Source organism: Myxococcus sp. MxC21-1, assembly GCF_032612255.1.
GTDB lineage: Bacteria > Myxococcota > Myxococcia > Myxococcales > Myxococcaceae > Myxococcus > Myxococcus virescens.
In genome coordinates this window covers 1,997,022-2,458,394 of sequence record NZ_CP123278.1, presented here as the reverse complement: position 1 = coordinate 2,458,394, position 461,373 = coordinate 1,997,022, and the positions used below count along the sequence as shown (strand labels likewise).

General features: G+C 68.2%; 373 protein-coding genes, 12 tRNA genes, 2 other RNA genes and 36 pseudogenes (1 of these 423 cut by a window edge). 187 read left to right on the top strand and 236 right to left on the bottom strand.

Annotation, left to right across the window (positions count from 1 at the left end; genetic code table 11):
- Positions 1 to 83, top strand: partial view of a 2OG-Fe(II) oxygenase gene (locus QEG98_RS11540; protein WP_316566763.1) — the final stretch only. The gene continues 142 nt to the left of window position 1, outside the view; the window shows 83 of its 225 coding nt (coding positions 143–225); its start codon lies beyond the left edge, outside the window; its stop codon occupies positions 81 to 83.
- Between the two features lie 127 nt (positions 84 to 210).
- Here QEG98_RS11540 and QEG98_RS11535 read toward each other — a convergent pair whose 3' ends face one another.
- Entirely contained in the window at positions 211 to 1,146 is a 936-nt protein-coding gene (locus QEG98_RS11535; RefSeq protein WP_090489860.1) for a DMT family transporter, read from the bottom strand.
- A gap of 70 nt (positions 1,147 to 1,216) precedes the next feature.
- On the opposite strand from QEG98_RS11535, the gene QEG98_RS11530 reads away from it, so the two are divergent.
- Positions 1,217 to 2,002, top strand: coding sequence for an AraC family transcriptional regulator (locus QEG98_RS11530; RefSeq protein WP_090489862.1), 786 nt, complete (start codon positions 1,217 to 1,219; stop codon positions 2,000 to 2,002).
- A 94-nt stretch (positions 2,003 to 2,096) separates the two neighbouring features.
- Here QEG98_RS11530 and QEG98_RS11525 read toward each other — a convergent pair whose 3' ends face one another.
- On the bottom strand, positions 2,097 to 2,237 hold the full coding sequence (locus QEG98_RS11525) for a hypothetical protein (protein ID WP_268784192.1): 141 nt from the start codon (positions 2,235 to 2,237) through the stop codon (positions 2,097 to 2,099).
- Positions 2,203 to 3,552, bottom strand: coding sequence for a hypothetical protein (locus QEG98_RS11520; protein ID WP_316568090.1), 1,350 nt, complete (start codon positions 3,550 to 3,552; stop codon positions 2,203 to 2,205). The genes QEG98_RS11525 and QEG98_RS11520 overlap by 35 nt, the downstream gene beginning before the upstream one ends.
- 349 nt (positions 3,553 to 3,901) lie before the next feature.
- Between QEG98_RS11520 and QEG98_RS11515 the strand changes: the two genes are divergently transcribed.
- On the top strand, positions 3,902 to 4,069 hold the full coding sequence (locus QEG98_RS11515; RefSeq protein ID WP_316566762.1) for a hypothetical protein: 168 nt from the start codon (positions 3,902 to 3,904) through the stop codon (positions 4,067 to 4,069).
- 347 nt (positions 4,070 to 4,416) lie between these two features.
- Here the strand turns inward: QEG98_RS11515 and QEG98_RS11510 are convergent, their stop codons facing one another.
- The gene (locus QEG98_RS11510) at positions 4,417 to 5,184 is read right to left on the bottom strand and encodes a helix-turn-helix transcriptional regulator (protein ID WP_316566761.1); all 768 of its coding nucleotides are present in this window, start codon (positions 5,182 to 5,184) and stop codon (positions 4,417 to 4,419) included.
- Between the two features lie 92 nt (positions 5,185 to 5,276).
- Here QEG98_RS11510 and QEG98_RS11505 point away from each other — a divergent pair, with 92 nt between their 5' ends.
- From QEG98_RS11505 to QEG98_RS11495, 3 genes are all read left to right on the top strand, one after another.
- A complete protein-coding gene (locus QEG98_RS11505) occupies positions 5,277 to 6,458 on the top strand; it encodes an MFS transporter (RefSeq protein WP_316566760.1) in 1,182 nt (393 codons plus the stop codon).
- A 427-nt stretch (positions 6,459 to 6,885) separates the two neighbouring features.
- Positions 6,886 to 7,389, top strand: coding sequence for a cytochrome c nitrite reductase small subunit (gene nrfH, locus QEG98_RS11500; protein WP_020477575.1), 504 nt, complete (start codon positions 6,886 to 6,888; stop codon positions 7,387 to 7,389).
- The gene (locus QEG98_RS11495; RefSeq protein ID WP_316566759.1) at positions 7,386 to 8,870 is read left to right on the top strand and encodes an ammonia-forming cytochrome c nitrite reductase subunit c552; all 1,485 of its coding nucleotides are present in this window, start codon (positions 7,386 to 7,388) and stop codon (positions 8,868 to 8,870) included. The genes nrfH and QEG98_RS11495 overlap by 4 nt, the downstream gene beginning before the upstream one ends.
- 51 nt (positions 8,871 to 8,921) lie before the next feature.
- On the opposite strand, the gene QEG98_RS11490 is transcribed toward QEG98_RS11495, so the two are convergent.
- Positions 8,922 to 9,389 carry a DUF2147 domain-containing protein gene (locus QEG98_RS11490; protein ID WP_011552285.1) on the bottom strand — a complete coding sequence of 156 codons (468 nt, stop codon included), beginning with the start codon at positions 9,387 to 9,389 and terminating at the stop codon, positions 8,922 to 8,924.
- Positions 9,390 to 9,657: 268 nt separating this feature from the next.
- Between QEG98_RS11490 and QEG98_RS11485 the strand changes: the two genes are divergently transcribed.
- Entirely contained in the window at positions 9,658 to 10,287 is a 630-nt protein-coding gene (locus QEG98_RS11485; protein ID WP_316566758.1) for a biotin transporter BioY, read from the top strand.
- A 346-nt stretch (positions 10,288 to 10,633) separates the two neighbouring features.
- Here the strand turns inward: QEG98_RS11485 and QEG98_RS11480 are convergent, their stop codons facing one another.
- From QEG98_RS11480 to QEG98_RS11460, 5 genes are all read right to left on the bottom strand, one after another.
- Positions 10,634 to 13,246 carry a CHAT domain-containing protein gene (locus QEG98_RS11480; RefSeq protein WP_316566757.1) on the bottom strand — a complete coding sequence of 871 codons (2,613 nt, stop codon included), beginning with the start codon at positions 13,244 to 13,246 and terminating at the stop codon, positions 10,634 to 10,636.
- Positions 13,247 to 13,304: 58 nt separating this feature from the next.
- Positions 13,305 to 13,844, bottom strand: a complete 540-nt coding sequence (locus QEG98_RS11475; RefSeq protein WP_316566756.1) for a hypothetical protein — start codon at positions 13,842 to 13,844, stop codon at positions 13,305 to 13,307.
- Between the two features lie 31 nt (positions 13,845 to 13,875).
- Positions 13,876 to 15,129 carry a sigma-70 family RNA polymerase sigma factor gene (locus QEG98_RS11470; RefSeq protein WP_316566755.1) on the bottom strand — a complete coding sequence of 418 codons (1,254 nt, stop codon included), beginning with the start codon at positions 15,127 to 15,129 and terminating at the stop codon, positions 13,876 to 13,878.
- Between the two features lie 504 nt (positions 15,130 to 15,633).
- On the bottom strand, positions 15,634 to 17,157 hold the full coding sequence (locus QEG98_RS11465) for a hypothetical protein (protein ID WP_316566754.1): 1,524 nt from the start codon (positions 17,155 to 17,157) through the stop codon (positions 15,634 to 15,636).
- Positions 17,158 to 17,325: 168 nt separating this feature from the next.
- The gene (locus QEG98_RS11460) at positions 17,326 to 17,616 is read right to left on the bottom strand and encodes a hypothetical protein (RefSeq protein WP_316566753.1); all 291 of its coding nucleotides are present in this window, start codon (positions 17,614 to 17,616) and stop codon (positions 17,326 to 17,328) included.
- A gap of 95 nt (positions 17,617 to 17,711) precedes the next feature.
- Between QEG98_RS11460 and QEG98_RS11455 the strand changes: the two genes are divergently transcribed.
- Together QEG98_RS11455 and QEG98_RS11450 are read left to right on the top strand one after the other, a co-directional pair.
- Positions 17,712 to 18,701, top strand: a complete 990-nt coding sequence (locus QEG98_RS11455) for an alpha/beta hydrolase (protein ID WP_316566752.1) — start codon at positions 17,712 to 17,714, stop codon at positions 18,699 to 18,701.
- Between the two features lie 260 nt (positions 18,702 to 18,961).
- Positions 18,962 to 19,735 carry a hypothetical protein gene (locus QEG98_RS11450; protein ID WP_316566751.1) on the top strand — a complete coding sequence of 258 codons (774 nt, stop codon included), beginning with the start codon at positions 18,962 to 18,964 and terminating at the stop codon, positions 19,733 to 19,735.
- Here QEG98_RS11450 and QEG98_RS11445 read toward each other — a convergent pair.
- Both QEG98_RS11445 and QEG98_RS11440 read right to left on the bottom strand, forming a co-directional pair.
- A complete protein-coding gene (locus QEG98_RS11445) occupies positions 19,732 to 19,908 on the bottom strand; it encodes a hypothetical protein (RefSeq protein WP_316566750.1) in 177 nt (58 codons plus the stop codon). The two genes, QEG98_RS11450 and QEG98_RS11445, sit on opposite strands and share 4 nt — an antisense overlap.
- Positions 19,905 to 20,243, bottom strand: a complete 339-nt coding sequence (locus QEG98_RS11440; protein ID WP_316566749.1) for a hypothetical protein — start codon at positions 20,241 to 20,243, stop codon at positions 19,905 to 19,907. The genes QEG98_RS11445 and QEG98_RS11440 overlap by 4 nt, the downstream gene beginning before the upstream one ends.
- A 455-nt stretch (positions 20,244 to 20,698) precedes the next feature.
- Here QEG98_RS11440 and QEG98_RS11435 point away from each other — a divergent pair, with 455 nt between their 5' ends.
- The 9 genes from QEG98_RS11435 to QEG98_RS11395 all read left to right on the top strand — a co-directional run bounded on the left by QEG98_RS11435 (position 20,699) and on the right by QEG98_RS11395 (position 30,251).
- Positions 20,699 to 21,190, top strand: a complete 492-nt coding sequence (locus QEG98_RS11435; RefSeq protein ID WP_316566748.1) for a DoxX family protein — start codon at positions 20,699 to 20,701, stop codon at positions 21,188 to 21,190.
- A 295-nt stretch (positions 21,191 to 21,485) separates the two neighbouring features.
- Positions 21,486 to 22,847, top strand: coding sequence for a PQQ-dependent sugar dehydrogenase (locus QEG98_RS11430; protein WP_316566747.1), 1,362 nt, complete (start codon positions 21,486 to 21,488; stop codon positions 22,845 to 22,847).
- Between the two features lie 174 nt (positions 22,848 to 23,021).
- Positions 23,022 to 24,374: a thioredoxin family protein gene (locus tag QEG98_RS11425; protein WP_316566746.1), complete on the top strand. Its 1,353-nt coding sequence runs from the start codon at positions 23,022 to 23,024 to the stop codon at positions 24,372 to 24,374.
- A 153-nt stretch (positions 24,375 to 24,527) separates the two neighbouring features.
- The gene (locus QEG98_RS11420; protein ID WP_316566745.1) at positions 24,528 to 26,243 is read left to right on the top strand and encodes a B12-binding domain-containing radical SAM protein; all 1,716 of its coding nucleotides are present in this window, start codon (positions 24,528 to 24,530) and stop codon (positions 26,241 to 26,243) included.
- An 84-nt stretch (positions 26,244 to 26,327) separates the two neighbouring features.
- Positions 26,328 to 27,038 carry a siderophore-interacting protein gene (locus QEG98_RS11415; RefSeq protein WP_316566744.1) on the top strand — a complete coding sequence of 237 codons (711 nt, stop codon included), beginning with the start codon at positions 26,328 to 26,330 and terminating at the stop codon, positions 27,036 to 27,038.
- A gap of 128 nt (positions 27,039 to 27,166) precedes the next feature.
- A complete protein-coding gene (locus tag QEG98_RS11410; protein ID WP_316566743.1) occupies positions 27,167 to 27,631 on the top strand; it encodes a carboxymuconolactone decarboxylase family protein in 465 nt (154 codons plus the stop codon).
- Position 27,632: 1 nt separating this feature from the next.
- A complete protein-coding gene (locus QEG98_RS11405) occupies positions 27,633 to 28,499 on the top strand; it encodes a sigma-70 family RNA polymerase sigma factor (RefSeq protein ID WP_316566742.1) in 867 nt (288 codons plus the stop codon).
- 160 nt (positions 28,500 to 28,659) lie between these two features.
- Positions 28,660 to 29,970, top strand: coding sequence for a hypothetical protein (locus tag QEG98_RS11400; RefSeq protein ID WP_316566741.1), 1,311 nt, complete (start codon positions 28,660 to 28,662; stop codon positions 29,968 to 29,970).
- Positions 29,971 to 30,086: 116 nt separating this feature from the next.
- Positions 30,087 to 30,251 (top strand): DUF4343 domain-containing protein, encoded by a 165-nt coding sequence (locus tag QEG98_RS11395; protein ID WP_316566740.1) that lies wholly within the window; start codon positions 30,087 to 30,089, stop codon positions 30,249 to 30,251.
- A 69-nt stretch (positions 30,252 to 30,320) separates the two neighbouring features.
- On the opposite strand, the gene QEG98_RS11390 is transcribed toward QEG98_RS11395, so the two are convergent.
- Positions 30,321 to 31,016: an NADPH-dependent F420 reductase gene (locus QEG98_RS11390; protein WP_316566739.1), complete on the bottom strand. Its 696-nt coding sequence runs from the start codon at positions 31,014 to 31,016 to the stop codon at positions 30,321 to 30,323.
- A 398-nt stretch (positions 31,017 to 31,414) separates the two neighbouring features.
- Here QEG98_RS11390 and QEG98_RS11385 point away from each other — a divergent pair, with 398 nt between their 5' ends.
- Together QEG98_RS11385 and QEG98_RS11380 are read left to right on the top strand one after the other, a co-directional pair.
- Positions 31,415 to 32,380: a 3-hydroxyacyl-CoA dehydrogenase family protein gene (locus QEG98_RS11385; RefSeq protein WP_316566738.1), complete on the top strand. Its 966-nt coding sequence runs from the start codon at positions 31,415 to 31,417 to the stop codon at positions 32,378 to 32,380.
- A complete protein-coding gene (locus QEG98_RS11380) occupies positions 32,377 to 32,967 on the top strand; it encodes a hypothetical protein (RefSeq protein WP_316566737.1) in 591 nt (196 codons plus the stop codon). Before QEG98_RS11385 ends, QEG98_RS11380 begins: the two co-directional genes overlap by 4 nt.
- Positions 32,968 to 33,352: 385 nt before the next feature.
- Here QEG98_RS11380 and QEG98_RS11375 read toward each other — a convergent pair whose 3' ends face one another.
- The 4 genes from QEG98_RS11375 to QEG98_RS11360 form a co-directional block, all read right to left on the bottom strand.
- Complete coding sequence (locus QEG98_RS11375) at positions 33,353 to 33,823, bottom strand: NUDIX hydrolase (protein WP_316566736.1); 471 nt, start codon at positions 33,821 to 33,823, stop codon at positions 33,353 to 33,355.
- On the bottom strand, positions 33,820 to 34,284 hold the full coding sequence (locus QEG98_RS11370) for a DUF2380 domain-containing protein (protein WP_316566735.1): 465 nt from the start codon (positions 34,282 to 34,284) through the stop codon (positions 33,820 to 33,822). Before QEG98_RS11370 ends, QEG98_RS11375 begins: the two co-directional genes overlap by 4 nt.
- 1,058 nt (positions 34,285 to 35,342) lie before the next feature.
- Positions 35,343 to 36,695 (bottom strand): hypothetical protein, encoded by a 1,353-nt coding sequence (locus QEG98_RS11365; RefSeq protein ID WP_316566734.1) that lies wholly within the window; start codon positions 36,693 to 36,695, stop codon positions 35,343 to 35,345.
- A 365-nt stretch (positions 36,696 to 37,060) separates the two neighbouring features.
- Positions 37,061 to 37,510 (bottom strand): hypothetical protein, encoded by a 450-nt coding sequence (locus QEG98_RS11360; RefSeq protein ID WP_316566733.1) that lies wholly within the window; start codon positions 37,508 to 37,510, stop codon positions 37,061 to 37,063.
- A gap of 504 nt (positions 37,511 to 38,014) precedes the next feature.
- On the opposite strand from QEG98_RS11360, the gene QEG98_RS11355 reads away from it, so the two are divergent.
- Both QEG98_RS11355 and QEG98_RS11350 read left to right on the top strand, forming a co-directional pair.
- Positions 38,015 to 38,542, top strand: coding sequence for a DUF1993 domain-containing protein (locus QEG98_RS11355; protein ID WP_316566732.1), 528 nt, complete (start codon positions 38,015 to 38,017; stop codon positions 38,540 to 38,542).
- A gap of 176 nt (positions 38,543 to 38,718) precedes the next feature.
- Complete coding sequence (locus QEG98_RS11350; protein WP_316566731.1) at positions 38,719 to 39,489, top strand: ribosomal protein L7/L12; 771 nt, start codon at positions 38,719 to 38,721, stop codon at positions 39,487 to 39,489.
- Between the two features lie 379 nt (positions 39,490 to 39,868).
- On the opposite strand, the gene QEG98_RS11345 is transcribed toward QEG98_RS11350, so the two are convergent.
- Positions 39,869 to 42,685, bottom strand: a complete 2,817-nt coding sequence (locus QEG98_RS11345; protein ID WP_316566730.1) for a carboxypeptidase regulatory-like domain-containing protein — start codon at positions 42,683 to 42,685, stop codon at positions 39,869 to 39,871.
- A gap of 229 nt (positions 42,686 to 42,914) precedes the next feature.
- Between QEG98_RS11345 and QEG98_RS11340 the strand changes: the two genes are divergently transcribed.
- The 8 genes from QEG98_RS11340 (at position 42,915) to QEG98_RS11305 (ending at position 50,433) form a co-directional block, all read left to right on the top strand.
- A complete protein-coding gene (locus QEG98_RS11340) occupies positions 42,915 to 43,466 on the top strand; it encodes an FHA domain-containing protein (protein ID WP_316566729.1) in 552 nt (183 codons plus the stop codon).
- Positions 43,355 to 44,659 (top strand): sigma-54-dependent Fis family transcriptional regulator, encoded by a 1,305-nt coding sequence (locus QEG98_RS11335; protein ID WP_316567869.1) that lies wholly within the window; start codon positions 43,355 to 43,357, stop codon positions 44,657 to 44,659. Before QEG98_RS11340 ends, QEG98_RS11335 begins: the two co-directional genes overlap by 112 nt.
- Before the next feature lie 96 nt (positions 44,660 to 44,755).
- Positions 44,756 to 45,607 carry a Dickkopf N-terminal cysteine-rich domain-containing protein gene (locus tag QEG98_RS11330; protein WP_316566728.1) on the top strand — a complete coding sequence of 284 codons (852 nt, stop codon included), beginning with the start codon at positions 44,756 to 44,758 and terminating at the stop codon, positions 45,605 to 45,607.
- 109 nt (positions 45,608 to 45,716) lie between these two features.
- Positions 45,717 to 46,097, top strand: coding sequence for a hypothetical protein (locus tag QEG98_RS11325; RefSeq protein WP_316566727.1), 381 nt, complete (start codon positions 45,717 to 45,719; stop codon positions 46,095 to 46,097).
- Between the two features lie 703 nt (positions 46,098 to 46,800).
- Positions 46,801 to 47,901, top strand: coding sequence for a serine/threonine-protein kinase (locus tag QEG98_RS11320; RefSeq protein ID WP_316567868.1), 1,101 nt, complete (start codon positions 46,801 to 46,803; stop codon positions 47,899 to 47,901).
- A 419-nt stretch (positions 47,902 to 48,320) separates the two neighbouring features.
- Complete coding sequence (locus QEG98_RS11315) at positions 48,321 to 48,764, top strand: PEGA domain-containing protein (protein WP_316566726.1); 444 nt, start codon at positions 48,321 to 48,323, stop codon at positions 48,762 to 48,764.
- Positions 48,761 to 49,489 (top strand): hypothetical protein, encoded by a 729-nt coding sequence (locus QEG98_RS11310; protein ID WP_316566725.1) that lies wholly within the window; start codon positions 48,761 to 48,763, stop codon positions 49,487 to 49,489. The genes QEG98_RS11315 and QEG98_RS11310 overlap by 4 nt, the downstream gene beginning before the upstream one ends.
- 62 nt (positions 49,490 to 49,551) lie before the next feature.
- Positions 49,552 to 50,433, top strand: coding sequence for an NAD(P)-dependent oxidoreductase (locus QEG98_RS11305; protein ID WP_316566724.1), 882 nt, complete (start codon positions 49,552 to 49,554; stop codon positions 50,431 to 50,433).
- A gap of 108 nt (positions 50,434 to 50,541) precedes the next feature.
- Here the strand turns inward: QEG98_RS11305 and QEG98_RS11300 are convergent, their stop codons facing one another.
- From QEG98_RS11300 to QEG98_RS11280, 5 genes are all read right to left on the bottom strand, one after another.
- A complete protein-coding gene (locus QEG98_RS11300; protein WP_316566723.1) occupies positions 50,542 to 51,594 on the bottom strand; it encodes an NADP-dependent oxidoreductase in 1,053 nt (350 codons plus the stop codon).
- Positions 51,591 to 52,184: a DUF2239 family protein gene (locus QEG98_RS11295; protein ID WP_316566722.1), complete on the bottom strand. Its 594-nt coding sequence runs from the start codon at positions 52,182 to 52,184 to the stop codon at positions 51,591 to 51,593. Before QEG98_RS11295 ends, QEG98_RS11300 begins: the two co-directional genes overlap by 4 nt.
- A 298-nt stretch (positions 52,185 to 52,482) precedes the next feature.
- Positions 52,483 to 54,588, bottom strand: coding sequence for a serine hydrolase (locus QEG98_RS11290; protein WP_316566721.1), 2,106 nt, complete (start codon positions 54,586 to 54,588; stop codon positions 52,483 to 52,485).
- The gene (locus QEG98_RS11285; protein ID WP_316566720.1) at positions 54,572 to 55,240 is read right to left on the bottom strand and encodes a hypothetical protein; all 669 of its coding nucleotides are present in this window, start codon (positions 55,238 to 55,240) and stop codon (positions 54,572 to 54,574) included. Before QEG98_RS11285 ends, QEG98_RS11290 begins: the two co-directional genes overlap by 17 nt.
- Positions 55,150 to 57,300: a DEAD/DEAH box helicase gene (locus tag QEG98_RS11280; RefSeq protein ID WP_316566719.1), complete on the bottom strand. Its 2,151-nt coding sequence runs from the start codon at positions 57,298 to 57,300 to the stop codon at positions 55,150 to 55,152. Before QEG98_RS11280 ends, QEG98_RS11285 begins: the two co-directional genes overlap by 91 nt.
- A 557-nt stretch (positions 57,301 to 57,857) precedes the next feature.
- Here QEG98_RS11280 and QEG98_RS11275 point away from each other — a divergent pair.
- Positions 57,858 to 59,252, top strand: a complete 1,395-nt coding sequence (locus tag QEG98_RS11275; protein WP_316566718.1) for an ELWxxDGT repeat protein — start codon at positions 57,858 to 57,860, stop codon at positions 59,250 to 59,252.
- Positions 59,253 to 59,435: 183 nt separating this feature from the next.
- Positions 59,436 to 59,786 carry a calmodulin gene (locus QEG98_RS11270; protein ID WP_090495827.1) on the top strand — a complete coding sequence of 117 codons (351 nt, stop codon included), beginning with the start codon at positions 59,436 to 59,438 and terminating at the stop codon, positions 59,784 to 59,786.
- 231 nt (positions 59,787 to 60,017) lie between these two features.
- On the opposite strand, the gene QEG98_RS11265 is transcribed toward QEG98_RS11270, so the two are convergent.
- Positions 60,018 to 60,569: a helix-turn-helix domain-containing protein gene (locus QEG98_RS11265; protein ID WP_316566717.1), complete on the bottom strand. Its 552-nt coding sequence runs from the start codon at positions 60,567 to 60,569 to the stop codon at positions 60,018 to 60,020.
- Between the two features lie 104 nt (positions 60,570 to 60,673).
- Between QEG98_RS11265 and QEG98_RS11260 the strand changes: the two genes are divergently transcribed.
- The 3 genes from QEG98_RS11260 to QEG98_RS11245 all read left to right on the top strand — a co-directional run bounded on the left by QEG98_RS11260 (position 60,674) and on the right by QEG98_RS11245 (position 64,955).
- Positions 60,674 to 61,588, top strand: a complete 915-nt coding sequence (locus QEG98_RS11260) for an NmrA family NAD(P)-binding protein (protein WP_316566716.1) — start codon at positions 60,674 to 60,676, stop codon at positions 61,586 to 61,588.
- 282 nt (positions 61,589 to 61,870) lie between these two features.
- Positions 61,871 to 63,085: a methyltransferase gene (locus QEG98_RS11255; protein WP_316566715.1), complete on the top strand. Its 1,215-nt coding sequence runs from the start codon at positions 61,871 to 61,873 to the stop codon at positions 63,083 to 63,085.
- Positions 63,086 to 63,614: 529 nt separating this feature from the next.
- A complete protein-coding gene (locus QEG98_RS11245) occupies positions 63,615 to 64,955 on the top strand; it encodes a sialidase family protein (protein ID WP_316566714.1) in 1,341 nt (446 codons plus the stop codon).
- Here the strand turns inward: QEG98_RS11245 and QEG98_RS11240 are convergent.
- Entirely contained in the window at positions 64,860 to 65,351 is a 492-nt protein-coding gene (locus QEG98_RS11240) for a hypothetical protein (protein ID WP_410478071.1), read from the bottom strand. The genes QEG98_RS11245 and QEG98_RS11240 overlap by 96 nt on opposite strands.
- 673 nt (positions 65,352 to 66,024) lie before the next feature.
- Here QEG98_RS11240 and QEG98_RS11235 point away from each other — a divergent pair.
- Entirely contained in the window at positions 66,025 to 68,130 is a 2,106-nt protein-coding gene (locus QEG98_RS11235; RefSeq protein WP_316566713.1) for an endonuclease, read from the top strand.
- Positions 68,131 to 68,457: 327 nt separating this feature from the next.
- On the opposite strand, the gene QEG98_RS11230 is transcribed toward QEG98_RS11235, so the two are convergent.
- From QEG98_RS11230 to QEG98_RS11220, 3 genes are all read right to left on the bottom strand, one after another.
- On the bottom strand, positions 68,458 to 69,453 hold the full coding sequence (locus QEG98_RS11230; protein ID WP_316566712.1) for a deoxyhypusine synthase family protein: 996 nt from the start codon (positions 69,451 to 69,453) through the stop codon (positions 68,458 to 68,460).
- A 669-nt stretch (positions 69,454 to 70,122) separates the two neighbouring features.
- Entirely contained in the window at positions 70,123 to 70,338 is a 216-nt protein-coding gene (locus tag QEG98_RS11225) for a hypothetical protein (RefSeq protein WP_316566711.1), read from the bottom strand.
- Between the two features lie 544 nt (positions 70,339 to 70,882).
- Positions 70,883 to 71,068 carry a hypothetical protein gene (locus QEG98_RS11220; protein WP_316566710.1) on the bottom strand — a complete coding sequence of 62 codons (186 nt, stop codon included), beginning with the start codon at positions 71,066 to 71,068 and terminating at the stop codon, positions 70,883 to 70,885.
- 14 nt (positions 71,069 to 71,082) lie between these two features.
- Between QEG98_RS11220 and QEG98_RS41825 the strand changes: the two are divergent.
- Both QEG98_RS41825 and QEG98_RS11210 read left to right on the top strand, forming a co-directional pair.
- Positions 71,083 to 71,334, top strand: a pseudogene (locus tag QEG98_RS41825) (hypothetical protein); the annotation flags it as partial.
- Positions 71,335 to 71,659: 325 nt separating this feature from the next.
- Entirely contained in the window at positions 71,660 to 73,072 is a 1,413-nt protein-coding gene (locus tag QEG98_RS11210) for a serine hydrolase domain-containing protein (RefSeq protein ID WP_316566708.1), read from the top strand.
- Here QEG98_RS11210 and QEG98_RS11205 read toward each other — a convergent pair.
- Positions 73,020 to 73,430 carry a transposase gene (locus QEG98_RS11205; RefSeq protein ID WP_316566707.1) on the bottom strand — a complete coding sequence of 137 codons (411 nt, stop codon included), beginning with the start codon at positions 73,428 to 73,430 and terminating at the stop codon, positions 73,020 to 73,022. The genes QEG98_RS11210 and QEG98_RS11205 overlap by 53 nt on opposite strands.
- Positions 73,431 to 74,125: 695 nt before the next feature.
- Between QEG98_RS11205 and QEG98_RS11200 the strand changes: the two genes are divergently transcribed.
- The gene (locus tag QEG98_RS11200; protein ID WP_316566706.1) at positions 74,126 to 75,802 is read left to right on the top strand and encodes a polysaccharide lyase 6 family protein; all 1,677 of its coding nucleotides are present in this window, start codon (positions 74,126 to 74,128) and stop codon (positions 75,800 to 75,802) included.
- Here QEG98_RS11200 and QEG98_RS11195 read toward each other — a convergent pair.
- Both QEG98_RS11195 and QEG98_RS11190 read right to left on the bottom strand, forming a co-directional pair.
- Positions 75,799 to 77,754, bottom strand: a complete 1,956-nt coding sequence (locus tag QEG98_RS11195; protein WP_316566705.1) for an alginate lyase family protein — start codon at positions 77,752 to 77,754, stop codon at positions 75,799 to 75,801. The two genes, QEG98_RS11200 and QEG98_RS11195, sit on opposite strands and share 4 nt — an antisense overlap.
- Before the next feature lie 85 nt (positions 77,755 to 77,839).
- Positions 77,840 to 78,646 carry an MbnP family copper-binding protein gene (locus tag QEG98_RS11190; protein ID WP_316566704.1) on the bottom strand — a complete coding sequence of 269 codons (807 nt, stop codon included), beginning with the start codon at positions 78,644 to 78,646 and terminating at the stop codon, positions 77,840 to 77,842.
- A 632-nt stretch (positions 78,647 to 79,278) separates the two neighbouring features.
- On the opposite strand from QEG98_RS11190, the pseudogene QEG98_RS11185 reads away from it, so the two are divergent.
- Positions 79,279 to 79,539: pseudogene (locus QEG98_RS11185) on the top strand (IS3 family transposase); the annotation flags it as partial.
- A 131-nt stretch (positions 79,540 to 79,670) separates the two neighbouring features.
- A complete protein-coding gene (locus QEG98_RS11180; RefSeq protein WP_316566703.1) occupies positions 79,671 to 81,323 on the top strand; it encodes an ISL3 family transposase in 1,653 nt (550 codons plus the stop codon).
- Between the two features lie 306 nt (positions 81,324 to 81,629).
- Here the strand turns inward: QEG98_RS11180 and QEG98_RS11175 are convergent, their stop codons facing one another.
- From QEG98_RS11175 to QEG98_RS11165, 3 genes are all read right to left on the bottom strand, one after another.
- Entirely contained in the window at positions 81,630 to 82,211 is a 582-nt protein-coding gene (locus QEG98_RS11175) for a hypothetical protein (protein WP_316566702.1), read from the bottom strand.
- A gap of 148 nt (positions 82,212 to 82,359) precedes the next feature.
- On the bottom strand, positions 82,360 to 83,307 hold the full coding sequence (locus tag QEG98_RS11170; protein ID WP_316566701.1) for a GAF domain-containing sensor histidine kinase: 948 nt from the start codon (positions 83,305 to 83,307) through the stop codon (positions 82,360 to 82,362).
- Between the two features lie 321 nt (positions 83,308 to 83,628).
- Positions 83,629 to 83,763: a hypothetical protein gene (locus QEG98_RS11165; protein ID WP_316566700.1), complete on the bottom strand. Its 135-nt coding sequence runs from the start codon at positions 83,761 to 83,763 to the stop codon at positions 83,629 to 83,631.
- Between the two features lie 269 nt (positions 83,764 to 84,032).
- Between QEG98_RS11165 and QEG98_RS11160 the strand changes: the two genes are divergently transcribed.
- From QEG98_RS11160 to QEG98_RS11150, 3 genes are all read left to right on the top strand, one after another.
- Complete coding sequence (locus tag QEG98_RS11160; protein WP_316566699.1) at positions 84,033 to 84,617, top strand: hypothetical protein; 585 nt, start codon at positions 84,033 to 84,035, stop codon at positions 84,615 to 84,617.
- Positions 84,618 to 84,704: 87 nt separating this feature from the next.
- Positions 84,705 to 85,949: a hypothetical protein gene (locus QEG98_RS11155; protein WP_316566698.1), complete on the top strand. Its 1,245-nt coding sequence runs from the start codon at positions 84,705 to 84,707 to the stop codon at positions 85,947 to 85,949.
- A gap of 117 nt (positions 85,950 to 86,066) precedes the next feature.
- The gene (locus QEG98_RS11150; protein ID WP_316566697.1) at positions 86,067 to 86,429 is read left to right on the top strand and encodes an adenylosuccinate synthetase; all 363 of its coding nucleotides are present in this window, start codon (positions 86,067 to 86,069) and stop codon (positions 86,427 to 86,429) included.
- Between the two features lie 431 nt (positions 86,430 to 86,860).
- Here QEG98_RS11150 and QEG98_RS11145 read toward each other — a convergent pair whose 3' ends face one another.
- From QEG98_RS11145 to QEG98_RS11135, 3 genes are all read right to left on the bottom strand, one after another.
- Positions 86,861 to 88,807 (bottom strand): FG-GAP-like repeat-containing protein, encoded by a 1,947-nt coding sequence (locus QEG98_RS11145; protein ID WP_316566696.1) that lies wholly within the window; start codon positions 88,805 to 88,807, stop codon positions 86,861 to 86,863.
- A gap of 27 nt (positions 88,808 to 88,834) precedes the next feature.
- Positions 88,835 to 89,980 carry an IS630 family transposase gene (locus tag QEG98_RS11140; protein WP_316566695.1) on the bottom strand — a complete coding sequence of 382 codons (1,146 nt, stop codon included), beginning with the start codon at positions 89,978 to 89,980 and terminating at the stop codon, positions 88,835 to 88,837.
- Between the two features lie 141 nt (positions 89,981 to 90,121).
- The gene (locus tag QEG98_RS11135) at positions 90,122 to 90,469 is read right to left on the bottom strand and encodes a transposase (RefSeq protein WP_316566694.1); all 348 of its coding nucleotides are present in this window, start codon (positions 90,467 to 90,469) and stop codon (positions 90,122 to 90,124) included.
- 436 nt (positions 90,470 to 90,905) lie between these two features.
- Here QEG98_RS11135 and QEG98_RS11130 point away from each other — a divergent pair, with 436 nt between their 5' ends.
- Positions 90,906 to 91,067, top strand: a complete 162-nt coding sequence (locus tag QEG98_RS11130; RefSeq protein WP_316566693.1) for a hypothetical protein — start codon at positions 90,906 to 90,908, stop codon at positions 91,065 to 91,067.
- Positions 91,068 to 91,084: 17 nt separating this feature from the next.
- On the top strand, positions 91,085 to 91,297 hold the full coding sequence (locus tag QEG98_RS11125; RefSeq protein ID WP_316566692.1) for a hypothetical protein: 213 nt from the start codon (positions 91,085 to 91,087) through the stop codon (positions 91,295 to 91,297).
- A 2-nt stretch (positions 91,298 to 91,299) separates the two neighbouring features.
- Here the strand turns inward: QEG98_RS11125 and QEG98_RS11120 are convergent, their stop codons facing one another.
- The gene (locus QEG98_RS11120) at positions 91,300 to 91,485 is read right to left on the bottom strand and encodes a hypothetical protein (protein ID WP_316566691.1); all 186 of its coding nucleotides are present in this window, start codon (positions 91,483 to 91,485) and stop codon (positions 91,300 to 91,302) included.
- Here QEG98_RS11120 and QEG98_RS11115 point away from each other — a divergent pair.
- From QEG98_RS11115 to QEG98_RS11105, 3 genes are read left to right on the top strand one after another with little or no spacing between them, the layout of a single operon-like run.
- Positions 91,484 to 92,116, top strand: a complete 633-nt coding sequence (locus QEG98_RS11115) for a sce7726 family protein (RefSeq protein ID WP_316566690.1) — start codon at positions 91,484 to 91,486, stop codon at positions 92,114 to 92,116. The two genes, QEG98_RS11120 and QEG98_RS11115, sit on opposite strands and share 2 nt — an antisense overlap.
- Positions 92,113 to 92,307 (top strand): hypothetical protein, encoded by a 195-nt coding sequence (locus QEG98_RS11110; RefSeq protein ID WP_316566689.1) that lies wholly within the window; start codon positions 92,113 to 92,115, stop codon positions 92,305 to 92,307. Before QEG98_RS11115 ends, QEG98_RS11110 begins: the two co-directional genes overlap by 4 nt.
- On the top strand, positions 92,307 to 92,750 hold the full coding sequence (locus QEG98_RS11105; protein ID WP_316566688.1) for a hypothetical protein: 444 nt from the start codon (positions 92,307 to 92,309) through the stop codon (positions 92,748 to 92,750). The genes QEG98_RS11110 and QEG98_RS11105 overlap by 1 nt, the downstream gene beginning before the upstream one ends.
- 42 nt (positions 92,751 to 92,792) lie before the next feature.
- Here the strand turns inward: QEG98_RS11105 and QEG98_RS11100 are convergent.
- From QEG98_RS11100 to ssrA, 9 genes and pseudogenes are all read right to left on the bottom strand, one after another.
- Positions 92,793 to 92,957 (bottom strand): annotated as a pseudogene (locus QEG98_RS11100) (integrase core domain-containing protein); the annotation flags it as partial.
- Between the two features lie 207 nt (positions 92,958 to 93,164).
- Positions 93,165 to 93,548 (bottom strand): DUF4150 domain-containing protein, encoded by a 384-nt coding sequence (locus QEG98_RS11095; protein ID WP_410478070.1) that lies wholly within the window; start codon positions 93,546 to 93,548, stop codon positions 93,165 to 93,167.
- Positions 93,549 to 93,555: 7 nt separating this feature from the next.
- On the bottom strand, positions 93,556 to 94,020 hold the full coding sequence (locus QEG98_RS11090; protein WP_316566686.1) for an imm11 family protein: 465 nt from the start codon (positions 94,018 to 94,020) through the stop codon (positions 93,556 to 93,558).
- Positions 94,021 to 94,137: 117 nt separating this feature from the next.
- Positions 94,138 to 95,046, bottom strand: a complete 909-nt coding sequence (locus tag QEG98_RS11085; protein WP_316566685.1) for an AHH domain-containing protein — start codon at positions 95,044 to 95,046, stop codon at positions 94,138 to 94,140.
- A 3-nt stretch (positions 95,047 to 95,049) separates the two neighbouring features.
- Complete coding sequence (locus tag QEG98_RS11080) at positions 95,050 to 95,997, bottom strand: hypothetical protein (protein WP_316566684.1); 948 nt, start codon at positions 95,995 to 95,997, stop codon at positions 95,050 to 95,052.
- A gap of 118 nt (positions 95,998 to 96,115) precedes the next feature.
- Positions 96,116 to 97,075 (bottom strand): DUF2169 domain-containing protein, encoded by a 960-nt coding sequence (locus QEG98_RS11075; RefSeq protein ID WP_316566683.1) that lies wholly within the window; start codon positions 97,073 to 97,075, stop codon positions 96,116 to 96,118.
- An 84-nt stretch (positions 97,076 to 97,159) separates the two neighbouring features.
- On the bottom strand, positions 97,160 to 98,047 hold the full coding sequence (locus tag QEG98_RS11070) for a TIGR02270 family protein (protein ID WP_316567867.1): 888 nt from the start codon (positions 98,045 to 98,047) through the stop codon (positions 97,160 to 97,162).
- A 403-nt stretch (positions 98,048 to 98,450) separates the two neighbouring features.
- On the bottom strand, positions 98,451 to 99,020 hold the full coding sequence (locus QEG98_RS11065; protein WP_316566682.1) for a DUF6484 domain-containing protein: 570 nt from the start codon (positions 99,018 to 99,020) through the stop codon (positions 98,451 to 98,453).
- Positions 99,021 to 99,248: 228 nt separating this feature from the next.
- Positions 99,249 to 99,614, bottom strand: a transfer-messenger RNA (tmRNA) gene (ssrA, locus tag QEG98_RS11060).
- A gap of 219 nt (positions 99,615 to 99,833) precedes the next feature.
- Here ssrA and QEG98_RS11055 point away from each other — a divergent pair.
- The 3 genes from QEG98_RS11055 (at position 99,834) to QEG98_RS11045 (ending at position 104,807) form a co-directional block, all read left to right on the top strand.
- A complete protein-coding gene (locus tag QEG98_RS11055; protein WP_090492032.1) occupies positions 99,834 to 101,195 on the top strand; it encodes a M16 family metallopeptidase in 1,362 nt (453 codons plus the stop codon).
- On the top strand, positions 101,195 to 102,808 hold the full coding sequence (locus QEG98_RS11050) for a pitrilysin family protein (RefSeq protein ID WP_316567866.1): 1,614 nt from the start codon (positions 101,195 to 101,197) through the stop codon (positions 102,806 to 102,808). Before QEG98_RS11055 ends, QEG98_RS11050 begins: the two co-directional genes overlap by 1 nt.
- Before the next feature lie 79 nt (positions 102,809 to 102,887).
- Entirely contained in the window at positions 102,888 to 104,807 is a 1,920-nt protein-coding gene (locus QEG98_RS11045) for an OmpA family protein (RefSeq protein ID WP_090492030.1), read from the top strand.
- 44 nt (positions 104,808 to 104,851) lie between these two features.
- Here the strand turns inward: QEG98_RS11045 and QEG98_RS11040 are convergent, their stop codons facing one another.
- The 3 genes from QEG98_RS11040 to QEG98_RS11030 all read right to left on the bottom strand — a co-directional run bounded on the left by QEG98_RS11040 (position 104,852) and on the right by QEG98_RS11030 (position 107,395).
- Positions 104,852 to 105,280, bottom strand: coding sequence for a hypothetical protein (locus QEG98_RS11040; protein WP_316566681.1), 429 nt, complete (start codon positions 105,278 to 105,280; stop codon positions 104,852 to 104,854).
- 463 nt (positions 105,281 to 105,743) lie between these two features.
- The gene (locus QEG98_RS11035; protein WP_316566680.1) at positions 105,744 to 106,322 is read right to left on the bottom strand and encodes a TlpA disulfide reductase family protein; all 579 of its coding nucleotides are present in this window, start codon (positions 106,320 to 106,322) and stop codon (positions 105,744 to 105,746) included.
- Complete coding sequence (locus QEG98_RS11030; RefSeq protein ID WP_316566679.1) at positions 106,319 to 107,395, bottom strand: CFI-box-CTERM domain-containing protein; 1,077 nt, start codon at positions 107,393 to 107,395, stop codon at positions 106,319 to 106,321. The genes QEG98_RS11035 and QEG98_RS11030 overlap by 4 nt, the downstream gene beginning before the upstream one ends.
- Before the next feature lie 95 nt (positions 107,396 to 107,490).
- On the opposite strand from QEG98_RS11030, the gene QEG98_RS11025 reads away from it, so the two are divergent.
- From QEG98_RS11025 to QEG98_RS11015, 3 genes are all read left to right on the top strand, one after another.
- Positions 107,491 to 107,778 (top strand): hypothetical protein, encoded by a 288-nt coding sequence (locus QEG98_RS11025; protein WP_316566678.1) that lies wholly within the window; start codon positions 107,491 to 107,493, stop codon positions 107,776 to 107,778.
- 82 nt (positions 107,779 to 107,860) lie between these two features.
- Positions 107,861 to 109,120, top strand: coding sequence for a S1C family serine protease (locus tag QEG98_RS11020; RefSeq protein ID WP_316566677.1), 1,260 nt, complete (start codon positions 107,861 to 107,863; stop codon positions 109,118 to 109,120).
- A gap of 154 nt (positions 109,121 to 109,274) precedes the next feature.
- Positions 109,275 to 109,541, top strand: a complete 267-nt coding sequence (locus QEG98_RS11015; RefSeq protein ID WP_090492024.1) for a vegetative protein — start codon at positions 109,275 to 109,277, stop codon at positions 109,539 to 109,541.
- Positions 109,542 to 109,578: 37 nt separating this feature from the next.
- On the opposite strand, the gene QEG98_RS11010 is transcribed toward QEG98_RS11015, so the two are convergent.
- A complete protein-coding gene (locus tag QEG98_RS11010; protein ID WP_141620496.1) occupies positions 109,579 to 110,310 on the bottom strand; it encodes an RNA methyltransferase in 732 nt (243 codons plus the stop codon).
- 48 nt (positions 110,311 to 110,358) lie between these two features.
- Here QEG98_RS11010 and QEG98_RS11005 point away from each other — a divergent pair, with 48 nt between their 5' ends.
- Positions 110,359 to 110,949 carry a hypothetical protein gene (locus tag QEG98_RS11005; RefSeq protein WP_410477997.1) on the top strand — a complete coding sequence of 197 codons (591 nt, stop codon included), beginning with the start codon at positions 110,359 to 110,361 and terminating at the stop codon, positions 110,947 to 110,949.
- Positions 110,950 to 111,020: 71 nt separating this feature from the next.
- The gene (locus QEG98_RS11000; protein WP_316566675.1) at positions 111,021 to 111,980 is read left to right on the top strand and encodes a phosphoribosylaminoimidazolesuccinocarboxamide synthase; all 960 of its coding nucleotides are present in this window, start codon (positions 111,021 to 111,023) and stop codon (positions 111,978 to 111,980) included.
- Positions 111,981 to 112,007: 27 nt separating this feature from the next.
- Here QEG98_RS11000 and purB read toward each other — a convergent pair whose 3' ends face one another.
- The 17 genes and pseudogenes from purB to rimP all read right to left on the bottom strand — a co-directional run bounded on the left by purB (position 112,008) and on the right by rimP (position 130,317).
- Positions 112,008 to 113,321: an adenylosuccinate lyase gene (gene purB / locus QEG98_RS10995; protein ID WP_090492021.1), complete on the bottom strand. Its 1,314-nt coding sequence runs from the start codon at positions 113,319 to 113,321 to the stop codon at positions 112,008 to 112,010.
- Entirely contained in the window at positions 113,318 to 113,704 is a 387-nt protein-coding gene (locus QEG98_RS10990) for an ABC transporter substrate binding protein (RefSeq protein ID WP_316566674.1), read from the bottom strand. Before QEG98_RS10990 ends, purB begins: the two co-directional genes overlap by 4 nt.
- Positions 113,668 to 114,261: an ABC transporter substrate-binding protein gene (locus QEG98_RS10985; RefSeq protein ID WP_316566673.1), complete on the bottom strand. Its 594-nt coding sequence runs from the start codon at positions 114,259 to 114,261 to the stop codon at positions 113,668 to 113,670. Before QEG98_RS10985 ends, QEG98_RS10990 begins: the two co-directional genes overlap by 37 nt.
- A complete protein-coding gene (locus QEG98_RS10980; protein ID WP_316566672.1) occupies positions 114,258 to 114,980 on the bottom strand; it encodes a formylglycine-generating enzyme family protein in 723 nt (240 codons plus the stop codon). The genes QEG98_RS10985 and QEG98_RS10980 overlap by 4 nt, the downstream gene beginning before the upstream one ends.
- The gene (locus QEG98_RS10975) at positions 114,974 to 116,785 is read right to left on the bottom strand and encodes a serine/threonine protein kinase (RefSeq protein WP_316566671.1); all 1,812 of its coding nucleotides are present in this window, start codon (positions 116,783 to 116,785) and stop codon (positions 114,974 to 114,976) included. Before QEG98_RS10975 ends, QEG98_RS10980 begins: the two co-directional genes overlap by 7 nt.
- A gap of 109 nt (positions 116,786 to 116,894) precedes the next feature.
- Complete coding sequence (gene dut / locus QEG98_RS10970; protein WP_090492018.1) at positions 116,895 to 117,350, bottom strand: dUTP diphosphatase; 456 nt, start codon at positions 117,348 to 117,350, stop codon at positions 116,895 to 116,897.
- 68 nt (positions 117,351 to 117,418) lie between these two features.
- Positions 117,419 to 118,428 (bottom strand): annotated as a pseudogene (locus QEG98_RS10965) (M23 family metallopeptidase).
- 6 nt (positions 118,429 to 118,434) lie between these two features.
- Complete coding sequence (locus QEG98_RS10960; protein ID WP_316566670.1) at positions 118,435 to 119,232, bottom strand: hypothetical protein; 798 nt, start codon at positions 119,230 to 119,232, stop codon at positions 118,435 to 118,437.
- Positions 119,233 to 119,395: 163 nt separating this feature from the next.
- Positions 119,396 to 121,564: a polyribonucleotide nucleotidyltransferase gene (gene pnp / locus QEG98_RS10955; RefSeq protein ID WP_316566669.1), complete on the bottom strand. Its 2,169-nt coding sequence runs from the start codon at positions 121,562 to 121,564 to the stop codon at positions 119,396 to 119,398.
- A gap of 384 nt (positions 121,565 to 121,948) precedes the next feature.
- The gene (rpsO, locus tag QEG98_RS10950; protein ID WP_011552156.1) at positions 121,949 to 122,218 is read right to left on the bottom strand and encodes a 30S ribosomal protein S15; all 270 of its coding nucleotides are present in this window, start codon (positions 122,216 to 122,218) and stop codon (positions 121,949 to 121,951) included.
- Positions 122,219 to 122,427: 209 nt separating this feature from the next.
- Positions 122,428 to 123,297: a tRNA pseudouridine(55) synthase TruB gene (gene truB, locus QEG98_RS10945; RefSeq protein WP_141256319.1), complete on the bottom strand. Its 870-nt coding sequence runs from the start codon at positions 123,295 to 123,297 to the stop codon at positions 122,428 to 122,430.
- 32 nt (positions 123,298 to 123,329) lie between these two features.
- Positions 123,330 to 123,689, bottom strand: a complete 360-nt coding sequence (rbfA, locus tag QEG98_RS10940; RefSeq protein ID WP_011552154.1) for a 30S ribosome-binding factor RbfA — start codon at positions 123,687 to 123,689, stop codon at positions 123,330 to 123,332.
- Entirely contained in the window at positions 123,686 to 124,294 is a 609-nt protein-coding gene (locus tag QEG98_RS10935; protein WP_316566668.1) for a DUF503 domain-containing protein, read from the bottom strand. The genes rbfA and QEG98_RS10935 overlap by 4 nt, the downstream gene beginning before the upstream one ends.
- A 117-nt stretch (positions 124,295 to 124,411) precedes the next feature.
- Positions 124,412 to 127,628, bottom strand: a pseudogene (infB, locus tag QEG98_RS10930) (translation initiation factor IF-2).
- A gap of 81 nt (positions 127,629 to 127,709) precedes the next feature.
- Complete coding sequence (locus QEG98_RS10925; protein WP_225888696.1) at positions 127,710 to 128,003, bottom strand: YlxR family RNase P modulator; 294 nt, start codon at positions 128,001 to 128,003, stop codon at positions 127,710 to 127,712.
- A gap of 65 nt (positions 128,004 to 128,068) precedes the next feature.
- A complete protein-coding gene (nusA, locus tag QEG98_RS10920) occupies positions 128,069 to 129,769 on the bottom strand; it encodes a transcription termination factor NusA (RefSeq protein ID WP_090492010.1) in 1,701 nt (566 codons plus the stop codon).
- A 62-nt stretch (positions 129,770 to 129,831) separates the two neighbouring features.
- Positions 129,832 to 130,317 (bottom strand): ribosome maturation factor RimP, encoded by a 486-nt coding sequence (gene rimP / locus QEG98_RS10915; protein ID WP_090492009.1) that lies wholly within the window; start codon positions 130,315 to 130,317, stop codon positions 129,832 to 129,834.
- Positions 130,318 to 130,525: 208 nt separating this feature from the next.
- Between rimP and QEG98_RS10910 the strand changes: the two genes are divergently transcribed.
- The 10 genes and pseudogenes from QEG98_RS10910 to QEG98_RS10865 all read left to right on the top strand — a co-directional run bounded on the left by QEG98_RS10910 (position 130,526) and on the right by QEG98_RS10865 (position 136,601).
- Positions 130,526 to 131,329: a carbon-nitrogen hydrolase family protein gene (locus QEG98_RS10910; protein WP_316566667.1), complete on the top strand. Its 804-nt coding sequence runs from the start codon at positions 130,526 to 130,528 to the stop codon at positions 131,327 to 131,329.
- Positions 131,330 to 131,424: 95 nt separating this feature from the next.
- A complete protein-coding gene (locus tag QEG98_RS10905) occupies positions 131,425 to 131,877 on the top strand; it encodes a FecR domain-containing protein (RefSeq protein ID WP_171441281.1) in 453 nt (150 codons plus the stop codon).
- On the top strand, positions 131,874 to 132,167 hold the full coding sequence (locus tag QEG98_RS10900; RefSeq protein WP_316566666.1) for a LysM peptidoglycan-binding domain-containing protein: 294 nt from the start codon (positions 131,874 to 131,876) through the stop codon (positions 132,165 to 132,167). Before QEG98_RS10905 ends, QEG98_RS10900 begins: the two co-directional genes overlap by 4 nt.
- Positions 132,164 to 132,475 (top strand): hypothetical protein, encoded by a 312-nt coding sequence (locus tag QEG98_RS10895; protein WP_316566665.1) that lies wholly within the window; start codon positions 132,164 to 132,166, stop codon positions 132,473 to 132,475. The genes QEG98_RS10900 and QEG98_RS10895 overlap by 4 nt, the downstream gene beginning before the upstream one ends.
- A 35-nt stretch (positions 132,476 to 132,510) precedes the next feature.
- The gene (locus QEG98_RS10890) at positions 132,511 to 132,768 is read left to right on the top strand and encodes a fibronectin type III domain-containing protein (RefSeq protein WP_316566664.1); all 258 of its coding nucleotides are present in this window, start codon (positions 132,511 to 132,513) and stop codon (positions 132,766 to 132,768) included.
- 19 nt (positions 132,769 to 132,787) lie between these two features.
- A pseudogene (locus QEG98_RS10885) lies at positions 132,788 to 134,493 on the top strand (HD domain-containing phosphohydrolase).
- 56 nt (positions 134,494 to 134,549) lie between these two features.
- On the top strand, positions 134,550 to 134,888 hold the full coding sequence (locus QEG98_RS10880) for a DUF971 domain-containing protein (protein WP_090492004.1): 339 nt from the start codon (positions 134,550 to 134,552) through the stop codon (positions 134,886 to 134,888).
- Between the two features lie 159 nt (positions 134,889 to 135,047).
- The gene (locus QEG98_RS10875; protein ID WP_316566663.1) at positions 135,048 to 135,287 is read left to right on the top strand and encodes a hypothetical protein; all 240 of its coding nucleotides are present in this window, start codon (positions 135,048 to 135,050) and stop codon (positions 135,285 to 135,287) included.
- Positions 135,235 to 135,825, top strand: a complete 591-nt coding sequence (locus QEG98_RS10870; RefSeq protein WP_316567865.1) for a serine/threonine-protein kinase — start codon at positions 135,235 to 135,237, stop codon at positions 135,823 to 135,825. Before QEG98_RS10875 ends, QEG98_RS10870 begins: the two co-directional genes overlap by 53 nt.
- Positions 135,822 to 136,601, top strand: a complete 780-nt coding sequence (locus QEG98_RS10865; protein ID WP_316566662.1) for a PEGA domain-containing protein — start codon at positions 135,822 to 135,824, stop codon at positions 136,599 to 136,601. The genes QEG98_RS10870 and QEG98_RS10865 overlap by 4 nt, the downstream gene beginning before the upstream one ends.
- Before the next feature lie 7 nt (positions 136,602 to 136,608).
- Here QEG98_RS10865 and QEG98_RS10860 read toward each other — a convergent pair whose 3' ends face one another.
- The 5 genes and pseudogenes from QEG98_RS10860 to QEG98_RS10840 all read right to left on the bottom strand — a co-directional run bounded on the left by QEG98_RS10860 (position 136,609) and on the right by QEG98_RS10840 (position 140,253).
- Positions 136,609 to 137,127: a ClpXP protease specificity-enhancing factor SspB gene (locus QEG98_RS10860; RefSeq protein ID WP_011552142.1), complete on the bottom strand. Its 519-nt coding sequence runs from the start codon at positions 137,125 to 137,127 to the stop codon at positions 136,609 to 136,611.
- A gap of 33 nt (positions 137,128 to 137,160) precedes the next feature.
- Positions 137,161 to 137,649, bottom strand: coding sequence for an SsrA-binding protein SmpB (gene smpB, locus QEG98_RS10855; protein WP_090492002.1), 489 nt, complete (start codon positions 137,647 to 137,649; stop codon positions 137,161 to 137,163).
- Positions 137,646 to 138,523 (bottom strand): annotated as a pseudogene (gene panC, locus QEG98_RS10850) (pantoate--beta-alanine ligase). The gene smpB and the pseudogene panC overlap by 4 nt, the downstream one beginning before the upstream one ends.
- 2 nt (positions 138,524 to 138,525) lie before the next feature.
- Positions 138,526 to 139,443, bottom strand: a complete 918-nt coding sequence (gene panB / locus QEG98_RS10845) for a 3-methyl-2-oxobutanoate hydroxymethyltransferase (RefSeq protein ID WP_090492000.1) — start codon at positions 139,441 to 139,443, stop codon at positions 138,526 to 138,528.
- Between the two features lie 165 nt (positions 139,444 to 139,608).
- Complete coding sequence (locus QEG98_RS10840) at positions 139,609 to 140,253, bottom strand: deoxynucleoside kinase (RefSeq protein WP_011552138.1); 645 nt, start codon at positions 140,251 to 140,253, stop codon at positions 139,609 to 139,611.
- Positions 140,254 to 140,461: 208 nt separating this feature from the next.
- Here QEG98_RS10840 and QEG98_RS10835 point away from each other — a divergent pair, with 208 nt between their 5' ends.
- Positions 140,462 to 140,740: a hypothetical protein gene (locus QEG98_RS10835; RefSeq protein ID WP_026114296.1), complete on the top strand. Its 279-nt coding sequence runs from the start codon at positions 140,462 to 140,464 to the stop codon at positions 140,738 to 140,740.
- Positions 140,741 to 140,747: 7 nt separating this feature from the next.
- Here the strand turns inward: QEG98_RS10835 and rsmA are convergent, their stop codons facing one another.
- The 5 genes from rsmA to QEG98_RS10810 all read right to left on the bottom strand — a co-directional run bounded on the left by rsmA (position 140,748) and on the right by QEG98_RS10810 (position 151,651).
- Positions 140,748 to 141,599 (bottom strand): 16S rRNA (adenine(1518)-N(6)/adenine(1519)-N(6))-dimethyltransferase RsmA, encoded by an 852-nt coding sequence (gene rsmA / locus QEG98_RS10830; protein ID WP_316566661.1) that lies wholly within the window; start codon positions 141,597 to 141,599, stop codon positions 140,748 to 140,750.
- A 14-nt stretch (positions 141,600 to 141,613) separates the two neighbouring features.
- Complete coding sequence (gene tsaD, locus QEG98_RS10825; RefSeq protein WP_316566660.1) at positions 141,614 to 142,609, bottom strand: tRNA (adenosine(37)-N6)-threonylcarbamoyltransferase complex transferase subunit TsaD; 996 nt, start codon at positions 142,607 to 142,609, stop codon at positions 141,614 to 141,616.
- A gap of 49 nt (positions 142,610 to 142,658) precedes the next feature.
- The gene (locus QEG98_RS10820) at positions 142,659 to 145,442 is read right to left on the bottom strand and encodes a response regulator (RefSeq protein ID WP_316566659.1); all 2,784 of its coding nucleotides are present in this window, start codon (positions 145,440 to 145,442) and stop codon (positions 142,659 to 142,661) included.
- A 199-nt stretch (positions 145,443 to 145,641) separates the two neighbouring features.
- Positions 145,642 to 151,113, bottom strand: a complete 5,472-nt coding sequence (locus QEG98_RS10815) for a J domain-containing protein (protein WP_316566658.1) — start codon at positions 151,111 to 151,113, stop codon at positions 145,642 to 145,644.
- Positions 151,114 to 151,147: 34 nt separating this feature from the next.
- Complete coding sequence (locus tag QEG98_RS10810; protein WP_316566657.1) at positions 151,148 to 151,651, bottom strand: tRNA (cytidine(34)-2'-O)-methyltransferase; 504 nt, start codon at positions 151,649 to 151,651, stop codon at positions 151,148 to 151,150.
- A 17-nt stretch (positions 151,652 to 151,668) separates the two neighbouring features.
- On the opposite strand from QEG98_RS10810, the gene QEG98_RS10805 reads away from it, so the two are divergent.
- Together QEG98_RS10805 and QEG98_RS10800 are read left to right on the top strand one after the other, a co-directional pair.
- Positions 151,669 to 152,025 carry a DUF192 domain-containing protein gene (locus QEG98_RS10805; protein WP_011552129.1) on the top strand — a complete coding sequence of 119 codons (357 nt, stop codon included), beginning with the start codon at positions 151,669 to 151,671 and terminating at the stop codon, positions 152,023 to 152,025.
- A gap of 119 nt (positions 152,026 to 152,144) precedes the next feature.
- Positions 152,145 to 152,909, top strand: a complete 765-nt coding sequence (locus QEG98_RS10800) for a Stp1/IreP family PP2C-type Ser/Thr phosphatase (protein ID WP_011552128.1) — start codon at positions 152,145 to 152,147, stop codon at positions 152,907 to 152,909.
- A gap of 10 nt (positions 152,910 to 152,919) precedes the next feature.
- Here QEG98_RS10800 and QEG98_RS10795 read toward each other — a convergent pair whose 3' ends face one another.
- Positions 152,920 to 153,948 carry a sugar phosphate nucleotidyltransferase gene (locus QEG98_RS10795; RefSeq protein ID WP_316566656.1) on the bottom strand — a complete coding sequence of 343 codons (1,029 nt, stop codon included), beginning with the start codon at positions 153,946 to 153,948 and terminating at the stop codon, positions 152,920 to 152,922.
- A gap of 1 nt (position 153,949) precedes the next feature.
- A complete protein-coding gene (locus QEG98_RS10790; RefSeq protein WP_316566655.1) occupies positions 153,950 to 154,990 on the bottom strand; it encodes an aminoglycoside phosphotransferase family protein in 1,041 nt (346 codons plus the stop codon).
- A 290-nt stretch (positions 154,991 to 155,280) separates the two neighbouring features.
- Here QEG98_RS10790 and QEG98_RS10785 point away from each other — a divergent pair, with 290 nt between their 5' ends.
- A complete protein-coding gene (locus tag QEG98_RS10785) occupies positions 155,281 to 156,648 on the top strand; it encodes a pyridoxal-phosphate dependent enzyme (protein WP_316566654.1) in 1,368 nt (455 codons plus the stop codon).
- Between the two features lie 75 nt (positions 156,649 to 156,723).
- Here the strand turns inward: QEG98_RS10785 and QEG98_RS10780 are convergent, their stop codons facing one another.
- The 7 genes and pseudogenes from QEG98_RS10780 to QEG98_RS10745 form a co-directional block, all read right to left on the bottom strand.
- Entirely contained in the window at positions 156,724 to 157,164 is a 441-nt protein-coding gene (locus QEG98_RS10780) for a MaoC family dehydratase (RefSeq protein ID WP_090491992.1), read from the bottom strand.
- Positions 157,165 to 157,174: 10 nt separating this feature from the next.
- Positions 157,175 to 157,714: a hypothetical protein gene (locus QEG98_RS10775; protein ID WP_011552123.1), complete on the bottom strand. Its 540-nt coding sequence runs from the start codon at positions 157,712 to 157,714 to the stop codon at positions 157,175 to 157,177.
- 3 nt (positions 157,715 to 157,717) lie between these two features.
- On the bottom strand, positions 157,718 to 158,716 hold the full coding sequence (locus QEG98_RS10770) for a hypothetical protein (RefSeq protein ID WP_090491991.1): 999 nt from the start codon (positions 158,714 to 158,716) through the stop codon (positions 157,718 to 157,720).
- Positions 158,717 to 158,822: 106 nt separating this feature from the next.
- On the bottom strand, positions 158,823 to 159,245 hold the full coding sequence (locus QEG98_RS10765; RefSeq protein ID WP_090491990.1) for a hypothetical protein: 423 nt from the start codon (positions 159,243 to 159,245) through the stop codon (positions 158,823 to 158,825).
- Between the two features lie 148 nt (positions 159,246 to 159,393).
- Complete coding sequence (locus tag QEG98_RS10760) at positions 159,394 to 160,539, bottom strand: cystathionine gamma-synthase (protein ID WP_090491989.1); 1,146 nt, start codon at positions 160,537 to 160,539, stop codon at positions 159,394 to 159,396.
- Positions 160,540 to 160,585: 46 nt separating this feature from the next.
- Positions 160,586 to 161,346: pseudogene (locus tag QEG98_RS41820) on the bottom strand (crotonase/enoyl-CoA hydratase family protein).
- A gap of 55 nt (positions 161,347 to 161,401) precedes the next feature.
- The gene (locus tag QEG98_RS10745) at positions 161,402 to 162,091 is read right to left on the bottom strand and encodes a UdgX family uracil-DNA binding protein (protein WP_316566652.1); all 690 of its coding nucleotides are present in this window, start codon (positions 162,089 to 162,091) and stop codon (positions 161,402 to 161,404) included.
- Between QEG98_RS10745 and QEG98_RS10740 the strand changes: the two genes are divergently transcribed.
- Positions 162,090 to 163,076 carry a class I SAM-dependent methyltransferase gene (locus QEG98_RS10740; RefSeq protein WP_316566651.1) on the top strand — a complete coding sequence of 329 codons (987 nt, stop codon included), beginning with the start codon at positions 162,090 to 162,092 and terminating at the stop codon, positions 163,074 to 163,076. The two genes, QEG98_RS10745 and QEG98_RS10740, sit on opposite strands and share 2 nt — an antisense overlap.
- A gap of 18 nt (positions 163,077 to 163,094) precedes the next feature.
- Here QEG98_RS10740 and QEG98_RS10735 read toward each other — a convergent pair whose 3' ends face one another.
- A complete protein-coding gene (locus QEG98_RS10735) occupies positions 163,095 to 164,291 on the bottom strand; it encodes a Dickkopf N-terminal cysteine-rich domain-containing protein (protein WP_316566650.1) in 1,197 nt (398 codons plus the stop codon).
- A 236-nt stretch (positions 164,292 to 164,527) separates the two neighbouring features.
- Between QEG98_RS10735 and QEG98_RS10730 the strand changes: the two genes are divergently transcribed.
- Genes QEG98_RS10730 through QEG98_RS10715 form a run of 4 tightly spaced genes read left to right on the top strand, consistent with a single transcriptional unit; the run spans position 164,528 to position 166,823 of the window.
- Positions 164,528 to 165,196, top strand: a complete 669-nt coding sequence (locus QEG98_RS10730; RefSeq protein ID WP_316566649.1) for an RNA polymerase sigma factor — start codon at positions 164,528 to 164,530, stop codon at positions 165,194 to 165,196.
- A complete protein-coding gene (locus QEG98_RS10725; RefSeq protein WP_316566648.1) occupies positions 165,117 to 165,845 on the top strand; it encodes an anti-sigma factor family protein in 729 nt (242 codons plus the stop codon). Before QEG98_RS10730 ends, QEG98_RS10725 begins: the two co-directional genes overlap by 80 nt.
- Complete coding sequence (locus QEG98_RS10720; RefSeq protein WP_316566647.1) at positions 165,775 to 166,458, top strand: FecR family protein; 684 nt, start codon at positions 165,775 to 165,777, stop codon at positions 166,456 to 166,458. Before QEG98_RS10725 ends, QEG98_RS10720 begins: the two co-directional genes overlap by 71 nt.
- Positions 166,413 to 166,823 carry a hypothetical protein gene (locus QEG98_RS10715; protein ID WP_316566646.1) on the top strand — a complete coding sequence of 137 codons (411 nt, stop codon included), beginning with the start codon at positions 166,413 to 166,415 and terminating at the stop codon, positions 166,821 to 166,823. The genes QEG98_RS10720 and QEG98_RS10715 overlap by 46 nt, the downstream gene beginning before the upstream one ends.
- 70 nt (positions 166,824 to 166,893) lie before the next feature.
- On the opposite strand, the gene QEG98_RS10710 is transcribed toward QEG98_RS10715, so the two are convergent.
- On the bottom strand, positions 166,894 to 168,084 hold the full coding sequence (locus QEG98_RS10710; RefSeq protein WP_316566645.1) for a tRNA-uridine aminocarboxypropyltransferase: 1,191 nt from the start codon (positions 168,082 to 168,084) through the stop codon (positions 166,894 to 166,896).
- A gap of 159 nt (positions 168,085 to 168,243) precedes the next feature.
- Between QEG98_RS10710 and QEG98_RS10705 the strand changes: the two genes are divergently transcribed.
- A complete protein-coding gene (locus tag QEG98_RS10705) occupies positions 168,244 to 169,008 on the top strand; it encodes a 16S rRNA (uracil(1498)-N(3))-methyltransferase (RefSeq protein WP_316566644.1) in 765 nt (254 codons plus the stop codon).
- 31 nt (positions 169,009 to 169,039) lie between these two features.
- A complete protein-coding gene (locus QEG98_RS10700; RefSeq protein ID WP_316566643.1) occupies positions 169,040 to 170,590 on the top strand; it encodes an aminopeptidase P family protein in 1,551 nt (516 codons plus the stop codon).
- Positions 170,591 to 170,595: 5 nt separating this feature from the next.
- Here the strand turns inward: QEG98_RS10700 and QEG98_RS10695 are convergent, their stop codons facing one another.
- The 15 genes and pseudogenes from QEG98_RS10695 to QEG98_RS10625 form a co-directional block, all read right to left on the bottom strand.
- Positions 170,596 to 171,975 (bottom strand): DUF2914 domain-containing protein, encoded by a 1,380-nt coding sequence (locus tag QEG98_RS10695; protein ID WP_316566642.1) that lies wholly within the window; start codon positions 171,973 to 171,975, stop codon positions 170,596 to 170,598.
- A gap of 92 nt (positions 171,976 to 172,067) precedes the next feature.
- On the bottom strand, positions 172,068 to 172,388 hold the full coding sequence (grxD, locus tag QEG98_RS10690) for a Grx4 family monothiol glutaredoxin (protein WP_011552108.1): 321 nt from the start codon (positions 172,386 to 172,388) through the stop codon (positions 172,068 to 172,070).
- 14 nt (positions 172,389 to 172,402) lie between these two features.
- Positions 172,403 to 172,660 carry a BolA family protein gene (locus QEG98_RS10685; protein ID WP_011552107.1) on the bottom strand — a complete coding sequence of 86 codons (258 nt, stop codon included), beginning with the start codon at positions 172,658 to 172,660 and terminating at the stop codon, positions 172,403 to 172,405.
- Entirely contained in the window at positions 172,660 to 173,205 is a 546-nt protein-coding gene (locus QEG98_RS10680; protein ID WP_316566641.1) for a YqgE/AlgH family protein, read from the bottom strand. The genes QEG98_RS10685 and QEG98_RS10680 overlap by 1 nt, the downstream gene beginning before the upstream one ends.
- Before the next feature lie 72 nt (positions 173,206 to 173,277).
- Positions 173,278 to 173,739: a response regulator gene (locus tag QEG98_RS10675; protein ID WP_011552105.1), complete on the bottom strand. Its 462-nt coding sequence runs from the start codon at positions 173,737 to 173,739 to the stop codon at positions 173,278 to 173,280.
- 104 nt (positions 173,740 to 173,843) lie between these two features.
- Complete coding sequence (locus tag QEG98_RS10670; RefSeq protein ID WP_316566640.1) at positions 173,844 to 174,656, bottom strand: ABC transporter permease subunit; 813 nt, start codon at positions 174,654 to 174,656, stop codon at positions 173,844 to 173,846.
- Entirely contained in the window at positions 174,653 to 175,537 is an 885-nt protein-coding gene (locus QEG98_RS10665) for an ABC transporter permease subunit (RefSeq protein WP_316566639.1), read from the bottom strand. Before QEG98_RS10665 ends, QEG98_RS10670 begins: the two co-directional genes overlap by 4 nt.
- An 85-nt stretch (positions 175,538 to 175,622) precedes the next feature.
- A pseudogene (locus QEG98_RS10660) lies at positions 175,623 to 177,326 on the bottom strand (peptide ABC transporter substrate-binding protein).
- 138 nt (positions 177,327 to 177,464) lie between these two features.
- Positions 177,465 to 179,921 (bottom strand): endopeptidase La, encoded by a 2,457-nt coding sequence (lon, locus tag QEG98_RS10655; protein WP_090491975.1) that lies wholly within the window; start codon positions 179,919 to 179,921, stop codon positions 177,465 to 177,467.
- 198 nt (positions 179,922 to 180,119) lie between these two features.
- A complete protein-coding gene (locus QEG98_RS10650; protein WP_316567864.1) occupies positions 180,120 to 182,285 on the bottom strand; it encodes a prolyl oligopeptidase family serine peptidase in 2,166 nt (721 codons plus the stop codon).
- 196 nt (positions 182,286 to 182,481) lie between these two features.
- Positions 182,482 to 183,765, bottom strand: coding sequence for an ATP-dependent Clp protease ATP-binding subunit ClpX (gene clpX / locus QEG98_RS10645; RefSeq protein ID WP_011552099.1), 1,284 nt, complete (start codon positions 183,763 to 183,765; stop codon positions 182,482 to 182,484).
- A gap of 216 nt (positions 183,766 to 183,981) precedes the next feature.
- Positions 183,982 to 184,602, bottom strand: a complete 621-nt coding sequence (gene clpP, locus QEG98_RS10640; protein ID WP_011552098.1) for an ATP-dependent Clp endopeptidase proteolytic subunit ClpP — start codon at positions 184,600 to 184,602, stop codon at positions 183,982 to 183,984.
- A gap of 21 nt (positions 184,603 to 184,623) precedes the next feature.
- The gene (gene tig, locus QEG98_RS10635) at positions 184,624 to 185,901 is read right to left on the bottom strand and encodes a trigger factor (RefSeq protein ID WP_316566638.1); all 1,278 of its coding nucleotides are present in this window, start codon (positions 185,899 to 185,901) and stop codon (positions 184,624 to 184,626) included.
- Positions 185,902 to 186,007: 106 nt separating this feature from the next.
- Positions 186,008 to 186,089 (bottom strand) — tRNA-Leu (locus QEG98_RS10630).
- Positions 186,090 to 186,193: 104 nt separating this feature from the next.
- A tRNA-Lys gene (locus tag QEG98_RS10625) sits at positions 186,194 to 186,266 on the bottom strand.
- Between the two features lie 380 nt (positions 186,267 to 186,646).
- Here QEG98_RS10625 and bet point away from each other — a divergent pair.
- A pseudogene (gene bet, locus QEG98_RS10620) lies at positions 186,647 to 187,739 on the top strand (phage recombination protein Bet).
- 87 nt (positions 187,740 to 187,826) lie between these two features.
- On the opposite strand, the gene QEG98_RS10610 reads toward bet, so the two are convergent.
- The 13 genes from QEG98_RS10610 to QEG98_RS10550 all read right to left on the bottom strand — a co-directional run bounded on the left by QEG98_RS10610 (position 187,827) and on the right by QEG98_RS10550 (position 195,430).
- Positions 187,827 to 187,900 (bottom strand) — tRNA-Arg (locus tag QEG98_RS10610).
- Between the two features lie 23 nt (positions 187,901 to 187,923).
- Positions 187,924 to 187,997, bottom strand: a tRNA-His gene (locus QEG98_RS10605).
- 96 nt (positions 187,998 to 188,093) lie between these two features.
- Positions 188,094 to 188,170: transfer RNA gene (locus QEG98_RS10600), tRNA-Arg, on the bottom strand.
- 36 nt (positions 188,171 to 188,206) lie between these two features.
- A tRNA-Pro gene (locus tag QEG98_RS10595) sits at positions 188,207 to 188,280 on the bottom strand.
- A gap of 76 nt (positions 188,281 to 188,356) precedes the next feature.
- Positions 188,357 to 188,950 carry an RdgB/HAM1 family non-canonical purine NTP pyrophosphatase gene (gene rdgB, locus QEG98_RS10590; RefSeq protein WP_090491971.1) on the bottom strand — a complete coding sequence of 198 codons (594 nt, stop codon included), beginning with the start codon at positions 188,948 to 188,950 and terminating at the stop codon, positions 188,357 to 188,359.
- Complete coding sequence (gene rph / locus QEG98_RS10585; RefSeq protein WP_090491970.1) at positions 188,947 to 189,660, bottom strand: ribonuclease PH; 714 nt, start codon at positions 189,658 to 189,660, stop codon at positions 188,947 to 188,949. Before rph ends, rdgB begins: the two co-directional genes overlap by 4 nt.
- Before the next feature lie 87 nt (positions 189,661 to 189,747).
- Positions 189,748 to 190,557 carry an N-acetylmuramoyl-L-alanine amidase gene (locus QEG98_RS10580; RefSeq protein WP_316566635.1) on the bottom strand — a complete coding sequence of 270 codons (810 nt, stop codon included), beginning with the start codon at positions 190,555 to 190,557 and terminating at the stop codon, positions 189,748 to 189,750.
- A 50-nt stretch (positions 190,558 to 190,607) separates the two neighbouring features.
- The gene (gene selD / locus QEG98_RS10575; protein WP_316566634.1) at positions 190,608 to 191,666 is read right to left on the bottom strand and encodes a selenide, water dikinase SelD; all 1,059 of its coding nucleotides are present in this window, start codon (positions 191,664 to 191,666) and stop codon (positions 190,608 to 190,610) included.
- A gap of 63 nt (positions 191,667 to 191,729) precedes the next feature.
- Positions 191,730 to 192,668: a DUF4388 domain-containing protein gene (locus QEG98_RS10570; RefSeq protein ID WP_316566633.1), complete on the bottom strand. Its 939-nt coding sequence runs from the start codon at positions 192,666 to 192,668 to the stop codon at positions 191,730 to 191,732.
- Between the two features lie 5 nt (positions 192,669 to 192,673).
- A complete protein-coding gene (locus tag QEG98_RS10565; RefSeq protein ID WP_011552090.1) occupies positions 192,674 to 193,396 on the bottom strand; it encodes a tetratricopeptide repeat protein in 723 nt (240 codons plus the stop codon).
- Positions 193,397 to 193,435: 39 nt separating this feature from the next.
- A complete protein-coding gene (locus QEG98_RS10560; protein WP_316566632.1) occupies positions 193,436 to 194,140 on the bottom strand; it encodes a hypothetical protein in 705 nt (234 codons plus the stop codon).
- A complete protein-coding gene (locus QEG98_RS10555; protein ID WP_194863304.1) occupies positions 194,137 to 194,913 on the bottom strand; it encodes an outer membrane protein assembly factor BamD in 777 nt (258 codons plus the stop codon). The genes QEG98_RS10560 and QEG98_RS10555 overlap by 4 nt, the downstream gene beginning before the upstream one ends.
- A 10-nt stretch (positions 194,914 to 194,923) precedes the next feature.
- Positions 194,924 to 195,430, bottom strand: a complete 507-nt coding sequence (locus QEG98_RS10550) for a regulatory protein RecX (protein ID WP_316566631.1) — start codon at positions 195,428 to 195,430, stop codon at positions 194,924 to 194,926.
- A gap of 35 nt (positions 195,431 to 195,465) precedes the next feature.
- Between QEG98_RS10550 and QEG98_RS10545 the strand changes: the two genes are divergently transcribed.
- The gene (locus tag QEG98_RS10545; protein WP_186817980.1) at positions 195,466 to 196,203 is read left to right on the top strand and encodes a hypothetical protein; all 738 of its coding nucleotides are present in this window, start codon (positions 195,466 to 195,468) and stop codon (positions 196,201 to 196,203) included.
- A 49-nt stretch (positions 196,204 to 196,252) separates the two neighbouring features.
- Here QEG98_RS10545 and QEG98_RS10540 read toward each other — a convergent pair.
- From QEG98_RS10540 to QEG98_RS10525, 4 genes and pseudogenes are all read right to left on the bottom strand, one after another.
- Positions 196,253 to 197,652: pseudogene (locus QEG98_RS10540) on the bottom strand (type IV pilus twitching motility protein PilT).
- Between the two features lie 133 nt (positions 197,653 to 197,785).
- Entirely contained in the window at positions 197,786 to 198,187 is a 402-nt protein-coding gene (gene rpsI / locus QEG98_RS10535; protein WP_090491960.1) for a 30S ribosomal protein S9, read from the bottom strand.
- A 14-nt stretch (positions 198,188 to 198,201) separates the two neighbouring features.
- Positions 198,202 to 198,648 carry a 50S ribosomal protein L13 gene (gene rplM / locus QEG98_RS10530; protein ID WP_026114188.1) on the bottom strand — a complete coding sequence of 149 codons (447 nt, stop codon included), beginning with the start codon at positions 198,646 to 198,648 and terminating at the stop codon, positions 198,202 to 198,204.
- A 213-nt stretch (positions 198,649 to 198,861) separates the two neighbouring features.
- Complete coding sequence (locus tag QEG98_RS10525) at positions 198,862 to 200,937, bottom strand: ATP-dependent helicase (RefSeq protein ID WP_316566630.1); 2,076 nt, start codon at positions 200,935 to 200,937, stop codon at positions 198,862 to 198,864.
- A 130-nt stretch (positions 200,938 to 201,067) separates the two neighbouring features.
- Between QEG98_RS10525 and QEG98_RS10520 the strand changes: the two genes are divergently transcribed.
- Both QEG98_RS10520 and QEG98_RS10515 read left to right on the top strand, forming a co-directional pair.
- Positions 201,068 to 201,550 (top strand): hypothetical protein, encoded by a 483-nt coding sequence (locus QEG98_RS10520; RefSeq protein WP_090492091.1) that lies wholly within the window; start codon positions 201,068 to 201,070, stop codon positions 201,548 to 201,550.
- A 16-nt stretch (positions 201,551 to 201,566) separates the two neighbouring features.
- The gene (locus QEG98_RS10515; RefSeq protein WP_186817981.1) at positions 201,567 to 202,064 is read left to right on the top strand and encodes a caib/baif family protein; all 498 of its coding nucleotides are present in this window, start codon (positions 201,567 to 201,569) and stop codon (positions 202,062 to 202,064) included.
- A 24-nt stretch (positions 202,065 to 202,088) separates the two neighbouring features.
- Here QEG98_RS10515 and QEG98_RS10510 read toward each other — a convergent pair whose 3' ends face one another.
- Together QEG98_RS10510 and QEG98_RS10505 are read right to left on the bottom strand one after the other, a co-directional pair.
- Entirely contained in the window at positions 202,089 to 203,276 is a 1,188-nt protein-coding gene (locus tag QEG98_RS10510; RefSeq protein WP_316566629.1) for a class I SAM-dependent rRNA methyltransferase, read from the bottom strand.
- A 5-nt stretch (positions 203,277 to 203,281) separates the two neighbouring features.
- Positions 203,282 to 204,594 (bottom strand): annotated as a pseudogene (locus tag QEG98_RS10505) (metallopeptidase family protein).
- A 31-nt stretch (positions 204,595 to 204,625) separates the two neighbouring features.
- Between QEG98_RS10505 and QEG98_RS10500 the strand changes: the two are divergent.
- Positions 204,626 to 205,198, top strand: a complete 573-nt coding sequence (locus QEG98_RS10500) for a Maf family protein (RefSeq protein ID WP_090491956.1) — start codon at positions 204,626 to 204,628, stop codon at positions 205,196 to 205,198.
- A gap of 21 nt (positions 205,199 to 205,219) precedes the next feature.
- Here QEG98_RS10500 and QEG98_RS10495 read toward each other — a convergent pair whose 3' ends face one another.
- Positions 205,220 to 206,182 (bottom strand): hypothetical protein, encoded by a 963-nt coding sequence (locus QEG98_RS10495; protein ID WP_316567863.1) that lies wholly within the window; start codon positions 206,180 to 206,182, stop codon positions 205,220 to 205,222.
- 1,483 nt (positions 206,183 to 207,665) lie between these two features.
- Between QEG98_RS10495 and QEG98_RS10490 the strand changes: the two genes are divergently transcribed.
- Positions 207,666 to 207,908: a hypothetical protein gene (locus QEG98_RS10490; RefSeq protein ID WP_043612925.1), complete on the top strand. Its 243-nt coding sequence runs from the start codon at positions 207,666 to 207,668 to the stop codon at positions 207,906 to 207,908.
- 32 nt (positions 207,909 to 207,940) lie between these two features.
- On the opposite strand, the gene QEG98_RS10485 is transcribed toward QEG98_RS10490, so the two are convergent.
- Both QEG98_RS10485 and QEG98_RS10480 read right to left on the bottom strand, forming a co-directional pair.
- A complete protein-coding gene (locus QEG98_RS10485; RefSeq protein WP_316566628.1) occupies positions 207,941 to 208,192 on the bottom strand; it encodes a hypothetical protein in 252 nt (83 codons plus the stop codon).
- A gap of 164 nt (positions 208,193 to 208,356) precedes the next feature.
- Positions 208,357 to 209,850 (bottom strand): hypothetical protein, encoded by a 1,494-nt coding sequence (locus QEG98_RS10480; RefSeq protein ID WP_316566627.1) that lies wholly within the window; start codon positions 209,848 to 209,850, stop codon positions 208,357 to 208,359.
- A 120-nt stretch (positions 209,851 to 209,970) separates the two neighbouring features.
- Between QEG98_RS10480 and QEG98_RS10475 the strand changes: the two are divergent.
- Positions 209,971 to 210,767: pseudogene (locus QEG98_RS10475) on the top strand (TatD family hydrolase).
- Positions 210,768 to 210,795: 28 nt separating this feature from the next.
- Positions 210,796 to 211,662, top strand: coding sequence for a ThiF family adenylyltransferase (locus QEG98_RS10470; RefSeq protein WP_011552069.1), 867 nt, complete (start codon positions 210,796 to 210,798; stop codon positions 211,660 to 211,662).
- A gap of 4 nt (positions 211,663 to 211,666) precedes the next feature.
- On the opposite strand, the gene QEG98_RS10465 is transcribed toward QEG98_RS10470, so the two are convergent.
- Complete coding sequence (locus tag QEG98_RS10465; protein WP_141593344.1) at positions 211,667 to 212,650, bottom strand: RecB family exonuclease; 984 nt, start codon at positions 212,648 to 212,650, stop codon at positions 211,667 to 211,669.
- Positions 212,651 to 212,746: 96 nt separating this feature from the next.
- Between QEG98_RS10465 and QEG98_RS10460 the strand changes: the two genes are divergently transcribed.
- The 4 genes from QEG98_RS10460 to QEG98_RS10445 all read left to right on the top strand — a co-directional run bounded on the left by QEG98_RS10460 (position 212,747) and on the right by QEG98_RS10445 (position 215,225).
- Positions 212,747 to 213,574: an SDR family oxidoreductase gene (locus QEG98_RS10460; protein WP_090491949.1), complete on the top strand. Its 828-nt coding sequence runs from the start codon at positions 212,747 to 212,749 to the stop codon at positions 213,572 to 213,574.
- A 204-nt stretch (positions 213,575 to 213,778) separates the two neighbouring features.
- Positions 213,779 to 214,453: an A/G-specific adenine glycosylase gene (gene mutY, locus QEG98_RS10455; RefSeq protein WP_316566626.1), complete on the top strand. Its 675-nt coding sequence runs from the start codon at positions 213,779 to 213,781 to the stop codon at positions 214,451 to 214,453.
- Positions 214,429 to 214,842 carry an NUDIX domain-containing protein gene (locus tag QEG98_RS10450; RefSeq protein WP_316566625.1) on the top strand — a complete coding sequence of 138 codons (414 nt, stop codon included), beginning with the start codon at positions 214,429 to 214,431 and terminating at the stop codon, positions 214,840 to 214,842. Before mutY ends, QEG98_RS10450 begins: the two co-directional genes overlap by 25 nt.
- Before the next feature lie 158 nt (positions 214,843 to 215,000).
- A complete protein-coding gene (locus tag QEG98_RS10445; protein ID WP_141593346.1) occupies positions 215,001 to 215,225 on the top strand; it encodes a DUF2934 domain-containing protein in 225 nt (74 codons plus the stop codon).
- 70 nt (positions 215,226 to 215,295) lie between these two features.
- On the opposite strand, the gene QEG98_RS10440 is transcribed toward QEG98_RS10445, so the two are convergent.
- Positions 215,296 to 216,135 carry an FRG domain-containing protein gene (locus QEG98_RS10440; protein ID WP_316566624.1) on the bottom strand — a complete coding sequence of 280 codons (840 nt, stop codon included), beginning with the start codon at positions 216,133 to 216,135 and terminating at the stop codon, positions 215,296 to 215,298.
- A 65-nt stretch (positions 216,136 to 216,200) separates the two neighbouring features.
- Positions 216,201 to 217,292 (bottom strand): hypothetical protein, encoded by a 1,092-nt coding sequence (locus QEG98_RS10435; RefSeq protein WP_316566623.1) that lies wholly within the window; start codon positions 217,290 to 217,292, stop codon positions 216,201 to 216,203.
- A 366-nt stretch (positions 217,293 to 217,658) separates the two neighbouring features.
- Here QEG98_RS10435 and QEG98_RS10430 point away from each other — a divergent pair, with 366 nt between their 5' ends.
- Positions 217,659 to 218,030: a hypothetical protein gene (locus QEG98_RS10430; protein ID WP_316566622.1), complete on the top strand. Its 372-nt coding sequence runs from the start codon at positions 217,659 to 217,661 to the stop codon at positions 218,028 to 218,030.
- A 54-nt stretch (positions 218,031 to 218,084) separates the two neighbouring features.
- On the opposite strand, the gene QEG98_RS10425 is transcribed toward QEG98_RS10430, so the two are convergent.
- Positions 218,085 to 218,435, bottom strand: a complete 351-nt coding sequence (locus QEG98_RS10425; RefSeq protein ID WP_316566621.1) for a HEAT repeat domain-containing protein — start codon at positions 218,433 to 218,435, stop codon at positions 218,085 to 218,087.
- A 214-nt stretch (positions 218,436 to 218,649) separates the two neighbouring features.
- The gene (locus tag QEG98_RS10420; RefSeq protein WP_316566620.1) at positions 218,650 to 219,999 is read right to left on the bottom strand and encodes a hypothetical protein; all 1,350 of its coding nucleotides are present in this window, start codon (positions 219,997 to 219,999) and stop codon (positions 218,650 to 218,652) included.
- A gap of 258 nt (positions 220,000 to 220,257) precedes the next feature.
- Between QEG98_RS10420 and QEG98_RS10415 the strand changes: the two genes are divergently transcribed.
- Positions 220,258 to 221,439: a hypothetical protein gene (locus QEG98_RS10415; RefSeq protein WP_090491943.1), complete on the top strand. Its 1,182-nt coding sequence runs from the start codon at positions 220,258 to 220,260 to the stop codon at positions 221,437 to 221,439.
- A 67-nt stretch (positions 221,440 to 221,506) separates the two neighbouring features.
- Here the strand turns inward: QEG98_RS10415 and QEG98_RS10410 are convergent, their stop codons facing one another.
- The 12 genes and pseudogenes from QEG98_RS10410 to QEG98_RS10355 all read right to left on the bottom strand — a co-directional run bounded on the left by QEG98_RS10410 (position 221,507) and on the right by QEG98_RS10355 (position 235,844).
- Entirely contained in the window at positions 221,507 to 222,448 is a 942-nt protein-coding gene (locus QEG98_RS10410) for a Hint domain-containing protein (RefSeq protein ID WP_316566619.1), read from the bottom strand.
- A gap of 277 nt (positions 222,449 to 222,725) precedes the next feature.
- Positions 222,726 to 223,670 carry a Hint domain-containing protein gene (locus tag QEG98_RS10405; RefSeq protein WP_316566618.1) on the bottom strand — a complete coding sequence of 315 codons (945 nt, stop codon included), beginning with the start codon at positions 223,668 to 223,670 and terminating at the stop codon, positions 222,726 to 222,728.
- A 36-nt stretch (positions 223,671 to 223,706) separates the two neighbouring features.
- Positions 223,707 to 225,044: a hypothetical protein gene (locus QEG98_RS10400; RefSeq protein WP_316566617.1), complete on the bottom strand. Its 1,338-nt coding sequence runs from the start codon at positions 225,042 to 225,044 to the stop codon at positions 223,707 to 223,709.
- Positions 225,045 to 225,056: 12 nt separating this feature from the next.
- Positions 225,057 to 225,668, bottom strand: a complete 612-nt coding sequence (locus tag QEG98_RS10395) for a hypothetical protein (protein ID WP_316566616.1) — start codon at positions 225,666 to 225,668, stop codon at positions 225,057 to 225,059.
- Between the two features lie 306 nt (positions 225,669 to 225,974).
- A complete protein-coding gene (locus QEG98_RS10390) occupies positions 225,975 to 226,721 on the bottom strand; it encodes a S8 family serine peptidase (RefSeq protein WP_316566615.1) in 747 nt (248 codons plus the stop codon).
- Positions 226,711 to 227,499 (bottom strand): hypothetical protein, encoded by a 789-nt coding sequence (locus tag QEG98_RS10385; protein WP_316566614.1) that lies wholly within the window; start codon positions 227,497 to 227,499, stop codon positions 226,711 to 226,713. Before QEG98_RS10385 ends, QEG98_RS10390 begins: the two co-directional genes overlap by 11 nt.
- On the bottom strand, positions 227,487 to 228,899 hold the full coding sequence (locus QEG98_RS10380; RefSeq protein ID WP_316566613.1) for a hypothetical protein: 1,413 nt from the start codon (positions 228,897 to 228,899) through the stop codon (positions 227,487 to 227,489). Before QEG98_RS10380 ends, QEG98_RS10385 begins: the two co-directional genes overlap by 13 nt.
- 29 nt (positions 228,900 to 228,928) lie before the next feature.
- On the bottom strand, positions 228,929 to 229,411 hold the full coding sequence (locus QEG98_RS10375) for a hypothetical protein (protein WP_316566612.1): 483 nt from the start codon (positions 229,409 to 229,411) through the stop codon (positions 228,929 to 228,931).
- A 405-nt stretch (positions 229,412 to 229,816) separates the two neighbouring features.
- On the bottom strand, positions 229,817 to 230,749 hold the full coding sequence (locus tag QEG98_RS10370; protein ID WP_090491935.1) for a Hint domain-containing protein: 933 nt from the start codon (positions 230,747 to 230,749) through the stop codon (positions 229,817 to 229,819).
- Between the two features lie 687 nt (positions 230,750 to 231,436).
- A complete protein-coding gene (locus QEG98_RS41815; protein WP_410478069.1) occupies positions 231,437 to 232,573 on the bottom strand; it encodes a vitamin B12 dependent-methionine synthase activation domain-containing protein in 1,137 nt (378 codons plus the stop codon).
- Positions 232,562 to 234,840: pseudogene (locus tag QEG98_RS10360) on the bottom strand (homocysteine S-methyltransferase family protein); the annotation flags it as partial. The gene QEG98_RS41815 and the pseudogene QEG98_RS10360, both read right to left, overlap by 12 nt.
- A 107-nt stretch (positions 234,841 to 234,947) precedes the next feature.
- Entirely contained in the window at positions 234,948 to 235,844 is an 897-nt protein-coding gene (locus tag QEG98_RS10355; protein WP_090491933.1) for an ArsR/SmtB family transcription factor, read from the bottom strand.
- A 97-nt stretch (positions 235,845 to 235,941) separates the two neighbouring features.
- Between QEG98_RS10355 and QEG98_RS10350 the strand changes: the two genes are divergently transcribed.
- Complete coding sequence (locus tag QEG98_RS10350; protein ID WP_171410487.1) at positions 235,942 to 236,832, top strand: patatin-like phospholipase family protein; 891 nt, start codon at positions 235,942 to 235,944, stop codon at positions 236,830 to 236,832.
- Between the two features lie 3 nt (positions 236,833 to 236,835).
- On the opposite strand, the gene QEG98_RS10345 is transcribed toward QEG98_RS10350, so the two are convergent.
- Positions 236,836 to 237,546, bottom strand: a complete 711-nt coding sequence (locus QEG98_RS10345; RefSeq protein WP_316566611.1) for a hypothetical protein — start codon at positions 237,544 to 237,546, stop codon at positions 236,836 to 236,838.
- A gap of 293 nt (positions 237,547 to 237,839) precedes the next feature.
- Between QEG98_RS10345 and QEG98_RS10340 the strand changes: the two genes are divergently transcribed.
- Both QEG98_RS10340 and QEG98_RS10335 read left to right on the top strand, forming a co-directional pair.
- Complete coding sequence (locus QEG98_RS10340; RefSeq protein WP_316566610.1) at positions 237,840 to 238,424, top strand: hypothetical protein; 585 nt, start codon at positions 237,840 to 237,842, stop codon at positions 238,422 to 238,424.
- Entirely contained in the window at positions 238,418 to 239,452 is a 1,035-nt protein-coding gene (locus QEG98_RS10335) for a S8 family peptidase (protein WP_316566609.1), read from the top strand. The genes QEG98_RS10340 and QEG98_RS10335 overlap by 7 nt, the downstream gene beginning before the upstream one ends.
- A gap of 71 nt (positions 239,453 to 239,523) precedes the next feature.
- Here QEG98_RS10335 and QEG98_RS10330 read toward each other — a convergent pair whose 3' ends face one another.
- The 4 genes from QEG98_RS10330 to QEG98_RS10315 all read right to left on the bottom strand — a co-directional run bounded on the left by QEG98_RS10330 (position 239,524) and on the right by QEG98_RS10315 (position 241,256).
- Entirely contained in the window at positions 239,524 to 239,967 is a 444-nt protein-coding gene (locus QEG98_RS10330) for a CoA-binding protein (protein ID WP_316566608.1), read from the bottom strand.
- A complete protein-coding gene (locus tag QEG98_RS10325) occupies positions 239,964 to 240,446 on the bottom strand; it encodes a hypothetical protein (protein ID WP_316566607.1) in 483 nt (160 codons plus the stop codon). The genes QEG98_RS10330 and QEG98_RS10325 overlap by 4 nt, the downstream gene beginning before the upstream one ends.
- Entirely contained in the window at positions 240,356 to 240,661 is a 306-nt protein-coding gene (locus QEG98_RS10320) for a hypothetical protein (RefSeq protein WP_316566606.1), read from the bottom strand. The genes QEG98_RS10325 and QEG98_RS10320 overlap by 91 nt, the downstream gene beginning before the upstream one ends.
- 283 nt (positions 240,662 to 240,944) lie before the next feature.
- Positions 240,945 to 241,256, bottom strand: coding sequence for a hypothetical protein (locus QEG98_RS10315; protein ID WP_316566605.1), 312 nt, complete (start codon positions 241,254 to 241,256; stop codon positions 240,945 to 240,947).
- A gap of 386 nt (positions 241,257 to 241,642) precedes the next feature.
- Between QEG98_RS10315 and QEG98_RS10310 the strand changes: the two genes are divergently transcribed.
- From QEG98_RS10310 to QEG98_RS10290, 5 genes and pseudogenes are all read left to right on the top strand, one after another.
- Positions 241,643 to 243,040, top strand: a complete 1,398-nt coding sequence (locus QEG98_RS10310; protein ID WP_410477993.1) for a YiiX/YebB-like N1pC/P60 family cysteine hydrolase — start codon at positions 241,643 to 241,645, stop codon at positions 243,038 to 243,040.
- Positions 243,041 to 243,047: 7 nt separating this feature from the next.
- The gene (locus QEG98_RS10305; protein WP_026114194.1) at positions 243,048 to 243,323 is read left to right on the top strand and encodes a hypothetical protein; all 276 of its coding nucleotides are present in this window, start codon (positions 243,048 to 243,050) and stop codon (positions 243,321 to 243,323) included.
- 84 nt (positions 243,324 to 243,407) lie between these two features.
- The gene (locus tag QEG98_RS10300) at positions 243,408 to 244,232 is read left to right on the top strand and encodes a SirB1 family protein (protein ID WP_011552051.1); all 825 of its coding nucleotides are present in this window, start codon (positions 243,408 to 243,410) and stop codon (positions 244,230 to 244,232) included.
- Positions 244,233 to 244,248: 16 nt separating this feature from the next.
- A pseudogene (locus QEG98_RS10295) lies at positions 244,249 to 244,524 on the top strand (NUDIX hydrolase); the annotation flags it as partial.
- The gene (locus QEG98_RS10290; RefSeq protein WP_316566604.1) at positions 244,484 to 244,801 is read left to right on the top strand and encodes a hypothetical protein; all 318 of its coding nucleotides are present in this window, start codon (positions 244,484 to 244,486) and stop codon (positions 244,799 to 244,801) included. The pseudogene QEG98_RS10295 and the gene QEG98_RS10290, both read left to right, overlap by 41 nt.
- Before the next feature lie 9 nt (positions 244,802 to 244,810).
- Here the strand turns inward: QEG98_RS10290 and QEG98_RS10285 are convergent, their stop codons facing one another.
- The 4 genes and pseudogenes from QEG98_RS10285 to trxB form a co-directional block, all read right to left on the bottom strand.
- A complete protein-coding gene (locus QEG98_RS10285) occupies positions 244,811 to 245,086 on the bottom strand; it encodes a hypothetical protein (RefSeq protein ID WP_316566603.1) in 276 nt (91 codons plus the stop codon).
- Between the two features lie 194 nt (positions 245,087 to 245,280).
- Positions 245,281 to 245,775, bottom strand: coding sequence for a cyclic pyranopterin monophosphate synthase MoaC (gene moaC / locus QEG98_RS10280; protein WP_316567861.1), 495 nt, complete (start codon positions 245,773 to 245,775; stop codon positions 245,281 to 245,283).
- A 6-nt stretch (positions 245,776 to 245,781) separates the two neighbouring features.
- A pseudogene (locus tag QEG98_RS10275) lies at positions 245,782 to 246,954 on the bottom strand (trans-sulfuration enzyme family protein); the annotation flags it as partial.
- Between the two features lie 92 nt (positions 246,955 to 247,046).
- Positions 247,047 to 248,009, bottom strand: a complete 963-nt coding sequence (trxB, locus tag QEG98_RS10270; protein ID WP_316566602.1) for a thioredoxin-disulfide reductase — start codon at positions 248,007 to 248,009, stop codon at positions 247,047 to 247,049.
- A 72-nt stretch (positions 248,010 to 248,081) separates the two neighbouring features.
- On the opposite strand from trxB, the gene QEG98_RS10265 reads away from it, so the two are divergent.
- The 4 genes and pseudogenes from QEG98_RS10265 (at position 248,082) to QEG98_RS10250 (ending at position 251,852) form a co-directional block, all read left to right on the top strand.
- On the top strand, positions 248,082 to 248,540 hold the full coding sequence (locus tag QEG98_RS10265; protein WP_011552046.1) for a Crp/Fnr family transcriptional regulator: 459 nt from the start codon (positions 248,082 to 248,084) through the stop codon (positions 248,538 to 248,540).
- Between the two features lie 157 nt (positions 248,541 to 248,697).
- Positions 248,698 to 249,468 carry a RadC family protein gene (radC, locus tag QEG98_RS10260; RefSeq protein WP_316566601.1) on the top strand — a complete coding sequence of 257 codons (771 nt, stop codon included), beginning with the start codon at positions 248,698 to 248,700 and terminating at the stop codon, positions 249,466 to 249,468.
- Positions 249,468 to 249,719 (top strand): DUF3006 domain-containing protein, encoded by a 252-nt coding sequence (locus tag QEG98_RS10255; protein WP_090492085.1) that lies wholly within the window; start codon positions 249,468 to 249,470, stop codon positions 249,717 to 249,719. The genes radC and QEG98_RS10255 overlap by 1 nt, the downstream gene beginning before the upstream one ends.
- Positions 249,720 to 249,765: 46 nt before the next feature.
- Positions 249,766 to 251,852 (top strand): annotated as a pseudogene (locus QEG98_RS10250) (RecQ family ATP-dependent DNA helicase).
- A gap of 13 nt (positions 251,853 to 251,865) precedes the next feature.
- On the opposite strand, the gene QEG98_RS10245 reads toward QEG98_RS10250, so the two are convergent.
- The 4 genes from QEG98_RS10245 to QEG98_RS10230 form a co-directional block, all read right to left on the bottom strand.
- Positions 251,866 to 252,249: a hypothetical protein gene (locus QEG98_RS10245; protein ID WP_140861474.1), complete on the bottom strand. Its 384-nt coding sequence runs from the start codon at positions 252,247 to 252,249 to the stop codon at positions 251,866 to 251,868.
- Between the two features lies 1 nt (position 252,250).
- Positions 252,251 to 254,173 (bottom strand): tetratricopeptide repeat protein, encoded by a 1,923-nt coding sequence (locus QEG98_RS10240; protein ID WP_316566600.1) that lies wholly within the window; start codon positions 254,171 to 254,173, stop codon positions 252,251 to 252,253.
- Between the two features lie 82 nt (positions 254,174 to 254,255).
- Positions 254,256 to 254,783 (bottom strand): hypothetical protein, encoded by a 528-nt coding sequence (locus tag QEG98_RS10235; protein ID WP_316566599.1) that lies wholly within the window; start codon positions 254,781 to 254,783, stop codon positions 254,256 to 254,258.
- A 364-nt stretch (positions 254,784 to 255,147) separates the two neighbouring features.
- Entirely contained in the window at positions 255,148 to 255,975 is an 828-nt protein-coding gene (locus QEG98_RS10230; protein ID WP_316566598.1) for a tetratricopeptide repeat protein, read from the bottom strand.
- Positions 255,976 to 256,065: 90 nt separating this feature from the next.
- Between QEG98_RS10230 and QEG98_RS10225 the strand changes: the two genes are divergently transcribed.
- Positions 256,066 to 256,518, top strand: coding sequence for a hypothetical protein (locus QEG98_RS10225; protein WP_316566597.1), 453 nt, complete (start codon positions 256,066 to 256,068; stop codon positions 256,516 to 256,518).
- Positions 256,519 to 256,918: 400 nt separating this feature from the next.
- Here the strand turns inward: QEG98_RS10225 and QEG98_RS10220 are convergent, their stop codons facing one another.
- From QEG98_RS10220 to QEG98_RS10200, 5 genes and pseudogenes are all read right to left on the bottom strand, one after another.
- The gene (locus tag QEG98_RS10220; RefSeq protein ID WP_011552040.1) at positions 256,919 to 257,842 is read right to left on the bottom strand and encodes an SDR family oxidoreductase; all 924 of its coding nucleotides are present in this window, start codon (positions 257,840 to 257,842) and stop codon (positions 256,919 to 256,921) included.
- 35 nt (positions 257,843 to 257,877) lie between these two features.
- On the bottom strand, positions 257,878 to 258,732 hold the full coding sequence (locus tag QEG98_RS10215; RefSeq protein ID WP_316566596.1) for a lysophospholipid acyltransferase family protein: 855 nt from the start codon (positions 258,730 to 258,732) through the stop codon (positions 257,878 to 257,880).
- Between the two features lie 143 nt (positions 258,733 to 258,875).
- Positions 258,876 to 259,813 (bottom strand): annotated as a pseudogene (locus QEG98_RS10210) (polysaccharide deacetylase family protein).
- 17 nt (positions 259,814 to 259,830) lie between these two features.
- Positions 259,831 to 260,541, bottom strand: coding sequence for a glycosyltransferase family 2 protein (locus tag QEG98_RS10205; protein ID WP_090491915.1), 711 nt, complete (start codon positions 260,539 to 260,541; stop codon positions 259,831 to 259,833).
- 73 nt (positions 260,542 to 260,614) lie between these two features.
- The gene (locus QEG98_RS10200) at positions 260,615 to 261,928 is read right to left on the bottom strand and encodes a protoporphyrinogen/coproporphyrinogen oxidase (RefSeq protein WP_316566595.1); all 1,314 of its coding nucleotides are present in this window, start codon (positions 261,926 to 261,928) and stop codon (positions 260,615 to 260,617) included.
- Positions 261,929 to 262,134: 206 nt separating this feature from the next.
- On the opposite strand from QEG98_RS10200, the pseudogene QEG98_RS41810 reads away from it, so the two are divergent.
- A pseudogene (locus tag QEG98_RS41810) lies at positions 262,135 to 262,191 on the top strand (zinc-ribbon domain-containing protein); the annotation flags it as partial.
- Between the two features lie 137 nt (positions 262,192 to 262,328).
- Here QEG98_RS41810 and QEG98_RS10195 read toward each other — a convergent pair.
- Positions 262,329 to 262,685, bottom strand: a complete 357-nt coding sequence (locus tag QEG98_RS10195; RefSeq protein WP_316566594.1) for a hypothetical protein — start codon at positions 262,683 to 262,685, stop codon at positions 262,329 to 262,331.
- 171 nt (positions 262,686 to 262,856) lie between these two features.
- Here QEG98_RS10195 and QEG98_RS10190 point away from each other — a divergent pair, with 171 nt between their 5' ends.
- The 9 genes from QEG98_RS10190 to ffs all read left to right on the top strand — a co-directional run bounded on the left by QEG98_RS10190 (position 262,857) and on the right by ffs (position 269,639).
- The gene (locus QEG98_RS10190) at positions 262,857 to 266,993 is read left to right on the top strand and encodes a tetratricopeptide repeat protein (RefSeq protein WP_316566593.1); all 4,137 of its coding nucleotides are present in this window, start codon (positions 262,857 to 262,859) and stop codon (positions 266,991 to 266,993) included.
- Between the two features lie 146 nt (positions 266,994 to 267,139).
- The gene (gene serS, locus QEG98_RS10185; protein WP_316567860.1) at positions 267,140 to 268,420 is read left to right on the top strand and encodes a serine--tRNA ligase; all 1,281 of its coding nucleotides are present in this window, start codon (positions 267,140 to 267,142) and stop codon (positions 268,418 to 268,420) included.
- A gap of 93 nt (positions 268,421 to 268,513) precedes the next feature.
- Positions 268,514 to 268,600: transfer RNA gene (locus QEG98_RS10180), tRNA-Ser, on the top strand.
- A 44-nt stretch (positions 268,601 to 268,644) separates the two neighbouring features.
- Positions 268,645 to 268,734, top strand: a tRNA-Ser gene (locus QEG98_RS10175).
- A 29-nt stretch (positions 268,735 to 268,763) separates the two neighbouring features.
- A tRNA-Arg gene (locus tag QEG98_RS10170) sits at positions 268,764 to 268,840 on the top strand.
- Positions 268,841 to 268,860: 20 nt separating this feature from the next.
- Positions 268,861 to 269,325 (top strand): tRNA adenosine(34) deaminase TadA, encoded by a 465-nt coding sequence (tadA, locus tag QEG98_RS10165; protein ID WP_090491911.1) that lies wholly within the window; start codon positions 268,861 to 268,863, stop codon positions 269,323 to 269,325.
- A gap of 5 nt (positions 269,326 to 269,330) precedes the next feature.
- Positions 269,331 to 269,417: transfer RNA gene (locus tag QEG98_RS10160), tRNA-Ser, on the top strand.
- A 12-nt stretch (positions 269,418 to 269,429) separates the two neighbouring features.
- Positions 269,430 to 269,516 (top strand) — tRNA-Ser (locus QEG98_RS10155).
- Positions 269,517 to 269,546: 30 nt separating this feature from the next.
- An RNA gene (gene ffs, locus QEG98_RS10150) (signal recognition particle sRNA small type) lies at positions 269,547 to 269,639 on the top strand.
- A 64-nt stretch (positions 269,640 to 269,703) separates the two neighbouring features.
- On the opposite strand, the gene QEG98_RS10145 is transcribed toward ffs, so the two are convergent.
- Positions 269,704 to 271,161 (bottom strand): glycosyltransferase family 39 protein, encoded by a 1,458-nt coding sequence (locus QEG98_RS10145; protein WP_316566592.1) that lies wholly within the window; start codon positions 271,159 to 271,161, stop codon positions 269,704 to 269,706.
- Between the two features lie 157 nt (positions 271,162 to 271,318).
- On the opposite strand from QEG98_RS10145, the gene dnaX reads away from it, so the two are divergent.
- The 5 genes from dnaX to recR all read left to right on the top strand — a co-directional run bounded on the left by dnaX (position 271,319) and on the right by recR (position 274,724).
- Entirely contained in the window at positions 271,319 to 272,527 is a 1,209-nt protein-coding gene (gene dnaX, locus QEG98_RS10140) for a DNA polymerase III subunit gamma/tau (protein WP_090491909.1), read from the top strand.
- Between the two features lie 73 nt (positions 272,528 to 272,600).
- Positions 272,601 to 273,296, top strand: a complete 696-nt coding sequence (locus QEG98_RS10135; protein ID WP_316566591.1) for a hypothetical protein — start codon at positions 272,601 to 272,603, stop codon at positions 273,294 to 273,296.
- Positions 273,284 to 273,712 (top strand): hypothetical protein, encoded by a 429-nt coding sequence (locus tag QEG98_RS10130; protein ID WP_316566590.1) that lies wholly within the window; start codon positions 273,284 to 273,286, stop codon positions 273,710 to 273,712. The genes QEG98_RS10135 and QEG98_RS10130 overlap by 13 nt, the downstream gene beginning before the upstream one ends.
- Before the next feature lie 94 nt (positions 273,713 to 273,806).
- Positions 273,807 to 274,124 (top strand): YbaB/EbfC family nucleoid-associated protein, encoded by a 318-nt coding sequence (locus QEG98_RS10125; protein WP_011552030.1) that lies wholly within the window; start codon positions 273,807 to 273,809, stop codon positions 274,122 to 274,124.
- Between the two features lie 6 nt (positions 274,125 to 274,130).
- Positions 274,131 to 274,724, top strand: coding sequence for a recombination mediator RecR (gene recR / locus QEG98_RS10120; protein ID WP_011552029.1), 594 nt, complete (start codon positions 274,131 to 274,133; stop codon positions 274,722 to 274,724).
- Between the two features lie 36 nt (positions 274,725 to 274,760).
- Here the strand turns inward: recR and QEG98_RS10115 are convergent.
- The 3 genes and pseudogenes from QEG98_RS10115 to QEG98_RS10105 form a co-directional block, all read right to left on the bottom strand.
- Positions 274,761 to 276,625 (bottom strand): annotated as a pseudogene (locus QEG98_RS10115) (protein kinase domain-containing protein).
- Between the two features lie 2 nt (positions 276,626 to 276,627).
- Positions 276,628 to 278,598 (bottom strand): hypothetical protein, encoded by a 1,971-nt coding sequence (locus QEG98_RS10110; protein ID WP_316566589.1) that lies wholly within the window; start codon positions 278,596 to 278,598, stop codon positions 276,628 to 276,630.
- Entirely contained in the window at positions 278,595 to 280,112 is a 1,518-nt protein-coding gene (locus tag QEG98_RS10105) for a collagen binding domain-containing protein (RefSeq protein WP_316566588.1), read from the bottom strand. Before QEG98_RS10105 ends, QEG98_RS10110 begins: the two co-directional genes overlap by 4 nt.
- A 326-nt stretch (positions 280,113 to 280,438) precedes the next feature.
- On the opposite strand from QEG98_RS10105, the gene mglB reads away from it, so the two are divergent.
- From mglB to QEG98_RS10035, 15 genes and pseudogenes are all read left to right on the top strand, one after another.
- A complete protein-coding gene (gene mglB / locus QEG98_RS10100) occupies positions 280,439 to 280,918 on the top strand; it encodes a gliding-motility regulator GTPase-activating protein MglB (protein WP_002637270.1) in 480 nt (159 codons plus the stop codon).
- A gap of 11 nt (positions 280,919 to 280,929) precedes the next feature.
- Positions 280,930 to 281,517, top strand: a complete 588-nt coding sequence (mglA, locus tag QEG98_RS10095; RefSeq protein ID WP_002637269.1) for a gliding-motility regulator Ras-like GTPase MglA — start codon at positions 280,930 to 280,932, stop codon at positions 281,515 to 281,517.
- A gap of 121 nt (positions 281,518 to 281,638) precedes the next feature.
- Entirely contained in the window at positions 281,639 to 282,343 is a 705-nt protein-coding gene (locus QEG98_RS10090) for a dihydrolipoamide acetyltransferase (RefSeq protein WP_090491905.1), read from the top strand.
- Positions 282,344 to 282,354: 11 nt separating this feature from the next.
- Positions 282,355 to 284,784, top strand: a complete 2,430-nt coding sequence (locus tag QEG98_RS10085) for a tetratricopeptide repeat protein (protein WP_316566587.1) — start codon at positions 282,355 to 282,357, stop codon at positions 284,782 to 284,784.
- Positions 284,784 to 288,115: pseudogene (locus QEG98_RS10080) on the top strand (tetratricopeptide repeat protein). The gene QEG98_RS10085 and the pseudogene QEG98_RS10080 overlap by 1 nt, the downstream one beginning before the upstream one ends.
- A gap of 73 nt (positions 288,116 to 288,188) precedes the next feature.
- Entirely contained in the window at positions 288,189 to 288,380 is a 192-nt protein-coding gene (locus QEG98_RS10075) for a hypothetical protein (protein WP_316566586.1), read from the top strand.
- Positions 288,381 to 288,469: 89 nt separating this feature from the next.
- The gene (locus QEG98_RS10070) at positions 288,470 to 288,718 is read left to right on the top strand and encodes a hypothetical protein (RefSeq protein WP_410478068.1); all 249 of its coding nucleotides are present in this window, start codon (positions 288,470 to 288,472) and stop codon (positions 288,716 to 288,718) included.
- Positions 288,652 to 288,798: pseudogene (locus QEG98_RS41805) on the top strand (addiction module protein); the annotation flags it as partial. The gene QEG98_RS10070 and the pseudogene QEG98_RS41805, both read left to right, overlap by 67 nt.
- A 98-nt stretch (positions 288,799 to 288,896) precedes the next feature.
- The gene (locus QEG98_RS10065) at positions 288,897 to 289,553 is read left to right on the top strand and encodes a tetratricopeptide repeat protein (RefSeq protein WP_410478067.1); all 657 of its coding nucleotides are present in this window, start codon (positions 288,897 to 288,899) and stop codon (positions 289,551 to 289,553) included.
- Between the two features lie 29 nt (positions 289,554 to 289,582).
- Positions 289,583 to 289,858: a hypothetical protein gene (locus QEG98_RS10060; RefSeq protein WP_090491901.1), complete on the top strand. Its 276-nt coding sequence runs from the start codon at positions 289,583 to 289,585 to the stop codon at positions 289,856 to 289,858.
- Positions 289,859 to 289,862: 4 nt separating this feature from the next.
- Complete coding sequence (locus QEG98_RS10055; RefSeq protein WP_316566583.1) at positions 289,863 to 291,206, top strand: AgmX/PglI C-terminal domain-containing protein; 1,344 nt, start codon at positions 289,863 to 289,865, stop codon at positions 291,204 to 291,206.
- Positions 291,207 to 291,247: 41 nt separating this feature from the next.
- Positions 291,248 to 291,694: a cyclic nucleotide-binding domain-containing protein gene (locus QEG98_RS10050; protein WP_090491899.1), complete on the top strand. Its 447-nt coding sequence runs from the start codon at positions 291,248 to 291,250 to the stop codon at positions 291,692 to 291,694.
- An 87-nt stretch (positions 291,695 to 291,781) separates the two neighbouring features.
- Positions 291,782 to 292,345 carry a hypothetical protein gene (locus tag QEG98_RS10045; protein ID WP_316566582.1) on the top strand — a complete coding sequence of 188 codons (564 nt, stop codon included), beginning with the start codon at positions 291,782 to 291,784 and terminating at the stop codon, positions 292,343 to 292,345.
- A gap of 113 nt (positions 292,346 to 292,458) precedes the next feature.
- Positions 292,459 to 293,724, top strand: coding sequence for a hypothetical protein (locus QEG98_RS10040; RefSeq protein WP_316566581.1), 1,266 nt, complete (start codon positions 292,459 to 292,461; stop codon positions 293,722 to 293,724).
- Positions 293,725 to 293,747: 23 nt separating this feature from the next.
- A pseudogene (locus QEG98_RS10035) lies at positions 293,748 to 294,361 on the top strand (polysaccharide biosynthesis/export family protein).
- A gap of 14 nt (positions 294,362 to 294,375) precedes the next feature.
- Here the strand turns inward: QEG98_RS10035 and QEG98_RS10030 are convergent.
- The 6 genes and pseudogenes from QEG98_RS10030 to QEG98_RS10005 form a co-directional block, all read right to left on the bottom strand.
- Positions 294,376 to 295,197: an inositol monophosphatase family protein gene (locus QEG98_RS10030; RefSeq protein WP_316566580.1), complete on the bottom strand. Its 822-nt coding sequence runs from the start codon at positions 295,195 to 295,197 to the stop codon at positions 294,376 to 294,378.
- 11 nt (positions 295,198 to 295,208) lie between these two features.
- Complete coding sequence (locus QEG98_RS10025) at positions 295,209 to 295,766, bottom strand: TlpA disulfide reductase family protein (RefSeq protein ID WP_316566579.1); 558 nt, start codon at positions 295,764 to 295,766, stop codon at positions 295,209 to 295,211.
- Between the two features lies 1 nt (position 295,767).
- Positions 295,768 to 297,240, bottom strand: coding sequence for a UDP-N-acetylmuramate:L-alanyl-gamma-D-glutamyl-meso-diaminopimelate ligase (mpl, locus tag QEG98_RS10020; protein WP_316566578.1), 1,473 nt, complete (start codon positions 297,238 to 297,240; stop codon positions 295,768 to 295,770).
- Positions 297,233 to 298,414: a serine hydrolase domain-containing protein gene (locus tag QEG98_RS10015; RefSeq protein WP_316566577.1), complete on the bottom strand. Its 1,182-nt coding sequence runs from the start codon at positions 298,412 to 298,414 to the stop codon at positions 297,233 to 297,235. Before QEG98_RS10015 ends, mpl begins: the two co-directional genes overlap by 8 nt.
- Positions 298,411 to 299,321: pseudogene (locus tag QEG98_RS10010) on the bottom strand (LD-carboxypeptidase). The gene QEG98_RS10015 and the pseudogene QEG98_RS10010 overlap by 4 nt, the downstream one beginning before the upstream one ends.
- A 107-nt stretch (positions 299,322 to 299,428) precedes the next feature.
- Positions 299,429 to 300,461, bottom strand: a pseudogene (locus tag QEG98_RS10005) (RsmB/NOP family class I SAM-dependent RNA methyltransferase).
- On the opposite strand from QEG98_RS10005, the gene QEG98_RS10000 reads away from it, so the two are divergent.
- Both QEG98_RS10000 and QEG98_RS09995 read left to right on the top strand, forming a co-directional pair.
- A complete protein-coding gene (locus QEG98_RS10000) occupies positions 300,423 to 300,695 on the top strand; it encodes a hypothetical protein (RefSeq protein ID WP_316568089.1) in 273 nt (90 codons plus the stop codon). The pseudogene QEG98_RS10005 and the gene QEG98_RS10000 overlap by 39 nt on opposite strands.
- A 66-nt stretch (positions 300,696 to 300,761) precedes the next feature.
- Positions 300,762 to 300,834: transfer RNA gene (locus QEG98_RS09995), tRNA-Asn, on the top strand.
- A 956-nt stretch (positions 300,835 to 301,790) separates the two neighbouring features.
- Here QEG98_RS09995 and QEG98_RS09990 read toward each other — a convergent pair.
- From QEG98_RS09990 to QEG98_RS09930, 13 genes and pseudogenes are all read right to left on the bottom strand, one after another.
- Positions 301,791 to 302,324: a hypothetical protein gene (locus QEG98_RS09990; protein ID WP_316566576.1), complete on the bottom strand. Its 534-nt coding sequence runs from the start codon at positions 302,322 to 302,324 to the stop codon at positions 301,791 to 301,793.
- Positions 302,325 to 302,352: 28 nt separating this feature from the next.
- Entirely contained in the window at positions 302,353 to 303,996 is a 1,644-nt protein-coding gene (locus tag QEG98_RS09985; RefSeq protein WP_316566575.1) for an anti-phage dCTP deaminase, read from the bottom strand.
- 710 nt (positions 303,997 to 304,706) lie between these two features.
- Positions 304,707 to 306,041, bottom strand: a complete 1,335-nt coding sequence (locus QEG98_RS09980; RefSeq protein ID WP_316566574.1) for a hypothetical protein — start codon at positions 306,039 to 306,041, stop codon at positions 304,707 to 304,709.
- Positions 306,038 to 308,380, bottom strand: a complete 2,343-nt coding sequence (locus QEG98_RS09975; protein ID WP_316566573.1) for a hypothetical protein — start codon at positions 308,378 to 308,380, stop codon at positions 306,038 to 306,040. Before QEG98_RS09975 ends, QEG98_RS09980 begins: the two co-directional genes overlap by 4 nt.
- Positions 308,370 to 309,092 (bottom strand): annotated as a pseudogene (locus QEG98_RS09970) (hypothetical protein); the annotation flags it as partial. The gene QEG98_RS09975 and the pseudogene QEG98_RS09970, both read right to left, overlap by 11 nt.
- Before the next feature lie 74 nt (positions 309,093 to 309,166).
- Positions 309,167 to 309,931 (bottom strand): IS21-like element helper ATPase IstB, encoded by a 765-nt coding sequence (istB, locus tag QEG98_RS09965; RefSeq protein ID WP_140787629.1) that lies wholly within the window; start codon positions 309,929 to 309,931, stop codon positions 309,167 to 309,169.
- Positions 309,928 to 311,552: pseudogene (gene istA, locus QEG98_RS09960) on the bottom strand (IS21 family transposase). Before istA ends, istB begins: the two are co-directional and overlap by 4 nt.
- A 104-nt stretch (positions 311,553 to 311,656) precedes the next feature.
- Positions 311,657 to 311,848, bottom strand: a pseudogene (locus tag QEG98_RS09955) (recombinase family protein); the annotation flags it as partial.
- Entirely contained in the window at positions 311,845 to 312,048 is a 204-nt protein-coding gene (locus tag QEG98_RS09950; protein ID WP_316566571.1) for a hypothetical protein, read from the bottom strand. The pseudogene QEG98_RS09955 and the gene QEG98_RS09950, both read right to left, overlap by 4 nt.
- Complete coding sequence (locus QEG98_RS09945) at positions 312,045 to 312,584, bottom strand: DUF2924 domain-containing protein (protein ID WP_316566570.1); 540 nt, start codon at positions 312,582 to 312,584, stop codon at positions 312,045 to 312,047. The genes QEG98_RS09950 and QEG98_RS09945 overlap by 4 nt, the downstream gene beginning before the upstream one ends.
- 239 nt (positions 312,585 to 312,823) lie before the next feature.
- Positions 312,824 to 314,941 carry a hypothetical protein gene (locus QEG98_RS09940; protein ID WP_316566569.1) on the bottom strand — a complete coding sequence of 706 codons (2,118 nt, stop codon included), beginning with the start codon at positions 314,939 to 314,941 and terminating at the stop codon, positions 312,824 to 312,826.
- 32 nt (positions 314,942 to 314,973) lie between these two features.
- On the bottom strand, positions 314,974 to 315,762 hold the full coding sequence (locus tag QEG98_RS09935; RefSeq protein ID WP_316564160.1) for a CHC2 zinc finger domain-containing protein: 789 nt from the start codon (positions 315,760 to 315,762) through the stop codon (positions 314,974 to 314,976).
- Between the two features lie 266 nt (positions 315,763 to 316,028).
- Complete coding sequence (locus tag QEG98_RS09930) at positions 316,029 to 316,736, bottom strand: hypothetical protein (protein WP_316566568.1); 708 nt, start codon at positions 316,734 to 316,736, stop codon at positions 316,029 to 316,031.
- Positions 316,737 to 318,529: 1,793 nt separating this feature from the next.
- Between QEG98_RS09930 and QEG98_RS09925 the strand changes: the two genes are divergently transcribed.
- Positions 318,530 to 319,141, top strand: a complete 612-nt coding sequence (locus QEG98_RS09925; RefSeq protein ID WP_316566567.1) for a hypothetical protein — start codon at positions 318,530 to 318,532, stop codon at positions 319,139 to 319,141.
- Positions 319,142 to 320,555: 1,414 nt separating this feature from the next.
- Here the strand turns inward: QEG98_RS09925 and QEG98_RS09920 are convergent.
- On the bottom strand, positions 320,556 to 321,170 hold the full coding sequence (locus tag QEG98_RS09920; protein WP_316566566.1) for a tyrosine-type recombinase/integrase: 615 nt from the start codon (positions 321,168 to 321,170) through the stop codon (positions 320,556 to 320,558).
- A gap of 148 nt (positions 321,171 to 321,318) precedes the next feature.
- Positions 321,319 to 321,447, bottom strand: coding sequence for a hypothetical protein (locus tag QEG98_RS09915; protein WP_316566565.1), 129 nt, complete (start codon positions 321,445 to 321,447; stop codon positions 321,319 to 321,321).
- On the opposite strand from QEG98_RS09915, the pseudogene QEG98_RS41800 reads away from it, so the two are divergent.
- Positions 321,422 to 321,541 (top strand): annotated as a pseudogene (locus QEG98_RS41800) (hypothetical protein); the annotation flags it as partial. The gene QEG98_RS09915 and the pseudogene QEG98_RS41800 overlap by 26 nt on opposite strands.
- A 316-nt stretch (positions 321,542 to 321,857) precedes the next feature.
- On the opposite strand, the gene QEG98_RS41795 reads toward QEG98_RS41800, so the two are convergent.
- The 15 genes from QEG98_RS41795 to QEG98_RS09840 form a co-directional block, all read right to left on the bottom strand.
- Positions 321,858 to 322,118: a hypothetical protein gene (locus tag QEG98_RS41795; RefSeq protein ID WP_410478066.1), complete on the bottom strand. Its 261-nt coding sequence runs from the start codon at positions 322,116 to 322,118 to the stop codon at positions 321,858 to 321,860.
- Positions 322,119 to 322,984: 866 nt separating this feature from the next.
- On the bottom strand, positions 322,985 to 323,518 hold the full coding sequence (locus tag QEG98_RS09905; protein WP_316566564.1) for a hypothetical protein: 534 nt from the start codon (positions 323,516 to 323,518) through the stop codon (positions 322,985 to 322,987).
- Between the two features lie 13 nt (positions 323,519 to 323,531).
- On the bottom strand, positions 323,532 to 324,893 hold the full coding sequence (locus QEG98_RS09900; protein WP_316566563.1) for an RHS repeat-associated core domain-containing protein: 1,362 nt from the start codon (positions 324,891 to 324,893) through the stop codon (positions 323,532 to 323,534).
- A 25-nt stretch (positions 324,894 to 324,918) separates the two neighbouring features.
- Complete coding sequence (locus QEG98_RS09895; RefSeq protein ID WP_316566562.1) at positions 324,919 to 325,239, bottom strand: hypothetical protein; 321 nt, start codon at positions 325,237 to 325,239, stop codon at positions 324,919 to 324,921.
- On the bottom strand, positions 325,239 to 336,428 hold the full coding sequence (locus QEG98_RS09890) for an RHS repeat-associated core domain-containing protein (RefSeq protein WP_316566561.1): 11,190 nt from the start codon (positions 336,426 to 336,428) through the stop codon (positions 325,239 to 325,241). The genes QEG98_RS09895 and QEG98_RS09890 overlap by 1 nt, the downstream gene beginning before the upstream one ends.
- Positions 336,429 to 336,938: 510 nt before the next feature.
- Entirely contained in the window at positions 336,939 to 353,204 is a 16,266-nt protein-coding gene (locus QEG98_RS09885; RefSeq protein WP_316566560.1) for a CARDB domain-containing protein, read from the bottom strand.
- Between the two features lie 1,157 nt (positions 353,205 to 354,361).
- Complete coding sequence (locus QEG98_RS09880) at positions 354,362 to 355,081, bottom strand: integrase core domain-containing protein (protein WP_316566559.1); 720 nt, start codon at positions 355,079 to 355,081, stop codon at positions 354,362 to 354,364.
- 758 nt (positions 355,082 to 355,839) lie between these two features.
- Positions 355,840 to 356,850, bottom strand: coding sequence for a phosphotransferase enzyme family protein (locus QEG98_RS09875; RefSeq protein ID WP_316566558.1), 1,011 nt, complete (start codon positions 356,848 to 356,850; stop codon positions 355,840 to 355,842).
- Between the two features lie 190 nt (positions 356,851 to 357,040).
- On the bottom strand, positions 357,041 to 358,606 hold the full coding sequence (locus QEG98_RS09870) for a hypothetical protein (protein WP_316566557.1): 1,566 nt from the start codon (positions 358,604 to 358,606) through the stop codon (positions 357,041 to 357,043).
- 6 nt (positions 358,607 to 358,612) lie between these two features.
- On the bottom strand, positions 358,613 to 360,112 hold the full coding sequence (locus tag QEG98_RS09865; RefSeq protein WP_316566556.1) for a TolC family protein: 1,500 nt from the start codon (positions 360,110 to 360,112) through the stop codon (positions 358,613 to 358,615).
- The gene (locus tag QEG98_RS09860) at positions 360,109 to 361,731 is read right to left on the bottom strand and encodes an ABC transporter ATP-binding protein (RefSeq protein ID WP_316566555.1); all 1,623 of its coding nucleotides are present in this window, start codon (positions 361,729 to 361,731) and stop codon (positions 360,109 to 360,111) included. The genes QEG98_RS09865 and QEG98_RS09860 overlap by 4 nt, the downstream gene beginning before the upstream one ends.
- The gene (locus QEG98_RS09855; RefSeq protein ID WP_316566554.1) at positions 361,632 to 362,219 is read right to left on the bottom strand and encodes a hypothetical protein; all 588 of its coding nucleotides are present in this window, start codon (positions 362,217 to 362,219) and stop codon (positions 361,632 to 361,634) included. Before QEG98_RS09855 ends, QEG98_RS09860 begins: the two co-directional genes overlap by 100 nt.
- A complete protein-coding gene (locus QEG98_RS09850) occupies positions 362,216 to 364,288 on the bottom strand; it encodes an ABC transporter ATP-binding protein (protein ID WP_316566553.1) in 2,073 nt (690 codons plus the stop codon). Before QEG98_RS09850 ends, QEG98_RS09855 begins: the two co-directional genes overlap by 4 nt.
- Before the next feature lie 53 nt (positions 364,289 to 364,341).
- A complete protein-coding gene (locus tag QEG98_RS09845) occupies positions 364,342 to 364,905 on the bottom strand; it encodes a cysteine peptidase family C39 domain-containing protein (RefSeq protein WP_316566552.1) in 564 nt (187 codons plus the stop codon).
- A gap of 41 nt (positions 364,906 to 364,946) precedes the next feature.
- Entirely contained in the window at positions 364,947 to 365,552 is a 606-nt protein-coding gene (locus tag QEG98_RS09840) for an HlyD family efflux transporter periplasmic adaptor subunit (protein WP_316566551.1), read from the bottom strand.
- Positions 365,553 to 365,791: 239 nt separating this feature from the next.
- Here QEG98_RS09840 and QEG98_RS41790 point away from each other — a divergent pair, with 239 nt between their 5' ends.
- Positions 365,792 to 366,019 (top strand): hypothetical protein, encoded by a 228-nt coding sequence (locus tag QEG98_RS41790; RefSeq protein ID WP_410477991.1) that lies wholly within the window; start codon positions 365,792 to 365,794, stop codon positions 366,017 to 366,019.
- Between the two features lie 681 nt (positions 366,020 to 366,700).
- On the opposite strand, the gene QEG98_RS09830 is transcribed toward QEG98_RS41790, so the two are convergent.
- Entirely contained in the window at positions 366,701 to 366,847 is a 147-nt protein-coding gene (locus QEG98_RS09830) for a hypothetical protein (RefSeq protein ID WP_316566550.1), read from the bottom strand.
- Between the two features lie 88 nt (positions 366,848 to 366,935).
- On the opposite strand from QEG98_RS09830, the pseudogene QEG98_RS09825 reads away from it, so the two are divergent.
- From QEG98_RS09825 to QEG98_RS09815, 3 pseudogenes are all read left to right on the top strand, one after another.
- A pseudogene (locus QEG98_RS09825) lies at positions 366,936 to 367,115 on the top strand (transposase); the annotation flags it as partial.
- Between the two features lie 133 nt (positions 367,116 to 367,248).
- Positions 367,249 to 367,710 (top strand): annotated as a pseudogene (locus tag QEG98_RS09820) (IS5 family transposase); the annotation flags it as partial.
- A gap of 73 nt (positions 367,711 to 367,783) precedes the next feature.
- Positions 367,784 to 367,915, top strand: a pseudogene (locus QEG98_RS09815) (DDE-type integrase/transposase/recombinase); the annotation flags it as partial.
- 474 nt (positions 367,916 to 368,389) lie between these two features.
- Here the strand turns inward: QEG98_RS09815 and QEG98_RS09810 are convergent.
- Entirely contained in the window at positions 368,390 to 368,584 is a 195-nt protein-coding gene (locus QEG98_RS09810; protein ID WP_316566549.1) for a hypothetical protein, read from the bottom strand.
- A 134-nt stretch (positions 368,585 to 368,718) separates the two neighbouring features.
- Positions 368,719 to 369,264 carry a TetR/AcrR family transcriptional regulator gene (locus tag QEG98_RS09805; RefSeq protein WP_316566548.1) on the bottom strand — a complete coding sequence of 182 codons (546 nt, stop codon included), beginning with the start codon at positions 369,262 to 369,264 and terminating at the stop codon, positions 368,719 to 368,721.
- A gap of 299 nt (positions 369,265 to 369,563) precedes the next feature.
- Between QEG98_RS09805 and QEG98_RS09800 the strand changes: the two genes are divergently transcribed.
- The 4 genes from QEG98_RS09800 (at position 369,564) to QEG98_RS41785 (ending at position 374,750) form a co-directional block, all read left to right on the top strand.
- Positions 369,564 to 369,881 (top strand): DMT family transporter, encoded by a 318-nt coding sequence (locus tag QEG98_RS09800; RefSeq protein ID WP_141617289.1) that lies wholly within the window; start codon positions 369,564 to 369,566, stop codon positions 369,879 to 369,881.
- A 468-nt stretch (positions 369,882 to 370,349) separates the two neighbouring features.
- A complete protein-coding gene (locus QEG98_RS09795) occupies positions 370,350 to 371,870 on the top strand; it encodes a hypothetical protein (protein WP_316566547.1) in 1,521 nt (506 codons plus the stop codon).
- A 597-nt stretch (positions 371,871 to 372,467) separates the two neighbouring features.
- Positions 372,468 to 374,141 carry a hypothetical protein gene (locus tag QEG98_RS09790; RefSeq protein WP_316566546.1) on the top strand — a complete coding sequence of 558 codons (1,674 nt, stop codon included), beginning with the start codon at positions 372,468 to 372,470 and terminating at the stop codon, positions 374,139 to 374,141.
- Positions 374,142 to 374,396: 255 nt separating this feature from the next.
- Positions 374,397 to 374,750 (top strand): transposase, encoded by a 354-nt coding sequence (locus tag QEG98_RS41785; RefSeq protein ID WP_410478065.1) that lies wholly within the window; start codon positions 374,397 to 374,399, stop codon positions 374,748 to 374,750.
- On the opposite strand, the gene QEG98_RS09785 is transcribed toward QEG98_RS41785, so the two are convergent.
- On the bottom strand, positions 374,722 to 375,054 hold the full coding sequence (locus QEG98_RS09785; RefSeq protein ID WP_316566545.1) for a cytochrome c: 333 nt from the start codon (positions 375,052 to 375,054) through the stop codon (positions 374,722 to 374,724). The two genes, QEG98_RS41785 and QEG98_RS09785, sit on opposite strands and share 29 nt — an antisense overlap.
- Complete coding sequence (locus QEG98_RS09780) at positions 375,051 to 376,529, bottom strand: hypothetical protein (RefSeq protein ID WP_316566544.1); 1,479 nt, start codon at positions 376,527 to 376,529, stop codon at positions 375,051 to 375,053. The genes QEG98_RS09785 and QEG98_RS09780 overlap by 4 nt, the downstream gene beginning before the upstream one ends.
- An 89-nt stretch (positions 376,530 to 376,618) precedes the next feature.
- Here QEG98_RS09780 and QEG98_RS09775 point away from each other — a divergent pair, with 89 nt between their 5' ends.
- The 3 genes from QEG98_RS09775 (at position 376,619) to QEG98_RS09765 (ending at position 378,179) form a co-directional block, all read left to right on the top strand.
- Entirely contained in the window at positions 376,619 to 376,822 is a 204-nt protein-coding gene (locus QEG98_RS09775; protein ID WP_316566543.1) for a hypothetical protein, read from the top strand.
- Between the two features lie 452 nt (positions 376,823 to 377,274).
- Positions 377,275 to 377,400 (top strand): hypothetical protein, encoded by a 126-nt coding sequence (locus QEG98_RS09770; protein WP_316566542.1) that lies wholly within the window; start codon positions 377,275 to 377,277, stop codon positions 377,398 to 377,400.
- 83 nt (positions 377,401 to 377,483) lie between these two features.
- A complete protein-coding gene (locus QEG98_RS09765) occupies positions 377,484 to 378,179 on the top strand; it encodes a hypothetical protein (RefSeq protein ID WP_316566541.1) in 696 nt (231 codons plus the stop codon).
- A 377-nt stretch (positions 378,180 to 378,556) separates the two neighbouring features.
- On the opposite strand, the gene QEG98_RS09760 is transcribed toward QEG98_RS09765, so the two are convergent.
- The 5 genes from QEG98_RS09760 to QEG98_RS09740 form a co-directional block, all read right to left on the bottom strand.
- A complete protein-coding gene (locus tag QEG98_RS09760) occupies positions 378,557 to 379,546 on the bottom strand; it encodes a hypothetical protein (protein ID WP_316566540.1) in 990 nt (329 codons plus the stop codon).
- 156 nt (positions 379,547 to 379,702) lie between these two features.
- A complete protein-coding gene (locus tag QEG98_RS09755) occupies positions 379,703 to 379,825 on the bottom strand; it encodes a hypothetical protein (protein WP_316566539.1) in 123 nt (40 codons plus the stop codon).
- Positions 379,822 to 381,297: a caspase domain-containing protein gene (locus QEG98_RS09750; RefSeq protein WP_316566538.1), complete on the bottom strand. Its 1,476-nt coding sequence runs from the start codon at positions 381,295 to 381,297 to the stop codon at positions 379,822 to 379,824. Before QEG98_RS09750 ends, QEG98_RS09755 begins: the two co-directional genes overlap by 4 nt.
- Positions 381,294 to 382,064, bottom strand: coding sequence for a hypothetical protein (locus tag QEG98_RS09745; RefSeq protein WP_316566537.1), 771 nt, complete (start codon positions 382,062 to 382,064; stop codon positions 381,294 to 381,296). The genes QEG98_RS09750 and QEG98_RS09745 overlap by 4 nt, the downstream gene beginning before the upstream one ends.
- Positions 382,061 to 382,612, bottom strand: coding sequence for an RNA polymerase sigma factor (locus QEG98_RS09740; protein WP_316566536.1), 552 nt, complete (start codon positions 382,610 to 382,612; stop codon positions 382,061 to 382,063). Before QEG98_RS09740 ends, QEG98_RS09745 begins: the two co-directional genes overlap by 4 nt.
- Before the next feature lie 428 nt (positions 382,613 to 383,040).
- Here QEG98_RS09740 and QEG98_RS09735 point away from each other — a divergent pair, with 428 nt between their 5' ends.
- Entirely contained in the window at positions 383,041 to 384,483 is a 1,443-nt protein-coding gene (locus QEG98_RS09735) for a DUF2079 domain-containing protein (protein ID WP_316566535.1), read from the top strand.
- Between the two features lie 413 nt (positions 384,484 to 384,896).
- On the opposite strand, the gene QEG98_RS09730 is transcribed toward QEG98_RS09735, so the two are convergent.
- Positions 384,897 to 385,784 carry a hypothetical protein gene (locus tag QEG98_RS09730; RefSeq protein ID WP_316566534.1) on the bottom strand — a complete coding sequence of 296 codons (888 nt, stop codon included), beginning with the start codon at positions 385,782 to 385,784 and terminating at the stop codon, positions 384,897 to 384,899.
- A 724-nt stretch (positions 385,785 to 386,508) separates the two neighbouring features.
- Between QEG98_RS09730 and QEG98_RS09725 the strand changes: the two genes are divergently transcribed.
- Positions 386,509 to 390,612, top strand: coding sequence for a cadherin-like domain-containing protein (locus QEG98_RS09725; protein ID WP_316566533.1), 4,104 nt, complete (start codon positions 386,509 to 386,511; stop codon positions 390,610 to 390,612).
- A complete protein-coding gene (locus tag QEG98_RS09720) occupies positions 390,609 to 391,385 on the top strand; it encodes an Ig-like domain-containing protein (protein ID WP_316566532.1) in 777 nt (258 codons plus the stop codon). The genes QEG98_RS09725 and QEG98_RS09720 overlap by 4 nt, the downstream gene beginning before the upstream one ends.
- A gap of 157 nt (positions 391,386 to 391,542) precedes the next feature.
- On the opposite strand, the gene QEG98_RS09715 is transcribed toward QEG98_RS09720, so the two are convergent.
- A complete protein-coding gene (locus QEG98_RS09715) occupies positions 391,543 to 393,624 on the bottom strand; it encodes a lipoxygenase family protein (protein ID WP_316566531.1) in 2,082 nt (693 codons plus the stop codon).
- A 191-nt stretch (positions 393,625 to 393,815) separates the two neighbouring features.
- Here QEG98_RS09715 and QEG98_RS09710 point away from each other — a divergent pair, with 191 nt between their 5' ends.
- The 9 genes from QEG98_RS09710 (at position 393,816) to QEG98_RS09670 (ending at position 403,326) form a co-directional block, all read left to right on the top strand.
- Positions 393,816 to 394,259, top strand: a complete 444-nt coding sequence (locus tag QEG98_RS09710) for a PLAT/LH2 domain-containing protein (protein ID WP_316566530.1) — start codon at positions 393,816 to 393,818, stop codon at positions 394,257 to 394,259.
- 91 nt (positions 394,260 to 394,350) lie between these two features.
- On the top strand, positions 394,351 to 395,841 hold the full coding sequence (locus QEG98_RS09705) for a lipoxygenase family protein (RefSeq protein ID WP_316566529.1): 1,491 nt from the start codon (positions 394,351 to 394,353) through the stop codon (positions 395,839 to 395,841).
- A gap of 147 nt (positions 395,842 to 395,988) precedes the next feature.
- Complete coding sequence (locus tag QEG98_RS09700) at positions 395,989 to 397,296, top strand: cytochrome P450 (RefSeq protein ID WP_316566528.1); 1,308 nt, start codon at positions 395,989 to 395,991, stop codon at positions 397,294 to 397,296.
- The gene (locus QEG98_RS09695; RefSeq protein WP_316566527.1) at positions 397,293 to 398,138 is read left to right on the top strand and encodes a fatty acid desaturase; all 846 of its coding nucleotides are present in this window, start codon (positions 397,293 to 397,295) and stop codon (positions 398,136 to 398,138) included. Before QEG98_RS09700 ends, QEG98_RS09695 begins: the two co-directional genes overlap by 4 nt.
- Before the next feature lie 666 nt (positions 398,139 to 398,804).
- On the top strand, positions 398,805 to 399,149 hold the full coding sequence (locus QEG98_RS09690; RefSeq protein WP_316568088.1) for a hypothetical protein: 345 nt from the start codon (positions 398,805 to 398,807) through the stop codon (positions 399,147 to 399,149).
- A gap of 277 nt (positions 399,150 to 399,426) precedes the next feature.
- On the top strand, positions 399,427 to 399,918 hold the full coding sequence (locus QEG98_RS09685) for a M23 family metallopeptidase (protein WP_316566526.1): 492 nt from the start codon (positions 399,427 to 399,429) through the stop codon (positions 399,916 to 399,918).
- Between the two features lie 103 nt (positions 399,919 to 400,021).
- Positions 400,022 to 400,783 carry a hypothetical protein gene (locus tag QEG98_RS09680; protein WP_316566525.1) on the top strand — a complete coding sequence of 254 codons (762 nt, stop codon included), beginning with the start codon at positions 400,022 to 400,024 and terminating at the stop codon, positions 400,781 to 400,783.
- Between the two features lie 420 nt (positions 400,784 to 401,203).
- Positions 401,204 to 401,491, top strand: a complete 288-nt coding sequence (locus tag QEG98_RS09675; protein WP_316566524.1) for a hypothetical protein — start codon at positions 401,204 to 401,206, stop codon at positions 401,489 to 401,491.
- Between the two features lie 407 nt (positions 401,492 to 401,898).
- The gene (locus QEG98_RS09670) at positions 401,899 to 403,326 is read left to right on the top strand and encodes a hypothetical protein (protein WP_316566523.1); all 1,428 of its coding nucleotides are present in this window, start codon (positions 401,899 to 401,901) and stop codon (positions 403,324 to 403,326) included.
- Between the two features lie 387 nt (positions 403,327 to 403,713).
- Here the strand turns inward: QEG98_RS09670 and QEG98_RS09665 are convergent, their stop codons facing one another.
- Entirely contained in the window at positions 403,714 to 404,784 is a 1,071-nt protein-coding gene (locus QEG98_RS09665) for an acyltransferase (RefSeq protein ID WP_316566522.1), read from the bottom strand.
- Between the two features lie 910 nt (positions 404,785 to 405,694).
- Between QEG98_RS09665 and QEG98_RS09660 the strand changes: the two genes are divergently transcribed.
- Entirely contained in the window at positions 405,695 to 408,115 is a 2,421-nt protein-coding gene (locus QEG98_RS09660; protein WP_316566521.1) for an Ig-like domain-containing protein, read from the top strand.
- Positions 408,116 to 408,219: 104 nt separating this feature from the next.
- Here the strand turns inward: QEG98_RS09660 and QEG98_RS09655 are convergent, their stop codons facing one another.
- The 6 genes from QEG98_RS09655 to QEG98_RS09630 form a co-directional block, all read right to left on the bottom strand.
- Positions 408,220 to 410,577, bottom strand: a complete 2,358-nt coding sequence (locus QEG98_RS09655) for a hypothetical protein (protein WP_316566520.1) — start codon at positions 410,575 to 410,577, stop codon at positions 408,220 to 408,222.
- A 279-nt stretch (positions 410,578 to 410,856) separates the two neighbouring features.
- Positions 410,857 to 412,695, bottom strand: coding sequence for a kelch repeat-containing protein (locus QEG98_RS09650; RefSeq protein WP_316566519.1), 1,839 nt, complete (start codon positions 412,693 to 412,695; stop codon positions 410,857 to 410,859).
- Between the two features lie 191 nt (positions 412,696 to 412,886).
- Positions 412,887 to 413,501: a response regulator transcription factor gene (locus tag QEG98_RS09645; protein WP_316566518.1), complete on the bottom strand. Its 615-nt coding sequence runs from the start codon at positions 413,499 to 413,501 to the stop codon at positions 412,887 to 412,889.
- Positions 413,498 to 414,220 carry a sensor histidine kinase gene (locus tag QEG98_RS09640; protein ID WP_316566517.1) on the bottom strand — a complete coding sequence of 241 codons (723 nt, stop codon included), beginning with the start codon at positions 414,218 to 414,220 and terminating at the stop codon, positions 413,498 to 413,500. Before QEG98_RS09640 ends, QEG98_RS09645 begins: the two co-directional genes overlap by 4 nt.
- Positions 414,199 to 415,407 carry a hypothetical protein gene (locus tag QEG98_RS09635; RefSeq protein WP_316566516.1) on the bottom strand — a complete coding sequence of 403 codons (1,209 nt, stop codon included), beginning with the start codon at positions 415,405 to 415,407 and terminating at the stop codon, positions 414,199 to 414,201. Before QEG98_RS09635 ends, QEG98_RS09640 begins: the two co-directional genes overlap by 22 nt.
- Before the next feature lie 616 nt (positions 415,408 to 416,023).
- The gene (locus QEG98_RS09630; protein ID WP_316566515.1) at positions 416,024 to 416,281 is read right to left on the bottom strand and encodes a YjhX family toxin; all 258 of its coding nucleotides are present in this window, start codon (positions 416,279 to 416,281) and stop codon (positions 416,024 to 416,026) included.
- Between the two features lie 163 nt (positions 416,282 to 416,444).
- On the opposite strand from QEG98_RS09630, the gene QEG98_RS09625 reads away from it, so the two are divergent.
- A complete protein-coding gene (locus QEG98_RS09625; protein ID WP_316566514.1) occupies positions 416,445 to 416,645 on the top strand; it encodes a M57 family metalloprotease in 201 nt (66 codons plus the stop codon).
- 198 nt (positions 416,646 to 416,843) lie between these two features.
- Here the strand turns inward: QEG98_RS09625 and QEG98_RS09620 are convergent, their stop codons facing one another.
- Positions 416,844 to 418,235, bottom strand: a complete 1,392-nt coding sequence (locus QEG98_RS09620; RefSeq protein WP_316566513.1) for a hypothetical protein — start codon at positions 418,233 to 418,235, stop codon at positions 416,844 to 416,846.
- Between the two features lie 531 nt (positions 418,236 to 418,766).
- Between QEG98_RS09620 and QEG98_RS09615 the strand changes: the two genes are divergently transcribed.
- Complete coding sequence (locus QEG98_RS09615; RefSeq protein ID WP_316566512.1) at positions 418,767 to 419,648, top strand: LysR substrate-binding domain-containing protein; 882 nt, start codon at positions 418,767 to 418,769, stop codon at positions 419,646 to 419,648.
- Between the two features lie 171 nt (positions 419,649 to 419,819).
- Here QEG98_RS09615 and QEG98_RS09610 read toward each other — a convergent pair whose 3' ends face one another.
- Positions 419,820 to 420,158, bottom strand: coding sequence for a hypothetical protein (locus QEG98_RS09610; protein ID WP_316566511.1), 339 nt, complete (start codon positions 420,156 to 420,158; stop codon positions 419,820 to 419,822).
- 292 nt (positions 420,159 to 420,450) lie between these two features.
- Here QEG98_RS09610 and QEG98_RS09605 point away from each other — a divergent pair, with 292 nt between their 5' ends.
- Positions 420,451 to 420,723, top strand: coding sequence for a hypothetical protein (locus QEG98_RS09605; protein ID WP_316566510.1), 273 nt, complete (start codon positions 420,451 to 420,453; stop codon positions 420,721 to 420,723).
- Between the two features lie 225 nt (positions 420,724 to 420,948).
- Here the strand turns inward: QEG98_RS09605 and QEG98_RS09600 are convergent, their stop codons facing one another.
- Positions 420,949 to 421,563 (bottom strand): hypothetical protein, encoded by a 615-nt coding sequence (locus tag QEG98_RS09600; protein WP_316566509.1) that lies wholly within the window; start codon positions 421,561 to 421,563, stop codon positions 420,949 to 420,951.
- 230 nt (positions 421,564 to 421,793) lie between these two features.
- Between QEG98_RS09600 and QEG98_RS09595 the strand changes: the two genes are divergently transcribed.
- From QEG98_RS09595 to QEG98_RS09570, 6 genes and pseudogenes are all read left to right on the top strand, one after another.
- The gene (locus QEG98_RS09595; protein WP_316566508.1) at positions 421,794 to 422,618 is read left to right on the top strand and encodes a helix-turn-helix domain-containing protein; all 825 of its coding nucleotides are present in this window, start codon (positions 421,794 to 421,796) and stop codon (positions 422,616 to 422,618) included.
- Positions 422,619 to 422,676: 58 nt separating this feature from the next.
- Entirely contained in the window at positions 422,677 to 423,030 is a 354-nt protein-coding gene (locus tag QEG98_RS09590) for a VOC family protein (RefSeq protein ID WP_316566507.1), read from the top strand.
- Positions 423,031 to 423,653: 623 nt separating this feature from the next.
- A complete protein-coding gene (locus QEG98_RS09585) occupies positions 423,654 to 424,502 on the top strand; it encodes a cell wall anchor protein (protein ID WP_316566506.1) in 849 nt (282 codons plus the stop codon).
- A gap of 9 nt (positions 424,503 to 424,511) precedes the next feature.
- On the top strand, positions 424,512 to 425,606 hold the full coding sequence (locus QEG98_RS09580) for a peptidylprolyl isomerase (RefSeq protein WP_316566505.1): 1,095 nt from the start codon (positions 424,512 to 424,514) through the stop codon (positions 425,604 to 425,606).
- Between the two features lie 345 nt (positions 425,607 to 425,951).
- Positions 425,952 to 429,095: pseudogene (locus QEG98_RS09575) on the top strand (tetratricopeptide repeat protein).
- Entirely contained in the window at positions 429,092 to 429,985 is an 894-nt protein-coding gene (locus QEG98_RS09570; protein WP_316566504.1) for an RNA polymerase subunit sigma-70, read from the top strand. Before QEG98_RS09575 ends, QEG98_RS09570 begins: the two are co-directional and overlap by 4 nt.
- A 206-nt stretch (positions 429,986 to 430,191) precedes the next feature.
- Here QEG98_RS09570 and QEG98_RS09565 read toward each other — a convergent pair whose 3' ends face one another.
- Positions 430,192 to 430,482, bottom strand: coding sequence for a hypothetical protein (locus QEG98_RS09565; protein ID WP_316566503.1), 291 nt, complete (start codon positions 430,480 to 430,482; stop codon positions 430,192 to 430,194).
- Between the two features lie 9 nt (positions 430,483 to 430,491).
- Between QEG98_RS09565 and QEG98_RS09560 the strand changes: the two genes are divergently transcribed.
- The 4 genes and pseudogenes from QEG98_RS09560 (at position 430,492) to QEG98_RS09545 (ending at position 434,227) form a co-directional block, all read left to right on the top strand.
- Positions 430,492 to 431,169: a hypothetical protein gene (locus tag QEG98_RS09560; RefSeq protein ID WP_316566502.1), complete on the top strand. Its 678-nt coding sequence runs from the start codon at positions 430,492 to 430,494 to the stop codon at positions 431,167 to 431,169.
- A pseudogene (locus tag QEG98_RS09555) lies at positions 431,166 to 431,597 on the top strand (galactose oxidase); the annotation flags it as partial. The gene QEG98_RS09560 and the pseudogene QEG98_RS09555, both read left to right, overlap by 4 nt.
- A gap of 39 nt (positions 431,598 to 431,636) precedes the next feature.
- A complete protein-coding gene (locus QEG98_RS09550; RefSeq protein WP_316567858.1) occupies positions 431,637 to 432,485 on the top strand; it encodes a Kelch repeat-containing protein in 849 nt (282 codons plus the stop codon).
- Positions 432,486 to 432,556: 71 nt separating this feature from the next.
- On the top strand, positions 432,557 to 434,227 hold the full coding sequence (locus QEG98_RS09545) for a transposase (RefSeq protein ID WP_316566501.1): 1,671 nt from the start codon (positions 432,557 to 432,559) through the stop codon (positions 434,225 to 434,227).
- Positions 434,228 to 434,556: 329 nt separating this feature from the next.
- Here the strand turns inward: QEG98_RS09545 and QEG98_RS09540 are convergent, their stop codons facing one another.
- The 4 genes from QEG98_RS09540 to QEG98_RS09530 all read right to left on the bottom strand — a co-directional run bounded on the left by QEG98_RS09540 (position 434,557) and on the right by QEG98_RS09530 (position 439,816).
- Positions 434,557 to 436,779 (bottom strand): Ig-like domain-containing protein, encoded by a 2,223-nt coding sequence (locus tag QEG98_RS09540; protein ID WP_316566500.1) that lies wholly within the window; start codon positions 436,777 to 436,779, stop codon positions 434,557 to 434,559.
- A 217-nt stretch (positions 436,780 to 436,996) separates the two neighbouring features.
- On the bottom strand, positions 436,997 to 437,515 hold the full coding sequence (locus QEG98_RS09535; RefSeq protein ID WP_316566499.1) for a transposase: 519 nt from the start codon (positions 437,513 to 437,515) through the stop codon (positions 436,997 to 436,999).
- Entirely contained in the window at positions 437,508 to 437,984 is a 477-nt protein-coding gene (locus QEG98_RS41780; RefSeq protein ID WP_410478064.1) for a winged helix-turn-helix domain-containing protein, read from the bottom strand. Before QEG98_RS41780 ends, QEG98_RS09535 begins: the two co-directional genes overlap by 8 nt.
- A 407-nt stretch (positions 437,985 to 438,391) precedes the next feature.
- Positions 438,392 to 439,816 carry a hypothetical protein gene (locus QEG98_RS09530; protein WP_316566498.1) on the bottom strand — a complete coding sequence of 475 codons (1,425 nt, stop codon included), beginning with the start codon at positions 439,814 to 439,816 and terminating at the stop codon, positions 438,392 to 438,394.
- A gap of 599 nt (positions 439,817 to 440,415) precedes the next feature.
- Between QEG98_RS09530 and QEG98_RS09525 the strand changes: the two genes are divergently transcribed.
- From QEG98_RS09525 to QEG98_RS09475, 11 genes and pseudogenes are all read left to right on the top strand, one after another.
- Positions 440,416 to 441,546, top strand: coding sequence for an alpha/beta fold hydrolase (locus tag QEG98_RS09525; protein WP_316566497.1), 1,131 nt, complete (start codon positions 440,416 to 440,418; stop codon positions 441,544 to 441,546).
- 143 nt (positions 441,547 to 441,689) lie between these two features.
- Positions 441,690 to 442,508 (top strand): AadA family aminoglycoside 3''-O-nucleotidyltransferase, encoded by an 819-nt coding sequence (locus tag QEG98_RS09520; protein ID WP_316567857.1) that lies wholly within the window; start codon positions 441,690 to 441,692, stop codon positions 442,506 to 442,508.
- Positions 442,509 to 442,789: 281 nt separating this feature from the next.
- Positions 442,790 to 443,797 (top strand): ferritin-like domain-containing protein, encoded by a 1,008-nt coding sequence (locus QEG98_RS09515; RefSeq protein WP_316566496.1) that lies wholly within the window; start codon positions 442,790 to 442,792, stop codon positions 443,795 to 443,797.
- A gap of 185 nt (positions 443,798 to 443,982) precedes the next feature.
- Positions 443,983 to 446,430 (top strand): Ig-like domain-containing protein, encoded by a 2,448-nt coding sequence (locus QEG98_RS09510; RefSeq protein ID WP_316566495.1) that lies wholly within the window; start codon positions 443,983 to 443,985, stop codon positions 446,428 to 446,430.
- Between the two features lie 189 nt (positions 446,431 to 446,619).
- Positions 446,620 to 447,732: pseudogene (locus QEG98_RS09505) on the top strand (ABC transporter permease); the annotation flags it as partial.
- 139 nt (positions 447,733 to 447,871) lie between these two features.
- Positions 447,872 to 449,077 carry an FtsX-like permease family protein gene (locus QEG98_RS09500; RefSeq protein ID WP_316566494.1) on the top strand — a complete coding sequence of 402 codons (1,206 nt, stop codon included), beginning with the start codon at positions 447,872 to 447,874 and terminating at the stop codon, positions 449,075 to 449,077.
- A 445-nt stretch (positions 449,078 to 449,522) separates the two neighbouring features.
- Positions 449,523 to 450,611 carry a hypothetical protein gene (locus QEG98_RS09495; protein WP_316566493.1) on the top strand — a complete coding sequence of 363 codons (1,089 nt, stop codon included), beginning with the start codon at positions 449,523 to 449,525 and terminating at the stop codon, positions 450,609 to 450,611.
- A 92-nt stretch (positions 450,612 to 450,703) separates the two neighbouring features.
- A complete protein-coding gene (locus QEG98_RS09490; RefSeq protein ID WP_090494602.1) occupies positions 450,704 to 451,138 on the top strand; it encodes a RidA family protein in 435 nt (144 codons plus the stop codon).
- 171 nt (positions 451,139 to 451,309) lie between these two features.
- Entirely contained in the window at positions 451,310 to 451,594 is a 285-nt protein-coding gene (locus QEG98_RS09485; RefSeq protein WP_316566492.1) for a hypothetical protein, read from the top strand.
- Positions 451,595 to 451,700: 106 nt separating this feature from the next.
- Positions 451,701 to 452,375, top strand: a complete 675-nt coding sequence (locus QEG98_RS09480) for an alpha/beta fold hydrolase (protein WP_316566491.1) — start codon at positions 451,701 to 451,703, stop codon at positions 452,373 to 452,375.
- The gene (locus tag QEG98_RS09475) at positions 452,372 to 453,199 is read left to right on the top strand and encodes a MerR family transcriptional regulator (protein ID WP_316566490.1); all 828 of its coding nucleotides are present in this window, start codon (positions 452,372 to 452,374) and stop codon (positions 453,197 to 453,199) included. Before QEG98_RS09480 ends, QEG98_RS09475 begins: the two co-directional genes overlap by 4 nt.
- Positions 453,200 to 453,263: 64 nt before the next feature.
- Here the strand turns inward: QEG98_RS09475 and QEG98_RS09470 are convergent, their stop codons facing one another.
- From QEG98_RS09470 to QEG98_RS09440, 7 genes and pseudogenes are all read right to left on the bottom strand, one after another.
- On the bottom strand, positions 453,264 to 454,289 hold the full coding sequence (locus QEG98_RS09470) for an alpha/beta hydrolase (RefSeq protein WP_316566489.1): 1,026 nt from the start codon (positions 454,287 to 454,289) through the stop codon (positions 453,264 to 453,266).
- Positions 454,290 to 454,366: 77 nt separating this feature from the next.
- Positions 454,367 to 455,641 (bottom strand): hypothetical protein, encoded by a 1,275-nt coding sequence (locus QEG98_RS09465; protein WP_316566488.1) that lies wholly within the window; start codon positions 455,639 to 455,641, stop codon positions 454,367 to 454,369.
- Between the two features lie 58 nt (positions 455,642 to 455,699).
- The gene (locus QEG98_RS09460) at positions 455,700 to 457,673 is read right to left on the bottom strand and encodes a TonB-dependent receptor domain-containing protein (protein ID WP_316566487.1); all 1,974 of its coding nucleotides are present in this window, start codon (positions 457,671 to 457,673) and stop codon (positions 455,700 to 455,702) included.
- Positions 457,595 to 458,023 (bottom strand): energy transducer TonB, encoded by a 429-nt coding sequence (locus tag QEG98_RS09455; RefSeq protein WP_316567856.1) that lies wholly within the window; start codon positions 458,021 to 458,023, stop codon positions 457,595 to 457,597. Before QEG98_RS09455 ends, QEG98_RS09460 begins: the two co-directional genes overlap by 79 nt.
- A gap of 454 nt (positions 458,024 to 458,477) precedes the next feature.
- Positions 458,478 to 458,879 (bottom strand): hypothetical protein, encoded by a 402-nt coding sequence (locus QEG98_RS09450; RefSeq protein ID WP_316566486.1) that lies wholly within the window; start codon positions 458,877 to 458,879, stop codon positions 458,478 to 458,480.
- 567 nt (positions 458,880 to 459,446) lie between these two features.
- Positions 459,447 to 459,893 carry a PQQ-binding-like beta-propeller repeat protein gene (locus tag QEG98_RS09445; protein ID WP_316566485.1) on the bottom strand — a complete coding sequence of 149 codons (447 nt, stop codon included), beginning with the start codon at positions 459,891 to 459,893 and terminating at the stop codon, positions 459,447 to 459,449.
- An 81-nt stretch (positions 459,894 to 459,974) separates the two neighbouring features.
- A pseudogene (locus tag QEG98_RS09440) lies at positions 459,975 to 461,329 on the bottom strand (IS1182 family transposase).
- Positions 461,330 to 461,373 lie beyond the last annotated feature (44 nt).

The following is a 461,373-nucleotide window of genomic DNA, read 5'->3' as shown; positions in this document are numbered from 1 at the left end:
TGCTTCACGAGGGCGCCACCGTCACCCAGGGCCGCAAGTACGCGCTGCGCACCGACCTCATGTATCGGCGCCCGGCCTCATGACCCTATCAACCCTCTCCAGTTTGGCACGGGCGCCATGCCCATGAACTTGAGTGGTGCCTGGTGCAACGCGCAGCAGCCAGGCTGCGGCCTCCGCCCCGGGGAGTCCGTGCCCCCCGGCGCGGGAGGCTCAGGTCGTCCCCGTCTTCAGCGCGGGCTGATGCCGAAGCAGGCTCGAACCGCTGACGATGAGAATCCCGGTGAGCACCAACACGGCCCCCACGGCGAAGAAGCCATCCGCCTGCTCATTCAGCACCAGGATGCCCGCGCTGACGCCAAACAGCGGCGTCATGAAGGAGAAGACCGACAGGTTGGAGGCAAGATAGCGGCGCAGGAGCCAGAACCAGGTGAGGTAGCTGGCGAAGCAGACGATGACGCCCTGAAACAACAGACTTGCCCAGGCAATGGGCGCCATTGAAATCGGGCCGGCCTGACCGGTGAGCAGGGCCACCGGCAGCAGGAGCGCGACGCCGCCCACCAGTTGGTAGAGGAGCGTCTGGGTCGGGGGCGCATCAGACAGCGCCGTCACACGAATGGCCACGGTGGTGGCGCCCCAGGCGAGTCCTGCCAGCAGCCCCAGCGCGTCGCCCCAGAGCACGCCCGGGCTGATGTCGCCTTGGAGCCAGCCACCACCAAAGGCCAGCGCGATGCCCGCGAAAGCCACGGCGATGCCCAACCACTGCGTCCGCCGCAGCCGCTCGGCAGGCACGAGCCAGTGCAGGCCCAGGGCCGCGAAGATGGGCGCGGTGTAGAGGAAGACGCCCATGTGTGACGCGTGGGTGTGGCGCAGCCCCTCGCCGACGAAGAGGAACTCCAGCGCGAAGAGCGCGCCCACCACGAGCCCTGGACGCCAGGGGCCACGGCGCAAGAGCCCTCGTTCGCCGCGCACCCAGCACAACAGTCCCACGAGCAGCGCGCCCACACCCGAGCGCACCGCCATCTGCATCATGGAGGGGATGTGGGGAGCCGCCAGCTTGACGGCCACCTGCTGCATGCCCCAGATGGCGCACAACGCGAGCATGCTCGCGAGCGCGAAGCCGTCCGCGGGTTTCCGGTGAGAACTCATGCGGACATCCTGCGCATGGCGGGGCTGATTGATATAGCGAGATTCCGACAACCCATCCCGAGAAGGCGCCATGGCGAAGCAGCTCCAGGTTCCTTTCACCACAAACCTTCCACACCCCGTGTATTTCCGGACGGCGAGCCTGCCTGCCGCGGCGACGTACCCCCGGCATCGGCACCCCTGGGGTGAGTTCGTCTACGCGTTCAGCGGGGTGATGGAACTCAAGCTGGCTGGCAGCCACTACCTGGCGCCACCGCAGTACGGCATCTGGCTTCCACCCGACGTAGAGCACCGGGGCATGAACCGCTCCGAGGCGAGCCACTGCTCGCTCTACCTCGCGCAGGCGTGGTGCCGGGGCATGCCCAAGACGACGTGCGCGCTGGCGGTGAGCCCACTGGTGAAGTCATTGCTGGAGCACCTCCGTGCGCATGAGCTGGCGCAGCCTCGCACGAGCGCCGAGCGCCGGCTGTTCCGGGTGCTCATCGACCAGCTGACGCTGGCCCCCACCCATGGGAGCTACCTGCCCATGTCCGATGACTCGCTCCTGGAGCCGGTCCTCACGGCGCTCGAGCAGCACCCGGAGGATGAGCGCTCCCTGGCCGAGTGGGCGCGGGTGCTGCACACCACGGAGCGGACGCTGGAGCGGCGCTGTCAGCAGCATCTGGGGCTGTCGTTCAGCGAGTGGCGCCAGCGGCTGCGCGTGGTCAAGGCGCTCGCGAGGCTGGAGCAGGGCCACTCCGTGGAGGCCATCGCGCTCGACCTGGGCTACAGCAGCGCCTCCGCCTTCATCGCGATGTTCCGGCGGATGACAGGCACCACGCCGGACAAGGTCCGGGGCCACGGCTTCGTGGCCTCGTGAGGGGCTACTCCTGGAGCAACGCGCTGAAAAAACGAGGGCCGCGCCCCCTTGGAATGGGCGCGGCCCTCACGTGCGGCATCGAAGAGTTGAAGGACTACTCGCAGCTGCCCTGCCGCAGGTACGACAACAGCGAAGCGTCGTTCTCTGAAGCCGGCTCCGCACCCACCAGGCACTGCCCCTGGGCGACGACGACCTGCGAGTCATTCGCGGACAGCAGCAGCTCGCCCGTCACCACCTGCAGGCCGCCCTTGAAGCCCGTGGCGCTGTTGGCGGGCGCCGCGCGCAGGCTCGGCCCCCGCGCCCCCGCTGAGACGCAGCCGATAGGTCGCATCCTCATACGCCGCGGGAATCTCCGACGCGGGGTCCGCCTTCAGCGGCGCCAGGTAGAAGCGCGTCACCAGGTCGAACTCCGGCTGCACCTTCAGCAGCGGCGCGCCGTCCGCCCCGCGCGTCAGCGTCACGTCGAAGTGCCGACCCGACTGCTCATTGAGGTCCAGCGCGAAGAGCTTGTCGTTCCCCAGGCTCAGGTGGGTCTGCGCGTCGCCAAGGCCCAGGTTCTTCACCACGAAGTCCGTCTGGTTCTCCGTCGCCTCGACGGAGTACGAGATGCCGGCCAGGGACACCGTCCAATCCTTGCCACGCAGCGCCGGCGCCAACCCCGCGTAGGGAAGGCGAACCTCCGTGGTGTTGAGGTCCAGCGAGAAGCGCGCGCGCTTCGCCTGACCGTCCGCCTCGAACGCCACGAGCGGCGTGGCCCGCGCGGAGGAGAACGCGAAGGTGCTCCCCTCCAGCGCCAGCTCCAGCCGCAACGCGTCCAGGATGGAGGCGCTGACAATCCAGTGCGACTCGCCCTCCTTCGTCACCTTGAACTCGACCTGCCCCACCATCACCTTCGGCAGGAACCCGGCCGATTCGGCGTCGAGCTGTTCCACCGCACCCTTCAAGCCGCCCAGGTCCACCACCAGCGAGACGGTCTTCGGCAGGAAGCGCAGCGCCAGCGGCTCCGCGCGCTTCGCGCCGATGAGCAACTCCAGCTCCAGGGAGTCGTCCCCCAGGTTCGTCGCGCGAACGCGCAGCTGCGCATCATCCACGAAGCGGACACAGTCCGCGTCCGCAGGCTCTCTGCCGTCCGTGCAGATCTGCTCGCCCTTCAAGCGGAAGACGGTGGCGTTGTCCTCCGTGGACTCCACGTTGGCCTCGGTGAAGACGCGCTCGCGCAGGAACCGCTCCAGCTCGTCCGCCTGCGCGTCCACTTCATCCGCGTCGAACAAGGCGGACAGCGCCTCGCCTTCGTCGCCCGCCTGCCGCCCCGGAAGCGGCACACCCTCGAAGCCCGCACCGAACAACGCCATCGCGTCATCCAGGCCATTGAGCGTCGACAGGCTGCTCACGGTCTTCATGCTGCTGCTGACACCTCGCAGCGTCTCCGCCGACCGGGAGGCGGCGATGTCAGCGACCTTCTTCGCGTCGGGAGCTTCATCGGAATCACAGCCCGTCGTGACGAATGCGACAGCCGCGACGGCCGCGAGCCAGGACCTGGAGTTCTGCATGGGGCGTTGCTCCTTGGGGTGGGTAGACAGGGCCCCCGCATCAGCAACGACCGCGCCAACCCAGACCCCCGGTGTTTTCAAGGGTTTCCGACACACCCTTGGCCTCATCGTCGGGGTTGCCGTGACATTCCTGTCATGACGGGCCTGTCGGCGCCGGTGCCAGGATGATGCTTGCCGGTGCGGGGAATTCCCTGAGGCATCCCCTCGGATGAGCAGCAGCCTGTCCCTGCGCTCCGGCGTCTTCACGCGCACCTCCTTCAGACCCATTCCGAATTGGAGGTCCTTCACATCCCGGAACGTCTCCTCCGTGGTGAAGCGCCGGCCGTAGGTGTCCAGCAGCTCCTGGGCCGTGGCCTCGCCGAAGCTGGTGGCCAGGCACCAGTCCACCGACTACGCCACGCAATCCGCGCACGTCGCGGATGCATACACCCGCTTACGCGCCGCGGGCTTCGTGCCCTACGTCACCGTGCGCGCGCTGGGCCGGATGACGATGAACGCCGGGTGGGACCCGCAATAGCCCGTCCCGCCCGGGTCAACAGCTCGTCTCGACGAAGCACCGCGCCTCGAATGCCACACGAGGCGCGGTGCCCACCTTCAGCGCTGCCAGTGGAAGGCCCTGTGGAGTACGAGCGAACGGCTGAGGGGCGGAAGCAGGCAGCGTAGCCAACCTGTCTACCGAAGCGACGCTCCCGCACCTGACCGGCCTCGGCTTGCCGTCAGCGCCCAGCGGTGGAGGGATGCCACCTTCAGAGAGGCCGTTCGCTCAGGGCGCGTATGCCTCCGCCGTGGCAAGTTGGCGGGTGACATCTTCGCCCCCCACGACGAGAACCCTCGAAACTGAGCATGCTTTGGCTTTCGATGTGGTCATGTCCTGCCGCGCAGATACCGCCTTGGCGTTTCGCCGGTCATCTGGCGGAAAAAGGCGATAAAGGCGCTGTCGCTGGCGAAGCCCAAATCGAAGGCCACCCCGCTCACGTTCTCTCCCGAGGCCAGCAAATCCACCGCCCGCAGAAGCCGCCAGCTCTGCCGCCAAGCCTGGTAACTCATACCGGTCTCGCGCCGGAAGATGCGAGTGATCGTGCGAGCGCTGGCTCCCACCAGGTTCGCGAGCCCAGAGAGTTCGGGCGGCAATTCGTCAAGGTTGAGCCGCGAGAGCCGCGGATCGCCCGGCACCGGCAAGAGCATCGGCTCGCGCCGGGCCGTCCGCAGCTCATCAAGGCAGACCGCCAGCAGGTTCGCCGCAGCCCCCTTGTTCCAGTCGGTCTCGAAGGGCGCATGGCTGATCCGTTCGAACACCTCACGCAGAAGCGGTGTCATCGACAGGATCGCCGGCCCCTCGGCCGGGGGCGCGATGCGGGACGTGTCGAGATAGATCGAGCGATATTCCACCTCACCGCGGATCAACACGCGATGCGCGGTCGCCGGCGGAATCCATGCCACCCGGATCGGCGGCAGCATCGAAATCATGCCGGGTAGCGCAATGCGGATCGAGCCGGCGTAGGCGAAGAGGAGCTGCCCTCTTTGATGGCTGTGCAGGCCGGAATCGTGGCGCACCAGCAGCGAGGCGATGCCGCTGACCGGCGCCGCCTGCTGGTCGGGGTCGAAAGGGTCGCTGGGCGCTAGCCAGGGCACTTGTCCGATTTCCGATGGAAATTGTCTTTCCGTTTGTAATACGCGGAGGCCCGAACGGCTAGACGTGATGGCGAATCGTCGTTGAGGTTGCCATGTCCCCCCGTCCGCCGTTCCTGCTCGCCATTCTGCTCCTGAGCTTTCCGCAGATCGTTGAAACCATCTACAGCCCGGCCCTGCCGCTGATCGCTACGGCCTATCGCGTCACCCCAGCCGAGACGGGCCAGACGCTGTCACTCTGGTTCGCAGCCTTCGCTTTCGGCGTGGTGGCCTGGGGCCGACTCTCCGATCTGTGGGGCCGCCGCCCGGCGCTGCTTGCGGGCCTTGCGCTTTATGCGGCGGGTGCGGCGTGGGCCATGGTCGCCAGTGATTTCTCACATTTGCTGGCCGCACGGCTTATTTCCGCCTTCGGGGCGGCGGTTGGATCGATCGTTACCCAGACCGCGCTACGCGATAGCCATGCCGGGCCGGAGCTGGGCCGGGTCTTCGCGGTGCTTGGGCTGGCGCTGGCTATCAGCCCGGCGGTGGGCCTCTTCGCAGGCCAACTGCTCGCGGCCAAGGCCGGTCACAGTGGCGTCTTCGCGGCCCTCGGACTGCTTGCGGCGTCCATGCTCGGGTTGAGTCTCTGGCGCTGGCCTGAAACCCGCCCCGCTACTTTGTCTGTCGCCCCATTCTGGCCCACCTTCCGCGTCATGCTCCGCGATCCCGGCATTTGGCGCTGTACCCTGCTGATCGCCGCATTCAATGCCGCGATCTTCGCCTGGTACCAGCTTGGCCCCTTCCTCTTTGCCGGGTTGGAGAACCCCTGGCTCTCATTCGGCCAGAGCGGTTTCCTGCTCGCCGCCGGTGCGCTGGCGGGGGCGCTGATGAACCGTGCCCTGTTGCGCCGCGGTTGGACGGCGGAAGCGCTGATCTCGCTCGGCGTCCTCCTCCTGGGGGCGGGGACCGCGCTCGTCATCCTGCTCACCGCGCTTCTGCCGCAGAGCCTGGCCTTCCTGATCGGCGTGACGCTGATCTCGTCCGCCTATGCCGTCGCGATCCCCAATGTGCTGGCCATCGCCCTGCGAGCCTATGCTGATCGGTTCGGGACTGCTGGCGCAATCCTGAGTCTCTTCTACTACAACCTCCTCGGCGCGGGACTGGTGATTGCCGGCTACGGCCAGCGCCTGGATTTTGCCTTGGCCGTCTGCGCGCTGCTGGCGGCGATCGTCAGCGTCCGGCCAATGACGCGCAGAGGGGCGTTGAGTGAGGAATCGCCGCCGGGGGGCACGTCCTGAATCCTGTGTAGTTCGTCAGGAGGGGGTCGGGGCTGAGGGATCCCCTCGTCTAGCAAGTGGATCAGCCAGCGCCTGCCTAGCCGCCATGTGCGAGGGAGCTGGCGCCTGGGCAGAAGGACGGCCACCAGGAAGCGCAAGGTGGCCATCGACGAAGAGCAGGTGCGGGGTTTCCTCTCGGAGGTATTCGGGGTTGTCCTGGCCGAGCGCACGCAGGCTGTCATTGCGTTGGACTGCCCTGTGGAGCGTGAACCTCCGGGCCCGTGCCTTGGGTCCAGAGGTTTCACCGCACGTGTTTCGCGACGCAAATGCTGCGCACCCTCTCACATGGGCGCAAGAATTTCGTGACCCGACTCCGGCCTCCCAAACGGCGTGGAAATTCGCACGCGATTGCGAGATGGGGCTGGCCGTTTGAGCAACCGTTGATACGGTGTTCCGCGTGTCCTCGGCCTCCCGCACACTCCTGGCAGTGGCCCTGGGGCTCGCCCTGGGCTCGGCCATTGGCATCGGTGGCTACACCTTCGCGTACGCGAAGGGCGCGGCCTACCTGCATGACGATCCAGCCGCCTGCGCCAACTGCCACATCATGACCGAGCAGTACGATGGCTGGCGCAAGAGCAGCCACCACGCGGTGGCCACCTGTAACGACTGTCACACGCCGGCGGCGCTGGTGCCCAAGTACCTCAACAAGGCGAGCAACGGCTTCTGGCACTCCTTCTACTTCACCACCGGCACCTTCCCGGACCCCATCCGCATCCGTCCCGCCAACCGGCAAGTGACGGAGAGCGCATGCCGGAACTGCCACGCCAGCCTCGTGGAGAGCATCGAAACGCCCCACGCGGACTCGTTGCAGTGCCTCACTTGCCACAACTCCGTGGGGCACCCCGAAGGCTCCGGGAACCCCGAACTCATCCATCAGGAGGTTGAACGATGACCGAGCCCGAGAAGCAACGGCGCTTCAGCGGCGTCAAGCTGGTGATTGCCGTGGCGGTGGCCGCCGCCCTGGCCGCCGCTGGCGTCACCGCACTCCTGGTCAACATCATGGAGCGCAAGCAGGAGGCGAAGAATCCCTTCTACCGGGTGGTGGAGCTGGACGACACCATCACCGACCCGGAGGTGTGGGGGCGGAACTTCCCACTGCAGTACGACAGCTACAAGCGCACGGTGGACCAGAAGCGCACCCGCTATGGCGGCAGTGAAGCCGTGGCACGCACGCCGTCCCAGGCGGACCCACGCACCGTCGTCGCGCAGAGCCGGCTCGAGGAGGACCCACGGCTGGTGACGATGTGGAGCGGCTACGCCTTCGCCACCGACTTCCGCGAGGAGCGCGGCCACGCGCACATGCTGGACGACCAGGTCTACACCGAGCGCCAGCACGTGACGCAGCAGCCGGGCACCTGCATCCACTGCCACGCCAGCGTGTACGTGCCCTACAAGAAGCTCGGCGACGGCGACCTCATCAAGGGCTTCGAGAAGATGAACCAGATGCCCTTCATGGAGGCGCGCAAGCTGGTGGAGCACCCCGTCTCATGCATCGACTGCCACGACCCCACCACGATGCAGTTGCGCGTGACGCGGCCTGGCTTCATCGAGGGCATCGCCGCGCTCAAGGCCAGCCAGGGCGTTCCCAACTTCCGGGTGAATCAGGACGCGACGCGCCAGGAGATGCGCACGTACGTGTGCGGGCAGTGCCACGTCGAGTACTACTTCAAGGGCAAGGAGAAGCGCCTCACGTACCCCTGGGCCAAGGGCATCAACATCGATCAGATCATGGCCTACTACGACGAGGACGGGCACTCCGACTGGACGCACGAGCTCACGGGCGCCAAGGTGCTGAAGGCGCAGCACCCCGAGTTCGAGATGTACAATCAGGGCATCCACGCGAAGAGCGGCGTGGCCTGCGCGGACTGCCACATGCCGTTCATGCGCGAGGGGGCGATGAAGGTCAGCGACCACCAGGTGCGCAGCCCCCTGCTGAACATCAACCGCGCGTGCCAGACGTGCCACAAGTGGAGCGAGGCGGAGCTGCTCCAGCGCGCGGAGACCATCCAGACGCGCACCTTCGAGACGCGGAACATCGCCATGGACGCGCTGGTGGACCTCATCCACGACCTCGAGTCCGCCCAGAAGGCGGGGCTGCCCGAGGAGGCGCTCGCCAAGGCGCGCGACATGCAGAAGCGTGCCCAGTTCTACCTCGACTTCGTGGAGGCGGAGAACTCCATGGGCTTCCACGCGGACCAGGAGGCGGTGCGCATCCTGAGCAACTCCATCAACTTCTCGCGCCTGGGACAGAACGCGCTGCGGCCCGGTGGTGGCGCCTCCACCAGCCCCACCACGCGGCCTCAAGGCGCTCCGGCACCGCTGACGCCCGTGTCCGCGGATGGGGCGGGTGAGACCCAGCAGGGCTCGAAGTAGGCACAGCGAGCGGAAGCGGGAGGTGCCCGCTTCCGCCATCCGCCAAAGCGGCTACTCGGCGCGCACCCAGTACTGGGTGCGGCCCAGCAGCGACATGCCGACGTAGCCGCGGACCTTCAGCTTCTTGCCGCCATCCTCGACGGCAACCTTGCACTTGTAGGTCTTGCCATTCGCCGGGTCGAGGATGCTCCCGCCGGACCACTCGTCATCATCCTTCTTCAGGTCGCGAAGGATGGTCATTCCGATGATGGGCTGGTTCTTCAGCGAGCCCTCGCACTTGTCGCAGAGCGGGTTCTGCTCTTCCTTGGGCTCGCGGAAGAGCTTCTCGATCTTCCCGTACAGCTTGCCGTTCTCCTCGTAGATGGCGATGACGGACTTGGGCTTCTTCGTCTCGTCATCGATGGTCGTCCACCGGCCGACGGCGGCATTGGTCGCGGCGGGGGCCTTGTCCTCGGCGAAGGCGTTCGAGGCCAGCAGCAGGGTCAGGGAAGCGAGTCCAAACCAGCGGGTTGCGTTCATGTCGTGGTGTCCTTCCGCGCGGGGGCTCACGCAGGAGGCACCATGCGTCCAAGCCCCGCATCACTTCGTTTGTACTCCACCACCGCGCTGGCACGCAGCCCTTCCTGGCACGCGGTGCGCCGCTCAAACGTGCCGCCTCGCGTCATGACTGTCTCATCGCGGTGTTATCGAAGTCGCCCAGGCGCGCCCAGGAGCAGACTCGACGGAGGAATGCGGGTTTCTCCGGCGTTGCACCTCGAGACATGAGCGTGTACCCCAGCGGCGCGCCGTGTCCTCGCGGTGTCCGATTCTGGAGGCTCCGCCTGACGCTCGCCGCCACTGCCCGCCCCCGCCCCCACGTGCTCGCCGATACGCTCGCGCGTTCCCGGGCCCACGACGTGGCGCTCGTGCTCGGCGGCGCGCTGCTCACCGGGGGCTCGCGCAGGTCTCAATATCGGTACCAGGTTCACCTGTTCCCATCACGGGTCAGTCCCTGGGCGTCATCGTCGCTGCCGCGGCGCTCGGCCCCGTGCGAGGCATGGCCGCGCAGCTCCTGTACCTCCTGATGGGCGCGGTGGGCCTGCCGTTCTTCGCGGAGGGCGCCAGCGGCCTGGAACGCATCCTGGGGGCAACCGGTGGCTACCTGGTCGGCTTCGTTCCAGCCGCCTTCCTGGTGGGGCTCGCGGCACAGCGTGGATTCGACCGGCGGCCGTGGACCGCGCTGCCGCTCTTTGCCGTGGGGCAGCTGGCCGTCTTCGCGGTCGGCCTGCCCTGGCTCGTCCTGTCAGCCCGGCTCGGCGTGGCCAAGGCCGTTGGCGTCGGCTTCACACCCTTCCTTCCTGGAGGGCTCCTCAAGGCCGCCATCGCCGCCGTGCTACTGCCCCTCGCGTGGCGGATGGTGGGGCCGCGCAAGGTCTGACGCATTGACGTCGGTCCCGTGCTTCGTCGCCGACGCGCAGGTGAAGAAGGCGGCCAGCGAACTCATCGACCGCTGAATCGGTGACCTCGGGCATCTCCCGCGCGCCTCACTGGCGTGGACGGTTCGGTGCTTGAACGGCCCCCGCGCCGCAACGCGAGGAGCCCGAGAAGCGCCGCGGCAATGCCAAGCGCCCCAGCCAGCCCAGACACCATGGGCGCACCCTCCTCGCGAGGCGCGGCGGCCACCAGCGCGGCGTCGCCGAGCACCACCAGCCCGGCCCAGGCCGCGGGTGGAAGACCCGAGTCGATGGCCTCGAGCTGTGCGGCCCGCAGCGCCGCGGAGACACTCAAGCCCCTGGCCGGTGCCGGTAGAAATGCTCCACCAGGTCCGCCGCTTCCTCGTCGCGCAACGGCCACAAGCTGGCCACCACCGCGCTCGTTCCCGCCTCGAAGAACGCCCGCGCGAGGCTCAGTACGCCCTCTCCCGGCAGCACCGCTCCGGAGGCGCTGCGGCACGCGGACAGCACCACCAGCGCGCCATCGAGATGCAGCTGGATGATTTCGCGCGGCTGGAGAATGCCGTCCTCGTCCTCCGCGCCCGGGGCGAGCACGAGCGCGGAGCGCTCCGGCGCTTCGGCGTCCACCACGGCGTGCGCCGCCATGTGCAGCACCCGGACATGAGACAGGTCCGCGCTCTTGAGCGCGCGCTCAGAGGCTTCCGTGCCCACCAACAGCCGGGGGACGACGCGGGTGTTTCGAAGCTCCCGCTCCACCCCGAGCCCTTCGCGACGAGCCTCGGGCAGCGCGCCGAGCTGCGCGGCCTCGTCGAAGATTCCAGCCCGAGAGCGCGCCACAGGCCGCGCCCCTCCCTGTCCCAGGCCCCACTCAGGGTCCGCCAGCACCAGCGCCTCACCGACAGGCGTGAACGGGGCCTCCCCGTGCCAGTGCCGCCACAAGCTCGCCGAGGGCACCAGGGCCAGTTCGTAGCGAGCGACCAGGGGTGGCCCATCCCGACGCTCCCGCAGCGCGGCGAAGGGCAGGTCATGCAACGGCCCGTCCGGAACCAACAGCAGCCGCCGAACCGTGGGTGGCAACCCCGCGAGCGCCGGGCCGAGCAGCTGCGCATACAGCGCCACCGCCGCGCCGCGCTCGGAGTCATCCCTGCGCTCGACGAGCCCGGAGAACAACGTGGCCGCCGCCGCGAGCCGCGTGCGCTCGGGGATGCGATGGACGTGGGTTCCCACCCGTGTCACCACGAACAGCCACGCCCCCCCCGCCGACGTTCCGGAGAGGTCCTCGTCGTCCCCCACGAGGAAGACCAGCAGCGCTTCGTCCTCCTTCAGCCCCGACTCCACGGACGCCAGTGAGGCGAACTCCTGCACACGCTTGTGAGGCGCTGGGCGCAGGTCCCGCTCGCGGTGCTCCAACGCCTGGAGTTCATTCAGGGCCGCCTCGCGTCCAGCGCTCGTCAGCGACGGGTCCAAGAGCTGGCGTTGGACCCCCACCAGCCGCGATTGCACCTCACTTCGCTGCGCCCGGCGCTCGGGCGTGTCCCCGGAGTCCGCGCGTGCTCGGAAGGCGACCAGGGCATCGAGCAGCGACCTCGCCCGGAGCCGTTCGCTCACGGCGAAGGCCCGCGACACAGCCTCCCTGAAGGGAAGCGTGGCGGGCTTGCCCGTCGCCCCGCCAGCCTCCAACGTCCACCCCGCGAGCCGGTGGTAGTCGCGGGCCCACGTCGCGAACAGCTCCGCCTGGCTGGAGGCGTCACTTTGCGTCTGGCGCAGGGCCTCCAGCGCGTCCAGGGCGCGCTCGGCATGCGCCAGTGCCTGGGGCAGAGACTGTGTCCGGTACGCCACCGTGCTGCGGCCTCGAAGGGCCAGCGCATGGAACAGCGGGTCGCTTCCTTCGGAGACCAGTCGCAGTGACGCCTCCGAGTCCTGAATGGCTCCGGCCGGGTCCACGCCTGCCCGCCGCTCCGCGCGCGTCCAGAGACACGCCAGCCGCCGCTCGTCCGAATCCAGCGACTCCGCGAGCGCCATGCAGCGCTCCAGGAGCGCGTCCGCCTCACGGCGCTCCTCCGGGGTGTCTCCCAACAGGTCCGCCGTGAGACGCACCGCCCGGGCCACCAGCGTTGGGTTCCCCGCCCTCTCCGCGGCGGCCATGGCCTGCCGCGCCAACTCCAACGCTCGCGCCCGGTCCGCCGGCACATGGTCACGCTCGAGCCGCCGCAGCGCGACGTTGGCGAGCGTGAAGCGCGCATGCGCTTCCAGGAAGAGGTCGCCAGTGCTCCGGGTCAACTCCACCAGCCGGGCATTGACGTCCGAGGCCTCTTCCAACCGGCCCAGCCGCTCGCTCACCGTGCTCATGACGGACAGGTACTGCTTCTTCAGCCCTTCCGCGCCGTCCGGGAAGACGAGCGGCTCGGCGCGTTTGAGCACACGGAAGGCCCGGCCCAGGTCGAGCTCCACCTCATAAAGCTGGCTGGCCTCGACGATGAGCGCGCGTGCGTGGAGCTCCGGCCGGCCGGAGGCGCTCGCCACCTCCACCACGCGCCGCGTCCAATCCCAGGCCTCCTCGGTTCGTCCTTGAGCCAGGAGGATGGCGCGCAGGTTGATGGCCGCCAGCACCTCGCCCTCCGCATCCTGGAGCCGGCGGAACGTCTGCGCCGCGCGAAGATAGGGACCTTCCGCCTCCTTGCCGCTGGACAGCATCCCGACATGCCCGAGCACCAGGGGCAGCCAGCCATGCTCCGGGTGACGCTCCATCAAGGCCGTCAGCTCGCGCACCACAGCGTCACGAGCGGAAGTGACCTGGGCACACTGGTAGAAGCACATCGCCGCCTCGCGGCCCTCTGGCTGCGAGGCGAAGCGCGCCCGGCACGACTCGAGCGAAGGAGGCTGGGGGCGGCCTGACGCCGCGGAGAAGGCCAGGGCCGGACACACCGAGAGAATGGCCCCCATCAGGAAGGAGAGGAGCCTGCTGTTGCTGCATTCGGACCGGTGCGTCCGGAGCGGCACGTCAGCGAGTGGGCGGAGGCGGCGGGTCGACGGGCTCGCACTTGAGCGTCACCGGCCCGGGGGGAGGAGGCGGAGGCCTGGGCATCGGAACCAGCTCGAAATAGCAAACGAGGGCTCCAGTCCAGGAGGCAGGCTCCACAATGGACCAACGCTCCACCGTCACCGCCGCCGCGGAGAGGGTTTCCGCGCTCACCGTGGCGATGGCGCGCGCGAACACCGGGGCCTCGGAGGGGGTCCGGTAGGTCAGGCGCAGGGGCGTCTCCTGGTCCACCACCCCCGTGGTCTCCGCGACGACGACACCGGAGTGGTCGAGGAGCTGGAGGGTCACGGTCTGGCTTTGGCCCGTGCGGACGCCCGTCTCCACCACCGAGGCCACCACCAGGTCGCGCGGCTCGCCGTAGCTGAAGGCCGTCTTCACCGCACGGGTGACAGGAGCCGGCTGGCTCCAGGCCTGCCCTGCCCCACCGGCCACTCCCATCAGGAGCGCCACCAGCCCTGCTCGCATCCACCGCCGTGTCTTCATGCCCAGCTCCGTTCTCATGAGGTCCACCTTGGACTTCGGACCGCGCGCTTCACTCCAACCGGTTGACGAACGTGGCGCCGCGAAGCACCTGCCCGTCCGGCAACCGCGCTTCCACCTGCCACAGCAACGTCGTTCCCGGTTGCAATGGCGCCAGCACCTCGGCGGGCACCCGGTACTCACGCGTCTCCAGCGAGTCCACGCGGTGGACCCAACTCAGGTCCTCCGTGGACAACCGCACCGACCAACGGGTTCCCTCGGGACCGCCGCTCCAGCGCAGCACACAGGCGTCGCGCTTGAGAGGCACCGCCTCTGGCACCTGGGAGACGACCGCCGCCGTATCGCCGCCACGCAGTCGCGGCACTTCGGGCTCATCCCGCATCACCACGCCCACGACGATGAGGGCCAGGGCCGCGGTCGCCGCCACACCCCACAAGGGCTGGCTCCACGCGAAGCGGAAGCGGCGCTTCTGCCGCGCGTCACCGTCTCGGCGTCGGGTGCGCGAACTGTCCGCCAGAGGCTCCACGGGAGGCGCGGCCTCCGCGGCGGAGCGCGTCAGTTCATTCGCGAGCCGCCAGGCCGCCGCCCAGGCCGGGTCCGCCGCCACACGCTCGACGACCGCGCGGCGCTCCTCGGCGGGCAGCTCGCCGCTCACCGCGCGCCAGACGAGGTCCGCATCCACCGGCGCCTCCGCGCGCTCCACCGGGTCCTCGGCACGCACGGCAGCGCGCAGACGTTCGACGGTGGCATCATCGGGCTTCGTCTCGTCGTGTCCTCGCTCGCTCACGGCTCGAATCCCTTCGTGGAGAGGCACAGGCGCAGCGCGGCCAGGGCCGCGGTAGGTGAGGTTCTCGGTGCGCTTGTCGTCCCAGCCCAACAGCCGCGCGGACTCCGGCACGCTGTGGCCTTGCAGGAACAGCGTCACCGCCAGCCGGCGGTCCTGCACCAGCTTGCGCAGACAGTCGCGCACGGCCTGGGCAATCTGGGAGCCGCCCGCGGCCTTCTCCGGGTCGCCCGATGCCACCGGCGGATCGGGCAGCGAATCCACCTCTTCCAGTTGGACCTCACGGCGGCGTGAGACGTTGCGCAACTCGTCCACCAGCGCCGTGTATGCGACGCGGTACAGGTAAGCTGAGGTCAACCGGCTGCGGTCCGGCTCGCGCCGCTGCAACTCCATGACGCGCATCATGGCCGTCTGCACCAGGTCATCGCGGCGATCGGCCATCCGGGGCGGACACACCCGGGCCACCGCACGGGCCAGGTCCTCTCGCAGCCGCTCCAGCACGTCCGAGGGGAGAGAGACCATGGCCTGTGCCGGCCTGTGTCGTGGCTCCACGTGGAAGTTCCTCCGAGGTGCATTCATGGTCATCGAAAGGTCCCTCCCGCGGCAAGTGAGGTGGCAAACATGAGGCGCCCCCTGGAAGGCGATGCACTCCGCGATTCAGGGAGGCCGGACGACTACGGCAGGGCTGCATCCCAGACGATGATGCGCAGCCGCATGTCGGCGTCGGTGAGGCGCATCCGGCGCATGGCGGAGTCGGGTCCCCAAGTAAGCGTGGCATTGGAACGGGCCGTCGTGGGCGTCTTGCCACCCGAACGGAGGGCGGGATTTTTTACCCTCACTTCACCCGTACGATTTCCGGCGAGGGCGTCAGGGTCGGGCGCTACGGCAAGGCCCGGTGGTATCGCCTGGAGTGGCAAACCCACCGGGCCGCGGCCCCGCCATGCGCACCGGCACCAACAGGGACTTCTGACGCGGACAGCCCCGCGAGGAGGACGAAGACCGCTGGTCGCGAGGCAGCGGCCTCCGTCACTGGTTGGCCAGCGCCGTTCGCAGGCTGTCGAGCAGGTAGGAGTTGAGTTCCTCGCTCGACAGCTTCGGCTCCTCCCGGAGTCGGGCCCGGGCGAACTGCTGCCACTCGTGCAACTCTCGCGGCGTCGGCTCGCGCTTCATGTTCGCCGGCATCCCCCGGTAGGCGTGGAACATGAATTCGTAGGCCTCCCGGATGAAGCGCTCGATGTTGAGCGCCGCGGGCTTGCTCATGCCCGTCAGCTCGTTACGCACCGCATCCCGGATGGCGTACTTGAGCTCCTCCGGAGTGATGTCCGGGTTCTCCCGCCGATTCTCCGCCGAGAAGGCGCGCCAGGACTGCATCTCCTCGTCCGTGGGGGCGCGGGACGCTCCCAGGTAGCACAGCGATACCCAGCCGATGGCCTCCATGATGAAGCCATCGATGTTCGCGGGAGACAGGGTGTCCACCCCCAGCGCCTGCGCCCGGATGGCGTCGGTGATGGCGTGCCTGAGCTCTTCCGGCGTCATCTTCGGGTTCTCGGCGAGCTTCGCGGTGGCGAAGGCACGCCAGTGCGCCATCTCCGCCGGAGAGGCGTGGCGCGTCTTGCCCTCGTAACACTTCGAGACCCACCCGATGGCGTCTTCGATGAACCGTTCGATGTTCGCGGGCGACGCGGAGTCCGTGCCTGTCATCTTCGCGCGGAGGGTATCGGTGATGGCGTACTTGAGCGCCACGGGAGACATCTCCGGGTCCTCCCGCAGCTTCTCCGCCGCGAAGGCGCGCCAGTACGTCATCTCCGCTGGGGAGGCATGACGCTCCTTGCCCTGGTAGCAGAGCGTGACCCACTTCACGGCGTCATCGATGAATTTGTCGACGTTCTCCGGTGCCGTCGAGTCCATCTTCATCACCTTCGCCCGCACCGCGTCGATAATGGCGTACTTGAGTGCGTCCGGCTGGATATCTGGGTTCTCCCGCTTCTTCTCGGCGGCGAAGGCGCGCCAATGGTGCATGTCTTCTTCGGTGGCGTCGCGCGACGCCCCCTCGTAGCACCAGGTCACCCAGCCGATGGCTCCGGAGATGTACAGGTCGATGTTCTCGACCGTCGCGACATCCAGCCCGTCCCGTTCGAGCCGCAGCTCGTTCGCGATGGCGGCGCGGACCTGCTCGGCGGTGATTTGGGGGTCGTTGGCGCGAAGCTCACGCGCGAAGCCCAGCCACTTGGTCCGCTCCGGTCCGCGCGGCCACCGGTCGCCCTGGAAGATTTCCCGGTAGGCCTCGTCGATGCAGCGCGCCATGCGCTCATCGGTCAGCAGGCCCAGCAGAGAGGGGAGCACCTCCCTCGCATGGGCCGCCTGCTGCATGGCGTTGGAAGGGCCCAGGGACTCGATGTTGTAGTGGCGGGCAGCCGCGACCGGCGCGGCACGCTGGGCCGGAATCACCGAGCCGAGCAGGTCCACGAACGCGCGGGCGGAGCTCAGGTCCGCCACGGTCCGGACCTTGGGCGCGGAGACAGAAGAAAGACGCTCACCAATGCTCGTCACGAATCCCCCGGGCGAATGCGCTCTCATTGCCTCGGGTGGATTAAGAGGCCGGGCCGGGGGGCGATAGGCCCTCTCTCAAGAAATCGCATCTGCCGGCGCTGGCCCGCCCTGCGTGGACTTCCTGGTGAAGGTGTTCATTGAGCGCATCGAGCCGACGGACAGGTGCATTCAGTCGCAGTACCTGTACATCGTCCCCAATGAGCATCCCGGGCGCTTGCCGGTACCCTTGCAAAACGGTCCGTCCTTCATCGCCTTGTCCTTGGCGATGACAGCCTGCAGGCTGTCTCCTTGGGTCCAGTAGAGGCACTCGTACACCGGCCCCGCCATCGGGCAACAGCCGCAGCCACAGGCTTCATACGTATCGCCGACATCGGGAGGAGCGCCCTGCGCCGTAATGGGGTGAGGCATCGGGGCGTTACACCCCACCGTGAACGCCAGTAGCACTCGCAACGCACGCATGTGGGGACAGTAGGGAGCACCACGCGGGCGTGCCCATCCGCCAGTTGCCTGACAGCCGCTTTGCGGGTGTCACACCCATCCGGTATGGAACGCGCATGACTCACCCGACCTCATCGACGGACTTCGATCCACAACTGGCCCCCCTCCTCCCGCCGCTGAAGGGGTATGTGCCCTTGCAGATGACGTTGGAGCAGCTCGAGCACTTCCGCCGGTTGAGCCATGTGACCCGGGAAACGCTGATGGGCGACGCGCAGGTCAGCTGCGTTGACTACAGCATCCCCGGATACCAGGGCGCCGAAATCGTGGTCTCCGTCATTGCCCGGCAAGGGCACTCGGTTCCCGGTCCCGCCGTCTATCACATCCATGGCGGCGGCATGGTGATGGGCACCCGCTTCGCGGGGGCGAAGCCGCTCGTGGAATGGGCGCTCCGCCATGATGCGGTCTGTGTCACCGTCGAGTACCGGCTGGCGCCCGAGCATCCAGCGCCCACCCTGGTGGAGGACTGCTACGCCGGGCTGGCGTGGATGGCAGCGCATGCTGACATGCTCCGGTTTGATCCGAATCAGCTGGTCATCTTCGGCGGGAGCGGCGGCGGAGGGCTCGCGGCCGGCACCACGCTTCTGGCTCGGGACCGGCAGGGCCCTCGGCTGCTGGGCCAACTTCTGCAATGCCCGATGCTGGATGACCGGAACGAGACGGAATCCGCACACCGATACGATGGCGTCGGCGTCTGGGACCGCACCAGCAACCTGACCGCCTGGAGAGCCGTGCTAGGAGACCGCTGCGGAGGGCCCGAGGTGTCTCCGTATTCCGCGCCCGCGCGAGCATCGGACTTGAGCAGACTGCCGCCCACCTTCATCGACGTCGGAGGAGCGGAGACGTTTCGAGACGAAGCTGTCGCCTATGCCCGCGGAATCCTGGCGGCGGGCGGTGAGTGCGAGCTGCACGTCTGGGGCGGAGCCTTCCATGGATTCTATGACATCGCCCCGCAGTCCGACCTGGCGCGCGCATGCATCGCGGCACGCGACGCGTGGATTGCACGGATGTTCGCCCGCGGCGCCATGAGCCCGTGTTCTCCGTCATGAAAATGAAGTTGGCTCAACGGGCTGCTGGCGGGCCGTGTATCTGAGGCGCCTGCCACTCCGTCATCGTTGCCCTACAGCTCCCCCTCTTGCTTCCAGGAATTTCCCCCATGTTCCATGCGCACCGCGTCCCACGAGTCCTGGTCTTCGCCCTGCTCCCGGTCCTCTCCGCCTGTTCCTCTTCCGAATGCACGGAGAACCGCGACTGCGCGTCCCGTGGACCGGACATCATCTGTGTGGAGGAGACTTGCGTTCAGGCCGCCTTGCCCGACGCGGGAACCGTCGACGCGGGAACGGAAGACTCCGGGGTGGACGCGGGTTCAACGGCCCCGGACCCGGGCTCGGATGACGGTGGCGTGGACGCAGGCTCGGGCGATGCCGGCGCTCCGGACTCGGGCACGGATGCTGGGAGCTCCGTGCCGGAGGCTTCGCTGCGCATCACGGAGATCAACCCGTACGTCCAGCAGGAGCTCATCGAGCTGGTGGCCGTCACCGGCGGCTCACTGACGGGCATCTCCCTCAAGGAGCTCACCAACTCCGACTTCACCTTCACCTTCCCCCAGGGCTACACGGTGGAGACAGGCGCGGTGTTGGTCCTCCACCTTCGCGGCGCCTGCACGGATGCCCCTGGGAACCCGGCCTCCTGTGGCCAGGCCGCCCCCTTCACCGCCGGGGCATGGGACTTCAGCATGCCGGGCTCGCTGAGCTACTCCGGCAAGGTCTTCGAACTCTTCGCGTCGGATGGCACTCCCATTGACGGCGTTCCATTCGTTCGAGCCTCCGGGGAGATGCCGTCCAACATCGTCGCCGCGGTCCAGCGCCTGCAGGCAGACCGGGTCTGGGACCCGACGCCTTGTGTGCATGACCTCCAGACCGGGTTCGCCCGTGACCGGTACTGCCGCAACATCGCTGTGGACTGGTCCAACATGAACGCGGACGCCAACGTCATGCGCATCGCCGGAGACTCGCCGCTGACGACACCCGGGACTCGGTCGCAGTGGAGTGGCCCCCTGCCTTCACGCTGGGGCACCTACTAGCGACGACGGCTCCGGACGTCGCAAGGCGAGACCATGTCGCGGCGCTGACGCTCGTACCATGCGCCTCGCATGACGCCCACCGAGGCGCAGTAGGGGAAGAAGCCCATGCCGTAGCGCGTCTCGCCTTCTGAGGCCCCCGCGTGCGGCATGGGCCCGTTGTCAGGCGCCCTCATGCCGGCGAGACGGGGGCGGGTGCGTTGCCCTTGAGCAAGGTCAGCAGTCCGGCGAGCAGCCCGACCCCAGGCGAGCCACCCAGGAGCGCTGCCCCCAGGATGATCCGCTCGTAGTCGTCCCCTGTCGGTGCGCCCGACGCTTTGGGCCCACTGAACATCCACAGATAGGCGGATACGCCCACCACCACCGTGGCGGCTCCGGAAATCAGCAGGAACCACTTCCACGAGCCGCGCCCCTTTCGCACCGCGAACAGGTGGATGAGGAGTGACACGACCCCAAGCACGCCCCCGCCAAAGAGCGCCAGAAAGAAAGCCCCGATGACGAACATTCCCATGGCGCCGCATCCTAGACCTCGCCCCCGCGTCTGGACACTGCGGGTCAGGGGGTGAAAAGCCATCCACGTATGAATATCCCAACGCCGCGAAGCCCCCGCTTGAGGCTGTCTATCGACGGGTAGGAGTGCCGCGTCGTGACGAGCTTCAGCCTCACATGGGACTTCAACTTGGCGACGCCATGTCCGGCGGAAACCACACCGCAGGCTTCGTCGGGTTGACGGCTGCGCGTGACGTTCGTGCCTGCACCCGCTGGGAAGTCCCACTGCACAGCAATGGATGATCGCGCTCCGGCCAGAAGCGCGCTGAAAAGAGGGGGGCCTGCCCCTGCACCCAGCCCACCAAACTGAGCCGCGGTCAGTCTGGCGCGGAGGGCCCGCGATCTTTTTTCCGACCGACCGATGATTTTCGGCGGCCATGGCGGTCCAACCCTCAAAACCGCTTCACGGAGAACCCCATGACCACGGCGACCCACACCGAACTCCAGCACACCGCCCCGGCACCCGGCCTGCTGCCGGGCACGCAGTCCTCCTCGAAGAAGGCCCTGTGGACGGGACGCGTCCTGAGCGGCATCGCCGTCCTCTTCCTGCTGTTCGATGCCACCGGGAAATTGCTCCAGATTCCGGAGGCGCAGCAGGGAACGGTGGAGCTCGGCTACCCCGTGAGCGTGCTCTTCGGATTGGGAATCGTTCAGTTGGTGTGCCTGGCGGTGTATCTCATTCCGCGGCTCTCGGTGCTGGGGGCCATCCTGTGGACGGGCTATCTCGGAGGCGCGGTCGCCACCCATGTCCGGGTCGGCAACCCGCTCTTCTCCCACATGCTCTTCCCCGTCTACGTCGCGACGCTGCTCTGGCTGGGGCTCTGGCTGCGCGACGCGCGGCTGCGCGCCGTCCTTCCGGGCCGGGCCACGTCGCCAAAGTCTTCAGGCCGCCCTGGCGCGGAACCGTAGCCCGCTCTTCCCGCCGGGCCCCTGACTGCCTGGCTCCGAGAGAAGAACGGTCCCTGGGCTCGTGAGGCAGGAAGCCGGGTCTCCTCCTCTTCGCTGTGAACGGGATATTACGGCCACTCCATACAATTGGTGCCTCGCTGCACAGCGATTGGCGATGGCGTGCTGAGCTCCGCTCGAGAGGCGAGCCTCTGTCCGATGTCCGGCACGGCCCGGCCGCCGGATGAAGCGCGGGCTTTCCACTCGACTCCAGGCACGCGATGTTCAATTCCGTTCTATCCCCCCAGGAGAGAGTCGCATGCGAACCCTGTCAATGCCCCTCATCGTCGCCGCCCTCCTAACTGGCTGCAGCCAGGCCCCAGACCCCACGCCAACGCCCCAAGACTCGGGCGTCCCGCAGCAGGACTCGGGCGTCCCGCCGGAAGATTCGGGCGTCCCGCCAGATGACGCGGGCGTCCCACCAGATGACGCGGGCGTTCCGCCGGACGACGCGGGTGTTCCGCCAGAAGATCCGCTTCCCACCGGCCCTCCGGTCCCGCAGGGCCCGCCCAACGTGCCCGAGTTCGATCCGGCCTTCCCCGGGCAGACACGCGTCCCAGCCATCCAGACGCAGACGCCCATCCAGGTCACCGAGATTGCCTCGGGCTTCAGGAATCCCTGGGCCATCGCCTTCCTGCCCGATCAGCGCATGCTGGTGACGGAGAAGCCCACCGGCTCGCTCTACATCGTCACGCCGCAGGGCGCGAAGTCCCCCGCCGTCGCGGGGCTGCCCGCCGTGGATGGCCGTGGCCAGGGGGGCCTGCTCGACGTGGAGGTCGGCCCCGACTACGCGCAGAGCCAGCTCATCTACTGGACCTATTCCGAGCCGCGCCAGGGCGGCAACGGGCTCGCGGTGGCGCGTGCGAAACTCGTGGACGGTGCACAGCCTCGCGTGGAGGACGTCCAGGTCATCTTCCGCATGATGCCCACGCTCGAGTCGACGCTGCACTCGGGGGGACGGATGGTGTTCACCCCCGACGGCAAGCTGTTCGTCACGCTCGGGGAGCGCTCCATCCTCGCGGGCCGGGTGCAGGCGCGGGACGTGAACAGCCACTTCGGCAAGGTGGTCCGCATCTATCCCGACGGCTCCGTGCCCCAGGACAACCCCTACGTGAACACCGAGGGGGCGAAGCCGGAAATCTGGTCGGTGGGCCACCGCAACGTCCTGTCGGCGGCGCTCGACAGCCAGAACCGGCTGTGGACGGTCGAAATGGGACCGCGCGGAGGTGACGAGCTCAACCGCCCCGAGGCCGGCAAGGACTACGGCTGGCCCACCATCGGGTATGGCGAGGAGTACTCCGGCGCGCCCATCCACGAGAGCCCTCGGGGCCCAGGCATGGAGCAGCCCGTGTACTACTGGGACCCGGTCATTTCTCCCTCGGGGATGACCATCTACTCGGGGACCCTGTTCCCCGAATGGCGGAACAACATCTTCATCGGAGGCCTGTCCAGCCAGGCGCTGGTGCGGCTCATGATGCGGAATGACCGCGTGGTGGGCGAGGAGCATCTCCTCAAGGACCTGGGCGTGCGCATCCGCGAGGTGGTGCAGGGCCCCGACGGAGCCCTCTACCTGCTCACCGACGCCACCAACGGAAAGCTGCTCAAGGTCACGCCGCGCTGAAGTCACCGCCGGCCACGGCATGCGCTCCACGCTCCCCGAGCGACTCGGTCCTCGGGGGGCGCGGAGCTGCGGCTTCAACCCGCCCCCTCTCCGTCCAATCCGTCCGCATTCCGGAACCACACCAGCCCCCGGGGTGTCTGGGGCCCGCGTCGAGCCCGCAACCCCGGAGAATTCATGACGATGAGACTCGCCGTCGGCGCCCTGCTGCTGCTCTGGGGGTGCGCGACGCCTCCTGCGGCCCCGCGGCGCGCCCTGCCCGCGAAGGCAGGGCCCGTCTTCCTGGAGAATGACTGGGAGGGAGCGCTCCGGGCGGGGCGGGAGGGGCGGCGGCCCGTCCTCGTGGAGGCCTGGGCCCCCTGGTGCCAGTCGTGCCGGTCCATGCGCGCCACGGTGCTGACGTCCCCCGCCCTGGATGAGTGGGCGGACCGCTTCGTCTGGCTCGCGGTGGACACGGACGCCGACACCAGCATGGCCTTCCTCCAGCGATACCCGGTGGACACGTGGCCCACCTTCTTCGTCCTGGAGCCGGAACACGGCGCCGTCCTCGCGCGCTCGTTGGGTGCGGTGTCCCTCCCCCAATTCATGGGCTTGCTCGAGCAATCCGAGCGGACCTTCCAGCAAGGCCGCCTGGGCACGGAGGCGCTGGTCCGGGCGGATGCGCTCGCCCTCTCCGGTCAGCACGGCGAAGCCGCGGTGGCCTATCAGCGGGCCCTGGAGCAGTTGGCCCCCAAGGACGCGCGCCGCGCGGGCGCCCTCGTGTCCTGGAGCAAGTCGCTGGCCACCACGGGCGCCTCCGCGGACTGCATGCGGGTGGCCGCGAGGGAGCTGCCGAAGCTCTCGCGCGTGGATGATCGCACGCGGCTGCTGTACGTGGGCATGGGCTGCGCGCTGGACACGAACACCGAGGAGGCGCGAGCGGTGCGAGGCCAGTTCGCCGAGGAGGCAAACCGGGCCCTGGGTGCTCCCGAGACCGCGCTGACTCCGCTTCAACGCTCGTCGCTCTACGAGCTTGCATGCGAAGCCCGTGAGGCGACCGGGGACGAAGCCGGGCTGCGCGATCAGGCGCGGACCTGGTGGGCGTTCCTCCAGCTCCAGGCCACTCACGCGAACGGGGCCGAGGAGCGCGCGGCGCTCGATTCGCATCGGGTGATGGCCACCGCGCTGTTGGACCAGCCGGACGCCGCCATTCCCCTCTTGGAGCGCAGCGAGCGGGAGCTGCCCGGGGACTACAACCCGCCAGCCCGGCTCGCGACGCTGTACCTGATGGCCGGGAGGAAGGATGAGGCGCTGACGGCGAGCAAGCGGGCCCTGGCCCTGGCCAGGGGCGTCTCCCGAGGCACCGTGCTCGCGGGCCATGCGCGCATCCTCATGGCACATGGCGAGCGGGCACACGCGGAGCGGCTGCTGACCGAGGCCTTGAGCGAGATGGCCCGGACGCCAGGCATTCCCCAGGACCATCTCCAGCGAAAGGTCCTCGAGCGAACCCTCGCGAGGCTTCGCGCGAGCAACGGTGCGGCGCCGAAGTGAACGGCGAACGAAAGGCCGCCATGACTCGGCGCTGAGGGCTCCGCCTTACGGGCTGGGACGGGCAGCCAGGCGGACGGGCCCCACCATTTCGCCCGAGCCTGGCCTGTTTCGCCTACGCTGCCCGCCGTCTCCTGAAAGGCCGGTGTCCGTCGCATGGGTGGTCGTGTCCTCTCTCCAGTCCTCCTCGTCGGTGCGGGAACGGGGGAGGCCACGTGCGGCATCCTGTACCTGGCGGGCTACCTGCGGCGCGGCGGCATCGAGGCCTTCGTGCGGCTGTACGACGGGGATGAGACCGAAGCCGAGGTGACACGCACCTTCGAGAGCCTCCTGCGCCGCGTACGCCCGAAGCTCGTGGGCATCAGCCTCAAGTGGTTCCACCACGTGGACCGCGCGCTGCTCATCGCGAGGACAGTGCGGCGGCTCGACCCCTCCATCCGCATCGTCGTGGGAGGCAACTCCGCTTCGTACTGGTGGAAGGAGCTGAGCGGCTACGACAGCATCGACCACATCGTGCTGGGCGACGGCGAGGTGCCGCTGCTGGCGCTGTGCAACGGCGAGGAGGCGCCGCCCAACGTCGTGACGAGGAGTCCGGACGGCCGTCCGCGCCGGCTGCCGCTGGAGTACGTGCAGCGCGCCACGAACACGGACGACATCTATTATTCGCACTTCAACGACATCTTCCTCAGCCAGATGGACCAGCACTCGTTCTCCGGCTGGGTCGCGCCCGGCAAGGGGTGCGGTGAGAACTGCCTGTATTGCGGCGGGGCGCGAGGCAACCAGAAGGCGGACTTCGGGCGAGCGAAGCCCTTCCTGCGCGCCGAGGAGAACGTGCGCCGCGACCACCAGGAGATTGCCGGGCGGACGTGGCAGATGCGCTACGACTTCGCGGGCAGCACCGCCGGTTTCCTGAGCAGCACCTGGGCGGGCGTGGACCTCTCCCGCCACTGCTGCACGTACTTCCTGTGGGGCGTGCCTCGGGTGGAGCTGGTGGCGGCGCTGGCCGCGACGTTCCAGCGCGTCTACATGGTCATCGACATCGGTTGCTTCTCCGAACAGCAGCGGCTGGAGCAGATGGGCCGGGGCCTGCTCAAGCCCTGCGCGAAGGACCGCGAGCTGCTGGAAGTCATCGACGCCTGCCGCAAGTACCCCAACCTGGACATCGAAATCTCCGGCATCGGAGGCCTGCCCTTCGCGAGCAAGGCCACCCTCGCGGAGGAATTGCGGCTCGTGGAGCGCATCATCGGCCTGGACTGCGTGGTGGGCTACCAGCGGCTCGAGGCGCAGCCCGGGGCGCTGGTGACGCAGCACCCCGCGCGCTTCGACATGGTGACGGAGGCGAAGACGTTCGCGGAGTTCCTCGACTACTTCGAGCGTCGCGAGCCCGGTGACGTGTCCGTGCCGATGATTCGCTTCCGCGACGCGGGCCTGGAGGCGGCGGTCCAGCACACCTCCGACCGGGTGGACGCGCTGGCCTGGAAGCACCGCGACTCGCGCAAGAGCGTCGCCATCCAGGGCAGGACGCGGCTGCGCAACACCGCTCCCTGGACCCAGCGCTTCACCCTGGGGGAGTGGCTGGGCAGCCACCGCGCCCCCGCGAAGCTCGCGGGTGAGGCGGTGACGGTCCTCCGCTCCGTGGATGGCATCACGATGAGCTGCGCCCCTTCTGTCAGCCCGAAACGGTTCTCCGACCCCACGCTCACGCAGGGCGAGGACGGCGCCATCCTCCTGGCCGCCCTGGCCGCCTTCGAGCACCCCACGACCGTCTCCAGCGCCGTGTCGAAGCTCGGCGCGAAGGCGCGGCTCGACCCGCATTCCGCGCGAGAGGTCATCGACCACCTGGTGGACGGACGCTTCCTCCAGCCGGCGTGAACTTTCGCACCGAGGGGACGGCTTCACGCAACTTCACGAGCCCCGGACAGTGGGGGCGTGTATGGAAGCCGGAGGGAGGTGCCAATGGCATCCGCGAAGGCCTTGCTGGGAAGCGTCCTGGGGCGGTTCCTCTTCACCGACAGCCGTGTGACCCAGGTCCACGAGCGCTCGCGCGTCTTCCGACAGATTGACTGCGAGGGGCCCACGTTGAAGGGACAGGGATGGACCCCTGGCGACAAGGTGCAGGTCTTCCTGCCAGGGCTGGGCATGCGTACGTACACCCCGCTGTCCTGGGACGAGGAACGGGGTGCCACCTCCTTCCTCGTGTACCTGCACGGCGACACCCCGGGTGCGAGCTGGGGCCGTGACGTGAAGGTGGGCGACACCGTCCAGTTCTTCGGGCCCCGTCGCTCGCTGTCCCTGGAGGCCGGGGACGTGCCGGTGGTGCTGTTCGGCGATGAGACGTCCTTCGCAGTGGCCTACGCATTCCGAACCGCGGCGAGGCGGGACGTCACGCCCGTCTTCGAGGTGACGGAGCCTGACGCATGCGTCCCCGCGCTCCGTGAGTTGGGCTTCGAGGGACAGGCCGTGGCGCGCGAGCCTGGGGACGCACACCTGGCCCGCCTCCATGAACGACTGCGAGAGGCAATGCGCGCGAAGCCCGGGGCGGTGCTGGTGATGACGGGCCGGGCGCAGTCCATCCAGGCCCTGCGCGCCCGCTTGCGCGGCGACGGCGACCGCGCCACGCCGAAGGTGAAGGCCTACTGGGCGGTGGGCAAGACGGGGCTCGACTGACTCCTCGCCCCGGGAACGGCGGGGCGAATAAATCGGCCGGAAAAGCCCATGTCACATGCGGCCCCGGCTGCGTCGTCCTGACGTTGAACGCAGGCACTTTCGCCCTGCACGACACTCAGGAGCCGCCCATGAAGCCCCGGCTGAACCCGTACGCCGCCGCCCCCGATGCGATGAAGCTGACACTCGATTACGGCCAGAAGCTGCTGGAGTTGGGCCTGGAGAAGAGCATCCTGGAGTTCGTGAAGATCCGCGCCTCGCAGATCAACGGCTGCGCGTTCTGCATCCACATGCACACCCGGGACGCCCGCGCGCATGGGGAGACCGAGGAGCGCATCTACCTGTTGGACGCTTGGCGCGAGTCGCCTCTGTACACCGAGCGCGAGCGAGCGGCCCTGGCCTGGACGGAGGCCCTGACGCACGTTTCCCAGACGCACGCGCCCGATGAGGTCTACGCTGCCCTCAAGCCGCACTTCTCGGAGCAGGAAATCGTGCACCTCACCCTGCTCATCGGGATGATCAACACCTGGAACCGCATCGCCGTGGGGTTCCGCTCCATTCACCCCGTCACCGCTCCCCGCACCGAGGCCGCCTGACGTGAATCCCGCTGACGCCTTCGACCCGCTGCGCCCCCGCCTGCTCCGCATCGCCTACCGCATGCTGGGCATCGTCGCGGAGGCCGAAGACGTGGTGCAGGAGGCGTACTTGCGCTGGCACCAGACCGACCGCGCCGCCGTGCGCGACGCCGAGGCCGTGCTTGTCCGCACGGTGACGCGGTTGTGTCTGGACGTCCTGAAGTCCGCCCGCGTACGCCGCGAGGAATACGTGGGCACCTGGCTTCCGGAGCCCATCGTCGATGCGGTGGAGGGTGATGACTTGACGCTGCCCCTGATGATGGCCCTGGAGCGGCTGTCCCCGCTGGAGCGAGCCGCCTTCCTCCTGCACGACGTGTTCGGCATGGACTTCGAGGAGGTGGCGAAGGCCATGGGCCGGGCCCCTGCCGCGTGCCGCCAGCTCGCCAGCCGCGCACGGGCCCACGTGCGCGAGGCTCGGCCGCGATTTCCCGTGTCGGAAGCGCAGGGCAGTGAGCTGGCCTCGGCCTTCTACGTGGCGTCCCGGAGCGGGGACATGGGGGCGCTCCAAGCGCTCCTGGCCCAGGACGTCGTCGTGTATTCCGACGGTGGCGGCAAGGTGAAGGCGGCCCTCAACCCCATCTACGGTCAGGAGAAGACGCTGCGCTTCTTCGAGGGCTTGCTGCGCATCACGGGCGTGAACTCCTCGCAGCGGGTGCACGAGGGATTCATCGACGGACTGCCCGCCTTCGTCACCCTGGAGAAGGACGGCACGCTCCAGACGACGGCCCTGGGCATCGAAGATGGCCGAATCGCCACACTCTACGTCACTCGCAACCCCGACAAGCTCCAGGGTATCCGCGGGCTCGTGGCGGACAAGCTGCCGGCCTGACCTGGGCCACGGGTTCAGGCGTTCGTTCAAGGCGCGACGAAGCACGCCTGGATGCGGCCGGCGTCTGTCCATTCGCCCGCTTCGGCAGGAATACCGCGTTGCGACCACCCTCCCCCGCCGTGGACCCTGCCGCCGGACTGATGTTGCAAGGGGGCGAATCATGCGTGGACCGTCGAAGCAAACTCGCGGCTGGAGCGCTTTGCTCCTCGGGGGGCTCCTCTCTCTGGCGTGTGGCGGTGAAGCGGAGCTGTTCGAAGGCAACTCCCCTTCGAGAGAGGACGCCGAGGCCGGGCTTCATGGTCCGGGGAGCCAGGGGCCCTACCCGAACTGGGCGACACCGACCTTCGCGACGGATGCTCAGGTGGCCGAGGACGGAAACCAGTTCTTCGTGGCCTGGTCCGACGGCCGCCCCGGCCGCTTCTACGCGGCACGCGTCTCGAAGAATGGCCGGCTGCTGGACCCGGATGCCATCCCCCTCAACCCCGGTTTTCGACCCGACGCCTACTACCATGCGACCGCGTTCGATGGCCGGCAGTTCCTCGTCGTCTGGACCGGAGACACCTCCATCTTCCTGACGCGTGTCAACCGGAACGGGACATTGGACGGCCCGCCGGTCACGCTCTTCACCCCCACCGACCACCAGCCCGCGGGCTCACCGGGCATCGCCTGCCACGACCGCAAGTGCCTGGTGGCGTGGATTGGCTTCGGCGGAACCGCCACTGGCGCGGTCCGCGGCATCACCCTGAACACGGCGAAGCCGGGCTTCGACGTCCAGGAGGTCTTCATCTCCAACCAGCTGTCTGCCATCAACTCCTATGGCGTCGCGGTGGCATGGTCCCATGACCGGTACCTGGCGACATGGACGGACTCTCGCTTCGGCGGCCAGGACATCTTCGCCGCGAGAATCCGGCGCACGGGCGCGGTGCTCGACCCGGACGGCTTCGTCATCTCCGCTGCGCCGGGCAATCAGAACTTCTCGTCGGTGACGGCGACGAAGCAGGGCTTCTTCGTCGCCTGGAGCGACGCACGCAATGGCACCCCCGACATCTACGGGGCCCGAGTGAAGGACGGAACGGCGAACGTCCTGGACCCCAGCGGCATCCCCATCGCCACCTCGGGCACGAACGACATCACGCCCAAGGTCGCCTCCGAGGGCCACCAGGTGCTCGTCACCTGGAGCGCGCTGACGGCCGACACCGGCCGCGTCCGTGGCGCCCGGGTGAAGCTGAACGGGAACGTCCGTGACCGCCACGGCTTCGCCATCTCCCGTGGCGCGGCGGCTCGCCAGCTCGTGTCCGGCAGCGTGGCCTATGCCAATGACAAGTACTTCGTCGTCTACGGGCGTGCCCCCGTGCTCGATGAACCGCCCTACCAGGTCACCGTGGGGACCCGCGTGAAGCAGGATGATGTCCTGGACATCCCAGCCATCCGCATTTCGCACGCGCCTTCGGTCGAACAGCTCGTGCCGTGACGCGCGCCCTGGGTCCCGCGTTGTAGGCCCGCACCACCGGGGCCTCGCGCCAGAGACGCCCGTGCTGTCCTCGGAAGTCGTGACGTTGCGCGGAGGCACGGGCGTTCCTCGACACCGTGGCGCGGTCGCCCATGCTGCCTCGCGCGTGCGTGCTGGACGCGGCCTGGGTGGAGGGCCGGGGCTGGGTGCTCTTGAAAGCCAACGCCGCGTGGGGCGCTGGGCTCAACGGCTGCGACACGGCCGAAGCCGCCCGCTGTATCGCCGAAGCCACGCGCGCCTGAGCCGCCTCACTTCCAGGGGCGACGCGTGGCCTGCGAGCCCGTCCGCGGCTCGCGTTGAACGCGGGGGACTCAGCGGCTGAACATGGCCTTGACGCGCAGGTCGTTCTGCTGACGGAGCTCGGCGACCATCGTCACGTCGGCAGCGGCCAGGGCCTTTGGGAGCTTCTCGGCGTCGAGGTCGGTGCAGTACGCCGCCGTGCCCGGTTGCTGCCGCCAGGACTCCGACAAGGGGCCCGCGTCGATGGCATCGAAGCCCAGTGCGTCAACGAGCTGAAGAATCTGCTGTCGCGCCCGCGGGTCATCGCCCGAAACCGGAAGCGCGATGCGCCCCGGTGCCCCACGGGGAAGGCCCTTCGTGTCCAGGCTGCCAGCCTGGATGTTGTTGAAGGCTTTCACCACCGGACGCTTCAGTTGTGCTGAGACCCACTCGCTGTCGGTCTGCCCCGCATCGATGGCGCCGATGTGGCCGTCGCGGAACTCCGGGTAGTAGTTGCCCGTGTCGACCACCACGACGTCCGCGGGCACGTCGTCGAACAGGCCGGGCGGCAAATCCGTGATGGCCTTCTGGGGAATGGTGACGATGACGATGGGGCCCGCGTGCGCCGCGTCGCGAACGGTGACGGGCTTTGCCCCCACGCTCGCCGCGATGGCCGTGACGCCCTCGACGCCGCGTGAGTTCGCTAGTGAAATGTCATGCCCCAGGGCCTTGAGGTGCCGCGCCAGGGTCGCTCCAATGTTCCCTGCGCCGATGATTCCGATGTTCATGGGACGAGCAACCTAATGAGGCGTTCCTCGGCTCGCTCGTCATTCCGCCGCGCGCCCCTGCACCTATGAGAGCTGCGCGCCCGTGGACAGGTCGAAGATGCGCGCGGGCATGTCGTTGGCAAGCATGACGAGTGCCTCATTCCCAGGGCCACGGAGAAGGCCGGGGACGGGTAAGGGAACTCGTGCTGAAGCGCTCCCGTCCGTGCATCAAGGACGCGCAGGCTGTGATGCCGGCGCCGCCGCCACGAGGAGGCCCCCGCTGGGAGCAGGTGGCCAGGTCGACGCGCCCGAGCGCCCCCGGGCATGGCCCGGTGCATCAATCACACACGCGCCATGAACAATTACAGCAACACATCAAGAGGTTGTCTCTGTCGCGCGGGCTGGCAAGGCTGTGCCCCATGACAGACAAGCGGCTGAAGAGGATTGGCATGGTGGGCGGGGGCGCCATGGGGTGCGGTATCGCGCTCGAGCTCGCCATCGCCGGCAGGCAAGTGGTGCTCTACAACACGCGCGCCGACAGCAGCGAGCGGGCGCGCGCGAAGCTGGAGCGAGACGCAGCGCTGCTGGTGGAGACGGGCCTGCTCGCCCCACAGCAGGCCCCCGCCGCGCTCGGACGCATTCGCCGCACCACAGTGCTCGCCGAGGCCGCCGTGGAGCAGGACCTGGTCATCGAGTCCATCCCCGAGGACCTCGCCCTCAAGCAGCAGCTCTTCCGCGAGCTGGACCGGCTCGCGGCCCCCGACACCCTCCTCGCCACCAACACCACCGCGCTGAGCGTGACGGCCATCGCCCGGGACTGCACGCGACCCGAGCGCGTCCTCTCCGCCCACTACTACCTGCCCGCGCACCTCATCCCGCTGGTGGACGTCATCCCCGGCGAGAAGACGTCCCCCGACGCGGTGGAGACGGTGCGGCGGTTCCTCGAGGAGCTGGGCAAGTCGCCGGTGGTGTTCTCCAGGGACGTGCCGGGCTCGGTGGGCCCGCGCCTGCAGCAGGCCCTCATTGGCGAGGCCATCCGCCTGGTGCATGAGGGCGTGGCCACGCCGGAGATGGTGGACCGCGTGCTCACCCAAGGCGTCGGACGGCGCCTGGGCGCTTCGGGTGTCTTCGACCGGCTGGACCTGGTGGGGCTGGACTTCATGACGGCCCTCCTCCGCGGCACCGGCCGCCCCGTGCCGCCCGTGCTCGCGCAGAAGGTGGAGCGGGGCGAGCTAGGCCAGAAGACGGGCCAGGGCTTCTACTCCTGGACGCCCGAGTCCACCGCCGCCTACGAGGAGCGCATGGCCCGCCACCTCGCCACCCAGCTTCGTGAGGACCGGGCGGCGGGCCGCCTCCGCACTCCCACGGCGGAGCTGGCGGAATGAGGACGGAGACCGTCCTGCTGGATTCGGCGGTGCTGTCAGACTTCCTGGTGGACGCCATCCGCGAGTACACCACGTGCACCCCGGAGCTCCCGCCCCGGAGCTGGGCCGTGCTGCTGGGGCGCGTCGCCGGCGACGCCATGCGCGTGGAGCGTGTTCGCTTCGCCACCAACGTCCGCGAGACGGATGAGCGCGTGCTCCAGGAGTTCGACACCACCATCATCCCCCGCTTCGGCGCCTGCTACGCCAACGGGCGTCGTGGCTTCTGGTGCGAGCCGCGGGAGTTGCTGCGCATCACCACCGAGGCCGAGGCCCAGGGACTGGAAGTGCTCGGCTCCATCCACCTGCACCCGGACTGGCACCGCATCGGCCCGCCCCACGAGCGCGGCCTGCGCGTCAGCCAGGAGCCCACGCCCATGGACCGCCACCTCTTCCAGGGCAGCGGCTGGCCGCTCAACATGATTCTCTACCTGGAGAGGCGCGAGGGCCGGCTCTATCACTCGGTCGGAGCGTGGGCTCCGCCCGATGGCCTGGAGGCCGGCGCGGGCTGTCGCGCGCTGGCCATCCGCATGGAGACTCCGGAGCGGTGAACCGTAACCGTCCTGCCAGTGACGTCGCGTGAGGGGTTGCAAGCAGGCGAGGGCCGTGGTCGGCGAGGAGCGAGTTGTACAGAGACTGGGCTCGAGGCGTGTGTCCGGCGGGTCGGCGGTGCGCCGCCGGATACAATAACCCCAGCAACCCGGTGGGCTTGCTGAGCTTCACAGTGGAGGCGGCGGGAATCGAACCCGCTCCGGACGGTGCGAAACTCCCAGCAGAATCGCGCCCTTACCTCGTAACCGCCCGGAACGACTCAACTTCGATGTCCCGCCGCGTCCCCTGGTGTCCCGCCCTGTTCCGGTCCGTTCCGCAGTGTCGTGCGACATACGTGCAACATGGCGACCTTCGCTCGTCGTCTGGCGGGGCCGCCATTGCCGGTCAGGATTCTTCGTCAGGCAAGAGCGTGCGGAGCAGTTCGTCGTCAGGACCGAGCGGACGCCATCCAGTAGGAGGCGGATTGGCGAGCAACGCATCTCCAACCCGGTCGACGCGGTCCTTAAGAGGTTCAGGCGTGTAGGCGAACCACTGGCCAAGCGCGATGGCAACCTCCATCCGTGCGTCACCATCCAACACGGGCGGCCAGCCGTTGGGAAGACGTTCGTACAACTCCCGCACGAGTTGCCCACGCACCAATCGAGTGAGCTTCTTGCTGCGTTCAGCCTCGGCGACTAACCCCCTGAACACCTGAACGCCGGCAACGTCATCCGGACCAAGATCCTCTGCAAGAGCGACTAGGGACGCGGTGGGACGGGCCTCGGCAAAGGCGGTGACCGAGTCGTAACCTCGCTCACGGACTCGCTCATACAGGCGGGCTACCCAGTTCCCCTGCCATGAACGTCCATCGGTCATCGGCTTCTCCCTTTAGTGAACTTCATCGGGATGGAGTAGAACCTCATGTTCTCCGCGACGATCCGCAGGATTGTGTTCCGCGTCAACATCTGGCCCGCGCTCTTCTCAGCCTTGAGCAGTGCATCCATGATCATCCGGTTCCACGCACCGGGCCACGTTCGCCCCAGCTTCCAGTTCCCCCCACCGTGAATCGCCTCATGGTGGGCCTGCTCCAGTCGGACGCAGAATTGGTCGATGTCCATGTCGCCCTTGAAGCCGCGCAGCTCGAACCACTCCCGGTGCTCTTGCGGCATGACGTGATGCTTCGGTGCGTCGGCCATGCCCGCACCGGCCTTACCCGTCACCTTCATACCGCGCACTTCGGGGCTATCCCCCAGCGCCTCGCGCACGCCTTCGGGCAAGTCCTGGTGGGCCTGGGCCATCATCACCCGCCCACCATGGATGCGAACTGCCGCGCTCACGGCTGGGAGGGAGATGACGCCCGCCTGCACCAGCCTTCGCATCATCTCCACCCACTCCGCCGAGACGACGAGCCGCGAGCCTGCCATGACGCCCCCCCGAACTCATGACGAGGCCCACGCCGAGCGTCGCGGGGGCTGCTGGGGGTGGCCGGGGGAGTGACATGTTCAGTGTGGAAATCAGGGCGAGCAACTCCATCACCTGCGCCGCCACGATGACTTTGCCGCCCACCTCCATGGCCGAGCGTGCCTCCCGACGAATCGTGTCGAACTCGTGGGTCAGCTCCCCCATCAGAACGGGCATCGCGGTCGCCGCCGCCTCTATCCGCTCCGAGTCCCCCGATCCGAGGTCTGCCAGTGTCGGAGTCAGCTTGCTTTGAACTCGATGCAGGTCCGCGAACAGCTTCTCGGAGCCGCACATGGGACAATCGCGGAGCAAGGCATCAGCGAGTTGCAGGAAGTCCACCCACGTGGCCAGTAGCAGGGTTCCGAACATCGCGGCCTGGAGCCGGGGCCCAGTCATCTGGAGGATGCTCAGCTCCATTCCTGAATCCCCGACCTCCGAAGCCACTCCCGCCAGCGCCGTGGCACTCCCCAGCGTTCCTCGGAGCCACGCCAGTTGGCTGGAGCCATGGCCGAGATAGCGCGTGAACACCCCGTCGAGTCCCCGGCTACCAAGAGAGGAAGGACGCGACGCAAGTCGAGCGCGCGTGGTTTCGATACCCTCCAGGGAGCGCTTCACCTCATCAATGGCGTCCAGTGTTGCCTGACGCACCGCTGCGGCACTCTGCACTCCACCCCCGACAGCTACGGACGCAGTGCCAGGCACGGCCCCTGTTGCGTCGTGCCGTGGCCCCCGCTGGCGCGCTCGCCGTTGGTCCACCTCGGGCCCAGAGATAGAGAACGGAGAAGCGTCCGAGGAACGCGGAGGCTCGTCGCTTGGCGCGTGTTTCCACGCGGGGGACGTGGCCACGCGCGGCGCGTAGCTCAACGCTCCGCCAAGCCCGGAGGCATGCGCCACCGAAGCGGCCCCCATGGCCAACACCACCACCAGCAAGGCGTTAGCGCGCATTGTCCACCCCCAGGCCCACCGACGCGAAGGCCCCCGGTCGCAGCGTCCCTTCCGCCGTGGGGAAGAGCAGCGTGCCGCCCGTCCCCATCGCGTAGAGCTTCCCGCCCAGGAATCGCCAGCGCACTTCCGCAGCCCCCAGGTAACGCGCCCCGGGCTGCCCCATACCCACGCCCAGGCCCTTCAACGCCACTTCCAAGCTGCGCTCGAAGAGCTGCACCGCCACGCGCCCGTCGACGTCGAAGCGCCCCCAGGAGAACGCCTCCGCGCCCAGAGACAGCTTCAGGTGTCTGTAGATGCCCCCGTAGCTGACGGCGTCCCAGCCCACTTCGGCCTCACCGAAAGCCGAGTAACCATCCGGGAAGCCAGCATCCGCGAGAGGCACGCCATCAGGACCCGCAGCCTGGAAGCGCGCCAACTCGTAGTCCGCCCCGAAGAAGCCTTGCCGGAAGCCGCCACGCTGGCGCCTCGCCTCCAGCCGCAACCGCAGGTTGAGTGTCTCGGTCCCCGCGTCCAACCCCGCGCCTGCCACAGCCCCCCATGCGCCACCCTCGCCAGGACGCCCGCCCCAGCCCGCCACCAAGTGGACCTCGTAGTCAGGTCGCACCACCACCACCGCCATTGCATCCGCATGTGCCAGCGTCACCGACGGCGCGCGTCCACCCGCTCGACCCCAGTCATGCACGGCAGACAGCGCCAGGGTGTAGCGACTGTGCTCCTTGGCCTTGCCGAAGAAGACGTGCTCCAAGTCCAGGGAGAACTCCGCGCCCATCAGCCGCGCGCCCAGCACGTCTGAGACGAATGCTTCCGTGTAGAGGGGCCCCAGGGTGCCGGTGAGGAAACCTCCTGCCGGGTGGTAGTCCGGATTCTCGCGGTTGGAGTAGCGGCGGACCAGATGCCCGGAAAGCAGGCTGTAGCTGTCCAGGCCACCGAACCACACCCCCAGCGGCGCGTTGTCCGAGCCGAACTTAAGGCCACGGACGAGTTGCCCCCAGTCCGAGAGGGAGTCCCAGTCCTCCCGCCGCACGAGCCCCGCGCCATTGCCACCACCCCACAGGCGGAAGCGCACGGGAGCGCCCACGTTGATGCCGAACTCGAGGCCACCGTCGATGATGAAGGTGGGCTCCACCTGGACGAAGCCGTCATCACTCCCAGCGCCCGCGCGAGGGAGCAGCGCGAACGTCATCGCCTCCACGCGCGTCAGGTAGTGCCACCTGCGCGACGGCAAGGCCGGTGGAGTAGACGGCGCCTCTTCCTCGGGCAAGGGAGGCTCCGAGGCCCATCCCGGCAAGGGGAGCAAGACAAGCAGCAACAGCGCGGACAGACACCTTCGCTTCCTGTGCATACACGCCTCCTGTGCGTGCCCCGACATGAGGCACGAGAAACACACGTCTCCCGGTCGGCCTGACGGCTGGCGCCGTGCCGGTGGTGAATCAGCAGTGGTGAGAGGGGTTGAGGGCCGCCGTTAAACGGTCGGCTGCTTCGTCAACGCGCGACGGGGGCCTGTGCCGGGCTCCGTTGGCACTTCGTCCGGGTGGAGAACGCCCGCCGACGCGCGACGTGCGCCCCCTCGGGGTGACGAAGATTCCGTCGTGGGCTCGTGGCCGCCCCGCTCCGTGGTGACAGGGGGCGTGATGCCTCCCTCATCGCTGGGCACCTCGAAGTCCCAGAGTCCTTCACTGGCACCCGCGAGCGCCCGCTGAATCTCCCTCAATGCATCCTCGCGCGTGTAGCACCCCAGTCGCGCCAACTGGCCACGCAGGATGATCTCCAGCTCGACAGCCGTCCCGAAACGTTCGGCGGGGCTTCTGCGCAGAATCGTGTGGAGGATGTCTCGAAGGGAAATGAGAGCCCTTGCGCGGCATGCTCAACGTCATCGGAGCGGAAGGCCATGGCGCACCCGATGGCGTCTTCAGCGAAGTCAGGCAACTCCGCCACCACGGACGCCACCGTCGCCGAGAACGCCTGTTCCCGCTCCGCCTGCGACATCCGCGATTCCACTTCTTCGATGCGAAGAAGGCCCGGGTCGTAGAGGTGTCGCCCCGTGGCGAACTCCAGCAGCGTCAGCCCCAGAGAGAATACATCAGCCCACGCGTCGACCACCTCGCCCAGCAACATCTCCGGTGCGGAGTAGAAGACTTCGCCTTGGGGGCGCGGCAAGGACGTGGCCAGCCGCCCCGAGAGGCGAGAAAGGCTCCCGGCAAGCCGAGAGTCAGACGGATTGGACATGGGCGGGAAGCTCCGAATGCCCCCGCGAGAGGGATTCGCGCAAAGGCAAACTCAAGGTACAGCCAGCCCATTTGGAATTGAACGACGTGTCAGGTCTAAAATCCGGAAATCTCATCCACCCCAAGTGAAGACGGGCAGGCCAGATCTGCAAAGTTCCTTTACACTCTCCGAGGGAGCCTAGGGCCAGCGCTCGACGGCATAGGCGGGAGAGGAGCTTCCGAGCACCGTAGCCCCCGGCGCCTCCGCCTCCAGCAGGATGCGGACCATCTGCTCCTCAATAAACCTGCTCTTCCTCGCGACCGACCTACCTCCTGGCCGCGAGGACTCTCTCACGCTTCAACTGGTCCGAAAATTGAGGTGCAGACCGGCCTGACACGGCGCCTGGCAGGGCGCATCAAGCCTGCTAGGGTTGAGTCATTCAAGGAGGTGGCACCGATGTCGATCTACGAAATGACCGTTCCCTGCTTCGCGCAGATGCTGCGCGCGTTGCAAGGTCTCCTGAAGAAGGGGGAGGCGCATGCTCGCGAGCTGGGCTGCGACTCGAAGAACCTGCTCCAGTCGCGACTGGCACCTGACATGTACAACCTGGCCAGCCAGGTGCAGTTCGCCTGTACCCAGGCGCAGGAAGCAGTGCTGCGGCTTGGCCAGCAGCCACTGTCGGCGCTAGACGCGCCGGATGACATGGAACAAGCGAACGCCTTGATTGAGCGAACGCTACAACTGCTGTCGAGCGCTGACAGGGCGCGGATAGAGGAAGGCGCACAACGCCGACTGTCCATCGAGTTGCCCAATGGCTTGGCCTTCGACATGACCGGCAGCGAATACGCGCGGAACTGGGTGACACCGCAGTTCTACTTTCACCTCGTCACGGCCTACAGCATTCTGCGGCACAACGGCGTGCAGCTTGGCAAGGCCGACTACGTCCCGCACATGTTCGCCTACCTGCGCCAGCCAGCGGCCTGAGCCGAGGGCGTCGGCGTTCAATGACTGAAGAGGACTTGGAGTCCAACGTCATGATCCCTGGTCCCGACGCAGTCATTGGCTGTCCGCGCTGTGGAGCCCTCCATCGGTGCGGGACCCTGGCCTCCGGAAATACGTTCGGCGCAGTGCTCTGGAGTGATGGCTGGTTCGAAGCCCCCATGCGGCCGCTGCCACCCTTGATTGCGCGCTGCATGGGCTGCCATGCGTTCTTCTGGGTCGCGCGCGCCGTCGAGCTGGGGCACGTGGACCCCGTCACCTCCCAGTGCGATGAGACGCTCACCACCCTCACCCTGGAGAGCACGGGGGCGCGCCGCATCGAGGTCATGCAGCGCCTGCGGAGCGATCTGGGGATGGGACTCCAGGAGGTGAAGCACTTCGTCGCCCAGCTCCCCGCGCGCCTCGGGGAATACGACCACACGGGCAAGGCCCGACACATCGCCGACCGCTTCGAGGAGCTGGGCGCCCGTGTCAGCTCGACACGCATCGTCACCCGGCCCTATGTGCCCATGTACCCCAGGGAATGGAACGAAGCCCCCCAGGTACAGGACGTAAGCGAAGCGCTCTTCCTGGATGCGCTCCGCGAGGGACTCGCGACAACCTCCGACGAGGAACGCGAACTGCGACAGTGGGCCTGGTGGATGGGGAACAAGGCTTACCGTCGCGACGCGCCGTGGGTACCGCTCTCCCAGCGCGCGCACCAGGTCCGCGACAACGCCGAGGCCCTCATGGCCCTGTGCGCGCTGGACGACGCCGAGCACCGGTGGATGCGCGCGGAGCTGCTGCGCGAGTTGGAGCGCTTCGAGGCGGCGCTCACCCTCCTGGACCTGCCACCGCTCCCGGCGCTCGGGCCAGGCCTGGAGACCCTTCGTGACGCCGCGCGCAGGGCCGACTCGCGGCTCCCCCGGCTCCCACCAGGGTCGGCGGAGTAGGTAGGCTGCGATGCTGCGGCGTCCAGCCCAACACCCCGCATCCATCAGGTAGCGCTCATGAAGCTCGACAAGCCCGACAACCTGTTCGCCGCCATCGAGCAGTGCGATGTCTTCGCGGTGGAGGACCTGCTGGACAAAGGGGCCGCGCGCACGGGACGGACGGACGACTGAACGACCGCACCCATCCCCTATCCCACGTTGGAGCCAGGGGATTTGCCGGACAGGCCGTCTGAAGCATGCAGCGAAGGTTGCTCACCGCGCCAGCCCGGCGGAACTCACGCTGCTTCGACGCGCGCGCCAACGGGACGCGCGTCGCCTTGGCCGACGTCCTTCAACCAGCACCATGGGCGACGTCTGTCGTCGCCCATGGTGTGCGGGGCTAGCGAGCCGGGACGCGAAGGACCAGGTCGTGCGGCGGCAGGTAGAGCTGCTCGGCAGGCATTGCCCGTCCTTCGTTGTCCTGCCCCCACGTCACCACGGTGCCATCGGCGAGGAAGGCCTGGCTGGCGTTGCTCGTGACGGCAATGCCTACCACGTCCCTCACGTCGGAGGACGGGGCGATGGCGCTTTCGCCCCAGGCCACGACGGTGCCATCCGCCTTCAACGCCAGGACGAAGGAATCGCCTCCCGCGATGGCCACGACGTCCGTGAGGTCGGCGGGGACACTCAGGTCCGAAGGAAGGTCACCGCCCCACGCCACCACGGTGCCATCCGCCTGGAGGGCGAAGGCGGTCCTTCGCGACGTGGCCACGCTCACCACGTCGGTGAGCCCCGCCGGAATCGGGTGGATGTCGGCCAGGGACGGCTCACCCCAGACGGAGACGTGATTGGAAGCAAGGACACCCACGCCCCAATGCTCCCCGTAGGCGACGGTCTCCTGGGGCACCACCCACACGGAGGTGGTGGTGTGCCGCCGCCAGGGCACACCCGGCGTCACGACGATGTCGTGCTCGCCCGGAGCGACGTGGTGCGCCACCCGCGCCACCACCTGCGTATCGGACCAGGAGATGAAGTCGGTGACGGCTTCTCCTCCCACCATGACGGTGAAGGGGCCGCGCTCGGCGCCGAAGCCGGAGCCCGTCAAGGTCAGGTGTCCCCCCTGGACCGCCAGCTTGGACGCGGAGACCTCGAGCGCGCCCAGTCGCGACAGGGACAGGTTGACCGGCTGGGGCTCGCCTTCGCGCACGTCCAGCGCGGCCTCCGCCTTCGCGTAGTTCGCCTTGCTGGCCGCCAGGGTGTGGCGCCCCTGGGGCACGCCCTCGAGGACGAAGTGCCCCTGGGCATCCGTCGTCGCGGTGGCGCCATGGCCGGGGAGCGACACGGTGACACCCTCGTGGTGGCTTTCGCCTTCGAGCTGGATGGTGCCCGTCACCACGCCGGGCCTGCGCCGCAGCGTGATGTTGACCACCGTGGTCTCCTGATTCCGCACCACCACGCTCCGCTCTTGAATCTCATAGCCCGTCCAATAGGCGGACAGCGTGTACGTCCCCACGATGAGGCCATTGAAGGAGAAGCGGCCCTGGGCGTCCGTCAACACGGAGGCGTTGCTCTCCACCAGCGCCACCGAAATGCCCGAGGTGGTGTTGGCGTCCTCCAGCAGGACCACGCCCGAGATGTTCCCGCGAGCGCGGGACAGCGTCAGGCTGACCTGGGCCTGCTCGCCGGCGCGAACCTCCACGGTACGTTGGCCCGTGGCGAAGCCGTCCTTCTGGGCCTCCAAGGTGTAGGAGCCCGTGGGGACGCCGGTGAGGGAGAACTGGCCCGCGGTGTTCGTGCGCGCGCTGAAGGCCGTCCCCGCCAGGGTGACGTTGATGTCCACCGGCGAGATCCCGCCCTCGAGTTGGATGACACCAGCCACGTTGCCCCGCTCGCGCGTCAGCGAGAGCGAGACGTTGGCCGACTGGTTCTCCTGCACCTGGACGGACTCGCGCGCCACGGCATAGCCGCTCGACCGCGCTTCCACCGTGTACGTGCCCGCGGCCACATTGCTGAAGGCGAAGCTGCCCTGGCCGTTCGTGGTCGTGGTGGCCCCCGTCTCCGCCAGCGTGACGGTGATGCCCCCGTGGCTGCTCGCGCCCTCGAGCAGGGCCGTGCCCACCACGCGCCCCTGGGCCCGTACCAGCGTGAAGGCGACCGTGGCCGCAGCGCCCGTGCGCACCGTGACGGATTGCTGCACCACCGCGTAGCCCTCCTTCTGGGCGGTCAGGGTGTAGGTGCCCAGCGGAAGCCCGGTGAAGGAGAACTGGCCTTGCGCGTTCGTCGTCGTGTTGGCGCCCGTCTGCGTCACGGTGATGGTGACACCCGAGGGGGTGGCTCCGTCCGACAACTGGACGGTGCCCGCCACGTCCCCGCGTACGAGCAACAACGTCAGGTTGACCTGGCTCGGCTGGTTCACGCGGACCTCCACGGTCTGCTGCGCGTCCACATAGTTCTCCCGCCGCACCCGCAGGGTGTACGTGCCCGTCATCACGTTCTGGATGTTGAACTGTCCCTCGGCATTCGTGGTCGCGGTGAGGGACGCTTCCACCAGGGTGACGACGGCGCCGGCGTGGTTGCTCGAGCCTTCGAGCTGGATGACGCCGGTCACGCTGCTCCGCTCGCGCGACAGGGAGAGGTTGACCAGGGTTGAGCCCGTGCCCCGCACCTCCACCGTCTGCTGCGTCGCCAGGTAGTTCGTCTTCTGGAGCGCCACCGTGTAGGTGCCCTGGGCCAGGTCGGAGAAGGTGAAGAGCCCCGTCGCGTCCGTGGTCGTTTTGGCGCCCGTCTCCACCAGGGTGACGTTGACGCCCGAGGCATCCAGGACGCCCTCCACCTTGACATTGCCGAGGATTGAACCCCGTCCACGCACGAGGTCGAGCCTCACGGAGGCCGGTGCTCCCGTGGCGACCGTGACGGACTGTCGAGCCTCCGAGTACCCGGGCATTTTCGCCACCACGATGTGCGTGCCCGCGGCGACGTTCTCCAGGGTGAAGCGGCCGTCAGTGGCCGTGGTGGCGCTCAGCGAAGCGCCTTCCACGGAGACGCTGATGCCCGCGTGGGACGAGGCCCCCTCCAGGATGGCCTGGCCTTCGATGCGCCCGTTCTGCGTCCCCGAATCGGGCTGAGTCCCCGCGTCGGAGGGGGTCGTGGAGGTCGAGGAACAGGCGGAGAGGGCCAGCAGGAAGGCCCAGAGCCAGGAAGGACGAATGAGGCGCATGGGGTGTGCCACTCGGAGGAACCGGGAATGGGAAGAACTGCCAGGGAACGGCGAAGCGCCTGACGGTACATGGATTCGACGGTTCCGTGGAATGGCGTGGCCGCGGCAGGCCTGTGGTGGGGGATGCGCCTGCCCCGCGACGGCATTCCCCCCTGGCACCCTCCTCCCGGGCCCCGCACGCGCACGCCTCCCTCATTCCTGATATGCGACTGCGTCGTCCGCTCCCGCCATGCCCCAGCTTCTGGTCCTCCCCGACGGCCGCCGTCTCCCTTTGGACAAGCCCGTCGTCTCCGTGGGCTCCGACGCCACCTGCGACGCCGTGCTCCTTGCGCCCGGCGTGAAGCCGAGCCACGCGCTGCTGTTCCGCGACGCGCGAGGCTGGAGCGTGTCCCCGGCGGGCAAGGGCTGTGACATCAAGGTGCGAGGGCGGCGCGTGGACCTGGCGCCCCTGGAGCCCGGGGACCGCTTCCGCGTGGGCACGGTGGAGCTGGAGCTCATCGAAGCGGTGGAGTCCGTCGTGGGTGATGCGGCGGAGGTGGCCCCCGGCGACAGGACGGCCGGCTGGTGGCGGTGCTGGCGGAGCTGTCCTCGCGGCTGCTGGTGCAGCGCCCTCCCCTGGAGCTGTTGGAGGTGGCGATGCGGGGGCTCGCCGACGTGGTGGGCGCGGACGTGGGCTTCCTCGTCGCCGCGGACTCTCGGGAGGGACCTCGGCGCGTGCTGTGTTCCACGGGCGCCAGACCCGACGCGGCGGTGGTGGACAGCCTCGTGGACCGGGTGCTGACCTCGGGTGCCCCGGTGCGGGTGGCCGACGTCGAGGCGGACGCGGCGCTGGCCCGGGCGCCCAGCATGGAAGCACTGCGGCTGGGCTCCGCGCTGGTGGTGCCGCTGCGTGTGGAGTTGGTGCCCCTGTCAGTGGTGTACCTGGGACGGAAGTTGGGCGCTCCGGCCTTCTCGGCGGTGGAGTTGGAGGAGGCCATGGCGCTCTCCGCGCTGACGGCGCTGCTCCTGTCGACCCGGCGCGAATTGACGGAGCTGCGCGCGCAGGTGGAGGGCCTCACCCGCCGCATCGAAGCCGCGACGTTCGAGGGGCTCATCGGCGAATCCCCTTCGATGCGCGCCCTCTACCGGCAGGTGGAGCGACTGGGGCCCACGCCGCTCAACGTCCTCGTCACAGGCGAGACAGGGACGGGCAAGGAGCTGGTGGCGCGGGCGCTCCACCGGCGCAGTGGCCGGCGCGGCCGGCTGGTGGCCATCAACTGCGCGGCGCTGCCGGAGAGCCTCATCGAGCGCGAGCTGTTCGGCCATGCGCGTGGCGCGTTCACTGGCGCGGGCACGGAGCGGGCGGGACTGGTGGAAGCGGCCGACGGTGGCACCCTCTTCCTGGATGAGATTGGGGACATGCCGCTGTCGCTCCAGACGCGTTTGCTGCGCGTGGTGCAGGAGCGCGAGGTCACCCGCCTGGGCGAACACCAGCCGCGCAAGGTGGATGTGCGCGTGGTGTCCGCGACCCATGTGGCCCTGGAGGAGGCGGTGAGGCGGGGCACCTTCCGCGCGGACCTGCGCTTCCGGCTGGAAGAAGTGCGTGTGGACGTGCCGCCGCTGAGAGCGCGTGGTGAGGACGTGCTGCTCATCGCCCACCACGTGCTGACGCAAGAGGCGCGCAAGGCGCGAGGCTTCACGCAGAAGGCCGCGGAGGCGCTGCGGGGGCACCCCTTCCCTGGCAACGTGCGAGAGCTGGCATCGCGCGTGCGCCGCGCGGCGGTGTTGGCGACGGACGAGCTGTTGCGCCCCGAGGACCTGGAGCTGGGCGGCGACACCGAGCCCATGATTCCCCTGGAGGAGGCGCGGGAGGCGTTCGTCCAGCGCTACGTGCGGGAGGCCATTGCCCGCTGCGGCGGCAGCAAGAAGGACGCGGCGGCGGCGCTGGGCATCGGTCTTCGCTCGCTGTTTCGCTACCTCGGCGAGGGGGACTGACAGGCCGCCTCCTCTGGAGGGCTTGTCCGCGTGCCAGTCCTGGCACGTTTCCCCCGGCGGCAGGTGCTCGGAGGGCCAGGGGCGTCATGCAACCCCGTGGAATCGGGGCGGTTCGATGTCTCGCGAGGCCTGGGCACGCACGTTGCTTTGGTGTTGCCCATCGCACGCAGGCGGAGAACCGCCACGGTGCAGATGAACCTGACGGAGACGACGATGAAGCATGTGGTGATGGGATTGTTCCTGGCGCTGACGGTCATGGGCTGCGGCAGCACGAAGGACGATGACGGTGAGGGGCCCGACGGCAACCCCAACGAGCAGGACGCGGGGCTGTGCAGCGCGAGCAAGGCATGTCCCTCCGGGCAGTTCTGCTTCAACGGCCTGTGTGCCCTCGGCTGTCAGTCGAACGGGGACTGCGCGGCGGACCAGTACTGTGACACCGAGGACACCGGCACGCTCGTCTCCTATTGCAAGAACAAGAAGGTGCCGACCTGCTCCTCCAACAGCCAGTGCCTGAGCAACCAGGTCTGCATCGAGGGCCTGTGCAGCCTGGCGCCTCCGGCCAACCCGCCCTCGTGCAACCCGAACACCAGCGACTTCAAGGACGGCTGCGACACCTATGCGGTGTGCCTGGACGCAGCGGACGAGGGCTCGCAGCAGCCGTACTGCGCCAGCTTCGCGCCCTGCCCCGAGGATGGCGTGTGCCCCACGGGCCTGGGCGGCGCGGTGTGCAACGACGGCTACCTGCCCAACAAGGGCCGCTTCTGCATGCAGGGGCTCTGCAGTGACAACTCGAACTGCCCCTCGGCGTGGAGCTGCGTGAAGCCCTTCTCCGGCGCGGTCCTCGGGTTCTGCAGCCCGGGTGCCTTCGGCTTCCCGTGCGCGGAGAACAGCCACTGCAAGAGCGGCCAGTGCTTTGGCGCGCCGGGCGTCATGGGCACCTGCATGTAGCTGGCGAAGGCGGCCCCGTGTGCCCCCCGTCGGGGAGCACGGGGCCTCTGGCGTTGTTGGGGGGTGCTCTCCGAGCCTCCCTCCGCCTAGAGTCGCCCGGGCCTTGGTGATGCGCCGACTCCTCCTGCTCTCGTTGTTGCCCGTGCTGGTGCTGCTCGTCGCGCCGGGCTGTCCGCTCGACATCCGAATCCGCTGTGACGAGCCCGACGGCTGTCCCCAGGGGCAGGTCTGCGTGCGAGGTGACTGCGAGCCCGTGGACACGGTGCGGATTGGGGAGTCCTGCGGCGAGGATGCGGACTGCGGGCCGGGGCGCACCTGTGGCACGGGCTTTCCAGGTGGGTATTGCCTGCTGGCGTGCTCCGACGCGGCGCCTTGCCCGCCAGGAAGCGTGTGCGCACCGGGGCTGGGGCAGTGCCTGCGGACCTGTGGCGAGGCCTGTGCTCGGCCAGGCTACGGATGTGGGCACGTGCCCGACGCGTCCGGCCCCTGAGTGCATGTGTGCCGGTGACGACGTCGACGGATGGGGGCTGTACGGGCTCGGGATGCGAGGTGCCGGATGCAGGCTGTACGGGCTCGGGATGCGAGGTGCCGGATGCTGGCTGTACGGGCTCGGGATGCGGGACGCCGGACGCCGGATGCGCGAGCACGGTGGAGGTGGGAGGAGCGTGCACGCAGCCGTGCGAGTGCGCGGATGCAGCAGCGGCCTGTGTCGGCGGGACGTGCACGCTGACGTGCTCGACGGACTTCACGTGTCGCGACGGGCGACGGTGCTCCAATGCGAGCTGTGTCGTGGGGGCTCGGATTGGAGAGCCGTGCAGGGACACATTCGAGTGCTCCGACTTCGCCGGTTGCCCCAGGGAGCGAATGCGGTGCGAGGAGAAGTGCAACCCGGGGAGCAGCCTCTGCGAGGCGGGCTACCAATGTGCTCCGGACGGGCTGTGCGTACGGGAGTGCTCAGGCACGCCAGTCTCGGTGGGAGAGGACTGCGAGAACTCGCTGGACTGCGCGCCCTGTAGCGTGTGCCTGTCATCGGGGGCGGCGCTGCGGTGCCGGCAGCCGTGCCGTCTGGACCGGGACTGCCCCGGAGGGGCGCCGGGCGCCTGCGAGCAGGTAGGGGATACGAAGGCCTGTCGGCTGTCGCTGTAATTTGCCCGGTTGCTCGCGGGAGCGCGCTCCCGGAGAATACCCGGGTGATGACGGGTGAAGTGCTTGCGGGCCGCTACCGACTCGAGCGGGAGTTGGGGCGTGGGGGAATGGCCACGGTCTTCCTGGCCACGGACGTGCGGCTGTCGCGCCCGGTAGCACTGAAGCGGATGCACCCAGGAGGCGGCACGGGCCGCGCGGAGCGCTTCCGGCGGGAGGCCGAGCTGGCCGCCTCGCTCCATCATCCCAACGTCCTGGAGGTCCACGACTACGGCGAGGATGAGGCCCATGGCCCATTCCTCGTCTGCGAGTGGGTGCGGGGCGAAGACCTCCGCTCGCTGGCGGGGAGGCTCTCGCCGGCGCCGCCCGAGGCGGTGATGGTGTTGGGCTGGGAGCTCGCCCGGGCGCTGGCGGCGGCGCACGCACGTGGCATCGTCCACCGCGACGTGAAGCCCGACAACGTGCTGGTGGCGGAAGGCGGGCCGCTGAAGCTGGCGGACTTTGGACTCGCCGCGCTGGAGGACCAGGAGCGCCTCACGAGTACCGGGGCGGTGACGGGCTCATTGCCATACATGGCGCCCGAGCGCATCGACACAGGCGCGTACTCCCCTGCCTCGGATGTGTACGCGGTCGGTGTCATCCTGTTCGAGCTGTGCTCGGGCACCACGCCGCACGCGGGCAAGGGCGCTGCGCATCTGGCCGCGTCGGTGATGACAAAGGATGCGCCACCGCTGACGGAGGTGGTGCCGGGCACGCCCGAGCCCTTGTCAGCGCTGGTCGCGCGGTGTCTGGCGAAGGATGCACGGGACAGACCGCGCGACGGGGCCGCGCTGGCGTTGGCGTTGGAGGAGCTGCTCCAACGAGAGGTCGGCCCGCCTGCCGACGTGGCGCGGGAGTTCTTGGGAGACCCGGTGGCCCGTGCCAGTCGATGGCGCCGGGCTCGCTTCCAGCGGTTGCTGGAGGAAGGGCGCGGACTGCTGGCGCGCGGAGAGGGGCGCGGGCCGCGAAGGTCCTCAACGCCGCGCTGTCGATGGAACCGACGTCCGCCGAGGTGGTGGCGCTGTTGCGTCAGCGGCCGAGGCGTTCCGCGTGGAGGGCTGGCGCCGTGGGCGCCGGGCTCCTGCTCTGCGCGACCGCGGGCTGGTGGATGAGGCCGGGCCAGGGTGTCGAAGACGTGAAGGCACCACGTGGCGCGGAGCCCTCGTCAGGGCAGGCCTCCCCCAGAACGGCATCCGTTGACGGCGCCTCCACTGGTGAACGCCTTCACGCGCCCACGCCCCCGGGCCAGGAGAGGCCTGCCCCGGGGACGGAACCCGGCATGTTGGACGCTTCGCGGGAACCGGGGCCTTCGGCTGGAAGTGACACCACGAATCTGGCCGGGGCATTCGTGTCGACAGAAGGCGCGGCGGACGGTGCCGGGGCGAAGCGGGCTCGGCCATCCGTTTCGACCGGGCGTTCGGGGGGAATGGATTCGGCGAAGCGGGCCGTATCGCCCCTGCCGACAGGGCACCCGGCGGGAGCCGAGCCCACAGGGGCCGCGCGGCCCTTGGTGCCGGTGCCAGGGCCGGACGTGGAAACCACCCTCCCCGCGCGTCCCGCCATGCTGAAGGTGACGGCGCGCCCGTGGGCGGAGGTATTCGTGAACGGCGAGAGCCACGGCTACACACCTCGTGTGCGTGAGCTCTCGCTGCCAGCGGGGACCTACCGGCTGCGCTTCGTCAACCCGCTGTGCGACGAGGTCGAGCAGGAGGTGACGCTTGCGCCGGGGGAGACCATGACGCGCGACGTGGTCTTGTCACCGCGCAAGGCAGAGGTGCACATCCACGCGCCCGTGGGCGCGCGACTCTTCGTGGACGGCCGGGAGGTGGGCGTCGCCCCCCTGTCCGGTCCGGTGATGGTCGAACATGGACGACACACGGTGACGGCACGCCGCGTGGGTGAACCGGCCTTGGTGCGAGAGGTGGATGTGGTCGCCGGTCGTCGTCTCGAAGTGGCGCTGGACGTGACGCCATGATGAGCGCGGCCTTGATGCTGATGGTGCTCGCGGCGTCCCCGCTCGACAGCGCGCGCGGTGCCTACCAATCCGGCGAGCTGCCCAAGGCCCGCGCCGAGCTGGAGTCCCTGCTCTATCCGCTGCGGCTCGACGGAGCGGCGTTGGAAGCAGAAGCGCACCTGCTGCTCGCAGCCACCTATCACGCACAGGAGGAGCTGGCCCGCGCGGAGGACGAGGTGGTGCGAGGGCTGGCCGTTCACGGCGACTCGGCGCTGGACCCGCTGCTGTATCCACCGGACTTCCTTGCATTCGTCGAGCGCGCGCGCGCCCAACACCAGACACGCATCGGGGAGCTGCGCGCCGAGCGGAGTCCTCGGCTGTTTCCGGCGCCCTCCCCCATCGTCGACCCCATCCGCCCAGACGAGGTGCCCACCTCGCAAGCGCTGACCCGTGCCTGGTATCTGGCGCCCCTGGGCGTGGGGCACTTCAAGCACGGGCGTTCGGGGATGGGCACGGTGCTAGCGGTGACGCAGGGGTTGGGACTGGCAGCGGCGGGAGTCTCCCTGGGGACCTCGCTCTCGCTGCGCGGGCCGGACGGCCGATATAGCGCGAGCGACGCGGCGACGGCGCGGACGCTCAACGTGACGTACCTGGTGGGAGCCTATGCCTTCGCGGTGGCCTATGCGTATGGTGTCCTGGATGGGTTGGTGTTGACGCCTGCTCCACCCGTTCGCCCGGTTCCTTGAGAGATGGGCGGGCTTCACGTTTCGGGGTTACCGTACAACCTGGAATCCAAACGAGGTTGCACATGCACCCGATTCGTTCAGCCAAGATGGCGGTGGTGGGTTGTGGTCTCATGGGAAGCGCACTGGCGCGAGCCTTCGCCTCGGCGGGCCACGACGTCGCGGTCTGGAACAGGACTCCCAGCAAGGCCACCGCTGTCGGTGGTGACACCCGTGCCTTCGACAGCCTCGTCGAGGCCGTCTCGGGGCGCGAGCTCGTCGTCGTCTCCCTCTCCAACTACGCCGCCTCCGCCGAGGTGCTCTCGGCGAAGGGCGTCGCGGCGGCACTGGCTGGAACGACGCTCGTTCAGCTCACCAGCGGCTCACCCGCGGACGCGCGTGAGGGGCTGGCGTGGGCCCAGGCCCACGGCGTGGACTACCTGGATGCCGCGATCCTCGCCTACCCGAGTTTCGTCGCCACCGAGTACGCGACCGTCTATTACGCGGGGTCGCGCGGCACCTTCGACCGGCACGTCGAGACGCTCCAGGCGATTGCCAAGAACTCCGTGTACGTCGACGAGAAGATTGGCGCTGCCGCGACGCTCGACTGCGCGATTCTCGAGGCCTATTACGGCGGCTCCCTGGCGTTCCTGCACGCGGCGGCCATGTGCAAGGCGGAAGGCCTGGACCCGAAGGCTTTCTTCGCCCAGAAGAACTCCTTCCTCGGCCTGATTTCCGTCACCGCCGACGCCGCGCAGGGCATGGTCGAGCAGAATGACTTCTCAGGCGACCAGTGCAGTCTCAACACCCACGTCGCCGCAATCGAACACATCGTCCGGCTGAGCCAGGACGCCCGAATCAGCGCACGCTTCCCGAAGGAGCTGCTCGACAACTACAAGCGAGCCGTAAGCGCGGGGCTGGGGGACCAGGAGCTGCCGGCCGTGTTCCGAACCCTGCTCCAGGACTGACGCTCGCGACTCCGCACAGGCCACGAGGACCGCCCGCCAGCGCGGGCGCCCCCTGAGAAAACTCCAACGCAGACTGCTGCTTCAGCAGCCTGCGAGTTGCCTCCGGTTTCATAGAGCGCGAGGGGGCGAGCTCGAACAGGGAATCGAGGCGACGCGCACGAGCTGCTTGCCCACGTTGCGGCCTTCGAAGAGTCCGCGCAGGGCAGAGGGGGCCTGCTCCAAGCCTTCCGCGATGGACTCCGCGCAATGGAGCGCGCCCTGGGCGTCCCAAGCCGCCAGCTCTCGAAAAGCCTCAGGAAAGCGCGAGACGTAGTCGAGGAAGATGAAGCCCTCCATCCGCGCTCGCTTGAAGCCGAGCTGCATGTAGTTGCGCGGCGCGGTGCCGTAGTCACCGTCCTTGTATCCCGAGGCCACGCTGCCGGAGAGCACCACCCGCGCGCCTCGGGCGAGGTGGTCTAGCGCGGCTTCCAGGACGTGGCCACCCACGTTGTCGAAGACGACGTCCACGCCTTGGGGCGCCAGGGCGCGAAGCCGCGCCCGGATGTCTTCAGACTTGTAGTCGATGCAGGCATCGAAGCGCGCGGTGCGGGTGACCCATTCGGCTTTGTGCGGCCCTCCCGCGATGCCAATGACACGGCAGCCCCGGAGCCGGGCCACCTGACCCGCGATGGAGCCCACGCTGCCCGCGGCGGCGGACACCAGGACTGTCTCTCCCGGCGCAACGCAGCCCACGTCGGTGATGCCGAAGTACGCCGTCAGCCCGCTCGCGCCATAGAGGTTCAGCATCGCCTTCGGAGCGACGCCGTCCGGTACCTTGTTGAGGCCGAAGAGCCCCGCGTCGCCGGTCAGTACGTAGTCCTGCCAGCCGGTGAGCCCCGCCACCCAGTCACCCACCGCCAGCCGCTCAGTTCGGGACGCGATGACCATGCCCACGCCTGCGCCCCGCATCACCTCGCCGAGCGCGACGGGCTGGATGTACGTCGCATTCGCATTGAGCCAGGTGCGCTGGGTGGGCTCGATGGCGAGCCAGGTGACGCGGACCAACGCCTCACCCGGGCCTGGCGTGGGCACGGGGCCCTCGCGCCACTCGAAGCAGTCGTCGGACACCGCTTCCCGAGGACGGGCCTTCAGCACCCACTGGCGATTGGACGTCGTGCTCATGGCGTCACCTTTCCGAACGCGGGCGCGGCCAGCCGGCGCGCGTGATTCCTGAGGTCGTCCGGCCAGCTTCGGGTCCACTGATTGAACCGGGCGCGGTGCCCGGCGTAGAGCGCACGGGCGGCCTCCTCGTAGCCGGGCAGGTTGCCGGCCATCGTGGTCATGAAGCGGTCCGCCGCGACTTGGGCCTGACGGCGCCGGTCGGTGTCGCCGCTGCTCGCGCGCGCGGCCTCCACCAACTTGCGCAGCGCGACGGAGGCACCGCCCGGTTGCGTGGCCAACCACTCCCAGTGCCGTGGAAGCAGGGTCACCTCGCGCGCCACCACGCCCAGCCTCGGCCTGCCGGGGCTCCGAGGTCCGCTGTCTTCTTCCGTGGGGGCAGGCGCGGGCTGAAGGCGGGCCAGTAGCTCCTCGCGCGAGCCACGCAGGTGGAAGTCCACGGTCCGGCCCGTGGTGTCGTCGAAGAGCAACAGGGGCGCGGACTCCCCGGTGTCCAGCGCGCGGCGGGCCGCGAGGATGACGTCAGCCGGAGGGCCGGAGGCAATCAGGCGCTGTCCCGCGAACGCGGTCCAGGTGGTCGAAGGCGTGGTCATCCCAGGTGTCGGAGGTTCGAGAATGGCCAGATATTACCCGGGTGAAAACCCAGGTCAATTTTACCCGGATGAAATCATCCGCTGGCGCGCGCTGCCGGGGAGCCTTGCTTCTCAGTCTCCCGTCGCGGCGGTCTTGGTGCTCCGTCCATCCGCTCGCGCGCCTCTTCCGCTTCCCCGTCTCCACGAGGCGCGTGGTCAGAAGCGACAGGGCTTCGAGGTCGGCTCACGGACCGGCGGAGGCCTTTGCGAGCCCCGCCGGTCCTACGAGCCCTCCCGGAAAATCCGGTGGAGGCCCTGATTAGAACAGGTCGTGCGCGGGCCAGGCGCCGACGCCGTTCACGACGTTCCACATGAGGCTGTCGAGGTTGATGTCGGGCGTACCCGAGCCGGAGCTGTTGTTGGAGTTGGTCATGACGGACCAGGTGAACTCCTCGGAGCGGCTGGGCCCATAGCGGTCATCGGTGCGCACCAACAGGGCCCGGGTGCCCGGGATGTAGCCGCCGTGCCACCAGTTGGGGAGGCTGTTCACCGACCAGCCCTTGGCGTAGTTGACGGAGTTGCCCAAGGTGTCGAGCGCCGTCGTGCGTGTGGTCATCGTGGTGAGCGAGCTCGCGCTCAGCAGGTCCGAAACGGTGGAGAACCCATCCGCGCGCACGGCGACACGCAGCAAATCGATGGGCGTGGCGACCCAGCCACCGTGCGCATCCATGCGACGCACCGGCATGCCATACGGGCTGAAGGCCCCCGTGCCAAGCTGGTAGTAGACGGGCTCGTTCGGCAGACGCGCGCTCAACGTATCGCCCCCCACGGCGAAGCTGGTGGCGCCGCTGGGCGTGAATACGTTGGCGCGCATATAGGCGTCATAGGTCATGCCCGTGACCCGCTCGATGATGCGACCGAGGACGCTGTAGCCGAAGTTCGAATACTGGTACGTCGTCCCAGGCGCGAACTCGAGCGGCACGTTCTGCAACACCCACTGGATGAGCTGGGCGTGCGTCATGCCCGTGTTCATGAACATGGGGTCGCCCGTGCCATCGGCGCCGTCGTTGTCCCAGGCGCCCGCGGTGTGCTCGAGCAGGTGCTGGACCGTGATGTTCAGGACGCGGCTGTCCGCGTAGGTGTTCTGCGCGCCGAACGTCTCCCCGAGCAATCCTCCCCTGCCGAAGACGCGGTCCGTCAGACGAATCTGGCCGCTTTCAATCAGCCGCATGATGCCGATGGAGGTCATCGGCTTGGACACACTGGCGACGCGGAAGCGGTGAGAGGTGTTGACCGGGGTGTTGCTGGTTCGGTCGGCCAGGCCATACCCCTTGGCGAACACGAGGCGCCCGTGGCGGGTGATGGCCAGCGACAGGCCGACGGTGTTCGTGCTGGCCATCGCCTGCTGGACGGTGTCGTCAATGTGCTGCAGGTCGGCCGCGCTGAACGTCAGGTTCTGCCAAATCAGGGCGAACTCGGGCTGGCTCCCATTGTTGTGCGCCGCCACCAGGACGGGGCGATATCCCTGGTTCTTGAGGTCCGTCACGGCCTGTTGATACGCGGCGGCGGAGAGCCCATGACGCGCGGCGGTCGGAATCCCCGATGAAACCTGGAAGATGGCCGCGTACCGGTCCGTGCCGCCCACGTTGTAGCTGCTGACCTTCGCGAGCTGGTAACCCTGGGTCGCGTTGGTATTGAACGTGGACTGGTACTGGGCCGCGGTCAGCCCGTGGTAGGCCCGCCAGGCCGGGCCGCTCGTCTGCTCCCAGATGGCCGCGTAGCGCTCCGCGCCACCGGACGTGTAGCCACTCACGTGCACGAGCCGGTAGCCCTGCCCCGCCCAGGTGTTGAACTCCGTCTGGTACTGAGACGCGCTCAGGTCATGGCGGGCCACCCACGCGGCACCACTGTCCACGTGGAAGATGACCGCGAAGTAGGCGACGCCTCCGACGCTGTACCCGTTGACCACCACCGGGCGGTATCCCTGCGCATTCTGATTGACGACGGTGGTCTGATACTGCGCCGAAGTCAGCCCGTGGAAAGCCCGCCAGGCCGGACCGCTCGTCTGCTCCCAGATGGCCGCGTAACGGGCACTGCCCCCCTCTTCGTAACCGCTGACATAGGAGAGACGATAGCCCTGCCCCACCCACGTATTGAACTCCGTCTGATATTGGGCGTTGGTGAGCCCGTGGCGGGCAATCCAAGCATCATATGGACCGGCCAGTGCCTGGGACTCGGCGCTAGAAGAGTCGCGGGACTCTTCCTCTGGCCCCCCGCATCCCACGAGGGACACGACCAGCACTGACAGGACTGTCAGTAGCGGCCTCATGCTGAAAGGTTTCATGCTCGAGAACTCCTGCTTGACGTTGGTACCGCCCACAGGAAACGAATCCAGCGCGCATTTCCCCTCAGCCACGGACAACAAAAATAGAGCCCCCTGGTGAGTGAGCACCCTGCCCGTGCGTCAGGTCAGCGCCGCCGTCCGCCGCCGCCCGGCCGTCTTCCATTCCGGGGTGCCCTGCCGTGATGGCCCCGGTGCCCCCTGGCCTGGGGGCGCCGCGCTCCCGGTCCTGTCGCGGGAGTGGACGCTCACGGGTGGCCTCGGCGATCTCGTCCGGCATCCAGGGCCGGTCCAGCAGCTCCTGGAGCTCGAGGAGTGAGCGAGCCTCGAGCACGCCCCTCCGGCCCCGGGCCACGCTGAAGCGCTGGGGACGGTCGAGCAGCGGCAGCTCCTCCTGCACCAGCGTGCGCGCGAGCTTCTCCGGCAGGAGCAGCCGCACCACACCTCGCGGGGCTCCGTCCGACAGTCTCTCCACGTCGTATTCGAGCGGCACCGCCTGCTCGCGCACCTCCACGGCGTCCGGGAGCGCCAGGAGCGCCTGACGCGTCGCGGGCGGCACGAGCGCGTCCAGTTCGAGGCGCAGCGGGCGCGCCTTGAAGTCGTCGAGCGTGTCCACCCCATCCAACTGCGCCTCGTAGAGCGCGGTCAGCTCCGACAACCCCAGCGGCGCGGTGGTCCCTCCCGAGCGTCGCCACAGCTCGCGCACCTCGGCGATGGCGACCCGATGCCGGTCCACCGCGGGATGGGGGCTTCGCCCTGCGCCAGCGCCTCGGCGAGCGCGTGCCGGGCCGCCTTGGCGAGCTCCGGCCCCCAGGCGCGCAGCACCTCCACTTCCCGTTCGAGCTCGAAGCCGAAATAGTCCACCCGCTTTTCGAGCACGACCGAGCGGAAGCGCGCGTCGTACACCGGCGCCGCCGAGTGACGGCGGGCATAGCGGCGCAGCAGGGACTGGGGAAGCTGGGTCCCCTCGATGCCGGCCTGCGAGTCGCCGTTGCGGTCGGCGAAGTAGCGCAGCGTGCCCGCCACCGCGCCCAGGTTGCCACACACGCTCGTCTTCGACACGCGCGCGACCTCGCCCCAGGCGGTGCGCTCGTCGATGACCAGGTCGAAGGGCATGAAGCGCGCGAGCAGGTCGCAGAAACGCCGGTGGGCGCGCGGGTCCGCGAAGGGCATGCGCGCGGGCAGCGCCAGCCCCACGCTCCGGTACACGCTCGCCATCGCGAGCGCCGCGTCCTCCAGGGCCTTCACCAGCACCCCACGCACCTCCGCCCAGGCCGCGAGCTTCTCCGCCTGGAAGACGTGGCGCGGCAGCCCCTGCACCTCCCCCACCCGGCCCGCTTCACGGAAGGCCTCGGCGTAGAGGTTGTACGCGGTCAGGTGGTCGCTGCCGGGCACGAGCAGTCCGTCCAGGTTCCGCTCCTCGCGCGTCATCCTGTGCAGCGACTCCACCGAGCTGCACACCGCGAGCAACGGCAGCAACGCGTCCTCCGCGTTGACGATGAGCTCCGCCCACGGACGCTCCACCGGCAGGGCTTCCACCGCGCGGCCGTAGTCGGACAGCCGTCCTTCCGCGTCCACGATGTCGCGCGCCTGCAACTTCGCGAGCGCCCGGCGATAGGCATTGCGGTCCAGCGGCACGGGCAGGTCCAACTCATCCGCCCGCACGCCCAGGGCCGCGGCGGTGAGCGCCACCCGCTCCGGCTCGCCCGCGAGTTGGAACTCCGGTTCGGTGGGCCTCAGCGAGGCGAAGTGCAGCGGCCGGTCGCTCAGGATGAAGACGCGCCCGCCCTCCACCCGCCCGTGCACGCGCCCCGCCATCTGCAAGAGTTCGTTGTTGCCCAGGTGCACGCGGGTGAGGACGTTGCGGCCTCGCTCCACCAGGTTCGTGAAGCGCATGTCGTCGATGACGACTGTGTCCAGCCCCGGCACGTTGAGCGCGCTCTGCCCCGCAGCCGTCATCGCGAGCACGAAGGGCCGGGGCGCCGTGCCCTCCAGGAAGGGCCGGATGGCACGCAGCGGTTCGCCGCCGTGGTAGTGCGCCGCATGGAGCTCCGGCGCGTTCGCGCGCACATGGGCCGCCGCCTCTTCCACGCCCGCGCGCGTGGCCAGGAACACGCCCACGCCGCGCCCCTGCTCCTGCACCTCTCGCAGGAAGTCCTCGTCGAGGAAGGACAGCGGCTGACGGCGCTCCACCTCCACCCGGGCCGCCTTCCTCGGGTCGAAGGAAGACACCTGGAGCACGTCCGCGCTGTCCAGATAGCGCGCGTAGAAGGCCGGGTCCACGGTGGCGGACAACCAGATGAAGCGGCAGCCCGCGCGCTTGCCCAGGGCCAGGCACAGCTCCAGTTCGGCGGAGGTCTGGTGGATTTCATCCACGATGAGCGTGTCCTCGCGCCGGATGGCGCCGCCCTGGAACCAGCGCCGCGCGATGCCGGTGGTGACGATGGCCACGTCCGCGAGCGGCGTCTGCGCGGTGGCCTCCCGCTCGCGGTTGACCACCGTCACGCGCAGGGGCCGCCGGCCCATGAGTTCCTCCGCGATGGAGCGGATGGCGAGCGTCTTGCCCGTGCCAGTGCCCGCGACGATGCCAAACCCCTGCCCGCTCCGGGCCAGCTCGCGGAGGCGCTCGCCGTGGTGCTCCTCCAGGTACGTACGCAACTCCAGCCCGAGGGCCAACTCGATGGTCTCGCACGCGGCGCGCGTGGGCGCGATGACCACCACCCGCCCGCGCTGGGGCGTGACGGCGGAGGAGGCGTCGGGGTGCGGCGGCAGGTATCGGTCGGTGGGCGTACGCACGAAGGCCAGTGATACGCACGAGCGGTGTCCAGGGGAAGCGATTCGCCCGTGCAAGCCCGGCCGAGGGGAGGCAGGCAACCGTGTGCGCCAGGGAATGACGTACTCGGCCATCGGGCTAGCGAGTCCAGCGCCGCCCGGTGAACGTGGCCTGCGGCGCGAGGAAGCCCAGCCCCACGACGCGGTCGTCCGGGCCGAGAGCACCGCACCGCCCAAAGGACGCATGCTCGCGGGAGCCGTCGCCCGCATGCGGGAGCCTGCGTCGCGTTCTCATCCATCAGCGAAGCATCACGAGGCGATGGAAGTGAGCGCGACTGGACCTGCTGAAGATTTGCGACCAGGAACCCGGCGCCCCCCCTGGCCGCGGCGCTGCTCCGGACTTATCGCCATCGGGGCTGTCGCCCACCCGAGAACGAGGGGAAATCATGCGTGCATGGTGGCAAGTGGCATGGGTCTGTCTGGCAACCGCGGGATGCGGTGGGCCTCTTCCAGAAGCATCGCTCTCCGAGGAACACGCCCCCGAGGAGGTCACCGCGCATTGGGATGCCCCACTCCCGAAGTTGGGGCCCGCCACGCTGTTGAAGGACATCTACCCGCCTCCCCCGGGGCCATTCCCGGACCCGCTGGGTGGCCCGTCGCCAACGGAGCTGGTGTCCTTCCGCGGCAAGCTCTTCTTCTCGGCCTTCGACTTCGAGGCGGACCGAGGCGCGCTGTGGCGGAGCGCGGGCACGACAGCGAGCACGGTCCCCGTGAAGCACCTGGACGATTCTCCCGGACGGCTGACCGTCGTCGGCCGGCAGCTCTTCTTCATTGAAGGCTTCATGGAACACGGCGCGGACCTGTGGGTGAGTGATGGCACCACTGCGGGCACGCGTCAGGTGAAGGACCTCGCCCCGGAGGGCGGCACCGCCTCCCTGGCTGACTTCATCGCGGTGGGCAACAAGCTCTACTTCTTCCGGTCGGTCCGGCCCACCCTCATCGCCGCCGAGAACCTGGAGCTGTGGCGCAGTGATGGCACCTCGGCCGGCACGGTGCGCGTGAAGGACCTGGGACCGAGGGACACCGTGAACGGGCCCTTTGACCTGGCGAGCGTGGGCAACCGCCTCTTCATGAGCCTCGGGGTGCCCGACACCGGAGTGGAGCTCTGGGTGAGTGACGGCAGCGCCTCCGGAACCCACCTCGTCAAGGACATCAACCCGGGTGCCGCGTCCTCGTTCCCTCGGAACCTGACGCAAGCGGAGGGAGTGCTCTACTTCTCCGCGGACGACGCCGTGCACGGCCGTGAAGTGTGGCGCAGCGATGGCACGGCCCAGGGCACGGAGCTGGTCGAGGACACCGTTCCCGGCCCCCAGGGCTCGGAAGCGCAAATCTTCGCCCTGTTCAAGGAGCGCCTCTACTTCGCCACCTTCACACCGGGCTTCACGGTGACGGAGATTCGCAAGCTCGACCCGGACCCCTCCTGCCACCCGCGCTCGAATCTCGTCGCGAGCATCCCCAACCCCTACGCCGACCTTCCCTTCGATTTCTTCATCTTCGTCGCCACGTCCACGGCGACCGAGAGAAAGCTCTACTTCACGCTCTTCTACGACATCGGCAGCCCCGCCCCCTTCGACGTCCAGCTGTGGCGGACCGATGCCACCGCCCAGGGAACGAAGCTGCTGTACCAGCCACTCATCATCTCTCCGGACCTCCGACCGCCCACGCCGGTCCCCACTGATGACGGCCGCGTCGTCTTCTACGCCTTCGATGAAGCGCACGGCCACGAGCTTTGGGTGAGCAACGGACAGCCGAGCGGCACCAAGCTCCTGCAGGACATCGTCCCAGGCCCCGCCTCTTCCTATCCGCAGGACCTGCTGCGCGTGGGCGACTTCATCTACTTCACGGCACTGGATGGGCAGCTCGGCCGGGAGATCTGGGTATTGCCCGTGCCGAGGCCTCAAGTCGCGAATCACTGACGCCTCGCCAACCCATCGCGCTGGCGGCCTGCCGGTTCTCGGAGGCCGCCCCCGCCCCGTGCGACGGCCTCAGACAACACACCGCGCGACGCCGCATTCAAGACACACCGCCGCTACCGGCAGGTGATGCAATCGAGTGAGGGGAATCTCCTATATGGGGCCCCTGCCCCAAGGAGCCTTGCCATGGCAAACCCGGTTCGTTTCGCATTCACGCAGAGCGCCCAGCCCAACCTGGAGTTCATCGTCGAGCTGTCTGACGAGAAGACGATTGCACACGCACGGAAGATTCTCTCTGGCGAGGAGAAGAACGAAGTCCACGTCCACGGACGCATCATCAAGCGGGCCGCAGCCTACAACCCGAAGTTCTCCTTCCACCTGGACCCGAACACCATCCGCTTCTTCTCGATGGCCATCGAGGTCTGCGATGCCAACATGACGTATGTGGAAGACCACCTCGACGAGGCGGGCGGTGCATTCCTCCCGGGCGGACACTGGTGCCCGTGGGACTCCAAGCTGACGCGCGAAATCGCCTGATCCCTTCAGCCAGGTCCGCGAGCAGAGCGCCCTGCGTGGCCGAAGAAGCCACGCAAGGCCGCAATCGTCTGACCTTTCCCTTTGCACGCGGCTTCGACGAGCCAGGCCCCTGCCGCGCACCGCACGGGAGCGCGGACAGGGCCGGCCTGTCCACCCGCCGGTAGCATCACTCCGGCGTCCACCGAGAAGGGCGTCCTCGAGCGGGAGGGCAGACCGCCGCGCCCCCTGCATTCACGGCCGGATGCCGGTGAGCGCGAGGCGCAGCACCCGGCTCGCGGTGAGCGGATCGTCTTCGTTGGCGACGGCAATCGCGTTCGCCAGCATCAGCAAGTCCTGCGTCGTGGCACGGGCATGAATCGCGCCTGCTGATGACGCCCGCGCCACCAGAACGCTCAACACATCGAGCAGCTTGTCGGTGGAGCAGACCTCCTCAGCCGTAAGGCCATCCGGGCCGGTCAACAGCGCTGCGGCAAGCCCGCGGTGGGTCGCTGTGTAGACCGTCAAGTCCTCGAGCCAGGCCGCCAATTCGGCGGCGGGATCCGCTCCCGGTTGCGAGGATGCCCGCGCACAGAGTTGCGCGACGCCATCGCGGAATACCGCCTCCAACAGCGACTGCCGCGAGGGAAAGTGCCGGTGCAGCGTCGCCGAGCCTACCCCCGCCCGCCGCGCGATCTCCTCGAGCGACACCTGCGCACCATCCCTGCCGACCAGCTCCGCGGCGACCGCGACAATCCGCTCCCGGTTGCGCCGCCCATCCGCTCGCAACGGCTTCACATGCTCCACCGCGACCGCCTCCTCACGAGAACCCGCGTTGACAAATGGGGTCCCCCTCCATATCTAACCACGAGAATAAACGGTGGGGTCCCCCACTTACAAAGGAGCGGTCCATGAGCAGCAACGAATGCGTTCTCGTCACCGCTGCCACGGGGCGTCAGGGCGGCGCCACCGCCCGGGCGCTGCTGGCCGAAGGCGGCACCCCGGTGCGTGTGATGGTGCGCAATCCCAAGGCGCCAAACGCGAAGGCCCTCGCGGCGGCTGGCGCCGAGGTGGTCGTCGGGGACCTCGACGATCCGGCGTCGTTGCGCGCGTCCTGCGCTGGAGCACGGGCGGTCTTCTCGATGCAGTCCCCCATCATCTCCACGACCGGCGTCGACTACAGCAAGGAACTCCAGCAGGGGAGGAACCTCGTCGAGGCCGCGCTTGCCGAAGGTGTCGAAACGTTCGTGCATACCGCGACCTCCGGTGTCGGCGACCACCGAAACGTCGAGGGCTGGGCGGAGGGGCGCTGGAAGTCGCACGAGACGTATTGGGAGAACAAGCTTGCCACCTGCGACCTCGTCCGCAGCGCGGGATTCAAGCACTGGACCCTCATTCTGCCCGCCACCTTCATGGATCATCCGATGTTGGATCCGGCTGGCTTCGTCGACGGGCGCCGGTTGCTCACGGTGATCAGGACCGATCAAACCATCGCGTTGGTCGCGCCAGAGGACATCGGCAAGGCGGCCGCGGCGGCGCTCAACAATCCTGCGACGTTCAACGGCGTGACGCTGCAACTCGCGAGTGACCTGCTCACGCTTCCTCAGATCGCCGAGGTCCTCTCGCGCCTCGACGGCAAGGAGTACATCGTCCAGGTCAGCACGGTCGAGGAGGCCGTCGCGGCCGGCCTGCATCCCGGCGTGGCGCAAGGCCTGACGTACATGAACGTCGCCCCGGTGCTGGCGCGACCCGAGATCGCGCGGTCCTATGGCCTTTCGCCCATGAGCTTCGAGACCTGGGCGCGCCAGCGTCGCGAGCTGGCCTGAACTGCCGCCCAGTCGTCGCAGCTCCCATGCCGTGTCCGGGGCGAGCGGATTCTCCAGCTTCGTGTCGGAGACGGGCACCGCGATGCGCCACTGGCCGTCGAGGTCCACATCCTCAATCCGTGATGCCTCCGGGAGTGGTGGCGCCTCGGAGAATTCGAGGCGCTGTTGACGGCGGAGGGCCGCTGACGGGGAAGTCCGAGATGATTGAATCGCCGCCAAGTCCTGGGAGAGCGGCACCGTCCTCACCAACCGGAGGAGCAGCGGCGCATAGGATGCGCCGACATGGACTTCCAGGCGCGACTCGAAGCGCTCACGCACCAACTCCGGCCCTGGTCCCCGCTCTGGTCCCGCTCCATCCTCCAGGGCTGGCCCGGGTCCGGCGCCGCCTATCCCGAGGACTGGCTGGCCTATGCCCGGTCGCTCGATGAAGCGGGCGAGCGGCGGCTGGACCAGGGGGCGCTCGCGGGCGTCCCGCCTCCGGCCCTGGGCGCACTCCTGGGCGCGCTCCAGGAACTGACGGCGCTGCCCTGGCACGAGGGCCTTCACGCGCTGACGGTCGCGGAGACGCAGGGCCTCAGCGCCAAGAAGACCCACGAGCTCGAGCGGGTGCTCGCCCTGCTCGCGCCGAGAACGCGCTTTATCCACCAGGCGGTCGATATTGGCGGCGGCATGGGACATCTCGCCCGCCTCTGTGCGCGGACGTTCGGGTGGACCTTCCACAGCATCGATCGGGACGCCGCGTTGCAGGACAAGGGCCGATGGTGGCTGACGAGAACCCATCCCCCAGGCGGAGACACCCTGTGTTTCATCCAGGCCACCGTCGAGGACGGACTCCAACCACAGCTCGATCCGCTCTTCTCCGGCTGGGACCGGGCCTCGATCGGCCTGCACACCTGCGGGCCGCTCGCCCTCACGCAGATTCGCAAGAGCCAGGGGGCGGGCTTCGTCCTGAACATCGGCTGCTGCTACGACAAGCTGGAGGTCCCGCGGGATTACCCCGTCTCCCGCTTCGGGAGCGAACATCCGTTGCCATTCACCCCACATGCCCTGGCGTTGACGACGCGGGGACGGCATCACAAGACCGAGGAGGAGTTCGCGCGGATGAAGCGGGTGTATGCGTGGCGCTTCGCGTTCGATCTCCTATTGAGGCGGCACTTTCCCGAACGCGGCTTCGTGAGAGCAGGAGACGCGCCCCGGGCGCTTTACGCCGAACGCTTCGCCGTCTACGCGCGCGACCGCCTGGAGCGACTGGGCCTCGATCCCGGCATGACGGACGCCGAGCTGAACGCCTTCGAGGTGTCCGTTCGCGCCGAGACACGAGACCTGTTGCTCTGCCATCTGCTGAGGGACCGCTTCGCGAGGGCGTTGGAGGTCGTGCTCCTGCTTGATCGCGCAATCCTCCTGGAGGAATCGGGCTTCCAGGTCGAGCTCCTCCAACTCTTCGATCCACGCCTGTCTCCGCGAAACCTCGCACTCATCGCGTCGCGGAGCGCTTGAGTACGTCTCGGGCCGGCCCCCCGGAGGGCGGTCACGCCCCCTCGATGCGGCCGGTCTGGCGCATCGTTTCAAGCCCTCACTGAAGTTGCCCCGGTTCCACAAAGTGTCCCGGGCTATCGCCATCAAGCAGCAGCCCGGTACTTCTTTTCGAAGTGGGCGGGCGACTCGTAGCCGAGCGCGGGGGGCCGTCTGTGTGGGGTGTGCCAGCCCTCGATGAGCTCGAAGAGGGCCATCCGTGCTTCTGCCTTCGAAGGAGAGTCGCCGAGCCGGTGCGCTCCACATGCTCCACTCGGCATCCGGGAAGGGAGTACAGCGTTTCCATTCCCAGCGTGTAGCCACGTCACTGGCAGCCTGCTGAGTCTGCCTACTCCTCCGAGGAGCATCACGCAAACTGCGGGAGAGGCGCGAAACCGGGGCAACTTCACCTCATTGTTGGCCACCACCAACCGAGCAGCGCCCGCGAGCAGTGTCTCGACTCAGCCCCAGAAATTACTCCTCCCCTGCAATCAAAGGAGCTGGGGAAGCAAACATGGCGAAACTGACGAGCGCGGTGGGGCGCGGAGCCTGGGCCTGGATTTTCGGAGGGTTGCTGTTGTCCTCTGGGGCGGTGGCCCACGAAGTTCCGAGACGGTTTGAGGAGAAGTTCGGCCCGGTGTTGAACCTGAGCGACACGCCGACCTTCAACTTCGAGTACGCGATAGCCGCCTCAGGCGACGACGTCTATGTCGTCTGGAGTGACACTCCGGCCGGGGGCACCACCAGCGTCTTCCTGCGAAGGAGCTCGGATCGGGGCAGGAGCTTCAGCCCTCCCCAGCTTCTGAGCAGCGGCGTCACGCCCGCCTTCATCCCGTCCGTGTTCGCGGAGGGGAAGAAGGTCTACGTCGCATGGAGCGAGCAGGGCATCCAGTTCCGTGCGAGCCACGACCACGGCAGGACGTTCGAGCCGCCCCTGACACTCAGCACCAGCGGCTTCACTCCCCGGATCGCGGCGGAGAACAGCGACGTGTACGTGACGTGGGGCGTCTCGACCGGTGAGGAGTCAGTCGACCAACTCTTCCGGGCGAGCCACGATCGGGGCCAGAGCTTTGGCCCCACGCTGACCATCGACAACGGCCAGGAGATTGGCGTCACGGAAATCGTCGCGTCGAACAACGGAGTATTCCTGGTCGGCGATGACGCGGGAGTGGATGACATTCCCGACGTGCGATTCCGCCGCAGCACCGACGAGGGACGGACCTTCGACCCGCTCATCAACCTCAGCGTCACCCAGGGCCCGCTCCAGCCGTCACAGCGCGCCCGCATCGCGGTAAAAGACCAGAAGGTCCACGTGGTCTGGGAAGAGTGTAATGACTTCTTCCCCACCCTTTGTGACATTGTCTACCGGCGCAGCCCCAATCGGGGAGTCACCTTCGAGCCGGCCGTGGTCTTGAGCGACGGGGTGGGACTGGCGCTCGCACCGGACCTCGAGGTCTCGGGCCAACACGTCTTCGTGGCGTGGCAGGACAATGGCCCCGGGAACTTCGACATCTTTCTCCGTATCAGCGACGACCGCGGCGACTCGTTCGCCAAGGCCCGCAACCTGAGCAAGAGCTCTGGTGACTCCGGTGCCGTCAGCCTCTCCGCCGAGGACGAGTTCCTTCGCGTCGCATGGGAAGACAGCACGCCGGGCCCCACCGACATCTTCTATCGGGCCAGCGGCGACTTCGGTGATTCCTTCGGGCCCATCAAGAACCTGAGCGACTCCCCCGTGCGGTCCTCCGCCCCACGGGTCCTCTCATCCGAGGGGGGAAAGAACGGCTACGTGGGCTGGCTGGAAGACCTGTCGGACGACAACACGGACGTGTTCTTCCGACGTACCGAAGTGAAGTAAGCCGCGCCGGCCCCGGCGACATACACCCGGAGGATGATCGCGCTCATGTGAGACGGGTGCTCCTTGCACTCGTCGTTCGGACGGAACGGCCAGGCCCGCAGTTCGCGTCTGGTCTTTCCGGTGAGCGTCAAGGTAGTTGTCGCGTGAGAGGTTTCTGCCGATACGCTTCACTACCTGCACTGCCAAGGTGAGGTTCGGAGAGGGCCCGAGGCGGGCGGGGCCCGCCGGCATCCAGTCGCGGGGGTCGCGGCTCCAGTGTTCGGGGTGACGGACTCGGGCACGCTGGTACACCTGGTGGCGCTGGACGAGGAGCGCGGACTCGCGGCCCAAATGCCTGTCGTCGGGTGTGACGAAACGGATGGCGGAGTGCCGATGCTCGGTGTTGTACCAGGCCACGAAGCGCGTCACCCAAGAGCGCGCGTGCTCGACGGAGCCGAAGGGCCGCGCTACTTCGCCGGCACGGACCTGGAGCACGGCCGAGAGCTGAGGAAGACGGATGGGACGCGCGCCGGCACTCGGCTCGTGAAGGACATCGAGCTGGGTCCAGGGTCATCGGCTTCCCGGAACCTGACCGCCATCGGCGGCACACTCTTCTTCCGTGCTGTGACGAGCGGCCAAGGCTACGAGCCCTGGCTGAGCAATAGCACGCGGAAGGGCACACGGCCCCTCCAGGAGATTGCGCCCCACGCCCCCCAGCCAGCGAGCGCAGGTGCGAGGCATCATGCGCGGACAGTGGGAACGGGTCGAAGACCCCGTTGCCCTCGGGGCGAACTCTTCGCGCTCATCCCAGGTTGAAGGACAGGACGCCGCTTCACAGAAAGGACGGATAGATGCGCTGTTGAGGGTGGCGTGCTGGTGCAGAGAGGTGGAGGGCCGCTGACGGGTGCCTCTCGGGCTGTGCACCGGGCCGGAGTCGAGGCCATACAGTTGGGCTTCTGGGCAACTCACGCCCTGGAAGGTGATGGTGTCTCCTCTTCCCTTGCCTGCATGCATGGGGTTTGCGCCCACCGATGCGGTGGCCAGGCCCGGGAGAGGATGCGTGAACGAGCAGGAGAAACAGCGGCGGCTTTTGACATACGCGAAGCGGATCGCCCCCTCGGCCGAGACAATCGAGTCACTCGCGACGGAAAGCAGCGCTCCGCTCGAGCCAGGTGCCGAGGCCCTGGAGCATGCCATCAAGGCGGCCCACGCGGTGACCCGGGGTCACGAGTCCACCCTACGGCCAGAGGAGCTGTGGGCGCTCGAGGCCATCGTCCTGCCTCGGAACAGACCGGTCATCGACATCATCAATGGCAGCTACCTGCGCCCCGGGGCCCCCTGGAGCGCCCTGGATGACGCGAATTTCCGTAAGCCTATCGAGGCGGCCATTCCCGCCATCGGACGCGTGGAGGTTCCCGAGCACCCAACGCTGCCGTACGTTGGAACGGGTTTCGTGGTCGGGCGCGGGCTGCTGATGACCAATCGCCACGTTGCCGAGCTGTTCACGCTGGGGCTGGGGATGCGGGGGCTGCGGTTCCAACCGGGGCTCGACAACGTGCAGGTGGACTTCAAGCGGGAGCGCGGCTCGAGCGCATCCGCGCCCTTCCGCGTGCAGCGTGTCCTGATGATTCATCCCTACTGGGACATGGCGCTGATGGAGGTAGAGGGGGTTGATGGACTGCAGCCCCTCACCCTGGATTCGCGCCACGTGGACGAGGTGCGCGAGCAGGACGTCGTCGTCATCGGGTATCCCGCGCAGGACCCGCGCAATGATGCCGCGCTCCAGCACCGCATCTTCCGGGGCGTCTACCAGGTCAAGCGCCTGCAGCCGGGCAAGATCATGGGCGCACGGCGCACCTCGAGCTTCGGCCGGATGGTGGAGGCGCTCGCGCACGACAGCTCGACGCTCGGAGGCAACTCTGGCTCGGCCATCTTGGATGCGCGCTCGGGCAAGGTGCTCGGGCTCCACTTCGGGGGCCGGTACCTCGAAGCGAACTACGCGGTGTCTGCCCATGACCTCAGCCGGGACTCCCGCGTGGTCAATGCCGGGGTGCTGTTCACGAAGACGAACGTCGGAGGACAGCTCCCATGGGCGAACGCGTGGAAGGACAACGAGGGCCCCCCGGCGGTGCCGCCTTCGCCTCCTCCGCCGTCTCCCGTCCTCTTCGTCCCGGCGCCGCGCGACGAGTCCTTCACGCTCACCATCCCGCTCCACATCAGCCTCCGCCTGGGGGTTCCCGCCCTGGCGGGGAATGGCCAGACTGCGCTCGTCCCCGGGCCGGCAGTGCCCGCGCCAGTGCCAGGTCAACCCGGGGGAGGCGTGGGGGCTGGGGCACCGGGCCTGACACAGGTCGACGTCGCGGAGGCTTTCGCGGAAGCCCAGCGGACGAGGGAACTCCCCTATTACGACGCCGAGGCGGACGCGCTGGACCGGGAGCGCTACTACGAAGGTGTGCAGCCAGACTCCGACCAGGACGCGTTCTATGACGGCCTGCACGGCCTCCTCGAACGGACGCATACGGGCCGCCCACCTTACAAGCCGAGCCGCTGGCTCTACCCATGGGTGGACCGCCAGAAGGACCTCCTCCTCCGCTCGCTGTACTCGGCGGCGGGCCACTCCTTCACGCTCCAGGAGATCCTCCAGAGGGACCTGGAGGTGGAGAGGGAGCGTGCGCTACGGCTCCTGGAGCGGCCACTTACAGAGCGTCTCGACGAGGGCTTCCTGGAGCAGCTCGAATCCGCCCTGCCGTACAACTGCGAGCACGTCGTGCCCCAGTCCTGGTTCAATGCCAGGGAGCCGATGCGCGGAGACCTGCACCACCTGTTCGCCTGCGAGATGCGCTGCAACAGCTTCCGCGGCAACAATGCCTACTTCGAGTTCCCCAGCACCGAGGCCTTCCAACAAGACTGCGGGCGGGCCGAGCGGAACCGGTTCGAGCCGGGCGCCGGGAAGGGCGCCGCCGCGCGCGCCACGCTCTACTTCCTCGTCCGCTATCCCAACGCCATCAACAGCCCGGCGGAGCTCGCCGAGGAGCGGCTGGAGACGCTGCTGCGCTGGCACCAGCAAGAACGCCCCTCCGAGTGGGAGCTGCATCGGAACCAGGCCATCTTCTCCATCCAGAAGAACCGCAACCCCTTCATCGACTTCCCGGAGTGGGCGGCCCGGGTCCGCTTCGCCCGCGGACTGGGGCGCTGAGCTGGCCCGGTCCCTTCCGTGCGCAGCAGGCGGGGAACGGCCTCAGCATCGCATATTGAACAAAGAGGCGCGCTCATCAGGACACCGCAGGCAGGCATCGCATCTGGAATGTGAGGGCGCTGCGTTGCGAAGTTTCGCGAGCTTCTTGCGATGCGCGCATCCTTGGGGGTCGACCTCGGCCACGACAGGCCGTGTCCCCTGCGAATCGCGCCCCGGGTGCTGGCGGGCAGCACCCGGGCGGCGGAGCCGATCCGCACGCCCGAGTCGATGGCGGAGAGCTTGTGGAGCCCGAGCACCTCGCCGGCAGGGTCTCCAGTGCCGCTCTTTTCAGTTCTTCTTCAGGCTCACGCCCCAGCAGTCGAGGACGTACGAGAAGACCAGCGGCGCCACGATCGTCGCATCGGATTCGATCACGAAGCGGGGCGTGTCGACGTCGACCTTGTGCCAGGTGATCTTCTCGTTGGGCGGTGCGCCGCTGTAGGAGCCGAACGAGGGCGTGCTGTCAGAAATCTGGCAGAAGTAGGACCAGTAGGGGACCTCCTCCTCCAAATCGAGGCGCAGCATCGGCACCACGCAAATTGGGAAGTCGCCAGCGATCCCCCCGCCGATCTGGAAGAAGCCGACCTTCGCGGACGAGGAGGTCTCCCGGTACCAGTCAGCGAGGGCCGCCATGTACTCGGCGCCGCCGCGGATGGGACTCCAGGTTTCCAGCTCCTTGCGCATCACGCTGGCGACGAACACGTTGCCCAGCGTGGAGTCCTCCCATCCCGGTACGAAGATCGGAAGGCGCTTTTCCGCAGCCGCCAGGAGCCACGAATGACGGGGATCCACCTGGTATGAGCCGGCCAGCGCGCCGGAGAGGAGCAGCTCGTAGAGGTACTCGTGGGGAAAGTGGCGGCGACCGTCCCGCTCCGCCCTCTGCCAGAGATCGAGGAGGGGGCGCTCGACCTTGCGCATCGCCTCCTCTTCCGGGATGCAGGTATCTGCCACGCGATTGAGCCCCTTGTCGCGCAACTCGGCCTCCTGCTCCGCCGTGAGGCTGCGGGGATCGGGCACCCGCACGTAGTGCTCCTGGGCCACCAGGTTGAAGACGTCCTCCTCCAGATTCGCGCCCGTGGTCGTGATCGCGTGGACCTTGTCGCGGCGGATCATCTCGGCGAGCGAGATCCCCAGCTCCGCCGTGCTCATGGCACCGGCGAGCGTCACCATCATCTTGCCACCGTCATCGGCGTGCGCCGCCCAGGCGTCCGCTGCATCCACGAGGGTCCGGGCATTGAAGTGCCGGAAGTGGTGCCGCAGCACGCATCGAACGGAAATGGTCATGTCATGTCCTCGAATGGAGAAGACGCCCGCACCGCCCCCAAGGGGACGGCACAGACGGACGAAGTGAAGGGAACGCCGCGCCTTGCAGCACGAGCGAGCCCGCCAGCTTTTCCGAACATTCGGATGGAGCACCGGCAGCGGAGGCGACAATCACGCGCCACACCGTCTGGAACCGGCAGGATTTCGCGTATCAAACGAACACGCATGGTGCAAGCCCCCCCTGCGGCCCATTCAGGTTGCGGCGTGATGCAGGGGCTCCTCGCTTGAAAAAGCCGAGAAGCGCGAAGTTGAAGCGGTGTCGGCACGACGGCCTGCCCTTCGCCGAGTCAACTCTCTGACCGGGAGCACAGACGAGCTGCGGCGCTTGAGGACCACGGAATCGGCGCTCCGAATCCCTTCGATGCGGAGCGGTACGTCGCCTGGCTCTCGCACCAAGCCCCCCTCATGTCGGAGGGACTCGCGTTCGCGCTTCTCGACGATGCGTTCGCCGTTCAACTCGGGGGGAGCGCGAGGCCGGGCGCAAGCGGAGCACAATTGCATGCCAAAACCGCCACGCTGCATGAGCTGCACGGCGTCTTCGCCGTCTCCCCTCCAACGCCGGTGCTCTCCTCGTTTGCGAGAGACTCGGCTACCGCCGTCTCGGCCTGCAGGCCGGTGCCGCGCCGCCCGTCATCGACGTGCGGTGCGATCGGTATCGTTGAGTCCTCGCGTGCTCGGCGGGAAGTCGGTGTCGGCGCAAGCCCGCCCCTCGTCGGCCGACCTGTGACGGCCAACGGCTCCGCCATGGGCCGATTCCTTCCCCTGCTGCTCTTCGAGCCCTGGCTGCGGTCCCGCCACGTCGGCCTCCGCACAACGGGACATCTCCAACGCCTTCTCCAGCGCCATGAACGCCTCCATTTCACGAGGCCTGGAGGTTTCACGCCCCCAGGGAGTCCGGCACGACAGAGCACGGTGAACGCTTACGTGGACTGGGCAGAGCTGCGGAGGAGGACGTCCGATGTTGACGTGTTCGTCCACCGGACGGGAGCATCGCTCGGGCGGCCCCGTCAGCGGCCCTCCTCGGCCCCTCCGCGCCAGCCCTCACCCTCAACAGGGCCTCTATCCCGCCTATACGTCATTCAATGACGGCTTGTGCCCGGCTGGAGCTCCTCGCATGCGGCAGCAGCGGACTCACGGTGGCGTTCTGCGGGGCGGAGGGGTGGAAGGGCCGCGTCCTGATTCTCTCTCAAGATGGACGAGTGGTGTCCGAGGAGCCCTCTCCATGATGCGCCAGTGCTCCACCTTCACCGTGGCTGATGGCGGTGGCCACGACCCTGGACAGGTACGGGCGCCACGAGCGCGGCTGCCGCTTCTCGCGCACCCACGGGCACTGCCGCTGCACGTGCCAGCTGCACGACCGCATCCTGGAGGGAGGGCTGAAGCCATGACGTCAGAGGTGGCTCGTCACGAAGGCGATGCGACACACGTTGCACCTGAACTGAGGGGATGGCGGATGCCCGCCCAGCGTCATGAGGCCGAAGTCGGGAACCACCGGCTTCTCCTTCCCGCACTCCGGGCACTTGAGCAGCACCTTCGTCCAGTCGGTTCTTTCAGTGCTGTCGCTGCCGTCGGCCATGACGGTGTTCCCCCGTGCCCGTGGGCTGGAGCGCCCACGACCGCATTCTACAGGAGCCTCCAGTGACGTGCCTTCGTGACGCAGACATCCGCCAGCCGCTGGCCCAGCACGCCGCGACCACCTACCCGGGCGCCCAGGTGCTCCACGAGGTGGGCCTGCTCCACGGCCAGTGCCGCGTGGACGTGGCCGCCCTGTCCCCGGCCTGCCTTCACGGTTGGGAAATCAAGGGCGACACCGACAGCCTCAAGCGCCTGCCGTCGCAGGTGGAGGCCTACTCCCGCCTCCTGGACCGGTGCACGCTTGTAGTGGGCGACGTCCACGTCGCTGCCGGGCTGGCCCCAGGCGCCTCCGCCTCCCGCAGGACGCGGACCATCTGCTCCTCGGTAAACCTGCTCTTCCTCACGACCGACCTACCTCCTGGCCGCGAGGACTCTCTCACGCTTCAACTGGTCCGAAAATCGGGGGCAGACCATTTGAGCATTGCGACTTCCAGCAAAAGGGAAATTCACCACAATTATTTACAGCACAAAGGGAGCAATGTTCTCGTGAGCATACCCGTGACCCATACCCGTCCGGGCATGAGGAGCTCCCATGCGCGGTTTCTTGCAATCCATCACATTGGTTGCTGTCTTCCTTGTAGGCCTGTTCACGAGCCGCCCCGCCGCCGCACATGATTCGCTCCGCGAGCGGATCGACACCTTCGTCCGCGCGGAGCAGAAACGACAGAAGGTGCCCGGCCTCGCCGTGGGCGTCGTGAGCCACGGACGGATCGTGCTGGCAAAGGGGTATGGCTTTGCCAATCTGGAGCATCGGGTTCCTGTCAGCAAGGACACCCTCTTCCAATCTGGCTCCCTGGGCAAACAATTCACCGCAATGGCGGTGATGCTCCAGGTGGAGGCGGGCAGGATTTCGCTCTCCGACAGCATCACGAAGTTCTTCCCCGACGCGCCCGCCACGTGGCACCCCATCACAGTGCGCCACCTGCTGACGCACACCTCCGGCATCCAGGACCTCGAGGGACTGCTCGACGAGCGCAAGGACTACACGGACGAGGAATTCGCGCACTTCATCTACGAGTTGCCCCTGGAGTTTCCCGCCGGTCTGCGGTGGAACTACAGCAACTCCGGCTACGTCCTCCTGGGCATCATCGTGAACCGCGTCGCGGGCACCGACTACACCAACGTCCTCGGTGAGCACGTCTTCCGGCCCGCCGGAATGAAGACGGCGCGCGGAATCAGCGAGGCGGACATCATTCCCAACCGCTCGGCCGGCTACCGCGTGGTCCGCGGCGAGGTGAAGAACCAGGAGTGGGTTTCGCCTTCCCTCAACACCACCGGGGACGGTGCGCTCTATTTCTCCGTGAAGGACATGCTGGCCTGGGATGCCACCGTGGAGCAGCGCTCCATCCTGAGCCCGGAGAGCTGGCAGGAAATCCTGTCCCCCGTGAAGATCAACAGCGGAGCCACCCAGCCCTATGGCTTTGGATGGGAAATCCTCGAGCGCAATGGCAAGCCCCTGCACCAGCATACCGGTGGGTGGCAGGGCTTCCGGACCACCTACTCCCGCTTCATCGGGGACTCTCTCTCCATCGTCGTGCTGGCCAACTCGAGTGGGTCAAACCCCATGACCTTCGTGGAAGGCATTGCTGCCATCGTCAACCCCGCGCTCGCCGTGCCCCCGCTGACCCCCATCCCGGACCTCGAGCCGCAGGTCACCGCCCGGCTCACCACGCTGCTCGAGCAGGCACGGGCCGGGACGATGGACCCAGTCGAGTTCGCGTACGCCCCCTGGTGGTTCTGGGGCCAGGCCGTGCCGTTCTATCAGCAACTGCTGCAAAGCCTGGCGCCGGCGGGGCCGCTCGTCCTGGTCAAGCGGGAAGTGGTGGGTGACGACCGCCTCTACACGTACCTGGTGCAGTTCGGGCCCAAGACCCTCCGCTACAGAGTGTCGCTCATCCCGGATGGCCGGGTGTCCGCCTTCCGCCTGAACGAGCACATCCCCTAAGGCCTCGGACTACGACCTCGGACTGTACGACGACGACTCCCTTGACGCCGTCGCCCTGGCCCACTTCCGCCGCCTCGCCGTGGAGCTCGCTGCCTCCGCGAGGATACCCACCTTGCGGAAGGGCCTGGGTGGGAGTGAGCGACAGCACCCACAGGACGGCGGCGTCGACCTGAGCATCGACGCTGGGGCACTGGCGATTGGCCGAGATGTGCAGCGTCAACTCCCTCCAGACGTGGTCCATGGCGTTGAGCTCGGGACGCTGCTTGGGCAACCAGAGCAGGCGGATGTCCAGCTGCGCAGCAAGGGCCTGCGACCGCTGGGCGGTGTGACAGCTGGCCTGGTCCAGCAGTAGCAGCACCGGTCGGCCCGTATTCGCTGCACGAACCCCGTCTGGCGTCGCTGAGCCGGCGCGCGCAAGGTGGCGCGCACGGCAGACGCGGAGCTGTGGAAGAAGCGAGTCAGGCCCTGCCACGCACCTGAGGGGAGCGCGGCCTGGGCAGGCGTGTACCCCAAAGGGGCTGCGCGGCCTGTCCACCGGACGGGAGCATCACTCGGGAGGCCCCGTCAGCGGCCCTCCTCGGCCCCTCCGCTCCAGCCCTCACCCTCTCAACAGGGCCTCTTCCCGTCTTATACGTCAAGTCGCCCCAAGACGCGCTGTGCGGCACCACGGGAGCGCTCGTCGTCGACGGAGACACTGACAGCAACGCGGTCATTGTCGACGGCGCCATCCGTTGGACCGCGGGGCGGGACTGCGGACCGGACACCCGGGCCCCAGCAAGAGAGCGGCCCCACGGGCAAGCGCTGACGAGCACGCCCTCTCGGGGCGACAGAGGAAGTGGCCGCGCCGGAATTCAGAACCGCCGCGTGCGTTGGGAGTTTCGTCACAAGGCTCGTCCTCGCCCGCTGGCGCGAGACTCGGGCCTTCCACTCAAACAGACGCAGGGTCCGCCGTTCAGGTTGGCGCCCGCCACGTCTGGGAGACCGCTCCCGAGCGTGACGGTGTGCCTCTCGCGCGGGGCCCGCTGGAGGCAACGAAGTTTGCGGAAACTCCGAATGGCATTCGCGGTCACGACGTTCTCACTGCTGCTGTCCGCGGCATGCGGCGGTAACGGGACGGGAGATGAGACCGTGCCCGGTGACGGGCCCACCACCCCTGACGAGGGCACCCCTACCCCATCCTCTGGAGCCGGCGAGCCGGAACCCGCCCCCACTCCCGGCGAGCCCGAGCCCCCCCCTGGTGAGCCTGCTCCCTCTCCCGACCCCGACCCCGGTCCTGTCACCCCCGGCCCGACGGCTCCCGAGCCTTCACCGGTTCCTCCCGAGCAGGCGGATGTCCTGCCCACCCCCAAGCGAACGCTCACCGCGCGCAACCTCAACGAGCTGCGGAGCATGATTGCCACCGCCATCCCGGGTGACCGCATCGAGGTCGCCGACGGCGCCTACACCAATCAGACCCCCATCGAGGTGTCGGTCCGGGGGACGCAACAGGACCCCATCGTCATCACCGCGAAGAACGTGGGCGGAGTGACCATCGGCGGAGCCTCGGGCTTCCACGTGGAAGACGCCGCCCATGTCATCCTGCGGGGCTTCAAGCTGACCCACGCGGTGGAAGAGGGAGACGTCGCGCTGAGAATCGTCGGCTCGACGCACGTTCGCGTCACCCGGAACGAGCTCGCCCTCGAGGACACGACGTCCACCAGCACCTGGATGCGGCTCGAGGGCGCGGGCAGCGCCAACAACCGCATCGACCACAATTCCTTCCACGACAAGACCAGCTCCAATGTCTTCCTCGCCGTCTATGGCAATGCGCCGGACGGAAGCCTGGGCATGTCGCAGAACGACCGCATCGACCACAACCACTTCCACAAGCTGACCCTCGACAGCGAGGGTGGCGAGTGTCTGCGCATCGGCGACAGCAAGCGCGGCCCCATCAGCGCGCACACCCTGGTGGAGGCCAACCTCTTCGAGGAGTGCAACGGTGACCCCGAGGTCATCTCCAACAAGAGCTCGGAGAACGTCTTCCGCGGCAACACCCTGCGCAACAACAAGGGCTCGCTGGTGCTGCGCCACGGCAACAAGAACGTGGTGGATGGCAACTTCATCCTGAAGAACGCGGGGGGCCTGCGCATCTACGGCCACGACCACCTCATCACCAATAACTACATCGAGGGCAGCACCGGCACGGGCGCCCAGAGCACCATCGTCCTCAGCAGCGGCTGCACCGAGGAGGACACGGGCCTGGGCACCGACTGCAGCGTGGCCAACCGGGTGACGGTGGCCTTCAACACCCTGGTGGGCAACCAGCCGACCCACCTGGTCATCGGCTCCTCCGATTCACGCCGGCCCATTCCGGCTCGGGACCTGCGCGTCGAGAACAACCTCCTCGTCGGTGCGCAGGGGACGTTGGTGGACTTCGAGCGGGCTCCCGAAGGCTTCACCGCCACCGGCAACATCCTCTGGGGCGCGGCCTCGCCCGGCGACATGCCCTCCGCGGGCTACGTGAGGGTGGACCCCCTGCTGGTGCGCGCGGCGGATGGCCTCATGCGCCCGTCCGCCTCGAGCCCGGTCATCGGCGCGGCGCGCTCCTCCTCCGGCGGATTGAGCCTCACCACGGACATGGATGGACAGGCGCGCTCCGGCGCGCTGGACGTGGGCGCGGACCAGGCGGCGAGCAGCCCGGCCCCTCGCCGTCCACTCACCGCCACGGACGTCGGACCTCGAGCCCCCTAGGGCGAGCCGGTATTCGCTCGCTCACATGATTCGGGTGTGGTGGTGACCGTGACGGCCTCGTCCGTTTCGGCCGGCCGCCACACCCGGATGCGGTAGCCGCGGCCCGCAGCACAAGCGCGCACCTCCACCGCGTCCTGCTGGGGCAGGACGGAGACATGGGCCGGCGACAGGACATTCAGTCCACTCGTGAAGAGCGTCCCATAGTGGGCCTTCGCGCCCTCGCGAAGGAAGACGAGCACCGTCGACGCCTTGCGCACCTCGTAGTCCTCCGAGTACCAGCCGTCGTACGGCTTCGTGGCTCCACGCACCGTGGAGGCGGACAGCCCCTCCGGCAGGGCCTGGGTGACCTGGAGGACGCGCCTGCCCGTCGCGTCCGTGACGGACGCGGAGACGCCCTGCATGGAGACGGTGAGGTCCGGCTGGAACTGCCAGCGCTGCTCGAAGCGGTGCGAGTCTTCCGAGGTGAGCTGGTCCAACACGAGGACCACGTCCTTCTCCAGCAGCATGACCGCGCGCCAGTGGCGCACCCCTTCGTAGAGCGCGTGGAAGCCGGACTGGTAGAGCCACTGGCCCCCCTGCGCGGACAGGCTGGGGCTGGCGTGCCCAGCCCGCTGGTCCAGCCCATCCACCGTCACCGTGTTGTGGGCGCGGGTGCTGCGAAAGTAGGTCTCCTCCTCTCCCGGCTCCTCGGTGAACATCCCGGAGTCGGTCAGCAGCGTGCGGCCGGCCGAGTAGAGGACCACATTGAGGGCGTCCAGATGGCTGTGGTCCGTGCGGTAGGGCCCCGTATCGAACACCAGGTGCGTCTGTGCCTGGTAGTCCAGGGCGGTGTCGAACGAGGAGCGCAGCACCGCCACGCCCGAGCTCTGGAAGAAGGCGAGGCGCTCGGTGGGCGCGCTGCCGCACATGCCCGCTGTCAGCATGTGGCCCAGCTCGGGGAAGACCGCGCCCATCCTCGCGAGCAACACCGGTTGGTGCTTGCGCACCAGCAGACGCTGACTCGCCCCGAGCATGGGGATGCGCCCATCAGGCTGCACGACGTAGGCGGCGAAGCGCGCCATCCGCTCCAGCACGGGCAACACCTGCGCGGGCAGCTCCAGACCGTACGTCTGCGCCCACTGCGCGAGCTGATACACCTGGGTGAAGACGTAGAACTGGTAGTAGGCCGAGTTCTCGATGATGAAGCCATCCGAGCCGATGATGTCCGCGAGCAGCCCCTCGTAGCGGGCGAGCGCCAGCTCACGCCACCGGGGCGCGTCCTTGAAGTGCGGGAAGTTCTCCGCGATGAGCAGCAGCGCCGCCGCCTCGGCGAACCCGTGGTTGAAGCCGGACTCGAAGTGCTCCGTGTCCTCCAGGAAGCGCGCATCCTCGAGGATGAGCCACTCGAGCAGCGCCTCGTCCTGCCAGCCGAGGGCGTCCGCGTGCTTGAGCTTCCAGTACGAATTGACGAGCACCATGGCCCGGTAGGCGGTGCCGTGTTTGTCCTGACTGAAGTCGGAGTTCTGCTTGTTGCCGGCGAAGCTCCTGAAGATCTCCATGAGCTTGTCGCGGTAGCGCGGGTCACCCGTCTCGCGGAAGGCCCACAGGAGGTGGGCCGTGGGCCGCAACCCGTAGAAGAGGTAGCGCCAGAACTTCTCGCCGTAGGGGTCCTCCGTCCAGGTCAGCGGCATCGGCAGGCGGATGGGGTCGAACCGGGGCACCGCCCAGGTGTCCTTGAGGAGCAGGTCCGCGACCTCCAGGTCGCCCTCGTCCAACCACAGGTAGGCCACCTCCTTTCCGAACGGGTGGCCCTTCACCACGCACGCGCTCCCCCTGCAGCCCTTCTGCTGTACCGGGTTGGCGTCCTCCCCCCCGCAGGCGATGTTCAGCACCTGGGCCGAGTCGAGCTCCTTCGACGGCTCCTTCTCGTGCCCGCAGGGCGTGAGCAGCCCGAGGAGCAAGACACCACCCACGGCTCTCCATCCCAGTCTTCGCGGCATCTCTCATCACTCCGTTGCAAGAAGGCGAACAGTCCGGTCCAGACAGGCGTCGCTGGACCTACTCCACGCGAATGAAGGCGTCCGCGCCGCCAGGGGCCGTGGCACCGCCGCCGAGCCCGACCTGCGGGAACAGCGCGGCACACTCCGGGTCGCCGGCGTTGGAGAAGCATCCGGGGACAGGGTCCGTCAGCCCGTCTCCGGAGCTCTCGAAGTCCGTGTGCGCGAAGAGCGCGGCCACGTCGAAGACGACCCGGTTGCGCCCCGGCTCGAAGCCCTTGAGGAAGATGGTGCCTTGATTCTCCGCGCTGCAGTCGACGCCGACGTCGGGCGTCCCCGTGCAGCCGTCGGCCCGGACGTGGAAGCCATAGGCCCTGTTCCCGCCCGAGCGCACGTCGAGCCGGAGGTACCTGTAGCCGTACGTCCAGCTCCACCACATGCTGGGGTCATCGAGCGGTGGGTCCGCCCACTCCACGTTCCGGTGGTTGATTTCGCGCGGCACCCCCAGCGTGAACTCCACGCCAGTGTAGTCGTCGAAGTCGGGCACGATGCCCGTCACCTCGGTGTGGACCTCCGGGCTGCCCGTGTTGCACGTGCCGGTACCGTCCTCGAAGTCGAGCTTGGCGACCGTCTTGCGCTGCCAGCGGCCATCCTGCGCCAGCAACAAGGGGACTCTTCCCCCACCCTTGCGCACCAACGAAACGTCGTGCACATACGCCTTGAAGTCCAGCAACTGGAGGCTCGTGCCGGGGGCACCGACCTTCTCGTAGCTCGCGTCACAGCGCAGGGGCTCGCCGCGCACCTGGGCGGCGAACTGGACCGAGACCTCACGCTCCCCGATGCAAGCAAGCAGGAGCGAGGGCACCACGAGCACGAGGAGCCGGGGTATCCCCACCCACCCCCACGCGGCCGACAGACCGCGTCGTCTGATGGCACCGACGCGCGGTGCGAGCCTCCCGCGCCCCCGCAACCGTTCCCCTCCCGGATACATCCCCTCCCCCTTGCCCGTATGAACCACGAGGCGCCCGCGCGCGACGACCACAGCGGGAGCGGGCAGTTGCATGGCGTGCGCCCACCGGGACTGGCCAGGAAAAGGATGCCCGGCGCGACAGCGCAATCGCCCTCCGGAAGAGGACCTGCCGGGTCATCGCGTTTCCATGGAGACGCGCCTTCCCAGGCGGCGTGGGCGGGCTGCCCCGCATGGACATTTCCGCACCACAGCCTCGCAGGCGCGCTCCATGCGACCGCTCGCTCCCCGGGGCCCAGGCCCCGAGCCCGCGGGCGCTGCGGGCCAGGGCGTGTCCGCCGCTGGCAGGAGGCTGGGGCCCGGGCGCGAGTCCTGCGCCAGTTACAGGCCGAGGCGAACGAGGACGGGCAATTGGATTGGACGCTGCACTACGTGAACGCCAGCGGGTCCCGTCCGCCTCGGCCCCTCTCCGAACCTCACCCCGGCAGTGCAGGAGTTGAAGCGCATCGGCTGAATCCTTTCACGCGACATCTACCCAATACGCCAGCGAGGACTACCGCCAGGTACTCGAGGAGCGCGGCATTGAGTGCAGCATGTCGCGCAAGGGCAACTGCTGGGACAACGCCGTGGCGGAGAGCTTCTTCTCCACGCTGAAGCTGGAGCTGGTCTACCTCACCCGCTTCGAGACACGCGCTGCCGCGAAGAGGGCACTGTTCGAGTACATTGAGGTGTTCTACAACCGGAAGCGCCGTCACTCCTCACTCGGCTACATCAGCCCTGTGGAATACGAGCGAACGGCTGAGTTGCGGAGGCAGGCAGCGTTGTCAACCTGTCCACCGAACCGGCTCTCCCGCACTTCGTGTGGTTCCCCTCCGGGGAGTAGGCAGACGCGGCAAGCTGCCAGCGGGGCGAATACACCCTGGGAATGGAAACGCTGTACCCACTTCCTGGGTGTCGGGTGGACCGGGTGTCCGCCGGTAGCGCGGCGGGTGTCGTCCTCGGGGTGCGCATGGATGGCACGGGAGCGCGATGTCCCTCTTGCCGGACGCCCAGTACCGCGGTGCATGGCAGCTACGTCCGACGCCCGGCGGACCTGCCCGCCGCAGGGCGCGTCGTGCAACTCGAGCTGCGTGTGCGGCGCTTCTGCTGTCGAAACCCGGAATGCTCCCGCCGCACGTTCGCGGAGCGGCCGGTGCGCCTGCTGGCCGCTCAGGCTCGGCGGACACGGCGGCTGGCGACCGCGCAGTGCGCCGTTGCAATCACAGCCGGAGCAGAGGCTGGAGCCAGGCTGCTCAAGCCCCTCGCCATGCCCACCAGTCCCGATACTCTCCTGCGGCTGATTCGCCGCGCTCCGCTGCCTCCTCCAAGCCCCGCTCGCGTCCTGGGCCTCGACGACTGGGCGCTGCGCAAGGGGCGCACCTACGGCTCCATCCTTGTGGACCTGGAAGCGCACTGCGTGCGGGACGTGTTGCCAGACCGCTCGACTCCCACGGTGAGCGCATGGCTGCGCCAGCACCCCGGCGTGGAAGTCATTGCCAGAGACCGGTCGACTGAGTACGCACGAGCGGCGGTGCTGGGCGCTCCAGAGGCCCAGCAGGAGGCGGACCGCTGGCACTTGCTGCTGAATGGACGGCAAATGATGGAACGCTGGATGACCAGCGCTTACCCCCGCCTTCGAGCGCTACCAGCCGTATCGAGCGGAGACACTCCTCCAGCACGCCGTCACACCAGTTTCTCGCGAGCTCACGCCGAAGCTCACGCCCGAGAGGAGAGCCGCTCCCGGCGTGTTGCTGCATACGAAGCCGTGCGGCGGCGTCACCTGGCCGGGGAGCCCCTGCTGAGAATCAGTCACACACTGGGACTTGCGCGAGGGACGGTGCGCAAATACGCCGCCGCCGAAGTCTTCCCTGAGCGCGCGGCGCGCGTGCCCAGACCGAGCATCCTCGACCCCTATCTGGAGTACCTGACGCGGCGACAAGCCGCAGGGTGTGAAAACGCCTGCGAACTCTGGCGGGAGATTCGCGCCCAAGGCTTTCGTGGCACCTCGCGGCAGGTCCACCGTTGGCTCCAGGTGCGACGGTCCGTTCGGCCTCCCTTGAGGGCGCGCGGTTACCCCGGCGGCAACTGGTGGTCGAAGGGCATGCGCCCTGACGCGCTCCCCTCGCCGAAGCAATTGGCATGGTTGTGCGTGAAGAGGCCCTCGGAGTTGACCTCCGCGGAGACCGCGACGTTGGCGCGCATCGAGCAGGACGAGGAAGCGTCGCGTGTCGTCGCATTGGCCCGGCGGTTCTGCGAACTCGTGCGCTCGCGGGGCGTTTCACAGCACGCAAGGCCAACGCAGTCCTGTAGGCGCTTCGAAGTGTGGTTGGGCGAAGCTCGTGCGTGCAGGGTACGCGCGGTGGAAACCTTTGCGGAGGGCATCGAACAGGATGGCGATGCCGTCCAGGCCGCCCTGACCTCTCCCTGGAGCAACGCCCAGGCCGAGGGCCAAATCACGAAGCTCAAGCTTCTCAAGCGTCAGATGTATGGCCGCGCCAACTTCGACCTACTGCGTCGTCGATTGCTGCTCACCGTCTGAACCTACGGTCCACACGAAGTGCGGGAGAGCCACCGAACCGGGCCAAGCCCACCTGTCCTTCCTTCTGTGTCCCGCCTGCTACCCCCAATAGCGCTCCTGTCCTTCCTTCTGTGAAGCGGCCCCCCGAATCAGGCACCTTGCCTCGTCTCACTTTCAACAACAGACGCCTTCAACCAATCCTTTCCTTCCGCCCCTCCCTCGCGTTGGAGCGGGCGCTCCACCCCACCCCTTTCAAGGAGTTGGGAGCATGTCACCTTGCGCGAGGGGGCAAGAGCCCTGGGGACAGGGCTCTTGCGGACCGGCCTGTCACGGTGAGCGGTCAATCTCCTCGGTGATGCCCACGTCCGTCACGGAACATGCGCCTCCGCTGCTCTCCACGAGGAGGAAGGACTCCGCCGGGAAGACGTTGACGCCGTGCAGGTACGAGCACTCGATGAGGGCGTTCATGTCCCGGCTGCTGCTGTAGGTGAAGACGCGGGCGGGCGCGCTGAAGTCACCGTCACCGCCCGGCGAGGTCGCCACCGCCGTGTTGGGCTTGAAGTCCCAGGACTTCACCTTCACCTGCCAGTGGTCGCCTGGGATGCAGCAGTCCGCCACCTTGACGTCGAGCTGCTTCGTGCCCGGGCAGCTCACGGCGTAGCGCTGGATCTGGCCGGGACGCGACAGAAGGCAGGAGAGGAGAATCTGCTGCCCGCCATCGGACAGCTGGGTGATTTGGGGCTGGCGCTGGCCCGTGGAGCGGTAGTTGAGCTCGCCCGCGCGCGGCGCCGCCTCCGCGGGCTCGCCGGCGGCTGGCGGCTCCGCGGATGCGAGCGGCGAGACGCCGAGCGCGGCGCAATACAGGACGAGAGAAGCGAGCCTCCGGAGCTTCATGAAGGAAGCGGTCATGACGTATCTTTCTGTTGGCGCGAGAGAAGGACCTGCGCTCCAGGTAGCGCCCCGCCTGAGAGCAGCGGGGAAATAGGCATACGGAGCCGGGCCGAGCAGTGTTTCCGAGGGGCATGCATGCGTTCATGTCGTGAAAGCCAGCGTCTCCTCACGCCTGCGACTCTCCCGCGGCCTCCTTCAGGGGCTGGCACGGAAGCACCACCGTGAACCTCGAGCCCAGGCCCGGCGTGCTGTCCACGCGCACCGTGCCGCCCATGGCCTCCGTGAGGCTCCGAACGATGTAGAGGCCGAGCCCGAATCCGCCGTAGTGCCGGGTGGGCACCGCGCGCTCGAACCGCTCGAAGATGTGGAGCAGGCGCTCGGGCGGGATTCCGATGCCGTGGTCCTCCACCACGAGCTCGGCCGTCCCCTCCCCGCGTGAGAGCGAAATCTCGATGGGCCTGCCCTCGCCGAACTTGAGGGCATTGCCGAGGAGGTTCGCCACCACCTGGTCCAGCCTGCTCCGGTCCCACATCCCCTCGACGGGCCCTTCGGCGCGCACGTCCACCCGCGACCCGGTTCGGGCGGCGGTCTCGATGAACCGCTCCACGACCTCGCCCACGACGGCCAGGAAGTCCACGCGCTCCAGGTGGAGCTTGAGCCGCCCGGCGTGCAGCCGCGAGACATTCAGCACGTCGTCCACTAGGCGCATGAGGCGCTGCACCTGCTTCTCGGCCGACTCGAGGGCCTGCATGAGCCGCTCTGCGGAGGGGCGCTCGTTTCGTCTCCGCAGCACCGACTGAAGCACGATGTTCATGGAGGTGATGGGCGTCTTCAGCTCGTGCGCCGCGACACCGAGGAACTCCTCACGGACGCGGATGCCCTCCTGGGCCTCCTGGTAGAGGTGGGCATTGTCGATGGCCATGGCCGCCCGGTGGGCCAGTTCCTCCATGAGCGCCAGGTCCGATGGCCCGAAGGGGCGCTTCGGGTCCGTGCGGCCCATGGAGATGGCCCCCAGCGTCCGTCCGCGCGCCATGAGCGGCACGGCCATGCCGCTCCGGGTCCCCAGCTCGCGGATGAGCCGGGCATTCTCGGCGTCGAGGCTGTAATCGTGCATATCGGGCTCCGAGAGCTCGGAGCGCAGGAAGGGCTTGCCGGACCATGACGCGGATGGCCGGCTGGAGCGAGCCCCAGTGGGGCGGATAGCGCTCCTCCTGCTCGCGCAGGACCCTCTGCTTCGCGGGGTCGGAGTGAAACCCGGCCACCCGGCGAATCCTGCCGTCCGCTTCGGCCACATCGACGACGCACCAGTCGGCGAACGTTGGCGCGACGAGGCGAGCCAGGCGCTGGAGCGTGGTCGGATAGTCGAGCGACTCGGCGAGCAGCGCGCTCGCGTCGGACAGGAAGCGCACGGCCTTCTCCGCGCGCATGCGCTCCCTCAAGCAGGTGCGCAGGAGGCGAGCGTGGGGCTTGAGGCGGCGGCCAGCACGGAGCCGATGAAGGAGAAGACGCCGCAAGTGGACTGGGCCGAGTTGCTCAGCAGGACGTTCGACGTCGACGTGTTCGCCTGCATGAGGTGTGGAGGCAGGCGGCGGGTCTTGGCGTACGTGAAGGGCCCCCGGGGTGCGGGCGATTCTGGAGCACCTGGGCTTGCCCACGGCCTATGCTAGGTTGGCCCCGGCACGAGGGCCACCCCAGGCCGCGGGGTGTTGAAGCTCAAGCCGCCACAGCCAGCCAAGAGAGCCAGGCACCTGCCGCGCCCCTCCTGGGAAAGCGGCTGGGCTGGGCAGGCGTGTGTCTGCTGGAGATGAGAGGCTTCTGCGCCGGCTCGGCGTGCGGCTCATGGGCTCCCCGTCAGCGGCCCTCACCTCCCACTCAGCTCCCGCCCGCTACGCCCAAGAGGGCTCCTGTCCTTCCTATGCTCGCAAGCGCCTGGGCTACTTCTTCATGACGGGCGACGAGCGGCCCTACGGCGATATCTCGCGCAAGCTGGTGAAGCAGCTCATCGGCGACACGCTGGAGCAGGACCTGCCGGTGAAGCAGGTGGTGGACGAGCTGCAGCTCACCTACGAGCCGTTCGTCCTCATCCCGGACCTCGCGCGGCGGCGCAACTGCGAGCGCGACTGGCGGGAGCTGCTCGGCGACCGCGTCATCTGCATGGAGGACCCCACCGACACCGTGGAGGTAGCGGCGGGGCTGGTGGGGCTGTGCGAGGGCGCGTTCTCCGACCTCGATGCGCTCGCCCGGCACTTGAAGAAGCAGGACCTGTCGCGGCGACGCTGGGACGGGACGGCATCCTCCGGCCCGAGTTGGAGGACGAGCACCTGCCCACGAACGACGACAACTCGGGGCACCGGCGCCTGCGCTGATTCGAAGCCTCTTCCGCGTCGCGAGCGGAAGGACCTCACGGGCATTGGCACCCCATGAGCCTGTTTTCACCCGAGCACAACCAGACTCGGGCGCCCGTTTCGAATAGAGCGTCAGGACGTCCGACCTCCCCGCGACAGGTGCCGCATGCCTCTCCCCAGACTGACCCTGCTTTCCGCAGTTCTGCTCACGGGCTGTGCGACCAGCCCCGCCGCGAACCGCACTGAATCCAAGCCCGCTCCCGCGGCGTCAGCGCCCGCCGAGCCACGCACCGTCCGTGAAGCGCTCGCCCGGGAAATCACCGCGCCGTTGCCGCACAAGCCCGTGGAGGCCGAGGGAGTCCTCTTCCGGGGCAAGGTGCTGGCCGCGGGTACGCCGGAGCTGATGAAGCGCCCCAATGGGGTGACCCTCCTCACCCTCCCGATTGGGACCTCCGAGCCGGTCACCTGTCTCTTCTACACGAGCGCCATCGATGCCGGCGCCGCGGTGAGGAGCCTGATCGAGTCACTCCTCGATGACGTCACCGTGGAGCGGGTGCGCGCCACGGACGTCAAGTCCTTCACTGGCAGCCCCGCCATGTACCTAGAAGGTGACTACTCGCGAGGCGCCGCTCCGGCCGTACAGGTGGGTCGCATCAAGGTGATGGTCCACGCGGACCCCGTGCTCCCCAAGACCTGCTTCCACAACGAGCTGGGATACACGAAGACCTTCCTCGACGTCACCGAGTCCATCGCCACGGGCCTCACCTCCACGGCGCCGGAGCAGCCGGTGGCGCCCTACTACAGCGACGTGCAGGTGATGCGGCTGGGCGACGTACCCCTCGGGTTCCAGTACACGGCGCTCTTCGGCTCCAAGGCGGGCGGGAGCATCCTTGAGGTCAGCACCACGATGGTGCGTCCCGGGGCCCCGGCCCAGCTCCAGTTCCAGGACACCAACATCACAGAGCAGGCGGACATCTCGGGAGTGCTCGTCGCCAAGAGCTATTCCAAGCGGGTCAACGACACGGTCGCCGCGAATGTGCGCCTGCGCCGGGAGCAGAACGGGAGCTACGGCGTCTCGGGTCAGGTGGCCGCCAAGGAGATGCAGGCTCAGTTCGGGGGCGAACTCATCGGCGAGGTGGGGCTCGCCGCGCGGCTCCGCGAGGGCCTGCTGAAGGGCCAGGGCGACGCGCTCGAGGCCCTGCTGTGGGTGCCTCCCGCCGACGCGTCCGCACCGACGAAGGTGGTCATCCGCCCTCGCGAGGAGGCGGGAGCCCGCGCCGCCATGATGGAGCTGGGCCCGATGTCCGTGAAGGTGGAGCTCGACGCCCACGGATTCCCCCAGCGGACGGAAATCCCCTCGGGAAGCGCCACTGTCGTCCAGGAGCGGCTGTCCCAGACTGGCGAGCCGTAGCGGCAGGCGGGCGTCGAACACTCAAGGGGCAACGTCCAGGTTCGACGCGGCCCTGGACGCGGGCGGTTGTGCATGCACCGTGCGATGCAGTGGGCCGTCCCCACCTCACGCACACCCATGAGTCCCTCCCGCACAGCCCACCTCGTCGTTGACCTCGGCTTCGGAAACGCCAGCAAGGGCACGCTCACCGACTGGCTGGTGCGCCGCCACGGCGCGGGGCTCGTGGTGCGCTTCAACGGCGGAGCCCAGGCCGGCCACAACGGCATCACCGATGACGGGCGGCACCACACCTTCTCGCAGTTCGGCGCGGGCATAGGTGGTGGCGCCCCGCATCCCGAGTGGCAGAACGCGGAGTTTGCCTGGGACGACCTGGGCGCAGCACTCCGGCGCTTCAAGCACGACTTGCGGCAGCTTCTTGAGTTGAAAGGCCCGCCCACGTTGCCATCGGAGTGGAAGAAGCGTTTTTCAGAACTGGTGTGACAGAAGTGCATAGTCGAGCCGCCAACCTGTCCGAACTTGACGGGGCTACACCACGGAGCTCCGGCGGAGGCTCGAGGAGTCGATCGGTGCCAACGAGCCAGGTGCCTACCAAGCCTACCAACGAGCGACCCGTGGGCTCATCGGCTGGAGCGTCCTGGAGCGGTTGAAGGAGATCTCCTGTCCCGTCCTGGTCCTCGCCTCCGATCGCGACTACACGCCGTTGTCCGCAAAGAAGGCGCATGTCGACCTCCTCGCGGACGCTCGCCTCCAGGTCGTGACGGACTCGGGCCACGCCGCGCCGATCGACCAGCCCGGGCAGATAGTTCAGGCGGTGGAGGACTTCTTCGCCGAAGTCGAAGGGGCAGCTCGCGACACACGAAGCCTGGGCTCATTGGAGCGCCGCCAGAGCCGCCCCTCCACCGTGAGCCGGGCTACTGCTTGCGCGTGGCGTTGGCCTGCACCGTCATGTTCCAGTACATGTCCGGCGCCAGGTTGCCCTGCGCATCGAGCCACTTCTCGCTCGTGCCGGTGAGGCCGCTCGTGTCGGTGGGCGCCACGGCCGTCTCCTCGGCGTACTCGTTGAACGAGTTGATGATGGCGAGCCTGGGCCGCTGCTGGTTCACGCGGCTCCAGCCGAGCTGCTGGTAGAAGCCGCCCCTCACGCCGTTGTAGGTGCGCGAGACGAACCAGCCCCGGTGGTTGTTCCAGCCCGACATCACGACCATGACCTCGTCGTTCGCCAGTGCTCCATCGGGCATTCCCCAGCCGTAGTAGAGCCTCCAGTCGCTCTGGGGAGGCTGGGTGGAGCTCGCCCTCACCGAGCCTTGCGCCCAGCGCACCGTGAAGCGGCTACTCGCGGTCTTGCTTCCGGTCCAGCGCTCCCACGCGAGCCGGTCCGCGTACTCGGCGTAGACGACGAGCAGCGGCTTGCCATCGAGTTGGAAGTAGCCATCCGGCGTGACGCACTTTGCGCTCTGGACGAACTCGTTCCAGACCTTCGCCGCCTCCAACTCGAGCGTCGCCGGCTGGTGGTCGAATTGGATGCCTCCGATGGCGATGGCGTAGCGTGGCGTGCTCAGGGCTCCCGCGCTCCGCTTCTGGCCGATCCGGGCACACACCTCGAGCGCACGCGCCTTGATGTAGCCCTGGTCGACATCGAGGTTGTTGGTCTCGTCGAGCAGCAGGAAGTCGATCTTCGCCGACTCAATCGTCGCCAGGTGCTCGTCGATCACCGTGGCATCCTTGCTGTCATACACCTGGTACACGCCATGGGTGCGCGGGAGGTAGCGGATGTCCCAGGCCTCCCAGGTGTTCATGATGTTGGGTTGGAGGTACTTGCTGGAGTCGAGCACCCGCCACGTGCCGTCCGCGGCGGTGAAGGTGACGGGAGCGACCCGGCCCTTGCCGTAGGCATCACCCAGGAGCTGCGTGTTCGAGCCCGCGCCATGGCCGGCGCTCCACAAGCTGTAGGCATTGAAGCCGGAGCCGCTGGAGGTGGCGACCTTCCACTCACCTGAGGAGAAGTAGGCGACGGCATCGGCGCGGCCATCGCCGTTGGTGTCGCCGAGCCGCTGGGCACTGGAGCCGATGCCGTGGCCGGAGCTCCACCGGCTGTAGGGATTGAAGCCGGAGCCGCTGGAAGTGGCGACGTACCAGTCACCCGTCGAGGCGATGTAGGTGACGGCGTCGGCGCGGCCGTCGCCGTTGACGTCGCCGAGCATCTGGGCGTTGGAGCCCACGCCGTGGCCGGAGATCCACCGACTGTAGGGATTGAAGGCGGAGCCGCTGGAGGTGGAGACATACCAGTCGCCTCCCGCGGAGAAGTAGACGATGGCGTCGACCTTGCGATCGCCATTGACGTCCGCGAGCCGCTGGGCGCTGGAGCCCACGCCGTGGCCGGAGATCCACCGGCTGTAGGGATTGAAGGCGGAGCCGCTGGAGGTGGAGACGTACCAGTCGCCTCCCGCGGAGAAGTAGACGATGGCATCGGCCCGGCCATCACCGTTGACGTCTCCGAGCATCTGGGTGCTGGAGCCCACGCCGTGGCCGGAGATCCACCGGGTGTAGGAATTGAAGCCGTTGCCGTTGGAGGTGGCGACGTACCAGTCACCCGACGAGGAGAAGTAGACGACGGCATCGGCGCGGCCATCGCCATTGACGTCGCCGAGCATCTGGGCGCTGGAGCCAACGCCGTGGCCGCGGCTCCAGATGTAGCGCCCCTCGTTGGCGTACCAGGTGCTGTACCAGATGCCGGTGGTCACGGGGCCCGTGTACAGCGCGGAGGACTGCGACTCGGGCGTGGAGTCCTGGCTCGCGTCGGGCTCGGGCGCGCACGACGCCAGGCCGAGCAGGAGCGTGAAGGACAGGGGGAGACGCATCGTTCGATGAAGTTTGGGTTCCATGGCTCAGGTGCGCGGCTGGCGCTCCGCCGCCTTAACACGGGACAGGCAGGAAACTCGATCCTTCCTCGTACCCAATCCATGGGCACTACCTCGCATGTGGCCGACTGAGTCCTCTGACCGCGAGAAGTTTGGTGGGTCGTAGCCGAACCTCACCCAGACTTTGGGGATGGTGAACCGCCAGCGGATTCGGAGCCGCTGGCAGTTGGCCCACCGCTCCCAAGCGTCCGTTTCCTGGTCGAGCTTGTCGAGGGTGGGGATGCGCCGCTTGCCCAGGCATTGACGGGAGAGTAGCGAAATTTCTACCTCCGCCTGATTGAGCCAACTGCCGTGCACCGGCGTGAAATGCACAGTGAAGCGGCGCCAGAGTCGACGACCTGCTCGCATCCCGTATCGTACCTCAAGAGCACGGCAGGAGTGGGTGCTGAGGTTGTCGAGCACCAGGTGTATGGTCTTCGCGTCCGGGTAGTGACTGGCAATGTCGTGCAACGCCTCGGCGAATGCCTCGCTCTTTCGGTTGGCTGTGGCCTTCACGAAGTGCCAGCCTGCCTTGGGTTCCACGGCGCAGAAGAGATTGGCGGTGCCACAGCGAAAGTAGGCGTAGTCCTGGCGTGCCTCACGTCCAGGACAGGCCGAAGAAGCAGGACGTACCCACTCCAGCAATTGCACGGGCCTCTCATCGAAGCAGACGACGGGCTCATCCGGGCACAGCGGCCGCGCGTACAACTCCAGCACGTCCTCCATGCGCTCGATGTACTGGGCGTTCAGCTCGGGCACGCACCACATTTTTTCCCGCCAAGGCTTCAAATCATGACGCAGGAGCAACTCGCGCACAGTCTCCCGCCCCACCTTCGCAACCAACCCCCTGCGCACCGCCTCCTGGGCAATGAGGCGCACCGTCCAGCGGGCGCGGCCCTCCGGCGGCGGCGCGCATACCATGGCCACTACCTCGCTGGCCTGCCTCTCCGTCAGAAGTCGTGCCGCACCGGGGCGCGGTCTCTCATGGAGTGCCGCATTCAATCCTTCATCTCGATAGCGTCGTCGCAGCGTACGCACCGTGGTCTGCGTGACGCCCACGGCCTCGGCCGTTCCCACCACCGTCCAGCCTTCGGAAAGAAGCTGAAGCACCCGTGCGCGCTTCAACACCCGCACGGACTCGCGCCCACGCCGTGTCAGCGCCTCCAGCGCTCCCCTGTCCGTCTGCTTCAGCTTCAGTCCCTGACTTCGTGCGTGCGCCCTCATACCTGGGCAACACGCGGCGGGCCGCGCGTTAATCTCCTCCCGGTCAGAGGACTAAGGCCTCGGACTGTACGACGACGACTCCCTTGACGCCGTCGCCCTGGCCCACCTCCGCCGCCTCGCCGTGGAGCTCGCGGCCTCCGCGAGGATACCCATCTTGCGGAGGGCCTGGGTGGGAGTGAGTGACAGCACCCACAGGACGGCGGCGTCGACTTGAGCACCGACGCTGGGGTACTGGCGATTGGCCGAGATGTGCAGCTTCAACTCCCTCCAGACGTGGTCCATGGCGTTGAGCTCGGGACGCCGCTTGGGCAACCAGAGCAGACGGATGTCCAGCTGCGCAGCAAGGGCCTGCGACCGCTGGGCGGTGTGACAGCTGGCCTGGTCCAGCAGCAGCAGCACCGGTCGGCCCCTATTCGCTGCACGAACCCCGTCTGGCGTCGCTGAGCCGGCGCGCGCATGGCAGACGCGGAGCCGTGGAAGAAGCGAGTCAGGCCCTGCCACGCACCTGAGGGGAGTGCGGCGTGGGCAGGCGTGGACCCCAAGGGGGTTCAATCGGTCTGTCCACCGGCCGGGAGCATCGCTCGGGAGGCCCCGTCAGCGGCCCTCCTCGGCACCTCCGCTCCAGCCCTCACCCTCAACAGGGCCCCTATCCCGCCTATACGTTGCTGGTGCGTAGGGCGAAGGGGATGGAGGTGGCGCCGTCAGAGGCAAAGCGCGCACTTCAGGGCTTCGACCGGCTGCACCCGGCGACGCCCCATCCGCACTTCGTCCATGCGTGGTGCGTGTGCGGCCACGAGCACGACAACGTGGTGGCCACGGACCAGCCTGCCCGCGAGTGCGGCTGGGTGTTCTGCTCGTGCGCTGGGTTTCGCCCCGAAGCTTGGGCATCCCCAGCCAGACGGCGCGGGACGAGCTCTCCGCCCAGCTTCAGCGGACGTTGACGGAGCGGGACGAGGAGCGAGCCCGTGAGGCGGGCAGGGCGTCCAACCAGCAGTAGGCCCGGAGGAACCCGCGATGAGTTGCCGCAAGCCGCCCGACACGGAAGAGGCACTGGGCATGGCGCTGGAGCGCATCGCCGAACTGGAGGCGCGGTTGAGCAAGGTGGCCCACACCCTCGACAGGTACGGGCGCCACGAGCGCGGCTGCCGCTTCTCGCGCACCCACGCGCACTGCCGCTGCACGTGCCAGCTGCACGACCGCATCCTGGAGGGAGGGCTGAAGCCATGACGTCAGAGGTGGCTAGTCACGATGGCGATGCGACACACGTTGCACCTGGACTGAGGGGATGGCGGATGCCCGCCCAGCGTCATGAGGCCGAAGTCGGGAACCACCGGCTTCTCCTTCCCGCACTCCGGGCACTTGAGCAGCACCTTCGTCCAGTCGGTCCCTTCGGCGCTGTCGCTGCTGTCGGCCATGGCGGTGGTCCCCCTGCTCGTGGGCTGGAGCGCCCACGACTGCATTCTACAGGAGCCTCCAGTGACGAGCCTGCGTGACGCCGACATTCGCCAGCCCCTGGCCCAACTCGCCGCGCGCGAGTATCCGGGCGCCCAGGTGCTCCACGAGGTGGGGCTGGAGTACGGGCTGGTGCGGGTGGACGTGGCCACCATCAGCCCCGAATGCCCCCACGCCTTCGAGGTCAAGGCGGACGCGGACACGCTGCGCCGCCTGCCGGTCCAGGAGATGGCATACAGCGCGGTGTTCGACCGCTGCACGCTCGTCGCTGGCGAGCGCCACCTGGAGCGTGGCCAGGCGCTGGTGCCCGCGTGGTGGGGCGTGGTGTTAGTCCGCGCTGAGGATGGAGGCGTTGTCCTCGAAGAGGTCCGCCCAGCACAGGACAACCCGGCCCCGGGTCCTGGCGCGACGCTGCGCCTGATGTGGCGCCCAGAGATGCTGGCCCTGCTGGAGGCGTCTGGCGCGGCGCGAGGCGTCCGCTCCGCCAGCAAGGGGCGACTCCTGGCCCGGCTGATTGAGGCGCTGCCCCCGGCCGAGCTGCGCGCCCGGGTGCGTCAGGTGGTGTCCGCGCGCGGCGACTGGAGGCTAACGTGACGTGTCCACGCGCAGAGGTGCGCCTCGTGCTGCCGTACCCGCCCAGCGCCAACGACTACTGGCGCCCAGCCAAGGGGCGCGGGCTGGTGCCCTCTGACGAGGCGAAGGCATACAAGGCCCGCGTCGCTCAGGTGGCGGCCCTGGCACGCGTCCAGCCCCTGCACGGGCCCGTCCGCCTGAGGAGGAAGTGATGCGCTACTACCTGGACGCCGAGTACACCCGCTTCGGCGGCGAGTTGATGTCCCTCGCGCTTGTTCCGGCCGACCCCGCTCTGGAGTCGTTCTACGTCGCGGTCGAGTGGGTGGGGCCAACCGACCCGTGGGTGGAGACGCACGTCGTCCCCTACCTCGGCAGCGAGTTCGCATCGCGCGAGCGTGCGTCGCTGAAGCTGGCGGCGTTCATGCGGGAGCGGACGGTGGGGCACATGGTCATCGTCGCGGACTGGCCGACGGACTTCGAGCACCTGCTGTCGCTGCTCATCACCGGCCCGGGGCGCATGCATCCGGTGCCGGGGTTCGACATGAAGTTCCAGCGCCTGCCGGGCTTCAACACCGCGAGCACCAGCCGGGTGCCGCACAACGCGCTGGCGGACGCCGAGGCGCTCCGCGACTACTGCGAGGCCAACCATGGGTGACGCCTACCAGGACTGATCTGCCCCCGTTCTTCGGACCACGCGTTACGAGAGTCCTGCGGCGCTGCTAATGCCGTGCTCGGGGGAGGATGCGACGGGGCCGGCATGGGCGCGGCGAGCTCCGACCTCCGCAGGTGTCTTGTAGCCCAAACTGCGGTGCGGACGCTTCTCGTTGTAGTCGCGCCGCCATGCCTCAATGAGGACGACGGCCTACCTCCTGGCCGCGAGGACTCTCTCACGCTTCAACTGGTCCGAAAATTGGGGAGAAGATCACGACTCCGCTCCAGGCCCCACCCAAGCCGCACGCCAATTCAGACGCTCAACACTGACCTGAAGCCACACCGTCGGCACGACAAGACCGCCAGGAACCTCTGGACCACGCGAGAATAAATTGCGCGCCCGTGAACACGTTTATCGTCAACCCATGATGTTCTTCTTGTTGTGAAAGAGCGGGTCGCCCAGGCGGCACACGTTCTTGCCTTCGAACTTCACGTCGAAGGAGTACATCATGAACTCCGCTGGGCCCTTCGTAGAGCCACTCATGATGCCGCCCCCCGCGGTGCCGGCCTCATCTCCAGTGCTCGCCTTATACTGAGCACCCTTCACCATGGGCATCTTCCCATTGACGGTGACTTTCTTCGGCCCATTCGAGGCGTCCGAGGACTTGCCCAGGTTGGGATAAGGCAAGGGCACTGGCCCACTCGGGCTCGGCGTCTTGCAGACGTCGGGGAAGACAACGCTCTGTCCACCACTGTCCTCAGCGGAAATACCGCGCCCGTTAGCAAAGACTTTCGTTCCCATCATCCCCTCAGTATGCGGACGGATCTTCGAGCGACACCACCCGGACTCCCACCAACTTCGCGGCCTCGACGGCTTGCTTCACGGCCTCCGACACGAGAATGACCAATGAGTCCTCGGCAAGCCGAAACAGCGGTAGCCCCAGGGTCCTCGATTCGTCGACACGGAGCTTCGTGAACTTCATCAGGGGCGGTTTGTAACCAGGAAGATACTCCGATCTGGGCAAATCCGCACAACTCACCAGACCAACGATGTTGACTGCCTTGTAGTGTGAATAGGTTTTCTCTCGTTCCCGATCAATGACCTCCGCGTCATACAGGTCGAGATTGCGAACTCCCGCCCCCTTGAGCACCTCAATGAGGCGCTGGGAAAAAAGAGGGACGTCGATGATGAGATCCGGCATTACGGGACCGCTGCGCGGGTCGAGATAGCACGGGATGGGCTCTTGTACGGGGTCCGGATAACGGATGCCCATGGTCCAAGGGACGTCGACGTCGGGCGACTCATCCAAGGCAACACCCTCGACGCCATGTGCAGAAAAATCATGCCTCGCATCCAACCTGTAATACACACATACCTCCGCGACAATCGACTAACCGCGCGTCTTCTTCGTCAAAGCGAGCTTACTGACAAGCAACTCCCGGCCCTGCCTGACCGCCATGGAGAGGTCTTCAGCCAGTGTCGACACCCATGATTTCCACTGATCGGGCCGCCCCGTGATCCGCATTTTGAAAAAATCGGATTTCTGATTGATGAGGTGCACCAGGGAATAGGGTGGATAGCGCTTCCCGTCGTCATCCTTGGAGCGTTCGCAGACAATCCGAAACCGTTCCGCCAGGTGCGCCAACTGGTCACACTCCAGCCGCGTCTCCTTGTCATAGTTCATGGTGGGGCTGGTCTTGTATGGCTTGCTATGATCCGTGTAATGCAACTGCAGCCACGTATCCTTCATCACCAGGAAGCCAACGCCCTCTTTCGAGGTCGGACTCAGCGCCCTCCATGTTTGGCCGTAGAACTGGGCCATCGTCACTCCGGGCACCTTGTGCTTCGTGCCATAGAGGTCCGGGAGCTTTGGGAGAAAGACGCCATTACGCGCGCAGTCGATGCTGTAGCCAATGTCTTCCTTGATTTTGCCCTTCTCCGCGCGCGTCCACTGCTCGAGACGCGACTTGGCCATGGAGGCCTTTCCCGGAATGATGTGATGTGGGGTCGCGCCAATCTCCACCTCGAATTCCTCCAGCGCTCCCGCCTTGGCCACCCACCCCATCGTCGGATCGCTCCCACCGGGCAGTGGATAGACCGGCCCTACCTTCTTGTCCGTCGTGAGTTCCTTGGCGTTGCTCCGGAGGCTCTCCGCCAGGTCGTCCTCGTCCTTCAGCAGGCCATGCTTGGTCTTGTAGCCCTTGAGTTCACGCGGCCACTCCGCGCAGAAGACACAGTCCTCCGGGTGCCCGTCGTCGGCCCCGTCGCCCCCAGCCACTGCTTCACCAAACTCAGGCATGGCTCAAGCCTCCGGATCTTCACGCTGAAGCAGTACGGCACCACGTGACTCACGGTCCGAGGAGCACCACACCAGCACAGGCCCCTCACGATATCCCTTCCGCAATCCCAGCGCCGCCACCCCCACCATCAACGGCCCGTATGCGGCTCCCGGGTCACCCACGTTCTCGGCCGGGTGTTCCAACCGATGCGCCTCGGCAATGCGCTCACGCGAGCGAAGGAATGTCACGCCCCACTCCTTCGCCCAGAAGTTCTCTCCGTTGAACCCCGCGTACACACACCGCACGGGCGGTAGCCCAGCCGGAGTGGAGTCGAAGAGCAAGCGACAGGTCTGCGCCAGACCTTCTCCGAGGTATGGCTCCCGGCTGTACCGATGCCCCGGCTCCTTTCCCGTCGCTGTCGCCAGCACGCGTGCCAGCGGGACACAGCCGAGCCGCTTCCCCTCTCCCTTCCTTCCAAGCCGGAGGAACACGGCGGCCTCTCCAGGAATCAGCCCATCCGTCGGCCCGTACCGGCGTATCCGGTCCTCGCCTTCGAGTGTCGCCAACACCGTCGGATCCAACAGGGTGTCCAGTCCTCCCACCAGAACTTCCGGAGCCTTGCTTTCGTCCAGGAACCGCACCGCCGCGTCGAGCGCCAGCAACCCCGCAGCTCGCCCATTGGGAAAGCACCGGCTGCGCTGTAGTTCCAGCGCAATGCCGGAAGCCAGCCCCAGCGCCTTCAGGAAGGGCATCGGCTCGCTCCGCGCTGATAATTCCGTCTCTTCGGGGAGCCCCAGCATCAACGGCAGCGGGCGCTCCAGTCCCGCCGCCGCCTCTTTCAGTGCGGGCAGCGCCAGCCGCAACATGCGCTGCTCACGTGCGGCCAGTCCCCGAGCGACCGGCAGATCCGGAGCCGGCAGGTGCTCCTCGGAGACGAATGCCCCCAGGTAGGGACGGAAACGGAGGTCCATCAGTGACGTCTCCCGCGCACGCATGATGCCAGCCCGAATGGCGGCCGCTGTCGACGGGGCATTTACTCCCACCGGCGTCATCATCCCGACGCCGAGAATCTCAGCACCTCCGCTCATCTCAATCCTCCGCGCCTTCCAATGACAGCAACTGGAAGCGCGCCTCCTCGACCTTCAACGCCCGCTTGTCGCATCCCACCGCGCCTCTCCAAGTCATGCACACCCGTCCGGAGCCCGGCTCCAGGCACACTGTCTCCAGATGAAGTGGAGGGCGCTCGAACAATCCGGCAATCTTCACTGTCACGCTCAGCCCACAGCGGGGAAGCGTGTAGCGCTGCACGCCTTCGAGTGACACATTGAGTAATTCGACCGGTTCGCCGCCCTTCAGTCCCTCCCGGACACACATCCCCGCGGGCGCGACCTGAAAGAACTCCGCTTGGAAGTCGAGGGGCAGGTAGGGCGCGCGCCGGGTCCTCCAGGCCTCATCATAGGTGCCGGCATACGATTTTCGCGGATCCCACGATGGCGCCACAGGTCCCACGCCCATCGGAACCGGGTCGTCCGAAATGGAGCGAATGAGTTGCCTTGGGTCCTCCAGGTTGGGCAACGCGCGTCCCACCATCTCCGAACCACCACGCTTACCGCGGAAGCCCTGTCCCACAGGATTGCTTGCCTTCCCCAACACGCGGTCCTTCGTCACCTCATGCACGCCACCGTAGGCCCGTTCCCATACGAGTGGCATCTTCACGAAGGGCTCGGGCGAAGAGATACCCGGAGACAGAACCCCTCCCCGCCATTTTCTGTCGCCGAAGACTTGGAGCACCTGCTTCACAGGCCCCACCCGCACCAGGACGAGGCAGGAGGCCACCGGCTTGCCCCGGGGCGCGTGTGCCTCGCCCTCCAGCAACACGTCTGTGCCTGGCTTGAGCAAGTGTGCCTCGCTCGCAGCGCGGAGGCTCGATTGCCCGGGCTCGCCCCGGAATGTGTCCGCCATGACGACCGGTTGCTGATTCTCCGCAATGAACAGCCGCCCCTTGCGAAAGGAGAACGTCGCCTTCACCACCACGAATAGCGTGTCCATCCCCCGCACATCGGGGAACATGAACATGCTGGGTGAGAAGGGAGTCTCATTGCGAACCTGAAGCATATCCCCCCGCCTTTGCCTTCAACTCATGAATCCCCATGCAGGCAGCCGCTCGCGGACAGCCGAAGCCAGGGCCAATTGCTCCCGCTGCCGTGACGTGAAGGCTCGCACCTGGACCGCGTAGGAACCTCTCGTTCGCACCATCAACTCCAATGCATACAGATGCCTCCGTCGCATGGGGCCTTGCGCCAGCGCATCCAGAAGGGACGCGCCGGTGAATGGTTTTCCTAGCAAGTAGCGATTGTCTGGCGAGAATCCATCGCGAGCCCGCTCCCACCAGCGCGCGACTTCGTCCTGGGCGGGGAGTGCCAATGCATCTTCCGGGCGAAGTCCCAAGTCCGCGTCCAGGTCCTCATCTTCCAGGGGCGGCAAGGCATCCTCTGGCTCTGGCTCCGGGAGCACGTGTGCCCCCGCCATGCGAAGCCCCGTGATGGCGCTGAAGGCCTCACCCGCGAGGCGCGCCACGCGGGGCTCCTCACACATCCACCTCAGGCAAGATTCCGCGGCAGGCACCCGCCCAGTGAACCCCAGCGCCCAGAGCGCATCCTCGCGAGTGGCCGCCTCCTCCGAAAACGAGATGAGCCGCTCAAGGAACCGCACATCTCCCGCCGCAGCAAGCAAAGCCCACAATCGCCGGCGCAGCGGGCTTCCCGTGGCCGTGGATTCTCGTTCGCAGACTGTCCATGCGTCGCGCACGCCAAACACCAATCCGGTTTCAATGGCGGCCCACCGGACCTCCGGACGAGAGTCTCCCAGCAGCACGCCAAGCAACCTGGGGGCATGGGGCTTCGACGATAGATTAAGCGCTCGCAGTGCCGCCGTGACGACCAGTGCGTCGGGGTGGCTCAGCAGGTCCTCCGCCCTGCCGCCAAGCAAGTGCCCCCGGAATCCCAGCACAGATACCGCCATGGGCTCGGCCGTGGTGAGCAAGGGGGCCAAGGCAGTCTCCCCCCCCCTTTCTCGCCAAGCTCCAGGGCTCGCCGAAAGGAGGCCTGGACTGGTGGCGGCGCATCGGCCGCCCGAGCCTTCACTGCATCAAGCACGAGAGATGGAGCCAGCGTGAGGAGTGACCAAGCCGCGGCGAACACCTCACCCGGGTCTTCGCGCTCGTGCACCACGGAGGACAGCACCTCGATAGCCGCGGCCCCCGCCGCAACCAGTCCATCCAAATGAGCGAGCAACCGCTCTTCTAGCTCAGCGGTCTCTTCCAACGTGTAGTCGGGCGCGACCAGCGCGCGCTCCCACTGGCTCCAAAAGAAGGCCGCTTCGGAAAGATGCTCTTCCAGCACGTCCAGCATCATTCGCGTAGCCCCTAATTCACCTGGACCGAGCCACCCTTGATGCGGTTGACCCCCGAGGACTGCGTTTCCACGTACACGCCCCGGATGACGACCTTGCCGTTGCTACGCATGGTGATACTGGCTTGGCCACACCGCAGGACGATCTCGTCCTTGCCCTCTATTTCGACCCGCTGTCCGTCGACCCGGGCCTCGGTGGGAGCTGGAACCGGTTCGGGCTCAATGCCCACAGTGTCCAGCATGACATCGAGCAGAGGCGTGGAACTGTGACCCTGCTCCAGCCCGATAACCAGCGGCAGCCGGGGGTCCCCATCTTCGAAGAGAAGCACCGCGAACTGGCGTGTGGCCACTGCGGCCCGCACTGCCTCTGATGTCAGATTGATGGTCCTCTTCGCAGGTAGCGGCCCCTCGGTGTTTCCCCCGAAGTCCACCAGGAATCGACCATTGTCATCCACACCCGTGAGCCACCCGAGCCTACTCCCCCAGATTCGCTCGCGCGGCGCATCGCCTAAGACTTCTGCATGAGGCCTTCCCACTGGCATGCTCATGACCTTGTCCTTGTCCCGGGCCTCGAAAAGGCTCACTTCGGACCTAAACCAGGATGTCCAACGGAAGCCCCCAGGATGCAGATCATACGACCAAGAACGATGTTTGCTGTAAAGGCCCCGGGCCAGCGGTCACAGGATGCCCATGTGACGAATCACTGCACAGGAACGCACATCTTCTGGGGTGCCGCCCCGCGGTTCCACGGGCACGGTCTGGCAAAAGAAAACCCCGTGGCACCTTGCTGGCGCCACGGGGCTCGTTCTTCACTGTGGAGGCGGCGGGAATCGAACCCGCGTCCGAAAGCCGTCCGTTCTTCGACCCTACGTGCGTAGTCCGCGATTTGCTACGTCCCTGAGGCTCCCACGGACGGGATACTCAGAGCCGGTCCTGGAAAGGTCTCGCCACCTTGGGTCCAGGCGCCCTCGGTAGCCAGCCTGCATTATGACGGTCTGTCCCAACCCCACAGGCCGAGGGCGGGGGGACCGCGCACTATGGGCTGTTTTTAGGCAGCCAGCGCGAGCTCAACGTTGTCGTTGGCTTTTGTGTCTTTGCCGGGTTGAATTTACGAGCTACCTGACAAGCTCGGCACGCGTCTCGAACTTCATTGCCCCCGTCGAAACCAGGTCGCCCCCGGTAGGTTCACTGCACGTCACGCGGCCACTCACTGCGCCGCGTCTCCCTCAGATTAACCGCTGACGGGGGCGCGTCAATCCTCCTGAATGGCCGCGGGCACATCTGGGCGCACGGCCGTAGACACTCCGCGCACAAGCCCCTCCCCCACCGAGCCAGCCGTCGTAGGGTCGCCTACCCGCCGGGTCCCGCTTCTTCCGTCCCGGCCACGAGGCACCTGAATGAGACGACTGCTCCCCCTCCTTCTGCTCCTGCTGGGCACCGCCCTGCCGGCCGCCGCCGCGCCCACCCCGGCGTCGGACGCGTTCCCGTACACCCTCCACACGGACACCCTGCCCAACGGCCTCACCGTGGTCCGCGTGCCCTACCCGTCGCGCGGCATCATCGCCTACGTCACCGTGGTCCGCGTGGGCTCGCGCAACGAGGTGGAACCCGGCCGCACCGGCTTCGCCCACTTCTTCGAACACATGATGTTCAAGGGCACGAAGACGCACCCGGAAGGCGACCGCGAGCGCATCCTCGGGAACTTCGGCTTCGACGACAACGCCTTCACCACCGACGACATCACCCTCTACTACTCCTACGGCCCCACCGCTGGCCTGCCCCAGCTCATCGAAATCGAGGCGGACCGCTTCCGGAACCTGGAGTACAGCCAGCCGTCCTTCCAGACGGAGGCGCTCGCCGTGCTCGGCGAGTACCACAAGAACGCCGCCGCCCCCTTCCTCAAGATGGAGGAGGAGCTCAACGCCGCGGCCTTCACCCGCCACACGTACCAACACACCACCATGGGCTTCTACAAGGACATCCAGGCGATGCCCCAGGCCTATGACTACAGCCGCACCTTCTTCGAGCGCTGGTACACGCCCGACAACACCCTGCTCTTCATCATCGGCGACTTCGACGACGCCAAGGTCATGGAGCTCGTGCGCCAGCACTACGGCCCCTGGGACCGCAAGGCCGCCCAGGTCTCCGTCCCCGCCGAGCCGCCCCAGAAGGGCCCTCGCACCGCCCACATCGACTGGCCCCAGCCCACGCAGCCCCGGCAGGTGATTGCGTGGCGCACGCCCGGCGCCGGCACCAGCCCGGTCGACGCCGCCATCCAGACGCTCCTCGTGGACTACCTCGCCGGCCCCACCAGCCCCGCCTACAAGACGCTGGTCCTGGACAAGCAGCTCGTGGAGTCCATTGGCAGCGACTACTCCGAGCACCGCGACCCGCACCTCTTCACCCTCACCGCCACCCTCAAGGACGAGCGCCACCGCGACACCGTCCGCAAGACGCTGCTCCAGGAGGTCAGCCGGCTCGCCGCTGGCCGCGTGGACGCCGCGCGCCTCAAGGCCATCCAGGACCATGCCCGCTACGGCGCGCTCATGGCCCTGGAGACGCCTCGTGACGTGGGCATCCAACTCGGCTGGTACGCCGGCGTCACGGGCTCGCCCGACGGCTTCCAGCGCCATCTGCAGAGCCTGCCCAAGGTGACGCCCGCGCAGCTCTCCGACTTCACCAAGCGCTACCTCACCGCCAACAAGCTCATCCTGCTCAGCCTCACCCCCAAGACGGACGCCCAGGGAGGGACGAAGTGATGAAGACCCGAGCGCTCATGTCCCTCACCGCCCTCCTGGGGCTCGCCGGCTGCGCCACCACGCCGAAGCCGCCTCCCGACGAGAACGCGCCGCCTCCCGCGGTGCCCGCCCAGGCGGCGGCGCCCGAGCCCGCTCCGCAGCCCGCGCGCCCGGAGGCCGTGCCCGCGACGCCGCTGCGCCAGCCCAAGCCCATGGAGCAGGTCGTCCTGGCGCGTCCGGACTCGCCCATCGTCTCCTTCCGGCTCGTGTTCCACACCGGCTCCGTGGACGACCCGAAGGGCAAGGAGGGCCTCACCGCCCTCACCGCGCAGCTCATGGCGGAGAGCGGCACGCAGAAGCTCACCGCCTCGCAACTGCTGGAGGCCCTGTACCCCATGGCCGCGGAGCTGGACGTCTTCGTGGACAAGGAGTTCACGACGCTCTCCGGCCGCGTCCACAAGGACTTCCTGACGCGCTTCCAGGACATCTTCACCGACGTGCTTCTGGCCCCGCGCCTGGACGCCGCCGAGTTGGAGCGCCTGCGCGCCAACGCCATCAGCGACGTGGAGAACGGCCTGCGCAGCGCCAATGACGAGGCGCTGGGCAAGGTCGCGTTGGACGCCCTGCTCTACCAGGGCCACCCCTACGCGCACTTCACGGGCGGCACGGTGCAGGGGTTGAAGGCGATTACGCTGGACGACGTGAAGGCCCACGCCCAGCGCGTCTTCACGCAGGACCGGCTCGTCATCGGCCTGGCGGGCGCGGTGGATGACGCGCTCGCACAGGCGCTCAGCTCGCGCCTGTCCGCGCTGCCCGCGAAGGGCGCTCCGCGCGTGGAGCTGCCCGCCGTGCCGACGACGGCCGGCCGCACCGTCATCATCCAGAAGCCCACGCTCTCCACCGCCGTCAGCATGGGCTTTGTCAACACCATCCGCCGCGGCGACCCGGACTTCTTCCCGGTGGCCTTCGCCATGTCCAACCTGGGCGAGCACCGCCAGTCCATTGGCGTGCTCTTCACCGAGCTGCGCGAGAAGCGCGGCCTCAACTACGGCGACTACGCCTACGCCGAGCACTTCATCGAGTCGCCCGGCACCACGTACAACCGCACCAACATCGCGCGCACCCAGCAGGACCTGTCCCTGTGGATTCGGCCCGTGGTGCCCACCAACGGCGTGTTCGCCACACGCGGCGCGGTGTTCTTCCTGGACCAGATGGTGAAGGAGGGCATCCCGCAGGAGCGCTTCGAGCTGATGCGCGGCTTCCTCCAGGGCTACACCCGCCTGTGGGAACAGACGGACCAGCGCCGGCTGGGCTACGCCATTGACGGACGCTTCTACGGCACGCCCGACTTCCTGGAGCAGTACCGCCAGGCCATGGCGAAGATGACGCCGCAGTCCGTCCAGGAGGCGCTCCGCCGCCGCGTGCAGCCCGAGGCCCTCAACTTCGTCTTCGTCACCGAGGACGCGGAGGGGCTCGCCCAGGCGTTGCGCTCCGGCGCGCCGTCGCCCATCACCTACGCGTCACCCAAGTCAGAGGAGTTGCTGACGCAGGACCAGGCCATCTCCTCGTCCAAGCTGCCCCTGCGCCCGGAGGCCATCCAGGTCATCCCCGCGCAGCAGTTCATGGAGAAATAACACACGGCTGTAATCAGCAGTGCCGGGGGGTGGGTCATTTCCTTCCACCCTCCGGAGTCGGGTGCTATGAGCCTGAGACATGCAAGGCTTCAGCTTGCGTGGTTCAGCCACCCGACTCGTCGTCCTGGGCCTGCTTCTGGCCTCGGTGGCTGCGCACGCCGACCACGACCCGTTCGCCCGCGGATTCGACGCCGTTCCCGTCAAGGCCACCGCGGCTCAGCACAGCGGCATCGCGCTGGAAGGCACGAGCAACGCGCTGCCCGCTGGGAGCTTCCGCGCGGCGCTCTTGTTCGACTTCAACTGGCGCATCCTCGCCCTGAAGCTGGGCGACGAGAAGCTGGGCGACCTCTTGCCCTACCGGCTCGATGCGCACCTGCTGTTCGCCTATCAGCTCCATGAGCGCTTGGAGCTGGCGGTGGACCTGCCCGTCACGCTGCTCCAGGGTGACAACTTCCAGTTGCTGCGCGACGCGCTGAACGCGCCCAACTTCCCGGGCGCCGCGGGCGTGGGCCGCACCACGCTGGGCGACATCCGCCTGCTGCCGCGCGTCCACCTGCTGGACCGCGAGACGTTCCCAGTGGGCGTGTCGCTCGTCGCCGAGGTCCGGCTGCCCACCGGCAGCGCCTCCAGCTTCACCGGCGAGCGCGGCGTGCTCTGGGCGCCTCGCATCGCGCTGGAGCAGCGATTCACCGCCCTCCCCGTGCCCATCCGCGTGCTCGGCAACGTGGGCGTGCGGCTGCGGCCCCACGCGCAGTACCTCAACCTGCTCGTGGATGACGAGCTGACGCTGGGTGCGGGCGCCATCGCGGAGCTGCCCAACATGGGCCGCTTCACGGACGTGGAGGCCGTGGCGGAAATGCACCTGGGCACCCCGCTGGTGCGCCCCTTCAACTTCGACCAGGCCGACACGCTCAAGACGCCGTGGGAGGCGCTGGTGGGCGCCCGCGCCAAGGTCTGGGGCAACTGGGGCATGGAGCTCAACGTCGGCCGCGGCATCAACCTGTCCAGCGGCTACGGCCGAGAGGCCCTGCGGGTGATGTTCGCGGTGCGCTACGACGAGACGTTCATCGACTCGGACGGCGACGGCGTGCCCGACATCCGCGACCGCTGCCCCAACGAGCCCGAGGACATCGACGGCTTCCAGGATGGCGACGGCTGCCCCGACCCGGACAACGACGGTGACGGAATCCCCGACGGCGAGGATGGCTGCGCCAACGAGAAGGGCCCCAAGCACACCAAGGGCTGCCCGGACCCGAACTACGACACGGACGGCGACGGCGTCGTCGACGGCGAGGACGCCTGCGTCGACAAGCCGGGCCCCAAGTCCAACAAGGGCTGCCCGGAGGACGAGAACGACGCGGACGGCGACGGCATCGCCGACAAGCTCGACAAGTGCCCGGACAAGCCCGGCCCGAAGGACTACGACGGCTGCCCGGACACCGACGGTGACGAGGTGCCCGACAACGAGGACGACTGCCCCGAGCAGTTCGGTCCGCCGGAGAACAACGGCTGCCCGTACGACTCGCCGCCGTATGTCGTCGTCGAGTCCGACCGCATCCGCATCAAGGGCAACGTGCTCTTCGAGACGGGCTCCGCCGTCATCCAGAAGCAGTCGTACCCGCTGCTGGACGAGGTGGCGACGGTGCTGCGGAAGAACCCGACGCTGGGTCCGGTCCTCATCGAAGGCCACACCGACAATCGCGGCTCGCGCGCCCTCAACATGGGCCTGTCCGACCGCCGCGCGAAGTCCGTGCTCGAGTACCTGGTGGCCAAGGGCATCGCGCGCAAGCGCCTCAGCTCCAAGGGCTTCGGCTTCGACAACCCGATTGCCACCAACGACACGGCGCTGGGCCGCGCGAAGAACCGGCGCGTCGACTTCCGGCTCGTGCGCGCCGAGCTGGAGACGGAGAAGAAGGAGACCGTCGTCCCAGCGGGCCAGCCGCCGCCGCCGGGAACGACGCCGGCCAACGCGGCCCCGGGCAAGGACGGCAAGCCGTAGTCCACGCGAGCAGGGGCGGAGCGCCCGTGAGGCGCCCGCCCCACTCAGCGGACGGGCGCCACCCGCACCTCGCCGACCCAGACCTGCTTGGGTGAAAAGCGGGCGCCTTCACACGCGACGGCGACGCGGCCCTCGCAAGGGTTCACGTAGACGAACTTGCAGCTGCCTGCGTTCTTCAGCCACGGCTCCCGCTGCGCCTCGCAGACGTGTTCCTTGTAGTGGCACTCGTCGAGCAGCTCGTTGCTCTCCCAATAGAGGCAGTGCCGCCCCGCCGGGGAGCCCCCATCCGCCGGCGAAGGCGCGTTGGGGCAGTACCCTGCCTCTCCACGCCGCGTGGGGACGGACGCGTCCTCCCGCGCTCCGGCCCCGTTGACGTGCATGTTGAAGCCCGTCTCCGCGTAGAACATCGGGGGTGTCTCCGCGTAGACGGCCTCGACGGGCGCCACCCATTCGCTGAGGCACGCCTGCAGCACGGTGCCGCAGCTCGGCTCCGAGGAGGGCAGGTCCGCGCACGGCCCGGCGCCGCGGATGGCCGGTAGTGGCCCCGGGGCGTCGGCTGGTACTCCAGCGTCAGGGCTTCAGGCGTCACGTCATGGAACGCGGCCAGGTTGAAGTAGACGTTGGCGCGCGTCTTGGCGTCCGCGCCGCTCGCCTTGAGCGCGCGCAGGTAGACGGCCAGGGCCTGCTCTTTCCGGCCCTGCTTCTGGAGACACAGCCCCAAGTCCGCCAGCGTGGGGCCGTGCTCCGGCGCGAGCTTCGCGGCGCGCTCGAACAAAGGACAGGCCTCGCCGAGCTTCTTCGCGCGGTAGAGCTTCGTGGCGCGCAGACGCAGCGATTCGGCGTCCTCCGCCTTCTTCGCGGCGCCGCCCTCCGGCGTGGCCGCGAGCAGGGACAGCGCCAGGAACCAGGACATGTGAAATCCCCCGTGCTCAGGCGTCAGGGCTGCTTCAGCGCGCGCTCGATGCGGCGGCGAATGCCGTCCTCGGACAGCGCGCCGCGCTGCGCGTCCATCACCTTGCCGTCGCGGTCCAGGAAGTAGAGTGTCGGCAGCGCGCTGACCTGGAAGGCCCGCGCCACGTCGTCGTCCGCGTACACCACGTACGGCGCCAGTTCCGGCAGGTGGTTGCGCATGAAGGCCTCCACCAGCTTGGGCGCGCGGTCGCCGTCATCCCGGCTGGCCGCCACGAAGACGAGCCCCTGCGGCTCGTACTCCTTGGCCAGCTTCACCAGCGCCGGCATCTCCTCCCGGCACGGCGGGCACCAGGTGGCCCAGAAGTCCAGCATCACCACCTGGCCCTTCAGGTCCTCCAGCTTCATCGTGCCGCCGCCATGGCGTGCCATCTCCATGGTCGGCGCGGTCGTCCCATCCGGCACCAGCCGGGCTCGCTGCGCTTCCAGGACGCCCAGGAACACCACGCCGCCCACGCCGAGCGCCCCCAGCAGTCCCAGTACCAGCTTCGTTCCACGGCCCACCTTCTTCGGGGCCGGAGGCGGAGCTCCGATGCTATCCGTCACTCGAATCCACTCCTGGTCAGGCGGCCATGCACCCGCCGCAGCACCCACCGCACACCCTCACGCGCCGCCGGGCGCCTCGACACCCACGCCGCCACGTCAGGGCCCCACCGATAGTAGCCCCGGATGAACACCCGACCCGGCGCGCTCTTCCGCAGCACGGCGTCGCGGTAGGCGCGGAAGGCCACGAGCTCCGGCGCGCCCTCGCCGAACGCCACCGTGGCCACGAAGCACGAGGACGCCGGGCTCACCCACATGAGCCGCTGGTTGGTGAGGTTCACCACCGCCTTCAGCTCGCGCGCCTCCGTGTAGACGAACGCCAGCAAGTCGCGCCGCGCGGAGGGGAACTCCTGGCCGCTGGCCTCCTCGAACTCGATGCGCGTGCTGCCCGTGGTGCCGACCTCGTCCACCGTGAAGAAGTACCGCTTGGAGCTGCGGCCGACCTCCACCTCCAGCCCGCGCAGCTCGCCGAAGTACGCCAGGAAGGGCGTGCGGCAGACCGGACAGATGAAGCGGTTGTAGGCGTGGCTGGTGAGGAACGCGTAGTCCCCCACCCGCTTGCAGCCCATGTTCGGGCACACCAGCTTCACGCTCGCCTGAGGCGCGGGCCGCGGGTCATAGCGCGACACACGCGAGCCCTTGTCGAACACCGGCGGCGGACGCGGCGGCGACGTCACCAGGTGGCGCGTCGGGTGCGCGGCGCGCTCCAGCTCCTGCGCCCGGCGCCAGGCCGTCTCCGCGGCCTCCAGACGTCCGGCCGCGGTGTGGCAGAGCGCCTCGCCGTGGGCCAGCAGCGCGGCCACCAGCTTCTCCAGCGGGGCCACCGCCGAAACATCCCGCCCCGCGGCCAGCGCCTCCGCCAGCACCCGCTCGACTTCGGGGAGCAGGGCCTGGGCCGCCTTGCGGGAAGGGTCCTCCGCGCGGCGGTACACCGGCGGTTCGGGGATACGGACGAAGAGGGCCGAGGCCGCCGCGCGCACCCGCTCCACCGCCGCGTCGCCACGCCCTACGTCCAACTGCGCCGCCCGCTCACGGGCCGCCTGAAAGAGTTCTTCGGGTTGCAAGCGCGCGGACATTAAAGGCCCCACCCCGCGCTGTCAGCGCATTGGACACCGCGGCGGTCGGAAACTGGCCACGCCCTCTCCCTTGGTGTACGAAGAGGTAGGAGGCTGTGAGCGTGAACGCATTGAAGTTCATCGTCTGGACGTGCTGTGCGGTGGGGCTCGGCGTCTTCCTGGCTTCGGGCAAGGTGGATGGGCGCACGCCCTTGAACCACATGGAGCGAGCGTGGAGCCGCTCGGTGAGCGCTTCCACGGTGGATCGGCTCAAGGACGGGCTGGAGGACGCGTACGAGGACGCCAAGGACGCCGTCGCCGGAAACAAGGATTCGTCGCCTCGTGAGCGCATCAGCGCCGAGGACCGTGAAGCGGTGAACCGCATCATCGCGAAGAAGAAGTAGTTCGCCTCCGGGTCCGCTTCCCCTGGCCTCCCCTCCTCCTTAGGTTGCACGGGAGGCGGCTGGTCGGGGTGGAGGCGGGGCCATGGGCAGGGCGCGAGGCAAGAGTGTCATCCTGTTCGCCGCGCTGGTGTGCACGCTGGTGCTGCCAGCGCAAGCCACCGGCCGCGAGCGAAACCGGTTGTGGGTGGAGTCACAGAACCGCGCCCTCCAGAAGCAACGCTCCACGCTGAGCGACATCGCCCGGCGCGCCATGCCCGCCGTGGTGTCCATCACCACACAGCAGGCCGCCGACGTGCAGGCCGCCGCCGCTGGAGAAGAAGCGCAGAAGGGCATCGGCTCCGGCTTCATCATCCATCCGGACGGCTACATCCTCACCAGCGCGCACGTGGTGGAGGGCGCGGCGGAGGTCATCGTCTCCGTCCTGCACCCGCGCGGCTACGTGGAGGAGTTCGAGGCCATCGTGGTGGGCGAGGACGCCCGCACCGACTGCGCGCTGTTGAAAATCGCCGCGCCCCGCAAGCTGCCCGTGCTGAAACTGGCCTCCGCGTCGCACGTGCGCTCGGCGGACTGGATTGTCGTCATCGGCAACCCGTTCGGGCTGGCCCACTCGGTGACGGTGGGCGTGGTCAGCTACATGGGCCGCACGGACGTGACGCCCAACGGGCGCGACGGCGACTTCGACTACATGCAGATGGACGCCTCCATCAACCCGGGCAACTCCGGCGGGCCGGTGTTGGACCTGCACGGTGACGTCGTGGCGGTGGCCAACGCGGTCAACGTCGCGGGCCAGGGCATCGGCTTCGCCATCCCCATCGACATCGCGAAGACGGTGATTCCGCACCTCAAGTCCCACGGCCGCGTGCGCCGCGGATGGCTGGGCATGAGCGTGCAGGACTTCTCTCCAGAGGTGGCCGAGGCCTTCAACCTGCGGCGCGGCCGCGGGGTGGTGGTGACGGACATCGTCGAAGGCGGCCCGGCCGAGCGCGCGGGCCTGCAGGTGGGCGACGTCATCGTCCGCGTGGACCAGCGGCGTGTGCGCCGGGCGCATGCGCTGCGCTGGCAGGTGGCCGCCCGGGGCGTGGGCCGCGACGTGAAGTTCCAGGTCCACCGGCTGGGGCGCCCGATGAAGCTGACCCTGAAGCTGGACGAGATGCCCTCCGAGGAGACGCCCCTGCCCACCGTGGCCAGCACCGCGCCCGGGCGGCACGCGGGGGCCCCTCAGCCGGTGGTGGACGACCTGCTGTCCCCGGTGCCTCGCTCGAAGGGCCGCCGGGCGACTCCGCCCTCCGGGGAAGCAGCCCCTGGGACGGGGGGTTCTGGCCAAGACGCCCCCGCGCCCTGAAGTCCGGACAGGGCCGTGCTGAACCCTGGTTTCCCGGGCTCCTTGCGTTCGGGGGTCATGGGCGCTAGACAGTGCGCCTTTTTCCGTACCCTTGCGGCGGGTCCACCTCGGTGTGGCGCCGCGACTTCGCATCGTTTCGCAGGAGAGTTTCGCAATGGCCGAGGCCCAGACGACCCAGAAGCGCACCAGTTGGCCGCGTTTCGCCAAGAGCAATGGCAAGAAGGCGTGCACCGTGGAGGGCTGCAAGCGCCCGTACCGCGCCAAGAACTACTGCTACTTCCACTACAAGCAGTGGCGCCAGGGCGACCTGCCGCACAGCCGCTACCGCACCTGCTCCAAGCCGGATTGCCGCGTGAAGACGTTCAAGGGCGGCCTGTGCGAGAAGCACCACGGCGAGGCCTTCAAGAAGGACGCGGCGTAGACCGCGACTCGCCGTCGGCGCCGGGGCGGCCTCTTCCTCAGGTAGAGGCGCCCCGCGTCACCGCGCGCTCCAGGTGCTTGAAGGCCGTGAGCCACAGCTCCGCCTCGCGCTGGGTCAGCCGCGCACGCATCAACGTCTGCTCCAGCTCGTTCAGCACATGCTGCGGCGCCTGCGGGTTGAGGAACTCCGCGCGCAGCATGACGTCCCGCATCCGCTTCGCCAGCGCGCCCAGCGTGCCCAGCTTCGCGCCCGGCGCCGCCTCCACCGCGGCCGTGGGCGTCAGCCCCTGACGGTGACAGAGGTACAGCAGCACCGCTGACGACTGCGCCAGGTTCATGGACGGCTGCACCGCCGACGTGGGAATCGCGAGCACGTCCGTGCACCGCGCCAGGTCCTCGTCGGACATGCCCCGCTGCTCGCCGCCGAAGACGAGCGCCACGCGTCCGCGCACGCTCTCCTCCGCCAGCCGCTGCATGGCCTCCTCCGGCGTCAGCACGGTGCGTCCCTTGAGCTGGGTACGAGAAGTCGTGCCCACCGCGTACACGCAGTCCTTCAGCGCTTCGCCCAGGTCGGACGTCACCTCCATGCCTCGGAGGACGAAGTCACTCTTGACCGCGAGACGCTCCGCGCCCTCGATCGACTTCAGCACCGGCTCGGACAAAATCAGCCGTGAGTACCCGAAGTTGGCCATGATTCTGGCCACAGCGCCGAGGTTGTCGGTTGAACGCGTCTGATGAAGGACAACGGTAAGCTGCTCCCCTGGCCGCATGCGCTGAGTTTAGCTGGTTGATCCCGAAGCAGATCGGTATATTCCCGGTTGATGCGTCGCTGGCTCCCTGGGTTGCTCCTCTCTCTCGTGACGGTCCTCACCGCGTGTGGTGAGGCGGGTGCACCTGTCCGTGCCACGATGAGCGCGCGGCAGGCCCTCACCAACCCGCCGGAGTTCCTCGAGTTCGAGGCGCCCTCGACGCGACTGGAGCTCTTCCGCGAGGTGGCCCGGCAGTCCGTCATCGAGGCCGGGCAGGCAGCCCAGGCCCTGGTCCTCTTCCCGGTCAGCCATCAGGGCGAGCTGCTCGCCGCGCCGGGCTTCGATCCGAAGATGGACCTGTTCCAGGCCCCCGACGCAGGTGCGCCGCTGGAGCTGGTGTTCGAGTCCGGCGGAGAGCGTTGGCCGGATGACCGGCGCGAGGGCCTTCAGGGCCTCTCCGAGCGTGAAGCCGCCGAGCTGGTGGCCCGCACGCTGCTCACTCACTGGGGCATCGCGCCGAACAGCGCGGTCCAGGTGGACCGGGCGTCGGGCGCGCCTTACGCGGTCGCTTACGTGGACGGAATCCTGCGCATCAACCCAGCTTTCCTCTACCTGGCAGCAGCGTACGGTCCTTCTTCCCTGCCCGCTTCGCTCCAGTAGAGTCGCGCGCCTCAAGTCTGGCCCCGTTTCCTCTCGCCCTTCCCGCGAGAGAGAGGGGCCGCGAGGCGACAGTGAATACCTCCGCACTTCACGCGCAGCTTCCCCTCACCCTCCAGCAGATGGACCTGCCCGCGCTCGGCCAGCACTACCGCGGCAAGGTTCGCGAGACCTACCGGCAGGATGACCGGCTCATCCTGGTGACGACGGACCGGCTGTCCGCGTTCGACCACATCCTCACCACCCTCCCCTTCAAGGGCGAGGTGCTCAACCGGCTGGCCGCGTTCTGGTTCGAGCGCACGAAGCACATCGTCCCCAATCACGTGCTGGACGTGCCCGACGCCAACGTCACCGTGGCGCGTGCCTGTCAGCCCTTCGCCGTGGAAGTGGTGGTGCGCGGCTACCTCACCGGCAGCCTGTGGCGTGATTACCAGAAGGGCACGCACACCGCCTACGGCCTGCCCTTCCCGGACGGCCTGCGCAAGGACGAGGTCTTCCCCGCCCCCCTCATCACCCCGTCCACCAAGGCGGAGTACGGCCTGCACGACGAGCCCATCTCGGAGAAGGAGCTTCTGGCGCGGGGCCTGGCCACGCCGCGTGACTGGGCGCGCATCTCCGAGGCCGCGCTGGGCCTCTTCGCCGAAGGGCAGAAGTGGGCGCGCTCGCGCGGCCTCATCCTCGTGGATACCAAGTACGAGTTCGGCAAGGTGGGCGACACGCTCTACGTCATCGACGAGATGCACACCCCGGACTCCAGCCGCTACTGGATGGCCGACGAGTACGAAGCGCGCTTCGCGAAGGGCGAGGACCAGCGCATGCTGGACAAGGAGAACATCCGCCAGTGGCTCATCCGCGAGCGGAACTTCTCGGGCCAGGGCACGCCGCCGCCCATCCCTGACGACGTGCGCGTGGACCTGGCCGCGAAGTACGTGGCGGCCTACGAGCACATCACCGGCACCCCCCTGACGCTGGAGCCGGGTGACGTGAAGACCCGCATCGAGCGCAACCTGCGTGAGAAGGGCTACCTGAAGTAGCCCTCCTCCGTCACCGGCACGGGGTGCCTACGCGCTCCGGCCGAACACGCGCTGGAAGACGTCGTCCATGTGGCGCGTGTGGTAGCCCGGGGAGAAGCAGTCGGAAATCTCCTCGGGCGTCATCATCTTCCGCAGGTCCTCGTCCGCGAGCAGGGCCTGCCGGAAATCGAGTCCTTCCTCGTACAGCTTCATCGCATTGCGCTGGACGATGACGTACGCGGCCTGCCGGTCCATGCCCTTGCGCGCCAGCTCCAACAGGAGGCGCTGCGAGTTCACCACGCCGCCCAGCAGGTCCAGGTTCTTCTTCATCTGCTCCGGGTAGACGCGCAGGTCCTCCATCAGCCGCGCGAAGCGGATGAGCATGAAGTCCGCGAGGATGGTGGCGTCCGGGCCGATGACGCGCTCCACCGAGGAGTGGGAGATGTCCCGCTCATGCCACAGCGCCACGTCCTCCATGGCGCTCACCGCGTAGCCACGCAGCAGGCGCGCCAGGCCAGTGAGGTTCTCCGACAGAATCGGGTTGCGCTTGTGCGGCATGGCGCTGGAGCCCTTCTGTCCCGCGGTGAAGGGCTCCTCCGCCTCACGCACCTCGGTGCGCTGGAGGTGGCGAATCTCCACGGCGAACTTCTCGATGCTCGAGCCCAGCAGCGCCAGCGCGGTGAAGAACTCCGCGTGCCTGTCTCGCTGCACCACCTGGCTGGAGGCCGGCGCGGGCTTGAGGCCCAGCTTGCGGCAGACGTGCTCCTCCACCGCGGGCGGCAGGTGCGCGAAGGTGCCCACCGCGCCGGAAATCTTCCCCACGGCGATGACGTCCCGCGCGTGCTCCAGGCGCGTCCGCGCGCGGCGCAGCTCGTCGTACCAGATGGCCAGCTTGTGGCCGAAGGTGATGGGCTCCGCGTGGATGCCGTGGCTGCGGCCCATCTGCAGCGTGTGCTTGTGCTCGAAGGCGCGCTTCTCCACCGCGGCCATGACGCGGTCCACATCCTTCAGGATGAGGTCCAGCGCGTCACGCAGGGTGAGCGCCAGCGACGTGTCCAGGACGTCCGACGACGTCATGCCCAGGTGCAGCCAGCGCGCGCTGGGCCCCACCCGCTCTTCCATGAAGGTGAGGAACGCGATGACGTCGTGCTTGGTGGTGCGCTCAATCTCCTCGATTTTCGCCGCGTCCTCGGGCGTGAAGTCTCCGGCGCGAGCCAGGCAGTCCTGCAGCGCCTCGCGGGGCGCCAGCCCGGCCTCCACCATGCCCTCCAGGGCGGCGAGCTCCACGTCGCGCCAACGGCTGTAACGGGCCTCGTCGGACCAGAGGGAGGACATCTCCTGACGGCTGTATCGCGGAATCACTCGTAGACCTTCACGGCAAAGTCCCGCCGCGCCGCGAGCCGGAGGAGTTCCAGCACGGCGTCGGAGGACGGACCCAACTTCCTGGCGGCGGTGAGATTGAGAGACAAGTCCAACCCCTCAGGCTGAACCACCGCCAGCGCTCCTGGATTCACCTTCTCGTGGATGATGCGGTTGGCCAGCCGCCCGGCCTGCTGGCCGATGGCCGTGGGACTGGGCGACAGCGCCAACGTGGCCCCTTCCTTCACCTGGCTGGGCGTTAGCGCGGCCAACGGTACGCGGTGCACCGCCGCGAAGGCGATGAGCGCCTGGACGACCGCCGCGTTGCCCACCGTCTTGTCCGCCACCATCAGCAGCGCGTCCACCTTGCCCACCGCGCCGTCCAACGCCTTCTCCGCCCGGCCCCCGCCTCCAATTCCAGCGGGAGGATGGACATGCCCCTCGAGGCCGCCGCCGCGCGGGCCTGCGTCACCGTCCCCGCGGAGAACCGCGGGTCATGCAGGATGCCCACGCGCTTCACCTTCGGCGACACGGCCTTCAACGCCTCCAGCTCCGGCCCCATGTCGCTGGTGAGGGAGATGCCGGTGACGTTGGCGCCATCCAGGCCGTACTTCTCGTAGTAGGGCACCATGGCGAAGAGGACGGGCACGTCCTCGCCCAGCGAGCGCCGTGCGGCGTTGGCGGCCAGGGGCCCCAGGGCCAGCACCAGCGCGGGCTTCTGCGCCGCCAGCTTCTTGAAGAGCCGCGCGGCCGCGCCCGCGCTTTCGTCCAGCATGACCTCCTGCACCTCGGCCCGGGCCTCCGCCGCGAAGCCGGCGATGACGGAGGCATACGGCGCCAGGTGAGCGGACTTCACCGCCACCACGCGGGGACGGGCTGGCTGCTGCGCCACGACCGCCGCCGGAAGCAGCGCGACGAGGAGCGCGGCGACGCAGCCCTTCATTGCCGCACGCTCGCGCAGCAGCGGAAGCCCACCGCGTTCGAGCGCACGGTGGGCACGCCGTTGCTCCGCGCCGAGCAACGTGACGCCGGGTCCGGCTGGTCGAAGGCGCCGCCCTTCAGCGCGTAGGCCTGGGCGCCGACGCGGGTGGCCGTCCACTCCGCCGCGTTGCCCGCCAGGTCCATCACCGCGTAGCCCGACTTGCAGCGCTCGAAGCGCCCGGAGGCCGCCAGTCCACCCGGGCTCGCCGCGGTGTTGCACGCGCCCACAGCCTGCTCCTCGCCGAAGGGGAACCGCGAGTTGCCGGGGCCCTTGCATGCCTTCTCCCATTCCTCTTCCGTGCAGAGTCGCTTGCCCTCGCGCTCGCACGTTCCCCGCGCCTCTTCCCAGGCCACGGCCACCTTCGGCATCGCGCCAGCCCGGTTGGGGAATTCGTACTCATCCACGCAGAACGAAGACACCTGGATGCTCGCGACGGGGCGCTCGTCCGGGCTGGCCAGTGCGTCGTCGTCGCTCCGGCCCATCTTGAAGGCTCCGCCACTCACCAGCCGCATGCCCGCGGGACAGCCGCCCACGGGCGCCGCCAGCGCTGCCGCGCCACCAGGCCCGGCAACAGGCGCCGTCCCCTGCCCTCTGGACTTCTGCAGCGCCTTGATGGCCAGGAAGCCCCCGCCCGCGCCCAACGCCAGGCAGCCGAGGACGAGCAACACCAACCTCAACATGGAACGCTGGGGCTTCGCCACGCGCGTGGCGGACCGGTGAGCACCGCTCCGCGAGGCGCGGCGCGAGAACTGGAGCCTTCCGACGGTTCGCTCCGCTTCGCGCCGGAACGAGCGCCCGGGTCCGACACCTCCGAACCCCGGCGGCGGGTGCGAACACCTGAGTCCTCGGAGGCACGGCCGCGAGCACGGCTGCCAGTGTCCTCGGCGCCGCCTTCTCGCGAACGAGACGACGCCTCGTCCTGCGCGCCGTCGCGAGCACGCGACCGGGAACGGCCCACCGCGGGCGCGGCGTCCAGCGTGGGCGCGGCGGGGCGGCCCGCGGGCACCGCTGGCGCTTCGTCCAGGGTCATCGCAGCAGTGGAGCGGCCATCCGTCACCGCGGGGGCATCCACCTGCGTGGGCGCGGTGGAGCGGCTCAGCGCGGCCTCGGACGCGGCGCCACGCTCACTGGCGTCCTCGGAATCCTTCCGCGCTGGCGCGGCGCGCGAGGGCACGGGCGGAGATGACGCAGGCCGCGAAGCACTGCCCTGCGCCGAGGGTGCCCCCTTCGCGGCGACGACGGGTGGCGCGATGAAGGGCAGCGCCTGCTCCGTCAGGTGCTGCGGCGCGGGCGAGGCCGCGGGCTTGCCCCGTCCCATGATGGCGGCCAGCGACACCGCGTCCAGCGGCTGCGTGGCATCCACCGGCGGCGGCAGGTCCGGAACGGGCGCGGGCGGCTTGGGCGCGGCGACACCGGGCGGCGGAGGCAGGTCCTCCTCCTGCACGGCCGGGAGCATGCCCGTGGGCACCGGGGGCGGAGGCCTCGCCGCCTGCCTCGCGGTGTTCGCGGCCGACGAGCCCGGAGGCGCCGGGAGGCTCCGCGTGCGCGACACCACCGCGGCCGGCGTGCGCGCCAGGATGTTGGAGAACTCGGTGAGGAACTCACCCGCCGTCTTCGGACGGGCCAGCGGGTTGAAGTTGAGCGCGCGCCGGTACAGTGCCTCGATGGAGGTCGGCAGGTCCGGGTGGTGCATCGTCAGACCGGGGATGACGCCGTCCTCGGGCACGAGCCCGGTGAGCATCTCCCCCACGATGGCCGCGAGCGAGTACACGTCCATGCGCGTGTCCAGCTCGCCCCCGCCCACGTACTCCGGCGCGATGTAGACGTCCGCGCGCTGCCCCTTCTGCGCCTGCACGAAGGGCAGGTGCGGCACGGCCAGGCCCAGGCCGTAGTCCGTCACCTTGAGCAGGTCCGGCAGGACGATGACGTTCTCCGGCTTGACGTCGGAGTGCGGTCCGAAGCGGTGCGCCGCATCCAGGGCCGCCGCCATCTGCGACAGCAGCGGCTCCACTTCCTTCAGCGAGAAGAGCTGCCCCCGCGCGGTGCGCTGCTCCATCATCCGGCGCAGCGTCATGCCCTCCAGCAGCTGCATGGTGATGAAGGGCCGGTCCCCATCCACGCCCTCCTCGTACACGCGCAGGAGGTTCGGATGATTGAGCTTCTTGGCCACTCGCATGGACAGCGCGAACTGCATGCGCTCCTCGGGCTGCTGCACCAGGCGCGGGTGCACCGCCTTGAGCGCCACTTCGACGTCAATCTCCTCGTCCTGGGCTCGGAAGACGAAGCCCATGGGCCCGGAGCCCACCACTTCCCGGATGGCGTAGCGGCCGGCGACGACGTCCCCTGGCTTGTAGGGTGCGCCGTCCGCGCCGCGCCGGCGAGCCGCCCCGGCGGGAGGACGCGCCGAGGCATCGTGCTTCAGCCCACAGGTGGGGCAGGTGTCTTGGGAGGCAGGAACGAGGCTGCCGCAGCGGTAGCAGAGCAAAGCTGGCGTACTCCAGGAGGCAGTCGGGGGGCCACCTCGGGGGAAGGCCCAGCCTCTTATTCTGCACGCTCCCCTGTCATCAAGGAACGCCGAGCGAGGAAGTCAGCAACTAGCGCCCCGTGGACCCGAAGCCATTTCCACCCCGGGAGGTTTCCTCCAGTAGCTCCACCTCCTGGAGGGAGACCGGCGGCACGGCGGCCACCACCAGCTGGGCCACGCGGTCGCCCCGGCGCAGGGTGAAGGGCTCATGGGAGAGGTTGATGAGGATGACCTGCACCTCCCCTCGGTAGTCCGCGTCCACCGTCCCCGGCGAGTTGAGGAGCGTGACGCCATGCCGCAGCGCCAGGCCCGAGCGCGGGCGCACCTGCCCTTCGTACCCAGGGGGTAGCGCGAGCGCGAGCCCGGTGGGCACCGCCAGCCGCTCCAGGGGCCCCAGCACCCGCTCCCCGTCGATGTCCGCGCGCAGGTCCAGGCCCGCGGCCTGTGCCGTTTCGTAGCGGGGAAGTGGCAGGGGCTCCGCATGGGTGCGCACGCGGCGCACCTTCACCGTGAGGGGAGAAGACATGCGCTGGGACTAACACAGCTGCCGCCGCTTCGTGCCACGGCGGCGTGACAACCTCGCGCGTCGGCCCCTCATGGCGCGGGGTCCTTCGCCACGGGCCGCAAGGCGGTGCGGAACTTCAGCGGGTCCATGGGCCGCGCCGCCAGCTCCAGTTGGTAGTGCAGGTGGGGACCGGTGGAGCGCCCCGTGTTCCCTGAGTGCGCCACCCGTTCTCCCCGGCTCACGCGCTGTCCCACCTTCACCAGCAGCTCCGAGTTGTGACAGTACGCCGTCGTGACGCCCCGCCCGTGGTCCACCACGAGCACGCGGCCATTCACGGCGTCCTCGCTGGCACGCCGGACGACGCCATCGGCCACCGCGACCACGGGCGTCCCCACCGGCACGCCCAGGTCCACACCGGTGTGCATCTTCCGGCGCCCCAGCACCGGGTGGAAGCGCTCGCCGAAGGGACTCGTTACACGCGCGCTCTCATGAACGGGCCACGCGAGCCCGAAGGCGGTGGCCAGCGCCAGGGCCTGCGCGGCGCCCACGGACGCGTCCTCAAAGCCCGGCGGGAGCTGACTCGACAGGCGCTCCAGCGTGGGCGCCCCACCCTCCGCCTCCACCCGCTCCAGCGCATAGCGCGCGGGGACTCGGCCCGCGAAGAGCGCCGTGAGCCGGGCCTCCTCTCCTGGAAAGTCCTTGGACAGCGCGGTGTGCAGGCTGCGCGCGGCCGCCGGGCCCGTCTGCGGGTCCAACAGCGACGCTGCGGAGACGCCCAGCTCCGCGGCCAGCTCCAGCGCGGGCTGGCGGGCTCGCACCTGGGCGCCCTTGAGCGCCGGTGGGTTCCCCAGGCCAGGGCCTCCGCGTCCGTGAGGGCCCGAGACAGAGGCACGTCGGGAGCCATCCATGGCGGCGACAGCGAGGTGCCACTGACGCCGTCGTAGTACGCGAGCAAGGGCCGCGCGCTGCTGCGCGTCCCCGTGGCCCATGCCGTGGCCTTGCGCACCAGCGCGCCCGCGGGTGTGTGGTGGTACGCCGCCCACAAGCACAGCGTCGCCATGAAGAAGTCCAGCAGTCCTTTCGCCTGGCGCGGGAACATGGGCACCTACCGGAAGAAGGACAGCACGGGCGTCGCATCCACCACCGCCGCCACGGCCAGCGGCACCACCACCGCGCAGCCCAGCAGTCCGCGCCGCAAGGCAGCTCTGCCCCCGGCTTCCTCACACACCGCGTCCGCGTGTTGCAGGTTGCGCAGCACCGCACGCCACCCGAGCGAAACCAGGACGCCCACCAGCGAGGCCACCGCCAGTGCCCGCGCTGCCAGGCCCGCGGCACCGTCCCCGAAGAGCTCACGCCAGGAGAGGTACACCGAGCCCTGGATGAGTCTGGCCACCGCGCACGCGCCCGCCAGCACCACGGCCGCCGTCGCCAGGGGCCGCAGCCACCGCATGGGCGTGGGCTTGCGCAGGCACCGCGACCACAGCTGACGCCACGTCGGACGCGCGGCCTTCTGGGGCTCCAGCACCACGCGCCATGCCTCCGCCGGAACCGGGGCGGCGGACTCCCGGTAGCCCAGCGCGGGCAGCGCCAGCACCACGTCCGCGGCCAGCTCCCACGCGAGCGCGAGGAAGCGCGCAATCCGGGTGCGCTGCTCCAGTGACACCCACTCCACCAAGGGCGCCGTCAACGCGTAGCGGCCCACGAGCGCGTCGAAGCCCGCGTCCACCCGGTCCACCAGCGCCAGCAACCGTTCATCCAGCGTGTCCGCCGCCGAGTGCACCCCCACCGCCACCAGCGCGACCAGGCCCAGTGGCATGAACGCCCAGCGGAAGGCCCCCAGGAAACGGGAGACGTCCGCCAGGAAGGGCGTGGACGACGAAGCAGGCGGTGGTCGAGGTGGCAAACAGCCTCCGTGCGGATGGGGCTCGCACCTCAACGCACGGCCCGCCCGGAAGTGTCTAAGCCACCCCGGCCCGAAACGAAAACACCCCCTCCCGCGCGGTGGCGGAAGGGGGCGTCATGAGCGCCGGGCTCCCAATGAAGGAGCCCGGGCTTTCGGGCGCGAATCAGGCCTTGGCGTCAGGCTGCGTGGGCGCGGGCGCCGGCTGCGCGGCGGCCTCACTGACGGCGGCGCCCTGCTGCGCGGCGCGCTCCGCCATGGCCTCCTTGCGCGACAGGCGAATCTTGCCCGTCTTGTCGATGCTGACGACCTTCACCAACACCTCGTCGCCCTCGTTCAGCACGTCGGAGACGCTCTTGACGCGCTTGTCGGACAGCTCGGAGATGTGGATGAGGCCGTCGGTGCCCGGGAACAGCTCCACGAAGGCGCCGAACTCGGCGATCTTGCGCACCGTGCCCGTGTAGATCTTCCCAATCTCCGCCTCGCGGGTCAGCGCCTGAATCATCGCGATGGCGGCCTTCACGGCCTCGCCGTTCGCGCTGGCGATGTCCACGCGGCCCGAGTCCTCGATGTTAATCGCGGCACCCGTGCGGGCGATGATGTCCTTGATGACCTTGCCGCCCGGCCCGATGACGTTCTTGATGAACTCGGGACGAATCTGGATGGTGGTGATGCGCGGCGCGTACTGGCTGATCTCCTTGCGGGACTCGGCCAGCGTCTTGAGCATCTCACCCAGGATGTGGAGGCGGCCCTGACGCGCCTGCTCCAGCGCGCGGCTCATGATTTCCGTCGTGAGGCCGGTGATCTTGATGTCCATCTGGATGGACGTGATGCCCTTCGAGGTGCCGCACACCTTGAAGTCCATGTCGCCCAGGTGGTCCTCGTCACCGAGGATGTCGGAGAGGATGGCAATCTTGTCGCCCTCCTTCACCAGCCCCATGGCGATACCCGCCACCGGGGCCTTGAGCGGAACACCCGCGTCCATCAGCGCCAGCGTGCCGCCGCAGACGGAGGCCATGGACGAGGAGCCGTTGGACTCCAGGATGTCCGACACCAGGCGCACCGTGTACGGGAAGGACTCGCTCTTCGGCACCATGTTGCGCAGCGCGCGCTCCGCCAGCGCCCCGTGGCCGACTTCACGGCGGCCCGGGCCACGCAGCGGCTTCGTCTCGTTCACGCTGAACGGCGGGAAGTTGTAGTGCAGCATGAAGCGCTTGAAGGCCATGCCGCCCAGCATCTCCAGGCGCTGCTCGTCATCGCTGGTGCCCAGCGTGGTGACCACGAGCGCCTGCGTCTCGCCGCGCGTGAAGACGGCGCTGCCGTGGGTGCGCGGGAGCACGCCCACCTCGCACGTAATCGGACGGACCACGTCGTGGCCACGGTCGCCGATACGGCCACCGTTGACCGTCATCTCGCGCATGTGCTCGTACTTCAGGTCCTCCACCACCGACTTGGCGTGCTTCTCCACCAGCGGGGTGTAGCCGTCGCCCAGTTGCTCCTTGAGCTTGGCGAGCGTCTCCTTCTTCGTCTTGCCGAGCGCCTCGTAGCGCGCGCCCTTCTCCTTGATGCCGTAGCCCGCCTTGATGCCGTCCATGGCCAGCTCGCGCACCTTGGCGCGCAGGCCCTCGTCCACGGCGGCGGGCTTCTCGAAGGAGCGAACCTGCTTGTTCAGCTCGCGCCGCAGCTCGTCCTGCAGGTCCAGCGCGGGCTGCGCCGTCTTGAAGCCGAAGTCGAGCGCCGCGACCATGTCGGCCTCGGAGACCTCCTCCGCGCCACCTTCCACCATGACGATGGCCTTGCGGCTCACCGCCATGACCAGGTCCAGGTCGCTCTGCTCGCGCTGCTTCGCGGTGGGGTTGGCCACCAGCTGACCGCCGACGCGGCCCACGCGGATGCCGGCGATGGGGCCGTCGAACGGGATGTCCGACACCCACAGCGCCGCGGAGGCGCCGGTGATGCCGTGGATGTCACCCTCGTTCTCCGGGTCGGAGGAGATGACGCTGGCGATGACCTGCGTCTCGTATGCGTAGCCTTCCGGGAACAGCGGGCGGCAGGAGCGGTCGACCAGGCGGCTGGCCAGCGTCTCCTTCTCCGTGAGGCGGCCCTCGCGCTTGAAGTAGCTGCCGGGGATGCGGCCGGCCGAATACAGCTTCTCCTGGTACTCCACCGTCAGGGGGAGGAAGTCGATGTCCTTCTTCTCCCGGGCGCTCACCGCCGTCACCAGCAGCATGGTGTCGCCATAGCGGACCACCACGGAACCGTCGGCCTGCTTCGCCAGACGACCCACTTCGATGCTCAGCTCGCTCTCGCCAATCTTGACGCTCTTCTTCAACATGTCCGTGCCTCTGGATCCTTCAGGGGCGAAGACCCCACCGCGCGCACCCGGTCCGAGAAATGGACCCGGCACCCCGGGAGGGCCCTCGGGGTGTTTGAGCGGTCACCAGGGCCTGGAACAGGCGCCAGTTGAGGCAACCGCCAGCATGTACTGCGGAGGGCGCTTGCGGAGCGCCGGAGGGATGTCTCGGAACTTTTGATCCCTGGTCGCAGGAGCCGACCGCGGTCAGCCCATCCGAACGGAAACCAAAACCTCCGCAGCCACCACTCCCTTGCCCGCCTCCACCCACCGCGCTTCGACTGCTTCACGTCACTGCATTACGGCCTATGTCCTAAACGCGCGGGGCGCTGGTTTCCGCCAGCGCCCCGGGTCCTGCTCAACTGCCTACTTGCGGATGCCGAGGCCGTCGATGAGCTTCTTGTACCGCGCGACGTCCTTGGACTTCAGGTAGTCCAGCAGGCGGCGGCGCTGACCGACCAGCTTCAGCAGACCGCGGCGGGAGTGGTGGTCCTTCTTGTGCGTCTTGAAGTGCTCGGTGAGCATGGTGATGCGCTCGGACAGCAGCGCCACCTGGACCTCGGGGGAACCCGTGTCCGACTCGTGGGTCCGGAACTTCGACACCAGCTCCGACTTACGCTCCTGGTGCAGCGACATGAGACTCTTCCTTGCCCGCTCCGGTGGAGGTTGCTGCTCGCGTCACCACGGTCCGCGGAGGGGTACAGACCGGGTGCATCCTTCTGACGAGCGGGGGGCTTATAAGCTTCACCCCCCGTGGGGTCAACCTTCGACGCCTGCCGGCCAGCCCCGGAAAGTCCGGGACCACGAGAAGACGTACAGCCACAACCCCGCGAAAAATCCCGGCGTTACACCAGGACGCGCAGATAGCGCAGGCGGCCACCGGCCACTTCGGCCACCGCCAGCAGCGCGTCGTCCGGGCCCATGACGCGCACCCGTCCCACCTTCCCGGCGGGGACCTCCACCGGGACACCGTGGGAGACGCGCTTGGCATCGGCGGCGCCCACCCGGACCTCCGGCAGCTCCACCAGCGCATGCGACATGGTCATCAGCCGGCTGGCCAGCGCGCCCTCCTTCAGCAGCTCCGGCACGTCCGCCAGCGGCAGCGCCTGCGCCAGGGTGAAGGGGCCACTGGCGGTGCGCCGCAGGGCCTCCAGGTGGGCACCACAACCCAGCGCCCGGCCCACGTCCTGAGCCAGGGTGCGCACGAAGAAGCCCTTGGAGCAGCGCACCGACAGCTGCAGCCGCTCGGCGGAGAAGTCCCGCAGCACCAGTTCGTACACCGTCACCTGGCGGGCGGCGCGCTCCACTTCCTCGCCCGCACGGGCCAATTCGTAGAGCCGCTTCCCGCCCACCTTGACGGCCGAATACATGGGGGGGACCTGGTCGAAAGTGCCCCGGAAGCGCGCCAGCGCGGATTCAATCAGCGCGGGCGTCAGGGCGGGTACGGGCGCCTGCGCCGTCACCTGCCCTTCCGCGTCCAGGGTGTCCGTCTCCGAGCCCAGACGCACCGTGGCGTCGTAGGCCTTGTCGCCCTCGGTGATGAAGCCCGCGACCTTGGTGGCTTCCCCCAGGCAGAGCGGCAGCACTCCCGTGGCCAGCGGGTCCAGCGTCCCCGTGTGGCCCACCTTCTTCAGGCGAAGCAGCGAACGCACCTGGCGGACCACGTCGAACGACGTGGGACCGGTGGGCTTGTCAATGACGAGGACGCCGTCCATGGCACGCCAATCGTGGAGGCCCGGAGCTGGACCTACCAGCCTTCCTTGTTACGGACTTCGCGCAGCAGCCGGTCAATCTTGTCACCTTCGCCCACCGATTCGTCGAAGGAGAAGAAGATTTCCGGCGACACGCGCAGGTTGACGGCGGACGTCACCTCGCGGCGCACGAAGCCCTTGGCGGCTTCCAGGCCCTTCTGCGTGTCCGCCCGCTCCTGCTCGTTGCCCATCATCGAATAGAAGACACGGGCCACGCGAAGGTCCGGGGAGACCTTCACGCCTGTAATCGTGATGTAGCCGATGCGCGGATCCCTCAGCATGCCCCGGGTGAGCAAGTCACCGATGGCCGCCTGGATTTCCTGCCCCACGCGCTCCGGTCGGGAATGCGTCGTCATTTCTTCTCCCAGTCTCGCGGGTTGCGCAGGGAACGGGCCCGAGCCCGTGCCTCGTCGAACGTCATCCGTCCACCGCTCGACGGAGACGGGCGGCCCGTGCCGCCATCCATGCCACCTTCATGGCGGCTTTCCCACTCTCCCAACCCCTCCGCCTCCGCGAGCGAGCCGCGCTCGCCGCGCAGGAAGCGGGCAATGGCGGCCTCCGAATGCGCCGCCGCCTGCTCCGGGGAAAGGTCCAACTCCTCCGCGTCCTCATCCACGGCCTGCGCCGAAAAGGAACCTCGCGAGGCCGCCTGGCCGCTCGCGAAGAGCTGGTCCCCGAAGCCGAGGATTTCCGTCTCCCGCGACAACAGCGGGGCGACGTACATCTCCTCGACGGAGTGGATGATTTTCTCCAGCTGCTCGTCCACGTGGCGTCGCTCGTTGCCCACCACCGCGAGCGCCAGTGACGCCTTCTGCCAGAGATCCTGGTCCTCGACCTCGGCCACCGCCACGTTGAAGCGGGCCTTGAGCCGATCCGTCACCCGGCGGAGCACCTGCCGCTTGGACTTCAGCGAGCCACTTTCCGGAATCTGCAGGGTGAGGCGTGCGACACCTACGAACATGAATGTCCCCCTTGCCACGGGTGGCCACGCCCGAAGGCGGTGGCAACCCGGGCATCAGCACCCTGGGAAGATGGGGTCTTCCCAGGGTTTCAGGGAGGCGCCGGGGCTCTCCTGCAACTAGGTAAGGCTCTGCCGAGTCTCTTCGATCTCGTACGCCTCGATGATGTCACCGGGCTTGAGGTCGTTGAAGCTCTCGATGCCGATACCGCACTCGAAGCCCTGAGCGACTTCCTTGACGTCGTCCTTGAAGCGCCGCAGCGACGCCATCTTTCCGGAGAACAGCTGCTTGTTCTCGCGCATGAGGCGGACGAAGGCGCCGCGCTTCATGACGCCATCCAGCACCGCCGCACCGGCGATGGTGCCCAGGCGCGGCACGTTGAAGGTGTTGCGCACCTCCGCACGGCCCAGCTTGCGCTCGGTGCGAATGGGCTCCAGCAGCCCCTCCATCTCCGTCCGAACCCCGTCGATGAGCTCGTAGATGATGGAGTAGCCCTTGAGCACCACTTCCTGGGCCTTGGCCGCGGCCTCCGCCCCGGACTCCGGGTTGACGTTGAAGCCCAGCACGACGCCCTTGGAGGCCGCCGCCCGCATCACGTCGCCCTCGGTGATGGCGCCCACACCGGAGTGGACCACCTCCACCTTGACCTTGTGGGTGGAGAGCTTCTGGACGGCCTGCTTGACGGCCTCGGCCGAGCCCTGCACGTCCGCCTTGATGACGACGCGCAGCTCCTTGGGACCACCGCCCGCCTTCGTCTTGGCGAACAGCTGCTCCAGGGACTCGCGGCTGACCTTGGACAGCTCGGTCTGCCGCTCCTTCATGTTGCGGTGCTCGGCGATCTGCTTGGCCGCCTTCTCGTCCGCCACCACGTTGATGGCGTCACCCGCGCCCGGCACGCCGGACAGGCCGACGACCTCGGCGCAGTAGCCCGGCTTCACTTCCTTCACCTGCTCGCCGCGGCTGTTCGTCATCGCGCGGACGCGGCCGTAGTGCGAGCCGGTGACGACGGCGTCACCCAGCTTCAGCGTGCCTTCCTGCACCAGCACCGTGGCGACGGGGCCACGGCCGCGGTCCAGCTTGGCCTCGATGATGGCGCCCACCGACGGACGGTTCGGGTTGGAGGTCAGCTCGAGCACCTCGGCCTGGAGGGCCAGGTTCTCCAGCAGGAGCTCCAGGTTCTCCTTCGTCTTCGCGGAGACGGGCACCATGATGGTGTCCCCGCCCCACTCTTCCGGCACGAGCTCGTGGGTGGCCAGGTCCTTCTTCACGCGGTCCAGGTTCGCGGTCGGCAGGTCCATCTTGTTGATGGCGACGACGATGGGCACCTCCGCCGCCTTCGCGTGCTTGATGGCCTCCACCGTCTGGGGCATCACGCCGTCGTCCGAGGCCACCACCAGCACCACGATGTCCGTCACGTCGGCGCCGCGGGCGCGCATGGACGTGAAGGCCTCGTGGCCCGGCGTGTCGAGGAACGTCACGTCACCACGCGCGGTGGTGATGCTGTACGCGCCGATGTGCTGGGTGATGCCACCCGCCTCGCCCTGCGCGACGCTGGCCTTCCGGATGGCGTCCAGGAGGCTCGTCTTGCCGTGGTCGACGTGGCCCATGATGGCCACGACCGGCGGACGGGGACGCTCGTCCTCGGGACGGGCCTCCACCTCGGGCAGGTAGTCCTCCACCTCGAAGCCCACGCGGTCGATCTTCCAGCCGTAGTCGCCGGCGATCATCTCCGCCGTGTCCGCGTCCACCAGCTGGTTCGCGGTGGCCATCTTCCCCAGGCCCATCAGCTTCTTGATGAGCTCGGCGCTGCGCACACCCATGCGCTGGCCCAGGTCGGACACGGAGATGCCCTCCTGCAGCTTGATGACCTTCTTCTCCTCGGCCATCTGGGTGATCTGCGTCTTGGCGCCCTTCTTCGTGGGCTTGCGCTTCTTGCCACGGATGGGGATGGTGACGCGGCCCCAGACCATGTCCGTCAGTTCCTGCTTGGACACGCTCTGCGTATCACCACTGGTGCGCTTGCGCTGGCCACGCTCCTTGTTCTTGGAGACGTCCACCAGCTCGCGGCCACGGCCCAGGTGGTCCGGGACCACCTTGTACTCACGCCGCTCGGGGATGCCCGTGCGGCCCGGCGCCATGGGGTACTGCTTGGCCTGACCGGCCGTGGGCGTCACGCGGCGCACCTGGATGAGCGGGCGCGAGATGACGACGGCCTGGGTCGCCGTGGGACGGGCCGTGCCCGTGGGCGACACCTGGGCGTGCGGCACGCCGCCGACCATGATGGTGGGGCCCTGCGGCGTCGGAGAGGCCGAGGCCGAGGCCTGCACACCCGTGCCGGGCGCCGAGGTCGGACGCACCGGTCCCTGACCGGGACGGCCGGCGCCCTGATACGAGCCCGGTCCCTGGTAGGACGGACGCCCACCCGGACCACCGGGACGACCACCCGGGCCGCCCGGACCACCAGGACGACCACCGGGGCCACCCGGGCCACCAGGACGACCACCCGGGCCGCCCGGACCACCAGGACGACCACCCGGGCCACCCGGACCACCGGGGCGACCACCACCGGGCCCACCACGCTGCTGGTAGCCGGCGCGGGGCCCCGGGAGACGACGGTCGCGGACGAAGAAGTGCTCGAAGGCGTCCGGACTGCCGGCGGTACCGGTGAGCGTGGGGGTTGGGGCAAGGTGGTGCTCTCCTGAACAGAGGGACGAGGCTGCGCGGCGGCGGGAGCCGGCACGGCAGCGCGGGGAGCCTCCACCGGGGCCTGAGGGGCCTCGGTGGCGGGCGGGGGTGAAGCCACCTCGGCGGCGGCAGGGGCCTTCGGGGCCTCGGCGACCTGCGCGGGGGCGTAGACGTGACAGCAGCCGGAGCCGACGGCTCCGCCGCGGCGGCGACCGGGGCCTCGACGCGCTGGGGCTCCGGGGCGCTCGGCGGCTCGGCGGGCGCGCGGGGCGCCTCGACGGGCGGAGGCGCCTGCACCGGCTCCTCTGCGGCGAACGTGGCGGCCTCGGGCGCCGACGGCGGCGGCTCGTAGGCGGGCTCGGCGGCCTGTGAAGCCTCGGCCCCGCTGTCCGCGGTCGCACCGGCGGGCGGACCCACCTTGCGGCGCACGACGAAGCCCTTCGCCGTCACGGGCGGCGTGGCCTGCTTCGGCTTGCGCTTGTCCAGAATCTTCTGGACGGCAGCGGTCGCCTGGTCGTCATCGAGAGACGACGAGTGGCTCTTGACGTCGTAACCGAGGCTCGACAGCTCGGTGACGACCTCCTTGTTGTCGAGCTCAATCCCGTGGCTCTTGAGTTCCTTGGCGATTTCGTGGACGCGCTTCTTCGACATATTGCCCTTGATGGCCTTCTGCTCCGCCGACTCCGGGGCGCAGCACCCTAGTCCAAACCCGAAAATGTGTGCGAGTGGTGACTAACACCCACTCCCCCCCGCACCCCTCCGCTCACCGTCCCCCTGCTCCCATGCCTGTCCGAGCTGCGACGGGTCAACCTGGCCCGCCTTTCCGCGAAAGGCCCTACCAAACGCCTTCCGCTTCAGCGCTGCCGTCAGACAACCGGCACCGCACAGGTAGGCGCCCCGTCCTGGCAGCCGCCTCTTCCTGTCCACCTCGATGGCGCCTCCGGGCCCTATCACGAATCGGGTCAGTTCCGCCTGTAGTCGCCGCGAACCGCATCCGACGCACGTCCGGACCGGACCTGACCCCACGTTCTGAACTTCCGGCTTGGGCCGGCCAGCCGGGCGCCGCACGTCCCCTCCCTTGCTCGCTTAGCTTACGGTGACTTGGTGGCTTCTGCGCCACCCTCAAGTGCCACCGTCATGGCGCCGCGCTCGGCATTCAGCTCCGCACGCAGCTTGGCTTCCTCCACCAGATAGTTTTCCGCCGCGCTCTTCAGCTGGCGGGCCTTCTTGATACCCACACCCGGAACATCGCCCAGCTTCGCCAGATCCTTCTCATTGGCGATGTCCTCCACCGAGCGGTACCCCGCGAGGATGAGCTGCTCGATGGTCTTCTCACCGACGCCACGCACGCGCGCCATGCGCTCGGGCTGGCTGAGTTCGTCCGGATGCCGCCGAGCCTCCGCGATGCGGGCCTGCTCTCTTTCATAATCCATGCGCGACAGTTCCGCCTGATCCTCGACCATTCGGGTCCGGGCGGCTTCCTGCATGGAGGGGATACGGGCCGGGTCGATGCCGGGCAGTTGCGCCAGCAACTCCGCGTTGGCCTCGGCGATGTCCCGGGCCTGACGGAAGCCGTGCGCGTAGAGCGTCTCCACCAGCATCTCGTTGACGCCGGGCAGCGAGCCCAGGGAGCGGTTGGCGAACTCGCGCAGCTCCCGGACCCGGCTCTCGCTGTTGATGTCGAGCTTCCAGCCGGTCAGCTGGGCGGCCAGGCGGACGTTCTGACCGCGACGGCCAATGGCCAGGCTGAGCTGGTCGTCCGGGACGATGAGCTCCATGGCGTGATTGGCCTCGTCGATGATGACTCGGCTGACCTCCGCCGGGGCCAGCGCCGAGCACACGAAGCGGGCCGGATCCTCGTCGAACGGGACGATGTCGATCTTCTCGCCGCGCAGCTCCTGCACCACCGCCTGGACACGGCTGCCCTTCATACCGACGCAGGCGCCCACGGGGTCCACGTCCGAGTCCCGGCTGGACACGGCAATCTTCGCCCGGCCACCCGGCTCACGCGCCGCCGCCTCGATGACGACGATGCCTTCGGCGATTTCCGGCACCTCCATCTCGAACAGCTTGGTGAGCAGGTTGACGGACGCGCGGCTGAGGACAATCTGGGGGCCCTTGGACTCACGGAGCACGTCCAGCACGTAGGCCTGGACGCGGTCGCCGGGGCGGTACGTCTCACGCGGGACCTGCTCGCGCACCGGCAGCACGGCCTCCGCGCGGCCCAGGTCCACGATGATGTTGCCGCGCTCGAAGCGGCGGGCGATGCCGGTGACGATTTCGTTCTTCCGGTCGCGGTACTCGTTGAAGACGTTCTCCCGCTCCGCGTCGCGCGTGCGCTGCAGGATGACCTGCTTGGCCGTCTGCGCGGCGATGCGGCCGAAGCCGCGGCGGAAGGTCTTCAGGCGGAGGATGTCACCGTACTGGTCGTCCTGGGCCTTGGCCTCGGCGGCGTCCTCGTCCCGGTAGAAGATCTGGAACACGAGCTCGTCGCCCGGCTCCACTTCCATGCCCTTCTTGTGGGCCTCGACCAGGGAGATCTGATTCACCGCCTGGACCGGGTCGACAATCTCCTCGACCACGGTGATGGCCTGGAACAGCTCCACGACGCCCTTGTCCGGGTCGTACTTCGCCTCGAGCTCGCGGTCCTGGCCAAAGTGCTTCTTGGCCGCGGTCTTCATCGCGTCTTCGAGCGTGGCAATCAGCACAGCCCGGTCGATGCCCTTGTCCTTGGCGACCTGGTCCAGGACGAGGTTGAGGTTGACACTCGGGTTGGCTTGCTGCGTGGGCATGGTCTTCTCCTAAAAGGGTCCACGGGCGCCCTCGCGCGGAGGGGCACCCTGTATGTCGACGTCTAGAACTGGAACTCCAGGTTCGCCTTGGCGATGTCCTTGAAGAGGATGTGGAAGGTTCCGGCCCCTTCCACCTCCACCGAGATTCCGTCGCCTGCCACCTCGGTCAGCGTGCCGGTGAAGTTCTTGCGCGGGGGCTCTCCCACCGGGCCGAACGTCTTCACCTTCACCTTCTGTCCCTTCACCCGCTCGAAGTGCGCCGGCTTCCTCAGCGGGCGGTCCACTCCGGGGCTGGAAACCTCCAGGTTGTACTCGTGGGGGATGAAGTCCTCCACGTCGAGCGACGGATCCACCGCGCGCGACACCTGGGTGCACTCGTCCAGCCCTACGCGGCCACCCGGCTTGTCGATGAACAACCGGAGCACCCAGCCCTCGCGCTCCCGGAGGAATTCCAGGTCCACGAGCTCCAGGCCTTCACCCGCGACAATGGGCTCGAGCAGGGCCAAGGCCCGCTCCTCCACCGTCTGCTTGAGGTTCTTCTCCGACATAAGCGGGAAACCAGTCTCCAAAAACACGAAAAGCGGGCACGCGGCCCACTTTTCGAAGTGCTTCATCGAAAAATGTCGGGGGCGTCCGTAGCACACGCCCCGTCGGGGTGTAAAGGAAGGACGCGCCCTCCTGCTCCGGGTGAAACCCGCCCGGCAGGGCGAGGAATTCCCAGGGGTTCCGAGGCCCCATGGGGGTTATAACGCGCCCATGCACCTCATCGCCGCCGCGCAGATGGTGTCCACCGCCGACAAGGCCCATAACCTGGAAGCCGCGACCCGGCTCGTCCGGCGCGCCGCCGCACTGGGTGCCCGGCTGGTGGGCCTCCCCGAGAACTTCTCCTGGATGGGGCCGGAACCCGAGCGGCAGGACGCCGCCGAGGGGCTCGACGGTCCGACGCTGTCCCGGATGGCCAGCCTGGCCCGGGAGCTGAAGGTGACGCTGCTGGCCGGCAGCGTGCTGGAGACGGGCGCGCCGGGTGGGCGCCTCTACAACACCAGCGTCCTCTTCGGCCCCGGCGGCGAGCGGCTGGCCGTGTACCGGAAAATCCACCTCTTCGACGTCGAGGTAGGAGATGGTGCGACCTATCAGGAGTCCGCGGCGGTGGCGCCGGGGACGGAGGTGGTCTCCGCTGAGACGGAGGTCGGCCGGCTGGGGCTGTCCGTCTGCTACGACCTGCGGTTCCCCGAACTGTACCGGCGGCTGTCCCGCGAAGGCGCCACACTGCTGGCGGTCCCGGCGGCCTTCACCCTCATGACAGGCAAGGACCACTGGGAAGTGCTCCTGCGGGCCCGCGCCATCGAGAACCAGGCGTACGTGCTGGCGCCCGCTCAGGGAGGCCGGCACTCCGCCAACCGCGTCACCTATGGCCACGCCCTGGTGGTGGACCCCTGGGGACTGGTGACGGCGCGGGCCTCCGAGGGCGAGGGGCTGGCGCTGGCACCGTTGGACCCGGAGCTGCAAGCACGCATCCGACGCAACCTCCCCTGCCTGGAGCACCGCCGTTTGGACTAGCGTGCGTGTACCCAGGCCCGCCCCCCTCGGGTCCACCTTCGATAGACTTCGGGTCCCCCGGAACTCCTCTCGTGAACGGACGACGCTGGTCTCCCATGTTGCTTGCCCTCGCGCTTTCGGCCCTCCCCGCCGGCTGCACCGCCGATGAGCGTCCGTCCGCGCCCGACGCGGCAACGCCTCCCACGGTGGCCACGCACCGCGCACACCTGCGAGCCATGAAGGGCGGCGTCCAAATCAAGCGCGCCACGGCCGATGAGTGGAGCCCCGCCCGGGAAGGCCAGCCGCTCTACGAGAATGACAAGGTCCGCACCGAGGCGGGCGCCGGCACCGACATCGTCTTCGCCGCCAACGGCAGCACGGTGCACCTCACCGGGGACTCGCTCATCAGCATCGCGGAGACGCGCACCCGCCCCGGCCAGCAGCGCACGGACCTCACCGTGTTGCGGGGCCGCATCGACGCGGAGCTGGAGAAGCCCGCCACCCAGTCCCTGTCCGTCACCACGCCGTCCGCCACCATCCAGGCGGGAAGGGAGATTGTCTTCCAATGAAGGCGGCGCTCCTCCTCCTCACATGGCTGGGCACGACGCCCCCGGGCACCGTGGTGGTGGGCCCCAACGAATCCCTGCGCCAGGTGGCCCAGCGCACCCTGGGCGACGCGCGCGCCGCGGGGGAGCTGCGCGCACTCAACGGACTTTCCTCGGACGACGTGGCGGCGGGGACCCGGCTGAAGGTGCCCGGCCATGAGCGCGTGCTGGCGCAGAAGGCCCTGGAGACGGCGCGCACGCTGGTGGCCAGCTCGAAGGATGCGAGCGTCCCCCTGCGGTTTCCTCCCGATTGAAGGTCGCGGAGTCCCATTTCCGCGAGGCGCGCTACACGCAGGCGGCCTCGGAGGCCAATGCCGTGGGGAAGCTGGTGGCGGCGGACCGCTCGCCGCAGTCCTCCGCGTTCTCCGTGGAGGTGGGCGACGGCGACAGCACCACCGTCACCGTGAAGCACGGCCCGCCGGTCCGCGTGGAGGCCGAGGGCGTCACCCAGCCCGTCGCCAAGGGTGAATCCATCCGCGTGGAGAAGGGCCATCCGCCCCCGCGCCCCTTCGGCCGCTGGTGGCTCCCAGCCCCGGGCAACCGGAGGATTCCGCGCGCCTGAAGCGGCGCCCCGACCGGGACGGGCACCTGGGCCCGGTGAAGCTGACCTGGGAGGCTGTTCGGGGCGCGGAACGTTATGAAGTGGAAGTGTCGCGCGCGCAGGAGCAACGCGCCGTCTTCACCCAGACAGTCACCAGCCTGGAAGCGAAGCTGCCAGTGCTACCCGCGGGAAGCTACCGGTGGACGGTGCGCGCGGTGGGCCCCGCGGGCCCGTCCGAGCCCAGCGCGCCCAGGCACTTCGAGCTGGTGTCCGAGCGCCTCAAACTCGAAGTGAAGAAGGGCCAGTGGCAGTAACCCCTGGAGGAGCCACGCCGTGCGCCTGTTCAAAGCCATCCTCCTGTTGATGCTGGTGGTGGGCGTCGTCCCCACGCTGATGGTGGGGTGGCTCTCCGTCTCCCACACCCGGGAGCTCCTGGTGCGCGACGCCCAGGAACTGGCACAGGAGCGCGTGAAGCAGCTGCGCCTCAAGGCCGAAATCTTCCTCGGCGAGCCCACCGACGCGGTGCTGGGCCTGGCCCGCGTGCCCGGCTTCTTCGGCCTGCCCCTGGAAGCGCAGCAGACGCACCTGGCCTCGGTGCTCAACCAGCGGCGCGATGTGCTGGCGCTCACCGTGTTCGACGCCAACCGCCAGCGGCTGCCGGGACTCCAGGCCTTCTCCAAGCACGACGTGCCGCCCACCGCGCTGGCCGGACATGAGGAGCGCGCGCGGGCGCTGCTCGAGAACATCGAGGGCGTGCGCTACGCGGACGTGGTGAAGGGCCCGCAGGGCAGCGAGCCGGTGCTGACGCTGGCCTTCCCCTGGGCGAGCCCGTCCGAGGGTACATCGCGGCGGACCTGTCCCTGGCCGACCTGCGGAAGATGCTGGAGCAGGAGCGCGTGGGCAGCACCGGCTTCGCCTATCTGGCGGACCGGCACGGGCACCTCGTGGCGGGCGGTGGCGGCGTCGCCGGCCTGGGCGAGGACGTGGCGCAGCGCGGCCCGGTGGCGCACCTGCTGAAGCAGTTGGTGGGCAAGTCGGACATGGAGCTGTTCCACGTCGGCAACTTCGGCGAGGGCCGGGACGCGGTGGTGGCCGCGTACACGGTGCTCCCCGAGACGGGCTGGGCCATCGTCTCCGAGCAACCCGTGGAGCACGCCTACCGTCAGGTGGACACCATGGAGCAGCGCATCCTCCTGGGTCTGGGGGCGGCCATCCTGGTGGCGGTGGTGCTGGCGGCGCTCTTCTCGCGAAACCTCACCCGGCCGCTCAAGGGCTTCATCAGCGGCGCGCTGGAGCTGGCGCACGGCAAGTTCGGCGTCGAGGTGGACATCAAGCAGAAGAACGAGCTGGGCGAGCTGGCGCAGACGTTCAACTACATGAGCAAGCAGCTGCTCGCGTACGACATGGAGAACCGCGGCCTCTACGAGAGCCTGGAGAAGGGCTACCTGGAGACCATCGTCGCGCTGGCGAACTCCATCGATTCGAAGGACGCGTACACCCGCGGCCACAGCCAGCGCGTGGGCGACGTCTCCGTGCAGATTGGCCGGGAGCTGAGCCTCACCGAGCGCGAGCTGCGGCAGCTGCAGTACGGCGGCATCCTCCACGACATCGGGAAGATTGGCATCGTGGAGTCCATCCTCTGCAAGCAGACGAAGCTCACGGACCAGGAGATGGCCATCATGCGCGAGCACCCCGCCATCGGTGACGCCATCATCGGTCCGGTGAGCTTCCTGGGCGCGGTGCGCGCGTGCGTCCGCCACCACCATGAGCGCTGGGACGGCACCGGCTACCCGGACAAGCTCAAGGGCGAGGACATTCCCCTGTTGGCCCGCATCGTCGCGTGTGCGGACACCTTCGACGCCTGCACCTCCACCCGCCCGTACCAGAAGGCCATGCCGCTGGAGAAGGCGATGGAAATCCTCGACAACCTCAGCGGCGCCCAGTTGGACCCGAAGGTCGTCCAGGCCCTGAAGCAGGTGCTGGCGAAGCAGGGCGTGCGGCTGGAGGGCCACCGGCTGCCCGTGAAGCTCGCCTCCTGACGGCCGAAGGATGGTAGGGAGGGCGCAAGACTGTTGAGACTCTGGAAGGTGAAACGTTGAGCTTCTGGGACCGCATCAAGCCCGCCCCCCAAGCCGTCACCGCGACGGACGCACAGCTGTCCTCGGATGGCGCGCGCCTGGACCTGACGTGGGACGACGGGGTGAAGACGGGCGCCACCGCACAGGTGCTGCGCCAGCAGTGCCCCTGCGCCGCGTGCGTGGACGAATGGACGAACAAGCGGACGCTGGACCCGTCGAAGGTCCCCGCCGACCTGCGCATCAAGCAGGTGCAGCCCGTGGGCAACTACGCGCTGGCCTTCAGCTTCAGCGACGGCCACACCACCGGCATCTATCCCTGGAAGCTGCTGCGCGACATCACCCAGCCCGCCGCGTGAGCGCCCCGTGAACGAACGCTACCGGCTCGTTCGCCCGCTGGCCTCTGGAGGCATGGCGGAGCTCTTCCTCGGCGTCGCGCGCGGCGCGGAGGGATTCGAGCGGCCGGTGGCCATCAAGCGGGTGCTCCCCCACCGGCTCGCGAGCCGGACATCGCGCGCATGTTCCTGGCAGAGGCCCGGCTGGCCACGCTGCTGCAACACCAGAACATCGCCACCGTCCATGACGTGGGACAGGGCCCCGAAGGGCTCTTCCTGGTGATGGAGCTGGTGGACGGGTGGGACTTGGGCGTGCTGCTGCGCTCGGCCGCGCTCCGGGGCGTGCGCTTCCTCCGCACCGGCCGCCTTCATCGTCCATCAGGCCCTGGCGGGGCTCGGCCATGCCTACCGGAAGGTGCATGACGGGCGGCCGGTGATGGTGGCCCACCGCGACGTGTCGCCCTCCAACGTGCTGGTGTCTCGCGAGGGCGAGGTGAAGCTGACGGACTTCGGCATCGCGCGGATGGCCGGCCCGGCCCACACCGCGCCCGGCGTCTTCCGAGGGAAGGAGGCGTACACCGCGCCCGAGGTGCTGCAAGGCGCTCCCGCCACCGCCGCGAGCGACCAGTTCTCCCTGGGCATCGTGTTCTACGAGCTGCTCACGGGGCGGCATCCGTTCCACACCGAGCAGGACGCGAGCGCGGTGGCCTACGCCATCCTGACAAGGCCCGTGGAGCCACCGCAGGGTGTGCCCTCACCCCTGGCGGGCGCCGTCATGCGCATGCTGGCGAGGGCGCCCCAGGAGCGCTTCCACTCGCCGGAGTCACTGGCCGAAGGCTTTGCCCGGTGGTTGGCCCAAGTCGGCGAGCCCGCGACGTCGCAGACGCTGGCCGCGTTCCTTCGCGGGCTGGGATTGCCGCCGCCCCTGAGTGAACAGGCAACGGCGTCCAGGCCCCCGTGACGCAGGCACAGGCTGACGCGGGTTCGCTGGCGATGGCCGTGCAGACGCCGTCGCCCGCCGAGGCCGCTGCGCCGGAAGAAGAGCCTCTCTCCATGCCGGGCGGCGCGGCGCTCAGCGTCAGTGGGCGGATGGTGCATCGCTGCCCTCGATGCAACCACGTGCTCTCCTCGCCCCGAGCGCGGTGCTCACACTGCGCGATGTGGCCGGATGCCTCGACGGGCGCGGCGGCAACGCCTCGCACGCCCACCGCTCCGGGCGCCTTCGCGCCATCCGCGGGCCTCGAGCTCACCGCGCATCAGACGCTCGCGGAGAGTGTCCCCCAGACGCACGTCACGCCGGGCGCGAAGAGCGTGCTCCAGACCGACGCCGATGCACTGGAGCTGGCGGAGCGGCCGCCCTCGCCAGCGAGCGACTGGCCCGATGAGGCCGCCCTCCTCCGGCGCTCGCGCCTGAAACGGGCACTGGGACTGCTGCTCGTGGCGCTGCTGGTGGGCACCGGCATCTGGCTGTGGCCTCAGCGCTCCACCCTGCTCATTCGGGTGATGTCGGCGACGGGGCTCCGCCTGTCGGCCCCGATGCTGCGCATCGACAGCGACCCGCCTGGAGCCACCGTCTGGGTCCGAGACGCGGAGCTGGGGACGACGCCGCTGCTGCTCGAGAACCGCTTTCCAGCGGGACGCGTCCCCATCCAGGTCCGGCTCAAAGGCCACCGAACATGGAAGGGGACGTTCTCCGGCGGCGAGGCCGCCCACATCGAGGCGAAGCTGAAGCGCTGAACGCGCCTCACTTCACCAGGCGCAGGTGGCCACGACGCGGCGGCGGCTCGTCCGGCGGTCCGTCCGCGGGCGGAACATCAGCGGGCGGCTCATCGCGCCGCTCGCCCTGCACTTCCCGGAGGAAGGTGCGCGGGCGCTCCGCCGCCACCGGCACGGGAGCGACGGGCAGGGGCTGCGCCGGACGTGACGCGGCCGTCTGCTGGAGCAACTCCGGCGGCATGTCCTCCGGGTACATCCAGAACTCCTTCGTCACGTGGCTGGCGATGGCGAACAACGCCGACCACGGCACCGCGATGGTGAAGCGCGAGCCGGAGAAGCTCAGCGTGGAGCGCACGCCCCACTCGCCCACCGTGAGGTCCGGTGGGTCGAACCGGTACGAGAGATTGAGGCGCAGGTGCGCCTCCGTCTTGACGGAGGCTGGGACGAGCACGCCCGGACGACGCGCGTCCAGGTGAATCATCACCATGCCCTGGTCGAGCGCGGCCAGCAGCCGCTCCTTCTTGTCGAGAACCTTCTTGTCGTCCATCGGTGTACGGCGAAAGAACTTCGGGCGCCCCTCTCAACGTCGGCGCATCGCCCGGTCCATCTCCCGCTTCGTCTCCCGCTCCTTGATGTCGTGGCGCCGGTCCTCGTGCGTCTTGCCCCGGCAGAGCCCCAGCTCCACCTTGGCACGGCCGTTCCTGAAGTACAGCACAAGCGGGATGATCGAATAACCCCGCTCACGCACCTTCGCCGTCCAACGGTCGATTTCTCCTCGGTGCATCAACAACTTGCGCCCCCGAGTGGGAAGGTGGTCGAAGAAGCTCGCCGCCTTGTAGGAGCCGATGTTCGCGTTGAGCAGGAAGAGCTCGTCCCCCTTGGGGAGCGCGTAGGCGTCCGACAGATTGGCGATTCCGTCTCGCAGAGACTTCACCTCGCTTCCCGTGAGCGCCAGCCCGGCCTCCAGCTTTTCGTCGACCGTGTAGTCGAAACGCGCACGACGGTTTTCCGCGATGACCCTCACGCCGGGCTCACTGCCCACTCCCTTTGACTTCCCTCCGGATGTCATACGCGTCCCGCGTTCTCCTCACCACCCAACTGCATGTTGTCGATGAGGCGCGTCGTGCCACTGAAGGCCGCGACGAGCAACCGGGCAGGCGGCCCGGGCGCCACCGAAGCCAGAGGCGTCAGCCGTTCCGCATCCACCAGTTCCACGTAGTCTTCCCGGAGCCCCGCCGCCTCCAATTCGCGCCGGACGGCCGCCACCAGGGGCTCCGACTCCCGCGTGCCCTCGCGCAGCAGCGCCTGGGCGGCCTTGAGCCCCCGGGACAGGGCCAGCGCCCGCTGCCGCTCCTCGGGGGACAAGTAGGCATTGCGGCTGCTCATCGCCGGCCGTCCGGCTCGCGCACCGTCGGCATGCCGACGATGTCCGCGCCCAGGTGCAGGTCCTGGTTGAGCGCCCGGATGACCTGGAGCTGCTGGTAGTCCTTCTCCCCGAAGAGCGCCACCTCCGGGCGGAACAGCGTCAGCAGCTTCGTGACGACGGTGGCCACCCCGCGGAAGTGCCCCGGACGCCGGGCCCCGCACAGGCCCTGGCTGACGTCCGTCACCTCCACGTACGTCTGGTAGCCCTGCGGGTACATCACCTCCGGGCCCGCGGGCGCGAAGATGACCTGCGCGCCCGCGCTGATGCACTTGGCGACGTCACCCTCGAAGTCGCGGGGGTAGCGGGACAAGTCCTCCTTCGGCCCGAACTGCGTGGGGTTCACGAAGATGGACACGGCCACCACGTCCGCGCGGCGCCGCCCCTCGCGAATGAGCGAGAGGTGACCTTCATGCAGGAAGCCCATGGTGGGCACCAGCGCGAGCCGGTGCCCCTCCCGGCGCAGCCCCGCCGTCCAGTCCTTCACGTCCGCAATGGTTTTCAGGACGGCGGGAGCCATGACTAGGCGGGTCTCCCGTAGACGGGGCCCAGCTTGTCGCCAGCCTCGGCGGGCGCGGACGGCTCCACCCGGGCCGCCGGAGCCGGAGCCCCCGGCGCCAGCCGGATGTTCTTGGTCGCCTTGAAGGAGTGCTCCTCGTCCGGGAACGCGCCCTGGCGGACCTCCGCAAAGTACGCGCCCGCGGCCTCGGTAATCGAGCCGTGGAGGTTGGCGTAGCGCTTCACGAACTTCGGCTTGAAGTCCGGGTTCATGCCCAGCAGGTCGTAGCAGACGAGCACCTGGCCATCACAGTCCACGCCGGCGCCAATGCCGATGGTGGGGATGGACAGGCGCTGCGTCACGGTGCGCGCCAGGTCCATGGGCACACCTTCCAGCACCAGCGCGTAGGCCCCGGCCTGCTCCAGCGCCAGCGCGTCCTCCAGAATCTGCCGCGCCTGGTCCTCGCCGCGGCCCTGGACGACGTAGCCGCCCATCTTGTGGACGGACTGCGGCGTCAGCCCCAGGTGTCCCATGACGGGGATGCTCGCGCGGACGATGGCCCGCACCGTGTCCGCGAACTCAGCGCCGCCCTCCAGCTTGATGCTGCCCGCGCCGCCTTCCGCCACCAGCCGGCCCGCGTTGCGGACCGCTTCCTGGTTCGACACCTGGTAGCTCATGAACGGCAGGTCGGCCACGACGTGCGCCCGGCGCGCGCCACGGGCCACGGCGGCCGTGTGGTAGACCATCTGGTCCATCGTCACCGGCAGCGTGGAGTCATGCCCCTGGATGACCATGCCCAGCGAGTCGCCTATCAGCAGCACGTCCGCGCCTGCCTCTTCGAGGATGTGGGCGAACGTGGCGTCGTAAGCGGTGACCATGCAGATCTTCTGACCGATCTGCTTGAAGCGCTTCAGCGTGTGGATGGTGACCTTGTCCTTCACGGTTCACCTCCTATTGGCTACGGGTTGAACGGCCTGACGGGCCCATTCGCGCCTCGCCGTCCCCACTGGGGATCGCCGGGAGCCCTGAGCCCGCCACCGCACTCTAACGCCCCCGCGCCTGTCGTGGGGGCATTGAAGGCGGACGTCCCACCAGGAGCCTGACTTTCAGCCCCGGCGGGAAGCCTTCGGAACGTAATGCTGCGTGCCCGGCTTCGCCTTCCGGATGGTGGCAAGCAGGTCTTCCCTGTCTGCCTCGACATTCACGAAGTCGATGTCCGAGGTATCCACGACGAGGAGCGGGGTGTCCGTGTAGTGGAAGAAGAAGTTGTTGTAGGAGTGGACGAGCCCCTCCAGGTACGTGGGGTCGAACTTGCGCTCGAACTCCCGCCCGCGCTTCTTGATGCGGTGCAGGAGCACGTCCAGGCGGGCCTGGAGGTAGATGACCAGGTCCGGCTTGGCCACGCGGGGCCCCAGCGCCTCGAAGACGCGCTCGTAGAGGGCCAGCTCGTGCGCGTCCAGGTTGAGGTGCGCGAAGATGCGGTCCTTGGCGAACAGGTAGTCGCTGACCGTCATCGAGCTGAAGAGGTCCTGCTGGAACAGCTCCTGCTGCTGACGGAAGCGCGACAGCAGGAAGAAGATCTGCGTCTGGAACGCGAACTTCTGCCGGTCCGTGTAGAAGCTGGAAAGGAAGGGGTTCTCCTCCACCACTTCGAGGATGCGCCGTCCCGCCAGACGCTCCGCGAGGATGTTGGAGAGGCTCGTCTTGCCCACGCCAATGGGCCCTTCCACCACGATATACCGGTAGTCCATCCGCCCGAGGCCTCCCGCCCGCGGAATGCGCTTTGAGACCGCGCGCGAGACATCGCGCGAAGGCGCGGCCACGCACGCGGGCGGATAACACAACACGGCCGCTGGAATCCGGCAATTTTCCACGGCGTCCCGCGTCCCTTGACGCTCCGAGACGCATCTCCTACGGTCCGCGCGACTTCTTGGCGTGTGCGCGGGGTGGTCTCCGGACATGAGCGGCAGACAGCGGGCGAAGACAGTGGTGCGGCTGGAAGAGGCCCGCCAGAGCACGCCCACCCAGCGAGCGCCCACACCTCCCGTGGAGCCGGATCCGCTCTATGGCGTGGTGTTGCTCAAGACGGCCATGGAGCTGAAGCGCCGGCAGGACGGCACCGTGGAGGACATCCTCCGCGGCGTGCTCGCCCGGATGCGCATCCCCGAAGCCGAGTTCTTCGCCTACCTGGAGCAGCAAGGCGGCCTGCTCCAGGCACTGGGCATGCGCGGACGCTAGCGGCGCCCTACTCCGCGGGCGTGGACGAAGCTGGCGTCACGGAGCCGAGCGCGCGCTCGATGGCGGCGAACTCCTCGGGAGTCAGCGTCTCCGCGCGGCGCTGCGGATCCACCCCCGCGGCCTCCAGGGCGGCGATGAGCGTCTCCGTCGTCCCGAGCGTCGGGTCCGACTTGATGGAGTTGATGAGCGTCTTGCGCCGGTGCGCGAAGGACGCCTTCACCACGCGGGTGAAGCGGGCCTCGTCGATGATGGGCGCGCGCGGCGACTTGCGGCGGGTGAGCCGCAGCACCGCGGAGTCCACCTTCGGGGGCGGATGGAAGCGCCAGGCCTCCAGCGTGAGGACGTTGTCCGCGTCGTAGTGCATGCCCAGCAGCACCGTCAGCAGGCCGTAGTCTCGGTTGCCGGGCTCCGCGGCGAGCCGCTCCACCACTTCCTTCTGGAGCGTGAAGACCGCGCGCGAGACATGGGCCCGCTGCTCCAGCACTCGGAAGAGAATGGGGCTGGTGAGGTGGTACGGGAGGTTTCCCGCCACCGCGACGTCGGGCGCGCCAGCCACCTGGGCGAAGTCCACCGTGGCCGCGTTGCCGGACACCACACGCACGCCGGGGATGGCTTCCTTCTCCAGCACCATCACCATGTCCCGGTCCCGCTCCACGGCGGTGACGCGAGCCCCGGTGGCGGCCAGGAAGCGCGTGAGGTGGCCCAGGCCCGGGCCCAGCTCCACCACCGGCTCATCGGCGCGCAGGTTCAGCGCGTCGGCGATGGCCTCCAGCGCGTCCTCGTCTCCGAGGAAGTTCTGCCCCCAGCTGTACTTGGCGCGCAGGCCATGCCGCTTGAGGATGTCTCTAGGCGATTCCACCCGTCTGCTCCCCTCTACATGCGCCAGGCCGGGTCGGCGGCGAGGCGGAAATCTCCGCGCAGGCCGCGGCGGTACGCCTCATACCCCGCCACCGCAATCATGGCGCCATTGTCCGTGCACAGCCGCACCGGGGGCAGGAACATGTTCAACCCCCGCTCCTCGGCCCGCGCCTGACACAGTGCCCGCAGCCGTGAGTTCGCGGCGACGCCGCCGCACAGCACCAGCTGCTTGTGGCCCAACCGGCGCGCGGCGGCCACCAGCTTCTTCGACAGCACGTCCGCTACGGCCTCCTGGAAGGACGCGCACAAATCCGCCAGCGCCTGCCCCTGCGGCACGCCGTGCTTCTGCACATGGTGCAGCACCGCCGTCTTCAGCCCGGAGAAGGACACGTCGAAGTTGTCGCCCGGCAGCGCGCGTGGGAAACGGATGGCCTCCGGGTTCCCCTGCTGCGCCAGCTGGTCGATGGGCTGCCCGCCCGGATATGGCAGGCCGAGGATGCGAGCGGTCTTGTCATACGCCTCGCCGGCCGCGTCGTCGCGCGTGCTGCCCACCAGCCGGTACTGCCCGTAGGCCTGCACCTCGTAGAGGCTGGTGTGCCCGCCGGAGACAACGAGCCCGAGGAACGGCGGCTCCGGCGCCACCTCCAACAGCCGGATGGCCAGCAGGTGGCCCTCCAGGTGGTTGGCGCCCACGAAGGGCTTGCCCGTCGCCAGGCTCAGGCCCTTGGCCACCTGCACGCCCACCAGCAGCGCGCCGATGAGGCCCGGGCCGGACGTGACGGCGATGAGGTCCACGTCGTCGAGCGTCTTGTTCGCCCGCGTCAGCGCCTCGTGGACGACGGGCAGCACCTGGACGGTGTGGTTGCGACTGGCCAGCTCCGGCACCACCCCACCCCACCGCCGGTGGATGTCCACCTGCGTGGAGACGACATCCGACAACGCGCGGCGGCCGTCCTCCACGACGGCGGCAGCAGTCTCATCACACGAGGTTTCCAGTCCTAGGACGAGCAAGGCGGCTCACTTCTCAGGGGGCCAATGAAGGAAGTGGGGCCGCCCCCGCTCAGTTGCCCAGCCCCCTGAGCAACGTGCGGACCTCTTCGGCGGAAGACCCCGTCGGTTCCAGCAACAAGTACTGCTTGTAGGCGTCGGCCGCCTGGGAATTCTTGCCGGTGAACTGTAGCGCCATGCCCAGCGACAGCCAGGCACGGGCGTTGGAGCCCTCTTCCTTGACGACCTCTTGCAACAGCTTGGCCGCCTCGCGGTAGGCCCCGTCCGTGGTGAAGCCGTTCACCAGCGCGATGCCCAGGCCCGCCTTCGCCTCCGTGGCCGTCGGCTTGAGCGCCAGCGCCTTGCGATAGCTTCCCGCCGCCGACCGGAACCGCTGACTGACGATGGCCGCCTTCGCCTGCTTCACCAACGTGGCGAACTCGACCTCCGGATCCACGGCGGGCGCAGACGGAGTGGTGGTCTCGGTGGGGGTCGCCTCGGGCGGCTTCGGCGCCTCGGCAATGGCCGTGCCCGCATCCGGTGTAGCGGCGGGCGGCTCCGGCGGAGCCTCGGGGGCCTTGGCCGTGGCCTCTTCGAGCGGTGGCGCCTTCTCCGGAGGTGGCGTCGGCCTGGCGTCGTCGTTCACGGGCGCCTGCGTCTCCACCACGGGAGGCTTCGACGGAGGCGTCTCCGACGGACCGCTGCCCGTCCCCGCGACAACGGCCGCGACCGCGCCGATGAGGACCACCGCCGCGCCGATGATGAGCCCGGTGCGACTGGAGCGCCCCGCGTTGGCCACGGCTGCGTCGCTGGTGTGAGTGGCCGCCGGCTTCCTTTCGGCCGACTGCACGGACGAAACGGGCGTCGCGGGCGCAACCGGGGCGGCGTCCGCTGCCTTCACGGACGTGACGACTCCGGCGTCCGTGGACTTCGCGGAGGCATCCGGGGCGACCTCCCCGGGCGTCGCGGACGCGGCGGCGGCCGGCTCGGCGGGCTGCGTCTCCACGACAGCCGGAGCCGGCACCGGCGATGCGAGAGACGGTTCGACCGTGCTGGCCAGTGGCGCGCTGGGCGTGGGCGGCTCGGCGGACAGTTCGGGCACGCCGTGGCCCGAATAGGGCGGCAGCGCGAGCTGGGGCGTGGCGGGGACCTCTTCGGCCACGAGCTCCGCATCGACCTGCACCGACGGGATGGGCGGCGTCACGTAGCCGCTGCCACTCACCAGCGTCACCTCGGATGACGGCGGTGCCGGCGTCGGCGGGGGCACGGGCGGAAACGGATTGGGTGCCACGGCCGCGCCACCGAAGATGGGCGCACGCGGCGAGGGCGCGGGCTCGAAGGCGGGCGCGCTCGCGGCGAAGGCGGAGGAGGCGGCGCCATGGGCCCGCGGCGTATGCGACCAGCCAGAGCCCGGCCCCCACGTGGTGGGCGCGCTGATGCCCTCGGTGTCCACCCGGCTCCAGTCCAACAGCAGGCTGCGACGCGCGTGCTCCACGGCGCGGTGGGCCGGCGGCGGCTCGACCAGGAACGCCGAAGCCTCCTGCGCGGGGACCTCCGGGACCGGCTCGGTCACCGGAACTTCGGGCGTGTACTCAGGCGTGTCCGAGCGCTTGGGCCGCGCGTGGAAGACGACCACGTTGGCGGGCTGCGCAGGCGCGGCGGGCGGCGGCGCGGCCGGCTCGTCCTCCACGCCCGCGGGAGGCGCGAGCACGCTCTGCGGCATGGGCCGCGGAGAAGGCTCCGGCGCGGCGGCCACGGGCTCGGGGGCCGCTTCGGGAACGGCGGCTTCGGGAACGGGCTGCGGTGGGCACTCCGGCGCGGGAGGCGCGGGCTCCACGGTCGCGCTGGCGGGCGGCGCGGTGTTGAGCCACTGCTCGATGCCGGGCTTGCTGCTCTGCACCGGCTCCTGCGGCGCGTTGCCCAGCTCGCGGATGAGGCCCTCGAAGTACAGCTTGCTGATGATGCCCAGCGCGGCCAGGTCCTCGAAGTCCGAGTCCTCCACCACGCGGCTCAACGCGCGCTTGCCGTCGAAGAGCCGCAGGAGTCCGTTCACCTCGTCCGGAATCTCCGACAGGCGGTCGGCGAGCTGGTGGTAGTCAATCTCGAACACCGTCTCGAGCGGGGGCAGCTGCTCGAGCATGCGGCCCCACTCGTCGAGGCGGCGCATGCCCTCCATCAGCAGGCCCTGCGTGGAGATTTCGATGCGCTCCGGACGGTCCAGCGCGCTGAACTGCACCTCGAACTGGCCCTCGAAGGTGTTCAGCATCCGGTAGAATGCGTTCTCGCCCTTGAGCCGCCCCAGCTCCGCGTCGATGACGCGTCCGTCCTTGAAGTAGACGGTGCCGGTGCGCTCGCCCTGGATGTTGATGAGACCCGTCTTGCGGCCAATCTCGAAGGTCTGCACCAGGTCCACCACGCCCATGTCGGCGAGGCTGCCGGCGAAACCGCCCTTCGTCGTCTCCCGCTTCTCGATCCTCTCCTTCTCCGCCTTCTGGAGGATCATCTTCACGCGGGTGACGATCTCTTTGATGTAGATCGGCTTGGTCAGGTAGTCGTCACCGCCAAGCTCCAGGCCGCGCACCTTGAACTCGACCGACTTCTGACTCGTCAGGAAGACGAACGGGATGAACTTGAAGCGCTCGTCGGACTTGAGCGTCTTGCACAGCTCGAAGCCGTCCATCTCCGGCATCTTCGTGTCCGCGAGCACGAGGTCCGGAGGGCTGATCTGGACCTTCTCGAGCGCATCCTTGCCGTGAATGGCCGTCGTCACGGAGAAGCCGGCCTTCTTCAGGCTGACCTCCATGACCCGGAGGCTCTTCGCGTCACCATCGACCAGGAGCAGGTGCTGCTTGGCCACGTTCCATGCCTTTCGTCACTGCAGACGGCCCAGGGAGCCTGACGCGGGAGCATCCTGCCCGCTTTCCAGGCATGTCAATGGCTGGGGCCGGTGGGAAACCTGACTGGCCTCCTGCTGGACAGGCGGCTCGAGTCAGGTGCGGGGGAGAGTCAAAACGGGCCGGGCTGAAGCACCCGTACCCAGCGTGAGGCCTGCCGCGTCAGCGGAAGAAGCCTCCCTTCTTCGGAGGGTTCTTCTTGCGCATGTCGATGAGCCGCAGCTCCTGGTTCGCCTCCAGGTGCTTGGGGTTGGCGCGCACGGCCTCGCGGAAGCAACGCTCCGCGCGGTCCATGTCGCCTTCGACCCGGGCGATGACGCCGAGCTGGTAGTGCGCCCGATCACAATTCGGGTCGGCGCGCACCGCGTCCACCATCATCTGCTTGGCCTTGGCCATGTCCGCCTTGCGCGCCGGGTCCATGTAGATGGCCCAGGCCCGAGCAGCCAGATACAGGGGCTTGGGCTCCAGCGCGTGGGCGCGGTCGTAGTGGTCGGAGGCCGTGGTGAAGTCGCGCTTGCGGAAGAAGACCTCGCCCATCTTGTAGAGGTCGTCGGCGTTGCTGTCGGCGCGGCCCTGCGGGCGGAGCACCGGAGCGGTCGGCGCGGACGCGGGCGGCTTGGGCAGGGTCTGCTGGGCCTGGAGGTTCTGCTGGTACGTCTTGCGCCGGGTGTCGTCGTAGAGGACCTCGTAGGCCTCTCGGATGGCTTCGAACACGGCGGTGATCTTCGGCGCCATGTGGGGCAGCGACGGCGGCAGGCGGTCCGGATGGAAGATCTTGGCCAGGTTGAGGAAGGCGCTCTTCACCTGGTCGCGCGAGGCGTCCTGCGAAACGCCGAGCACGTAGAAGTGGTCTCGCTTGGCCTGGACGTCCGCGAAGCGCTGCTCGAGCTGCTGGGCCAGGCGGGCCTCGTCGGGCCTGGGAGGCTCGGAGGCCGCGGGGGCCGGGGCGGCGGCGGGTTCACTCGTGGGCGAGGGCGTGGCGCCCGGTGCGGAGGGCGGGCGCCCACCGAGGACCCCCATGTTCTCCATGGCGCGGCGCAAGAGACGCTGCCGCCGGAGCTTTGCTGCCTCGTCGGGGTTGGAGGGATCTGCCGCCAAGTCGTCCTCGTCAAAGTCCCAGTCGTCCAGGTCTCCGGACGGCTCGTCCCAGTCAGTCTGGCCAGTTGGCCATGAGTTGTCACCGGGGAAGGCCCCCGATGAATCGGGTGCTACCGGTTCGATGGTCGCCTCGACAATGGCCTCGACAGGAGGCTCGTCGAAATCGACGTTCGCCTGATTGACATCCGAGCGGACGAGCGACTCCAGGTGCGTATCGACCTGGAGGAGCGCGGCCTCGAACGACGCCGTCAGGGTGTCTGCGCCCTCGTCCTTGTCGAAGGCGACGATGCGCCAGAGGTCCTCGTCCCCTGTCTTGGGTGCGGCCGGGCGCGGCGATGGCGAGGACGGCTGGGTGGCCCAGCTGGCATCGTCCTCCTCGTCGGGGGTCGCCTCCAGCAGGATGTCCGCGTCGTCTTCGGCGACAGGCGTGAGGACCGGAGGTTCGCCCGCGGCGGGACGGGTCGCTGGAGCGGGCAGTGGCTCGGCGACGGCCCAAAGCTCGGGCTCGGGTTCGACTTCCAGCAGCGGGAGTTCCGACTCGGTGTCGGACGCAGTGCTGAGGGAGATGGCCTCGGTGTGCCACTGCTCGTCCTGGACGGGGACGCGGTCCTGCGTCCGCGTGGGCGGTGTCGACAGGGGCGGCTCGTCCGCGAGCCATGGCTCGAGCGGCTGGGACTTCGAGCGGCGGAGGGCCTCCTCCATGTCGTGGAGGAGCTCGGCCTGGGCCTTCTGCCGCGCCACACGCAGGGCGTCCGCGCTTTCGGGCAGAGCGGCCAGGTCCAGGTCGGATGCACCGGCGTTCTGGACGGCGTCCGCCCAGGAATCCGGCTCGGAGGGCTGAGCGGGAAGCTCGGTGAGCAGGATGTCGCCCACATCGAGCGTGAGGGCCTCGACGTCCTCGGCCGCGAGTTCGGGGATGGAGTCGGACTGCGTGGACTCTTCGGTAGGATGGCCTTCGTCTGCCTGACGGGCCTGCTCGGCGGCGCGAGCTTCCTTGCCGCGACGGACGACATCGGCGCGGCGGCGTTCGACCTCCAGGCGAAGTTCTTCGGCCTGGCGGGCTTCTTCGGCCTGACGGGCCTCTGCCTCGACGCGCGCGACCTCGGCGAGGCGGGCCTCCTCTGCGGCCCAGATCTCCTCCGCGCGGCGGGCTTCTCTCGCAAGGCGGGCGGACTCCGCGAGACGGCGCTCCTCGATGAGGCGGGCTTCTTCGGCAAGGCGTTCCGCCTCGAGCCGAGCCTCTTCCGCGAGACGGGCCTCCGCCGCAAGCCGCTCCGCCTCTTCTGCCAGGCATTCTGCCTCGAGCCGAGCGGCCTCCGCACGCCGCGCCTCTTCCGCGAGGCGGCGCTCTTCTTCGAGCCGCGCTTCTTCGGCGAGACGGGCCTCTTCCGCGAGGCGGCGCTCCTCTTCGAGGCGAGCTTCTTCGGCGAGACGACGCTCTTCTTCGAGCCGCGCTTCTTCCGCTACGCGGGCCTCTTCCGCCAGACGACGCTCTTCTTCGAGCCGCGCTTCTTCCGCGAGACGAGCCTCTTCCGCGAGCCGAGCCTCTTCCGCGAGCCGAGCCTCTTCCGCGAGCCGAGCCTCTTCCGCGAGCCGAGCCTCTTCTGCAAGGCGGCGTTCTTCTTCAGCCCGAGCCTCTTCGGCCAGACGACGCTCTTCTTCGAGCCGCGCTTCTTCCGCCAGCCGAGCCTCTTCAGCCAGGCGAGCTTCTTCGGCGAGGCGCGCCGCCTCAAGTAGAACCGCTTCTGCCAGACGAGCTTCCTCCGCCAGACGCTCCGCTTCTAGCCGGGCCTCTTCAGCGAGACGCGCTTCCTCTGCCAGCCGCGCCTCTTCCGCGAGACGAACCTCCTCCGCCAGACGACGCTCTTCTTCAAGGCGGCGTTCTTCTTCAAGACGCGCCTCTTCTGCGAGGCGGCGCTCCTCTTCAAGCCGCGCTACTTCCGCTAGCCGAGCCTCTTCTGCCAGCCGAGCCTCTTCGGCCACGCGGCGCTCTTCTTCGAGCCGCGCTACTTCCGCCAGCCGCGCCTCTTCTGCCAGCCGAGCCTCTTCGGCCACGCGGCGCTCTTCTTCGAGCCGCGCTTCTTCCGCCAGCCGCGCCTCTTCTGCGAGCCGAGCCTCTTCGGCCACGCGACGCTCTTCTTCGAGCCGCGCTTCTTCCGCCAGCCGCGCCTCCTCAGCCAAGCGAGCTTCTTCGGCTACGCGAGCCTCTTCTGCGAGACGTACCTCTTCTGCGAGACGTACCTCTTCTGCGAGACGTACCTCTTCTGCGAGACGTGCCTCTTCGGCCAGACGACGCTCTTCTTCGAGCCGTGCCTCTTCCGCGAGACGAGCCTCTTCCGCGAGACGTGCCTCTTCCGCGAGACGTGCCTCTTCCGCCAGACGACGCTCTTCTTCGAGACGTGCCTCTTCCGCAAGCCGCGCCTCTTCCGCCAAGCGGGCCTCTTCCGCCAGGCGAGCTTCTTCGGCGAGCCGCGCCTCTTCCGCGAGGCGAGCTTCTTCGACGAGCCTCTCCTCTTCAGCTAGGCGCTCCGCCTCAAGCCGAGCCTCTTCGGCAAGACGACGCTCCTCTTCGAGACGCGCCTCCTCCGCGAGACGCCGTTCCTCTTCAGCAAGGCGCTCCGCCTCAAGCCGAGCGACCGCTGCGAGACGGGCCTCTTCCGCCAGCCGAGCCTCTTCGGCCACGCGACGCTCTTCTTCGAGCCGCGCTTCTTCCGCCAGCCGAGCCTCTTCAGCCAAACGCGCTTCTTCAGCGAGCCGCGCTTCCTCTGCCAGCCGCGCCTCTTCCGCGAGACGAACCTCTTCCGCCAGACGACGCTCTTCTTCAAGGCGGCGTTCTTCTTCAAGACGCGCCTCTTCTGCGAGGCGGCGCTCCTCTTCAAGCCGCGCTACTTCCGCTAGCCGAGCCTCTTCTGCCAGCCGAGCCTCTTCGGCCACGCGGCGCTCTTCTTCGAGCCGCGCTACTTCCGCCAGCCGCGCCTCTTCTGCCAGCCGAGCCTCTTCGGCCACGCGGCGCTCTTCTTCGAGCCGCGCTTCTTCCGCCAGCCGCGCCTCTTCTGCGAGCCGAGCCTCTTCGGCCACGCGACGCTCTTCTTCGAGCCGCGCTTCTTCCGCCAGCCGCGCCTCTTCAGCCAAGCGAGCTTCTTCGGCTACGCGAGCCTCTTCTGCGAGACGTGCCTCTTCGGCCAGACGACGCTCTTCTTCGAGCCGTGCCTCTTCCGCGAGCCGAGCCTCTTCCGCGAGACGTGCCTCTTCCGCGAGACGTGCCTCTTCCGCCAGACGACGCTCTTCTTCGAGACGTGCCTCTTCCGCAAGCCGCGCCTCTTCCGCCAAGCGGGCCTCTTCCGCCAGGCGAGCTTCTTCGGCGAGCCGCGCCTCTTCCGCGAGGCGAGCTTCTTCGACGAGCCTCTCCTCTTCAGCTAGGCGCTCCGCCTCAAGCCGAGCCTCTTCGGCAAGACGACGCTCCTCTTCGAGACGCGCCTCCTCCGCGAGACGCCGTTCCTCTTCAGCAAGGCGCTCCGCCTCAAGCCGAGCGACCGCTGCGAGACGGGCCTCTTCCGCCAGCCGAGCCTCTTCGGCCACGCGACGCGCTTCTTCGAGCCGCGCTTCTTCCGCCAGCCGAGCCTCTTCAGCCAAGCGAGCTTCTTCGGCGAGCCGCGCTTCTTCCGCGAGCCGCGCCTCTTCCGCCATGCGGGCTTCTTCCGCCACACGGCGCTCTTCTTCGAGCCGAGCCTCCTCCGCGAGCCGAGCCTCCTCGGCAAGCCGCTCCGCCTCGAGCCGAGCCTCCTCGGCAAGCCGCTCCGCCTCGAGCCGAGCCTCCTCCGCCCGCCGCCGCTCCTCTTCGAGCCGCGCCTCCTCCTCCGCTCGCTGCCGAGCCTCTTCCTCCTCCCGTCGAACCCGCTCGCGCGCCTCCCAGTCCTCCACGGAGAGCGCCTGCACCCAGCCCTCGCGCTCCAGCACGAGCAGCAGCGCTTCCTGCTCGGGCGTCAGCGACTCCGGCTCACGAAACTCCGCCAACGTCTCCAGGAACGCCCGCTCCGAAGCATCCGCGAGCCACGGCGCACAGGCCTCGACATCCTCGCACCGGAACACCCGCGCCGCCGCGCCGCCATGAATCGGCCCCTCCAGCGCCGCGCGCACCACCCGCACGCCCGCGATGGGCTGAAACCCCTCCGCCACCACCGTCCCCGGTTCGAACGCGGCCTGCTCCGCCAGCACACTCAACCGCCGGACATGCGCGAGCACCTGCTGCTCCGCCACCACCTCCGGCACCAGGTTGAACGCCTCCAGCGTCTCCTCGTCCGGAGCCCCTGCCCCGCCCCGCGCCCACAGCGTGTCCAGCGCCTCCGCGTCCAGCAGCCCGGACTGGAGCAGTGCCTGCGCCGGGCTCTGGAACCCGAAGCCCAGCTGCGTCCCCACGAGGTCCCCCTCGCGCAGCCACAGCCGGGACTCGCGCCCTCCCGAGGAAAGCGTGAGCCTCCCGGTGGCGCGGGACTTGTGGGCGGAATAGAGCGCTTCGGCGGCCTGCGACGGGGTCATGCGTCGCCGCAGTGTAGTCCCTCTCCACGGCCCCTCAACTTGCCGGGGGTGCTTGCCTGCCCGCTCCGGTGAAACGGACCTGTCGCAGGGCCTCATAGGTCCCGATTCCCACCGACGTGGACAGGTTCAGGCTCCGGCGGTCCTCCAGCATGGGAATGGTGATGGCCGTCCCCGAGCCCCCCTCCATCACCTCCGGCGCCAGCCCGGACACCTCCGAGCCGAACACCAGGTGGTCCCCCTCCGCGAACCGGGCCTCATACAGGGATGTTTCAGCCCGGGCGGAGAAGAGCCACCGCCGGGCGTCCGGGTAGTCCGCCGCATAGGCCGCGTAGGTTGGATACAGGCGGAGAAATACCTTGTCCCAGTAGTCCAGCCCCGCCCGCTTGAGTTGCCGGTCGTCAATGGAGAAGCCCAGGGGCTCCACCAGGATGAGCCGGCAGCCCGTCACGGCGCACAGGCGGGCGACGTTGCCGGTGTTGGGGGGAATCTGGGGAGAAACGAGGACCAGGTGGAGAGGACGCGCCAGGGGCTCGAGCATGGGGTAGAAGGCGCTACATGCGCTGGAAGGTGAACAACGAGACGCGGCAACGGCTGCTGGCGGACCGGGCCGACAAGGCCACCTCGTTCCTCCAACGGTTCAAGGGACTCATGGGGCGCCGCTCGCTGGAGGTGGGCCAGGGGCTCCATATCGTCCCCTGTAACTCCATCCACACTTTCTTCATGCGCATCCCCATTGACGTGCTGTTCCTGGACGCCCAGGGCCGCATCGTCAAGCAGATGCCCGCCTTGCCGCCCTGGCGTGCGACATCCGTGTATTTCCAGTCACGCTCAGTCCTGGAGCTTCCCGCGGGGGTCCTCGCGGCCAGCGGCACCCAGGAAGGCGATGTGCTGAGCTTCGAGCCGGTTCCTTGAGCCCCTGCCCAAGGTGCCCCTGCCTGTCAGGCCGGGATGCACGAGTTTTGACCGATTTCCGAGCGCTTTGTTAACCTTCGGCGCCACGTTTTCTCGCCCCTTTAGAAGAGTTCTCGCGCATGCGCATCGAGGTAGCTGGCAGCACCCACGTTGGGATGAAGCGGAATCACAACGAGGACAACTTCCTGATGCTCCCGGAAGAGTTTCTCTTCTGCGTGGCGGATGGCATGGGCGGCCACTCGTCTGGCGAAATCGCCAGCCGCATCGCGGTGGACGAGCTCGGCGAGTTCTACAAGCTCACGTCCAAGGACCAGGACTGCACCTGGCCCTTCAAGATGGACAAGACGCGCAACTATGACGAGAACCGGCTCGCCACCGGCGTCAAGCTCGCCAACGCGCGCATCTTCGAGAAGGCCTGCTCCGAGTCCAAGTACAAGGGCATGGGCACCACCATCGTCACGGTGCACTTCTCCCAGAGCGCCGTCTACGTGGGCCACGTCGGCGACAGCCGCGTCTACTACTTCCGCGGCGGCGCCCTGAAGCAGGTGACGGAGGACCACTCCCTCCTCAACGACTACCTCAAGGCGAAGAAGCTCTCGCCGGAGGAAATCGAGAACTTCCCCCACAAGAACGTCATCGTCCGCGCGCTGGGCATGAAGGAGAACGTCCAGGTGGATGTCTCCCGCGTGGAGCCGCAGGAGGACGATGTCTTCCTGCTCTGCTCGGACGGCCTGAGCGGCATGGTGACGGACGCGCAGATGCAGGAAATCCTGCAGCGCACGCCGGAGCTGGAGAAGGCCTGCTCGCAGCTCATCGACATGGCCAACGCCGCAGGTGGCAACGACAACGTCACCTGCGTGCTGGCCCGCTACCACGCCGCCTGAGCGGCGGCGCTCAGCGCCCCTTCAGCGGCGCGGCAATCCGGTGCGCGCCCCAGGCGAGCACCTCGGAGAGCGACTCCCCGGAGGACACCTCGGTGTCCTCGAAGACGGTGGCTCGCGAGAGGCGCGCCCCCGAAGCCACCTTCGCGCCCGGCTCCAGCGACACGCCCGGCCCCACGGTGGCTCCGGCGGCCACCGCGCTGCCCCGCCCCAGGTACACCGGGCCCTCCGCCGTGCCGTCCAGGCGGGCCTCCGCTTGCGCCCAGGTGCCACTCGCGCCGCGCGTGGTCCCCGCCAGCGGTGAGTCCGCGCCCAGCCACTCCAGCCGCACGCGCCCGGCGAGCACGTCCTGCACGGTGGCGAGGTAGCGCGACGGCGTGCCCAGGTCGGACCAGTACCCGTCCACCCGCACGCCGCGCACCAGCTGCCCGGCCTCCATGGCACGGACATAGACGCCGCGGTTGATGTCCTCCTCACCTCGCGGCGACATGAAGTCGAAGACGCGCGGCGACATCACGTGCACGCCGGTGAAGTGCCACGGCGACAAGCCTTCACCGCCAGGGCCGTGGCCGGCGATGCGGCGCACGCGCCCTTCCGCGTCCAGCTCCACCGCGGCGTACGTCTCCCCCGCTGGCATGGGCTGCAGCACCAGGGTGGCCAGCGCGCCGGACGCCTGGTGCACGGCCACCACCGGCCGCAGGTCCACCGGGTAGAGGATGTCGCCGTTGAAGACGATGAAGTCGCCGTCCGACAGGAAGTCCCGCAGGCCGCGGATGCCGCCGCCGGTGCCCTGGATGACGGGCTCGTTCACCACGTGCAGCGGCAGCCCCGCGCGAGCGCACTCGGCGCGGGCCACTGCCTCCATGGTGTCCGGCAGGTGGTGGGTGTTGATGCCCACCGCCGTCACGCCCGCGGCCTTCAGCACCGCCAGGTGGTAGCGCAGCAGCGGCTGTCCCAGGAATGGCATCGCCGGCTTGGGCCAGCGTTCGGTGAGCGGGCGCAGGCGCGTGCCCAGGCCCGCGCAGAGGACCATGGCCTTCATCTCAGGCCGCCAGCTCCGGGACGTACTTCGCCACCAGGTCCTGCAGCTTGCGCAGCTCCGGCCGCCGCGCGAAGCCGTCACGCACGTAGCGCAGCGACGCGGGGATGGACACCAGGAAGCCCGGGTTGCCCTTCACCCGGTTGATGAACTCGAAGCGGCCCGCGTCCTTCAGCTTGCGCTGGATGGTGAGCAAATCGAAGAAGGCCTTGAAGGACGCCGCGTCGATGCGCTCGCCGCTCACCTCCTGGAAGGTGGCGATGTAGCGGTCCAGCATCGCGTCCACGAAGTCGCGGTCCAGCTCCACGTAGCTGTCGCGCAAGAGCGCCACCAGGTCGTACTGGCGCGGCCCCTGGAGCGCGTCCTGGAAGTCGATGACGACCAGCTCGCCCTCCTTCATCATGATGTTGCGGCTCTGGTAGTCGCGGTGCGTGAAGCCACGCGGCGCGGCGGCCAGCTGCCGGGCAATGTCGCGGAAGGTGGCGTCCAGCTCGGCGCGCTCGGCGTCCGTGGGCTTCTTGCCACTCCACGCCTCCAGGCCCCACTCGCGGAAGTGGTGCAGCTCCCAGTCGTAGAGGTCCTCGTCGAAGGCGCGGGTGAAGGCCAGGCAGTCCGGGTCCTCCGCCTTCTCCGCCGCCGCGCGCAGGCGCGCCAGCAGGTCCACGGCGCGGGTGTAGAGCGCCTCGTGGTGCTTGCCGTCCTCCAGCGCGGACTCGAAGGTGATGTCACTCAAATCTTCAATCACCATCATCCCCGCCGGCTCGTCGTAGCGGAGGATGCGCGGCACCCGCACGCCCAGCTTCTCCAGGTAGCGGTGCACGTTGATGAAGGGCAGCTCCTTGGGCGGCTCGCCCTTGGTGGCCTCGTCGCTCTTCTTCGTCGAGTCGGGCGGCATCACCATCACCACCCAGCTCTCGGGCGGCGCGCCAACGCGGTAGTACGAGCGGCTGCTCGCCTCGCCCTTCAGCTTCGTGATGGGGGCGTTGGGAACGGGACGGCCCATGGCCTGTCCCACCTGGTCGCGCAGGGCGGCCTCGAGTTCCATATCGACGGGGTTCTCCGGAGGGGGTTGACGCAAGTCGCACACGAGTATCGGAGGCGCGCCCATCCGGGTCAAAGGCCTGTCCGGGCGGATGGCCGGATGCCCCCCGGGCTGTCGCCAACCCGACGGGCGGCCAGCCATCCTCCCACCTCGTCCGGGTGCGTCGGAACTCCCTGCCCTCCGGGGCGGGTTCAACGCTCTCCAGGGTTGCAAGAGGTCACACGCTGTCGACCGGGCCAGTGCGGCGGCATATAAGACGCGCCGCGAACCCTCATTAACTTATGGAAGCCGCGATGGACATCCACGAGAACATCCTCACCGCCATTGGCAACACGCCGCTGGTCAAGCTCAACAAGCTCGTCGGGCCGAACGACGCGACCGTGCTGGTCAAGTGCGAGTTCATGAACCCGGGCGCGTCCATCAAGGACCGCATGGCGCTCTACATCCTCGAGAAGGCCGAGCAGGAGGGGAAGCTCAAGCCCGGCGGCACCATCGTCGAGAACACGTCCGGCAACACCGGCATGGGCGTGGCGCTGGCCGCGGCGGTCAAGGGCTACAAGTGCATCTTCACCATGCCGGACAAGATGTCCCTGGAGAAGATCAACCGCCTCAAGGCGCTGGGCGCGCAGGTGGTGGTGACGCCGACGAACGTGCCGGCCGAGGACCCGCGCAGCTACTACGAGACGGCCAAGCGCCTGCACCGCGAGACGCCGGGCGCGTTCATGCTCAACCAGTACCACAACCCCGACAACATCGAGGCGCACTACAACACCACCGGTCCTGAGATCTACGAGCAGACCGAGGGCAAGTTCGACTACTTCGTCGCGGGCCTGGGCACCGGCGGCACCATGAGCGGCGCCGGCAAGTTCCTGAAGGAGAAGATTCCCGGCCTCAAGAACGTGGGTGTGGACCCGGAGGGCTCCGTCTACGAGGGCTACTTCAAGACGGGCAAGCTGACCGAGCCGCACGTCTACAAGGTGGAAGGCATCGGCGAGGACATGCTGTGCGGCGCCATGGACTTCACCCACCTGGACGACGTGCGCCAGGTCGATGACCGCCAGTGCTTCATCGCCGCGCGCCGCCTGGCGCGTGAGGAAGGCATCTTCGCCGGCGGCTCCTCGGGCGCGGCGATTCACGTCGCGGTGCAGTTGGCCAAGGAAGTGGGCAAGGGCAAGACGATTGTCGTCGTGCTGCCGGACTCGGGCAGCAGCTACATCAGCAAGTTCCACTCTGACGAGTGGATGCGCGACAACGGCTTCCTGGAGGAGAAGGGCGCCGGCACCATCCGCGACATCCTGGGCGACAAGCGCAAGGACGTGAAGACGGCGCGCCGCGGTGACAAGGTCGACCAGGTGGTCGAGACGATGCGCGGCCACGGCATCAGCCAGATGCCGGTGGTGGGCGACGACGGCCGCACGGTGGGCATGGTGCACGAGTACGACCTGCTCAACGCGCTGGTCGCCGGCAAGGCGAAGTTCTCCGACGCCATCGACAGCATCATCGCGCCGCTGCAGGGCGCGCTGTCGCTCGACACCAGCATCGCCCGCCTGCGCGAAGTCTTCGCTCAGGACAACGTGGCGGTGGTGAAGGACGGCGAGAAGGTCGTCGGCATCGTCACGAAGATCGACCTCATCGACTACCTGCACCGCACGGCGGCGTAGTCTCCGGCGCGCTCGCGCCCGGGAAGCACCGAGGGCCTCCACGTTTCCGCAGCGGAAACGGGAGGCCCTTCGTGTTCATGGACGCCGGCCGAAGAGCACGTTCGCCAGCTCCGTCATCACCACCTCGTCCTTCTGGTTGCGCACCTCCATGCGGAGCTTGATGGCGCCCCGGTCCGGCTTGCTGCGCGACGGCGTGGCGGAGACGACCTCCACCCGCACGTGCAACGTGTCCCCCGGACGCACGGGCTTGAGCCAGCGCAGCTCATCCAAGCCGGGCGAGCCCAGGCTGGACGTCTGCCCCAGGAAGCTGTCCACCAACAGCCGGTGACACAGCGAGGCGGTGTGCCAACCGCTGGCCACCAGCCCACCGAAGATGCTGTCGCGGGCGGCTTCGTCGCTCAGGTGGAAGGGCTGCGGGTCGAATTGCGTCGCGAAGGCGATGATTTCCTCGCGCGACACCACGTGGGGGCCGTGTTCGCTCACGTCCCCGGGCTGGAAGTCCTCGAAGTAGCGCATGGGCGCTACTTCAACGCGACGTGTCCTTGGATTCCAGTTCCTCCGGGTGGAACACGCGCGAAGCGACGCGATCCAACACTTCGGAGTTCCACTTGATGCTGACCTTCATCAGCCGGCGCATCTCCTTGGCGAAGGCGCGCTCGGACGGCATGCGGGTGTACGTCCGGGCCAGGTAGAGGCCCCGGTTCTCCCGCTCGTAGTCCACGGTGCCACCACCGGCATCCGTGCCCTCCCGCTCCTCCGCCTGGAAGCCCTCGATGACGCCGGGCTTGGGCGGCTCGCGGAAGCGGTACACCAAGGCGCTGCACTTCAGCGCCTGGGTGTCCTCCAACCACTCGAAGTACAGCGACGCGCCCCCCGCGGAGAGCCCGCCGAAGCCCTGGGGATTGATGCCCGGGCTGGGCGGCGTGCCCTCTTCATGGAGGAAGCCCTGGACCAATCGCTGGGCAGACTCCCGCGTCAGCGGCGTATCCGCCGGAGCTGCGGGGCCCAGGCCTGAAATCCAGGACCTGAGCAGGCCAGCGAGGCCACTGCGGGGAGCGGTAGCCATGGGTTACTTGTTGAAGTTGCCTTCGCGGGCCTGGTCGAACGGCACGCGGTTCTTGAGGTAGACGTCCTCGAAGCTGTGGCCGTCGAACGGGTTCAGGTGGAACTCGTTGAACTGGTGGACCTTGGAGCCCTTGCCACCGTCCGCGACGGGATTCCACTTGTCCGGGATGGGGCCCAGGCCGAACATGCTGGGGACCGGGTCGCCACGGTTCACGTAGTGCACGTAGTTCGGGCCGTCCGGGTACGTGGCGGCGGCGCCGCCGAACGTCTCCACGTTGATCTTCCCCATCAGCGCCCTGGCGTCCTGCTTGGACATCCCATCTTCGATGCGCAGCCGGTTGTACACGTCGTTCAGCGCGCGGCTGGAGACGAGGCCACCCTGGCTGTGCGCCATCAGGTGCACGTCACGGCCGGCCTTGAGCTCGGTGTAGAGCGCGTCCGCCAGGGTGTCCACGGCGGGGTTGGTACCCTTGTCCAGCTTGTCCTTCACGCACTGGGCCAGGTCCGCGCCCATGCCCTCGGTGGCGTTGTGGATGCCGACGACGCGCGAGCCCGTCGCGTTGGCGATGGCCTGCAGGCTCTCCGACTGGGTCTCCTTCGTCGTCAGGATGCCGTTGACGTAGAGGATGGTCGACTGCGGGTTCGGGTTGTTGGCCGGCGTCACGCCCGGGATGTCCGCCAGCGGGGTGCCCGGCGGGAACGTCGCGCCGTCCGCGCCCAGCAGCTTGCCGTCGTGCACGCGGTCCGGCTGGTTGCCGCCGCCGAAGAACTCCTGCACGCCCCGCGCGGCGCCGCCGACGACGTTGCCCACGCCCCGGGCGGTGCCAGAGACGGCGTTCTCGAAGCCGTCCACGAACTGGCCGACCTTGCGGCCACCGGCAGCCGCGGCGTCCTTCACGTTGTCGACGGCGTTACCCACGGCGTCCTGCGTACGGTCAATGGCCTTCTCGGCACCGGTACGGACCGTGTTGATGAGTTTCCGGCCGCGCTCGATGGGGTTCATGGGGGCTCCAGGCGATTTGGAAGGAGTGGACTGCTGGTGAGGGGATTATCGTCCCAGGGTCCTGGAAGTTGCGATGCCCCTCACTTTGCCGCACTGCGACAAAGGATCAGCGTCCGAAGACGCGGTCCGCCACCCGGTTCAGGACGGTGCTGCTCCACTCGATGCTGGCCTTCATCAACCGCTTCATGTCGTCGTTGAAGATGGGGATCTGCGGCGCCGTGGTGTAGGTGCGGCTGAGGAACAGGGACTTGTTCTCCGGCTCGAAGTCCACGGTGCCGCCGCCGGTGTCGGTGCCCTTCTTCTGCTCGTCCTGGAAGCCCTCCAGGATGCCCGGCTTGGGGGTGTCCCGGAACCGGTGGATGAGGGCGCTGCACTCCAGCGCCTGCTCCTTGTCGTGCCACTCGAAGTAGAGCTGCGCATCGCCCAGGGCGACGCCACCGAAGCCCTGCGGGTTGATGCCGACGCTGTTGGGGCTGCCGTTGGCGGCGAGGAACGCCTGCGCCAGCATCTGCGCTTCTTCTCGGGTCATGGGGGTCGGTCTCCAGGGGCGGGCACTGCCTGAGGGGGCAGCCTAGCAAATCAGCACGCCGCCTCCACATGACAAGGGCCTCCGCGCGCTTCCGGGAAGGCGAGCGCGGGGAGGCCCTGGAGACCGAAGGGGCGCGAGGCCCTGACGGCTACTTCGCGGCGTCGAGCGCCTGGGACAGGTCATCCACCAGGTCCCGCGCGTCCTCGATGCCCACGGACAGGCGGATGAAGCCGTCGGTGATGCCCAGCTGCTCGCGCGTCTCCTTGGGAATGGAGGCGTGGGTCATGATGGCCGGGTGCTCGATGAGGGACTCGACGCCACCGAGCGACTCGGCGCAGGCGAACACCTTCACCGTCTTGAGGAAGGTGCGGGCCGCCTCCAGGCCCCCCTGGATGTCGAAGGTCACCATGCCGCCAAAGCCGGACATCTGCTGCTTCGCCAGCGCGTGCTGCGGGTGCGACTCCAGGCCCGGGTAGGTGACCTTCTTCACCTTCGGGTGGGACGCCAGGAACTGCGCCACCTTCATCGCGTTGGAGGCGTGGCGGTCCATGCGCACGTGCAGCGTCTTCACGCCGCGCAGCACCATGAAGCTGTCGAAGGCGCCGGACACGCCGCCCACCGCGTTCTGGAGGAAGTACATCTTCTCTGCCACGTCCTCACGGCTGGTGCAGACGAAGCCGCCCACCACGTCGCTGTGGCCGTTGATGTACTTGGTGGTGGAGTGCGCCACCACGTCGAAGCCGAGGTCCAGCGGGCGCTGGAAGTACGGCGTCATGAACGTGTTGTCGGCGACGGAGAGGATGTTCCGCTTCTTGGCGACCTCGGCGATGCGCGCCAGGTCGATGAGCTTGAGCATCGGGTTGGTGGGGGACTCCACCCACACCATCTTCGTCTTCGGCGTAATCGCCGCCTCGAAGTTCTCCGGCTTGGACAGGTCCACGAAGGAGAAGTGCAGCCCGGCCCGCCGGAACACCTTGTCGAAGAGGCGGAAGGTGCCGCCGTACACATCGTCCGAGACGACCACGTGGTCGCCCGAATCCAGCATGTGCATCAGCATGTCCGTGCCCGCCAGACCGGAGGCGAAGGCCGCGCCGTACTTCGCCCCCTCGAGCGCGGCCAGACAGTCCTGGAGCGCCTTGCGGGTGGGGTTCTGCGTCCGGCTGTACTCGTAGCCCTTGTGCTCTCCGGGGCCATCCTGGACGTAGGTGGAAGACAGGTAGACGGGCGTCATGATGGCGCCGGTGGTGGGGTCCGGCTCCTGACCGGCGTGAATGGCAAGCGTGTCGAAGCGCATGCCGGGGGAACTAACACAGTCCCTCCCTGCCCGCAGCAGGACCCGCCTATTCGAACTTCCCGTGACGCCCTGCCCCTTGGGCAAAACGCGTGGCGCCGGCAATGGACTCCGACTCCAGGACCTTGACACCGCGGGCGAACTCTTGACGCAGTGCCTCCTCGGTGCCCAGCCCCGCCTGGGTGTAGGCGGAGCGCCGGTCCGCGTTCATGCACGCCTGTGGGAAGGCGGCCACCTCGCGCGCCAGGGCCTCCGCGGCCTCGCGCGACTGCCCCCGGGGCACCACGCGGTTGACCAGCCCCATGGCCATCGCCTCCTGGGCGGAGACAGGCCGGCCCGTGAGGATGAGGTCCAGCGCGCGCGAAAGGCCAATGAGCCGGGGCAGCCGCACCGTCCCCCGTCGATGAGGGGCACGCCCCAGCGGCGGCAGAAGACGCCCAGGACGGCATCCTCCTCGGCCACGCGCAAATCACACCACAGCGCCAGCTCCAAGCCGCCCGCCACGGCATGGCCGCCGATGGACGCGATGACGGGTTTGGACAGCACCATGCGCGAGGGGCCCATGGGGCCATCCCCGTCCAGCTCCAAACGGGGCATCCGGCCCTCGGAGACGGCCTTCAGGTCCGCCCCGGCGCAGAAGGTGCCCCCTTCTCCATGGAGCACGCCCACCCGCGCGTCCGGGTCCGCGTCGAAGCCACGGAAGGCCTCCGCCAGGGCCTGGGCGGTGGCGCCATCCACGGCGTTGCGCACCTCCGGGCGGTCCAGGATGACGGTGGTGACGAGGCCGTTCTTCTCGACGCGCACGCTCATGGCGGCGGAGTCTTCTTCCGTCGCGTCCGGGCCGCAATCCCGCCGCGGTGCTTCCCTACAACATGGGCGCGTGCGCGCCCTCCCCTTCCGACAGGCCGTGGATGATGCGCGCCACCTGGCGCAAGTCGTCCACGAAGGCCTCCAGAGCGGCCTCCTTCGCCCGAGGGTCCGGCGCGCGGAGGATGGAGGACGGGTGCACCGTGGCCACCACCACCCGCGCCCATTCCGACGCCATCGGCTGCCCGCGAGACTGCGTCACCCGGAACGCCTTGCCCAGCAGCGCCTGCGCCGCGGTGGCCCCCAGGCAGACGAGGACGTCCGGGCGGAACACACGAATCTCCGCCTCCAGCCACGGCAGGCAGGCGCGAATCTCCGTCGTGGTCGGCTTCGCGTGGATGCGCCGGGGCCCCTGGCCAGTCCACTTGAAGTGCTTCACCGTATTGGTGACGTACACCTGCGCGCGGTCGATGCCGGCGGCCTCCAGCGCCTCGTCCAGCAGCCGTCCGGAGGGGCCCACGAAGGGCCTGCCGGCCCGGTCCTCCTGGTCTCCCGGCTGCTCCCCCACCAGCATCACCCGGGGACCGGGGCGCGGCTGGCCCTCGGGCTCGCCAAAGACAGTCTGGGTGCCCGTGCGCCACAGCGGGCACGCCTGACACCCCGCAGCCGCCTTTCGGAGCTTGTCGTACGTCGGAGACTCAGGGATGAGGGGGGCCGCGGTGGTCTGGACGGAAGGACGCTTGGGCATGGCTGACACACAAGGTACGCATGGCTCTCACGACGCAACCGGCCCCGAGGGCATGTTCGCCAACCGCCTGCGCAAGGGGGACAAGCGCTTCCGGAAGTGGGCCCGGACACAGGGCCTGACGGCCTTCCGCGTCTACGACAGGGACATCCCCGAGTACCCGTACGCCATCGACGTCTACGGCGACCGCGTCCACGTCGTGGAATACCCCCGGCGGCGCGCCATCGCCTCCGGTGCCGCGGACACGCAGCGGGAGGAAGTCCTGGCCGCGGTGACGCAGGTGCTGGCCGTTCCCTCCGAGCGCATCTTCGTGAAGACGCACACGCCCCAGCCCTGGGGCCGCTCGCAGTACGGCCGGGTGGGCCAGGACAGCGGGCGCATCGTGGTGGAGGAGCAGGGCCTGAAGTTCTGGGTGAACCTGGGCGACTACCTGGACACCGGCCTCTTCATGGACCACCGCAACACCCGCGCGCGCGTGCGGGAGGAAGCCCGGGGCAAGCGCTTCCTCAACCTCTTCGCGTACACCGGGGCCTTCACCGTCTACGCCGCCGCGGGAGGCGCCGCGAGCACGATGACGGTGGACCTGTCCAACACCTACCTGGACTGGGCCGAGGACAACCTGGACCTCAACGGCCTGGCCGACGCGCGGCACACGCTGGTGCGCGCGGATGCCAAGGCCTGGGTGGAGGCCCAGGCCGACGCGCCAGAGCGGTACGACCTGGTGGTGTGCGACCCGCCGTCCTTCTCCACGTCGAAGAAGATGTCGGGCAGCTTCAACGTGCAGCGCGACCACCCGCGCCTGCTGGCCGCCATCCGGGCGCTGCTCGCACCCGGTGGCGTCCTCTACTTCTCCAACAACTTCCTGGGGTTCCAGTTGGAACCGAAGGCCACGCGCGGGATGGAGGTGGAGGAAATCACCCCTCGCTCCATCCCCGAAGACTTCCAGCGCAAGGAGATCCACCGCTGCTGGCGCATGGTGGCGCCCTGACGCTGGCGTCCGTCCCGACTACAGCCAGCAGACGTTGTCGATGCAGCGCTCGCCGGCGGGGCACTCGCAGGTGGCCTGACAGCTGTTGCCGCTGCCCGTGTTGACGGGCTTGCAGACGCCATCCGTGCAGACCTGACCGGACGGGCACTCGCAGTTGGCGCGGCACACCGGGGTGGACGTCCCGGCATCCTGCACCGGAGGAGGCGGCGGCACCTTGCACTGGCCGTTGGAGCAGACCTGGCCCGACGGGCAGTCACAGTTGGCCTGGCAGGACGGGCCCGTGCCCGCGTCCGGGGGCGGAGGCGGCGGGGCCGGCGGACGGCAGTAACCGTTGGTGCAGACGTCACCCGAGGGGCAATCGCAGTTGGCCACGCACGTCTGGCCCGGGTCCGGCTGCGGCGGCTTGCACTGGCCATTGAAGCAGACCTGGCCGGCGGGGCACTCGCAGTTGGCGCGGCACTGGCCCCCGTCCGGAATGGGCATGCAGTAGCCAATCTGGCAGCTGTAGTCGTCCGGGCACTGGGTGGTGGAGTCGCAAGCCGCGCGGCACTGGCCGTCCACGCAGTCCTTCCCGCCGGTGCAGTCCGCCGCGGTGGAACAGGTGTTCGGGTCCACCGGGCGCGGACGGCACAGGCCGCTCACGCAGGTGTCCGTGGCGTCGCACCAGGAATCGTCATAGCAGCCGCGGATGCATTGGTTGTTGATGCAGTAGTTCCCCGTACCGCAATCCATGTTCACCCGGCACAGCTGAGGAGATCCCCCGTCCACGCCCGCATCCGGGCGCGTCCCACCGTCGGAGCCAGCGTCTGGACGCGTCCCCCCGTCCGTCCCCGAATCCGGGCGCGTCCCGCCATCAGAACCTGCGTCCGGGCGCGTCCCGCCGTTCCCAACGCAGTAACGGTCGTCGCACCGCTGGCCCGAACCGCAGTCGGAGTCACGCGAGCAGAACTGCGAGCAGACGCTGTTGATGCAGATCTGGGACCCGGGGCAGTCCAGGGAGGAGGAACACTCGCCCGAGCCAGGTGGAACGGTCCGACAGACGCCGCTGCGGCAGCTCTCACCGGTGCTGCAATCCTTGTCGGAGGAGCAGTAGCAGATGTCGTCGTCGTAGTCGTCGTACCAGTCATCCTCTCCATGGACGATGCAGCCCGGGAGGACGGCGAGGACGGCGAGCAACGGCAGCCACATGAGGCTACGTATGGGGGTGTTCCGCATGAGTGGGGACTCCGAGAACTCAGGGGTACCGGTCCGGCCACCGGGGGTGCTTTCCGGTTTCAGCAGCGATGGACTCCGTAGCGCAGACGGATGATCAAAAAATTTATTTGATCGGCTTTCGTCTTTCCGGAGACCCATGGCCATGGAGGTATGTAGTGGCCTGGACCTTTCAGTCGGTCACCGGGCCGGGCTCGCACCGCGCCGGACCCCGACCACCCCTCGAGGGAGAACCCCTGGTGTTCCTGCGTGGAGCCCGCTCATTCGCGCACGTCACCCACCTCCCCGAGGAGCGAAAGGGACGCGACGTGTCCGGCGTTCCCGCCCAGGACGAGGTGCGGCTCCAGGCACTGGTCCGGCGCATCCAGGAGGGCGACCTGACGGCATTCGAACAGCTCTATGCGCTCACGCAGGCGGATGCCTCCCGCACCTTGTGGCACCTGGTCGGCAACCGCGTGGACGTGGAGGACCTGCTCCAGGAGGCCTATCTCCGGCTGCTGACAGCCGTGAAGAGCTACCGAGGTGAGTCCCGGTTCCGGACCTTCTTCTATCGCGTGTGCTCCAACGTGGCCCTGTCCCACCTGCGCTGGAAGCGGCGCCGACCGGAGGACTCCGTCTGGGAGCTGCCAGAAGCGGCGGCGGAGGGAGACGACCCTGAGCGGGTGGCCTCGCGGCGTCAGGCGGCCCGGCTGGTGGAGCTGGCGCTGGAACGGCTGAAGCCCAAGAAGCGCATCGTCTTCGTGTACTACGAGCTGTGTGGAATGAGTCCGGACGAGATTGCCGACGCCGTGGGCAGCTCACCCAACACCGTCCGCAGCCGCCTCCACCATGCGCGGCTGGAGTTCAACGAAGCCATGCAGCGACTGCTCGGCGCCAACCGTCCCGGAGGCTTCCATGGCGCGACATGAGCACCACTCCCTGTGGGCCCTGGCCGCGGGCGAGTTGGACGCAGATGCGAGCGGACGAGTGGAGGCGCACGTCGCCACCTGCTCCGAATGTGCCCAGGCGCTGGAGCAGGTGCGGCAGTCCCGCGCTGTCCTCCACGAGGGCCGCGGCGCCCTGCCCGCGCCGCGCACGGACGCCATGAGCGAAGGACTTCGCGCGGAAGCGGCTCGGCGCATGGTGCGCAGCGCGCCCAGCGCCCGCTGGCCGTGGGCCGTGGCGCTCGCGGGCGCCTGCGCGGCAATGCTGGCGTTCTGGATGGTTCGCGCTCCCCGGGCAATGGACGAGAGCGGAGCGCACGTGGCTCGGGGGATGCACCCTCTGCTCCTGCGTCGGGTGCCTCCGTTCCGTCGAACGGAGATGACGCGGTTCCCACGGTGCCGCCGGGTCCGGAGACCGCCGCTCACGCCGCGGCCGGCAGCGAGCCGTCTGCCCCCACGAATGCAGCGGAGAAGCTCGACGCCACCACGGAGACAGAACGGGTCGCCGTCGCGGGTGCCATCCTGCGCGAGGCGGGAGGCACGGAGCGCGCGCTCAAGCCGGCATGCGGCTGCGTTCAGGCGTGGCGGTGCGGACGCCCGCGCGCTCCAGTGCGTTGCTTCGGCTGCCGGATGAGAGCCGCGTTCGGCTGTCGGCGGGCTCGGAGGTGGAGCTGTCCCGCGCGGAGTCGCGCGATGTGCACCTCACCGTGAACAAGGGACGCCTGTCCGTCGAGGCCTCGCACACGGCGCGCCAAGGATTCATGGTGGAGGTGGCGGGCCTGCGCGTCTCCGTGGTGGGCACGGTCTTCACGGTGGAGCGCACGAAGGACGGCGCCGCCGTGGCCGTCGCGGAAGGGCAGGTCCGCGTCGAGGCAGAGGGTCAGCCGCCGCGGCTGGTCGGTCCTGGCGAGCGGGTGGAACTGCACGCGGCGAAGCACACGCTGAACCCGCGGAAGATGTCGAAGCCGGACCTGCGGGCCATCGCGGAGCTCCGGGCCCCGGTGGACGAAGTCCCCGTGAGTCCGCCCCGCCCCATCAGCGCTCGGCCCGCCCTCATGACGCCGGACGCGGTGGCGGCGGTGGCACCCACGCCGCAGGAGCCCATCGGTGAAGCCCCGGCGCCCGAGCCCGCGCCGCCACCGGCGAATGCCCTGGCCCCCGTGGCCGCCGCGGGAAGCACCCCGACCGCACCCCGGCCCCCGTGGACCCGAACCACGAGTTCGCGCCCTACCCCGTGCCGTCGGTGAACGTCACCAAGCCGCCCGCGCCGGAGCCCCAGCCGCCTCCGGAGGCCGTGGCGAAGCAAACACCGAAGCAACGCGAGCCGTTGATTCCCATGGCGCTGATGTCCAAGGACGCCGACGAGCGATTCCTGGGCTACGCCCGGCTCAAGGTGAACTCGCGCAAGTGCGAGAGCTTCCTGGTAGGCCTGGACGAGATTGCCCAGCGCAGCCCAAGGGCGTCCCACCGCGAGCAGGCGCGCTACCTGCGCGCGCGGTGCTTCGAGGAGAAGCTCGAATCGCACCGGGCCAAGGACGAATACCGCCAGTACCTCAACGACTTCCCGCGAGGGCGCTACGCCAAGGAGGCCAGGACGGGACTGCTGCCCTGAGGCGGGCGGGAGACGACGGCCCCATGTGCCCGCCCGCGACGCACGGCGCGGACGGGAACGGGCCTCGGACTCAGCTGCCCGTGCGAGGCAGCTTCTGAGGCGGCTCGGTGGCGTTACCTCGAGCCACCAGCTCGCGCACCACGGACTCCAGCGCGCGGATGCGCCGGCCCGCGCGGCCCGGGGCCCACTGCGGCAACTCCGGCCCCTGCAACAGCGTCATCGCCTGCTCCACGCCGCCCGCCTTGCCCTTCAGCGCGCGCGCGGTGGCCAGGCGCACGCTGCTCGCCGGACGCCGGGTGATGCCGCCCGCCCACAGCAGGTCCAGCGCGAACGTGGTCCACACCGCCAGCTCGTCATCGGGACGGAGGAAGGCCTCGAAGCGCTTCATCGCCTCGGCCCGGGGCTCGCCCGCGCGGAGGATGTCCTCCGACAACTCCACGTGCAGCGGCGTGCTGTAGGCCAGGGGCTGCTCCGGCGCGATGATGGCCTCGAAGCGCTCGCCCGTGGCCGGACGGCACGCCACCGCGTGCACCAGCTCGGTGGGAATCTCCTCGCCGCCCGCGGGGTGCGCGTTCGCCTCGCCGTAGAAGACGACGAGCTTCTCGAAGCGCTCCGCCAGCGAGCGCAGCTCCAGCGGTGGACGCCACGGCCCGAAGTAGATGCGGCGCCGATTGGGTGAGGTGCGCGTGGATTGCCGCTCCAACTGCGTATCCACCATGTACTCGAAGGCCCGCAGCATCGTGTCGAAGCGCGCGGGGTCCCCTTCCAGGATGCCCAGCATCTCCACCACCGCCTCGATGGTGGACACGCAGTGGTCCGCGGGCTCCGCGCGGATGCGGTAGTTGCTGGGCCGGCGCGGCACGAAGCCGATGCGCGGCAGCCCGGCCAGCACCGGGTTGCGCGACACGACCTTCTTCGCCTGTGGCCAGGTGCCGTCCACGACGATGAGCGTCTTGGGAGGATTCAGCCGCGCCTCCTCCACCGTGATGGCGTCCTCGCCCGGGAAGAGCACCGCGACGGAGTCCCGCTGCGCGGCCAGCTCCTCGATTCGCCGGTGGCCGGTGAAGTCCACGCCCTCATGCAGCTCGGAGTTGCTCAGCGACAGGTGCGCCATGCGCGCGGTGCCAATGGCCACGCGGCTCTCGCGCGGGTGCTGGAGGAACACGACGCGCGTGCGAGTCTCCAGCCGGGGCGGCAGTTGCGCGCAATAACACGCGCTCTCGGGACGGCGGCAACGCAGGCAGAGGTTACGCACGGCCATCGCCTTTACGGCACGCTCCGAGCAGGGGCAAGTCCCACCACGGGAGGGCCGGGCAGGCTGGGTGCCCGGGGGCCGGCTTCCCCAGGGCAACGGCGGCCGGGCACCGCCCCCTGGGCCGAAGATTCCCCAAGCCTCCAGGCGACGGAGTACAGAGGTCCCGTGAACCTGCTGCTCCTCCTGGACGAAGACTTCCTGCCCGACGGCACCGCGCGCCTCACCGGACGGCGGGCCCAGCACGCCCGCGAGGTGCTGCGCGCCGAGCCCGGCGAGTCCCTCCGCGTAGGACACCTGGGCGGCCTCACCGGCACCGGCGAGGTGCTGGAGAACAGCGCTGGCGTGCTGCACCTGCGCATCACCCTCACCGAGCCTCCGCCCCCGCGCGCGGGCATCGACCTGCTGCTGGCCATCCCCCGCCCCAAGGCGCTGAAGAAGGTGCTGCCCGCGGTGGCCTCGCTGGGCGTGGACCGCATCGTCCTGCTCAACGCGGCGCGCGTGGAGAAGAGCTACTTCGACTCCAAGGTGCTGGACCCCGCCTTCGTCCACGAGCTGCTCATCCAGGGACTGGAGCAGGCCCGGGACACGCGCCTCCCAGAAGTGCTGGTCCGAGAGCGCTTCCGTCCCTTCGTCGAAGACGAGCTCGACGCCTTCTTCGGCCCCCAGACGCTCCGCCTGCTCCCCCACCCGCCCGCGAGGCAGTCGCTCCGAGCGCTGGGCGTGGGTCTGGCCCAACGCGTCGTACTGGCCATTGGACCGGACGGCGGCTGGGTGCCCTTCGAGGCCGACCTCCTGGGAGCCCATGGTTTCCACCCGTTTTCGTTGGGGCCCCGCATTCTTCGCGTGGAAACGGCCGTGCCCGTCCTCCTGGGGCAGGTGGCGCTTCTTCGGGAGGACATTGCGGCACCGCCCGCGACAACTCTGACTTGAAGGCGCGCCGGGGTCGGGTGAAGAGTTGTCCATGGCCACGACCCGTTCTTCCGCCGCCGCTCAGCCCGCCCTGGGCGAGCAACAGCCGATTGTCACCTCCGAGGAGCAGGCCCCCGCGGCAGCGCCCGCGAAGCCCGCCACGCACGACACGGTGCCGCCGCCGGCCCTGCTCGACTTCATGATGAAGTCGTGGAAGCCGCGCTCAAAGAAGCTGCCTCCGAAAATCAAGCAGGCGGAGGCCTTCAAGGCCCGCCGCCGGGCGCTCTCCAAGCTGTTCCCCGGCGAGACGCTCATCATTCCCACCGGCCACGAGAAGGTGCGCGCCAACGACACCAACTTCCGTTTCCGGCCGGGCAGCGACTTCTACTACCTCACCGGCAACCTGGAGCCGGACTGCGTCCTCGTCCTCCAGCCCAAGGAGAAGGGGGGCCACACCGACGTGCTCTTCGTGGAGCCGAACCCGGGCCGCACCGACGCCACGTTCTTCACCGACCGCGTGAAGGGGGAGCTGTGGGAAGGCCCCCGCCTGGGCGTGAAGGAGAGCCAGGCCCGCTACGGCGTGGACCAGGCCCGGGGCCTCAACGAGCTGCCGGACTTCCTCTCCGGCCTCAGCGGCGCGGCGAGCCGTCCCACGCGCTTGCTGCGCGGCCTGTCGCCCAAGGTGGACGGCGCCGTGCCGGAGCCGGCTGAGAAGGACAAGGACAAGGGGCTGGCCCAGGCGCTGTCGGAGATGCGGCTGCTCAAGGACGCGCAGGAGCTGCGTGAACTCCAGACGTCCATCGACTCCACGCACCGCGGCTTCGAGGACGTCATCCGCGGCCTGAAGACGGCGAAGACGGAGCGCTACGTGGAGGGCATCTTCAACCTCCGCGCCCGCGTGGAAGGCAACGACGTGGGCTACCGCACCATCGCCGCCTCCGGCGCCCACGCGTGCATCCTGCACTGGCACCACAATGACGGGCCGCTCGTTCCCGGCGACCTGCTGCTGCTGGACGCGGGCGTGGAGGGCCAGACGCTCTACACCGCGGACATCACCCGCACCCTGCCCATCTCCGGGAAGTTCTCCAAGGAGCAGCGCGAAATCTACGAGCTGGTGCTGGAGGCGCAGGACGCGGCCTTCGCCGAGGTGAAGCCGGGCAACGACTTCATGGAGCCCAACCGCGCGGCCATGCGCGTGCTCGCGGAGGGCCTGGAGGCCCTGGGCATCCTCGAGGACGCCGAGGTGGCGCTCAAGGACGAGCACCAGTTCTACAAGCGCTACTCGCTCCACAACGTCAGCCACATGCTGGGCCTGGACGTGCACGACTGCGCCCAGGCGCGGCAGGAGACCTACAAGTACGGGAAGCTCCAGGCCGGCATGGTGCTGACGGTGGAGCCCGGCCTCTACTTCCAGATGGACGACCTCACCGTGCCCAAGCGCTACCGGGGCATCGGCGTGCGCATCGAGGACGACGTCGTCGTCACCGCGCGCGGCTGCAAGGTCCTCTCCGCCGACATCCCTCGCAAGGCGAAGGACGTGGAGGCGTGGATGAAGTCCCTCTGGGCGGCGGACAAGGCCGCCCGGAAGGGCAAGAAGAAGTAGACGCGCTACTTCGGTTTCGTCGCCGCGGCCGCGGTCCGCTCCTGCCACTCCGACAGCGCCAGGGGCTTCACGTCCTTGAGCGTGGACACGGCGACGTCGAAGACGCGGGGTCCGGGGTTCGCATCCGGCCCGGCGGTGAAGTTGAGACGGTGGATTTCGTGCCCGTCCTCCGTCTCCAGCACCACGCGCCACTTGCCGGGCTTCAGGTTGGACGTCGTCGCGTAGAAACGGTAGCCGCCGTCCGTGCCGTTGCTGCTGACGGTGGCCATGAAGCCGTTGCCGTACGTCGTCCAGCCCTTCTGCGGGTCGTCGAAGTACCAGCGCACGCGGACCTTGTACGACTGGAAGTGCTTCGGCGCGAAGATGCGGAAGAAGTAGTAGGGCTTGTCCCCCGGCTGCATCAGGAAGTCCGGCCCGCCCCAGGTCCACGGCTTGTACCAGGCGCCGGAGTCCACCGAGGACAGGTGGTAGATGCCCGGGCTCACCCGCTCCACCTGGTGGTAGATGCCCGCGAACTGCACGGCCACCGGCAGCGGCGGAATCACGCCCACCAGGTACAGCCCCAGCAGCGCGGCCTGCACGCCGAAGCCGGGGATGGCCACGTTTCGCAGCAGGTACCGGTTGTCCGGCCGCCAGCGCCGGATGAGGCGCATCACCCCGAAGATGCTCGCGCAGCCCATGGCGACGGCCAGTAGGAAGACCCAGAAGCCCATGCGCCCCAGCACCACCGGGAGCAGGCAGACGAAGTACATCGTCACGCACAGGCTGAGCAGCACCATGCGCATGATGGGCCCCAGCCTGCGGAACAGGGGCAGCTCGTTGGCCGCCAGCAGGGCGAAGAGGCCCACCACGAACAGGTAGGGCAGCGCGCCCGACGTGCTCTTGAAGAGCAGCAGCATGAACGCGCTGAGCAGGCTTCCGAAGAGGAAGTGGATGCCGTCCTCGCGCCAGCGCCAGACCTTCTGCAGGAACTTCGGCGGCTCGACGCCGTCCGGGTAGCGCTGCTCCAGCAGCAGCAGTCCCGTGAGGACCAGCAGGTAGCCGAAGTTCTGCGCCAGCGTCAGCGTGTCATCGATGCGGCTGATGGTGAGGACGTCGTAGATGAAGCCGGCGAAGAAGAAGACGGCCATCTCCCACTTCTCGTGGCGGGCGCGGAACTGCTGCACCTTGTCCATGAGGGTGGGCGTCTTCGCCGTGTCGACCAGGTCGTCCGGGTCCACCACCACGCCCGGCGCCTGGGCCGGCAACACGGTGTCCGTCAGGGCGACGGCTGTGTGGTTCTCTGCGACGGGGACGTTCGCCTCGACGGCGGGGCCCGCGCTGGGCACCTCGGCGGAGGCTTCGTCCGGATTCTCGGGGGCATTGTGACGGGTAGCGGTGACCACAGAGGTTCCTCGGGGCGGCGGCCTTCCATCCTAGCCGCAGCGAGGGGAATCGGTCTCCCCTCGCCCGTCACTCCCCGAGGCCCCGTCCTCCGCTAGGCCGGGCTCTTGCCCGCGACCAGGTCGGCCAGCTCACCGCGCTCGGCCAGCTCCATCAGGATGTCGGAGCCGCCGACGAACTGCCCGTTGATGAAAATCTGGGGGATGGTGGGCCAGTTGGTGAAGTCCTTGATGCCCTGGCGAATCTCCGGATCCGCGAGCACGTCCACCGTGTGGACCTGCCCCAGGGGCTGCAGCAGCTGCAGCGCCCGCGCGGAGAAGCCGCACTGGGGGAAGAGGGCGTTGCCCTTCATGAAGAGCACAATCTTGTGCGACCGGGTCTCCTGCTCCAACCGGGCCTTGAGTTCAGGCGTCATGGGTACCGCTCCTTCTAGCGAGTCCCGAGCTTCTTCCACTGCTCGGGAGAATAGGTCTTTAGCGCGAGCGCATGCAGCTCGCCGCTCTTCAGCCACTGCTGGAGAGGCGCGTACACGAGCTGGTGCTGCTGCACCATGGCTTTCCCAGCGAAGTCGGGGCTCACCACCCGGGCCTCGTAGTGGTCTCCCGTCCCGGTGTAGTCCCGCACCTCCACCTCGGAGCCCGGCAGGGCCTCCAGGATGCGGGCCCGGATGAATTCGGCGTCGAGCATCAGTTCATTCCCCTTCCCATCACCAGCATGGCGGGGTCCACCCCCATGCCACGCAGCGTCGTATCCCACAATTTCGACGGCTCGTGGCCAAGCACCGCCTCCGCGGTGGCCTCGGTGAAGAGCCAGGAGCCGGCGGCAATCTCGCTCTCCAGTTGGCGCGGCCCCCAGCCCGCATACCCCAGGCAGAAGCGCAGGCGCGGGTTCGGATTGGTCAGGAGCGGGCCCAGCGCGTCCAGCGTCACGCTCAGGAACAGGCCGGGCAGCACCGAGTGCTTCTCCCGCTGCTCCGTGTCGTCGTGGAGGACGAAGCCCCGTTGGGGCTCCACCGGGCCGCCCAGGTAGACGGAATGTTCCTTCCGTCCAGCGGAGATGCCCAGGTTCTGCCCGCGCGCCAGTTCACCGAGCGTCAGGGGGGCCCCCCGGTTGATGACGAGCCCCATGGAGCCCGTCTCCGAGTGCTCCAGCATCAAGACGACCGAGCGGTAGAAATTCGGATCGCCGAGCTGGGGCATGGCCAGCAGCAAGCCGGGAGCGAGGTTCTTCACCCCAGGAGCATCAACCGTTCACGCGGATGGCGCAACCGGAACCCGCCCCGGCGCCCCGGGCCAGAGGGGGCATCAGTGCCAGCTCGTGTGCCTGGACTGGAGGGCCTCGGCCAGCCGCTGGGGATCCAGGGGTTTGCCGATGAAGAGGTCCGCGCCCAGGCCCTTGCACTTGCGCGCCATGGCCGCGTCACTCAGGGCGCTGACGCCAATGAGGACGGACTGGGGGAAGCGCTCGCGCAGCCGCGACATCAGCGTGGCGCCGCTGCGACCGGGCAGGAAGACGTCGACGATGGCGGCGTCCATGCGCTTGTTGCGCACGGCGAATTCAGCCTCCTCGGCGCTGCCCACGGGCAGGGGCTCGTAGCCCCAGCCCGCCAGCATCTCCACGAGGATTTCGCGGTGGGAGGGATCATCCTCGACGACGAGCACCGCGGCGCGCGCGGGCTCCAGCTTGAGCAAGTCCGTGCGCTCCTCGCGCTCGCGGGTGTCGAGTTCGGTGAAGGTGGCAAGCTCTTCGCTAGGCGTCAGGGACATGGAGGCACCAATGTGGGCAAAAGGTTTCCGTGTGTGGACAACGCCTCCCCCAACGTTGGGAATTCCACGTCGCACCGGGGCGGGTGCCCCAGCTCCAGCGCTCGTCAGGTCACCCTGCGGGGGGGCCCGGAGAGCGCCTGGGAGGCGAGCGAGGCACCGAGCACCAGCAGCACGAGCAGCGCCCAGGCGGGCAGCACCACCCGGCCGCCGCCCTCGTAGATGAGGGCCGCGTAGCTGGTGCCCAGGTAGCGGCCCAGGGACATGGGCTCCATCCGGGCGATGCCGAAGAAGCTCACGGTGGACTCGGTGAGGATGGCGGCGGGGAGCCGCGACAGGAACACCGCGAGCGCGAAGGGCCGAAGCGCGGGCCACAGGTGGACGCGCAGCAGGTGCAGGCCGCCTCCGCCGAGCGCCCGGGACGCGGCCACGTACTCCTGGGATTCGAGCGTCGCCAGGCGGTTGCGGAACATGCGCGCGGGCCCCGCCCAGCCCACCAGGGCCAGCGAGACGACCATCAGGCCGAAGGGGCCCAGGCCGCCACCCGCTCCCGCGTCGGAGAGCGACTGCCCCGCGAGTTGGAGCACCATCACCACCAGCACGTCCGGCAAGGCGAAGACGGCGTCCACGGCGCGCAGCAGCGTCTGCTCCACCGCGCCGCCGGACAGCCGCGCCACGGCGGCCACGGCGAGTCCGATGAACGTGGAGAGCGCGCCCGCGGCGAGCCCCACTGCGAGGGAGACCCAGAGCCCGCCAAAGGCGAGTTCGCAGACGGTGCGGTCCGGGCGCGTGGGGTCCATGCCCAGCGGACAGGTGCTGGCCAGGGCTTCCGGGAAGAGCCGCCCCGCCACGAGGCTGAGCAGGCCCAGTCCCACGAGGAGCACCAGGCCGACGCGGGCGCGCACGGGAACGCGGCTCATGCCGAGGCCTCCCGGGCGCGCGGGTCCACGGCGTAGCGCAGCACCTCCACCGCGAGGCTCACGATGACGAGCAGGGTCGCGAAGGTGGTGGTGGCGACGACGACGACGGCCACCTGCTTGTTGAGCACGGCGAGGACGTAGAGCTGGCCAAAGTACGGCAGGCCCAGGACGCGCTCCGCGGCGAAGGAACCGGCGAGCAGCGACGTGGCCACTGGCCCCACGGCGTCCAGCATCGCGGGCCACACGTTGGGCAGGACGTGACGGCGCAGCACGGCGGCGCGCGACAGGCCCTTGCCCAGCGCGGTGCGCACGTAGTCGCGCGACAACTCCGCCTCCAGCGAGTCGCCCACGAGCGTGCCCAGGAAGATGCCGGGCCAGATGGACGTCACCAGCGCCGCGCACAGCTCCGGCAGCAGGTGTCCACGCTCCACCACGCCGGGCGCGAGCAGCAGCGCGGGGATGAAGACGGGCGTGCCGAACGCCACGGCGGGCACCACGTCACCGAGCGCGGCCCACCGGCCTTTCCGCCACCGGGTCCGAAGCAAGGCAAAGCCCAGGGCCCACGTCAGCGCGAGTGGCAGCGCCATCAAGCCCACGCCTACGCTGCCAGACAGCTTCGTCAGCAGCTCATCGCCGGTGATGCCCTGGGCGCTCGTGCCCAGACGCTCGCCGCGAAAGAGCTTCTCCCACGGGCGCAGGAAGCCCAGCGGCTCGCCGATGCCCAAGTCCCTCCGGTACGAGGCCGCGAGATCACGCGACACCTGCCGCTTCGCGTCCGTCTCCGTGGTCAGCGGAAGCGAGGCCATGAGGAAGTACGACGCCACGGCCACGACAGGCACCAGGACGACCTGACGCAACAGGCGTTGGGCGATGGCCCTCACGGCGCGCCTCTTGAGCGCAGGACGACGCCACGAGCCACGCGCGAAGCACGCAGGTGCCCCAAAGCGCCATGAATACCGCTGACGCTCACGGCGACTCCTCCGCCCGGGGCGCATCCGACGCCGCCCCCAAGCGAAGCGCGCGCAGCGCCAGGAAGTTGAAGGGGTCCACGTCCAGCCCGCGAAGCCGCGAGCGCGCACGGTAATAACGGTCCGGGTGGTACAGGGGCGCAATCACGGCCTGTTCCCCCACGAGCACCTCCTGCGCCTGGACATATGACGCTTGGGCAGTCGCCTCATCCGGCGCGCTGTCCCCCGCCTCCAGCAGCCGCTCGAAGCGCGCCAGGGGCTCGCCGCCCGCCTGCGTCTCCCACCCCGTCTGATGATTGCCCTCACGCTCGAACAGCGTGAAGAACGTATTCGGGTGCGCGTAATCCGCCCCCAGGCGCCTCAGGTACAAGTCGTACGTGCGAGGCCCCTGCGCGGAGCGCCGGGCAATCTCCGCCGAGAAATCCGAGCGCGCCTCCAGCACCACCCGCACACCCACGCGCGCGAGCTGCGCGGCCACCCGCTCCGCGATGGCCACCTCGGGAACGAATCCATCCCCCGACCGGTAGACGAGCCGCAACGGCCGCTCTAGCCCCGCCACCCCCGCCAGCTCCGCCCGAGCCTGCTCCGGCGCGTAGCGCGGCAGCCGCGCGGCCTGCTCCGTCGTCGCGGCCCCCGGCAGCTCCGGCGGCAGCAACACATGAGACGGCCGCGCCGCGGGCAGCAGCCCCGCCAGCAGCGCCTCGCGGTCCAGCGCCCGGGACAGCGCGCGCCGCACCTCGGGCCTGTCCAGCGGCGCCTTTTCCGTGTTGAAGGCCAGGAAGTACGTGGACAGCAACGGCTCGCGGCGCAAGTCGTCCGGCCGGTGGATGCGCAGCGCCGCGGCGCTGTCCACGAAGACGAAGTCCACCCGCTCCCGCTCGTACAGCGCCGGGCCGATTTCCGACTTCATCAACGTGATGACCGGAACGGGCGTCTCCCCTTCTGCCATCGGCGGCGGAAAGGCCGACGCCGGGTTGTGGACCAGCCGCACCCGCTCCCCGCGCGGTCCCACCGCTCGACGCGGTAGGGCCCCAGCGCCAGGGGACGGCCATCGCGCGGACGGTCGAAGTAGTCCCGAACCTCCTCGTCCGACTTCCTCCAGGTCCGCCGAGGGCGCCGGATAGAACAGGTACACATTGGCCACGCGCGCCAGGAAGTAGCTGCGCGGCCGAGCCAACGTCACCCGAAGCGTGTGCGAGTCCACGGCCTCCACGCCCACGCGCTCCAACGCTGCGCGAACCTCGGCCTCCGGCGCGCCTCGCTCCTGGAGCGCCAGCGCCTCGGAAGCCCCTTCCAGGTCCGCCATCTCCCCACGCTCGCGGCCCCGCAGCGCGCGCCGCCAGCCCACGACGAAGTCACGCGCCACCAGCGGAGCGCCATTCGACCAGCGAACGTCCCGCCGCAGGTGGAACGTATAGACGTCCCGCCCCTGCCCGTCCGTGACGCGCTCCCACCGCTCGGCCAGCCCCGGCTCCACGCCGTGGTCCGGCCCCAGCTGCGTGAGCCCGCGCTGGGTGGCCAGCATCACCGGGTAGTTCGCCCAGCTGTCCGGGTCCGAGTGGCTCCAATCCAGCGTGGTGGGCATGGCCGGCACCACCACCTTCACGCCGGGCTCCGGCTGGAAGCCGCACGGTCCACACGACGCGGCCCACACGGCCAGCAGGTACCACCACCACCGGAGTCGAGCGCGCGGAGCCACCAAGGCCCCTTCTACCCCGAAGGTCCAGGCGCCAGAAAAGGAGAAGCCAGGAACCCGGTGACCTTGGTCGTCCGGCGTCCTGGCTTCCCGTCAGCTCGGCCCGGCAGGCGCGGCGGCCCGCCGGGTGCTGTCTGTCTTACGCTAGGCCGGGGCCACGGCCGGCGAGGCCGGCAGCTCCGTGGTGCCACCCAGCTTGCCGGCGTCCGTCGTCGCCGGCTTGCGGCCGAACTCCTCCGGCTTCTCCAGCACCAGCGCCTCGCGCAGCACGTCGTCCACGAACTCCACCGGGACGATGCGCAGCTGCTTGCGAATCTTGAGCGGGATGTCCTTCAGGTCCTTCTTGTTGGCCTTCGGGATGAGGACCGTCTTGATGCCCGCCCGGTGCGCGGCCAGCGTCTTCTCCTTCAGGCCGCCAATGGGGAGCACCCGTCCGCGCAGGGTGATTTCACCCGTCATCGCCACGTCGCGGCGGATGAGCACGCGGGTGAGCGCGCTCACCAGTGCGGTGCAGATGGTGACGCCGGCGGACGGACCGTCCTTCGGAATCGCGCCCTCCGGCAAGTGGACGTGGATGTCGTAGTTCTCGAACACCTTGCGGTCGATGCCGAAGCGCTCGGCGCGGCTGCGCACGTAGGACATGGCCGCCTGCGCGGACTCCTGCATCACCTCGCCCAGCTTGCCGGTGATGATGAGCTTGCCCTTGCCCGGCATCACCGTGGCCTCGGTGGTGAGGATTTCGCCACCCAGCTCCGTCCAGGCGAGGCCCGTGACGATGCCCACCTGGTCCTCGCGCTCCGCCACGCCGTAGCGGTAGCGAGGCGTGCCCAGGAACTTCATGGCCATCTTCCGGTCCACCTCGATGTCCCGCTTGCCGTTCTTCAGCACGTCGCGGGCAATCTTGCGGAACACGCCACCAATCTCACGCTCGAGCGAACGCACGCCCGACTCACGCGTGTAGCGGTGGATGATGGTCCGCAGCGCCGGGTCGCTGATGTCCACCTTGAGGTCCGCCAGCCCGTTGGCCTCCTGCTCCTTCGGGATGAGGTAGCGCCGGGCGATGGAGAGCTTCTCCGGCTCGGTGTACCCCGCGATGCGAATCACCTCCATGCGGTCCTGCAGCGGACCGGGGATGTTGTGCATCGTGTTCGCGGTGCAGATGAACATCACCTTGGACAGGTCGTAATCGAGGTCCAGGTAGTGGTCGTTGAAGTTGTGGTTCTGCTCGGGGTCCAGCACCTCCAGCAGCGCCGCGCTCGGGTCGCCACGGAAGTCCGTGGACATCTTGTCGATTTCGTCGAGCAGGAAGACGGGGTTGTTGCTGCCCGCCTTCTTCAGCGACTGGATGAGCTTGCCCGGCATCGCGCCGATGTACGTGCGCCGGTGGCCGCGAATCTCCGCCTCGTCCCGCACGCCGCCCAGCGACAGGCGCACGAACTTGCGGCCGGTGGCCCGGGCGATGGAGCGCGCCAGCGACGTCTTGCCGACGCCCGGAGGACCGACGAAGCACAGCACGGGGCCCTTGAGCTTCTTCACCAGCTGCTGCACGGCCAGGTACTCGAGGATGCGCTCCTTCGGCTTCTTCAAGCCGTAGTGGTCCTCGTTGAGCACCGTCTCCGCCTCGGTGACGTCCAGACGGTCCTGCGTCTCGTCGTACCAGGGGAGGCTGATGATCCAGTCGATGTAGTTGCGGACGACGGTGGCCTCGGCGCTCATCGGGCTCATCATCCGGAGCTTCTTCAGCTCCTTCTTGACCTTGAGCGTGGCCTCCTTGCTCATCCGCTTGTTCTTCAGCTTCTCTTCAATCTCCTGAATCTCGTTCTTGAACTCGTCGCGCTCACCCAGCTCCTTCTGAATGGCCTGCATCTGCTCATTCAGGTAGTACTCCTTCTGGGTCTTCTCCATCTGCTTCTTGACGCGCGTGCGGATCTTCTTCTCCACCTGGAGAATCTCGATCTCGCCCTGCATCAGCTCGTAGAGCTTCTCCAGGCGCTTGGCCGGGGACTCCGTCTCGAGCAGGGCCTGCTTGTCGTTCAGCTTCAGGGAGAGGTGCGCGACGATGGTGTCGGCCAGCCGCGCCGGGTCGTCGATGCTGGCCACCTGCATCAGCATCTCAGGCGGGATGCGCTTGTTGAGCTTGACGAAGGCCTCGAAGACGGAGTGGACGCTGCGAACGAGCGCCTCCAGCTCCACCGTCTTCTCCGTCTGCTCCTCCACCTCCTCCACCTCGACCATGAAGAAGGCGTCGTTGGGGTGGAACTTCTTCACCTTGGCGCGGCGCACGCCTTCCACCAGCACCTTCACCGTGCCGTCGGGCAGCGGGAGGAGCTGGATGACGTGGCCCAGCGTACCGAAGTGAAAGATGTCGTCGGGGGTAGGGTCGTTCGTCTTGGCCTTCTTCTGCGCAGCCAGCAGGATGACGGCCTTGTCGTCCGGCCCCTTGTGCGCCATCGCGTCCTTCAACGCCGCGATGGACTTCTCCCGGCCGACGAACAACGGCACCACCATGTGCGGGAACACGATGATGTCCCGAAGGGGCAAGAGCGGGACCGTCAAACCCCGCTTCTGGGCTTCCTTCTTGTCGTCACGTCCGAAGAACATGTATCCGCCACCTGCGGGCCCTCGGAGTTGCAGGCCCCTAGAAGAGTTGCCCGTCTGCTCGCTCGCCGAGCATTCGTACGGGATGCAGCAGTTCTATAACACGGCGTTTCGCGGCGCCGTTCCCCGGCTCAAGATTGGGGAACGGCGTCTTGCCATCAAGGGAACACCCGAGGCTCCCTCGGGCGTCCGCTTGGGGTGTCAGCGGCCCTGCGCCGCCACCCCACCCTGTGCCCCCTGGACCTCCAGGGCGTGGAACAGGAACGAGTACAGGTCCACGCTGGACTCAATGGCCTTGGCCACCTGATCCGCGCCACCGTGGCCCGCGTTGGCCTCGATGCGCAGCAGCGCCGTCGCCGGGTTTCCGGGCGAGTTCTGCACCGCCGCCACGAACTTGCGGGCGTGCATGGGGTCCACCCGGTCGTCGTGGTCCGCCGCCATCATCAGCAGCGCCGGGTAGCGCACGCCCGGCCGCACATGGTGGTAGGGCGAGTAGGCGTGCAGCGTCTTGAAGTCCTCGGGCTTCTCCGCCGTGCCGTACTCCGGAATCCAGGTCCGGCCGCTGCCGAAGAGGTGGTAGCGCACCATGTCCAGCAGGGGCACCGCGCACACCACCGCGCCGTACAGCTCCGGCCGCTGCGTCATGGCCGCGCCCACCAGCAGGCCGCCGTTGCTGCCGCCGTAGATGGCCAGCCGCTTGGGCTGCGTGTACTTCTGCTGGACCAGGTACTCGGCCGCCGCGTGGAAGTCGTCGAAGACGTTCTGCTTCTTGTCCAGGCGGCCGGCGTCGTGCCAGGCCTTGCCGTACTCGCCGCCGCCGCGCAGGTTGGCCACCGCGTACACGCCGCCCGCATCCAGCCAGGGCAGGATGCTCGAGCGGAAGTTGGCCTCCATGTTCACGTTGAAGCCGCCGTAGCCGTAGAGCAGCGTGGGCGCGTTGCCGTCACGCTTCAGGTCCTTGCGGTGCACCACGAACATGGGCACCTTCGTCCCGTCCTTGGACGCGTAGAAGACCTGCTCGACCTGGTACTGCTCCGGGTTCATGGGCACGTCCACCTTGGCCCAGAGCTCCGACTTCCCGGTGCTGACGGACGTCTTGTAGATCTGGCGGGGCGTGGTGAAGGACGTGAAGACGTAGTAGGCGTCATCCAGGTCCTCCAGGCCCACCAGGTTGGATGCCGCGCCCACGCCCGGCAGCTGCACCGTGCGCACCGGCTTGCCCTTCAGCGTGGCCACGCGCACCTCGGACGTCGCGTCCTTGAGGTACTCCAGCGACAGGTGCCCGCCGACGATGCTGACGGACAGCAGGGACGCGGACGGGTCCTCGGGGACAATCTCCTTCCACGACGCGCGGGCCGGCTTCGCCGGATCCACCTCGAAGACGCGCTGGCGCGGGGCGCCCTCGTCGGTGAGGACGTAGAAGCGGTCCTTCCAGGCGTGCACCTCGTACTTGGCGCCTGCGCCCTTCACCAGCAGGCGGAAGTCCTTCTCACCCGGCCGCTTCCAGTAGACGTCGTTCTCGCTCCAGCCGCGGAGGATGTAGACGAACAGGTACTTGCCGTCGCGGCTCAGGTCGCTCTGGAGGAACGTCGTCGGGTCGCCGGTGCGCTCGTGCACCACGGTGTCCTTCGACGGCTCCGTGCCCAGCGTGTGGTAGCGGATGGTGGTGTAGCCGGGGCGCTCGTCCACCTTGATGGACGGGTCCGTGGGCAGCCACTCGTAATAGAAGCCCTTGCTGTCGGGCGTCCACTTGGGCGTGGCGTACTTGCCGCCCTCGATGACATCCACCTTGGACCACTCGCCGGAGTCCACGTCGATGACGTGCAGCACCGCCTCATCCGCGGCGTTGGGCTTCTGGGCGAAGGCCACCTTCTTGCCATCCCAGGACACGGCCCACGTCCCCAGGGACACGGTGCCGTCCTTGCTCCAGCCGTTCGGATCCAACAGCACCTTCTCCGGCCCGCTCTCCCCCTGGCGCCAGTAGAGGATGGCCTTCTCCTTGTCCTTGTGGGTGCGGACGTAGAAGAAGCGCCCGTTGCGGCGCGACGGGGTGGAGACGGAGTCGGTGTAGAACAGCTCCTTGAAGCGCGCGGCCAGGGCCTCACGGCCGGGGAACTTCGCCAGCGCTTCGCGGGCGTGCGCGTTCTGCGCCGTCATCCACGTCTGGACCTCGGGGGCCTTCTCGTCCTCGAGCCAGCGGTACGGGTCCGCTACCTGGACGCCGTGCAATGTGTCGACAACCTGCTCCGCCCGGGTCGCCGGGTAGGACATGCGGGGAGACTCCTCAGGAACGGGGGCCGCGGAGGCTGCCGCGGGCAGCTCATCACGCGCGGCCTCCTTCTGGGAGGCACACGCCGCGAGCGACATCAGGGCGGGAACGAGCAGCTTTCTCATGGGCCCAGCACATACAGAAAGGCCCCCGGCCGTCCCACAAAAAGTGTGGCGGGGCCAACGCAAGCCCGGCCCCTCCCCTGACGAAAGAGGCGCGCCCGGACCACACCTGGTGGTTCCGTGACGCGCCCCGTCAACCAGACAACACCGGGCCCCGACAGGGGCCCTGGCGTCAGGCGGATTCCTTCTTCGGCTCCGCGGCTTCCTTCTCCGGCTGGGCGTGCAGCACCACCGGCTCGCTCTTCTTGAGAATCACTTCCTCGGAGATGAGCACCTCGCGGGCCGTCTTGCGGGACGGGATTTCGTACATCACGTCCAGCATGGCCGACTCCAGGATGGAGCGCAGGCCACGGGCGCCCGCCTTGCGGCGGATGGCCTCGTTGGCAATGGCCTTGAGGGCGCCGTCGGTGAACTTCAGCGTCACGCCGTCCAGTTCGAAGAGCTTGCGGTACTGCTTGGTGAGCGCGTTCTTCGGCTGGTTGAGGATGTTGATGAGGGCAGCCTCATCCAGCTCCTCCAGCGCGGTGATGATGGGCAGGCGGCCGATGAACTCCGGAATCATGCCGAACTTCAGCAGGTCCTCCGGCTCCACGTGCTTGAGCAGCTCCGTGAGGCTGCGTTGCTTCTTGGACTGCACGTCCGCGCCAAAGCCCAGGCTGCGACCGCCCATGCGCCGCTCAATCACCTGGTCCAGCCCGCCGAAGGCGCCGCCGCAGATGAAGAGGATGTTGGTGGTGTCCACCTGCAGGAACTCCTGCTGCGGGTGCTTGCGGCCACCCTTGGGCGGAACATTGGCCACCGTGCCTTCGATGAGCTTGAGCAGCGCCTGCTGAACGCCCTCGCCGCTGACGTCGCGGGTGATGGAGGGGTTCTCCGACTTGCGCGCAATCTTGTCGATTTCGTCGATGTAGACGATGCCGCGCTGGGCCCGCTCGATGTCGTGGTCGGCGGCCTGCAGCAGGTTGACGATGATGTTCTCCACGTCCTCGCCCACGTAGCCGGCCTCGGTGAGGCACGTCGCGTCGGCGATGGTGAAGGGCACGTTGAGGATGCGCGCCAGCGTCTGCGCCAGCAGCGTCTTGCCGCTACCGGTAGGCCCCAGCAGAAGGATGTTGCTCTTCTGGAGCTCCACGTCCTCCATCGCGACCTTGGACTCGATGCGCTTGTAGTGATTGTGCACGGCGACGGAGAGCGTCTTCTTCGCCCGCTCCTGCCCAATCACGTACTCGTCCAGGACCGCCTTGATTTCGGAGGGCCGGGGGATGCGCAGCTTCGTGTCCTTCGTCTCCTCGCGGTCGATCTCCTCCGCGATGATGTCGTTGCACAGCCCGATGCACTCGTCGCAGATGTAGACCGTCGGTCCCGCGATGAGCTTCTTGACCTCCTTCTGTGACTTTCCACAGAAGGAGCAGCAGAGGGTCTGGTTGTCTCGCTTCTCCACGTTCTTGCCCGCCATTTCGTCCCTCGCTGCGCCTGAAAGGCCCCCGCCCCCGAACTCCACCCCGTTCCTGGCTCGGACCAATCTAGTCAGCCCCCGTCCGGAACGTCCACGCGCCTTCCGGGTACTTAACAGGACCTGTGCCGTGACGCAGAAAGCAGAAAGCCGGAGTCGCGGGGGCGCATTCCCGCGGCTCCGGCTGCCGGCCGAGGCCCCGAAGCCTCGGCAATCCGCCTACTTCTTCTCTTCCTTGCCCAGTCCCACGACCTTCCGGGGATTCTGGATCTCATCGATGATGCCGTAGGCCTTCGCCTCGGACGCGCCCATGAAGTAGTCGCGGTCCGTGTCCTTCTCGACACGCTCGATGGACTGCCCGGTGTGCTTGACGATGAGCTCGTTGAGCTTCGCCTTCATCCGGAGGATTTCCTTCGCCTGGATTTCAATGTCCGTTGCCTGACCGCGCACACCACCCAGAGGCTGGTGAATCATGATGCGGCTGGACGGCAGGGCGTAACGCTTGCCCTTGGCACCGGCGAGCAGGAGGACGGCCCCCATGGAGGCCGCCTGCCCGACGCAGATGGTGGACACCGGACACTTCACGTACTGCATGGTGTCGTAGATGGCGAGGCCCGCCGTCACCGAGCCACCCGGCGAGTTGATGTAGAGGTTGATGTCCTTGTCCGGGTCTTCCGACTCCAGGAACAGCAGCTGGGCGACGATGACGTTGGCCACGTCATCGTCGATCTCCGTGCCCAGCATCACGATGCGGTCCTTCAGGAGCCGGCTGTAGATGTCGTACGAGCGCTCACCCCGGTGGGTCTGCTCGATGACGTAGGGAACGGGCATGAAGGGCATGTCGACCTCGGTGAGGGAACCTTACGAATACTTCGCCCGGCTCCTCAGGAATTCAATCGTCTTTTCCTCCCGGAGTCGGAGAGACAACCCGAGCCGCTCGTCGGCGCCCTTGAAGTACTTCTGCACCACGGCGACCGGCTGGCCCGCCTCGTTGGCGAGCTGCTCGATGCGGGCGTCCACGTCCGCGTCGGAGGCCTGGATGCCCTCCTTCTGAGCGATGGACTCGAAGAGCAGCGTGCCCTTCACTTCCTGGAGGGCCTTCTCGCGCATGTCCTCGCGCAGCCGGTTGAAGTCCAGGTTCAGCTGGCGGGGGTCCACACCGGAGCGCTGGAGCTGCTGCAGCGCGCCGCGCAGCATGGAGTCCATGGCTCGCTCCACCATGGCGCGGGGCACGTCGAAGGTGTTGCGCTCCAGCAGCGCCTTCATCAGCGCCTCGCGCTCCTCACCCTCCACCTGGGACTTGCGCGCCTTCTCCATGTCCTCACGGAGCTTGGTGCGCAGCTCGTCCATGGACTGGGCGACGCCCGTCTGCTTGGCGAAGTCGTCGTTCAGCTCGGGGACGATTTCCTTCTGCACGCCCTTGAGCGTGAGGTGGAAGCGCGCCGTCTTTCCGCGCACCTCCTCCACCCGGTACTCCTGCGGGAAGGCGTAGTCGATGTCCTTGGACTCACCGACCTTCACGCCCTCCAGGGCGGCAATCTTGGACTCCACCAGCTCACCGGGCTGCACCTGCACGGTGATGCCCTCCGCCTTGCTGCCCGCGAACGGCTGGCCGTCCACGGTGGCATCGAAGTCCACGGTGGCGTAGTCGCCGGAGGCGGCGGTATCGCGGTCGGTGACGGGCTCCAGCCGGGCCATCGACTGGCGCATGCGCTCCAACTGCTCGTTCACCTGCTCATCGGTGACGGCCGTGTCGGACTTCGTCAGCGGCAGCTCGACGTAGTCCTTGGCCTCCACCTTGGGCTTCACCTCGACGCGAGCCTCGAAGGTGAACGGGGTGTTGGGCTTGAGGCCGGAGTTGGTCACCTGCGGCGTGGCGACGACCTCCACGTTGTGCTCGCGGATGGCCTCCACGTACGCGCTCTGCACCACGCGCTGGATGACCTCGTCCTCCACCTGGTCACGGAAGCGCTGCTCCAGGATGCGGCGAGGCACCTTGCCCTGACGGAACCCCGGCAGCCGCACCTGGCGGCCCAGGTTGGAGTACGCGCGGGAAAGCTCCTCCGCCACGCGGGCATTGTCGACCTCGATGGAGAGCTTCTTCTCAATGGGAGAAAGCTCCTCGACCTGGACCTTCATGCGGGCCTCGCTCGCCACCGCCGCCAGACAATCAGTCGTTTCGGGCGGTGCCGGAAAAGTGGGACGTGCGCCTTTAGGGGATAGGCACGAACGGGTCAACGCGAAATGGGCGAGGAGGGACTCGAACCCTCACACCTTGCGGTACCAGATCCTAAGTCTGGCGCGTCTACCAGTTTCGCCACCCGCCCGGGTTGCGCCGTCGTGCACTGCACCGTCTTACCGCGAAACATCCACGGGACGGCAGAGGCCGGAAAAACAAAAAGGCCCCTCCATTTCTGGAGGGGCCTCACAGTGAGAGCGGAGGGAATCGAACCCACAACCTATGGATTAAGAGTCCATTGCTCTGCCAATTGAGCTACGCTCCCGGCACTGCCCCGGTCCGCCGCCTGCGCGGCGTCCAGGTGGCGGCGGTAACTACAGAACGCCGCCTGCTGTGTCAAAACGTTTTTTCACGCCCCCCTTCATTCCTGTCCGTGGTGATTCGTCTCCGGCGCTTTCCGGAGTCGATGCTGGTCCGCATGCCCTTCAGCCGGGCCCGGCGCGCGACGCAGGCATGTGAAGCGAGCGCCCCACTCCGATGTTCAACATGGCCGTAGCACGCTGTTCGTCCCAGCCTGGCGGGATGGCGAGCGTGTGACGGCTCGCGGTCAGTCACCTCGAGAGCACCGAGCACCCCGCGGCAACCATGCGGGCGGACGGAGGTCGTCCGCCCTTTTCGCGCAGGACGTAGCAGGAGAAGACAGAGATGGAAGCCAACCCCCAACAGAAGGCGGAAGGAACGGCGGCCGGCCAGGGTGGCCAGCACGCCGGGTGGACACGGGAGCGCGTGGAGCTCGTGAAGCGGACCATCTGCCCTCGCGGCATCAGCGAGGACGAGTTCGCCCTCTTCATCGAGCAGTGCAAGCGCAGTGGCCTGGACCCGCTCCTCAAGGAGGCCTTCTGCGTGGCGCGCCGGCAGAACGCCGGCAACCGCGAGCGGCCCAACTGGGTGACGAAGTACGAGTTCCAACCCTCCGAGGCCGGAATGCTCGCGCGCGCCGAGCGCTTCCCGGACTTCAAGGGCATCCAGGCGAGCGCGGTGTTCGCCGAGGACGACATCGTCGTGGACCAGGGCCGAGGCGAGGTGGTGCACCGCTTCAACCCCGCCAAGCGAAAGGGCGCGCTGGTGGGTGCCTGGTCGCGCGTGGTGCGCGAGGACAAGCTGCCGGTGGTGGTGTGGTTGGACTTCAGCGGCTACGTCCAGCAGACGCCGCTGTGGTCCAAGATTCCCACCACCATGATTGAGAAGTGCGCCCGCGTGGCCGCCCTGCGCAAGGCGTACCCGGAGGCCTTCGGCGGACTCTACGTGCGGGAGGAGATGCCCGCCGAGGACTACGAGTCTCACTCGGACGAGCACGCCAGCGGACCCTACGAGGTGCTGGGCTCCAAGCCCGGCCCCCTCAAGGCGTCCTTCCCGCCGCTGGCGCCCCAGGAGCCGCGCGCGTCCCAGGCCGCCGCGGCGCAGCTGAACATCGACGTGCCGCTCCAGCCCAAGCAGCCCCGCGAGTCCCCCTGGAGGCGGTGCCCGCCGCCAGTCCGGAGCCCGCGGCGCCCCGCCCCAAGCCGAGCGCCGTGGTGGTGGCGTTCGGCCCCCACAAGGGGAAGACGGCCTCCGAGCTCTCCGACGACGAGCTGAGCGAGTCCATCGACTGGCCAACGAGAAGCTGATGGAGCAGCCCCGGGCGCGCTGGGCCAAGGCCATGCGGGAGAACCTGCTGGCGTTGGAGGCGGAGACGGAGCTGCGCTGCCGGGTGCCGGCGTCGAAGGGCGGCGGCAACGGCGCCGCCCATGATGCGTGACGCTGAGCAGGAAACCGTCAGGCTGTGAGGGGGCGCCCCCGCTACGAAAGTGGCGGGGGCGTTCCTGCTTCAACCTGCTGGAAGGTGCGCGCTCGGAGGGACTTGAACCCCCAACCCCCGGGTTCGAAGCCCGGTGCTCTATCCAGTTGAGCTACGAACGCAATTTCGAGGGCGGGTAAAGAAGGGCGGCCAACCGGGATCGAACCGGCAACCTCCGGAGTCACAGTCCGGCGCTCTAACCAGTTGAGCTATGGCCGCCGTTACAGCTTTACCGCGAACGGCGTTTGAAGCGGCGGCTTCCCTACCTTGGAAACCAGGACCCTGACAAGGCCCAAATACGACTTACGGCCAGGTTGGCGCCCCAGGCAGGGCTCGAACCTGCGACCCCCGGCTTAGAAGGCCGGTGCTCTATCCAGCTGAGCTACTGGAGCTGGCCGGGCCGCCTGCTTCCGATGCTGCACTTCAAGTCGGGGCGAGAGGATTCGAACCTCCGACCCCCTGCGCCCAAGGCAGGTGCGCTACCAGGCTGCGCTACGCCCCGAGAAGTCCGGCATTGTTGAACCATCCCGAACGGACGCGCAAGGCCGACGTGACTGACGACCTCGCATTCCGGACGGCTACAAGCCCAGCAGGTGGGGCTTCATCTTCTGGAAGGCCTTCCCCCGGTGGGAAATGGCCGACTTCTCCTCCGGCGTCAGCTCCGCCAGGGCACGGTCGCCGCCCGGAAGGATGAAGACGGGGTCATAGCCGAAACCATGGCTTCCCTTCGGGGCGTGGCCGATACGGCCCTGGCACTGCCCCACCTCCACCTTCGCCTCCCCTCCTCCGGGCCCCACCAGCGCCAGCGCGCAGCGGAAGGACGCGGTGCGCTGCGCGTCGGGCACGCCGGCCAGCTCGGTCAGCAGCTTCTCGTAACGGGCCCGGTCATCCCCCGGGGCATAGCGCGCGGACTGCACACCGGGCCTGCCGCCCAGCGCGTCCACGCACAGGCCGGAGTCATCCGCCAGGGTGAGCATCCCCGTGGCGTCCGCATAGGCGCGGGCCTTCTTCACCGCGTTCTCCTCGAACGTGGCGCCGTCCTCCACGGGCTCGGGCACGGGAGGCAGGTCCGCCAGGGACACCACCTCCACCGAGTCTCCGACGAGGCCGCGCAGCTCGCGCAGCTTGCCCTGGTTGGACGTGGCGAAGAGCAGCCGGGGCTTCACCGTCATCCCAGCACCTGCGCCTGCGCGGCGGTCAACTTCTGGATGGCGGCCAGCCCGCCGTCCACCATGGCGTCCAGGGCCTTGCGGTCGAAGAGCTGGTGCTCCGCCGTCCCCTGCAGCTCCACCATGCGGCCGTCCGCGGTGGCCACCAGGTTCAGGTCCACATCCGCGGTGGAGTCCTCGTCGTAGTCCAGGTCCACCCGGACCTCGCCCTTGACGATGCCCACGGACACGGCCGCTAGCGGCGTCAGCTTGGGCAGCTTGGAGAGGGTTCCGGCCTTCTGCAGCGAGCGCAGCGCCAGCACCAGCGCCACGTAGGCCCCGGTGATGGAAGCGGTGCGGGTGCCGCCGTCCGCCTGGAGCACGTCACAGTCCAGCGTCAGGGTGCGAGGCCCCAGGGTGGACAGGTCCACCGCGGCGCGCAGGGAGCGGCCGATGAGCCGCTGGATTTCCATGGTGCGGCCCGTCTGCTTGCCCTTGGCGGACTCACGCTGGTTCCGCGAGTGCGTGGCGCGCGGCAACATGCCGTACTCCGCCGTCACCCAGCCGGAGCCCTTGCCCATCAGGTGCGGCGGAACGCGCTCCTCCGTGGAGCAGGTGACGAGCACCTTGGTGTGGCCGAACTCCACCTGCACCGAGCCCTCCGCGTAGCGGGAGACACCGGGGGTGAGGACGACGGGGCGAAGGTCCAGCGCACCACGTTGAAAGGAACGCACAGCAGGCTCCTGGGAAATGAGGACGAGCGTCCTCTTCTCTACCAGAGCCACGCCGCGCGGGTGTCGATTGCCTTGGCGCCGTTGCACTCAGGGCGACACGGGGCCCGCCACCTCGGTCCCCCGGGCGGCGTCCCGGCGGCGCGTCTCCTTGAGGAAGGCCAGCACGCCCTCGGTAATCGCCTCGGCCAGCTTCTCCTGGTACTCCGGCCGGGCCAGCCGAGGTCCCTCCACGGGATGGGAGATGTAGCCCACCTCCACGAGGACGGCCGGGCACTCCACGCCGGAGAGGACGAAGAAGGGCGCCTGCTGCACGCCCCGGTTCACCGCGCGGGTGCCGCGCACGAGGCGCGGGTGGATGGCGTAGGCCGTGCGCGAGGAATCCGCGTGCGCTTCCGTGCGCGCCAGGTCCTGGAGGATGAAGGCCAGCGTGGAGTCCGTCCGCGCGGCGCGCGACATGGGCGCCTCCGCGTTCTCCCGGTCCGCCACGGCGAGCGCGGCGTCACCGGAGGCGCTGGCGGACAGAAAGTACGTCTCCACGCCCTCGGTGCGCGCGCGCATCCGCTTCGTGGGCATGGAGTTGGCGTGGATGGAGATGAAGAGGTCGGGCGCGTGGTCATTGGTCCACGCCACGCGCTCCGTCAGCGACACCAGCGTGTCGTGCTCGCGCGTCAGGAACACGTCGCCCCCCGCGGCCTCGAGCTTGTCCCGGAGGCGGAGCGAAATCTGGAGCGCGACGTCCTTCTCCCGCAGCTTGCCGGGGCCCCTGGCGCCTTCCTTCGCGCCACCGTGTCCCGGGTCGATGATGATGCGTGCGGGGCGCTCCGCCGCCCCGGCGATGACGGGGACCAGCCAGAGCAACGACAGGAGGCCGAGGAGGGGGCGGCGCGGCGACGGCATGCTGGGGCCGCATGCTAGCGGAGCCCGGCCGCCGGAGCGAAATCCGGGCCTCAGCCCACCACGTCGATGCCCGGCTTCCCCGCCTGGACTTCACCAATCAGCGCCGCGTCCACGCCGGCCGCCTCCAGCGCCTTGAGCGCCTTGAGCGCCTGACGTGCGGGGACGCTGGCCAGCAGGCCGCCGTTGGTCTGCGCGTCCGCGAGCACCCACTGGATGCACTCGGGCAGTCCTTCTGGGAAGCGGACCTTCTTGTGGACGTGGGCGAGGTTCGACTTCGTACCGCCGGGCACCACGCCGTCCTCCGCCAGCGCGGGGACCTCGGCGATGAGCGGGATGCGCTCCAGGTCCAGCGTGGCGCGCGCCTTCGCCGCGGTCATCATCTCCAGCAGGTGCCCCAACAGGCCGTAGCCCGTCACGTCCGTGAGGGCGTTCACCTTGAACTTCCCGGAGGCGAACACCTCGCCGGAGGCGCGGTTGAGCGTCGTCATCACGCCCAGCGCCCGCTTCGCCAACTGCTTGGACGCCACGCCCCGCTTGATGGCGGTGGTGGCGATGCCCGAGCCCAGGGGCTTGGTGAGGAAGAGCACGTCGCCCGGCTTCGCGCCCGCGTTGGTGAGCACCTTCTTCGGGTGCACCACGCCGGTGACGGCCATGCCGAACTTCGGCTCGGCGTCCCGGATGCTGTGGCCGCCCAGGATGGGGATGCCGGCCTCGTCCGCCTTGGACTGGCCGCCCGCCAGGATTTTCGACAGCACCTTCAGCGGGAGCTCATCCGGGAAGCACACCAGGTTGAGCGCGAAGAGGGGCCGCGCGCCCATGGCGTAGATGTCCGACAGCGCGTTCGCCGCGGCGATGGCGCCGAACTGGAACGGGTCGTCCACCACCGGTGGGAAGAAGTCCACCGTCTCCACCACCGCCATGCCGGGCGCCAGCCGGTACACGGCCGCGTCGTCATTCGTGGAGAACCCCACCAGCGCCTGGGGGCCCTTCGTGGACTTCAGCCCTCCCAGCACCTGCGCTAGGTCCGAGGCCCGCAGCTTCGCCGCGCAGCCCGCGCAGTGGCTCATCTCGGTGAGGCGCTTCACCTTGTCCGTCTTCTTCTCCGCCATACCCGCTCCCCACGCCTCGCCGTCCCGGCGCGGGCCCCGGAAAGGGCCCCGCCCGTTCACCGCTCAGGCCGCTCGGATGTAGTCCCGCTTGAGCAGTTGCACCACGGCCTCGGCGGTGACGACGTCGTCCGCGTCCGCGTGGTCCATCACCGCGTTCAGGGTGCCGTAGTTGTGCACCAGTTGCAGCACGTCCAGCAGCTCCGGCGCCAGCTCCTTGAGCGGCGGCGTCAGCGGCGAGGCCAGCGCCAGCGCGGCATCCGCCGTCGGGAGGCTCGGCTGCAGGCGCTTGATTTCATCCAGCTGGCGGAGCGCGTCCATGAGGAGCGCCTCGGTGGACGAGTCCAGCTCCACCATGAACTCCTGGTTCTCCGCCGGGCGCAGCTCGAAGTCGCCCTCTTCCCAGGTGATGATGCGGTTGAAGCTCTTCTGCGGCCCCAGGTTGTGGTTCTCGCCGATGACGGCGTAGTACACGCGGCCCTGGCGCAGGTAGATGCGCCCTTCCTGGTCGCTGCGCTGCACCACCAGCACGCCGTTCTTCTTGGACGTGTGGAACAGCTGGAGCAGGTCCGGGAGGGGAATCTCTTCAATCTTCCCCGTCATGGAGCTGGCCTTGTTGGTGGTCCGCGCGGCCTGGGCCGCGGCGGCCTCCTCCAGCTTCAGGCGGGCGGTGCCCTCATCCACGCTGGCGCCTTCGGCGCCCTGGTGCACCAGCTTGAGGATGGACGTGCCAATGAGGATGCGGTCCCCTTCCTTCAGGCGGGACTGCTTCACCTTCTCACCGTTGACGAAGGTGCCGTTGGTGGAGCCCAGGTCCTCGATGGTGATGCTCCCATCGGAGAAGCTGATGCGCGCGTGCTTGCGGGAGACCATGTCCTCCACGAGCACCATGTCCAGCTCACTGGAGCGGCCGATGACGATCTGCTTGTCCGCCTTCAGCGGGAATTCGCCGCCCTGGTACTTCCCTGAGATGAACTTGAGGGCGTAGGTCTTTTGGGTGTCCATGGTCGTCAGCCAGCCTGCTCCGCCTTGCCGGGGTCCTTCACCAGGTTGAGGTACATCTGCGCGCTCTTGTTACCGGGGCTGCGCACCAGCACGTCCTCCCAGACCTGCACCGCCTCCGCCCGCCGCCCGGCCGAGTACAGCGCGACTCCATACTGGATGTGTCCCGGGATGAACGCCGGGTTCTGGGCGATGACCTGCTCGTATTCGATGAGGGCCGCCGCGTTGTCCCCCGCGTCGCGCAGGGCGTTGCCCAGCTTGAGGCGGATGTCCACGAACTGAGGACACAGCGCGAGCGCGCGCCGGTACTCCTCGATGGCCTTGGCCCACACGCCGCTGGAGGCGAAGACGTCGCCAATCTCGCCGTACATGTTGGCGATCTTCTTCTCCACGTAGGGGTCCAGCTCGTCCGGGCCGGATTTCTGCTGGGAGAGGGCGGCCTGGTAGACCTCCTTCGCCTCGGCGTACTTCCCCATGTCGTTGTAGATGACGGCCAGGTTGAGCGCCGCCTCGGTATAGGCGGGGTTGAGCTTCAGCGCGGATTCGAACGCGCGCTGCGCCCGGGCGAACTGCCCCTGGTCGTGGTAGATGATGCCGAGCATGTTGAATACGTCCGCGAACGTCGGATTCTGCTCGACGATCTTCGCGAGGTATTGCTCGGCCTGCGCGTACTGCTTCTTCTCGAAGTAGCCGCGCCCGAGGGTCAGTAGCTGCTTGAGGGGCTCGTCCATGAATCGGCCCGCCAGGGCCCTGCCTCCGAGGCGACCAGCCTACATGAGGCTGGGAGAAAACAAGAATTCATCACCGCTGAGCGACAACGAGAGTTGCCGCTGGCCCCGGGTATCCACCGGCCGCGCCGGCAGCGCCCCCTGAAGGCGCCAATGCTCCGTCACCACCGCATCGTCCCGCTCCAGCCGGACGTACCACGCTTCCGCCTGGTAACCCCGCGCCCGAACCTGGCGCAATTGCTCCCACTCCGGCCCGGCCACTCCGGGCGTGCCCGGTCCCGCCAGCCGCCCCAGGGACTCCGCGTCCGCGGCCTGCAGCGCCCTGCGGCGGGACTCCAGGGCCGTCACCACTGCCTGGAGCCGGGGCGCCGCCGTCGTCTCCGGCACCCAGGACCCGTTTCGCACCACGAAGGGTACCCGCTCCACGCCCGCCGTGCCCACCCGGGTGTCGCCCAGGGCGCCCTCGAAGTCGAGCGTGGCCTGGGCCTCCGCCCGCCGACCTCCGGGCGCCACGTTGACGGTGATGCGGGCGAAGCGGTGCTGCCGGGACGTCAGGGGCCCCGGCGCGCCGGGGACGGGCAGCGACAAGCCGCTGGACTCCGTCGCCTTGAGCGCGGTGATGATTTCCAGCTCGGGGCCGGCCGCGGCGCCCAGGAAGCGTGGAACGAACAGGGCCAGGGTGGCGCCCAGCGCCAGGATGACGATGATGCCGCCACCGAAGCGGCTCCAGTCCTGGGTCGTTCTCACGAGCCCAGCATACGCTGGGCGCGCTCCGCGGCGGGCGTGCCCGGCAGCCGACGCAGCACCTGGCGCAGCGTGTCCTGCGCCTTCTGCGTGTCATTCAGCTTCACGTACGCGTCGTGCAGGTCGAAGAGGGCCTCCTCCTCGTACTCCGTGCCCGGGTAGCGGCGCAGCAGCCCTTCCAGGCGCTGGGCCACGGCCTTCCAGCGCTCACGCTTCTGATAGAACTGGGCCGCGTACAGCTCGTGCGAGGCGAGCCGGCGCCGAGCGTCCTCCCGCTGCGTCTTCGCCTCCGCCACGTACTGAGACTGGGGGTACTGGCGCAGGAACTCCTCCATGGCCACCAGCGCGGAGCGGATTTCGCCCTGGTCCTTCTCGCGGGACGGCGGCAGGGCGAAGAACTCGGAGGGGTAGGCCCGCACGTGGGTCATCGCGGAGCGGAAGGCGGCGTAGTCCACCTTGGCGTGCGTGGGGTAGAGCTTGATGAAGGCCTGGTACTGCTCCTTGGCCTCGGGGAAGGCTTCGCGCTCGAAGTCCACGTCGGCCAGCTTCAGCTCGGCCTCGCGGGCGGCCTCCTGGTACGGGAACTTCGTCCGGACGTACTCGAAGTACTTCTGGGCGCGGAAGAAGTCCTTGTTCTCCAGGGCCTCGGAGCCGAGCCGCAGGTTTTCATCGGCGACGGCGGCATAGTCAGGCTCACCGGCCTGGCCCTGCGTGAGGGACGCACACCCGGTACCGAACAGCAGGAAGGCGGACAGAAAGGCGACGGCGGAACGCATCTCCACCACGCTATTCCTCCGGCCCCGAGGGGTCCAGCGAAGCTTCTCCGAGCAGCCGGTAGATGACGTCCTCCGAGAAGCCCCGGCTGTCCAGGAGCCGGCCTGCGCAGGCCCGCTCCCTGGCCCCCAGCGGGCGGCCGAGCAGTCCCCGCTTCTCCAGCACCGCCCGCGCCGTGGCCAGCGCGTCGAAGGACACCGCGTCGCGGGCCTCGGAGATGGCCTGCCGGGCCGTCCCCTCCTCCAGCCCGTGCGCCCGCAGCCGGTGCGCCACCGCCTCCGGCCCCAGCCGGCCTCGGCCCAGGAGCAGGGTGGCCCGCTCACGCGCGAAGCGTTCGTCGTCCAGGTAGCCCCAGTCCTTCACGCGGGCGAGCGCGGCCTCGCACACCGCTTCGGTGAAGCCCTTCCGGGCCAGGGCCTGCTCCAGTTCGCGGCGGCTGCGCCCGCGCATGGACAGGAGCTTCAGGCACGCGTCCGTGGCACGGCGAACAGCGTCGGGCCCTTCGTCCTCCGGATGCATGGCGGGATACCTAGCATGTGGTAACAGGCCCGGCCATGCACCCCGTACTCGCCCGCTTCCTCGCCGCCGATGCCGCTCGGGAGACGCTCCTCAAGCAGCAGTCGGGCGGAGACCTCTCTGTGGAAGAGCAGGCCTTCACCGACGCCGCCTCCGCGAACCCGAAGCACAAGTCCGTGCTGCTGGGCGTGGGCGGCCGGACCCTGTCCACCGATGCCCAGGCTTCGCTGGTGCTGCTGGCGGCCCACGCCGCGGTCCGCGCGCTGGACCAGGACGCCGCCCTGGCGGAGCCCACGAAGAAGGCCCGCGAGGCCCTGGCCGAGGAAGGCGCCAGTCCGGAGGAGACGGACGCGTTCCTGGCCTCCATCCTCCTGGAGGAGGCCTTCGGCTACGAGCAGGACGTGGACGCGTTCGACAGCGAATACGTGAAGGAGGCGCTGGGCGAAGTGCCCGCGCTGGCCGCGCTCACCAAGGAGGCGGTGGACGCGCTCTTCCTCACGTTCGTGAAGGCCGCCGCCAACGACGCGGAGCGGAAGGTGCGTGAGGGCATGGCCCGCGCCCTCTTCGACATCGCGTGGTCGGAAGGGCCCGCGCCCATCAACCCCGAGCACATGGAGGCCGTGCTCGACGCGGAGGTGGTGGACCGGCCCGAGGAGGAGCAGGAGGCCAAGGTGCAGGCGACCGCGCAGCTGCTCCAGGCGCTGTCCAAGGAGGGCCTCATCGGCCCCATCCGCTTGTCCCGCCTGCGGGCCCTGCTGGGTGAGGACGACGCGTAGCAGCCGCGGCACGGGCGCCCTGCCCTTTCCGGGTGGGCGCCGCGAACCGCTAGAAGCGCTCGATCTGGAAGTCGTCGTCCCCACCTGCCGCGGCGGGTGCCGGGGCGGGCGCTGGCGGGCGCGCGGCGGGTGACGCCATGGGACGCCCCACCGGCGCGCCGGCAGGAGCCCCCGGACGCATGGCCTGCGGCGGCGGTACTCCCGGGCGCATCTGCTGGGCTGCCGGACGCATGGGCTGCGCCATGGGCGCCGGAGCAGGCGCGGCCTGCGGCGCCGCGACAGCCGTGGGCGCCCCTTCTGCGCGAAGGCGGACGAGCCAGGAATGGGCCGCGACTCCCCGGGCTTCGAATCGAAGTTGTCCCACTTGGAGTCGGACGTGCCGCTGATGCCGGAGAAGCGCAGCGCGAAGTCGTCCGGGTTGGTGGCCTGCCGATGGGCCTCCTCGTAGGTGACGAGCCCCTGCCGCACCAGGCTCATCAGCGACTGGTCGAAGGTCTGCATCCCGTACGTGTCCGTGCCCTGGGCAATGGCGTCGTGGATCTCCTTCGTGCGGTCCTTGTCTTCAATCATCTCGCGGACGCGGGCCGTGACGCGCAGCACCTCCACGGCGGCCACGCGGCCCTTGCCGTCCGCGCGCGGCACCAGACGCTGGGACACCACGCCCTTGAGCACGCTGGCCAGCTGGAGGCGCACCTGCTTCTGCTGGTGCGGCGGGAAGGCGGAGACGATGCGGTTGATGGTCTCCGTCGCGTCCAGCGTGTGCAGCGTGGACATCACCAGGTGGCCCGTCTCCGCGGCGTGAAGCGCCGTTTCGATGGTTTCGTGGTCACGCATTTCGCCCACGAGGATGACGTCCGGGTCCTGCCGCAGCGCGCTCTTGAGCGCCTGCGCGAAGGTCATCGTGTCCACGCCCACCTCGCGCTGGTTCACGATGGAGCGCTTGTCGCGAATGAGGAACTCGATGGGGTCCTCAATCGTCATGATGTGGCTGGTCTCGTTGGCGTTGATGTAGTCGATCATCGCCGCCAGCGTGGTGGACTTGCCGGAGCCCGTGGTGCCCGTCACCAGCACCAGGCCGCGCTCCTCACCGCAAATCTTGGCGAGAATCTGGGGCAGCAACAGGTCCTGGATGGTCATCACCTTGAAGGGGATGACACGCAGCACGGCGCCCACGGTGCCTCGCTGCTGGAAGACGTTCACGCGGAAGCGCCCGAGCCCCGGCACGCCGTAGGCCAGGTCCACCTCGTTGCTCCCCTTGAACTTCTCCTTCTGGAACTCGTTCATGATGCCGAAGGCCATGCGCGCCACCTCCTCGGGAGGGAGGCGGCGGCCGTCCTTCAGCGGAACCAGCGAACCGTCCACGCGGAACATGGGCGGCAGGCCTGCCTTGAGATGAATGTCGGAGGCACCGCCGCGCAGGGCGATCTGGAGGATCTCGTTGAGTTCCATGAGCGGCGCAAATCCTACCAGACGCTCGCGCACGCATGCGATGGGGCGTGATGGACCCCGAAAACACATCGGCGGAGGCCCTCGGATGAGGACCCCCGCCGTGTGAGGACAACCCAGCTGCTGAGCGAGTGGCTTAGCGCTTGGAGAACTGGAACCGGCGACGCGCGCCCGGCTGGCCGTACTTCTTGCGCTCGACCGCGCGAGCATCGCGGGTGAGGAAGCCGGCCTTCTTCAGCGCCGGACGGAACTCCGGGTTGAAGGAGCACAGCGCACGGGCGATGCCGTGACGGATGGCGCCGGCCTGGCCGGAGAGACCGCCACCCTTGACGTTGACCGTCACGTCAACCTTACCCTTCTGCTCGAGGATCTCGAGGGGCTGGTTGAGGACCATCTTGGACGTCTCACGGCCGAAGTACTCGTTCAGCTCGCGGCCGTTGATGGTGACGAGGCCAGTGCCAGGACGAATCCAGACGCGGGCGGTGGCCTCCTTGCGGCGGCCGGTGGCGTAGAAACCGAGCTCTTGGTTGATGGGCATGGACGTTATCTCCCTTACGCCTCGACCTCGAACGCGGCAGGCTTCTGGGCCGCGTGCGGGTGCGTGTCACCTGCGTAGACCTTCAGCTTCGTCATCATCTGGCGGCCGAGCGCGTTGCGCGGAAGCATGCGCCGCACGGCGTTGATGATGATGTCCTCAGGGTGACGCTGGCGGAGCTTCTCCAGGTTGGTGATCTTCAGGGCGCCCGGGAAACCCGCGTTCGGGTGCCGGTAGTACATCTTGTCCTGCTCCTTCGTGCCCGTCACCTTCACCTTTTCGGCGTTGATGACGACCACGTGGTCGCCCGTGTCAATGGACGGCGTGTAGATGGCCTTGTGCTTGCCCTTCAGCAGGGTGGCAATCTGGCTCGCCGCGCGGCCCAGCACCTTGTCGGACACGTCAACGACGTGCCACTGGCGCTTGATGTCCCCAGCCTTCGCGCTGTAGGTCTTCTGCGACATTTCGTGCACTCCAGACTTCTCGCGGCCGCCGTGTGCATTCCAGGGACCGCTGCTCGTGCTTAATCAACCGCGGGTCGACCGTGAAACTTCACGGAGGCCCGGAAAGGCCGACCGTCCTAGTGGGTGTGGCGGATCAAGTCAAGGTCACACCGCACCAGACGTCCGGATTCCCCGATCACCCCCGCCAGGACGCCCCCTTCAGGAGGCGGGCACCTACCTGGCTGCTCCCCCAGACGGCCCGGTGCCACCCGGAGGCGCGCCCGGAATCGCGGGTTTCTTGAAGCGCTCCTTCAAGTTGGCGAAGAAGTTCTTCTCCTCCGTGGTGGGAGGCCCCTGACGCGGCGCGTCCAGCTCCACGACCTCAATCACCTCCGGCGGCAGGTCCTCCAGGAAGCGCGAGGGCGTGCGGGGCACCTCCTTGCCGCGCTTCACGCGGGTGGCCGCGCGGGTGAGGTAGAGGACCTCCTTGGCGCGGGTGATGCCCACGTAGCAGAGGCGCCGCTCCTCCTCGAGGTTCTGGGCCTCGCCCTGCATGCCTCCGTGGGGCATCAGGTCCTCCTCCATGCCGATGAAGAAGACGAGCCGGTACTCCAGGCCCTTGGAGGCGTGCACCGTCATCAGGGTGACGCGGCGGTTGGCGCCCGGCACCTCCTCTTCCTCCTGCCGGGTGTCCAGGCTCAGGCGGTTGAGGTACGTGGGCAGGCTGGCCTTGGGGCCCTCGCGCTTCTCGAAGTTCTCCAGCGAGTTGAGCACGCCGTCCACGCCCTTGAGCTTCTTGTCCGCGGCGGTGGCGCTGGTGGCGTGGGCGCGGGTGGCCTCGCGAAAGCCAATCTCCTCCAGCAGCTTGCGCGTCACGTTGGCCAGCTGGCCGTGCTCGTACGCGGCGCGGTAGCGCTCCACCAGGTCCACGAACTCCATCACCCGGGCCCCGGCCCCGGGCGGCAGGTCCTCGTAGTCGGTGGCCTTCTTCATCACCGTCCACAGCGTGACGCCCTCGCCCCGCGCGTGGACGTTGAGGCGCTCCATCGTCACGTCGCCAATGCCGCGCGAGGGCACGTTGACGATGCGCAGGAGCGAGATTTCGTCCAGCTTGTTCACGATGACCTTGAAGTACGCGATGACGTCCTTCACCTCGCGCCGGTCGAAGAACTCGCTGCCGCCCACCACCTCGTAGCCGATGTTCTTCTCCCGCAGCATCTCCTCGATGGGGCGGGACTGGCCGTTGGTCCGGTAGAGCACGGCGATGTCGTCCGCGGAGATGCCCAGGGCCATGTGCTTCTGGATTTCGTGCGCGACGAAGCGGGCCTCCTCTTCGTCGTTGGGACACGTCACCACCTTCACCTTCGTGCCCCCCTTGCGGTCGGTCCACATCTGCTTGGCCTTGCGCTCGGGGTTCTTGGCGATGACGGCGTTGGCCGCGTCCAGGACCGTCTGGACGGAGCGGTAGTTCTGCTCCAGCCGGACCTCCTTCCCTCCCGGGAAGAGGCGGTCGAAGTCGAGGATGTTGCGCACCTCCGCGCCCCGCCACGAATAGATGCACTGGTCGTCGTCACCCACCGCGCACACGTTGCGGGAGCGGCCCGCCAGCAGCTTCAGCAGCTCCAACTGCGCGGTGTTGGTGTCCTGGAACTCGTCCACCAGCAGGTAGCGGAAGCGCTTGGTGTACTTCTCGTAGAGGTCCGGGTGCTCGCGCAGGAGGCGCGCGGGCAGCAGCAGCAGGTCGTCGAAGTCCACCGACCCCTGCGCCTTCAGCGACAGCTGATAGTCCGGGTACACCATGTGGGTGATGAGGTCGTAATCATCCCCAATCCCCTCCGGCTTGGGCTCCGGCGCCTTGCCGGAGTTCTTCGCCTTGGAGATGAGGTTGAGCACCTTGCGCGCGTCGAACGAGCGGTCGTCGATCTTGTGCTCGCGCATGGCGCGCCGGATGTTGGCCAGCTGGTCGCCCATGTCGGCGATGGCGAACTTCTTGGGCCACCCCAGCCGGTGGATGTCCTCGCGGAGCATCTCCGCGCCAAAGGCGTGAAAGGTGCACACCAGCACGCCCTGCGCCCGAGGTCCCGCCATGTGGACCAGGCGCTCCTTCATCTCCGTGGCGGCCTTGTTGGTGAAGGTCACCGCCAGGATGTTGCGGGCCATGATGAGGCCCGGCCGCTCGTTGAGCAGGTGGACGATGCGGTGGGTGATGACGCGAGTCTTGCCGCTGCCTGCGCCTGCCAGCACGAGGAGCGGTCCCTCCAGGGTCACCACGGCCTCGCGCTGCGGAGGATTGAGCTTCGAGAGGTCCATTGCGCGCGGGGCGGGGATACCCTTTGATTCGTTCGTGCGCGACTCTTTTTTCCCCAGGCGCTCTGGCGCTCTTCTCGCATTCGTCCTGGGCACCACCGGCTGCCTCGGCGAGTCCGGCGCGTCCCCGGAGGTGGAACCCGTGGTGTCGGCGGCGAGCGCGCCCTGCGTGTACTTCAAGCAACTGGCGCCCTTCCTTCCAGAACGGCTGGACGGCTTCACCGTGGCACACACCCAGGGCTCCACCGGGAAGTACGGCGAGGTGTCCGTCTCCGAGGCCGAGCGGCTCTACACCCGGGGTGAGGGACGCGAGGTGAAGGTGCGCATCGTGGACACCACCATGGGCGAGCGCATTGGCAAGGCCATCCAGGAGGCCGCCGACCGCTCCCGGGGCAAGGTGGCCAGTGACCCGTCCGCCCCCATCCACCTGGACGACGCCGTGGGCTTCGTGCGGTACGACGCGGAGGAGTCCGTGGCCGAAGCGAACCTCCTTGTGGGGGGGCGCTACGTGGTTGCCGTCACCAGCCGGGGATTTCCGGGTACGGTGGAGGTGCGCCGGGTGGCGCGCGGCATCGACCTTGCGGGACTGGCTCGCCTGAGGCCCGGTCCGAACTGATGAAGGAGTGTCCCAGGTGGTGAAGGACAAAGGAACGCGGCCCGATAAGGCGGACCAGGTCGCGCAGGAGAAGGCGGCGCGGGAGCTGGTGTCCACCCTGGGCAAGCGGGAGTTCCTGGAGCAGTTCCAGAAGCTGGCCAAGAGCTTCGCGTCCGACCCGGGCAACCCCGGCTCCTACGCGTGCGAGGGCTGTCAGCGCTGCGCCAACTGCATGTTCTGCAAGGACTGCGACAGCTGCTTCTCGTGCACGCACTGCACCCGGTGCGAGCTGTGCAACAACTGCTCGCACTGCGTGGACTGCAAGAGCTGCAACGCCTGCGCGTACTGCGTCCAGAGTGAGAACTGCTCCACCAGCGCGTACCTGGTGCTGTGCCGCAACCTGCAGGACTGCAACTACTGCTTCGGCTGCGTGGGCCTGGCGAAGAAGGACTTCCACATCCTCAACGTCCCCTTCCCACGGACGGAGTACTTCAAAATCGTGGGCCGGCTGCGCAAGGAGCTGGGGATTCCATAGGCCCCAGCCCCTGCCCCTTCCCCGCTAGAGGGCGCGCACGTAGAGGGCCTTCAGGTACTCCGTCTCCGGCAGCCCGGCCAGCACCGGGTGGTCCAGCCCCGCGCCCCGCCGTTCCAGAATCTGCACCGGCCGCTTCGCATCCGCGGCGGCCGCCAACACCATCTCCTCGAAGGCGGCGCGGTCCAGCTTGCCGGAGCAGGAGCAGGTGACGAGCAACCCGTCCGGCTTGAGGCAGCGGAAGGCGCGCAGGTTCAGCTCGTGGTAGGCGCGCAGCGCGGTGGCCGTGCCCTCGCGGCGCTTGGCCAGTCCGGGCGGGTCCAACACCACGGTGTCGAAGCGGCGCCCGCTGGTGTCGAAGCGGCGCAGCACGTCGAAGGCGTTGGCGTTCTCCACGGTGACGTTGGCGCGGCCGTTGGCCTCGGCGTTGGCCTTGGCGCGCGCGGCGGCCTTCTCGTCCTGCTCCACCGCCAGCACGGACGTGCAGGTGCGTGACAGCGAGAGCGCGAAGCCGCCGTGGTAGCTGAAGAGGTCCAGCGCGTCGCCGCGCGCCAGCTCCCCGGCCCGCAGGTGGTTGTCCACCTGGTCCAGGAAGGCGCCCGTCTTCATGTCGCCCTGGAGGTCGACCTCGAAGCGGTTCTCCCCCTCGTGGTAGGTGAAGCGCGCGGCGCCCTCACCGTGCAGCAGGCGCGCCTCGCGGGGCAGGCCCTCGAAGTCACGGCCGGAGGCGTCGTCCCGGCACATGACGTGGGTGGCGCCGGTGAGCTCCACCAGCATCTTCGCCAGCGTCTCCTTGCGCGCGTCCATGCCCTCGGAGAGCGTCTGGAGCGTGAGGCCGTTTCCGTAGCGGTCCACGAAGAGGCCCGGGAGCTGGTCCGCCTCGCCGTGCACCAGCCGCAGCCCGTCACGGCCGGACAGATACGCCCGGCGCGCCAGGGCGGCCTCCAGGCGGCGGCGGAAGAAGGCGTCGTCCACCGGCTCCTCGGCGGGCCCCTTGCGCGTCAGCAGGCGCAGCGCCAGGGGCGAGCGGCGAGCGTAGAGCGCCTGGCCAATGGGATTGCCCTGGGAGTCCACCACCAGCACCACGGCGCCGGCGCCCTTCACGTCGGGCGGGGCGGCGATTTCGGTGCGGTACACCCAGGGATTGAAGTGCCGCAGCGAGCGCGCCCCCTTGGGGGTGACGCGCGCGACGGGCAGGGCTGCATGGGGGGGCATCAGGCTCACTCCAGGCCGCGAGCGGCCAGTTCTTCGTCGTCCTCGCCGCGAAGGTGCCCGATTTCGTGCAGCAACGTCACGCGGATCTGCTCGCGAAGCTCCTCGGGCGTCCGGGCGGCGCGCGCCAGGTTGCGGCGGTAGAGCACCACGGAGCGGCACGGCACCTCGGAGCCGTCACAGTGCTCGGCCAGCGGCGGGCCCCGGAAGAGCCCCAGAATCGTGGGCGACAGCGGCGGCTGGTTGGCCAGCAGGTCCGCGTCCGCGGGCAGCTCCTCCGCCGTGACGGGCACGCCGTCCAAGTCCCCGCGCATGTCCTTGGGCAGCTCGGCGACGGCCCTCAGCACCTCGGCGCGGAAGTCCTCCTCCGCGGGCAGCGGCGGCTCGGGGAAGTCGTCCGGCGCCAGCGTGCGCGCCTTGTCGAAGTGGCTCTGCGCCTGCTTCCACTTGCCCTCGCGCTCCAACAGGAGCCCCAGGTGGTGATGGGCGTGCGCGGCCCGCTCCGGGTCGTCCACGAGGCTGGTGAAGGCGGTGCGGGCCTCGCGGAAGCGGCACAGCTCGAAGAGGGCCAGGGCGCGCTCGTAGAGGGCCTCGCGGCTGCCGGGGTTGCGCGCGAGGACGATGGCCGAGTGCGCCAGCGAGGACTCCGCCTGTCCCAAATCATTGAAGGCCATGGCGGCCACCAGCGCGAGGTGCGGAATCAGCTCCGGGGGCGTGTTGGGCTGGGACAGGCCGCGCTCGGCGTAGAGGGCGCCCAGTTCGTCCCGCTCCCGGGTGGAGGACAGCTGCACCGCGTACAGGTGCGCCGAGCCCAGAAGCGCGGACGGGTCCCCCGGGTCGATGGCGAGCGCCCGCGCATAGGCGAGCTGCGCCTCTGGCTCGCGGCCCAGGGCGGCCAGCGCCACGCCGCGTTCCGCGTGGGCGGCGGCCGGTCCGGCTCCAGCGCGGCGGCCTGGGCGGCGCAGGACAGTGCTTCCTCGAAGCGGCCTTCCTCGAAGTAGCGACGCGACGCATCCAACGGGGCCGCGCCGTCCGAGCGGCACACGGCCAGCGGCTGCATCCGGTGCGTGGCGTCCTCCGGGGGCGGTGCGGGACGCACGCTGGCGGTGGGCGCCCCGGCGCCAGGCGCGCTGAAGGCGGGCACGGCCGGACAGGACGCATCCGGCGCTTCAGAGGCCAGGGGGCCGCGCTTGCAGGCAGCGAAGAGGAGACAGAAGGCGAGCAGGCCGCGCCGCGACATGGGCCGCCAGGGTACGGCATCACCCCGTGGCCGGGAAGCCGAGACGTGCACGCTCGCTTGCTGATGCGACCGGACACCCACCCGCCCCGCCCTGCATTAGGTTGCCCGTCCCATGAGCGAATTGATTCTGGCCTCCACGTCGAGCGCCCGGCGGGCCCTGATGGACGGACTGAGGCTCCCCTACCGCGCCGAGGCCCCCGGCGTGGACGAGGTCGTCGCCCCACACCTGTCCGTGACGGAGGCCGTGCGGGAGCTCGCGTCACGCAAGGCCCGCGCGGTGCATCAGCGGCACCCGGAGGCCTGGGTGCTGGGCGCGGACCAGCTCGTCGAGGTGGCGGGCGAAGTCCTCTCCAAGCCCGTCGACCGGAACGCGGCGCGCGAGCAACTGCGCAAGCTGGTGGGCCACACCCACGCCATCCACACCGGGGTGTGCCTGGTGGGCCCCGGAGGCAAGGTGCTCGATGCAGTGGAGACGACCCGGCTGACCTTCTACCCGGTGAAGGAGGAGGAGCTGGAGCGCTACCTCGACCTGAACGAATGGGAGGGCTGCTGCGGCAGCTACCGCGTGGAGGACGCCGGACAGGCCCTGTTGGAGCGGCTCGACGGCGACCGCTCCAACGTTCAGGGCCTGCCCATGGTGACGGTGGTGCGACTGCTGCGGGAGGCGGGCTTCCGGTTCTTCTGAGCGCCGCTGACGCCCGCGCAGTCACGCGTCGGAGGACAGCTCCGCCAGAATCTCCGCGTAGGCGGCGCGCGCCTTGTCGGCCTGGTCCGCCTTGAAGCTCACCGCGGCCACCACCGGGTGCCCGCCGCCGCCGTAGCGCCCGGCGATGGCGGACAAATCATGCCGCCGCAGCTCCGGCTTCCACGGGTTGGAGCCGATGGACACCTTGGCCCGCGAGGCGCCCTTCCCCACCCACAGCGTGTAGCGCGCGTCCGGGTAGAGGGCATAGGCGATGAACTTGTTGAGGCTGTCCACGCCCTCGTCCACCAGGTCGAAGAAGACGACGCCGCGCTCGTAGCACGCCCGGGCACGCACCAGCTCGATGTTCGACTGGTGGCGCGCCAGCAGCGGCGCCAGGGGCGTGGCGATGAGCGGCGAGGCGGCGATGTCCGCCAGCGACTCGGACTGCATGCGGCGGATGACTTCCGGGATGAGGCTGGGGTCCTTGTTGGCCTCCAGCACCGTCATGATGCGCAGCGCGGGCTCCTCCAGCGCCACCGCCATCTGCGGCGAGGGGAACTGGGCCCCGTCGATGATTTCCGCCCAGTGGATGAGCTCCGCCATGGGCGACGCATCCCAGCCGAAGCGCTCCCGGGCCACGTCCGCCAGGTACTTCGTGCAACTCTTGCGGTGCGCGTCGTGGAATTTGCGCCCGCTGGTGTCCGCGCGGAAGTGCGCCTCGTCCCCCGGCTGCTGGAAGGCGGAGGCGTGGTGGTCGAACCACCAGGTCAGCCGCGCGTCCTGGCTGTAGCGGAAGTCGACGATGACATTCTCCTCGCCGGAGAACACGGCCGGGTCGATGCCCTCGGCGCCCGGCTTGTGGTTCAGACCGAGGTACCGGAAGGCCGCGTCCGGACGGATGCGCTCCCGGTAGAAACGGGAGAACACGGCCGCGCTCGCGGCGCCGTCGAAGCAGCTGTCGTGAAAGAGGACCTGAACGTTCATGGCGATGAGCCCCTTACTGCAACGCGAGTCCCGCGCCCACCGTCGTGAAGGCCACCTCGTCCGCGCCGCCACTCGCCTGGGCGGCCACCACCGCCAGCCCCACGAGCCGCCCGTCCGCCAGCACCCCGCACGCCAGCGTGCCTTCCGCGCCCCCGGCGTGCGCAGCGGATGCACGGTGGCCTTGCTCCCCAACGCCGGAGGCGCGGGAAGTGACAGCGCCTTCCCCAGCGCACCGCCCAGCGCCTGGAACAACCCCTTGCACCCCACGGCCGCCGCCTTGCCCGTGCCGCGCTCCACCCAGAGCAGGCCATAACGCCCCTGCGCCGTGTCGCCGAAGCCCACGCCGCCGCCCTGCAGGGTGGACGCGGGCAGCACCAGGTGCGGTGCGAGCTGCTCGCGCGTCAGTTGTCCCCACCCCGGGGGCAGCTCCAGCCGATACCCCAGCTCGCTGCCCACCAGGGACTGACGCACACCCGCGCCCGACGTCCCCGCGATGGGAAGCGCCAGCAACCCCGCCGAAGCGACCGCCGCGCCCAGGCCCAAACCCAGCCCCAGGTAGCGCCGCATGGGCCCCGGCTCGCCCACCACCATGACCAACGCGAGCACCCCGAGGATGAAGTAGGCCACGTGGACGGGGGCCAGCGGTGCCTCACGCGCCAGCCATCCCGTGGCCAGCAGTTGCACCACCACGCCCACCTGCGCCAGCCCCTTCGCGGGGCCGCGGTTGAGCACCAGCACCAGCGCGAGCACCGCGCCCAGACACACCAGGCCGTACGCCCACGTGGGGTCCTCCAGCGAGCCCAACAGGCCCGCAGCGCGGACGAACCAGGCCGCGGCGCTCGCCAGCAACACCCCCGCAGCAGGGCCCGGATGGGCGGACACCGCGCTGGTGACGAGGTCCCCGCCGAACACCGTGGCGTCGTCGTCCGCCTCCACCATGGGCCGGTCCAACCGCATCCGGCCGACCTTCTTGTGGGACTGGAGATGGTCGAACGGCTCCCCGCACGAGGGGCACGCACTGGCACCGCGCGGAATGGGGCTGTGGCCGCAGTTCGGACAGAGAGTCTGGGGCATGCCCCCGGCGTATACCGCACTGCCCGCGCCGCCCACGAGGCCGCGACATTTGCGTCAGGATGTTCTGGCTTTCCACCCGGAAAGGCGGACTTCTGCGGGAAGGCTTGACTCTGACATCGAGGTCAGATTGGACCTGGGTGCCAAGAATTGTAAGCCACGTGACGAAACGGAGCCGTTGAACGAAACGTCGAGATTGCGCTCGGAGTGAACGAAAACGCTCGATGAAACGATTCATACCCAGGCAGCACCGTGAACCCAGCAAGCCGACTGTCCGCTTAACCCCGCTTTCTGCCTGGGAAATGAGGGGCATTGTCCCACCGGACAGGTAGTCAGGCGGCTGGCACCTCAACTGCATGTGTCAGCCCCACGGTGTACTCACCCGCGTAGCACGGTGCGGTGGGAGGAACCCATGGGCAAGCGGACGACTCGTAGAAGTGGCGCGGTTCCCAGGCAGGGCCGGCGGGTGATGCCCGCGCTCCGGCGAACGGCCCAGCGGGCCCGGGCGGCCGCGGGCAAGGTCCACCTGACGGTGGGCGAGGTCATCGCGGCGGCCTTCGAGACCTCCGGCGGGGAGCTGGTGGATGTGCTGGCCCAGCTCACCTCGCCGCAGATGACCCGGGCGCTGGGGCGTCGCATCGTCGTGGAGGGCTGAGCCCTCCGCCCCTGTCCCGGCCGGCGTGGACGTCAGTCTCCCGCCATCAGGATGCCGGCGGTGTAGCGCTGCCGCGTGGGTTCTCCCGCGAGCAGCTTCTCGAAGTCCTCCGCGTTGTTCGGGTGCACCAGGAAGCTGCCGGAGCGTGTCTCCAGGCGCACAGGCGCGGCCAGCGACTGTGGCTCCTCGGCCACGGTGCCACCACTGCCCTCGTCCAGGCGGTGAGCCGGCGCGGTGGCGCAGGCGGTGAAGAGCAGGAAGCCAGGAACAAGAAAGCGCCTCATGCGGGTCCTCCGGTGGACGGACCCAGGGGTGGGCCCGCGCGCCCCTCCCTATGCCGCATCTCGCGCGGAGACAAGGCACCGCGCGCCATCCCGGAAACGACGAAGGCCCGCGTCCCCCATGGGGAGACGCGGGCCTGGGACTTCACGCCGTCAGCAGCCTGGGGCTACCGGGGCTGCCAGCGCGGGCGGTGGTCATCGCCGCGCGACGTCTGGAGGGTGTAGTCCCCCAGCGGGTGGACGATGGGGTCCCCCACCTTCGCGCCCGCCGCCGGATCAATCTGCTGGACGTAGAGCTGCCCCGCCTGGATGTAGGCCACGTAGTGGCCATCCGGAGAGAACGACGGGAGCGTGGCGCCCTCGGCGAAGCTGACCTCATCCCCCACCGGGGTGCCGTCCGCCGGGTTGATGCGGCGCAGGAAGATGATGTTGCCCGGGTCGCCGGCGCAGGGCGAGGTACCGGCGCCGCAGAGCACCGGCTCTCCCGTGGTGGGGTTGAAGAAGTAGGCGCGCACGTACGCCACCCAGCTGCCATCCGGCGCCCAGGTGGGGTTGGCGATGTAGGAATCCACCGAGCCACCCTCGACGGCCGCCGTGCTGAACTCGGCAATCGTCTGCACGGCGGCGCCGCCCACGGGGACGATGTAGAGCGCGGCGTTCAGCCCCACCGGCCGCGTGTCATCCGGACGGAGGAACAGGAGCTGGTTATTGACGCGGTTGTAGTGCGGCTGCTCCGCCGTGGAGCCCGCGATGGCCAGCGGCGTGGGCGCGCCGCCCACGGTGGCCGTGGAGATGCCGACGGTGGCGGTGCTGAACGCGAACGTGTTGCCGTTGCGCCAGGCCGGGGAGGAGCCCGTCGCGGTGGCCTGCTCCACCGTGCCGCCCTCGGCCGGAACGCGGGAGATGCCGGAGATGCTGTCGCCCGCGCGGCGCACGTACAGGAGAGAATCCCCCGGCTCCCACTCCAGGTAGAGGAAGCCCTCGGTGCTGCCCGTGGTGCCGTTGGCGAGCATCGTGGGCGCGCCCGCCACCATCGGCACGTCGCACGCCACCAGCTCACCGGCCAGGTTCCCCGTCGAGGTGCCCGTCTCGGTGGCGCCCTGGACGAAGGCAATCCGGTTGCCGGCCGGGTTCCAGCGCGGGTAGAGGCTGTTCACCGCGGCGTCCGACAGCCGCGTGGGCTCCGGCTCATCGAAGCGCGTCACCACCGCGGCCATTTCGTCGGTGTCGTCCATGGCCGTGAAGGCCACGTGCAGCGCCTGACACGTCATGGCCTCCGCCGTGCCCTCACAGCGCAGGCCCGCGGCGCAGTCGGCGGACGAGGTGCAAGCATCGCCCTTGGCCCCCGTGCCGATGACGACCACGCCACCGCCGTCGGCCGTGCCCGCGTCCGTGCCAGCATCCTCTTCAGTGCCCGCGTCCTGTTCGGTGCCCGCGTCTCCCTCGGTGCCGGCGTCATCTTCCGTCCCAGCGTCCTCCCCGGGCGGCTGCTGGACATCGCGCAGCTCACAGTTGCCCGAGCGGCACGTCCAATCCTTCCCCGCCGGAGGGGGCCCTTTGTCGCTGCGGCAGTCGAATACATCGACACATTCGTCACCGCACCCCGTCGACAGCACCAGCAGCACGCCACACAGCGCGCTGATAACGACACGCTTGGTCATGGAAACCCTCCGGAGAATAGAGGGCGCGTATACCGTCAGCCTTTCCGGGCGCGCTGACCCGGATGCGCGGGAGCACACAGCGTGTTCCTGAATGAACGGCCCAAGGGAGCTGCCTGCTCAATGATAGACACCCACTGCCACCTGGATGCCTCCCGCTTCGATGCCGACAGGACGGAAGTCCTCTCACGCGCCTGGGCCGCGGGCCTCCACGGCATCGTCATCCCTGGCGTGGGCCCGCATGACTGGGAGCCCCTGCTGGAGCTGTCCCGCCAGGATGCCCGCCTTCAGGTGGGCCTGGGCATCCACCCGCAGCTCCTCCCCGACATGCCCCCGGAAGAGGACGACGCCGTGCTCGAGCACCTGGACGCGTTGCTCGCGAAGGGCGGCGCGGCGGCCGTGGGTGAGTGCGGATTGGATGGCCCCAGCCTCCCGGGCGCGCCGCTGGAACGGCAGGTGATGGTGCTGAAGCGGCACCTCGCGCTGGCGCGCAAGCACGACCTGCCCGTGCTGATGCACTGTCACCGGCTGCACCCAGCCCTCATCGAGCTGCTGAAGGAGGAGCCCCTCCCCGAGGCCGGCCTGCTCATGCACAGCTACAGCGGCGGCGTGGAGCTGGCGCGCTTCTATCTCCAGAAGGGCTGCCACTTCTCCTTCGCGGGCCCCGTCACCTGGGCGGAGGCCCGCAAGCCCCTGGATGCGCTCCGGGCCATCCCCCTGGACCGGCTGATGGCGGAGACGGACGCCCCGGACCAGGCCCCCACGCCCCACCGGGGGACGCGCTCCGAGCCGGGCTACCTTCCCCACATCCTGGAGGGCATGGCCCGCGTCCGGGGGAGCCCGTCGAGGAGGTCGCCCGGCAGACGACCGAGAATGCCCGCCGCTTCTTCCGGGAAGCTTTCCCTGCACCTTCGCGGTAGGCGAGCGGTCGCGTTATAGAGGACCGCCATGAACCCGCAGCCGCTCCCCGCCCCTGCCCCTGAGACTCCGCCCACCGCCCCGGACTCGCTCGCCCGTCCCTTCAAGCTCTCCCGGCGCTTCGACCGGACCGGCCGCCTGCTGGGCGACTCCGCGATGGAGCGGCTGGCCAACGCGCGCGTGGTGGTGTTCGGCCTGGGCGGCGTGGGCAGCTTCGCGGCGGAGGGCCTGGTGCGCAGCGGCATTGGCCACCTGACGCTGGTGGACCATGACGACGTGTGCGTCACCAACACCAACCGCCAGCTCCACGCGACGGTGAAGGCCGTGGGCAAGCCCAAGGCGGAGCTGATGGCGCAGCGCTGCCAGGAAATCAATCCGGCGGCGAAGGTGGAGGCGGTGCGCGAGTTCTACCGCGCGGACGTGGCCGAGCAGATGCTCCAGCCGGGCCAGTACGACTTCGTCGTGGACGCCATCGACAACGTGAAGGCGAAGCTGCACCTGCTGCACCGCTGCGTGACGCTGGGCGTTCCGGTGGTCAGCTCCATGGGCGCCGCGGGCCGGTTGGACCCCACCGCCATCCGCGTGGAGGACCTGTCCGAGACGCACATGGACCCCTTCGCCAAGGACATCCGCAAGCTGCTCAAGCGCAAGTACGCGGTGGAGACGGACAAGCACACGGGCATCACGGCCGTGTACTCCATCGAAGCGCGGCGGCTGCCGGTGACGCTCCAGTACGACGACGCCACCGACGGCTTCCTGTGCGTGTGCCCGCAGGACAACGAGTTCCACACCTGCGACCACCGCACGCAGATTGACGGCAGCGTGGCCTTCGTCACGTCCTGCTTCGGGATGAACGCGGCGGGCGTGGTGGTGCGTCGGCTCGCGTCGGCGCGCTAGGCGCTCAGGCCACCTGCTGCGGCTGGGGCGCTTCGGGCGCGGCGCCCTCGCGTCCGCAGGGACGGCGGAAGACACACCGCGCACAGGACGTCAGCGACTCCGTGGGCGGAAACGCGGACGCGTCCAGCGGCGTGTTGGTGGCCGGGTCCTTCAGCAGCGAGCGCATCTTCGCCACGCTCTGCTCGAAGTGCCGGCGGAAGGAGGCCATGGCCTCCGGGTCCACCGCGACGTCCTGCTCCTTGCCCTCATTGAGGTACACGAGCGAGGCGCGCACCTTCTCCACCGGGAAGCCGTAGCGCTGGGCCACGTAGAGCGCGTAACCGAGCACCTGCTCGTCGTACCCGTCGCGCGACTTGCCCGTCTTCCAGTCCACCACCACCGGCGTGCCGTCCGCGTCCACGAAGGCGAAGTCGGGAATCGCGAAGACCTTGAGGCCGTCCAGCGTGAAGTGGGCGAAGTCGAAGCCCGCGTCCACCTCCAGCCACTGCTCGGGCTTGAGGCTGTGCGCCAGGTCCTTCCAGCGCGAGGAGAAGAACCACGACAGCGCGGAGCGCACCGTCTCCCAGTTCTGCTTCCACGCCTCGTCCGGCACCGCTTCGGCGTACTCGTGCTCCACCAGGCCGGTGAACTGCTTGCGGTACTTCTGCGACCAGTAGTTCTTCGAGCGCGAGTGCCGGAAGTCGTCCTGCATCAGCTTGCGCGTGCGCGCCTCCACCGCCGCCGGGTCCACCTCGCGGCCCGCGCGCCAGTCCAACAGCACGTCCTTGATGCTCTCGTGCACCACGCTGCCGGCCCACGTGTAGCGGTTGCCCAGCTTCTTCAGCACGTAGAGCTCGCGTACGTCCTTGGGCGCGCTCGCCTCCCAGCCGCCCCAGGAGCGGTAGTAGTAGAGGTAGTACGCGCGAAGGCACTCGGAGAACTTCTCGTGGCGGCTCTTGGACCAGGAGAAGTCGTTGCTGAGAGGGGGGCGCCGCATGAAGGCGCGCATCCTAGGCGTTCGCCCGCTCCGCCAGAAGGGGAACAGGCGAGGAAACAGGCCCCCGCTGGTCGCTGAAAGACAGTCCCCCCAGGCAACCGGGAAGGTATGGTGCGCGCTGGCATGAAGACCCAACCCTTCAAGGGCCGGGTGGTCCTCATCACGGGGGCTTCCGGAGGCATTGGCAGGGCGGCGGCGAGGGCCTACGCCGCCGCGGGCGCGGATGTCGTCCTGGCCGCGCGCCGGCTTCCCGAGCTCGAGGACGCGGCCCGTGAAGTGGCGTCACTGGGCGTGAGGGCACTGCCGGTGCGGTGCGACGTCACGGTGGGCGACGACGTGACGCGGCTGGTGCGCGAGACGGACGCCGCCTTCGGTGGGCTGGATGTGCTCGTCAACAACGCGGGCCAAGGTCTCTACGGACCGCTGGAGGGCGTTGGGGAGGAGCAACTCCGGCAGGTCTTCGAGCTGAACGTCTTCGGGCTGTGGCGGATGACACGCGAGGCCCTGCCGCTGTTGCGCAAGCGGCGTGGCGCCCAGGTGGTCAACGTCAGCTCTGTGCTGGGCCACCGGGGACTGCCGCTGCTGGGCGGTTACTGCGCGTCCAAGGCCGCGGTGAATGCGATGACGGAGTCGCTGCGCGCGGAGCTGGCCGCCGAGGGCATCCGGGTGCTGCTCGTGTCGCCCGGCTTCACCGAAAGCGACTTCCGGGAGAACCGCCTTCATGCGGAGGGCTGGCGACAGGACGCCATTCCACTGAAAGCCATGTCCGCGGAAGAAGTCGCCGACGCAATGGTTCGTGCGAGCCGGAGTGGGCGGCGCGACACCGTGCTCACGCTGCCCGGCCGGGTGATGGTGGTGGCCAACCGGTGGGTGCCTTCCCTGTTCGACCGTGTCGCCCGCCGCATGGCGGCTGCTTCGAAGAAGAAGGACGCATGACCTCCCGCAGTCCCCGTGTCCCCCGCGCGAAGCCCGCTCCAGAAGACGCACAGGTGCCGCGCGAAGGCATCGCCACGAAGACGCGAGCTGCCGCCACGGCCGCGGCATCGTCCAATGAAGCCCCTGCACGGAGGCCCCGCGCCGGGCGCCCCCTTCCGCGCCGCTCGCGGCCACTGTCACACCCGCGCGGGCGCACCGGCCAGCGTGCGTGGACCGCTGCTGGACTGGTATGACCGGAACAAGCGAGACCTGCCCTGGCGCCGCACCCGGGACCCGTATGCCATCTGGCTGAGCGAAGTCATGCTCCAGCAGACCCAGGTGACGACGGTGATTCCCTACTGGGAGCGGTTCCTCGCGCGATTCCCCACGGCGCGCGCGTTGGCCTCGGCGCCGCTGGATGACGTGCTCGCGGGCTGGAAGGGCCTGGGCTACTACAGCCGTGCCCGCAACCTGCACCGCGCCGCACAGGAAGTCGTCGCGCGCTTCGGCGGCTCCCTGCCGTCCACCGCCGCGGAGCTGCTCGAACTGCCCGGCTTCGGCCGCTACACCGCGGGCGCGGTCGCCTCCATCGCCTTTGGCGAAGAAGCGCCGCTGGTGGACGGCAACGTCGCGCGCGTCTTCTCTCGCATCTTCGAGGTCGAAGGCCTTCCAGGAGACCGCCAGCGAGAGGCCACGCTGTGGGCGCTCGCCACCGCGCTGGTGAAGGGCGAGCGGCCCGGTGACTTCAACCAGGCCCTCATGGAGCACGGCGCAACCACGTGCCGGCCAGAGAACCCGCTTTGCCTGCTGTGCCCCGTGCGAGGAGCCTGTGTCGCCTTCCGCAAGGGCCGCGTGGACGAGCTGCCCCCGCCAAGGTGCGCGCCACGCCCAAGAAGCTGACGCTGGCCGTCGCCGTGTGGCCCCATGCCGGCACCCTCCTCCTCGCCCGCCGCGCGGACGCCGGACTCTTCGGAGGCCTGTGGGAGCTGCCGGCCGCCGAAATCGCCGACGACGCGCCGGACAGCGAAGCCCGTGCCCGGCTCTCCGCCGCGCTGGGCGTCGACGTGATTCTGGAAGGCGCGCTGGGCACCGTGAAGCGGCAGCTCACCCACCGAGACCTCTCGCTTCGGCTGCTGCGCGTCTCCGGCCCTCGCCGGCCCGCGAGCACGCCCGCCTTCCGAGAGCTTCGATGGTGCGCCCCTGATGACGCGGGAAAGCTCGGCATGAGCACCGCGATGCAGCGAGCGCTCGACCTCGCGCTGGAAGCGGGCGTGCTGCCAGGCGGCTGAAAGCCCCCACGCCGGCCCCGCGTCCGCCGCCTGTCCGTCGCTCGACACAGAGGCAGTCCTCCTGTCGCACTGACAACCCCGGCCCCCCGCATGCCGGTTCCTTTCAGCATCGACGCGCCACAATCTCCGCGGACTCTTTCCACCGGAGGAATCCGAGCATGGCACGCCACACCGCCAACAAGCAGACGGGGCCGTCTTCCAGCAAGCCGCCTGCCCCCTCGGCCCAAACCAGGCCGCAGGCTCCGGAGTCGCGCCCTGGCCCCACCAACGAGCAGATTGCCCGCCGGGCCTACGAAGTCTTCCTGGCCCGGGGCGGTACGCACGGCAACTCCGAGCAGGACTGGTTCCAGGCCGAGCGCGAGCTTCGACTCGGCCGTCAGTGACAGTCCGCTGACACACGGGCGCGCCGTCGCTGAGCGCAGGCCGGGCACAGCGGAGGGCCGCCAGCCCCACTCACCTCGTCACGCGCCGCCGCTTGTGCACCGGGGGCGCGTCCGGGGCGTGCGCGGAGGCACGTGGGCCGTAGTAACGCCGCAGCCAGCGGCTGAGCCCGTCGAAGCCAGGAAAGAGCACGCGCTCGGTGATGTTGCTCTGGTCCAGCTTGTCGCGCACCTCCCACTTGAGCGCGGCGGGGATGATGAGCTTGCGCACGCCAGCCGCCTGGGCTTCGAGGAAGGTGTCCAGGCGAAGCTCGGGCCCGTTCATCACGGAGAAGAGCGCGAACTGATTCACGATGCGGGCGTCCAGCGACGGTGGCTCCAGGAAGAGCACGAACGGGTGCTTCGCGAGCTGGTCGAAGGTCGAAAGGTCCGACGCCGTCGTGGCCAGCATCTCCCCCGTGAAGACATCCGCGCCTTCTCGCTGGAGCAGCGTCTTCAACCGCCTGGGAAGGTGACGATTCGTCTGGCGGTAGTCCACACACCACACCACGCCGTCCTCTCCGTACCACTCCGGGTTCTCGGTGAGGAAGTGGAGCGCCACATAGGGGCTGAAGGTCCAGTCCAGCATCCGCGTGGGCAGCCCATGATGCTGGGCCAGGGCGAGCCAGTCCCAGACTGACTCCACGGGCTGCGGGCTGTAGCTCCGCGCGTACTTCCGGAAGGCCCTCAGCAGGTCCTTCTCCTTGCGCACGAACAGCCCCTTGCGATTGAGCGCCGTGGACAGGTCGTTGGTCACCTGAGGCATGCCACGGAAGACAAAGGTGGACCGGTGACGCCCCAACACCTCGCTCCACGACCCGGCGAAGAGCGCGTCCTGCAGCTCCAACCATGTCCCGATTCGCTGTTCCAACATGGCCCAGAACCCCCGCGACACAATAAGCATCGCGGCGGGACGGGCCCGCCCGGGACCGGAGCCGCTCAGTGGGGATTCACGGTGTCAACGGAGGGACGCTCGGCGGAGAGCGCGCTCCGGAGCCGCCGCTGCGCCACCTTGAGCTCCTCCAGGATGCGCTCCGCGTCGATGACCGAGCGCATCGCCAGCCCGCAGGCGGGCGTCAGCACCACCGTGGACACCACCTGCGCGAAGGTGAAGCCGGCGGGCAGCGCCGCCTTCAGCGTGGCCTCCACCGAGTCCACCAGCTCTCCCACCTCGTAGGTGGACGCCAGGTCCGTGGGGATGATGCCCAGGCTCAGCGTCGCGCCCGCGGCGAGGAAACGCTCCAGCGCGGCCCCCGCCTCCACCATCGCGTCCAGCGACAGCCGCACGTCCAGGGAGAGCAGGTCCGGCTGGACATCCAGCAGCGCGGCCCAGTCCGTGTTGCCGCAGCAGTGCAGCCCCACCAGCGCGCCTTCGCGCTGCAAGGCCACCACCAGCAGCTTCAGCTCCTGCATGGCAATCAGGTGCCGGGGATTCGTGCGCTGGAGCGCATAGAGCCCAGGCTCATCCAGATAGAACAGCGGCGTGGTGCCCGCGCGGCGCAGCGCCTTCACCATGGCCAGTGAGCGCGCCAGGGACAGCCGATACATCGCTTCATCCAGGCCCGGCACATCCAACGCGGGCTGTCCGTCGGTGGTGCGCGCCACCGAGCGCACCGTGAAGGGCCCCGCGAGCTGCGCCTTCGCGAAGGCCAGCTTTCGCGCCTCCACTTCCCACAGGAAGGGCCGCCACGCCCGGCACGCCTCGGGTGAGGGCTCGAAGGCCTCGAACTGGCCGGACTGGAACGCCGCCTCCAGCCGCGCCTCGAAGGCAGCGCGCCCCGCGTGCCAGGCCGCGAGGTCCACCGTACACAGGCCTTCCTCATCGAAGGCCAGACCCGGCAGCCCCTCCAGGGCCGCGGGAATCATCAACTCCGAGGGCTTGCCCACTGGCAACTGCGGCAGGAACGGAATGTCCAGGGCCAGCGCGGCCTGGAGCCCCAGCTCCACTTGCGTGTGCGGCAAGCTCCCGATTCCGGTGGTGGCGCAGGCTGGCAGCAACTGGACGGCTCGGCGGATGTTCGGCGCGCTCATGGCGCGGACTCTATCCCCTCCCCGGCCTTCCGGTGTGGCTGCCCATCCCCGATGCGCCGGGTTCCCGACCTTCCCGTCCGGCAACAACGTTCCACCCAAGAACCGGGAAGCACCCCGGCGGACAAGGGAGGGGGCATTCATGAACAGGCGCTGTGGATGGGGGACGGGCACCCTGGCGGCGGCATTGCTCGCCAGTCCCGCCGTCGCGGAGACGCCCCGCGCCGTCAAGGCGCAGCCCGCCCCGGGCTTCGGGGCCTCCGGCCTGACGGTGCGCAGCGGCGTGACGACCTGGTCGGGCAACGTGGGCAGGGAGACAGGCGTGGGCGCGTTCCTGGCCCTGCTGGGGAAGTCCCCATTGTCTCCGGCGTGGGCCTGGAGCTGGGCTACGAGGGCTCCGCCAACGGCTACGCGGAGCCCCGGCGCGGCACGCTGTGGCGGCACAACGGCGGCCTGCTGGCCAAGGTGGGCCCCACGCTCTTCTCGCAGTGGAAGCCCTTCATCGGCGCGGGCGCGGGCGTCAGCTACTTCCACCCCACGCCCATGGACGTGGGCACCGCCTTCGAGAAGGGCTGGGGCGCGGAGGTGCCACTCGCCGCCGGGCTCGAGTACCGGTACAGCGGCGTCACCGCCGGCCTGCGCGCCACCTACCGCGTGCTCGTGGCGCGGGACTTCGCCCCCAGCAGCGCGGACGTCGGAAACCTCTTCAGCGCCGACCTCAGCCTGGGCGCGCGCTTCTGAGCCGCCCCTCACCGGTTTCTGACACGACTCGCGGCCGGAAGAAGGCGGAGGGCCTCAGGGGCCGGTATTGGCGGACACCGCCTTGAGGAAACCCAGGGCCGCCTGCCGGATACTGGCGTTGGAGTCGTTCTGACTGGCCCAGGCCAGCAGCGGGCGTACTTCGAGCGTGGTGGTGACCCGGGAGCCCAGGAACTGGACGAGCTCCGCCCGCAGCCCGTCCGATGGGTCCCCCCGCAGCGCCTGCTCGAGCGCAGGCAAGAGAGCGCCCAGCGGACGGAAGCTGGCGGCGAAGACGACGGCCTTCCGGACCTCCGGCGAAGGGTCCCCGAGCAGCCGCTGCGCGAGGAGCGGGTCCACCGCCGGGTCGACCAGCAACCGGAGCGCCTCCACCGCGGCCTGCCGCACCTGGGGGCTGCTTCGCGCAACCCCTCTTCGATGTAGCCGAGCGCACGGGCGTCCCGTGTGTTCCCCAGCGCCCGCATCAACAGGGCCTTCTCCTCCACCGAGCTCGACGAACGAAAACGCGCGCCCAGCTCCTGGACGAGCGTCTCCGAGCCCCGTGCGTCCTGGGCCCCCATCCGCATGGCCGCGTTGCCCAGCGCCAGGGTCGCGGTGTCCCTCAGCTCCGCCTGCGTGTCACGGGCGCGCGCCCGGAGCGCCTCCACCCCTCCGGAGTGGGCGCCTCCGCCATGCCCAGGGCCGCGACCGCGTCCGTTCGGACCGGTACGGACACGTCGCCATCCTCGAGGATGCGGGAGAGGGCCTGAATCGACTCCGTCGTGCTGGCCGCTGACAGCGCGCCCAACATCGGGCTGGCGGCGAGCGGCTCCAACCCCTCGTGCAGCACCCCTGGCACCTTCAGGGCCTCCGCGGGCTCCAGCACGAACAGCGCGCGCAGGCGCTCCATCGCCAGGGTCCTCGCGTCGTCCCGCGCCTGCTCGTCCTTGGGCAGCGCGCGCAGGTCCTCGAGCATGTCCTCGAAGCGGCGCCCGCCCAGAATCTGCCGGTGGTGAGCCTGCGGGTCCTGTGCCTGGCCCTGGATGCTGGCCAATGGGACGGTGGTCAGCCGGTCTCGCAGCGCGGTCAGCGCACCTGGCAACGAGGTGTCCCGGCTCCGCCCCAGCAGCCGCAAGCGCAGCCGCAGCTCGTGACTCGCCCGGGGCATGCCATCTCCCGCGTCCACCTCCAACTGCTCGCTGGCCACCAGCGCCTCCGTCCACAGGTCCGCGCCCAGTTGGAATTGGGAATCGGTGCGCACCTCGATGCGAAGCTTGTCCTTCGCGAGCGGTTGCAGGCCCTGCGCCGTCGCCACATGGGTATAGGCCAGCTTCGACTTGGAGAAATGCAGCGGCGCCTCGGCGCGCCGATACGCGGCGTTGTACTGGCCCGTGGCGTCGTGCTCCTCGCTCTGCCAGCCCGCTCCGGGCGCGCCCTGCACCACGAACTGCGTCGCCGCCACCACCGAGCGGAGCAGGCCCTGGGCCAGCACGTCCGTGCCGGTCTCCATGTGGACGAGCCGCGCGGCCCCCGTGCGCTCCAGCGTCACGAAAAAGGGAAGGGAGAGGCTCCCCATCAGCAACTGCCGCTGGTCCGGCGACAGCGCGTCATGCCCCTCCACGTCGACGGAGACATTCTCTGGCAGCAGGCTCACCCGTGCATCGACGCGCGTATCGTTCGCGCTGACGATGCCCACTCGCCACTCACCCTTGAGGTGAAAGCGCATGGACGGCGGCGCGTCGCCTTGCGGCTGTGTCTGTTTGAACGCCACCTGCTGCGTCACATCCAGCGAATACCGGTACTCCGAGCCCGGCACCCAGGCCCGCTTTCCATCCACGCTGGCGCGCGCGGACTCAGGCTCGGTCTGAGACAGGGGCGACTGAAGCGTCGCAGTCGCGCGCGAGGGTTCAGAAGCCGGATTGGGGATGGCCGCCTCCGTCCGGCTCCACCACCATGCAGCGGAAAGTCCCAAGACAAGAAGGGCTGCCAGCGACAAGGCTTGATGACGCTTCGGTACGGGGCGCATGGCGCCAATCGCTAGCATGCATCAGGGGGGTTCGCCTAGGGGCTGGCCGCAGCAAGGCATACAACAGTCATACCCCCAGCGCTCCGCGACCGTCCAAAAACTATCCTCTACGAGTATGACACGATTGACACTCATAGTGACGTGCCTGTACTGAGCCTCCTTGACTTCGGGCTCTGTTTGACTGCCCATGAAAGGACACCGCACATGCAAAAGCCGAAAGCGACTTTGGGTTTCGCAGCGCTGTTGTTCGCAGTGGTGGCTTCGCAGGCCGCACAGGCACAGGTGCCTGCGTATGTCGATCCGGTCATCTACACGGTCAACCCGACGAGTTTTCCCGCCACGACCTACCCACCGGGCTATCAGCTCAACAACAACTATCCCTGGGAGTCGACGTACCCGTTCTCACCTTCGTATTCGGCGACCGAGCAGCAAATCATCATCAATGACGAGCTCGCGCGGACGGGCGGCGAACTGGGGACGGACCCGGTCGACGGCAGCCCGAACATCACCATCGACCAGGGCATCATTCCCGAGGCCCACATCGAGAATGTGCAGCCCGCGGTCGTGGTGGCGACGGAAGTCACGCCTCCATCCAACGGCACCACCCCCTTCAGCCGCAGCTACTACCGGAAGAATGACTTCGGCAACAGCCTCTTCGGTGCGGGCTACATCATCGATGCGGCGATGACGGCGTCTCCGTCGACGGGCGTCGCGGAGAAGAAGGTCGAGGCCTATGCCGACGGCAAGGTCTTCGCCGTGGCGTTTGGCGCGGAGCGGGAGATTGTCCGGGGCCGCGCGGAGCTCACTGGCCAGCAGGGCGGAAACAACAGCGGCACCGCCCGGCTCTACGCCATGGGCCAGCAAATCTGGTCCGGCAACCTGTACACCAGCTTTGAAATCACGCCCATCAACTGGAGCCGCACGTTCTTCTCCGTCTCCAAGCGGTTCATGGTGGGACCGGTTCCAGTCTCCGTGGCGGCGTCCGTGGGTGGCGGCGTGAAGCTGACCGTCTCCGGGCAGGTTGGCCCGACCATCGCCAGGCTGACCACCGCCGCGGGAGGCTGGGCCAACGCCACCGCGTCCGCGGGGGTCGATATCATCGTCGCGGGGGTTGGCGTCGAGGGCAACCTGGTCCTCGTCAATGTCAGCCTGCCAGCCTTCGCCGAGCTGTTCTGGCCGTTCTACTCGCTCGACTACACGCTCCGGTCCAACCTGAACCTGACCGCGCTCTCCGGCAACATCAAGCTCTGGGTCCGGGTCGGCTTCTGGTTCCTCAAGAAGACGTGGCGCGTGACGATTGCCAGCTGGTCCGGCACCACCCAGAACTGGCCCCTCTTCACCCAGAATGGCTCTCTCATCCTGGGCATGGAGCCCATGGGCATGTGAGGCGTCGTTGACGAGCCGGGCCCGGAGCCGCCTGCGAGGTGCTCCGGGCCCGGCATGGCATCCGCCGCTATTCGCCCGCGGGGACGAGGACTTCCGGCACGTTGCCGCGCAGAATCATCCGGTTCATCTCGGCGACGTACTCGCTCTGGAAGCGCTGCGAGCCATTGAGGTAGCCCTGGGCGATGATGATGTTGGACGTGAAGTCCGTCGTCGCCGGCCGCACGTTGTAGGCGCGGGTGTACTCCCACTTCGTGTCCAGGGAGACGATTTCGTCCGCCTGGCCATGGCGGTCCACGAGGCTGTCACCCACCCCGAGTTCGCGGGCCCGCTTGAGCGTGCCGTCCGGCGTGACGAGCGGGTGCTCGGTGGTGACACGCAGCTCTCCGCCGGAGCGGGTACGGAAGGTGAGGATTTCCTGCTCCGTGGCGTCACGGTCCAGCGTGTAGTGCTCGACCCGGTTCTTCATGAAGGAGAGCGCGCCAAACGAGGCCCCAGGCGAGAGCGTCACCAGGTCCGCCCGCCCGGACTCCAGGGCCTCGCGGATGCCCATGGCACCGTCGGACAGGAGGATTTTCTGGTCCGGCATGTAGCAGCCGGGCTCGCATAGGCCATCCATCTGGATGTGCGCGGGCTTGAAGGTATAGGGGACGTTGTTCTGGATTTGCGCGCCCGTGTACGACGCCGTCGGCGTCCCAGACGCACCCGGACCCTTCCAAGGCGAGTACATGTTGTTGGGGTCCACGTAGACGGGGTACAGCCAGTAACCCGCCGCCGCCGCGTTGAACGCCTCCATGGAGTAGGAAGAATTCCAGAAGCGCATGTCCAGCCCGCCCCATGCCGTGGCGCCATAGGGGTTTTGTTGCTGATAGCGCTTCGCCCACTTCTGGCGCCCCTCCGCCTGGTCCGCGTTGACCAGGTCATTCGAGCACCGGTAGTTCACGGGGAACCAGCCACCACCGCCGCCACCACCACCACCACCACCGCCGTCATCGGGGAACTCCTCGACCATGACGAGTTCCTCCTCCCTCCCCTCAGGCCCGCCGGCTGGGGCCGCGCTCGCGGCTCCAAGCGAGCCGCAGAAGGCGGTGAGGACGGCCAGTCCCATGGTGCATCTGTCTTTCATCAATGATGACATTGTCATGATTTGACCTCGGTGAAATCCTGCTGTGGACACGACAAAATCCGGTGCCCGCCAGAAGCAGGCGGGACCGGATGGCTGGGGACAGGGTTTGTGAACAGAGGGCTACCGGAGCGATAGGACAAGCGCTCCGGCGGCAGGGATGCGGCTATTCGCCCGCGGGGACGAGGACTTCCGGCACGTTGCTGCGCAGAATCATCCGGTTCATCTCGTCGACGTACTCGCTCTGGAAACGCTGCGAGCCATTGAGGTAGCCCTGGGCGATGATGATGTTGGACGTGAGGTCCGTCGTCACCGGCCGCACGTTGTAGGCGCGGGTGTACTCCCACTTCGTGTCCAGGGAGACGATTTCGTCCGCCTGGCCATGGCGGTCCACGAGGCTGTCACCCACCCCGAGTTCACGGGCCCGCTTGAGCGTGCCGTCCGGCGTGACGAGCGGGTGCTCGGTGGTGACACGCAGCTCTCCGCCGGAGCGGGTGCGGAAGGTGAGGATTTCCTGCTTCGTGGCGTCACGGTCCAGCGTGTAGTGCTCGACCTTGTTGTCCAGGAGTTCGACGGCGGAGAACGACGCCTCGGGAGAGAGCGTCACCAGGTCCATCCGCCCGGACTCCAGGGCCTCGCGGATGCCCATGGCGCCGTCGGACAGGAGGATTTTCTGGTCCGGCGTGTAGCAACCCGGCTCGCACACGCCATCCATCTGGATGTTCGCGGGCTTGAAGGTATAGGGGACGGAAGTCTGGATTTGCGAGCCCGTGTACGACGCCGTCGCGGTCCCATACGCGCCCGGTCCCTTCCAGGGCGTGTACATGTTGTCTGGGTCCACGTAGACGGGGTACAGCCAATAGCCCAGGGCCACGGCCTGGTTGGCCTCCAGCGTGTAGCTCGAGTGCCAGTAGTTATGGTCCAGGCCTCCCCACGTCGTGATGTTGTAGGGGTTCTGCTGCTGCCAGCGCTTCGCCCAGCGCTGGCGGCCCTCGGCCTGATCCGCGGTGAGCTGGTCGAACGTGCATCGATATTCGTTGGGCGCCCACGCGGCGAAGGCTGACGACGACATCGTCAGCGAACTGATGACCGCGAAGATGGTCTTCTTCATGTCTTACCCCCTGATGGTTGGTTGAAGAACGGCCTGCTACGGGTTCGTCTCGAACTGGACGACGAACACGTCCTGTCCGCCCTGGTTGGTTGCCCCCAGGTTTCCTCGGGTCGTTCCCCACCCCAGAGCCATACTTGAGTTGGTCATCACCACATCGCGCAACTGGTCGTCCGCGTCCGTCCCCCACTGCCAGGCGCGGTCCTGGGTGCCCGACCTGTCGAACCGGGCGACGAACGCATCGAGCCCGCCCTGGTTGGGCGTGTCCGTCATCGCACCGGCCGTCCAGCCCGCGACATAGGCATGGCCCGCGCTGTCGACGGTGAGCCCGGTGGCCAGGCTCAGGTGGCTGGCCGGACCGATGCGGCGCGTCCACTTGTGCTCTCCCGACGTCGAGTAGCGCATCAGGAAGGCGTTGGGGATGCCGTCGTTCTCGAAGGCGTTGGGCTGGGTCAGGTCACTGTAGGAGATCGCGAGCACGTAGATGCGATCGTTCCCGTCCTGGGCGACCGCGATGGCCGCGTCGATGTCTGGCGTTCCCACCTGGGCGGTCCACTCCAGGTTCTGGGCACCGTCGAACTGGCGGATGAAGAGGTCCGTGGAGCCCTTGGGTTGAGCGGCCAGGCGGCCCTGGGTCGAGCCGACGACCCAGGTCCTCCCGTTCGGTGACACGGCGATTCCCTCGCCGCGGTCATGGGCCTGATTCAGGGAGCCGAAGACATCCTTCTGGGCCTGCTGGCCCTGGTCGTCAATCTGGAGCAGCGTGACGTCGAAGCCATTGGCCGGCGCCTCCAGCGTGGCCCCCGCGATGCCAATCCGTCCGTTCGGCCGGAGCGCGGCGGAGAGGCCGTAGTCCTCCTCCCGTGTGCCGTGCTGGACGAGCCAGGAGCGCCGCCCCTCTTTGTCATACCGGGCCACGAAGACGTCCGCGCCCCCCGCGGAGAACTGCCCCGGGAGCGAGTCTTGCGTGATGCCGACGACGTGCGCCTGTCCCTCGCTCGTGACGACCAGGTCCCGAGCGGAGTCCTCGCCCGGCGAGCCGAACTGGTGAACCCAGTTGAACTGCAGGAGCGAGGAGAGCTTCGCCAGGAAGACATCCTGCCCACCCGCCTGCTCTCCCGGCTCTCCGAAGGCACCGCCCGTGTTGCCCGCGAGGTAGACGTTGCCGTCGGCGTCGCGCCCGAGCGCCACCGCCTGGTCGTCCGCTTCCGACCCGAACTGAACGAGCACGTCCCCCGTGAGAGGGTTCCCGCAACCGTCCGTCTGGAGTTGGTTGAGGATGGGCTCGACCGCGCCCGGTTCGGAGGACGACGCGTGACAGCCACAACCGAACGATAGGAGACCTACGAGGATGGAGCAACGCGGGATGCTGGACATGGTGGAGCGACCTCAGGGATTCGATGTCTGCTGTTGACGCGCGAGCGCCCAGAGCGCGTCAAACCTGACGCGGGCGTACTCGAGCAGGGGTTCGTATGGGGTGCCTCGGGACTGCGCCAGCAACTGCTCCGCTCGGGCCCGGTCGTTGTGGAGGAGAATCATCATCATCTCCACCTTGTCTCCCGACAGCGAGCGCCGCACGTCCAGGTCCTGGGTGGAGCGGATATTGCGTGCCATCACGAGCGATTCGACGGTATCGAGCAGATGCGCCCGCTCGGGATTGTCCTTCCATTCGAGCGCCATCCCCAGATACTCGACCCGGTACATCCGGCGGAATTGATTGTCGTCGCTGTAGGTCTGTTCGCTTTCAGCCAACAGGTCCCGCCGCGCCACTTCAATCCGTGCGCGGTCCTTGTAGATGCCGCGCAGTTGCTCCCGCTCCTCTGGCTTGAGAAGCACCTTGCGCTGCAGCGTCCGGAACTGGGCCAGATCGGGGTTGCTGGCCATCATCTCATCCCTCAAGTCATCCACCCGGAACCGCGGGCGGCGCTGCCCCACGGCCTCGCCCGGCGCGGCCGGCTCGGAGATGACCACCGGCGTGGCGTCCTCCGCGGGCGGCTCCACCAAAGGCTGCGCGGCGGGTGGCGCGGGGGAACGGACGCCGTGACGGAGGGGGCCGGAGGTGGTGCCTCTGGCGGCGGGGCTGGCGCCCGACCCGCGCCGTTCCAGAGCGCGAAGAGCAGCGCGGCGGCAACACAGGCGACGCCCACGCCAATCCCTGCCGTGCTTCTTGGAGAACGTGGCATCTGAAGTCCTTGAAGGGGTCTACGCCCAAGAAGAGGGAACAGCCCGGGGCCCGGCCCCTTCGGGAAGGGGCCGGTGCCCTGGAGCGGTGCTTCACCCCAGGGCGGGGTTCACGAGCGCCGGGGCCTAGAAGATGCCCAGGCGGTTGAGCGCGGCGCGCAGGTTGGGACGAGGGCCGATGCGGCGGGCATCCGGGGCCTGGGCGCTGCCGGTGCTGGAGAGCACATCACGCAAGGCCAGCGGGCTCAGCGGGAACCGGCCGCGGGCCTGGAGCGCGCCCTGGAGGGAGGCGGCGGCGCCGGTGATGATGGGCGAGGCGCTGGAGGTCCCGCTGAAGGTGGCGGTGTAATAGGTGTTCTCCGAGCCGCCATTGAAGCGATCGCCGTAGCCCAGGGTGACGACGTTCTCGCCCCATCCGTGGACGTCGGGGCGGCTTCCGTAGTTCGTCCAGCACATCGGCGCGCGGCCCTGCGAGGAGCCGGCTGCGACGACGATGGCGCCCGAGTCGCGCACGTCGCGGTTGAAGGCGTTGTTGTAGGCGGCGTCATCCAGGTTGGAGCTGCCATTGCCCGCGGCCTCGACGACCACGACGCCATTCAAGGTGGCCTGGACGATGGCGTCGAACTCCGCCTGCCAGTACTCCATGGCGATGTAGTCGCACTGACCGAAGTTGCAGGTGCAGGGCGTGCTGTTGGGCGGCCCCAGGCGGTGCAGCTCGATGAGGACGACGCCACCAGCGCCCGCGGCGACGGCGGCATTGGCGATGGCGCTGGCCGCGCTCTGGGCACCGATGGCCTCGTAGCCCGCCCGGGCGGCGTGGGCGATACCCGTCACGCCGAAGCCATTGGCCACGCCCACGATTTCACCCAGCACGGCGGTGCCGTGGTTGCGCCAGCTCAGGTCGTTGAACTGGGTGCCCCCTGGTGGAAGAGGCCGGCATGTCCTCGTGGGTGGTCCGCCAGCCGCCCTCCACGTCCACGACCTTGACGTTCGCCCCGCTGCCACCCGCCACCGTCCACGCGAAGTGCGCGTCGATGCCGGTGGGCGCGGCGCCCAGGTAGCCCTGCTCACCCTGGAGGTTCGGGCCGGCCTTCAGCAGCATCGGCGTGAGGAAGTTGGGCCAGTTGACCGCGGCGGGCTCCGCGGCGGGCTCCGCGTAGGCGGTCTCCACGCTCGGCAGCGCGTCGAGCTTCTCCACCAGGTCCCTGACTTGCTGGAAGGTGGTGCCGGGGCGGATGGGAACCTCGAAGTAGAGGTTCAGGTCGGCGACCTCCTGACCGCTGAGGGTCTCCGTCGCGAACTTGCGCGTGTCGAGCAGCTTCTCGTCGGCGGTGAACATCCGGCCCAGCCCGCGTGCATGCGGGTCGGCGGCGACGAGCGAGGCCACGGTGGCCATGTCCGCCGCCACGGACGAGCCCGTCAGCCCCCGCTGGCTCAACTGCCCCAGCTCGCGCGCGCCACGCATCTCAGACAGCGCGACGAGCTGCTCTCCGCGCAGGCGAACGCGGGTGCCTTCGTGGAACTTCACGACGACGCGCGGAATCTCCACGTTGCGCCGCAGCTCCACCACGCCCTTGCGTGCCAGTGGCCGGGGCTTGAGCTCGAGTCCATCCGCCGCGCTCGCGGGGAGCGCCATTGTCAGGGCGAGCACTGCGACGAACAGCTGCGAAACCGAGCTCTTCCGCCTTCCAGTTCTTCCGTGCATGAAACGGCTCCTTGGTTGATTACTGCTGCCCGCGGCTGTTGAAGCGGGCGACGAAGACGTCCTGGCCTCCGGCATGGGCTCCGCCGAGACGGCCCGTGGTGTAGCCAGCGATGACGACATCCCCCGCGCGGGTGAGCGCGACGGCATGGGCCTCGTCCATGCCCGGAGTGCCCAGCTGTCGCGCCCACAGGCGCGTGCCGTGGGCGTCGTACTTCACGACGAAGGCGTCCCGGCCTCCTGGTTGGGACCGTCCATGGCGCCGTGCGTCCCTCCGGCGACGTAGATGGCGCCGTGTCCGTCCACCGCGAGCCCAGTCGCGCGGTGGAGCTCCCGGGGGAGCCGATGCGCTGGACCCAGTGCAGGCGCCCCAGCGGGTCGTACTTGAGGAGGAAGGCGGAGGAGATGCCGTCGTTCTCCGCGCGGCCCGTGGCCAGGTCGCTGAAGGAGAGCGCCAGCATGAGGATGGAGCCGTCCGGCGCGATGACGACCTTCAGCCCCGCGTCGATGTCGGGGGTGGCCGGCTGCCGCGCCCACGTCAATCCCAGCGTGGGGTCGAGGTGGGCGAGGACGGTGTCGAACGAGCCCGCGTTCGGCGAGGCGAATCCACCCAGCGTGGCGCCCACCAGCACGACGGAGCCATCCGCGCTGACGGCGACAGCCTCCGCCCGGTCATGCCCGTCCGTCCCATGGCGCCGCGTCTCGAGCCCCGTCCCATCCCGCGCGTCCAGCACCTCGACGCGCATGTCGAAGCTCACGTCGGGCTTCTCCATCGACCCGCCCGCGAGAAAGACGTGGCGGCCGTCCCGCGAAAGGGCGACGCCGAGCCCGGTGTCTTCCTGGGCGGAGCCGCGTTGGACGAGCCACTCCAGCGCGCCTCCAGCCTCGTGCTTGATGGCGAAGGCATCCCCCTGACCGAGGTTGAAGGCGCCCGGCATCGCCGAGGGCGTGCTGCCCACCACATAGGTTTCGCCCTGAGGAGAGACGGCGAGGCCCTTCACGGTGTCGTCCCACTCCGAGCCGTACTGATGCAGCCACCGAGGCTGGGCGGTGACGTCCAGGCTGGCCACGAAGGCGTCCTGGAACTGGCCTCGCGTGAGGCTCTCCTCCTCCAGCACACCCACAGTGGTGCCCGCCACGAAGATGTGGCAGTCGGCGTCGAGCCCGACGTCCACCGCCACGTCATCACCAGGGCTGCCGAACTGGATGGTTCTCCAGGAGGGGGACAGACATCCCCCGCCGACGAGGACGGGATTTTCGGAGGGCGTGAGGGGCCCCTCGAAGGGCGCGGGGGGCTGGCACGCCGCGAGCGCTGGCAGCAGCCAGAGGGGGAAGGAGCGGCGGGACATGCGGGGACCGATGGTGGGGGCGCCGGGCGTCATGGCTGTTTCGCGGCGAGCGCCCAGAGCGCGTCGTAACGGGTCCGGGCGTGCTCGAGCAGCGCGCCCAGGCGGGAGCCGTGCAGGTCCTGCAGCATGGACTCGGCGCGCGCCCGGTCGTTGTGCAGGAGAATCATGAACAGCTCGACCTTGTCGCCCGACAGGGAGCGGCGCAGCTCGAGCTCCATGTCAGGGTTCAGGTTGTCGGCGCGCAGCAGCTCCTCGAGGTCGTTGAGCAGCGCGGGGCGCTCCGGGTTGTCCTTCCACTCGAGCGCGGAGCCCAGGAACTCCACCTGGTAGAGCCGCCGGAACTGCGCATCCGCGGAGAAGGTCCGCTCCCCGGTGGCCAGCAGGTCCGCCTTCGCGGCATCAATGACTTCGCGGTCCTTGAAGAGGGATTGGAGCGACGCCTGCTCGTCACCCTTGCGCAACACCTTGCGTTGCAGATGACGGAACTGCGCCAGGTCCGGGTTCGCGGCCATGACGCGCTGGCGAACCGCATCCAGCGGGGACCCAGGCCGCGCGAGCGCGGCTGGCACCGGGCCCGAGGCCGGCGCGAGCGGCGTGTTGACCAGGAGGGTGGCCCCTGAGCCAGCCCCGGGCGCGGCGTGGGCACGGTGGCGGGCGCCGGGACGTGACGAGGTTCGGGCACCGCCGCGACGAGCGGGGCGGAGGGCGGCACGGAAGACGGCTCCGGGAGCAGCAGCCAGAAGACAAACGCCGCCGCCAGCGCCAGGGCGCCGATGAGGGGTAGGACTGTTCTGGGCATGAGAGGGAAACGGGCCATCTTCGGTGGACCTCGCGTCTGTGAATCAGGGAGGACGGAGCCCCCGTGTCTGCCGGGGGCCCGGTCCGGGGCTGCCTGGGATTCAGGGGGGAGTCACCCCTTACGGGATGAGCTCATCCGGGACGTTGACGCGGAGGATGAGGCGGTTGAGCTCCTCCACGTACTCGCTCTGGAATCGCCCGGAGCCGTTGAGGTAGCCCTCGGCCACGAGGATGTTCGAGGTCAGGTCGTGGGTGACGGGGCGCAGGTTGTAGACCTTGCCAAACCAGGCCTGTTGCTGGATGCCGGTGATTTCGTCCGTCGTGCCGTCCTGCCGGACCAGGTGCTCTCCGGCGACGAAGTCCTTGGCCTTCTTCATCGAGCCCTCGGCGGTGACGAGCGGGTGCTCGAGCGTCACGGACAGGCTGCCCCCCGACCGCGTGCGGAAGACGAGGATGTCCTGCTGGGCGGGGTCACGGTCCAGGGTGTAGCGCTCCACCGTGTTCGGCATCGTGCGCAGGTTGCCGAACGAGGCATCCGGGGAGAGCGTGACGAGCTCGGCGGTGCCAGCCTCCTGCGCCTTCTGGATGGGAACGTAGCCATCCTGGAAGAGCACCTTCTGGTCCGGGGTGTAGCAGCCCGGCTCGCAGACGCCGTCCATGACGACATGCACGGGCTTCGCGAGGTGGTTCAGCGCGTCAATCTGGTTGCCGGTGAGGGCCGCGGTGTCAGTGCCGAGCGCGCCGGGGCCGCGCCAGGGCTCATAGCCCGCGTTCGGGTCCACATACACCGGATACACATGGGTGTTGAACAGGTTGAGGGCGTCCTGCGCGTCCTGGTCGTAGACGGTGGCCCAGAAGCGCTGATCCTTCCCGGTCGAGATGTTGTACGGGTCCGCGTCTGCCCACCGCTTCGCCCAGGACTGGCGGCCGCGCGCCTGGTCCGAGGTGAGCTGGTCGAACGCGCAACGATAGTGACTGGGCACCCACGCCGCCGTGGCCTGTGTGGCAATTCCGAAGGCAACTGCGAGCGTCGGCAGAAATGTCTTCTTCATGCATCCTCCTGATTGGAAAGACTCACGTCCCCTGTCGCCGAGAACGTGATGACGACAGGGACTGTCGCCCGCACCCGTGCCGTGGGCACACGGCCCCACTGCCATGCTCCGGGAGCGGTTTTCTGCGCTGGCAATCCCGCGAACGAGGGAGAAGAACAGGCTCCTCGCGAACCGCCAGCGGGCAATGCCTGGAACTTTGCGTGTGATTGCGTGGGTTCCGCTGGAAGAAGCGGACGCGCTAGGCGGCACCAGGCCGTTGGGCGGTCCACGACCTCGCGGCCCGGCCAGGAGCGGATGCGCTCCGGACGGTGCGACGGAAATGACAGCGCTTCGCCTGGAGTCTCACGGCGGTGTCTCCCCCCTCAAGGGCGCTCGAGGCGCCCCCATTCAACTGAACTGCAGGAACGCCCGGCATCATACCGACAGTGAACCCGCAATCAATGCCTTCAACTCTTTTTCTGCCAGATTGAGATGATATGGATTCATGGCTTCCAGGCGCCCTGAAAACATACACCCCGCCTCAGAGGCGCTAGATGAAAGCCCTTACGCCAATCCTGAGTGTATTTGCCTGCCATCCGAGCAGCGGCATCAGTGCAACCCCTTACACCGCTCCGCATGGCGGAGTCCCGCCGCGGGCGAGCGTTGCCTGCGCGGCGGGACGAACTGCCAGCATTCACTTCCGAGCCGTCACGTCACGGAGAAGTACGACGCCTGCGGATGGTGGAAGACGATGGCGGACACCGAGGCCTCCGGCTCCATCATGGAGCCGTCCGTGAGCTGCACGCCGATGTCCTCCGGCCGCAGCGCCGCGAACAGCTTCGACTGGTCCTCCAGCCGGGGACAGGCCGGGTAGCCGAAGGAGTAGCGCTTGCCCACGTACTCCGCGCGGAAGCGCTCCAGCATCGTCATGTCCTGCCGGTCCGGCGTGCCCCACATGCTGCGCAGCTGCGTGTGCAGCAGCTCCGCGTAGCCCTCCGCCGTCTCCAGCGCCAGCGCCTGCACCGCGTGCATCTTCAGGAACTCGCCCTTCGCCTTCAGCTCCTCGGACAGCTCGCGGATGCCGGAGCCCGCGGTGACGACGAACATGGCCACGTTGTCCGTCGGCGCACCGCCCTCCAGCGGGCGCAGGTAGTCCGCCAGGCACAGGCCGCCTTCGCGGTCCTGGCGCGGGAAGTCGAAGGACGCGGCCTCCTTGCCGGACGCGCCGTCGAAGAGCACCACCCGGTTGCCGTCACTGCCCGCCTTGTAGAACTGGAACACGGCGCGCGCCTGCATGAGGCCGCCGCGCAGGAAGCCCTTCAGCTCCTCCACGGCCTCCTTGAGGGCGAGCGCCTTGCGCCCCTCCTCCGTCTTCGCCAGCTCCGCCTCGGCCGGCGTGCCCAGCACACGCGCTGAAGAGCGCAGGCCCAGGTGCCGCCCGTACAGCATCACCGGGTTGATGAACTTCCAGATGTGGTCCAGCGGCGTGTTGGACAGCACGTGCCGCTCCCAGTCCGGCGCGGACGGCACGGCGTCCAACACCTTCACCTCCGCGCTGCGCCCGCGCGTCACGACCGCCGCCGGAGCCGGCCGCTCCTTCACCTCGCGCGCCAGCTTCTCCCGGCGGACGGCCAGCTCGCCGCGCAGCTTCTCGTGCGAGGACGGGTCGACAATCTGCTTGGCCAGCTCGAGCCCGTTCATCGCGTCCTGCGCGTAGGCCACCGTGCCGGCGCCGTAGGCCGGGGCGATGTTGCGGTCCACGAAGTTGCGGCTGAGCGCGGCGCCGCCCACCAGGATCGGCACGTCCACGCCCGCCCGCTTCAGGTCCTCCGCGGTGGCCACCATCTGGTGCGCGCTCTTCACCAGCAGGCCCGACAGCCCCAGGATGTCCGGCTGGTGCTCGCGCACGGCCTGCACCAACTGCTCGGGGGGCACCTTGATGCCCAGATTCACGATGTGGAAGCCGTTGTTGGCCAGGATGATTTCCACCAGGTTCTTCCCGATGTCGTGCACGTCACCCTTCACCGTGGCGAGCACCACCTTGCCGCGCATGGCCGCCTGGGCCTTGCTCATGTGCGGCTCCAGGAAGCTCACCGCCGCCTTCATGGACTCGGCACTCTGGAGCACCTCCGCGACAATCAGCTCGTTGGCGCCGAAGAGGCGGCCCACCTCGTCCATGCCCTTCATCAGCGGGCCGTTGATGATTTCCAGCGGCGAGTACTTCTGCATGGCCGCTTCCAGGTCCGCGGTGAGGCCGTCACGCGTGCCTTCGATGATGTAGCGCTGGAGCCGCTCCTCCAGCGGCAGCGTGCTCACCTGGGCCCGCGCGGCCTTGCGCTCACGGAAGGCCGCGGCGAAGGGCGTCACCGGGTCCGCGCCGCGGTTGTAGAGCAGGTCCTCGGACAGCTTGCGCTCTTCCTCGGGGAGCGACGGGTAGCGCTCCAGCTTCTCCGAGTTGACCAGCGCCATGTCCAGGCCCGCCTGGACGTTGTGGTACAGGAAGACGGAGTTGAGCACCTCGCGCCCCGCGGCGGGCAAACCGAAGGACACGTTGGAGATGCCCAACACCGTCTTGCAGCGCGGGAAGCGCTGCTTGATGAGGCGCACGCCTTCAATCGTCTCCACGCCGCTGCCGATGTACTGCGCGTCACCCGTGGCACAGGGGAACACGAGCGGGTCGAAGTACAGGTCCTCCGGCTTCATGCCGTACTTCTTCGTCAGCAGCTCGTACGAGCGCTCCGCCACCTCCAGCTTGCGCTGGCGCGTGACGGCCATGCCCACCTCGTCGATGCAGCCCACCACCAGGGCCGCGCCGAAGCGGCGCGCCAGCGGCACCACCTTCTCGAAGCGCTCCTCGCCGTCCTCCAGGTTGACCGAATTGATGATGGCCTTGCCCTGGCTGTAGGTGAGCGCCATCTCGATGACGCGCTCGTCGGTGGAGTCAATCATCAAGGGCACGCGCACCTTCTTGATGACCGCCTCCAGGAAGTTACGCATGTCCTCGAGTTCGTCGCGGTCCGGGTTGGCCAGGCAGATGTCGATGACCTGCGCGCCCCGCTTCACCTGCGCGCGCGCAATCTCCGACGCGTCGTCGAACTGGCCGGCGACGATGAGCTCCTTGAACTTCTTGCTGCCGATGACGTTCGTGCGCTCGCCCACGATGAGGGGGCGCTGCTCGTCCGTTACCTCCAGGTAGTCCACGCCAGACAGCGAGGCCCGGGAACGCGGCGAGCCCGTGCGCGGCTTCAGCCCCTGCACCGCCTTGGCCATCGTCTCGATGTGCCCCGCGTGCGTGCCACAGCACCCTCCCACCACGTTGAGCCAGCCCTGCTCGCAGAAGCGCCGCACGGAGCGCGCCAGCATCTCCGGCGTCTCCAGGTAGTTGCCGTTCTCGTCCGGCAGGCCCGCGTTGGGCACACATGACACGGGGAACGCGCTCATCGACGCCAGCGAGCGCAGGTGGTCCGTCATGAAGTCCGGGCCCGTGGCGCAGTTGAGGCCCAGGTACAGCAGGTCCGTGTGCTCCAGCGACGCGGCCAGGCTCTCCACGCTCTGCCCGGCCAGCATGGTGCCCATGGGCTCAATCGTGCCGGACACCGCCACCGGCAGCGCGTAGCCCAGCTTCTGGAACGCGCGCTCGGCGCCCAGCAGCGCCGCCTTCACGTTGCGGGTGTCCTGCGCCGTCTCAATCAGCAGGTAGTCCGAGCCCCCAGCGCGAGCCCTTCGGCCTGCACCGCGAAGTTGTCCACCAGTTCCTCGAAAGTGACGCCGCCGGTGACGCTGATGGCCTTGGTCGTGGGGCCCATGGAGCCCGCCACCCAGCGCATGCGGCCGTCCTTCGCCTCGGCGGCGGCGGCGGCGTTGCGAGCCAGCCGGGCGGAGGCCTCGTTGATTTCGAGCGCCTTGTGGCCCAGGCCGAACTCCGCCAGCACCAGCGGCGTGCCGCCGAAGCTGTCCGTCTCCGTCACGTCCGCGCCGGCCTCGAAGTAGCGCGCGTGGATGCGCTCCACCAGCTCGGGGCGCGTGAGGACGAGGTGCTCGTTGCACCCCTCGTACTCCGGGCCGCCGAAGTCCGCCGCCTTGAGGTCCTCGTTCTGGAGCAGCGTGCCCATGGCGCCATCCAGCACCAGCACGCGCTCACGCATCGCGGCGCGCAGGGCCTCCACGCGACGGCCGTTCTCACCAGGAGGCAGCGGGAGGGCAGCGGGGACAGGGCTCGTCATGACGGTTTGACTCCAGTCAGCAGGAAGACACGAAAGGGGCTGGCCCCATCCCGGGCGTGCGTCTCCCGGGTCAGGGACGTGAAGCCGGCCTCGCGCAGCGCGGCTTCGAGGGATTCAGGCGCGAAGCCCAGGTGCCGGTGGCCCAGCCGTTCCAGCACCCAGCGCTCGTCGTGCGGCATCAACTCCAACAGCACCAGCCGGCCGCCCGGCTTGAGCAGGCGGGCGGACTCGGCCAGCACCGCCTGCGGCTCCTCCACGTGGTGGAGGCTCTGCGAAATCACCACCAGGTCCAGGCTGCCGGACGCGAGCGACAGCCGGTGCAGGTCCTCGCGGAGGAAGCGGATGTTCTCCAGGCCCTCGCGGCCCGCCCGCTCCCGCGCCTGGTCCAGCGCGTCCGCGTTCTGGTCAATGGCCCACACGCGCCGCGCCCAGCGGGCGATGGCCACGCTCAGCACGCCGGTGCCGCACCCGAAGTCGGCCACCTCCAGCGGCGGCAGCAGCGACGCCAGGGCGCCTGCCCACAGGAACCACGACTGCCCCGGCTCCAGCAGCCGCTCGTTGAGCGCCTGCCGGTCCTCGCGCGCCCGCAGCAAATCCTTCAGCCGCGCCGAGTCCCCCGCCGCGTCCTCCGCCTGCCGCGCCATCTGGATGAGCGGCCAGCGGCCGTCCGCCTGCTCCAGGGCCAGCGAGTAGTAGCTGTAGCCCGCGTGGCGCTCCTCGCGCAGCAGGCCCAGGCCCTTCAGCTTGCCCAGGTGATGGGACACGGAGGACTGCGCCACGCCCACCAGGGACACCAACTCCGTCACGTTCAACGGGGCCTCGGCCACCAACCGGAGGATGCGCAGCCGGGTCGGGTCTCCGAGCACCCGGAATGACTGGGACAGCTCTTCCATATCGCCGCATCAACATATGTCGATGCCGGGAACAAGGCCAGCACTCTCTAGACGCGACGCGTTGCCTGTGCCCCGACAGTCGCGTACAGGGCGAAGCATGGCGACTCCCACCCACACCCCGACCCTTCACGAGCTGCTCGCCGGCAAGCGCTTCGGACTCGTCCTCTCCGCTGGATATTTCGGCTTCTACGGTCACGCGGGCTTCCTCAAGGGACTGGCTGCCGCGGGCCTCAGTCCTCATGCCTACGCGGGCACATCCGCGGGCGGAATGGTGGCGGCCTACGCAGCCGCGGGCACGCCGGTGCGTGACGTGGAGGAGCTGGTGCTGCGCCAGACGCGCGCCAACTTCTGGGACCCGGACCCCATTGGCGCGGTGCTCAACGCGGACGCGGCGGGACACGGCCTGACGGGCCTGCTCAAGGGTGAGCGCTTCCGCAAGCTGCTGGATGCCACGCTGCCAGTGCGCACCTTCGAGGAGCTGCCACACCCGCTGCTGCTGGTGGGCGCCAACCTCACGCTGGGCAGCCACGATGTGTTCACCTCGGGCGAGCTGGCCCCGCGCGTCCACGCGACGTGTGCCTATCCCGGCCTGTTCCGCGCGGTGCCCCTGGAGGGCAGCCTGTACTGGGACGGTGGCCTGGTGGACAAGGCGCCCGCGCTGTCGCTGCACGAGAGCGCCGCGGGCGCGGAGCTGGACGCCATCCTCGTGCACTACCTGCCCAGCAAGACGCGCAAGGTGGTGGGCGGCCCCATGGCATACGCGCAGGGGCTGGCCGCGGGCTCGGCGGCGCTGCGCCAGGACCACTTCCGCCTCCAGCTCACCGTGCTGGAGCAGAAGCAGGTGCCCGTCTACGTCGTCGTCTCCAACCTGCCGCCCGTGTCTCCCACCACCATGGAGCGCGGCTTCGACGCGCTGGACCAGGCGAAGCTGGCCGCGGAGCGCGCCCTGGCACGGCCTCCGGTCCCCTTCGCGCAGGCGGAGTGGTGAGCATCAGCGCAGCCACACCATGAGCAGCGCGGGCGTGGCCGCCACGAGCACGCCCGCCCCGAAGGCCAGCAGCACCTGGAGGAAGAAGAGGTCCTCCAGTGTCTCCACCAGCGTCATCTCCACGCGCTCGATGCCCAGCGTCTCCAGGTTCCGCACCGCGGTGGCGGAGTCCGGCGCGGAGACGACGGCGCGCAGCGCCAGCACGCCCAGGACGCGGCGGGACTGCTCCATGAGGAAGCGCTCCACCTCCGCCATGCGCGAGGACGGCGCTGCACCCCGGGCCTGCTCGGCCTGCCGCAGGTGCTCGCTCATCGACTCGTTCACGACGCGCGACAACTCCTCGCGCGACAGTGAGCCCGAGCCTTGGAGCCGCCGCGCCACCTGCACCGTGACGGGCTTGAGCACGGCATAGACGCGGGCCACCACGCCGCGCTCCCGGGCTTCATCGGCCAGCCGCCCCGACACCGCTTGCAGCATGAACGCGTAGCCACCCGCCACCGACAAGGCCAGCGGCGGCAACACCGCGCTCAGAATGACGAGCCACGTGGGCGCGGGCGGAACGCCCAGCCACCGGGGCAGCGCGTAGGTGGCCGCGCCCACGGCGAGCCCCACCAGACCGAAGAGCGCTCCGCCCTTCAGCGCCCCCCAAAGCCCCACGCCCATCAACCGGAAGGCCACCAGCAGCCCCTGCCCCAACGCGCCTGCGACCCGCATCGACCGATGCTCCCAGGACGGAAGACCGCCCTTGTCCCCCGCCGCGGCGAAAAGCCCGGTTCCAGGGTGGAGCCACGATTCCATGAGAGATGTCCCCGCGCCAGTGACGCACCCCGTCGACGCGGGCGCGCGTCTCCTCCAACAGGGCACGCCGATGTCGGCTTCCGGACGGACGCGGAGGCCGGCTCCCCATCTCACGACAGACCGGAAATGCAAGATGTCCGTGTGAACCAGTCCACTGTGCAAGTGGACCCGGGCCACGGCCGTCCCCTCTTCCGATGTGGAGGCTGTCCATGCCGACGTCGTCGCTCCTGTCGATGCGCCCCCTGCGGTACGCGATGCTGTCTCTGTCCGTGCTCGCCTTCGCCCCCTCGGCGGTGGCGGCTCCGCCCGCGAAGTCCCTGAAGCCGCGCGCGCTGGTCGCCAAGCCCACGGGCCGCGAGCTGGCCGGGGACACCTATGTGGAGCGCATCGTGGTGAAGTTCCACGAAGGCAGCCGGGTGCGGCTGCGCGACCAGCAGTTGGTGGCCCTGTCGTCGGACCGGGACGCCGCGGAGCGCTCGCTGCTGGCCGGGCGTGGGCTGGGCGACGCGCGCCTGGAGGCGGACCTGGGCCATGTGACGTCACTGCTGGAGCGCGCGCCCCGCATTGGCGCCATGGCCCGCCTGTTCGACGACGCCGAGTCCACGCTGGAGGCGCGCAAGGCCTCCGGGGAGCGGCAGAGCGGTGAGCAGCTGGCGGACCTGAACCTGTACTTCGAAGTCCCCCTGATGCCGGGCACCACGTCCGAGCGCGTGGCCGACCTGGTCGCCGCGCTCAACGGCCTGGACGGTGTCGAGGTGGCCTACGCCGAGCCGCCCCCGAGCCGGCCATGGTGAACTTCGGCATGGACGCGGCGGTGCGCAGCCTGCTGGCCGCGGCGGACCTCCCCCCCGTCACGCCGCTCTACGAGAGCAACCAGGGCTACCTCAACGCCGCGCCTGAGGGCATCGACGCGAAGTACGCGTGGACGGTCCGTGGCGGCCAGGGGCAGAACGTGAAGGTGGTGGACATCGAGGGCGGGTGGCGCACCACGCACGAGGACATGCCCGACCTCTTCCACATGGGCGGCACCCAGTACACCGACCGGAGCTGGCGCGACCACGGCACGGCGGTGCTGGGTGAAATCGTGGGCGCGCGCAACGCCTATGGCGTGACGGGCATCGCGCACCAGGCCAAGGCGGGCTACGAGTCCATCGGGGCCCAGAGCACGGCGAGCGCCATCACCAAGGCGGCCACGGCCGCGGGTCTGGGTGGCATCGTCCTCATCGAGCTGCACGCCCGCGGCCCCTCGGACGGCACGGCGTGCTCGTGCAACACCTCTCAGTGCGACTACATCGCGATGGAGTACTGGCAGGCCAACTACGACGCCATCAAGACGGCCACCGCCAACGGCGTCATCGTCGTGGAAGCGGCGGGCAACGGCAGCGCAGACCTGGATGCGCCCGCGTACGGGAGCGCGTTCAACCGCAACACCCGGGACTCGGGGGCCATCTTCGTGGGTGGCAGTACGGCCACCACGCGCTTGCCCATGTGCTGGACGAACTTCGGCAGCCGCGTGGACGTGCACGGCTGGGGTGAGCGCGTCTACAGCATGGGCTACGGCAACGTGTTCGGCGCCAGCCATGGCGAGGACCAGTTCTACACGTCCAGCTTCAGCGGCACCTCCAGCGCGTCCCCCATCGTGGTGGGCGCCGCCGCCAGCGCGCAGGGCGTGGCCCTGGCCAACGGGCGACGTCTGACCAGCACGCAGATGCGCTCGCTGCTGCGCGCCAACGGCACGCCGCAACCCGCGAACACGCGCCAGATTGGCCCGCTACCGGACCTGGCCAAGGTCCTGCCCAAGGTCATCGCGGGCGACTACTGAGCCGGATTCTCGGCACGCCCCCACCTTCCGCGTCAGGACGGGTGGGGGTGCGTTTCCTGGCGGCGAAGTGACTACCGCTCGCCGTAGCGGCGGTGGTCCACCATCAGGCAGCGGTCCTGCACCACCTGGATGCCCGCCTTCGCCAGCTTCTCCGCCGCGGCGTCGTTTCGGATGCCGGACTGGAACCACACCGCCTTCGGCTTCTTGGCGATGAGCTCGTCCACGTGCCCGTCGATGTCCTGCGGCCGGCGGAACACGTCCACCAGGTCCAGTTCGCCGGGCACGTCCGTCAGCCGCCGGAACACCGGCTTGCCCAGGATGTGTGTCACGTCCGGGTAGTAGACGGGCACGGGCACCACCTCCACGCCCGAGCGCGCCAGGTAGTCCGGCACGTAGTAGGCCGGCTGCCCTGACTGCTGCTCCGTCTTGATGCCCAGCACCGCCACCCGCCGGGCACTCTTCACCACGCGCTCCACACCCGCTTCGTCCTCGATGAGGTTCTGCTCCCAGCTCATCGCGCCTCCTCCTGGAGCCCCTCTGCTCGGGACTCCGTCGTGACAGTCCACGCTTCGCCCGCCACCGTCGCCCGCACCGTGAGTTGGCGGCTCACGGGCATGAAGCGCCCCCGGCCCACCAGCTGTTCTCCCTCGCAAGCCACGCCCGGCGTCAGCTCCGGCCGGCCCGCCATCACCCACGCCTCCCACAGCGCGTCCGGCGCATCCTCGGGCACCGCGTCCAGGCAGCGCAGGCCCAGCACCACCGCGTCTCCCAGTGGCGTGTCCCGCGTGCCCTGGACCGTGCGCTCCAGCACGTAGGCCACCTGGCTGTCCCCCACGGGCACCAGGTCCACCACCCAGCTCTGCTGGCCCTCCACGAGGTTGCGCTGGAAGAGGCCGGCGAACTTCACCTCCCACTCGCGCCGCGCCCGCGTCTCCAGGGCCTCGGGTTCGAAGAAGCGCTCCAGCACGCCCGCCTCCGTGCCCGCGGGCGCCACCGGCGGAGCGCCTCCTGCGCGGCTTCGGGGGCCACCAGCTTCACGAAGGTGCCATCCGCCGCCAGCCACGCCTGCAGCGTGAAGCGCGCCAGCACGTCCGCCACGCCGGTGGGTACCTCCTGACCATTGCGCGTCAGGCGCGAACGCGGCACCGCCTGCGCCAGCAGCCAGCCCCCTTCGGAGGGCGTGAAGCGCGTCTGCGTGGTCAGCTCCACTTCCTCGCGAAGGGTGTCCCCCTCCGCTCCACCGAGCGCACGCTGCGCTGCGTCTCCGTGAGCACGCGGTCCACGGGGGCTGGAAGTCCAGTCGCACCGACGCCGGCCGCGGCTCCGAAGGCGACACGGAGAGCGGCGCCTTGTGGCTACAGGCAGTGGCGGTCAGTGACAGGAGGAGACTGGACGTCAGGGGGCCGGGACGCATGCGCCGTCACACGCTGGCAGAAAGCGCCCGCGCCCGCGAGCGCTTCCACCAGGCCTCCCCGCCCCAACGCCCACCGGTTCACGGATGACGCGTCTGGCCGTCCGGTGCATCCTCCACCGCGTCCCGTCCGATGTTGCGGCGGTCCCGGTTCACCCCGTCATCGTCGTCCCTCGAGCCCCCCAGGGCGGAGCGACGGGAGGCCTCGGAGAGGTCCCGCTGCACGGCCTCGCGGGTGGCGTACTCGCGGCGCGGCAGGCACTTGAAGAGGTTGATGACGTCGGGGGGCGCCTGCGTCAGCGGCGGCCGCCGCCAGTTGCTCCCGTTCGACGGGGTACTCCACCGCGTCGAGGTGCGGGGTGATGGAGAGCGCTGGATCCTCCGCGAGTCCATAAGCCATCGTCTGTCTGCCTTTCTGCCGGAGCGCGCTGGCCCCGGCACCGGTGCGTTCGTGTGCCATGACAACGTGGGGATGGCCGGGGCGCGGGACCACCCGGGGCGCCCCCGTCCCAGCCCCTGTCCAGGCAGGGGGACAGCCGCCCTGGCCCCTTCCCGGCTAAGGTGTCGTCCCGCGACGCCTTCCTCGCAGGAGTCCCACACCCCATGTCCGCCGCGCCCCTGCTGCTTGCCGGCTCACGCTCGCCAGTACGCCCGCCGCCGCCCCGCCGCCCGTCCATGACGTCTTCGCCCTGGACGAAGCGGCCTTCGTCGCCCAGGCCCAGACCGACCTCGCGCTGCTGGAGCGCCACGCCAAGGGCCTGCGCGGGCTGCAGGAGGCCGTGAAGCAGTCGCGCGCCGTGTACCTGCAGAAGCAGAGCGTGCCGTACACGCCGGACCAGAAGCAGCTGCTGCTCAGCACCTGGGCGGCCTTCTTCGACTACTTCGTGTCCGTGGAGGTCATCCGCCAGCGCTACTGGGACTTCGTGAAGGTGCCCGCCCACGCGCATCCGAAGAAACACGCCTGGGGCTTCCTCCTCACCCACGGCGCGCTCACCACGGAGCTGGCCCACGGCCTCACCTACGCGGAGCTCACCCTGGGCAAGAAGCAGCTCGAGGTGCTGCTGGACGAGCCCGCGCCCGAGTACGGCCTGCCCGCGCGCGCCTTCGCCCGGTTCAAGGACAAGGCCATCCACGTCTCCACCAGCACGCAGCTGCTCACGGGGGATGGCTACAAGGAACAGCTCCGCCCGCTGCTGGTGAAGGCCGGCGCGCTGGACGCCCCGCGCGTGCCCTGGCTGCTGCAGGAGATGAAGCACAACAGCAAGGTGGCGAAGGGACTGCTCACCCGGCGCGGTGCCACGCTCTTCGCCAAGGCCACGGTGGACCTGACGGCGGACACCGCGCAGCGCGCCTTCTTCCCCGTGCAGCGCGCGGTGGCAGCATGGATGGGAGATACCCGGGTGCGCCGCGTGGGCCAGCCGCTCATCTCCCGCGAGCAGGCCCTGTCCCTGCTGGAGAAGATGGAGCCCGGCGACATCGTGGTCGCCCGGCAGAACTGGTACCTCTCCAACATCGGCCTGCCAGGATTCTGGCCACACGCGGAGCTCTTCATCGGCACGCCCGCCCAGCTTGGGGCGTACTTCGACGAGGACGCGGACGTGAAGGCCTGGGTGACCACCCTCCCCGGCGCACCGGGCTCGTTCACCCAGCACCTGGCGCGCGCCTTCCCCGCCAAGTGGGCCGAGTACACCAGCAACGACGCGCACGGCGACCCCCTGCGCATCATCGAATCCATCAGCGAAGGCGTGTCCTTCACCGGCCTGGAGCACGGCATGCGCGTGGACTACCTGGGCGTCATGCGCCCGCGCCTGTCCCGCCTGGAGAAGGCCCGCGCCATCGTGCGCGCCTTCACCTTCCAGGGCCGCCCGTACGACTTCGACTTCGACTTCTTCTCCGACCAGACGCTCGTGTGCACGGAGCTGGTGTGGAAGTCCTACGCTCCCGCGGGCGACATGACGGGCCTGCGCATCCCCCTGGTCAGCGTGGCTGGCCGCCGCACCCTGCCCGCCAACGAGCTGGTCCGCCTCTTCGACGCGGAATACGGACGCGAGGACCGGCAGCTGGACTTCGTGGCCTTCCTGGATGGCCGGGAGGCGGAAGGCAACGCCAGGGAGGCGGACGCCACCGCTTTCCGTTACAGCTACCGCCGTGCCAAGTGGGACATCGCCCAGGAGTAGACACACGATGACGGAGCAGATGGCCGAAGAGATGCTGCAGCTGTCCAGCCAGCTCTTCGAGAAGATGATTTCCCAGCAGCAGGCCAAGGTGCTGCGCCTGGCCCGCGAGGCCGTGCCAAACATCTCCCCGGAGGAGGTGCGCAATTCCCACGACTTCCCGGAGCTCAAGGAACATCCTACATTTGAGTTCGAGGATGGAATCCTGTCCGGGCTGATTGCGGCCCAGATTGCCCTGCGGGCGGAAATCAAGGGACGGCTGCCGCTTGAACCTCCAGCATTCTGACGCTCGGCCGCCTGCCTTTGCCGTCCGGGCCCTCGTGGGTTACTGGTTCTCGCCGTGAGCATTCCCTCTGGATTCAGCCCACCGTTGGCGCGGGAGCGTCTGGTGTCGGCCCTGGCCGCGGAGCCCCCGCGGCTGGACCTGGCGGCGCTGGCCATCGCCACGCTGGACAAGCCCCTGCTGGACGCCCCGGGGTGCCTGCACATGCTGGACGTGCTCGCGTGCCGGGTGCAGGTGGAGGCGGAGCGGCTGAGCGAGAAGGGCGAAGTCCTGGCGCCGCTGCGCGCCTTGCGCCACGTGCTGGCGGACATCGAGGGCTTCCGCGGCAACGAGGACGACTACCACTCCCCGGAGAACAGCTTCCTGGACCAGGTGCTGGAGCGGAAGCTGGGGCTGCCGATTACGTTGTCCGTCGTCTACCTGGAGGTGGCGCGTCGCGCGGGCATCTCCCTGTACGGCGTCCCCTTCCCCGGCCACTTCCTGGTGGCCCACGACGCGGGGGACCACAAGCTGGTCATGGACCCGTTCCATCAAGGGGACATCCTCACCGAGCACGGCTGCGAGGAGCTGCTCAAGCGCGTGGCGCCGCAGCTCAAGTTCGACCGCAACATGCTGGCGCCCGCGCCGGTGGAGCTCATTACGTACCGGATGCTGTCCAACCTGCGGCGCGTGTACCTGGGCCGAGAGGACTGTGAGCGCGGGCTGGCGGTGGTGGACCTGCTGCTGCTCCTGGCGCCGGACCACCCGGGCGAGCTGCGCACCCGTGCCGCGCTGCTCAGCAACCTGGGGGCATACCGCGCGGCGCTGAAGGACGTGGAGCGCTGCCTGGAGCTTTCGCCCGATGCCCCCGACCGCGACCGGCTGGAGATGACGGCCCGCGAGCTGCGGGAGCGCGCCGCGCTGCTCAACTGAAGGGAAGGACTTTCACGTGGCTCAAGAGGTGAAGCCCTGGCGCCGGCTGCGGCGAGGGCTGGAGCATGACTTCAGCGTCGCCCGGGTGCGCGAGGACTGGTGGGCGGACCCGCGCACGGGCCACGAACACCCGCGCGTGCGAGTCGACTGCGCGGACTGGGTGAACGTCATCGCGGTGACGCCGGACGCGCAGCTCGTGCTGGTGCGGCAGTTCCGCTTCGGCGTCGAGGCATCCACCCTGGAGCTCCCCGGTGGAATCGTGGAGCCGGGCGAAGCGCCGGAGCGGGCCGCGGCGCGCGAGCTGGAAGAGGAGACGGGCTACGTGCCGGGCCGCCTGGTGCCGGTGGGCGGTGCACCCCAACCCCGCGTTCCAGGGCAACGTGTGCTTCAACTTCCTCGCGCTCGACTGTGTGAAGCGGCACGAGGGGCGGCAGGACGCGGGCGAGGACATCGCCGTGGAGCTGCACCCGCGCGCCGACCTGCCACGCCTCATCTTGGAAGGACACATCTCCCACTCGCTGGTGGTGGCGGCCTTCTTCCAGGAGCGCCTGCTCAGCGAGTCGAAGTAGGCCCGTGCATCAGGGACGCGAGCAGCCGCAGCCGCAGGCGTCGAAGAAGGGCGACTCGCCCCGGGCACAGACGAAGAAGACGACCTGGCACTCCTTCCTGTCCTCGGACACGTAGCGGCGCTGGGCCGCCTGTGCGTCGCAGGCGGCCCGGTCCGCCACGGGCTGCGACACCTCGGACGCGTCGCCCTCTTCCGTGAGCGCACCGCAGCCCGCGGCCCCCAGGGCCGTCAGCAGCGTCAGAACGCCCCTCAGGTCGAACACCCGCCACCTCTCGAACCGGCGCATGTCCTTCGCGCCCGCATGGACTGAAGAGCAACGTGGGGGTCTTCCCCGCGCACCGGGAGCCCCCTCGGGGTCGAGCGTGCCCTGGGCGTGGACGGCGTCACATTCGCGGCGTGTGGAGACGGACAGAAGACGGGGCTCGAGCCCGCCTGTGTCCGCCAATGCACGGGCGCCTCGGCTTCGGGGGAGGCCTCCCTTCAGCGGGCCTTCTTCGCGCGCGTCCGGCGTCGCGGCGCAGCCGCCTCAGCCGGCGTGGCCTTCTCCCGCTGCCACGTGCCGGAGCGCCCGCCCGACTTGTGCTCCAACTGCACCGCGTCCAGCACCATGCCGCGGTCCACGCTCTTGCACATGTCATAGACGGTCAGCGCCGCCGCGCAGGCCGCGGTGAGGGCCTCCATCTCCACGCCGGTGCGGTCCACCGTCTTCACCTGCACGCGGACCCGAAGCCCCGCGTCTTCTGGCGCCAGCGTCACCTCCACGCCCGAGAGCGCGATGGGGTGACAGAGCGGAACGAAGTCCGGCGTGCGCTTGGCGGCCATGATGCCGGCGAGCCTCGCCGCGGCCAGCACGTCCCCCTTCTCCACCTTCCCCGCCAGGATGCGCTCGCGCGTGTCGGGCAACATCCGCAGCAGCGCGGTGGCCACGGCCACGCGGCCCGTCTTCGGCTTCTCCCCCACGTCCACCATCTTCATCGGCGCCCCCTGGGCCACCGCGGCGAGCAGGTCATCCACGATGTCGTCTGGGTCCTCCAACCCCACGGAGACGCGGATGAGATTCTCCCGGATGCCCGCGGCCTCCCGCTCCTCCGGTGTGAGCCGGCGCGCGCTGGCGCTGGCCGCGTGCATCACCAGCGTGCACACATCCCCCAGTGAAGGACCGGGCCGCCCCACCTTCAGCGCCTCCAGGAAGCGCATGCACTCCGGCCGCCCCGCGCCCTTGATTTCAAAGGCCACCATGGGGCCGCCGCACGGCAGCAGCCCCTGCGCGGTGGCGTGGTCCGGGTGCGAAGTCAGCCCCGGGTAGATGACCCGCTCCAACAGGGGCGACTCCGCGAGGCGCCGCGCCACATGCGCCGCGTGCTCGACATGCGCCTTCATGCGCACCGGCAGCGTGCGCAGGCCGCGCAGGGTGAGCCACGCCTCGAAGGGCCCCAGCACGTCACCCGCCAGCACCCGCGCGGCGCGCAGTGGCGCCATCCGCTCACGTGAGGCGCTCACCGTGCCGCCCAGCGCGTCGCTGTGCCCGTTGAGCCACTTGCTGGTGGACTGCACCGCGTAGTCCGCGCCCAGCGCCAACGCGCGCTGTCCCACGGGCGACGGGAAGGTGCCATCCACCACGAACGTCGCGCCCACGTCCTGGCAGGCCCGCGCCAGCACGCGCAGGTCGGGCACGCGCAGCAGCGGATTGGAGATGCTCTCCGCCAGCACCATGCGCGGCTTCAGCGCTCGGATGCGCTCGGGCACCTCGGGGTCCGTCATCAGGAACGCGTGCAGCTCCACGCCCAGCGTGGCGCACAGACGCTTGTACAGGGCGCGCGTGACGCCGTAGCCATCCGCCGGCATCACCAGCGTGTCCCCCGCCCGGAAGCCCTGGGCCTCGAAGACGGAGCGCAGCGCGGCCATGCCACTGGCATAGGCCACGCAGTCCTCGGCGCCTTCCAGCGCGGCCACCGCCTCCTCCAGCAACGTCGTGTTGGGCGCGCTGATTCGAGCGTAGGCGTAGTCCTTCCCGTCCAGGGCGCTGTCCAGGTCATCGCTGCTGTCGAACCAGTTCACCGCCGCCGGGTAGATGGGCGGCGACACCGGCACCGCTTTGCTTCCAGCCAGCCGCGTCCCGGCGTGCACCGCCACCGTCTTCTGCTTCGAGCTCATGGGGATTGCTGCGTCCTTCGCGGGAATGGAAAAGCCGGCCCCGGGACGGGGCCGGCCTGGGAATGCTCAGCGGACCCGCGCGGGCGGGTGGACTACTCGCCGTGCTCGATGAGCCAGCGCTCCGCGTCGATGGCGGCCATGCAGCCCGTGCCCGCCGCGGTGATGGCCTGGCGGTAGTAGTGGTCCTGCACGTCACCGCAGGCGAACACGCCCTCGATGTTGGTGCGCGTGGAGCCCGGCACCGTCTTGAGGTAGCCGCCCTGGTGCGTCTCCAGCACGCCCTGGAACAGCTCCGTGTTGGGCGTGTGGCCAATGGCCACGAACAGGCCAGTCGCCTTCACCTGCTGGCTGTCACCCGTCTTCAGGTTGCGCACCACCGCGCCATTCATCCCCTTCGCGTCGCCGAGGACCTCCTCCACCGCGGAGTCCCACATGAAGGAGATTTTCGGATTCTGGCGGGCGCGCTCCTGCATCACCTTGGAGGCGCGCAGCGTGTCGCGGCGGTGGATGAGGGTGACGTGGTTGACGATTTTCGCCAGGTACGTCGCCTCCTCCATCGCCGTGTCACCGCCGCCCACCACCAGCACGTCCTGCTTCTTGAAGAAGGCACCGTCGCAGGTGGCGCACGCGGAGACGCCGCGGTTCTTGTAGGTGTCCTCGCCCTTGACGCCCAGCCACTTGGCGGTGGCGCCGGTGGAGATGATGACCGTCTCCGAGCGGTAGCTGATGCTCTCCCCCTGGATGAGGAAGGGGCGCTGGGAGAAGTCCACCTTCACCACGTTCTCCATGTGGATGGTGGTGCCGAAACGCTCCGCCTGCTTCTGGAAGCGCTCCATCAGCTCCGGGCCGGTGATGGCCTCCGGAAAGCCCGGGTAGTTCTCCACGTCGGTGGTCACCATGAGCTGGCCGCCCGGCACCCGCTGCGGGTGCTCCAGGGTGGGGCCCCCGGCGAACACCACCGGCTGCAGGTTGGCGCGCGCGGCGTAGATGGCCGCGGTGTAGCCCGCGGGCCCCGAGCCGATGATGGTCACCTTGTTGATCTTCTCCTCCGCCACGACTCCTCCCAAATCTCGTTGATGGCCCCAAGGTACCAGAGCGCCTCGGGCGCGTGATACGAAGCTGGCCTCATGGATGCCGCAGTCCTCAAGAAGGTTGCGCTGTTCGAGGGTCTGACCCAGGGACAGCTCGCCAAGGTCGCCCAGATTGGTCACTCCCGGACCTACCCGGCGGGCGCCTTTCTGTTCCGTGAGGGGGAAACCGGCCAGGAGATGTTCGTAATCGCCGAGGGCAAGGTCCGCATCTCCAAGTCCGTGCCCGGCATCGGCGAGGAGGCGCTCGCCATCCTGGAGCCCGGCCAGTATTTCGGTGAGATGGCGGTCATCGAGGATTCACCGCGCTCGGCGGACGCCATCGCCCACGTGAGCTGCTCCGTCTGGGTCATCGAGCGCTCCCGGTTGGACCAGCTGATGTTCACCGACAAGGACCTGGCGTACGTGCTGCTCTGGACCTTCGTCCGCACGCTGAGCGAACGGCTCCGCGAGACGAACGAGAAGATCAAGGGCTTCTTCGCCCTCTCCCGCTTCTGACAGTCCGTCTCAGCGCCCGAGAAGCGAGGTGGCGCAGGGATGTCCGTCCGGCATCCGAGCCCCTTCCCACGTGTCGGGACGGGTACGCACCCCACTCCCCAGGTAGCACAAGCAGGCACACGGGTTGCTTTGTCCCCGTCCCGTGGAGGGCGGCGGGATGGAGCAGGCGGCGGCGGGAGCGGCGTGGGCGGGCGAAGGGTCGGTGAGGGCACGAGGGGTGGGAGGCGCGGAGGAGTCGCGGGAGCGCCTCTTCCGGTTGGGGGCGGCGGCACTCACCGACCCGGAGCTGTTGTGCGTGGTGTGGAGCTCCGGGTCTCGCGCGCCTGGCGCGTGGGCGGTGGCGGGGGCACTGCTGTCGGAGGGCGGTGGGCTGAAGGGGCTGGTGCAGCAAGAGCCCCTGGCGCTGAGTCTGCGGCCCGGCGTGGGGCCTGTCCGGGCGGCGCAGGCCCTGGCCGCGCTGGAGCTGGGCCGCCGCTCGCAGCGTGCCGGGGAGCGCAGACCCAGGCTGCGCACGCCGAAGGAGATTGCCGCGTACCTGGCGCCGGTGCTGGGGGCGCTGCGGCGCGAGGTGTTCCACGTCCTGTGCTTCAACGCGCGCAACGTGCTGGTGCATGACGCGCGCGTGGCGGAGGGCACCATGAACACCTGCCCGGTGGACCCGCGGGAGGTGTTCGCCGCGGCGCTCACCTCCCGCGCCACGTCCATCGTGCTGGCGCACAACCACCCTTCGGGAGACCCGGAGCCCAGCGTCCAGGACCTGGGCCTGACGCGGCATCTGGTCGCGGGGGCGCAACTGCTCAACATCAAGGTGCTGGACCACGTGGTGATGGGAGACGGCGGCTACGTGTCGATGCTGGAGCGCGGGCTGATGCCGGACGAAGCACGGGAGAAACGGCGGACGTGGAGCGCGAATGGAGGCGGCGGATGATGGTGGGCATGGTGGGGCTGTGGGGAGCGGTGCAGGTGGAGCTGCTGGAGGATGTCCGGGCGCAAGTGGTGCGGCTGGACACCGGACAGGCATGCACGGTGGAGCGCGCGTCGCTGCCCAAGGGCGCGCGCGAGGGTGACGTCGTGGTGGATGGCCGGCTGGAGCCAGGGCAAACGGAGGCGCGGCGGCAGGACGTCGCGCGGATGCGAACGCGGCTGGCTGTTCCGGTTCCACCAGGGCTCGACCTGTGAGTGGAGGCCGCTCGGCGGCCTCGTTTCCGTTGACGGCTGGACCAGGATGATGAACATGCGCGCGATGCCGGTGGCCCTGCCCTACCTTGAGGAAGCACAGCAGGGGCTGGTCCGCCACTTCGGCCTGTCCCAGTTCCGGCCGGGGCAGGACCAGGTCATCTCCTCCGTCTTGAGCGGCCGCAACACGGTGGTGGTGATGCCCACCGGCGCGGGCAAGAGCCTGTGTTACCAGCTGCCCGCCACGCTGCTGCCGGGGCTGACACTGGTGGTGTCGCCGCTGATTGCCCTGATGAAGGACCAGGTGGAGCAGCTCACCGCGCGCGGCATTCCCGCGACCTTCATCAACTCATCGCTGTCCGACCTGGAGCGCGCGGAGCGGATGCGCAAGCTGCGCGCGCATGAGTACAAGCTGCTCTACGTGGCGCCCGAGCGCTTCCGCAGCCAGAGCTTCCTGGAGACGGTGTCCGCGCTGGGCGTGGACCTGCTCGCCGTGGACGAGGCGCACTGCATCTCCCAGTGGGGGCACGACTTCAGGCCGGACTACGCGCTGCTCGGACAGGTGCGAAAGCGGCTGCGTCCGCCGCGCACGGTGGCGCTCACCGCCACGGCCACGCCGGAGGTCCGCGCGGACATCGTGCGCGTGCTGCTGATGAAGGACCCGCAGGAATTCGCCATGGGCTTCGACCGCCCCAACCTCTTCCTGGGCAAGCAGGAGGTGGGCGGCGACGCGGACCGGCACGAGGCCTGTGCACGGCTGGCGTCCACGGGCGGGAGCGGCATCGTGTACTGCTCCACGCGGCGCGCGGCAGAGGGCATCTTCTCCGAACTGCATGGGCGCGGGGTGAAGGCGGTGCTGTACCACGCGGGCATGGACGATGACGCCCGGCGCCGCGCCCAGGACACCTTCATGTCCGCGAAGGAAGCGGTGGCGGTGGCCACCAACGCCTTCGGCATGGGCATCGACAAGCCGGACATCCGCTTCGTGGGCCACGCCAACATCCCGCGGGCGGTGGAGGCGTACTACCAGGAGATTGGCCGCGCGGGCCGCGACGGACAGGCCGCGCGCGCGGTGCTCCTCTTCAACCACTCGGATGTCTTCACCCAGGAGCGGCTCATCCAGAGCAGCCACCCGGCCGAGGCCATCTTCGGGGACGTGTGGAACGTGCTCCAGTCGGTGGAGGAATTCGAGAGAGGCGTGCACGCGCTCGCGGGCACGGTGAACGCCAGCGAGTTCGAGGTCTCCGCGGCGCTGCGCATCCTCGAACGCGAGGGCAAGGTGGAGCGCGGTGGCCGAGGCGAGGGCGAGCACGGCATCACCCTGCTGGAGAAGGCCGCCTCAGCGCAGCCGCACTCGCCGGACGCACAGCGGCTGCTCAAGTCCTTGCTGGAGACGTTCCCCGTGGGCCGGCAGGTCACCACGGAGCTGCCCATCCTCGCGCGCCGCATCGGACTGTCGGTGGACGAGGTCCGCCACGCGCTGGGCCTGTTGGAGAAGGCCCACGTGGCCAAGGTACGGCGCCCCTTCGCCGGCCGCTCCATTCGCGCGCTGGAGCGGGTGCCCTTCCGCGAGCTGGGGCTCGACCTGAGCCGCGTGCGGGAGCAGGAGCGGCAGAACCGGCGCTGCTGCGCCGGATGACCGAGTACGCCTATACGGACCGGGACAAGAAGTGCCGGCGCTCGGCCATTCTCCACTACTTCGGCCAACGCGACACCCTCACGTCGTGCGGCAACTGCGACGTGTGCACGCCGGAGAAGATGCCCACGCTGCTGGCCCACGGGCCGACCGCGTCGCGCGTCCGAGGCACGGGCTCCGCGGCGGCGCCGGTGGTGACGAACTACAGCGAGCTGGCATCCACGGAGCTGCGACGCTGGCGCAAGGAGCTGGCGAAGGACCTGGGCGTTGCCCCCTTCATCATCTTCAACGACGCCACGCTGCTGGGCCTGTCCGCGGCGCTACCGGTGGACCGGGAGGGCTTCCTCGCGGTGAAGGGCACCGGGGAGAGCCGCTGGGAGCGCTTTGGCCCCAAGGTGGTGGAAATCTGCCTGATGGCGCGCGCCGCGGGCCACGAGCCCCAGGCCGTGCCGGACGCCGCGGTGCGCGCGCGCAAACCCACGATTCGTCGCCGGAGCTGAAGCCGCGGCCGCCTCAGGGGTGCCGGCGTCCGCCCTCGCGCAGGGCCCGGCGCGCCAGCAGTGTCCGGACGCCGCCCATCAACGTGCCCACCACCATCGCGAGCAGGAAAATCACGACCATGGTGGTGACGCCGAACACGACGCGCACGCCCACCTCGGAGATGCGGCCGGAGAAGTAGGCCGCCCGCAAGGGCTCCATGGCCCCCGTCAGCTCCAGGGCCCGTGCCGGCAGCGAGTCCAGCGATAGCGACAGCCGCTGGAGGAATCGCGAGGGGAAGTAGCGCAGGGCAATCTCCACCCCGAGCCCCAGCAGCAGGTAGATGAGCGACAGCAGGAACGCATTGCCCCACATGATGTGCAGCAGTGGGGAATCCGTTCGGGAGGAGAAATACCTCACGCTACCTCGCCGCCTTCTTCTTCAGGCTGGGCAGGGCCTTCTTCACCCGCGCGGCCTCATTCGAACCACCGGCCAGCTTCAGGAACGCCTCGTAGGACTCCACGGCTCGCGGCAGCGCACCGGGCTCGCGCACCAACGCATCCGCGAGCGCCAGGCGCGCCAGGCCGTCCGCGGGCTCCAGCTCCACGGCCTTCTCCAACGCAGCCCGGGCCACGTCCTCCTGCTTCTGCCTGAGCGCCACCATTCCCAGTGCAAGCTGGGCGCGCCCATCGAAAGGCGCCAGGCGCACGGCCTCGTCCGCCGCGGTACGGGCATCCTTCACGGCCCCCGCCCCCAGCAGCGCGCGCGCCATGGTGGCCCGAGCGAAAGCCTTGTCCCAGACAGTCGGCGCCCTGGCCGCCGGGTCCTCGAGCGTCCGAGCGGCGCCACGCCCACCGCCCGGCAACTGCGCGTACAGCTCTCCCACCCGGCCACAGGTGGCATCGGGCCCTTCCCGTCGGGCCGCGGCGAAGGCCGCCTCCGCGTTGCCACTGTTGCCCTGGCGCATGAAGGCGAGGGCAATCTCACAGAACGTGCCCGCGTCCTTCGGGTCCAGCTTGTTGGCGCGCTCCAGTGCGGAGAAGCCGCCCCGCGCGTCTCCCGCGCCGAAGAGGATGGCCGCGCGAAGCTTGTGCGCCTCGGCATCATCCGACGCCAGCTTCACCGAGCGCTGCACCGCGCCCTCCGCGTCCTTGCGGCGGCCAGCGTGGAACAGCGCCAGCGCGAAGCCCTTGTGCGCGGCCGCGCTCCCCGGGTTCTCCAGCTGCCACGCCTCGAACTGCTTGAGCGCGTCCTGCGTCCGCCCCAGGGCCAGCAGCGTGCGCCCCAGCGCGTCCCGGGCCTCGCCATGCGCGCCGTTGCGCTCCACCGCCTGCGTCAACGGCTTGAGGGCCATGTCGGGCAGCCCACGCGACAACATCAACCGCCCCAGCGAGCACGCGGCCTCATAGTCACGCGGGTCCTTCTGGGCCTCTTCGAACAGGGCCTGCGCCTTGTCGTAGGCCCGCTCGCGCCAGTAGAGCTGCCCCAGCGCCAGCCGCATGTCGTTGCGAGGCCGCTTCGCCGCGTGCAGGGCCTTCTCCAGCAGCTCCCGCGCCTGGGCGCCGTTGCCCTCGGCGGCATCCGCCAGGGCCAGCCAGGAGACGGCCTCCGGGGGATACCGGTCATTCACGCGCGTGCGCGCCAGCTCCGCGCGGGCCTTCTTCCAGTCTCCCAGGCGCGCATATGCGGCGCCGCGCACCAGGGCCACCTTGCGCCCCCCGTCGGCCTCCAGACGGGTGAGGACTTCGCGCTCCCGGTCGCGGTCCAGCAGCGCGCGGCCCAGCCCCTCGCGGGCCTCTTCGCTCTTGGGCCGAAGCTTGAGCGCGGCCTCATAGGCGGCCTGCGCCGCATCCAGCGTCCCGGCCGCACGACTGGCGGCGCCGAGCGCCAGTTGGAACTCGAAGGCCAGGGGGCCCTGGGTCCCCTTGGAGAGCAGCGCGCGGGCCTCGGCATGCTTGCCCTGGGCGGACAGCAGCTCGCCATGCACCAACTGCTGGCGCGCCTTCAGCGAAGAAGGAAGCTTCGGGTCCTCCGCGAGCCGCGCCACGTCCGTCAGCGCGGCCTCCAGGTCCTGGTACAGCGCGAGCCGAGCCTCCGCCTGGCCGATGCGGGCCGAGGGGTGCTCGGGGGATTTCTTGCGCGCGCGCTCGTACATCTCGATGGCCTGCGGAAAGTCCTCGGAAGCCTTGTAGTAATCACCCAGGGCCACCAGCGCGCGGACGTTGGCGCCAGAGGCACGAAGCGCGCGGTCAAAGCGTTCGAGCGCCTGCTTCTCATCCTTCGCCTCCAGCAACAGGCTGCCGGCGAGCGCATGGACCTCCGAGCTGTCCTGCTGCGAACCCAACAGCGCGCTCCGCGCCAGGCTCGGCCGCGCTCGTCCGCCACCAGCACGTTGGTGACCAGCACCTGCGCGGGGGCCGCGTCCTTCACACCCGGCCGCTCCAGCGCCTCCAGCGCCGGCGCCGGTCCTCGGAAGCCTGCCCATGGTCCGCGTAGCGCAGCGCGTGCGCCCAGGCCGTCAGCGCCCAGGCCCGGCTGCTGCTCTCGTCCATGTCCCGCGCCTTCTCGAGCTGCGCCAGCGCGGCATCCAGCGAGGCCCCCGTGTCCTGGATGATGAGGTCCTCGGCCCGGGCCAGCGTCTCGCTCAGCGTCTGTCCGCCCTGGCGCGCGCGGATGTTGACGAAGCTGAAGACGACGATGGCCAGCACCACCACGCCGACCACGGCCCCAGCGACCTTCACGCCATGCCGGGCGATGAACGACGTCTTCGCCGCCTCACGCGCCAGCTTCGCCCGCAGCTCCTTCTCGTACTCGGCGGTGAGCGCTTCGGTGTCCGGCTTGCGCGCATGGGCCTTCGCGGCGGTGGCCGCGGGTGCGGGCGCCGCGTCCGGGATGTCCTCCAGCAAGGAGCGCTTGCCCCCAGAGCCTCGCGGCGTCGCGGGCGTGCTCGCCACGACGGGCCTCGGCTCCGCCGGCGAGGGAGGAGGAAGGTCGCCCAGGAGCCCCCCGCGCCAGAGTCACCGGCGTCCTCGGCCGGAGCGGCCCCGGCCTGCGGTTCATCCCCGTCACCGCTCGCCTCGGGCTCCGAGGCCGCGGCAGGCGCCTCCGCGACGGACACCTGCTGCGTCGGCGGGTCCGCGACGGCGCCGGAGTCCTGCTCGGCGTCAGCGCGCTGCGCGAGCGCGGAGTCCTCCGAGGGCGCTTGGGCCTCGGAAGCCGCTTCATCCGCGCCACGCGGAGGGGCATCGTCGTCCCCCAGCCCCAGGTCCAGGCTCGGAAGCTCCGCGCCCAGGAGGGACGACACCGGCACTGGCCGGTTCAACAGGCCCAGCGAGGCGCTCGCGTCACTCCCCCGTCAGCCCCGTCTCGCGGCGCCGCGTCACCTGAAAGGACGGCCGCTCCGCCCTGCTCCGCCGCGCCAACGTCCGAGCCCGCCTGAGCACTCCCTTCCGCGTCCGCGTCCGCGTTCGTGCGCCCCTGCCCCGCGTCCTTCGCGGAGGCTTCGGATGCCACATCCGCGCGAGCCGCCACCGGGGCGTCTCCCGCCGGCGCCGCACCGGCGCTCGCGGGCTTCAGCTTCGCCGCGTCACCCAGCGCGGCGGCGCGCAGCCGGGCAGCGGCCATGGGCGCCACCGTGGGGCTCGAAGCCTCGTCCTTCGACGCCTCCTCCGAAGACGCGTCCTCATCCGACGAGGGCTTCTCCAGCCCCATCAGGTTCGCGAACACAGGAGCCGGGCCACCCGCGAACGCCTGCTCCGTCTGCTCCAGCCACTGCTTCACGCGGCCATCGTTCGGCTGCAGCGCCAGGGCCTTGCGAAGAATGGGAAGCGCGGACCGGTACAACCGGTGCTGGAGCAGCACCTCGCCAATCAGGTTGTAGGCGTAGGGGTTGTCCTTTTCGATGGAGATGGCCTGCTCGAACTGGTCCATCGCCTCCGCGGGCCGGCCCTGCTGGATGAGGGCCTTGCCCCACAGCACGCGCCCGACGACGGATGCTGGGTGGTGGGAAATGCCTTGCCCGCAGACCTCGATGGCACGCGCGGCGTCCCCCTTTTCCAGCAGGGCCTTGGCGAGTTCGACGAAAACGGAAGAGGTGGGGTCCTGCCGGAGGAGCTGCTCGTAACGCTCCACCATCGACTTGGCCATTGCGCTCGCGACTCCGGTGCTCGGGCGGGGAGCCGGACCATACCACCGCTCCCTCGTCGGAGGCTGCTGCCGGGTGGTACCCTCCTCATCGTGAATCGCCTGCCTGCCCTGCTCCTCGCGCTCGTCCTCGGGGCGTGCGCAACCACGTCCAAGAAATCCAATCTGGAAGCACTCAAGCCCACCGTGGAGCGCTTCCACCAGGCCCTCCGGTGGAAGGACTTCCGGAGCGCTTCCCACATCCTCGTCCCCGAGCGGCGCAAGGACTTCCAGAAGGCGCGCCTGGCGCTCAACGACGACAAGGACCTGTCCATCACCGACTACGAAATCGAGGACGTGAAGCTGTCCGACGACGGGCACCGGGCCACGGTGCAGAGCCGCATCCAGTGGATGCGCCTGCCCTCGGCCTCCGAGCGCACCGCCGTCGTCACCTCGGAGTTCGTCTTCCGGGACGGGGCGTGGCTCCTGGAGAGCCAGGACGACGGCCCCTTCGAGGGTGAGCTGCCGAGCCCGAGCACCCGCCCCGAGCAGCCCCCATCCCCCTGAAAAGAAACCGCCCACCGTCTCGGGGCCGGCCGAGGCGGTGGGCGTCGGGAGCTCCCCTATGGAGCGCCCTACAAGAAACCGCCCACCGTCCCGGGGCCGGCCGAGACGGAGGGCGTCGGGAACTCCCCCATGGAGTGCCCTACAGTTTGACGGGGCGACACCGTTGCCGGGCCCATGTCGCCGCGCCGTGACGGGCAGCCACTAGAGCAACGGGAATGCCAAGCACCGCGCCTGGAGCGCGGCGCTGGCGAATGGCTGGAGATTCAAGGGGTTGCACCGACTGGCCGCCTGACGCCGCCCTGCCCCCGAGGTAGGCCTCTGACATGTCTGTCAGGGGCCCCCGGCCGGACGTCGCGCCGGGCCTGACAACAGTGTCAGGGGGCCTCGGACTTTCCAGCAGCTAGTCGCCCTGGACGGAGCGGATGGTGTCGCGCATGGAGTGGCGCGGCTTCCAGGCCACGTCCTTCACCCAGCGGCTGCCGTCCACCGCGCAGAGGAACTGGATGTGGTCCAACTCCGGCGGCGGGAAGTTGGCCAGCCGGTACTTGAAGAGCATGCCCAGCAGCGGGCGGGCCACGGGGTGCGGCACGGGGATGGGGGTATTGCCCAGCTCGCGCATCACCGCGGACAGGGGCACCTCGCCGGGGCCCACGACGTTGTAGACGCCCTTGGGCTCGGGGCGGAGCGCCTCCACCATGGCGCGCGCGACGTCCTCCACATGGATGAGCTGCACCATGGGGTCGAAGCCCGCCATCATCCAGGGCCGGCGCATGCGCAGGTAGTTGGACGGCGCGTTCTTGATGGTGGGCCCGACGATGTGGACGGGCCGGAGGATGACCGTCTCGATGTGCGGGTGCTTCCAGAAGAAGCTGTGCGCCAGCATGTCCACTTCGATGAGGTCCCGCACGCCGGAGAAGCGGCTGGCGGCCATGAGCGGCGCGTCTTCCGTGAGGAAGTTGGAGTTGTCCGGGCTGGGCCCGTAGACGTTGGCCGAGGACAGGACGACGACCTTCTTCACGCCGTACTTCGCGCAGTACTCCAACAGGCGCGTGGTGCCCACGACGTTGAAGGAGTGGTGCTCCTCCTCGCTCATCCGGGGGTCATGCATGATGCCCATGTGGATGACGGCGCGGATTTCGTTCTTCCGGAAGACGTCCTCCGCCTTCTTCTTGCGGAGGTCGAGCTCGTACATCTCGACGTCCTTCGGCCGTCCCGCGAAGGGCCGCCGGTCGATGCCGATGATGCGCTCGTGCTTGTGCAGCAGCTTCGCGAGGGTGCGGCCGAGGTTGCCGCTGATGCCCGTGACGACGACGGCCGGTTTCATGGAACTCCCCTCTTTAGCACCGCCGCGCCGGGCGCTCACCAGAACACGCCCTGACGCTCCTTGAGGCCCTGGTGGAGCATGGATTGGATGGACGCCTTCACGGTGCGGACCTTCTTGTCCAGCTCACTGTCCTCGTCGTCCGGGCGCCCGGAGAAGTGCAGCGGCTCCCCGAAGTAGATGCGGTACTTCGTGGGCAGGGGAATGGGCAGGCCCGTGGGGGTGATGGGAAAGGACGGGAAGCCCAACAGCTTCGCCACCGGCTTCAGGTCCATCAGCGCCGGGGCCTGCTCCTCCGCGCCAATGACGGCCACGGGGACGATGGGCGTATTCGTCTCCAGCGCCAGGCGCATGAAGCCCAGGCCGAACTCCTGGAGCTGGTAACGCTGGGGCCACAGCTTGTTGATGCCGCGCGTGCCCTCGGGGAAGACGAGGATGGCCTCCTCCGACTCCAGCAGCCGCCGGCAGTTCTCCGGCGTGCCAACAATCTGCCCCACGCGGGCCATGAAGGTGGACACGTACGGGAGCGACGACACCCACTTCTCCACCATGCTGCGGATGACGCGGGGCGGGCTGGCCTCCAGCATCATCGCCACGCCAATCATGGCGCCGTCCATGGGCAGCTGGCCGGAGTGGTTGGACACCAGCAGCACCCGGCCGGCGGGCACGTTCTCGATGCCAAATGTCTCCACGCGGAAGTAGTTCCGGTAGAGCCACAGGAGCGGGGCCACCGCGGACAGGCTGTAGTCCAAATCGAAGCCGAACGGGTCCACCCCGTACTCGTTGCCCGGGCGCGACAGGCCATGGAGCCGCTGCTTCTGTTCGGTGTTGGCCAGCCGGTCCGTCCACTCGCGCAGGCCCTTCTTCACTCGGTCGGTGACGTTCTCCAGCATGGGGGGCTCTTTACACCACCGGCCCCGCCGCCGGGAGGGTCCGTCGGCGGAAGCCCTCGCCCTGGCGGAGCAAGCGTGCCCCGCGGACACCCAGGCACGGCGGGGACGTACGCTGGCGGACAGGTGCCCCTCGTGGGAATGCCTTACACCGAGGCCGACAGCCGCCCGGCGACGTCGCGCAGCGTGAGGACCTCACGCTCCGACTTCAGCCAGCCGAAGACCTCGCGCAGGCGCGCCATCTTCTGGGTGGCGCTGACGCGCAAATCCCGCTGCTGCCGCACCAGCTCCGGAGGAATCCCGTCCGACGCGTCCAGCACGTCCACGCCGTGCAGCTCGAAGTTGAAGAAGGTGTCCCGCCGGCACGTGCGCCACAGCGCGTGCAGGGACGCGCGGGGCAGCGTGGTGGCGAAGGTGCCGATGAGGGGGAAGCGCAGCGCGGGCGTCACCGTCATGGGCAGCTCCAGCACCGGGCCCGAGCCCCGCCGGTAGGGCTGCGCCGGGTCGGGCCGGTACGGCACCCGAGGCGCCAGCAACACGCGGGGCGAGTCCAGCACGGAGCGGGACGGACGCCCCAGCACCGACAGGGCCCCCATCACCGCCGCCTTCGCGGAGTAATACGGCACGGCGGGGAACGCCGAGGAGCCATAGCGGTAGCCCAGCGCCGCGGTGGCCGCGTACAGGTCCGCGTTCAGCGTGTAGCCCGGCGCGCGGAACCCTCCGGCCGCACACCCGTGGCCGCGAGGATGGCGGCGTCCGCGCGCGCCAGGTCCGCGTGGATGGCCTCGGGCCCCCGGCGTGTCAGCGCGTAGTCATGGGCGTGGCTGTGGCTGGCCACCTCGATGCCCGCCTCGTGGGACGCGCGCATGCCCGCCACGGCGACCGGGTCGGACTCCAGGTCCTCACCGATGACGAAGAAGGTCCCCGGGATGCCCAGCCCGTCCAGCAGCTCCCGGAAGCGAGGCACCGCCACCGCGTGCACCAGCGAGCGGGCGCGGGCGTCCAGCAACGACTCCGGCAGGCCGTGGATGCGGCAGTAGTGGGGCAGCGAGTCGAGGTCGACGGAGATGGACGCCAGCCGCACGGTGCGCCCTCCCCGGCTCAGGTCCCGCGGACGCGGATGACGTAGAACAGCTTGCCCACGTTCTTGAGCACGTTGGGCACGCGCTTGAACAGGTGGATGGAGGGCTGGCGCTTCTCGTGGAGCTGGATGGGAATCTCCATCACCCGCAGGCCCTCGCGCCACGCGCGGATGACGAACTCGCTGGCGAACACGTCCATGTCCACCACGCACTTCTGGATGACGGGCAGCAGCGCCTCGCGGCGGAACGCCTTCAGGCCGTGCGTGTCCGTGCCCTGGAAGCCCAGCGCCACCTTCAGCAGCTTGTTGTGCACCCGCGTGGCCGCGCGGCGAATCAGCGGGCGCTGGTCACTGGCGCCCTTGGCCGCCTTGGAGCCCACCACCATGTCCGCCTCGCCCCGCTCCAGCCGCGGCAGCGCCGCGTCGTAGAAGGTCAGGTCGCACAGGTCGATTTCATCACAGATGACGTAGGTGCCCCGGGCCTTGAGGATGCCGGCCTTGAGCGCCACGCCGTAGTTGGGCGTCTCCGAGTGGAACCAGCGCAGGCGCGGGTTGTTCGCACACAGCCCTTCGAGGATGGCCGGCGTGGCGTCGCGCGAGCCGTTCTCCGCGAAGATGATTTCGTAGTCGAGCCCGCGCGCGTCCAGCCCCTGGCGCAACTCCTCCGCCGCCGAGGCGATGATGGACTCCTCGTTGTAGACAGGGATGACGACGGTGAGGTGCGGGGCCATGAACTCGAACAGGGATGGCTAACACGCCCCAAGCCACCCGTCGACACAATGCGACGGGTGGGCGAAGGGGATGTCAACCGTTGAGTATCCTCGCGCACGCGCGCCCGGCGAGGATGGCGTCTTCCATGGAGGAGTACTCCCACTGCCCATAGCGGCCGGCAATCTGGATTCCGGCATGCTCCAGGAAGCGCAGAATCTCCGACTTCGCCGGCCCGTAGGCGTCGTCATAGAGCACGTAGGCGTGGGGAATCTCGCGCGCCTGGGCGAAAAGCACGTCGTCCGCGGCGTGAATCATCTGCGAGCGCACCAGGTCCTCCACCGCGTACTTCTCCGCTGAGGCCAGGGACAGCTCGCCGTGGTGGCTGTACTCCACGTAGAAGGTGGACGTGTCCGGCGGCGCCAGCGGCGCGTACACCGCGGAGGGCGAGCCGATGCGGTACGTGTGGAACTCCGGCTCCGGCAGGTAGATCCAATGCCAGGGCTGGCGGTTGGCCCCCTTGGCGCCCACGGCCACGTAGGTGACGGTGGTGGCGCGCAGCTGCTTCGCCGCGTCCTGCACCGTGTCGGGCACGCCGGCCTCGCCCTTGGCGAGCAGCTTCACCAACCCGGGCAGGGAGATGCTGGACACCAGCCCCGCATAGGGCTGCACGCTCCCGTCGGACAGCGTCACCTTCCGGGCCTTCCAGTCAATGGCGGTGGGCTCGGTGTGGGTGCTGAGCTGGCCGCCCTTCAGGTGGCTCAGCATGGCGCGGGCGAGGCTCTCGATGCCGCCCTCACGCGGGTACAGGAACGACGCGTTGTAGCCCACCGCGTCGCTGCCAGCGCCCAGCGCGCCGTCCACCACTTCCTTGAGGTTGGGACGGGGCACGAAGCGGCCCACCCAGGCGGCGGACAGCTCACGCGGGTGCACCGTCCATAGCTTCTGGTTGTAGGGCACCATGAAGTTCTTCGCGAAGCCCTCGCCCATGTAGCGGAGGATGAACTCCTCGAAGTTGCGCGGCTCGCGCTCGCGCAGCTCGCGGCCCTTCTCACCGTAGACGGCCTCCACGTAGCCGGTGAGGTTCTCCGCCACCACCTCCGGCGGCAGACCGTGGGTGTTCACCTGGTACGGGAAGCGGGTGAACACCCCGCGCGTGAAGATGCCGGCCTTGCGCTGGATGCGGACCATCTGCTCCGGCAGCCACAGCGTGTTCACCAGGGCCTGGATTTCCGGGTCGCGCAGGTGGAGCCAGTGACCGGTGGGGTCAAAATAACACCCCTGGATGACCTCGGTCTTGATGAGGCCGCCGACACGGTCGGACTTCTCGATGAGGCGCCAGGGCTTGTTCAGGAAGTGGGCGGTGGAGAGGCCCGCGAGGCCCGCGCCCAGGATGACAATGGGTTCCATTGAGGGGCGGGTCTACCACCTTCCACTCCGGGAGCGGCGAATCGAACGTGGCGTGCTGACCGGTGGAAGGCAGGGGCCCTCGCCCGCTTGCCCAGGAGGGTGCGCTTCAACCTACTCGTGCGCGTTCTTTCCGGGCTGGAAACGCCTCTGGTAGCCTGCGCGCACCGCGAAGGCGCTCGGTCCCCCTCTCGCGAGCTCGGAATCCCATGAAAGTCTCCTGCCCGTCTTGCCAGACGAACTACAACATCGATGACAAGCGGATCCCGCCGGGCGGCGCGAAGCTCAAGTGCGCCCGGTGCCAGACCACCTTCCCCATCAAGCTCGATGCAGTGAGCGCGCCCGCGGCGCCTGCTCCCGCCGAGCCCGCCATTCCGCTGCCGGGTGCCGCGTCCGCCGCGACTCAGGCCGCCGCCATCCCGCTGCCCGGCGCCGCGTCCGCGCAAGCCGCCGCCATTCCGCTCCCGGGCGCCGCGTCCGCGCCGTCCGCTGCCATTCCGTTGCCCGGCGCCGCGACCACGCAGCCCGCAGCCATTCCGCTCCCTGGCGCCCCCGCGTCCACGGGCGCCATCCCGCTGCCGGGCGCCGCGCCGGCCCACGCCGCCGCGATTCCGCTCCCCGGCGCTCCCGCGTCCACGGGCGCCATCCCGCTGCCGGGCGCCGCGCCGGCCCACGCCGCCGCGATTCCGCTCCCCGGCGCTCCCGCGTCCACGGGCGCCATCCCGCTGCCGGGTGCCGCGCCGGCCCACGCCGCCGCCATTCCGTTGCCGGCGCCGCGCCCGCGGGAGCCATTCCGCTGCCGGGCGCCCCCGAGGCGTTCAGCGCCGCGCCTCAGCCCGCCGCCATTCCCCTGCCCGGCGCGGCCGCGCCTCAGCCCGCCGCCATTCCCTTGCCGGGAGGCGCCCCGGAGGCCGACCCGTTCGCCTTCGACATGGGCGAGCCCGCACAGGCCGCCGCCATCCCGTTGCCGGGAGGCGTCCCGGAAGCAGACCCGTTCGCCTTCGACATGGGCGAGCCCGCACAGGCCGCCAGCGTCCCGCTACCGGGAAGCGCTCCCGAAGCCGACCCGTTCGGCTTCGACATGAGCGAGCCCGCCCAGGCCGCCATGCCCCTCCCGGACGCCGCGCCCGAGGAGGACGCCTTCGCCTTCGACATGAGCTCGCCCGCGGAGGCCGCCGCGGCCATGCCGCAGGCAGATGGCCCGTCCGGCATGGACGCGTTCGGCGACGACTTTGGCGAGCCGGCCCGGGACACCCGCGAGGTGACGCGCGTCGTCTCCATTCCGCTGCCGAGCGACGCCTACCGCGAGCCACCCTCCGCTCCGGCGTCGGGCTACGGCGTGAATGAACCCGCGGGAACGGCGCGCGACTTCGACTTCGAAACCGTCGAAGCCCCCGTCGAGGACACCGCACAGGGCTACGGGGTGAATGCGCCCGCGGGCACCGCCAGGGACTTCGATTTCGCCGAGGACGCCCTGCCCGTTCCCGTCGAGGCTCCGCCCTCCGAGGACGCGTTCGCCTTCGACATGGGCGAGCCCGCCCAGGCCCAGCCGCCCCAGGAAGACCCCTTCGCCCTGCCGCCCCCTGATGCCTACGCACAGCCGGCCGCCCCGGTGGACGACCCGTTCGCCCTGCCGCCGCCGGACATGGCGCCCCAGACGGACGCCTTCGCGCCGGACGCGTACGCGATGCCGTCCGCGCCCGAGGCCTCGCCCTACGCGATGCCTCCGCCCGCCGCGGGAGCGCCGTCCTTCGACTTCGCCGAACTGCCCGTCCCCGCGAACGCCGATCCGTTCGCGCTGCCGCCCCCGGGAGCGGACTTCTCCGACCTGCCCGCGCCCGCCGCGCCCCAGGCCCTGGAGTTCGCGGACCTGCCGGCCCCCGCCGCACCGGACCTGTCGTTCGACTTCAACGAGCCGCCCGCGCCCGGTGCGGACCCGTTCGCCGTCGACTTCAGCGCCCCACCGGCCCCCGCCCCCGCGGCGGATCCGTTCGCCGCCGATTTCGGCTCCGCGCCAGCGCCGGGTGCGGACCCGTTCGCCATCGACTTCTCGGAGCCCCCGGCCCCCGCGCCAGCCGTCGCCGTCAACCCCGCCGTGGACTTCGGTGACGTGGACTTCGGCGCACCTTCCTCGCCCGGCATCCCGGACTCGCTCGAGTTCGACCCCACCGCCCGGCCGGATGACGACCTGGAAGCGGACCTCTCCGACCCACTGCCACCGCCGCCCAACGCGGGCCCCGCAGACGGCCTGGAGATGCTGTCCTTCATCGACGACGCCGCGGGCAAGGACGGCGGCGCCCAGGCGGGCGCCAAGGTGCGCCGTTTCCACGTCCGCCGGCGCTCGGGCAAGGTGTTCGGCCCGTTCGACGAGGGCGTCATCGTCAAGATGCTCGAGGACGGGCAGCTCCTCGGGAACGAGGATGTGTCGCTGGACTCGGAGACCTGGTCCGCCATCGGCACGGTGCCCACCTTCGCCGCCGCCATCCAGCGGCTCATGGAAGGCCCCGCCAAGCTGGTGACGCCCACCGCGGCGCCCGCTGCGGCCGTCGTCGACGCTCCCCGCGTGGACGGCGCCAGCCCGCAGGCCAACATGAAGCGGCTGGAGCAGCTCTATGAAGGCCGCATGGCCGCGGTGTCCGTGGTGGACCGCAGCGGCAACACGGAGAAGTGGAAGAAGCGCGTCCCGCTGATGATTGCCGCGGGCGTCGCCGTGGTGGTGGCGGGCATCGGCGCGGGCACGGAGTTCGGCACGCGCTACGGCGCCTTCGGCCGCCGCGCCCTCTTCCCCCCCCGCATCTCCGACGGCTCTGCCGAGGCGAAGCAGGTGGCGGACGCGAAGCAGGCGCTGCTCACGGACACCTTCGCCAGCTACAAGCAGGCCCGCGAGCTCAGCGCCAAGGTGCTCGCGCAGAAGGAGTACCCGGAGGTGCGCTCGCTGTGGTGCCAGTCCGTCTACTACCTCCAGCGCCGCTACGCCGCGGGCAATCCGAACGAGCTGAGCCGCTGCCGTCAGGACCTGGCGGACATCGAGTTCCTGGGAGAGAAGGACGTGGACGTCATCAAGGCGTCCGCGGCGATCGCGCTCACCTCCCGGCAGGCGGACTCGGTCATCCCCACCCTGAGCGGCGCCTACGGCCGCGAGGACACCCAGGGCGACCTGGAGCTGGCCTTCCTGCTGGCCGAGGCCTACTCGCAGAAGCGCGACGAGAAGCGCGCCCTGGACACGCTGAACAAGGTCCTGGCGAAGAACCCGAAGTCCGCCAAGGCCCACCACGCCGTGGGCAACCTGCACCAGGCCGCCGACCGCGCCGACGAAGCCGCCGCCGCCTATGCCGCGGCCCTGGAAGCGGACCCGAAGCACGTGGCCTCCGCGGTGGAGCTGGCCGCGGTGGAGCTGCTGGTCCGCAAGGACGTGGCGAAGGGCACGGAGGCCGTTGAGCGGGCGCTGGCCGAGGACGTCCAGTCCGCGCTGGGCCCCGCGGAGCTGGCGCGCGCCCGCGGCCTCAAGGGCGTGGCGATGTTCCAGAAGCACCAGCCGAAGGAGGCCGAGGCCGAGCTCAAGGCCGCCCTGGAAATGGACGCGAAGTCCACCTTCCTCCGGGGGCAGCTGGCGCGGGTGCTGCGCGCCCAGCGCAACTTCGAGGGCGCCCTGCCCATCTACAAGGCGCTGGCGACCGAGGAGCCCAACAACCTGGAGTTCGCGGACGGCCACATCACCGCGCTGGTGATGACCGGGAAGATGCAGGACGCGCTGGAGGCCGTGAAGAAGGCCAACGGCGTGTTCCCCAACGAGGCGCGCATCGCCTACCTCTACGGACGCATCGAGGACGCGCTCGACAACCTCTCCGACGCGGAGGGCCACTACAAGCGCGCCATCGCCGCGGACGACAACCTGGTGGAGGCCCGCCTCTACCTGGGCCGCTTCTACCTGGCCCAGCGCCGCAACGCGGAGGCGCGGCCTCAGCTCGAGGAGGCGGCGAAGAAGGCACCGGAGAACGCCGGCGTGCGCGCGGGCCTCGGCGAGCTGGCCCTGGCGGAGAACAACACGCTGCTGGCCCAGCAGGAATTCGAGCGCTCCGTGAAGCTCGACCCCATCCTGGCGGACGCCCACCTGGGCCTGTCCCGCGTCGCCCTGCTGACGGACGACCTGGAGACGGCGAAGGTGGAGGCCAACCGCGCCCTGGAGCTGGACCCGCACCTGCTGAAGGACGGTCGGCTGCAGCGCGGGCTCGTGCTGTGGCGCCTGGGGCAGTTGGAAGAGGCCGTGGCGGAGCTGGAGAAGGCCAAGACGGAGGACCCGCGCTCCACCACCATCCCGATTACGCTGGGCGCCGTGCTGCTGGAGCGGGGCGATTTGCCGGGCGCGGAGAGCAACCTGGGCCTCGCGCTGAGCAACGAGCCCTCCAACCACGAGGCGCTCTATTACCTGGCGCTGGTGAAGGCGAAGCGGCTGGAGTTCACCCAGGCGCTGGACAACATGCGCAAGGCCGTGGAGCGGGCCCCCAACCGCCCCGACTACCACTACGCCTACGGCGTCATCCTGCGGGACGCGAAGAACCTGCCGGACGCCATGAGCGCGTGGCGCAAGACGGTGGAGCTGGAGGGCGCCCACGCGGACGCCCACGAAGCGCTCGGCCATGCGCTGCTGGAGGGCAGCCAGTTCGACGAGGCCATCACCTCGTTCGAGGCCAGCCTCAAGGCCGACCCCCGCCGCACGCGGGTGCTGGGCTCCATGGGTGATGCGTACTTCGCCGCCGCGCGCTGGAACGACGCCATCAAGCGGTACCAGTCAGCCCTGAAGGCGGACCCCACGCTCACCTACGTCTATTACAAGGTGGCCCGCGCCTTCACCGAGCAGGCCCAGCACGCCAAGGCCATCGACTGGTACCGCAAGGCCACCAGCCTCGATTCGGAGAACCCCATGGCCTACTACTACCTGGGCTTCGCCTATAAGGAGCGCAACAAGCGCCGGGAGGCCGTGCAGGCCTTCAAGGACTACCTGTCCCGCAAGCCGGACGCGACCGACAAGAAGGACATCGAGGACGAAATCTACGACCTGCAGAACTGAGGTCGTCGTCCGCCGGACGTCTCCGCGCCCGGCGCCTCCCCTCCCCCACCGAGTCAGGGCGGAGGGGGGTGCGGCGTCCGGCCTTGAGCACCCCAGACGTGAGGAACCTTGCTGGCCTCACCGGGGGTGACTACAAGGCGTGCTCCATGCTGGACCTCCGGAACGTTGCGCAGAACTTCGATGCGGTGGTCGCCCGGCTCAAGACGCGGGGCGGCAACCTGGATTTGGGCCCCTTCCAGCGGCTCTTCGCCGAGCGCCGCGAGCTGTATGTCTCCGTGGAGTCGCTGGCCGCGCGTCGCAACGCCGCCAACGAGGAGATGAAGCGCAAGGCGAAGGAGGACCCCAAGGCGCTCGACGCCCTCCGCGGTGACCTCCGCGCCGTCTCCCAGGAAATCAAGGAGAAGGAAGCGCGCCTCAAGGACGTGGAGGAGGAGCTCAACCGCATCCTCCTGCTCATCCCCAACGTGCCCCATGAGTCCGTCCCCGAGGGCGGCGGCGCCGAGGACAACGTCCAGGTGAGCATCTGGGGGCAGAAGCCCGACCTGCTCTTCGCCCCCAAGCAGCACTTCGAGCTGGGTGAGAAGCTGGGCATGCTCGACTTCGAGCGCGCCGCCAAGGTGTCTGGCAGCCGCTTCACCTTCTACAAGGGCGCGCTGGCCCGGCTGGAGCGGGCGCTCGTCACCTTCATGATCGACGTGCACACCAGCAAGGGCTACACGGAGCTGCTCCCGCCCTACCTGGTGCTGCGCGAGACGATGATGGGCACCGGTCAGCTCCCCAAGTTCGAGGACGACGCCTTCAAGACGCTGGGCGAGCCGGAGCGCTTCCTCATCCCCACCGCGGAAGTGCCCGTCACCAACTACCACGCGGACGAAATCCTCGAGGGCGAGTCCCTGCCCATCCGCTACTGCGCCTTCAGCCCCAGCTTCCGGGCCGAGGCGGGCGCCGCCGGCAAGGACACCCGCGGCCTCATCCGTCAGCACCAGTTCCACAAGGTGGAGCTGGTGAAGTTCGCCCAGCAGGAGAAGAGCCTGGACGAACTCGAGGCCATGACGGACGACGCCTGCGACATCCTCCGCCGCCTGGGCCTCCACCACCGCGTCATGCTCCTGTGCACCGGAGACATGGGCTTCAGCGCCCGGAAGACGTACGACATCGAGGTCTGGCTCCCCGGACAGAACAGCTACCGGGAGATTTCGTCCTGCTCTGACTGCGGCGACTTCCAGGCCCGCCGGGCGAAGATTCGCTACCGGGCCCAGAGGGGGGACAAGCCCCAGCTCGCCCACACGCTCAACGGCAGCGGCCTGGCGGTAGGCCGGACGACCATCGCCATCCTGGAGAACTACCAGCGCGAGGACGGAAGCGTGGCCATTCCGGAGGCGTTGGTGCCGTACATGGGCGGCTTGAAGGAACTGAAACCGATTTGAGTCTGAATCCGGCTTGCAACGCGCGAAGAATCAGGTAGAAGGGCGGCCCCACGGACGTCGGTCCGCGGGGTGCCAAGTCGGCCCCGGTGGTATGGAGGCGTGGCCGAGCGGTTGAAGGCAGCGGTCTTGAAAACCGCAGAGGGTGCAAGCTCTCCGTAGGTTCGAATCCTACCGCCTCCGAGTTTTTGTTCTTGAATTTGTTGGCTCTTTGACAGAGAAGAGTTGGAGAGATGGCCGAGAGGCTGAAGGCACAGGTTTGCTAAACCTGCATACTCGAAAGGGTATCGAGGGTTCGAATCCCTCTCTCTCCGCCACTTGTTGTTGTAGCAGCGCCGGAAGAAATGCTCCCTTAGCTCAGCTGGATAGAGCGTCGGACTACGAATCCGAAGGCCGGAGGTTCGAATCCTCCAGGGAGCGCCACTTCTTTCGAGCAGTTCTCCATGAGTGACGAAGCTTTCATGCAGCAGGCGCTATCGCTCGCGCGGGAAGCAGCGGAGCTCGGAGAGGTCCCCGTAGGTGCGGTGGCGGTGTTCAACGGTGAAGTCGTTGGCACTGGATTCAATCGCCGCGAAGTGGACCGCAATCCGCTCGCTCACGCAGAGATGTTGGCAATGGATGCCGCAGCCCGGAAGATCGGTGCCTGGCGGCTCTCAGGCGTCACCCTGTATGTGACACTTGAGCCATGTGCCATGTGCGCCGGAGGTCTGGTGCAGTCTCGCGTGACACGACTCGTTTTCGGTGCCTTCGATCCGAAAGCCGGTGCGGTGGGTTCGCTGTACAACTTGGTCGAAGAGCCTCGACACAATCACCGGCTCCAAGTCACGAGTGGTATCCTGGCGGACGAGAGCCGCCTGCTTTTGAAGACGTTTTTCGGGCGCTTGCGTGCGAAGAAACGTGACAATTGAATACTGGAGAGCTGGCCGAGTGGTCGAAGGCACCTGACTCGAAATCAGGCATACCGGCAACGGTATCGTAGGTTCGAATCCTACGCTCTCCGCTCCAGATTTTTGGAGAGGTGGCCGAGCGGTTGAAGGCGCACGCCTGGAACGCGTGTATATCTGAAAGGGTATCGTGGGTTCGAATCCCACCCTCTCCGTTGTTGTTTCTGCAGTACGTGGTTACATTCTTTATGGTCGGGACAACGTGGGGGCGTGAACCCCGCCAGGTCCGGAAGGAAGCAACGGTAGCGTACTTCCGCGTGTGTCCCGGCCGTCCTTTTGAAGAGCCGGTGTCCTGTCAAGGGCACCGGCTCTTCGCCTTTGCGGGCTGGCCGCTCCCCTCCTCTACTCGCGGGAGAGAATCGTCTCGCGGCCCACCTTCCGGACGATTTGGAAGCCGCCGGCCTGGAGCTCGGCGAGCGCGCGGTCCTCGAAGGTGACAGCGCGGTTGAACGTCCTGTCCCGCAGCGCGCGTTGGAACGCGCCGTCGTGGGGCCAGTCACAGGTGAGCCAGGGAATCCGCTTCCCCAGGTAGAAGTAGCCGCCCGAGCCCCACAGTCCCTCATTGACGATGAGCAGCCCCCGCGCATTGCCCCGGGTGGCGGCGACAATCGCGCGGAACTGGTCTGCCCGCAGGTCCCCGGGTGGAAAGAAGACGGCTGCGCTCATGCTTGCGACCAGCGCGAGTCCGGCCAGGCCCCACCGCCCCGTTGGCCGAGCAAGCTGGACGAGGCCCGCCGCTACGGGTGGCGCCGCGGCCAGCACGCCCAACACCAGGCCGGGATAGAGGAAGCGCTCCTCCTTGTGCGCGGTGGCCAGGAGCACGCCGGTGTACACGGCGGCGCACCACAGCGGCAGGGACAGGGCGCGGTGCTGGCGAAGCGCGGCGATTCCCACGGGCACGGCGGCCCAGGCCCAGAGCGGCACGGCGGTGAGCAGCGGCTTCACGTAGAAGCTGGGTGCGTCGGCTCCGAACTGAGCCGCGGCCTTGCCCGAAAAGACGTTGAAGCGCGCATAGGCGAAGAAGGAATGGAACGGCGAGCCCCACGTCGCCCAGTCCAGCGCGCCGAGCGCCACTGCCACGCCCAATCCTCCAGCGCACGTGAAGGCGAGCAGTCGCCACCGCCTCGCTGCCGCCAGCCACACCAGCGCCGCCAGGACGAAGACGGCCGACGGGTAACGGGCCACCACCGCCAGCCCCAGGGCCATGCCGCCCACGAGCCCTGCCCTTGCGAGCCGCTCTCTCCGGTCCAGCGCCTCCACGGCGACGATGAGCAGCGAGGCGGAAATCGACTCGGCCATGGTGCGCCCCGCGAAGACGAGCAGGGGCCCATAGAGCCCCACGAGCAACGTCGACAGCAGGCCACCCGCGGCCCCGGCTCGGCGCTGGGCGAAGCGGTACGCGGCCCAGAGACTCCAGGCGTGCAAGGCCACCTGCGGAATGGCCACCACGACGCGGTAGGCCCTCGGGTGGGTGATGCCCAGCAGGTCCGCCAGCTTGAGGAAGCCCGCCAGAACGCCGGGCACGGCCCAGTTGCGGAGGCCCTCACGCCACTCCCAGGCCAGGACACCGTAGCCGTGGACGCGCCACCAGGCGGGCTCCAGCGACTGGTACACCTCATCCGGGTGGATGCGGCCCAACTGCACCACCGCGATGAGGCCAGGCAGCAGCGCCACTGCCCCTAGCACCCAGCGCATCCAGTTCCGGACCGGCGCCTCTTGAGACGTGGCCCCGGGCGCTTGGGAGATGGGCTCGGGTGTCGGGATGGAATCAGCGGGCGTGGCAGGGAGGGGGGCGGACACGGGCGCGGCCGACTCTTTCCGCCCGCGTTCCCGGACGCAAGGTGTGAAGCGTTCGTCTGCCCGCCCAGGGTCCGAGCCCGACGGGGAGTGGAATCCCACCTCGTGGGAGGGCAACGACATGGATCATTCACGCCGCCGTGTTTAGATGACGCCCCCCATGAGCTACCTCGTTCTCGCCCGCAAATGGCGCCCACAGAAGTTCGACGACATGACCGGACAGGAGCACGTCGTCCGGACGGTCGCGAACGCCATCAAGATGGACCGGGTCGCGCACGCGTACCTGTTCTGTGGACCTCGTGGCGTGGGCAAGACGACGGCCGCGCGACTGCTCGCCAAGGCGCTCAACTGTGAGAAGGGCCCCACCGCCCAGCCCTGTGGCGAGTGCCGTGCCTGCACGGAGATTGCCGCCGGCACCAGCGTGGACGTCGCGGAAATCGACGGTGCCTCCAACAACGGCGTCGAGAACGTCCGCGAGATTCGCGAGAACGCGAAGTACCTGCCCCAGCGGGACCGGCACAAAATCTACATCATCGACGAGGTCCACATGCTGTCGGGAGCGGCGTTCAACGCGCTGCTCAAGACGCTGGAGGAGCCGCCCGGGCACGTGAAGTTCATCTTCGCGACCACCGAGGCGCACAAGCTCCCGGACACCATCCTGTCGCGGTGCCAGCGCCACAACTTCCGGCGGATTCCGGCGGCGCGGATGCTTCAGCGTCTCCAGGAAATCTGCAAGGCGGAGGGCGCTGGTATCTCCGACCGCTCGCTGTCGCTGGTCGTGCGCCAGTCCGAAGGCGGCATGCGCGATGCGCTGAGTCTCCTGGACCAGGTGCTCGCCTCGTGCGGCGCCAACCCCTCCGACGAGGAAGTGGCCGACGCGCTGGGCGCCATCGACCGGACGTTGGTGCAGGACTTCGCCGATGCGCTCGTCCACAAGGACGCGAAGCGGGTGTTGGAGCGGGTGGAGGAAGTCTTCAACCGCGGCCTGGACTTGAAGCGCCTGGCCGAGGAGCTGGCCTTCCAGCTGCGGCATCTCTTCGTCACCAAGACGCTGGGCAAGGCGCCCGACGAGCTGGCCGAGTCCGAGCAGAAGGCGCTGATGGCGCTGGCTCAGGACGCGGAGGCCGCGCAGCTCACGCGCTTGTTCGACGTGGTGCACGGCTGCATCTGGGACGTGTCGCGTGCGGCCCAGCCTCGGCTGGCCCTGGAGATGGCGCTGCTCAAGGCCATCCAGTTGTCGCCGGGTGGTTCGATTCCCGAGCTGCTTGCCCGCGTGGACAAGCTCGCGGCGGGGATGGGTGAAGGTTCCGCGAAGTCGAACGCTGGAGCGCCGGGAGGTCGCTCCAGTCCCACGAACTTTCGCGCCTGAGACACGACACGACGCTTCCGTGATGCAGGCGGCTGCCCCCGCCCCACGTCCGTGGGAAGCGAGGGGTGCGCCCGTGGCGCAGGCGCCCGTGCGCGCCAGCGAGCCGCCAGCGCCGATGGCGGCCGTGCGCCAGGACGAGCCGCCTCGTTTTGCGCCTCCTGGCGCCATGCGTCCGGCCGAACCGCCGCCGCCCGGGCCCCACATGGACGGCCTGTCACCGGCAGCGAGCCGCCCCCTGTCGTTCCTCAGCAACGGCGGCGGCGCCACCCCGTCCCCTCAGGGCTACCAGGCCACGCAGATGGTCCCCTCCGGCCCGGTGATGGAGGGACTGTCACCTTCCGCCGCGCGCCCGCTCTCATTCCTCCGCAACGGCGGCTCGGCCCAGGCGCCCACGGCCCCAACGCCCCCGCCCTCCGTGCCTCCCGCGGGCGCCACGCCGCTGTCGCGCACCACCGAGCCCGCGCCAACGGTCCGCGTCACCAACATCCGCCGGCCCGAGCCCATCGCGCCGCCGGAACCTCCGCCCTACGCGGAGGAAGAGGACGCGCGCTACTACCCTGAAGAGAACTCCCCTGAAGGCTGTGCCTCCGGCGAGTGCCTCCCCGAAGTCGCCGCCGCGCCGCCGCCTCCCCGCCAGCGCCCGAGCCCGTCATCCACCACGAGCCCGAGCCAGAGCCAGAGCCGCCCCCGTCGGCCCCTGTCACCCGCTCCCGGGACAACCCCAACCTGCCCCTCATCGAGCGTTGGCGGGCCGCCGTGGAGACGGTGAAGGCCTCCCATCCCCGGCAGGGCGCAGCGCTCTCCAACGGGCGCTTGATGTCCATGAAGAACGGCGAAATCGTCCTCGGCTTCCTGCCCGTGGCCGGCTTCCACCGCATGGCCGTCAACTCCACCGCGGGCAAGGCCGCCGTGGACAAGGCCCTGGCCGAGCACTTCGGCCGCCAGGTGAAGCTCACCATCCAGGATGCGTCTCCGGACGACCCCCGGCTGGGCCCCAGCCTGGCCGACCAGGACGCACAGACGCGCGCCGCCCACGAGAAGAACACGGACAGCAAGGTCCGCAGCCACCCCGCCGTCCGGGCGGTGCTCAAGTTCCTGGGAGGCGAAATCGAACACATCCAGGTCTACGAGCCCGAGCGCCCCGGGGCCGTGCCAGCGGACGACACCTCCGACGACAGCGCCTGACAACCGCCTCGCGCAACGGTAGGGTGGCGCCCCATTCCACGCCGGGGCGGGGCCATGTCCGTGGCGCCCGCTCCCATGAGCACCGAGGAAGCATATGCCTGGCGTCGACCTGAACTACTTCATCCGGCAGGCGAACAAGCTGACGGAGAAGATTGAAGAGCGGAAGCAGCAGCTGGCGGAAGAGAGCGTGGAGGCCAAGGCCGGTGACGGCCGGGTCACCGTCGTCGCCAACGGCATCCAGGAGATCCGCAGCATCAAGATCGACAAGGAAGCCATCGACCCCAACGACACGTCGATGCTCGAGGACCTCATCACCGCCGCGGTGAACGCCGCCCTGGCGAGCAGCCGTCAGCACATGCAGCGCGAGCTCGCGAAAATCTCCGGCGGCGTCAAGATCCCCGGCATTACCTGATACCGGATGACCCCCGATCCGCTGAATCGACTCGTCGCCCAGCTCGCGAAGCTGCCGGGCATCGGCGAGAAGACCGCGCAGCGCCTCGCGTTCCACATCCTGCGGGCGCCGGGTGAGTATGCCGCGGAGCTGTCGCAGGCCATTCGCGAGGTGAAGGAGAAGGTGCACCTGTGCGTGCGCTGCTTCTCCCTCACCGACGCGGAGACCTGCAACTTCTGCCGGGACGCTCGGCGCGACGAGCGCGTGCTGTGCGTCGTGGAGACGTTCGCAGACCTGATGGCGCTGGAGCGCACCCGTGAGTTCAAGGGCCGCTACCACGTCCTGCACGGCGTGCTGTCTCCCCTGGAGGGCGTGGGCCCCGACCAGCTCCGCATCCGCGAGCTGCTGGAGCGCCTCAACGACAGCCGGGTGGAGGAACTCATCCTCGCCACCAACCCGGACGTCGAGGGCGAAGCCACCGCGCTCTACCTGACCCGCCTGCTCAAGCCCATGGGCCTGCGTGTCACCCGCATCGCCCAGGGCCTGCCCATGGGCGGCGACCTGGAGTTCGCCGACCAGGCCACGCTCGCCAAGGCACTCTCCGCCCGCCGCGACCTCTAGGCCACTCGCGGTGGCGGCGCGAGACTCCTCGCGCCGCTACTGCGTCACCCGCCACGAGAAAGGCATCACCACCGTGACCTCCTGGTCCCGGTGAGGCGGGAAGCGAAGCCGCTCCGCCTGGGCCTCCAGGCAGCGGCCCACGCCCGACGAAGCCAGCGGTCCCCGCGTCCCCGCCCGCACCTTGCCCGACGAGACGATGGTGAGCTGCACCTGCACCTCGCCCTGGCTCGAAGGCAGGTCCGCCTTGTAGCGCTCGAAGCATGTGGTGATGCGCGCCCGTCCACGCGAGACGACACGCTGCACGTCGTCGATGCCCAGCGTCACCCGCTTCTGCGACGGGGCCTTCTTCGACCGCACAGGCGCCGCGTCCGCCCCTTCTTCATCCGCCTCCGGCTCGGCTTCGTCCGTCTCCGTCGAGCCAGCGGCATCCACGGGTGGCGGCGCCAAATCCGTCGCGGCCACGTCACCACCCGTCCCATTGGCCACGGCGTCCGTCAGAGAACCGGCCTCAGCGGCGGCACCCACGGGTGCCACGGCCTCCACGACGGGCGCCGTGGCCGGCACCAGCGACACCGAAGCGGGCGTCGTCATCCACTGCCGATATCCAACGATGCCCGCCGCCGCCAGCATCAGGCCGCCCGCCAATCCCACCGCCAGCGTACGCCAGCGTCGGCCTCCGGCCGTGGTGGCGGGCTCCGTCGACGTCGGCCCACGCGACGCCGCGCCGTGGGCAGGCACGCCTGGCGAGGAAGGCCGCATGGACATGCCGGGGCGCTGGGCGGACGTGGCATCCCCTCCCGAGCCAGCACGCCATACAGGTTCGTCCCGTGTGCCTCCGCACCCGGCGCCTGCCCTTGCGCCCCCGCCGCGGCACCGCCGTACGTCGCGGTGAGCGTGGCCAGCGTGGGAATGCGTGAGCGCTCGGTGAAGCGCTCCTCACCAAAGTGCCCCTTCAAGAAGGCCCCGAGCGGCATCGCGCCGGAGCCGCTGAGATGCTCCGAGAGGAACGTCTCCAGCGCGTCCGCGAACGCCTCCGCGGTGGGATAGCGGTCCTCCGGCTTGAAGGCCATGGCCTTCAGGAGGATGGCCTCCAGTTCCTCGGGCAAGTCCGGCCGCAGCTCGCGCGGCGGCTTGAGCTCGCCCTGCAGCAGCGCGTTGAGCACCGCCAGGTCGTTCTCCCGGGAGAAGGGCCGCACATGGGTGAGCGCCTCATACAGGCTCACGCCCAGCGCGAAGATGTCCGCGCGGCGGTCCACCTCCTTGCCGCGCGCCTGCTCCGGCGCCATGTACATGTACTTGCCCTTCACCACGCCTGTGCGCGTGTTGACGAGCCGCGACTCGGCCTTGGCGATGCCGAAGTCCAGCACCTTCACCTGCCCCTGGTACGTCAGGTACAGGTTCGACGGAGAGATGTCGCGGTGGACGACGTTCAGCGGCTGCCCGGCCTCGTTGGTGAACTCGTGCGCGAAGTGCAGCCCGCGCGCCGCGTCGATGAGGACACGGAGCACGACGGGGAGCGGCACGTAGTGGCGCTTGCGTCCGGCCAGCCGCAGCGTCGTGGAGAAGTCCTCGCCCGCGAGGTACTCCATGCAGATGTAGTAACAGCCCTCCGCGAAGCCCAGCTCCTGAATCTGCACGATGTTCGGATGGGCCAGCTTCGCCGCCAGCCGCGCCTCGTCCCGGAACATCTCCACGAAGTCAGGGTTGTTCGTCAGGTGCGGCAGCATCCGCTTGATGACGACGTTGCGCTCGAAGCCGTCCGCGCCCAGCAGCTTGGCGAGGAAGATTTCCGCCATGCCGCCTTCGGCCAGCTTTCGCACGAGCACGTACGGGCCATAAGGCTGGAGCAGGGGCACGAGGCCCGCTTCCGTCACAGGCAGGGTCGTCTGGGGGGGGGACATCCTCACGGCCCTCGCTGTTTCAGAGTGCGCACCGTATGGACCGCCGGGGCACCAGGACGCGTCATCTTAAACACCAATACGGGCGGCGAGCCCACCGGCTCCACCCAGGTGTTGAACCGGTGTTTGCCATCCAGCGCCACCGGGCGTCCATTGATGGACAGGCGGGCGTCCACAGGTGCGACACCGGCCGCGCGCACCTTCGCGCCCGCGGCCTGCCCGTTGCGCGGTGTGGACACCATGAGGACCGGCACCGAGTTGTCGTAGACCAGTTCCAGCTTGTTCATCCGTCCCCCCTTGAGCTGTGCACCCGTGGCGGAAAGCGGCGTGACGGACCAGAGGTAGTTGCCCTCGCTCAACGCACCGGCGTCCAGCGCGGCGCGAGCCTCCGTCACGGTGCGTTCAGCCACCGGCGTATCCAATGCCCCCGCGCGGTACACCGCCACACGGTAGCGCGCCGCGGAGGTCTCCGAGGCGTAGGTGAAGGTCACCGCCGGGGGCTTGTCCTGGTAGAAGATGGTCGTCTTCTCCGGCCCCTCGGGCACCACGTTGCGCACCCGCGCCAGCGAGCGCACCGCGCGCTCCGGCGCGAACGACGCGCTTCCCGACACCTGCGTCCCATCCTTGCGGCGCACCCGCCAGTGGAGCATGCCGCGCACCGGCGCGGGCACGTTGATGAAGGGGCGGTACACCGTGCCTGACAGCACCGGCCGCGTGAAGGCCGCGTCCTCCGCGACCTCCACCGTGGCCTCGCCCTCCCCTTCCCAGGTGATGGCCACCTCCTGCAGCCCTGGATGGAACACCTCCGCGCCGTCGACGACGCCCAGGGCCAGCGGCGCGGGCGCGAGCGGCTCGACGCGTGGCGCCTGCGCGGAGGACGCCTCCACCGTGGCGCGCTCACCCGCGCGCAGCGCCTGCCGGGCGGCTCCGCGAACCAGCGTCACCTGTCCGGTGAGGGCATCCACCAGATAGCCCGCGGCCGTGCGGCGCACCGCCAGCCGCGCTTCACCGCCGCCCTCCACCTGCAGCCCCGGCAGCACCAGCCGGCTGGTACGCCCTCGCGCGAGCTGCAGGTTCAGCCAGCCCCGCAACAAGTCGAAGCGCGCCTCGTCCGTGGCGCCGCCCTGCTCCGCGGATGTCAGCACCAGCTCCGCGTCCGAGCCCAGTGACGCCACCGTGGCCGAGCCCTCCAGCGCCAGCACCGCGGAGCCTCCGCGCCGGGTGCGCACGCTGCCTCCCGGCGATAGCACCTCGCCCTGCTTCGCCACGGGACGCCAGTCCGACGCCCCCTTGGCCCGCACCTCCGCGCGCCCCGACGCCAGCCGTACCGTCACCGGAATCGGCGCCAGCTCCAGGACACGCGCCCCGCGGGCCACCAACTCCGTCCGGCCGGACGTCGCCTCCACCGCGTCGCCTTCGGACGCGCGCAGCGTCTTGCCATCGCGGCCCACGAACTCGATGGCGCCCAGCCGCACCTCGACGCGGCCCGCGTCCTCGGCCACCTGCACGCGCACCTCGCTGGGCTCATCCGCCCCCACGCGCGTGAGGCCGAAGGGCGTGCGGATGGTCAGCGCCACCTTCGAGCCCGGGCCCGTGCGCGTCGCACCAGCGGGCACGCGCGACAACAGGATGCCGCGCTCCACCTGAAGCACGATGCCTCCCGAGTCCGAGCCCAGCGCGAAGCGCGCGTCCGGCCCCACCTCCACGGAACGGCCATCCGGGAAACGCACCGTGGCCGCGCCACCCGCGGCCGTCTCCACCGCGTCGCCCCCGTACAAGGGCCCCTCTTCGGCGGGCGCCCGCTTACCACCTCGCTCCAGGCGCACATCGCCGCTCAAGCCCTCCAGGCGGCCCAGCACTTCGCCAGCGCCCGCGTCGACCACCGCCGAGGGCCCGGGAGGCGGCGCCACGGCGTCATCATCACACCCCGCGACGAGGAGCAGCAGGACCAGGAACCAACGACACGGGGCACTCACCGTTTCCCCCTCGGGAAGAGGTCGACATTGAGGATGGTCCGCTCCCCCTCGCGCAGGGTGATGACCTTCGTCTGGGACAGATGCCCTCGCGCGGAGATGGTGATGCGGTAGGTGCCACCCCGCACCTGGACATTGAAAGCCCCCTTCGCATCCGTGCGCGCGCGCACCCGGGCCTTCGTGATGAGGAGGGTCGCCGCCAAGGGCTTGCCCCCTCGCACACTGCGGACCTGTCCCACCAGCGTGGCCCGCGTCCCCTTCTTCTCTGGCGCCAGTGGCACCGACAGCGTGGACTCCTGCCCGGCGATGACCACCGCGGCTTCATCCGCGGACCGGAAGCCGGAAGACGCCACCGCGACTGCCACGGGCCCCGGAGCCAGGTCCCTCACCACCACCTGCCCTGTCAGGTCCGTGCGCCCCTGGGCCGTGCCCACCGACACGCGAATGTCCGGCAGCGGCGCGCCCGTCCGCGAATCCACCACCGTCACCCGCAGCGCCCCCGTCTGTGGCGGCAGTGGCGCGGCTCGGACCTCCAGCTCCGCGCGCATGCCCTCCTCCACCGTGGCCGTCGCCTCCGCGGACGCGTATCCCTCCGCCGTCACCTGCGCGGACACCGGCCCGGGCGACAGGGACGCCACTTCGACGAGGCCCTGCGCGTCCGCCACGTGCGCCTCGCCCTCCACCATGACCCGCGCTCCGGGCAGCGGCGCGCCCGTCCGTGCGTCGAGCACGTGAAACCGCACGCTCCCGGGCTCCACCACCGGCACGGGCACCTGCCGCGTCGTCCGGACACCGCCATGCCACGCCAGCTCCAGCGCCGCGCCCATCCGCCGCAGCCGCTGCCGGGACTGCGTCCCATCCTCCAGCGTCACCGTGTCCTGCACGTGCTGGAAGTCCAGCACCAGCGTGCCCGTCCAGCGCTCCGCTCGCCGCAGCGGCACCAGCAGCGCGCCACCGGCGGAGAACCCCGTCGCCTCCGCCCGGGCGCCCGTGGCGTCGCGCACCGACAGAGAGACGGGCAGCTCACCGCGCGCCTCCAACTGCAGCCCCAGCATCAGCGGAAAGCGCACCAGGCCGCCCACCACCGCCGCATGCCGCACGCCCTTGAGGAACACGGGCTCGGCCGAGTCACTGAAGTGGGGAAGCTGCGAGAAGCCATAGCCCGCGCCCAGCTCCGCGCGCACCGGGCCCAGGAAGGCGCGCGCCCGGGGGCCCACCGAGGCTCGCCACAGGCTGCCACCGGTGATCCGCAGCGCGCCCTCCCGCAAATCGAAGGCCTCCCGCTGCAACCCGGCCCACGCGCCCAGCCAGGACGTGCCCAGCCACGCAGTGCCCACGGCCGCTACGTCGTTCGGCGTGAAGCCCTCATAGGTGAGCCCGGGCCCTACATCCGCCTGACGGCCGTCACGGAGGGACAGCCCGTAGCGAAGGCGCGACGAGGCGTGCTCGGCCACTTCCTCCGCGTGGGCGGGGGACGTGGCAAGCAGGACGAGGAGCACCAGCGCCAGGCGCGCCACGAAGCAACGCGGGAGAAGCGGGGGCGGCAAAACGCAGCGGAGTATAGAGAAAGCCGGGAAGGCCCCCAACCCCGTGGGACGGGCTCATTCAGGCCCCACGCGCTCAGAGTGCGGATCCGTGGCCTCCACCCCACAGTGCGTCCGGAGGGCATGGGAACGGGCACGGAACCTCCTCCAGGAAGCGGAAGGCTTCTTGCTGGAGTGGATACGCTTTGCTAAGCATCCTGACGGTCGGTAGCGCCTCGTCTAACCTCGTGGATTCACTCTAGAAACATCGGAGCGTCGCCATGAGCGGGACGAGCGAACGCTGAGGAGCGCATACGCCCATGGGCACGCAACTGGTGATGTACGAAGAGGAGTTCACCAAGATCAACGCCGTTTGCGACCGGCTTACCAAGGACGCGAACGCGAAGGTGGTCTTCCTCGTCGACAAGAACGGGCAGCTCATCTCCTCCGCGGGTCAGACGCAGAACATCGACACCACGTCACTGGCCTCGCTGACGGCCGGTAACGTGGCCGCGATGGGTGGCCTGGCCAAGCTGATTGGGGAGAACGAGTTCCCCAACCAGTTCCACGAGGGGGCCAAGGACTCGCTGTACATGACCATCGTCGGCAGCCGGGTCGTGCTGGTCGTCATCTTTGACAACCGCACCAGCCTCGGCCTCGTCCGCCTTCGCATCAAGAAGGCCAGCGACGAGCTCACGAAGATCTTCGAGAGCCTGGTGAAGAAGACTGACAGTCCTGGAGCTGGGTCGCCCTTCGCCGAGATCTCCGACGACGATATCGACAACCTCTTCAGCGAGTAACCCGGGAAGCCATGTCCTTCATCAACTACTCATCCCGCGAAATCAACTGCAAGATTGTCTATTACGGGCCCGGGCTCTGCGGGAAGACGACCAACCTTCAGTACATCTACAACAAGACCGCCGCGGAGACGAAGGGCAAGCTCATCTCCCTCTCCACGGAGACGGACCGCACGCTCTTCTTCGACTTCCTGCCGCTGTCGCTCGGTGAGATTCGCGGCTTCAAGACGCGCTTCCACCTGTACACGGTGCCTGGTCAGGTCTTCTACGACGCCAGCCGCAAGCTCATCCTCAAGGGCGTGGACGGTGTCGTGTTCGTGGCAGACAGCCAGATCGAACGTATGGAAGCGAACATGGAGTCGCTCGAGAACCTCCGCATCAACCTTGCGGAGCAGGGCTACGACCTGAACAAGATTCCGTACGTCATCCAGTACAACAAGCGCGACCTGCCCAACGCGGTGACGGTGGAGGAGATGCGCAAGGCGCTCAACCCTCGCAACATCCCGGAGTACCAGGCCGTGGCTCCTACGGGCGTGGGCGTCTTCGACACGCTCAAGGCCGTGGCCAAGCTCGTCCTCACCGAGCTCAAGAAGGGTGGTTGAAGCAAGCGCCCAGGCGGGCGACCGCGGTCCCCGCCCACGGCGTGGCAAGACGTCCTACAGGCAAAGGTGCTATGTCTTCCCTTGCCGTCAGGTCGGACCGTCTGCCCACTGAGGTCGTACCGTGCGTGTCGCCGCCACCTTCCCGCTCCTCGCCCTGCTGAGCGCCGCCCTCTGTGGGCCGGCGCTCGCGCAGGAGCCCGCTGCCTCCGCTCCTCCTTCCACACAGGCCGCGGCGACCGCGGACGAGGCGTTCGACACCCGCGTGAAGACGCTGGAGGAGAACGTCGTCGACCTGAAGGAGAAGATCTACCGCTCCAAGGCGCGCCTGCTGCTGTTGCAGGAGACGGTGCTGGGCGGTGATGTCTCCACGGGCGCTCGCGCCGTCATCATCCACAAGAACGAGATGGGCGGCTCCTTCGAGCTGGAGTCGGTGGCGTACGCGCTCGACGGCGCGCCCGTCTACACGCAGGTGGATGAAGAGGGCCACACGGACCTGGGCAAGCGCGAGCTCTTCGAGGTCTTCAACGGCCGCATCGTCCCCGGGCAGCATCAGCTCGCCGTGCGCCTCGTGTACCGGGGCAATGGCTACGGCGTGTTCAGCTACCTGGAGGGCTACAAGTTCAAGGTGCAGTCCAGCTACACCTTCAACGCGGAGCCGGGGAAGACGTCCACCGTGCACGTGGTGGGCTACGAGCAGGGCGGCATCACCACGGACCTGAAGGACCGGCCCGCGGTGCGCTACGACGTCTCCGTCGCGCGTGAGTCCGGCCGCAAGGCCGCGCCCGCCGCGCCGCCGCCCGTCACCCGTTCCACTCCCGGGCAGTAGAGGGCCAGACGGTGAACGCCTCACTCCGCGCCCTCGCTCTCGCGGCGGTCCTGCTGGGGCCGGCGGCCGTCCGCTCCGCCGAGCCCGCGCAGGCACCCGCGCCCCCGCCGACCGCACGCGACCTGTCGCCGCGGCTCGACGCGGTGGAGGCAGGACTGCTCGGCGTCGAGGAGAGCCTCCACTTCGTGGAGACGCAGTTCACCCAGCGCGCCGAGCCCAGTGACGACGACGCCCTCGCGCGCCGCTTCTCCGACGGCGAAATCCACTACCTGCTGGGCGACTGGCCGGCGGCGTCCGTCCTCTTCTATGACCTGGTGAGCGACCCGCGCTTCCGCCCGCATCCGCGCTATCCGGACGCGCTGTTCTACCTGGCAGACTCGCTCCTGGAGCAGCGCAACGACATTGGCGCGCGCCTGTACCTGCGCGAGCTGCTGGCCCTGCCCCCGACTTCCGGGCACTACCGCGAGGCCCTGTCGCGCTACCTGACGGTGGCTGGCCGCCTCAATTATTTCGAGGGTGTCGAGGCCTACGTGGCGCAGGCCCGCGCGCTGTCCGGTGGGCAGCTGTCCCCGGAGATTGCCTACGTCCACGCGAAGTGGCTGTTCCGGCGCACGGACCTGTCTCCGGCGGACCGCATCGCCCAGGCCCGCGCCGCCTTCACGCCACTGGCGCAGGCGCCCAACGGCGCCTTCCGGCTCCAGGCCGCCTACCACCTGGGCGTGTTGTCCGTGCAGGAAGGTGACCTGCCCGCGGCCATCACCCGCTTCCAGCAGCTGGCCACCCCGCCCTCCGCCCAGGCAGCACAGGCCGCTCCGGGCAGGACGGGTCCTCGCCGCTCCGCGCCCACGCCGGAGGAGGAGGCCCGCCGCGTGCGCGAGCTGGCGCTGATGTCATTGGGTCGGCTGCTGTACGAGACGGGCCGCTTCGACGACGCGCTGGACCGCTACGGCCAGGTGCCGCGTGACAGCGAGTCCTTCCCCGACTCCCTCTACGAATCCGCCTGGGTCCACGTGCGCCGGGGCCACTACCAGCAGGCGAAGAACGCCATCGACATCCTCCTGCTGGTGGCGCCCGACTCGCAGCTCGCCGCCGAAGGCCGCATCCTCCAGGGCAACCTGCTCCAGAAGCTGCGCCGGTACGACGAGGCGATCGACACCTATACCCAGGTCATCGACACCTTCCGGCCCCCTAGGGAGCAGGTGGACGCGCTGCTGAGCTCGCACAGCGACCCGGTGGCGTACTTCGACCGGCTGCTGGTGCGCGCGGACGGCCCGCTGGACATGCGCACGGTGCTGCCGCATCTGGTGCTGAAGTACGCCACCACGCAGCGTGAGGTGGCGGACGCGGTGCGGACGGTGGAGGACATCGACAGCGGTCGCCGGGGCCGGAGCGAGGCCGCGGTCATTGCCCAGCGCATCCTCCACGCCCTGGACACGCGCGGTCTGGAGACCTTCCCGGAGCTGCAGGAAGCCAACACGCGCGCGGACGCGGTCGACACCGCCCTCACCCAAGCGGAGGCGGAGCTGGTGCGGGTGGAGACGCTCGCGATGCAGGCCGTGCTCACGCCCGCCGAGCTGGCGCGGCTGACGGAGGCCCAGCACGCGCGTGCAGCCCTGGAGCGCCGCTTCTCCGCGCTGCCCACCTCATTGAAGACGCTGGAGGACCGCCGCGAGCGCATGCAGCGGCGCGTGGACGCGTTGGACCGCGAGGCCCACCGGCTCGACTTCGAGCTTCAGTCCCTCAACGCCATCGCCGCCTCGATACGCAAGTGGGTGGAGGACTCGCGGCCATACCGGCAGACGCCCTCGGACGAAGAGCGCGAGTTCCTGGTGCAGTTGCAGGCCGAGGTCCAGACGCTGAAGGACCTCAAGGCGGAGCTGACCGCCACGCGCGCGCGGCTGGCGGACGAGCGCAACGCCGTGGACACCACCCTGGCCGGCGAGCGCGCCATCCGCACCGCCTATGCCGATTCCCTGCGGCGCGAGTACGCCATCCTGCGCGAGGCGGAGCCCCGGGCGGACGCGGAGGTCCTGGCCACGCTGCGGCGCACCCAGGGCGTGCGCGGCCGGCTGGACGGCCTGCGCGAACGCGTGACGACGGCCCGGAACGTGGTGCGCGAGCGGCTGGAGCGCCGGGGCCGCGTCATCCGCGAGAAGGTCGTGGCCGAGCAGCAGCTCCTGGAGCGATACGAGGCCGAAGTCGCCACCGTCTCCGGTGACGCCAGGCAGTTGGTGGGCCGCATCGCCTACGACAGCATCCGCCGCGTGCGGCAGCAGTTCTACGACCTGGTGCTCAAGGCGGACGTGGGCGTGGTGGACGTGGCCTTCAACGAGAAGCAGGACAAGACGACGGCCATCCAGACGCTCTCCACGCAGAAGGACGAGGCCCTGCGCGAGCTGGACGCCGAGTTCCAGGACGTCCTGTCCGAGGTGAAGGAGTGATGCGCTCCCGTCTCCTCGCCGCGCTGCTCGCCCTGGGTGGCCCCGCGTCCGCCGCGGAGGCCCCCGCCGCGCCCGCGTCCCCCTACCTCCAGGGCATGGGACGCACGCCCGAACAGGAGGCGCTGTTCCAGGAGGTGAGCAGCGCGCTGGAGCTCTACGAGTCCGAGGCGCGCGAGTTCCACCGCGAGGTGCAGGAGCTGGTGGAGCAGCGCTACGAGCAGAAGCGTGGCGCGCTGGCGGCCTCCTACGAGCAGCGCATCAAGGACCTGGAGGCCCAGGAGCGCCGCGAGCGGCTGGACGCCATTGCCCGGTTCGAGGAGTTCCTGCGCCGCTACCCCACCGAGCCGCGCTTCACGCCAGACGTGATGTTCCGCCTGGCGGAGCTGTATTACGAGCGCTCGTCGGACGACCACCTGCTGGCGATGAAGGACTACGCGGAGCGGCTGGAGGCGCACGACAAGAACCCGGACGCGGAGTTCCCCACCGAGCCGCGCGTGGACTACGCGCCCTCCATCGCGCTCTACCGCAAGCTGCTGGCCACCTTCCCGGACTACCGCCTCAACGACGGCGCCTGGTACCTGCTGGCCTACTGCCTGGAGAAGCAGGACCAGTACGACGACAGCCTCCACGCGTACCAGCAGCTCCTCGCGCGCTACCCGCAGAGCCGCTTCGCCACCGAGTCCTGGGTGCGCATCGGCGAGTACTGGTTCGACAACTACGAGGACCCGCAGGCCCTGCCCAAGGCCGCGCAGGCTTACGAGGCCGCCACGCGCGACGCCTCGCACCCGCTCTACGACAAGGCGCTCTACAAGCTCGGTTGGACGTACTACCGCCTGGACCGCTTCGAGCCAGCGGTGACGTCCTTCCTGACGCTGGTGGAATTCTACGAAGCCCAGCGCGTGGCGAAGGGCGACGCGACGGCCGGCGGCGACCTGCGCGAGGAAGCCCTCCAATACGTGGCCATCTCCCTGGCGGACGACACCTGGGGCGGCATCGCCCGGGCGGATGCGCTCTTCGCCGAGCGTGGCCCGCGCCCCTACGAGGCCGAGGTGTACCAGCGGCTGGGCAACGTCTACTTCGACCAGACGAAGCACGCGCCGGCCATCGAGGCCTATCGCCGGGTGCTGCAGAAGGCGCCGGACGCGCCGGACGCGCCCCTGGTGCAGCAGCGCATCGTCCAGGCCTACGAGCGGGACCGCATGCTGGGCCTGTCCTTCGCCGAGTCCGAGGCCCTGGCCAACCTCTACCAGCCCGGCGGCGCCTGGTACGAGAAGAACAAGGGCGACACGGCGGCCATCGCCCGCGCCAACGCGCTGGCCGAGCGCAGCCTGTACGGCAGCGCCACCTACCACCATCAGCAAGCCCTGGTCTTCAAACAGGAGGGCAAGTTCGAGCAGGCCCGGAGCGCCTTCGACATCGCCGCCCGCGCGTATGGCACGTACCTGGAGCGCTTCCCGCGGACGAAGAGCGCGGGCGACATGCGGTTCTATTACGCGGAGTGCCTCTACAACGCCTTCCAGTTCGCCGCCGCCGCGCGCGCCTACGAAGAGGTGCGCGACACGGACGCGGCCAACAAGCACCGCCCGGACGCGGCCCTCAACGCGGTGCTCGCGTGGCAGAAGCAGCTCACGCTGGACATCCAGGCGGGCACGGTGCCGGAGGCCAAGGCGCTGCGCTCGACGGAGCGTCCCCGGGCCAGGCCGTGAAGCCCCGCCCCTTCGCGCCCACCGAACAGAAGCTGGTGGCCGCCGCGGACGCCTATGTCGCCCTGCTGCCCGCTGGAGAGAAGGCGCCCGGCATCGCCTACCAGGCCGCGGAGCTGTACTACGCGCACGACGACTTCCCCGAGGCGCGCCGCCGCTTCGAGGCCCTCATCCAGGCGTACCCGAGCCACGAGGTGGCCCGCTACGCCACCAACCTCACCATCGAGACCTTCCTCATCGACGAGGACTGGCGGAGCGTGGAGTCCGTCAGCGCGCGGCTGGCCAGCAACGACAAGGTCATCGACCCGTCCAGCGACCTGCACAAGCAGTTGGTGAAGTTCAAGCTCGCCGGCCGCTTCAAGCTCGCCGACCAGCTCATGGCCGAGTCGAAGTACGAAGAGGCCGCGGCGAAGTACATCGAGCTGGTGGACGAGTCGCCCCGCCACGAGTTCGCGGACAAGGCCCTCAACAACGCCGCGGTGGCGCATGAGAACACGCGCCGCTTCGACTCCGCCCTGAAGCTGTACGAGCGCATCTACCGCGAATACCCGTCGTCCCCGCTGGCCGGCGGGGCGCTGTTCCGCGTGGCGGTGAACGCGGAGAACTCCTACGACTTCGACAAGGCCGTCGTCAGCTACCAGAAGCTGGTGAAGGACTACCCGGAGTCGAAGGACCGGGAGGCGGCGCTGTTCAACGCCGCGCGCCTGCTGGAGGGCCAGCAGCGCTACCCGGAGGCCGCCGCCGCCTTCATGCGCTACGCGGACCTGTTCCCCAAGGCGGAGGACGCGCCCAAGAACCAGTACCGCGCCGCCATCATCTACGAGAAGCAGGGCAACCCCCGTGGCGAGGTCCGCGCGCTCCAGGAGTTCGTGCGCAAGTTCGCCTCGCAGTCCGGACAGGTGGAGCTGGTGGTGGACGCGCACCGGCGCATGGGAGACGCCCACCAGAAGCTGGGCAGCACGCGCGACGCCCAGAACGCCTGGGCGCGGTCCGCGGCGGAGTTCGACCGACGCAAGCTCCAGCCGGACACGCACCCGCTGGCCGCGGATGCCGCCGCCTACAGCCGATTCCAACTGGCCGAGCTGGAGTTCCAGAAGTTCGACAAGCTGAAGATTGGCGGCAAAGGCAAGGCGCTGGAGCGCAGCTTCACGGCCAAGCGCAACGGTGTGAAGTCCGTCAACACCGCGTACGCGCGCGTCTACCCGTACAAGCAGCTGGAGTGGACGCTGGCCGCGCTCTACCGCCGGGGCTACGCCCTGGAGCGCTTCGCCAACACCATCATCGAGACGCCCGTCCCGGCGGAGGTGAAGCGGATGGGCGAGGAGGCGGTGGTCGTCTACCAGGACGCGCTGGTTCAGCAGACCACCGCGCTGGAAGAGGCCGCCGTGGAGAGCTACGCCGCCACGCTGGCCGAGGCACGGAAGAACCGCCTCACCAACGAGTGGACGCGCCGCACGCTGGAGTCCCTGAACCGCTTCCGGCCCAAGGAGTACCCGGTGCTCAAGGAGCCCAAGCAGGCGCTCGCCGCGGACGCCACCTACCCGGATGGGCTGGTGGGCAGCATCAGCGGCCCCGTGCGCTCGACGCCGCAAGAGGGCCCGCGCCTGTCCGGAGAGGGAACCAAGTGAGTCCTGGCCCGCGTCTCTCATGCGCCCGCGCGCTGACCTCCGTGGTGCTGGCCTCCAGCCTCTGGCTGTCCGCGTGCGCCACCACCCCCGGCCAACGCCCGAGGAGACCTCCGCCGCCGAGGACGCGGGCACCACCGCCGCGCCACCGCCGGACGCGGGCGCCACCACGGAGGCGCCGTCACCGGCCCTCTCCCGTCCGGAAGCGCCGCGTGGCCCGAGCGCGACTTCGTCGAGGCCGTGGAGATTGCGCGCCGGGGAGAGCTGACCGCGGCCGAAGCGGCGCTGCGCACCCTGGTCGAGCTGGACCCGAAGCTGGACTACGCGTGGACGAACCTGGGCATCGTCCAGGAGCGGATGGGGAAGACCGCGGACGCGGAGCGCTCCTACCGCAAGGCGCTGGACGTGGCCCCCGAGCAGCAGTCCGCGTGGGACTGCTGGCGCGCCTGTATGGCCGCACCGGCCGCACGGCGAAGCTGGAAGCCGAGCTGCGTGAGCGGCTGTCCTCCCAGCCGGACTCGGTCGCGCTGCGCACGGCGCTGGCCATCACCCTGCTCCAGGCGAAGAACCACGCCGCCGCCTCGGCCGAGGCCAAGCAGGCGCTGAAGGGCGACGAGCGGCACGTGCGCGCCATGCAGGTGCTGGCGCAGGTCTACTACCGCGAGGGCAAGCACGAACTGGCGCGCATGGTGCTGGAGAACGCCCGCGCCATCGACCCGAAGGACGCGGCCACGCACAACGCGCTGGGGCTGGTGTACCGGCGCTCGACTCGCGTCCCCAGGCCCTGGAGTCCTTCAAGACGGCCGCGCAGCTGCGGCCGGACTTCGCGGAGGCGCGCAACAACTTCGGCGCCATGCTCAACGAGGCCCAGGACTACGAGGCCGCCGTCACCGAACTGGAGGCCGCGGTGCGCGCCGCGCCGGACTTCGCGTCGGCCCGCCTCAATCTGGGCAACGCCCACCGGGGCCAGGGGAATTTCGCGCGGGCCCGCGCCGAGTACGAGCAGGTGCTGATGCTGATGCCGCGCACCGCGGACGCGTACTTCAACCTGGCCATCCTCTACCTCGACGTGGAGCCGCCGGGGATGGAGCCGCTGAAGCGCTACAAGACGGCCCTCACCCACTTCGACAACTATCAGGCGCGCGGCGGACGCGACGACCGCATCCCCCAGTACGTGAAGGACGCGCGCAAGCTCATCGACCGCGAGGAGCGGCGCCTGGAGCGCGAACAGAAGGACCAGCTCCGGAAGGCCGCCGAGGCGCAGAAAGCCGCCGAGGCCAGCCCCCCGAGGGAACACCACCCGCCCCCTCGGTGTCCAACCCCGAGCCGGGCACGCGCGTCGCGGCGCCGGCGCCTCACCTTCCACCACCTCCGCCCCAAGCAGCCCGGCACCGTCACCAGACGGCGCGTCCGCTGCCCCGGTGCCCACCGGCTCGGGTAGACTCACCACCGACTCCCAGTAAATCCGCCATGCGCTCCGCCCTCGCCCTCATCGTGATGCTCGCCGCCGCGCCCGTACTGGCCCAGGACGCCAGTCAGGCCTCCTCGTCCAGCAGCGGCGCCGCGTCGCCGAAGAAGGCCCCGCGCAAAGTCATCCGCCTGGAAGCCATCACCGTCGAAGGACGCATCCAGAAGCCCCAGGCCATGTACATCCTCCAGCGCTCCAACCTGAGCTTCGACGACCTCAGCCGCACCGAGAGCTTCGTGCCCAAGGTCGAGAAGAGCGTGGAACAGGAACCCTTCTAGTCCCATGGCCGCCACCTCGCAGAACAAGCTGCTCCGCGTCGGCGTCATCCAGAACGGCCGCATCGTCGAAGAGCACCACGTCCGCCGCGAAGCGGTCACCATCGGCCACGACGCGAAGAACACCATCGTCCTGCCCGCAACCGAGGGCCGGCCCGCCCGCTTCGCCCTGCTGGAGAACCAGAACCAGCAGTTCCTGCTCGTCATCGCGCCGGACATGAAGGGCCGCGTCAACCTGGGCTCGTCCGACGTGGACTTCGAATCCCTGCGCGCGCAGGGCCTGGCCACCCGCCGCGGCGACCTGCACGTCCTGCCCCTGCCGGAGAGCGCTCGCGGCAAGGTGGAGCTGGGTGACGCCACCCTCTTCTTCCAATTCGTCACGCCGCCGCCCGACGAGGCGAAGCCGGTGCTGCCCACGGACGTCATGGTCAGCCGGTGGAAGACGATGGACCGCGTCTTCTTCGGCATCCTCGCCGCCTCGCTCCTGGTCCACTTCTCCGGCGCCGCCCTCATCATCACCTCGGAGACGCCGCAGGTGGCCGAGCTGGAGCTGGACGAACTGGATGACCGCTTCGTGCGCGCCATCATCCCCCAGCGCCCGGTGGAGGCCCCCAAGCCGGCGGACACCGGTGCCACCGAAGCGCCCAAGAGCGACAAGCCCGATGCCGCGCCCAAGGAGGACACGCCCGCGGAGAACAAGCCCGCGGGTGACGCCGCCCAGCAGCGCCGCGCGGAGGTGGTGAAGAAGGTCTCCGGCAAGGGCCTGCTGAAGATTCTGGGCTCCAATAGCGGCGGTGGCCAGGGTGCCTTCGCGGACGTGCTCGGCGGCGCCAGCGGCGGCGGTGACATCGCCGAGGCCCTGGCGGGCGCGGGCGGCGTGGGTGTGGCCCGCGAGGCCTCCGTGGGCGCCACCGGCGGTCCTCGCGGCGGCGGCACGGGCACGGTGACGGATATCGGCGCCATTGGCACCCAGGGCGGCGGCAAGGTGGACCTGGGCGACAAGAAGGAGACGGTGGTGAAGGGCCGCGTGCAGGACGCCACGCCCGAAATCGAAAGCGCCGACGTGGACCGCGACGCGCTGGCCCGCTACGTGCGCGCGCGCAAGGCAGCCATCCAGAGCTGCTACGAGAAGGAGCTCAAGCGGAACCCCAACCTCAAGGGTAAGGTGGTGGTGCGCTTCACCATCAAGACGTCCGGCCGCGCCGGGGACATCGAAATCGAGGAGAACACCCTGGGCAGCGAGGCGGTGGGCAGCTGCATCCGCACCACCATCCGCAGCTGGGTGTTCCCCTTCAAACCCGACGACGAGACAGCCGTTTCCTACCCCTTCGTCTTCGCGCCGGCGGGCTAGGCTCCCGGCCGGGAGCACCCAGCCCGGGCCCCGGGGGGACCATGGAGAAGCTGTCCGTCATCGCCGCATCGCCGCTCTTCGAGATGCTCTCCTCCGCGGAGCTCGGCCATCTCGCCGAGCTGGCGCGGGCGCGGCACTTCGCGGCGGGGGACGTCATCTTCGAAGAAGGGGATTTGGGCGACAGCCTCTTCGTCGTCGTCCGCGGCCAGGTGGAAGTCTCGCGCCGTCAGCCCCAGGGCGGCCTGCATCCGCTCGCGGTGCTGTCCCCTCCCGAGTTCTTCGGGGAGATGGGCCTCATCGACAAGGACTTCCGCTCCGCCACCGTGTGCGCGAAGACGGACGTGGACCTGCTTCAGCTCAGCGCGCAGGACCTGCGCGAGTTCCGGAGGACCCATGGAGATGGGTTCACCTTCATCGTGGTGAATATCGCCAGGAGCCTGTCTGCCCGTTTGCGCGAGGCCAATGTTCGTCTCGCAACGAAGGACTGACTAGTCAGTCCTGACCACTTTCATCGCCCTCGTGTTGGTTTGACACCCCCCACCCCTGCCTCTACGCTCTGCGGCATCGTGAGCCGCATGCGCAACGTCGGAATGCTTGCCGTCCTGGCCGCCGGCATGGCGACGGCACAAAGCCCGTCCCCCGCCGAGCCGCCAGCCCCTCCCGCCGCCACCGCGGCGCTGGAGAAGGCCAGCGACGTGCCGGACTCGGCGAAGCTGGTGCGCAGCACGCAGGCCTTGAGCGGCATGCGGGAGGTGCTGCGCTCGGTGTTGGGGAAGGTGGAGGAGGCGCGGCGTACCAAGGACGTGGTGAAGCTCAACTGCGCCAACGAGAAGCTCACTCAAATCAAGGGCCTGCTGCGCATCTCCGAGCAGGCGGACGTGTCCCTCCAGGAGGCGGTGTCCCGCCAGGAGTCCTCGTCCAGCGAGCACGAGTTCACCAAGGTGATGATCGCCCGGCAGAAGGTGGGACAGCTCCGCTCGGAGGCCGAGGAGTGCATCGGCCAGCTCGCCTTCCGCACCGATGAAAATCTCTTCGTGGAAGTGGAGGAGCCCAACAATCTCCCCGGAGGAGACCCCAGCCGTCCCCCCACACCCGACATCGTCCTGGTGCGCCCACCTCCCGCCAGCCCCGTCCGGTAACACCGCCAACAAACCTTCGGTCCGGCCTGACTCGCATGTGTTATGACGCCGCCGGCCGCAAGCACGAAAGGTGAGAGGAAATGCGCCTCACACCTGGGAAGCCCTTCTCAGCCATGAAGCAGCCCGCGACATTCTGGGGAGGACTGGGTGCACTGGCGCTGCTCGCCCTGGGCGGCACGGCCTCCGCCCAGGGCATCGCGGCGCCTCCCACCGGGGGTAACGGCTTCAAGGTGGGTTCCGGGCGGCTGCACCCCTACTTCGACCTGGAGACGCGGCTGGACAGCGGCGTGGGCTACTTCTCGCCCACCTCCAACGCGGAGCCCACCAGCGACCCGGTATCGGGCAACCTGTCGGGCGACGTGGCGCTGCGCTTCCGCCCCGGCTTCCGGCTGGAGATTCCGTCGTCCACGATGGCGTTCAACCTGGGCGCCAACCTGGACTACGTGATGTACACGGGCCTGGTGACGAAGAACTCCAGCGCGGCCTCGCGCCTGGAGGGCGCGGCGGACCTCAACGCGCGCTTCAACCCGGACGCCCCGCTGACGCTGGAGGTGTCGAACCAGTTCGCGCGCTCGGACCGCACGCGCACCGCGGCTGTGGGCGTGGGCGTGCTCAGCCTCTTCAATGAAGCGCGCGTGAAGACCCCGTGGCGACCCGGCGGCGGCGCGCTGGAGCTGACGCCCAGCGTGGCCTACGCGGTGGAGTTCTTCCAGCCGCTGAGCTCGGTGAGCCCCGTCGGCTGCACCGAAAGCGTGTGCGACCCGGCCGCCGTGGAGCGCTTCGACTACGGCAACCTGCGCGTGGGCGCGGAAGGCCGCTGGCGCTTCCTGCCGAAGACGGCGGTGGTGCTGGACACCAGCCTGGACGTGCGCAGCTACTTCAACGACAGCACGCCGGACGCCTCGCTGCTGCGCGCCATGGGCGGCGTGGCGGGCCTCGTGTCCCCCAAGGTGGCCGTCACGGCCAAGGCGGGCTGGGGCCAGAACCTCGGCAGCACCGGCGGAGGCACCTTCCTGGGGCAGTTGGAGGGCACCTACCTCTACAGCCCCACCCTGAGCTTCAAGGCGGGCTACCTGCGCACCCTGGAGCCCGTAGCCGCCTACGGCTTCTTCACGGACAACCGGGGCTACGGCGAGGTGCGCGCCCTCTTCGGCGGCAAGCTGACGGTGTCCGGCGGGCTCGCCGTGGACTTCCTGCGCTTCGACGGCGGCAGGAAGGACACCGTCGTCGGCGTGAATATCGGCCCGGAGTACCAGTTCTACCCGTGGCTGACGGGCGCTGCAGGCTACATGCTGGGTCGCCGCTCCTCCTCCGTGGATGGCGGCGGCCTCAACTACTCGCGGCACGAGGGGTACGCCCGCCTCTCCGTGACGTACTGAGTGAGCGTCTGTCCCTCCTGGAGATGAACAGCTTCCGCGCCGCCCTCACCGCGCTGTCCCTGATGACGCTGCCCGCCTGCTTCGGCACGTCGCAGCGCCCGCCGCCGCCCGCTCCCACGCCCGCCGCGGAGGCCGAGGCCGCGCGCTCCAGTGGCGGCAAGCTGGGGCCCGGAGACGTCGTGGAGGTGCGCGTCTTCCAGGAGCCCGAGCACTCCGGCACCGGCGTCTGTCCAGCGAGGGCACCATCGACTACCCGCTGTGCGGCAAGGTGCCGCTGTCGGGGACGACGCCCAGCTCGGCGGCGGACCAGCTGCGGGACTGCCTGGCGCGCTACGTGCGCCGCCCCCAGGTATCGGTGCTCATCCGCGAGTACAACTCACAGAAGGTGTTCGTCTTCGGCGAGGTGCAGAAGCCGGGCACCTTCCCCGTGGACAACGAGATGTCCATCGTCCAGGCGATTACGCTGGCCGGCGGCTTCACCAAGCTGGCGGCGAAGAACAACACGCTGGTGACGCGCGTGGTGGACGGGCAGGAGCGCAAGATTCGCGTGCCCGTGGAGGACATCGGCGTGGGACGGGAGAAGAACTTCATGCTCCAGCCCGGCGACATCGTCTTCGTGCCGGAGAGCTTCTTCTAGCCTTCGCCTGAGCCTCAGCCGCGCGGAGGCTGTTCACGCAAGCCGTCCATGAAGCGCTTCGCCTCGGACAGCAGCGCCGGGGCCAGCGCGGGCGCGGAGGCAAGCACGTCGCCGCGCAGCACGTCGAAGGGCTCACCGGAGATGTGGCGGATGACGCCGCCCGCCTCCTCCACCAGCAGCGAGCCCGCGGCGATGTCCCACGGCTTCAAGCCGAACTCGAAGAAGCCGTCGAAGCGGCCCGCGGCCACGTAGGCCAGGTCCATGGCGGCGCTGCCCGTGCGGCGCATGCCCTGCGCGTGGAGGATGAGGCGGGTGAAGAGGCCCACCGGCCCCTCCGGGCGCTCGCGCACGTCGTAGGGGAAGCCCGTGCAGAGCAGCGCCCGGTCCAACGAGGTCACGGTGCTGGCGCGCAGCGGACGGCCATTGAGGGTGGCGCCCTGCCCGCGCGCGGCGGAGAACAGCTCGTCCAGCATCGGGTCATAGACGACGCCAGCCAGCACGCCACCGGGGCCCTCCACCGCCACGCTGACGCAGAAGTGCGGCACGCGGTGCGAGTAGTTGGTGGTGCCGTCCAGCGGGTCCACCAGCCAGCGCAGGCTGTCGGTGCCCTGCGTGGCGCCGCTCTCCTCCGCGAGGATGGCGTGGTCGGGGTGGCGCTCGCGGATGAAGGCGAGCAGCGCTTCCTCGGAGGCCTTGTCCGCGTCCGTCACCAGGTCGATGCCACCCTTGAACTCGATGGTGCGCTCGCCCAGGAAGCGGTCCGCGAGGATGCGGCCAGCGAGCCGGGCCCCCTCCTCGGCGGTGCGGCGCAGGCTGTCGGGCGAGTCCTGGGACATGACGCTCTCCTCTACGGGGTGGGCTCGGCGAGCAGCGCCTCGAGCTCCGTCTGGTACTTCGCGAGGAACTCCTCGGCGAAGCCTTCATGGACGTGGCGCACCATGCCCTTGCGGTCGATGAAATACGTGGTGGGCATGCCCCGCACCTTGAGGGTGCGCTCGGCCACCTGGGCGTTCTGGTCCAGGAGGACGGGCAGCGTCACCTTCGTCTCCGCCAGGAAGGTGAGGATGGCGCGCGGGTCCTCGTCGATGTTGAGCGCGTACACCTTCAGGCCCTGGGCCGCGTACTCGTTCGCGAGGTCCTGGTAGTAGGGAAGCGCGTCCTTGCAGGGCTCGCACCAGGTGGCCCACACGTCGAGCACCACCACGCTGCCCCGGTCCGAGGCGAGGTCATACGGCTCGCCGCCGGGATAGCGCTTCACCTGGAAGTCCAGCGGCTGCGAGCCCTTGAGCCCGCTGCGCTGCGAAGCCCCCTGCCCCTCAGGCCCCGGAGGCGGAATGGCGGGAGCGCTCGCACAGCCGGACAGCGCGAGCGCCCCAACGACGACGGCGAATGGCAGGCGCGGCATGTCAGGCTCCCTTCTGCGCCCGGGCCGAAAGGGCCGCGAGCACCTTGTCGATGAAACCACCAAAGGCCCCGTTGCTCATCACCAGCAGCACGTCGCCGGGACGGGCCTCGCGGGCGGCCAGGTCCACCAGGGCCTGCACGTCCGTGGCGCCCTCGGCGGGGATGCCCTGGGCCTGGAGGTCGGTGACGAGCTTGCGCACGTCCAGTTCCTCGCCCACGGGCACCTTGTCGTGGCGCTCGGGCACCTTGAGGCTGGCGCGGGCCGCGCCGGTGAAGGCGTGGGCGTAGTCCTCCTGGTGGATGTTGCGGCGGCTGGTGTTGGAGCGCGGCTCGAAAATCGCCCACAACCGCCGCTCCGGGTAGCGGTGGTGGATGGCGGCGATGGTCTCCCGCACCGCCGTCGGGTGGTGCGCGAAGTCGTCAATCACCATGACACCGTCTGGCTCGCCGCGAAGCTCCTGCCGGCGCTTCACGCCACTGAAGGTGGCCAGCCCCTGCGCGATTTCGTCGAAGGTGAGCCCCAGGCCCTGCGCCGCGGCGATGACGGCCAGCGCGTTCTCCACGTTGTGCGCGCCGCCCATGGGGAGCTGCACCGTGCCCTGCACCTCGCCGCGCGCCACCACGTCGAAGCGGGCGCCGTCCGGGCCGAAGGCCAGGTTGCGAGGCGTGTAGTCCGCGTCCGCGCCCTCCTGCGCCACGTACGTCACCACGCGCCCCGGGCAACCCTCGCGCGCCAGCTTCACCGCGTTGGGGTAGGCGGCGCAGACGACGAGCTGCCCGTCCTGGGGGATGAGCCGGACGAATTTCTCGAAGGTCGCCTCGTAGTGCGGCAGGTCGCGGAAGATGTCCGCGTGGTCGAACTCCACGCTGGTGAGGATGGCGGTGCGCGGCCGGTAGTGGAGGAACTTGGAGCCCTTGTCCCAGTACGCGGTGTCGTACTCGTCGCCCTCCACGACGAAGTGCGGCCCCTTCCCCACGCGGTAGTTGCCCGCGTAGTTCTGCGTGACGCCGCCCACGAGGAAGGACGGGTCCTTCCCCGCCGCCACCAGCACGTGGGCCATCAGCGAGGACGTGGTCGTCTTCCCGTGGGTGCCGGCGACGACGACGGAGTGCGAGCGGTCCAGGAAGAGCGAGCCCAGCGCGGCGGGGAAGCTCATCTGCTTGAGGCCGCGCTCGCGCACGGCGGTAGCCTCGGGATTCACGCGGCGGATGACATTGCCGATGATGACGAGGTCCGGCTTCGCCGCGTCCAGGTTCTCCGGACGGTACGGCGTGGCGGCGGGGATGCCCCACGTCCGGAGCATGTCGCTCATGGGCGGGTAGACATTCTCGTCACTGCCGGTGACGTCGTAGCCGGCGGCCTTGAGCATGCCGGCGAAGGAGCCCATGCCCGTGCCCGCCACGCCCACCAGGTGGATGCGGCGCACGCTGCCGGGTTCGAGGGTGTCGAGGACGTTTCCGTTGTCGTCAGCCATGGTGTCCCTGCTTCGTTTCAGTGAGCTCGAGCGCCTCCACGACGAAGTCATGGAAGAGCGGTCGGAAATCCCGGATGCGCGTTTCCTGGCGGCCGTTGGCCACGCGGTTCGTCACCAGCGCCACCACCAGCGAGCGGCGCAGGTCCACCCAGAGGCTGGTGCCGGTGAAGCCCAGGTGTCCCACCGCGCCCGGCGGGGTGTCGCCAATGTAGTGCCCGGCGCTGGACACGCCCTCGGAGGGCGAGTCAAAGCCCATGGAGCGGGTGCTGGCCTCCACCTTCGGGTCCGTGGCCAGCGCGCGGTGCCACAGCGGCCCCGGCGCGATGACGGCCCCGCCCGCGCAGCCGTCCAGCACGGCCTGGCCGAAGCGGGCCACGTCCACGGCGGTGCCGAAGAGGCCCGCGTGGCCGGCGACGCCGTCCATCACCCAGGCGTTGTCGTCGTCCACTTCGCCCGGGCGCGTGGGCTGGGTGGGCACGTCCTTCCACAGCGTCTCCTGCCCTGGAGCGGGCTCGCGCGGGCGGGTGGCGCCGGTGGGCGCGGGCATGGCGTCCGCGGGGAAGTCGGTGAGGCGGTGGAAGCGGGCGCTGAGGCCCAGGGGCTCGGCGACGTGGCGGGAGAAGAGCGTGTCCAGCGGAGCGCCCGCGGCCCGCGAGAGGATTTCGCCCAGGAGGATGAAGCCCACGTCGCTGTAGGCGGCGCGCGTCTGGGGCTCGGCGGCGAGCGGCGTGGCGGCGGCGGCCTGGATGACCTCGTCACGGACGCGTGCGCGCAGGGCGGAGGGACAGTCCGCGTCTAGCAGCTCGGGGTGCGCGGTGAGCGCCTGCGCGAAGAAGGGCACGAAGGGCGGCAGGCCGGAGCGGTGGTAGAGCAGGTCCGCCACGGTGACGCCCGCGTCGCCCACAGGCGTGCCCGGGAAGTAGCGGGACACCAGCGTCTCCGGCCCCACCTTCCCTTCCGTCCACAGGCGGAGGAAGAGCGAGGTGGTGCTGATGACCTTGGTGAGCGACGCCAGGTCGAAGCGCGTGTCGCCGGAGACCTTGCCCGCGACGCCGCCGAACACCTGGACGCCCCGGTGCAGCACGACGGCCTGGGCCGAGGGAAAGACGCCCAGGTCACAGGCGTCATCGAGGACCTTCTGCAGAATCGCGATGGGGTGGGTACCGCCACTCATGCCCGCACGGCTCCTTCGAGGAAGGTGAGGCGCGCGGCGTCCGCGTCCAGGCGGACCTGGGTGCCGAGCGCCACGGGGTAGTTGAGGTCACCGTGGCCGATGGGGAAGCCCGCGGCGCAGGGAAGGCCCGCCTCGCGCGCGAGCTCACGGAGCACGTCGGCGCTGGAGTAGTCCGCGCCCTTCTCCTCGCACCCGGTGAAGTCGCCCAGGACGATTCCTCGCACGCGGGAGAAGACGCCCGCCAGGCGCAGGTGGGTCCACATGCGGTCGATGCGGTACGGGCGTTCGGTGACGTCCTCCAGCAGCAGCACCGCGCCGTCGAGCGGCGGCATGTACGAGGTGCCGATGAGGCGCGACAGCACGGACAGGTTGCCGCCCACGAGGTGCCCCTCCGCCATGCCGGGCACGTAGGTCGCCGAGCCCGTCAGCGGGGGCGGCGCCTCGGGGGACTCGAGGAGTCGGAACAGGTACTCGCGCACCGCGGGAGGCTGCCGGCCGAGCTGCGTGAGGACGGGCCCGTGGAAGGAGACGCGCCCCAGCGCCTGGAGCGCGCCGTGGACGGAGGTGAGGTCGGAGAAGCCGACGAAGGCCGCGTGCGAGGCGTCCGCGAAGGGCAGGTCCGGCAGGAGCCGGGCGCTGCCGTAGCCACCGCGGGCGCTGAAGATGGCGCGGGCGTCCCGGTCCAGCAGGGCGCGCGACAGCTCCCCGCCCCGGCGCGCGTCATCCCCCGCGAGGTAGCGGTGGGCGGCGAAGATGTCGGGGCCGTGGCCGGGGCTGTAGCGCTCCGCGATGACGGCCGGCCGGCCTCGAAGCTCGGGCGGTCGAAGGGCCCGGAGGGGGCGACGACATGCACGGCGTCGCGAGGACGGAGCGGAAGGGGCTTGAGCCAGCGCACGGGGCGCTTCATAGCACCCGGGGCCCGGGGGCACGGTGATTCGAGGCCCGGGCGGGCGAAGCGTTGAGTTCCCCCGTCCGTCGGGACACGGACACTGCGACCGCCTGTCGCCCCCGCCCCTACCCTGCCGACCGCTCCAGGACGGCGGCGAAGAAGGCGTCCGTGCCATGCCGGTGGGGCGCGACGAAGAGGAATCCATCACGGAGACACGCGCCGGAGAGCCACCCCGCCCCGGGCCGTACGAGGCGGAAGTCCGGGCGAGACGCCAGGAAGGCGGCGACGACGTCCTCGTTCTCCGCGCGGTTGACGGTGCAGGTGGCATAGACGAGCCGCCCGCCGGGCCGCACCAGGCGGGCCCCACGCTGGAGGATGTCCTGCTGGAGCGCCGGAAACCGGGTGAGCACCTCCGGCTGGATGCGGAAGCGCTGGTCGGGGCCCCGGCGCAGGGAGCCCAGCTCCGAGCATGGCGCGTCCACGAGCACCCGGTCAGCGTCCAGACCCTCGGGAAGGCTCCGGAGCACCTGGACCCGGGTGAGGTGCGCCCGGGCGGAGCGCTGGAGGAGCCGGTCGAGGCGCTCGGGGTCCGGGTCATAGGCCAGGAGCCGCCCCGAGTCCTTCATGTCCGCGCCCAGTTGGAGCGTCTTGCCGCCCGCGCCGGCACAGAGGTCCAGCACCGTCTCCCCGGGCCGGGCCTCCACGATGAGCCCCAGGAGCTGGCTGCCCTCGTCCTGGACTTCGAACAGGCCCTCCTGGAGGGAACGGAGCCCATAGAGGTTGGGCCGGGGACCCTCGATATGGAGCGCCAGCGGGCTCCAGGGCCCCGGGCGCGTCTCGACGCCCTCGGAGCGCAGCCGTTCGGCAAGGGCCTCCCGCGAGGTGCGCAGGACGTTGGCCCGGAGGGTGATGGGCCCGGGGACGTTCAGGTGGGCGCAGAAGTCGTCGGCATCGGGACCGAACTCCCGGGCGAAATGGTCGGCGAGCCAGTCCGGCAGGGAGGCGCGGAGCGCGAGCGTGGGGGGGCGCCGAGACCAACGGGGGCGGCGCCCCATCCCCGAGCCCGGCCAGGGCGGCGGACTCCACAGCCGGGGCGCCCGAGAGGCCGTGCATCAGGGCATGGAGCAGGAAGGGAGGAGCGGCGTCCTCGCGACCCAGGAGGAACCCGAGGCGGCGCCGCCAGAGCCCGACGTTGAAGATGGCCTCCTTGAGGGCCTGGCGCTGCTCTCGGGTCAGGGAGCGGTGGTCACGCAGAGTACGGTCGAGCACGCGCTCGGCGGAGGAGCCGGCGAGCACCTGGGCGATGGCATCGGCCGCCACGGGGCCCAGGCCGTCGAGCGCGGACCAGGGCTGGAGGTGAAGCCGGGAGAGCGGATCAAAAGGGACTGTTGACAGAGCGGGCACCATTCTCTAGAAAGCGCCTCATCACGGCAACGTGGTTCCGCCGTGAGGACATATTCCCCGATAGCTCAGCCGGTAGAGCGGGTGACTGTTAATCACTAGGTCCGTGGTTCGAGTCCACGTCGGGGAGCTGAACGAAGGGCCCTACCAACCGGTAGGGCCCTTTTGTTTTACACGGGCCTCGCGATGAAAGTCGCGGGGCCTTCGTGCTTAAGCCGCTGAATCCCAAGGGATTTTGGCTCGCGGTGCTGAAGAGGGCGCTCTCGGCTCTCTACCCCGCAGAGAAAGAGGACCCCTCTTCTCCGCCGCCAACTGGGCTCTCTGGAGCGCTCTTTCGCCCGTTTTGGGGAGAGAGAGGCCGAGAGTGGTTAACAGTTTTGTTAATCACCGCAGGCGACCGATTCTGACAATCCCTGGCTTTCGATGTCATACCTTCCAGGGTTACTTCGTTTCCCTGGCTCCAGGACGGCCCGGAGCCTTTTGGGGCCAGTCCGGCCCTTCGTTTCTGTTAACCGAGAGAGCGAAACGCCCCCAGTCCTTACTGGGTACTCCTGATTTCGTCGCGTGCGCAGACTCTCCGAGAGAGCGCCCAGGCGGCTGTGGCCACGTTCGCTACTGCCAGAGCCCTCTGAACTCCGACAAACTGCTGCCGCACCGCTGGCAACCGTCCTCCGCCTCCGCGCCGGACTCCTCCTGAAGCCACGCAAGCGTCGGCGAGCAGTGCCTCCACGCGCGGCTACCATGCTGCGCGAGCGGAAGGGTGCATCCGTCAAACGTCGCCGGTCGGTTACGGAAAGACAGCGCCGAGGATGCGCCCGCGTTCACCCTCTCTTGCGCTGAGCCCTCCAGTGGCCCGCGCAGAAGTCCGCCAAGACCAGATGCACGCGCCCACGACGGCCCCGCGGAACTGCTGCGGCGGCGGGGCTGCGCTGCCTCTCGCAAGGAGCAGAGCGAGAACGACGACATCCCCGCCGACTGGTGGGATGACCTCAACGTCGAGCGCCTTCGTGTACAGAGCCAGGCTGCTCCTATGCATAAGGGACCTGTCCGATCGAAATGAGGCTACACCGATCTCGACTTCGGCCCTCAGCCATTTGAGGAGGCGTCTACCAACGTAGCCGCATTGAACACACGCGAAACCCAACCACCCTTCGGCCTGGGTTGCAGCAACGGCGGAAGCGTCATCGCAGCAACGCTAACGCTCCTAAACTCCTCCAACAAAACAAACACAGGCCCCGACAAACCACGCTCAGGCTCACGAGTCATCATTTCACTCATCAACTGAGCCGCCACTTCGGCATTCAGCTTCACATCTCTACGAGAGGTCACCCCCAAACGCCCCGAAACATCCCTATACTGAATCCCAAGCTGTTGAAATAATTGAAAAAAACCCCTTCGACTCGTTCCTCCGAGATCAAAGAATGGGACGACCCGAAGGTCCATTATCCACTGTGGCCTAAACTCATTCAACACCGCAACAAACGACTCTGCCGCCACATCCGACATGTCAACAAAACCAAGCATCCTCGACTCGAACTCCGGAAACAGAGACAATTGTTCCGGAAAGCCCGCAGCAATCGAACGAGTACGCTCTCTTTCGGCCCCCTCAAGAACCTCCACCAACCGAATATACGGGACCGAGCTATTCCTAGCCATTGGCCAACTCATCGCCTGGGGTTGTCGAACTCGTCAGTAGCAGTTCCAACTCCACATGACTCACCTTACTGATATCCCATGCCGTGCCCCAATCAGGAGTACCCATCTGCATCTTGCCATCCGCATCCAATTTCAGATCTCTATCCTTGAGAAATGCTCGCATATAGAGACGCGGCGCCACTCCCGTGAATGGCCGGAACAACACCTTGCCGCCACCTTTACTCGGCGCGGTCCATGCGCGAGGTGCGCGCGTGATTGAATCTCCATGAAGAGCGAGTGCCCGACTCTTCGGATACGGCTCGATATACTGAACCTCATCAACACCCGCGCTTACAATATGTCGCGCACAATAGTGACACGGAAACGTTGTCACAAACAAACGACACCCTTGAGTCGATGCCCCCATACGTGCCGCACTCAGAAGAGCATCCATCTCAGCATGAACAGCACGACTAAACTCCAAAAGCCCCCCCAACCGAGAACGCCGTAACTTCTTCTGCAGCTCAGCACGAGCCTCAGGCGCCAACTCCTTGAGCTGAGGAACAGAACTAATCAATTCAGCAATTATTGAATTTTGCTCTCGAGTATTACTGCAATACCTATTTCGATAGGCACAGCGATAATCCGCAGCATCTGAATCGTCGGCATCTCTCCTATAAATTCCCCCTCCCGCCCTAGGAACTTCATTTGCCCCTGTAGCCACGAGATTGCCACCCCTATCAACAAGAGCTGCCCCCACCTGCCGAGACAAACAAGCACTTCGCATTTGCGAACCATACGCCGCATGCATGGCCGTCTCACTTATTGTTGGCCGCTCCACGCGCGAATGGTTAACAATTCGCACCAAACGAAGAAGCTGATCAGGGACATTCCACTCAGGATTTTCCTGTCGTTCCTGCCCTTCCTCCTTCTTCTGGTAGCGTTCCTCGCTATTATCAATAAAGTAGTCCGCAAGATGAAACGCATCCGAGACACGCTGACCATGCTTCTTGTCAGGGTCAGGATCCTTCTCATCCCTCTCCATGAAATTGCGGATGTCCTCATCCCCTGCATTTTTCGGGAACTTCCCTCGCAGGCGCTCTATCCGCGTATCCTCCTGACAAACAACACCGACCAACGCAAAGGAATTCCTATACAAACTTCGCAACAAATGAACTTCGGTCGGATGGCGGAGCGCGTCCACAATATAGGCGCGGCGCTTTCCATCTGGCTTTACCAGGGCAGTCCCGCTCTCCTTGCCCTGCGACCTAGCTCTGCCAGCACTAATGGCAGCAATGAGTGCCCGGGCGACGGCAGCATGGTCATGAATACGCATTGCATCGCCGAGATCCTGCATTTTGATGACATCTTGAAAGTTACCACGAGCAGGAGTCTCGCTTAGGTGCTCCCGCTGCCTCGCCCAGTCAACAATGACATCACGAGCCTTCAACAAAACAACCTCGTAAGCCCCTCCATCCAAATTCGGGCTACTCAGAAGCTCCTGCAGCTTGTCGGCGATTGTGGTCGTACCAGAGCCGACGTGCCCCACAACGGCAAAGACCAGCTCATTGGCAGCATGGTTCTTCAACACTTCGTGCGCGCCCTGGCCTACTTGGCTTACTGGTTGCTCTACTCGGTTGACCACTGCGAGCGACATAGATGCCCCCCAGAAATGACGGTGGAGTGCCTACAAGGCTGTTCAACACCGAACCTATCCAGCATAGAGGATCTATACGACGGTTCAGATATTTCCGACAACGCGGGCGTGGATGCATGGGCGCCTACCTTTGCCTACACTGTCGGGGCAATTGAGTGTCCCACATGACCCCCGAGCATCAATCTAAGGAACGATCCCATCTAGCCATGGCGTTGGTGTTCCTCTAGCGCATCGCTCCGGCAGAGCGAAGAGCTTGCGCAAGGGCTAGGCCCACACTCGCCTACCAGCAAACACATGGTTCAACCTCAGGACACGATGCTTCGTGCGGCTACAACATACTAGCAGGCTGTTGAAAAAGTCTTCAGTGGCTCCAGTGACCCACTACCAGATGGATATGGTTTTGGGCGATTGCCCCATAGGTCGTAGGTCTAGAGAGGTCCCGGGCCTTTTTAACAGCCTGCTAGGTCTGCCTATCCAGACTTTGGTCGCTACGGTCAGAGTGCGTGAAGGCTGCGTCCGGCTGCGCGCCAAGGAGAGCGAGCAACGCGACGCTGTGACGAACAGCACGGCGTTGCAGATCTCGATCATACCAGCAGGCAGGAGAAGATCTCAGGAGCCATCCGGCTTGACGCTGCGAATGGTTTGCCTGGCGTTCCGGACGCTGCGCACCAGCCAGCACCGCCTGGCGCGCGGCAGACAGCATCTCTCGCTCAGGGCCGGTACCGCGACACCTCATGGAAGAACTGCGTGAGCGAGTAGTCCAGCAGCGACTGACGAGACTGCATGTACCGGCGGGCGCGGAGGAAGGGCAGCCAGACGCGCTTACCCACGCGCACCTGGGACTCTTCCACCTTCTGCCGCAGCACCCACGTCCCGCTCAACCGCCGCACCAGCACGTCCCCCAGATAGGCACCAAGCGCCGGAGCTGTGTGACTGTCGATGAGTTCGCGCGTGTACCGCTCCGGGAAGTTCTCCTGCCAGAAGTAGAAGTCCAAGTCCGTGAGGGACTCGGCCGTCTCGTCCATGATGGAGGGCACCTTGGTGTGCAGTGCCGCCACGAGGCCTTCGGACAAGTCGCCGTAGGACTCGAGGACGCGCTCCGGATTTGCCACGTCCGAGGGATGAGCGACAGGGAGCCACTCCTCCGGCACCGGCGGCCGGAAGGCGTTGAGTTCGGCAATCTTCCGCTGCCGCTCGCTGATGGCGAACTCGTCCGGCAGCCGAGAGAGAAACGGCGCCACGTCAGGGTGGAAGCGAGGCTCGACGGGTACGAGTGCGGCGCTGCGCTCCCGCAGCGTGCGGAGCACCGTATCGAAGTCGAGGTCCGGTCGCAGGTGGACGTGGGCTCGGGCCTGCACGACACGCGCCTCCTCACTCGCGAACTCGGAAGCAGTCGGCCATAGCACCACGAGGACGGAGCCGTTGGGAAGCTCCTCTACGAGATGCGCAGGCGTCGAGAGCATGCGCTCACGGCCTACGCTTTCCACGAGCTTGGGGCCGAAGATGTTCAGCCAGAACAATTCGTAGATCTTGTTGAAGCCATCCTTTCTTACCTGTTCGTCATTACGGCCAAAGCTGGGAGATCCAGCCAACTGCTCATCCGCAATACTGTGAGCCGATGCGTAAGAAACCGGATACTGAGCCGCCCAAGCACGAGACACGGCCACGAGAGTCCGACAAGCATCCACCCCAGAGAAGAACTGGATTGGCTGCACGTCGAGACTAGCGTGCACGCTGGATTGCGCCTGCTCAAGCACGAGATCGAACACAAGCGACACTGCAGGATTCTCCGAACGGAACAGCCCTATGATTGAGCCATGTTCATCGCTCCGTTCCTCCAGCGCGCGCCACACTGCCTCCCGTGAATACTTTCGCTTCCGATCAGACTTGACGATTGTTGGCATCCAGCCTTCGGCATGCTTTTCAAGAGTATCGACCAGAGGCGTCAACGCACGCTCTACCCCTACTGTCGCGTCGAAGCTCCCTTCGAAAGTGAAGCTCAGGCCATCCGCTTTGTTCAAGTCGTGCAGCGTCAGCAGCTTCATTGAAACACCACCTCCACGCCCTTGTTTCGCCTTTGCGCCCGACTGGCGGCCCAGTTCAACGTTTTCGGATTCTCCGGGAAGAGGCCTTTGCTCTCATAGACGACGCGCACCCTCTGAACCTCCGCATTTTGCCTAAGCCCATCCCGTAGAATCCGCAGCGATCCACCGTAGTATTTCATCGCCTTACTCGCATCGGTATTTATCTGCACGGCCAACTCGTCCCGTCCAAGGTACCGGAAGTCCCGGCTCTTGAAGCTGAACGTCTCCACTCGAGGAGGCTGGCCCGGAGTGGGCCTCCCTTCAATGACGAGCACGTCCGCGTAACGAAAGTCCACCTTCGCGACTCCAACGTGGGTCTCGATACGAGGCTGTTCGAAGTCCCCGAGCCAACGCCGTTCGGCCCGCGGCTTCGCCGCATCCTCCTCCAGGAGAGCGACCATGGTTCGCTCGAAATCCATGCCCCGAGCATGATAGTTGCGCATCCCCTCATAACCCTCCCACTTCAGGGGGCCCTTGACGGCGTCACCGTCCTGAATCTCCTTCAGGCGCCTCTTTCGGTAGGCGACGTACTCCTGCCAGAGCGGCGCCCCCTTATCGACTCCCGGCGGCGGCTCGTTCAGCTTGGGCGCCATCTCCTTCAGCAGCTTCACGTCCTTCGGGAAACGGGGGCCCGAGGACTCCAGCTCCGCCAGGACCAGCTTCGCCTTCGCGGCCTCCGCAGCGCCTACCCTGGCGTCCTGGGCGAAGAGGTCCAGGTTGTCGAATTGCTGCCTTCTCGCCGAAGACCGGGCGGGCTCGCGATTCGCCCCTGCCCTCGTCGTTGCAGCCCTGGAGGTCTCCCGGCTTGCTGCCTGAGCCTCCGCAGCGGACACCTCGGCGTTCTGCTCGAAGAGGTCCAAGTTGCTGGACCGATTCCCCGCCGAGCCCCTTGTAGTCACGGGCTTTGCGGACTCTCGGCTGGCCGCCTCCATCAGCAGCGCCTGAGCCTTCGCGGGGTTTCCGCGAGCCTCAACGATGGCGACGAAACCCGCCGGCCCCTCCGTCAGCGCGACGAAGGCGACCTTGCGCTCGCCCCGCAGGATGGGGAAGACCTCGCGAATAACGTCGGGGCCGAAACGCTCCTCCAACTCCTTCACGACGGCCTTCAGCGCTTCGACTTCCGATGCCGCGAGCCGCCGCAGACTCGCCCGCCCACCGGCGTTGGACTCCACCAGGGCGCGCGCGCCCTTGCCCCCGGCATACAGCGCCACCATCAGCGCAGCCGGCGCCAACTCCCGCGTGGCCTGCTCGTACTTGCCCTGCGCCAGCGAGTACGCCCCGTGCCCCGTCCCGGCCACCAGGTAGTAAAAGCCCACCGGCACACCGAAGGTGAGGGAGTCAAAGGCTCCCACCGAGACGCTTCCCGGCGAGTAGTGCCTCTCCATCAGGGCCTTCTCCACCTCGTCGATGGCAGCTTGGTAGGGTGGGGGCATCTGCCCACGCATCGCCATGAGCTCCGTGTACCGGGCCTCGCCACTCACCAAGGTGCTGGAGAGCATGTCCCGGCCCGTGCGCCCCAGCCCGCGCAGCACGTCGCGGCCCTGCTCTCCCCGCTCCGAGAAGCCTTCCAACGCCAGGCCCCTCCGCTTCAGCTCCTCGCGGACGACGGGCATGCTCCCCAGCGTCTCGCCCAGTTGCTTGTCGCGAGCCAGCCGCTGCACCACCTCGCGCAGCTCGTCGTCGAAGGCCGAGTGGAGGACGAAGAGGGCGAACACCTCGGAGTACGGCACGCCGTACTTCTCCACGGACGTGACGATGAAGTCCGCGCGCTGGCGACTGAGGACGGCCGAGGCGTGTTCGTCCAGAGGCCCGAGGGCGCTCAGGCGGACTGCATCCCAGGGCGTGAGTGACTGCACCAGCACGGCCATGTCCACCCCGCGCTGCATGGCCACGAACTCCGCGGGCGAGGCACACGCCAGGAAGGGCGCCAGCACGTCCCGGCTGTAGGCCAGGCGGGGCCAGCCCGAGGGCAGGGCCTTGCCGCCACAAACGAAGGCGCCGCCCTCGCCGCCCGAGCCGCGCGCTCCCTTCCCGTTGACGGCATTGCCGGTGGGCACTCGCCGATAGCCCATCGGCGCCGGCGCTGGCGTCCCATCCGCGGAGCCCGACGCATCCCCCTGGTACACACCCGTCGTCGCGCTCCTCGCCGCCTGGGAGGGCACGGAGAGGGGACTGAAGGCCAGGGCCGCACCACGGCCCGCCTGGCCCGGCCTCGCCGGCAACGAGGCGCACCCGGAGGCCAGGAGGGCCACCACTAGCGCGAGGCCAAACCCGCTGCGCCAAGGCCGCTCAGCGCGCATTGTCCACCCCCAGCCCCACGGAGGCGAAGGCGCCTGGCCGCAGCGTCCCTTCCGCTGTCGGGAAGAGCAGCGTGCCTCCCTGCCCCACCGCGTACAGCTTCCCACCCAGGAAGCGCCATCGCGCCTCGGCCGAGGCGAGGTAGCGCGCTCCTGGCTGGCCGGCGCCCATCGCCACGCCGCCCACCCCCACCGAGAGGTTGCGGTGGAAGAGCTGCGTCTCCAATCGGCCGTCCAGGTCCACCCGGCCCCAGTTGAAGACCTCGGTGCCCATCGTCAGCCGGAAGTGGCGCTGCCCCAGTACGCTCAGGCTCTCCGCATCCCAGCTCAGAATCACCTCGCCGTAGGCCGAGTACCCGTCCGGGAAAGGCGCGTCCGCCTGCGGCAGGGCAGTCGGGCCCGCCACCTGGAAGCGCGCCAGCTCGTAGTCCGGGCCGAAGGCGCCCTGCCGGAAACCTCCGCGCTGGAGGCGGCCCTCCAGGCGCGCGCGCAGGTCCATCCTCGAGGTCAGGTACTCAGCCCCCAGCCCCGCCACCGCGCCCCACGCGCCGCCCTCGCCGGGACGCCCGCCCCAGCCCACATTCGCCTGCAGCTCGAAGCCCCCCTCGGGATTGCGGCGCCGCACGAGCATGGCCGTCCCATCCAGATGGGCCAACGTCATCGGCTCCGACGTCCCTCCCGCCTTGCCCCAGTCATGCACCGCGGACAGCCTCAATGGTCACGTGAAAACCGGCCAAAGAGGGTCCCTTCAAAACCGGCCAAAGGAAGAGGACCGAGACAGGAGGACTCCTACCCCGCGGACTCGGAGGTCCGCAACTCCATGGCCCCCTTGGTGCGCCAGCTGCGGGGACCGAATTGGACGACGTGAGCATGGTGGAGCAGACGGTCGAGCATGGCGGCCACGGCGGCGTTGTCGCCCAGGAGCTTCCCCCAGTCCTCCACGGGCCGGTTGGAGGTGATGAGGGTGGAGGCCTTCTCGTAGCGGCGCATGATGAGCTCGAGCAGGTCCTCGGCGGCGGTGGCCGGCAGCTTGCGCATGCCGAGGTCATCGATGATGAGCAGAGGCGCGCCGGTGAGCGCATCGAGCTTCTGGCGTCGGGTGCCTTCGAGGCTTGCTTCGGCGAGCTCCTCGAGCAGGTGGTGCGCCTCGCGGTAGAGGACGCGGTGGCCCTGGGACTGGATGACGGCGCGGCCGAGGGCCTGGGCGATGTGACTCTTGCCGGTGCCTGGAGGGCCGAGGAAGAGCGCGTCCTCGCGTCGCTCCACGAAGCCGCCGGTGGCCAGCTCGAAGACGAGGCGGCGATTCATCTTCTTGTTGAAGTCGAAGTCGAAGCCGTCGAGCGTCTTTCCCGCGTCGCGGAAGGCGCCCTGCTTGAGGCGGCGTTGGATGAAGCTGTCGCTTCTGCGAGTCAACTCGTCGTTGACGAGGGCGGAGAGGAAGTCGAGCGGAGCGAGCTTCTCGGCTTGCGCCTGGAGGATGCGAGCCTCGACGGCCTGGGCCATGCCGGACAGGCGCAGGGTGGTGAGGGCGCGGGTGATTTCGACGAGATTCATGTCTCGGTGTCTCCTGGGTGAGGGGTGGGTTGAGTCAGACGGGCGATGACGTCGCGGTAGTGGGTGAGCTCGCGGATGAGCGGGTCGACCTGGCGCAGGGTGACGGGAGTGGGCGTGCGTCTTTCGAGGTAGCGGCGCACGAAGCGGTAGGTGGGGACGCCCACCTCGAGAGCCACCTCGCAGGCGTCGTCCAGGGCAGCGGCGCCGTGCTTCTTCGCCAGGGACAGCACGCCCAGGATGCGGCGGGTGCCCGTCTCACCTTCTCGGCGGTGCACCTCGGCGCAGAGGGCGGCGACGCTGCGTCCAGCCCTGGCGGCGCGCTCGAGAAGTTGCACGGTGGTGCGCGGCGCGTGGGAAGGCCTGTCCTCCTCGCGTGTGCGGTGGTGGCCGCGAGGGGCCCGGGTGTGCTCCCGGAGCAGTTGCCCCGAGGCGGGCAGCAGCAGGCGGACATGGAGGCTGTCCCACTGCACGTGCAGCTTGCGGCCGATGTGGCCCGGGGGCACCGAGTAGTACGCGCCGTCCACCTCGACGTGTCCGTCCAGGTGCACCACCCGCTCGCCGTAGGCGTAGTACCGGAAGGGCTCGACGGGCAGGGGCTGCAAGTGCGGACGCTCCTCGCAGAACATGGCCGCCACCTGGCGCTTGGTGGTGCCGTGGATTCGGGTGTCCGCCCACTTCGCCTCCCACGCGTCGAGGTAGGCCTGGGCGGCCTCCAGCGACTCGAAGCGCAGGCCCTTGAGGGGCGTGCGCTGCGCGTGGCCCACCGCGGACTCCACCTTGCCCTTCCTGTCCGGGTGGCGGACTCGGGCCGGCAGGGCCGTGCATGCGTAGTGGGCCAGCACGTCCCGGAAGAGCGGATTGAGGGCTGGCTCATACACGTCGGCCGCCAGCACGCCCTCACGCAGGTTGTCCAGCACCACCGTGCGAGTCACGCCCCCAGCCGACGGAAGGCCTCCTCGTGCAGCTGCGCCCACGCGCGGCTGGAGGACTTCCAGCACAACAGCCGCACCGACTTGCGGCTGTAGCCCAGCGTCATGACGAACATGCGCGTGCGCCGGTATTTCCCCGTCTCCGGGTGGCGCACCATGGGCCCCTCCCCATAGTCCACCTGGGCTTCCTCGCCCGGCGCCGTGTGGATGACGGCCTTGGCCTCCGGGCCCTGGCTGTCGCGCAATGCCCGGACGAAGCGGCGCACGCTGATGTAGCTGCCCGTGTAGCCCTGCGTGTCGACGAGCTCCTCGTAGATGGCGCGTCCGTTGCGGCCCACCTCCATCCGCTGCCGCACCAGCTCGACGTAGGGCGCGACGATGCTCGCCGATACGTGCCGGACTCCGGCTCGGCTGCGCGGCATGGAGTCGGTGGTCCCCTCATTGGCCGGTTTTGCTCCGGCGGCCTCGGCCGCAGGCTCGCTCGCCGCGCTCGCCTCGGTGGTCCCCTCATTGGCCGGTTTTGACTTGCCCCACCGACGCGGTGCACGGATGCCCACGCCCGCGGCCTTCAGGTAGCCGCTGGCCGTCTCACGGCGCACCCCCGTCGCGTCCTCGATGCGTCTCAGACTCCAACCCAACCGCCCCAGGGCGATGACCTGCTGCTTCTTCTCGTCGCTCAAGACGTTGCCCATCCCCCGGGCGGACTCCACGTCCTACCCAGGCGTCAACGTCTCGGCCCTCCCCATTGGCCGGTTTTCAGGGGACCTTCATTGGCCGGTTTTGGGTGACCACTGAGGCCGGTGAAGCCGCCGTCGTCGTAGCTCTCATCCACCAACACCCAGCCGGGCTGGCGCTGCACGTAGGAGACACAGGACTCGCGCTGGGCGTCCAGCGAGTTGAACTCCATCTCCAGGCCCGCCGCCGTGGACTTGCGCGTATAGACGGCGCAGCGCTTCGCGTCCGAGGGCGACGACTTGCTCTTCCTCATGGCTCCTCCGCCTCCTCTGTCGTCGGCGGAGGCACCGGCTCGGTGCTCGAAGACTGCTTCGGCCCACCGTGCTGCTCCGCCACTGCCACCAGTCGCTCCAGGTTGTCGTTGAGGCGCTTCAGCTCACGGACGAGCGCCGGCATCGTCCCCTCGTAGAAGCGCTGCCCCATGTGCGTCTGGAAGAAGGCAGGGCCGTTCATGACTTCACCGCCTTCGGGCTGCCGTCCTTGAGGCCGAAGAAGGTGAAGCCATTCCAGGCTGTGCCCGTAATCAGCTTGGCCACGCTGGAGAGGCTGCGGTGAAGCTGGCCCTCGTATTCAATGCCGTCCTCGCGCACCGTCACCCGGTGCTGCGTGCCCTTGTACATGCGCATCAGCACCGTGCCCGGCGGCGGTAGGCGCGTGTCGCGTCCGTCCGCAGCGGATGGAGGAGGCGGCGGCGTTGCGGGCTTCGGCTCCTCCACCTGTCGCATCCGCCAGCGCTCGGGCAGCTTGTCGCCCAACTCCGAGATGCGCGCGACGGCGCGTGTGGAGAGTCCCCCTTCGGCCAGCTCCTGAATCCGGAAGGCCAGGCGCTTCTTCAGGTAGTCCCGGTTGCGGCTGCGCGTGGGCTCGCCGTACACCTCCAGGTACTTCTCCGCCAAATCCGGCACCGACATGCTGGCCAGCGCGGCCAGTTGCTGTGGCACGTCCGCCAACTCCTTGCGCGCAGCCCGCGCAATCCCCTTCTTCGCCATGGTGGTGTCTCCTTCGCCCGGGGCAGCACGCCCTCGGGCGAAACCCATGGACGCTCTGTCCCCAGAAGAAGACAAGGCGAGAGTCCGCGACTCAGCCATGCGCGCCCTCCTCCGCTCCCCACACGTGCGTCTGTCGTTGCGGCTGCGCATGTCGACGCAGCCACAACTCCCACAGGGCCTCAGCCAGCACGTCCACTGCATCCTCGCGACGCTGCCGCACGGGGCTCGCCGGACAGCTGCTACGCCCACGGGTCGACTTCCGTCGTCTCCTCGGGAGTCGTGGCCGTGTTCACCTCCAGTTCGCCCGCCAGCTTCTGGAGTGCGTACATCGTCCGCTTCTTGCGGTCCTGGTTCCGCACCACCACCCGCAAGTCCCCAAAGACTCTGTCCCTCGCCGTTTGCAGCGCACGGCCCAGTCGGCTCTGCTGCGAGCGCGGGCCCCCCTCGCCTCGCACCTGCAGCATCAGCTCGTCCTTCTCGCACAGCTCGTTGAGCGTGGAGACGAGCACCTCCTCCGCACCATGCGCTGCCCACCAGGCCTGCACGAATTCGCGCCAGGACTCCCCTTCGACGTCCGCATTCGCATACAGCTCGTCGAGGTTGTCGAGGAAGCCCTCCACTCCAGCCACCTTGAGGAGGCCGCCCATGACGGCCGCCCAGTGCTCGAAGGAGCCCAGCCGCTCTTTCCCCAGGGGCCTCCCCGCGGCAATCCACGCCTGCACGAGCGTCAGGGCCGCACGTACCAATTCGCTCCGATGCGCCTTCACCCAAGGAATAATCGGGTCGTGCTTGAAGTCGGTCCGCGTCCAGGCCCTGTCCAACTTGGGGTCGATGCGGATGCGCACGGAGCGACGGGCAATGTCCTTTGAGAGCCTCGGGTTGTTGCCGGTGAGCATCCACATGGCGGCATTGGGCAGCGTCAGCTTCTGCGTCTTGCCCAGGAGTCGGTCCGTCCAGGACGTACTCGTCAGCATGGCGGCGAGGGCCGCGGAGGAGAGCGTCGCCTTCTCATTGGCGTTGTCGAGGAGGATGAGGGGGCGCGCCAGGGCGAGCTCGGCGGTGAGCGTCTTTCGAATCTCCTCTTCATTCTCAGGCAAGGTGCCAATGGCGCACGCCCTGCCCGTCACCACCCACGAGACGAGGTTGCACAACAGGCCCTTGCCGGAGCCGACAGCGGGCGCCTCCACGACGTGGAGAGGGGTGCAGCCCTCAATCATCCGCCGGACGAAGGGCAGGAGGACGGCGGCGAGGGCATGTGCCTTGTCGCTGGGGTGCGCGAAGGGGAAGTCCACGAAGACGTCGTCGAAGAAGAGGGCCCGTGCGGCGGCAACCTCCTCGGGTGTTGGCCGCTCGGGCACGGCGCCGAGGTGAAGTGCGGGGGTGGGCTCCAGCCAGAGTCTGTCCTCCCGGTGCAGTCCGGGCGTCAGGAGGAGCTTCCCGTCCTGCCCGAATACCGGCGTCGTAATGACGGCCTCCACGGGAGGGAGGCCTGGAGGCGGGTACGCGAGGAAGTCCCGCGCGACGTCCTTCGGCGGGAAGACGGAGTGCGGACTGCCCTCGACTTCCGCTACCCACGTCGCCTCCCGGAGGAGGACTCCGTAGACGGCGGCCTCCGTCATCTCCGCGAGAATGGGCGCCTCCTTCTCGGGCTGGGCGAGCTGCGCGAGGGCGTTGCCTCGTATGAAGAGTGGCGCCGCCTCGTTGGCGAAGCCCTGCGTGCTGGCGGCCCTCATGCGGCGCTCATTCGCCTGCACCACCGCCTGGCGTGCCTCGGTGACAATGGCCCAGAGTTGGCGGTTGCCCACGTTGATTTCCGGGCGCACGGCGGACGCACGGCGCTGAGCCGTGGCCGCCGCCTCCTTCTGCGCCACCACCCCCTTGAGGTTGGCGTTGAGGGCCCGCCTCCGGAGGCCAAACTTCGCCGAAATGGCCTCCAGCACGACGTCGGCCCGCACTGCGGTGCACGTCTGCAGTGAGGCCAGGAGGGGCGCCAGCGCCTTGTCCAAGTCGGCCTTGGGCGCACTCTCGGGAATGCCGTCCAGCAGGTACTCCGGGTAGCCCCTCGCGCGGCCAAGGACTTCGTGGAGCGCCGCGGCGCCGTGCGTCGTCACAAACGCGTTGACGTCCACCTTCTCGGTGCCCTGCGGACGTGGAAGCAGGGCGAGGCACGCCTCGCGCCCCTCGGCCCAGAGGGCCGCGGCAGTCTCCCGCGCGCCCGCCTCTCCGGCGCCGCTGGCCTCGGCGTCATTGCAAATGACGACGCGCCTGGCGTCGCGAGTGAGTCTCAGCAGCCGGGGAATGTCCTGCTTGCGAAAGCGCGTCGTGGCCGGAGAGAGGCAAGCAATGCCCGCCTGCATGGCGCTGATGCAGTCGGTGACGCCCTCCGTAATCAGCAGCGTGTCGGCCTTGTGTGCCGCGTCCTCGTTGTAGAAGTAGTCGTTGCGGACGGTGGGCGAGACGTAGGGGTGCCGCTCCGAATGGGTGAGGAGCTTCTTGTACTTGGCCTCCTCCCTCGTGTGTTGCGTCGCCCGGGCGATGAAGTAGACGACGCGGCCCCCTTCCAGTACGGGAATACGAGGCGCTCCCGGAAGAAGTCCTCGACGCGGCCGCCCGGCAGTTGGACGAAGAGTCCCGTCTTGAGGGCCGCCTCGCGGCTCGCGCCCACCGCCGCACTCAGGTGCTCGAAGAGGCCGCCGTCGGCCCACCCCAGCTTGAGGCTGTCCACCACCTCGTCGGTGAAGCCGTAGTGCTGCTTGAAGGACTCCTCGCGGAGTTTCGTGGGCAGGCGGCGGTGGTAGTAGTCGGCGGCGGCCGTGAGGAGTCGCTCGACGTCGCGGCGCTCCACCAGCGCCTCGAGCTCACGCGCGTGGGACTCGTCATCGGGCGAGGGAGGAGAAATGCCAGCGCGCTCGGCCAGCCGGAATACCGCCTCCTTGAAGCCAACCTTCTCCCTCTCCTGGACGAAGTTGAAGACGTCGCCTCCCAGGCTGCCGCCGTTGGAGAAGTCGCGCCACGTCTGCGTGGTGGGCCACACGACGAAGGAGGGCGTCTTCTCCGGGTGAAAGGGTGAGAGTCCCTTGAGGGTGCTGCCCGAAGGGCGCAACTCGACGTGGGCGCCGACGACGTCGGTGATGTCCGAGCGGCTCCGTACCTGCTCCACGAAGGCGCGAAAGCTCATGGGGCCTGCACCTTGGGGCTGTGCCTCGTCGCCGCGGCGTCCGGCCCTCGGCGCACGGCAGGTTGGCACGCACGTCCCGCCAGCCTGGCGCCGAGGCGCCGCTGCGCAATGACTGTTGGGAGGCCGAGGGCACGAGAGGCAGCGCGCCCCTCGTCCCCACGGCGCGCGGAGAAGGAGTCCTGCATGGGTTGCTTTCCGGGGACGTGTGGACGGGCTGACTCGCAGCACGCCCTCGCTTGGCGGCTCAACTCACCTCGGGCTGGCGCTCAGCAGTTTCGTTCCCAAAACGCCTGGTACTCGACTGCAACCTCTTCGACGAAGGTTTGCCACTCCTCGCCGCGCATGGCTGACACGTCCCCAACCTGCTGCATTCCGAGGTGGTGGTGGAGGAGGCGCTCCACCCTCTTGCGCGGCATGGTTTTCAGCACGTTAGAGAGGTACTGCACGAGACGCGCGTTGGGTGGCCTTGCGCCCGCGGCGCCGCGGCGCGCTGCTTCGGCTGCCGCCGACGCGTCCACCCGGAGCTTCGCCAAGTCGTGAAGCGGCAGCCCCTGGAAGGACTGCTGCTGCTCCGGGGACAGGCGGCGCTCGGGCTGCAGGGAGTAGCGCGTCTGCCACCAGTCCTTCGCGGCCCCGTGACGCTGGACTTCAACGGCCCACGTCTCAAGCCCAAACGCGTGCCGCACGCGCAGGACGTCCTTGAAGAAGGCGATTCCGTACTCCAGCACCTTCACCTCGCGCGTCTCGAAGAGGGCGACGTTGTGGGTAAATCGCAGCACGGGCTTGTGTCCCTCCGCCTTCAGCCTCCGGGTGAAGGGGACGAACTTGTTGTCGATGACAGCCACGTCGCGCGGGTGCGGCTCCCCTAGGAAGACGACGACGGCGGCGTCCCCGTCATTCTCCAACTTCAGCCAGGCGTCCCCGGCCTCCTTGGGCTGCTTCGTCAACTCCTGCGTGCGGCAGTCCTCCCCCAAGGGCTGGGCTGGGGCAGGGCTGGGCGTCTGGGTAACTGGCCTGGGGAGTCGCTCTCGTCACGCATGCGTGCCTCGGGGCCGGAGGAGGTTGTGGCCGCCGCTACTGGGGAGCCGCTCCGCCCTGCAGAGACAAAGGCTCGGTGCCCGCAATCGGGGACATGCCGACGCGCACGAATTTCCACCGGGGCCTTCGACTCTCCAGGTAATCAGTTTTTGCTGGAGTCCTGGTGGCTTGCCCCGCATCCGGTAGCACCATGAGAAGGAGGCCGCGGCGGGCCATCCAGTATGGAGGGTCGCTCCTTCATGAGGGCGGCGATGGCCTCTGCTGGGCGGGCCTCATGCCCCTCTGCCTTGAACACGGGCGGAGTTCCCACCTCCTCCATTCGGACTCCCACGCTGCGCTCCAAGGGGAGAGACCACGAGCACTCCCGAGGGGCTCGGCCTGTGACTGCTCGGAACGAGTGAGGGGTGCGTGGGCAAGGCAACCTTCGCTCCGAAGGGCGCGGGACCGCCGTCTCCCCAGAAGCCGCTCTCGCTCGAACCAGGGCAACCCCAGCAGACGCATGGGGTGGTGCTCACCAGTGACGCGCAACCGGCGGCCCCAACACGACGCGGGGACAGACAGGACGATGAAGGCGGAAAACAGGAGAGTGAGTGGCCTCACCACCTACATTCTCCCCTCCGACTCTCGCATCCCTGCCGGACTGCCGGACTTCCTGCCGGACTTCCTCCACAGAAGTCCGGCACCCAAAATAGCTGTAACTACGAGGGGTTAGACCATCCTGCCGGACTTGCCGGACTTCCTCCCCCCTCCCTCCCCTCTACGGGGAAATATTTTCTGCGCGCTTCCCTCCCAAAATATTTTCCCTCGCGTACGTAAAAGTGGCTTTGAAGTCCGGCAAGTCCGGCAGAGTGACTTAACCCCATGAAGTTGTTACGGAAATTGCTGCCGGACTTCATGCCGGACTTCTGCCGGACTTTGGAGAAGTCCGGCAGCTGAAGCCGGCGGCAGTGCCCTGCTTCAACTGGAGGTACGGGGCGCATGGGGAGTCCTGGGTACCTCTGGCGTCCCAGCGCTGAGTGCCAGGGCCCGGCTCAACGGCTCGCATCCGGGCCGGCTAACCAGTTCGCGACTCCTGAGCGCTCAGGCCTGGCCGCTCGCGCCCGGTTGCCCTTTGCCTGCGCGCGGAAGGCAGGGCAAGGGCGAGAGCCGTTCAGGTTTCGGCGAAGCTGCCCCTTCCCCCTGAGCACCCGGGCTGCTGGCGCCCCCTTGCCACTTGCCGAGGAGAGCCTGTACCGGCGTGCCAAGGGGGGCTTCTCGGGCCGGAGCCCGGGGACTAGCAACGCCTCGTCGACTTCGGACGTAGTGGAAGTCCCAAGCGGCGGAACCGCGTGGGTGCCGCAACTTCCAGAGGGAAAGAAACCGGCAGCCCTTCTCACCGCAGGCGAAACAGTCAACTCTGCTCCCCCTCGGGTCTTCTATGTTGCGCCTGATGCAGCGACTGACATTGACACGCTACCGCCTGAAGGCATCCCGAGCCTTGGCGTAATCTATGTCGCCCCCCGAGGTAGGGCTGGGACGTCACTCAAGACACTCAACTTCGACCCGCGGATCAGGAGGCAGAAGCAAAACGGGCATATAGCCGGTACTCCTCAGCACAAGTTGCGGGTTTCGAGCGGGAAGCGAACGTCTACTTGGCTTCCTTCCGAAGATGCTGATGCGCTCACGCTGGAGGCATGGAAAGACGGGGAAGTTCTGGACGCCAACATGCGGAAGATGGATTTCGGTCGACATGTTGCATCTGGGCCTGATGGGGTTGGGTTCCAGACGCAAGTTCGAGTCTCGATTGATGGTAGGGGAGAGATTCATGGAGTTCCGCTTGAGCTTGTCCATGGGGCTCCCCTTGCAAAGGATTCAGGTACAAATGGAGGATCACGATAGGTTGCTGCGGACGATAGAGGCGAGGTACGGATCTTTAGTTAAGCCACGCTTCGACTTTGTTGAGGTCGAACTAAAGAAGGACCCGCATGCGCTCCTGTGTGAGAGGATTTCTCGCATTGCGGAGGTGGAGGATCTGACAAATGTCAATGACGACGTTTGTTTCTCCTATCGACTACGTAGCACTGATGGCGTGCTGTGGCTTCGGGTGTCGATGGTCGGTCCGTACTTTGTGCTGATGCGGATTGCCGCCTTGGGTGCACATGGGAGATTTGTTGAGCCAGGTGGGCTGAAGGAGGGAGTCGAAGGGCAGATCTTTGAAATGTGTGTGCAGGAGGGTTTGGTGCCGATCGATCGTGAAACTTGTGAGCGTCCTATTGAAATGCTGATGTTTAAGACGGAGCCAGAGCGGGTTAGGGTCTTTAATGCGCTTTTCACAGACGCTGATCTGCTGCCGTGGGAGTAGGACTGGAAGACCTTTGGCCTTCGAGAATGATGGCATCCTCTAGCTCGAATGCTGAATAGATGGCGGCAAACGAACGAGAGCGTAGGAGATTTCGGACGCCTGCGCTTCTCGCAGTTGCTGGGTGTCCGTGCCAGGTGAAGGTGTCGCGATCGCTTTGAGCGGAGCGGAACTCCGATTCGCGCAGGTGACCCACGAGGAGAGGGCGGCCCATGACAGCTCGAAGGCGCGGCTGTCTCGGCGGCTGCGCGAAGCCCGAAGCTGTTCGTCCAGGTTGGCCCAGGGCCAGCGACACTCCCGCGCTCGGGGAGATGCCCCTCCGCTAAGCGCCCTCCCCCGCCGACCCCGACTGAGAGCGCCCTCCGGTAAGTGAACGCGGACACTTTCGCGTTCAGTTTCGCTGTTCACTTTCGCCGAGCCAGGCCGCGCCCGTTCACTTTCCCCGTGAAGCTCCGGCCTGGCGCGCGGAAGCACACGCCTGGCCCCACAGGCTTTGTAGTTTCGCGGCGTTAGGGCGCCAAGCCATCAGGTGCGCGAGCGCCGCGGTATGACTCCGGGCCTGCACTCGCGCCCGGAAGCACACTCCGTCCAGCGGGCCGGACTCCGGCGCGCCGTTCACTTCCCCGGCGCAGCTGCCCCTCCTCGCTGAAGCCCCTCTGACCGCCACCAGGCCCCGCTGGCGGGCGTTCCCGGCCCCAACCTCGCGCGCCAGCGCCTGTCGCCGCGTGGCGCCCCTTTCGTGCTTCGTGCGCGCGTGTCCCCCAGCGCTTCGGGCCGCAGGCCTTTGTCCTCCTCGTGAGCCCCACGACTCCGAGCCAAGCCCTCCGCGCTCCCACACTCCGCCCCGCGCGCACCTGGGCGCGCGTGCCGTTACCAGGGCCGAGCCGAATGGCCGGAAACAGGTAAAGGCGGCCATTCGGCGTCACCGCTCCCACGCTGTTTCGCGCGCTTACGAGGCCTCCTGGCGGGCCGAAGCGCCGAGGCCCACGGCCGCTTTCCCTAGGTTGGCGCCACCTGCTGCCCTCCACGCGCCCCTGCCATTCCCCAGCCAGCAGCACTGCCTGCCCGGCCGGGTGTCCCCTTGCCTACCGACGACGTCAGCACGCCTACCTCGCCTACCCACGACGCCAGGGTGGGGGGTGGTGTGTTTTTTCGTGGAGACGGTCTCGCCGGGGTGTGTACCTGGGGCCCTTTTTGAGGGAGTCACCTCCCAGAAAGTGAACACCCCGCCCCTGTTCATTTGCACTCGGTAAGTGAACGGCGCGGGGTGTTCACTTTCGCCGGTTGTGGCTGCTGCTGCTGCGCCTCGGGCGGCCCGCGCGGGCCCCGTGCAAGGCCAACCCTCTCCGCCTCCGCGCGGCACCGCGGCCCAACCAGGGGCTCTCGCGGGCGCTCAGCGCGGAGGCGGCACGCCCCATCAGCAGGGCAGCTCCTGCGTCACGCGCACCAGCTCGTCGTCCGAGGGGTGCGTGTAGATGACGGTGGAGTCGATGCTGCGCTGGCGCGCGAAGCGTTGGGTGAGGCGGATGTCTTTCGTCCGCCGGTACACCCCGGTGCACGCGGTGTGGCGCACGGCGTGGAAGTTGAGGTGCCTGTCCAGGCCCGCGCGCTCCTGCCACACCGCGAAGCCGTGGCGCACCTGCCGCGTGGACAGGCGCAGGCCCTTGCGGCTCAGGAAGAGCGGCGCCTGGGGCCCCACGTCGTGCCCCTGCGCGCGCTTCAGGCGCAGCAGCTTCTCCAGCTTGCGCCTCACCGTGTCCGAAAGGACGACTTCCTGGGGCTCCGGATGGCGAGCGCATCCCTTGAAGACGGTCAGCATCACGTACCGGCGTGCGCGCCCGCGCTCGTCGAAGATGTCCCCGACGTTGAGCGCGACCAACTCGTGCTCGCGCAATGCCGAGGCCAGCGCGAGACTGTAGAGGCAGTGGTCCCGGAATCCATCCCGGTGCAATCCCGTAGCGCGCAAGAGCAGCGCCACCTCCTTCTCTGTGAGGGTGCGGGGTGCGCGGGCGACAGCAGCATAGGCAGACATGGCGACTCCTTTGTAAAGGGAACGCATCCATGCACGCTCTGCCGCACCAACAAGACAAGTCTTTAGCCACGCTGCCCATTGAATCCCGCGCCGGGGCCTCGCACGCCCCTGGCCTTCGCTAACCTCTCCAGGAAGGAGTCCCTGTAAATCAGCCTGATGAATTCGACTTCGAGTCGCACCACGTCCGCGTCGTCATGGACAAGCAGGGGGAGCCGTAGTTCGTCGCCGCGGACGTCTGCGCGGCGCTCACCATCAACACCGAGCAGACACGTCGCATCGGAGACGACGAAAAGGGTCTGCGTACTGTGCAGCCCCCTGGGGGCCCGCAGGAGCTGACTGTGGCCAACGAGTCCAGCCTCTATGTACTCACCTTCACCAGTCGCAAGCCCGAGGCTCGGCGCTTCAAGCACTGGGTGACGCACGAGGTGCTCACCACCCTCCGCACGACGGGCAGCGACACGGCGCCAGGCGCTCCGTCACCACAGCCAATTCCAGCACTGCCACCGCCGCTCCAAGGCCAGGTGCTGGCCCACCTGGAAGTGGCCAGGACGCTCGCATCCTTCGCTCCAGGCCGCAAGGCGGAGCTGGCAGCGGCCTGCGCCCTCGACACCATCCACACGGACACCGGGCTGACGATGGAACCCCACCGCAGGGGGCTGCCGGCTGCCGCCGAGCCACCCGCGAGGCTCAACGCCACGCAACTCGGCCAGAAGCTAGGGCTGTCCGCCCGGGAGATGAACCTCCGCCTGGAGGCATGCTGGCTCCAGCGGCGCAACGCGCGCGAGGAGCGGGAGCTGACGGACACGGGCCAGCGGGATTCTTCTCCTCGGGCGGCGGCGTCATCGCCGCTACCCTACGCGCCTCGCGCAACCACTGCGACAGCGTCGGCCGGGAGACTCCCACCTGGCGGGCCAATGCAGCCGCGCTCACCGCGCCTGCCTCCACCATCCGCTTCACCATCTCCGCCTTGAATCCATCCGTGTACGGCACCGCTACATGCCTGCACTCGCCCCTTGGGGTGTTCAGCTCGGCTCGCCAGCCGAGGCGACAACTTTCCTGACACAGGGGGCTACCGCCCCCTGGCAGACTCCAGGAGCCGTCGCCCAGGACGTCGCAGCCAACGGCCTGACCTAAAGCCCTTCTCCTTCACTGGCGCGGGCTGTCCTGCGATTCATCAGAATAACATGGCCATCGCGCCACACTGCCCAGTTCAGCGCGAGCACCAAATCCCCGCCCCACCACGCATTAATGGCTACCGCACCCACCCGTCCGCGATATCGACGAGCCTCATATTAAAACAACTCCCGAGCAGCGTTTAGGCCGAAGCACCCTCCGGCAACATTACGTCCTGCAAGTCCCCCCATCTAGTCAAGCTGGGCGCGCACTCAGCGCGCCCTCTGGCCGTCTCGCCGGTGCGCAAGTCCAAGGTCTCAAAGTCGAGTTCAGTACCATGAAACAATACTGGCCTCATTACTGCGCGATAGCTCGGCCCGATGACTCGCCAGAGCCGCTGCTCAAGGTCAAGCAGCAAGATCGATGTCTGCGGGCCACGGTCTGGGTGATCCCATCGTTGGGCCGCAATGTAGCGAGAGTCAGCGGACCAAACTACCTCCGCCCCGAAGAGCCACCTACCGATGCTGCGCCTCGACTCCAGCAAAGCACCATCCAGCCGAAGCCGAAACAAGGGGCGCCCAAGAGACTCTTCTCCCGTGGACTCTCGGATAACAGTGTGCCGCCCATTCGGGGAAAGTGAGCAAGCCGAATCTTTCGCCATGACAGGCCTTTCAAAAGGGAACCAGCGGGCAACTACCCATCTACTCCTCGCCCGGCTGCTTGAACCCCTTCGGGGGCGTCCACCAAGCCGGCGGATCCGCATAGCCGTTGCTGAAAAAGTACCGCATCAATGCATTCGATTTTATAGATCTATTCGCCTCCTCCGCTCGCTTTACAGCGTCTCGCATAAGATCTTGACGCTCCCGGAAGGTCAAGTTCGGCGCTTTAGCAGCAGCAGTATAGCTCGCGCGGAACTCATCGTTCCAAGCCCCTGGCTCCAACCTCGTCCTCGGGTATTGAGCGTGCCCCCAGTACTCATGGGCAAGCACAGCCCTTGTGCTCATCGAGGAGCGCGGATGCTCCGCCCCCTCCAGCGGGAGCACGTCACCGCGAACATGAATTCGGCCGGGCCCCGCTTCCCTCTCCTTTGGTTGCACATATCCAGTCGCTCTGCCCACATTGAAGTGAAAAATTGAGGGGTCAGCATCAAGCTCGAGCACCTCCTGCTTGAGCCGGCCAATCTCAGCATCGTCGAGCACAACGCCTGCCGACGTTCGCTCTCCGATGCCACGCAACGATGGTTTTTCTTTAGTTGCCTCTCCCGGAAGTGACCGGCCAATACTCGCCGTACCGCCACTTGGCACTTCCACTACGACCGAAGCCGACGAGGCGTCGCCACTCCCTTGGCTCCTGCCCGAGAAGCCCCCCCTTGACACGCCTGTACAGGCTCTCCTCGGCAAGTGGCAAGGGGACGCCAATAGCAATCAAATCGACAAAAGAGACAACAGCGTCACGGCATGCGGAAGGGTCTTGGTAGACGCCGCACCCATACGCTCCCGTCGCGAGGCCCATACCGTCGAGCCCCGCTTCAAGCAGAACCGGACCACCTCCAACGACCCCTGCAGTCGTCACCACAGCTGGGGCAATGGCAGGAATTACAATACCACCCACACCAACAACTGCGGCGCCGGCAAAACCCGCGAACAATGCATTTCGCTCACGACAGTCGCCAGTACGCTCGCAGGTCTGGATGACAGTCATGTTTGCGGCAAGCTGTGCGTCGAATCGGTCGGAGTCCCCAATGCCGACATGCCCACTGGGGTCCGTGTACCGAAGCGGATTGTGCTTCACGTACACGTACCGGTGCAGACTTGGAGCGTCGTCCAGCGTGCCGCCGTAACTGTCCCGACTGATGAAGCGCCCCAAATCACTGTCGTAGTAGCGGGCCCGGGCATAGGTGAGGCCCGTCTCGGCGTCATACTGGTGCCCTGTGAAGCCCAGCTTGAAATCCCCTGAGGAGGGAGATGTCCCATTGCGGTGGTTGCCCCAGGCGTCGTATTGGCGCGCGACAGTCACCGCGCTACCGACGGACATAGCATCCGTCACACTGCCCAGTGCGTCCGTTCCGAGGTAACTCGTCGTGGTGGTTGAGGCCAGCTCACTGACGGCCAGCGGCCCCTTGCCGTAGTGGTAGCGCCGCTTCGTAGGGTGACTCGTCTCGCCGCCGTCCGCCTCCTGCAGTACGAAGGCCTCGTCCAGCACGTACTCCACATTCTCTGTGGCAGTGCGGCGCTTCGTGCGCTGCAGGTTGACATCGTAGTCGTACCGCCCGACTTCCTGGGCGCCCTCGTAGACAGTGGTCAGGGTGTTGCGGATGTCCCAGGCCAGTTGCCGCGTCACACCCTGCTTTTGCCGGGCGACGAGGTTGCCGTTGTTGTCCCAGGCCAATGTCACGTTACGCGAGGCGTCCTTCGTGTCCGTCTGCGACAGCGCCCGGTCCGCCCTGTCGAAGGTGGTGGTGACGTCCGCCAGCACGTCCGCCGGCGCCAGCGCGAAGAAGGCTGCCGCCGTCAGCGCCACCACCGCCGAGGCCGGCGCCTTCCTCTCCCCCAGCCGGTTGCCCACACCGTCCAGCCGGTAGAGGGTGGCCGTGCCCTCCGGGTACTTCACCCCGGATGAGCCGAAGACACCCTGCTCAGCTTTCCAGACCGAAGTCGATGTAAGCGTCCTTCTGGAAGTAGAACGTGAGAGCCCGTACTAGGTCCTCGGTACTGACATCCGGGCGTTGCTGCTTCGCATTCCTGACAACCGACTTCACATCGGAGACCTGGAGCACTGGCACCAGCGATAGGGCCTTCGCGGCTTCCGGCAGCTCATCGGAATAGGGGTCCCGTTCGATGACGACGCATCGCGTTTCCACCGTCCACGGCGGTCTTCCTTCCGCGTACAGGAAGTCTTCCCAGTGACACTCGTTGATGTGCACGAGCACCTCCCCGAGGCTCAAGAGTTTATCCATTACCGACCACCTCCCCATTCCTCCATACCTCCTTGCTGATTCGGGTGCAGCGATTTCTGCACGGGCCCAGGGGCCTCATGCTGGCTTGTAGGAACCAGTTGCATCACGCCAGGTCCATTGTAGTCAGCGCGTTTCTCAAGGGTGCTGGTGTGCACATGATGCCAAGTGGCACTTTCCATCGGTTTTCCTGCCTTGAAGGCACCAAAACGCCCGGGCTTCACTCCAGCGACAACCCCAGGATACAGCTGCTCCATCTGCGCTGCGAAGACAGGGTCGGCCTGGAAGGCCTCATGAAGCTGCCTGTTGGCCTCCGCATGATGCCGCCCTTCGGGCATATCAGGGAAGTCCACGCCCTTCTGAAGCCGGGCCTCATACAGCACTGAGTACGCGGGGCTACGCTCGGGTCTCGGAGGAAGCTCCGCTGCGGTGATGTCCTCCCGGTCGAATGGATTTTCCTGGATCGTCTTCGGTGGAGCGCCACTGCGCCGCCGGAAGACACTTCCTCGTGCGTCCCGTGGGCCACCGGGCGGAGGATTCTTACCCGGGGGCCGGGCCATGACCTTGGCCTTCGAGCCATTGGGGCCGATGAACTCCCCGCCCTGCGCGGCTGCCATGATTGCAGCGTCGACCTTCTCCTCATCGGCCCCCAAGGCCGTGGTGACGCCGTAGGCAGCGGTACCAAAAGGGCTCGTGAGGGCCTGCCCGACTGCCGCCTTGCGCAAAGCGTAGGCCTCTGCCCCCGTCAGCCACATCGGGAACATCTTGACCGTGAACTGAGTGCCATCCGGGGCACTGAAGGTGGACTCCCCTACCTCATACGTCCCTGGCTCCACCGCCATGCCCTCAGCAGCACGAGCGATGGCAGTGCGACGGCTCGTAAGGTTTTGGCGCAGCACATCGATGGTGAGTGCCGCGCCACGCTTTGGCGGCAGCCACGACGCGAACTGAATCGCGGTGGAGTACTCGTTGTACTTCGTCTCCGCAGCGCTGAGCGTCTCCTCCCAGACCTGGAGTTCATGCTGCTCCTGGACCGTGGCGTCGCGGTAGCCGCTCGGGTCCACCCACCGCAGCGGGTTTGCCCTCGCGTACCGGTACCGGTGCAGGCTCGGCGCATCTGCCACCGTGCCCTCGTACGAATCCCGCGAGACGAACCGGCCCAGCTCGCTGTCGTAGTACCGCGCACGGGCGTAGGTGAGGCCCGTCTCGGTGTCGTACTGGTGGCCGGTGAAGCCCAGCTTGAAGTCGCTGGTGCCAGGTGCCGTCCCACTGCGGTGGTTGCCCCACGCGTCGTACTGGCGGGCTGCCACCACGCTGCCGCTGGTGGACAGGGCGTCCGTCACACTTCCCAGCGCGTCCGTGCCGAGGAAGTTTGTCTCGGTGGTAGTGGCCACCTCGCTGACGGCCAGCGGCCCCTTGCCGTAGTGGTAGCGCCGTTTCGTCGGGTGGTTTGACTGGCTGCCGTCCGCCTCCTGCAGCACGAAGGCCTCGTCCAGCACGTACTCCACATTCTCCGTGGCCGTGCGCCGCTTCGTGCGCTGCAGATTGACATCGTAGTCGTACCGCCCGACTTCCTGGCCGCCCTCGTAGACAGTCGTAAGGGTGTTGCGAATGTCCCAGGCCAGCTGCCGCGTCACACCCTGCCTTTGCCGGGCAACGAGGTTGCCGTTGTTGTCCCACCCCAACGTCACATTGCGCGACGCGTCCTTCGCGTCCGTCTGCGTCAGCGCCCGGTCCGCCCTGTCAAAGGTGGTGGTGACGTCCGCCAGCACGTCCGCCGGCGTCAGCGCGAAGAAGGCCGCCGCCGTCAGCGCCACCACCGCCGAGGCCGGCGCCTTCCTCTCCCCCAGCCGGTTGCCCACACCGTCCAGCCGGTAGAGGGTGGCCGTGCCCTCCGGGTACTTCACCCCCACCAGCCTGTCCAACGCGTCATACCCGTACGTCGTCGACTCGGCCGCGCCCAGCGCCTGCGTTGCGGGGTTGGTGCGCTGCTCAGTCTGGGATACCCGGTTGCCATTGGCGTCATAGCCATAGCGGTACCGGCTCACCACCGCGGCGGACGTGCTGCAGGCGTCGGTAATGGCCCCCTTGGCGCTGAGGACGTCCGAGAGGCGCCCCGCTGCGTCGTAGCAGCGCCGCTCATCGACTCCGTTGGGGTAGTCGGTGCCCTTCAGCAGCCCGTCCGGCCAGTACTCGTACGTGGTGACAGCCGCGCCCATGGTGGCTGTGCGCACCCTGTCCAGCGCGTCGTAGGTGTACACGGTGGCGACACCGTCCGCATCCTCCACCCGCTGGCGGTTACCCTTCGCGTCGTACCCGTAGCCGACGCGCTTGCCGTCGTAGCGCAGTTCCTCCTTCAACCTGTCCAACCCGTCGAAGGTGCGCACCGTGGTTTCCACCACCAGGCCCGCCGCGGCCTGCTTCGTCTCCACCACGGACGTCACGTTGCCATTGCCGTCGTACTCGTACTCCTCGCTGTCCACCGAGGGCAACTCACGCGGCTGCTTGTGGCTCAGGTACGTCCGCGTCTCCAGCCGGTTGAGGACGCCATGCATCTCCAGCGTCAACTGGCCTTCGGCGTCCTGTCGCGAGGAGACATTCCCCTCGTCGTCGTAGCCGACGTGCCAGTGCAGCGTATTTGCTCCTTCCGCGCCCGGCACGCTGCCGCGCTGCTGGGACGTCAGGCGCGCGTGCGCATCCAGGTGCTGGTATTCGTCCGTCCGGCGATTGAGGGCATCATAGGCGTACGTCGTCAGGTTGCCGTTGGCGTCCTGCTTCGCCACCAGGTTGCGCTGCGCGTCATAGACGAAGGAGTAGACGCCCTCCAACGCATCCTCCACAGACAGCAGCTTGCCCTCCTCGTCGTACGCGTAGCGAGTGACGAAGTCGCCTGCGCATGCGTGCGACTTCACCGCCGCCACGTCCAACCCGCTCGCCGCGTTATGCGCCAGCGTTGCACCGCCCAGCGGCCGCTTCTCGCACTCCTTGTTGCCAGCCGCGTCAAAGGCGCGCGTCGTCACCTGGCCCAGCGCGTCCTCGCTACGCACCGCCCGGTTCAAATCGTCGTACGTGTGGCGCACGTCGTACGCCACACCCGTCACCCGAGCACTCTTCACCTCCAACACGTTGCCCACCGCATCGTACTTCGAGGTGGTACGTGCGGCCTCCGCCGTCCCCAAGCCTTGTGTCGCCTCGAGAAGCCGTCCGGCCCCGTCATACACGGACTCGGTAACGTGGCCGTTGGCGTCCGTCACCCGCGTGGGGTGACTGCTGGCGTCGTACCGCGTCTCGCCCGTCTGCGTATCCACCCCGTCGCTTCGAACGGTGCGCTCCACGCGACCAAGGCCGTCCATGTAGCGCACTTCCGTCGCGACACCGCGCCGATCGCGAAGCGTCTGAGTCCTGGCGACGTCGTCGTACTCGTGACTCTGCGTGTAGACAGCGGACGTAGACTGCAAGTCAAAGTCCCGCTGGAAGCGCAGCCGGCTAGCGGCATCGTACACGTATGTCGTGACGTAACCCTTCCTGTCCTTCTCCTCGCGCTTGTTGAGGAAGTCGAAGCGGGTTTCCCGCGCGTGGCCCAGCGCGTCCACCATGCGCACTTCACGGCCCAGCGCGTCCAGGTACCGCCGTGTCACGTGACTTCGCGCGTCCGTCTCCTCCACTTGGACGAGGCCAGCCTCGGGCACGTCGACGTAGGCGCGCGCCGTGCGCGTCAACTCCTGCCCGCCTGCGGAGAGGCTTTCCACCAGCACGTCTCGCGTCTGACGGCCCAGCGCGTCGAAGAAGGCCTTACGCAGAACGCCTCGCCCGTCCACCTGGGCAGTAGCGTGGCCCTCCCCGTCATAGGTGGAGGACTCCGTCACTCCCATTGGGAGGCGGCGCAAAGTACGGCGGTTGAGGCCGTCAAAAACCTCCTCCGTGCGCCGGCCCAGCGCATCCACAACCGCACTGCGGTTGCCATTGGCATCGTACTCGTACCGCGTGACGAGCCCGAGGGCGGGCCCCACGCGCGCGTCGTCGGGGTTTCGCGTCAGCGGCGAGGCACCGTCATCCACCACCTGGGTGAGGACGCGGTCCAAATCGTCCAACTCCACGGTGGTAACGAAGCCACGCCTATCTCCCGTGTGGACCCGGTGCTGCTCGTCGTCATAGTGGCTCGCTTGCGTATACGTCCACGTTGCCGGCGTGGCGCCCCCGCTTCTCGCAACAGACTCCGTCACCCCTAGCGGGCGGTTGAGGCCGTCATACGAGGTAGTGCGCGCCAGGTGCACCACCGCCCCCTGCCGACTCTCCACCCGGGTGACGTTGCCATTGCCGTCGTACTCGCGGCGCTCCTCACGGCCCACCGCGTCCACGATGGAGGTCCGCCGGTTGGCGAAGTCATATGCGTACGTCGTCGTGTGGCCGTTGCCGTCCGTCTCCGAGAGGAGGTTGCCTACCCTGTCATAGCGCCGCGTCACCTCGTACCGGCGCTGCGTGGACGTCGTGAAGGACTCAGAGGGCACCTCGGGCGTCGTCACGCCTACCATGCGGTACAGCGAGTCCAGCCGGGACTCTGTCCGGAATCCGTGCTTGTTCTCCTCCCAGACGCGGTTGCCCGCGGCGTCGTAGCCGTAGCGCGCCACCACGCCGGCCAGGCCCACCTGGGTGGACTCCCCGCCCTGAGCCTGGAAGCGCGCGCCATCACGCACCGCCACAGTCACCGTCGTCGGCCGGTCCGCGAAGTCATACGCCGTGTGAGTCACCACCCCACGCCGGTCCACCACTTCCGTGCGGTTGCCGGCCTCGTCGTAGAGATAGGACGTCCTCAGCGCCGTCGTGAGGCGTCCTCCCGACTCCGTCACCTCCTTGACTCGGTTGAGTCCATCCAGCGTCACCCGACGCGTCAGGCCCAGGCCATTCGTCTCCACCTCCACCTGTCCGCCCGGGTAGTACTGGTACTCCGTCGTCAGCCACGGCCCCTTGTCGTTGCGGCGCTCGCTGCGCACCATGCGGTCCAGGCCGTCGAAGACTCGGTGCGTCTTGTGGCCCAGCGTGTCCGCCTCATCCTCCAGGCGGCCGCGCGCGTCATACCCGTATGTCGTCTCAATGAACCTTCCGCCGAACGTGGGCGTCCGCTTACGCGCTGCATGGCCGAATGCGTCGTACTCAAGAATGGAAACGACATTCCCATTTCCATCAACGACAGCGGACACGTCCCCCCTGAGGGCTCCCGAGGGACAGGTGCCACCCGGCAACTGGCAGTACCGCTGGCCCGTCACAATGTCCTGGGGAGAGGGCGCCACCGTCTCAGCCAACTCAAGGCAGCCCGCCGCCCCCAGCAACGAAGAACTCGCCACGGCAGTTGCAAGCGTCCGCGTTTCCAGTGGCAATCCAGTCCCAGTGGGCGTCGCAGTCCTCGGGTCCATCCCAGCCGAGTCCAGGGTGATGCGCGTGACGCGGCCTTCCGCATCAATGTGGCACGTCGGGATGCTGAAGGACGCGTCATACGCCCAGCGCTCCACCACCGCAGGCACAGGCTGCCCCTGGCCATCCCTCACGACTTCCGTGCCCACCGCGTCGTCGCCCGAAGCGGCCAGTATCGGAGTCTCCACCCTGCGCTCCACCATGTTGCCGAAGGCGTCGTAGCGATAGCGCGTCACCCGGCCTCGTGCGTCTTCCTCACTCTCCTTGCGAAGGTGCGTCGCGTCCCATTGAGCGCGGGTACGGGCCACCAGCGTTTCACTCAGTGGGCGCTCCACCTGCACGGCCGCGCCGTACGGATTCATCCGGTACACCGTCTCCGGCACGTCAGGCCGCGGGCCCTTCACCCGCGTCTCGTACGTACGCACGGGCTGACCGAAGATGGGGAGCGTGTTGGGCTGCAGGGCGTACACGAATTCGGTCGCCGCGCCCTCCGGCTCAATCACAAGCTTTACGCGCTCCCTCTTGTCTCCGAAGCGGAGGAAATCCGCCTCGCCCGGCAATGAGTCATTCTGAGCGTAGTACTCATACCGCGTGGTATTGCCGTTAGCGTCAGTGTACGCGGAGAGGTTGCTCTGTAGCCGCTCGTCGAAGCTGTCGACGTATTCGTACTTCTCTTCACGCAGGATGGAGGCCCCCGCCTGCGAGCAACTTCCGTCCAGGCGGCGCACGCCAGCCAAGTTGGCGCGCAGGTCATAGGCGTAGGACACGCAGACGCCCAGAGAGGTGGCAGTGCCGTCCTCGGGCACCAGCGAGGGCGCATACGGGTTTTCCATCAACTCTACGTCGGCCAGCAGCGCGTGGGGCGCTCCAGGTGGGCGCATATAGCCAAATCGCAGGAAGCGCCGGTTACCAGCCTCGTAGATGCGCGACACCTCGCCGTCGATATCCGCGCCGCCATACTCCAATATCGCGGCGTGCCCCGAAGTATCCGTCACCGACAGCAGTCGGTGCCGCGGCGGGCTAACGGATGCATCCAACTGACCGTAGCGATACTCCACGCCGCCCGGCGCACGGAAGACGAGTCGCTCCTGAGAGGTGCCCCCCACCTGCGCCGTCTCGCGGCGGAACGTGCCATGAAAACCACGCTGCGCTGTGCATTGCCCATTTGCAGCACACGTAAACACCTGACCGCTGCCCTCACCACCCACCACCATGTAACGGAATTCACCGCTGCGGCTGTCCGGCACCACGAAACTGCGGTAGGCGTGCGTCCAGCCGCGCCCCAGTGGCCCACGCTCAAAGCCCTGGTTGCTGTAGCTACGCGTAAAGGCCAGCGCGGGGCCTCGGCCCTGGACGCGCAAATCCTCCGCCTGTTTGATGAGGTGACCGTCCACCACGCTGACGCCCTTGACGAAGGTGTGCCCCACGGGGAGCGCCCCCGCGTCTTCCACCGCCGTCTTCAGCGTGAGGCGCTGCGTCTGCGTCTTGTCCGGGGTCGACGCCGGAGTGAAGTCGATACGCACCTCCTGGCCCGACGGGTCTCCCGGCGGCACCTGGAGGCTCAGCACTCCCATTTGCGACACCAACTCAGGCGGCGGAACGTTGCCTCCCACCGCCTGAATCTCCAACTGCCCCGCGCCATTACGCACCAGCCGGCCACGACTGAGCATTGTGGGCCCAGAGGTGACAGTCACGTCCCCCTCATCCCCCACGCAGAACTCCAGTCGCGCTGGGACCAGAATGGGCTTCTCGGTGGCCGTGACCGCGACCACGTCCGTGCCGGAGGGCGTCGCCGCCGACTCGAAGTTGCGCACCGGGAGAATGACTTTCGCTCCCAGTTCGCCGCCGCTCGCCAGCAGACGGCTGCCTGCGGGCGCGATGCGAATGACACCACTTCCAACGACCTCTGTGATGGAGTTGGAGATGCTGAAGCGAATGGAGTGGACCTCCACTCGGACTTCTCCACCGTGAGTCCCCGGGCGCAGCGGAAGGTTGACCGTGTTGAGGGAGCTCGGGAGCAGTTCGACAAGCGAGGAATCGGAGGGGAGACGAGGCTGCCCCGCGAGGTCACCTTCCCCGAGGAGCACCTCTCCGGCCACATCAGGCTTCTCGACGAGGCGCATGTAGAGGGGGTAGCCGGCTGGGTTGGATACCGCGAGCCGCACAAAACCATCATCCACAGAGGCGCCATTACATGGGCTGGCCACCGGCTCACCGGTTCCGGTTTCAACCCTGACATTGGCCTCTTCTGAGCCAAACGAGTAGACGACCCCACCAGGACTCACTGTCGCAATGCGCTCACCTTGCTCCGTCCGCTCCACTACCGACGCATTCACGTGGATGTACTGCCGCCCGCTGCGAACCAAGTACCTGGGCCAGAACACCACGCGTTGGTCGTCATCAAGCCCGCCGCCGATACCACTTTCGGTCAACGGGATTTCCACCTGGTCGGAGAGCGTGGAGGACTCTGACGCGACCCGGATTCGCACCTGGACGCGCGCAAGGTCCGGCTCATCTCCCCGCACCGGTTGCCAAGAGGAGCCGTTCTCCGTGGTGCGCAGGACTTGCGCCACCAGGGGCTCGGGGAACTCGCCACCAAACACGCCACTGAACTGCGAACCCAACGTCTCCAGGCTGAGCGCGTACCGCATCCGATTTTCGGAAACAGGGGGCAGCAGCGCCTCGACGACGTAGCTGGCGCTCACCGGACCAGCAGGAGATTGCGCAGTAGCCGTCACCACGTAGTCTCCCGGAGTCGGCCCCGGAACATAGCCCGCCGTCACCTCTCCCAGCGTCGGCGTCACAAGCGCTAACGTGGGAGTGACGTTGGGCGAGTTCAGCAACTGCGTCTGCCCTGGAGGAATCAACCCAGGACTGAAAAAGCGTCCGGTTCCTGGAGCACCGGACCAGGCCACGGACACGTTCGCCAATGGATTTCCATACCGGTCTACTGCCTTGACCCACATGGAGCGGCTGGTCTCGATGCCGGCGATGGTCCGCTCAATGCGCAAATCACCGTCTGCCTGGATGCGGGTCAGTGGACCCGGCTTACCAAGGACCGTGAAGGGGCTGGCGAGCGCAAGGGTGACGGTCCCATTCGTCGTCTGAGCCGAGACTTCGTTAAGCCCCCAAAGCTGGCTGGCGGGACGAGGGATTGCCTCAGTCGGCGCCACCGGCACTGCAATGGCCCACTTGCGGATGTCTGTATCCGGAATGACGAGAACTCGGGCACGCCCGGTCCTATCAGTCATCACCGTAATCGAATCCATCTGCGTGCCTGGCGCGTCCACCGCGGCAAATCGAGGCACCGCCCTGCTGGACTGCGTGTTCGGCCTGAAGGTGACGGGCGCCGCGCTGACAGGCACGCCTTCCGAAGTAGTGACGTACACAGCCAGCGGCACCACACCGGGAGAGCCCACCTCCACTTCCTGAAAGTCGGTTGCAGGCACCTTCACGAGGTTTGCGATGCGCGATGAATCATCCGTGGACCGGGGCGCATCCGGGCCCGCGAGCTGCTCCACCAAGGCGCCATCCAACCAGGAGCTGGGGAGGACAATCGTCTGTCCACCCGAAAGCCGTCCAGAAAGGAAGTAGCCACCTTCTTCCGTGAGCGGATTCCTGGCGATGTAGCCCGTCCCTGTCCAATCCCGAAGCTGGAGGGGCCCCTGGGGGATACGCACCTCCCAGCCGCGTGCAATCAGGTCCTCCACATCGCGGCGCACTTCATCCGAGGCAGCAAGCAGGGGCAGCTCCGTCGGCGCGTTGTTCGGGGTGATGGAAAGGATGGGCATGCCCTGCGCATGGGCGCGCTGAATCACAGTCACTGCGGCGACCGCGTCCTCTTGCGTGCCCTCGGTGAGTACCCGCGCTTCCTGGTAGCTTCCTTCGTAGCCCGCCATGCGGAACAGCGCCCTACCCCGCCCCGCCACAAGCTCCAGCGGCGTCATGGTACGCAGGTCCGCATCCACCTCCAGGCCCTTCCAGATGAGCCTCTGCGGAACCCCCATCGTCTGCTCCAGCTCGAGCTGGTTCTGCACCAGCACCACGCTGGCGGTCGGATGGAGGGGCACCACCTGAAGCAGGCGTGCCAGTTCGCGCTCCCCTGCTGTCCACGCATTCACGTAGGCCGCAGCGCGTTCGTAGAGAAAGCGCGGTGCGTCTCCGTCCTGCGGGTCGTCCACGTCCAGCAGCACAGGTGAGTACGCGTTGCCAGGAGCCCCCACGCCGAGGGCCACCATATTGCCGGCGAGAATGCGGTTCTCCAGCCGTCGCTTCGAGCCGTCCGGCAGGAGCAACTCCACTGTCCAGGTATGTTCCACCCCCAGGCCGACCGGCCGGGTGCCGAGGGCTTTCTCCTTTCCGTCCACGCGAAGTTGCGGCAGCACCTGCACCACTGCGGCGGGCGCCTGGTAGAGGCCGCCGCTTCGCTGAACCACCTGTTCATCCTCGGCTGAGGCTGGACGGTAGGTGAAAATGGTGCGGTGGCCTGCCACCTGGTGCAGAGGCAGCGTGACATCCAGGAAGACGCCAGCGCCATCCGAGGCTGTCACGCGCAGACGCTGCCGGGCCGCGTCCGTCAGGAAGGCGGACTCTGCATGCACCGACACCACCTCGTAAGGCAACGTACCCGGGAGGAAAGGAAGCTGCTCGGCGCGGCGCTGCACGGTACGCAGCGCCTGCTCGTACGAGGTCCCAGGCCTCTGTGCGGCGAGGAAGTCTTCGACCCGGGACCGGTAGAACTGGAGCGGCGAGAGAAGTCCGCCTTGCGAGAGGTAGCTATCGGTGAAGTGCTCAGGTCCGACGGCCATGGCCTCCAGGATGTCAACGGCGGGTGGGGTGGCCGCGTACTTCGCGGTGCCCGGAATGGCTGCATCCAGCGCTACCCACTGCCTGGCCCCTGTGCCTCTGCCAGCACCGCGGTAGTCAGCATAAGGCAGCCACGCCTCAACCCAGACGTGAACCAGCTTTACCGCAGCCACACGCCCACCGCTCGTTACAGGCTCATAGGGAATACCTGCCGCGGAGAGACCCTGAAGCACTCGCTGCTCGACTGCCGTTGAAAGCTGGAAGGAGCCACCTCCACTCCCATAAAGCGAGTCTACTTCCGGACCTGACAGGAGCCCCATCAGGTCCGCTACACGTGGCAGCGGCAGCTTGACTGTACCACGCACGTAGCGCGCGGGAATCTCCCGAGCGCGTAACATGGCAATGAGCAACGTGGACAAGTCCGAGTCATTGCCACGTTTCTGGCGCAGCGTCTCGGTCGAGCCCTTCAATGAGCCGTAATACCATTCCAGGTCGAACTCATTCTTGATGAAGTCATGGATGGCCTTCGCGCTCCCCAGCTCATCGGCCTTGGACCGCACCTCTGCTGAGAGTTCCACCTCCTGACCTTCCGTGGTGTCCTCCAGGGCGGGCAGGACCAGCGGCCCCGCGCTGAAGGCGGGAACGACCTGCTCCGTCGGCAGTGCGGCCGGAACCATCGCTCCGTCTACGTACGTGAGCTCTGAGCTCAGCACGGGCACCGGCCGTGAAGCGCCCCAGCCGCGCAGTTTGTCACGCAACTCGGCCAGCCGCGTGGGCGCGTCGCCGTACATGCGCTGCCGGACGTAGGCGATATATCGCTCCCAGAGGGAGTCGCACGGCGCCTCCAGCACGTCCCGAACCTCCCGCACCACCTGTTGCGTGGACGTCACGCGCGCAGCGAGTTCCGCCCGGCGCTCGCTGACCTGGTCCGCGAGCGCCGTTTGGTCCGGAGCCAGCGTCTCCTCGACCTCGGCCAACCGACGGAGAGCATCCTGCTGGTTCTCCTCAAGGAGGCGCTCCACCCGTAACAGTGCAGAGGCTGCTTCCTGCCGCCGCGTAGCCTCGGCGCCCGCGGGCCGGGAAGGGAAGCGGAAGACCCGCTCCCAAAAGCCCAGCGGCGCGCCGACGCGAGCCACCGCCGGTCCAGTTCCCGGACCAGTTCGGTGCCCCGTGCCTCGGGCCGGGTCCGCTCCTCGTGCAGCCTTCGGCGTGCGTTGACGTCTTCCGTGCGCGCCTTCACCCCGGCCCAGTCGATGGGGGCCGTGGACGGCGGGCTGATAACAAGCACGGGCTCCTGGCCCGCCCCGCGCTCGCTGGCAGAAACGCCCGCCGCGAGCTCACGGGCCCGCGTGCGTGCCGCGGCCAGGCCTGGGACAGCAGCCTCTTCCGACGAAGGTGCAGCCTTGGCAAGAGGCTGCACCGCGAGCGCGGAGATAAGGACGAGGAGCGCCGGAGTTTTCGAAGACAAATGGGACATGGCGGGTGTGCTACTCGCAGAAGAGAGACGGCGGAGAGGCCTGGGGACCGGGCTTCAGCACCAACCGCTGCGCCCCCCACAGCTCCACCGTCTTGCCCATCAGGGCGCCGTAAAGCGTCGAATTGCCCGATAGATTCAAGTCCGCCTCGGGCGCATAAACAGTCAGAGATGCGTCCGCGGCGTTGCTTACTTGCACGTGCTGGCCTTCGAGCCTTTTCGCCCCTGACACCACCGTCATGGGATGCGAGGCAGCAGGGCTTGCGCCCAACGTTGAGCCCCCCTCCACCACCACGTTGGTACCGATGAAGAGCAGCACGCGCGCTCCAGGCTCGACCGACAGCGTCGCCCCACCGGTGAGGTGGAGGTGTTCCGCGTAGTAGCGGCCTGCGGGCAGCACGACGTGAACACCATTCAGTTCAAACGCGCCATCTACCCACCAAGTGCTGCTGCCGGGCAGGGACGACAGGCGCGCATTGTCGTTCTCCATGCTCGCCTGCGCCAGATTCGCCGCCACGTCATAGCTGCAGGTGCACGGCGTGGGCATGGAGGCGACGAGATGGACTCCGCCCTGAACTGTGGCGTCGGCGCCAATCGCATAGCCTTCGCCGTAATACAGCGAACCGACCAGGGTGGCCTGCTCCACCACGGCGGAATAGCCGCCAACGAGATCGCCAGAGACGAAGCTCCACTGGCCAACGTACGCGAGGCTGTTGGCCGCGACGGATGCCTTGTCGTTCACCGTAGGCCCCACAACTTCCGCTTCCCCGTACACAAGTGCGTCCTGCACTCCGCAGACCGCGTAGCGAATGGGCGGCATCAGAGGGTCTGCCGTAACAACGGAGAAGGACACCGTCACGACGCGGGCGTTACCCGCCTTGTCCGAGACGCTCACCCGCAGCACATGGGGGCCCTCTGCATTCACCGTGCCCCCGCTGTTGAAGGGCATGTCATCCACAGTGGCCTGGAGCGTGTCCACGTCCAGGTGAGCGTCCGTCGCCGTGAAGTGGATGGTGAAGGCATTCGCCACCGCCCCGTTGGACACACCCGTTACCTGGATGTCGGGTAGCGTCTTGTCGATGGTGAAGGCGAGCTCTGCCTCCGTCACGTGGCCGGCGACATCTCGTGCCAGGGTGCGCAGGACGTAGTCGGCCTCACCGGAGACCACGCTCCCTGTTGTGAAGGGCTGCCCGTTCAGCGTCACCGTGGGCGAAGCCGCCTCCAGGTGCAGGTCCGTCACGGCCACCGTCGGCGTCACGTCGTGATTGACGATGGCGCCGTCCTCGACGCCGCCCAGCACGATACGCGGCGGCAGCGTATCGACAGTGAAGCGCCTCTGCACTTGGCTGATATTACCGGCCCTGTCAGTGGCTACCACGTGTAGTTCGTAGACACCGTCCGTCGAAATGGCTGTGCCCGAGGCAAAGGGCGCCCCATCAAGCGTGGCGGATACCGTGGAGAGGTGGGCGTCCTGCGCTGAGAACACGGGCACCACGGGCCCGTGCACCGGCACCTCTCCCGGCACGCCCGTCACCGTCAGCTCGGGCGGCAGGGTGTCCCGGATGACAGTGACACTCACCGGGTTGTCGAGCGAAGCCAGCACGCGGCCGTCATTGCCCGCTGCGTCCGCCGCGCTGAACACCAGGAGGTGTGGCCCTTCCGTCGCGAGGGACAGGCTGGCGCGCCAGACGCCATCCAACGCATTGCCGGACACAGGCGCTGCCGCCACTTCCTCAGTGCCGTTCACCGCCACCCGAAGGGCCGCCACGCCCGACGCATCGTCGAGGGCCCTGACATGGGCACTCACCGCGTCGCGCACGAACATGCCTTCGGAGAGGTTGACAAGCGTCAACCGCGGCGCTCGCCCATCCATCACCAGGAGGGAGAGGCGCGACAACACCTCGGACGCTCCGGAAGGATGCTCCATCACCAGCGTCAGGCCATGATTTCCCAGCGCCCACCCCACGGTAGAGAGCACTTGCTGCTGCGTCCACTGTGCACCTGGAGCCAGCGCGGCGAGGGGCCACGAGGCCGCCGTGAAAAGGCTGCCATCGGGACGCGTCACCACCAGACTCACCACAGCCTCGTCCTCGGGTGCAGTGCCGCGATTCTCCAGCAGCACGTCCACGGTGGCCACCTGCCCCGTGCGGATGTAGGGCTGAGTGCCCGTCTGCCCGGCAATGGAGACGAGACCTGAGATACGCGGCCGCCCCTCCACTCCGAAGCTGGTCTGTGCTTGCGCCAGCACCTGGGCGCCCATCATCACCATGCTCGTCACCTGGTAGTTGCCAGGCGAAAGCGCGGCGGTGGAGAAGCTGGTGGACTGATTTTCAACTCGGCCGGGGAGCAGCCTTGGCAGCGGAACCTGCCGCTGCTCGACGAGTGTGCCCCCAGAGGTCCGCAACGTCAGCCACAGCATGGCCCCTTCCAGGAAGCTGTTGCGCGAGGTGCTCGTCACCTCCGTGAGCACCTCGGCCTCCTCTCCGGAGAGATAGCGCGTCCGAGAGGTGGCCACAGACAGGACTGCGGTCTCCTCCGGCAGCACGGAGAGGGCGGCGCCGCCCGCCACCCACGCGGCCCCGTCCTTCCACAGCGTCGCGCGGACTTCGTAGACGCCAGCCAGCAGCGTTCCTACAACAACCGTGCGGGTGAACGTATGGGACTGTCCTGTGGGCAGGGAGGTCAGGACCTCTGTGGGTTCCACGAGGCGGGCGACACCACCATCCGCTCCAACCAAATCCAACTCCACCTGTCCCGTCAGGGGCGGACCGGGGTTCGTCACCGTCACGGTGACGAGGCGCTGCCCCTCCACCGGAACTGTAGACACATCCAAGGACACCGCCACGCCCGGCAGGCTGCTGACGGCGATGGTGAAGGGATGGTGGACCTGGTTGTTGTCGCGGTTGGCATCGGCCACCACGGCGCGTGCATCCACGCCCACCTCCAGCACTTGGGCGCCCGTCAATCCCTCAACGGGCAGCGGAACTTCAGCCGTGATGGACGTTCCGGCTGCCAGTGGCCCCATCGCGAGCAGGGGCACTACTCGAAGCGCGCCATCCGGGCTCCGCACCCCCACCGACACGTCATGGGCCGGAGCAGCGGCGCCGCCCACGTTGCGGACCGTGATGACAGCCGTGGCCGGGCCGCCCACGGACACCACCTCGGGCACGAGCGAAACTTCGGCCAGCAGGTCCGGTAGCCCCTGACCATCAACTCGCACGTCGATTGGCTCGGCAGGCCCGCTCATGTTCAGCGAAGCGTCGGAGGCCGTAGCTCCGAAGAGGGTAGAGCCGGGAGAGAGAGCGACGTCCTCGAACTCGAATCGACCGAGCAATTCAAGGTGTGTCACCCTCTCGTAGCCTGCCCATACCAGGTCCCACTGGCGACTCCACCCAAGCCGCCCCCACCCTTCGTCGACATGCCCCACAACTGCCAGCGGGCCGTCTGCACCGACGAGGACGTCACCGTCTTGCGTAACCACGGCGAGTTGCTTGCCATCCGGCGAGAAGGACACCGCGTCGTCATTCACATACTGGTCGGTCAGAAGGGTGGTCTGGGCCGTGGAGAGATTGATGCCATGCAATCCGATACTCGTGCCGAGCCTGGCCCACACAGCCATCCGGGAGAAGTCGGGCGCCACCACCAGCGGCAAGGAGAACTCATCGGCACGGAAGAGGCTCCGCACCAACCTCGAGTCCCAGTCCACCTCAACGAGTTCTGCGCCTTCGGAGGTGCTTGACCCCACGAAAAGCAGAGTGCCATGCGGGGTGAAGACAGGGCGTCGGATGGAGGTGTGGCCCGGCAGCTCAAGGTCCGCTTCCGTCTGGCTGTCTACCTCCACCCGCTTCAGGCGCGTGTCGCCGTCATGCATCAGCACCACAAGTTGTCGAGAATCCGGCGACCAAATCGGGTTGCCCACATCCATCTGCTGCGAGGCCCCCACCTGCCACGCCGCTCCAGTGGCCAGCCGCGCGACATGTACTTCCATTCGCCCCGACTCGTCCGAATAACCCTCCACAGCGACGAAGGCGCCATCGGGTGAAGGCACCATCGCGTCGGGCGTGGAGAAGGCGCTCTCCACAGTCCCCACCACGCCTCCGCCGACCTCTTCCACGACGACGGTGGGCAGCGCGACGTCCGCACGAAGGTAGGCGAGATAGCGCCCGTTCGACGAAAGCGTCACGTCTCCCAGGGGAGGATGCGCGAAGCTGCCGATGGACGTCTCCAGCACTTGCTCCCCGGTAGGGGCGTCAGCGTAGGGCACACCGTTCCTGTAGAGCGTGACGACCGCGCCCACTTCCGCCACGCCAGCCACGCGCGTGGACGACTCGGAAAACGTCACCGGTGAACCTGCAACGGTCGGGAAGGTAAAGCGCGGCGCGTCCGGCGCCGTCGTGTCCAGCGGCATGCCGGAAGCCTCCGCGGGCGCACTGACATTACCCTGCGCGTCCAGCGCCATCACCTGGTAGCGGTAGAGGGCTCCATTGACCAGGCCCAGGTCAATGAGACTCGTGGCGCGGGTCGCCGCGTGGCCAGGCACAGCCTCAAAGGCGCCGGTGGCCCCCAGGGCGCGTTCCACGCGGAAGGCGGCAGCGCTGCCCCCCGTCTGCCACTGGACTCGTAGCGCACCGCCTTCGGGTAGCGACTCAACGATGACGGCCATGGGCGCTGGGGGATTTGCCACCGCCACTATCGCCTGAACCTCGTTAGAGGGCGCCCCCCGCAGGTGCTCCGCGTTGAGGGACACCACCTGATAGGTATACGTACCATTGCGCACGTGAGCGTCTACGAATGCGCGGGCCTCGGGCCCAGCCGTGGCGACCTCCACGGCCCCATCTCCGCTGCCACGCAAGAGCGCGAAGCCGGCCAGCCCTGCCGTGTCTCCCGAGACGACGAAGGAGAGCGACACCGTGCTCTGCTCCACCCCATCCAAGGTGAGGGCCACCGAGGCTTGTGGCCGCGGAGCATGCACCACTTCCACGGACTCGGACCGCATGCTGCGGTTGCCAGTTGCGTCCGTGGCTTGCGCCTCGAACATGTTGCTTCCCTCATGCACAACCACACCCGTGAAGGTGAAGTCGCCGGCTGCGTCCGACGTGGTGGCGGCCACCACCGTGTCACCCGACAGGAGTTCCACCGCCGCATTGGCTGCGGCCTCATGTCCCCGCAGCACCACCGTGGTGTCGGCCGTCGGGCTGACCGGCGCATCCAGCGCGGGGCGGTACACCCGCACCTTCACAGTGCCAGGCTCGGAGGCCGTGCCGCCAAACCCCAGTGCCTTCAATTCGTAACTGTAGTCCCCTGGGGAGGCGATATCCGTCCAGGAATTGTCACGCGTCATCGCTCGCTGGAACGCGGACACCTCGTAGAGAGTGGCGGTGCCGAAGGGCGTCTGGGTGAAGGTGAGGCGGAGTCCCGCTACCTCCAACGGCGACTCCAATGTCACCTTTTCTGGAAGCCATTGGTCCCGCGACGTGACAGCAGGCGCCAATTCCACCCAGAACCCGTCCACCTGGCCTTCCACACGCGCGGTGATGAGCCCCTGCATTGACAGGGATACCGCATCCAAGAGGAAGGGCTCCGTGAAGAGGACTTGCCACTGCTTCAGCGACTCGGTGCCCGAGCGCCAAAATGTTCCGCTGGAGCCGTCATACCCTCTGGCCGCCTCGGAGGCCGTCCCGGACGACGCGGAGGCAGTACCCGCAGGCCGCCCTGGGTATGGAAGCCTGCTCTCTCCGTTGACCAGCACCTCGAAGCCCGACACGCCGGCCTGAGCGGCATCGGTGTCCCAGGACAGGTGCACCTGCTCCTCGTCCACGCGCGCGGTAAGGGCAGGCCGGGCGGGTATGGCTTCCCTGAGGACATGGAGACTGCGGGGCGACGCGTCCACGTTGCCCTGGGTATCCGTGGCAATGGCGCGCAACTCCACGACGCGGCCTGCGGGCATGTCGGACGTCAGCGTCCCCTCATAGGGGAACCGCGTGACTGGCGCCCCCAGCGCGACGAAATCACCGTTCGGCGTGCCTCGCCCTTCCATTCGCACGCTGGCGATGTCGCCATCCTCGCTGTGGGCCAACAACCGCGTGGCACCGCGCAGGCGGGCCAGGGACGCCGGCTCGGTGAGACGGGCCGACGGCGCGCGCGTTTCCACCGTGACTGACAGGGTGTTGGACGGCGGGCTGATGTTGCCCGCCTGGTCAATGGCCACCAGATGGTAGGCATGTACCCCGTCCGGCACCTGTGCGTTCGTGTACTGCGTGTTCATCAGCGCATAGGGGCGCAGGTCTTCCAGGGCAACCCCCTCCGGGGCGTTGGCCAGGGCACCATCTCGGAACAGGACGTAGCCCAGCAGGTCCTCGTCCGACACCGCTTGCCACTGCACCGCGACGCTGTCCCCCTGTGCCGTGGCGGACAGCAGCACCGGAGCCGCAGGAGGTTGGTTGTCCACACGGATGCCAACGCGAGTCTCCGCCACGTTGCTTGCGGAATCCTCTGCCTCAAGCAGGAGCGTGTAGAGGGCCCCCTGCCTCAGAGTGCCAGCATCCAGTTCGAAGAGCGTGCCACCAGGGACCGGCAAGGGCGACCGCACCAGAACCACCCACGCAGAGGGCGAAGCTCCCTCCCCTATGCTCAAACGGTACTCCTTGAAGTCCACGGCGCTGAAGGCCGTTCCCACCACCTCCACCAGCCCACGCACGAGCGCATTGGGCGCGGGCGTGCGCAGCACAACAAGCGGCGGCGTGGAATCCACCTCCACCGATGCCGCTGGCGAGTCGTCACTCAAGTTGCCCGCCCCATCCACAGCGCGCACCACGTATTGCCAGGTGCCATCCGCCAGAGCGGCATCCAGGTACGCGGTGGCCGGCGCCGCCACTGTGGCAATGCGCACCAAGTCCGCGCCGAGCGGCGCCCTCCATACTTCGTGGGCGACAGCGTCGACGGCGAGGCTGGCCGTCCAGGTTAGCGACACATCGTTGGGGCGTTGCACGGTAGCTACCAGCGTCAGCGGCGCCTCAGGCGGCTGCGTATCCACGAAGAAGTCCACTTCGTCGGTGGACTCGTTGCCCGCCCGGTCCTTCACGGCAAGGCGAGCGCGGTATGCGCCGTCCACGGGCGGTGAAGCCAGCGTCGCGAGCAGCCCCTCGGTGACGGGCTGCGTGGAGGAAGCCACCTCCCGCCACGCCAGGGGCGAGGCCGCGGGCGAGAGGGACAGCCGCCACTCGGTGAGGTGGCCGTCCGAGGCAGTGCCGCGCACAGCCCTGTCCACGCCCAACGCAGCGCTCCTCGGAGAGGCTACGAGCGCAGTGGGAGGCGTGCTGTCGAGCGTCACCGAAATCCGACTCTCGCTCCGGTTGCCCGCAGCGTCCTCGGCCGAAAGCACCAGCTCCACTGGCCCGTCAGCTTCCTGGGCCACGGCCCAGGCGTAGAAATCTCCCTGAGCCGGGAGGCTCGCTCCCGTGAAGAGGACCTTTTCCTGAGCGCCGCGCACGACGCTCAGTTGTACGTTCGCGAGTCCCTCGTCCTCCGCGCTGCCTGCCACCCCTACCGGCCCGCTCACACCCGACAGAAATGCGTCGTTCAGCGGCGCCTTGAAGGCCACCACCGGGGGCGTCACATCCACGACGAAGGGCACGTCGAGGGTGCGCACGTTCCCCGCCCCGTCTACCGCCGTCACGCGCACGAGGTGGTCGCCTTCCTGCAAGCCATCCAACTGGGCCAACACCCCGTCGGGAGACGTTGTACCCGCGGCCACGAGGGTCGTGCCTCCACCTGGGGCAACATGCTCTAGCTTCCAATCCTCCAGGTGGAGGTCGGTAATGGCACCCTCCACCGCGACGCTGGCACGCCGGGCCGAGCCAGACACTGGCTGGGTGAGGGAAAGAGTGGGCCGCGTTGTGTCTAGCATCAGCGGCAGGCGGAGCGTCTCTCCCGAGTCCACCACGTCCACCCGCACGAAGTACGTCCCATCCGCGACGCCCGCGAGAGCCTCGGGCCCCAGCACTACTGTCGTCACCCCCTGGGAAGTGAGAGTCGGGGACTGGAGTGGCGCCACCACTGCCCCTTGCGCATCCACCAGTGCCAGCCCCACCGAGGCGGGCGCCGCCAACTCCACCACCACGGCAGCCTCGTCCAGCACACCGTCACCCGATGGTGCATTGGGAGAGATGAGCGCAGGAGTCACCGAAGCAGCGAGCAACATGCTCGTCGGCTGACGCACAAAGCGTCGGAAGTCCTGGCTTGTATGTCCGACGGCATCCTCCACCGTCAGCCGCAAGACATACTCCCCAACGGGCAACGTGCCCGTGGGAACCGTCCCCAAGACACCCGAGGCCGGGGGAGCCGTGCGAATAAGGACAGGCGTGAACTCGGCCGGCTCCACGCCCTCACCTACCGCCAGTTCGTAGCGAACGAAGCTCACATCCGAAGCCTCGCCAGTGACCACCAATGCGGCGCCCGCCACCGCGTCCTGCTCAGGCGTGTCCAGGCGTGCCACGGGCGGAGTGGTATCCACGCGCGCCATCACGGCGCGCTCCGCCTCTCCGCCACAGGCGTCCACGGCCTGGAGAACCAGGCGGTAATCTCCATCGTCGAGCTGCCCACCCTCAAGCAACTGGCCGTCCCACGTCAGCGAGGCCGCCCCCTCGCCGAAGGACGCCTCCGCCACGGTGCCCTGCCTCACGGTGCCCTTCCACGCGCTGACCAGTACCTGGGCCCCTTCCGTCACGGAAAATGACAGCGCAATCGTTTGGGCTGCAGTTGGCGAGAAGATGGCCGGCTGTATGGCGAGGGACGCCACTGCCACTGTACCCGCCAACTCAACGGGCACCGGCACCGCGCACCAGGACGAACCGCTCGCGTCCCGGGCGCTCACCAGCACCTCCACATCCGCGCCCATCTGTGTGACGTCCACACGTCCAAGCAACCCCTGGACGGAAGTCGCGGTCAGCGGGCTGAAATCCCTGCGCTCCTGCGGGACCCAATTACTTCCACCGGCGCGCGCAAGCAGGTCGATGGACTCAAGGTGGGCATCGGCGACCTGCCCCTCCACCTCGATGTAGTAGCGCAGGGTGCCGTTGGGCTCCCGCCGAGGTCTGCGGCACACACGCCCCCCACTCGAGGGGCTGGTGATAACCGCTACCGCCGGGGTCCTGTCCACGAACAGCGGCGCGGACTTCGCGGTGGCCACCTTCCCATCGCTCCATGTGGCAGTCGCCAGCGGCCAGTACACGCCTTCGGGCAGCGTGGCCGGATCCAATGTGTAGCGGGCATTGAACGACGAGCTTCCCGGCGTAAATCCGGAAATGGCTGGGTTGAAGAGTGACGCGCCTTCAGCTGAGTTCAAGGCTACGCTCAGCGAGGAGAAAGCCTGCCCCGTCGTGATTGAACCCGAGATTGACGCAGTGAAGCTGGGCTGGTGCACCGAGCACAGCGGCGCCTCGCCGTTACGCATGGGATTCGCGAGCGAGAACGCCGGCGGCGGAACGTGCAGGCGAGCTTCGTCCCAGCAACTCTGGACATCCTTCAAAGCGCCCAATTCGAGCGTCCCCCGTGTCGCCACAGGGCTGCCGTTAGCCAGGAAGCCCTGCGCATACAGGACGTACTCTCCTCCGTTCGGCAGTCGTGTCAGGTCCAGCGGAACGGTGGGGGACTGGCCACTGAACGCCCCCAGACGCGCCACAGGCAGCACCTCCGGGTTCGCCAGCATGGGCGCTTCCGGCAGCTTCGCCCTCGCGAAGACTTCCAGTGAGCGCAGCCCCCCCTCGCGGAAGGACTCCGTCGCCAGCACGCCCCCACCTTGACTCGTCAACTGAACCACACACAGGTCCAGTTCGCCGGATGCCATCAGCGGTTCGCCGTTGGCCCGTATGGCGGAGAAGCCTGTCCGGTAGACACAGCCCCTCAGAGAGGCTGTAGAGATGGCTTCTCTGAAGCTCCACCCCAAAGCGTTGCTCACCACGTTGGCCTTCACCGGGATGCGCAGTTGCTCGCCCGCCCCATCCAGGCGCTCCAGGGTCCAGAGCGCCCCCGGCAGAAGTCGGACATCCCCCGCCGCGCCTTCAAACTCGGCGACGAGCAGAGCCTTCTCCGCCCCTCGCGACTGAGCGCAAGCCAGCAGCTTGGACCGTCCCTCTTCAACCCCGAAGTAGACACGCCGGGTGAAGGTACGCCCATCAGCGTCCAGAGCCCGCACCTCGAACTCCGAAATGGCGCCGATGAGCTGCGTATCCCAGACCACCAGCGCGTCTCCCATATTGGAGACATTGGAGTGGTCCACTCGCCACTCCTGCTCTCCGGGGACACGGTAGGCAATGCTGAAGGAAGTGAAGGGCCGAGCGACCGAGTCCTCAAGGAGGAACACGTATTCTCCGGGACCGGAATAAGGGACTCGGCCCACACTCGTTGCGTTCTCCACCGGGACATGCCCCGGCATGCGAGGAAGCGCACGGCCGGGGAGCAACCAGTACTGGCCCGTGTCGAAGCTCCGAGCGACCTCCGTCACAAAAAGCTGCTCTTCGAATCCTTGCGGGTCGGTTACTGCCTCGTTGCCCGCAAGGTCCCGCGCGTGAAGGCGCACGAGGCGCCCTCCAAGCTCCGAGAGTGATGCCTCGCGGCTAGCGGCCCTCTCCGTGCCCGATACCCATGCATCGAAGATTGAAGGCGCGTCCAGACGCCCTGTCTCCAGCGTCCAGCCCACCAATGCCTCATCCTCGGCCTTCAGGGAGATACCTCCCTGCATCACCTGGACAAGCTCCCTGCCGGAAGGGCCTGGGACGGTCACCACGTACGCAGTGCTCGCAGCGATGTCGGAAAGGCTCAGCGTGAGCCGGGGCGCCGTCGTGTCGAGGGTGACGCCCAATTCGTTGCCCTCCACCAACAGGATGTACCGTCCGTCAGCAGCCACGACGCCATTGTCGTCCCGGCCGTCCCAGACGAGGCCGTAATCGCCAGCCGCGGTATGAGTTCGCGAGAGATGCCGCACCACGCGCCCGGCCTCATTGAGGACACGCAGTTCGATGCTGGCCGGCGCCGTCATGGTGTAATGGACGGACACCTCGTCGAGGACATTGTCGCCGTTGGGCGAGAAGTACTCCGGCTCGCGGGTGAGATTGGCAACCACGGGCCGATCGCTGTAGCCCACCGTTGTCCGGCGCGTCCGGACATTACCTGCCTTGTCCCGCACCAGCAGTTGTACTTCGTAGAGGCCGGGCCCAGGAGGTGTCCAGCTTCCGAGGCTTCCTCGTACCACCGGCGAGGCACCACGAAAGATGGCTACAAAAGGACTGGTCGCACGATACGGGCGCACGCCGATTTCCAGCGACTCGAAGTTGGCGTCGGCCGCCGTCCCGGTGAAGGAAATGGCCGATGCACCTGGCTTCCGCGTGGCCGCCAGCTTCGCGGTGAGGTTGTCGCGTGTCGAGAGGGCACGATAGGCCTCGGGGACATCCGCGCCGAAGGACATGAAACCGTGGATGAAGGTGCCACCAGGAGAGAAGCGGCCGCCATCCAATCCATCCTCAACGAAGAGCCGCGCCTGATTGAGCCCCGTCACCCCCCACGTCCACGCCGTCTCGTCGTCCGCCAGATAAGAGCGGAAAAGGATGCCACCACTCAGCGGGTTGACGTGGAGTGCGGCGAAGCTAGCGAGGAAGTCGATTGAGCCGGCACGCCCGCGGTAAAGTGGCCGTGTCGCCTTCGAATGGACGTCCACTGCATTAAGTGCAGGCGAGGCCGCCTCATAGATGTCCTGGCAGCCCTCATAGCAGTCCGTGCGCACATACCGCAGGGGGCCTGCCTCTACATAGGCAATCGCCTCTCCATCCGGCAACCAGGAGTGCCGCAGGTTGTCACTGGAGTAGATGCGGGTGTCCCGACCGTCCGGATAGCGCCCATCGGAAATGGTGAAGTCCGGCAGGAGCCGCTCCAAGCCCGTACCGTCCACGTTCACGCGGTAAAGCGCTCCCCGGCCCGTGACAAAGGCAATGGCACGTCCATCCGGCGACAAGCTCATCTCGACAACATCAACATCCTGTTTCGCCAGGACCCGGCGGCCCGTACCATCCGTCCGAATGGCCTCAAGCTGGGATATGTCACCCGCCTCGGCTCCAGACTGCCTGGATGCGAAGAACAGAACGGCACCGTCCGCGTCGAGCACCGGCTGAACCCTTCGATTAAGGTACGTGCTGGCACCCTGCCCCAGGGTATCCGTCACCAGACGGGTGAGCTGACCGTCCGAAAAGTCCAGACGGGTCAATGTATGAGCCCAGCTGCCACTGGGGGTACGCATCGCGCCGGCGAAAACCGCGAGACGCCCATCTCGACTGAGGGCGAGCTGGCCATCGAAACTACCATCCCAGTCATCTCGCGTCAGACGCCTCGGTTCAGCCCCACCCAGCGGCTGCAGGTAGATTCCGCGCTGCGCCGTTGACAAACTCCAACCGTTGAAAACGACGCCACTCTCGTCCGGCATCGACACGAAAGGGCCATCGTAGCGGTCCAGATTGACAAACGAATCCAGGTTCTCCAGTTCGCGGGACGAGGCAGCTGACTTCTCCAGGGGGAAGCGGTTGGTATCCACCACCACCGACAGCGTCCCCATCAGGACCTGCCCTCCAGCCGCCGCCGCACTTACCATCAGGCGATAGGTGCCGTCCGGAACCACCCGTCCACGCTCTGAACGCCCGTCCCAGACTAGCGTACCGGCCTGCGCGGATGCAGCATTGAGAGCCCGCACCTCCTGACCGTCTTCGTCCAGCACACGCACGGAGACCGGAGCCGCGTCGTTGAGCCGATACACCACCTCGGAGGAGTCCTTCACCCCATCCCCATTCGGGGAAATGTAGAGTTCACTGAGCGCAAGGGTGGCGTCCTGCACCACCACGGCTTTCTCGGCCCTGTTGTTGTCGGAGCGTCCCTCCAGCGTCGTTCCAGCACGGTTGACGTGGGCGACGAGGCGCACGCTACCCTTCACACCGACGGTATCCCAGGCGAAGGCAGCCTCGCGCCGCGCCCCCGCAGGAATGCCATCGAGTACGTGCTCGCCCAGGAGCACCTCCTCCAGCCCCGGGACGGCGAGCAACAATTGCACTGACACGGCCTCGGCGTCCTGCCCACCCGCATTGAGCACAGAGACTGAGACCGCCACGGTGCTGCCTTCCTGAGGGAAAGCCGGCTGAGGGAGAATGTCAGCGGCGGCAAGCACCAGGTCCGCGATAGGAATGGGCTGCAGCGCCAACAGCACCTGGTTGTCATCCTCATCAAACTCAGACACAGCGCCTTCCGCGTCCAGCACGAGAAAGAGGGCTCGAGGACTGTCGATTGGCACGGTGAAGGTAGCAGACACCTCCCGCATGGCACCTGCCGCGAGCGGCGCCTGAGCTCCGTGGAATACGCGCGTGCCTCCTTCGGCAGGGTTACCCAGGTACCAGTCCACGCTGAAGCCCGGAGTCTCCCCCAACCCACTGTTGCGCAGCGTGGCGCGCGCAGTGGCGCTCTTCGTCTCCAATGGGCGGCTGGGGGTGAGAGTGATTGCGTTGCCGACCACTTGCAGGTTGGCAAGCCCTGAAGCCGTAACATTGAAGTCGGCAGACTTCGTGTCATTGCTTGGATCCAGGTCGTCCGCATGAGTGACGCGCACCACCGCCCGCATCGCCCCAGAGACACCTGCGCGCCACACCACCTGTGCGGAGACCTGGCCGCCAGCGGGGACCTGAAGTGTCGCCCCCGCGAGGTTGGCCCTGGTGGCGCCACTTCCATCCTGAATTTCAATCACGGGCGTGACGCTGGCCGGCACCGTCCCAGAATTGGCAACTTGGTAGTGAATGACGGCATCTCGCCCTTGTTCCACGGAGGCATCCACCGTCACGCTTGCCACCGATAGGTCCACGCCTTGCACGCGCTCCAGCGGCGCGCTCTGGATGTTGTTGTCTTCTCGGCTCTCGACCTGTTCTTCCAGGGCATCTACAACCACCGAAATCGCGGAGTTCTGAGCGAGCGAGGAGACGGTGACATCCCACGACAGGGCCGCACGCGTGCGCGGCGCAAGCGCTCGGCGCGCCTGCGCCAGCACCTGCGTACCCAGCCGCACCTGCACTTCCACCTCTGAGGAGGCCGTCTGGCCGAGGTTACCCACCACCGCCGTCACGTTCACGACAGACGGTAGGCGTGTCAGCTTCGAGGGAGTCACCGTCACACTGCCCGCGTGGACGACGAGGTCTACACCTTCGGAGGGCTCACTCACGAAGAGGGGCTGAGATGCGCCGTTGTCAGCCTCCGAGGACTCATCCACCTCGTTGTTGGCATCGACACGCACGAACACGCGCGAGGAGCCGCGACTGGCCGAGGTGTCCAGCCGCAGCGTCACCTGGGCACGCTCGCCAGCGGCGATGGAAGCCACGCGCTGCCCTTCGCCAAGGGGTGTGCCCGTGGAGTCGAAAGCCCGCACCAGCACGTTGCTCGCGGTGGCATAGCCCGTGTTGAAGAAGCGCACGGTGGCCAGCACCGTCTCTCCTTCCACTGCAGTGGAGGTAGAGAGTTGGAGGTCCGAGTCGGCCAAGGAGAGATTGGGGGCTAGCGCAATGCGAAGCGCACGCAATGCAAGGGCTGTGTCGAGAGGCGAGCCGTCCCAACTCCCATCCGTGCGCTGTCTCGCGAGGAGCGCCGTCGCGGCCTGCTGCGCCTCTTCCACGCCTAGCTGTCGCCACGCTGAAAGAGCGAGGAGGGCCCATGCCGTCGCACGGGCGCTCTCTCGTTCCTCTGCGTAGAGTCCCCCCGGGCGACGTTGTGCGCGCAGATATGCCAGCGCCTTGCCCGCCGCAGAGGTGACCTCCGGGGTGCGCTGCACCGAAGCGAGGTGCTCCATGACGAGGGAGGTCAATTCGAAGCGGCTCGGGCCCCCTTCCATCAGAGGCCAGCCGCCGTCCTCGTTCTGCTGCCCGAGCAAGTAAGGTGTCAGTGGGTCAAGTCCCGTAGGCACTTCACCCGCAAGGCGTACCGCCCGACCAACCAGGATGGAATCCAGCGTGGAAGGCGCATAGCCGTGAACAAGCCCTGCGCCACCATGAAGTCCTCGCAGGGAAGCAAGACGCTCCGCGGTCTGCGCCGAGGCATCCCGCAATGCCAGCGCACGTCGCGCGAGACTGTCCGCGTCCAACAGGGAGAGGCCCGCCAGGTACGCGCCTCCCTGCGTCACTGCTTCGGGTGCACGCGGATCCGAATAAAAGAGCCGGAGTGCGTCCAGCACATGGTGGGTCTCACGAACTGCCGAGGCCCCCTGCCCCCAGGCGCCTGAAGGCAACTGCTGGGCGAACAAATAGTCCAGGCCGAGCTGAACCCCAGGACTCTCCGCCACCTGCCCCGGCGGCGACTCAACCAAGTCCGTCTCAAAGACACCACGGCCCTGAGTAAGGAAAAAGAATTGCTGTTCGAAACGCTTGCGGAGCGCGTCGACGAACTGCACCTGCGCCGCCGTGGCCAACCCGCCGGGCGGAGTCAGGATGATGAAGGCGGCGCGAAAGCTCTTTTGAGCCCGTGACATTGCCGGCTGGCGCTCACCTTCTGCCCGGATGATGTCAGCGACGGACAGAGTCTGGGCCGTCGCTGAAATCCGAGTACCCAAAGGCGGTGGCAGGTCCGTAGCTTGGTATGGCGATGAGGTCTCGGGCTGAAGCAACGTAAGCGGGCCGACCTCCAAGGGGGAGAGGAACCCCATGAGATACAGGTCCAGATTGGAGTAGCGCTTCTGGCTCGCGGTTGCAGCAAAGACGCCCGGCGATTCCTGCTCCCAATCGGAGCCGTAGAGCACCGAAGCATCCGAATCGAAGAAGAAGCTCCAATGTGCCCCGTTCTGCCCCAGCAGGTCGTCACTAAGGTGGGCCGTTCCTTCCCTTCGGTAACGGACGCGCCCGGTCCACTGGTGCGACACCTCGTGAGCCAGGAGAGCAGTCGCCGTATCTACGGTCGTTCCCTGCACGTTGGGGCTCAACGCGCGAAGGTCGATATACGCCTTCAGTCGCCCCGCGCTACCGAACTCCCCTGCGCGATTGAACTGAGCCCGACCAATACCATGTACGTCGTTGCGCACCGACGTGTGGAGTCCCGCGACGTCCGGCCCCAGGTCCACATCGAATGTGGGCAGCACGACAAGGAAGTCATAGGCATCGTCGTGAGTCAGGAAGAAGGCTTGCGCGACACGCACCCGCGGAGCAATGCCAGCCTCGATTCCATAGGAGGTGCCGTCGTGCTGGTACGCACTGACATGCTCGGAGCCGTACGTGCGCATGGGCAGCACGACCCACGCGCCAAGCAGCACCCTTAGTAAGCAGCCAATCATCCGGGCCCGACGCATCCGCCCCTCCTGCGAGACACAGACGCGTCTCATTTTTTGCACGTACCCACTGCCAACTTGGGCCCTGTATTTAGCATGCCGCCTCTACACGGAGCCCCACGCCTCGTCAAACTCATGGGAACGCAGCACTCCCTCTCTTCGAAGGCCCTGGGTCGCGCGCGCTTCCTAGAACCACGCCGCTGTAGATGCATACGCCCTGCCAAACTCGGAAATCCGAGACGGCGACGCCCCTCCACCAATCCCCCCTCCGGCTGCCCCTCGACGACACACACTCCAAGAGAACCAGAGCCGCAATTGGCTTGGGGCAGCACTCACGCATGCTTCCATCATCATTTCGTCACAAGCCCCAAGCTCTTCCGACGACGTCGGACGGTACTGCGCACCCCTGACATGTGGGCCATGCTGAGCGCAGCCCCGTCCGGAAGCGCAGACTGACCGTCCCAGAGTTGGATGCTCGGCCTCGTCCAAGATAGGCGCGGAGCGGACCTCAAACACCTCCCGTATCGGCGGACACACACCATCCGGCACCCCCACACCCTCCCCGCCAGCAGCCTGCGGCAGCAGGTGGCCGCGCTTCTGGGATTCCTCAACGGGCACGTCACACAAGACGCGGGGGCCCACGCAGCCTCTGCCGTCTCCGTTGCGGACACGGGCAACCTGCTGACGGCAAGCACCGTCGAAGCGGCCCTCGCTGAAGTCCTCGCAGCATTCAGCGGCGGGCACTTCCGCGGCAACGAGACGGCGGCAGGCCAGCACAAGGCCATCCTCCAGCCCGTCCTCGGCGCCGGCCGCGTCCTTCTCCTCGACGCCCAGGGGGCGGCGGCGCCGCCGCGCGGCTGCGTCTCTACGCCGACACCGACTCGGTGTGGTTCACCCTCAATGCTGCCTGGAATGGAAGTGCCTGGGCCCGAGACACCAGCGGGACGGCCTCCGGCGGCTTTCGCCTCTCACGCAACGAGGCGGAGTTCCTCCACGACGCCAACGCTGCCGTCACCTTCACCACCTGGACGCGCACCCTGCGGCTCCCCCTGAGTAGCACCTGTGCCTACCCAAAATTCAGTCGCTGCGTCATGAGTGCGTCAAAACGTGCGTCATGACGTGAGCGATGCGCATGACGAGCCGCTGGGGCCTCCCTTCCGTTTGATAGAGGTCGGAATTACGCCCGGCGCAGACGCCTCAACACCTCTCTGCCTGCATGTGGACACTCCCCGCCCTTCCTGCGAACGCAGGTAGGCTGGTGCAGCACGCGCGGGTCTACGAGGGTGTTGTTGGAGGGACCGAGACTCTACCCCGCGGCGCTCGTACCGGTGGTGGAGCCCGAAGACTTCCCGTAGCTCTATCACCTTGGCTCCGTGCTCCGGGCCCTGCACCCCACGCGTCTCGGGCGCATCTTTCCCGAGTGACAGGTGCGTCCTGATCGCATTGTAGTAGCGCTGGTACTCGCGCAGCAGGCGCCGAGCGTGGGCTTCGTTCAGGACGACGACATGGTCCAGCAGCTCCCTACGTATCGAGCCGATGACTCTCTCCGCATAGGGATTCTGCCACGGACACCGTGCTGCACTCGGCACCTCGCGAATCCCCAAATATTTAAGCGTGGCGCGAACGCCCTCCGAGTAGATCTTGTCCCTATCTCGGTGCAAGTATCTCGGAGCACTGGCCCAGGGAAAGGCCTCTCGCAACTGCGGCTTTGTCCATTCTTCCGTCGGGTGCGCTGTCACATTGAGGTGGAGGATTCGCCTGTCCCGGTGACTCACCACCACAAATCCCAACAGCACTCCAAACGTCGCAGTCGGAATGACAAAGAAGTCCATCCCTGCGGACTCCGCCAGATGCAAGCGCAAGAAGTTCCGCCATGTTGGTGATGGTTTCGGCGCTCCCCTTCTCGGCCTGGGCATGTAACGAGCGACCGTTGTCTGGCCTACCTCCATCCCCATCTTCAGCAACTCCCCGTGAATACACGAGGCCCCCCATGTCGGGTTGGCTTCGGCCATGCGCCGAATCGACGCCCTCAGCTCCAGGGTTGCCCGAGGACGTCCCACCCGACTTCTGGACTTCCAGCGCCAGAAGAGCCGAAAGCCCATCCGATGCCACTTCACCACCGTCGCCGGCCGCACCAAGCACAGTGGACGCCGCCATCCCTGCCAGAAGCGCTGGAGAAATACCCAGAAGAAGCGATCGCCCCGGGCAAGCCCCGGTGATGGGCGCTTCTCGCGAGAGACCGCGAGTTGCTGGCGAAGAGCCAAATTCTCCAGAGCCAGTTCCGAACGGCTCCGCAAGACCGAGCGCAACGTCTGAGCCAGCGCCTTGACGAAGGCCCTCATCCTGCCATTCTTGCCGGCCGTAGCCAGCACGCCAGAATTCTGCCGCCCCCCGTAACGGACCGCATGGCATCACAGAGGGAACCGCGCACACTCCCCCTCTTTCGCCCGGTCAAACCCAGTATTCTTCGGCCCCATCCGTAGGACTGTGCATGCAATGACGCGTTCGCCGACGCACGCTTCTCGCCGGCCTCGAATATCCGGTAGTCACAGCCAGGTCCTTCTTCCACAGCAGGCTGGAGAGGTGCTCGTTACACGTTGAAATCAATCTGCAGGACGGGTGTGTCCGCTTCGATGTCGCGCCGGAACCGCCCCCACCGGTCGAGCGTGCTCTCGTCGAGCACGGCCGGGTCGCGATACTGGTGGAACAGCGCGTAATTCATCGAGCGCTGGAGCGCGAGCAGGTCCGGCACGGCCGCGAGCCACTCGCGATCCATCCGTCGGAGCTCCCGATACCCTTCGAGGAACGGCCCCAGGAACGCAGCGGCCGCTTCGTCGCGCGCCTCTCGAGCCTCGCCTCGCGCGATGTAGAAGAGGAGTACCGCAATGTCCTTGACGAACCACGCGTACTCGCAGTTGTCGAAGTCGAACGCGGTGATCTTCCCTTCGGCGAAGCAGAAGTTGTGCATGTGGAGATCGGCGTGGATCAGCCCGTAGCTCTCCGGTGTTCGCGGTAGCCGGTTCAATCGCGCGATGATCGCCGCGGTGCGCTCGCGAACGAGCTTCTCCTCGGGAGGCGCGAACCGGTCGATGTCGACCACGTCGTACTCATGCCATTCCTGGCGCTTGAGCCTGGGGCTCGAAGGCGCGTAGGTCTGGGCGCGGTTGTGGAGCCGCGCGAACAGCCGGCCCAGGTCGCGGAACAGGGGGGGCTTCCAGTAGCGCTCCTTGAGCGGAGGCGCGTCGTCGAAGACGACGCCCGGCGCGCGCTCGAACGCGGTGGCGACGAAGTAGCTGCCGGGCTCGCGGTCTTCGATCCGCTCCACGAACTGCCCCGATTCGGAGAGGACCGGCGAGGCGATGGGAATGCGCGCGGCGGCCAGATAGCGAACGAACTCGACCTCACCCAGCGTGTAGTCGATCGTTCGCCGCGTACTGTGCGAGATGCGCAGAATCAGGCCCTCGCCGTCGTCGTTCTCCGCCTCGTAGACGAAGTTCTCGAAGGCCGTGAGCTCGGTGAGCTGCTCGGGCGACAGGCCATACCGGCGCGCAGCCTCATCGCGAATCGGTTCGTGGAAGCGGCGGACAAGCTCTGGATGCATCGAACCCTCTAGTCCTTCAACGTGAGGCTGCTCTCACCGTAGCCCAGCACGGTCGAGGCAGAGTCGCTGGTGACCGAGACGCCCAGGCCGCGCGCGAGGGTCTCCGCCAACGGGGGGCCATTGCGCGGCCGCGTGAACACAGCCAGGTCCGCGCCGGTCAGGGGGTGATCCGGGCGCTGGAGCCGCTGGTTCAGCATCGCTTGCTCGCGCTCGACGACGCGCAGGCACCGGCGCTCGAGGGCAAACGCGCTGGCAGCGACGCCAGCGAGCTCACCGCAGAGGGCTCCGCCACGGCCTTGTCTCCCGGCAGCCCATGCGCGAAGAGCTCGGCCAGTCGCCGCTGGCTCGTGGCCTGCTCGGCGGAATCCAGCTTCGCCAGTTCGTCCAGCGACGTGCCCTGTGGCGTGCCGGGGAACGCCTCGCCGATGCGCGCGAACAACCAGCGGCTGAGCTTGATCTCGCGCTGGTATGTCTCGGCGAGTGGGAAATCGTCCCGGAGCAACGGGTAATGCGCGACATCGATGGGCGCCTCCACGCACTCTTGCAGCGCGGTGCGCGGGAGGTGTCCGGCGAACGCCGCCCGGAGCCGTTCGTGGAGCAGCCCCTGGGTCGCGCCGAGGAAGCGGACCACCGATTCGACGCGCTGCCCGAGCAGGCCGTAATCGAGCGCGGCGTCGAGATCGCCGAGGCGCGCTGCGATGTCGGGCTGGGCCTCGATGGGTGCCGGGGCCGAGCCGGTCAACACCTGCATGTATTCGTTGATCAGCGCCGGCGGACCGGCGCACACGCCGTGCGGACCATGGAAGACCGCGTGACGCTCGGCATAGTCCACGATCGATTGCGCGGTGACGGGCTGCTCGGGGGCATCGCGCACCAGGTCGTTGGTGACCAGGCGAACTCCGTCGATCAGCCGGAACATGGCCGCGAGCCCGCTGTCGAGCTCTCCGTTCGGCACCGGCTGGGTGCCCCGCACCAGCACGTACCCGACCGACGCGAGCGTGCAGACGACCATCATGTGGAGCTCGCCCGCGGTGAGCACGCCCGGGGTCCGGGGCGGCATGCGCGCGAGGAAGGCCTTGCGGAACTGCTCGGTCAGCGAGAGCAGGTCCGGCCACTGACGCGCCATGCCCTTCATCGCGGTCACGTTCATCGGGCGTTCGCTCTGGTACCGGCTCCCCGCGTAGTGGCACTGCTTGCGCACGGTGGGGAGATCGAGGAACAAGGTGCGCGGTGCGACGTTGTTCTCGCCCACTTGCCGGCCATCACCGTCGAGCGCCGGATGCGCCACGCGGTAGACCGGCACGACCACCTCGAGGTTCGAGAGCTCGAACGCCCGTCCGAACGCCTGTTCGGTCAGCACGGGGCAACGGTTGTCGCGGGCGCTGAACGTGAGCGGCTCACGCCCGGCTGGCACCTCCCCCAACCGCTCAGGGAAGGACACCACGGCGCGGCCCGTGGGCGCATCCGAGACCCGCCTCAACACCCGCTGTTCGATCAATGTTTCGAGCAGGTCCCGGATCTTGTCCCAGGAATGGGGCGCGCCGTCCGACCACGCCATGGCGTCGGAGGCTTGAAATTGCTCGACCTGGAGCAGCTTCTCGCCCAGGGGCGCGATGTCCGGCTCGTCGAAGATGAGCTCCACCTCGCCATAGAAGAGGTGCAGGACCTGCTGGCCATTCCCCGCGTCGAGCCGGTCGTGCGTGAGCCGCCTTCGATTGGGAATGTAGAGCATCTCATCCGCTTGCAGCTGTGCCATGGCTTCTCACTCCCGCTTCAGTGTGACGTCGCGCGACCAGGTGCCGCCGAGCGAGCGATAGACCTCGACGCGATGGTTGAGCAGCAGCCGTTGCGCTTGCAGACTTGCGCGCTCGAGCCCGACCAGATTCGTCAGGGCGGTGAGCACCGTCAGATAGTCCGAATGCCCCTGCTCGAAGAGCCGCCTCGCCTCCTCCAGGAGCTGCTGCCCGAGCTGGACCTGCGCACGCAGGCTGCGCAGGCTCGTCGCCTCGTTCTCCTCCCGAACCACGGCATCCTGCACCCGTCCAATCGCGGTGTGCAGCGCGAGCTGGTATTGGATTTCGCGACGCTGGAGCTGGATCGGCAGTCGCATGTACTCGGTGACGCGCCTTCCATCGAACAGGGCCCAGGTCAGGTTCACCCCGACGACGGACTCGGCCAGGGCCGGCTCCGAGAGGCCGACCTTCAAAGCGCCCACGTTGCCCACCAGTTGAATCGTCGGAAGCCAGCTCGCCAGGTTCGCGTTGATGCGGTGCTCGACCTCGGCGACGCGCAGCTCCGCGAGCCGCATCTCGGGCGTGTTCACGTTCAGGTCGCCCGGCGTTCCGAGTTTCGGTGGGGGCGGGAGATCGGGAAGCTGTCGATCGAGTGGAATGACGTCGTCGGCGGGGGTTGGTACCCGGCCCAGCAGCGCCTTCAGCTCCGAATTCAAGAGCGCGTTCCGGGTGGCGATCAGCGGCACCTGCGATTCGAGGTTCACCAGCAACTGCTCCTGCTGCAGCACCACGAGCCGGGGCGTGAGGTGCTGCTCGAACCGCGCTCGAATCAGCCGGAGCAGTTCCCTGTTGTAGTCGATCTGCCGCAGCGTGAGGTCCCGGAGCGCGCGGGCCTCGAGGATGTCGAACCAGACCTGGGTGATCCGCACCGCGAGGTCCTGGATGCGGCCCTCGGTGAGCTGCCGCTGCTGCTCGGCGAAGTTCAATCCCGCGCGCCGCTGCGCACCGAGGGCTCCAAACAGGTCGACCTGGTAGGCCACGCCGAAACCGACGTTGGCGACGTCGTACTCGGCCCGGGTTGGCGGCGCGGGCGGAAGGTTGGCGTTGGCGACGACATGCCTCAGCCCCGCCGGGTTCAGGATGCCGACCTGGAGCGGGTACCACCAACCTTGCGGCACGTTGGGGTCGAGCTGGTTCTCGTAGATCAGCTCCCGCACTTCGCGCAGGACCAGGTTGTCGCCGAAGCACTCCTGGATGGCCGTGTCGAGCGCCGGATCGGCGAACGCCGTCCACCAGACTGCGTCCTGGGTGACGCGCTCGGCGGGCTTCGCGGGCACGCCCTCCTTCGGCGGCCGCGGGCTTGGAACCCCGCCCTCGGGTGCGCTGGACGGTTGGGTCGGCTCGGTGCGCAGTTCGCTGGCGGTCGAGTAGCTGCTCGGCGTCGGAGGCGGTTTGACGACGACGGGACGAATCAGCTCGCAACCGGAGCAGGTTATCGCGAGGAGGGCGAGCGTAAGTCGAAGTCTCATGGGTGGCTGACGACCACGAGGGCTTTCGCGTGGTTGAGGACGCAGCGCTGCGCGACCCGCATGGTCTCGGGATCGAGGGAGGCGAAGCTCTCGTCGAGGATGACCAGCTCGACCCCCTGCAGCAGCGTGCGCGCGATGTAGAGCCGGCTCTTCTCGCCGTGCGAGAGCTGCCAGCCGGTCTCGCCGATCATCTCCTCGAGGCCGGCGGGCATCTTGGCGACCAGTTCGTCCAGCCCCAGCTCCTTGCACAGCGCGGCGGCCTTGGTCCGCAGCTCGGGCGAGGTCGGCCACTCGCGCCCGAGCAGGAGATTGTACGCGAAGCTGCCGGACAGGACGTGGTTCTCGTGGAACTGCGGCGCGGCGGTGATGCGCTTGCGCCAGCCCGAGGAGCCGAACGTCGCGCGGTCCAACGCGTGCAGCAGCATCACACCGCCCTGCGGCGTCCTCAGGCCCGTCAACAGCGACACCAGCGTCGACTTGCCACCGCCCGATGGGCCCTCCAACAGGATGCGGTCGCCCTGCGCGATCTGGAACGAGCAGTTCTCGAGCACCGGCCGGGTGCGCGCGTCGTGCCGGAAGGTCACGCCCCGCGCCTCCATGAGGGTTCCGCTGGCGGCGTCGGTTTGCTTGCCTCCCTCCATTTCGAGAGGAACTTTCGATTCGAGCTCGGGGCGGCCCACCGCGAGCAACAAGTCGCGGATCTGCTCGAACGACACCGCCGCCTGGGAGACCTGCTGGAAGTAGACGGCGACCTCGTCGAAGGCTCGCAGCGCGAGCAAGATGCCGCCCACGGACACCGCCAGCGCGCTGGCATTGGCCGTACCGATGCTGAACGCCGGCAGCAAGGTCAGCAGGGCGAGCACCAACCAGCCGTCGCGCAAGAGCGCGGTCAGTTGCATGGTCCGGCGATCCATGACCTTCGAGATCTCGGAGTAGGAGCTCAAGCGGACGTCTTCGCCATCATGCCAGCGTTCGAGTGGAAGCTGCGCCAGCCGCGTTCGATGGCCGAGCATGCGCTCGAGCAGGTCGTGGGTGATCTCGACGCGCGCGCTCGACCACGCCCGCTGGACGCCGTAGTGGCGGCGCGCGAGGACGAACGCGACCACGACCCACAGGACGAGCACCATCGCCTGGGGCCACCCTCCGGCTCCGAGCACGAGGATGACGCCCGCCAGGATCAAGTCGACGAGCGACAACACCGCGAGCAGGGCGCCGCCGACCGCAAGCTGCTCGACGACCTCGGCCTCGGCGACGCGGCCGAAATGGCGGCCGATGCCGTCGAGCCGCACCTCGTCGGGGGTCAGCTTGAGGGTTCCCGCCAGGAGCTGCTGCTTCAGCAGCGTTCCGAGCCGGATCGAGAACACGCCCTGCCACCACACCTCGAGCATGCGGAGCGGAATCGCGCACGCGATCACCGCGATCCACCCCAGGAACCAGCCGGTCTCGAGGTGGGCCTGGAGCGCGGCGCGACCGAGCAACCAGAACGAGCCAGCCAGCACCAGCGAGAGGAGCGTGTGGCTCACGAGGATGCCGGCGACGAGCGACGGGATGTCACCGAGCAGCGTCCGCCGGCTCGCAGTGCGCCTGGGGCGCATGATCCAGCCGGTGCGCAGCTGCACCGGCCGAGCCGCTGCAACAGCATCTGTGAGCGGGCGTGCTCGCGCGCACGGGGCGACATCTCCACGCCACCGAGCAGCTGGTCCACCTCGGCGACGGTGGCTTCCTGCTCTTCGCGCAGGAGCGTGAGCGCGCTCTTCCTCTGGACCGAAACCACCGTGGCGTCGCGCGCGAGCAGGCGCAGCTTCCCGCGCCGCGTCCCCAGCAGCACCAGATAGGACGGAACGCCGTCTCGCCGGACCTGGAGGATGCAAGGCGCGGCGCGTTCGAGGACGTCGGGCAGCTCGTGGTAGAGCGGAGTGATCGGCTCGAGCTCCACGCCGAGTCGATCTCCGAGCGCGAACATCCAGACCCGGCTCGGCTCGACGGCCGCCGCGGGCGGGGCGATCTCGCCCGCGGCCCTGCCATAGCCTTGCCTCTGCGCCAGCTGCTCCAGCGCGTCGGGCAGTCGCTCTACCGGCCACAACAGGTCGGAGTCCGAGCGCGTCATCCCACCAGCTCCAACTCGCCTGCGGCGCGCTCCGCGACTGGCTTCTCCACCGGCTTCGGCGCCGGCCTCTCCACCAGTTGGCCGTCCGAAAGCCACCAATGGCGCCAGCGCCCATTGCCCCAGAGCAGTGTGCGATTCTCCTGGTCGGCGCGAAGGAGCACTGCGTACCGCGACTCTTTGTTCGCGAGCAGCTCCTTCGGCGGCCCGTTCTCGAGGATCCGACCGTTCTCGATCACGAGCACGCGATCGAACTCCTGGGTGTGCTCGACGTCGTGGGTGACACAGAGGAGCGTGATGTCTGCCCAGAGCCGCCGGGACTCGGCGAGGAGCCGCGCGCGCCGGTCGCGATCGAGACCGCGAAAGGGCTCGTCGAGGATGGCCAGGCGCACGCCGGAGCGAAGCATCGCGCGCGCCAGGCGCACGCGCTGCCCCTGGCCGCCCGAGACCAGCCCTCCGCCTTCGCCCAACGACGTCTGCAGCCCGTCTGGAAGCGCCTCGAGGATGTCGAGCATCTCGGCGCCCTTGAGCGCCCCCGACAGTGACCAGCCGTGCGCGCCGTCGTTGCCATACCGGAGGTTGTCGATGAGGCTCTGGTTCCAGAGACTGATCGCCGGATCCACCCAGGCCGTGGTGCGCCGCAGCCGCTCGACAGCGGCCTGATCGAGCACCTGCCCGTCGACCTTGATCTCGCCGCGCGCCGGCCGGAGCCAGCCGAGCAAAAGGCCGACCAGCGTCGACTTGCCTGCTCCGGAGACACCGACCACGGCCACGTGCTCGCCAGGGGCGATGTTCAAGGAGACCTTGTCGAGGATGGTGTGACCGCCACCCTTCACGCGGACCTTCTCCATCACGATTGAAACGCCGCTCGCGGCGTCCGCGGACGCGACAGGCTCCTGCACTGGCGCCTCGGGCCGGTCCGGCGGATCCTTGATGTCGCCGATGACGTCGAGGAGCCGGCGAACCCGGTTCATCGCATTCGGGAACGCGCGGCTCAGCAGCATCAGCCGCTGGCCGAGGATGGGCAACCGCAGCGCCCAATAGACGACCAACAACACCAGCGAAGCCCGATCGGTGCCCGCGAGGTACGAATAGACGAGCAGCATGACGAGGCCGTAGCTCACCAGCATCAGCCCGCCTTCGAACCCGACCGACAGCGTCTGGAGCCAATAGCGCGCCTTGGTCCAGCTGACGAGCAAGGTCTCCTGCGCGCGGCGCAGCGACCGCTCGGCGCCGTGGATCCGGATCGGCGTGAGCCCGACGAGCGCGTTCAGGGTGAATCCGCTGAGCGCGCCTGCGTGCATCTGCACGCGCAGGTCGGGCTCGAAGAGCAGCTTCTGCGCGACCAGGGGCACGAGCAGCGTGACCGCCGCGAGCGCGAGCACGATGTGCCATGCGTGCGGCGCGGCCCAGATGAGCGCGGCGGTGATGCTCGCGACTTCGAGCGATAGGATCAAGGCCTGCGCGAGCAGGAGCGGCAGCGACCGCATCGCCTGGATGTTGTGCGTGCGAGACGCCATGTCGGAGGCGAGCCGGCTCTGGAAATAGCGGTCCTCCATCTCGGGAAGCTTCTCGAAATACGCCTTCCGCAGCCGCACCTCGAGCCGGCGGCCGATGCCGAGCAATCCCAATGAAATGGGGATTTGGATGAGCATGAAGCAGAGCGCGACGCCCGCGAGGACGGCCATGCCCGTCGCACGCTGCGCGAACGTGCCGAGGTCGCGCCCCAGGTCGAGCACGCCACGGAGCATCAGCGCTTGCAGGATCCGCCCGAAGGTGGCGAACACCAGTCCCACCGCAATCAGGCCCGGAACGACCCACGAATCTTCGCCTCGCAGGCGGAGCAGCGTTCGCGCCGGGCTCACCTGCTTGGCGACGAGCTCCGTCGCCAGGTCGCTCGCGAGCACGGCTTTCGGCGCGTCTTCGCCTGCGCGCGAAGCCTCGCGCCAACCGCGAACCCGCATCAGCACCGCGCCGGTCATCGACAGCTCGCCCTCCGCCTCGGGGTTGGGGCGAACGGACCAATAGGCAGCGGGGATGGGCACGTCGCCGGAATCGTCCTTCGCCATCATGGATTGCAGCAGACCCGCCGCCGTCCGGCCTCGCCGGACGGCGCCCGCGCGGATCATCGCTTCGGACGCCCGGCACGCGGCGTCGAGCCGGCGATCGACAGATACCCGGGGTCCTCGAGCGCCCGGGCAACCAACGCCCGCGCCTGCGTCGCACCCAGGTTCAGCAGGCGGCGCTCGAACGTCGCGACCGCCTCCTCGGACCCGGCCCATTCGCGCCAGCCGGTCGCCGGAACGGACGTGGTGTGCTGGTACAGGTGGCTCAGCAGCGTCGAAATCCGGGTCCAGTGACGGCCCGCCGCCGGGTCCATGACCTGGATGAACGGGCCGACGCGATTCCACAGCACCACGAAGTGCGGCCGTCCTCCCGCGCTGAGCGTGACGATGATGGCGGGAAGCGCCTTGGCTTCGGGGACCATCACGTGATCGAGCGGAAGCATCACCTCCTCGGCGTCGAGCCCGAGCTGGTTCGCGACTTCATCCAAGGTGACGATCGAGGTGCCATCAACGTCCGTCTGACACACTTCGCGAAGGACGCGATAGTTGAGCTCGACACCCATCCCCGCGAACAGGCTCTTGAGTGAAGCGGGGCCGCAATCCGTCGCCGAGATCTGGATCACCTCGGGAATGATCGAGCGCCGGCGCCTGGGAGGAGTCATGGTCAGCGGGCCTCGGCTTCGGGCCGGAACACGGTCACGGGCCGTTCTTCAGGCTGTGGATTCCATTCGCCGACCGCCCGCATCAGCAGCGCGACAGGCGACGCCCGCGCGACCTCGACCTCCACCGCCAGGGTCATGCCGTGACGCAGCTGGATGCGCGGATCGTCCGGCGGTGCGAACTTGAGCTCGACGCGCACCGTACCGGGGATGGCCTCGGGCGTGGCGGTCTGGCCGGGTTCGGTCCCGACGGCCGTCACCCTGGCGGGGACTGTCCCATAGATGGTCATCGGGTAGCCGTCGAGCTTGAGGCGCGCCGTTTGACCGGGATGGATCAATCCGACGACCTCCTTCGGGAAACGGGCGCGCACCCGCACCTCGGCATTGCTCGCGACGATGGTGCCAACCCGCTGCCCGTCCGCGATGAACGCTCCCGCGCCGAGCTCCGCCACGTCGACCAGGTGGCCCGTGGCCGGCGCCCGATACAGCTTCCGCTCGATCTGGTACTCGAGGCGGTCGATGGTGCCCTGGAGTTCCCGGATCCGCCCCTCGGCGCCCAGCGCCTCGCGCTCGAGTTCCAGCAGCTGCGCGGCGAGGGCTTGACGGCGCACGTTCTGCTCGCGCCGCAGTCGGATGAGCGCCGGCCCTGCGCCGTCTGCGCGAAGCGGAGCGCGTCGACATCGGTCGAGCGCTCGAGCTTCTCCATCTCCGAGACCGCGCCCGTCGGGCTATTGAGGGCCAGCTGCTCGCGTTCCACCGCGAGCCGGTGCCTGGGCGCGAGCTCCTGCTCCCTCCCCAGCGCCTCCTTGACTGCGACCTCGTCCACCCGTGCCGTCAAAGCCGCCTCTTCGTGCTTGTTGGTGATCTGCTGGCGGATGATGGCGAGCTCCTTCTCGGTCGCGGCGAGCGTCGCCTTGCTCCGCTCGAGTTCGAGGCGCTCGGCCCGTGCGTCGAACTCGATGAGAAGGTCGCCTTCCTTGACCTCCTGGTCGAGTTTGAGCAGCGAGAGCACGACCCTGCCCGCGCTGGGCGGCTCGATGCGATGGACGGCGTTGTGTGGCTCGATCCGGGCCTGTGAGCTGGCCTTGACGAGCGGGACCTTGGCGAACAGCGACCATGCGATGAGCCCGCCGGCACACAACACCATCAGAGCGACGAACACGAGGCGCGTGTCCGACTCGTAGCTCAGGGAACGAAGGGTCCGCTCGAAGGGATATGCCATGGTCCGCCAACCAAAGTCGCCTTAATGGTCTTGCCATGTCAACACCTCGGCCACTGCTTTGTGATTCACGCTCCCATTGCCTGAATACGAGCACCTCGATGCGACGCGGGACTTCGTCCGCATCGCCGCAATGCGCCACACATTGATTTCTGGCTCGATTTGACATCCAACTTCAAGTTCACTTAGCGTTTAACTCGAAAGGAGGCACGACATGAAGATCAAGATCCACGTTCGCGGCGGCCCGAAGGCGCGTTAGTAGTCAGGCGTTTTGATGCCAGCTGTTAAGGCTGGTCGTTCCTCGTTTTCGATCACCAGAGGAGGGCTGATGAAAATTTTCCATCAGCCCTCCTCTTATTTCTGGTTCTGGCAACGTCTTGATCTTGCAGGTGCTCGTTCCTGCCAGGTTGCTCCAGAACCTCTCATGCGCTTGAATCGAATATGCGCTGCATGCGGGCGCCCCCCTCCCCTCCCGCGAAGGTAGGCAGGATGGCGCGGCAGCGACATGTCTCTGAGGCCGTTGCTGGAGGGGCCGAGATTCTATGCCGCTCGGCGCTCGTACCGGTGGTGGAGCCCGAAGACTTCCCGCAGCTCTATCACCTTGGCTCCGCGCTCCGGGCCCTGCACCTCACGCCGCTCGGGCGTATCCTTGCCGAGCGACAGGTGCGTCCGGCTCGCGTTGTACAAGTGGTCTCAGAATTGGGCGAGCAGGCAAGGGGGCGATGCTCAGGCCGCTGATCGACATGGAGGGGATGGCCATGTTCGAAGCTGACCGGTGGACCTGACTGATGAACAGTGGAGCCTGATTGAGCCGCTACTCCCCGCGAGGAAGCTGAAGCGGGAGGACCGGCCTGGGCGAACGCCCACGCCCTCACGGGCGCTGTGGGCCGGCATCCTGTGGATTCTGCGCACCGGGGCCCAATGGAGCGAGCTGCCGCGGGAGAAGTATCCGCCCTACAAGACGGTCCACCGCTGGTTTCAGGGCTGGGTAAGGGACGGTACCTTCCGCGCCGTCCTGCGAGCCTTGGCCCTGGACCTCAAAGAGCGCGGAGGATTCGACCTGGAGGAAGGCTTCGTCGACGCGTACTTCGCCTCGGCGAAAAAGGGGGCCCTGCGTCGGGAAAACGAAGCGGGGCAAAGGGACGAAGGTCATGGCAGCTGCAGACGGCGCTGGTCTTCCTCTCGCCATTGGCGCGGCAAGCGCTTCTCCCCACGAAACCAAGCTCCTCGAAGCTACGCTCGACGAGAGCCTCATCGACGAGCTTCCCGAGCGGCTCATCGGCGACAAGGCCTATGACGCTGATAAACTCGACGAGCGACTGTGGCACCAGCGGGGAGTGAAGCTGATTGCCCCGCACCGTCGAGGGCGCAAGACGAAGACTCAGGATGAACGTGAGCTGCGTCGATACCGCCGCCGCTGGAAGGTAGAGCGGCTTTTCGCCTGGCTTCAGAACTTCCGTCGTCTCGTCACCCGCTACGAGGTGAAGGTGGAGAACTTCCTCGGCTTCCTCCACCTCGGCTGCATCCTCATCCTCTTGAGGCAATTCTGAGATCACCTCTAGTAGCGCTGGTACTCGCGAAGCATGCGCCGAGCGTGGGCTTCGTTCAGGACGACGACATGGTCCAGCGACTTCAGTCGATTGGGTGACGGACATCACGTACGTGCCCACACGCGAGGGCTGAATGTACCTGGCTGCCGCGCAGGACCTCTTCAGTCGGCGCGTCATCGGCTGGGCCATGCCCCCTGCATCGACCGACACCTGGTGTTCTCGGCCCTCGACATGGCGCTGAAAGGTCACGATCCCCCTGTTGTCCCTACCCAAACTTCGGCCTCTGCGTCATGGGTGCGTCGAGGCACGTTTGGAAGCGCGTCAATGCAAGAGAGCGAGGGCAGATCAAGCGAGTCACCAACCGGTGTGGCAAATCGCTCGATGCGCCACACCGGTAGTCCTCCTCGTCTGAATTCCATGTCCCCGATTTCGCGCCGCAGTCCTTTGTCTCTTCCGGAGACGAAACGCCATGCCGGCCACCACGACACCGCCCCCACCGCTGTGCCTACCCAAAATTCGGTCGCTGCGTCATGAGGGTATCAAGACCACTTGCGGCAGTGCGTCAAGGCGAGTGAGCGAGGCGCACACAACGACGTGCAATGAAAACAGGCGCGGCTCGCAAGGATGCCTGAAGTGGCCATTCGGCAAGAGGGCGCATGCCAGGAACTGCGCTTGGCGCTCAGAATTCGTACCGGCCCGCCAGACGCACCTGTCGGGGCAGTGCATACGCGGGTTGCACGGCCACGTCGCGGCCCCAGGCAAGCGTGGACTGGGGCTGGACGTCGAGGCCGTTGAAGATGTCGAGGTGAAAGTGAACGCGCTGCCGCGCACTCACGCGATAGTTCACGCCCACCTGGACGTCCAGGGTGTGCATCCATGGCTCGCCCGGGCGTCTCGAGGATGAGACGTGAGCCCGCACAGGGTCAGGCCACTGTGAGCAGGTGGGGACGAACGGCTCGGCCTCTGGTCACTGGCAGCGGATGGGGCCTTGCTATGCTTGCAAGAACCTCACGACTTCTGGTCTCGACTCACCCTCTTCGCACCGGGGGCTGCTCGGCGGCGATGGGCTTCGGTGGACATGTCCACGAGTGGCCCCGTTTCGCGTGTGAGCGCGAGCAGCAGCGCTCGTTCTTCGTCGAGCTCGCGCTGACCGAGTTGTCGCTGAAAGAGCGAGGCCATCGTCGCGCCGTCGCAAGCTCGAGAGATAAGCACGACACGTTGAGCGTCGAGGCCATCGTGCGCAAGGCGCTGGCTCCAGCGCTCGCCCGCTTCGCGGATTCGGCGCACCACCTCCGGGACTGTGCCGAGAATGCCCACGAGCGTGGCGCGCTCGTGCGCGAGCGTACCGTCGGAGAGATCCTCGAAAATCGAGCGGATCCACGCGCGCGCAAAACTGCCGGGAGCCGTGTCCGCCGGGTCCAGCGCCCGGGCAACCGCAGCGTCGACTTCCTCCACCAGGTGCTCGACGAGGCCGAGCAGGAGCGCCTCACGGGTGGAGAAGTGGTGCAGCAGTCCGCCCTTGGAGACACCCGCCTCGCGCGCAACGAGGTCCAAGCTCACACCTGCGCCGCGCTCGGAGATGACACGCGCTGCGGTACTCAGGAGCATGCGCCGGGTACGGGCCGCATCGCGTTGTGGTCCAGGCATGCGACTTTCTACCCTCTGAGAGCAACCTACCGTCCAGCCGGTTGATAGCCCACCGTAAGAGACGTTGCTAACGAACCGTCTAGACGGTACGTTATACCATGGAAATTCGCGGTGCCCATGAAGTACCGCCCAAGGAGTGGGATGGGCCACGCCCCTCCCTGCCTGACACGGAGCGGCGAACGCCCTCCGAACCGAGGAGCGCGACAATGGGTTGGTTCTATCTCGTCCTTGCGGGACTGCTTGAGATTGGCTGGCCGTTCGGCCTGAAGGTGGCGCAGCATCCCGAAACCCGTTGGAGCGGGGTTGCCATCGCCGTCGCGTTCATGGGCTTCAGCGGTTTCATGCTCTGGCTCGCGCAGCGCCACATTCCCATCGGGACGGCGTACGCCGTTTGGACTGGCATCGGTGCCGCCGGAACGTTCCTGATCGGGGTGCTGTATTTTGGGGACCCTACGTCCTTCGCCCGGTATCTCGGCATCGCGCTGATCGTCGCAGGGGTCGCGACGCTCAAGCTGGCGCACTAAGATCGGCCCCCGATTGAAGGGGCCCCCTGCCCTCTCCTCCGCTGGGCCACCTGAGGACCTCTCGGGCGCGACGCAGGTCCAACTCGCGCTCCAGTGGAGTGAGCGCCCTGGCGCGGGCCTCACCTGTTGGAGCAACCTGCGAAATGGGTTGATGAGGCGCTCGCGCGCAATCCGGACCTGGAGGCGCGGCTGCTGCCGCTGGCGGCGGTGCGCGCATCCAGGGCCACGCCGTCATCATGACGTCCACGACTTCGGCGCCGACCGAGCCGCCGTTCGTGCGGAGAGAATGCGTCTGGAGGCCCTCACCTCGCGGCCCTGGAGCCGCGTTTTCGCCGCCGTGGGCCGTGAGAAAGGGCCCCCAATGGGGACAGCCACGGCATGCCGTCTGCAATCTCGCAAGGCATGAAGCTGAACCGAATGAATGCCCCACGCCGCGCGCCCCTTTCGCCAGGCCCACGAACGCTCCCGATGTCCAGACGTCGCGGTGGACTCGCCCTGGCGCTCTGTCTGGAACTCGGGAGCACTGCGGCCCTGGCGGGCTCTGACGAGCCCCCCGTCGCGAAGGGCACGGTCCTCGTCGAGGGCCCCATCGACACCGTGAACGGGTCAAGTACGGTGAAGCGAATCAACTGCCAAGGCCCCTTCTGTGTGTGGCTCGTGGTCGACGAGCTCGGGCCATGTTTCTACGGGGTCTGCACGAACAAGTTCATGGTGCTGTCGGACCTCAAGGGGAAGTTCGTGGGGGCGTCGCGTTCGCTCGACTCCTGGTCAACGAGCACCCCGAGACTCATCGACGCGGAGCATGTCGAGCTCGTCACCCGGAGCAACCACGAGCACTTCACTGTCGTCGACAATGGCCTGGATTCGACCCACGTGTCTCGGACTCTCCTGAAGGTGTCTCGGGATGGCACGCGTTTCAGCGAGGCTCCCAGCCAGACGCCGCAGTGGACGAAGCCTGGTGTTCAGCGCGTGGCCCCGTCCTCCGCCCCGAAGCCCCCCGAGCCACAAGTCGTGAGTGACGAACTCCTCGCTCGGGCCCGTGCCCTGTGTCCCACGGGCGTGACCTTCAAGCCGGTGGACTACGCCTGTGGGGACGGAACGTGCATTCTCCTGCTCACGGGGTCCGAGTCTGAGCCCGACGCCGGGCACGAGGAGCCCACCGCGAAGCCGGCGTCCGAAATCGAGGGTCCGTTCTGTGGCGTCATGGTGAAGGGAGAGGACGTCCAGTTGGCCTCTCTCGCCGAAGACGCGACCTCGGTCAGGTTGACGCCCAGGAGTTATGTGTTCTCTGGGCCCGTGGGCATGCGCGGCTCGACGGAAGAAATGGAATGGCTCTCCCGGACTCGGCCGGGATACATGTCCTTCACCGACACCGTGGGCGTGGTCGTCAATGGGAGCAATCCCTATCCCGTGAGGTTCGCGGAGTCCGCCGACGCCGCGCTCGCCCTGGCTCCCACGGTCCAGGCTTTCACCCTCGCCCACGTCACCTGGGGACTTGCTGACTGGACGGGCTCAACCGACCTGGCGTTCGCGTGGCGACTGGCCCGGGCGGGAGAGGCGTTCGCCCTCTTCGCCGAGGTGCACGATGACAAGGTGTTTCCCCTCGGGAAAGGCACAGGCCTGCATTCGGACCACCTGGAGCTCACCGTGCCGCGGTATCCCGGCGCTACCTTCAAGGTGAGCGTCCTGCTCGCGGCGGGAGGAAGAATCGAGGCGCGTGACTGGACGGGAGAGGCGAACACGGTGATTCCTTCCATCCAGGGCACCTGGCGCAAGCGTCCGCGTGGCTACGAGGTGACGCTCACCATTCCTGTGGCGAACCTCGGCATGGAGGAATCATTCGTGCCCTCCAACTTCTCGCTCGCGGTCTCGGACTCGGATGCACGCGGCAAGCAGGAGACGTTGATGGGGCACGACGGGGCGCTGCGCTTCTGGACCGAGTACCCGCCGAGCATCACCGAGTACCGCGGCAGCGCCCCCTGGAACTGACGCGAGTTTCCTTCTTCGACGGTGGACTGGGACGAGTCCCGACAGTGGGTTTCGCGATCCCTGGCGTCGCGCTGAGCCCTGGCACCAGTCGAGGATGACGCCAGGTGTGTCTACCCAAAATCATGGCCGATACCGCTCCGCCTCCTTGAAGAACTACGCGAGCGAGGAGTCCAGCAGCGACTGGCGGGACTGCATGTACCGGCGAGCACGGAGGAATGGCAGCCAGACGCGCTTGTTAACACGCACCTGGGACTCTTCCATCCTCACCCGCAGCACCTACCCCCGCCTGCATTGGGGTCTCAGCACTCTGGGGGCCCATTCGAAGTACCGTGCATGAAATGACGCGTTCGCTGATGCGCGCGTGGCACGGCCCCCAATTTCCGGTAGCCACGAGAAGCTGGTTCCTATCGCGACGGGGCACGGCTAAGGCTTACCCAGAACACGCACACGTCTGGATTGGCGTGGACGCGGAAGCATCTGGCGCCTGCGAGGAAGCCCCACGCCGGGTGGAAGTGTAGACACGCTGCGACTGTCCTGGACCGCTGGCCCGTGTCTGCTCACGGCGCCAGGGATACTCCGTTCCACTTGAGGTTCTCCATGCGTTCATTGCGCCGTCTCACGGCCCTGCTGCTCCTGCCGCTCGCCTTTGGCTGTGGTCAGGAAGGTCTCCCCGAAAACGAAGCCGATTCGCTCTCCGCGCGAGCTGACCCGTTCACCACCAGCCGGGGGACGGTCCAGAATGCGTGCGGCAACGCGGACACCACTCCGCAGATCTTCAGCAATACGCTGATGAGCCCTGCGGCCCTCAATATCGGCGGCGGCGCACCCGCGAATTGGAATCCCGAGAGTGGCCGCCTGAGCCGCGGTGGCATCGAATACGTCTCCGCCAATGGCCTCCGCTTCGAGCTCGTTACCGACAAGTGCACGTACATCAGAGAGGTCAAAGTCGGCTCGCGCGTCGTGACACCGACGTATACCAATGGCTATTGGTATTCCGCCCAGGACTCCTCGTACCAACCCGCGGACCCCAGCCGTTACGGCTACAACTTGTGGATATTCTTCCCCTATCTGGGAGATGGCTCCACGAACCAGGTCACCATCACCGTTGGGCGCACCTTCGGCAGCGGCACCGCGACGTACAGCTTCCCGATGGTGCAAGTCGATAGCGTCGAGGCGAGCTCCGTCCCCGCCCCCATCGGTTTCTCTCGTGCCGAGCTATGGAACATGTTCGGCAAGGCGCTCTACACGAAGTTCAATGGCGCTACGAATTCGACCGTCATCAGGTCGTCGGACGGCTCCACGCGCCGCATTTACGGCTACGACCCGAATAGCCTCCAGCTCTCCGTCACCTCGAATGGCGTGGGCTTCTCGTTCAAATTCAAGACGGACCTCGACAATTGGTGCGACCCGACGATTCGCGCCTATGGCACCTTCAAGCTGAATGCGAACTCCTCCGGCATTTCGGTGCAATGGGTGAATGCGCCCCAGGCAAGCCTCGAATGGCCGCTCCGGTGTGTGGCGGTTCAGGTCGTTCCCATTCTCGGCCTCGTTCCTACCCTCATCTACGACATCATCGAGAGCGAGGCGGCGAACAGCATGACTTCCACCATCGAAAGTTCCATCATCGATTCGCTGCCGGAGACGACAAACGTGCAGCTGTTCCTCGATGGCTCGACGACGCGCAGCAACGAACTGCTCGTCAATCTCAAGCTGCCGGCGCCCTCCATCAAGCTCAACGTCCCGTACGACGCGTTCGACATGAACCGAAGCGCGACGCTCTTCCCCTCGGGCGAAAACCTGACGCTGCTCGCGAGCGGCTTGGGCGTGAATGACTACGTCGCCGGTGTGTCGCCCCAGACGACGCTCTACTCGGGCCCCAATGGCGTTCCGCGCTACGGCTCCACCACGTGGCCGAATGCACAGACGTTGAGCCGTGCGACCAACCCCGTTTGGAATGGCCTGCCCATCGCCCGCTTGCTGGCGCGCATGTCGCCGACGATCCTCTCCACGTCGACGTACCAGTACACGCCGGGCTGTACGTTCAAGGCGAACAACATGCTCGGCCGAGCGTCCGTGCGCTTCGGTGTGAATGACACGGTCACGGATGCGCAGCGCCTTCGCGGCATCTTCGGCGCCGCCCCAGGCTACTCGCTGCGGGTCGTCTTCCTGAACGACTTCAGCACCTCGATCGCGGATAACGCTTCCCGGTGCGGTGTCACAACGTACGGCCCCATCTACGGCTCGGATTTGCCCGTCCTGGCGAATCCGTAGTTTCCCTGTTGGATGGGCGTGCCTGCGCGCGTGACGGCAGGTATTGCCGTGTACCTTTGTTGATGGTCGTGTGAGACGCATAAGAGGGATGGGTGCCCTGTTGAGGCTGAGGGCACCCTTCATCTAGGGGCTGTCCCTGATTTCGTGTTCGCCAATCGACCTCGCGGGCCGGTTATCCGGCCCATCGAGCTGGGTCCCCATCGGAGCTGCTGGCTGGCGCCAAGTCTGATCAACGCGGGCTGTGCGCCGACATGAATTGAGCGATGCCGAGAGGGGCCGCATCGAGCCCCTGCCGAGGACGCCGCTTTCATCGCGGATACCGGCCATGACGCCGACCGCATCCGCGCCAACGTTCGGAACCTCAGGATGAAGCCTGTCATCCACTCGAACCCGAGCCGTAAGCGAGCGTTGCCGTTAGACCGCCCCCTGTACCGGCTGCGCTACCGGGTGGAGTGCTTCTTCCACGACCTCAAGCATTTTCGGGCCGTCGCCACCCTCCATGACAAGACGGCGACGAGCTACCTCGCCGTCCTGCATGTCGCATCCATGCTTCTTTGGCTGCGCTCATCAGGGACAGCCCCTAGTCTTTCTCCTCCTGCAGCTCGTTGAGGAACGCGACGATGGCGTCCACCTGCGCATCGCCGAGCATCTCATCGGTGAAGGCAGGCATGGCGCCCACCCCATGACGTATCTGCGTACGCATGGCCACCGACGGCAGGGGCTTGTTGTTGATGGCCGGCCCCAACCCGGCCGCGCCGCCGGGGTGACACTGGTTGCAGTGGCGCATGAAGAGGACTCGGCCCTCCTGCTCCTGCTCGGTGAACTGCCGGGGCGCGCCGAAGGGCGGGCCCCGGCGCGCGGGGCCACAGGCCAGGGTGGTGAAGGCGAGCACGGCGAGCAGGGTTGTCCTCATGGCTTCGCCTCCGGGGTCGCGCGAGTCACGCGCCACAGCACGCCCGTCTGCTGGAAGGGACGGAAGTCTCCCTTGCCCTTCACCAGCATGACGCCGAAGTCGACGATGTAGAGCGCCCTGCCGCTGGGCTCGAAGCGCGCGTCGATGGGGCGCTCCAGGCCCGCCTTCCGCAGCCGCGAGGCCGGCCCTCCGCTGCCCTTGTCCTTGTTGGCGACGAAGTCCTCGATGACGCCATTGGACACGTCCACCCGAACGACCTTGAAGCCCACGGGCGCCATCGTTTCGCCCGTGTCCGGGGCCTGGTCTCCGAACTGCGCGACAAAGGCCTCGCCCACGTGGCCGAAGTCCGGGTTGCGGGAGAAGTCGAAGCGGTTGGACGACGAGTGCACGCCGAAGGCGGCCACCGGCTGGGGCGGCGTCCCTGGGGGCGCTTGCAGCACGCGCTTGGGCACCTCGCCACCCGGCACCTTGAACCACTCCTGATCCACGGGCTTGCCACCGGCGAAGTCCGGAAAGCCATACCAGCCGCCCGGCTCCACCTCCCACATCCAGTCCGCAGCTCCGAAGAGCGGCCGGCTGCCGCGCACGTCGTAGCCGTTCTCGGTGACGTACAGCCGGCCGTTGGGCGCGAACGCCAGGCCGAACGGGTTGCGGAACCCCCAGGCCACCAGCTCCGGTGTGGTGGCCTCGGGAACGAGCCGGAACACCGCACCGCTGCACGGCATACCGCCCTTGATGACCTGCCCCGGCTTCGTCTCCGTGCCGAACGGGACGAAGGCACCCGTGAGCACCTGGCCCGACTGCAAGGCGAGTGGGTTGGCGCTGGGGTAGTTGACGCCGGCCAGCGTGACGTCGCGGCAGGGCACGTCGTGGAAGGCCGGGTTGCGTTTCAGCCACCCCATGCTCGCGTTGTCCGGGCCCACGACGCCGGAGTTCGTCGCCGTGCCCACCCCGAAGTAGAGCGCGCCGTCAGGTCCCACGACGGGGCCGTTGGTGTGGTGGTCCCCCAGACTGGGCAGGCTGGAGACGAGCGGCGTCATCAGGCCACCCGGGGTGACGCGGACGATGCGGCCACCGCCCTGTTCACCGCCCTGGGCGACATAGAACGCGCCCTGGTGCCAGGTGACGCCCGTCCACGGCTGATGCTCGCCCTTCGCCACCTCGGTGAGGCGGCCGTCCTTCTCCACCCGAAGCAGCCTGCCCGGAGCGAAGTCCTCGCCGTAGCTGTAGCCGGACTCGGTGACGTAGGGCGTGCCCTCTCCGTCGAAGGCGACGCCGGTGGGGTACGTCAGACCGGTGGCCACGACCTCGATGCGGTAGCCCTCCGGCACGGCCACGTCGAGCGGATCCACGCGGCGGGGCGGCTTGAAGTCCGTCTTGCCGCCGCCCCCGCCTCCAAAGAGGTGGAAGCAGCCGGAGAGCAGCAGCGGCGCGCACGCCACCAGCAGGGGACGCGCTAGGAGCGGAATTCGCATACGCGGCGAGGGGCCTCGGGTGGAGAAGGGCGAGGCGCTCGACGCTACGAGCCGCCTGCCCCGGCGACAACGCGGGGGCGTGGCAACGGTTGCTTTCGCGACGGCCTCGCGGAGCGGAGTGTCCGCGGTCCGCCATTCTCCCAGCGCGACGAGCCACTGCGGGCCAGCGCGGGGCCTGGAGCGACGTCTTCGCGAAGACGCGCATCGCCACCAAGGCGGACCAGAAGCTGATGGAACTGCGCGCCACCACCATCGCCGTCTCCAAGGACGACGCCCTGAAGATGTCCGTTTGATAGAGGTCGGAATTACGCCCTGTGCCTACCTCAAATTCGGTCGCTGCGTCATGGCGTGCGTCAAGGCGAGTGAGCGAGGTGCCCCGGCCGCCCTCGCACCGCAGGTACCTTGGCAGCAGGCCCCTCCTCGCGTGCGGAGTGCGGCTCGCGTCCTCGCCCTGCAAGGGCAAGCTGGATGCTCCGGGCCTGTCGGCCCCTTGCACGGCCTGGGGACGCTCGCCGCCGGCGCGGTGTCGGTGGGCCTCGAAAATGCTGCTGGGGGCTGATGCTCGTCCTGATTCAGGCGCTTCACATCCAATCTTCTGCCCTCTCCACCGGGGGGCCAAGCCCATCGGTTTCAACCTTGGGGCGAGGAACACCGTAAACGCCGCCTTCGCCAGGCTCACCCGCAAGCCCCTGCCCGCCAATGTCCTCCAGGATGCCTTCTCCCGCATGGAGCCCAGCCGGCCCCGGTGCCCTCCGCGCTCGCCACCGCTGCGGCCCACGCGAAGGAGCCGGGCTTCATCCCCGACGCCGGCGTCCAGGGCCTGGTCGCCCTGAGCGTCCTGGACGAGGTGCGCGGCGCGGCGAAGCAATAGGCACCTGCTACCATCGGTGGATGACAAACCACCTCGCCTGCATCGGAATCCACGCCAACGACAAGGCGGCATTCGGGCACGTCATGGATTCCCTGCTGGAGCACACCACGACCGCGGGCACGACGCGCGACCACGAGTTGAAGGTGTGGTCCGACGCTTCGGGTGCGAGCTACAGCTTCGTCTTCAACCACGCGGGCAAGGTGCAGTGCGCCACCCCGGGCTTCCGGGCGGAGTCGCGCCTGCGGGTCCGCGCCACCGGCTTTGCCGCCCACAAGAGCTGCCGCTTCTGCGACCCGCTGGAGGTCGAGTTGGAGGACTCCGAAGGCCACGTCCTCTACCCATCCGCCACACAGCTCGATGACCTCGTGCTGGTGCGCGAGTGCATCCAGACCGGCATCGTGCTGGAGCTGGCGCAGTGCGCGTTCGCCGAGTCGCTGCAGGCATGGCCGGACAAGGCGGCCTACGAGGCCTCGCGCAAGCCGGGGAAGGCGCTGCTTGGCTCGCAGTTCTTCATCCCCAACCCTGCCTCGCTCATGTCGAAGGGCAACCCTCCTCCGCCCGTCAAGCCCCGAGCCCACTTCACCGGGCACGTCGAGGCCGCGGACGTGCGCACCAACGGCGTCACCGGCCACCCGTTCCAGCACGCCCTCGTGCGGACCTACGGAGGCACTTATGACGTCCTCGCGGCGGCCGACGAGGCGACGCCCCGGCTGCAGCCCGGCAACATCGTGAGGGGGACCTTCTGGCTGGTGGCGCGCGTGACGGCGGGGCTGGGCTGAGCCCGGCCGCGAGAGTGGCCATGACCTTGCGCATGAAGGGCACCAGTTGTGCCTACCCAAAATTCAGTTGGAAAGACCGAGACCCTACGCAGCGCGGCGCTCGTACCAGTGGTGGAGCCCGAAGACTTCCCGTAGCGCTATTGCCTTGGCTCCGTGCTCCGGGCCTGCACCTCACACATCTCGGGCGCATCTTTCCCGAGCGACAGGCGTGTCCGGCTCGCATTGAAGTAGCGCTGGTACTCGCGCAGCAGGCGCCGAGCGTGGGCTTCATTCAGGACGACGACATGGTCCAGTAGCTCCCTAGCGGACCGCCAGCGACAGGAGAACCAGGCCGCGAAGGGGGCAGCGCGCCTGCCTGCCCCCTTGCGGCCGTGACCTCAGGGCGCGGTCACCGGGCAGGGCCACCAGGAGGGCGGCGAGTCCCGGTCATCCCAGGTGCCGTCCCAGTAATCACGCAACGTATACGCCACCGTGTTCGCGGTGGAGCAGAAGCGCTCCGGATGGGGGTTCACATACAGCACCTGCTCGAGGCGCGACGCGGCATACACATACGTGCCGCAGCGCTGGGTGCTCCCCGGAGGGGGCGGCCCTTGGGTCGAGGCGCGCACCGTGTCAATGAGGACCAAGGCGTTGGGCTGAACACAAGCGAGCTCCAGGAAGGCCTCTTGCGCCTCCAGGATGATGTTCAGGTCCACCTTGCGCGTCTTCAGGAAGCACTCCTCGGAGGTTGACGTGTAACGCACCGTCAGCACCGAGTACCCCTGAGGAACCTCCGGGCAGTTCGGGAACATCTTGTTGAAGATCGGGTGAAGCGCGCCCTCGCGATACACGATGCTGGAGGTCTCCGTCGAGTCTTCGCTGAAGCCCTCTTGAAACCCGACGACGATGTCCGTGCTCGAAGTGGCCTCGTTCGAAACCCGGTCCAACTTCCTGTTGCCGTTGCCGTCCACGTACGCCAGCACATGTGCGACGCCCAGCCAGGAGCCCTCCTCCCCCATCAGTGCTCCAGGCTCCGGCAGGCGACGGAGGGGCATGCTGAAGGTGTTGGGGAAGCGGCCGTCCACCTGGACTTCCACCCCAGGGTGGTGGAACGACGACTTGGGGCTCAGCCGCTGGCAATTGGCGAAGCCCCCCGGGGTCGTTCCCTGGACGATGCAGTCCACGACGGCCTTGGGCCAGGTGTCCCAGAGGAGCGCGGCTCGCAGCCGGTCGGCACTGCCCAGCTCGGATGAAGCGGTGTTTTGGAGCGTGCCCTCGAGCGTGAGCATCGGCTCGTCTTCGGCTTCGTCCCCCAGGACACCTCCACATCCCACCAGCGCCAGCGTGAGCAGTCCCCACTTCCAGAAACCACGTCCCATCGTCGTCATATTGGCTCTCCTCTCGGTCCACGGGAGCAATCCCATGTCACGTGACAGGCATCAGCCGGGAGACACGCACGCCTGGCTTCGGAAGCGCTCGGGCCACCGGGTCGATGCGAGCAAGGAGACGCGCGAACAGCGCGCCGTGGGACATGGCTCCAGACGTCACAGTCCCCAGGTGCAACCGAGCATCAGTTGTGGTGCGAGTTGCGTCCTGAGCTCGTCGTCCTCGCGCATCAACGCGACATGGCCGCCCAGCCGGGCGAAGAGGCCCGTGCTCGCGCTCACCGGCACCTCGGCGGAGAGCGTGGCGAGGATGGCTGCTCCCGCGCCCGCGCGCGTCCGCGACGCGGGCAACCCCACCTCCCGGCGCCGCTCCGCATCCGGGCTCGTCGCGCGCTGGACCAGCCCCAGCACGCCAACGCCCGCGTGGGCGCCCGCCCAGACGCGCCCCACCGAGCCGGCCAGGCCCAGGCCACTCCACAGCCCCATCTCGACTTGCTCGAGCTTCTGCGCGGCCGTGGAGCCCCGGGTGGCGCCCAGCGTGAGGCCCCCGAGGAAGGACAACCCCCGTCCTCCAGGTCCCTCGCGCGCGAGCAGCACGCCCACCTGCGGTCCCCAGCCTCCCAGTTGCGTCGAGGAGCGCCCAGCGCCCAGCGCCGCTTGAAGTCGCCGGTGCTGGCGTCCAGGAGCGCGCCCTTCCGCTGGTGCAGGGCTAACGTGCGAACCTCCAGCGACTCGGGATTCAAGCGCTGCTTCTCGCCCCAGGGCAGGTACACCTTGCCATAGAGAACCTGGGGGCCGCGCCGCACCTGCACGCGGTAGCGGCTCGAGGGCAGTGCGACGCTCACCGGGTCCTCGGCCCGGGGCGCCACCTCCGCCATCACGTGCAGCGTGCGCTCGTCCACGAGCACGACGCTGTCCCCCACCGCGGCGGGGAGCTCGAGCCGCGCATGGGCCCGCGAGAGCGTGGTGAGGAACAGGTCCCCTTCTCCCGCGAGCTGACTGGACAGCTCCGGGTGCTGCACCGCCGCCGTGGAGGCATGCGAGCCCGCGAGCGTGCGATGATAGACGTGGGCATACGCTTCCGTGAGCGAGACGCGGCCATCGCCGTCCACATCCGCCGCGCCCCGCAGGCCCGAAATCAGGTGGTGCGTGAAGAACGAGCCCCGGAGGCTGTCCGACTCCTGCGCCACCTCGTATGCCCCGGCGGAGGCGATGAACACGCGGCCCTCCGGCCCCACCTGCCGGAGGAAGGAGACATCGAAGGCGGGCGCGGACTTGAGCCCCTTGGACCGGCCGCGCACGAGCGCGCCACTGTGACAGGCGTCTAGAATGGCGACGGTGACGGTGGCCGGGACCTCGGCCAGCAGCCGCTGCAGCTCCGCGAGCGGGAGGGCCTCGCCTCCCAGGCGCAGCGAGGCCTCGTCGCCGTGCCCCGAGAAGAAGAAGAACAGCAGCGTGCGCTCTCCGGCGCGCCGCGCCTCCTCGATGCGGCCTCGCATCCGCGCCAGTCCCAGTTGGAGATTCGAGACCGACTCACCGCGCAGGAGCAGGCGGCGGTCCTCGGGCACGCCGCCAAGCTGGCCGAAGACCGCGTCCATGCGCTCGGCATCCTGCTGAGCCCAGCGCAGGGGCTCATCCGAGTCCAGGCCCAGGTTGTGTCCCACGCTGATGGAGAACCGGCTCTCCGCGCTCGCGGCCGAAACGGAGAGCAGGACGAGCAGCGCGCCGAGCACGCGCGAGCCTCGGGCGCTCACGGCAGCTCCTTGGGAAGCGGACGCAAGGCATGGCGGGTGCCGGGGAGCGGCGTGAGTGTCGGCGGGAAATCGACTTCCCGCACCGCCTGCTCCAGCCAGCGTTGGACGGCCTCGGGCGAAGGTGCATCCCCGGCGTCGGCCGCGAGCACCATCACCAGCGCCTCCTGCTCGGGGGCATCGTCCAGTTCCAGGCTCCCGGGCAACACCCACCGCCCCGGCCCCAGGGTCAGCGCCCCGCCCGTGGTCGGAAAACCCTGGAGTGGCGTGACGCGGCCGCGCTCACTCAGCGCCAGCACATAGAGCGCGCCGCCCTCCGCGTCCTCCACCTCCACACGGACGCGGTCTCCGGAGCGCAGCACCACGCCGGGCCCCTGCTCGAAGACGGCCTCGCCTCGCTTGACGAGCACCCGCGCGGTGAGGCCGCCGCGCACGCGCACCCGCTCCACCTCCTCGAACGTGACGAGCCGTGGCAGCACCGCCGCGAGCACCACGCCAAGCACCAGCACGGGCTGGCTCCAGCGCCAGAGCTCGCGCCAGCGGCGCCGACGCGGCGCCTCCAGCCGCGCCCGCATCGGACCGAAGGGACGCACGAGGGCGAACGCGGCCTTCTCGGCCCGTCGCTCGCGCAGGTACGCCGACAGCGCGGGCGAAACGCGCGCCGCCTCCTCCACGCGCCGGGCCTCTTCCGCGGAGAGCTCGTCACACAGGTAGCGCTCCAACATGAGGTCCGGTACGCCTGGGAAGCGAGGAATGGAGGAGAGGCTCATGCGGGGGCCGTTCCCTTTCTCGGCTCAAGACGGGGGGCGACGTCCAGGAGCCGCCGCGCGGTGTCGAAGAAGGCCTGCAACTTGCGCTGCACCGTCTTGCGCGAGACGTCGAGCAGCGCGGCGATCTGCTCCTGCTCCAGCTCATCGATGAAGCGGTGGGCCACGACGCGCTGGACGTCCTCCGGGCAGTGGGCGAGGACGCGCCTCACCAGGTCCGCATCCACCAGAAGCCGCTCCAGCACGGCCTCTGGGGAAGCGATGACCTCCGGAAGCGGCGCCAGTCGCGTCAGCGCGAGGGAGGCCTCGGTGCGCCGGCGGCGCAGCACCGAGAAGCACTGTCGATCCGTCACGGTGAGCAGCCACGACAACGGAGAGCCTGCGGCGCGAAGCGGCTTCAAATTCGCGTGGACGCGCAGGAACACCTCCTGCGTCGAATCCCAGGCCAGCGCCTCGTCGCCGAGCAGGCGCAGGCAACGCCGATGCACGGCCTCACCGTAGCGACGGTAGTAGCCCTCGGTCTGCTCGACCTCGTTCACCGGCTTGCGCACGGACGGACCTCACCCCTGGGCCGATACCCGCCCCATCGTCAGTCTCGCCCGATATGGGCGTTGGGGGAGGCTCGTCCCCCAAAGCGAGACGCATGGCCCTGATTCCGTGGGACATTTCCCGGGCGCTCTGCTCTCGGATTGACGGGAAGCCGACGACTCGTTCCCGGCGTCCGGGCGGCATGGACGCGCTATTACAGCCAGGGTGATAATCGACTGTCACTGCACGCACCGCGGAGTCGCCAAAGGCCCAGTCCGGGTTCTGCTGTTGCTCAACCACGTCCCGACGCAGTTTGACAAGGACGCATGGCTCTGTTCCGGCGGTCCCCTTCGTCCAAAGCCGTGACACTGCCTGTGGGACCTGACACCGTAGGAGAGCGATAGTCGGCACGAGCCCACGACCGTTGCCAACATCGCCTCGACTTGGCGCCATGGTTCCTTCCACCAGTGATTTGAGCCCCGGACGCGTGCGGCACGGGTTGGGGGCCATGGCCCTGCTTCTCGTAGTCCTCATCTGGGGGGTGTTCGTCGTAGTCCCTGTCTGGCTTCAGGCCGCGCAGGGATGCTTCCCGAACTTCGACCTGGGTATCTATTCCCAGGCAGTGGCGCGCTTGTCGTTGGCGGAGCCCAACCCGTGGATCAGCGCGCGGCAGGTCTTCATCTTCAACGACCACTTCGACCCCATCCTCTGGGTGGCACATCCTCTGGCGCGGATAATCCCACCCATGTGGGCCGCGTTGGTCGTCGAGGCACTCTTCGTGCTGCTCACCGTGGCCCCCCTGCTCTGGCTCCACTTGAAGGGGTTGCTGAGCCGCAATGCCTTGGTTCTGCTCGCGGCACTCCTGCTGCTGAGTCCCAGCATGGTGGAGGCCATGAAGTTCCCCGTCCACCCAACGACGTGGTCCGTGCTGCCCTGGGTGCTGACGGGATTGGCCTTCCATCTGCGCCGCCAAGGATTGCTCCTGGCGTCGCTGGTCCTCCTGTTTGCCTGCAAGGAGGAGTTCGCTTTCGGAGGCGTCATGCTGACCCTCGCGCTGGTCCTGCGAGGGGAGCGACGCCTCGCGACATTCGTGGGGGCGCTGTCGCTCGCCTGGCTCGCATGGGTCTATGGGCTGCGCCCTTGGCTCCTGGGCCCCACCGTGGACTACACCTTCCGCCTCAGACAGGGGATGGAGGGAGGCTGGTTCCACTATCTCTCGCTCCGTCTGGCTCCGCCTCATGTGTCGCGCGTCGGCACCCTGACGCTGCTGTTCGTCCCACTGGGGGTCTGGGCATGGCGCGAACGGCTGCGGCCCGACTGGACCTGGCTGCTGGTCCTGCTCCCGATGCTGGGCATCCGCTTCCTCGGCATGGCCTGGCGGTTTCACTATGGCGTACCGGTCGTCGCCGCGGCGCTCATGGGCTTCCTGCCTGTCCTCCGCACCCGAAGCCCTCCCTGGTGGGTCATCGCCTCCACCAGCGTGGTGCTCCTCGCCAGCAACGAGCCGAACCTGCGGAAGCTCACGAGCACGCTTGTCTCTCCCCAGACCTCCCCGCGTCATTGTCCCAGGACACCGGAGCGACTGGCGAGCCTCTCTCGGGGCGTGGACATGCTCACCCAGCACAGCGAGGGCTCGGCGCTGCTGAGCAGCAACCTGGTCGCCTTGCTGGCGGACCGCAGCAAGATATACGCCGTGGGTGGCCCACAGCCGGACGAGGGGCGCGTCCATGAGTGGGTGCTCGTCGAGAAGCCTCCGCACGGTGACGTCTGGCCCCTCACCTCCACGCGAGTGCTGGAACTCATCGACGTCTGGCGCACAGATGCAAGCACGCAAGTCATTATCGATGACGAGAACGTTTTCATGGCGCGAGGGCGCTTTACTGCGCACCGCTGACCCCACACTTATTGGGTCGTGTCTCTATCAGTGTGTAGACGGCGAGGAGGGACGAGCGGGAGAGAGGGAAGGTCCTCGGCGAAGCCAACCGAGACGGTCCTCCTTTTGCGAGGAGGCCGAGGAGTTCCCCCGTCGTGGAAGATACAGAGAACGACTCAAGATTCGGGATTTGACTGGGTGCTCCGGCTCGACAAGGCCTACCGCGTGCTCGTCCGCGAGCAGCGCTTCATTCACAGCCGCGACGCGACCCTCCCCCCGTGCAGAACGTCCATCGGGAGCTTCCCGAAGACGGCCTCGCGACCGGCGTGGACGAGCCAGTCATGGATCGCCGGAGGGCTCCACCCAAGGCGGTCGTCTCGAAGGCGGCCCGTCCCCAAGGGGCCTCGGCGTGGTGAGCGGCGCCTTCCTCCCGTTCACTGCCGGGGGGAGCACTCGCTCGCGGGCTGCTCGGCGACGTATCGCTGCTTGACCCACCCCTCTCGTCCATTGAATTTCACCCGGACCCACCCCTTCATCTCCTGAGCCCTGGAGGGAGGAGTGAACACCAATGGAACACAGGTCGCCGTCGCTGGCAGCTTGTCGAGCTTCGCTCCCAAAGCACGTGACTGAGGCCTCTCGCGCAGCCAGAGCACATCGTCTGCCGCCACATCGACGACCTTGAGGAAGTGCCTGAATCGAGCCTCATCGACCAACGGTGCGCTCTTCCGACCTTCCGCGTCGAGCAGGTAGCTCCAGCCACTGTGAGTGCCTGCCACGCCCACGACCCCCGTCTCCCGGAATGGCTTGCCCACCTTCAGGAGCTCCGCCCTCACGGACTGAAGCGCCTTCACGTGCGGAAGGCTGATGCCACATCCGTACCAGAGTGAGAACACCACCTCCTCCGTCCAGGACACATCCAGGAAACACCAGCTGATCGCCCCCTCGTCTAGCGAGGCATATTCGCCGCCGTACCGCTCGAGGGCCGTGTCCTTGGCGGACTGGCCTCGTTCCGTCGAAGTGAACCTCCGCACCTCGAGGTTCGCGCTGACGCGCTGCCCCCCATCCGCACGGAGGTTCTGCAACGTCCACCGCCCGACCGGTGTGGTCGCGTCGCAGAGGAAGTCCCGGTTCCAAGCTCCCGGCTCTCGCGTGGTCGCACTGCAGAGGGTACCTCCCATCCTCTCGGTCGACGACCGGCTCGCGTCCACACGCCTGGCCCCGGTTGGGGCAAGAACCGCGTCGATTGCGGCAAGGGTGGTCGCGACTTCGTCCGGAGTCTCGGCGTGCGCGCCCCCCGTCACGGTCTGAGTCACGAGCATCAAGAAGCCAAGGAGACCGACCCGACGGAACGCCCTCGACCCACGACCCCGCATCATCACGACCTCCCCTTTTCCCCCAGGTACGCCCTGACACCGCAAAGCCCACTCGGGAGAATCAAGCACGGGGGATGACGCGGCTTCAACACCGGCCTCGCTGTCTTGACGCGGATGCGTCCTGACGCGGCCAGACAAAGACAGCCGCCTGCCCTTCGTCGCCGGAGCCAGTGGGCGTCACCGCCGACGCCTTGATGTCCATTGCCAGCGATTGCCCAAGTGCACCAACGCGATAAAGCCCGTCACCCCGAGCGATGGAGCCTCGACACGCGCGACTGGACACCCGCCGGCCCCGTCCGCCTCGGCCCCTCACCGAATCTCACCCCGGCAGTGCAGGAGTTGAAGCGCTTCGGTTGAATCCTTTCTGCGGCCTCATCCACTTCCGCACCGGCACCCATAGCGTGCGCCTCGGCACGGACGCAGGTGTGCGCTCCCGCGCGGCTCGGACGTCGGCCTGGCCGAAGGGGATACGCTCTCGCCATCGTGCAGGACCTGTCGTGGTGCTGTGCACGCCCTTGCACAATCCGGTGGTGAGGGAACGATATCCTCGCTCTGCCCCGCCATGGCCCATGTCGTGCAAATGGGAGACGGGTTGAACGACATCGCTGCCGCCCACACTCCCATGCTCACCTCTCCCCCGCGTCCCGCCCCTTCAGGATATCCGTGCCTCTGCGTGTCGTTGGTCCTCCTGGCCTGGCTGGGCTGCCGCTCGCAGCCTCCTCCTTCCGAGCCCGTCGCCACGTCCACGAGCACGACCGTCACCGCGCCCTTCGACGTCGCCGCCGTCATGAGGCAGGTCCACTTCGCCTATCGCCCCTCGGGGGAGGAGTGGAGCGGTGGCCACTCGACATATGACGTCCGGGCCTCGGTAGAGGGGCTGGCCCTGACGCCTGTCCTGCCCCGGGAGGGCGCGCCGAAGAGCGAGCCACTGCGGCTGGGGCAGGCGCGGATTCAGCGGGGAGGCGTTCGACTGACGACGGGGAAGACGAAAGGAAGCGTGGACGCGGAGGGGCGCCTCCTGCTGGAGCGCGAGGAGCTCACGGAGCATCTGAGCAACGCCGAGGATGGCGTCACCCAGTCATGGCGGCTCGACCGCGCGCCGCCGGGAGACGGAGACCTCCGGTTGGACATACCGGTCAGCGGGCTCTCCTTCGCGGGGAGCACGGCCGATGGGCTCCACTTCGCGACGCCTCGGTCGGCGCTCGGGTTCCGCTATGGCCATGCCGCCTGGGTGGATGGCGAGGGCCGGCGCACGGAGCTTCCTTCCGGGTATGCGAATGACACCATCGGAGTCACCGTGCCGGAGGTGCTCCTGAAGTCCTCCGCCTTCCCAATCACCCTCTCGGTGGTCATCACTCCCGAGCAGGGAGTGGACCTGCCCATCCAGGGGCCCGCCTGGGGGAACTGGATGCACGGCGTCGCGGTGGGCTCCAATGGCACCGACTACCTCGTCGTCTGGTTCGACTTGCGCGACGGCACTGCACCCAATCTCTTCGGCGCGCGGGTCTCGAGCACAGGCGTGGTGCTGGACCCCGCTGGCATCAGCATCTCCTCGGAACGTGGCGACCGGCTATCGGCGACGGTGGCGTCGAACGGCGCCGACTACCTGGTCGTCTGGACGTCCACCGACTCCGTAGAAAATGAGCGGAGGGAAGACATCCGGGCCGCCCGAGTGACGAGCGGCGGACACGTGGAGGACACACCGAGCATCCTCCTATCGCCCGACAACCATGCCGAACGCATGCCGAGCGTTGCCTCGGTGGGCCCGGACTACCTCGTCGTCTGGGAGCGGTGGCGTTACGGCGGCGCGGAGCGGAGCATCGTGGCGACGCGCGTGACGAGCGCGGGCCAGCGGCTCGAACCCGTGACTTTGAATCTGTCGGACCCGGAGCGTGACCACCTCACGCCCTCGGTGGCATCCAATGGCACAGAGTACCTCGTCGCCTGGCTCGAGCTACGCACCACGGGAGAGCAAGCGCTTCTCGGAGCGCGTGTCTCACCGCAGGGAGAGGTGGTGCCGGAGTCCCGCCGCGTCATCGCCGGCAATCCCCAGGGACTGCCGACAAGCCCGGCGGTGGCATCCAATGGCGCAGGGTTCCTCGTCGCATGGGTGGACCGTCAGGAAGGCGACGCGAGAGGCAGCTACTGCGCGCGCCTCTCCTCCGCGGGCGACGTGCTGGACACGACGGGCCTGCGCATCTCCTCACAGCCCCCCACCAGCTTCGACGCCAGGCTGCGCGTGGCGGGCAATGACGTGGACTACCTCGTCGTCTGGGAACAAGGTGATGGCATCCACGGCGTCGTCGTCCCCCCCGAAGGGATGCTCGGGCCCCAGCGGGTGCTGAGCGCGAATACCTCTCTCTTGAGGCACGACACTCCCGACGTAGCGTCGAATGGTACGGACTTCTTCGCCGTCTGGGAGACGTGGAATGTGACCACGGACTTCTTCTCCTCCACGATTCAGGGGACCCGGGTGACAGGAGCGGGGACGGTGGTGGATGCGCCCTCGCCGCTGCTCGTCACCGCCGCGAGCAACACTCAAAGCGCGCCAGCGGTGGCGACCAATGGCACGACCTTTCTCGCCGTGTGGAATGACTTTCGCGGTGGAGCGTCGGACATCATCGGCGCGCGAGTGTCCCTCTCTGGCGAGCTCCTGGATCCACAGGGCATCGCCATTGCCGCCGCCGAATTCGATCAGCGAACGCCCTCCATTGCCTCCAATGGCTCGGACTATCTCGTCTTGTGGGACACCCGTGACCCAAACGTTTCGACCCGTTCCGTTATCAAGGGCGCGCTGGTGGCCGGGGCCGGACAGGTGTTGAGCCCCACCCCGCTGAGCTTCCCCTCCGGGGCGTGGTACGTGGCAGGGAGCGCGGCCGTGGCCTCGAACGGGACGGACTACCTCGTCGTCTGGGAGAGCTACGACCTCGGCAGCAGCGCCGTTCTCGGGGTTCGGGTGACGCGCGAGGGCGACGTGCTCGACAGTCCATTCCTGGTGCTGGCCAGAGCCCGGGAGCACGCGTGGCCGGCGGTCACCTTCAACGGGGAGCACTACTTCGTCGTCTGGCTGAACAAGCGGACCCTCACTCCCGGCGAATGGGAAGTCCATGGAGTACGCGTGACGAGCGCGGGCGTGGTGGTGGACCCTCCAGGCCGGCGACTCGCCGCCATCCCCGCTGAGCCGAGCGACCTGCGACTGGCCTCGAATGGGAAGGACGCCCTGGTGGTCTGGCGCGCCGGTAACGCCGTCCGTGCGGCGCGCGTGACGCACGAGGGAACGAGCCTGGACCCCTTCGGTATCCTCGTTGCCCAGTCACCCAGGGGGCTCACTTCCGCGCGCGTGGCCTCCCTGGGGACGGAGTACCTCGTCGTCTGGCGGGACTTCCGGAACGAGTCCCCGGACACGTCCACCTACCGTTTCAAGGGTGACATCTATGGGGCCCGGGTGACGGGGGCGGGGCTTGTGCGCGAGCCAGCAGGGCTCGCCATCTCCGCATCCGCGTCGGTTGAGTCGATGCCCGCCATCGTCTCATCCCCGCTGCGCCGGTCCGCGTTCGTCGTCTACGAGCGCTATGACGACTCGCCGTCCTTCATGAGCCGGCGAGTCCGGGGGCGATTCGTCTCCTTCAACGACAACGAGCCGCCCGCCGCCATGGACCAGGGCCTCCTGCTCCCCGAGGACTCCTCACTCCCCTTCACCCTCCAAGGCACGGACCCCGAAGGGCTGGGGCTCTCCTATGTCCTGGGGCCTGCGCCATCGCGTGGCACGCTCACTGGTACGGGCGCGGACTACCGCTACACGCCTACGTCCCACTTCCATGGCTCCGACAGCTTCACCTTCCAGGTCTCGGATGGAGAGCTGCTCTCCGCGCCCGCGACCGTCTCGTTCCAGGTGACGCCCGTCAATGATGCGCCGTCGGTGCCGGAGCCGCTGGCGCCGACGGATGGCTCCGAGTCCGAGGGCGGGCTCTCCACCTTCCGCTGGAGTGCCTCCACGGACATCGAAGGGGACGCCGTGAGCTATCACCTGGAGTTCCTCCGGGATGGCGTGGTGTCGCGGACGCACGTCGCTTCGTCGACCACGTACACGCTGCCCCTGGCGGAGGCCCTTCCCGAGGGGCGGTACTCCTGGCGAGTGCGGGCCGTGGATGAAGGGAATGCCTCGAGCGCGCCCTCCTCGGAGCGTGTCCTCGTCTCCCTGCCACGGAAGAACCTGCCGCCGACCGCGAGCGGCCAGACCGCCTCCACGAACGAGGACACCGCGCTGCCCCTCCTCCTCCAGGGGCAGGACCCAGAAGGACAGCCCCTCACCTTCACGGTGACGACGCCTCCAACGAATGGCGTCCTGACAGGACAGGGGGCCGCGTTGACATACGTGCCTCGCGAGAACTTCCACGGCACCGACAGTCTCGTCTTCACGGTCTCCGACGGCGCGCAGTCATCCGCTCCGGCGACGGTGTCCATCCAGGTCATGTCCATCAACGACGCGCCGACCGTCCCAGGGCTGTTGGCTCCCGAGAACGGGGTGGTCCTCGTGGAGGGAGCGCGGGTTGCGCTCCAGTGGGCGCCTTCCACGGATGTCGAGTCGGACGCCGTGGACTACGTCGTGGAGTTGCTCCAGGCGGGTGCCGTCATCCATCGCCATGTCATGGAGCCAGCGGCGCGTGAGCTCGTCGTCGAGGGAGGGCTGGCCCCAGGTGACTGGCGCTGGCGAGTGAGCGCGCGCGACGCGTGGGGGCCGCCAGCGCCCCCTCCGTGGAACGGTCCCTCACCGTGACTCCGAAGTCCGCCTTGCCGCCCTCGGCCACGCCGCGAACGGTGGTCACGCGGGAGGAGACACGCGTCGACTTCGTGCTCGAGGGCCATGACCCCATGGGCCGCATGCTCATGTTCAGCATCGAGTCTCTGCCGGAGCACGGCACCCTGGGGGGCGCGAGCGAGTATCGCAACTACACTCCCGCGGCGAACTTCCATGGCGAGGACCACTTCACCTTCCGCGTCTACAACGGCGAGACGTGGTCCGAGCCCGCCACGGTGACCCTCCAGGTGGCGTCCATCAACGATGTGCCTTCCGTTCCTCGGCTCCTCGCTCCCGCCGACGGAGCGGTGGTGGAAGGGGGCCTCGCCACGTTCCAGTGGGAGGCGTCCGTGGACGTCGACGGAGACCCGCTGGACTACGTGCTGGAGTTCCTCCAGGAGGGGCGCGTCGTCTGGACCTTCGCACTTCCCGGGGCCACGTCACGGGAGCTCGTGGGGGAGGATGAGCGGCTCGCGGTGGGCCGCTACTCCTGGCGGGTCCGGGCAGTGGATGGCCAGGGAGGCTCCAGCGACATGGCGCCCGAGCGCGCCTTCACCGTGGTGGCCCGTGTCCCGCCTCCCGATGATTCGCCTGGAGGCGACCCCGAGGCGCCGCCAGCTTCGGGGTGTGGCTGTGGGGCCACCTCGGGGAGCGCCTCGGCTCCGTTCGCCCTCGCGCTCCTGCGATGGCTCACGCGTCGCGGCGCCCGCGCTGCGCGAGTCCCGTCCTCTCTTCTCCCGAGCCGGAGCTGAGCGACGTGGCGGGTTGAAGGCGGAGGCGCGTGAGGCGCCTTTCATGCGTCTCAGCGCAGCCGACACTTGACTCTCTCGACCACGTGGGTCCCTTCGCCCACACGAAGCAGCGAGCCGAGATGGCGCCTCACGACCGACCTCCCTCCTGGCTGCGAGGTTAGATGTTGATGCGGGAGCTGACGGTGCGGATGTCCATCCCCAACGCGGAGAACTCGGCGGCGTGGGCGCGCAGGCACTCCACGAAGCGGGGGTGCACGTCCGCCTCCTCGTTCGCCAGCAGGAAGCCGTAGCTCGTCTTCGAGAGCATCCACGAAATCCACAGCATCTCCGTGGCCTCCTCCGGAGGCGGCGCGACGTCATGGTCCGCCTCCGTCGACAGCGCGCCCGCCTTGCCCCAGCGCAGGCCCAGGCACGCATAGAGCACCTCGCCCGCGTCGTCCCATTGGAGGTTGTTGGCCCAGGCATGGCGGAAGGTCGCGAAGTAGATGACGTACCGGCACAACTGCTTGAGCGCCTCCAGCTCTCCGGGCTGGGGCGCGTCCGTCTGGGTCACCGCGCTGACGGCCTTGGCGTGGGTCGCGGCGACCTTCGCGTCCAGGTCCATGCGCTCGGAGCGCACGAACCACGGCGCGGCCTTTCCCGGCACCGTCGCGCGCAGGTAGCGGCACACGAAGGCGGGCGCCGAGTGCGCCACCAGGTCGTCCGAGAAGCGCCGCACCTCGCACCACTGCGCCTCCAACGCCGCGCCGTGCTCCGCGAAGAAGGCATCCACGTGCTCCCCGACCAGCCGCCAGAACAGGCCCGCCGCGCGTGCGTAGCGGTGCGACTCGCAGATGGGCGGCGCGGGCGCGAAGCCCTTCCAGTCGTAGCTGCCCATCAGGTGCAACAGCCGCGTCTCCACGCTGCGCTCGGTGAGCGCGCTGGCGCGGGTGATGTAGCCGGTGGGGCCCACGAGGAAGCCGTTGGCGGAGTGGTTGATGAGGACCACCTCCCGCAGGTGCGGCATGAGCAGCCAGCGCAGCGGACTGCGGCGCAGATTGCGGTGCGCGGCGATGGCGTACTGCTCCACGTTGAAGTGGCACTGCCCCAGGTGGTTGCCCAGCTCCGTCTCCAGCGTCGCGCTCACCCGCGCCATCCGCTTGGCGGCCTCCCAGGCTTCGCCATCCGCGGGCGTATAGCTCCGCCGCGTCACGGGAGAGCCCGGCGCCGTCGCGCCCGGCTCGCGCATGCCCAGGATGATGCGCACCGGCAACAGCCGCCCCTCCACCAGCCGCAGCCGCACGTCCACGTCCGGCAGGCAGTGGACGCCGTCCTGCTCGTAAGCGTTCCACGGGAAGTAGAGCCGGAACGCCTCCGGGTCGCCGGGGGCCTCCGGGTCTCCATCCATGAGGGTGGAGAACATGCCGTTGAGCAGCCGCTCTCCGAAGAAGGCGTCGGTGCGCGTGGAGCCCGGCGACTCGCGCTCCATCCGCACCGTCATCGCCTCCGGATAGTCCGCCTGAATCCTGTCCAGGCTCGGCGCCTGCCCCAGCCGTCCCTGGAGCAGGTGGCGGCGCTTGACGAGCTCGATGGGCGCCACCGACTTCAGCATCGCCAGCGCGCGCCCCGGCGCGTAGGCCGTGGGCGGAGTCCCCTCCTCCGTGACGAGCAACCGGGCCAGCGGCGTCGTGGGGTCGTACTCCCAGTAAGGCAGCCGCAGCGTGCCGAAGTCGTAGTGGAGCCCACCATGGTCATCCGGCCCCTTCTCGGAGCCGATGCGGCGCCATGCCTCCACCACCCGCCCATCCGGGCGGAAGCTGTGCTGGGGCTCGAAGAAGCGCACCTCCAGGTCGGGCAGGTCATTCACGCCCGCGTCGGCCGGGTCATAGCGAATGGAAAAACATCCATCCGAGTCCGTGAAGCCCTCCCCCAGGAAGTCATCCGGCGTGCCGAAGTCCCGGTCCCACAGCTCCACCTTGATGTGATGCAGGGGAATGGGGCCCTGGGGCCCGTCCTGCTCGAAGACCAGCCGCCCGACCGCGACGGCTGGCAGCGTGCTGGGCTCCCTCGCGGGACGGACAGCCCGGACGCGCGGTGCGAGCTCGCGGCTGATGGCCAGACGCTCCTCGAGCGCGAGCCCCGAGTACCACCGGGACAGCTCCTCCGCGTCGAGCACCTCGTTGCTTCCGCTCTCGCGTCCTTTGCCCCCGAGAGCGCCCATCCATCGGCGCAGCGCCGCGAACATCATGCCCGTCCCCATGTCGCGGGCGCGCCCGTCCCAACGTCTGTCATCAGCCCCACCTCTCCGGGTCACACTCGCGCTCACGTCAGACGCGTGTTCAATGCGTTCCTGCGCTCAGCGACGCCGGCTTCATTCCCTGGGGAGGATACCATGGCTTGAGGTCCTACTTTTCTCGTTCTACGGTCTGCGCCCGCTACACAGAGGGTTCCATGACTGTCGAGTACAAACTCACGATTCGGACGGGCACGAAGCTCGGCGCGGGGACGGATGCGAACATCTCCATCGTCCTCGTGGGCACGCGAGGACAGAGCGCCCCCTGCGTGCTGGACAAGCACTTCCACAACGACTTCGAGGCGGGCGCGGAGGATGAATACGCCCTCGCCTCCGAGGACCTCGGTGACCTGGTCCTGTTGCGCTTCAGCAACGCGGGCGGCGTGGCGGCCGATTGGCTGCTCGACTGGGCAACCGTCACGGCCGGAGAGAAGCAGTGGCGCTTCCTTTCTACCGGTGGGTGCTGGGTGGCGCCACGGTCGACGTGCTCGAGGGGACCGCGAAGCTCGCTCGCCGTGCAGGCAGCGAGCGCGAGTCCACGGCGCGGCGCGAGCTGCTCGAGGCCCGCCAGCGGATGTACCCGTGGCGCGCGCCTGAGATGACCGAGGGCTTCCCGGCGCGCTCGACCTCAGCGAGGGGAGGTCCCTGCCGAAGGACGAGCTCTACCGGGGCCTGACGGAGGGCAGCTACGAAGTGGTCATCGCCAAGACGCTGGCGGCCATCAAGCTGAACCTGCCCATGCTGACCCGCGCCTGGAACGGGCTGGTGGACATCTTCGACTTCTTCAAACACCTGGAGGTGCCCCAGCTCGCCCAGCGCTGGAAGGACGACCTCGAGTTCGCGCGACAGGCCATCCAGGGCATCGCCCCCCTCCACATCACGCTCATCCCCAGTCTGCCGGAGGGCATGCCGCTCACCGACGACGACGTCCGAGGCCTCTTGTCGCCCGGCACCACGCTGGCCAGGGCGCTCGACGCCAAGCGCATCTTCCTGCTCGACTTCGAAATCCTCGACGACATCAGGATGTACCGGAAGGTCGGCGAGGACGGCGTCGAGGAGCGACGCTGGGCTCCCGCGGCGCGCTGCCTGCTGTACCTGGATGACCAGCGTCAGCTGCGGCCGCTGGCCATCCAGCTCGGGCGCGACGCCCAGAAGGACCCCGTCTTCACGCCGAACGACGACGCGTACGACTGGCTCGCCGCGAAAATCTACCTCCGGTGCAGCGAGGGCAACGCGCACCAGATGGTGACGCACGCGCTGCGCACACACTTCGTGGCGGAGCCGTTCGTCATGGCGACGATGCGCAACCTGCCGGACCCGCACCCCGTCTACAAGCTGCTGCGGCGGCACTTCCGCTACACGCTCGCCATCAACGAGGGCGCACGCAAGGGCCTGCTCGACACGGGCGGGGTGTTCGACGACTTCATCGCGACGGGCGGCCCCGACAAGGGCCACCTCCAGTTGGGCAAGAAGGGCTTCCAGCGCTGGACGCTGGCGGACAACAAGCCCCGTCAGGACCTCGAGCGGCGGGGCGTGCTGGACCCGGCCGTGCTCCCCAACTACCCGTACCGGGACGACGCCCTGCCCTTGTGGGACGCGTTCGAGGAGTACGTCGGCGGCGTCCTCAGGCACTTCTACCGGACCGATGCCGACCTCGAGGCCGACACCGAGATGCAGCAATGGTGGAAGGACCTCACCGAGCACGGGCTGCCCGTGGACAAGCTGCCCTGCCGGGAGCTGCGCCGCGTCGACGACCTGATCGACATCCTCACCACCGTCCTCTTCACGGTCAGCGTGCAGCACGCGGCGGTGAACTACCTGCAATACGAGCACTACGCCTTCGTACCGAATGCGCCCCTGAGCATGCGCCGGGAGCCCCCCCGGCAGAAGGGGACGCTGCGTGCCGAGGACATCCCCGAGATGATTCCCACCAAGTCCCAGATGCTCTGGCAGGTCGCCATCGGCCGGGCGCTCTCCAGCTTCGGAGACGACGAGGAGTACCTGCTGCACGAGGGCGGCTGGCGCGAGGAGTACTTCCACGAGCCGGAGCTGGTGGCCATCCGCCAGCGGTTCCAGGAGCGCCTGCGCGCCCAGCGCGAGGCGGTGGAGGCGCGCAACGCGGGCGCCGAGGTGCCCTACACCGTCCTGCGTCCCGACCGGATTCCCTGCGGCATCACCGTCTGAGCCACTGGAGACACACGCTCATGCCCAACCTGCTCTCTCGAGGTCTCTTCAGCCTGTTCTTCGGTGGCCGGCGCAAGCCCCTGGCCAGCCTGCCGGGCCCCCGCCGGGGATTCTGGGCAACATCGGCGACTTCCTCGGCGCCCAGCCGTGGGACGTGTGCGCCCGCTACGCGCGCACCTACGGCCCCGTCGCCGTCACCGGCTGGGGCCCAGCCCGGCGCTGGTGCTCAATGACCCCACCCTCATCCACGAGGTGCTGGAGACGCGCCGGCTGGAGTTCGAGAAGGGCAACATCGGCGACCAGATTCGCCACTCCGTCACGGACGACACGCCCTTCATCGCCCAGCAGGGCGAGGACTGGGCTCGCAAGCACGCCATGGATCCGCTCGCCCAGCCGTGGACGCCCACCTGGCAGGCGGCCCAGGTGGAGCCCCTGCGCGCGGCCATCCTCGAATCGGTGGAGGCGCTGCTCCAGCAGCCCTCCATCGACCTGACGCCCACGCTGCGCAAGCTGACGTTCGATGCGTTCTGCGTGGCCACGGTGGGCGAGAAGCTGCCCACGTCCGTGTACGACGACTTCATGCTCCTGGCGGCGGCGGCCGACGCGCGCATCCAGGCCAAGCTGCCGTTGAAGTTCGTCTCACCGCCCAAGGGTTTCGCGGATGCGAAGGAGCGCTTCTACGGCCTGTTCCTGGACAAGGTTCGCGCGGCGCGGAAGGACCCGGCGCCGCACCGCGTGGACCTGATGTCGTGGACGCTGCGCGAGATGCCCCAGCTCGATGACGTGGTGCACGCGCACCTGCTCGGCGGGTTCTTCTTCGGCGGCGTGTTCTCCTCGAGCACCACCCTGGTGGGCGCCTTCCATCAGCTGAACAAGTACCCCGCCACCGAGGAGCGGCTGGCGCTGGAGTCCGCCGCGCTGGCGCAGGGGCCGCTCACCCTGGAGCGCCTGAAGGACGCGCCCTGGGGCGAGGCCGTCGCCTACGAGGCCCTGAGAATCCTGCCCGCGGTGCGCATCTTCCTGCGCCGCACGCCGCCCACGCCGACGCGGCTGGCGGAAGTCACGCTGCCGCCGGGCACGACGCTCATGATTTCGAACCAGCACCTGCACCGGGACCCCAGCCACTGGACGGACCCGGAGACGTTCGCCCCGGAGCGCTGGCTCGACGGGGGCGCGGCCCGGAATCCGCACGGCAGCGGCCACTTCTTCCCCTTCGGCCGGGGTCCTCGCGCCTGCGTGGCCGGGGACTTCGCCATGGTGTACCTGCGCACGGCCCTGGCCACCGTCTCCGCCCGCGCGCGCATCCACGTCGACTCGACGGAGCCCTTCGAGGAGGGCTTCTTCTTCGGCGTGGTGCGGCCCCAGGGTGTCACGGGCAAGCTCGTCCCGCGCCAGCAGCAGACCCTTCACCCTCCCACGGGAGCCCCTCCTCCCCCCGCAGTGGAATCCGCATGACCTTGTTCCGACATCCCCGAGACCGCATCCCCGTCCTGCTGTTCACCCTGGTGTTCGCCCTGGACCTGACGGTCTTCTTCACGGCGCGAAGCTGGTGGTTCCCCATCCTCTGGCTCGCCCTGGGAGTGATTCCCAAGGGGTGGATCAGCGCGTGGAACCACCACCACCAGCATGTGCCCATGTTCCGTCATGCGCTGCCCAACCGACTCCTGGAGGTCATCTTCGGCTTCCAGACGGGCGTGACGTCCCATGCGTGGTTCCTGCACCACGTGCTGGGCCACCACCGCAACTACCTGGACCAGACCCAGGACGAATCGGCATGGAAGCGCCGCGATGGGTCCACCATGGGCGAGGTGGAGTACTCCGTCTTCAACGCGCTCGTCGCCTATCCCCGCGCCTTCCGCGTGGGCCGCTCATATCCCAAGGTGATGCGCGTCTTCCTGGCCATGGGCGCGCTCCAGGTCGCACTGCTCGGCGTGCTGTTCTGGCACGACTGGTACAACGCCCTCTGGGTGTTCCTGCTGCCCATGGTGGCGTCGCTCTACGTCACCGTCTGGGCCACCTACTTCCACCACGTGGGGCTGGAAGCGACGGAGCACACCCACGCCTCGTACAACATCCTGCACAAGGGCTACAACCTGATGACCGGCAACCTGGGCTACCACACCGCGCACCATGCGAAGCACGGGCTGCACTGGTCTCAACTGCCCGAGCTTCACGCGCAGCTCGCCCAGGACATTCCGGCCACGCACTACCGGCAGCCGGGCATCCCCTTCGTGTGGACCAACCCGGAGGCGAAAATCGAGCCGACCGAGGCGGAGTTCGGCGCCATCACCCCGTGATAGGCGAACGCCGGACGTGGTGTACGAGGTGCGAGCGAGCGAAGCGCCCCGGCCGAGGCGACAACGCCCCTGACTCAGGGGGCATGCGTCCCGCGGAGCTCAACCTCGCGTGGGCGTCGGGTTCTGCAAACCTAGGAGACGAGCCTCCAGCGCCAGCAGGCCCCCTGTCCCTCCCCAGAACTCGGCCGCCACGTCGAGGGTGGGACAAAGCGAGTGAGCAACGTGCCGGAACGACCGTCACCGCGGCGTGGACGGCTGCGAGAACACAAGTCGTTACGAGGAGCGTTCGGCACGCGAACTGGCTGACTCCGTGGACAAGCCCCCACCGCGCATAGTCCACGCCGCGAACTGCGCGCCAGCCAATACCACCTGGCGCGCAACGAGGAGCATCTCCAAGTCAGGGCCTGCAGCCGCGGCTGGGCGAACTCGCGACTCGCGCCTCCTCTCGTCGCTGCAGCCCCGGAAGACTCGCGGCTGGCCGCCTGCGCCTCAGCAGCGGACACCTTCGCGTTCTGCTCGAAGAGGTCCAGGCTGACGGACCGCTTCCCTGCCGTGCCCCTTGTGGCCACGGGCTCGGCGGACTCGCCCTCAGTGGTCACCCCAAACCGGCCACTGGGGAGGGCCGAAACGTTGACGCCCGGGTAGGACGTGGAGTCCGCCCGGGGGATGGGCAACGTCTTGAGCGACGACAAGCAGCAGCAGGTCATCGCCCTGGAGCGGTTGGGTTGGAGTCCGAGACGCATTGAGGACGCGACGGTGGTGCGCCGTAGGACAGCCAGCGGCTACCCGAAGGCCGCGGGCGTGGGCATCCGTCCACCGCGTCGGTGGGGCAAGTCAAAACCTGCCAACGACAGCGCGGCCCAGAAAGACGAGGGGCGGGGAAATTGGAGCGCGGGTGATACCCAACTCCCGGAAATGGGGGCTGATTCGGACACTCGTCCCAGTCCGCCTGAATTATTCAACCAGCCCGGTCAGTCGCCCCCTCGACGCGTGCTTGCACATCAGCAGTAAAACGCCAACAAGCATGCTGGGCGGAAACAAAACGATATCGGCTCAGATAATTCTTTTCGGATGCGCGCGGGCCCCTTGCCGGTCACCGGGTGCTCGAGCGACGCCAGCACAGACACTCGCTTTTTCCCGTATATCTGAACTACCTCGATTCGACAAAGCGATTGTCGCGCCCTGAGGCCAATAGCTCGCGGCGGTTCCACTGCCTGGGCGGGCCACAGACCGTGACAAAGCGAGCCGCAGTCTTAACGACGTCTCCCCATCCCCACTGGAGGTTTTGATGTCTCCCGAGTCCCGCAACCCTCGCCAACTCTCCCGGCGCTCCCTTCTGCGTGCCGGCAGTGTCGCGGCCGGCTTCGCCGCCTTCGGCGGGTCTGGCCTGATGATTGGCACCGCCCACGCCGCAGAGACAATCATCAACCCATTCGCTGGCTACTCAATCTCGGATGGGTGGTGGGACCACGTCAACCGCGGCTCCCTGGGCGGCATCGACTACGTGATGGGCGTTGGTACGCCGCTCCCGGCCTGCGCGTCGGGTCAGCTCCTGATCGACTGGAACAACGGCACGGGCGGATACACCGCAACCGTCGTGATGGCCAACGGCATGAGGAGCCAGTACCTCCACCTGTCCGGCTTCAACGGCGGCGAGCGCTACGTCCAACAGGGAGAAATCGTCGGGTACTCCGGTGGCGCTGCGGGTGCACCCGGCTCCGGGTCCTCGACGGGTCCGCATCTGCACTGGCATCTGGTGACCGCCGGCGGCACCGGGTGAACCCGCTCGACTACGTCGGCGCCGGCAGCGGCGGCACCGGGGGCGGTCTGCCGCTGGAGGACCGGCGCCTCGGGCATCTCGGCACCGCGGGGGCTGGGCCCACATGCTCAGCAACCTCGTGCTGCCGGGCAACACGACCTACGGGGCGTTCTCGCCGGGCCCTGGACAGTCGCCGCGTGCCATGGCGAACATCGACGGCGTGATGAGGCTGGTCTACGCCGGCAGCAACGGCTGGACCACGATGAGCAGTGGCCTGGCGATGGCCCCGGGGGCGCCGCTCAACGTGCTGCGGACCCCGGCCAATGCCTCGGCCCAGATCTTTACCCTCGAGGACGGACGGCTCTGGCACACCTTCGACGGCAATGGCTGGAAGAAGTTCCCGTCGTCCGTGACGGTGTCGGGCAACTGCACCTTCTCGATGACGGCCAATGGAACGGACCTTCATGGCCTGTTCAACGACAACGGCCGGCTGTTCCATGTCTGGGCTGACGGTTCCGGCTGGCACAAGGGTGACACCCAGGTGGACCTGCAGCCCGGCGCCGACCTGGTCGCCGTGATTCAGCCGGATGGAAGCCTGCAAGGCCTGTCACTGGAGTTCAGCCGGGTGCACCACATCTTCGGGGCAAACGGGAGGTGGAATCGGATACCGACCACGGCGTCCCTGCCAACTGGGACGCCCATCGCCGGCCGCGCCGCCTATGGCTGGCCGCAATTGGTCGCCAACCACAACGGGGCCATCACCCACGTCTGGGGCACCTCGTCGGGCTGGATGTGCGTGCCGACTGGACAGACGACGAACCCGGGACGGCGGCTCAGCCTCGTCCCGGATGTCGCCTCGGCCCCGTTGGTCGGCCTGACGCTCTGAGACGCGCCTCACCTCCTCGGACGAGGGCGCCCCACACGCCCGCGCTGCTGCCCGGTCCAGGGTTCGGTCCGACGATGTTTCTTTCACATCGCCAAGCAACTTTGGACCGCGCTTTCAAATAATCCAGGACCGGACTCCAACTCCAACTCCACGTCCGTGAATCCTGGAGCATGAGCATGGCGACGCGCGTCACAGGTGGTGTCTCTTCAGCCGGTGCGTCCACCGCGAGCAGCGCGGCGGCGGAGGCAGCCCGTCGCGCCGCCGAAGAGGCCCGCCGCAGGGCCCAGGAGGCGGCGCAGCGGCGCGAGTCGCGCCGACCTGTTGGTGTGGGCCGGACATGACCGGCTCATGGACCGCGAGCCTCCCCGAGTGGATGCACCGCCGGGAGCCACGCCCAGGCCCGTGGTCGTCCTCGCCTGCATGAGCGAGCAGTACTTCGGTCCGGTGCTGAAGACGCTGGGCGCGAGCCCCATCGCGCTCACGCGAACGCTGATGGCGCCCGAAGCCTATCTGCTGGAAGCGCTGGCCAGCACCGTGGCGCGCCATGGGCCCACGGAGCCCAAGGCCATGCGCACGGCGCTCGTGGAGGCCTATGCGCGCTATCAGCGCATCTCCCTCCGCTCCGCGGGCTCCGTCTTCTCGAAGCTGCCCCCGTCGGAGGTCGCGCTGCCTGGCGCGGTAGCTCCCGCGTCGAGGTCGAAACCGTGAGGCGAGCGACAGCGCAGAGGGCAAGCAGGCCTCTGCCGTGACCGCGCCCGAAGGGTGCATCAGACCGATGCATCGAACCCCGGTCCAGGAGGCGCAACGACAGACGCTTCGTGCGCCAGCAGGGGCCCCACCTGGGCGGGATGACCTGTCGCAGGCCTGATTCCCAACTGCTGCAACTCCTCGTGGCCTACGCGAACTTCCGCGCCAATTCCTAACGCTACCGGATTCATCTGACCGGAGAGTGGTAGGCCTCCGTCAACAACGAAGCGTCCACGGCGACCTGCATGCGGGCGGACGAGTCCCACTCTGAAGAGGCTCGCGCTCCGCCAATGAATGAACGTGGGCAACTCCACTGGGTCGCGGACTTCACGCGAAGGCCGCGCCAGGAGTACATTCACTGACCGCTCATGCTCCCACTCCTCCTGCCACTCCTGGTCGCCGCCGCGCCCGCGCCCTCCCTGGAGATTTCGTCGGCGAACCTCAAGAAGACCCCCGCCTTCCAGGACTGGCGCGGTGGACGATTCCTCTTCGAGGAGCGCTGGGTCGACCTCCCGGAGGTCGGACTTCACGTGGGCTACTTCCTCGTCCCCAGCCGATGGACCCGCCAGTACGCGGACAAGCTCCCTTTCCATGATGCCTTCTTCGTGGTGGACCCACGCACGGGGCAGCTCGTTGCCCCGGCCCTGGCACGAACGAGACTGCCGCTCAATGGCTGTCCGCCGATGGGCCAGGTGGCGCGGCTCATCCCCGAGCCCCAGAGCGAGACTTCTGCCGCGATCCGCTTCGGCAATGCTCCTCAGCGGTGTCTGGTCCGGCTCCAACGCATGAAGGATGCATGGGCGGTTTCCCTCTTTCCGGATGAGGCACACTCCCCCGCGGAGGCCTTTCCAGAGGCAGCTGCCGCCCTGGAGAAGGCACTCGGTCCCAGGGACGGAGGGGCTCGCGAGCTCAATTGGTCCTACCAGCCCAACTCCCGCTGGCTGCTCGCTGCGTCCCAGGATGAGTGCGCCCTGTGGGTCATCGACAGCATCAACCCTGAGGTGAACGCCACGGCCAGCAAGGCCATGACCCGGGAGATCTGCGAATGTCTCGAGGGGACCGTCTCCGCCGACGACCCGTATATCCGGCTGCCCCAGACAGCGTACACCATGAGCAGGATGGGTGGGGGCACCGCGCTTCCTTCCTGTGATTGCACGTTCGCGCAGACGGGTGAGGCAGGCGTCACGTGCGAGGCGTACATGGGTCGCCCATACTCCCTTCCGGAGTTCGAGGAGATGCAAAAGGACGGACGGCTGACGGAGAGGAACAAGGTCGAAAACCTGAAGGAGTTGGAGGAGCTCCGTCGCACCCATCAAGGCCTGCTCGCCGCGAACGAGGATGCGCTCACTCAGTGGAGAACGGGGAACCAGAAGGCGGCGCTCAGCGCGTGGACCACGCTGTACCGAACATGGCTTGAGAACGGCCGGCCCATGGCTGGGGGAACCCTGGACGAGTTCGCTGTGGAGGACGCAACCCTGCGGGAACAACTGAACCAGCAATTGGAGGCAACCATCGACCTCCGGGCGGAGATCCTCAACAACCTCGGCTTCGCGCTGTGGTCCCACAAGGAATGGTCCCAGGCCGAGGCCGTCTTCGACGAATGCCTGGCGCTGCTCACCGCGACGGGCCACGAGCGCAACGTGCTCAACCTGAATCGGGGAGACCTGTTTCGGGACATGGGGAAGGGACCTGAGGCCATCAAGGCCTATCGGTCCTTCCTGCTGCGCAAGGTCACCGCGGCTCAACGCAGGTACGCGGAGCGAGAATTGCGAAAGCTCGAGCAGCGCTCGAAATGACTGTCTGAATGACCTGCCGGGACGCACGCGCTCGGCCTTCGAATGACGCGAGGAGGAGGCTCCGCCCTGCCTCGAAACCTGTCAACGCGAGTGAGACAGTGAGTTCGAGAGATGACTGCGCAGCTTCCTGTGAGACGGAGAGCCGCGCGGGGTCGTTGATCCAGACGGTGGCCGTCGGGTCCACCACCGCGCACAGCACCCGCGTCGTCACCCCATGCCAGACACCGAATTCCACGAGTCGCCGCCGTCCCGCGGCGTGCTTGGCGAGGCAGGCTCGCTCGGCGGCGGCGGTGGCCTGCGTTTCGACCTGCGCCAACCCCGCCAACCAGAGGGCCAAGTGAGTGGTGCCCCGAATGGCCCTGCGCCTATGTCTGCACTGCCGAGCCGTTAGCGTCCGGGTGCCACCACCCCGCCACGCGCCTCCGCCCGCGAGTCCTGCCACGCAAGCAGCCTATCCCGCAGCCGCAGGGCAGGTCTCTCCACCGCGACGTAGGTTACCCATGCGACCCCATGCGTCACCGCGATGAAGGCGAGCAGATCCAATCCCCACACACCCAAGGTCAAGCTTCGCCGCTCGAACACGCGCGCCACGACCCAGAACCAGAGATAGGTGCCATAGGAGAGGACCGCGGCCTGGTACACGAGACCTCTCAGCGGTACGGGCAGCGCGACCGCTTCCGTGGCCACGAGCAGCCCGCCAAATCCCACCGCGAGCCCTGCGAAAATCCACACGCCTCCCCAGTCCGGCAGTTGAGGCACGCACACTGCCAAGGTCACCCCGAGCAACAGGACGCCCATCGCACCACAGGCCCCTCGCCAAGCCTGGGGCCACCGTTGCCAGCGCGGCGCGGTCTTCGCGAGAAAGACACCCACCGCGAGTCCATCCAGGTGGAGGTGGGTGGGCCACTGCAATCGCACCCACTGCTCCGCGGGCAACAGGCCCGGCGTGGCGGTGTGTACCTCCCAGGCCCGGGCCCCCAAGCTCAGGAGCAAGGGCATCAGCCATGCCCAGGCGGGGGCGGAGCGGGCGCGCAGACCGAAGGCGAGCAGCGGCAGGACCACGTAGAAGTGTTCTTCGACACAGAGCGACCAACTCTGTACGAAGTCGCGCACGCCGACGTAGTTCTGGAAGAAGACGAGGTAGTGCCAACCTCCTCCCACGAAGGGTGTCCCGAACAACCATGGCTTCAGTGAATAGAAGGCGAGGACGACAATGTAGAGCGGAAGTGTTCGCATCCACCGCTTGAGCCAGAACGTGCGGAGCTGAAGTCCCAGAGGCACTGAGTCCTCCATCGCGAACACCTGCCGACCAATGAGGTAGCCGGAGAGGACGAAGAACAGGTCCACGCCCACCCAGCCCACTTCGAAGCTGGCACGGAGCACCTCCGGCAGGGCCCGCCGCACGGACTCCGGGGCGTGAAAACAGAGCACCGAAACGATGGCCGAAGCCCGGAGCACGTCCAGGCCGTCCTTACGTGAGGGCCCTGAGTCCAGGACTCCCGCGTCTGAGGTCTGCGGGTGAGAGGGGGGATGAAGGGCGCCTCGCATTGTCTTTCACACGGGCTCGGGGACGGCAATGCCTCCATGATTGACCGTTCGCTCCCTGGGATTCCTCGTGGCATCCCAGTTTGCTCCGGATCCAAACAGCGGCTCGGCTGGCTCCGTGCTGGCCGTCGGCGACGCATTGGCCGCCTGTAGCCATGGGGTCGACTATGAGTGGTTCGCGGATGAAGGCGTGGCTACGCATTCCCAGACAGTGACGTCCCGCTTCACGGCCATCGAGTAGGGCGCCATGTCATCTTGGCGAAGCAAGCCCGGGCAGTCCTCGGCGCCACAGCCGCACAGGGAAGCGACGAGCGCCTGCGCCATGCCGATTGACCGCATCATTCCGTGTCGATTCATCACGGTTCCCCCCGGAACCAGGCAGCACATGGTGGACGGAGTCCATCACGGAACGAGCATGAGCGACGCGCCGCGAGGCATCCAGGTGCGGAGAGAAACCACCATCGTGTATGTGACAGAACGAGCGCGGTGCTGGTCCGAGCCAACCACGTCAGAACGTTGGCCTCGTGCGTCACCGCTCATCGGGCGCACCTTTAACGACTGCGCTGGGCGCGCTCCACGCACCTGGAGAGGAGAGTGATACCGCTGCCCTTCCCCCTCACGGCCCCGTCGATTCGCGGAGGCGGGCGGATGAATGCCAGGAACTTTGTCCATGGCACTCAAGTGCCTGGCGGCGGATGTCGGTACGACGTTGGCCATCCGCGTCTTGCGCGCCGAGCAGCCGAGAGCATGGAGTGGCGTCGTGCATTCCATGAGGGGGGCGGCCCATTCCGGGCTTCATCGTGCACCTCGGGGGAGACACTCGATGCGAAGCCGTTCTGGTGTGCTGCGGTCCTGGGGGATGGGCGTGACGCTGGCCTTGTCACTGGGCGCATGTGGTGTGGAGTCCCTGGAGGAGAAGGTACGTCCTCTGGAGAATGAGGTGTCGCAAGAGGACAGCGGGGCGTTGACGCGTGAGCGTCCGGGAGCTTCGTTGACGTGGGACCCGTATGCAGACGCGGTGGCATCAGGCACCACGGCGACGGTGCTCAACGCGAGCGCAGCGCTGGGCGTTCCGGACGGGCAGGCCGCGACACTGCTGGGCTTGCTCAACACGGCGCTGGTGCTGGACCTGGGCCAGGGAGAGGAAGGCACCGGCGACCTGCGCGTGTACTACCAGGGTCTGTCGTTGGCGCTGGTGGCGCAGGTGGACTTCCTGAAGGCGGACGGGACCTTCATCGGCTCCAACTCGTTGCACCTGGTGGAGTTGGGCCTGGGGACGCATGTGGCGGTGGCGACGTACCCGGGGAACGTGCCCTATCGCTACGTGCGACTGAGGGGCGCAGTGCTCGCGCTCTACCTGGTGGACGCGGTGGAGACGTCGCTACAGGCCTTCTGTGGTGATGGGGTGCTGGGCGGGTTCGAAAAGTGTGACGACGGCAATCAGCTCTCGGGAGACGGCTGTAACAGTGTCTGTGAGGTGGAGCCGGGCTACACCTGCACGGGGCAGCCAAGCGTTTGCGACAACAACTCAGCGCCCACGGTCGAGGACGTCCACGCGACCACCTCCGAGGACATCCCGGTGGACATCACCATCCCCGCGGTGGACCCGGATGGCGACGTGCTCGACTTCTCCTTCACCCTGCCCCGCCATGGAATGCTCACGGGCACGGGAGCATCGGTGACATACACCCCGAACGCGAACTTCGCCGGAGAGGACACCTTCCAGGTCACGGTCTCCGACGGCAAGAAGCAGGCAACGGCCACCGTCTCGGTCACGGTGACTCCGGTCAACGACGCGCCCGTGGCTGCCTCTGCCGCTGTGACGGTGGGCTACAACACGCCGACGCCCATCACGTTGGCGGCCACGGACGTGGATGGGGATGCGCTCGCGTTCACCGTGACGGCTCCCGCTCACGGAACCCTGTCCGGGACGGGCGCCCAATTGCTCTACACGCCGGCCGCGGACTTCCAGGGGGAGGACTTGTTCACCTTCACGGCCAACGATGGCGCGCTGACCTCCCATACCGCCACAGTCGTCATCACCGTCAGGGGCCCGCCTGTCTGCGGCGACGGCTACATCGATTCGGGTGAGGTGTGTGACGACGGCAACCGCGTCGCGGGAGACGGCTGCCGAGCGGACTGCCATGGCGTGGAGGTATGCGGCGACGGACTGGTCGACAGCGTGACGGGAGAGCAGTGCGATGATGGCGGTACGACTCCCGGGGATGGCTGCGACGCCGCGTGCCAACTGGATGCCTTTTCGAATGTGCCTCCCACGCTCATCAGCGGGGCAATGAACTGCACCACGGCCAACTCGAACCCGGGCCGTAAGGCGGCGGTGGATGCACTGGGGCGCTTCTACGTCGTCATGAGCTGCGGTGGCGCGGTCCATGTCAGCGTGAGCGTGGACCGTGGCCACACCTGGGTGGGCCCCACGCCCCTGGGCATCACCAACGCGGCGGAAGTCGCGATTGAAGGCGGCCCCACTGGAATTGCCTACGTCGCGGCCACCAGCGCGGGCACGCTGGTATTCACCCGGACCGTCGACGCAGGAGCAAGCTGGGAGGCGCCGCGGGTCCTCAGCCCGGCGGCCAACCCTACCGTCAGTCTGGATTCCCGGGGCGACGCCCTCTACATCTCCGTCTCGCGAGGCTCCACAGGGGTGAACGTCCTCCAGAACTTCGCGCGAGGCGCGAATGACTTCAGCGTGACGGATGTAGACCAGAACAATGCCTTCTTCGACGTCATCGTGGACAAGATCAGCGGAGACGTCTTCTCGGTGAGCGACGACCCCTCCTTCCGCATCCGCCGCAGCAGCGACCAGGGGACCACCTTCGGCCCGCAGAGCTCCCCACCGGGGCAGGCGTTCTTCTCGGACTGGACGGGCTCCAACGGCTTCATCTACGTCACGGGCTCCTTCGGGGACGACAACGTGGACGTCATCCCGATGTCCGCGCCGGGGACAAGCACCCAGGTACCGGGCCTCCCCACGGACATCGGTCCCGCTCCCCTCCGGGCGATTGACGCGGACGCGCTCGGCAACGGCTACATCGTGTCCCAGCGGGGGACGGGCGACATCCAGTTGGACCGGATGCTCGTGGGGGCCGCCATGATTCTGGCCACGGATGCCAGGACAGTAGGGCCGGGCGCCGCGCCAGCAGTCGCGGCGCTCCCCTCGAACGGCGGTGCCCTGGTGGCCTACACGAACGGCACCAGTGTCTACGCCTCAGTGGTGGTGTACTGAATCCACGGGCTCCCTGATGCGCGCCTTCCAGGTCGTAGGGAAGGCGCGCATCCAGGTGGCCCATGCGGCCTTCAACGCTGAACGAAGGCCCCTGGAGCGGAGGCTCAAGGGGAGGGCTGCAGCGCCTTGCGCTCCTTCGCGCAGACCTGGACCAGCTCCAGCATGCTCATGCTGGCGCCGCCGATGTCGAACTTCTGCGCCTTGAAGTCGGGGTATCGGTTCTCGAGGATGCGCCCCTCCGCGATGCAATCGTTGAGCTGCGCGAGCGCCTCGTTCTTGCGCCCCTTGGAGAGGTGGGCCTTCGCCGCGTCGTAGGCCTTCCGCTGGCCCTCCTGGAACCGGAGCTCCACGTCGACGCGCTTCAGGGGCGCCTGCAGGGCCTCTGCCTTCTGGGCACACTGGGCCATCACGTCCTGGGGCTGGGTGCGGACCCCGTCCACGAGCACGTCGACCGCCGCGAGGCTGGCGTTCTCCTTCACCATCCGGGCGCCCTCCTCCTGGCAGGCCTTGAGCTTCTCCGCCGCGCTCGTGTACAGGGCCCTGCGCTTGCGCAGGTCCGCGGAGGACGCGGCGGATGCCGCCGCCTTGCCGGCGACGTCCAGCGCCTCACCCGTCAGCCGGCGCAGCGCCCTCGCCTGCTTCGCGAACTCGAGCGCCTCGACCATCTTCAGCCAGTCGGCGCGCGACCGCTCGGCGGAAGCCGCGTAGCTCGCGTCCTGCCGCTCCAGCGCCGCGTGCTTCTCGAACATCTGCATGATCTCATCCACGCTCTTCGAGGCGGTCTCGACCTCGGCGTCGGTCGCCGAGATGGCCTTGGCGACCTCGAGCTGCTCCTTCGTGGCGGCCAGCCGGGAAGCGAGCTGGACCCGGGCATCCGCCGCGGCCAGGACAATCTTCCGCCGGGTGATGCGGTCGTTCAGCTCCGCCATCCGCTCCTTCGACTCCTTGGCGTACAGGGCGTAGTCACGGTCCTTCTTGACGAGGGCGGCACCCGCCTCCAGCACCACGCCAATCTGCTTGACCGCGTTCTCCGCCGCCTGGAGCTGCGCCTCCGAGGGCGTCTCCTTCTGGACCTGGGTGACCAGCGCCACCGCGTTCTTCCGGGCCTCGTCCACCTTCGCGCGCTGCTGCTGCAGGTCGACCTCGTACCGGCGCCGCTCCATCGTCGCCCGCCCGTCCTTGAGGAGCTGACGCGCGTCGGCGGCGACCGGGCTGATGGCGGGGTTCTTCACGTGGACCGTCTCGAGCGTCTTCTCCAGGACGACCATCGCCGTCTTCGCCTCCTCGAACTGCTCGGCGGTCACGGACCGCTTCTCGACGTTCCGCAGCGCCTGGACGACCTCGGCGCGCGCCGCGTCGAGGGTGCGGACCTGGAGCGCCACCTCCACCTCGACGAGCGTGTTCTTCACCTCGGCGAGGTACTGGCCAATGGCCTGGCTCCTCGCCGCCTGCGGCTCGTACTTGTCCACCAGCTTCCGGACGACGAACGCCGCGGTCTTGGCCTCGGAGAGCTGCTCGGGCGCGGGCCGCTTCACCCGGAGCGCCTTGGCGGACGCACGGAGCTCTTCATGGGCAGGCTCCAGCTCCACCTTGACCCGCGAGACCCCCGCCTGCGCCACAAGCTCATCCATCCGACGCCTTGCCTGGGTGACCTCGGCGCGGGCCTTCTCCGCCTCCGCGCGATAGGCCTTGTCCTGCGCCTCGAGAGGCCTTCCCTCCTCGAGCTGCTTCTGCAGCGCGGCCACCGCCTTGTCGGTGGCGGCGAACTTCTCGTCCGACCAGGCCTTGCCCACCTCGGTGAGCGAGCTCGCCAGGGTCTTGCGGCTCTCATCCAGAAGGCCCCGCTGCTTCTGCGCCGACAACTGCAGCCACCGCTCGTCGAGCGTCTTCCGGTGACGGGCGAGGGTCGCCTCGACCTCGGTGAGGTACGTGGAGAACTTCGGGTCCTGGCTCTTGAGAGGCCGGCCCTCCTCCGCCAGCTTCACGAGCGCGTCCACCGCGGCGCGGGCGTCTTCCATCGCCTTGGAGCCCGGGTCACCCTGGCCGAGCTTCGCCATGCGCTCGTTCAGGGGCGCGAGCGCGCCGTCGATGCGTCGGCGGTACTCGTGGATGTGGACCTTGGCCCGGCGCTCGTCGACGTACTCCCGCTGCGTCCGGAGCTGCTTGCGCGCCGCCAGGACCAGCTTCGCGTACTCGAGGTCCTCCGTCTCGAAGCTCGCTCCGGCGTCGAGCGCGACCTTCAGCGCCTCCACCGCCGCGAGGGCGGCGTCGAGGTCGGCGTTGCGCGGCGGCTCCACTTCGATCCGCTGCACTGCCGTCGCGAGGTCGGCGCGCGCACGCTCCACTCGCTTCGATGCCTCCCCGATGGACCTCGCGGCGTCAGCCTGGGCGGACGCGGCAGAGGCCCCGGCGGAGGCGAGGATGAAGAACCCGAGCAACACCAGCCTTGAAGTGCGTACCATTCACGCAAACCTACTACAGCGAGGCGGAAGAACCCGGCATTGTGTCCGCTCCGCGCCACGCATCGGACAGGAGGGTCCCCGAGGTGGGAGCGCGCGACGGAGCCTTGGTGTGGTGCCGCCGCACAGCCGCGACATCACCGGCCACGTCGGCGGTATTCACCTCCAGCGGATGATGACCGATACACAGGACGCCCACCCCGTGCTCCTCGTCCCAGGGGCCACTGCTTGCCGTAAGCGCCCAGCCGTGGGTTCAATGCAACCTTCAGAGCGGCTGTGCGCTCAGGGCAGGTACACCTCCGCCGTGGCAAGTTGGTGGAGGCCATCTTCGCCACCCACGACGAGAACCCTGCCCGAGGTCAGCAGCGTCGCGGTGTGAGCGCCGCGGGGCGCGGCCATGGAGGCGGTTGCGGACCAGGAAGAGGTGGCTGGGTCGTACAACTCCGCGGTGCTGAAATAGCTGCTGCCGTCGCCCCCCGTGACGAGCACCTGGCCCGAATCGAGCAGCGTGGCGGTGTGGCGGGAGCGGCCTTCGACCATGGAGCCAGTCGCGGACCAGGTGTTGGTGCCTGGGTCATACAGCTCGGAGGAAGTGGGCTCGGTGAGCGACTGCCCCCCGGAGATGAGCACCCCGCCAGAGGGGAGCAGCGTTGCCGTGTGAAGTCGATGGCTCGCCACCATGGTGGCAGCTGGAGCCCACGAATCGGTGGCCGGGTCGTACACCTCGGCGCTGCTCAAGCTCCCGGACCCATTGGCCCCCCCTGAGACGAGGACCTTGCCCGAGGGGAGCAATGTGGCGGTGTGGTGGAAGCGGGCGGTGCTCATGGGGCTGGCCGGAAACCAGATGCTGGTGAACGGCTCGAATATCTCCACAGTGGCTAAAGCGTTGTTGCCATCTGTGCCGCCGATGACGAGCACGTTGCCCGAGGGGAGCCGCGTGATGGTGTGATGGTAGCGGCCCATGGCCATGTCACCGGCGTAATACCAAGCGTCGGAACCTGGATCGTACACCTCCGCTCTGCGCAAGGGGGCCGTCCCATTGTACCCCCCCGTGACGAGCACGGAGCCATGTTCGGGGATAAGCAGGGCGGCGTGAGCGAAGCGGCCATTGGACATGGCACGGACTGGAGACCAGGAGTGGGTCGCTGGATCGTACACCTCCACACTGCTCAGGGGGGTCGTCCCATTGTGCCCCCCAGCGATGAGGACCCGGCCCGAGTCGAACAGCGTGGCGGTGTGGTTGTAGCGGCTCATGGACATGGACCCTGCGGACGTCCACCCAGTGACGCTGAGATGAGCCGTGCCGCTCACGCCACCCAGGGTGGCGGTGAGGGTGATGGGCCCGCCCCCAGCCACGCCGGTGCCCAGGCCCGTGCTGCTTACGGTGGCAATGGCGGCATCGCTCGTCGTCCACGTCGCGTTGTTCGTCACATCGACCGTGGTGCCGTCGCTGTAGCTGCCCTGGGCGGTGAACTGCTGTGACGCTCCCGCAATCACCGAAGCCGTCGCGGGAGTGAGATGGATGGACGTGAGCACGGGCGGAGGAGGAAGGATGGTGAATTGAGCCGTGCCGCTCACGCCCCCCAGGGTGGCGGTGAGGGTGATGGGCCCGCCCCCAGCCACGCCGGTGCCCAGGCCCGTGCTGCTCACGGTGGCAATGGCGGCATCGCTCGTCGTCCACGTCGCGTTGTTCGTCACATCGACCGTGGTGCCGTCGCTGTAGCTGCCCTCGGCGGTGAACTGCTGCGTGATGCCAACGGGCACGGAGGCACTGGTGGGTGACACCTGCAGCGAGAGAAGGCGGGCGTCGGTGACATTGAGGGTTGCCTCGCCCGAGGCTTCGTCCGCGTTGACCGTGATGATGGCGCTACCGGGCTTGAGCGCCGTCACTTTGACAGTGCCATCCTGTCGCGGTTCGACGGAGGCCACTTGAGGAGCGGACGATGTCCATTGCGATGAAGTGGAGGCGTCGAGGTCGACGACGCGGCCATCGTCATAGACCCGCTGGGCCTTCGCGGTGGTCGTCATTCCCGCGGAGAGGGTGGCCTCCGCGAGGACAACACGGATGGAGAAGTCGTCTGAGGGGGATGGAGATGGAGACGGACGCTCATCGCACCCCATGACTGCCAACATCAAACAGAAGGCAAGAAGCAAGAACGGTCGGTTTTTCATGCGAAGTGGCTCTGGGTTCATGGTGGGGAAAAGCCCAGACGGCCAGCAGCCGGAGGAGGTGCCGGAGCACGTCAGCTCGGCCACCTCTACTCACAGTGCTAGCGCATGGATATTGGACCGAGTGCTTACACTGCGCCGGCTCAGCCCTGACCCAGCCGGTCCACGAACCGCACCAACTCCGCCACCGAGTCCACGTCCAGCTTCTGGATGACGCGGGCGCGGTGCACCTTGATGGTCTTTTCGGTGGTGCCCAGCCGCTGGGCGACCTCCTTGTTGGTCAGCCCCTGGGCCACCAGCGCGCAGACCTCGCGCTCGCGGGGAGTGAGGACGGCATGACGCGCATGCAGCGCGGCCGTCTCGGCCCGGCCGGCGCGGGCCGCCGCGTCCTTCGCCAAGGCCTGGGAGATGGCGCCCAGCAGTTGTTGCTCGTCAAAGGGCTTGAGGAGGAAGTCCACGGCGCCGGCCTTCATGGCCCTGACGCTTGCCGGCACATCCCCGTGGCCGGAGATGAAGATGACAGGGAGGTGGCAGCCCTTGGACTCCATGGCCTGCTGCAACTCCAGCCCGTTCAGCCCCGGCATCCGCAGGTCCAGTACGGCGCAACCCGGCATGTCCCCGGACAGCTGTGCGAGAAACTCGGAGGGCGAGGCGAAGGGCTTCGTGGCATGGCCGGCGGCCCGCAGCAGCCGCCCCACCCCCCGCAGCACGGACGCATCGTCGTCCACGAGGAAGATGGTGGCGGGGGCTTGTATCATGACGAGGACTCCGTGTGAGCCGCTGGAAGCACACACCGTAACAGAGCCCCCTGCCCGGGAGGGCTCTCGGCTTGCAGGCATCCGCCGTGCGCCTCGACGATGGAGCGGCTGATGGACAGCCCCATGCCCAGCCCGTGTTCCTTGGTGGAGTAGAAGGGTTCGAAGATGAGGGCCAGCCGCGACGGCTCGATACCTCCTCCCGAGTCCTGCACGCTCAGCTCCACCTGCCCCGGGACTGGCGAGGCGGTGCGAACCTGCACCTGGCGCTGGCCCGCGGGGACATCGGCCATGGCATCCATGGCGTTGATGAGCAGGTTGAGCACCACCTGTTGGAGCTGGATTCCGTCACCCTGAACGGCGGGCAGCGACGGGGCCAGCGCCAGGTGCAGGTCCGCGCCGCGCAGGTGCATGTCGTTGACCAGCAGGCGTGCCACCTCGCACACCAGGTCATTGAGTGAGTGGAGCTCCTGCCTTGGCTCCCCCCGCTTGAGCAGCACGCGCATGCGGTGAATGACTTCGCCCGCGCGCTTGCCGTCGGAGATGATGTCCCCGAGGGCCTCGCGCATCTCATCCAGCTCCGCGGGGCTGGCGTTCAGCAGGCGGCGCGCGGCCTGGGCATTGCTGAGAATCGCGGCCAGGGGCTGGTTGAGCTCATGCGCCAGTGAGGCGGCCAGCTCGCCCAGGGCGGCCACCCGGCTCACGTGGGCCAGCTGGTCCAAGGTTCGACGTGCCTCCATCTCCGCGAGCTTCTCCAGGCGTTGGCGTTCGAGGAGCTCGGCCTGGGCCCGCATGCGGCGGCGGCGCTCCACCACGAGCCCCCGGCCACCAGCGCCTGCAGGCCGCTGAACGTCAGTGCCCCCAGGCCCCACCAGCGGTAGCGCTCCCAGAGCGTGGGCTCGTCGAAGGCGAGCCGCACCCCGTGAGGCACCCGAGCACGGGGGATGGCCCAGCGCCGCAGCGCGCGGGCATCGACCGTCAGCGTGTCCACGGATGCCGGCTTCAGGGGCGCGAGGAATTCCTCCTGCGCTCCCCGCAACACGCGGGAGGTGAGCATGCTCAGTTGTTGGCCCACGGCCTCGTAGCTGACGAGCGCTCCGCCGACAAACCCCAGCCCCAGGACGCTCTCGTGGAGGGCGAAGCAGGGCCGGTTGCTGGCGGAGAGAAACATGCGTGCGATCTCGCGCCCCACGAAAGGTCTCCCGCTGGTATCGGTCATGAAGCTGAAGGTGAGGACAGTGGTGTCGTCCGGCAGGGTCCTCGCGCGCTGGAGCAACTCGGACAGCGGCAGGTTGCTCAGGTCGATGAACTCCAGCCCCCGCTGCGCCAGCAACGGTTGCAGCTCCCGCACCATCTGCTCCTGCTGCGCGCGCTCCCAGGGACTGGAGCCGTTGACGAGCGCCAGCCTCCGTGTGCCGGGCAGCAGTTGCAGGGCCAGCTCCGCGGTGGCCCGCATGTCATAACGCAGCCAGAGGCCCGCCACCCGCTCCAGGCGAGCCTGCTGCTCCCACAGCCGCTCGTCCTCGGAGAGGACAATCATCGGGATGTCCGGCCACAGCTCCCGGCGCAGCTGCAGGGCCAACTGGATGGTGTCGGAGCGGAAGGCAATGAGGGCATCCGGCCGGCGCTCCTGGTATTTGGCCAGATACCAGGTGTGCAGGGCGTGTGTGTAGGCAGCCCCCCGAGCCCAACCCAGATCCAGGCTCTCGACATCCAGAGTGATTGGGCCGCCCTGGGCCTCCCACAAGGAGGAGCGGAGACTGGCGACGAGCGTCGCCATGGCCGGCAGCGCCGTATCCTCGGGAATGAGCAGGAGCACGGACTTTTCAGCCGGACGCACCTCCTGGGCCACCGCGAGGGGGGACAGCAACGATAGGATGCAGAAGACAAAGACGATGCGCCAGGACATGGTGGACACTTTGACCGTAAGAACCCGCCGTTGTGCCTACCCAAAATTCGGTCGCTGCGTCATGAGTGCGCCAAACGCGCGTCATGACGGGCGGGCGATGCGCACGACGAGCCGCCAGGTCCTCACGCCGTAACATCTCCTTGCCTGCGTGTGGGCACACCCATCCCATCCTGCGAACGCAGGCAGGATGGCGCAGCACGCGCGGGTCTATGAGGGCGTTGTTGAAAGGAATGTCAGGGGCCGGGTCAACGGACCGCATCCGGGTCGGCAAAACGGATCGCGACTCCTGAGCGCTCAGGACTGGCCGCTTGCGGCCGATTGCTCTTTGCGCGAGGTCGGCGACCGCGCTCAATGGCCGTCGGCCTCCCCTCCTTCGCCGCTGCCTCGCCATGTCTGGCGAGGCAGTCAGCGCTGAGAATGCGCGCTCCACCGCCGCCTTCACCAAGAACTGCTGCGCCAGCAGATGTTCGCGAACCCGTCTTTCAATCTTCGCATCCAGCGTCGCGGGAGTTTTCGTGCGCATCCGTCACGGGTTGCACACCGCGACGAGGGCCTTCCCCCCTGAACGGTTACTCGGGTGCATCCTCATCCTCTTGATGCAATTCTGAGTTCATCGCTAGCGTGTCTTTGAACTTCCGCAGAGCGCTAGAAGCCCCAGTCTGGTGATGAGGTACGGGCCGCCCTTCACCGAGGAGATGAGCTTTCGCCGCTTCAACTGCTGGAAGACCTCCAGCGTGCAGAGCGACAACTGCCAGCCCTCTGGCGTGACACACGCCACATGGGTCAACTTACCGTTCTCATCCTTGTGCTTCAGAATACGCCCGCCCTGAGCCAGCACGTTCAGGACGCGCAGCTCCTTGCGTGAGACGTTCACGGAGGAATCCTACCAATTTGATGCGGGAGAGGGGCACACGACGCCCCCTTCGGCTGTCTCAACAGCCGATGTCCGCCCAGTGTGTGGGCGGGGCCTCAGGGTGATCTAGGCCTCCTGCGCATCAACCTCGAACGTCAGCGGTTTGCCTTGTGGTAACGAGGGGATGGTGGGTTGTCAAGTGACAGGGCCTGCGTCCCTGGCGAATACTTCAATTGACGCACGGGATGCCATTCATGTTCCCGGGACGCCAACCACGACGACAGCAGGTGGCTCGCTCATGAACTCCTGCTTCCCCGCGGGGACGACCGGCGAGTTCAGCTCGAGCGACATCACGACCCTGACCACTCTGTACGGACAAGAGTGAGGATTTTTTGAAGTTCGGCTCCCGCCCCAACTTCTTGGCATCCTCATTCCCGTGATTCCCACTGACGCTCTCGAAAATCCAGCCCCGACGTGGCGTCGAGGAAGTCCTTCAGGGAGGCGCGGCGAGCATGCGCATCCTCATGGCGCGGGAGACAATCGCTTCCGTCTCTCGCGCACGCTCCCTGACGAACGCCTCACCTCAGCGCGCAAGTCCCAGCACGAACCCGGTCGATGGGGGCACGGGAGTCACCGGCCCATCTCCAAAGTCCGTGGCTCCCGAAAAGTACCCCACGACCCGGCTCAGGCCCTGCTTGTCGATGTCGACATCGGCGACCCAGCTGCCCGTGGTGGGAAACCCTCGCGCCCAACGGAGTCGTCCATTCGAACGCTCGAAGCTGGCGGTGAAGATGCTCCGGCTGTCCCCGCCCGGCGGCACCGGTGGGAGCGGGACTCCGGCGATCGAGTCTCCCGTCACGTACTCACCGACCACCACCACCTCGCCCTTTGACGACACGTCGATGGACCGGCCGTTGTTCGCAAAGCCCCGCCCCCAGGACTCCGCGCCTGATGTCGAGTAGGCCAAGACGAAGGCGCCCCACCCGCTCGAGTTCGTCACGGTCTGCCCCGCGAAGGAGAAGGGCTCGCGGAAGAAGCCTGTCAGCGCCACCCGGTTGCCATGCATGGCCAGACGCCGCACGTTGCCCAGGGGGCCCAGGACACGCCGGGTCCAGACGAGGGTGCCTCCGGGAGTGAACCGCTTGAGAAAGAAGTCGCCGTAGTAGCTGCCGTCTCCGCTGAAGGCGGTGGTGATGGTTCCACCCAGATACAAGGTCCCGTCGTCATCCACCGCCAGCCCGGGTGCCTCACTGCCTTTCACGTCAGGAAAGATATGGCTCCAGCGGGGCGTACCATCGGCGGAAAACTGGGCGATGAAGGCCGTGTCCAGAGGTGAGGCGAGCGGGCCCTGCCCGAAATCCACGACGCCGTTGTAGACCCCCGCGATGGTGATGTCGCCGGAGCGGCTGGCGACAATCTGGTAGGGCTGGAAGAAGCCCTGGCCAGTGATGGGGCGAACCCAGCGGAAACCGCCGGACCGGTCCAGACCGACGATGAAACGTGTGGCGGAGATGGGACCTCCGCCGAAGTCGATGTCTGGCCCGAACGAATTTCCCACAACCAAGGCAAGGTTCCCCCGCTTGTCGAGGGACGGGCCAATCACTGACGCGCTGCTGGTCGCGAAGGCCCGAGCCCATTTGACGGCGCCATTGGATTTGTAGCCCACCAGCGCGATGCCACGGCCGCCCCCCGGCACGGAAACGGGACCGGCTCCGAAATCGGCGGTTCCAGTGAGGTAGGCCAAGAGGACCCGCTTGCCGTCCCGGCCATGCTCGATGGAAATCGGATAGGCCTGGAACTGCCGCAGCTCCACGCTCGCCCCAGGGGTGGACTCCTCCTCCAAGGCTTCCTGGAGACGTGTTTCCGCCCGCGTCTCGCTGGGCGGCTCGTCCGTTCCTGGAGGCACTCCGCCACAACCCCATCCCAACAGCGCGATATAGCAGCAGACTTCCAGGCAGAACCCGCGGTTTGCCATGACCTTCTCCTTTGGGAGAGCGTTCAAACAGACAGGTCATGGAGACGTTTTGCAATGGACCGCAGGTGGCAGTGCTTTGTTGCGAGCATTGGGATTCGCGCCAAGACGCATGCATGACGCGGCAAGTGATTCCGGAGCGGGCCCTGGCGCTCACCGCTCAAGTTGTTGGACATCCGCTGGGGCCCGCTGCCCCTACCCCAAATTCGGTCGCTGCGTCATGGGAGCATCGAGTCTGCATCCGGCCTTGCGACAAGGCGGGCGAGGTCATCGGCGCGTCGCATTGAGCGCCGCCCCCACCACGCTGGGACCAGGGGTCTCCGCCTCCCGCAGAGTGCGGACCATCTGCTCCTCGGTCAGCCCGCGCCTCCTCACGACCGACCTGCCTCCTGGCCGCGAGGACGCTCTCACGCTTCAACGGGTCCGAAAATTGGGGAGCAGCTCACTGCCATTTCATACGAAAACGAAATACCGGAATGACTCATAGTGGAGTTCTGAATAGTTTGACCGAGAGCTCATCGTGGAGACACCCGCATGCTCGATCTCTTCTTGCTGCGAAGCTTCGTCGCGGTCGTCGAAACGGGAAATTTCACCCGGGCCGGCGAGCGCCTGCACCTGACCCAGTCGACCGTCAGTCAGCAGCTCATCCGCCTTGAGCAGAGCCTGGGTTGCCGGCTGCTGAACCGCAGCCAGCGTCACGTAGTGCCCACGGAAGAGGGGGAGCGCCTGCTTGGCTATGCGCAGCGCATCCTTCGCCTGGCCGAGGAGGCGACCGTTGAGCTGAACCCCGGCGGAAGCGGCGGTGTGTTGCGATTAGGCGTGCCCGAGGATCTCGGGGGCGAAGCGCTGATGCCGCTGCTGACGCGCTTCGCAACCGAGCGACCGCGCCTGCGTCTGGAGGTCGAGTGTGGGTTGAGCCACCACCTCTTGCGCCTCTACCGCAACGGCGAGCTCGATCTGCTGCTGGTCAAGCAGTGGGGCGCCGACAGCGATTCCCATGCGCGCTGGACGGAGTCCCTGTGCTGGGTCGACAGCGCGACGCAGCCGGTGACGGCGAGGTACCAGGGTGGCACGGATGCTCTGCCGCTCGTGGCGTTCCCCGTGGGGGCGCTCTATCGGCAGGACATGATCCACGCGTTGGAGAGCCGCGGGCGTGCGTGGCGGATTGGCTACTCGAGTGCCAGCCTCGCGAGCCTCTGTGCGGCGGTGAGCGCTGGGCTCGGCGTCAGTCTGTTACCTGCGAGTAGCGTGCAGTCCGGCCATCGCGTGCTGGGCGAGAAGGATGGCTTTCCTGCCGTAGACGGGCTCGAGCTTGCCCTCTACGCCCGTTCGAATCTCGGCGCCGTCGGCCGCACCCTGCGCGACGAGCTGTCCGACCTTTGCACCCAGCGTGCAGGAGCTGCGGTTCGTGCTTGAAGACGTGGTGAACGGGAACCACGCCGCTGGGCGTGGCTGGAGACATCGACCGAGCGCGTGCGCGCGATACCTGGGGACAGGGTGAAGGCCGCCGTCGTGCGCGTGGATTCTGATAGGGACCGAGGCCCGCGCAAGGCGAAGTGCCACACGCGGGCCCCGGGACGACAGGTCTCAGCAGAACCAGCCGTTCTGCACCTGGCCGTCCACGCCACAGTTGCCCCAGGCGTGGCCGGAAACCCACTCGCTGCCACCGCTATACACGGTGAAGGTCTGCCCGTAAGTCAGCGTACAGGTCGAGCCGTTGGAGCGGTGCACCGTCAGGTCGTTGGCACAGACCGTGAGCCGCTTCCCGTTGTCCCACGTCTGCGCGTAGTAGTACGGGCCCGCCATCGCGGTCACCGAGCCCTCGCCATCCTTCTGCGGCGCGGTCGCCACTGGCACCTCCTCCAGGGCCTCCGGAGCTTGCTCCTCGCCTCCACAGCCAACGAGAAGGGCAGTCGCAGCGAGCATGGATGCAATCAAACGCATGGGTGTACTCCAATTAGGGGGCGCACATACCAAGCCGGCTAATCCGGCTATGCCAGTTTACGACAGGATTTAATTCCTGCCAATGCATCCGGAGTCTTGGCGGCTTCTGGAGCGACCTTTTTCTGACAATTCAATAGGCGTCTACTCCTGACGCCTTGCGTTGGAGTTTTTCGACCGCTGCGTCATATCCCAGCATTCTCGGCGAAGGCGTCTCCACGCATGCGATTCCACTGGGGCGTGGGCTCCCTCTCCAGTCGGGAGTATTGCCAATAACGTGCTGTCTTCCGAATTTTCCGTGCGCGAGGACAACGACGCGTTCCGCTACTTCGCTCCGGAGGGCAACCAGGGTGCGAGCATCAGCGGCCTTGCCGAGCCCGAGCGGGCCCTCGTCCTGGAGCGCCTCTTCAGGTGGATGGGGATGAGCGCTCCCTCCGCGGAGGTTCGCGCGCAGGCACGCGAGCATGCGACCGAGGCGGCGACTTCGAAGCCCGCTGCATCATGGGTTCCACGAGGCCACCTTCAGCAGCGCGCCAATGCGAGTGAGTGAGGCACGCGGTCAACGGGCTTCATCCGCCTGGGCAGCGACGCGTCCAACCGCAGGACGATGGCGGAGTCGCTCCAATCCCCAAGGGCCCGCCGGTGATGCCCTCCTCACGGCGGGCGCCAGGGAACTGAACCTCTCGACAATGGACCACGTGCTTCAGGAGGCCCCATGGCGGAGCCCCGCCGTGATGGGGGCTCTCCCCTCACTCCAGGCCCGTGATGTCCGCGCTCAGAAGCAACTCTTCTGACCCAGGAGGGACGTGTTCGTCTTGAACTCACAGGCGCAGTTGCTCACCATGCACTTGAACGAGGCGGACTCCTCACACAGCGACTCGACCTTGCGCCAGGCGACGACGGGCCTGGGCCAGGTCAAATCCTTCGTATAGAGAACGCCGTTCTTGACCGCGAAAGCGTGTTCCCAGGTCCAGGATTCGTTCGCGGTTTCATTCTCGGTGTTTGAGCAGCGGCTCGTCATGGTCATGACCAGACGGTCGTTCTCCACCTTCCAAGTCCCCAGATCGTTCCTCAAGTCCGCCTCAATCAGGAGGACCGACTTCCCCTTGATGAGCATGGCAAACGGATAGCTGGAACCGCGCTCCCTGCGATAAAGGCCGTCGCTCAGCGTCCCCCCATTCAGCGGGGGAGCATCCATCACCTCTGCGCCGTCCGAATCCCACGTGCTGCACCAACTCACGGTGTCACACTTGAGCGCGGACTCCGAGCCGCCGCCTCCGCCACCTCCGCCGCCTCCGCCGCCGCCTCCGTCCCCCTCCCCTTCGCTCGAGTCGCCACAGCCCACCGCCAGCATGGACAGAAGCACCAGGTACCGTGTCGCCACCTTCATGTCGTCCTCCCAGGAGTCCTCGGAGAGCCCCCATGCCCCCCTCTGACTGGGAGAGACAGGCCGTGCGACACCGTTGCGTGAAATCGACCAACATGGGTGTCCCCCCCCCCGAAGAGTCGGACAGGCTCGTCCGGCGAGCCTGAGTCGCAGTAGGTGCATCCCGGCTCTGTTACCGTCGCGCGGCCATGATTCTCGCGCGCCAGCCTCGGAGCCCCACTCTGGCTCCTCTCGTGGAATCCCTCTGGACATACGACGGGCAGCTCGCCCACGGCTTCGAGCGCATGCTGCCGTCTGGCCGTATGCAGCTCCTGGTCAATCTTCATGAGGACACGTTCCGGGACTACAGGCTCGACGGCCGCCTTGCACACAAGACTCGGGGTGTAGCGATTCAGGGCGCCCACACCGCACCGAGAGTCGTCGACACTGCCTCCCAGCGCTCCATCTGCGGGGTGAGCTTCGCCCCCGCGAGTGCGTCACCGTTTCTGGGCATGCCCGCCTCGGAGCTTACCGGGAAGCTCGTCGACCTCTACGAAATCTGGGGGCGTGACGGCACCATCCTTCGTGAGCGCCTGCTACAAGCCCCCACTCCCGCGGCCCGGCTCGACGTGCTCGAGGCGGCGCTGCTCGCACGGGCACGCGCGTCCAAGCCTCGCGACGAAGCAGTGGCGGTCGCGTGCTCGCTGTTGATGGGCGGCGCGAGCGTCCGGGCCGTAGGAGTTCGACTCGGCCTTTCGCCGCGCCGGCTCATTGAGCGGTTTCACGGTCATGTCGGCATCAAGCCCAAGCTCTTCGCGCGCATCGCCAGGTTCCAGCGCGTGCTCGAATCGGCCGGAGGGGAGTTGACCTGGGCCACCTTGGCCGGTGAGCACGGGTTTTCGGACCAGGCACATCTGGTCCGCGAGTTCAGGGCATTCTCGGGAAACACTCCCGTCGCGTATCGCCCTCGGTCGGATGAGGCCCGCAACCACGTACCTCTCGACGAGCGGCAATTTCCTTCAATACGAGGCGGGCCGCCCCGGGGCACATTGCGCCAATGTCCCCAAACGAAACCCTGACCGAAGTCCAACCGCTTCCCCTTGAGGCCCAACCGTACGGCAAGAAGGAGGGGCAGTCGTGAAGGTCCTACGTATCGTCACCAATGTGGGCGCGACGACGCCAGCCGCCGCCAAGCGATTTTACCGGGACGTCCTCGGGCTCGACGTCCTGATGGACATGGGGTGGATTGAAACCTACGGCTCAAGCGAAACGATGACTGTGCAGATTAGCTTCATGTCGCAAGGGGGCTCAGGCGCACCCGTGCCAGACATTTCCATTGAGGTCGACGACCTCGATGCGGCCCTCACTCGGGTGAAGAAGGCGGGAATCCCGATAGAGTATGGACCGGCTGACGAGCCTTGGGGCGTGCGCAGATTCTTCGTGCGCGACCCCTTCGGAAGGCTGGTGAACCTGCTCACCCATCACCGTTGAGCCGGGCGGGGCTTCGAGCCGCACGCGGTGCCGGCGACGAGCACGGCGGCTGGAGAGCCTCCTGAGCCGGCATTTTTGGGACGCCGGCAGGCACCTCCCCTCTTTTTCCTCGAACACATGGGCAGCCATTCACCGGCTGGCGGATGGCGCGACGCCGTCCACGCCCATCGCGATGCAGAGAGAGGAACCTCCACATGCCGCCGCCCCCTGTCCGCCGAGACCCGCCGAAGCCGCCTCCCGTCAAGCCTCCGCCCGCGCCCCTACAGCCGCCCAAGTCGAAGCGCGCGCCGGCCGCACAGAAGCCCGTCCCGGCGGCGACACAGCCGCCCAAGGACTCCTTCAAGGCTACGAGCCCCGGGACGACGCCCCCGCGGGTGCAAATGGGGCCCTACGTCCCCGGACATGAACCCAAGAACGACAAGCCCCAGACACAGCCAGCTCCCGCGGCCCCAAGGAAAGAGGAGCAGGAGTCGAAGGGGCTCGAGAACTGGGCGACGTATCCCAAAGCGTTGGACACGACGGTAACAGCCCGCCAGCAGCTCCAGGATGGCAAGGACCGAGTCCAGACCTGGAAGGACAACCGAAGCGCGGGACACGGTCTTGCGAAGACAATGAAGGAGGGCGTGAAGGACAACTTCGCCAAGTCCATCGAGGGCGGCAAGAACCCAAAGGATCTGGACAATGGTCTAGGAAGGCTGGGCAAGGCCAACACGGCCCTCAAGGGCGGCATCGGCGCCTCCACCCTCATCAATGGGGAGGTGAGTGATGCCTACAAGGCCGTCTCCACCGGGGGGTTGTCGAGCAGCAATCCCGAGGAGCGCAGCGAAGCCCTGGATGCGCTTGCCGGTGCGGGCAAGACCTCAACCGAGACCCTGAAGGCGGGGCTTGAGACGGCACGAGACCTCGAGAAGTACGGGAGCGCGGCCCGGGCTGCCAACTTGTCCCTCAAGGCCGCCGCCCCGGACCTGAGCCTCAAGGGACGGCTCAAGATTGCTCACAACCTCTCAATGAAGGCGTTCAACCATGCGGACGCCGGGGATGTGGGCACCGCGGAGAAGTTCGACGCGCTCAAGAAGGCCAGTCGGTCCTCCACGACGGACATCGCCGCCAAGGTGCACGGCGACAGCAACAACAAGGCGCAGAAGCGGCTCAACCAGGGGATCAAGACAGGCGCTGAGAAGACCGCGGACAGCGCGTTCGACGCGGCCATCGACAAGGGTGCCAAGGCCGCAGGCGGAAAGCTGGCCAAGTTCGCGGGACGCTTCGTTCCCGGCGCGAACGTCGCCATCGCCGGCTTCGACATCGCCACAGCCATCGCGACGTCCAACTCCAAGGACGCCAGCCCAGGCAAGAAGATAACGGCGTGGACAACCGCCGCAGGCTCTGTGCTCGCAGCCACGAACATCCCGGTGGTGAGTCAGGTCGGCGCGGCCTTCTCCACTGTCTCCGACCTCGTCGGAAGCTTCTTCTAGGAGCCCTCCATGCACACGCCTCCTGACAAGTCCAACCCAGGCCAGCCGCTCTCGATTGGGGAGTTGCAGGGCATGGGGCTGTTGAACCAGGCGCCCGGAGCGATGGCCTTCCGCAATGCGGCGAGCCCTCGACTTCCGCTCCTCCGCGAGGCCCCTTCGCTGGAGGAGCTCCGGGTGAAGATGCCGGAGCTCGGGGGAATTTCGCCCGAGGCCATCCTCGATCGCTTCGCCACGCTGTGCCGCGCGGTGGCGCCACGCAGGGAGCGCGAGCCAGGCGAAGCCGTTGACTCCGGAGACGACGTGCTCCTGGACGTCGTCGGCTTCGCCAACGGAAGGCTCATCCCGTTCTCCGCCCGCGCGGGATGGCGGACGGAAGCCACACCCGACCCGCTGCTCCCCGGCTTCTTCGAAGCCCTGGTGCGGGCCCGGGTTGGCGAGTCCGTAGCGGTGGACCTCGTCCTGCCCGCTGACTACGCGGTGGAGTCCCTCCGTGGCGTCCCTGCTCGCTTCGACGTGAAGATGAAGGCGGCCTACCAGGTGACGCCACTGGGGGAGTCATCTCCAGAACTCTTCGCCGCGCTGGGACGCGGAGGCACGCTCGACGAGGTCATGGAGTACATCGCCGGGGAGCTCATCGCCGAGCGGGACGCGCGATACCTGTGGGACTTCCAGGACCACGTGATGAGGGAGGTGGCTCGGCGCACGCATGTCGAGGTGCCACGGAGCCTCATCGACGAAGAAATCCGCCAGCGATGGGCCGAGGCCGAATATCCCATCCTGGTGAGCCTGGGCCTACCGAACGAGCGAGTCCGGGAGGGACTTGATGGCTGGCTGCTCGACGACGCCACCCGGAGCGAAGTGGAGTACCGGCTGCGGCTGGCACTTGGGCTTCGGGCCATCGCCGAAAGAGACCACGTCCAGTCCGATCGGGAGTCCGCGAAGGAGCTGTTCAGCAGCCTCGCGGAGAAAACCCAACTGAGCCGTGGTGAGCTGGGGCGCCTGCTCCAGTCCGACAAGAACCTCGGCCGGAGGTTCGACACGCTGACGATGCACACAGCGGTCGTCAGCCACATCCTGTCCAAGGCCGACGTTTCACGGGAGTAATGGCAAGGCCATGGGCCTGCGTTCGTAGGGAGAAGGCGCTCGGCTCGAAGAAAGGAGGGCAGATCAATCCATGCCGAGCGACAACCTGCAAAGGCAAACTTGATTGTCCTTTGCCGAACACACTGAAAAGCGCAGCGACAAGGCAGGAATTCGACCACGCTGGACTCACGGAGCGTCGAGAGCCTCTCTTGGGAATCAAGAATTGAGTGAGGACCATCTCCGCGCCGTCGCGAGTCAACGCAGCCCTGCCCGTGCCATCGAGGGCACAGAGGGAATGGGGCAACCTGCGTCCCAAAATTTCCTGGAGACCTGCCTGCACGCACAACCGGGCTCCCGAGCTCTGCTATGTTCGGGAAGCCGGAACGCGTTGCGGAGTCTTCACCCATGCAGTCGTGCCCCCAGGAAACGACGCTGACGGACTTGATTGCCGGGCTGCTTTCCGAAGCTCACCGGGCCCAAGTCCTGGCACACGTCGAGACCTGTGCCGACTGTCGGTGGACACTGGCAGCGGGAGTGGGCACTCAAGCGTCATCCAGCGCTCCGACAGCCCCTGGGGAGGCGAATTCCCAGCCACTGCTGCTTGGCGCCAGGCTCTCCCGGTATGTGGTGCGAGAGTGCCTCGGTGCCGGCGCCATGGGCGTCGTGTACGCGGCGGATGACCTAGAGCTCGGTCGCCGGGTGGCCCTCAAGGTGTTGCGCCCCAAGGGGAGCCAGCGAGAGGAGCTGCAACAGCGGCTGCTGCGCGAAGCCCAGGCGCTGGCCCGGCTCTCACACCCCAATGTCGTCACCCTCTATGACGTGGGCGCCTACGGAGACGGTGTCTTCCTGACCATGGAGCTGGTGGAGGGCACCACCCTGGCGGAGTGGATGAAGGAGCCGCGTCCGTGGAAGGAGGTGCTCCGGGTCTTCCTTGAAGCCGGCAAGGGGCTGGCCGCCGCGCACGCCGCGGGACTGGTGCACCGCGACTTCAAGCCCGCCAACACCCTCCTTGGGAAGGACGGGCGGGTCTTCGTGACGGACTTCGGCATCGCCCGGCTCCTCCACCAGGAAGAGGGCGCGTCGCCCCCGGAGCACATGGAGGCCCCCGTCAGTCCCACGGGTCGGCTCACCCGGACGGGTCAGGTGCTGGGCACGCCCGCCTACATCGCCCCGGAGCTGGTGCGAGGTCAGCGCGCGGATGCCCGCTCCGACGAGTTCAGCTTCTGCGTGGCGCTCCACGAGGCCCTCTTTGGGGCGCGCCCTTTTCAAGGCGAGACGATGCAGGAGCTGGTCCAGGCCGCGCAGCAAGGGAGGATGAGCCCTCCGAAGCGCGAGGTGAAGGTCCCGACCCGGATTCGACGCGCCATCGTCCGGGGGCTCAGCCCGAAGCCCGAGGATCGCTTCCCCAACATGCAGGCGCTGCTGGCGGCCCTCGCTCCACCGCCGCACCGGAGACTTGTGCCGCTTCTCGTCACGACGACCGTGGCCGGAACGATGGGCATCCTCGCGGCCTACGGGACGACGGCGCAGCGACGCGATGACAGCTGTGCGCGGGAAGCGGAGAAGCTCGCGGTGGCATGGAGCCCCGCGCGGCGCGAACGGATCCGCACAGCCTTCCTCGCCACCGGCATGACCTACGCAGCCCAGGCCTGGAAGCAGTTCTCGACGGTGATGGACGCCCACACCGCTCAATGGCAGGCGCTTCGCACGGAGGCCTGCCTGGCCGCAACGGGCGACACCGCGGACCAGGCCGGCAGACCGCCGCGTGCCTCGATGCGCGGCTCTGGCAGATCGCCGCCGTCACGGAGGTGTTGGAACAGGCGGACGCGCAGACGGTGCAGAACGCGCGCGCACTGGCGGCATCCCTCGAGGGCCTCGTCGGATGCCGCGATACCCCCGGACTCACCAGCCGCCCCCAGCCGCCCGACAATCTCCGCTCCCGCGTGCATGCGGCGCGGCAAAAGCTGGCGCAGGTCCAGGCCCACCTCGTGTCGCACCGGTTCACCGACGGCCTCGCGGTGACGTCAGCCCTGCTCGAAGAGCAGAAGGGGCTCGGCTACAAGCCGTTGGAGGCGGAGGTATTCCTGGCCCACGGCACCGTCCTCGGGGGCCTCAACAAGCCGAAGGAAGCGGAGGCGTTCTTCTACCAGGCCCTGTGGACAGCCGAGGCCGCGCGTGACGACGAAACGGTGGCACGGGCCTGGCTGGAGCTCATCTGGGCGGTGGGCGAGGAGCAGTCCCGCCCCGACGAAGCGGAGAAGCTCATCCGGCACGCCCGGGCCGCCGTCGAGCGACTGGGGCGGGAGCGCTTCCCGGACATCACGACGGAACTGCACACGCGCCTGTCGTCGCTGCGAGAGGCGTACGGCCAGCTCGCCGAGGCGGAGCAGGAGGCGCTCCAGGGACTGGAGTTCTCGCGGAGGAGGAATCCCCCGGACAGCCTCCGCACGCCCAACCTCATCCATCAGTTGGGACGCATCCGCTTCGGCCAAGGCCGCCATGAAGACGCGCTGAAGCTCCACCGCGAGGCCCTGGAGCTGCGCGAGCGCATCCTTGGCGCTGACAATCCGGCCCTCGTGACTTCCTACAACCGGGTCGCCACTGCCTCGCTGGAGGTGGGCCGGTACACCGAGGCCGTCAGCGCCTGGCGCAAGGCCCTGGCCCTTCAGGAGGCATCCTCCAACCCAGAGACCACCCCCAAGGGGACGATTCTGCTGAACCTCGCCGTGGTCTCGCGCGTCGCGGGTCGACTGGAGGAGGCACGCTCCATGGCTGAGCGGGCGCGCGCCATCTTCGAGCGGGCTCGGGGCCCCAACCACGTCACCGTCATCTTCGCGCTCTCAGCGTTGGCAGATATCGCCAGTGAGGCGGGCCAGGGCGACGAGGCGCTGGGCCTCGCCACCGAGGCCCTGGAGCGCATCCAGCGTTCACTGGGCCCGGACACGCCACGCGCCGCCCTGCCACTGACAATCCGGGGGCAGGTGTACCTGAAGGCGGGCCGCCATGCCGAGGCACGACGCGACCTGCTGGACGCGCTCCAGCGGCTCGAGAAGGAACACGGCCCGGAGGGCGGGAAGACGGTGACCGTGCTGCTTCCCCTCGCCGAGCTTGCCCTGGCGACCCGGGCTCCGAAGGAGGCGCTCGCGTACTGCGAGCGGGCGAGGAAGGTCACCGAGAAGGCGGGGGCGCGGAGTCCCCGGACGGCGCCAGCGCCCTTGCCTGCGCAGGGGAGGCGCATCTGGCGCTGGGCACCTCGGCGGAGGCGGTCCCCCTGCTCGAGCGCGCCCGGCGCATCCAAACCCAATGGGGCGAAGTCAAAGACCCGCGGGTCGCCGGCAAGACCGCCTTCCTTTGGCCCGGGCGCTCATCGAAAAGCGCGCTTCCCCGGAGCGGGCCCGGGCGCTCGCGCTGGCCGAGGAGGCCCGGACGCGGCTGGAGTCCGTGGGGCTCCGGGGCCAGCCGGAGCTCCAGACGGTGCTGGCCTGGCAACGGCGTGAGACGAAACGATGAGCGACGAACAGCGAACAGGCTCCCTGGCGGCGCTGCTGCGGGCGTCCGTGTCTCCGGCGCAGCGAGCGGAGCTGGAGGCCGAGGAGGGATTCGAGGCGCTGCTGGACAAACACGTCGAGGCAGCACGGACCCAGTGGCCCACGTTCTCACTCCCGGCAGAGACCTTCGTGCGGCACCTGGCCCGGCACCTGCCTGAGGGAAAGGCCGCGGAGGTGATGCGCATCCTCCAAGGTCCCGACCTGTATCTCGCGTGCGCCTGCACCTCCGGGGACCCGGCGGCCCTCAAGGCCTTCGAACAACACATCCTCCGACACGTCCCCGCCCGGCTCGGGAAGGTGTCGCCGCCCCTGGTGGAGGAAGTGCTGCAGATGCTGCGCGAACGGCTGCTGGTGGGCAACAGCAACACGCCACCGAGGATTGCGAGCTATGGAGGGCGAGGGCCCCTGCGGACCTGGGTGAGCATCATCGCCGCGCGCATCGCCTCGGAGTTGATGGGCCAGGACGAGCGCCATCAGCTCGTCGCGGAGCCTCCCGAGGAACTCGCGCGGATGCTGGCCCCGAGCGACCCCGAGTACGCGCTGCTGCGCGAGGATGCGCGCCAGCTCCTCGTCGAGTCGCTCCGAAAAGCGGTGGCGGTGCTCTCCGAGCAGGAGCGGACCCTGCTGCGCTTGCATCATTTCCATGGGTTCACGATGGACCGGCTGACGCTCATGTACGGCGGCTCGCGCTCCGGCGTCGCGCGCAAGGTCGCCGATGCCCGCGAGCAGCTGCTCGAGCGCGTTCGCATGGAGCTCGCGCCAAGGATGAAGCAGGACCAACTCGCCCTGGAGAGCCTCCTGGGACTGGTCAGCAGCCGACTGGATATCAGCCTCCTGGGATTGCTGGACTGAAGCCCTTGGCGCCCATCTTCCGTCGGGCGCCCGACCGCTGGCACTCCTGACGCGCCGGCGCCCTGTCGGATTGCCAGGGCAACGCCGCCGTCAGCGTCGTCTCCGGAGATTTTTTGGGACGGCGGTGGGCCACCTCCCTCTTTCTCTTCGATTAATGGGGCAGACACGCATCGACTCGCGCAGGACGTACGCACGTCGGGCATGCCTCATGCCCGGCGTCCAATCACATCCCCGGTGACGTCGAAGCAACAAACGAAGTCGGACGCCATGCGCCAGAGGACGTCATGCATCCTTCCATCCACGACGATGCCAGAGTCGTCTTGTCGAGCGGCCTGTCGCGACATGACACCTGCGTCTGGCTTTTGTGCCTCGGGCTCTCCCTTCTCCCCCTGAGCGCCCGAGGCGACGTCTCCCCAGACGTGCGCCGCTGTGCGGTAGCCATCCACCAATTGATAGGGAACCTCGAGTACGAGCAAGCCCTGGAGCAGGTTCTCCACGGCAAGGCGATGTCGAAGAAGCCTGAGGATCAGGTCGTGATGTCGCTCTACGAGGGCGTCATCATGGTGGAGTTGAGTGGGCGGTTGAGCGACGCCGAAGCCACCTTCAAGGCGGCCCTCTTCTTGAACCCCGCTGCGAAGTTGCCGCTGCTTGTCTCACCCAAGCTGAAGCGGCACTTCGAATCGGTGCGCCAGGATGTCCTGAGCGAGCTGGCCACGCGAGGAGTCGATCGTGAGCCCCTGAAGATGGAGGCCCCCACAGAGGCGCAGCGGGTTCAGACGCCACGAGAGCCGCTTCCCGCGGTGGCCTCGGGGCTCCCGGCGTCTTCATCGTCTCCAGTGCCGGAGGTGTCCGGCTCGTACTCCTCATTACGAGACCGAGCGCTCATCCCCGCGGTGGCGGGAGGGGCCCTCGTCGTCACAGCGGGCGTCTTCTGGGGATTGGCGGAGGGAAAGAAGTCGAAGCTGGCGCACAAGGCGCAGCACATCGGCTCACAGGCCGAGGCCAGGAACGTGGCCAGCAGCGCGCGCGGGCTGCAGACAGTCTCCGTGGGGCTGCTGGTGGGAGGTCTGGTGGGGCTGGGCGCCGCCACGGGAATGTACCTGCTGGGGTCGCCAGAGGAGCAAGGCCCCCTACAAGTCGGGCTGGATGGGACGTCCGCGTTCGTATCTGGAAGGTGGCCATGAAGCCTCTGCGTCGCTCGTCAGCCCTTGGATTGCTGGTGCTCAGCGTCCATCTCGCTGCGTGCCTCGACGTCGACGAGGCGGTGGACCAATTCTGCAACAGTCAACCTGGCGCATGCCTGGATGACACATCGGATGCGGGACCTGATGGCAATGGCAGCCTGGATGGAGGTAACGATGGAGGTGGGCCGCACGGCGGAGGGGGCGGCGGTTCGGACGGCGGAGGGGACGGCGGTTCGGACGCAGGCACTGACGGGGGACCTCCGGATGCCGGGCGCGAACCGCCGGGGTGGAAGTCGGTGGCACCGATGCAGACGCGGCGCACAGGGCATACGGCCACGGCACTGAAAAATGGTCGAGTGCTCGTCGTTGGTGGGAGTAGCTCAGGCAACACCCCCACGAACACCACGGAGCTCTACACCGTCGCATCAAACAGTTGGAGTCCTGGGCCAGACCTCGGGACGGCACGCATGGACCACACCGCCACCCTTTTACCGAATGGAAAAGTATTGGTGGTCGGTGGCCGGGGCCCCGGTGGTGATGCGCTGAACAGTGCCGAAATCTACGATGTGAATGCGAATGAGTGGATTCCTGCCAGTCCCATCCCACTTGGAGCACGCGCCAGCCATGCCGCCGTCCTGCTTCCCTCGAGGGAGGTGCTGGTGGCGGGTGGCGGGAACTCGCATCTCGACGGGCTGAACACCGCCGCGCTCTATCACCCGGACACCGACTCCTGGACAGATGCTGGGAGCTTGAATGTCAAACGCAACGTATTGACACTCACCCTCCTGGAATCGGGCGTGGTGGTGGCCATTGGTGGCTTCAATGCTGCTGGAGCGGAGACCACGGCCGAGGTCTACGACTCGAATCAACCCGAGGCGGGATGGCGCCCCCTCCTGGCGCAGATGGAGCATGGGCGCCACGGGCACGCCTCCACGCTGCTGCCTTCTGGAAGAATTCTGGTTACCGGCTCCCTCGAGGGCTCACCTGGGAGGGTCCTCAAGGCAGCAGAGATCTTTCAATGGAGCAGCACGTCGTGGACGTACGAGGCAGAAATGCTGGAAGCCCGCTTCTTTCACACGGCGACCGCATTGCCCTCAGGCGAGGTGCTGATTGCGGGCGGGTATTCCAGCCCCCACGCAATGCCTCGTGCCTCCGCGGAGATATTCCGGCGAGATGGCTCCTGGGAGTTCATCGCCCCCATGTCGTCGGCGCGCGTCAATCACACGGCCACATGGTTGGAATCAGGGAGTGTGCTCATCATCGGGGGCATCGACGGCGCTGCCGTACTGAACACCGCCGAGCGGTATGTCCCCTGACGCCTGTGCCTGTCTCGCATTCGGTCGCTGCGTAGTGAGCTGCAAAGAACCCGCTTCCCCGGAGTCATCCCATGGCCAAAATCACAGCCCCCAAGCCGCAAACCACAACCCGGCCCCCGGAGAGCAAACCGCGGAGCCCCCAGACCCAGGCGCAGCGGCCTACTCCCTCCGGGCACACAGACACGTCTAGCTTTGGCAAGGCCCCCAAGGACTTCTCGCAGCTGGGGGCGCCCACGCCGAGCCCTCGACCACAGGACCCGCCTTCGCCTCCGCCCGTCAAGCCTCCGGAGAAAAAGCCGGCGACACCTCCGAAGGAGGAGACAGACGCCACGGAGCCGAAGAAGGCTCCCACGGGGAAGGAAGCGGCACAGCGTCTTCAGGACAAGGACCGATACATCGGTGGCGCGGGGCGGAACGAGCGGACCCGCGAGTTCACCGAGCTCATCCAGCAGCACCAGAACGACCCGGAGTATCTCAAACAACTCTACGCAACGTTGGGAGACAAGGACAGCAAGGAGTTGATTTCCAGCGCATCCGCGCAGGTTGCCCATGACCAGAAGGGGCTCTACAAAACAGATGCGGAGCAGACGGCGGCGTTGAAGGCGCTCGCCAAGAGCACGGGCTCCGCGCCGCCCAGCGTGGTGAACGAGCTGGCACGCGAAGCGGCCAAGAGCCAGGTGCCAGACGCCATGGTCTCAGTGCTCAAGCAGCCGGAGACCCCGGAGTCCGTTCGTCGCACGTTCTTGAATGAATCCGGCAAGACCGCGGACAAGAACACCATCCAGGCGCAGAACTTCGCGGACGTACTCAATTCAGACCCCAAGCTCATCCAAAATTACAATGCAGAGCTGGGGAGAGACAAGTTCGTCGCAATCCTCGAGAAGGGACTGCAGCAGCCACCGCACAACAACAGCTTCTCTGGCCGAGAGCCCACCAGGTCGGACGGCGCGGTCAAGATACTTGGGCAGGTGCCAGACCTGTTCAAGGGGCCGGCGTATTCGGACCTCCGTGCGAACATCTTCCGCGTGGGAGCCAACTCGTTGGGGGACAAGACCGACCCCGCCCGTGCGGCCCAACTGGAAGGGCTCAAGAAGATTTTCCGCTCGGACCCCTCGGGCATCATCAATGAATTGACGAACAATTCGGGTGGACCCAACAGCGCCTACGACGACACGCTCCAGGCGCTTCCGAAGTTCTTGCGCGATTCGATCGTCAACGGCTCGGGCAAGGACCCGGGGTTCGCGAAGTTCGTCAAAGAGGACTTGCCCAAGCAACTCCGCGCAGGGGCGCTCAACCCCGCAACCGCGGGTGGAAAGCCCCCCGTCAATGACCATTACGCGCGCACGCTGGGGAGTCTCACGGGAGCCATGGTGGGAGCGTATGGACTGGAGATCAAACGCACCGAGGACGCAGGGCAGTTCAAGAAAGACCTGGCGGAGACCATCGCGGGTGTGGCGTTGGCGCCCTTGGGCCCTGCGGGCGAGGTCGGGAAAGTCGCGCTGAAGAACTTCATCACGGACGTGCTCTCCAGCAAGGACACGTCCTGGACGGAGCAGCTCCGCGAGATCTCCGCCGCCGTGAAGGATAAAGCCTCGGCAGGGCTCCAGAACTTCGACAATCGCAAGGATGCCAATGGGAGGGACATCTCGGGCGGCAAGGATTGGAACACCCAGACAGAGCAGCAGTTCGAACTGGGCTATGACGCCATCCTCGAACGGCTCCGCCTGTTGAGTGCCAATTAGCGGGACAGTGCAGTCTGAGCCGCGCGCCACGTGCTCGGTCGTGTGTCGGCCCTCGAGCGCCTCGTGCCCCTCCAACGGGACGTTCCTCGAAACCACTGCCCCATGACCTTGTGACGGTAGGGCAAGCCACGAATCCACGACGCCGCCCGGGCGAGTTCGTCCAGGTCCCCCGCGCGGCACATGTCGCCGGCGTGGACGAAGATGTCGCCCGGGGGCATCACGAACTCGTCGTGGAAGAGGTGCGTGTCCGAGACGGCGACGATGCGCATCCTCGCATCATGCCTCGCCGCCGCCTCCTCCCCCAAACTCGGTCGCTGCGTCCTGAGGGCCTACTCGAAGAAGGCCGAGACCAGGGAATCGATGCCCGTGTCCGCGTCCCGGCGAGACCAGGTCGCGGCGGCGTTCCCGAACGGGCTGGTCACCACCTCAAGAGTATAGAGCCCCCCATTCACAGTGGCGAAGTCGAGCCGGGTGGCAGCGGACCAGCCCGTACCGGGCACGAAACGTCGAGCCCAAACGAGAGCGGGCGCTCCCGCTCTCTCCGTGCGGCTATAGACGACCATGGCCGTGCCCGAGGGTGAAACGTGGAGGGCCTTACTCCCGGCGTAGTCCGTCGCGAGTTGCTGAGCCGGCTGCCAGCCCGAGCCCCTCACGTAACGAGCAGACCACAGTCCTCCCTCAGGGCCGCCGCCAATCTGGTCCCAAATAACAAACACGTTTCCGTTTGCGTCTGCGCCTATCCGCACCTCGCCACCAACACTTCCCTGCGTGTGGAGAGGCACCTCCTGGCCGCCAAAGCCAGAAGCGAGATTGAAGGGCTTCGCGTATACCCGATCGCTGTCGAGATACCGTCGAATCCAAACGGCAATGCCGGTCCCATCCGCGTTCAGGGCGACCTGCGGATAGCGGCCTTCGGTGCTTTCGCCATGCGCCGGCTCGCTCCAACCTTCGGCGCCCTGGCGCGAGTATTGGAGAGGGCTGTTGCGCTCGGCCCATACCAACACCCCGTTACCGCGCGAATCCAATCCGACGTCATAGCCGTGCCACGCGGAGTCCCAGTTCGAGTCGTCGATGGTGCGCACGCGGACCGGCGTGCCCCACCCCGAACTCCCGGCGTACGGCTGAACCTGCAGGAAGGTCTGCGTGGAACTCTTCTCCACCCAGGCAGCGAGGGCCCCATTGTCGGGAGCTGCCACCACGCGGAGGGCCGTCACATTCAGCCCCGTATTCTCGCCGAGCAGCTGTGGCACACCCCAGCGCTGGACGCCGCTGTCGGAGCCCGTGGCGAGGATGCCATAGGCCTTTTTGGCGCTGTAATCCCCCGCCGGCCACGACTCCACCACGGCAAGGGGCGTGCCGTCAGACAGCGTCGTGAGCGAAGCCGGTCTGGGAAAAGGGCCGAAGGTCCCCTCCCCCACGTGCTGCTCCGCCTCCCAGGCGGCGCCTGGTTTGTGGCGCCGCGCCCGGAGCCCCTCGTCGACATACAGGACCGTCGCAACGCCAGAGGAGTCCAGGGCAACCCCGTGGGCAGGTGTGCTGAGGCGTGAGCCGTTCGAGATGAGCAGTGGGGCCCCCCACTGGGGCGCACGGACCGAGTAGTCCCAGGCGTGGGAGGAGGTCATCGCATTGCCAGCGAGGTCCTTCACCCCGTCGATGGCGACGCGCACCTGCGCACCGAATGCCGGCATCTGCTTCAGCTCGAGCGTACACCTGCCCGCCGCGCAGGACACCGCGCCTCCGGACAAGGGCATGCCGTCCGCCGTGGCGTGGAACGAGGCCGGCGTCACACTGGCGGTGTCGAGGGTCGTCTCGCTGAACGACACCTCGATGGCAGTCCAGGGCGAGGCCGAGACCGAGGACGCGTCAGGCGTGACAGACACCCAGCGCGGCGGCGTGACGTCCACGATGAAGCCATTCGACATCTTCCAGCCCGAGGTGTTTCCAGCGTCATCCACGGCACGCACGCAAGTGTAGTAGCGCTGCTCGGCCAAGGTGAGCACCGTGAGCTCCACGGACGAAGTGGCGCCGACATCCTGGATGCTGCTCGCATCGCCGGGGCACGCCGCAATAGACGTCAAGGCGAGTTCATGGCGCCGGATGCCCACGGAGTCGTTGAAGCCGGACCAGCGAGCCGCTACGCGCGTGTTGCTGTTCTGATATTCGAGCTCCGGACCGGCAAGGCCGTCCATCACCGTGGCGGCCAGCTCGGAGGGCGCCGTGCTGTCCTCGACGAACGTCAGCGCCTCGGAGCAGGCCGAGACGTTCCCCGCCGCGTCCGTTGCCTGGGCCACGTACGTAGAGGTGCTGTTGTCGGCTACGGAGAGCGACAAAGCGACCTGCCCCTGACTGTCGGCGGTACGCGAGGCGAGCGCTCCTCCAAGACACGCCGTGCCAGCGAAGAAGCGCACCGAGGCCCCCGGCTCGGTAGCGACATGGAGGACGGGCATGTTGTCATTGGCAGGAGAGGTGGGCGCGGTCCCGATGAGCATCGGCGCGTCGGGAGGCGTGGTGTCCGCCGGAGGTCCTGCGTCCGCGAGGCCCGCATCCGCCAAACCAGCATCCTCCTGCCCTGGTGTGCCGGAGTCCCGCTCGGTGTGCGTCCCAGAATCCATCGGCGTCGAGCCGTCGGGCACTTCGTTGCCATTCCCCCCACAAGCAACCAGGAGCCATCCACTCACGACAGCGCCCACGAGCCACTTCGACATCGCTCCCCGTCCCATACGCTCTTTCAACATGAGAATCCTCTTCTAAACCGCCTCGGCGAGTCCGCTAAACATGGAGCCCAGCATGCTCGAAGAAGGAGAGGAGGACATCGGGACGATGCTGTAGGGCACGGAATTCTCTTCGTGCCAGGCGCATGAGGTCCGAAATGGCAGGGGGCGCTGCGTTGAGCAAAGCCTCCTTCACCACGCCATTGCAGCCCTCCTCTGGGTTGAGGTCAGGGGCGTATGGGGGAAGCCACTCCACGCGGAAGTCCTGCGCGTGTCGCTGCAGCCATGCGGTGACGGCCTTCGAACGGTGTGCCTGAAGGCGGTCCCAGATGATGACCAGAGGGCGTCCGATGCGCCGGCGGAAGTACCGCAATGCGGCGATGACTTCTTTGTCGTGGACAGCTCCGACGAAGTGGCGAGCGAACACCCTGGGGCGTTCACGCCCCCACGGGGCCGTCAGCAGCACGATGCTGGAGACTTCACGACGCCTACTCAGACGCTTGAGGACTCGGACTTGTCCCACCGGCGCCCAGGTGGTGCCCAGGCGGGCCCGAAACGTGTGACCCGTCTCATCCAAGAAGGCAATCGTCCCCCCGCTTCTTCGAGCCCCTTTTAATGCGAGGCCAGTCTCTCTTTACCCAGGCTTCTATGAGCACATCATCCCGCTCGCGGGCTTGGGGACGAGGGCGATGCGCGGAGAACCCCAGCCGATGCAGAGGCCTCGACAATGAGCGCGGGTGGTACCGCACGCCCCAGCGTCGCTCAATGAGACGCGCGATGCGTGGAAGGGTCCATCGCTCCGTGGGAAAGCCAGCCCGAGAGGCGCCGGCCTTGAGCACTCGGGCCACTTGCTTCCACTGCGAAGAGCTCAGCCTCGAGGGGCGGCCCTTATGGGGCTTGCGCCGCAGACTCCTGCTGCCCCCCAGCGCGAGGGCTTTGCCCCACTGTGACACAGCTCCTCGGCTGACGCCGCACTCGTCCGCCACGTCTATCGGGCGCCAGCCCGATTTCAGCAGCGCAGCGGCGAACAGTCGCCGCTCCTCCATCTGCTCGGACGTCAACCTGAATGGCTGCTGCCCCATCACCACTACCCCCTTCATCGGAACAACCGCTCCGGTGTTTAGGGGATTCGCCGAGGCGGTTTAGACGGCCCCATCTAGCATGAGGAGTGAGGAGGCAAGAAACCGGGTAGGTCTCCGGCGCAGGCAGTGCGTCAAGGCCTCGGCGGCGACTGCACGGCAGCTTTGCAATCGTCGTCGAAGACGGCAACGCAATGTTCGACGACGGGGCCGGCGCTCACGTCTCAGCGCCTTTCGAGGCAAGGATTGCAGCACGGGAGGCGGCCAGAAATGCCGTGCTCTGGACGCGCCATTCGTTGCCGCATCCTTGCCTGAATGAGGGCACGTAAGGCCCCCTCCCCCCTGGATGGGCGCTTCTCACGGAAGACCGCGAGTCACTTCGTGGTGGGCACGGGGTCGACAGTGCTGTCCTGGCGTGGCGCCTGGAGCGCGGGAGGCGATGCGCTCAGCGCGCCCAGGTAGAGCCGGCCGTGGAAGCCGTGGGGCTGCTGGGTGGTGAAGAGCTCCAGGCCAGCGGCCTGCTTGGAGGACTGCCGTGCCTCGAGCGTCGGGCTGATGCCGAAGACGTTGCACTCCACCTCCTCCTCCCAGACGCTGTAGCGGCAGACGAACTGGGTGCCTCGCTGGAAGCCCACATCCACGGCACGCACCGAGGGCAGGGCGCGCGCCACGCGAGCGCCCATGGGCTCGAAGTCGCCATCCCAGCTCACCTCCGTGGTGCGCGCGTGGACGCTGCCCGTGAGCGCCAGCGTCCAGGCCTGGGGGCGCTTCGACTGGGCGTTCAGCAGGTGCTGGGCCATCTGCGCCTCGCGCTCATTGCCGTGGGCCATGTCGGAGTCGATGGCGGCCACGTCCACGTCCTTTCCGGAGATGCGCATGCGGCGGACCTGCTCGACAAGCCACAGCATGGCGCGGCTGCTGCGCCCGTCCTGGTATACCCGGCGCCAGAAAGCGCTCTCCGAGAGGAGCTCCTGAACGGCCGCTGAATCGCCGTCGCTGGCCAGGTAGCGTTCGAGGAGCGGCTTCTCGGAGACGGGAATGGACAGCGCCAGCGTCACCGGCAGTTCCTGGGCCGAGGCCTCGCACAACATCCGCAGCGCCGCGGACGGCACCTCCTCCGTGCCCAGGGGGTCCGCCACGAGCAGGACGCCTCCCGCGGAGAACAGGGACGAGGCCCCCGCCAAGGGAGCACCACACAAGGGAGGGGCGGAGGTGGCGGTGGTCCCACCCGTCTCGCCCCAGCTCTCCATCACCACCGAGCGAATGGGAACGGGGGGATTGCCGCCCACCAGCTCCAGCGCGGGAGCCATCTCCAACTGCTCCAGCAGCTTCTGCTCGAAATCCAGGTCGCGGTAGCCGTGCGCCGGCCGGTAGCCCTCCAGCCCAGGGATATCAGTGAAGGCTCCCGGCACGGAGAGATGCACGCTGGACCGACCGGATGCCTCCGCAGTGTAGCCTCCCCCTTCCTGCGTGTACCTGAGGCGAAAGACTCGAATGAGTGCCTGCCGGGGCCCGAGCCGCTTCCCCTGGATGTAGTAGCGCTCGGGGGGAATGACGTCCGGAATGAAGGACGAGAACATCTCCAGTCCCCCCTCCTTCTCCCCCACGTCATAGCGGCTCTTCTCCAGGATGTACCGGGCCGTCATCATCGCGTCCTCGGCGGGCACCTGATAGACGACCTCGTGCATGGGCGTCTCGTACTGCCCCGTCTCCGGATTGTACTGGGTGGCGATACCTCGCATGCCGGTGGCGCACCCCACGCCCCCCAAGAGCCCCAGCACCAGTGCAAACCGTCGCATCGCTACCTCCATGAGCCACAGGTCCTGGAGGCGGGTTTCGGGCCTCCTTGCCGCGTCAACCGCTGAAACGCTTGGGCGCGTAGGACATATTGCCACCGCCCGGTAGATGGAGGAATGGAGCGGGCACGGTGTTGACGGTGGTGACCTGGAGCGCGGGAGGCGATGCGGTCGGCCCGCCAGGGAGGGCCGGCCATGGAAGCCGTGGGGCCCCCAATTCGGTCGCCGCGTCTTGGGTCCGTGTCACGCGATTGAACGGACTCAACGAGACCCGTTTCGGAAAACGAGATGCGAGCGAAACTCGAGGCGTCCGGCCTGCCGCCACCGCGCGAGCCGCGGGGGGATTCGCGGCTGTCGATTCCTCTGCTCACTTCCCGCGGACTCCGCCAGATACAAGTGCAATAAGCTTCGCCAAGAGGGCGATGGTTTCGGAGCTCCCCATCCAGGCTGGGACATGATGGGTTGAACCCTTTCACGCGACATCGACCCATGCCTTGACGCTCGCCGGTGGCGGAGCCAGAGCTTCATGAGCGGCCAGGCGTTGGCTCCGTATTCGGGCGTGTGCTATCCACGGGAGTCCCGAGCAGAATCGAGGGGGAGTGATGCGCAAAGAACTGTGGCTACCGTTGGCGGCGCTGCTTCTGGCGAGTCTTCAGGCACAGGCGCAGGAGGCGCCGGGCCCTCGAAACCGGGCCGAGGCTGTCGAGATCATCGCGGGGCTCCGCAAGATCGTGGCGCCCGAGGGGATGGAGCGCACCGAGAAGCTCCGCATCGGGGGCATCGACCAATGGGTCTCGGTCCGCAGCCGCGACCTGCGCAATCCGGTGCTGCTCGTGCTCCATGGCGGCCCCGGTTGGGTGACGATGCCGACGAGCTGGTATGTCTCGCACGGCTGGGACGAGTTCTTCACCGTCATCCATTGGGACCAGCGCGGCTCGGGCAAGACGTATGTCTCGAACGATCCGGCCATGGTCGCCCCGACGCTCACAGTCGAGCAGGTGCACGCCGATGTCGAGGAGCTCGTCAAATGGGTGCGCAAAACCTTCGGCAAGGAGAAGATCTTCGTCCTCGGCCATAGTTGGGGGAGCCTCCTCGGGCTCACCCTCGCGGAGAGGCACCCCGAATGGCTCCACGCCTATATCGGCGCCGCCCAGGGCATTGATGCGCGGGAGAGCGAGCGGCGCGGCTGGGCCTGGGCGATGGAACAGGCGCGCGCGGCGAAGAACGCAGAGGCGATCCGCGACCTCGAATCGATCGCGCCCTATGCCGTTGGCAAGAAGCCGGTAGCGTTGAAGGACATCCTGCTCCAGCGCCGCTGGCTCAATTTCTTCGGGGGTGCCGCCTATCGGCGTCCCGATGCGAGCTTCGAGGCCGCAGCGGTGAATCTGTCGCCCGAATACACCGACGAGGAGGTACGCCAGGTCTGGAAGGCGCAGGATTCCTCGGTCGAGAGGCTCCTTGCCGCGGTACTGACGGCGGACCTGTCGCATGTGAAGCGGCTGAAGACGCCGCTGATCCTGTTCCTCGGACGCCACGACCGCAATGTCTCGGCGACGGTGGCCGCCGAATGGTTCGCGGGCGTCAAGGCGCCGTCGAAGCGGCTCGTCTGGTTCGAGCAGTCTGCGCACGAAATGATGGCCGAGGAGCCGGGCAAGGTGCTGCTCTCACTCGTCCGCGATGCCCGTCCGATCGCCGAGCGCGCCGGCGATGTCGCGCCCGCCAGCACCCAATAGAGCAGGCCACAGCGAGGAAGTGAGGCTGCCTTGAGTGTTGACGACAGGGGAAGCCTCGTCCCCTGTTCTTTCAACCAGGGAGCGCATGGGGCATCTTCCGAACTACGACTGTAGAGCCGAGGACCCTACCCGTGGTGGCCAACATGAGCGCATCCGTACCGACTGAAATCACGCACCAGGTTTCAAGCGCCTGCGCAGTGATTGGCCGTCACCTCGCCAGTTCCCTGCAGGCCATCCACCTTTTCGGCTCAACAGTTGATGGGGGGCTGAAACCACACAGCGACATCGATTTGCTGGTCACCGTCAGCGCCCCATTGACCGAAGCCGTTCGACACGCGCTGAGCAAGGAGCTGTTGTCGGTCTCGGCATGGCCAGTGACGCATGAATCGCTCCGCCCTCTCGAAGTGACCGTTGTCGTCCGGGATGCGGTCGTCCCTTGGCGCTACCCGCCGTCGCGCGAACTTCAATTCGGGGAATGGTTGCGCGGAGAACTGGAAGCAGGCCGCGTCCAGCCCGCCGTCGTGGACCCCGACCTGGCAATCTTGCTGGCGAAGGCAAGGAGGCACAGCATCTGCCTGTTGGGCGCGCCAGCAACCGACATTTTCGCCCCCGTGCCCCGAACCGATCTGGCGAGAGCGTTCTACGACACCGTTCTCCAATGGAACGAACCTGCGGACTGGCGAGGGGACGAAAGGACCGTGGTGCTTGCGCTGGCTCGCATCTGGTTCAGCCTGTCGACGGGGGGAATCGCCCCCAAGGACGTTGCGGCCCAGTGGGTCATTGAACGCCTGCCGGATGAACATCAAGGTGTCGTGCGCAGTGCGCGGGCGTCTTACCTTGGAGAGACACAGGACGACCTGGCCAGGAGAGGCCCGGAAGTCGACGCGTTCGTACACTGCGCCAAGGCGACCATCGAACGATTGTATTTGGAATTGCAGCCCGACAATCCGGCAGCTCGCTGAACCTGTGCCTACCCAAAATCCGGTCGCTGCGTCCCGAGCGCGCCAAGGCGAGTGAGCGCGGCGGGCGAGTACGAGCTCCACGCCCAGCGCAAAGTGGGCGGACACGTCAGCCCCCGTCGCTGACGTGTCAGTGACACGGGATTCCCCTGGCACTCGGAGACTGGCTTCACCGCAAAGCGTTGAAATGACTGGAGCCGTTCCTCCGCAGGCCCTGGCGCGAACATTGCTCTCGTCGCCTGCGCATCCATCCACGGCACCTCGTATCGACCTCAGGGCTCCCTGTGCAAAACAAGACCTGGACCGACGCAGCCCTTCTCGATCATCTCCAGAAAGCCGTCTACCTGGAGCTGTGGACCATCCCCCTCTATCTGACGGCCGCCTATTCCTTGCAGGTTCCCGGCACGAACGCTCAGCTCCCGCCCCAGCAGGTGACTGTTCGCGGAAAGAAGAACCCCAACCGAAGCCGGGAGCAGCTCGCCTTCAACAACATCTACTCGGTCGTCGTGCAGGAGATGCTGCACCTCGAGCTGGCCAGCAACCTCTTCAATGCGCTGTTCGCCCCCAAGGGATACTCGCCGAAGTTCACGGGCGAATGGGCGCCGCGGTACGACCGGTTCCCGTCCTGGATCGCGGTCAACAAGCCCGTGAAGCTCGGGCCGGTGAACCCTGAGCAAATGTCCCTCCTGGCCGCCATCGAGACCCCCGAACCCAAGTCCGATGGCGCGCCGAACGGGCCGCAAGATGTCTACGATTCCATCGGTCAGTTCTACAAGGCCATCGAGCAGGGCATCCATCAGCGCTGGAACGAACTCTACCAGCCCGACGCGGACCACCGGCAGAAGAGCGAATTCGCCAACCCGCAATATAAAAGAGACGACTACACCAGGTTCAGCAGCACCATCGGCGGTGACAGCCGCACCGCGCTGAAACAGGCGAATGAGGTGCTCCAGGCCATTGTCGGGCAGGGCGAGGGCAACTTGGGGCCCATCATCGACGCAGAGCTCCGCCCCGAGGATGCCAACGACCTGGAGGATCAGTTCAGCCATTTCGCGCGATTCCGGATGGTGCAGGCCATGCTGAAGTTCGGCGGCCCGCTGAAGACCTATCCCACCACGGGGAGCAGTGGGCTCGCGGCCGCGCAGCAGCAGCTCACCGCCGGATTCACGAGCCTCTTGACCGCCTTGGAGAAGGGCTATGCCGGGGACGACGAACTTGACCTCGGTAGCATGTGGGCTCTTCCCAAGCAAATCGTGTCCGTGTGGTCCGCGGGCGGGGTGCCTCAGTTCTAATCATCCCTCACAAAGTCAGGGCTGAGCTGAACATTGGAAAGGGCCAGCTCCCTGTTTCGCGGCGTCGCGTGTCTTGATGCGGCAGGAACAGGCTCGCTGTGCCTGGCCCAGGTTTTGTCTTTCGACATACCTGAATAGAAATGAACAGTCGTTTCATCAAGAAGAACAGAGGGGGTTGTGTGCTCATGCGGATGAAGGCCGGTCTGGCCCTGGTGGCTGCGGTCAGCGGTTTGATGACGGGGTGTGTGGAGGAGTCCTCTCGGGACCAGGCTCCAGAAGGGCTCGCGAGCAAGGACGATGCCCGCGTGCACGGACTGAGCAAGGCGACCAGCCGGGGCCGCGAGTTCTGGCTGGCCTTCCCGGGGAACTACCAGCCCACTGCGGTGCTCACGTTGTTCATCGCCAGTGACACGGCGACGACGGGGCAGGTTCGCGTTCCGGGGCAGGGGCTGTCCTTCGACTTCTCGGTGACGCCGGGGCAGGTGACGGCGGTGGCGCTGCCCTCCTCGGTGGCACAGGTGGCCGTGGATGGCGTGGAGCCCAAGGGCATCCACGTCACCGCGGGCGCGGACATCTCCGTGTATGGGCTCAACAGGCTCCTGCAAACGACGGATGCGTTCCTGGGCCTGCCCACCGCGAGCCTGGGCACGGACTACGTGGTGCAGGCCTATCCGAACGTCAACGTCCTCAACGGCTCGCAGTTCTCCGTCGTGGCCACGGAGGATGCGACGGAGGTGACCATCACTCCCGCGAGTGGGGTGGGCAACCACGCCGCGGGGGTGCCCTTCCACGTGGCGCTGAACAAGGGGCAGACGTACCAGCTTCGCAACACGGGGGCCGCGCCCTCGGACGTCTCCGGAACGCTCGTTCATGCCACGCGCCCGGTGGCGGTCTTCGGCGGGCATCAGTGCGCCAACATCCCGGATGGCACCACCATCGCCTGTGACTACCTGGTGGAGCAGCTCCCCCCGACCTCGACGTGGGGGCGGCGCTTCGTCACCGTGCCGCTGGCCACACGCCTCGGCGGGGACACCTTCCGCTTCGCGGCCGCCAGGGACGGCACGCAGGTGAGCCTCAACGGCGCGGTGGTGGCGCAACTCCAGCGCGGCCAGGTGTTCCAGACGAACATCCAGGGCTCGGCGAGCATCACCGCCAACGAGCCCATCCTCGTGACGCAGTACTCCAATGGCTCGGGCTTCGATGGCATCCCGTCCGACCCGTTCATGATGTTGGTGCCGCCCTTCGAGCAGTTCGCCGCCCAGTACACCGTCACCACGCCGAGCTCGGGGTTCCGCAGCAACTTCGCCAACATCGTGGTCCCCAACGACGTCGTGGCCGAGGTGATGCTGGACGGGGCGCTCATCCCGGCGAGCCAGTTCCAGGCCATCGGGGCCAGCGGCTTCTCGGGGGCCCAGCTCCCCGTCGCGCTGGGGGCGCACCACCTGTCCGCGCCGCAGCCCTTCGGCGTCATGCTCTATGGGTTCGATGCCTTCGACTCCTATGGCTACCCGGGAGGAATGGCCCTGGCGCCCGTGGCGGAGGTGAGCAAGCTCACGCTGTCGCCCCGAGAGGGCGTCGCCGTCGTGGGGGACCTCTACTGCGTGACGGCCACGGTCCGGGACGCCGCGGACCGGCCGCTCGCGGGCGTGCGAGTGGACTTCGCTGCGTCCGGAGTGAACTCCGCCTTGGCCTCCGTGAACACCACCGCAGACGGGCAGGCCGAGTTCTGCTTCGAGGGCACCGCACCCGGCGAGGATGCGGTGACCGCGAGCATCGGCTCGGTGACCGACCAGGTGCAGGTGACCTGGACGAAGCCCAATGCCCCGCCCATCGTGAACGCCGGGCCCGACCTGGAGGGCATGGCCTCCCAGCAGTTGACGCTGCGGGGCTCGGCCTCGGACCCGGATGGTGACCCGCTCACCTATGCCTGGAGCTATGTGGCGCCCCCGGGCGTGCACTGCACCTTCGGGTCGCCTTCAGCCCCGGTCTCGAGCATCCAGTGTGACGGGGCCGGCACCGTCACCGTGACGCTGACCGCCAATGACGGCACCGCGACCGCCACCGACAGCGCCCAGGTGGTGCTCGGCTGGGCGTCGGAGCTCACGATGTGCGGCCTGCCCCGCTACACGAACGGGACCTCTCTCAAGGCGTGCGGCTGGGCCACCGCGGGCGGCAGCAGCACGGGCATCGTCTCCGCGTACTTCACCGTGGATGGCGGCGCGCCCATCCCCGTCATGCCCGACGCGGGCGGCGGCTACGTCTCCACCCAGCTTCACCTCACGGAGGGGACACACGTGGTCCGGCTGAGCGTCGTGGACGCGCTGGGGCACGTGACGTGGCGCGAGCAGACGGTGTCCGCGGACTTCACGCCGCCGGTGCTCGTCATCCTGTCGCCCACCGAGCAGGAGACCAACCCCGACCCGGTCGTCACGATGGTCATCCAGCAGCAGGACGCCAGCCCCGCCACGGTGGTGACCCAGGGGTTCGTGACGGAGGACGTGCCCGCGGGCAGCAACGTGCTGCGGCACACGGTGAACCTGGTGCACCGCGACTGGTCGCTCGTCCACGTCCGGGCCACGGACGCCGCGGGCAACACGACCGAGGTGGTGGCGCGCGTATACGTGGCGCCCTGAGCGCGGCGTGGCCCAGGGCGGGAGAATGACGCTCGCCCGGGCCCGTTCAGGCCGGAGACGCCGACCCGCGCTGGATGCCCCTGTTCGTCACGACCAGGGGCTTGGTGGCTGAGCAGGGGACACGCAATCGTCCGCCGGCCCAAACGTAGCCGCTCCTGAAGCCGCCGACCGGCTTCAGGAGACGCCGCGATGGGTTCCGTTCTGGGTGGACTGCGTCAAAGCCTGCGCTCGCTGGGCCGCAGCCCCGGCTTCACGCTGGGGTGTGTCCTGATGCTGGCGGTGGGCATCGGAGCGAGCACCGCGCTCTTCAGCGTGGTGGAAGGCGTTCTGCTGCGTCCCCTGCCCTATCCGCGCCCCGAGCGCCTCGTGGAGCTCTCCCAGCGCGCGGCGGACGGACATCCGATGCGGTTCTCGGACCCCAACTTCGAGGATGTGCGGACGCGCGCTCGCACCGTCTCAGCGCTGGCCCAGGTGTCGGGAGCGGCGAGCGTCGCCGTCACGGGCGCCGACGAGCCGGCCTTCGCCACGCTGGCGCTCGCCTCACGCGACTTCTTCCCCGCCTTCGCGGTGCGGCCTGTCCAGGGACGCCTCTTCGCGGAGGAGGAGCAGCAGGCGGGAGGAGCTCCCGTGGTGATGGTGAGCCACGCCTTCTGGAAGCGCTACCTGGGCGCACGGCCGCTGCCCCTGCCGGACACCCTCACCTTCGAGGGGCGCGCGTACACCGTGGTGGGCGTGATGCCCGAGTTCTTCGACTACCCGGTGGGCACGCAGCTGTGGGCTCCGCGAGAGCAGGTGCCTCCCCTGCCCAGCCGCACCGCACACAACTGGCGGGTGGTGGGAAGGCTGGCGGACGGCGTCGACCTCCAGGCCGCGCGAGTGGAGCTCACACACATCGCCCGCGAGCTCGAAGCCCAGTACGGCCAGGACACGCGGATGCATGACATCGCCGTGGAGCCCTTGCAAGAGAGCCTGGTGGGCCGCGTGCGGTCCACGCTCTACCTGCTTGCGGGCGCCGCGGCCTTCCTGCTGCTGGTGGCGGGCGCCAACGTCACGAACCTGCTGCTCGCCCGCGCGGCCACCCGTGCCCGGGAGCTCGCCATTCACGTGGCCCTGGGCGCGGGGCCCGGAGCGTTGACCCGGCGGTTCCTCATGGAGTCGCTCCTGCTGTCACTGGCGGGAGGCGCACTGGGGGCCGTGCTTGCCGCCTGGGGCGTGCGCGCGCTGCTCGCGGCCGAGCCGGGCCACCTGCCACGGGTCGACGAGGTGGGGGTGAACGCCACGGTGCTCCTCTTCTCCCTCGGGCTCTCGCTGCTGCTCGCACTGGGGCTGGGGTTGCTGACGGCGCTGCGCGCGGCGCGGCAGCCCCGGGGGCCGCGCTGGCGGGCGCGGGGCGCACGCACAGCGGAGGAGGGAGCGCCGAGCGCACGCGCCGAGCCTCGTCGTGGGGCAGCTCGCGCTCGCATTGGTCCTCCTGGTGGGCGCGGCGCTGCTCGGGCGGAGCCTGATGGGGCTGCTCTCGCTGGACCCGGGGTATCGCACCGAGGATGTCGCGGTGCTCAGCCTCGTGCTCCCTCCGGCCAAGGACGAGGCGCAGGGGCGGCAAAACGTGCAGTTGCAGGAGCACCTCCTCTCGCGACTGGCGGCGCTGCCCGGCGTGCGCGCGGTGGGCGCCGTGAGCAACTTCCCGCTCGAGGGAAGCCCGGCGGGGGATGGCACCTTCATCGTGCTCAACCGCCCCGACGAGGTGGGGGACTTCAAGGACTTCGGGCGGCTGGCGCGCGAGCCCGAGCGCACCGGCACCGCCGAGTACCGCGTGGCGAGCGAGGGCTACTTCGCCGCGCTCGGCATCCCGCTCGTACGCGGGCGTCTGTTCGATGCGCGCGACACCTTCGACGCGCCGCACGTGGCCGTCATCAGCGAGTCGCTCGCGAAGGCCCGCTGGCCCCACGAGGACCCGCTGGGCAAGCTCATTCAGTTCGGCAACATGGACGGAAACCTGCGTCCCTTCACCATTGTCGGCGTGGTGGGGGACGTGCGGGAGCAAGGGCTGGATGACGCGCCCAGGCCCATGTTCTATGGCGGCTCCCGGCAGCGTCTGCGGGCCTCCTCCCGCTTCCACCTCGCCGTGCACGGGCCAATGGGCTCCGCGGCCCTGGTCACCGCGGCGCTGCCGGTGCTGCGAGAGCTTGCCCCCGAACTGCCCTCGCGCCTGTCCACGGTGGAGGGATTGCTCGCGGGCTCACTCGCCCCCAGACGCTTCAGCCTCCTGCTGCTGGGCGCCTTCGGTGCGATGGCGCTGCTGCTCTCGGTGGCGGGCCTCGCGGCCGTCGTGTCCTACGCGGTGGCGCAGCGCACGCGGGAATTCGGTATCCGCTTCGCGCTGGGCGCGACGACGGAAGACGTGCTGGGGCTGGTGCTCCGGCAGGCGGCGCGGCTCGCGGGGCTGGGAATCGTGCTCGGCGTGCTGGGGGCCCTGGGGCTCAGTCAGGTGCTCGCGGGGCTCGTGTACGGAGTGAGCACCACGGACCCGCTCGTCTTCCTCGTGGTGGCGCTCCTCCTGCTCGGCGTGGCGCTGCTCGCGAGCTGGCTGCCAGCCCGACGTGCTTCGCGCGTGGACCCGATGACCGTGCTTCGCTCGGAGGCCTGAAGCGCCTGTGCCTGTTCCACGCGAACAGGAACCGCGTCATGGCGGCCAGCGAGTGCGGTCGCAGCGGAGGCTGACCCAAGCCGCACTCCATGGGGGAGACAGGGTGCCGCCTCCCACCACGCCTCGGAGCCGGGTGAGGCCTCCACGGCCCGGACCTCGGGGGCGGACAGCGGCGGCAGGACTTGGGGCGCGGTGGCCGTTCCCCGAACGAAGACCGCGCGGTCCCAGTAGGAATCGATGCGGGTCCATCGCAGCGTCTGGCCCCGCCGCACAACCGGATCCGGTAGTCCGGAGCCGCTTCCAGATGCCCCCCTATCGCGCGCATGTTCGACATTGAGGCCCCACCATTCTTCGGGCCCCATCTGCAAGACGATGCATGGAATGACGCGTTTGCTAGCGCATCTGGGTGATATCCCAATCCCCAGGTTCCGGTGTCTAATGAGGCATGCGCGAACACACGTGGAAATGGAGCACGGTGGGGATGTTCCTCCTGGGAATGGGAACGCTCATTCCCACGTCGGCGCACGCCTGTGCCGCCCCCAACTGCATGGTGGGGGTGCGCTTTCCCCTCCCCGAGGACGGCGGTGCGGTGCCCGCGAACGTCCCCGGACTGGTGACAGTGCCGCCGCTGCTGGAGAGCGTGGATTCCTCCACCGTTCGGCTGCTGTTGCCGGATGGAACGCAGGTGCCCGCGACCGTCACGCCGGGCGCGCATCAGACGCAGGTCCTGGTCCCGGACGCACCGCTGGTGCCAGGCACCACGTACCGCATCGAGGCAAAGGGTGTCTGTCAGTTCCAGCCAACCCAGACCGAGTCCGTGACCTTCGCCGCCGGCCCCGCACTCCCGCTACCCACGACCACCGGCACCCTGACGGTTGACACGCCGAGCCAGGGTATCTTCAACGTGTACGGGGATTCGAGCTGCGGCGACAGGCAGGTGGAAGGAAACTTCACCACGCTGCGCTTTACGCCGTCACCAGAGTTGGTGCCGTTCCTCCCGTGGGTGCATTGGACGGTGGAGGTGGACGGCGAGCCCTGGTCGTATGCGAAGCACAGCGGGCTGACCTCCACCGGTGAGGAGAACCTCGAGCCGCGTCGCTACGAATACAACCGGCAGTTGCTCTTCCTCCATACATTCTGCGACTACGTGAGCTGCGCTGACTCCTACCACCGGCCGCCCATCGACAGCCTCCCGCCCGGACGACACCGGGCCACGCTCAAGGCGACGCTGGAGCACGCGAACATCACGCTTCCCCCCGTGAGCGTGGACTTCGAGTTGAGCTGCGCGGCACGGGCCGCGAACGTGGGAATGAGCCAGATGCGCGGATGCTCGGATGGGGGGACCGAGATGGACGGGGGGACCGAGATGGACGGGGGGACCGAGATGGACGGAGGTATCGTGAACGAGGACCCGCTCCCTGAGCCGGTCGACACCAAGAAGGGCTGCACCCAGGCCGGAGGCGGACTGACGGTGCTGGGCCTTCTCTCGACGCTCTCGCTCTTGAGCGGCCGGAACTCGCGCCGCGCGAAGTAGCTGGCCACACATGCGACATGTGCCAAGAACGACGGTTGCTCGCTCGCATATTCGGGTCCGAACGTAGCCTCCAGAATCCATACAGGTGAATCATGGGACAGACCGCAGACCCCTCGAAGACGTCGCCGCTGGTCCTGACGAATCCCAAGGGACTGTTCGACCCGGCGCCCTACGGCTTCTCGCACGTGGCGCAGGTGGCGCCAGGCACCCGGCTCATCTACCTGGCGGGGCAAGGTGGGGAGAGTGAGACCGGGGCCCTCCAGCCCGACTTCCGTCTCCAGGTGCGACAAGCGTTCCAGAACATCCGCACGGCCCTGGAGTCCGTGGGAGCTGGCGTCGGCGATGTCGCCAAGCTCACGATGCTCGTGGTGGACCACACGGAGGAGAAGCTCCGGATCATCGGCCCCGAGCTGGACGCGGCCTGGAACGGCGGCATGAAGCCGACCTGTACGCTGATTCCCGTCCCTCGGCTGGCGCTGGATGGGATGCTCTTCGAAGTCGAAGCGGTCGCTGTCCTACGTGCCTGACAGCGCGTAGCCACATGGGATGAATCCGCCCTCCGCATCGCGTTGAGTGAGGGCTTCTTCCGTCGGTCATTCGGCCAGCGTCCGCGCCCGCCGCCTCCGCTTGACTCTCCCCCAAGGGGAGACCGCCACCCTCCGCGCATGTCACCCGAAGACGCATCTCGGAGGAAGGTCATGGCGGTAGTCCTTGGAACACTCATCCTGCTCGTGGGAGCGGCTGCGGGCACCTGGTGGTGGATGGGGCGAGCACTCTTCCGGCCGGGCACCGTGGAGCAAGCGCTGGCCGCGCGGGGCGAAACGCTGGAGGTTCCTCCTGGGCAACGGGCGGACGCCCCGTCCTGGCAGGTGTCGCCGGACGTGCGCCTCCACCACGTCGCCGTGGGCGAGGGGCGGGACGTCGTCGTCGTGCATGGCGGCCCCGGCCTCCCCCGGCGAGGCCCTGGCGCGCGGCGGCCATGACAGGCGACTCCCTGCGCTGGCACTTCTATGACCAGCGAGGCTGCGGCGCCTCTTCACGCCCCTTTACCCACGCGCCCCCGGCGGCACGTGGCAGACGCTGCAGACGGTGGAGGCTCGACTGGGACTCGCCGCGCAGCTCGCGGACCTCGAGCGCATCCGGCGCGTGCTCGGCAAGGAGCGCCTCACGCTGGTGGGACACTCCTTCGGAGCCCTAGTGGCCGCGCTGTACGCCGCGGAGTGGCCCGAGCGGGTGGAGGCCCTCGTGCTGGTGGCACCCGCGCCGTTGGTGACGATGCCCGCTGGCGACGGCGACCTCTTCACCCAGGTGCGGGCCCGGCTTGACGAGGCAGGCCAGCGCGAGCTGGCGGCGTGGATGAAGCACACCTTCGACTTCCCTGCCCGCCTGAAGGACGACGAGGCCCGGCTCGCCGAGCACTTCGCCGCCTTCGGACCGCTGTACGTCCAGGCCCTGCGGCGCGAGCATCCCGACGCGAAGCTTCCCGGCTCCGGTGCCGCCGGAGGCTTTCTCTCGCTGGGGCTCTACCTGAGCCTGGGCCGGCATCACGACTGGAGCGACTGGCTGCGCCGGGTGCGCGCGCGCACGCTCGTCATCCATGGCGCCCAGGACCTCCAGCCCCGCTCGGCCACCGCGCGCGTGGTAGAAGCGCTTCCCCACGCGCGGCTGGTGGAGCTGGCGGGCAGCGGGCACTTTCCCTTCGAGGAGCAGCCCGAGTTGTTCGCGGCCACGGTGCGCGCCTTCCTTTCGGAGGAGGAGCGATGAGCGGACTGCTGTATTCCATTGGCGAGACGTCGCGCATCACCGGCCTGACCGTGAAGGCGCTGCGCCTCTACCAGGAGAAGAATCTGCTCGTTCCCTCCCGTGTGGACCCCTCCTCCGGCTACCGATACTACACCGAGCGAGACATCGCCCTGGCCCACACGCTGCGCGCCCTGCGCGACCTGAAACTGTCCCTGGAGGAGATTCAGGGTGTGCTCGCGGAGCTGGACTCGGGCGCCTCGCTCGCGGAGCAACTGACCCGCGTGCGAGCCCGGCTCGCCGAGGAGGCCGCCAGCACGCAACGCTCCGTGCTCGCGCTGGACACGCTGCTGAGGCACCAGGCCCAGGCGGAGGCGTACCTGCGTGCACCACCGCCACTCGTCGAGCGTTGGCTCCCTCCGGTCCGCGTCGCCGTGCATCGAGCACGGGGGCGGTACTCCGACGCGTCGGTGGTCTTCCCACGGCTGCTCGCCGCGTGCGGTCCCCATATGGCCGGTGCCCCCTTCAGTCTCCTGCACGAGGCGGAGTACCGCGAGGACGACGCGGACCTGTCCTGGTGTGTCCCCCTGACACCGGGAGCCACGCCGGAAGGCGTCTGCATCGAGGAATTGCCCGAGGTACAGGCAGTCGTGCTCGTCCACTCCGGGGCCCCCGACTCGGTGGGCCCTTCCTGGGCCCGACTCTTCGCCCACGTCCATGCGAAGGAGCGCACCCCATCCGTCCCCTTGCGCGAGACGCACCTGCGCGTGGGCACGGCGAATGGTGACTCATGGCTGACCGAGCTCGCTCTGTCATGGGAGCGGAACGGGCTTCGGAGCACGGCCTGAGGCGGGCTGCGGTCCTACCGAGCCCAACGCCAAGCCCGACGAGGGGAGCGGGGCCCGCGCGGGCTCAGTCGGCGCCCGGAAGCAGCGAGGGGGCAGAGAAGAAGAGCAGCCCACGGCTCAGCATGGGGAGCCATGCGCTGTAGTGGTCATCGCCGGGAAACTCCAGGTACTGGACCGCGAAATCGCCGCCACCCATCGCCTCGAGCTCCACGGCGAGCTCACGGGCATTGTCGACCATCCGCCGCTCCGCGGCGAACATGCCCCGCGTCCCCTCACTCTTGCGCGGCTTCTGCTCCAGCCCTCCTACCGTGAGCAGCACGCGCGCCTTCACCGGGGTCCGCGCGAACCGCTCCAGGAAGGCCTTCTTCTCGGTGAGCACGTAGCGGTCGTTCCACCAGATGGACGGGCTCCCCGCGATGAAGGTGTCGAAGGACGTGGGCCTCGTAAAGAACGCATGCAGCACCAGGAGGCCGCCATAGGAGTGGCCCATCAGTGCGGTGCGAGAGCCGTCGATCGGCAATCTCGAAGCAAGCGCAGGCTCGAGTTCCTTCTTCAAGAAGTCCAGGAAGCGATCCGCCCCACCCTGCTTCTTCGAGAACCGGTCCCCCGTGTTCGAGAGATTCGGGGCGGGCGGCGTGTAGTCCTCACCGCGTGCCTGGTCGCTGTGGGCCGGGTCACCCGGGTAGGTCAGCCCGACGATGACCGGCGTTGCCGCCGCGACGCCGAAGCCCCGCGCGAGCCTGGGGAGGGCGCGTGTGAGGCGCTCCAGGGTGGGAAAGTGCGCACCGCCATCCAGCAGGTAGATGACCGGATGGCCGGCGGCGGGCGCGGGGCCTTCGGGGACCGCCACGTACAACCGGTGGGTCCGTCCGGTGTGGGTCGAGTCGAGATCGAACTGGAAGGTGTCCTGGAGCGTCACCGGAGCCCCATCCACCCGAGCCACCGGCGCGGCACGGGATACCGGCCCCGAGGCGCAACTGGCGGTCAGCAGGCCCGCCGCGAGGAGCACGTGGAAGCGTGCGGCGAGCAGCGGGTTCAGCAAGCGCAACCCAAGGGAGCGCGCCGGCGCGAGGGGGATGAAGAGACTCATGGCGGGAGACCCGGTGATGACGGATGAATTGGAGCCCCGCCCATGCACGGCGGGGGCTCCGAACGGCAGGCGGGTGGCTAGCGAATCCGGAGGAGGCCGCGCACCTGGCCCTCGACGACCGTCTTCGCGTCCCCGAGGCCCGTCTCGGGGCTCATGAGGCGGAAGCGCGTCTGGGCATTGTCATTGATGAACTCCGGCAGCACCAGGAGCTCACCCGGATTCTGCGGGATGGTGCGGCCGTTGGTGGGCACGAGGTCGTCCCGGACGACGGGCGTCGCGGTCGGCGCGTCGCCGAGGGTGACCTCCCACAGGCTCCACCAGGCGCCCACGGCGGCGCTCTGCCCGTTGAACGTCCGCTCGGCGGCCACCGCGGCGTCCCAGGCGGACTGCGCGGCGGCCTTGTTCATCACCCGCAGGTAGCCCTTGCCGGGAGCGCCAGGCAGGAGCATGGCGGCGATGTCACCCTCCGTCCCCGGGTTGATGAAGGAATCGAGCGTGGTGGACCACGCATCGAACTCGCCAGTCGCGGGATCGAAGCGGACCATGCAGGGCGCGCCGGTGGTCCCGGGAGACACGAAGTGCGCTCCGCTGCCCAGGGACTCGGTGGCGTAATAAATCTTCCCATCCGTGTGCTTGACGCCGTCGCGCGCCCAGCCGCAGCGATTGTCGACCTTGACGGTCACCTCGTCGGTCTTCGTGTCCACGATGACCAGCGCCGTCTTCGCCGGAACCGTCTTCACGTCCGCGGCGTGCCAGCCACCGGCGATGATGACGTCGTCGCCAGCGGTGATGGCCAGGCTCTGCGAATAGCGGAACGAGAAGTCGCCGTCCTTGAGCTGGGACGTCAGGTCCTTCGACGTGATGATGGCGAGGTCCTGGGGATTCCAGATGACCAGCTTGTAGTTCACGTGGTCGAAGTAATAGGCCTTCGTCTCGCTGACGAAGTAGTGCTGGGACTGATAGCCACCGGTCGCGGCGACACCCTGGCTGGTGAACGAAAGCGGATCTCCGGCCTTGAGCGAACCATCCGCGTTGAGGGTGTAGGGGGTCACCGTCGGCAGTTTCGAACTGCTGACGATGAACTTGCCAGTGCCCGGCAGGCCGGCGGCGATGTACGCGTCCGCGGGAAGCTCGATTGCGTCGCCAATCCCGACGGTCTGCGCCTTCTCGATGTCGTCCAACGTCACCAGGTAGCTCTGGGTGTTTCCACCAGCGATGGCGACCTGGGTGATGGCGGCGTAGAGGGGCTCGTCGGTTCCAGCGTCGGGGACCACCTGGGGACCGTCCGAATCCGAGCAGGCGGTGGCGGACACGGCGAGGGCGAGGGCGAGGAGTGAGGCTTTCAGCTTCATCGGGCTTCCTTTTAGCGAAGGGTTCCTGCGAGGAGACTCGAAGCGCCTCAGCGGGCGCTCAGAGATCAACCGTGGCGCGCGCGGAGAACGCGCGGCCCGGCTTCTGGACACCGACGATGTCGAAGGCGGGAGCGTCGGTGAGATTCTGGAGGTTGAAGGAGAAGGAGAAGGCTCGCCCCTCGAATCGGGAGCGGTAGGTGAGCGCGGCGAAGTGCAGCACCTGGGTGGGCACCCGCGCCTTGTCGCCGCCCCGCCCGGCGCTCTCCCAGGAGCGATAGAACGACTCGACGAAGCGGGTCGTCCACTCCAGGCCAAGAGCGTCCTCGGCGCTCAAGAGCTGGCGCTTCTGGAATCGCGCGGTCGCCGAGGCCTGGAGCCAGGGAATGTTGGGCATGCGGTCCCCGTGGAAGCGGGCGAACTGGCCTTCCTGCGCGAGGTTGCGGAAGTCGAGCCAGGTGACGGTGCCGGTGAGCCCCACCCAGTCGCCGGGTGAGTCCCAGTCCACGCCCGCGTGCGCAGAGAAGGAGCGAGCGTGGTCCACGTTCTCGTAGGCCTGCGTGGCGTCGCCGGGGAAGAGCTGGATGAGGTTCTCGACGTCCCGGACGCCCGCGACCGCGTTGGCACCGAAGCGGCCAACGGACGTGACGATGGGGAGCAGCTCCACGCCCAGGTTGGCGTTGTGACTCGACTCGGGGACGAGCGCCGAGTTCTCCACGAGCAGTCCCCCATCACCGAAGATCTCGTCCACCCTCGGCATCCGAGTGGTCCGCTCATAGGACGCCTTCAGGAGCAGCCCCCGCCTCAGACTGAAGCGCAAGGTGTCACCGAAGCCTCCGGCCCACCGGCGCTCCGCGGCCTCCTGCCTCGTTCCCGAGGCGAAGCGCTGCAAGTAGCCCTTCACGAACACGGTGTTCTCCAACCGGCCGTCCCAGAGCAGCTGACGATGGGAGAGACCGCCGAAGGCGGACGTGAGCGCGAGCGGCACCCGGAGAGGGTCTTCCTGCTGCAAACGAGTGAGGTAGGCGTTCTCGCCGCTTCGGTCGCTGTCGTCGACGCCGAGCGAGACCTCGAGGTCCTCGGGGTCGAGCAGCGTCCCGAGGAGCCGCACGCGCCCGAACAACGTCTGGCGCGTCTGGGTGTTCTCCAGGGGCGTCGAGCCAGTCTCCCCGGCCCTCGCCCGCGTCGCACGGCAGGCGCCGTACCAGTCGTAAAGACAGTCGGAGGCGTCGAGGAGCTCGCCCACACGCTGGTTGTACCCGGCGATGGCGAGCACCTTCAGCCGATCATGGGGCGACACCTCGTAGCGAAGTCCGAGGCCCCAACTCTCCTGCGCGGAGGTGACCGCGCCATAGGGCTGAATCATGAACTGATCGTGCGGGACCTCCTTGTCGTAGCGGCCGAGGTAGCCATTGAGCACGAGCCGGTCGATGCCCGGCAGTGACTCGAACCCCACCTCGATATCGCCTCCGGTGCCCCGATAGGCGTCGTGGTTGCGGCGCAGGGCGCGCGGTGAGACGCGCCCCGTCGCCAGGTCATCCACGGGGACGGTGATGACGTAGTCGTTCTGCGCGCGGTCGTGGAACCCCGCGGCCCGCACGAAGACGTGCTCGTGGGCCCGCCACGTCAGCCTGCCAGTCCCTCGGTAGCTGCCGAAGGACCCGCCCTGGAGCGACAGGGAGGCACCGGTTTCGGGCTTCGCGAGGTCGGAGCGCAGGTGGATGGCACCGCCCAGCGCATCCGTCGCGAGGCGAACCGGGACGACGCCGTTGAAGACCTCGAGCTGCCGGATGAGCGAGACCGGAACACTTCCCAGTCCATAGACATAGGGCGAGTACTCGATGGGGACGCCGTCGAGGAGGACTCGCACCTGGTCACCGGAGAGCCCCCCGAGCGAGAGCTGGGTCCGGCTCCCCATTCCGCCCGTCCGCTGGACCTGCACGGCAGAGGCGCGCGTCAGCACCTCCGCGAGGTCCTCGGCGCGCTCATGGGCCTTCTCCAATTCGACGACGTCCACCGCCTCCGAGCCGCGCACCAGGGCGCGGGCTTCAGTCGACCTGGCGCGGACGACCGAGGTGAAGCCATGGGCAGCGGGAGGCTCTGGCTCCTCGGAGGGCTGCGCGGTCGCCTCTTCCGCGGGCGCGTCGGGCGCGACTTGGGCGACCTCCTCGGCGCCGGCGGCGCGACCTCGGGAGGACGGGCGAGGACGAAGTGGTGGATGAACTCGAACTGACAGGGGACGGGGTTGCCGTCCTGCATCGCCGGGGAGAAGCGCGCGTTCTCGAGCGCGCTCACGGCCGCCTCGTCGAGTCCGTGCCCAAGTCCCTCGACCACCTCCGCGCGCGAGACCCGGCCCTCCGCATCAAGCGTCAGGAGGAGCTTCACCGCGCCTTCAAGTCCCGCGGCGAGCGCCTCGGGCGGATAGACAGCCTCTGGCTGGGCCAGCAGCACCGGAGGGACGACCCCGCCGGATGGCGCAGGCCCGCCCTCACCCTCCGGCGCCTGCGGGTGCGGTGTCGCGCCAGAGGGGAAGCGGATGTCGCCGGCGCCGGGGTCTCGCTCGCATCCTGGGCTCGCGCGACCCCACTCGACAGCAGGGACAGGAGCGCGAGCGTGGAGACCAGAGAGGATGGCGCGGGGGCGCCCCGCCAGCGACGAAGTGTGGGCATGTTCACGGTGTACAGGCAGGGCTCAAAGGCGCGAGGATGATGTCGATATTGATACTCATTCTCAACAAAACGACCTCCTATCAGTGGCGGCGGTGGGGGTCAATTGGTTGGCGATGTCATTCATCGGCTGCGGAGCAGCCTCGGTGCTGCCCAGCGCGCCCATGGCGCCGTCAAAGAGGAGGGAGGCCGGATTGGCCCGGCCCGTCGTGAGGGCCCCCGATGACGCCCTCCGCGGCGCCCTTCACGGTCTTGAAATAACCAGTCGCGGCGCCCTTGAAGCCGCCCTCCGAGTTACCAATCCCTGTCAGGGCGTTGCTGACGCCTGGAAGGAACCACAGGTGCTTGCCCGCCTCGCCCGCGAACCACTGGAAGTTGTCCTTGTTGCTCCCGTCCGCCTTGACGTGGGTGTCCTTCGTGGTCGGCAGTTGGTGAGCGCCCAGGAAGAATGCCCCCTTCTCGGCGAACGGCCTCCGTGCAGTGCCGCACATCTCCCCCTTGGTGATGCCCTCGATGTTGCCGTCTCCCTGGCCGTTCAGGACTTTGTTCGACCGGTCCCCACCATTGGCGGCCAAGGCGCTGTCGATGAACTCCAGCGCCTTGGCCAGCCGGAAGACGGCGTCGGGGTGCTGCTTCGCGTCCTTCAGGTCGAGCTTGGGGTCGATGCCCGTCTGCTTGCACGCCTGCTCGGACCTGATGTCCTTCTGGCGTCCCAGCTTCTTCAGCCGGGGGTGTCGTCGACGAGCTACGCCGCCGAACGGTTGTCCCCTGCCGGCCGCTTGTCATTGGCGCTTGGGAGGCCGGAACCGGAGGACTGCGGCGCCGGAGCCAGGTTCAGCAGTTGCCTCGGGTTGATGGGAGAAGCCGGAGCAGTGGTCGGACGCATCATGGAATGAGAGAGGGCCGAAGCCTTGACGCGCGCATGGGTATCACCTGGTTCCTGGCAGCGAAGGAAGACTGCTGCGGCGAGGCGGCCCCGCCCGTGCGCGGCCTCACTGCAGCGCGCATGCCCCCCCAGGAGGGCCCCACAACCCATGTATTTCTCAGAGATGGGATGACCCCGGAGACCTCGCGTCAAGCGTCCCGGCGGTGACTGCAGTCACTACGGAGGGGCCGTCGCGTGTTTCGCGGACCCGCGCTCATCAGTCTCGCTGGCGGGCGATTTTGCAGTTCCAATACTCTGCGCGCACGGCGCCGGCGGAGCCCATGAGCGAGCTGAAGAAGCCGCCGTCCGTAGGCTGAGTGGACTCGGGCTCGGGCGCCACCGAGGTCCTCCACAATTGCCGGCCGCTCGCCGCGTCGAACGCGGTCACCGTCGAAAGGCCCATCAACACCTGGCCTTGTTGGATTCGCAAGCAAGGGTCCATGGCGCCGATGCTTGGCTTCCGCCCCCATCCCTTCACGTCTTCGGAGACCGTCCAAAGCACACGGCCGCTGGCATAGTCACAGCACACGACGCGCACGCACCACGAGGCAACCGCACCAGTGTGCGTGCTCATTTCCTCCCAGGTCACCGAAAGCATCGCGACGAAGGGCGGCTCAACGGCAAGCGTCACGGTCGTTCGCACGCCGCGCAGCTTGGAGTCCACTCGGAGTCTGTGGCGGTAATGAGGCAGGAGGCGAGCGCGGACGAGGTAGGCGGCTGGCCGCCTGATTGAGGCAGCCCGCCGCTAAGCGACCACCGCGTGGAAGAGCTTGAGGAGGTTGTGGGTGGCGCAGATGAGAGCCCACTCCTCCCGGGCCGCCTTCAGGCCCCGCCGCAGCAGGGTTCGGATGCCGCGCGCCTCTTTGATTTGGCCGAAGACGGGTTCCGCAATCGCTTTGCGCATTCGATACACCTCCTTGCCTCGCTGCGTCGCCAGCTTCCGGGCCATCCGCGCCTTCGGGGTGAGTCCCGCAGGCGGACGGCCTCTGACTTTCGGTGGCGCTTCTCCGTGCTTCTGGCGGCCCGTCGCAATGTATGGCTCGACACCCACCGACTCGAGCCAGCGCACATTCTTCGCGGAGAAATAGCCCGCGTCCGCGCTCAGCTTCCGGGGCACCTCGTCGAGGTGCTCGGCCACCCGGTCCACCAGCGCCGGCAGGTGCTCGGCGTCCGGAGGCTGGTTGGTGAGGGCTTGGGCGACAATCACCTGGTGCGCCGAGTCCACCGCCGCCTGCGCGTTGTAGGCCTGCTCGAAGCTTGTGCCCCTCTTCATGATTCGGCTGTCCGCGTCCGTGAAGTTGCGCTGCGCTTTGGGCGTCGGCTTCCCCTCGGCCGTGTGGGGCACCGTGTGGCCGGCAAGTCCTGGGCGGGCGGCGGGGGCTCGTCGTCGTCATCATCCTTGCGTTTGCCTGCTTCCGCGGCAGCCTTGGCTTCGGCCTCCAGCGCCTGCCGGGCCTCGCGGATGCGTTGCAGACGCGACTGCGCGCGCCGCAGCTCCTCGGGGAGTTCATCGCCCCGCTTGCCCGTGCCGTGCCGGGCATCCTCCTCCGCGTCGACGGCCTCCGCCTGCGCCAGCAGTTCCTTCACCTGCCCACGCAGCTTCTCTTCCTCCCTCTGCATCCGCTCGTAGCTCATCGCCTTGTGCTTGCTGGCGTTCGCCTTCAGCTTCGTGCCGTCCAGCGCCACGTGCCCCAGCTTCACCAGCCCCGCCCTCGCGCACAGCTTCAGCATCTGCACGAAGAGGTTTTCGAAGTGCGCCCCGTGCCGGCGCCGAAACTCTGAAATCCTCGAGTGGTCCGGGGACTGGTTCGCCGCCAGGACGCGAAAGGCCACGTCCTCCCGCGTCTTCCTCTCAATCTTCCGAGACGACGTCACCCCTGTGCAGTACGCGTACAGCAGCAACGCCACCATCATCTTCGGCTCGTACGGCGGGTAGCCTCGCAGCTGCTTCTCGTAGGGCTCGTAAATGGGGGCAAGGTCCAGTTCCTCCACCACCTCCAGCACGAAACGCGCGAGGTGGTGCTCCGGCAGCCAGTCCAGCAGCGACGGCGGCAGCAGGAAGTCCTGCTGCACATTCCAGGGGCGGAACTTCTTGCTCATGGGGGCATTGAGCCCCCTCAGCTCCTGCCGGGCAAGGCCCCGTC

Coding starts and splice junctions, on each gene's coding strand:
- QEG98_RS11535 (WP_090489860.1), bottom strand. CDS start 1,146: ATGAGTTCTCACCGGAAACCCGCGGACGGCTTCGCGCTCGCGAGCATG.
- QEG98_RS11530 (WP_090489862.1), top strand. CDS start 1,217: ATGGCGAAGCAGCTCCAGGTTCCTTTCACCACAAACCTTCCACACCCC.
- QEG98_RS11520 (WP_316568090.1), bottom strand. CDS start 3,552: ATGCAGAACTCCAGGTCCTGGCTCGCGGCCGTCGCGGCTGTCGCATTC.
- QEG98_RS11505 (WP_316566760.1), top strand. CDS start 5,277: ATGTCCCCCCGTCCGCCGTTCCTGCTCGCCATTCTGCTCCTGAGCTTT.
- QEG98_RS11495 (WP_316566759.1), top strand. CDS start 7,386: ATGACCGAGCCCGAGAAGCAACGGCGCTTCAGCGGCGTCAAGCTGGTG.
- QEG98_RS11490 (WP_011552285.1), bottom strand. CDS start 9,389: ATGAACGCAACCCGCTGGTTTGGACTCGCTTCCCTGACCCTGCTGCTG.
- QEG98_RS11480 (WP_316566757.1), bottom strand. CDS start 13,246: ATGGGGGCCATTCTCTCGGTGTGTCCGGCCCTGGCCTTCTCCGCGGCG.
- QEG98_RS11475 (WP_316566756.1), bottom strand. CDS start 13,844: ATGAGAACGGAGCTGGGCATGAAGACACGGCGGTGGATGCGAGCAGGG.
- QEG98_RS11470 (WP_316566755.1), bottom strand. CDS start 15,129: ATGGTCTCTCTCCCCTCGGACGTGCTGGAGCGGCTGCGAGAGGACCTG.
- QEG98_RS11460 (WP_316566753.1), bottom strand. CDS start 17,616: ATGCGTGCGTTGCGAGTGCTACTGGCGTTCACGGTGGGGTGTAACGCC.
- QEG98_RS11455 (WP_316566752.1), top strand. CDS start 17,712: ATGACTCACCCGACCTCATCGACGGACTTCGATCCACAACTGGCCCCC.
- QEG98_RS11445 (WP_316566750.1), bottom strand. CDS start 19,908: ATGAGGGCGCCTGACAACGGGCCCATGCCGCACGCGGGGGCCTCAGAA.
- QEG98_RS11440 (WP_316566749.1), bottom strand. CDS start 20,243: ATGGGAATGTTCGTCATCGGGGCTTTCTTTCTGGCGCTCTTTGGCGGG.
- QEG98_RS11435 (WP_316566748.1), top strand. CDS start 20,699: ATGACCACGGCGACCCACACCGAACTCCAGCACACCGCCCCGGCACCC.
- QEG98_RS11430 (WP_316566747.1), top strand. CDS start 21,486: ATGCGAACCCTGTCAATGCCCCTCATCGTCGCCGCCCTCCTAACTGGC.
- QEG98_RS11425 (WP_316566746.1), top strand. CDS start 23,022: ATGACGATGAGACTCGCCGTCGGCGCCCTGCTGCTGCTCTGGGGGTGC.
- QEG98_RS11420 (WP_316566745.1), top strand. CDS start 24,528: ATGGGTGGTCGTGTCCTCTCTCCAGTCCTCCTCGTCGGTGCGGGAACG.
- QEG98_RS11415 (WP_316566744.1), top strand. CDS start 26,328: ATGGCATCCGCGAAGGCCTTGCTGGGAAGCGTCCTGGGGCGGTTCCTC.
- QEG98_RS11410 (WP_316566743.1), top strand. CDS start 27,167: ATGAAGCCCCGGCTGAACCCGTACGCCGCCGCCCCCGATGCGATGAAG.
- QEG98_RS11400 (WP_316566741.1), top strand. CDS start 28,660: ATGCGTGGACCGTCGAAGCAAACTCGCGGCTGGAGCGCTTTGCTCCTC.
- QEG98_RS11390 (WP_316566739.1), bottom strand. CDS start 31,016: ATGAACATCGGAATCATCGGCGCAGGGAACATTGGAGCGACCCTGGCG.
- QEG98_RS11385 (WP_316566738.1), top strand. CDS start 31,415: ATGACAGACAAGCGGCTGAAGAGGATTGGCATGGTGGGCGGGGGCGCC.
- QEG98_RS11380 (WP_316566737.1), top strand. CDS start 32,377: ATGAGGACGGAGACCGTCCTGCTGGATTCGGCGGTGCTGTCAGACTTC.
- QEG98_RS11375 (WP_316566736.1), bottom strand. CDS start 33,823: ATGACCGATGGACGTTCATGGCAGGGGAACTGGGTAGCCCGCCTGTAT.
- QEG98_RS11365 (WP_316566734.1), bottom strand. CDS start 36,695: ATGCACAGGAAGCGAAGGTGTCTGTCCGCGCTGTTGCTGCTTGTCTTG.
- QEG98_RS11355 (WP_316566732.1), top strand. CDS start 38,015: ATGTCGATCTACGAAATGACCGTTCCCTGCTTCGCGCAGATGCTGCGC.
- QEG98_RS11350 (WP_316566731.1), top strand. CDS start 38,719: ATGCGGCCGCTGCCACCCTTGATTGCGCGCTGCATGGGCTGCCATGCG.
- QEG98_RS11345 (WP_316566730.1), bottom strand. CDS start 42,685: ATGCGCCTCATTCGTCCTTCCTGGCTCTGGGCCTTCCTGCTGGCCCTC.
- QEG98_RS11340 (WP_316566729.1), top strand. CDS start 42,915: ATGCCCCAGCTTCTGGTCCTCCCCGACGGCCGCCGTCTCCCTTTGGAC.
- QEG98_RS11325 (WP_316566727.1), top strand. CDS start 45,717: ATGCGCCGACTCCTCCTGCTCTCGTTGTTGCCCGTGCTGGTGCTGCTC.
- QEG98_RS11320 (WP_316567868.1), top strand. CDS start 46,801: ATGACGGGTGAAGTGCTTGCGGGCCGCTACCGACTCGAGCGGGAGTTG.
- QEG98_RS11310 (WP_316566725.1), top strand. CDS start 48,761: ATGATGAGCGCGGCCTTGATGCTGATGGTGCTCGCGGCGTCCCCGCTC.
- QEG98_RS11305 (WP_316566724.1), top strand. CDS start 49,552: ATGCACCCGATTCGTTCAGCCAAGATGGCGGTGGTGGGTTGTGGTCTC.
- QEG98_RS11300 (WP_316566723.1), bottom strand. CDS start 51,594: ATGAGCACGACGTCCAATCGCCAGTGGGTGCTGAAGGCCCGTCCTCGG.
- QEG98_RS11295 (WP_316566722.1), bottom strand. CDS start 52,184: ATGACCACGCCTTCGACCACCTGGACCGCGTTCGCGGGACAGCGCCTG.
- QEG98_RS11270 (WP_090495827.1), top strand. CDS start 59,436: ATGGCAAACCCGGTTCGTTTCGCATTCACGCAGAGCGCCCAGCCCAAC.
- QEG98_RS11260 (WP_316566716.1), top strand. CDS start 60,674: ATGAGCAGCAACGAATGCGTTCTCGTCACCGCTGCCACGGGGCGTCAG.
- QEG98_RS11255 (WP_316566715.1), top strand. CDS start 61,871: ATGGACTTCCAGGCGCGACTCGAAGCGCTCACGCACCAACTCCGGCCC.
- QEG98_RS11245 (WP_316566714.1), top strand. CDS start 63,615: ATGGCGAAACTGACGAGCGCGGTGGGGCGCGGAGCCTGGGCCTGGATT.
- QEG98_RS11230 (WP_316566712.1), bottom strand. CDS start 69,453: ATGACCATTTCCGTTCGATGCGTGCTGCGGCACCACTTCCGGCACTTC.
- QEG98_RS11225 (WP_316566711.1), bottom strand. CDS start 70,338: ATGGCGCTGGAGAAGGCGTTGGAGATGTCCCGTTGTGCGGAGGCCGAC.
- QEG98_RS11220 (WP_316566710.1), bottom strand. CDS start 71,068: ATGGCCGACGGCAGCGACAGCACTGAAAGAACCGACTGGACGAAGGTG.
- QEG98_RS11210 (WP_316566708.1), top strand. CDS start 71,660: ATGCGCGGTTTCTTGCAATCCATCACATTGGTTGCTGTCTTCCTTGTA.
- QEG98_RS11200 (WP_316566706.1), top strand. CDS start 74,126: ATGGCATTCGCGGTCACGACGTTCTCACTGCTGCTGTCCGCGGCATGC.
- QEG98_RS11180 (WP_316566703.1), top strand. CDS start 79,671: ATGGAAACGCTGTACCCACTTCCTGGGTGTCGGGTGGACCGGGTGTCC.
- QEG98_RS11175 (WP_316566702.1), bottom strand. CDS start 82,211: ATGACCGCTTCCTTCATGAAGCTCCGGAGGCTCGCTTCTCTCGTCCTG.
- QEG98_RS11170 (WP_316566701.1), bottom strand. CDS start 83,307: ATGCACGATTACAGCCTCGACGCCGAGAATGCCCGGCTCATCCGCGAG.
- QEG98_RS11165 (WP_316566700.1), bottom strand. CDS start 83,763: ATGCAGGCGAACACGTCGACGTCGAACGTCCTGCTGAGCAACTCGGCC.
- QEG98_RS11160 (WP_316566699.1), top strand. CDS start 84,033: ATGGGCTCCCCGTCAGCGGCCCTCACCTCCCACTCAGCTCCCGCCCGC.
- QEG98_RS11155 (WP_316566698.1), top strand. CDS start 84,705: ATGCCTCTCCCCAGACTGACCCTGCTTTCCGCAGTTCTGCTCACGGGC.
- QEG98_RS11150 (WP_316566697.1), top strand. CDS start 86,067: ATGAGTCCCTCCCGCACAGCCCACCTCGTCGTTGACCTCGGCTTCGGA.
- QEG98_RS11145 (WP_316566696.1), bottom strand. CDS start 88,807: ATGCGTCTCCCCCTGTCCTTCACGCTCCTGCTCGGCCTGGCGTCGTGC.
- QEG98_RS11125 (WP_316566692.1), top strand. CDS start 91,085: ATGAGTTGCCGCAAGCCGCCCGACACGGAAGAGGCACTGGGCATGGCG.
- QEG98_RS11115 (WP_316566690.1), top strand. CDS start 91,484: ATGGCGGTGGTCCCCCTGCTCGTGGGCTGGAGCGCCCACGACTGCATT.
- QEG98_RS11120 (WP_316566691.1), bottom strand. CDS start 91,485: ATGGCCGACAGCAGCGACAGCGCCGAAGGGACCGACTGGACGAAGGTG.
- QEG98_RS11105 (WP_316566688.1), top strand. CDS start 92,307: ATGCGCTACTACCTGGACGCCGAGTACACCCGCTTCGGCGGCGAGTTG.
- QEG98_RS11095 (WP_410478070.1), bottom strand. CDS start 93,548: ATGGGAACGAAAGTCTTTGCTAACGGGCGCGGTATTTCCGCTGAGGAC.
- QEG98_RS11090 (WP_316566686.1), bottom strand. CDS start 94,020: ATGGGCATCCGTTATCCGGACCCCGTACAAGAGCCCATCCCGTGCTAT.
- QEG98_RS11085 (WP_316566685.1), bottom strand. CDS start 95,046: ATGCCTGAGTTTGGTGAAGCAGTGGCTGGGGGCGACGGGGCCGACGAC.
- QEG98_RS11080 (WP_316566684.1), bottom strand. CDS start 95,997: ATGGACCTCCGTTTCCGTCCCTACCTGGGGGCATTCGTCTCCGAGGAG.
- QEG98_RS11075 (WP_316566683.1), bottom strand. CDS start 97,075: ATGGACACGCTATTCGTGGTGGTGAAGGCGACGTTCTCCTTTCGCAAG.
- QEG98_RS11070 (WP_316567867.1), bottom strand. CDS start 98,047: ATGGCGGTATCTGTGCTGGGATTCCGGGGGCACTTGCTTGGCGGCAGG.
- QEG98_RS11055 (WP_090492032.1), top strand. CDS start 99,834: ATGAGACGACTGCTCCCCCTCCTTCTGCTCCTGCTGGGCACCGCCCTG.
- QEG98_RS11050 (WP_316567866.1), top strand. CDS start 101,195: ATGAAGACCCGAGCGCTCATGTCCCTCACCGCCCTCCTGGGGCTCGCC.
- QEG98_RS11045 (WP_090492030.1), top strand. CDS start 102,888: ATGCAAGGCTTCAGCTTGCGTGGTTCAGCCACCCGACTCGTCGTCCTG.
- QEG98_RS11030 (WP_316566679.1), bottom strand. CDS start 107,395: ATGTCCGCGCGCTTGCAACCCGAAGAACTCTTTCAGGCGGCCCGTGAG.
- QEG98_RS11020 (WP_316566677.1), top strand. CDS start 107,861: ATGGGCAGGGCGCGAGGCAAGAGTGTCATCCTGTTCGCCGCGCTGGTG.
- QEG98_RS11015 (WP_090492024.1), top strand. CDS start 109,275: ATGGCCGAGGCCCAGACGACCCAGAAGCGCACCAGTTGGCCGCGTTTC.
- QEG98_RS11010 (WP_141620496.1), bottom strand. CDS start 110,310: ATGCGGCCAGGGGAGCAGCTTACCGTTGTCCTTCATCAGACGCGTTCA.
- QEG98_RS10985 (WP_316566673.1), bottom strand. CDS start 114,261: ATGAAGGGCTGCGTCGCCGCGCTCCTCGTCGCGCTGCTTCCGGCGGCG.
- QEG98_RS10980 (WP_316566672.1), bottom strand. CDS start 114,980: ATGTTGAGGTTGGTGTTGCTCGTCCTCGGCTGCCTGGCGTTGGGCGCG.
- dut (WP_090492018.1), bottom strand. CDS start 117,350: ATGTCTTCTCCCCTCACGGTGAAGGTGCGCCGCGTGCGCACCCATGCG.
- pnp (WP_316566669.1), bottom strand. CDS start 121,564: ATGTTGAAGAAGAGCGTCAAGATTGGCGAGAGCGAGCTGAGCATCGAA.
- rpsO (WP_011552156.1), bottom strand. CDS start 122,218: ATGTCGCTGCACCAGGAGCGTAAGTCGGAGCTGGTGTCGAAGTTCCGG.
- truB (WP_141256319.1), bottom strand. CDS start 123,297: ATGGACGGCGTCCTCGTCATTGACAAGCCCACCGGTCCCACGTCGTTC.
- rbfA (WP_011552154.1), bottom strand. CDS start 123,689: ATGACGACGCATTCCCGACCGGAGCGCGTGGGGCAGGAAATCCAGGCG.
- QEG98_RS10935 (WP_316566668.1), bottom strand. CDS start 124,294: ATGTTCGTAGGTGTCGCACGCCTCACCCTGCAGATTCCGGAAAGTGGC.
- nusA (WP_090492010.1), bottom strand. CDS start 129,769: ATGCCCACGCAGCAAGCCAACCCGAGTGTCAACCTCAACCTCGTCCTG.
- rimP (WP_090492009.1), bottom strand. CDS start 130,317: ATGTCGGAGAAGAACCTCAAGCAGACGGTGGAGGAGCGGGCCTTGGCC.
- QEG98_RS10910 (WP_316566667.1), top strand. CDS start 130,526: ATGCACCTCATCGCCGCCGCGCAGATGGTGTCCACCGCCGACAAGGCC.
- QEG98_RS10905 (WP_171441281.1), top strand. CDS start 131,425: ATGTTGCTTGCCCTCGCGCTTTCGGCCCTCCCCGCCGGCTGCACCGCC.
- QEG98_RS10900 (WP_316566666.1), top strand. CDS start 131,874: ATGAAGGCGGCGCTCCTCCTCCTCACATGGCTGGGCACGACGCCCCCG.
- QEG98_RS10875 (WP_316566663.1), top strand. CDS start 135,048: ATGTTCCTGGCAGAGGCCCGGCTGGCCACGCTGCTGCAACACCAGAAC.
- QEG98_RS10860 (WP_011552142.1), bottom strand. CDS start 137,127: ATGGACGACAAGAAGGTTCTCGACAAGAAGGAGCGGCTGCTGGCCGCG.
- smpB (WP_090492002.1), bottom strand. CDS start 137,649: ATGACATCCGGAGGGAAGTCAAAGGGAGTGGGCAGTGAGCCCGGCGTG.
- QEG98_RS10840 (WP_011552138.1), bottom strand. CDS start 140,253: ATGGACTACCGGTATATCGTGGTGGAAGGGCCCATTGGCGTGGGCAAG.
- QEG98_RS10835 (WP_026114296.1), top strand. CDS start 140,462: ATGAGCGGCAGACAGCGGGCGAAGACAGTGGTGCGGCTGGAAGAGGCC.
- QEG98_RS10815 (WP_316566658.1), bottom strand. CDS start 151,113: ATGACCCCGTCGCAGGCCGCCGAAGCGCTCTATTCCGCCCACAAGTCC.
- QEG98_RS10810 (WP_316566657.1), bottom strand. CDS start 151,651: ATGCTCGAGCCCCTGGCGCGTCCTCTCCACCTGGTCCTCGTTTCTCCC.
- QEG98_RS10805 (WP_011552129.1), top strand. CDS start 151,669: ATGCGCTGGAAGGTGAACAACGAGACGCGGCAACGGCTGCTGGCGGAC.
- QEG98_RS10800 (WP_011552128.1), top strand. CDS start 152,145: ATGCGCATCGAGGTAGCTGGCAGCACCCACGTTGGGATGAAGCGGAAT.
- QEG98_RS10795 (WP_316566656.1), bottom strand. CDS start 153,948: ATGAAGGCCATGGTCCTCTGCGCGGGCCTGGGCACGCGCCTGCGCCCG.
- QEG98_RS10790 (WP_316566655.1), bottom strand. CDS start 154,990: ATGGAACTCGAGGCCGCCCTGCGCGACCAGGTGGGACAGGCCATGGGC.
- QEG98_RS10785 (WP_316566654.1), top strand. CDS start 155,281: ATGGACATCCACGAGAACATCCTCACCGCCATTGGCAACACGCCGCTG.
- QEG98_RS10780 (WP_090491992.1), bottom strand. CDS start 157,164: ATGCGCTACTTCGAGGACTTCCAGCCCGGGGACGTGAGCGAACACGGC.
- QEG98_RS10775 (WP_011552123.1), bottom strand. CDS start 157,714: ATGGCTACCGCTCCCCGCAGTGGCCTCGCTGGCCTGCTCAGGTCCTGG.
- QEG98_RS10770 (WP_090491991.1), bottom strand. CDS start 158,716: ATGAACCCCATCGAGCGCGGCCGGAAACTCATCAACACGGTCCGTACC.
- QEG98_RS10765 (WP_090491990.1), bottom strand. CDS start 159,245: ATGACCCGAGAAGAAGCGCAGATGCTGGCGCAGGCGTTCCTCGCCGCC.
- QEG98_RS10760 (WP_090491989.1), bottom strand. CDS start 160,539: ATGCGCTTCGACACGCTTGCCATTCACGCCGGTCAGGAGCCGGACCCC.
- QEG98_RS10740 (WP_316566651.1), top strand. CDS start 162,090: ATGGCTGACACACAAGGTACGCATGGCTCTCACGACGCAACCGGCCCC.
- QEG98_RS10745 (WP_316566652.1), bottom strand. CDS start 162,091: ATGCCCAAGCGTCCTTCCGTCCAGACCACCGCGGCCCCCCTCATCCCT.
- QEG98_RS10735 (WP_316566650.1), bottom strand. CDS start 164,291: ATGCGGAACACCCCCATACGTAGCCTCATGTGGCTGCCGTTGCTCGCC.
- QEG98_RS10725 (WP_316566648.1), top strand. CDS start 165,117: ATGCGCGGCTGGAGTTCAACGAAGCCATGCAGCGACTGCTCGGCGCCA.
- QEG98_RS10720 (WP_316566647.1), top strand. CDS start 165,775: ATGCGGCTGCGTTCAGGCGTGGCGGTGCGGACGCCCGCGCGCTCCAGT.
- QEG98_RS10710 (WP_316566645.1), bottom strand. CDS start 168,084: ATGGCCGTGCGTAACCTCTGCCTGCGTTGCCGCCGTCCCGAGAGCGCG.
- QEG98_RS10700 (WP_316566643.1), top strand. CDS start 169,040: ATGGCCACGACCCGTTCTTCCGCCGCCGCTCAGCCCGCCCTGGGCGAG.
- grxD (WP_011552108.1), bottom strand. CDS start 172,388: ATGACGCCTGAACTCAAGGCCCGGTTGGAGCAGGAGACCCGGTCGCAC.
- QEG98_RS10685 (WP_011552107.1), bottom strand. CDS start 172,660: ATGCTCGACGCCGAATTCATCCGGGCCCGCATCCTGGAGGCCCTGCCG.
- QEG98_RS10675 (WP_011552105.1), bottom strand. CDS start 173,739: ATGTCCCTGACGCCTAGCGAAGAGCTTGCCACCTTCACCGAACTCGAC.
- QEG98_RS10670 (WP_316566640.1), bottom strand. CDS start 174,656: ATGAGCCGCGTTCCCGTGCGCGCCCGCGTCGGCCTGGTGCTCCTCGTG.
- lon (WP_090491975.1), bottom strand. CDS start 179,921: ATGTTCTTCGGACGTGACGACAAGAAGGAAGCCCAGAAGCGGGGTTTG.
- QEG98_RS10650 (WP_316567864.1), bottom strand. CDS start 182,285: ATGTCGCTCGCGGCGTGTGCCTCCCAGAAGGAGGCCGCGCGTGATGAG.
- clpX (WP_011552099.1), bottom strand. CDS start 183,765: ATGGCGGGCAAGAACGTGGAGAAGCGAGACAACCAGACCCTCTGCTGC.
- clpP (WP_011552098.1), bottom strand. CDS start 184,602: ATGCCCTTCATGCCCGTTCCCTACGTCATCGAGCAGACCCACCGGGGT.
- tig (WP_316566638.1), bottom strand. CDS start 185,901: ATGAAGGTCCAGGTCGAGGAGCTTTCTCCCATTGAGAAGAAGCTCTCC.
- rdgB (WP_090491971.1), bottom strand. CDS start 188,950: ATGACGGTGAAGCCCCGGCTGCTCTTCGCCACGTCCAACCAGGGCAAG.
- QEG98_RS10580 (WP_316566635.1), bottom strand. CDS start 190,557: ATGCCGTCGCCGCGCCGCCCCCTCCTCGGCCTCCTGTCGTTGCTCTGG.
- selD (WP_316566634.1), bottom strand. CDS start 191,666: ATGGCGGAGAAGAAGACGGACAAGGTGAAGCGCCTCACCGAGATGAGC.
- QEG98_RS10570 (WP_316566633.1), bottom strand. CDS start 192,668: ATGGACACCCAAAAGACCTACGCCCTCAAGTTCATCTCAGGGAAGTAC.
- QEG98_RS10565 (WP_011552090.1), bottom strand. CDS start 193,396: ATGGACGAGCCCCTCAAGCAGCTACTGACCCTCGGGCGCGGCTACTTC.
- QEG98_RS10555 (WP_194863304.1), bottom strand. CDS start 194,913: ATGCGTTCCGCCGTCGCCTTTCTGTCCGCCTTCCTGCTGTTCGGTACC.
- QEG98_RS10550 (WP_316566631.1), bottom strand. CDS start 195,430: ATGCATCCGGAGGACGAAGGGCCCGACGCTGTTCGCCGTGCCACGGAC.
- QEG98_RS10545 (WP_186817980.1), top strand. CDS start 195,466: ATGCACCCCGTACTCGCCCGCTTCCTCGCCGCCGATGCCGCTCGGGAG.
- rpsI (WP_090491960.1), bottom strand. CDS start 198,187: ATGCCCATCAACCAAGAGCTCGGTTTCTACGCCACCGGCCGCCGCAAG.
- rplM (WP_026114188.1), bottom strand. CDS start 198,648: ATGTCGCAGAAGACCTACAGCGCGAAGGCTGGGGACATCAAGCGCCAG.
- QEG98_RS10525 (WP_316566630.1), bottom strand. CDS start 200,937: ATGGACCTCTCGAAGCTCAATCCTCCGCAGCGCGAGGCCGTGGTGACC.
- QEG98_RS10510 (WP_316566629.1), bottom strand. CDS start 203,276: ATGCCCCCCCATGCAGCCCTGCCCGTCGCGCGCGTCACCCCCAAGGGG.
- QEG98_RS10500 (WP_090491956.1), top strand. CDS start 204,626: ATGAGCGAATTGATTCTGGCCTCCACGTCGAGCGCCCGGCGGGCCCTG.
- QEG98_RS10495 (WP_316567863.1), bottom strand. CDS start 206,182: ATGAACGTTCAGGTCCTCTTTCACGACAGCTGCTTCGACGGCGCCGCG.
- QEG98_RS10490 (WP_043612925.1), top strand. CDS start 207,666: ATGGGCAAGCGGACGACTCGTAGAAGTGGCGCGGTTCCCAGGCAGGGC.
- QEG98_RS10485 (WP_316566628.1), bottom strand. CDS start 208,192: ATGAGGCGCTTTCTTGTTCCTGGCTTCCTGCTCTTCACCGCCTGCGCC.
- QEG98_RS10480 (WP_316566627.1), bottom strand. CDS start 209,850: ATGACCAAGCGTGTCGTTATCAGCGCGCTGTGTGGCGTGCTGCTGGTG.
- QEG98_RS10470 (WP_011552069.1), top strand. CDS start 210,796: ATGAACCCGCAGCCGCTCCCCGCCCCTGCCCCTGAGACTCCGCCCACC.
- QEG98_RS10465 (WP_141593344.1), bottom strand. CDS start 212,650: ATGCGCGCCTTCATGCGGCGCCCCCCTCTCAGCAACGACTTCTCCTGG.
- QEG98_RS10460 (WP_090491949.1), top strand. CDS start 212,747: ATGGTGCGCGCTGGCATGAAGACCCAACCCTTCAAGGGCCGGGTGGTC.
- QEG98_RS10445 (WP_141593346.1), top strand. CDS start 215,001: ATGGCACGCCACACCGCCAACAAGCAGACGGGGCCGTCTTCCAGCAAG.
- QEG98_RS10440 (WP_316566624.1), bottom strand. CDS start 216,135: ATGTTGGAACAGCGAATCGGGACATGGTTGGAGCTGCAGGACGCGCTC.
- QEG98_RS10435 (WP_316566623.1), bottom strand. CDS start 217,292: ATGAGCGCGCCGAACATCCGCCGAGCCGTCCAGTTGCTGCCAGCCTGC.
- QEG98_RS10415 (WP_090491943.1), top strand. CDS start 220,258: ATGCAAAAGCCGAAAGCGACTTTGGGTTTCGCAGCGCTGTTGTTCGCA.
- QEG98_RS10410 (WP_316566619.1), bottom strand. CDS start 222,448: ATGGTCGAGGAGTTCCCCGATGACGGCGGTGGTGGTGGTGGTGGTGGC.
- QEG98_RS10405 (WP_316566618.1), bottom strand. CDS start 223,670: ATGAAGAAGACCATCTTCGCGGTCATCAGTTCGCTGACGATGTCGTCG.
- QEG98_RS10400 (WP_316566617.1), bottom strand. CDS start 225,044: ATGTCCAGCATCCCGCGTTGCTCCATCCTCGTAGGTCTCCTATCGTTC.
- QEG98_RS10380 (WP_316566613.1), bottom strand. CDS start 228,899: ATGTCCCGCCGCTCCTTCCCCCTCTGGCTGCTGCCAGCGCTCGCGGCG.
- QEG98_RS10375 (WP_316566612.1), bottom strand. CDS start 229,411: ATGGCCGCGAACCCGGACCTGGCGCAGTTCCGTCATCTGCAACGCAAG.
- QEG98_RS10370 (WP_090491935.1), bottom strand. CDS start 230,749: ATGAAGAAGACATTTCTGCCGACGCTCGCAGTTGCCTTCGGAATTGCC.
- QEG98_RS41815 (WP_410478069.1), bottom strand. CDS start 232,573: ATGGTGGCCACCGCGGAGGACCTGAAGCGGGCGGGCGTGGACGTGCCG.
- QEG98_RS10355 (WP_090491933.1), bottom strand. CDS start 235,844: ATGGAAGAGCTGTCCCAGTCATTCCGGGTGCTCGGAGACCCGACCCGG.
- QEG98_RS10350 (WP_171410487.1), top strand. CDS start 235,942: ATGGCGACTCCCACCCACACCCCGACCCTTCACGAGCTGCTCGCCGGC.
- QEG98_RS10345 (WP_316566611.1), bottom strand. CDS start 237,546: ATGCGGGTCGCAGGCGCGTTGGGGCAGGGGCTGCTGGTGGCCTTCCGG.
- QEG98_RS10340 (WP_316566610.1), top strand. CDS start 237,840: ATGCCGACGTCGTCGCTCCTGTCGATGCGCCCCCTGCGGTACGCGATG.
- QEG98_RS10335 (WP_316566609.1), top strand. CDS start 238,418: ATGGTGAACTTCGGCATGGACGCGGCGGTGCGCAGCCTGCTGGCCGCG.
- QEG98_RS10330 (WP_316566608.1), bottom strand. CDS start 239,967: ATGAGCTGGGAGCAGAACCTCATCGAGGACGAAGCGGGTGTGGAGCGC.
- QEG98_RS10315 (WP_316566605.1), bottom strand. CDS start 241,256: ATGGACTCGCGGAGGATCCAGCGCTCTCCATCACCCCGCACCTCGACG.
- QEG98_RS10305 (WP_026114194.1), top strand. CDS start 243,048: ATGACGGAGCAGATGGCCGAAGAGATGCTGCAGCTGTCCAGCCAGCTC.
- QEG98_RS10285 (WP_316566603.1), bottom strand. CDS start 245,086: ATGCGCCGGTTCGAGAGGTGGCGGGTGTTCGACCTGAGGGGCGTTCTG.
- moaC (WP_316567861.1), bottom strand. CDS start 245,775: ATGAAGATGGTGGACGTGGGGGAGAAGCCGAAGACGGGCCGCGTGGCC.
- QEG98_RS10265 (WP_011552046.1), top strand. CDS start 248,082: ATGGATGCCGCAGTCCTCAAGAAGGTTGCGCTGTTCGAGGGTCTGACC.
- radC (WP_316566601.1), top strand. CDS start 248,698: ATGGAGCAGGCGGCGGCGGGAGCGGCGTGGGCGGGCGAAGGGTCGGTG.
- QEG98_RS10255 (WP_090492085.1), top strand. CDS start 249,468: ATGGTGGGCATGGTGGGGCTGTGGGGAGCGGTGCAGGTGGAGCTGCTG.
- QEG98_RS10230 (WP_316566598.1), bottom strand. CDS start 255,975: ATGGCCAAGTCGATGGTGGAGCGTTACGAGCAGCTCCTCCGGCAGGAC.
- QEG98_RS10220 (WP_011552040.1), bottom strand. CDS start 257,842: ATGAAACCGGCCGTCGTCGTCACGGGCATCAGCGGCAACCTCGGCCGC.
- QEG98_RS10215 (WP_316566596.1), bottom strand. CDS start 258,732: ATGCTGGAGAACGTCACCGACCGAGTGAAGAAGGGCCTGCGCGAGTGG.
- QEG98_RS10205 (WP_090491915.1), bottom strand. CDS start 260,541: ATGGCCCCGCACCTCACCGTCGTCATCCCTGTCTACAACGAGGAGTCC.
- QEG98_RS10200 (WP_316566595.1), bottom strand. CDS start 261,928: ATGGAACCCATTGTCATCCTGGGCGCGGGCCTCGCGGGCCTCTCCACC.
- QEG98_RS10195 (WP_316566594.1), bottom strand. CDS start 262,685: ATGGCGGCGGCGTGGGCCGGCGCGGCACCCGGCAGCGGGATGGCGCCC.
- QEG98_RS10190 (WP_316566593.1), top strand. CDS start 262,857: ATGGGCGAGCCCGCACAGGCCGCCGCCATCCCGTTGCCGGGAGGCGTC.
- serS (WP_316567860.1), top strand. CDS start 267,140: ATGCTGGACCTCCGGAACGTTGCGCAGAACTTCGATGCGGTGGTCGCC.
- tadA (WP_090491911.1), top strand. CDS start 268,861: ATGAGTGACGAAGCTTTCATGCAGCAGGCGCTATCGCTCGCGCGGGAA.
- dnaX (WP_090491909.1), top strand. CDS start 271,319: ATGAGCTACCTCGTTCTCGCCCGCAAATGGCGCCCACAGAAGTTCGAC.
- QEG98_RS10125 (WP_011552030.1), top strand. CDS start 273,807: ATGCCTGGCGTCGACCTGAACTACTTCATCCGGCAGGCGAACAAGCTG.
- recR (WP_011552029.1), top strand. CDS start 274,131: ATGACCCCCGATCCGCTGAATCGACTCGTCGCCCAGCTCGCGAAGCTG.
- mglB (WP_002637270.1), top strand. CDS start 280,439: ATGGGCACGCAACTGGTGATGTACGAAGAGGAGTTCACCAAGATCAAC.
- mglA (WP_002637269.1), top strand. CDS start 280,930: ATGTCCTTCATCAACTACTCATCCCGCGAAATCAACTGCAAGATTGTC.
- QEG98_RS10070 (WP_410478068.1), top strand. CDS start 288,470: ATGGGGAAGACCGCGGACGCGGAGCGCTCCTACCGCAAGGCGCTGGAC.
- QEG98_RS10060 (WP_090491901.1), top strand. CDS start 289,583: ATGCGCTCCGCCCTCGCCCTCATCGTGATGCTCGCCGCCGCGCCCGTA.
- QEG98_RS10055 (WP_316566583.1), top strand. CDS start 289,863: ATGGCCGCCACCTCGCAGAACAAGCTGCTCCGCGTCGGCGTCATCCAG.
- QEG98_RS10050 (WP_090491899.1), top strand. CDS start 291,248: ATGGAGAAGCTGTCCGTCATCGCCGCATCGCCGCTCTTCGAGATGCTC.
- QEG98_RS10045 (WP_316566582.1), top strand. CDS start 291,782: ATGCGCAACGTCGGAATGCTTGCCGTCCTGGCCGCCGGCATGGCGACG.
- QEG98_RS10040 (WP_316566581.1), top strand. CDS start 292,459: ATGAAGCAGCCCGCGACATTCTGGGGAGGACTGGGTGCACTGGCGCTG.
- QEG98_RS10030 (WP_316566580.1), bottom strand. CDS start 295,197: ATGTCCCAGGACTCGCCCGACAGCCTGCGCCGCACCGCCGAGGAGGGG.
- QEG98_RS10025 (WP_316566579.1), bottom strand. CDS start 295,766: ATGCCGCGCCTGCCATTCGCCGTCGTCGTTGGGGCGCTCGCGCTGTCC.
- mpl (WP_316566578.1), bottom strand. CDS start 297,240: ATGGCTGACGACAACGGAAACGTCCTCGACACCCTCGAACCCGGCAGC.
- QEG98_RS10015 (WP_316566577.1), bottom strand. CDS start 298,414: ATGAGTGGCGGTACCCACCCCATCGCGATTCTGCAGAAGGTCCTCGAT.
- QEG98_RS10000 (WP_316568089.1), top strand. CDS start 300,423: ATGGAGCAGGAAGGGAGGAGCGGCGTCCTCGCGACCCAGGAGGAACCC.
- QEG98_RS09985 (WP_316566575.1), bottom strand. CDS start 303,996: ATGTCGCTCGCAGTGGTCAACCGAGTAGAGCAACCAGTAAGCCAAGTA.
- QEG98_RS09980 (WP_316566574.1), bottom strand. CDS start 306,041: ATGAAGCTGCTGACGCTGCACGACTTGAACAAAGCGGATGGCCTGAGC.
- QEG98_RS09975 (WP_316566573.1), bottom strand. CDS start 308,380: ATGCGCGCTGAGCGGCCTTGGCGCAGCGGGTTTGGCCTCGCGCTAGTG.
- istB (WP_140787629.1), bottom strand. CDS start 309,931: ATGAATCTCGTCGAAATCACCCGCGCCCTCACCACCCTGCGCCTGTCC.
- QEG98_RS09950 (WP_316566571.1), bottom strand. CDS start 312,048: ATGAACGGCCCTGCCTTCTTCCAGACGCACATGGGGCAGCGCTTCTAC.
- QEG98_RS09945 (WP_316566570.1), bottom strand. CDS start 312,584: ATGGCGAAGAAGGGGATTGCGCGGGCTGCGCGCAAGGAGTTGGCGGAC.
- QEG98_RS09940 (WP_316566569.1), bottom strand. CDS start 314,941: ATGCAGGCGGGCATTGCTTGCCTCTCTCCGGCCACGACGCGCTTTCGC.
- QEG98_RS09935 (WP_316564160.1), bottom strand. CDS start 315,762: ATGAGCTTTCGCGCCTTCGTGGAGCAGGTACGGAGCCGCTCGGACATC.
- QEG98_RS09925 (WP_316566567.1), top strand. CDS start 318,530: ATGTTGCATCTGGGCCTGATGGGGTTGGGTTCCAGACGCAAGTTCGAG.
- QEG98_RS09920 (WP_316566566.1), bottom strand. CDS start 321,170: ATGTCTGCCTATGCTGCTGTCGCCCGCGCACCCCGCACCCTCACAGAG.
- QEG98_RS09915 (WP_316566565.1), bottom strand. CDS start 321,447: ATGCGACGTGTCTGCTCGGTGTTGATGGTGAGCGCCGCGCAGACGTCC.
- QEG98_RS41795 (WP_410478066.1), bottom strand. CDS start 322,118: ATGGTGGAGGCAGGCGCGGTGAGCGCGGCTGCATTGGCCCGCCAGGTG.
- QEG98_RS09895 (WP_316566562.1), bottom strand. CDS start 325,239: ATGGATAAACTCTTGAGCCTCGGGGAGGTGCTCGTGCACATCAACGAG.
- QEG98_RS09885 (WP_316566560.1), bottom strand. CDS start 353,204: ATGCGCACGTACGGCTCCGAGCATGTCAGTGCGTACCAGCACGACGGC.
- QEG98_RS09880 (WP_316566559.1), bottom strand. CDS start 355,081: ATGGACTTCTTTGTCATTCCGACTGCGACGTTTGGAGTGCTGTTGGGA.
- QEG98_RS09875 (WP_316566558.1), bottom strand. CDS start 356,850: ATGCATCCAGAGCTTGTCCGCCGCTTCCACGAACCGATTCGCGATGAG.
- QEG98_RS09870 (WP_316566557.1), bottom strand. CDS start 358,606: ATGGCACAGCTGCAAGCGGATGAGATGCTCTACATTCCCAATCGAAGG.
- QEG98_RS09865 (WP_316566556.1), bottom strand. CDS start 360,112: ATGAGACTTCGACTTACGCTCGCCCTCCTCGCGATAACCTGCTCCGGT.
- QEG98_RS09855 (WP_316566554.1), bottom strand. CDS start 362,219: ATGACGCGCTCGGACTCCGACCTGTTGTGGCCGGTAGAGCGACTGCCC.
- QEG98_RS09850 (WP_316566553.1), bottom strand. CDS start 364,288: ATGATGGCGAAGGACGATTCCGGCGACGTGCCCATCCCCGCTGCCTAT.
- QEG98_RS09810 (WP_316566549.1), bottom strand. CDS start 368,584: ATGCACACCCTGGACGTCCAGGTGGGCGTGAACTATCGCGTGAGTGCG.
- QEG98_RS09800 (WP_141617289.1), top strand. CDS start 369,564: ATGGGTTGGTTCTATCTCGTCCTTGCGGGACTGCTTGAGATTGGCTGG.
- QEG98_RS09795 (WP_316566547.1), top strand. CDS start 370,350: ATGTCCAGACGTCGCGGTGGACTCGCCCTGGCGCTCTGTCTGGAACTC.
- QEG98_RS09790 (WP_316566546.1), top strand. CDS start 372,468: ATGCGTTCATTGCGCCGTCTCACGGCCCTGCTGCTCCTGCCGCTCGCC.
- QEG98_RS09785 (WP_316566545.1), bottom strand. CDS start 375,054: ATGAGGACAACCCTGCTCGCCGTGCTCGCCTTCACCACCCTGGCCTGT.
- QEG98_RS09780 (WP_316566544.1), bottom strand. CDS start 376,529: ATGCGAATTCCGCTCCTAGCGCGTCCCCTGCTGGTGGCGTGCGCGCCG.
- QEG98_RS09765 (WP_316566541.1), top strand. CDS start 377,484: ATGGATTCCCTGCTGGAGCACACCACGACCGCGGGCACGACGCGCGAC.
- QEG98_RS09760 (WP_316566540.1), bottom strand. CDS start 379,546: ATGACGACGATGGGACGTGGTTTCTGGAAGTGGGGACTGCTCACGCTG.
- QEG98_RS09745 (WP_316566537.1), bottom strand. CDS start 382,064: ATGAGCCTCTCCTCCATTCCTCGCTTCCCAGGCGTACCGGACCTCATG.
- QEG98_RS09735 (WP_316566535.1), top strand. CDS start 383,041: ATGGTTCCTTCCACCAGTGATTTGAGCCCCGGACGCGTGCGGCACGGG.
- QEG98_RS09715 (WP_316566531.1), bottom strand. CDS start 393,624: ATGGGGACGGGCATGATGTTCGCGGCGCTGCGCCGATGGATGGGCGCT.
- QEG98_RS09710 (WP_316566530.1), top strand. CDS start 393,816: ATGACTGTCGAGTACAAACTCACGATTCGGACGGGCACGAAGCTCGGC.
- QEG98_RS09695 (WP_316566527.1), top strand. CDS start 397,293: ATGACCTTGTTCCGACATCCCCGAGACCGCATCCCCGTCCTGCTGTTC.
- QEG98_RS09690 (WP_316568088.1), top strand. CDS start 398,805: ATGGGCAACGTCTTGAGCGACGACAAGCAGCAGCAGGTCATCGCCCTG.
- QEG98_RS09685 (WP_316566526.1), top strand. CDS start 399,427: ATGTCTCCCGAGTCCCGCAACCCTCGCCAACTCTCCCGGCGCTCCCTT.
- QEG98_RS09680 (WP_316566525.1), top strand. CDS start 400,022: ATGCTCAGCAACCTCGTGCTGCCGGGCAACACGACCTACGGGGCGTTC.
- QEG98_RS09675 (WP_316566524.1), top strand. CDS start 401,204: ATGAGCGAGCAGTACTTCGGTCCGGTGCTGAAGACGCTGGGCGCGAGC.
- QEG98_RS09670 (WP_316566523.1), top strand. CDS start 401,899: ATGCTCCCACTCCTCCTGCCACTCCTGGTCGCCGCCGCGCCCGCGCCC.
- QEG98_RS09660 (WP_316566521.1), top strand. CDS start 405,695: ATGCGAAGCCGTTCTGGTGTGCTGCGGTCCTGGGGGATGGGCGTGACG.
- QEG98_RS09655 (WP_316566520.1), bottom strand. CDS start 410,577: ATGGTACGCACTTCAAGGCTGGTGTTGCTCGGGTTCTTCATCCTCGCC.
- QEG98_RS09650 (WP_316566519.1), bottom strand. CDS start 412,695: ATGGGGTGCGATGAGCGTCCGTCTCCATCTCCATCCCCCTCAGACGAC.
- QEG98_RS09645 (WP_316566518.1), bottom strand. CDS start 413,501: ATGATACAAGCCCCCGCCACCATCTTCCTCGTGGACGACGATGCGTCC.
- QEG98_RS09635 (WP_316566516.1), bottom strand. CDS start 415,407: ATGTCCTGGCGCATCGTCTTTGTCTTCTGCATCCTATCGTTGCTGTCC.
- QEG98_RS09625 (WP_316566514.1), top strand. CDS start 416,445: ATGGTGGGTTGTCAAGTGACAGGGCCTGCGTCCCTGGCGAATACTTCA.
- QEG98_RS09620 (WP_316566513.1), bottom strand. CDS start 418,235: ATGGCAAACCGCGGGTTCTGCCTGGAAGTCTGCTGCTATATCGCGCTG.
- QEG98_RS09615 (WP_316566512.1), top strand. CDS start 418,767: ATGCTCGATCTCTTCTTGCTGCGAAGCTTCGTCGCGGTCGTCGAAACG.
- QEG98_RS09610 (WP_316566511.1), bottom strand. CDS start 420,158: ATGCTCGCTGCGACTGCCCTTCTCGTTGGCTGTGGAGGCGAGGAGCAA.
- QEG98_RS09600 (WP_316566509.1), bottom strand. CDS start 421,563: ATGAAGGTGGCGACACGGTACCTGGTGCTTCTGTCCATGCTGGCGGTG.
- QEG98_RS09580 (WP_316566505.1), top strand. CDS start 424,512: ATGCACACGCCTCCTGACAAGTCCAACCCAGGCCAGCCGCTCTCGATT.
- QEG98_RS09570 (WP_316566504.1), top strand. CDS start 429,092: ATGAGCGACGAACAGCGAACAGGCTCCCTGGCGGCGCTGCTGCGGGCG.
- QEG98_RS09560 (WP_316566502.1), top strand. CDS start 430,492: ATGTCGAAGAAGCCTGAGGATCAGGTCGTGATGTCGCTCTACGAGGGC.
- QEG98_RS09550 (WP_316567858.1), top strand. CDS start 431,637: ATGGACCACACCGCCACCCTTTTACCGAATGGAAAAGTATTGGTGGTC.
- QEG98_RS09545 (WP_316566501.1), top strand. CDS start 432,557: ATGGCCAAAATCACAGCCCCCAAGCCGCAAACCACAACCCGGCCCCCG.
- QEG98_RS41780 (WP_410478064.1), bottom strand. CDS start 437,984: ATGGAGGAGCGGCGACTGTTCGCCGCTGCGCTGCTGAAATCGGGCTGG.
- QEG98_RS09530 (WP_316566498.1), bottom strand. CDS start 439,816: ATGCGACGGTTTGCACTGGTGCTGGGGCTCTTGGGGGGCGTGGGGTGC.
- QEG98_RS09525 (WP_316566497.1), top strand. CDS start 440,416: ATGCGCAAAGAACTGTGGCTACCGTTGGCGGCGCTGCTTCTGGCGAGT.
- QEG98_RS09520 (WP_316567857.1), top strand. CDS start 441,690: ATGAGCGCATCCGTACCGACTGAAATCACGCACCAGGTTTCAAGCGCC.
- QEG98_RS09510 (WP_316566495.1), top strand. CDS start 443,983: ATGCGGATGAAGGCCGGTCTGGCCCTGGTGGCTGCGGTCAGCGGTTTG.
- QEG98_RS09495 (WP_316566493.1), top strand. CDS start 449,523: ATGCGCGAACACACGTGGAAATGGAGCACGGTGGGGATGTTCCTCCTG.
- QEG98_RS09490 (WP_090494602.1), top strand. CDS start 450,704: ATGGGACAGACCGCAGACCCCTCGAAGACGTCGCCGCTGGTCCTGACG.
- QEG98_RS09485 (WP_316566492.1), top strand. CDS start 451,310: ATGGCGGTAGTCCTTGGAACACTCATCCTGCTCGTGGGAGCGGCTGCG.
- QEG98_RS09475 (WP_316566490.1), top strand. CDS start 452,372: ATGAGCGGACTGCTGTATTCCATTGGCGAGACGTCGCGCATCACCGGC.
- QEG98_RS09470 (WP_316566489.1), bottom strand. CDS start 454,289: ATGAGTCTCTTCATCCCCCTCGCGCCGGCGCGCTCCCTTGGGTTGCGC.
- QEG98_RS09465 (WP_316566488.1), bottom strand. CDS start 455,641: ATGAAGCTGAAAGCCTCACTCCTCGCCCTCGCCCTCGCCGTGTCCGCC.